The organism is Novosphingobium sp. RL4 (assembly GCF_035658495.1).
GTDB lineage: Bacteria > Pseudomonadota > Alphaproteobacteria > Sphingomonadales > Sphingomonadaceae > Novosphingobium.
This window is the reverse complement of sequence record NZ_CP141944.1, coordinates 1-445,626: the sequence shown is the minus strand read 5'-3', so window position 1 is coordinate 445,626 and position 445,626 is coordinate 1. Positions and strand designations below refer to the sequence as shown.

General features: G+C 65.4%; 436 protein-coding genes, 5 tRNA genes and 1 pseudogene (1 of these 442 only partly in view). 235 read left to right on the top strand and 207 right to left on the bottom strand.

All coding sequences use genetic code 11. From position 1 onward, the window contains the following. On the bottom strand, positions 1 to 549 hold the 5' portion of the coding sequence (locus tag U9J33_RS02210) for an aldo/keto reductase (RefSeq protein ID WP_324697578.1). The gene continues 477 nt to the left of window position 1, outside the view; 549 of the gene's 1,026 nt are visible here — the first part of the coding sequence; the start codon lies at positions 547 to 549; its stop codon lies off the left edge, out of view. Positions 550 to 926: 377 nt separating this feature from the next. On the opposite strand from U9J33_RS02210, the gene U9J33_RS02205 reads away from it, so the two are divergent. The 9 genes from U9J33_RS02205 (at position 927) to U9J33_RS02165 (ending at position 11,365) form a co-directional block, all read left to right on the top strand. After that, complete coding sequence (locus tag U9J33_RS02205) at positions 927 to 3,308, top strand: TonB-dependent receptor (protein WP_324697576.1); 2,382 nt, start codon at positions 927 to 929, stop codon at positions 3,306 to 3,308. A 212-nt stretch (positions 3,309 to 3,520) separates the two neighbouring features. After that, positions 3,521 to 4,786: a CynX/NimT family MFS transporter gene (locus tag U9J33_RS02200; RefSeq protein WP_292635196.1), complete on the top strand. Its 1,266-nt coding sequence runs from the start codon at positions 3,521 to 3,523 to the stop codon at positions 4,784 to 4,786. Between the two features lie 219 nt (positions 4,787 to 5,005). Further along, complete coding sequence (locus U9J33_RS02195; RefSeq protein WP_054442004.1) at positions 5,006 to 6,220, top strand: aromatic ring-hydroxylating oxygenase subunit alpha; 1,215 nt, start codon at positions 5,006 to 5,008, stop codon at positions 6,218 to 6,220. A gap of 181 nt (positions 6,221 to 6,401) precedes the next feature. Then, the gene (locus tag U9J33_RS02190; RefSeq protein WP_324697572.1) at positions 6,402 to 6,887 is read left to right on the top strand and encodes a VOC family protein; all 486 of its coding nucleotides are present in this window, start codon (positions 6,402 to 6,404) and stop codon (positions 6,885 to 6,887) included. Between the two features lie 113 nt (positions 6,888 to 7,000). Further along, positions 7,001 to 7,783 carry a 4,5-DOPA dioxygenase extradiol gene (ygiD, locus tag U9J33_RS02185; protein WP_132468611.1) on the top strand — a complete coding sequence of 261 codons (783 nt, stop codon included), beginning with the start codon at positions 7,001 to 7,003 and terminating at the stop codon, positions 7,781 to 7,783. A 37-nt stretch (positions 7,784 to 7,820) separates the two neighbouring features. Next, positions 7,821 to 8,918 carry an acetamidase/formamidase family protein gene (locus U9J33_RS02180; RefSeq protein WP_324697569.1) on the top strand — a complete coding sequence of 366 codons (1,098 nt, stop codon included), beginning with the start codon at positions 7,821 to 7,823 and terminating at the stop codon, positions 8,916 to 8,918. 77 nt (positions 8,919 to 8,995) lie between these two features. Next, positions 8,996 to 9,808 (top strand): TauD/TfdA dioxygenase family protein, encoded by an 813-nt coding sequence (locus U9J33_RS02175; RefSeq protein WP_054442007.1) that lies wholly within the window; start codon positions 8,996 to 8,998, stop codon positions 9,806 to 9,808. 8 nt (positions 9,809 to 9,816) lie between these two features. Beyond that, a complete protein-coding gene (locus tag U9J33_RS02170) occupies positions 9,817 to 11,061 on the top strand; it encodes a serine hydrolase domain-containing protein (protein ID WP_324697567.1) in 1,245 nt (414 codons plus the stop codon). Between the two features lie 70 nt (positions 11,062 to 11,131). Next, positions 11,132 to 11,365, top strand: a complete 234-nt coding sequence (locus tag U9J33_RS02165; RefSeq protein WP_324697565.1) for a ribbon-helix-helix domain-containing protein — start codon at positions 11,132 to 11,134, stop codon at positions 11,363 to 11,365. A gap of 90 nt (positions 11,366 to 11,455) precedes the next feature. Here U9J33_RS02165 and U9J33_RS02160 read toward each other — a convergent pair whose 3' ends face one another. Both U9J33_RS02160 and murA read right to left on the bottom strand, forming a co-directional pair. Then, positions 11,456 to 11,671 (bottom strand): hypothetical protein, encoded by a 216-nt coding sequence (locus tag U9J33_RS02160; protein ID WP_054442009.1) that lies wholly within the window; start codon positions 11,669 to 11,671, stop codon positions 11,456 to 11,458. A 60-nt stretch (positions 11,672 to 11,731) separates the two neighbouring features. Then, positions 11,732 to 13,015, bottom strand: a complete 1,284-nt coding sequence (gene murA / locus U9J33_RS02155; RefSeq protein ID WP_185998301.1) for a UDP-N-acetylglucosamine 1-carboxyvinyltransferase — start codon at positions 13,013 to 13,015, stop codon at positions 11,732 to 11,734. Positions 13,016 to 13,142: 127 nt separating this feature from the next. On the opposite strand from murA, the gene galU reads away from it, so the two are divergent. Continuing rightward, complete coding sequence (gene galU / locus U9J33_RS02150) at positions 13,143 to 14,024, top strand: UTP--glucose-1-phosphate uridylyltransferase GalU (protein WP_054442011.1); 882 nt, start codon at positions 13,143 to 13,145, stop codon at positions 14,022 to 14,024. Between the two features lie 63 nt (positions 14,025 to 14,087). Here galU and U9J33_RS02145 read toward each other — a convergent pair whose 3' ends face one another. The 4 genes from U9J33_RS02145 to U9J33_RS02130 all read right to left on the bottom strand — a co-directional run bounded on the left by U9J33_RS02145 (position 14,088) and on the right by U9J33_RS02130 (position 19,026). After that, positions 14,088 to 14,756 (bottom strand): lytic transglycosylase domain-containing protein, encoded by a 669-nt coding sequence (locus tag U9J33_RS02145; protein WP_324697561.1) that lies wholly within the window; start codon positions 14,754 to 14,756, stop codon positions 14,088 to 14,090. Positions 14,757 to 14,841: 85 nt separating this feature from the next. Next, on the bottom strand, positions 14,842 to 15,975 hold the full coding sequence (locus U9J33_RS02140; RefSeq protein WP_324697559.1) for a phytase: 1,134 nt from the start codon (positions 15,973 to 15,975) through the stop codon (positions 14,842 to 14,844). Next, positions 15,975 to 18,749, bottom strand: coding sequence for a TonB-dependent receptor (locus U9J33_RS02135; protein ID WP_054442014.1), 2,775 nt, complete (start codon positions 18,747 to 18,749; stop codon positions 15,975 to 15,977). Before U9J33_RS02135 ends, U9J33_RS02140 begins: the two co-directional genes overlap by 1 nt. Positions 18,750 to 18,951: 202 nt before the next feature. Then, positions 18,952 to 19,026, bottom strand: a tRNA-Thr gene (locus U9J33_RS02130). 57 nt (positions 19,027 to 19,083) lie between these two features. Here U9J33_RS02130 and U9J33_RS02125 point away from each other — a divergent pair. The 9 genes from U9J33_RS02125 to U9J33_RS02085 all read left to right on the top strand — a co-directional run bounded on the left by U9J33_RS02125 (position 19,084) and on the right by U9J33_RS02085 (position 27,266). Beyond that, the gene (locus U9J33_RS02125; RefSeq protein WP_185998949.1) at positions 19,084 to 19,359 is read left to right on the top strand and encodes a hypothetical protein; all 276 of its coding nucleotides are present in this window, start codon (positions 19,084 to 19,086) and stop codon (positions 19,357 to 19,359) included. 78 nt (positions 19,360 to 19,437) lie between these two features. Then, entirely contained in the window at positions 19,438 to 20,124 is a 687-nt protein-coding gene (gpmA, locus tag U9J33_RS02120; RefSeq protein ID WP_324697555.1) for a 2,3-diphosphoglycerate-dependent phosphoglycerate mutase, read from the top strand. A 1-nt stretch (position 20,125) separates the two neighbouring features. Further along, positions 20,126 to 20,614 carry a 5-(carboxyamino)imidazole ribonucleotide mutase gene (gene purE, locus U9J33_RS02115; protein WP_324697552.1) on the top strand — a complete coding sequence of 163 codons (489 nt, stop codon included), beginning with the start codon at positions 20,126 to 20,128 and terminating at the stop codon, positions 20,612 to 20,614. 165 nt (positions 20,615 to 20,779) lie between these two features. Further along, positions 20,780 to 21,844: a 5-(carboxyamino)imidazole ribonucleotide synthase gene (locus U9J33_RS02110; protein ID WP_324697550.1), complete on the top strand. Its 1,065-nt coding sequence runs from the start codon at positions 20,780 to 20,782 to the stop codon at positions 21,842 to 21,844. Further along, on the top strand, positions 21,813 to 22,337 hold the full coding sequence (locus U9J33_RS02105) for a dihydrofolate reductase (RefSeq protein WP_185998308.1): 525 nt from the start codon (positions 21,813 to 21,815) through the stop codon (positions 22,335 to 22,337). The genes U9J33_RS02110 and U9J33_RS02105 overlap by 32 nt, the downstream gene beginning before the upstream one ends. A 12-nt stretch (positions 22,338 to 22,349) precedes the next feature. Next, on the top strand, positions 22,350 to 23,282 hold the full coding sequence (locus U9J33_RS02100) for a bifunctional riboflavin kinase/FAD synthetase (protein WP_185998309.1): 933 nt from the start codon (positions 22,350 to 22,352) through the stop codon (positions 23,280 to 23,282). Between the two features lie 60 nt (positions 23,283 to 23,342). Then, positions 23,343 to 26,291, top strand: a complete 2,949-nt coding sequence (gene ileS, locus U9J33_RS02095) for an isoleucine--tRNA ligase (RefSeq protein ID WP_324697546.1) — start codon at positions 23,343 to 23,345, stop codon at positions 26,289 to 26,291. Positions 26,292 to 26,311: 20 nt separating this feature from the next. After that, positions 26,312 to 26,845 (top strand): signal peptidase II, encoded by a 534-nt coding sequence (gene lspA, locus U9J33_RS02090; protein ID WP_054442019.1) that lies wholly within the window; start codon positions 26,312 to 26,314, stop codon positions 26,843 to 26,845. Positions 26,846 to 26,849: 4 nt separating this feature from the next. Then, positions 26,850 to 27,266, top strand: coding sequence for a DUF3035 domain-containing protein (locus U9J33_RS02085; protein WP_054442259.1), 417 nt, complete (start codon positions 26,850 to 26,852; stop codon positions 27,264 to 27,266). 85 nt (positions 27,267 to 27,351) lie between these two features. Here U9J33_RS02085 and U9J33_RS02080 read toward each other — a convergent pair whose 3' ends face one another. Beyond that, on the bottom strand, positions 27,352 to 28,686 hold the full coding sequence (locus U9J33_RS02080; protein ID WP_324697544.1) for a hemolysin family protein: 1,335 nt from the start codon (positions 28,684 to 28,686) through the stop codon (positions 27,352 to 27,354). A 224-nt stretch (positions 28,687 to 28,910) separates the two neighbouring features. On the opposite strand from U9J33_RS02080, the gene U9J33_RS02075 reads away from it, so the two are divergent. The 3 genes from U9J33_RS02075 (at position 28,911) to U9J33_RS02065 (ending at position 31,062) form a co-directional block, all read left to right on the top strand. Continuing rightward, positions 28,911 to 29,585, top strand: coding sequence for an OmpA family protein (locus tag U9J33_RS02075; RefSeq protein ID WP_054442260.1), 675 nt, complete (start codon positions 28,911 to 28,913; stop codon positions 29,583 to 29,585). Between the two features lie 134 nt (positions 29,586 to 29,719). Continuing rightward, positions 29,720 to 30,580 carry a carboxylating nicotinate-nucleotide diphosphorylase gene (gene nadC / locus U9J33_RS02070; RefSeq protein ID WP_054442020.1) on the top strand — a complete coding sequence of 287 codons (861 nt, stop codon included), beginning with the start codon at positions 29,720 to 29,722 and terminating at the stop codon, positions 30,578 to 30,580. An 86-nt stretch (positions 30,581 to 30,666) separates the two neighbouring features. Continuing rightward, positions 30,667 to 31,062, top strand: coding sequence for a hypothetical protein (locus U9J33_RS02065; protein ID WP_324697541.1), 396 nt, complete (start codon positions 30,667 to 30,669; stop codon positions 31,060 to 31,062). Between the two features lie 3 nt (positions 31,063 to 31,065). Here U9J33_RS02065 and U9J33_RS02060 read toward each other — a convergent pair whose 3' ends face one another. Then, entirely contained in the window at positions 31,066 to 31,521 is a 456-nt protein-coding gene (locus tag U9J33_RS02060) for a nucleoside deaminase (RefSeq protein WP_324697539.1), read from the bottom strand. A gap of 114 nt (positions 31,522 to 31,635) precedes the next feature. Between U9J33_RS02060 and rpmB the strand changes: the two genes are divergently transcribed. After that, positions 31,636 to 31,923, top strand: a complete 288-nt coding sequence (gene rpmB / locus U9J33_RS02055; RefSeq protein ID WP_054442023.1) for a 50S ribosomal protein L28 — start codon at positions 31,636 to 31,638, stop codon at positions 31,921 to 31,923. A gap of 145 nt (positions 31,924 to 32,068) precedes the next feature. Here rpmB and U9J33_RS02050 read toward each other — a convergent pair whose 3' ends face one another. The 4 genes from U9J33_RS02050 to xseA form a co-directional block, all read right to left on the bottom strand. Then, complete coding sequence (locus U9J33_RS02050) at positions 32,069 to 33,070, bottom strand: esterase-like activity of phytase family protein (RefSeq protein WP_324697536.1); 1,002 nt, start codon at positions 33,068 to 33,070, stop codon at positions 32,069 to 32,071. Positions 33,071 to 33,148: 78 nt separating this feature from the next. Further along, the gene (locus U9J33_RS02045) at positions 33,149 to 34,024 is read right to left on the bottom strand and encodes a M23 family metallopeptidase (protein WP_324697534.1); all 876 of its coding nucleotides are present in this window, start codon (positions 34,022 to 34,024) and stop codon (positions 33,149 to 33,151) included. Then, positions 34,021 to 34,224, bottom strand: coding sequence for a DUF2093 domain-containing protein (locus U9J33_RS02040; protein WP_185998315.1), 204 nt, complete (start codon positions 34,222 to 34,224; stop codon positions 34,021 to 34,023). The genes U9J33_RS02045 and U9J33_RS02040 overlap by 4 nt, the downstream gene beginning before the upstream one ends. Before the next feature lie 27 nt (positions 34,225 to 34,251). Continuing rightward, entirely contained in the window at positions 34,252 to 35,769 is a 1,518-nt protein-coding gene (gene xseA / locus U9J33_RS02035) for an exodeoxyribonuclease VII large subunit (protein WP_324697531.1), read from the bottom strand. A gap of 5 nt (positions 35,770 to 35,774) precedes the next feature. Between xseA and purD the strand changes: the two genes are divergently transcribed. Beyond that, entirely contained in the window at positions 35,775 to 37,061 is a 1,287-nt protein-coding gene (gene purD, locus U9J33_RS02030) for a phosphoribosylamine--glycine ligase (protein WP_324697529.1), read from the top strand. Further along, the gene (locus tag U9J33_RS02025) at positions 37,051 to 37,629 is read left to right on the top strand and encodes a hypothetical protein (protein WP_324697528.1); all 579 of its coding nucleotides are present in this window, start codon (positions 37,051 to 37,053) and stop codon (positions 37,627 to 37,629) included. The genes purD and U9J33_RS02025 overlap by 11 nt, the downstream gene beginning before the upstream one ends. Here the strand turns inward: U9J33_RS02025 and U9J33_RS02020 are convergent. The 3 genes from U9J33_RS02020 to U9J33_RS02010 all read right to left on the bottom strand — a co-directional run bounded on the left by U9J33_RS02020 (position 37,619) and on the right by U9J33_RS02010 (position 39,706). Then, the gene (locus tag U9J33_RS02020; protein ID WP_243692582.1) at positions 37,619 to 38,035 is read right to left on the bottom strand and encodes a hypothetical protein; all 417 of its coding nucleotides are present in this window, start codon (positions 38,033 to 38,035) and stop codon (positions 37,619 to 37,621) included. The genes U9J33_RS02025 and U9J33_RS02020 overlap by 11 nt on opposite strands. Then, positions 38,032 to 38,568: a hypothetical protein gene (locus U9J33_RS02015; RefSeq protein WP_054442030.1), complete on the bottom strand. Its 537-nt coding sequence runs from the start codon at positions 38,566 to 38,568 to the stop codon at positions 38,032 to 38,034. The genes U9J33_RS02020 and U9J33_RS02015 overlap by 4 nt, the downstream gene beginning before the upstream one ends. Positions 38,569 to 38,698: 130 nt before the next feature. Continuing rightward, positions 38,699 to 39,706: an adenosine kinase gene (locus tag U9J33_RS02010; RefSeq protein ID WP_185998319.1), complete on the bottom strand. Its 1,008-nt coding sequence runs from the start codon at positions 39,704 to 39,706 to the stop codon at positions 38,699 to 38,701. Between the two features lie 233 nt (positions 39,707 to 39,939). Between U9J33_RS02010 and U9J33_RS02005 the strand changes: the two genes are divergently transcribed. Then, a complete protein-coding gene (locus tag U9J33_RS02005) occupies positions 39,940 to 40,359 on the top strand; it encodes a hypothetical protein (RefSeq protein WP_324697525.1) in 420 nt (139 codons plus the stop codon). A gap of 156 nt (positions 40,360 to 40,515) precedes the next feature. Here the strand turns inward: U9J33_RS02005 and U9J33_RS02000 are convergent, their stop codons facing one another. Beyond that, positions 40,516 to 41,223, bottom strand: coding sequence for a DUF1013 domain-containing protein (locus tag U9J33_RS02000; RefSeq protein WP_054442031.1), 708 nt, complete (start codon positions 41,221 to 41,223; stop codon positions 40,516 to 40,518). A 153-nt stretch (positions 41,224 to 41,376) separates the two neighbouring features. Next, entirely contained in the window at positions 41,377 to 42,378 is a 1,002-nt protein-coding gene (locus U9J33_RS01995; RefSeq protein WP_324697522.1) for an NAD(P)H-quinone oxidoreductase, read from the bottom strand. A gap of 89 nt (positions 42,379 to 42,467) precedes the next feature. On the opposite strand from U9J33_RS01995, the gene U9J33_RS01990 reads away from it, so the two are divergent. The 5 genes from U9J33_RS01990 to U9J33_RS01970 all read left to right on the top strand — a co-directional run bounded on the left by U9J33_RS01990 (position 42,468) and on the right by U9J33_RS01970 (position 48,475). Then, entirely contained in the window at positions 42,468 to 42,701 is a 234-nt protein-coding gene (locus tag U9J33_RS01990; protein WP_054442032.1) for a DUF1192 domain-containing protein, read from the top strand. A gap of 146 nt (positions 42,702 to 42,847) precedes the next feature. Further along, on the top strand, positions 42,848 to 45,217 hold the full coding sequence (clpA, locus tag U9J33_RS01985) for an ATP-dependent Clp protease ATP-binding subunit ClpA (RefSeq protein ID WP_132468621.1): 2,370 nt from the start codon (positions 42,848 to 42,850) through the stop codon (positions 45,215 to 45,217). 82 nt (positions 45,218 to 45,299) lie between these two features. Continuing rightward, complete coding sequence (locus tag U9J33_RS01980; protein ID WP_324697519.1) at positions 45,300 to 46,304, top strand: ligase-associated DNA damage response exonuclease; 1,005 nt, start codon at positions 45,300 to 45,302, stop codon at positions 46,302 to 46,304. A 96-nt stretch (positions 46,305 to 46,400) separates the two neighbouring features. Further along, a complete protein-coding gene (locus tag U9J33_RS01975) occupies positions 46,401 to 48,005 on the top strand; it encodes a cisplatin damage response ATP-dependent DNA ligase (protein ID WP_324697517.1) in 1,605 nt (534 codons plus the stop codon). Between the two features lie 113 nt (positions 48,006 to 48,118). Next, complete coding sequence (locus U9J33_RS01970) at positions 48,119 to 48,475, top strand: group II truncated hemoglobin (protein ID WP_324699098.1); 357 nt, start codon at positions 48,119 to 48,121, stop codon at positions 48,473 to 48,475. Between the two features lie 56 nt (positions 48,476 to 48,531). Here U9J33_RS01970 and U9J33_RS01965 read toward each other — a convergent pair whose 3' ends face one another. The 5 genes from U9J33_RS01965 to U9J33_RS01945 all read right to left on the bottom strand — a co-directional run bounded on the left by U9J33_RS01965 (position 48,532) and on the right by U9J33_RS01945 (position 52,664). Continuing rightward, complete coding sequence (locus tag U9J33_RS01965; protein ID WP_324697515.1) at positions 48,532 to 48,813, bottom strand: DUF167 domain-containing protein; 282 nt, start codon at positions 48,811 to 48,813, stop codon at positions 48,532 to 48,534. Further along, positions 48,813 to 49,376: a gamma carbonic anhydrase family protein gene (locus U9J33_RS01960; protein ID WP_324697513.1), complete on the bottom strand. Its 564-nt coding sequence runs from the start codon at positions 49,374 to 49,376 to the stop codon at positions 48,813 to 48,815. Before U9J33_RS01960 ends, U9J33_RS01965 begins: the two co-directional genes overlap by 1 nt. A 25-nt stretch (positions 49,377 to 49,401) precedes the next feature. Continuing rightward, positions 49,402 to 49,977 (bottom strand): GNAT family N-acetyltransferase, encoded by a 576-nt coding sequence (locus U9J33_RS01955; RefSeq protein ID WP_054442037.1) that lies wholly within the window; start codon positions 49,975 to 49,977, stop codon positions 49,402 to 49,404. A gap of 4 nt (positions 49,978 to 49,981) precedes the next feature. Beyond that, on the bottom strand, positions 49,982 to 50,977 hold the full coding sequence (hemB, locus tag U9J33_RS01950; RefSeq protein ID WP_324697511.1) for a porphobilinogen synthase: 996 nt from the start codon (positions 50,975 to 50,977) through the stop codon (positions 49,982 to 49,984). 88 nt (positions 50,978 to 51,065) lie between these two features. Further along, positions 51,066 to 52,664, bottom strand: a complete 1,599-nt coding sequence (locus tag U9J33_RS01945; protein WP_324697509.1) for a M23 family metallopeptidase — start codon at positions 52,662 to 52,664, stop codon at positions 51,066 to 51,068. A gap of 209 nt (positions 52,665 to 52,873) precedes the next feature. Here U9J33_RS01945 and U9J33_RS01940 point away from each other — a divergent pair, with 209 nt between their 5' ends. The 5 genes from U9J33_RS01940 (at position 52,874) to U9J33_RS01920 (ending at position 57,523) form a co-directional block, all read left to right on the top strand. Continuing rightward, positions 52,874 to 55,495, top strand: coding sequence for a helicase-related protein (locus tag U9J33_RS01940; RefSeq protein WP_324697506.1), 2,622 nt, complete (start codon positions 52,874 to 52,876; stop codon positions 55,493 to 55,495). Positions 55,496 to 55,516: 21 nt separating this feature from the next. Beyond that, positions 55,517 to 55,813 carry an RNA-binding S4 domain-containing protein gene (locus tag U9J33_RS01935; protein ID WP_054442041.1) on the top strand — a complete coding sequence of 99 codons (297 nt, stop codon included), beginning with the start codon at positions 55,517 to 55,519 and terminating at the stop codon, positions 55,811 to 55,813. Between the two features lie 15 nt (positions 55,814 to 55,828). Beyond that, positions 55,829 to 56,167 carry a ferredoxin FdxA gene (gene fdxA, locus U9J33_RS01930; protein ID WP_054442042.1) on the top strand — a complete coding sequence of 113 codons (339 nt, stop codon included), beginning with the start codon at positions 55,829 to 55,831 and terminating at the stop codon, positions 56,165 to 56,167. Between the two features lie 343 nt (positions 56,168 to 56,510). Then, positions 56,511 to 57,044 (top strand): CarD family transcriptional regulator, encoded by a 534-nt coding sequence (locus U9J33_RS01925; RefSeq protein WP_054442043.1) that lies wholly within the window; start codon positions 56,511 to 56,513, stop codon positions 57,042 to 57,044. Between the two features lie 152 nt (positions 57,045 to 57,196). Beyond that, positions 57,197 to 57,523, top strand: a complete 327-nt coding sequence (locus tag U9J33_RS01920) for a DUF6726 family protein (RefSeq protein ID WP_054442044.1) — start codon at positions 57,197 to 57,199, stop codon at positions 57,521 to 57,523. A 6-nt stretch (positions 57,524 to 57,529) separates the two neighbouring features. Here U9J33_RS01920 and U9J33_RS01915 read toward each other — a convergent pair whose 3' ends face one another. Then, positions 57,530 to 58,477 (bottom strand): L-threonylcarbamoyladenylate synthase, encoded by a 948-nt coding sequence (locus tag U9J33_RS01915; protein ID WP_185998330.1) that lies wholly within the window; start codon positions 58,475 to 58,477, stop codon positions 57,530 to 57,532. A gap of 64 nt (positions 58,478 to 58,541) precedes the next feature. On the opposite strand from U9J33_RS01915, the gene U9J33_RS01910 reads away from it, so the two are divergent. Together U9J33_RS01910 and U9J33_RS01905 are read left to right on the top strand one after the other, a co-directional pair. Continuing rightward, positions 58,542 to 60,290: an acyl-CoA dehydrogenase gene (locus tag U9J33_RS01910; RefSeq protein ID WP_324697500.1), complete on the top strand. Its 1,749-nt coding sequence runs from the start codon at positions 58,542 to 58,544 to the stop codon at positions 60,288 to 60,290. Further along, a complete protein-coding gene (locus U9J33_RS01905) occupies positions 60,287 to 61,114 on the top strand; it encodes a DUF815 domain-containing protein (RefSeq protein WP_054442046.1) in 828 nt (275 codons plus the stop codon). Before U9J33_RS01910 ends, U9J33_RS01905 begins: the two co-directional genes overlap by 4 nt. 100 nt (positions 61,115 to 61,214) lie before the next feature. On the opposite strand, the gene U9J33_RS01900 is transcribed toward U9J33_RS01905, so the two are convergent. Beyond that, positions 61,215 to 62,702 (bottom strand): PQQ-dependent sugar dehydrogenase, encoded by a 1,488-nt coding sequence (locus U9J33_RS01900; RefSeq protein WP_132468623.1) that lies wholly within the window; start codon positions 62,700 to 62,702, stop codon positions 61,215 to 61,217. 61 nt (positions 62,703 to 62,763) lie between these two features. On the opposite strand from U9J33_RS01900, the gene U9J33_RS01895 reads away from it, so the two are divergent. After that, positions 62,764 to 63,246 carry a GAF domain-containing protein gene (locus tag U9J33_RS01895; protein WP_054442047.1) on the top strand — a complete coding sequence of 161 codons (483 nt, stop codon included), beginning with the start codon at positions 62,764 to 62,766 and terminating at the stop codon, positions 63,244 to 63,246. 123 nt (positions 63,247 to 63,369) lie between these two features. Further along, positions 63,370 to 64,032, top strand: coding sequence for a glycine zipper 2TM domain-containing protein (locus tag U9J33_RS01890; protein WP_324697496.1), 663 nt, complete (start codon positions 63,370 to 63,372; stop codon positions 64,030 to 64,032). Positions 64,033 to 64,102: 70 nt separating this feature from the next. Here U9J33_RS01890 and U9J33_RS01885 read toward each other — a convergent pair whose 3' ends face one another. From U9J33_RS01885 to U9J33_RS01860, 6 genes are all read right to left on the bottom strand, one after another. Beyond that, positions 64,103 to 65,086 (bottom strand): ParB/RepB/Spo0J family partition protein, encoded by a 984-nt coding sequence (locus U9J33_RS01885; RefSeq protein WP_324697494.1) that lies wholly within the window; start codon positions 65,084 to 65,086, stop codon positions 64,103 to 64,105. Beyond that, positions 65,083 to 65,859: a ParA family protein gene (locus U9J33_RS01880; protein WP_054442050.1), complete on the bottom strand. Its 777-nt coding sequence runs from the start codon at positions 65,857 to 65,859 to the stop codon at positions 65,083 to 65,085. The genes U9J33_RS01885 and U9J33_RS01880 overlap by 4 nt, the downstream gene beginning before the upstream one ends. Beyond that, complete coding sequence (rsmG, locus tag U9J33_RS01875) at positions 65,856 to 66,494, bottom strand: 16S rRNA (guanine(527)-N(7))-methyltransferase RsmG (protein ID WP_324697492.1); 639 nt, start codon at positions 66,492 to 66,494, stop codon at positions 65,856 to 65,858. The genes U9J33_RS01880 and rsmG overlap by 4 nt, the downstream gene beginning before the upstream one ends. Continuing rightward, complete coding sequence (gene mnmG / locus U9J33_RS01870; RefSeq protein ID WP_324697490.1) at positions 66,491 to 68,338, bottom strand: tRNA uridine-5-carboxymethylaminomethyl(34) synthesis enzyme MnmG; 1,848 nt, start codon at positions 68,336 to 68,338, stop codon at positions 66,491 to 66,493. The genes rsmG and mnmG overlap by 4 nt, the downstream gene beginning before the upstream one ends. Positions 68,339 to 68,405: 67 nt before the next feature. Further along, a complete protein-coding gene (mnmE, locus tag U9J33_RS01865; protein WP_324697488.1) occupies positions 68,406 to 69,683 on the bottom strand; it encodes a tRNA uridine-5-carboxymethylaminomethyl(34) synthesis GTPase MnmE in 1,278 nt (425 codons plus the stop codon). A 55-nt stretch (positions 69,684 to 69,738) separates the two neighbouring features. Continuing rightward, a complete protein-coding gene (locus U9J33_RS01860; protein ID WP_054442054.1) occupies positions 69,739 to 69,999 on the bottom strand; it encodes a DUF6489 family protein in 261 nt (86 codons plus the stop codon). A gap of 137 nt (positions 70,000 to 70,136) precedes the next feature. On the opposite strand from U9J33_RS01860, the gene U9J33_RS01855 reads away from it, so the two are divergent. The 3 genes from U9J33_RS01855 to U9J33_RS01845 are packed head-to-tail and all read left to right on the top strand — an operon-like array spanning position 70,137 to position 73,417. Further along, positions 70,137 to 70,832, top strand: coding sequence for a dienelactone hydrolase family protein (locus U9J33_RS01855; RefSeq protein WP_324697485.1), 696 nt, complete (start codon positions 70,137 to 70,139; stop codon positions 70,830 to 70,832). 4 nt (positions 70,833 to 70,836) lie between these two features. After that, complete coding sequence (locus U9J33_RS01850; RefSeq protein WP_324697483.1) at positions 70,837 to 72,423, top strand: FMN-binding glutamate synthase family protein; 1,587 nt, start codon at positions 70,837 to 70,839, stop codon at positions 72,421 to 72,423. A 25-nt stretch (positions 72,424 to 72,448) separates the two neighbouring features. Then, positions 72,449 to 73,417, top strand: coding sequence for a quinone oxidoreductase (locus U9J33_RS01845; protein ID WP_324697481.1), 969 nt, complete (start codon positions 72,449 to 72,451; stop codon positions 73,415 to 73,417). An 87-nt stretch (positions 73,418 to 73,504) separates the two neighbouring features. Here the strand turns inward: U9J33_RS01845 and U9J33_RS01840 are convergent, their stop codons facing one another. The 4 genes from U9J33_RS01840 to hemE all read right to left on the bottom strand — a co-directional run bounded on the left by U9J33_RS01840 (position 73,505) and on the right by hemE (position 77,307). Continuing rightward, the gene (locus U9J33_RS01840) at positions 73,505 to 74,182 is read right to left on the bottom strand and encodes a TerC family protein (protein WP_132468695.1); all 678 of its coding nucleotides are present in this window, start codon (positions 74,180 to 74,182) and stop codon (positions 73,505 to 73,507) included. A gap of 51 nt (positions 74,183 to 74,233) precedes the next feature. Further along, on the bottom strand, positions 74,234 to 75,490 hold the full coding sequence (gene rho, locus U9J33_RS01835) for a transcription termination factor Rho (RefSeq protein WP_054442058.1): 1,257 nt from the start codon (positions 75,488 to 75,490) through the stop codon (positions 74,234 to 74,236). 237 nt (positions 75,491 to 75,727) lie between these two features. After that, positions 75,728 to 76,171, bottom strand: a complete 444-nt coding sequence (locus U9J33_RS01830; protein WP_324697479.1) for a CopD family protein — start codon at positions 76,169 to 76,171, stop codon at positions 75,728 to 75,730. A gap of 110 nt (positions 76,172 to 76,281) precedes the next feature. Further along, positions 76,282 to 77,307, bottom strand: a complete 1,026-nt coding sequence (gene hemE, locus U9J33_RS01825; RefSeq protein ID WP_324697477.1) for a uroporphyrinogen decarboxylase — start codon at positions 77,305 to 77,307, stop codon at positions 76,282 to 76,284. Between the two features lie 356 nt (positions 77,308 to 77,663). On the opposite strand from hemE, the gene U9J33_RS01820 reads away from it, so the two are divergent. The 10 genes from U9J33_RS01820 (at position 77,664) to U9J33_RS01775 (ending at position 84,149) form a co-directional block, all read left to right on the top strand. After that, on the top strand, positions 77,664 to 78,509 hold the full coding sequence (locus U9J33_RS01820; protein ID WP_324697475.1) for a pyruvate, water dikinase regulatory protein: 846 nt from the start codon (positions 77,664 to 77,666) through the stop codon (positions 78,507 to 78,509). Between the two features lie 32 nt (positions 78,510 to 78,541). Next, positions 78,542 to 79,126 carry a Maf family protein gene (locus U9J33_RS01815; RefSeq protein WP_324697473.1) on the top strand — a complete coding sequence of 195 codons (585 nt, stop codon included), beginning with the start codon at positions 78,542 to 78,544 and terminating at the stop codon, positions 79,124 to 79,126. Continuing rightward, on the top strand, positions 79,123 to 79,980 hold the full coding sequence (locus U9J33_RS01810; RefSeq protein ID WP_324697470.1) for a shikimate dehydrogenase: 858 nt from the start codon (positions 79,123 to 79,125) through the stop codon (positions 79,978 to 79,980). Before U9J33_RS01815 ends, U9J33_RS01810 begins: the two co-directional genes overlap by 4 nt. Beyond that, positions 79,977 to 80,570, top strand: a complete 594-nt coding sequence (gene coaE / locus U9J33_RS01805; protein WP_324697468.1) for a dephospho-CoA kinase — start codon at positions 79,977 to 79,979, stop codon at positions 80,568 to 80,570. Before U9J33_RS01810 ends, coaE begins: the two co-directional genes overlap by 4 nt. A 50-nt stretch (positions 80,571 to 80,620) precedes the next feature. Next, positions 80,621 to 81,304 carry a DNA polymerase III subunit epsilon gene (dnaQ, locus tag U9J33_RS01800; RefSeq protein ID WP_054442064.1) on the top strand — a complete coding sequence of 228 codons (684 nt, stop codon included), beginning with the start codon at positions 80,621 to 80,623 and terminating at the stop codon, positions 81,302 to 81,304. A gap of 25 nt (positions 81,305 to 81,329) precedes the next feature. Beyond that, on the top strand, positions 81,330 to 81,899 hold the full coding sequence (hpf, locus tag U9J33_RS01795; protein WP_054442065.1) for a ribosome hibernation-promoting factor, HPF/YfiA family: 570 nt from the start codon (positions 81,330 to 81,332) through the stop codon (positions 81,897 to 81,899). Positions 81,900 to 82,027: 128 nt separating this feature from the next. Next, positions 82,028 to 82,489, top strand: a complete 462-nt coding sequence (locus tag U9J33_RS01790; RefSeq protein ID WP_185998343.1) for a PTS sugar transporter subunit IIA — start codon at positions 82,028 to 82,030, stop codon at positions 82,487 to 82,489. Next, on the top strand, positions 82,479 to 82,964 hold the full coding sequence (locus U9J33_RS01785; RefSeq protein WP_054442067.1) for a PaaI family thioesterase: 486 nt from the start codon (positions 82,479 to 82,481) through the stop codon (positions 82,962 to 82,964). Before U9J33_RS01790 ends, U9J33_RS01785 begins: the two co-directional genes overlap by 11 nt. Positions 82,965 to 82,967: 3 nt before the next feature. After that, positions 82,968 to 83,300: a DUF1491 family protein gene (locus tag U9J33_RS01780; RefSeq protein WP_324697462.1), complete on the top strand. Its 333-nt coding sequence runs from the start codon at positions 82,968 to 82,970 to the stop codon at positions 83,298 to 83,300. 243 nt (positions 83,301 to 83,543) lie between these two features. Continuing rightward, positions 83,544 to 84,149: a cell wall hydrolase gene (locus tag U9J33_RS01775; RefSeq protein ID WP_420719856.1), complete on the top strand. Its 606-nt coding sequence runs from the start codon at positions 83,544 to 83,546 to the stop codon at positions 84,147 to 84,149. A gap of 122 nt (positions 84,150 to 84,271) precedes the next feature. Here U9J33_RS01775 and xth read toward each other — a convergent pair whose 3' ends face one another. The 3 genes from xth to U9J33_RS01760 all read right to left on the bottom strand — a co-directional run bounded on the left by xth (position 84,272) and on the right by U9J33_RS01760 (position 85,885). Continuing rightward, on the bottom strand, positions 84,272 to 85,069 hold the full coding sequence (xth, locus tag U9J33_RS01770) for an exodeoxyribonuclease III (protein ID WP_324697459.1): 798 nt from the start codon (positions 85,067 to 85,069) through the stop codon (positions 84,272 to 84,274). Continuing rightward, complete coding sequence (erpA, locus tag U9J33_RS01765; protein WP_185998346.1) at positions 85,045 to 85,377, bottom strand: iron-sulfur cluster insertion protein ErpA; 333 nt, start codon at positions 85,375 to 85,377, stop codon at positions 85,045 to 85,047. The genes xth and erpA overlap by 25 nt, the downstream gene beginning before the upstream one ends. 82 nt (positions 85,378 to 85,459) lie before the next feature. Continuing rightward, a complete protein-coding gene (locus U9J33_RS01760) occupies positions 85,460 to 85,885 on the bottom strand; it encodes a CBS domain-containing protein (protein WP_185998347.1) in 426 nt (141 codons plus the stop codon). Between the two features lie 183 nt (positions 85,886 to 86,068). On the opposite strand from U9J33_RS01760, the gene U9J33_RS01755 reads away from it, so the two are divergent. Beyond that, positions 86,069 to 86,362 carry a hypothetical protein gene (locus U9J33_RS01755; protein WP_324697456.1) on the top strand — a complete coding sequence of 98 codons (294 nt, stop codon included), beginning with the start codon at positions 86,069 to 86,071 and terminating at the stop codon, positions 86,360 to 86,362. Positions 86,363 to 86,386: 24 nt separating this feature from the next. On the opposite strand, the gene U9J33_RS01750 is transcribed toward U9J33_RS01755, so the two are convergent. The 5 genes from U9J33_RS01750 to U9J33_RS01730 form a co-directional block, all read right to left on the bottom strand. Further along, positions 86,387 to 86,761 carry a (2Fe-2S) ferredoxin domain-containing protein gene (locus tag U9J33_RS01750; RefSeq protein WP_324697454.1) on the bottom strand — a complete coding sequence of 125 codons (375 nt, stop codon included), beginning with the start codon at positions 86,759 to 86,761 and terminating at the stop codon, positions 86,387 to 86,389. Then, positions 86,758 to 87,189, bottom strand: coding sequence for an acyl-CoA thioesterase (locus U9J33_RS01745; RefSeq protein WP_185998348.1), 432 nt, complete (start codon positions 87,187 to 87,189; stop codon positions 86,758 to 86,760). Before U9J33_RS01745 ends, U9J33_RS01750 begins: the two co-directional genes overlap by 4 nt. Positions 87,190 to 87,235: 46 nt before the next feature. After that, positions 87,236 to 87,688 carry a DUF2497 domain-containing protein gene (locus U9J33_RS01740; RefSeq protein ID WP_054442073.1) on the bottom strand — a complete coding sequence of 151 codons (453 nt, stop codon included), beginning with the start codon at positions 87,686 to 87,688 and terminating at the stop codon, positions 87,236 to 87,238. A 72-nt stretch (positions 87,689 to 87,760) separates the two neighbouring features. Beyond that, a complete protein-coding gene (locus U9J33_RS01735; RefSeq protein ID WP_292635274.1) occupies positions 87,761 to 89,215 on the bottom strand; it encodes a TolC family outer membrane protein in 1,455 nt (484 codons plus the stop codon). 2 nt (positions 89,216 to 89,217) lie between these two features. Next, entirely contained in the window at positions 89,218 to 89,811 is a 594-nt protein-coding gene (locus tag U9J33_RS01730; protein WP_324697450.1) for a protein-L-isoaspartate O-methyltransferase, read from the bottom strand. A gap of 286 nt (positions 89,812 to 90,097) precedes the next feature. Between U9J33_RS01730 and U9J33_RS01725 the strand changes: the two genes are divergently transcribed. From U9J33_RS01725 to U9J33_RS01715, 3 genes are all read left to right on the top strand, one after another. After that, positions 90,098 to 91,621: a fumarate hydratase gene (locus tag U9J33_RS01725; protein ID WP_185998350.1), complete on the top strand. Its 1,524-nt coding sequence runs from the start codon at positions 90,098 to 90,100 to the stop codon at positions 91,619 to 91,621. Between the two features lie 126 nt (positions 91,622 to 91,747). Continuing rightward, entirely contained in the window at positions 91,748 to 93,040 is a 1,293-nt protein-coding gene (locus U9J33_RS01720) for a sensor histidine kinase (protein ID WP_324697447.1), read from the top strand. Positions 93,041 to 93,116: 76 nt separating this feature from the next. After that, positions 93,117 to 93,788, top strand: coding sequence for a LytR/AlgR family response regulator transcription factor (locus tag U9J33_RS01715; protein WP_231636319.1), 672 nt, complete (start codon positions 93,117 to 93,119; stop codon positions 93,786 to 93,788). A gap of 60 nt (positions 93,789 to 93,848) precedes the next feature. Here the strand turns inward: U9J33_RS01715 and U9J33_RS01710 are convergent, their stop codons facing one another. Beyond that, positions 93,849 to 94,178 (bottom strand): UrcA family protein, encoded by a 330-nt coding sequence (locus U9J33_RS01710; RefSeq protein WP_165913177.1) that lies wholly within the window; start codon positions 94,176 to 94,178, stop codon positions 93,849 to 93,851. 154 nt (positions 94,179 to 94,332) lie between these two features. Here U9J33_RS01710 and U9J33_RS01705 point away from each other — a divergent pair, with 154 nt between their 5' ends. The 3 genes from U9J33_RS01705 to U9J33_RS01695 are packed head-to-tail and all read left to right on the top strand — an operon-like array spanning position 94,333 to position 96,503. Further along, complete coding sequence (locus tag U9J33_RS01705) at positions 94,333 to 94,728, top strand: hypothetical protein (RefSeq protein ID WP_324697444.1); 396 nt, start codon at positions 94,333 to 94,335, stop codon at positions 94,726 to 94,728. A 37-nt stretch (positions 94,729 to 94,765) separates the two neighbouring features. After that, positions 94,766 to 95,635: a diacylglycerol/lipid kinase family protein gene (locus U9J33_RS01700; RefSeq protein WP_324697442.1), complete on the top strand. Its 870-nt coding sequence runs from the start codon at positions 94,766 to 94,768 to the stop codon at positions 95,633 to 95,635. After that, on the top strand, positions 95,625 to 96,503 hold the full coding sequence (locus U9J33_RS01695; RefSeq protein WP_324697440.1) for a metallophosphoesterase: 879 nt from the start codon (positions 95,625 to 95,627) through the stop codon (positions 96,501 to 96,503). Before U9J33_RS01700 ends, U9J33_RS01695 begins: the two co-directional genes overlap by 11 nt. 115 nt (positions 96,504 to 96,618) lie before the next feature. Here U9J33_RS01695 and U9J33_RS01690 read toward each other — a convergent pair whose 3' ends face one another. From U9J33_RS01690 to U9J33_RS01660, 7 genes are all read right to left on the bottom strand, one after another. Further along, positions 96,619 to 97,332 (bottom strand): GIN domain-containing protein, encoded by a 714-nt coding sequence (locus U9J33_RS01690; protein WP_185998354.1) that lies wholly within the window; start codon positions 97,330 to 97,332, stop codon positions 96,619 to 96,621. A gap of 26 nt (positions 97,333 to 97,358) precedes the next feature. After that, positions 97,359 to 97,925, bottom strand: a complete 567-nt coding sequence (locus U9J33_RS01685) for a DUF1700 domain-containing protein (protein ID WP_054442082.1) — start codon at positions 97,923 to 97,925, stop codon at positions 97,359 to 97,361. After that, positions 97,915 to 98,274, bottom strand: a complete 360-nt coding sequence (locus U9J33_RS01680; protein WP_185998355.1) for a PadR family transcriptional regulator — start codon at positions 98,272 to 98,274, stop codon at positions 97,915 to 97,917. Before U9J33_RS01680 ends, U9J33_RS01685 begins: the two co-directional genes overlap by 11 nt. A gap of 276 nt (positions 98,275 to 98,550) precedes the next feature. Then, the gene (gene rpsI, locus U9J33_RS01675; RefSeq protein ID WP_132468630.1) at positions 98,551 to 99,075 is read right to left on the bottom strand and encodes a 30S ribosomal protein S9; all 525 of its coding nucleotides are present in this window, start codon (positions 99,073 to 99,075) and stop codon (positions 98,551 to 98,553) included. Next, entirely contained in the window at positions 99,075 to 99,554 is a 480-nt protein-coding gene (rplM, locus tag U9J33_RS01670; RefSeq protein ID WP_054442085.1) for a 50S ribosomal protein L13, read from the bottom strand. The genes rpsI and rplM overlap by 1 nt, the downstream gene beginning before the upstream one ends. Before the next feature lie 145 nt (positions 99,555 to 99,699). Next, on the bottom strand, positions 99,700 to 100,038 hold the full coding sequence (cutA, locus tag U9J33_RS01665; protein ID WP_185998356.1) for a divalent-cation tolerance protein CutA: 339 nt from the start codon (positions 100,036 to 100,038) through the stop codon (positions 99,700 to 99,702). Further along, positions 100,035 to 101,123, bottom strand: coding sequence for a COX15/CtaA family protein (locus U9J33_RS01660; RefSeq protein ID WP_185998357.1), 1,089 nt, complete (start codon positions 101,121 to 101,123; stop codon positions 100,035 to 100,037). Before U9J33_RS01660 ends, cutA begins: the two co-directional genes overlap by 4 nt. Before the next feature lie 112 nt (positions 101,124 to 101,235). Here U9J33_RS01660 and U9J33_RS01655 point away from each other — a divergent pair, with 112 nt between their 5' ends. The 9 genes from U9J33_RS01655 (at position 101,236) to U9J33_RS01615 (ending at position 108,116) form a co-directional block, all read left to right on the top strand. Then, a complete protein-coding gene (locus tag U9J33_RS01655; RefSeq protein ID WP_185998358.1) occupies positions 101,236 to 101,607 on the top strand; it encodes a MerC domain-containing protein in 372 nt (123 codons plus the stop codon). 60 nt (positions 101,608 to 101,667) lie between these two features. After that, the gene (gene thiS / locus U9J33_RS01650; protein WP_054442089.1) at positions 101,668 to 101,880 is read left to right on the top strand and encodes a sulfur carrier protein ThiS; all 213 of its coding nucleotides are present in this window, start codon (positions 101,668 to 101,670) and stop codon (positions 101,878 to 101,880) included. A gap of 53 nt (positions 101,881 to 101,933) precedes the next feature. After that, the gene (locus U9J33_RS01645; RefSeq protein ID WP_324697433.1) at positions 101,934 to 102,731 is read left to right on the top strand and encodes a bifunctional sulfur carrier protein/thiazole synthase protein; all 798 of its coding nucleotides are present in this window, start codon (positions 101,934 to 101,936) and stop codon (positions 102,729 to 102,731) included. Between the two features lie 224 nt (positions 102,732 to 102,955). Beyond that, a complete protein-coding gene (locus U9J33_RS01640) occupies positions 102,956 to 103,483 on the top strand; it encodes a hypothetical protein (RefSeq protein WP_054442265.1) in 528 nt (175 codons plus the stop codon). A gap of 99 nt (positions 103,484 to 103,582) precedes the next feature. Further along, positions 103,583 to 104,830, top strand: coding sequence for a murein hydrolase activator EnvC family protein (locus tag U9J33_RS01635; RefSeq protein WP_324697430.1), 1,248 nt, complete (start codon positions 103,583 to 103,585; stop codon positions 104,828 to 104,830). Positions 104,831 to 104,991: 161 nt separating this feature from the next. Further along, positions 104,992 to 106,386: a S41 family peptidase gene (locus U9J33_RS01630; protein WP_324697428.1), complete on the top strand. Its 1,395-nt coding sequence runs from the start codon at positions 104,992 to 104,994 to the stop codon at positions 106,384 to 106,386. A gap of 10 nt (positions 106,387 to 106,396) precedes the next feature. After that, on the top strand, positions 106,397 to 106,885 hold the full coding sequence (locus U9J33_RS01625; protein WP_324697426.1) for a disulfide bond formation protein B: 489 nt from the start codon (positions 106,397 to 106,399) through the stop codon (positions 106,883 to 106,885). After that, on the top strand, positions 106,882 to 107,397 hold the full coding sequence (locus U9J33_RS01620) for a demethoxyubiquinone hydroxylase family protein (protein WP_054442093.1): 516 nt from the start codon (positions 106,882 to 106,884) through the stop codon (positions 107,395 to 107,397). The genes U9J33_RS01625 and U9J33_RS01620 overlap by 4 nt, the downstream gene beginning before the upstream one ends. 116 nt (positions 107,398 to 107,513) lie before the next feature. Continuing rightward, a complete protein-coding gene (locus U9J33_RS01615; RefSeq protein WP_132468631.1) occupies positions 107,514 to 108,116 on the top strand; it encodes a hypothetical protein in 603 nt (200 codons plus the stop codon). Between the two features lie 77 nt (positions 108,117 to 108,193). On the opposite strand, the gene fabI is transcribed toward U9J33_RS01615, so the two are convergent. The 3 genes from fabI to U9J33_RS01600 form a co-directional block, all read right to left on the bottom strand. Then, complete coding sequence (gene fabI, locus U9J33_RS01610) at positions 108,194 to 108,997, bottom strand: enoyl-ACP reductase FabI (protein ID WP_324697422.1); 804 nt, start codon at positions 108,995 to 108,997, stop codon at positions 108,194 to 108,196. Further along, a complete protein-coding gene (locus U9J33_RS01605) occupies positions 108,994 to 110,013 on the bottom strand; it encodes a YihY/virulence factor BrkB family protein (protein WP_054442094.1) in 1,020 nt (339 codons plus the stop codon). The genes fabI and U9J33_RS01605 overlap by 4 nt, the downstream gene beginning before the upstream one ends. Before the next feature lie 111 nt (positions 110,014 to 110,124). Continuing rightward, positions 110,125 to 111,093: a DnaJ C-terminal domain-containing protein gene (locus tag U9J33_RS01600; protein ID WP_054442095.1), complete on the bottom strand. Its 969-nt coding sequence runs from the start codon at positions 111,091 to 111,093 to the stop codon at positions 110,125 to 110,127. A 218-nt stretch (positions 111,094 to 111,311) separates the two neighbouring features. Between U9J33_RS01600 and pdxH the strand changes: the two genes are divergently transcribed. After that, positions 111,312 to 111,923, top strand: coding sequence for a pyridoxamine 5'-phosphate oxidase (gene pdxH, locus U9J33_RS01595; RefSeq protein ID WP_324697418.1), 612 nt, complete (start codon positions 111,312 to 111,314; stop codon positions 111,921 to 111,923). 19 nt (positions 111,924 to 111,942) lie between these two features. Beyond that, positions 111,943 to 112,881 (top strand): cation diffusion facilitator family transporter, encoded by a 939-nt coding sequence (locus U9J33_RS01590; RefSeq protein ID WP_132468633.1) that lies wholly within the window; start codon positions 111,943 to 111,945, stop codon positions 112,879 to 112,881. Positions 112,882 to 112,897: 16 nt separating this feature from the next. Here the strand turns inward: U9J33_RS01590 and U9J33_RS01585 are convergent, their stop codons facing one another. Next, complete coding sequence (locus U9J33_RS01585; RefSeq protein WP_185998903.1) at positions 112,898 to 114,079, bottom strand: serine hydrolase domain-containing protein; 1,182 nt, start codon at positions 114,077 to 114,079, stop codon at positions 112,898 to 112,900. A gap of 56 nt (positions 114,080 to 114,135) precedes the next feature. Here U9J33_RS01585 and U9J33_RS01580 point away from each other — a divergent pair, with 56 nt between their 5' ends. Continuing rightward, positions 114,136 to 114,498, top strand: coding sequence for a hypothetical protein (locus tag U9J33_RS01580; RefSeq protein WP_292635302.1), 363 nt, complete (start codon positions 114,136 to 114,138; stop codon positions 114,496 to 114,498). Position 114,499: 1 nt separating this feature from the next. Here the strand turns inward: U9J33_RS01580 and mnmA are convergent, their stop codons facing one another. Next, positions 114,500 to 115,675, bottom strand: a complete 1,176-nt coding sequence (mnmA, locus tag U9J33_RS01575; protein ID WP_324697411.1) for a tRNA 2-thiouridine(34) synthase MnmA — start codon at positions 115,673 to 115,675, stop codon at positions 114,500 to 114,502. 174 nt (positions 115,676 to 115,849) lie between these two features. On the opposite strand from mnmA, the gene U9J33_RS01570 reads away from it, so the two are divergent. The 6 genes from U9J33_RS01570 to U9J33_RS01545 all read left to right on the top strand — a co-directional run bounded on the left by U9J33_RS01570 (position 115,850) and on the right by U9J33_RS01545 (position 123,390). Then, positions 115,850 to 116,194 carry a hypothetical protein gene (locus U9J33_RS01570; protein ID WP_132468636.1) on the top strand — a complete coding sequence of 115 codons (345 nt, stop codon included), beginning with the start codon at positions 115,850 to 115,852 and terminating at the stop codon, positions 116,192 to 116,194. Between the two features lie 2 nt (positions 116,195 to 116,196). Beyond that, positions 116,197 to 116,496 carry a DUF1153 domain-containing protein gene (locus tag U9J33_RS01565; protein ID WP_054442268.1) on the top strand — a complete coding sequence of 100 codons (300 nt, stop codon included), beginning with the start codon at positions 116,197 to 116,199 and terminating at the stop codon, positions 116,494 to 116,496. A gap of 366 nt (positions 116,497 to 116,862) precedes the next feature. After that, entirely contained in the window at positions 116,863 to 118,062 is a 1,200-nt protein-coding gene (locus tag U9J33_RS01560) for an efflux RND transporter periplasmic adaptor subunit (RefSeq protein ID WP_132468637.1), read from the top strand. 14 nt (positions 118,063 to 118,076) lie between these two features. Continuing rightward, the gene (locus U9J33_RS01555; protein WP_185998364.1) at positions 118,077 to 121,520 is read left to right on the top strand and encodes an efflux RND transporter permease subunit; all 3,444 of its coding nucleotides are present in this window, start codon (positions 118,077 to 118,079) and stop codon (positions 121,518 to 121,520) included. Between the two features lie 101 nt (positions 121,521 to 121,621). Beyond that, entirely contained in the window at positions 121,622 to 122,842 is a 1,221-nt protein-coding gene (locus tag U9J33_RS01550) for a DUF445 domain-containing protein (protein WP_324699097.1), read from the top strand. Beyond that, on the top strand, positions 122,839 to 123,390 hold the full coding sequence (locus U9J33_RS01545; RefSeq protein ID WP_231636291.1) for a GNAT family N-acetyltransferase: 552 nt from the start codon (positions 122,839 to 122,841) through the stop codon (positions 123,388 to 123,390). Before U9J33_RS01550 ends, U9J33_RS01545 begins: the two co-directional genes overlap by 4 nt. Positions 123,391 to 123,414: 24 nt before the next feature. On the opposite strand, the gene U9J33_RS01540 is transcribed toward U9J33_RS01545, so the two are convergent. From U9J33_RS01540 to sucC, 4 genes are all read right to left on the bottom strand, one after another. Beyond that, positions 123,415 to 124,104, bottom strand: coding sequence for a hypothetical protein (locus U9J33_RS01540; RefSeq protein WP_324697407.1), 690 nt, complete (start codon positions 124,102 to 124,104; stop codon positions 123,415 to 123,417). 255 nt (positions 124,105 to 124,359) lie between these two features. Then, positions 124,360 to 125,289 (bottom strand): electron transfer flavoprotein subunit alpha/FixB family protein, encoded by a 930-nt coding sequence (locus tag U9J33_RS01535; protein WP_132468640.1) that lies wholly within the window; start codon positions 125,287 to 125,289, stop codon positions 124,360 to 124,362. Positions 125,290 to 125,317: 28 nt separating this feature from the next. Then, a complete protein-coding gene (locus U9J33_RS01530; RefSeq protein WP_054442101.1) occupies positions 125,318 to 126,064 on the bottom strand; it encodes an electron transfer flavoprotein subunit beta/FixA family protein in 747 nt (248 codons plus the stop codon). A gap of 311 nt (positions 126,065 to 126,375) precedes the next feature. Next, the gene (gene sucC, locus U9J33_RS01525; RefSeq protein WP_054442102.1) at positions 126,376 to 127,575 is read right to left on the bottom strand and encodes an ADP-forming succinate--CoA ligase subunit beta; all 1,200 of its coding nucleotides are present in this window, start codon (positions 127,573 to 127,575) and stop codon (positions 126,376 to 126,378) included. A 165-nt stretch (positions 127,576 to 127,740) separates the two neighbouring features. Between sucC and U9J33_RS01520 the strand changes: the two genes are divergently transcribed. From U9J33_RS01520 to U9J33_RS01475, 10 genes are all read left to right on the top strand, one after another. Further along, positions 127,741 to 128,535 carry a 3'(2'),5'-bisphosphate nucleotidase CysQ gene (locus U9J33_RS01520; protein ID WP_054442103.1) on the top strand — a complete coding sequence of 265 codons (795 nt, stop codon included), beginning with the start codon at positions 127,741 to 127,743 and terminating at the stop codon, positions 128,533 to 128,535. Between the two features lie 274 nt (positions 128,536 to 128,809). Further along, complete coding sequence (locus U9J33_RS01515; protein WP_324697403.1) at positions 128,810 to 130,309, top strand: DEAD/DEAH box helicase; 1,500 nt, start codon at positions 128,810 to 128,812, stop codon at positions 130,307 to 130,309. Positions 130,310 to 130,430: 121 nt separating this feature from the next. Continuing rightward, complete coding sequence (locus U9J33_RS01510; protein ID WP_185998367.1) at positions 130,431 to 131,165, top strand: sterol desaturase family protein; 735 nt, start codon at positions 130,431 to 130,433, stop codon at positions 131,163 to 131,165. Further along, positions 131,132 to 131,581, top strand: a complete 450-nt coding sequence (locus U9J33_RS01505) for a DUF2141 domain-containing protein (protein ID WP_369818363.1) — start codon at positions 131,132 to 131,134, stop codon at positions 131,579 to 131,581. The genes U9J33_RS01510 and U9J33_RS01505 overlap by 34 nt, the downstream gene beginning before the upstream one ends. 81 nt (positions 131,582 to 131,662) lie before the next feature. Beyond that, the gene (locus U9J33_RS01500) at positions 131,663 to 132,952 is read left to right on the top strand and encodes an MFS transporter (RefSeq protein WP_185998368.1); all 1,290 of its coding nucleotides are present in this window, start codon (positions 131,663 to 131,665) and stop codon (positions 132,950 to 132,952) included. A gap of 86 nt (positions 132,953 to 133,038) precedes the next feature. Next, on the top strand, positions 133,039 to 134,442 hold the full coding sequence (locus U9J33_RS01495; RefSeq protein ID WP_324697400.1) for a hypothetical protein: 1,404 nt from the start codon (positions 133,039 to 133,041) through the stop codon (positions 134,440 to 134,442). 109 nt (positions 134,443 to 134,551) lie between these two features. Then, on the top strand, positions 134,552 to 135,913 hold the full coding sequence (locus U9J33_RS01490; protein WP_185998370.1) for a M48 family metalloprotease: 1,362 nt from the start codon (positions 134,552 to 134,554) through the stop codon (positions 135,911 to 135,913). Positions 135,914 to 135,950: 37 nt separating this feature from the next. Continuing rightward, a complete protein-coding gene (locus tag U9J33_RS01485) occupies positions 135,951 to 136,649 on the top strand; it encodes a DsbA family protein (protein ID WP_054442108.1) in 699 nt (232 codons plus the stop codon). A 64-nt stretch (positions 136,650 to 136,713) separates the two neighbouring features. After that, a complete protein-coding gene (locus tag U9J33_RS01480; RefSeq protein WP_054442109.1) occupies positions 136,714 to 137,877 on the top strand; it encodes a sensor histidine kinase in 1,164 nt (387 codons plus the stop codon). Positions 137,878 to 137,923: 46 nt separating this feature from the next. Next, complete coding sequence (locus tag U9J33_RS01475; RefSeq protein ID WP_054442110.1) at positions 137,924 to 138,721, top strand: LytR/AlgR family response regulator transcription factor; 798 nt, start codon at positions 137,924 to 137,926, stop codon at positions 138,719 to 138,721. Positions 138,722 to 138,776: 55 nt separating this feature from the next. Here the strand turns inward: U9J33_RS01475 and U9J33_RS01470 are convergent, their stop codons facing one another. Next, complete coding sequence (locus tag U9J33_RS01470; protein ID WP_054442111.1) at positions 138,777 to 139,277, bottom strand: MmcB family DNA repair protein; 501 nt, start codon at positions 139,275 to 139,277, stop codon at positions 138,777 to 138,779. Positions 139,278 to 139,435: 158 nt separating this feature from the next. On the opposite strand from U9J33_RS01470, the gene U9J33_RS01465 reads away from it, so the two are divergent. Then, positions 139,436 to 139,512: transfer RNA gene (locus U9J33_RS01465), tRNA-Arg, on the top strand. A gap of 17 nt (positions 139,513 to 139,529) precedes the next feature. Here U9J33_RS01465 and U9J33_RS01460 read toward each other — a convergent pair. The 3 genes from U9J33_RS01460 to U9J33_RS01450 are packed head-to-tail and all read right to left on the bottom strand — an operon-like array spanning position 139,530 to position 144,974. Beyond that, positions 139,530 to 142,787: an error-prone DNA polymerase gene (locus U9J33_RS01460; RefSeq protein WP_324697394.1), complete on the bottom strand. Its 3,258-nt coding sequence runs from the start codon at positions 142,785 to 142,787 to the stop codon at positions 139,530 to 139,532. Continuing rightward, positions 142,784 to 144,286, bottom strand: coding sequence for a DNA polymerase Y family protein (locus U9J33_RS01455; protein WP_324697392.1), 1,503 nt, complete (start codon positions 144,284 to 144,286; stop codon positions 142,784 to 142,786). Before U9J33_RS01455 ends, U9J33_RS01460 begins: the two co-directional genes overlap by 4 nt. Then, positions 144,204 to 144,974 carry a hypothetical protein gene (locus U9J33_RS01450; RefSeq protein WP_324697390.1) on the bottom strand — a complete coding sequence of 257 codons (771 nt, stop codon included), beginning with the start codon at positions 144,972 to 144,974 and terminating at the stop codon, positions 144,204 to 144,206. Before U9J33_RS01450 ends, U9J33_RS01455 begins: the two co-directional genes overlap by 83 nt. A gap of 163 nt (positions 144,975 to 145,137) precedes the next feature. Here U9J33_RS01450 and U9J33_RS01445 point away from each other — a divergent pair, with 163 nt between their 5' ends. Beyond that, entirely contained in the window at positions 145,138 to 146,232 is a 1,095-nt protein-coding gene (locus tag U9J33_RS01445; protein ID WP_324697388.1) for a TauD/TfdA family dioxygenase, read from the top strand. A 40-nt stretch (positions 146,233 to 146,272) separates the two neighbouring features. Here U9J33_RS01445 and U9J33_RS01440 read toward each other — a convergent pair whose 3' ends face one another. Together U9J33_RS01440 and U9J33_RS01435 are read right to left on the bottom strand one after the other, a co-directional pair. Then, entirely contained in the window at positions 146,273 to 146,947 is a 675-nt protein-coding gene (locus U9J33_RS01440; protein WP_324697386.1) for a cysteine hydrolase, read from the bottom strand. Then, on the bottom strand, positions 146,947 to 147,777 hold the full coding sequence (locus tag U9J33_RS01435; RefSeq protein ID WP_054442123.1) for an oxidoreductase: 831 nt from the start codon (positions 147,775 to 147,777) through the stop codon (positions 146,947 to 146,949). Before U9J33_RS01435 ends, U9J33_RS01440 begins: the two co-directional genes overlap by 1 nt. A gap of 241 nt (positions 147,778 to 148,018) precedes the next feature. On the opposite strand from U9J33_RS01435, the gene U9J33_RS01430 reads away from it, so the two are divergent. The 6 genes from U9J33_RS01430 to U9J33_RS01405 all read left to right on the top strand — a co-directional run bounded on the left by U9J33_RS01430 (position 148,019) and on the right by U9J33_RS01405 (position 155,997). Beyond that, on the top strand, positions 148,019 to 148,966 hold the full coding sequence (locus U9J33_RS01430) for a ribokinase (protein ID WP_324697383.1): 948 nt from the start codon (positions 148,019 to 148,021) through the stop codon (positions 148,964 to 148,966). A gap of 66 nt (positions 148,967 to 149,032) precedes the next feature. Beyond that, positions 149,033 to 150,157: an LLM class flavin-dependent oxidoreductase gene (locus tag U9J33_RS01425; RefSeq protein WP_054442125.1), complete on the top strand. Its 1,125-nt coding sequence runs from the start codon at positions 149,033 to 149,035 to the stop codon at positions 150,155 to 150,157. Positions 150,158 to 150,161: 4 nt separating this feature from the next. Next, on the top strand, positions 150,162 to 150,830 hold the full coding sequence (locus U9J33_RS01420) for a cysteine hydrolase family protein (protein WP_054442126.1): 669 nt from the start codon (positions 150,162 to 150,164) through the stop codon (positions 150,828 to 150,830). 38 nt (positions 150,831 to 150,868) lie between these two features. Next, positions 150,869 to 152,110, top strand: coding sequence for an MFS transporter (locus tag U9J33_RS01415; protein ID WP_185998376.1), 1,242 nt, complete (start codon positions 150,869 to 150,871; stop codon positions 152,108 to 152,110). A gap of 29 nt (positions 152,111 to 152,139) precedes the next feature. Then, positions 152,140 to 153,525 (top strand): peptidase M20, encoded by a 1,386-nt coding sequence (locus U9J33_RS01410; RefSeq protein ID WP_324699096.1) that lies wholly within the window; start codon positions 152,140 to 152,142, stop codon positions 153,523 to 153,525. A gap of 123 nt (positions 153,526 to 153,648) precedes the next feature. Continuing rightward, positions 153,649 to 155,997 (top strand): acetamidase/formamidase family protein, encoded by a 2,349-nt coding sequence (locus U9J33_RS01405; protein WP_132468643.1) that lies wholly within the window; start codon positions 153,649 to 153,651, stop codon positions 155,995 to 155,997. Between the two features lie 10 nt (positions 155,998 to 156,007). Here the strand turns inward: U9J33_RS01405 and U9J33_RS01400 are convergent, their stop codons facing one another. From U9J33_RS01400 to U9J33_RS01385, 4 genes are all read right to left on the bottom strand, one after another. Further along, positions 156,008 to 156,433, bottom strand: coding sequence for a 23S rRNA (pseudouridine(1915)-N(3))-methyltransferase RlmH (locus U9J33_RS01400; protein WP_054442127.1), 426 nt, complete (start codon positions 156,431 to 156,433; stop codon positions 156,008 to 156,010). A gap of 160 nt (positions 156,434 to 156,593) precedes the next feature. Next, positions 156,594 to 156,941, bottom strand: coding sequence for a ribosome silencing factor (rsfS, locus tag U9J33_RS01395; RefSeq protein ID WP_054442128.1), 348 nt, complete (start codon positions 156,939 to 156,941; stop codon positions 156,594 to 156,596). A gap of 165 nt (positions 156,942 to 157,106) precedes the next feature. Next, positions 157,107 to 157,856, bottom strand: coding sequence for a nicotinate-nucleotide adenylyltransferase (locus U9J33_RS01390; protein ID WP_324697377.1), 750 nt, complete (start codon positions 157,854 to 157,856; stop codon positions 157,107 to 157,109). Then, complete coding sequence (locus tag U9J33_RS01385) at positions 157,820 to 159,121, bottom strand: glutamate-5-semialdehyde dehydrogenase (RefSeq protein WP_324699095.1); 1,302 nt, start codon at positions 159,119 to 159,121, stop codon at positions 157,820 to 157,822. The genes U9J33_RS01390 and U9J33_RS01385 overlap by 37 nt, the downstream gene beginning before the upstream one ends. A 360-nt stretch (positions 159,122 to 159,481) precedes the next feature. Here U9J33_RS01385 and U9J33_RS01380 point away from each other — a divergent pair, with 360 nt between their 5' ends. Beyond that, positions 159,482 to 160,555: a M23 family metallopeptidase gene (locus U9J33_RS01380; RefSeq protein ID WP_324697375.1), complete on the top strand. Its 1,074-nt coding sequence runs from the start codon at positions 159,482 to 159,484 to the stop codon at positions 160,553 to 160,555. A 4-nt stretch (positions 160,556 to 160,559) separates the two neighbouring features. Next, the gene (locus tag U9J33_RS01375) at positions 160,560 to 160,979 is read left to right on the top strand and encodes a bactofilin family protein (protein ID WP_054442274.1); all 420 of its coding nucleotides are present in this window, start codon (positions 160,560 to 160,562) and stop codon (positions 160,977 to 160,979) included. Positions 160,980 to 161,079: 100 nt separating this feature from the next. On the opposite strand, the gene U9J33_RS01370 is transcribed toward U9J33_RS01375, so the two are convergent. Genes U9J33_RS01370 through U9J33_RS01330 form a run of 9 tightly spaced genes read right to left on the bottom strand, consistent with a single transcriptional unit; the run spans position 161,080 to position 167,644 of the window. Then, positions 161,080 to 161,466 (bottom strand): iron-sulfur cluster assembly accessory protein, encoded by a 387-nt coding sequence (locus tag U9J33_RS01370; protein WP_324697372.1) that lies wholly within the window; start codon positions 161,464 to 161,466, stop codon positions 161,080 to 161,082. Continuing rightward, positions 161,463 to 161,963 (bottom strand): GNAT family N-acetyltransferase, encoded by a 501-nt coding sequence (locus U9J33_RS01365; protein ID WP_054442133.1) that lies wholly within the window; start codon positions 161,961 to 161,963, stop codon positions 161,463 to 161,465. The genes U9J33_RS01370 and U9J33_RS01365 overlap by 4 nt, the downstream gene beginning before the upstream one ends. Next, positions 161,963 to 162,436 (bottom strand): SUF system Fe-S cluster assembly protein, encoded by a 474-nt coding sequence (locus tag U9J33_RS01360; protein ID WP_054442134.1) that lies wholly within the window; start codon positions 162,434 to 162,436, stop codon positions 161,963 to 161,965. Before U9J33_RS01360 ends, U9J33_RS01365 begins: the two co-directional genes overlap by 1 nt. After that, on the bottom strand, positions 162,433 to 163,632 hold the full coding sequence (locus U9J33_RS01355) for a cysteine desulfurase (protein WP_324697368.1): 1,200 nt from the start codon (positions 163,630 to 163,632) through the stop codon (positions 162,433 to 162,435). Before U9J33_RS01355 ends, U9J33_RS01360 begins: the two co-directional genes overlap by 4 nt. Next, positions 163,629 to 164,366 carry a SufD family Fe-S cluster assembly protein gene (locus U9J33_RS01350; protein ID WP_324697366.1) on the bottom strand — a complete coding sequence of 246 codons (738 nt, stop codon included), beginning with the start codon at positions 164,364 to 164,366 and terminating at the stop codon, positions 163,629 to 163,631. Before U9J33_RS01350 ends, U9J33_RS01355 begins: the two co-directional genes overlap by 4 nt. Further along, positions 164,363 to 165,118, bottom strand: coding sequence for a Fe-S cluster assembly ATPase SufC (sufC, locus tag U9J33_RS01345; RefSeq protein ID WP_054442275.1), 756 nt, complete (start codon positions 165,116 to 165,118; stop codon positions 164,363 to 164,365). Before sufC ends, U9J33_RS01350 begins: the two co-directional genes overlap by 4 nt. Positions 165,119 to 165,120: 2 nt before the next feature. Next, positions 165,121 to 165,615: an endonuclease domain-containing protein gene (locus U9J33_RS01340; protein ID WP_054442137.1), complete on the bottom strand. Its 495-nt coding sequence runs from the start codon at positions 165,613 to 165,615 to the stop codon at positions 165,121 to 165,123. A gap of 52 nt (positions 165,616 to 165,667) precedes the next feature. After that, positions 165,668 to 167,206, bottom strand: a complete 1,539-nt coding sequence (gene sufB, locus U9J33_RS01335; RefSeq protein WP_221937034.1) for a Fe-S cluster assembly protein SufB — start codon at positions 167,204 to 167,206, stop codon at positions 165,668 to 165,670. Beyond that, positions 167,207 to 167,644 carry an SUF system Fe-S cluster assembly regulator gene (locus U9J33_RS01330; RefSeq protein ID WP_054442139.1) on the bottom strand — a complete coding sequence of 146 codons (438 nt, stop codon included), beginning with the start codon at positions 167,642 to 167,644 and terminating at the stop codon, positions 167,207 to 167,209. 414 nt (positions 167,645 to 168,058) lie between these two features. On the opposite strand from U9J33_RS01330, the gene U9J33_RS01325 reads away from it, so the two are divergent. Beyond that, complete coding sequence (locus tag U9J33_RS01325) at positions 168,059 to 169,102, top strand: quinone-dependent dihydroorotate dehydrogenase (protein ID WP_054442140.1); 1,044 nt, start codon at positions 168,059 to 168,061, stop codon at positions 169,100 to 169,102. A gap of 148 nt (positions 169,103 to 169,250) precedes the next feature. Then, complete coding sequence (locus tag U9J33_RS01320; RefSeq protein WP_324697361.1) at positions 169,251 to 171,056, top strand: AMP-dependent synthetase/ligase; 1,806 nt, start codon at positions 169,251 to 169,253, stop codon at positions 171,054 to 171,056. A 9-nt stretch (positions 171,057 to 171,065) separates the two neighbouring features. On the opposite strand, the gene U9J33_RS01315 is transcribed toward U9J33_RS01320, so the two are convergent. Then, positions 171,066 to 172,175 (bottom strand): ionic transporter y4hA, encoded by a 1,110-nt coding sequence (locus U9J33_RS01315; RefSeq protein ID WP_324697359.1) that lies wholly within the window; start codon positions 172,173 to 172,175, stop codon positions 171,066 to 171,068. A 181-nt stretch (positions 172,176 to 172,356) separates the two neighbouring features. Next, positions 172,357 to 173,115: a sugar phosphate nucleotidyltransferase gene (locus U9J33_RS01310; protein WP_054442143.1), complete on the bottom strand. Its 759-nt coding sequence runs from the start codon at positions 173,113 to 173,115 to the stop codon at positions 172,357 to 172,359. 178 nt (positions 173,116 to 173,293) lie between these two features. Here U9J33_RS01310 and U9J33_RS01305 point away from each other — a divergent pair, with 178 nt between their 5' ends. From U9J33_RS01305 to U9J33_RS01285, 5 genes are all read left to right on the top strand, one after another. Further along, the gene (locus tag U9J33_RS01305) at positions 173,294 to 174,673 is read left to right on the top strand and encodes a lipopolysaccharide biosynthesis protein (RefSeq protein WP_054442144.1); all 1,380 of its coding nucleotides are present in this window, start codon (positions 173,294 to 173,296) and stop codon (positions 174,671 to 174,673) included. Positions 174,674 to 174,710: 37 nt separating this feature from the next. Continuing rightward, the gene (locus U9J33_RS01300) at positions 174,711 to 175,928 is read left to right on the top strand and encodes a M20 metallopeptidase family protein (RefSeq protein WP_054442145.1); all 1,218 of its coding nucleotides are present in this window, start codon (positions 174,711 to 174,713) and stop codon (positions 175,926 to 175,928) included. A 92-nt stretch (positions 175,929 to 176,020) separates the two neighbouring features. Next, on the top strand, positions 176,021 to 176,962 hold the full coding sequence (locus U9J33_RS01295) for a DUF7065 domain-containing protein (protein ID WP_324697356.1): 942 nt from the start codon (positions 176,021 to 176,023) through the stop codon (positions 176,960 to 176,962). Then, positions 176,959 to 177,645, top strand: a complete 687-nt coding sequence (locus tag U9J33_RS01290) for a phosphotransferase-like protein (RefSeq protein WP_054442147.1) — start codon at positions 176,959 to 176,961, stop codon at positions 177,643 to 177,645. The genes U9J33_RS01295 and U9J33_RS01290 overlap by 4 nt, the downstream gene beginning before the upstream one ends. Before the next feature lie 51 nt (positions 177,646 to 177,696). Beyond that, positions 177,697 to 181,293 (top strand): hydantoinase B/oxoprolinase family protein, encoded by a 3,597-nt coding sequence (locus U9J33_RS01285; protein ID WP_324697353.1) that lies wholly within the window; start codon positions 177,697 to 177,699, stop codon positions 181,291 to 181,293. A 38-nt stretch (positions 181,294 to 181,331) separates the two neighbouring features. Here U9J33_RS01285 and U9J33_RS01280 read toward each other — a convergent pair whose 3' ends face one another. Beyond that, entirely contained in the window at positions 181,332 to 181,628 is a 297-nt protein-coding gene (locus tag U9J33_RS01280) for a GNAT family N-acetyltransferase (RefSeq protein ID WP_420719855.1), read from the bottom strand. 56 nt (positions 181,629 to 181,684) lie between these two features. Between U9J33_RS01280 and U9J33_RS01275 the strand changes: the two genes are divergently transcribed. Both U9J33_RS01275 and U9J33_RS01270 read left to right on the top strand, forming a co-directional pair. Beyond that, on the top strand, positions 181,685 to 182,680 hold the full coding sequence (locus tag U9J33_RS01275; RefSeq protein WP_324697350.1) for a threonine aldolase family protein: 996 nt from the start codon (positions 181,685 to 181,687) through the stop codon (positions 182,678 to 182,680). Continuing rightward, on the top strand, positions 182,677 to 183,597 hold the full coding sequence (locus U9J33_RS01270; RefSeq protein ID WP_324697348.1) for a DMT family transporter: 921 nt from the start codon (positions 182,677 to 182,679) through the stop codon (positions 183,595 to 183,597). The genes U9J33_RS01275 and U9J33_RS01270 overlap by 4 nt, the downstream gene beginning before the upstream one ends. On the opposite strand, the gene U9J33_RS01265 is transcribed toward U9J33_RS01270, so the two are convergent. Then, the gene (locus U9J33_RS01265; protein WP_185998912.1) at positions 183,507 to 184,355 is read right to left on the bottom strand and encodes an SDR family NAD(P)-dependent oxidoreductase; all 849 of its coding nucleotides are present in this window, start codon (positions 184,353 to 184,355) and stop codon (positions 183,507 to 183,509) included. The two genes, U9J33_RS01270 and U9J33_RS01265, sit on opposite strands and share 91 nt — an antisense overlap. Before the next feature lie 89 nt (positions 184,356 to 184,444). On the opposite strand from U9J33_RS01265, the gene pepN reads away from it, so the two are divergent. The 9 genes from pepN to U9J33_RS01220 all read left to right on the top strand — a co-directional run bounded on the left by pepN (position 184,445) and on the right by U9J33_RS01220 (position 193,165). Further along, a complete protein-coding gene (gene pepN / locus U9J33_RS01260; RefSeq protein WP_324697346.1) occupies positions 184,445 to 187,099 on the top strand; it encodes an aminopeptidase N in 2,655 nt (884 codons plus the stop codon). Position 187,100: 1 nt separating this feature from the next. After that, positions 187,101 to 187,871 carry a peptidoglycan editing factor PgeF gene (pgeF, locus tag U9J33_RS01255; RefSeq protein ID WP_324699093.1) on the top strand — a complete coding sequence of 257 codons (771 nt, stop codon included), beginning with the start codon at positions 187,101 to 187,103 and terminating at the stop codon, positions 187,869 to 187,871. Between the two features lie 259 nt (positions 187,872 to 188,130). Then, positions 188,131 to 188,664: a ubiquinol-cytochrome c reductase iron-sulfur subunit gene (gene petA / locus U9J33_RS01250; RefSeq protein ID WP_054442150.1), complete on the top strand. Its 534-nt coding sequence runs from the start codon at positions 188,131 to 188,133 to the stop codon at positions 188,662 to 188,664. 23 nt (positions 188,665 to 188,687) lie between these two features. After that, the gene (locus U9J33_RS01245; RefSeq protein WP_132468644.1) at positions 188,688 to 189,992 is read left to right on the top strand and encodes a cytochrome b; all 1,305 of its coding nucleotides are present in this window, start codon (positions 188,688 to 188,690) and stop codon (positions 189,990 to 189,992) included. A gap of 27 nt (positions 189,993 to 190,019) precedes the next feature. Continuing rightward, positions 190,020 to 190,832 carry a cytochrome c1 gene (locus tag U9J33_RS01240; RefSeq protein WP_054442151.1) on the top strand — a complete coding sequence of 271 codons (813 nt, stop codon included), beginning with the start codon at positions 190,020 to 190,022 and terminating at the stop codon, positions 190,830 to 190,832. A 92-nt stretch (positions 190,833 to 190,924) separates the two neighbouring features. Then, a complete protein-coding gene (locus U9J33_RS01235; protein WP_324697343.1) occupies positions 190,925 to 191,461 on the top strand; it encodes an adenine phosphoribosyltransferase in 537 nt (178 codons plus the stop codon). Positions 191,462 to 191,566: 105 nt separating this feature from the next. Next, positions 191,567 to 191,640: transfer RNA gene (locus U9J33_RS01230), tRNA-Gly, on the top strand. Positions 191,641 to 192,150: 510 nt separating this feature from the next. Next, on the top strand, positions 192,151 to 192,792 hold the full coding sequence (locus tag U9J33_RS01225; protein WP_420719854.1) for a peroxiredoxin: 642 nt from the start codon (positions 192,151 to 192,153) through the stop codon (positions 192,790 to 192,792). A 1-nt stretch (position 192,793) separates the two neighbouring features. Then, entirely contained in the window at positions 192,794 to 193,165 is a 372-nt protein-coding gene (locus U9J33_RS01220; RefSeq protein WP_185998390.1) for an ArsR/SmtB family transcription factor, read from the top strand. 4 nt (positions 193,166 to 193,169) lie between these two features. On the opposite strand, the gene U9J33_RS01215 is transcribed toward U9J33_RS01220, so the two are convergent. Continuing rightward, positions 193,170 to 194,774: an amino acid ABC transporter ATP-binding/permease protein gene (locus tag U9J33_RS01215; RefSeq protein WP_324697341.1), complete on the bottom strand. Its 1,605-nt coding sequence runs from the start codon at positions 194,772 to 194,774 to the stop codon at positions 193,170 to 193,172. Then, a complete protein-coding gene (locus U9J33_RS01210; protein WP_292635385.1) occupies positions 194,771 to 196,318 on the bottom strand; it encodes an ABC transporter ATP-binding protein/permease in 1,548 nt (515 codons plus the stop codon). The genes U9J33_RS01215 and U9J33_RS01210 overlap by 4 nt, the downstream gene beginning before the upstream one ends. Positions 196,319 to 196,448: 130 nt before the next feature. On the opposite strand from U9J33_RS01210, the gene U9J33_RS01205 reads away from it, so the two are divergent. From U9J33_RS01205 to cydX, 3 genes are read left to right on the top strand one after another with little or no spacing between them, the layout of a single operon-like run. Further along, positions 196,449 to 198,032 (top strand): cytochrome ubiquinol oxidase subunit I, encoded by a 1,584-nt coding sequence (locus U9J33_RS01205; protein WP_324699091.1) that lies wholly within the window; start codon positions 196,449 to 196,451, stop codon positions 198,030 to 198,032. 13 nt (positions 198,033 to 198,045) lie between these two features. Beyond that, complete coding sequence (cydB, locus tag U9J33_RS01200) at positions 198,046 to 199,194, top strand: cytochrome d ubiquinol oxidase subunit II (protein ID WP_324697339.1); 1,149 nt, start codon at positions 198,046 to 198,048, stop codon at positions 199,192 to 199,194. Between the two features lie 10 nt (positions 199,195 to 199,204). Beyond that, complete coding sequence (gene cydX / locus U9J33_RS01195) at positions 199,205 to 199,321, top strand: cytochrome bd-I oxidase subunit CydX (RefSeq protein WP_082370625.1); 117 nt, start codon at positions 199,205 to 199,207, stop codon at positions 199,319 to 199,321. 48 nt (positions 199,322 to 199,369) lie between these two features. On the opposite strand, the gene U9J33_RS01190 is transcribed toward cydX, so the two are convergent. The 8 genes from U9J33_RS01190 to panC all read right to left on the bottom strand — a co-directional run bounded on the left by U9J33_RS01190 (position 199,370) and on the right by panC (position 208,213). Continuing rightward, entirely contained in the window at positions 199,370 to 200,749 is a 1,380-nt protein-coding gene (locus tag U9J33_RS01190) for a PepSY domain-containing protein (RefSeq protein ID WP_324697335.1), read from the bottom strand. Continuing rightward, positions 200,746 to 203,037, bottom strand: a complete 2,292-nt coding sequence (locus U9J33_RS01185; RefSeq protein ID WP_324697333.1) for a TonB-dependent receptor — start codon at positions 203,035 to 203,037, stop codon at positions 200,746 to 200,748. The genes U9J33_RS01190 and U9J33_RS01185 overlap by 4 nt, the downstream gene beginning before the upstream one ends. Positions 203,038 to 203,170: 133 nt before the next feature. Continuing rightward, on the bottom strand, positions 203,171 to 203,542 hold the full coding sequence (locus U9J33_RS01180) for a DUF2946 family protein (protein ID WP_324697331.1): 372 nt from the start codon (positions 203,540 to 203,542) through the stop codon (positions 203,171 to 203,173). A 127-nt stretch (positions 203,543 to 203,669) separates the two neighbouring features. Continuing rightward, the gene (locus U9J33_RS01175) at positions 203,670 to 204,263 is read right to left on the bottom strand and encodes a hypothetical protein (RefSeq protein ID WP_324697328.1); all 594 of its coding nucleotides are present in this window, start codon (positions 204,261 to 204,263) and stop codon (positions 203,670 to 203,672) included. Between the two features lie 10 nt (positions 204,264 to 204,273). Next, complete coding sequence (locus U9J33_RS01170) at positions 204,274 to 205,641, bottom strand: HAMP domain-containing sensor histidine kinase (protein WP_324697326.1); 1,368 nt, start codon at positions 205,639 to 205,641, stop codon at positions 204,274 to 204,276. 7 nt (positions 205,642 to 205,648) lie between these two features. Further along, positions 205,649 to 206,335 (bottom strand): response regulator transcription factor, encoded by a 687-nt coding sequence (locus U9J33_RS01165; RefSeq protein ID WP_185998395.1) that lies wholly within the window; start codon positions 206,333 to 206,335, stop codon positions 205,649 to 205,651. A gap of 80 nt (positions 206,336 to 206,415) precedes the next feature. Then, positions 206,416 to 207,186, bottom strand: a complete 771-nt coding sequence (locus U9J33_RS01160; protein WP_054442159.1) for a CsgG/HfaB family protein — start codon at positions 207,184 to 207,186, stop codon at positions 206,416 to 206,418. A gap of 145 nt (positions 207,187 to 207,331) precedes the next feature. Beyond that, positions 207,332 to 208,213, bottom strand: a complete 882-nt coding sequence (gene panC / locus U9J33_RS01155; protein WP_324697323.1) for a pantoate--beta-alanine ligase — start codon at positions 208,211 to 208,213, stop codon at positions 207,332 to 207,334. Positions 208,214 to 208,377: 164 nt separating this feature from the next. Here panC and U9J33_RS01150 point away from each other — a divergent pair, with 164 nt between their 5' ends. From U9J33_RS01150 to pgmG, 3 genes are read left to right on the top strand one after another with little or no spacing between them, the layout of a single operon-like run. Next, entirely contained in the window at positions 208,378 to 209,190 is an 813-nt protein-coding gene (locus tag U9J33_RS01150; protein WP_082370626.1) for a division plane positioning ATPase MipZ, read from the top strand. Next, positions 209,187 to 209,483 carry a J domain-containing protein gene (locus U9J33_RS01145; protein WP_185998397.1) on the top strand — a complete coding sequence of 99 codons (297 nt, stop codon included), beginning with the start codon at positions 209,187 to 209,189 and terminating at the stop codon, positions 209,481 to 209,483. Before U9J33_RS01150 ends, U9J33_RS01145 begins: the two co-directional genes overlap by 4 nt. A 2-nt stretch (positions 209,484 to 209,485) precedes the next feature. Next, complete coding sequence (gene pgmG, locus U9J33_RS01140; RefSeq protein ID WP_324697320.1) at positions 209,486 to 210,883, top strand: phosphoglucomutase/phosphomannomutase PgmG; 1,398 nt, start codon at positions 209,486 to 209,488, stop codon at positions 210,881 to 210,883. Here pgmG and U9J33_RS01135 read toward each other — a convergent pair. Continuing rightward, positions 210,880 to 212,151, bottom strand: coding sequence for an MgtC/SapB family protein (locus U9J33_RS01135; RefSeq protein ID WP_324697318.1), 1,272 nt, complete (start codon positions 212,149 to 212,151; stop codon positions 210,880 to 210,882). The genes pgmG and U9J33_RS01135 overlap by 4 nt on opposite strands. A gap of 245 nt (positions 212,152 to 212,396) precedes the next feature. Here U9J33_RS01135 and U9J33_RS01130 point away from each other — a divergent pair, with 245 nt between their 5' ends. Beyond that, a complete protein-coding gene (locus U9J33_RS01130) occupies positions 212,397 to 214,793 on the top strand; it encodes a ligase-associated DNA damage response DEXH box helicase (RefSeq protein WP_324699090.1) in 2,397 nt (798 codons plus the stop codon). A 93-nt stretch (positions 214,794 to 214,886) separates the two neighbouring features. On the opposite strand, the gene U9J33_RS01125 is transcribed toward U9J33_RS01130, so the two are convergent. The 4 genes from U9J33_RS01125 to U9J33_RS01110 form a co-directional block, all read right to left on the bottom strand. Further along, complete coding sequence (locus U9J33_RS01125; RefSeq protein WP_054442164.1) at positions 214,887 to 215,321, bottom strand: ExbD/TolR family protein; 435 nt, start codon at positions 215,319 to 215,321, stop codon at positions 214,887 to 214,889. Between the two features lie 29 nt (positions 215,322 to 215,350). Continuing rightward, positions 215,351 to 215,884, bottom strand: coding sequence for an ExbD/TolR family protein (locus U9J33_RS01120; protein ID WP_185998401.1), 534 nt, complete (start codon positions 215,882 to 215,884; stop codon positions 215,351 to 215,353). Positions 215,885 to 215,997: 113 nt separating this feature from the next. After that, a complete protein-coding gene (locus tag U9J33_RS01115; RefSeq protein ID WP_185998402.1) occupies positions 215,998 to 216,771 on the bottom strand; it encodes a MotA/TolQ/ExbB proton channel family protein in 774 nt (257 codons plus the stop codon). 68 nt (positions 216,772 to 216,839) lie between these two features. Continuing rightward, positions 216,840 to 217,514: a TonB family protein gene (locus tag U9J33_RS01110; RefSeq protein WP_054442167.1), complete on the bottom strand. Its 675-nt coding sequence runs from the start codon at positions 217,512 to 217,514 to the stop codon at positions 216,840 to 216,842. A 357-nt stretch (positions 217,515 to 217,871) separates the two neighbouring features. On the opposite strand from U9J33_RS01110, the gene U9J33_RS01105 reads away from it, so the two are divergent. Beyond that, on the top strand, positions 217,872 to 218,735 hold the full coding sequence (locus U9J33_RS01105; protein WP_420719853.1) for a hypothetical protein: 864 nt from the start codon (positions 217,872 to 217,874) through the stop codon (positions 218,733 to 218,735). A 94-nt stretch (positions 218,736 to 218,829) separates the two neighbouring features. Beyond that, positions 218,830 to 220,137, top strand: coding sequence for a homoserine dehydrogenase (locus U9J33_RS01100; protein WP_054442287.1), 1,308 nt, complete (start codon positions 218,830 to 218,832; stop codon positions 220,135 to 220,137). A gap of 56 nt (positions 220,138 to 220,193) precedes the next feature. Here U9J33_RS01100 and U9J33_RS01095 read toward each other — a convergent pair whose 3' ends face one another. Further along, positions 220,194 to 220,658 (bottom strand): hypothetical protein, encoded by a 465-nt coding sequence (locus tag U9J33_RS01095; protein WP_243692584.1) that lies wholly within the window; start codon positions 220,656 to 220,658, stop codon positions 220,194 to 220,196. Between the two features lie 99 nt (positions 220,659 to 220,757). On the opposite strand from U9J33_RS01095, the gene glpX reads away from it, so the two are divergent. Then, positions 220,758 to 221,741: a class II fructose-bisphosphatase gene (glpX, locus tag U9J33_RS01090; RefSeq protein ID WP_054442289.1), complete on the top strand. Its 984-nt coding sequence runs from the start codon at positions 220,758 to 220,760 to the stop codon at positions 221,739 to 221,741. Positions 221,742 to 221,939: 198 nt separating this feature from the next. Continuing rightward, positions 221,940 to 222,875 carry a ribose-phosphate pyrophosphokinase gene (locus U9J33_RS01085; protein WP_054442168.1) on the top strand — a complete coding sequence of 312 codons (936 nt, stop codon included), beginning with the start codon at positions 221,940 to 221,942 and terminating at the stop codon, positions 222,873 to 222,875. A 95-nt stretch (positions 222,876 to 222,970) separates the two neighbouring features. Here U9J33_RS01085 and U9J33_RS01080 read toward each other — a convergent pair whose 3' ends face one another. Beyond that, entirely contained in the window at positions 222,971 to 223,915 is a 945-nt protein-coding gene (locus U9J33_RS01080) for a helix-turn-helix transcriptional regulator (RefSeq protein ID WP_324697310.1), read from the bottom strand. Positions 223,916 to 224,088: 173 nt separating this feature from the next. Here U9J33_RS01080 and hisN point away from each other — a divergent pair, with 173 nt between their 5' ends. The 14 genes from hisN to U9J33_RS01010 all read left to right on the top strand — a co-directional run bounded on the left by hisN (position 224,089) and on the right by U9J33_RS01010 (position 237,484). Continuing rightward, complete coding sequence (gene hisN / locus U9J33_RS01075) at positions 224,089 to 224,871, top strand: histidinol-phosphatase (RefSeq protein ID WP_054442170.1); 783 nt, start codon at positions 224,089 to 224,091, stop codon at positions 224,869 to 224,871. A gap of 65 nt (positions 224,872 to 224,936) precedes the next feature. Continuing rightward, entirely contained in the window at positions 224,937 to 225,314 is a 378-nt protein-coding gene (locus U9J33_RS01070) for a gamma-glutamylcyclotransferase family protein (protein WP_324697307.1), read from the top strand. A 173-nt stretch (positions 225,315 to 225,487) separates the two neighbouring features. Next, complete coding sequence (gene rpmI, locus U9J33_RS01065; protein ID WP_021232722.1) at positions 225,488 to 225,691, top strand: 50S ribosomal protein L35; 204 nt, start codon at positions 225,488 to 225,490, stop codon at positions 225,689 to 225,691. 13 nt (positions 225,692 to 225,704) lie between these two features. Next, positions 225,705 to 226,064 (top strand): 50S ribosomal protein L20, encoded by a 360-nt coding sequence (gene rplT / locus U9J33_RS01060; RefSeq protein ID WP_054442172.1) that lies wholly within the window; start codon positions 225,705 to 225,707, stop codon positions 226,062 to 226,064. Between the two features lie 355 nt (positions 226,065 to 226,419). After that, a complete protein-coding gene (locus U9J33_RS01055; RefSeq protein ID WP_324697303.1) occupies positions 226,420 to 227,094 on the top strand; it encodes a helix-turn-helix domain-containing protein in 675 nt (224 codons plus the stop codon). Between the two features lie 111 nt (positions 227,095 to 227,205). Continuing rightward, complete coding sequence (pheS, locus tag U9J33_RS01050; protein WP_132468651.1) at positions 227,206 to 228,303, top strand: phenylalanine--tRNA ligase subunit alpha; 1,098 nt, start codon at positions 227,206 to 227,208, stop codon at positions 228,301 to 228,303. Positions 228,304 to 228,323: 20 nt separating this feature from the next. Continuing rightward, on the top strand, positions 228,324 to 230,732 hold the full coding sequence (pheT, locus tag U9J33_RS01045; protein WP_324697301.1) for a phenylalanine--tRNA ligase subunit beta: 2,409 nt from the start codon (positions 228,324 to 228,326) through the stop codon (positions 230,730 to 230,732). A gap of 61 nt (positions 230,733 to 230,793) precedes the next feature. Next, on the top strand, positions 230,794 to 231,675 hold the full coding sequence (locus U9J33_RS01040; RefSeq protein ID WP_420719891.1) for an aldose 1-epimerase family protein: 882 nt from the start codon (positions 230,794 to 230,796) through the stop codon (positions 231,673 to 231,675). Positions 231,676 to 231,691: 16 nt separating this feature from the next. Further along, positions 231,692 to 232,441 (top strand): SDR family NAD(P)-dependent oxidoreductase, encoded by a 750-nt coding sequence (locus U9J33_RS01035; protein WP_324697297.1) that lies wholly within the window; start codon positions 231,692 to 231,694, stop codon positions 232,439 to 232,441. Between the two features lie 244 nt (positions 232,442 to 232,685). Beyond that, the gene (locus U9J33_RS01030) at positions 232,686 to 234,221 is read left to right on the top strand and encodes a peptide chain release factor 3 (protein WP_185998410.1); all 1,536 of its coding nucleotides are present in this window, start codon (positions 232,686 to 232,688) and stop codon (positions 234,219 to 234,221) included. A gap of 127 nt (positions 234,222 to 234,348) precedes the next feature. Further along, a complete protein-coding gene (locus tag U9J33_RS01025) occupies positions 234,349 to 235,053 on the top strand; it encodes an endonuclease/exonuclease/phosphatase family protein (protein WP_185998411.1) in 705 nt (234 codons plus the stop codon). Positions 235,054 to 235,204: 151 nt separating this feature from the next. After that, entirely contained in the window at positions 235,205 to 235,543 is a 339-nt protein-coding gene (locus tag U9J33_RS01020) for a P-II family nitrogen regulator (protein WP_054442177.1), read from the top strand. Positions 235,544 to 235,572: 29 nt separating this feature from the next. Beyond that, complete coding sequence (locus U9J33_RS01015) at positions 235,573 to 236,919, top strand: ammonium transporter (protein WP_054442178.1); 1,347 nt, start codon at positions 235,573 to 235,575, stop codon at positions 236,917 to 236,919. Between the two features lie 226 nt (positions 236,920 to 237,145). After that, positions 237,146 to 237,484 (top strand): P-II family nitrogen regulator, encoded by a 339-nt coding sequence (locus U9J33_RS01010; RefSeq protein WP_054442179.1) that lies wholly within the window; start codon positions 237,146 to 237,148, stop codon positions 237,482 to 237,484. 21 nt (positions 237,485 to 237,505) lie between these two features. On the opposite strand, the gene U9J33_RS01005 is transcribed toward U9J33_RS01010, so the two are convergent. Further along, positions 237,506 to 237,934, bottom strand: a complete 429-nt coding sequence (locus U9J33_RS01005; protein ID WP_185998412.1) for a TIGR01244 family sulfur transferase — start codon at positions 237,932 to 237,934, stop codon at positions 237,506 to 237,508. Positions 237,935 to 238,236: 302 nt separating this feature from the next. On the opposite strand from U9J33_RS01005, the gene U9J33_RS01000 reads away from it, so the two are divergent. From U9J33_RS01000 to queC, 6 genes are all read left to right on the top strand, one after another. Continuing rightward, a complete protein-coding gene (locus U9J33_RS01000; RefSeq protein WP_132468654.1) occupies positions 238,237 to 239,007 on the top strand; it encodes a cold-shock protein in 771 nt (256 codons plus the stop codon). 147 nt (positions 239,008 to 239,154) lie between these two features. After that, positions 239,155 to 240,345 carry an aspartate aminotransferase family protein gene (locus U9J33_RS00995; protein WP_324697290.1) on the top strand — a complete coding sequence of 397 codons (1,191 nt, stop codon included), beginning with the start codon at positions 239,155 to 239,157 and terminating at the stop codon, positions 240,343 to 240,345. 2 nt (positions 240,346 to 240,347) lie between these two features. Next, a complete protein-coding gene (argF, locus tag U9J33_RS00990; protein ID WP_324697288.1) occupies positions 240,348 to 241,271 on the top strand; it encodes an ornithine carbamoyltransferase in 924 nt (307 codons plus the stop codon). Further along, on the top strand, positions 241,268 to 242,176 hold the full coding sequence (locus tag U9J33_RS00985; protein WP_324697286.1) for an Hsp33 family molecular chaperone HslO: 909 nt from the start codon (positions 241,268 to 241,270) through the stop codon (positions 242,174 to 242,176). The genes argF and U9J33_RS00985 overlap by 4 nt, the downstream gene beginning before the upstream one ends. A 75-nt stretch (positions 242,177 to 242,251) precedes the next feature. Beyond that, on the top strand, positions 242,252 to 242,722 hold the full coding sequence (locus U9J33_RS00980) for a DUF3617 domain-containing protein (protein ID WP_292635429.1): 471 nt from the start codon (positions 242,252 to 242,254) through the stop codon (positions 242,720 to 242,722). A gap of 52 nt (positions 242,723 to 242,774) precedes the next feature. Then, positions 242,775 to 243,470 carry a 7-cyano-7-deazaguanine synthase QueC gene (queC, locus tag U9J33_RS00975; RefSeq protein WP_324697283.1) on the top strand — a complete coding sequence of 232 codons (696 nt, stop codon included), beginning with the start codon at positions 242,775 to 242,777 and terminating at the stop codon, positions 243,468 to 243,470. 169 nt (positions 243,471 to 243,639) lie between these two features. Here the strand turns inward: queC and U9J33_RS00970 are convergent, their stop codons facing one another. The 19 genes from U9J33_RS00970 to U9J33_RS00880 form a co-directional block, all read right to left on the bottom strand. Further along, complete coding sequence (locus U9J33_RS00970) at positions 243,640 to 244,659, bottom strand: OmpA family protein (RefSeq protein ID WP_132468655.1); 1,020 nt, start codon at positions 244,657 to 244,659, stop codon at positions 243,640 to 243,642. A 191-nt stretch (positions 244,660 to 244,850) separates the two neighbouring features. After that, positions 244,851 to 245,309: a DUF2793 domain-containing protein gene (locus U9J33_RS00965; protein WP_324697281.1), complete on the bottom strand. Its 459-nt coding sequence runs from the start codon at positions 245,307 to 245,309 to the stop codon at positions 244,851 to 244,853. Positions 245,310 to 245,325: 16 nt separating this feature from the next. Further along, positions 245,326 to 247,521 (bottom strand): phage tail protein, encoded by a 2,196-nt coding sequence (locus tag U9J33_RS00960; RefSeq protein WP_324697279.1) that lies wholly within the window; start codon positions 247,519 to 247,521, stop codon positions 245,326 to 245,328. Positions 247,522 to 247,531: 10 nt separating this feature from the next. Then, positions 247,532 to 247,936: an NlpC/P60 family protein gene (locus U9J33_RS00955; RefSeq protein WP_054442188.1), complete on the bottom strand. Its 405-nt coding sequence runs from the start codon at positions 247,934 to 247,936 to the stop codon at positions 247,532 to 247,534. Beyond that, entirely contained in the window at positions 247,933 to 248,754 is an 822-nt protein-coding gene (locus U9J33_RS00950; RefSeq protein WP_324697277.1) for a DUF2163 domain-containing protein, read from the bottom strand. The genes U9J33_RS00955 and U9J33_RS00950 overlap by 4 nt, the downstream gene beginning before the upstream one ends. Further along, positions 248,751 to 251,096, bottom strand: coding sequence for a DUF2460 domain-containing protein (locus U9J33_RS00945; protein ID WP_324697275.1), 2,346 nt, complete (start codon positions 251,094 to 251,096; stop codon positions 248,751 to 248,753). The genes U9J33_RS00950 and U9J33_RS00945 overlap by 4 nt, the downstream gene beginning before the upstream one ends. A gap of 19 nt (positions 251,097 to 251,115) precedes the next feature. Continuing rightward, complete coding sequence (locus tag U9J33_RS00940; RefSeq protein ID WP_185998419.1) at positions 251,116 to 251,694, bottom strand: tail tape measure protein; 579 nt, start codon at positions 251,692 to 251,694, stop codon at positions 251,116 to 251,118. Then, a complete protein-coding gene (locus tag U9J33_RS00935; protein ID WP_324697272.1) occupies positions 251,684 to 251,899 on the bottom strand; it encodes a phage tail assembly chaperone in 216 nt (71 codons plus the stop codon). The genes U9J33_RS00940 and U9J33_RS00935 overlap by 11 nt, the downstream gene beginning before the upstream one ends. After that, positions 251,896 to 252,228 (bottom strand): gene transfer agent family protein, encoded by a 333-nt coding sequence (locus U9J33_RS00930; protein ID WP_324697270.1) that lies wholly within the window; start codon positions 252,226 to 252,228, stop codon positions 251,896 to 251,898. Before U9J33_RS00930 ends, U9J33_RS00935 begins: the two co-directional genes overlap by 4 nt. After that, positions 252,225 to 252,632: a phage major tail protein, TP901-1 family gene (locus tag U9J33_RS00925; protein ID WP_324697268.1), complete on the bottom strand. Its 408-nt coding sequence runs from the start codon at positions 252,630 to 252,632 to the stop codon at positions 252,225 to 252,227. The genes U9J33_RS00930 and U9J33_RS00925 overlap by 4 nt, the downstream gene beginning before the upstream one ends. A gap of 26 nt (positions 252,633 to 252,658) precedes the next feature. Beyond that, positions 252,659 to 253,048, bottom strand: a complete 390-nt coding sequence (gene gp17 / locus U9J33_RS00920; RefSeq protein ID WP_324697266.1) for a tail completion protein gp17 — start codon at positions 253,046 to 253,048, stop codon at positions 252,659 to 252,661. A 3-nt stretch (positions 253,049 to 253,051) separates the two neighbouring features. After that, a complete protein-coding gene (locus U9J33_RS00915; RefSeq protein ID WP_054442196.1) occupies positions 253,052 to 253,231 on the bottom strand; it encodes a hypothetical protein in 180 nt (59 codons plus the stop codon). Continuing rightward, on the bottom strand, positions 253,228 to 253,776 hold the full coding sequence (locus U9J33_RS00910; protein ID WP_324697263.1) for a head-tail connector protein: 549 nt from the start codon (positions 253,774 to 253,776) through the stop codon (positions 253,228 to 253,230). The genes U9J33_RS00915 and U9J33_RS00910 overlap by 4 nt, the downstream gene beginning before the upstream one ends. 154 nt (positions 253,777 to 253,930) lie before the next feature. After that, a complete protein-coding gene (locus U9J33_RS00905) occupies positions 253,931 to 255,073 on the bottom strand; it encodes a phage major capsid protein (RefSeq protein ID WP_185998422.1) in 1,143 nt (380 codons plus the stop codon). Positions 255,074 to 255,138: 65 nt separating this feature from the next. Next, positions 255,139 to 255,561 (bottom strand): HK97 family phage prohead protease, encoded by a 423-nt coding sequence (locus tag U9J33_RS00900; RefSeq protein ID WP_132468657.1) that lies wholly within the window; start codon positions 255,559 to 255,561, stop codon positions 255,139 to 255,141. Further along, complete coding sequence (locus tag U9J33_RS00895) at positions 255,558 to 255,866, bottom strand: DUF6127 family protein (RefSeq protein WP_054442199.1); 309 nt, start codon at positions 255,864 to 255,866, stop codon at positions 255,558 to 255,560. Before U9J33_RS00895 ends, U9J33_RS00900 begins: the two co-directional genes overlap by 4 nt. Continuing rightward, positions 255,863 to 257,044 (bottom strand): phage portal protein, encoded by a 1,182-nt coding sequence (locus tag U9J33_RS00890; protein WP_324697257.1) that lies wholly within the window; start codon positions 257,042 to 257,044, stop codon positions 255,863 to 255,865. The genes U9J33_RS00895 and U9J33_RS00890 overlap by 4 nt, the downstream gene beginning before the upstream one ends. A 35-nt stretch (positions 257,045 to 257,079) precedes the next feature. Continuing rightward, on the bottom strand, positions 257,080 to 258,408 hold the full coding sequence (locus tag U9J33_RS00885; protein WP_324697255.1) for a DNA-packaging protein: 1,329 nt from the start codon (positions 258,406 to 258,408) through the stop codon (positions 257,080 to 257,082). Continuing rightward, positions 258,401 to 258,907 (bottom strand): hypothetical protein, encoded by a 507-nt coding sequence (locus tag U9J33_RS00880; protein ID WP_054442201.1) that lies wholly within the window; start codon positions 258,905 to 258,907, stop codon positions 258,401 to 258,403. The genes U9J33_RS00885 and U9J33_RS00880 overlap by 8 nt, the downstream gene beginning before the upstream one ends. Before the next feature lie 190 nt (positions 258,908 to 259,097). On the opposite strand from U9J33_RS00880, the gene U9J33_RS00875 reads away from it, so the two are divergent. The 3 genes from U9J33_RS00875 (at position 259,098) to U9J33_RS00865 (ending at position 260,991) form a co-directional block, all read left to right on the top strand. After that, entirely contained in the window at positions 259,098 to 259,736 is a 639-nt protein-coding gene (locus U9J33_RS00875) for a YqaA family protein (protein WP_185998424.1), read from the top strand. Positions 259,737 to 259,813: 77 nt separating this feature from the next. Beyond that, a complete protein-coding gene (locus tag U9J33_RS00870; protein ID WP_324697252.1) occupies positions 259,814 to 260,389 on the top strand; it encodes a nuclear transport factor 2 family protein in 576 nt (191 codons plus the stop codon). A gap of 53 nt (positions 260,390 to 260,442) precedes the next feature. Further along, positions 260,443 to 260,991: an NADPH-dependent FMN reductase gene (locus U9J33_RS00865; protein ID WP_054442203.1), complete on the top strand. Its 549-nt coding sequence runs from the start codon at positions 260,443 to 260,445 to the stop codon at positions 260,989 to 260,991. 48 nt (positions 260,992 to 261,039) lie between these two features. Here U9J33_RS00865 and spt read toward each other — a convergent pair whose 3' ends face one another. The 3 genes from spt to U9J33_RS00850 form a co-directional block, all read right to left on the bottom strand. After that, complete coding sequence (spt, locus tag U9J33_RS00860; protein ID WP_132468660.1) at positions 261,040 to 262,275, bottom strand: serine palmitoyltransferase; 1,236 nt, start codon at positions 262,273 to 262,275, stop codon at positions 261,040 to 261,042. 11 nt (positions 262,276 to 262,286) lie between these two features. Next, positions 262,287 to 262,526, bottom strand: a complete 240-nt coding sequence (locus U9J33_RS00855; protein ID WP_054442290.1) for an acyl carrier protein — start codon at positions 262,524 to 262,526, stop codon at positions 262,287 to 262,289. A 114-nt stretch (positions 262,527 to 262,640) separates the two neighbouring features. Then, positions 262,641 to 263,003, bottom strand: coding sequence for a response regulator (locus U9J33_RS00850; protein ID WP_054442205.1), 363 nt, complete (start codon positions 263,001 to 263,003; stop codon positions 262,641 to 262,643). 130 nt (positions 263,004 to 263,133) lie between these two features. Here U9J33_RS00850 and U9J33_RS00845 point away from each other — a divergent pair, with 130 nt between their 5' ends. From U9J33_RS00845 to U9J33_RS00825, 5 genes are read left to right on the top strand one after another with little or no spacing between them, the layout of a single operon-like run. Then, a complete protein-coding gene (locus U9J33_RS00845; protein WP_054442206.1) occupies positions 263,134 to 263,343 on the top strand; it encodes a DUF3572 family protein in 210 nt (69 codons plus the stop codon). Next, on the top strand, positions 263,340 to 264,005 hold the full coding sequence (locus tag U9J33_RS00840) for an HAD family hydrolase (RefSeq protein ID WP_132468662.1): 666 nt from the start codon (positions 263,340 to 263,342) through the stop codon (positions 264,003 to 264,005). The genes U9J33_RS00845 and U9J33_RS00840 overlap by 4 nt, the downstream gene beginning before the upstream one ends. A 2-nt stretch (positions 264,006 to 264,007) precedes the next feature. After that, entirely contained in the window at positions 264,008 to 264,472 is a 465-nt protein-coding gene (locus U9J33_RS00835; RefSeq protein WP_324697245.1) for a RidA family protein, read from the top strand. Then, positions 264,453 to 265,223 (top strand): glycerophosphodiester phosphodiesterase family protein, encoded by a 771-nt coding sequence (locus U9J33_RS00830; protein WP_324699089.1) that lies wholly within the window; start codon positions 264,453 to 264,455, stop codon positions 265,221 to 265,223. The genes U9J33_RS00835 and U9J33_RS00830 overlap by 20 nt, the downstream gene beginning before the upstream one ends. Beyond that, a complete protein-coding gene (locus tag U9J33_RS00825; RefSeq protein ID WP_324697243.1) occupies positions 265,220 to 266,356 on the top strand; it encodes a GNAT family N-acetyltransferase in 1,137 nt (378 codons plus the stop codon). The genes U9J33_RS00830 and U9J33_RS00825 overlap by 4 nt, the downstream gene beginning before the upstream one ends. A gap of 19 nt (positions 266,357 to 266,375) precedes the next feature. Here U9J33_RS00825 and U9J33_RS00820 read toward each other — a convergent pair whose 3' ends face one another. Then, positions 266,376 to 266,726 (bottom strand): sel1 repeat family protein, encoded by a 351-nt coding sequence (locus U9J33_RS00820; RefSeq protein WP_054442211.1) that lies wholly within the window; start codon positions 266,724 to 266,726, stop codon positions 266,376 to 266,378. Positions 266,727 to 267,025: 299 nt separating this feature from the next. Here U9J33_RS00820 and dksA point away from each other — a divergent pair, with 299 nt between their 5' ends. The 6 genes from dksA (at position 267,026) to U9J33_RS00790 (ending at position 270,672) form a co-directional block, all read left to right on the top strand. Beyond that, complete coding sequence (gene dksA, locus U9J33_RS00815; protein WP_054442212.1) at positions 267,026 to 267,484, top strand: RNA polymerase-binding protein DksA; 459 nt, start codon at positions 267,026 to 267,028, stop codon at positions 267,482 to 267,484. 197 nt (positions 267,485 to 267,681) lie between these two features. Next, entirely contained in the window at positions 267,682 to 268,059 is a 378-nt protein-coding gene (locus U9J33_RS00810; protein ID WP_054442213.1) for a PilZ domain-containing protein, read from the top strand. A gap of 161 nt (positions 268,060 to 268,220) precedes the next feature. Next, the gene (locus U9J33_RS00805) at positions 268,221 to 268,394 is read left to right on the top strand and encodes a hypothetical protein (RefSeq protein WP_156336881.1); all 174 of its coding nucleotides are present in this window, start codon (positions 268,221 to 268,223) and stop codon (positions 268,392 to 268,394) included. A gap of 35 nt (positions 268,395 to 268,429) precedes the next feature. Next, the gene (locus U9J33_RS00800; RefSeq protein ID WP_324699088.1) at positions 268,430 to 269,986 is read left to right on the top strand and encodes an ABC transporter substrate-binding protein; all 1,557 of its coding nucleotides are present in this window, start codon (positions 268,430 to 268,432) and stop codon (positions 269,984 to 269,986) included. A 69-nt stretch (positions 269,987 to 270,055) separates the two neighbouring features. Further along, the gene (locus tag U9J33_RS00795) at positions 270,056 to 270,445 is read left to right on the top strand and encodes a DUF4112 domain-containing protein (protein ID WP_054442215.1); all 390 of its coding nucleotides are present in this window, start codon (positions 270,056 to 270,058) and stop codon (positions 270,443 to 270,445) included. A gap of 5 nt (positions 270,446 to 270,450) precedes the next feature. Then, a complete protein-coding gene (locus tag U9J33_RS00790) occupies positions 270,451 to 270,672 on the top strand; it encodes a hypothetical protein (RefSeq protein WP_324697236.1) in 222 nt (73 codons plus the stop codon). Positions 270,673 to 270,675: 3 nt separating this feature from the next. Here U9J33_RS00790 and arfB read toward each other — a convergent pair whose 3' ends face one another. The 4 genes from arfB to pabB are packed head-to-tail and all read right to left on the bottom strand — an operon-like array spanning position 270,676 to position 274,747. Then, entirely contained in the window at positions 270,676 to 271,092 is a 417-nt protein-coding gene (arfB, locus tag U9J33_RS00785; RefSeq protein ID WP_185998432.1) for an alternative ribosome rescue aminoacyl-tRNA hydrolase ArfB, read from the bottom strand. Then, positions 271,089 to 271,745 (bottom strand): RluA family pseudouridine synthase, encoded by a 657-nt coding sequence (locus U9J33_RS00780; RefSeq protein ID WP_324697233.1) that lies wholly within the window; start codon positions 271,743 to 271,745, stop codon positions 271,089 to 271,091. Before U9J33_RS00780 ends, arfB begins: the two co-directional genes overlap by 4 nt. A 1-nt stretch (position 271,746) precedes the next feature. Then, positions 271,747 to 272,928 carry a pyridoxal phosphate-dependent aminotransferase gene (locus tag U9J33_RS00775; protein WP_132468663.1) on the bottom strand — a complete coding sequence of 394 codons (1,182 nt, stop codon included), beginning with the start codon at positions 272,926 to 272,928 and terminating at the stop codon, positions 271,747 to 271,749. A 13-nt stretch (positions 272,929 to 272,941) separates the two neighbouring features. Next, the gene (pabB, locus tag U9J33_RS00770) at positions 272,942 to 274,747 is read right to left on the bottom strand and encodes an aminodeoxychorismate synthase component I (protein WP_324697229.1); all 1,806 of its coding nucleotides are present in this window, start codon (positions 274,745 to 274,747) and stop codon (positions 272,942 to 272,944) included. A gap of 103 nt (positions 274,748 to 274,850) precedes the next feature. On the opposite strand from pabB, the gene U9J33_RS00765 reads away from it, so the two are divergent. Then, positions 274,851 to 276,449: a helicase HerA-like domain-containing protein gene (locus U9J33_RS00765; protein WP_324697227.1), complete on the top strand. Its 1,599-nt coding sequence runs from the start codon at positions 274,851 to 274,853 to the stop codon at positions 276,447 to 276,449. Between the two features lie 4 nt (positions 276,450 to 276,453). Further along, entirely contained in the window at positions 276,454 to 279,138 is a 2,685-nt protein-coding gene (locus U9J33_RS00760; protein WP_324697225.1) for a M1 family metallopeptidase, read from the top strand. Positions 279,139 to 279,158: 20 nt separating this feature from the next. Here U9J33_RS00760 and U9J33_RS00755 read toward each other — a convergent pair whose 3' ends face one another. The 5 genes from U9J33_RS00755 to U9J33_RS00735 all read right to left on the bottom strand — a co-directional run bounded on the left by U9J33_RS00755 (position 279,159) and on the right by U9J33_RS00735 (position 284,677). Next, positions 279,159 to 280,592 carry an ATP-binding protein gene (locus U9J33_RS00755; RefSeq protein WP_324697223.1) on the bottom strand — a complete coding sequence of 478 codons (1,434 nt, stop codon included), beginning with the start codon at positions 280,590 to 280,592 and terminating at the stop codon, positions 279,159 to 279,161. Positions 280,593 to 280,620: 28 nt separating this feature from the next. Further along, the gene (locus U9J33_RS00750) at positions 280,621 to 281,355 is read right to left on the bottom strand and encodes a response regulator (RefSeq protein WP_324697221.1); all 735 of its coding nucleotides are present in this window, start codon (positions 281,353 to 281,355) and stop codon (positions 280,621 to 280,623) included. Positions 281,356 to 281,395: 40 nt separating this feature from the next. Further along, a complete protein-coding gene (locus U9J33_RS00745; RefSeq protein WP_324697219.1) occupies positions 281,396 to 282,154 on the bottom strand; it encodes an EF-hand domain-containing protein in 759 nt (252 codons plus the stop codon). A gap of 189 nt (positions 282,155 to 282,343) precedes the next feature. After that, a complete protein-coding gene (locus U9J33_RS00740; protein WP_324697216.1) occupies positions 282,344 to 282,745 on the bottom strand; it encodes a cupin domain-containing protein in 402 nt (133 codons plus the stop codon). A gap of 111 nt (positions 282,746 to 282,856) precedes the next feature. Continuing rightward, positions 282,857 to 284,677 carry an aminopeptidase P family protein gene (locus U9J33_RS00735; protein WP_324697214.1) on the bottom strand — a complete coding sequence of 607 codons (1,821 nt, stop codon included), beginning with the start codon at positions 284,675 to 284,677 and terminating at the stop codon, positions 282,857 to 282,859. Positions 284,678 to 284,719: 42 nt separating this feature from the next. Here U9J33_RS00735 and U9J33_RS00730 point away from each other — a divergent pair, with 42 nt between their 5' ends. After that, the gene (locus U9J33_RS00730; RefSeq protein ID WP_324697212.1) at positions 284,720 to 286,825 is read left to right on the top strand and encodes a S9 family peptidase; all 2,106 of its coding nucleotides are present in this window, start codon (positions 284,720 to 284,722) and stop codon (positions 286,823 to 286,825) included. Between the two features lie 50 nt (positions 286,826 to 286,875). Next, positions 286,876 to 287,226 carry an acyl-CoA thioesterase gene (locus tag U9J33_RS00725; protein ID WP_221937218.1) on the top strand — a complete coding sequence of 117 codons (351 nt, stop codon included), beginning with the start codon at positions 286,876 to 286,878 and terminating at the stop codon, positions 287,224 to 287,226. 56 nt (positions 287,227 to 287,282) lie between these two features. Here the strand turns inward: U9J33_RS00725 and ald are convergent, their stop codons facing one another. Further along, the gene (gene ald / locus U9J33_RS00720) at positions 287,283 to 288,398 is read right to left on the bottom strand and encodes an alanine dehydrogenase (RefSeq protein ID WP_054442291.1); all 1,116 of its coding nucleotides are present in this window, start codon (positions 288,396 to 288,398) and stop codon (positions 287,283 to 287,285) included. A gap of 137 nt (positions 288,399 to 288,535) precedes the next feature. Between ald and U9J33_RS00715 the strand changes: the two genes are divergently transcribed. Then, positions 288,536 to 288,991 (top strand): Lrp/AsnC family transcriptional regulator, encoded by a 456-nt coding sequence (locus U9J33_RS00715; protein WP_054442223.1) that lies wholly within the window; start codon positions 288,536 to 288,538, stop codon positions 288,989 to 288,991. Positions 288,992 to 289,014: 23 nt separating this feature from the next. Here the strand turns inward: U9J33_RS00715 and U9J33_RS00710 are convergent, their stop codons facing one another. From U9J33_RS00710 to U9J33_RS00695, 4 genes are all read right to left on the bottom strand, one after another. Next, complete coding sequence (locus U9J33_RS00710; protein WP_054442224.1) at positions 289,015 to 290,769, bottom strand: cation:proton antiporter; 1,755 nt, start codon at positions 290,767 to 290,769, stop codon at positions 289,015 to 289,017. Positions 290,770 to 290,894: 125 nt separating this feature from the next. Further along, the gene (locus U9J33_RS00705) at positions 290,895 to 291,338 is read right to left on the bottom strand and encodes a hypothetical protein (RefSeq protein WP_324697206.1); all 444 of its coding nucleotides are present in this window, start codon (positions 291,336 to 291,338) and stop codon (positions 290,895 to 290,897) included. A 35-nt stretch (positions 291,339 to 291,373) separates the two neighbouring features. Then, entirely contained in the window at positions 291,374 to 293,758 is a 2,385-nt protein-coding gene (locus U9J33_RS00700; RefSeq protein ID WP_324697204.1) for an FtsK/SpoIIIE family DNA translocase, read from the bottom strand. A gap of 67 nt (positions 293,759 to 293,825) precedes the next feature. Further along, positions 293,826 to 294,437 (bottom strand): thiamine phosphate synthase, encoded by a 612-nt coding sequence (locus U9J33_RS00695; RefSeq protein WP_324697202.1) that lies wholly within the window; start codon positions 294,435 to 294,437, stop codon positions 293,826 to 293,828. Between U9J33_RS00695 and U9J33_RS00690 the strand changes: the two genes are divergently transcribed. Beyond that, positions 294,436 to 295,098: a YggS family pyridoxal phosphate-dependent enzyme gene (locus tag U9J33_RS00690; RefSeq protein WP_324697200.1), complete on the top strand. Its 663-nt coding sequence runs from the start codon at positions 294,436 to 294,438 to the stop codon at positions 295,096 to 295,098. The two genes, U9J33_RS00695 and U9J33_RS00690, sit on opposite strands and share 2 nt — an antisense overlap. 68 nt (positions 295,099 to 295,166) lie before the next feature. On the opposite strand, the gene pyk is transcribed toward U9J33_RS00690, so the two are convergent. After that, entirely contained in the window at positions 295,167 to 296,651 is a 1,485-nt protein-coding gene (pyk, locus tag U9J33_RS00685) for a pyruvate kinase (protein WP_292635473.1), read from the bottom strand. 79 nt (positions 296,652 to 296,730) lie between these two features. Between pyk and U9J33_RS00680 the strand changes: the two genes are divergently transcribed. Continuing rightward, positions 296,731 to 297,042, top strand: a complete 312-nt coding sequence (locus U9J33_RS00680) for a DUF1244 domain-containing protein (protein WP_324697196.1) — start codon at positions 296,731 to 296,733, stop codon at positions 297,040 to 297,042. A 64-nt stretch (positions 297,043 to 297,106) separates the two neighbouring features. Here the strand turns inward: U9J33_RS00680 and sugE are convergent, their stop codons facing one another. Further along, the gene (gene sugE / locus U9J33_RS00675) at positions 297,107 to 297,424 is read right to left on the bottom strand and encodes a quaternary ammonium compound efflux SMR transporter SugE (RefSeq protein WP_054442293.1); all 318 of its coding nucleotides are present in this window, start codon (positions 297,422 to 297,424) and stop codon (positions 297,107 to 297,109) included. A 259-nt stretch (positions 297,425 to 297,683) separates the two neighbouring features. Here sugE and U9J33_RS00670 point away from each other — a divergent pair, with 259 nt between their 5' ends. The 5 genes from U9J33_RS00670 to U9J33_RS00650 all read left to right on the top strand — a co-directional run bounded on the left by U9J33_RS00670 (position 297,684) and on the right by U9J33_RS00650 (position 300,410). Next, the gene (locus tag U9J33_RS00670) at positions 297,684 to 297,920 is read left to right on the top strand and encodes a DUF2312 domain-containing protein (protein WP_021232392.1); all 237 of its coding nucleotides are present in this window, start codon (positions 297,684 to 297,686) and stop codon (positions 297,918 to 297,920) included. A gap of 161 nt (positions 297,921 to 298,081) precedes the next feature. Next, complete coding sequence (locus U9J33_RS00665; RefSeq protein WP_132468669.1) at positions 298,082 to 298,846, top strand: YebC/PmpR family DNA-binding transcriptional regulator; 765 nt, start codon at positions 298,082 to 298,084, stop codon at positions 298,844 to 298,846. Between the two features lie 29 nt (positions 298,847 to 298,875). Continuing rightward, the gene (locus U9J33_RS00660) at positions 298,876 to 299,400 is read left to right on the top strand and encodes a hypothetical protein (RefSeq protein ID WP_185998446.1); all 525 of its coding nucleotides are present in this window, start codon (positions 298,876 to 298,878) and stop codon (positions 299,398 to 299,400) included. Positions 299,401 to 299,404: 4 nt separating this feature from the next. Next, a complete protein-coding gene (gene ruvC / locus U9J33_RS00655) occupies positions 299,405 to 299,881 on the top strand; it encodes a crossover junction endodeoxyribonuclease RuvC (RefSeq protein ID WP_054442230.1) in 477 nt (158 codons plus the stop codon). Positions 299,882 to 299,915: 34 nt separating this feature from the next. After that, positions 299,916 to 300,410 (top strand): nucleoside deaminase, encoded by a 495-nt coding sequence (locus tag U9J33_RS00650; RefSeq protein ID WP_185998447.1) that lies wholly within the window; start codon positions 299,916 to 299,918, stop codon positions 300,408 to 300,410. 4 nt (positions 300,411 to 300,414) lie between these two features. Here the strand turns inward: U9J33_RS00650 and U9J33_RS00645 are convergent, their stop codons facing one another. Beyond that, positions 300,415 to 301,917, bottom strand: coding sequence for a hypothetical protein (locus tag U9J33_RS00645; protein ID WP_324697188.1), 1,503 nt, complete (start codon positions 301,915 to 301,917; stop codon positions 300,415 to 300,417). Positions 301,918 to 302,013: 96 nt separating this feature from the next. On the opposite strand from U9J33_RS00645, the gene ruvA reads away from it, so the two are divergent. From ruvA to U9J33_RS00630, 3 genes are all read left to right on the top strand, one after another. Beyond that, positions 302,014 to 302,622 (top strand): Holliday junction branch migration protein RuvA, encoded by a 609-nt coding sequence (gene ruvA / locus U9J33_RS00640; RefSeq protein WP_054442233.1) that lies wholly within the window; start codon positions 302,014 to 302,016, stop codon positions 302,620 to 302,622. Between the two features lie 225 nt (positions 302,623 to 302,847). Further along, positions 302,848 to 303,897 (top strand): Holliday junction branch migration DNA helicase RuvB, encoded by a 1,050-nt coding sequence (ruvB, locus tag U9J33_RS00635; RefSeq protein ID WP_054442234.1) that lies wholly within the window; start codon positions 302,848 to 302,850, stop codon positions 303,895 to 303,897. A 258-nt stretch (positions 303,898 to 304,155) separates the two neighbouring features. Next, a complete protein-coding gene (locus U9J33_RS00630; protein WP_324699087.1) occupies positions 304,156 to 305,031 on the top strand; it encodes a PEP-CTERM sorting domain-containing protein in 876 nt (291 codons plus the stop codon). A gap of 153 nt (positions 305,032 to 305,184) precedes the next feature. Here the strand turns inward: U9J33_RS00630 and acnA are convergent, their stop codons facing one another. The 3 genes from acnA to U9J33_RS00615 all read right to left on the bottom strand — a co-directional run bounded on the left by acnA (position 305,185) and on the right by U9J33_RS00615 (position 309,366). After that, complete coding sequence (gene acnA / locus U9J33_RS00625) at positions 305,185 to 307,857, bottom strand: aconitate hydratase AcnA (protein WP_132468670.1); 2,673 nt, start codon at positions 307,855 to 307,857, stop codon at positions 305,185 to 305,187. Between the two features lie 170 nt (positions 307,858 to 308,027). Continuing rightward, positions 308,028 to 308,927, bottom strand: coding sequence for a DMT family transporter (locus U9J33_RS00620; RefSeq protein ID WP_324697184.1), 900 nt, complete (start codon positions 308,925 to 308,927; stop codon positions 308,028 to 308,030). A gap of 169 nt (positions 308,928 to 309,096) precedes the next feature. Further along, on the bottom strand, positions 309,097 to 309,366 hold the full coding sequence (locus U9J33_RS00615; RefSeq protein ID WP_243692594.1) for a hypothetical protein: 270 nt from the start codon (positions 309,364 to 309,366) through the stop codon (positions 309,097 to 309,099). Between the two features lie 7 nt (positions 309,367 to 309,373). Here U9J33_RS00615 and U9J33_RS00610 point away from each other — a divergent pair, with 7 nt between their 5' ends. Beyond that, positions 309,374 to 310,582 carry a L,D-transpeptidase family protein gene (locus tag U9J33_RS00610; RefSeq protein ID WP_420719852.1) on the top strand — a complete coding sequence of 403 codons (1,209 nt, stop codon included), beginning with the start codon at positions 309,374 to 309,376 and terminating at the stop codon, positions 310,580 to 310,582. A 138-nt stretch (positions 310,583 to 310,720) separates the two neighbouring features. Beyond that, a complete protein-coding gene (locus tag U9J33_RS00605) occupies positions 310,721 to 311,002 on the top strand; it encodes a hypothetical protein (RefSeq protein ID WP_054442236.1) in 282 nt (93 codons plus the stop codon). A gap of 67 nt (positions 311,003 to 311,069) precedes the next feature. Here U9J33_RS00605 and U9J33_RS00600 read toward each other — a convergent pair whose 3' ends face one another. Then, positions 311,070 to 311,522: a YaiI/YqxD family protein gene (locus tag U9J33_RS00600; RefSeq protein ID WP_197283158.1), complete on the bottom strand. Its 453-nt coding sequence runs from the start codon at positions 311,520 to 311,522 to the stop codon at positions 311,070 to 311,072. A gap of 92 nt (positions 311,523 to 311,614) precedes the next feature. On the opposite strand from U9J33_RS00600, the gene U9J33_RS00595 reads away from it, so the two are divergent. After that, entirely contained in the window at positions 311,615 to 312,265 is a 651-nt protein-coding gene (locus tag U9J33_RS00595; protein ID WP_185998455.1) for a glutathione S-transferase family protein, read from the top strand. Positions 312,266 to 312,278: 13 nt separating this feature from the next. Here U9J33_RS00595 and recQ read toward each other — a convergent pair whose 3' ends face one another. Further along, positions 312,279 to 314,111: a DNA helicase RecQ gene (recQ, locus tag U9J33_RS00590; RefSeq protein ID WP_420719851.1), complete on the bottom strand. Its 1,833-nt coding sequence runs from the start codon at positions 314,109 to 314,111 to the stop codon at positions 312,279 to 312,281. A gap of 108 nt (positions 314,112 to 314,219) precedes the next feature. Here recQ and U9J33_RS00585 point away from each other — a divergent pair, with 108 nt between their 5' ends. Further along, positions 314,220 to 315,074, top strand: coding sequence for an SDR family NAD(P)-dependent oxidoreductase (locus U9J33_RS00585; RefSeq protein WP_324697179.1), 855 nt, complete (start codon positions 314,220 to 314,222; stop codon positions 315,072 to 315,074). A gap of 2 nt (positions 315,075 to 315,076) precedes the next feature. Here the strand turns inward: U9J33_RS00585 and U9J33_RS00580 are convergent, their stop codons facing one another. The 6 genes from U9J33_RS00580 to U9J33_RS00555 all read right to left on the bottom strand — a co-directional run bounded on the left by U9J33_RS00580 (position 315,077) and on the right by U9J33_RS00555 (position 322,742). After that, on the bottom strand, positions 315,077 to 316,264 hold the full coding sequence (locus U9J33_RS00580; protein ID WP_054442238.1) for a cation:proton antiporter: 1,188 nt from the start codon (positions 316,262 to 316,264) through the stop codon (positions 315,077 to 315,079). Positions 316,265 to 316,405: 141 nt separating this feature from the next. Beyond that, a complete protein-coding gene (gene metH / locus U9J33_RS00575; RefSeq protein WP_324697175.1) occupies positions 316,406 to 319,108 on the bottom strand; it encodes a methionine synthase in 2,703 nt (900 codons plus the stop codon). Positions 319,109 to 319,144: 36 nt separating this feature from the next. Beyond that, positions 319,145 to 319,672: a GNAT family N-acetyltransferase gene (locus tag U9J33_RS00570; RefSeq protein ID WP_054442239.1), complete on the bottom strand. Its 528-nt coding sequence runs from the start codon at positions 319,670 to 319,672 to the stop codon at positions 319,145 to 319,147. A 4-nt stretch (positions 319,673 to 319,676) separates the two neighbouring features. Further along, on the bottom strand, positions 319,677 to 320,723 hold the full coding sequence (locus U9J33_RS00565; protein WP_132468672.1) for a homocysteine S-methyltransferase family protein: 1,047 nt from the start codon (positions 320,721 to 320,723) through the stop codon (positions 319,677 to 319,679). Between the two features lie 97 nt (positions 320,724 to 320,820). After that, positions 320,821 to 321,723, bottom strand: coding sequence for a methylenetetrahydrofolate reductase [NAD(P)H] (metF, locus tag U9J33_RS00560; RefSeq protein WP_324697172.1), 903 nt, complete (start codon positions 321,721 to 321,723; stop codon positions 320,821 to 320,823). Then, positions 321,720 to 322,742 (bottom strand): metalloregulator ArsR/SmtB family transcription factor, encoded by a 1,023-nt coding sequence (locus tag U9J33_RS00555; RefSeq protein ID WP_324697170.1) that lies wholly within the window; start codon positions 322,740 to 322,742, stop codon positions 321,720 to 321,722. Before U9J33_RS00555 ends, metF begins: the two co-directional genes overlap by 4 nt. Positions 322,743 to 322,910: 168 nt before the next feature. On the opposite strand from U9J33_RS00555, the gene U9J33_RS00550 reads away from it, so the two are divergent. Both U9J33_RS00550 and U9J33_RS00545 read left to right on the top strand, forming a co-directional pair. Continuing rightward, positions 322,911 to 323,084, top strand: coding sequence for a hypothetical protein (locus U9J33_RS00550; RefSeq protein WP_021232409.1), 174 nt, complete (start codon positions 322,911 to 322,913; stop codon positions 323,082 to 323,084). A gap of 187 nt (positions 323,085 to 323,271) precedes the next feature. Then, positions 323,272 to 324,927, top strand: a complete 1,656-nt coding sequence (locus tag U9J33_RS00545; protein WP_324697168.1) for an NAD+ synthase — start codon at positions 323,272 to 323,274, stop codon at positions 324,925 to 324,927. Here the strand turns inward: U9J33_RS00545 and U9J33_RS00540 are convergent. Continuing rightward, entirely contained in the window at positions 324,924 to 325,352 is a 429-nt protein-coding gene (locus U9J33_RS00540) for a YbaY family lipoprotein (protein WP_324697166.1), read from the bottom strand. The two genes, U9J33_RS00545 and U9J33_RS00540, sit on opposite strands and share 4 nt — an antisense overlap. 109 nt (positions 325,353 to 325,461) lie before the next feature. Here U9J33_RS00540 and U9J33_RS00535 point away from each other — a divergent pair, with 109 nt between their 5' ends. After that, positions 325,462 to 326,631: a benzoate/H(+) symporter BenE family transporter gene (locus U9J33_RS00535; protein WP_324697164.1), complete on the top strand. Its 1,170-nt coding sequence runs from the start codon at positions 325,462 to 325,464 to the stop codon at positions 326,629 to 326,631. Between the two features lie 32 nt (positions 326,632 to 326,663). After that, positions 326,664 to 327,998 carry a glutamate--tRNA ligase gene (gene gltX / locus U9J33_RS00530; protein WP_324697162.1) on the top strand — a complete coding sequence of 445 codons (1,335 nt, stop codon included), beginning with the start codon at positions 326,664 to 326,666 and terminating at the stop codon, positions 327,996 to 327,998. Positions 327,999 to 328,063: 65 nt separating this feature from the next. Here gltX and U9J33_RS00525 read toward each other — a convergent pair whose 3' ends face one another. The 5 genes from U9J33_RS00525 to lgt all read right to left on the bottom strand — a co-directional run bounded on the left by U9J33_RS00525 (position 328,064) and on the right by lgt (position 332,651). After that, entirely contained in the window at positions 328,064 to 328,846 is a 783-nt protein-coding gene (locus U9J33_RS00525) for a 3-hydroxybutyrate dehydrogenase (protein ID WP_324697160.1), read from the bottom strand. Further along, positions 328,843 to 330,015 carry a patatin-like phospholipase family protein gene (locus tag U9J33_RS00520; RefSeq protein ID WP_324697158.1) on the bottom strand — a complete coding sequence of 391 codons (1,173 nt, stop codon included), beginning with the start codon at positions 330,013 to 330,015 and terminating at the stop codon, positions 328,843 to 328,845. The genes U9J33_RS00525 and U9J33_RS00520 overlap by 4 nt, the downstream gene beginning before the upstream one ends. Before the next feature lie 87 nt (positions 330,016 to 330,102). Beyond that, a complete protein-coding gene (locus tag U9J33_RS00515) occupies positions 330,103 to 330,648 on the bottom strand; it encodes a DUF2306 domain-containing protein (protein ID WP_082370632.1) in 546 nt (181 codons plus the stop codon). 22 nt (positions 330,649 to 330,670) lie between these two features. Beyond that, complete coding sequence (locus U9J33_RS00510; protein WP_324697155.1) at positions 330,671 to 331,726, bottom strand: class I SAM-dependent methyltransferase; 1,056 nt, start codon at positions 331,724 to 331,726, stop codon at positions 330,671 to 330,673. 25 nt (positions 331,727 to 331,751) lie between these two features. Further along, positions 331,752 to 332,651, bottom strand: coding sequence for a prolipoprotein diacylglyceryl transferase (gene lgt, locus U9J33_RS00505; RefSeq protein WP_324697153.1), 900 nt, complete (start codon positions 332,649 to 332,651; stop codon positions 331,752 to 331,754). Positions 332,652 to 332,836: 185 nt separating this feature from the next. Between lgt and U9J33_RS00500 the strand changes: the two genes are divergently transcribed. Then, the gene (locus tag U9J33_RS00500) at positions 332,837 to 335,587 is read left to right on the top strand and encodes a [protein-PII] uridylyltransferase (RefSeq protein WP_054442246.1); all 2,751 of its coding nucleotides are present in this window, start codon (positions 332,837 to 332,839) and stop codon (positions 335,585 to 335,587) included. Between the two features lie 55 nt (positions 335,588 to 335,642). On the opposite strand, the gene U9J33_RS00495 is transcribed toward U9J33_RS00500, so the two are convergent. The 5 genes from U9J33_RS00495 to gyrB all read right to left on the bottom strand — a co-directional run bounded on the left by U9J33_RS00495 (position 335,643) and on the right by gyrB (position 344,201). Next, the gene (locus tag U9J33_RS00495; protein WP_324697150.1) at positions 335,643 to 337,415 is read right to left on the bottom strand and encodes a bifunctional metallophosphatase/5'-nucleotidase; all 1,773 of its coding nucleotides are present in this window, start codon (positions 337,413 to 337,415) and stop codon (positions 335,643 to 335,645) included. 226 nt (positions 337,416 to 337,641) lie between these two features. Continuing rightward, positions 337,642 to 338,055: a metallopeptidase family protein gene (locus tag U9J33_RS00490; protein ID WP_054442248.1), complete on the bottom strand. Its 414-nt coding sequence runs from the start codon at positions 338,053 to 338,055 to the stop codon at positions 337,642 to 337,644. Between the two features lie 5 nt (positions 338,056 to 338,060). Further along, positions 338,061 to 339,962: a M1 family metallopeptidase gene (locus U9J33_RS00485; RefSeq protein ID WP_324697146.1), complete on the bottom strand. Its 1,902-nt coding sequence runs from the start codon at positions 339,960 to 339,962 to the stop codon at positions 338,061 to 338,063. A 38-nt stretch (positions 339,963 to 340,000) separates the two neighbouring features. Beyond that, positions 340,001 to 341,518 (bottom strand): tetratricopeptide repeat protein, encoded by a 1,518-nt coding sequence (locus U9J33_RS00480; protein ID WP_324697144.1) that lies wholly within the window; start codon positions 341,516 to 341,518, stop codon positions 340,001 to 340,003. Positions 341,519 to 341,651: 133 nt separating this feature from the next. Then, the gene (gyrB, locus tag U9J33_RS00475) at positions 341,652 to 344,201 is read right to left on the bottom strand and encodes a DNA topoisomerase (ATP-hydrolyzing) subunit B (RefSeq protein WP_324697142.1); all 2,550 of its coding nucleotides are present in this window, start codon (positions 344,199 to 344,201) and stop codon (positions 341,652 to 341,654) included. 557 nt (positions 344,202 to 344,758) lie between these two features. Here gyrB and guaA point away from each other — a divergent pair. Next, positions 344,759 to 346,342, top strand: coding sequence for a glutamine-hydrolyzing GMP synthase (gene guaA / locus U9J33_RS00470; RefSeq protein WP_054442251.1), 1,584 nt, complete (start codon positions 344,759 to 344,761; stop codon positions 346,340 to 346,342). Between the two features lie 62 nt (positions 346,343 to 346,404). On the opposite strand, the gene U9J33_RS00465 is transcribed toward guaA, so the two are convergent. The 6 genes from U9J33_RS00465 to U9J33_RS00440 all read right to left on the bottom strand — a co-directional run bounded on the left by U9J33_RS00465 (position 346,405) and on the right by U9J33_RS00440 (position 350,370). Further along, positions 346,405 to 346,896: a methylated-DNA--[protein]-cysteine S-methyltransferase gene (locus tag U9J33_RS00465; RefSeq protein ID WP_324697140.1), complete on the bottom strand. Its 492-nt coding sequence runs from the start codon at positions 346,894 to 346,896 to the stop codon at positions 346,405 to 346,407. Between the two features lie 46 nt (positions 346,897 to 346,942). Continuing rightward, on the bottom strand, positions 346,943 to 347,341 hold the full coding sequence (locus U9J33_RS00460) for a DoxX family protein (RefSeq protein ID WP_324697138.1): 399 nt from the start codon (positions 347,339 to 347,341) through the stop codon (positions 346,943 to 346,945). 94 nt (positions 347,342 to 347,435) lie between these two features. After that, positions 347,436 to 347,852: a hypothetical protein gene (locus U9J33_RS00455; protein WP_420719850.1), complete on the bottom strand. Its 417-nt coding sequence runs from the start codon at positions 347,850 to 347,852 to the stop codon at positions 347,436 to 347,438. 130 nt (positions 347,853 to 347,982) lie between these two features. After that, the gene (gene tldD, locus U9J33_RS00450) at positions 347,983 to 349,404 is read right to left on the bottom strand and encodes a metalloprotease TldD (RefSeq protein ID WP_132468676.1); all 1,422 of its coding nucleotides are present in this window, start codon (positions 349,402 to 349,404) and stop codon (positions 347,983 to 347,985) included. A gap of 90 nt (positions 349,405 to 349,494) precedes the next feature. After that, positions 349,495 to 349,707 carry a zinc-finger domain-containing protein gene (locus U9J33_RS00445; protein WP_054442253.1) on the bottom strand — a complete coding sequence of 71 codons (213 nt, stop codon included), beginning with the start codon at positions 349,705 to 349,707 and terminating at the stop codon, positions 349,495 to 349,497. Between the two features lie 93 nt (positions 349,708 to 349,800). Continuing rightward, entirely contained in the window at positions 349,801 to 350,370 is a 570-nt protein-coding gene (locus tag U9J33_RS00440; RefSeq protein WP_185998484.1) for an FMN-dependent NADH-azoreductase, read from the bottom strand. Between the two features lie 115 nt (positions 350,371 to 350,485). Between U9J33_RS00440 and U9J33_RS00435 the strand changes: the two genes are divergently transcribed. Next, positions 350,486 to 350,923, top strand: coding sequence for a winged helix-turn-helix transcriptional regulator (locus tag U9J33_RS00435; protein WP_185998485.1), 438 nt, complete (start codon positions 350,486 to 350,488; stop codon positions 350,921 to 350,923). Between the two features lie 8 nt (positions 350,924 to 350,931). Here U9J33_RS00435 and U9J33_RS00430 read toward each other — a convergent pair whose 3' ends face one another. Then, entirely contained in the window at positions 350,932 to 352,203 is a 1,272-nt protein-coding gene (locus U9J33_RS00430) for a cytochrome P450 (RefSeq protein WP_324697133.1), read from the bottom strand. Between the two features lie 155 nt (positions 352,204 to 352,358). Between U9J33_RS00430 and U9J33_RS00425 the strand changes: the two genes are divergently transcribed. The 3 genes from U9J33_RS00425 to nadB all read left to right on the top strand — a co-directional run bounded on the left by U9J33_RS00425 (position 352,359) and on the right by nadB (position 355,699). Continuing rightward, on the top strand, positions 352,359 to 353,306 hold the full coding sequence (locus U9J33_RS00425; protein ID WP_054442307.1) for an ABC transporter ATP-binding protein: 948 nt from the start codon (positions 352,359 to 352,361) through the stop codon (positions 353,304 to 353,306). An 8-nt stretch (positions 353,307 to 353,314) separates the two neighbouring features. Beyond that, positions 353,315 to 353,644: a DMT family transporter gene (locus tag U9J33_RS00420; RefSeq protein ID WP_185998488.1), complete on the top strand. Its 330-nt coding sequence runs from the start codon at positions 353,315 to 353,317 to the stop codon at positions 353,642 to 353,644. A 441-nt stretch (positions 353,645 to 354,085) separates the two neighbouring features. After that, positions 354,086 to 355,699, top strand: coding sequence for an L-aspartate oxidase (gene nadB, locus U9J33_RS00415; RefSeq protein WP_324697129.1), 1,614 nt, complete (start codon positions 354,086 to 354,088; stop codon positions 355,697 to 355,699). 120 nt (positions 355,700 to 355,819) lie between these two features. Here nadB and U9J33_RS00410 read toward each other — a convergent pair whose 3' ends face one another. The 9 genes from U9J33_RS00410 to hisS form a co-directional block, all read right to left on the bottom strand. Next, on the bottom strand, positions 355,820 to 358,663 hold the full coding sequence (locus tag U9J33_RS00410; RefSeq protein WP_324697127.1) for a CHAT domain-containing tetratricopeptide repeat protein: 2,844 nt from the start codon (positions 358,661 to 358,663) through the stop codon (positions 355,820 to 355,822). Between the two features lie 230 nt (positions 358,664 to 358,893). Beyond that, positions 358,894 to 359,742, bottom strand: a complete 849-nt coding sequence (locus U9J33_RS00405) for a sulfurtransferase (protein WP_324697125.1) — start codon at positions 359,740 to 359,742, stop codon at positions 358,894 to 358,896. A 112-nt stretch (positions 359,743 to 359,854) separates the two neighbouring features. After that, positions 359,855 to 361,714, bottom strand: a complete 1,860-nt coding sequence (pepF, locus tag U9J33_RS00400; RefSeq protein ID WP_324697123.1) for an oligoendopeptidase F — start codon at positions 361,712 to 361,714, stop codon at positions 359,855 to 359,857. 484 nt (positions 361,715 to 362,198) lie between these two features. Further along, positions 362,199 to 363,416 carry a methionine adenosyltransferase gene (gene metK / locus U9J33_RS00395; RefSeq protein ID WP_324697121.1) on the bottom strand — a complete coding sequence of 406 codons (1,218 nt, stop codon included), beginning with the start codon at positions 363,414 to 363,416 and terminating at the stop codon, positions 362,199 to 362,201. Between the two features lie 41 nt (positions 363,417 to 363,457). Continuing rightward, positions 363,458 to 365,107, bottom strand: coding sequence for an apolipoprotein N-acyltransferase (lnt, locus tag U9J33_RS00390; RefSeq protein WP_324697119.1), 1,650 nt, complete (start codon positions 365,105 to 365,107; stop codon positions 363,458 to 363,460). 210 nt (positions 365,108 to 365,317) lie between these two features. After that, positions 365,318 to 366,256: a DUF4167 domain-containing protein gene (locus tag U9J33_RS00385; RefSeq protein WP_324697117.1), complete on the bottom strand. Its 939-nt coding sequence runs from the start codon at positions 366,254 to 366,256 to the stop codon at positions 365,318 to 365,320. A gap of 237 nt (positions 366,257 to 366,493) precedes the next feature. After that, positions 366,494 to 367,336 (bottom strand): peptide chain release factor N(5)-glutamine methyltransferase, encoded by an 843-nt coding sequence (gene prmC, locus U9J33_RS00380; RefSeq protein WP_324697115.1) that lies wholly within the window; start codon positions 367,334 to 367,336, stop codon positions 366,494 to 366,496. Beyond that, a complete protein-coding gene (prfA, locus tag U9J33_RS00375; RefSeq protein ID WP_185998494.1) occupies positions 367,329 to 368,399 on the bottom strand; it encodes a peptide chain release factor 1 in 1,071 nt (356 codons plus the stop codon). Before prfA ends, prmC begins: the two co-directional genes overlap by 8 nt. After that, positions 368,396 to 369,667 (bottom strand): histidine--tRNA ligase, encoded by a 1,272-nt coding sequence (gene hisS / locus U9J33_RS00370; RefSeq protein ID WP_054438345.1) that lies wholly within the window; start codon positions 369,665 to 369,667, stop codon positions 368,396 to 368,398. The genes prfA and hisS overlap by 4 nt, the downstream gene beginning before the upstream one ends. A 104-nt stretch (positions 369,668 to 369,771) precedes the next feature. On the opposite strand from hisS, the gene U9J33_RS00365 reads away from it, so the two are divergent. Together U9J33_RS00365 and ppa are read left to right on the top strand one after the other, a co-directional pair. Beyond that, entirely contained in the window at positions 369,772 to 371,715 is a 1,944-nt protein-coding gene (locus U9J33_RS00365; protein ID WP_054438344.1) for a M61 family metallopeptidase, read from the top strand. 258 nt (positions 371,716 to 371,973) lie between these two features. Next, the gene (gene ppa, locus U9J33_RS00360; RefSeq protein WP_054438342.1) at positions 371,974 to 372,522 is read left to right on the top strand and encodes an inorganic diphosphatase; all 549 of its coding nucleotides are present in this window, start codon (positions 371,974 to 371,976) and stop codon (positions 372,520 to 372,522) included. Between the two features lie 100 nt (positions 372,523 to 372,622). Here the strand turns inward: ppa and U9J33_RS00355 are convergent, their stop codons facing one another. Next, a complete protein-coding gene (locus U9J33_RS00355; RefSeq protein ID WP_054438339.1) occupies positions 372,623 to 373,372 on the bottom strand; it encodes an SDR family NAD(P)-dependent oxidoreductase in 750 nt (249 codons plus the stop codon). Positions 373,373 to 373,619: 247 nt separating this feature from the next. Further along, positions 373,620 to 375,074, bottom strand: coding sequence for an NAD-dependent succinate-semialdehyde dehydrogenase (locus tag U9J33_RS00350; protein ID WP_324699085.1), 1,455 nt, complete (start codon positions 375,072 to 375,074; stop codon positions 373,620 to 373,622). 265 nt (positions 375,075 to 375,339) lie between these two features. Between U9J33_RS00350 and U9J33_RS00345 the strand changes: the two genes are divergently transcribed. From U9J33_RS00345 to U9J33_RS00315, 7 genes are all read left to right on the top strand, one after another. Then, on the top strand, positions 375,340 to 376,770 hold the full coding sequence (locus tag U9J33_RS00345; protein WP_324697110.1) for an aldehyde dehydrogenase family protein: 1,431 nt from the start codon (positions 375,340 to 375,342) through the stop codon (positions 376,768 to 376,770). Positions 376,771 to 376,782: 12 nt separating this feature from the next. Further along, positions 376,783 to 377,595 carry an SDR family oxidoreductase gene (locus tag U9J33_RS00340; RefSeq protein WP_324697108.1) on the top strand — a complete coding sequence of 271 codons (813 nt, stop codon included), beginning with the start codon at positions 376,783 to 376,785 and terminating at the stop codon, positions 377,593 to 377,595. Between the two features lie 2 nt (positions 377,596 to 377,597). Then, a complete protein-coding gene (locus U9J33_RS00335) occupies positions 377,598 to 378,920 on the top strand; it encodes a cytochrome P450 (RefSeq protein ID WP_324697106.1) in 1,323 nt (440 codons plus the stop codon). Further along, a complete protein-coding gene (locus U9J33_RS00330) occupies positions 378,917 to 379,951 on the top strand; it encodes an NADP-dependent oxidoreductase (RefSeq protein WP_324697104.1) in 1,035 nt (344 codons plus the stop codon). The genes U9J33_RS00335 and U9J33_RS00330 overlap by 4 nt, the downstream gene beginning before the upstream one ends. Before the next feature lie 32 nt (positions 379,952 to 379,983). Beyond that, positions 379,984 to 381,030, top strand: coding sequence for a DUF2889 domain-containing protein (locus tag U9J33_RS00325; RefSeq protein WP_324697102.1), 1,047 nt, complete (start codon positions 379,984 to 379,986; stop codon positions 381,028 to 381,030). A gap of 266 nt (positions 381,031 to 381,296) precedes the next feature. Further along, complete coding sequence (locus U9J33_RS00320) at positions 381,297 to 384,740, top strand: indolepyruvate ferredoxin oxidoreductase family protein (RefSeq protein WP_324697100.1); 3,444 nt, start codon at positions 381,297 to 381,299, stop codon at positions 384,738 to 384,740. 90 nt (positions 384,741 to 384,830) lie between these two features. Then, positions 384,831 to 385,832 (top strand): LLM class flavin-dependent oxidoreductase, encoded by a 1,002-nt coding sequence (locus U9J33_RS00315; protein ID WP_324697098.1) that lies wholly within the window; start codon positions 384,831 to 384,833, stop codon positions 385,830 to 385,832. Here U9J33_RS00315 and U9J33_RS00310 read toward each other — a convergent pair. After that, entirely contained in the window at positions 385,829 to 386,683 is an 855-nt protein-coding gene (locus U9J33_RS00310; protein WP_324699084.1) for a LysR family transcriptional regulator, read from the bottom strand. The genes U9J33_RS00315 and U9J33_RS00310 overlap by 4 nt on opposite strands. Before the next feature lie 123 nt (positions 386,684 to 386,806). On the opposite strand from U9J33_RS00310, the gene U9J33_RS00305 reads away from it, so the two are divergent. The 4 genes from U9J33_RS00305 to U9J33_RS00290 are packed head-to-tail and all read left to right on the top strand — an operon-like array spanning position 386,807 to position 391,018. After that, complete coding sequence (locus U9J33_RS00305; protein WP_324697096.1) at positions 386,807 to 388,408, top strand: carboxyl transferase domain-containing protein; 1,602 nt, start codon at positions 386,807 to 386,809, stop codon at positions 388,406 to 388,408. Between the two features lie 5 nt (positions 388,409 to 388,413). Next, a complete protein-coding gene (locus U9J33_RS00300; protein WP_324697094.1) occupies positions 388,414 to 388,728 on the top strand; it encodes a DUF3088 family protein in 315 nt (104 codons plus the stop codon). Next, complete coding sequence (locus tag U9J33_RS00295; protein ID WP_054438326.1) at positions 388,725 to 390,566, top strand: acetyl-CoA carboxylase biotin carboxylase subunit; 1,842 nt, start codon at positions 388,725 to 388,727, stop codon at positions 390,564 to 390,566. Before U9J33_RS00300 ends, U9J33_RS00295 begins: the two co-directional genes overlap by 4 nt. Next, entirely contained in the window at positions 390,566 to 391,018 is a 453-nt protein-coding gene (locus U9J33_RS00290) for a MaoC family dehydratase (RefSeq protein WP_324697091.1), read from the top strand. Before U9J33_RS00295 ends, U9J33_RS00290 begins: the two co-directional genes overlap by 1 nt. Before the next feature lie 65 nt (positions 391,019 to 391,083). Here U9J33_RS00290 and U9J33_RS00285 read toward each other — a convergent pair whose 3' ends face one another. After that, positions 391,084 to 392,493: a methyl-accepting chemotaxis protein gene (locus U9J33_RS00285; RefSeq protein ID WP_054438322.1), complete on the bottom strand. Its 1,410-nt coding sequence runs from the start codon at positions 392,491 to 392,493 to the stop codon at positions 391,084 to 391,086. Positions 392,494 to 392,704: 211 nt separating this feature from the next. On the opposite strand from U9J33_RS00285, the gene U9J33_RS00280 reads away from it, so the two are divergent. Further along, positions 392,705 to 393,478, top strand: coding sequence for a helix-turn-helix domain-containing protein (locus U9J33_RS00280; RefSeq protein WP_324697088.1), 774 nt, complete (start codon positions 392,705 to 392,707; stop codon positions 393,476 to 393,478). 38 nt (positions 393,479 to 393,516) lie between these two features. Here the strand turns inward: U9J33_RS00280 and U9J33_RS00275 are convergent, their stop codons facing one another. Continuing rightward, positions 393,517 to 394,308: an IclR family transcriptional regulator gene (locus U9J33_RS00275; protein WP_324697086.1), complete on the bottom strand. Its 792-nt coding sequence runs from the start codon at positions 394,306 to 394,308 to the stop codon at positions 393,517 to 393,519. A 129-nt stretch (positions 394,309 to 394,437) separates the two neighbouring features. Between U9J33_RS00275 and U9J33_RS00270 the strand changes: the two genes are divergently transcribed. From U9J33_RS00270 to U9J33_RS00245, 6 genes are all read left to right on the top strand, one after another. After that, positions 394,438 to 396,015: an acyl-CoA synthetase gene (locus tag U9J33_RS00270; protein ID WP_324697084.1), complete on the top strand. Its 1,578-nt coding sequence runs from the start codon at positions 394,438 to 394,440 to the stop codon at positions 396,013 to 396,015. Positions 396,016 to 396,046: 31 nt separating this feature from the next. After that, a complete protein-coding gene (locus U9J33_RS00265; protein ID WP_132388156.1) occupies positions 396,047 to 397,183 on the top strand; it encodes an FAS1-like dehydratase domain-containing protein in 1,137 nt (378 codons plus the stop codon). A gap of 109 nt (positions 397,184 to 397,292) precedes the next feature. Continuing rightward, on the top strand, positions 397,293 to 398,315 hold the full coding sequence (locus tag U9J33_RS00260; protein WP_324697080.1) for an alpha/beta hydrolase: 1,023 nt from the start codon (positions 397,293 to 397,295) through the stop codon (positions 398,313 to 398,315). Further along, entirely contained in the window at positions 398,312 to 399,532 is a 1,221-nt protein-coding gene (locus tag U9J33_RS00255; protein ID WP_185998508.1) for a CaiB/BaiF CoA transferase family protein, read from the top strand. Before U9J33_RS00260 ends, U9J33_RS00255 begins: the two co-directional genes overlap by 4 nt. A gap of 50 nt (positions 399,533 to 399,582) precedes the next feature. Further along, positions 399,583 to 400,506: an SDR family NAD(P)-dependent oxidoreductase gene (locus U9J33_RS00250; RefSeq protein WP_185998509.1), complete on the top strand. Its 924-nt coding sequence runs from the start codon at positions 399,583 to 399,585 to the stop codon at positions 400,504 to 400,506. A gap of 42 nt (positions 400,507 to 400,548) precedes the next feature. Further along, positions 400,549 to 400,851, top strand: coding sequence for an excalibur calcium-binding domain-containing protein (locus tag U9J33_RS00245; protein WP_324697077.1), 303 nt, complete (start codon positions 400,549 to 400,551; stop codon positions 400,849 to 400,851). Between the two features lie 8 nt (positions 400,852 to 400,859). Here U9J33_RS00245 and U9J33_RS00240 read toward each other — a convergent pair. The 4 genes from U9J33_RS00240 to dcd all read right to left on the bottom strand — a co-directional run bounded on the left by U9J33_RS00240 (position 400,860) and on the right by dcd (position 402,780). Further along, a tRNA-Val gene (locus U9J33_RS00240) sits at positions 400,860 to 400,935 on the bottom strand. Between the two features lie 55 nt (positions 400,936 to 400,990). Then, positions 400,991 to 401,500, bottom strand: a complete 510-nt coding sequence (locus U9J33_RS00235; protein WP_054438190.1) for a nuclear transport factor 2 family protein — start codon at positions 401,498 to 401,500, stop codon at positions 400,991 to 400,993. 70 nt (positions 401,501 to 401,570) lie between these two features. Next, entirely contained in the window at positions 401,571 to 402,152 is a 582-nt protein-coding gene (locus U9J33_RS00230; RefSeq protein ID WP_054438188.1) for a DoxX family protein, read from the bottom strand. 73 nt (positions 402,153 to 402,225) lie between these two features. Next, complete coding sequence (gene dcd, locus U9J33_RS00225; RefSeq protein WP_054438186.1) at positions 402,226 to 402,780, bottom strand: dCTP deaminase; 555 nt, start codon at positions 402,778 to 402,780, stop codon at positions 402,226 to 402,228. Positions 402,781 to 402,899: 119 nt separating this feature from the next. Between dcd and wecB the strand changes: the two genes are divergently transcribed. Further along, positions 402,900 to 404,039 (top strand): non-hydrolyzing UDP-N-acetylglucosamine 2-epimerase, encoded by a 1,140-nt coding sequence (wecB, locus tag U9J33_RS00220; protein WP_324697074.1) that lies wholly within the window; start codon positions 402,900 to 402,902, stop codon positions 404,037 to 404,039. Further along, positions 404,017 to 405,318 (top strand): UDP-N-acetyl-D-mannosamine dehydrogenase, encoded by a 1,302-nt coding sequence (wecC, locus tag U9J33_RS00215; RefSeq protein WP_324697072.1) that lies wholly within the window; start codon positions 404,017 to 404,019, stop codon positions 405,316 to 405,318. The genes wecB and wecC overlap by 23 nt, the downstream gene beginning before the upstream one ends. 94 nt (positions 405,319 to 405,412) lie before the next feature. Here the strand turns inward: wecC and U9J33_RS00210 are convergent, their stop codons facing one another. From U9J33_RS00210 to U9J33_RS00195, 4 genes are all read right to left on the bottom strand, one after another. Further along, positions 405,413 to 405,643 (bottom strand): hypothetical protein, encoded by a 231-nt coding sequence (locus U9J33_RS00210; protein ID WP_132468691.1) that lies wholly within the window; start codon positions 405,641 to 405,643, stop codon positions 405,413 to 405,415. A gap of 26 nt (positions 405,644 to 405,669) precedes the next feature. Then, the gene (locus U9J33_RS00205; protein WP_324697070.1) at positions 405,670 to 405,828 is read right to left on the bottom strand and encodes a hypothetical protein; all 159 of its coding nucleotides are present in this window, start codon (positions 405,826 to 405,828) and stop codon (positions 405,670 to 405,672) included. A gap of 98 nt (positions 405,829 to 405,926) precedes the next feature. Continuing rightward, on the bottom strand, positions 405,927 to 407,306 hold the full coding sequence (locus U9J33_RS00200; RefSeq protein ID WP_324697068.1) for an L-serine ammonia-lyase: 1,380 nt from the start codon (positions 407,304 to 407,306) through the stop codon (positions 405,927 to 405,929). Between the two features lie 167 nt (positions 407,307 to 407,473). After that, positions 407,474 to 407,890 carry a secondary thiamine-phosphate synthase enzyme YjbQ gene (locus U9J33_RS00195; RefSeq protein ID WP_324697066.1) on the bottom strand — a complete coding sequence of 139 codons (417 nt, stop codon included), beginning with the start codon at positions 407,888 to 407,890 and terminating at the stop codon, positions 407,474 to 407,476. A 443-nt stretch (positions 407,891 to 408,333) separates the two neighbouring features. On the opposite strand from U9J33_RS00195, the gene accD reads away from it, so the two are divergent. The 5 genes from accD to U9J33_RS00170 all read left to right on the top strand — a co-directional run bounded on the left by accD (position 408,334) and on the right by U9J33_RS00170 (position 412,185). Next, a complete protein-coding gene (gene accD / locus U9J33_RS00190; RefSeq protein ID WP_054438179.1) occupies positions 408,334 to 409,182 on the top strand; it encodes an acetyl-CoA carboxylase, carboxyltransferase subunit beta in 849 nt (282 codons plus the stop codon). After that, positions 409,179 to 409,625: an acetyl-CoA carboxylase biotin carboxyl carrier protein gene (gene accB / locus U9J33_RS00185; protein ID WP_054438177.1), complete on the top strand. Its 447-nt coding sequence runs from the start codon at positions 409,179 to 409,181 to the stop codon at positions 409,623 to 409,625. Before accD ends, accB begins: the two co-directional genes overlap by 4 nt. Positions 409,626 to 409,638: 13 nt before the next feature. Continuing rightward, the gene (accC, locus tag U9J33_RS00180) at positions 409,639 to 410,988 is read left to right on the top strand and encodes an acetyl-CoA carboxylase biotin carboxylase subunit (RefSeq protein ID WP_054438176.1); all 1,350 of its coding nucleotides are present in this window, start codon (positions 409,639 to 409,641) and stop codon (positions 410,986 to 410,988) included. 35 nt (positions 410,989 to 411,023) lie between these two features. Then, positions 411,024 to 411,971, top strand: coding sequence for an acetyl-CoA carboxylase carboxyltransferase subunit alpha (locus tag U9J33_RS00175; RefSeq protein WP_054438174.1), 948 nt, complete (start codon positions 411,024 to 411,026; stop codon positions 411,969 to 411,971). 140 nt (positions 411,972 to 412,111) lie between these two features. After that, positions 412,112 to 412,185, top strand: a tRNA-Gly gene (locus tag U9J33_RS00170). A 34-nt stretch (positions 412,186 to 412,219) separates the two neighbouring features. On the opposite strand, the gene U9J33_RS00165 is transcribed toward U9J33_RS00170, so the two are convergent. From U9J33_RS00165 to U9J33_RS00145, 5 genes are all read right to left on the bottom strand, one after another. Continuing rightward, positions 412,220 to 412,372, bottom strand: a complete 153-nt coding sequence (locus U9J33_RS00165; protein WP_324697061.1) for a hypothetical protein — start codon at positions 412,370 to 412,372, stop codon at positions 412,220 to 412,222. A 190-nt stretch (positions 412,373 to 412,562) separates the two neighbouring features. Continuing rightward, positions 412,563 to 415,541, bottom strand: a complete 2,979-nt coding sequence (locus tag U9J33_RS00160; protein WP_324697059.1) for a TonB-dependent receptor plug domain-containing protein — start codon at positions 415,539 to 415,541, stop codon at positions 412,563 to 412,565. A gap of 225 nt (positions 415,542 to 415,766) precedes the next feature. Continuing rightward, on the bottom strand, positions 415,767 to 417,188 hold the full coding sequence (locus tag U9J33_RS00155; protein WP_324697057.1) for an aldehyde dehydrogenase family protein: 1,422 nt from the start codon (positions 417,186 to 417,188) through the stop codon (positions 415,767 to 415,769). Between the two features lie 95 nt (positions 417,189 to 417,283). Next, the gene (locus tag U9J33_RS00150; RefSeq protein ID WP_324697055.1) at positions 417,284 to 419,059 is read right to left on the bottom strand and encodes a thiamine pyrophosphate-binding protein; all 1,776 of its coding nucleotides are present in this window, start codon (positions 419,057 to 419,059) and stop codon (positions 417,284 to 417,286) included. 141 nt (positions 419,060 to 419,200) lie between these two features. Beyond that, on the bottom strand, positions 419,201 to 420,427 hold the full coding sequence (locus U9J33_RS00145) for a CaiB/BaiF CoA transferase family protein (RefSeq protein ID WP_054439392.1): 1,227 nt from the start codon (positions 420,425 to 420,427) through the stop codon (positions 419,201 to 419,203). A 150-nt stretch (positions 420,428 to 420,577) separates the two neighbouring features. Here U9J33_RS00145 and U9J33_RS00140 point away from each other — a divergent pair, with 150 nt between their 5' ends. From U9J33_RS00140 to U9J33_RS00125, 4 genes are all read left to right on the top strand, one after another. Next, positions 420,578 to 421,744: an acyl-CoA dehydrogenase family protein gene (locus U9J33_RS00140; protein ID WP_132469173.1), complete on the top strand. Its 1,167-nt coding sequence runs from the start codon at positions 420,578 to 420,580 to the stop codon at positions 421,742 to 421,744. 115 nt (positions 421,745 to 421,859) lie between these two features. Beyond that, on the top strand, positions 421,860 to 422,750 hold the full coding sequence (locus tag U9J33_RS00135) for a CoA ester lyase (RefSeq protein ID WP_324697052.1): 891 nt from the start codon (positions 421,860 to 421,862) through the stop codon (positions 422,748 to 422,750). Between the two features lies 1 nt (position 422,751). Beyond that, on the top strand, positions 422,752 to 424,023 hold the full coding sequence (locus U9J33_RS00130; RefSeq protein ID WP_324697050.1) for an acetyl-CoA hydrolase/transferase family protein: 1,272 nt from the start codon (positions 422,752 to 422,754) through the stop codon (positions 424,021 to 424,023). 1 nt (position 424,024) lies between these two features. Next, positions 424,025 to 424,792, top strand: a complete 768-nt coding sequence (locus tag U9J33_RS00125) for an enoyl-CoA hydratase/isomerase family protein (protein WP_054439395.1) — start codon at positions 424,025 to 424,027, stop codon at positions 424,790 to 424,792. A 139-nt stretch (positions 424,793 to 424,931) separates the two neighbouring features. Here the strand turns inward: U9J33_RS00125 and U9J33_RS00120 are convergent. Continuing rightward, positions 424,932 to 426,441: pseudogene (locus U9J33_RS00120) on the bottom strand (YifB family Mg chelatase-like AAA ATPase). A gap of 152 nt (positions 426,442 to 426,593) precedes the next feature. Between U9J33_RS00120 and U9J33_RS00115 the strand changes: the two are divergent. Beyond that, a complete protein-coding gene (locus tag U9J33_RS00115; protein ID WP_132469171.1) occupies positions 426,594 to 427,334 on the top strand; it encodes an alpha/beta hydrolase in 741 nt (246 codons plus the stop codon). Positions 427,335 to 427,506: 172 nt separating this feature from the next. Continuing rightward, positions 427,507 to 428,601 (top strand): acyltransferase family protein, encoded by a 1,095-nt coding sequence (locus U9J33_RS00110; protein WP_185998525.1) that lies wholly within the window; start codon positions 427,507 to 427,509, stop codon positions 428,599 to 428,601. Here the strand turns inward: U9J33_RS00110 and U9J33_RS00105 are convergent. After that, the gene (locus U9J33_RS00105) at positions 428,598 to 428,837 is read right to left on the bottom strand and encodes a hypothetical protein (RefSeq protein ID WP_324697047.1); all 240 of its coding nucleotides are present in this window, start codon (positions 428,835 to 428,837) and stop codon (positions 428,598 to 428,600) included. The two genes, U9J33_RS00110 and U9J33_RS00105, sit on opposite strands and share 4 nt — an antisense overlap. Positions 428,838 to 429,113: 276 nt before the next feature. Between U9J33_RS00105 and rpmH the strand changes: the two genes are divergently transcribed. The 8 genes from rpmH (at position 429,114) to U9J33_RS00065 (ending at position 435,730) form a co-directional block, all read left to right on the top strand. Continuing rightward, positions 429,114 to 429,248: a 50S ribosomal protein L34 gene (gene rpmH, locus U9J33_RS00100; protein WP_021233512.1), complete on the top strand. Its 135-nt coding sequence runs from the start codon at positions 429,114 to 429,116 to the stop codon at positions 429,246 to 429,248. Between the two features lie 165 nt (positions 429,249 to 429,413). Beyond that, complete coding sequence (rnpA, locus tag U9J33_RS00095; protein ID WP_054439403.1) at positions 429,414 to 429,797, top strand: ribonuclease P protein component; 384 nt, start codon at positions 429,414 to 429,416, stop codon at positions 429,795 to 429,797. Beyond that, positions 429,794 to 430,039: a membrane protein insertion efficiency factor YidD gene (gene yidD / locus U9J33_RS00090; protein WP_420719849.1), complete on the top strand. Its 246-nt coding sequence runs from the start codon at positions 429,794 to 429,796 to the stop codon at positions 430,037 to 430,039. The genes rnpA and yidD overlap by 4 nt, the downstream gene beginning before the upstream one ends. Before the next feature lie 59 nt (positions 430,040 to 430,098). Beyond that, positions 430,099 to 431,868, top strand: coding sequence for a membrane protein insertase YidC (gene yidC / locus U9J33_RS00085; protein ID WP_324697043.1), 1,770 nt, complete (start codon positions 430,099 to 430,101; stop codon positions 431,866 to 431,868). An 8-nt stretch (positions 431,869 to 431,876) separates the two neighbouring features. After that, positions 431,877 to 432,518 (top strand): ribosome biogenesis GTP-binding protein YihA/YsxC, encoded by a 642-nt coding sequence (gene yihA / locus U9J33_RS00080; RefSeq protein WP_054439408.1) that lies wholly within the window; start codon positions 431,877 to 431,879, stop codon positions 432,516 to 432,518. 222 nt (positions 432,519 to 432,740) lie between these two features. Next, positions 432,741 to 433,877, top strand: coding sequence for a DUF47 family protein (locus tag U9J33_RS00075; protein ID WP_082370457.1), 1,137 nt, complete (start codon positions 432,741 to 432,743; stop codon positions 433,875 to 433,877). A 16-nt stretch (positions 433,878 to 433,893) separates the two neighbouring features. Then, positions 433,894 to 434,895, top strand: coding sequence for an inorganic phosphate transporter (locus tag U9J33_RS00070; protein WP_054439411.1), 1,002 nt, complete (start codon positions 433,894 to 433,896; stop codon positions 434,893 to 434,895). A gap of 172 nt (positions 434,896 to 435,067) precedes the next feature. Then, positions 435,068 to 435,730: a glutathione S-transferase family protein gene (locus U9J33_RS00065; protein WP_324697038.1), complete on the top strand. Its 663-nt coding sequence runs from the start codon at positions 435,068 to 435,070 to the stop codon at positions 435,728 to 435,730. A 4-nt stretch (positions 435,731 to 435,734) separates the two neighbouring features. Here U9J33_RS00065 and U9J33_RS00060 read toward each other — a convergent pair whose 3' ends face one another. After that, positions 435,735 to 436,196, bottom strand: coding sequence for a cupin domain-containing protein (locus tag U9J33_RS00060; RefSeq protein ID WP_324697036.1), 462 nt, complete (start codon positions 436,194 to 436,196; stop codon positions 435,735 to 435,737). Positions 436,197 to 436,266: 70 nt separating this feature from the next. Here U9J33_RS00060 and dapE point away from each other — a divergent pair, with 70 nt between their 5' ends. Both dapE and U9J33_RS00050 read left to right on the top strand, forming a co-directional pair. Continuing rightward, a complete protein-coding gene (dapE, locus tag U9J33_RS00055) occupies positions 436,267 to 437,397 on the top strand; it encodes a succinyl-diaminopimelate desuccinylase (RefSeq protein ID WP_054439572.1) in 1,131 nt (376 codons plus the stop codon). 82 nt (positions 437,398 to 437,479) lie between these two features. Further along, a complete protein-coding gene (locus tag U9J33_RS00050) occupies positions 437,480 to 438,799 on the top strand; it encodes a dicarboxylate/amino acid:cation symporter (RefSeq protein ID WP_185998531.1) in 1,320 nt (439 codons plus the stop codon). Positions 438,800 to 438,915: 116 nt separating this feature from the next. Here U9J33_RS00050 and U9J33_RS00045 read toward each other — a convergent pair whose 3' ends face one another. Genes U9J33_RS00045 through dapB form a run of 3 tightly spaced genes read right to left on the bottom strand, consistent with a single transcriptional unit; the run spans position 438,916 to position 440,716 of the window. Then, positions 438,916 to 439,317 (bottom strand): hypothetical protein, encoded by a 402-nt coding sequence (locus U9J33_RS00045; protein WP_054439574.1) that lies wholly within the window; start codon positions 439,315 to 439,317, stop codon positions 438,916 to 438,918. Between the two features lie 14 nt (positions 439,318 to 439,331). After that, on the bottom strand, positions 439,332 to 439,991 hold the full coding sequence (gene nth, locus U9J33_RS00040) for an endonuclease III (RefSeq protein ID WP_054439419.1): 660 nt from the start codon (positions 439,989 to 439,991) through the stop codon (positions 439,332 to 439,334). Continuing rightward, positions 439,988 to 440,716 carry a 4-hydroxy-tetrahydrodipicolinate reductase gene (gene dapB / locus U9J33_RS00035; RefSeq protein ID WP_324697031.1) on the bottom strand — a complete coding sequence of 243 codons (729 nt, stop codon included), beginning with the start codon at positions 440,714 to 440,716 and terminating at the stop codon, positions 439,988 to 439,990. The genes nth and dapB overlap by 4 nt, the downstream gene beginning before the upstream one ends. A 36-nt stretch (positions 440,717 to 440,752) precedes the next feature. Between dapB and U9J33_RS00030 the strand changes: the two genes are divergently transcribed. Next, positions 440,753 to 441,454, top strand: a complete 702-nt coding sequence (locus U9J33_RS00030; protein WP_054439576.1) for an NAD-dependent deacylase — start codon at positions 440,753 to 440,755, stop codon at positions 441,452 to 441,454. Next, positions 441,451 to 441,789: a GFA family protein gene (locus tag U9J33_RS00025; RefSeq protein ID WP_324697029.1), complete on the top strand. Its 339-nt coding sequence runs from the start codon at positions 441,451 to 441,453 to the stop codon at positions 441,787 to 441,789. Before U9J33_RS00030 ends, U9J33_RS00025 begins: the two co-directional genes overlap by 4 nt. On the opposite strand, the gene U9J33_RS00020 is transcribed toward U9J33_RS00025, so the two are convergent. The 4 genes from U9J33_RS00020 to dnaA all read right to left on the bottom strand — a co-directional run bounded on the left by U9J33_RS00020 (position 441,768) and on the right by dnaA (position 445,626). After that, positions 441,768 to 442,553, bottom strand: coding sequence for a HesA/MoeB/ThiF family protein (locus U9J33_RS00020; RefSeq protein WP_324697027.1), 786 nt, complete (start codon positions 442,551 to 442,553; stop codon positions 441,768 to 441,770). The two genes, U9J33_RS00025 and U9J33_RS00020, sit on opposite strands and share 22 nt — an antisense overlap. Beyond that, positions 442,550 to 442,972 (bottom strand): DUF983 domain-containing protein, encoded by a 423-nt coding sequence (locus U9J33_RS00015; RefSeq protein WP_324697025.1) that lies wholly within the window; start codon positions 442,970 to 442,972, stop codon positions 442,550 to 442,552. Before U9J33_RS00015 ends, U9J33_RS00020 begins: the two co-directional genes overlap by 4 nt. An 83-nt stretch (positions 442,973 to 443,055) precedes the next feature. Then, on the bottom strand, positions 443,056 to 443,940 hold the full coding sequence (locus U9J33_RS00010) for a GGDEF domain-containing protein (RefSeq protein WP_292635606.1): 885 nt from the start codon (positions 443,938 to 443,940) through the stop codon (positions 443,056 to 443,058). A gap of 252 nt (positions 443,941 to 444,192) precedes the next feature. Next, positions 444,193 to 445,626, bottom strand: a complete 1,434-nt coding sequence (dnaA, locus tag U9J33_RS00005) for a chromosomal replication initiator protein DnaA (protein ID WP_054439426.1) — start codon at positions 445,624 to 445,626, stop codon at positions 444,193 to 444,195.

Genomic DNA, 445,626 nt, shown 5'->3' with positions numbered 1-445,626 from the left:
AGCCTCGGCCAGTTGCCCGGCATCATGATTGGACAGGCCGACCGCCCTCACCTTCCCCGCCGCCTTCAGTTCCAGCAAGGCGCCCCAGTATTCGTCCAGCGCCGAGCCGTCCTCTGCCGGCCAATGCATCTGCAGCAGGTCGATCCGCTCCACGCGCAGGCGCCGCAGTGAATCCTCGGCCTCCTGCACGATCGACGCCTTGCGGCCGACGCGAATCTTGGAATTGCGGTCGTTCGGATCCCAGACCTGCCCGCACTTGGTGAAGACATAGGGCCGTTCGTGAACGGGCATCTCCGCAAGGGCGCGCGCGACCACCTCCTCGGAGTGGCCAAGGCCGTAGATCGCCGCCGTGTCGATCCAGTTCACTCCGCGTGACACGGCATGGCGGATGGCACGGATCGAATCTGCATCGTCCTGCGCGCCCCAGCCGACCGCCCAGTCCGGCCCGCCGATGGCCCAGGCGCCAAATCCGACGCGGCTGATCTCCATGCCCGTCAAACCGAGCGGACGGGTGGCGAGCCTTTCTGCGATGCCGGTGGTCATGGCCATGCTTCTCCCTGAGGGGCGGCGTGATCAAAGCCTGCGCCGCCGACCTTCGAACTCATCCCGCCATTGCCATGCCTCCGGCGCCCGGTCTTGTCGCCAGACCACCCGGCAGCTTGACGCAAGACGCCATGCCCCGCCGATTTTGCATTGCAAGAAAGCGGGCTGCGGGAAAACTCCTGTTCGTTAACCCGTACAAGCCTTGGAAAACCGGCGATTCGTACTAACTTCGCCCTCCGTCGCAGGTTTCAACGGTCAAGTACTTATTCGCAAATGCACAAGACCGCGTCCGTTCCCCGCGCCAGATTTTCCGACAAGCGGCCACAAGCACAAGCACGAGCCGCAAAACCGGGAATCGGTCTGACTTTGTTCGGGGAGCTACCATGATCAGCAAGTCACGAATCGCCTACGCGCTCGCCTCGAGCGTTTCTCTCCTCGCGTTCGCATCGGGCAGCGCGCACGCCGAGGAAGCCGCAGCAGCAGCAGCCACCGCTGCCGCCGCGCCGTCCGAAGGCCTTACCGATATCGTCGTCACTGCCGAGCGCCGCGACGTCAGCCTGCAACAGGCGCCGCTTTCGGTCAGCGCCATCACCGCCGAAACGCTCAAGGCCTCGAACATCAACGACATTACCGGCCTCAACGGTACGGTTCCCGGTCTCGTGGTCGCCCGCAGCGGCGGCGGCGAGCGCATCATCTCGATCCGCGGCATCGGTTCGGAAACGCCCGAGAACACCAACACCCAGCCGGGTGTCTCCTATCACATCGACGGCGTCTACATCTTCAACTCGATCGCCGCGAGCGCGGCCTTCATCGACGTGGCGCAAGTCGAGGTACTGCGCGGTCCACAGGGCACCCTGTTCGGACAGGGATCGACCGGCGGCACCATCAACGTCGTATCGATCGAGCCGAGCACCGAGAGCCTGAGCGGCAATCTCAACGCCGGGATCGGCAACTACAACTACATGGAGGGCTCGGGCGCGGTGAACGTGCCCCTGTCCAGCACCCTCGCGGTGCGCGGCGCCTTCCAGTACACCAAGCATGACGGCTACGCCTATGCCACCAAGGTGCCCGGTGTAGAAAAGTACGACCTCGACGATCAGGACGAGACCGGCTGGCGTCTCGGCGCCAAGTGGCAGCCTGCCTCGAACTTCTCGGTCGTGCTGAACACGGTGCAGTTCAACAGCGAGACCAACGGCCCCGCCCAGAAGAACATCCTCGATCCCGAAACCGATCCGCGCGTACTGACGCAGGACTATCCGGGGCGCTCCAAGGTCAAGACGCAGCTCTATACCGGCGTGGTGAAGTGGGAGACGCCGTTCGCCACGATCAAGTCGATCACCGGCTACCAGAAGCTCCATTCCGAACAGGCGTGGGATTCGGACGGCCTCGACACCGAAACGTTCTTCCAGAACACCTACAACCCGATCAGCTTCACCGGCGTGGCCTACGACCATGTGCCGCTGTGGGAATCGGACACCAAGAGCTGGAGCCAGGAGCTCAACCTGACCTCCAACGGCAGCGGCCCGTTCAACTGGGTTCTCGGCGGGGTCTACCTGCACTCCAAGAACAGCCAGTACATCAACGAATACCGCGGTTCGACCGGCGACATCCTTTCCCCGGCGCTGCCCACCAGCACGGCCTGGAACGATCCCGCGATCGAAAACCTGACTTATGCCGAGCTGTCCTCGATCAAGCGCGATCTTTACGCCTTCTTCGCACAGGGCACCTACGATCTCACCAGCCAGCTCAAGCTGACCGCCGGCGTGCGATACAACCACGACAAGGCCACCGGCATGTTCGACAGCATGTCCGGCGGCACTTCCAGCCAGACCTCGGGCGCCTATCTCCAGCCTTCCTCCACGGGAGGCCGCAAGGGCGATGCATGGACCGGCAAGGTCGCGCTGGATTACCAGATCACGCCAAACAACATGGTCTATGCAAGCTGGACGCGCGGCTTCAAGCCGGGGGGCATCAACTCTTCCGCTTCCGCAGGCAACAGCTACTCGATCCTGCCGACCTACAAGCAGGAAACCGTCGACTCGTTCGAGATCGGCACCAAGAACCGGTTCCTGGGCGATACGCTCCAGATCAACGGTTCGGCCTTCCTCTACAACTATCGCAACATGCAGTTCCTGGAGGAAGACCCGATCCTTTACGGCGAGGGCATCAGCAACGCCCCCAAGGCGCGTGTCTACGGCCTCGAACTCGAAGGCTCCTACATTCCCACCGAAGGACTGCGCTTCGACGCCTCGATGTCCTATCTGGAGGGCGAATTCACGTCGCACTACCTCGCGCTCGATCCGACCAACGCCGCCAATGCCCAGAACGCGGCGGGCTATCCCGACTACCTGTTCTGGACCAACTTCGCCGCCGCCGTGGCGGCACGCGATGCCGCGCGGGAGGATATCAAGGGTAACCGCATCCCCAAGCTGCCGCGCTGGCAGGGCAATGTGGCCGCGACCTGGAACGGTCAGGTCGGTCCGGGCGAACTGACCGCCCGTGCCCAGCTGATCTACCGGGGCAAGTACCAGTACCGCCTGTTCAACGAAGGCGATGTCGACATCACGCCCTCGTACACGCAGGTCAACCTGATGCTGAAGTACGAACCCCAGGACACCAACACCAACGTCACCCTGCGCGTCGTCAATCTCTTCGATAAGAACGGCGTGAACTCGCGCTTCTCCGACCCCTACGGCAGCGCCCAGGTGATGGAGACCTTCATTCCGCCGCGTCAGGTGATCCTTTCGGTCGGCTACAAGTTCTGATCCGGCCCGAAAGGGTCGCGGGAACGGCAAAGGGCGCGGAGGCTTCGGTCTCCGCGCCCTTTCCTTTTCGGACAAAGTGCCGCCGATCCTTGTTCCGCAGCCTCGATCAACTATCTAGGCGCAGGTCATCAAGAGTGTGCAGCCGCAGCATGAGAGCCTGCACGGCGTGTCAGTCCGGCGATTCCATCCGGACGGAGCCCGCAGGAGTAGCAATGCCGCGCAGTGCCCTCGTCATGTTCGCCGCCTCGCTGGGGTTCTTCTTCGTGACGGCGACGACCTTCACCTCTCTCGGCTATGTGCTCTATACGATGGTGGCGCAGCTCGGCTGGTCGAAGGCGGCCGCGGGGCTCAGCTTCTCGCTGCTCGGGCTCGCCTGTGGTCTCGCCAGCCCGCTGCCGCCGCTGCTGATGAAATCCATCGGCACCCGGCTGACGATGTTTGCGGGCTGCCTCACCCTTGCCGCCGGGTTCTTCATCGCTTCGCAGATCGAGCACCTGACGCTGTTCTTCGTGGCCACCACGCTGATGGGCATCGGCTTCTCGCTCGTCGCTCCCTCGCCCGCCGTCTACCTGCTGGCGACATGGTTCCCGCGCACCTCCTCGCGGATGATCGGCTTCTACTTCATGACCGGCGCGGCAGGCGGCATCGTCGGCCCCCTGATCGTCGGCGGCATCGTCGGCCTGACCGGCGACTGGCGCCTGCACTGGCTGGTCATGTCCGTAAGCGCCCTCATCCTCGGCCTGATCTGCCTCGCCTGCATCCGCGACGCGGTGAAGGTGGAAAGCGTCGAGCAGGTCAAGGGCGCGGGCCATGAGCAGGCCGCCCCGGCGCAGAACAGCGTGTGGACCGTGAAGCAGGCGCTGATGACCCCGAGCTTCCTGATTCTCGCCCTCATCATGACGGTGGTGCAGACGGCGGTCACTTCGGCGCACTCCATTCTCGTGGCTCACATCGCCAACCTCGGCGAAGGCGCCGCGCCCGGCGCGATCGCCATGAGCCTGCTGGCCTTTGCCGGCACCGGCGCCAAGGGGCTGACCGGCACCCTGTGCGAACGCATCGACCCGCGCCGCATTCTTGTAGCGGGACTCGCCCTGCAGGCCCTGGCCATGGCATTGCTGTGGTCCGCCTCGATGGTGCTTGTCGCCACGGCAGCCGCCACGCTGTTCGGACTGGGCTGGGGCATGGCCTGGCTCTCGGCCCATATCCTCCTCCTGCGCTACTTCGGCGCCGGCATCGCCGGCGATATGACCGCCATGGCCACCACGGCAACGACCCTTGCGGTCCTCGGCCCGATCGGTGCCGGCCGGATCGCCGACGTGACCGGCGGCTATTCGCTGGCCATCCTCGTGTTTGCCCTGCTGCTGGCTGCCGCCACGATCGTTGCGGTGCTGTTCCTGCGTGCGCCGGTCTATCGCCCCGCACCAGCCGCCCCGCAGCCAGCCGCGATCGACGAAGACGGAATGGTCCCGGCCGAATAAGCAGTTCCCGCCGGAAGTGAACGCCACCCGAAGCGCGGTAGTCGCTTCGGGTGGCTTTTGCATTTTTTTGAAGCGGACTTCGCAGAGCGGTGTCCATTCCTGCCAAAAGTCACTGCGCCCAGTGCAAAGCCCTGCCCTGCGGCACCCGCTAGTCTCCCCCTGTTGCGGGAGGACGCACGGCGTTCTCCCCGGTCTCACCGATACGGGGATCAGGCAGGAATGACTCTACTCAACGATCAGTTCTTCGACAGCCTTGGCAGTTCCATCAAGGACACGCTCGAAGCCGACACGCTGCCTCCGGCCTGCTATACCGACGAGGAATTCCACCACTTCGAGAAAGCTGCCCTGTTCGAGCACGAATGGCTCTGCGTCGGCCGTGCCGAGTGGCTGGAAAAGCCCGGTGACTTCTTCACCGTGACCCGCGCGGACGAGCCGATCATCGTCACCAAAACGCGCGACGGCACCGTCAAGGCGCTTTCGGCGGTCTGCCAGCACCGCGCCATGCTGGTGGCGGAGGGTCACGGCAATGCCCGCGCCTTCGTCTGCCCCTATCATCACTGGACCTACGATCTGGACGGCACGCTCGTCGGCGCACCGGCGATGAACCGCACCTGCAATTTCGACAAGAAGGCCGCCAGCCTGCCGGAAATCCGGCACGAGATCTGGCACGGCTTCGTCTTCATCAACCTCGACCCCGAAGCCGAGCCGCTGACCCCGCGCCTTTCCGGGCTGGAGGATGTCGTCGCCAACTATGACTTCGCGAACCTGCGCGGGCCGCGTCCAGAGGAAGCCACCGTGTTCCCCTGGAACTGGAAAGTCATGCTGGAGAACAACAACGACGGCTACCACGCCAGCCGCCTGCACGCAGGGCCGCTGCACGACTTCATCCCGAGCGGGCTCGCCACTTTCCCCGAAGTGCCGGAAGATTCGGCGGGCTATTACCGGCTCAACGGCACGCTTCACAAGAACGCCGCCTTCAACGCCACGCAGAAGTCGGTCTTCCCGGTGTTCCCCAAGCTTACCGAGGAGGAGCAGAACCGGCTCCTCTTCGTGAACCTGCCGCCCAGCCTCTCGCTGGTCGTGCTGAACGACACCGTGCTCTATCTCATCATGGACCCGCGCTCGGCCCAGTCGCACGCCCTGACCATCGGCACGCTGATGGTGCCCGAGGCCATGGACGATCCGCTGTTCGAGCTGAAGATGAAGATGAACGACACAGCGGTCGAGGAGATCGTCAGCCAGGACTTCCACGTCGACGAGCTGGTCCAGCAGGGCCTGCGCTCGAAGTTCGCGCCGCGCGGTCGCTACTCCTGGCAGGAGGGGGCCCAGCGCCTGCTCAACGTCTGGCTGGTGGAGCGCTATCGCCGCGAATGGGACCGCCGCCGCGGGCCCCAGAAACCTTTGGCTGCCCCGGTCACCCGCCTGCGCGCCTGATTTACAGAGTTTTACCGTCACCCATTCCCGACGGTCTGCGGCGTCCGGTCTCGTACCGGGCGCCGCCTTTTTATCCGCGCTTCCGGGCAGGCGCGAGGAATCAACGATTCGTGCGCGGCATGGCGAGCGTCCGCAAACCTACCGGCTAGGCCTGTCTCCATACCAACGGGAGCACGCCTACATGACCAACACCCTCATCTTCGTCGACTTCGCCACCGACGATCCCGCCAAGGCCGGCGAATTCTATGCGGAAGTCTTCGGCTGGGAAAACGACGCGCGCCCGCACGGTATCTACCACCGCATGGTCCCTGGCGGCTTCTTCCAGAACAAGGACGGGTCGGACAGCCAGATCGGCAACCTCCACCTCGGCGTGTTCGACGCGAACAACGCCCGCCCGCACCCGAATCCCGAAGGCGTGGAGCCGCGCACCTTGTCCACCGATGGCCGCAAGGCGCGCATCTGGGTGCTGATCGGCGACGACGACAGCCCCGAACGCATTCTCGCCACCGCCGAAAAGCTGGGCGGCAAGGTGCTCTGGCGCAACCATTACTGGAAGGAATTCAACGGCTACAACCACGCCTTCGCCGATCCCTGGGGCAACGAGATACTGCTGTGGGGCAAGGCCGGCGAGAATCCGCAGATTCCCGAGGACTACACGCGCGAATAGGCAGGGGCTTCCACGGCGGCGCGACAAGTTCTTGTGCGCGCCGCCGCAAGACCGCCCGCCCCGCTTCTCCATAGCCTGCACGCATCGAAGCTATACCCGGAGCCAGACGCACAATGAGCCGCCTTCCCATCGTTTTCTTCGGACATGGCAGCCCGATGGTGGCGCTGGAAAAGAGCGCCGTCACCCGGACCTGGAACCAGATCGCGGAGGGCATCGGCAAGCCGCGCGCAATCCTGTGCATCTCGGCCCACTGGCAGACGCGCGGCACCGCCGTCACCGCCATGGCCCAGCCGCGCACGATCCACGACTTCGGCGCCTTCCCGCAGGCTCTGTTCGACGTGCAGTACCCCGCCCCCGGCGATCCGGAACTGGCGACACGCGTGCGCGAACTGCTCAGCCCGATGCCGGTGAGCATGGACGCCAACTGGGGGCTGGACCACGGCACCTGGTCTGTGCTGGTCCATGCCTATCCCGAAGCGGACGTTCCGGTGATCCAGCTTGGCATGGATCTTGGCAAGAGCGCGGCCGAGCACTGGCTGGTCGGCCGCATGCTGCGCCCGCTGCGCGACGAGGGCGTGCTGATCATGGGAACCGGCAACATCGTCCACAACCTGCCGGCGATGGACTGGGCCAACCCGGCCGCCGATCCCTATCCCTGGGCCGAGCAGTTCAACTCCACGATGTGCAAGGCGATCGCCTCCGACGATCCGCAGACCGTGATCGACTACGAGGCACTGGGCGATGCCGCCCGGCTCTCGGTGCCGAGTTCCGACCATTTCCTGCCGCTGCTCTACGTCCTGGGCGCCCGCCACGAGGACGAGGCGGCAACCTTCGAACCCGATTTCATCCAGCACAAGTCGCTCAGCATGACGAGCGTGCTGATCGGCGCCGAATAAGCGCCCGCACCCCATTTCCTTCCCAACAGGAGTTCCGATGGCACTGATCAGCCTTAAGCCCGAGCCCGCCAGGGAGGCCGCTCTCCAGCCGTCGGCCCTGCACCATCTTCGGGCCACGCCGGAAACGGTGCACTGGGGCTACTTCTCGCCCGAGATCAAGCCGGCGCTCTATGTGAAGAGCGGCGACCTGATCCAGGCGCAAGCCGTCACGCACCATGCCGGCGACGATCCGGACCTGATGTTCGACGATGACATCCGCCGCATCTTCACCGAAATCGATCCCGCCACCCGTGCGCCGGGTTGCCATATCATGACCGGCCCGATCTTCGTGGAGGGCGCCGAACCGGGCGACATGCTGGAAGTGCGCTACATGGCGATGCGCCCGCGCTTCAACTACGGCTCGAACCTCGCCGCCAACTGGGGCCATCTCTACGAGGAGTTCGGCGAGACCGAGCGCGTCACGATCTACAAGATCGATCCCAACGCCAATACTGCCAGCGCGCTCTACGCCTATGACGTGGACGAGAAATATGTCGTGCCCGGCCGCATCACCCATTGCCCGGAATGCGACCGCTCCACCGCGCTACCCGGCATCACAATCCCGGCCCGTCCGCACCTCGGCACCGCCGGCGTCGCGCCGGCCGTCAACGAGGCGGTGAGCACGATTCCCCCCGGCCTTCACGGCGGCAATATCGATAACTGGCGCATCGGCGCGGGCGCGACGATGTATTACCCGGTGCAGGTCAAGGGCGGCCTGTTCTCGATCGGCGACCCCCACATCAGCCAGGGCGATGGCGAGATCAGCGGCACCGCGATCGAATCCTCGCTCGACGTGCTGTTCCAGATCATCTTGCGCAAGGACTTCTCTTTCCCCTCGCCGCTGCTGGAAACGCCGGATTGCTGGATCGTCCACGGCTTCGGAGAGAATCTGGACAAGGCGATGAAGTCCGCCTCGCTGGACATGCTCCACCTCCTCACAGAGCATCAGGGCCTTTCGCGCAACGACGGCTATTCGCTGATGAGCGTCGCTGCCGACTTCGGCGTGACTCAGGTGGTCGACGGCACGCAGGGCATCCACTGCCGCATCGAACGCCGCATCTTTCCCGAGAAGGGCAGCGTTCGCGATCCCGAATGAAACCGAACGCACCGGACGCGAGAGCCCTCACTCCGCGTCCGGTGCGTGCCCAAGAAGACAAGAACCGGAGCCCGACAATGGGTTATGAACTGATCGACGTCCGCCCCCTGACCAAGCGCATCGGCGCGGAAATCTTCGGGGTCGACTTGCGCCAGCCGCTCGGCAACCAGGCCTTCGCCGAGATTCACGACGCGCTGATGAAGCACCAGGTCGTGTTCTTCCGCGATCAGGATATCGATCACGAGGCGCACAAGGCGCTGGGCCGCGCTTTCGGCCGGTTGGCGATTCACTCGGGCGTCGCCGGGCTTCCCGACCATCCCGAAGTCGTCGCGATCCATGCCGACGAGAATTCGAAGTTCGTCGCGGGCGAAAACTGGCATTCGGACCTCTCAGCCGATGCCGAACCGCCGATGGGTTCGATCCTGCACATCCACACCCTGCCCGAAGACGGCGGCGATACGCTCTTTGCCAGCATGTATGCGGCCTATGACGCGCTGTCCCCGGCAATGAAGGCCTTCCTCGATCCGCTGACCGCCGTTCACGACGCCAACCACGTCTACAAGGCGATCTTCCCGGATTCGACCAAGACCTACCCCTGCAATTCGCACCCGGTGATCCGCACCCATCCGGTCACCGGCCGCAAGCTGCTGTTCGTGAACTCGTCCTACACCACGAAGATCAACGAGCTGTCCGGCCCCGAGAGCAAGGCCGTGCTCGATTTCCTGTTCGACCATGTGAAAGACGCCAATTTCCACGTCCGCTTTCGCTGGCAGAAGAATTCGGTGGCCTTCTGGGACAATCGCTGCACCCAGCACTTCGCGGTATGGGACTACTTCCCCGAGGTCCGCTCGGGCTTCCGCGTGACGGTGGCCGGCGACCGGCCTTTCTGAGCCCGTCGATGCAGTTGCACCTGCTGCTTGCGGCGACGGCGCTGTTTTCCGCAGCGCCCTCGCTTGCCGCCGCTCCAGCCGAGACACTGCAACGCGAACTCGACGCGATGGTCGCCTCAGGCGAATTGCCACAGGCGCTGGTGCTGATCGAACAGCACGGCAAGCCGCTAGTGGAGCTTTCGAGCGGCTACGCCGATATCGAAAGCCGGCGTCCGATCGCCCGCGATGCGATTTTCCGGCTCTACTCGATGTCGAAGCCGATCACCTCGGTCGGGATCATGATGCTGGCCGAACGGAGCAAGCTCGCGCTGACCGATCCTGTCGGCAAGTATCTGCCGGAAATGGCGAACTTGCGCGTCTGGGACGGCAGCAAAACGGCTGACACGATTGCCGCTACACGTCCGGTCACTATCGAGGACCTGCTACTCCACCGCTCCGGCCTCACTTACGAATTCATGGGCGATACCCCGGTCCAGCGCTGGTATCGCGAAAAAGGCGTCAGCCGCGCCACCGCCGTCGCCAGCGCCCATGCGCAAGTGCCGCCCGCCGCGACGCTGGATGACCTCGTGGCCCGCCTGGGCCAGGCCCCCCTGCTCCACCAGCCGGGCGAGCGCTTCAGTTATGGTTTCTCCACCACGGTACTCGGCGCGGTGATCGAGCGCGTTTCCGGCGAAAGCCTCGATGCTTTCCTCAAAGGCAACATCCTCGACCCGCTGGAGATGAAGGACACGACTTTCGTCGTCAGCGACACGCAGGCACCACGTCTCGTCACCGGCTACCTGGCGACCGAACAGGGCCTCCGTGCGGTGGACCTGCCGGAAACGTCGGAATATCGAAACTCCGCGCGGCTGCGCGATGGCGGCGGTGCATTGGCCGGAACGCTGGAGGACTATCGCCATTTCGCGGAAATGCTGGCCCGTCGCGGAAAGTGGCACGGCAAGCGGCTGCTCAAACCGGAATCGGTCGATGCCATGTACACCCCTCGCCTGAGGACGGGCGGCGGCGAACATCTCGACAGCCCCTTCGGCTACGGCCTTGCGATAGGCGACCCCGGAACCGAAGCGCGCGGGGGACTGCCGGTGGGCGCCGGCAGCTGGTCAGGCTCGGCCAACACCTATTTCTTCGCCGACCCGGCTCACGATGTCGTCGCGATCCTGATGACCAACGAACTGACGCCCGGCCCATTCGAGGCGCGAACCTGGAAGCTGCGTGAGGCGCTCGACCGTGCGGCACTGGCTGTCACCAAACGCTAGGCGGCGTGGACCCCATCCCGGCGCGATGTTGACGTTTCCCCTCCTCCCCAACCCGGCTACGCTCTCTTCCATGACCCAACTTTACCACCCGCCGATCAAGCGCTCGATCGAGATCGCCGGGCACAAGACTTCGATCAGTCTCGAACCGCTGTTCTGGGACATGCTCAAGGAAATCGCCGTGCGCCAGCGCGTGCCGCTGAACGCGCTGGTCGCGCGGATCGATGCGGACCGCCTGGAAGCAGAAACGCCTCCCGGCCTGGCCAGCGCCATCCGCGTCTGGCTGGTCGATACGCTGCGGACCTGAGCCGGCCTGAAAACGGGAAGGGGCGGAAGCCTTGCGGCCCCGCCCCTCGGGTACACTGCGATGGCTCGCAGGAAACTCAGTAGGTAGAATTCAGTAGCTGGAAGGCGGATCGCTGGCCGGGAAGCTCTCGTCGATCGCCTCGTCCGTCTTCGACCAGCGCGGCGGCTTGGTCGTCATGCTTTCCGGCCCGGCATCGCGGACGTGGCCGAAACCGCCTCCGGCAGCTGCTTCTTCCTTGTCGCGGTTCGCGTACTTGTAAAGTGCGTAGCCGACTGCGCCGGCTGCGGCCAACTTGATCAGGCCCATGGTCGTTGCTCCTCTCGGGTATTCAGTAAGAGCAACGCGCCATGATCGCGAACGGTTGCCTTACTCGCCGCCGACCCGTTCGATCTGTGCGCCGACCAGAGCGAGCTTTTCCTCGAGACGTTCATAACCGCGATCGAGATGGTACAGACGGTGGACCTGCGTTTCGCCCTCGGCCGCCAGACCTGCGATCACGAGGCTCATCGAGGCGCGAAGATCGGTTGCCATGACTTCGGCCCCGGTGAGCCGGGGAACGCCGTGGACGATGGCGGTGCGCCCCTTGGTTTCGATATGCGCGCCCATGCGGTTCAGTTCGGGAACGTGCATGTAGCGGTTCTCGAAGATCGTCTCGGTCAGGACACTCGAACCCTCGGCCCGGCACAGAAGTGCCATGAGCTGGGCCTGCATGTCGGTGGCGAAGCCCGGATAGGGTGCGGTCGAAAGCGTGACGGGCCTGAGCGGACCATCCGCCGCAACGTGAAGCCCCTCGGCCGTCGGTTCGACATGGACGCCCGCATCGCGCAGCGCCTGCACGGTGGCTTCCATATCCTCGATCTTGGCGCCCTTCAGCGTGACTTCGCCGCCGGTGATAGCCGCCGCGCAGGCATAGGAGCCCGCCTCGATACGATCCGGCATGACCATGTAAGTCGCGCCGTGCAGGCGGTTCACCCCGTGAACGGTGATGTCGGACGTGCCGATACCCTCGATCTGCGCGCCCATGGCGACGAGCAGATTGCAAAGGTCAACGATCTCCGGTTCGCGCGCTGCATTGTGCAGGGTGGACTTGCCCTTGCAGAGCACGGCCGCCATCAGCGCGTTCTCGGTCGCGCCGACAGAGACCACCGGGAAGGAATAGCGGCCGCCCGGCAGGCCGCCGTCCGGCGCGATCGCGCGAACGTAGCCCGCCGCCATCTCGATCTGTGCGCCCAGCGCTTCGAGCGCCTTGAGGTGCAGGTCGATCGGGCGATTGCCGATCGCGCAGCCGCCGGGCAGCGAAACGGTCGCCTCGCCCATGCGCGCCAGCATCGGACCGAGCACGAGGATCGAAGCGCGCATCTTGCGCACCAGATCGTAGGGCGCCACCGAACTGGTAATGCGCGGCGCCTGCAAGGTCATCACACGGCCGAAATCTTCAGGACGGCTGCCCGCGATCATCGTCGAGATGCCGAACTGGTTCATCAGATGCTGGAACCCGTCGATGTCCGCCAGACGCGGCAAATTGCGCAACGTCAGCGGCTCTTCGGTGAGCAAGGCGCAAGGCAGCAGCGTCAACGCCGCGTTCTTCGCACCGGAAACGGGAATGGTGCCGGAAAGGCGCTTGCCGCCTTCGATGATGATCTTGTCCATTGCCCGCTCTTTAACGGGATTTGGCCGTGCAGCAAGCACGGCTCGGAGAAACTTGGATAGACTGTTGCGCTGCGTCTGCGAAGCGGCTTTAACTTCATTGTAACCAAACGGAGTCAGACCTTTAACCATGTCTGCACCACAGTACAAAAAGCCCGTCCGTAAAGCGGTGTTCCCGGTCGCCGGCCTTGGAACCCGCTTTCTTCCCGCCACCAAGGCGATTCCGAAGGAGCTTCTACCTGTCGTAGATCGGCCGCTGATTCAGTATGCGGTAGACGAAGCGCGTGAAGCGGGGATCGAGGAATTCGTCTTCGTTACGGGTCGCGGCAAGACGGCAATCGTCGAACACTTCGACACGGCCTACGAACTCGAAGCCACGATGACCGCGCGCGGCAAGTCGCTCGATGCCCTGGAACCGACGCGAATCCAGCCCGGCAATCTCGTTACGGTGCGTCAGCAGGTTCCCCTCGGCCTCGGCCATGCGGTTTGGTGCGCCCGCGCGGTGATCGGCGACGAACCTTTCGCGATCTTCCTTCCCGATGAACTGATGTATGGCTCCCCGGGCTGCATGGCCCAGATGGTGGAGGCTTATAACGAAGTCGGCGGCAACCTCGTCTCGGTGCTGGAAGTGCCGCGTGAGGAAGTTTCCAGCTACGGCGTCATCGCCCCCGGCGCCAGCAATGGCGCACTCACCGAGGTCAAGGGTCTGGTCGAAAAGCCCAAGGTCGATGAGGCGCCTTCCAACAAGATCGTCTCGGGCCGGTACATCCTTCAGCCGGAAATCATGGACCTGCTGGCCAACCAGGGCAAAGGGGCAGGCGGCGAAATCCAGCTCACCGATTCGATGGCCAAGCTGATCGGCCAGCAGCCGTTCCACGCCGTTACTTTCGCCGGCCAGCGGTTCGATTGCGGCTCCAAGGTCGGCTTCGTCGAAGCCACTCTCGCCATCGCGCTCGACCGGGCGGACATGGGTGAGGAAGTGCGCAGCATCGCCCGGAAGCTGCTGGGCTGAACAGGCTGCGGTGCCGGAGACGCTCCGTCTCCGGCCGCTCCTTCGATGGTTTTTTGCGAAAAATTATCGGCGAACGGGATCGGTCAACCGCGCCATGATCGAGGCGACATAGGCCTGGGTTTCGCGAATGCGCGGAATCCCGCCTGCTTTCTGGACCCGGCCCGGCCCGGCGTTATAGGCCGCCAGCGCCTTTTCGATATCGCCGTTGAACGCATCGAGTTGCATGCGCAAATAGCGCGCGCCGCCTTCCAGATTGGCCATCGGATCGCCGGGATTCACGCCCATCTGTGCGGCCGTACCCGGCATGAGCTGCGCCAGACCGCGCGCGCCAACGGGGGACATCGCCAATTCGTTCCAGCGGCTTTCCTGCCAGACCACCGCTTCGAGCAGGGTCGGGCTGATATCATACTTCGCCGCCAGTTCGGCGACACGCGCGCGCCAGCGCATCGGACCGGCAGCGTCGAGAGCTTCCGTGATCGAACGCGGATGCAACAGCGTGGCATCTATCTCGGTCGGCGCGGAGCCCGGCGCGGCGGCAGCAGCATCGTTAGCGAACTCGACCATCGGAGCCTCGCCCGCAGAAGCCGCCAGTGGATCCACCGCAGGTTTGGCGGGGCCGCCCGCCACCCATTGATAGCCGCCGGAACCGATTTCCAGCACGTCCGCCGAAGCGGTACCGGGAATCGCCACGGCCGCCGCAGCCATTGCTGCAGCGGCGGCCGTGCCGTTCATGCGATTCGGAAATCTCACCATCGCGGCCTTGTTACCGCAGCAGCCGCGCAAGTCTCAACACTTACGCGACCAACCGCTCACCCCGTCACTCGATGCCGAGTGCGGTGCGAATCGACTTCCATGAAAGCAACTTGAAGTTCTGTGCTTCCGGCGCATTGTTGCCGTCCTGCGCGACCATGAGGCCTTCGGGGAATGCTGGACCGAAATCGCCCAGCATGACTTCGATGCCATCGGTATCGCTCGTGCCGTCGATCGTGCCGCCATTGATGCGGAACCGGCCCGCGGGCTTGCCGGTGGAAAGGTCGAACAGCGCATAGGCATTGTCGCCCTGGCTCGAGGCGACGAGCCACGCCCGGCCGCCATCCTCGCGCGCGACGGCAAGCCCCTCGACATCGGCGACGAGGCCATCCTGGGCGCCCACGCGGGCGAAGGGCTGGGCCACGAGCGCCTCGCCGGCCAGCGGCACCTTCCAGATGCCGACGTCCTCCTCGGCCACGAACAGCACCTTGCCGGCATCGTCGACCACGCAGCCTTCCGACTGGGTGGCGAATTTCACCAGACGCACATAGTCGGCGGCGATCCGCCCTTCCCGTTCGACCAATCGGCTTTCCGCCACCGACCCGTCCTTGAGCACGACATAGGCCCTCGCCAGTTCGTCGCGCGCCAGGGCATTGCCCATGCAGAAACCGTAAGCCTCGGCCGGAGCATGACCCGCAGGCAGGAACGCCTCCGCCCCCAGCGCCGCGAGCTTGCCGGTCCCGCCGTCAAGCGTGAACAGGGCGATGCGCGGTTCTGCCCGGTCGGTACGATCGCTCGCCCCCACCAGGATACGCTTCGAACCGTCGGCAAAGCGCACTTCGCGAAGGTCGGCATTGTTGAGAGCCCCGGCCGCCGCGAAATCGCGCACCTTGCCATCGAGACCGTAAACGTAGAGCCCGGCCTTCTTGTCCGTTCCCAGAATCAGGCTGGCGGCGGGATCGGCCGCATTGCGCCAGATCGCCGGATCGTCCGCCGCATCGACGTTCGCGGTGCCGACCGGCTGGGTTTCCGCCTGTGCCGGCACGTCGACCGCGGGCAGCATGACCGGAGCCGGGCCGCCCGTGGTCGCGCAACCGGAAAGCAGGCCGGCGGAAAGCACGCCGGAAAGCACCAGGGCCGGGAGCAAAGCTCCCGACCCCTGCTTCACGATACCGGCGATGTTCGTGAAATCGACTTTCATCAGAACGTCACCCGCGCGCCGAACTTCACGGTCGAGCCGTATTCCTCGTACTGGAGCACGCGCTTGGCGCCCGCCAGGTTCTGATAGGCGAAGTACTTGGCGTTGTTCACGTTCACCCAGTCGGCAAAGAGGCGGATGTTGTCAGTCAGCTTGTACTTGGCCGAGAGGTCAAGCTGGAAGTGCTGGTTGACGGTGCGGTCCGTCTCGGCGTCGTCGCCCACTTCGTCGAGGTACTTGTCGCGGAAGGTACCGGCAGCACGCAGGCTGACCGGGCCCTTCTCGTAGCCGAGCACGACGTTGAAGGTGTTCTTCGACGCATTCGGCAGCGAGATGCGGCGCGCCACGTCGTCACCGTCGAACACCGTGCCGCGGGCATAAGTGTAGGTGTAGTTCAACTGGGTGAGCAGGCCGTCGAAGGGCGAAGGCAGCATCGAGAAGACCTGGCTGTAGCTCACTTCGACGCCGGCGATTTCCGCCTTGTCGCCGTTCACCGGCATCAGCACTTCGTCATAGGTCGCGCCGTCGATCGTGTAGTCGTAAAAGCGGCGATCGACCGCGTAGTCCTTGATCGACTTGTAGAACCCGCCAACCGAGAAGGCTCCGTTGTTGGCGAAGTAGTAGTCGAAGCCGGCGTCGAAGTTCCAAGCCTGGTAGGGCTTGAGATTCGGGTTGCCGAATTCGGCCTCGTTGTCCTCATTGACGGTAAAGCGCGGCGCAAGCTGCGAAAGCTTGGGACGCACGATCGTCTTGTAGCCGGCCAGACGGGCCACGAGGTTCTGCTGCGGGCTGTAGCGGATCGTCAGGCTTGGCAGCCAGTTGGTGTAGTTGCGCTTGTAGGTCACCGGATCGATGGTGACGGTGTCGCCGTCGTCGGAGACGAGGCTGCCGTTGAGCTTGTTGTGCGTGCGCTCCATGCGCACGCCGCCGATCACGCGCAGCGTCGAGCTGTCCCAGCGCGCCAGTGCATAGCCGGCCTGGATGTCTTCGCGCACCGAATAGTCGCTCACCGCCGAATTGAGCACGCTGTCGTAGTCGCTGACCACGAAGGCATCGGGGTTGGCCAGCAGGAAGTCGGCCGGGCCGGTCTTGCTGGAGACCGGGCCCATGTCGAGCAGGCGATAGGTCTGCGTGCCCAGCACGTCGGCCAAGGTGTAGTCCGCACCGTCCGCCAGTTCGTAATAGGTCATGTTGAAGTCGTAGGACTTCTTGCGCCACCGCGCCTTGCCGCCGACCTGGACGGTGAAGTCGCCGTTGTCACCCGCGAAAGTCCGGGCGAGATCGGCCTTTACCGCCCATTCCTCGTCCTGGCTGTCCGACAGGGTGGTCAATTCGGTCTTGTTGAATTCATACTCGGACGCGTCGTTGAACGTGTCCGCGCCTTCCGTCACCGAATAGGTCGGATAGTATGTGTTCGAGTAATCCATGTCGACGACGGTGCCGGCACGGAAACGGGCGCGGAAGCGGGTCGGATCGATCGAGAAGGTCTCCTTCTCGGACGACTTGGCATAGCTGGCCTGCCAGTTGAACTTCAGCGTGCCGGTGTCGGTATCGCTGCCGATGGCGACCGAGCGGATGCGCTGGCGTTCGAAACGGTCCTTGAGATCGCGTTCCACGGTGATGCGCTCGTCTGCGCCGTCGAAAGTCGCGCCGGTCGCGGTGATCGCGCTGGGCGTGTCGAAATCGCCGAAGTCCAGCGTGGTGCGGCGGCGATATTCGTGATCGTCGAACTGCGCCCAGTTGCCGCGGATATAGGCCTTGGTGGTTTCCGATGCGCGCCAGTCGGCCGAAAGCGCCGCGTTGATGCGCGTGCGTTCAACGTCATAGTCGCGGTATTCGACCGATTCGGCCCAGGCGTTGCCATCGTCGTCAGCATGCCAGCCACCGGTCTCGACGTTATCGGTCTCGAACTTGCGCTTGTAGTAGCTGACCGAGCCGGCGATGCCGAAGTTTTCGCCCAGCTTCTGGGTGAAGTCGAAGGCGCCCTTCGGCGTGACCTTGCCCGAATAATCGTTCCAGCTGCCTTCGGCGCTGAGCGAGTAGCGGTTCTTCTTCGAATCGAAGGCGCTGGTGGTCTTGATCTCCACCGACGCGCCGATGAAGTCGCCGTCCATGTCCGGCGTGAAGGACTTCTTCACTTCGACCGATTCGATCGTGTCTGACGAAACCACGTCCAGAGCGACCGAGCGGGCATCCGATTCCGGCGCGGGCATGCGCACGCCGTTGAGCGAAGTGCCGTTGAGATCCGGATCGAGGCCGCGGACCGACACATAGCGACCTTCGCCCTGGTCGTTGAGAATGTTCACGCCCGGCAGGCGGCGCAGCGATTCGGCAACGTTCTGGTCGGGGAACTGGCCCACCGCGTCGCGCGTGAGCACCGAGACAACGCCATCGGCGGCCTTCTGGCGCGACAGGGCGCTGGTGAGGTTCGCGGTCTGGCCGGTGACGAGGATGTCTCCGCCGCCGATCGCCGGGAGATCGAAGTCACCGGAGATACGGCCGGTCGCCGGGACCGAAACGGTCTGCGTGGTGACTTCGGCGCCGACGTAGCGCGCTTCCAGCGTGTAAGTGCCCGCGGGCACGTCACCGAACACGTAGCTGCCCGTACGGTCGGTTTCGGAAGAACGGTTCAGCTCGACGATGCGGACCGAAGCGGACTGCAACGGGCGAGAACCCGAGGCATCATGGACGCTGCCGACAACTTCGCCGGCATGGGCGATGGTTGCGAAGGAAGCCGATGCGAGCAGTCCCGCGATCAGGCGAATGGAAGTCTTCATTCTGGGCAGGCCCCTGTATTACGACGAATATGACGACGAATTCAGGGGCGCCTCTAGGCATCGTTCATGACAGTTATGTGCCGACAGCGTGGCACTTCCATGACATCGCCGCAGTGCAGCATATTGGCCACAGCCACGCGCCGCAGCCGATCGCGTGCGGCCGCAGCAAACTGCGGGCAACCATTTATCGATGTGAGGGAAATGGTGCTGCTGGGGAGGATTGAACTCCCGACCTCGTCATTACCAATGACGCGCTCTACCACTGAGCTACAGCAGCGCCTTATGTCCGTTTCCGGAGGCGTCCGTCCTGGCGACCCAGGACAGGGGCGGGCTAATGTCCGTGACGGGGGGGATTGTCAAGCGGCTCTTGCGTATTCTTTTTCAGAAAGCCATTTCGCCCGCCATCGAAGGCCCTTCGAAAGACGCCCGGACCATGACGAATGCCCAGCAATCCCGCGAGGAACGGCTTGCAGCCAAGCTCCGCGAAAATCTTCGCCGCCGCAAGCAGCAGGCCCGTGCACTGAACGCGGGAGGGGATTCCGCGCCCTTGTCCGAATCGGAAAGCGAAAACGAATCAGGCAGGCTTTCCAAATCGCCCCCGGAAAGCTAGGGGCTGCGCCCAGACATTCAGTCAGTCTGCCAACGGGCGTTTCCCGAGGGGATCGCCGATGAGACCTGGGAGTACGCCTTGCCTCGCCTGATCCTCGTCCGCCACGGCCAGAGCCAATGGAACCTCGAGAACCGCTTCACCGGCTGGTGGGACGTCGACCTCACCGAAAAGGGTGAGGAAGAAGCCCGCGCCGCAGGTGCGCTGCTGAAGGAAAAGGGCATTATGCCCACCGTCGCCTTCACCTCGCTCCAGACCCGCGCGATCCGCACCCTGCACTTCGCGCTCGAAGCCGCCGGCCTGCTGTGGATTCCCGAGACCAAGGACTGGCGCCTGAACGAGCGCCACTACGGCGGCCTCACCGGCCTCAACAAGGCCGAAACCGCCGCAAAGCACGGCGACGATCAGGTCAAGATCTGGCGCCGCAGCTTCGACACGCCGCCGCCGGTCCTCGAAATCGGCAGCGAGTTCGATCTCTCCACCGACCCGCGCTACGCCGGGATCGACGTGCCGCAGACCGAAAGCCTCAAGGACACTATCGCCCGCGTCCTGCCTTACTATGAAGGCTCGATCGTGCCGCACCTCAAGGCCGGTGCCGACGTGCTGATCTCCGCCCACGGCAACAGCCTGCGCGCGCTGGTGAAGCACCTCTCGGGCATTTCGGACGACGAGATCACCGGTCTGGAAATCCCGACCGGTCAACCGATCGTCTACGAACTGGCAGACGATCTCGCGGTGCTCGACCGCTATTACCTTTCGGAGCGTTGAGATGAGCGGGGTGGGGACTCCTGTAGCCATCGTCATGGGCAGCCAGTCCGACTGGCCGACCATGCAGCGCGCAGCCGACATGCTGGACAAGCTGGGTGTCGCCTATGACGCCCGCATCGTCTCGGCACACCGCACGCCGGATCGCCTGGTCGACTTCGCCAAGGGCGCGGACGGCGAAGGCTTCAAGGTCGTGATCGCAGGAGCCGGGGGCGCCGCCCACCTGCCCGGCATGATCGCCTCGATGACGCATCTTCCCGTGCTGGGCGTGCCGGTGCAGTCCAAGGCGCTTTCGGGGCAGGACAGCCTGCTCTCGATCGTCCAGATGCCTGCCGGCATCCCGGTGGGCACGCTGGCGATCGGCGAGGCGGGCGCGGCCAATGCGGGCCTGCTCGCCGCCGCGATCCTCGCCACGTCGGACCCGGCGCTGGCCGAACGCCTCAAGACCTTCCGCGCGGACCAGACGGCGAGCGTGGCGGAAAAGCCGGTCTGATGACGGCCGCTCGGCTGGGCTGGTACGGCAAGCCCAGCACGGGCGGACCTGGGCTTGAGCCCGCAATATATCGCGGGTTTGGGTTTTGAAGCCCATACCTTACCAAGGTCCGCTCGCCCTGCGCTTGTCGAAGGGCACGGACATAACGCAAGTGATACGAGGCATATGATCCCTCCCGGCGAAACCATCGGCATTCTCGGCGGCGGCCAGCTCGGCCGGATGATCGCGATGGCAGCGGCCCAGCTCGGCTACCGCAGCCACATCTACGCGCCCGAGGCCGATTCGATCGCCGCCGAAGTCAGCGCTGAATTTACTTGCGCCGAATGGGACGATGCCGAAGCCATGGCCCGCTTCGCGGCGGGCTGCGCCGTCGTCACTTACGAGTTCGAGAACGTGCCTGTCGCCCCGCTCGCGGCGCTTTGCGAGGTGCCGCTGCTGGCCCACGCCCGCGCCCTCGAAACCGCGCAGGACCGGCTCAACGAAAAGCGTTTCGTCACCGGGCTGGGTGGCACCCCTGCCCCCTTCGCTCCGGTGGATTCGGCAGAGGACCTTGCCGAGGCCATAGCCGCGATCGGCGCGCCCGGGATCCTCAAGACCCGGCGCGACGGTTACGACGGCAAGGGCCAGTGGCGCATCATGACCCCCGCGGATGCCGAGGGCCTCGACCTTCCCGCCCAGCCCCTGATCTACGAGGGTTTCGTCACCTTCTTCGCGGAATTCTCGGTGATCCTGTGCCGCGGCGCGGACGGCGACATCCGCTACTTCGATTCGGCCCATAACGTGCACGAGAGCGGCATTCTCGCGCTCAGCACCGTGCCCGCGCCGCAGCGCCTGCTCGAACAGGTTCCCGCCGCGCGCGCGCTCGCCGCCAAGGTGGCCGAGGCGCTGGACTATGTCGGCGTGCTCACGCTGGAATTCTTCGCGACAGAAAACGGACCCGTTTTCAACGAGATGGCGCCGCGCGTGCACAATTCCGGGCACTGGACCATCGAGGGCGCGGTCACCAGCCAGTTCGAAAACCATGTTCGCGCGATCTGCGGCCTGCCGCTCGGCGATACCGGCCTTGCCGCCGACGCCGTGGAAATGCGCAACCTGATCGGCGACGAGGCGGATGACTGGGCGGCAATCCTCGCCGACCCGGCCAACCACCTGCACCTCTACGGCAAGGGCGCAGCCCGCCCCGGCCGCAAGATGGGTCATGTCACCCGCCTCACCTTCCGGCGCGACTGACCGGCACTTGGCGCAGGACCTCTTCCTTATCTATGCCCGCGCCGCGAACGGCGTGATCGGCCGTGACGGCGCGCTTCCGTGGCGCCTTCCCGCCGACCTCAGGCGATTCAAGGCCATGACCATGGGCAAGGCCATGATCATGGGCCGCAAGACCTTCGACAGCTTCCCCTCCCCCCTGCCCGGCCGCCGCCACATCGTGCTGACGCGCGACAGGGCGTGGAGCGCCGAGGGCGCGGAAACCGCGCATTCCCTAGACGAAGCCCTGGCCCTTGCGGGCGAGGGAGAAGTGGCGGTTATCGGCGGCGCGGAAATCTACCGGCTGTTCCTGCCGCTCGCCCGGCGCATCGAATTGACCGAGATTCACGCGGATTACCCTGGCGACACAGAGATGGCACAGAACGACACCGAGTGGCAGGAGAGCGCACGCGAGGAACATCCGGCCGCCGGTGAATTTCCCGCACACGCTTTCGTCACCCTGGTCCGGGACCTATAGGCCTGATCTGACATGATTCGTCTCGACAACCGCGAAGCCATTCCCGAATCGATGCGCGGCGCCGTTCTGGCGCTCGGCAATTTCGACGGGTTCCACCAGGGCCATCAGGCCGTGGTCGGCGAAGCGATTCGCTGGGCGCGCGAACTGGGCCGTCCGGCGATCGTCGCCACGTTCGATCCGCACCCCGTCCGCCTGTTCCAGCCCGACGCCCCCGCCTTCCGGCTGACCACGCTGGACCAGCGGCAGGACCTGTTCGAGGCCGCCGGCGCCGACGCCATGCTGGTGCTCCACTTCGACCGCGCCATGGCCTCCATGGAAGCAGCGGACTGGATCGAGCAGGTGCTCGGCCGCCAGCTCGGCTGCGTCGGCGTCGTCACGGGCGAGGACTTCACTTTCGGCAAGGGACGCGGCGGCAACCCGCAGGTCCTGCGCGAGGTCGGCGCACGCTTCGGGCTGATCGGCCGTACCGTCGGCGCGGTGCATGACGACAAGGGCGTGATCTCCTCCAGCCGCATCCGCGACGCGCTGAAGCTGGGCGAGTGCGAAACCGCCGCCCGCCTGCTCACCCGCCCCTTCGCGGCGCGCGGCGTGGTGCAGCACGGCGGCAAGCTGGGCCGGACCATCGGGTTCCCCACCGCCAACATCAACATGAACAACTACCTGCGCCCGCGCTACGGCATCTACGCCGTGACCGGCCGCATGCCGGACGGGCGCGTGCTGCCCGGCGCGGCCAACATGGGCGTGCGCCCGACCTTCGAACCGCCGATCGAACTGCTCGAACCCTATTTCTTCGACTTTTCGGGCGACCTCTACGGTCAGGAGATCGAGGTGGCCTTCCACCACTTCCTCCGTCCCGAGGCCAAGTTCGATTCGCTTGACGCGCTGGTCGTGCAGATGGGCCGTGACTGCGACCGCGCCCGCGAACTGCTTTCGCACATCGGCTGACGCCGACACGCCATCGACGGACTTCCAAGAGCCGCGCATTTGTTCTAGTGCGCAGCGCATATGACCGAACAGCGCGATTACAGAGCGACCGTCTTCCTGCCGAAGACCGATTTCCCCATGAAGGCCGGGCTCCCCCAGAAGGAGCCGGGTATTCTTGCGCGCTGGCAGGAACAGGACATTTACGCCAGGACCCGCGAAGCCCGCGCGGGCCGCGAAAAGTTCGTGCTGCATGACGGCCCGCCCTACGCGAATGGCGACATGCACATCGGCCACGCGCTGAACCACATCCTCAAGGACATGGTCGTGCGCACCCAGACCCTCTTGGGCAAGAACGCACCCTACGTCCCCGGCTGGGACTGCCACGGCCTGCCCATCGAGTGGAAGGTCGAGGAAGAATACCGCAAGAAGAAGAAGAACAAGGACGAGGTTCCCGCAGAGGAATTCCGCGCCGAATGCCGCGCCTATGCCCAGAACTGGGTGAACGTGCAGCGCGAGCAGCTGAAGCGCCTCGGCGTCAACGGTGACTGGGACAAGCCCTACCTCACCATGGACTTCCAGGCCGAAGCCACCATCGTCACCGAGCTGCTGAAGTTCGCCGAGCACGACATGCTCTATCGCGGCGCCAAGCCGGTGATGTGGAGCCCGGTCGAAAAGACGGCGCTGGCCGAAGCCGAAGTCGAGTACGAGGACATCGTCTCGACCCAGATCGACGTGGCTTTCGAGATCACCGAATCGCCGATCGAGGAACTGGTCGGCGCCTATGCGGTGATCTGGACGACCACGCCGTGGACGATCCCGACCAACCAGGCGCTCGCTTATGGGCCTGAGGTTGAGTATCGACTGTATCAGATCGGGGTGTCGGTCGATGCGCAGCCCGGCGTTGACGTCTTCGCTGATCCGACAGTGCTAGCGCTGCAAGGTCGGAAGGTTCTTATCGCGGACAGTAATGTCCTCCGCTCCGAGTTTAACGAACGTCTGCGCAATTTCTGGCCCGGAGCGAGCCTCGTCGACCTCGACGAGTGGCACGGCAAAGGCTCCGAACTCGCAGGCACCCTCGCCCGTCACCCCATGCACGCGCTGGGCGGCTTCTTCGCCGAGCCGCGTCCGCTGCTCGCGGGCGATTTCGTCACCACCGAGAGCGGCACCGGCCTCGTCCACATGGCGCCCGACCATGGCGAGGACGACTTCCTGCTCTGCAAGGCCAACGGCATCGGCCCCAAGTTCGTGGTCGAGGCCGACGGCAAGTATCGCGAGGACTGGGGCTGGCTCGGCGGCCAGGGCTCGGTCATCAACCCCAAGTTCAACGCCCCCGACGGCCCGATCTGCTCGGACCTGCGCGAGGCCGGCGCGCTGCTGGCGGCTTCGGCCGACTACAAGCACTCCTACCCGCATTCGTGGCGTTCCAAGGCCAAGGTGATCTTCCGCTGCACCCCGCAGTGGTTCGTACCGATGGACAAGGTTCTGGGCCACCTGCCCTCCAAGACCCGCGCCGAGCGCCGCTGGGAAGGGGAAGGCGGCGCCATCGATCCTACGGACGAAACCGCCGAAGCCTCGCCGACACTGCGCCAGGCCGCGCTCGAAGCCATCGCCGAAACGCGCTTCGTCCCCGAAAAGGGCCGCAACCGCATCGGCGCCATGGTCGAAGGCCGCCCGGACTGGGTGCTTTCGCGCCAGCGCGCCTGGGGCGTGCCGATCACGCTGTTCGTCGATCGCAAGTCTGGCGAATACCTCGTCGATGCCGAAGTGAACGCCCGCATCATCCACGCCATCCGCGAGATCGGCGTCGATGCCTGGTCGGACGCCCGCGCGCAGGAATACCTCGGCGCCAAGTACAGCGCCGATGACTACGAGCGCGTGGTCGACATTCTCGACGTCTGGTTCGATTCCGGCTCGACCCACGCCTTCGTGCTCGAATCCGGCCGCTGGCCCGAACTGGTGCCGGCCGAGGATCACACTGGCCCCACCGCCGACCTCTATCTTGAAGGCAGCGACCAGCATCGCGGCTGGTTCCAGTCCTCGCTGCTCGAGAGCTGCGCCACGCGCGGCCATGCGCCGTACAAGGCAGTGCTGACCCACGGCTTCACCATGGATGCCAAGGGCTTCAAGATGTCGAAGTCGCTCGGCAACACCATCAGCCCGATCAAGGTGATGGAAACCAACGGCGCCGACATCATCCGCCTCTGGGCGCTCTCGGTCGACTATACCGAGGATCACCGCATCGGCGACGAGATCCTGAAGGGCGTGGCAGACCAGTACCGCAAGCTGCGCAACACCCTGCGCTACCTGCTGGGCGCGCTCGACGGGTTCTCGGACGACGAGAAGCTGCCGGTTGAGGACATGCCCGAGCTGGAGCGCTACGTGCTCTCGCTGCTGGCAGGCGTCGATGCCACGCTGCGCAAGGCGGTCGCGGACTTCGACTTCAACACTTACGTGCGCACCCTGCTGGACTTCTGCAACGAAGACCTTTCGGCCCTCTTCTTCGATATCCGCAAGGACTGCCTCTACTGCGACGCGCCTTCGGATCCGAAGCGCCGCGCCTATCGCACCGTGCTGGACATGCTGTTCCACGCGCTGGTGCGCTATGCCGCGCCGGTCACCGTCTTCACCGCCGAGGAAGTCTGGCAGAGCCGCTTCCCCGGCGCTGAGAGCGTGCACCTGCTCGAATGGCCGGTCGTCCCTGCCGTCGAAGCCGACGCCGCCCGCTGGGCCGAACTGCGCGCCCTGCGCGTGAAGGTGACCGAAGCGATCGAGCCGCTGCGCCGCGAAAAGATCGTCGGCTCCAGCCTCGCCGCCACCGTGACGGTTCCGGCTTCCGCGCCGGAAGGCGATCTTGCCGAACTGTTCATCACTGCGACAGTGACGCGTGGGCAGGGAGATGACGTGACTGTCACCCCCTCCACCGACCACAAGTGCGGCCGCTGCTGGCGCCACCTTCCCGACGTTTCGGAAGATGGCGACCTGTGCGACCGCTGCGACGACGTGGTGGGCGCGCTGGAGGAGCAGGCGTGAGCGGCGCCGTGTCCGGCAGCATGTCCATCTGGCGCAAGCGCCTGATCGGCCTGCTGATCGCGGCGGTGGTCTTCGTGATCGACCAGGGCTTCAAGGCCTGGGTCGTGAACGGGCTCAGGCTGCGCGACGTGCACGTGATCGAGCTGCTGCCGATCTTCGACTTGCGCTGGACCAAGAACCTCGGCGTTTCGCTCGGCCTGTTCACGGCGGATTCGCCCGAAGGCCGCTGGGCGCTGGTGGCGATGACCGCCGCCATCGCCCTGTTCGTGTTCATCTGGATGCTGCGCGAACGCAAGCTTGGCGAAATCGCCGCGCTGGCGCTGGTGCTTGGCGGCGCACTCGGCAACATCCGCGACCGTTTCACCATGGGCTACGTGATCGACTATGCCGACCTCCATTTCGGCAACTTCCGTCCGTTCCTCATTTTCAACATCGCCGACGTCGCCATCACGGTGGGCGTCCTGATTATCCTTGCCCGCTCCCTGCTTTCGCGCGACAAGCCGGAAACGAATGGCGGACATGACACGGCGCCTGGCGCCGCCCCGGAGATTTGAATTGATGCCCATGATGAAGACCGGAGCCCTGATTCTCGTCGCCGCGGGCGCGGCGCTGGTGTCCGGCTGCGGAAGCACCGGCCTGCTGAACCACGCCGGTCCCGACGAGTTCGCCGTGCAGCGCCAGACGCCGCTCGTTGTCCCGCCCGATTTCTCGCTGGCCCCGCCGAAGCAGGGTCAGCCTCGCCCCAGCGACGATTCGCTCCAGCAGCAGACGCTTGATGCGCTGTTCGGCGGTCCGCAGGCCCGCAGCGACATCGAGAAATCGACGCTGAACCTGGCCGGCCCGTCAGACCCGGCGATCCGTTCGACCGTTGGCGATCCCGGCACCTTCGCCGTCGCCAAGGGCCAGGTGACCCGCGCGATCCTCGCCGCCCCCGAAGGCGACGGCCGCGACGCGCAGACCGCCGTCGGCACCTGATCGGTTTTCCCGAACAGCCAAACGAAAAGGGCCGGAGCATCGCTGCTCCGGCCCTTTTCGTATCCGGTATGGACGGATCGGGGCCTCAGCCCTCTCCCGCCACGCCGTCGTCGCCGGAATCGTCGTCCAGGCGGGAGACGAGGATCTTGTCGATCTTCAACCCGTCCATGTCGACGACCTCGAAGCGCCAGCCCCGGTCGATGAAGTATTCCCCCTCGCGCGGGACTTTCTTGAGCACGGCGAGGATATAGCCCGCGGCGGTGGCATATTCGCGGTCGTCCGGCAGGGTCATGTCCAGACGGTCGGCCAGCGAATCCGCCGGCATCGCGCCGGAGACCAGCAGCGAACCGTCCTCGCGCTCGACCACCATGGGCTCGTCGCCCTCGTCCTGGTGGCCCACGAAAGTCCCCGCCAGCGCCGCCAGCATGTCCGACGTGGTGACGAGACCTTCGAGATGGCCATATTCGTCATGAACCATCGCCATCGTCACTTCGGCATGCTGGAGCTTGCGCAGCGCATCCATCGCATCGAGCTGGTCGGGAAGGATCTCGGCCTTCTTCATCATGGCGGTGATCTCGACCGGTCGTCCGGCCAGCATCGCCGCCAGCACCTCACGCACCTTGAGGATGCCGATGATGTTGTCGGGCGAGCCTTCCTGCGCCACCGGCAGCATCGAATGCGGCGAAGCCTCGATCTTGGCGCGCAGGATCTCCTCGCTTGCGCCCGCGTCGATCCAGTCGATCTGGTTGCGCGGGGTCATCAGTTCGCGCACCGGGCGATCGGCAAGGCGCAGCACGCCCGTCATGATCGCGCGCTCCTCTTCCTCGATGACGCCCGAACGGGTCGCCTCGGCGAAGATCATCTGGAGTTCTTCCGCCGTAAGCTGCTCCTCGCCGCCCCGGCGCACCGACAGCAGGCGCAGGATCAGGCCCGAGGACTTGTCCAGCAGCCAGACGAACGGCGCCATCGCCTTGGCCAGCCAAGCCATCGGCCGCGCCATGATGAGCGCCACCGGCTCCGCCGCGCGCAGAGCAAGCTGCTTGGGCACCAGCTCACCGATAACGAGGCTGGCGAAAGTCGTGGCGATGATGACCAGGGTGAAGCCCGCTTCACCTGCAAAACGGATCGGGACGCCCATCGCGGCAAGCCGTTCGCCCACCGGCCCGCCCAGGCTCGCGCCCGAATAGGCGCCGGCGATGATGCCGATGAGGGTGATGCCGATCTGGACGGTGCTGAGGAACTTGCCGGGGTCCGCCGCCAGTTCCAGCGCGGTCCTGGCCGCCCCGCTGCCCTTGTCGGCAGAGACCCTGAGCCTCGCCGCGCGCGCCGAGACTATGGCCAGTTCGGACATGGAGAACAGGCCATTGATCAGGATCAGGCCGGCGATGATGAGGAGGTCGGTCCAGGGAAAAGGTGTCACAGTGATCCTGCGCTAGCAGAATTCGCCGCACCTGCGAAGTGGCCGTTGCAGGATCGGCCGTTTTGTCATGCGCCGGCAAGGCTCCGCGAAATGCGAATAGTCCGTTGTAACCACGGGAACACATTGCCGACACACTCGTTTTGCCCGGATCATCCATATGCTATTCATGTTCACTACCACACAGACCCGTCGTGGAAGAATTTCTCAACAGGAAGGGGAACATCATGATGAAGTCACGCCTGCTGACCTCCGCCGTCGCCGCGCTTTCACTGGTCGCGGTATCGGGCTGTGTCACCGACCCCAACACGGGTGAGAGGAAAGTTTCGCGCACCGCCATCGGCGGCGCGGGCGGCGCGGGCCTGGGCTACCTTCTGGGCAGCGTGATCGGCGGCAAGACCGCGCGCATCGTCGGTGCCGGCATCGGCGGCGTCGCGGGCGGCGTGGTCGGGTACCAGATGGACCAGCAGATCCGCGAGCTGAAGGAACAGACCGCCGGTTCGGGCATCGACGTCAGCCAGGAAGGCGACGGCATCCTCGTCAACCTCCCGGACGTGACCTTCGCCGTCAATTCGACCGAGATCAGCCCCTCGTTCCAGGCCTCGCTCGACAATGTCGCGCAGAGCATGGTCAAGTACCCGAACAGCCTGGTCGACGTGTACGGCCATACCGATTCGACCGGATCGGCAGCCTACAACCTCGACCTGTCCAAGCGCCGCGCCGATTCGGTGGCCCGCTACCTCATCAGCCGCGGCGTGTCCTCGGCCCGCATCCAGACCAAGGGCATGGGCAAGGACTACCCGGTGGCGGACAACACCACCGCCGAGGGCCGTTCGAAGAACCGCCGCGTAGAGATCAAGATCACGCCGGTGACGACCGACGAGGCATCGTCGGCGCGCTGATCGCCAGTTTCCGCGAAAGCGGGATCGGGGAAGGGGTCGGCCGCAAGGTCCGGCCCCTTTTCTCTTGCCCTCTTCGCCGATGCCCCCCTCTCCCAATCTCGACATTCCCGCCGGAACGCGCAAAAGACGCGGCCATGAGCACTTTCGCGATCCCCGGTTTCGACCTTTCCGCCTTCGTCGATGCAACCCTGGCCGAAGACCTCGGCGTCGGCCTGCCAGGGGGCGGGCGCGACGTGACGTCGGAAAGCGTGATCGAAGCCGAAGCCCGGTTCTCCGGCGCGATGGATTCGCGCGATGCCATCACCGTCGCCGGCCTGCCGATCGCGGCGGCGTTCTTCCGCAAGCTCGACCCTGCGATGGAAATCGAGATTCTCGTCGAGGAAGGCGCGCGGGTCGAGCCGGGCTCGCAGCTCATGCGCCTCACCGGCAATGCCCGCGCCATGCTGACTGCAGAGCGGTCCGCCCTCAATACCGTCCAGCACCTGTCCGGCATCGCGACCATGACCCGCGAATACGTCGACGCCATGTGCGGCCATGCAACCCTGCTGGACACGCGCAAGACCATCCCGGGCCTGCGCCACCTCGAAAAGTACGCCACCCGCATGGGCGGCGCCCGCAATCACCGCATGGGCCTGTGGGACGCCGCTATGATAAAGGACAACCACGTCCTCGTGGCGGGCGGCGTCGGCCCGGCCGTGGCACGCGCCAAGGCCGCAGGCGTCACGCAGATCATCTGCGAGGTGGACCACCTGGACCAGATCGAACCGGCCATCGCCGCCGGTGCGCATCACCTGCTGCTCGATAACATGGGCCCGGACATCCTGCGCGAAGCCGTGGCGCTCGTCGCCGGACGCGTGCCCACGGAAGCGTCGGGCGGCGTTAACCTGGCCACCATCGGCGCGATTGCCGCCTCCGGCGTGACTTACGTCTCGGTAGGCCGCCTCACCCAGAGCGCTCCTGCTGCCGATATCGGGCTGGACTTCACGCCGCTTTAGAAGATCTTGCGCAATTAGCCGGACCCTCGCATGTTCCCTCGCGTCCGACAGGCAACCGGGGGGAACTTGCCGTGCGTCCATATTCCATGGTGAAATTCGATCGCTTCTATCTCGGATCTCTGGTTCTGGGCGTGGTCAACGCGCTCCTGGCCGCCCGCGATACCCTGTCCGCCGTCAGCGTCGGATTCGTTCTCGGCGTCCAGGCTTTCAGCATGGCCTTGATGATACTGCTCTGGTTCCTGATTTCGCGCCGCGCCAACAACGCGGCGAAGTGGGTGCTGACCGTGTTGACCGCGATCGGCCTCCTCGTCATGATTCCAACACTGCCGATCCTCGCCGCAGGTTCCGCTCTGGACCTGATCTTTATGGCGGCCGTCACTGCGCTTCAGGTCACCGCAGTCGTCAACCTGTTCCGCGCCGATTCTCGCGCCTGGTTCGCGCGCAAGGGCATCGTCCTGGACAACGAAACCATCTTCAGCTGACGATCAGCGCCGCTGCCGAAAGAATTGCCGCAGCATTTCCGCTGCCGCCGATTCGCCGATTCCCGAATAGACTTCCGGTTTGTGCAGGCACTGGTCGTGCTCGAACACGCGGGCGCCGTGTTCCACCGCACCGCCCTTGGGATCGGATGCCCCGTAATAGAGCCGGGAGATTCGCGCATGGGCGATCGCCCCCGCGCACATGGCGCAAGGCTCCAGCGTGACCCACAGCTCGCAGCCTTCCAGCCGCTCGTTGCCCAGAACCAGCGCCGCGGCGCGAATCGCCTCGATCTCGGCGTGACTCGTGGGATCGTGGCGTTCGCGCGGGCCGTTGCGGCCTGCCGCGATCACCTTTCCATCCTTCACCACCACCGCACCGATCGGCACTTCGCCTGAATCGGCGGCTTCACGGGCTTGCGCGAGAGCGAGTTCCATGTATTCGGGCAGGGGCCAGCGGGTCATGGCAATGCGCTAGACCTTCAAAAAGCTGTGCGCAACTTGACCTTCACCCGGGGAATCGCTAAGGGCGCGCCTTCCCGTATTTACGGCCACAGACTTTTTCGAGCGAGAGTAGACATGTCCCGCATCTGCGAACTGACCGGCAAGGGCCGCCAGGTCGGCTGCAACGTCAGCCACGCCAACAACAAGACCAAGCGCGTCTTCCTTCCCAACCTTCAGAACGTCACGCTGCTGTCGGACGGTCTTGAGCGCAGCTTCAAGTTCCGCGTCTCGACCCACGGCCTGCGTTCGGTCGAGCACAACGGTGGTCTCGACAACTGGCTGCTGAAGACCTCGGACACGAAGCTCAGCCCGCGCGCCGTCAAGGTGAAGCGCGAACTGAAGAAGATCCAGGTCGCCGCCTGATCCTTGCGCTCCCTTCCGGGGGCGTGACGATACGGTTCGCGAAAAGGCGTGCAAGCCCGGCTTGCGCGCCTTTTCGCATGTCCGGATTCCTGAAAAGGCCCGTAGCGGGCCACCCCTGAAAAGGCCCTTAGCGGGCCGCCGGCGATCAGGGCAGATCGGCCGGATCGACGCTCAGCTTCCAGAGCAAGGTACGCTGTAGCGGCGAGAAATTGTCGTCCGAGATCAGCCAGACGGTCAGCCTGCCGTCCTTCCGCGGGGCGATCGCGATTCCTTCGAAGTTGTCGATAGGCAGGTCGGACGAAAGCCGCGCCACTTCGCGGACCTTCCAGACACCGCCGGGGCGAATCGTCCGGGGATCGCCGATCGCGATCCGCCCGGCAAAACGCTGCGGCATCGGCCAGATCAACCGGCGCATCAGTATCAGCAGGCGGCCGTCAGGCATCTGCACCATGTCGGTAGGGCTGAATCCGGTCGGCGCGTCGAGCGTGAATGCCTGCCCCTCGCCAGCCGATTCTCCCCTTGGTCCCTTCGCCGTGGGATCGCCGGCGAACAGGGCCGCCTCGTGCAGGTGGTCGCTCCAGTCGACATAACCTTCGCGCAGCAGGACGAAGCGCCCGTCCTGCAGGCGCGTCATCGCTTCGGGGCCTGAATTCACGCCCCAATCGGCCATGACCGGCGGACGCACCCTCGCCTCTATCCCGTAGTCCGCGCCCATGCGGTAGATCGCGTTTCGGCCCTCCAGCCCCAGCCAGATCGTGCCCTTGTCATCCTGGGTGGCCGATTCGACATCGCGATCGGCCTTCTCGGGCTGGGCGGAGAGGGCAAGCTCGCCGATCCGGCTGTCCGCCTGCGATTCGCCGGGCGCCCGGAATTCGAGGTAATCGCCCGAATCGCTGAGCGCCAACATCATGCCCCCGGGCCGCAGCAGCAGCGAGGAGTAGCTCCCGAAGGAATGCGTGCGGCTGCGAGCCAGCCACACCTGCTCCAGCGCGAACGGCCCCAGCCGGGGGCCGGTCCGTTCGGGGGGCGGCAGGTCCAGCGGGACGAAGGCCAGCTCGAACGTCTTGAATTTGGGATGATGCGGCGAACGGCCCCAGGTCAGGGGCAGCAAGGACAGCAGGGCGAGGAGAGCAATGGTGCGGCGCACAAGGGCGGGATAAGCATTCCGGCGAAGGCCGCAAGCCGCTTTCGCGCCGCCTCCCTCGGAATCGCCGTCACGCAGGCGTCAATTCATGGCGCCGGTGAACAGGATCGGATCAAGGCGGGCATCGTTCCACTTGATCGACCAGTGCAGGTGCGGCCCCGTGGCGCGGCCCGACATGCCGATCCTGCCGATCACCTGCCCTTGCCGGACATGATCGCCCTGCTTCACGAGAATCTCGGAGCAATGCAGGAAAGCGCTGTTCAGCCCCATGCCGTGGTCCAGCATCAGCAGGTTGCCTTCCAGCGTGAACGGCTTTTCGGCGGCAAGGATCACCACCCCGTCGGCGGGGGCGACGAACGGCGTTCCGCTGGTGCCGGTGGCGATGTCGAGGCCGGAGTGATAGGCCCCCGGTTCACCCCGATAGACCCGCTGCGAACCGAACCGGCCGGAAATGCGCCCCTTCGCCGGCCAGACGAATTGCTGGCGCCACCCCTGCGCATCGGTATGCAGCGCGCGGGCGGCATTGATGCGATCAAGCTCGGGCTGGCGGATCGCCATGAAGGCCTCGGTCGCACCGCCGGGCTTGCGGGGAATGTTGATGTTCTCGATCTGCCAGGCCCGGGGCGAGACAGGGACCGGCTGCGTTATCCTGCGGCCATTGGCCAGCGTGGCCGTAAGCGTGGCGATCGTGCCGGCATCACGGTCAAAAGCGGCGAACCATGCGCCGTCCGGCGCCACCTGCACCGGCTGTCCATTGAGCGCGAGGGCCGTGGTGCCCGCAGGCGCCTTGCCGCGCATCCAGCCGCCCTGGGTCAATTCGCCGCCGTAGGTCAGCGCGGCAGCAGGGGCAACGGGAGCAATCGGCTGCGCCGCCAGCCCATTCCACGCGAGCAAAGCCCCCCCGGCCACCACGCCGGCGAGAATCAGCGATGCCCCGAGGGCCTTGCGCGCCGTCATGCCTTTCCGGTGAGGCGCTTGGTCGCGATTTCCGCCGAGGCGTAAGGCTCCTGGAACTCAGCGCTCCAGTAGCGCAGTTCCTCAAGCGGGATCTTCTCGCCGGTGACGGCGCAGAGCACGAAGTGTCCGCCGCTCAGCACCCGGAATCCATTGGGTCCGTAGGCGAGCTTGGCGGGGCGGTCGGCAGAAGACATAAGCATGGGCGAAATCCTAGCAGAGCGCGCCGTTCAAAACAAATCGCCCTGCCTCGAAGTGTCCGCCTTCGGTCGCACCGGGCGCTTTGGCGCCGCCGCCTCGGCAGCAGGTTCCGCAGGTTGTGCCGCTGCGGCGCGGGGTGCGGGCGGCGCCTCGGCCCCCACCGCGACCACAAGCTCGCCATCCCGGAATTCCAGCGTCAGCAGCGATTCGCGCGACGCCGCTTCCCGACTGGTCAGCGCGCGGCCGTCCGGGCCCTTGGCAAGGACGTAGCCCCGCTCCAGCGGCCGCTTCGGATCGAGCTGCGGCAGCACGCGGGAAACCGGCGCCAGACCGTCGCGCGCCATGGTCCAGCGGCGCGTGAGCAGGCGCGGGGTGAGGCCGACGCGCAGCAGCCGCTCCTCGCTGCGTTCCATCCGGTGGCGCAGCAGGGGCAGCGAAAGGCGCGAGGCGGTACGGCCAAGCTGTTCACGTTTGCGGCCCGCTTCGTCACGCAGCCCGCGTCGCAGGCGTTCGGACAGTTCGTCAAGCTTCTGCGCCTTGGCGGCCAGGATCGCCTCGGGCCTGGGCAGGCGCTGGACGCGGGCTTCCAGCCGTTCGCGGCCCAAGGTGACCGGGCGCAGCGCGCAGCGGCGCTTGCGATAGGCCAGTTCGTCGAGTGTCGCGGCCAGTTCCATGCGCACCGGAACCGCCATTTCGGCGGCAGCGGTAGGCGTGGGCGCGCGGCGATCGGCGGCATAGTCGCACAGCGTGGTGTCGGTTTCGTGCCCGACCGCCGAAATCACGGGAATCGACGACTCGGCCACGGCACGAACCACGATTTCCTCGTTGAACGACCACAAGTCCTCAATCGAACCGCCGCCGCGCGCCACGATCACCAGATCGGGGCGCGGAACCGGGCCGCCGGGACGGATCGCCGAAAAACCGCGCACGGCATTGGCAACCTGCTGTGCCGAGCCTTCGCCCTGCACCAGTACCGGCCAGACGAGGACGTGGCTGGGGAAGCGATCGGCAAGGCGGTGAAGGATATCGCGAATCACCGCGCCGGTGGGTGACGTCACGACGCCGATCACGCGGGGCAGGAAAGGCAGTTCCCGCTTGCGCTCTGGCGCGAAGAGGCCTTCCGCGGCAAGCCGCGCGCGCAGCTTTTCGAGCAGCGCCAGCAAGGCGCCCTCGCCCGCGATCTCCATCGATTCGATGACGACCTGGTATTTCGAACGCCCGGGATAAGTCGTGAGCTTGCCGGTGGCGATCACCTCGATGCCGTCTTCGGGCCGGAACGCCAGCCGCTGCGCACCGCCGCGCCACATGACGCCGTCGATCACCGCCTTGTCGTCCTTGAGAGCGCAATAGAGGTGGCCCGAAGCCGCGCGCTTGACGCCCGAAAGCTCTCCGCGCAGGCGCACGAAACCGAAACGATCCTCCACCGTGCGCTTCAGCAGATTCGAAATCTCGCTGATCGAGAGCGGCGCAGCGTTGTCCCCGGCCGCTTGCTTCGCTACCAGCCCCCCGGAACGACCATCATCGAATTCGTCGTCATCGAAAGGCACGGCTAATGAACATCCTTCTTCTGGGCTCTGGCGGCCGCGAACATGCGCTGGCCTGGAAGCTGGCGCAATCCCCGCTTTGCGAGACCCTATGGGCTGCGCCGGGTAACCCGGGCGTCGCCGAAGTCGCAAGCTGCATTTCGCTGGATGTCACCGATCACGCGGCGGTCATCGCCTTTTGCGAGACGAACGTGGTCGGCCTCGTCGTCATCGGCCCCGAAGCGCCGCTGGTCGACGGTCTGGCAGATTCCCTGCGCGCCGAGGGCTTTTCGGTGTTCGGTCCGAGCCAGGCGGCGGCCCAGCTCGAAGGTTCGAAGGGCTTCACCAAGGACCTGTGCGAACGCGCGGGCATTCCCACCGCCGGTTACGACCGCGTCTCCAACGAGGCGGACGCCATGGCCGCGCTGGCGAAGTTCGGCGCCCCGGTCGTCATCAAGGCGGACGGTCTTGCCGCCGGCAAGGGCGTGACCGTTGCCATGACCATGGCCGAGGCCGAGGACGCCGTGCGCGAGATCTTCTCGGGCCGCTTCGGCGAAGCCGGCGCCGAGGCCGTGATCGAGGAGTTCATGGAAGGCGAGGAAGCCAGCTTCTTCGCGCTTACCGACGGTTCCACCATCGTCCCCTTCGCCTCGGCGCAGGACCACAAGCGCGTGGGCGACGGCGACACCGGCCCCAATACCGGCGGCATGGGCGCCTATAGCCCTGCCCCGGTGCTGACGCCCAAGCTCGAGGCCGAAGTGCTCGAACGCATCATCGCGCCGACCGTGCGCACGCTGCAGAACGAAGGCACGCCCTATTCCGGCGTGCTGTTCCTGGGCGTGATGCTGACGCGCGAAGGCCCCAAGCTGATCGAGTACAATTGCCGCTTCGGCGATCCCGAGTGCCAGGTGATGATGCTGCGCCTCGAATCCGATCTGGTGGAACTGCTCCACGCCTGCGCCGACAACCGCCTCGCCGCGATCGAGCCCCCGCGCTTCAGCCGCGATACCGCGCTCACCGTGGTGATGGCCGCGAACGGCTATCCGGGCACCCCTGAAAAGGGCGGCGCGATTGCCGGTATCGCCGCGGCGGAGGCAAACGGCGCCAAGGTGTTCCACGCCGGTACCGAATTGAAGGACGGCGCACTCGTCGCCAGCGGCGGCCGCGTGCTCAACGTGACGGCGCGGGCCGCTTCGGTCTCCGAGGCGCAGGCCAAGGCCTATGCCGCCGTGGATGCGCTCGATTTCCCCACCGGCTTCTGCCGCCGCGACATCGGCTGGCGCGAAGTGGCGCGCGAGAAGGCTCATGGCAAGTAAGGTCGATACGTTTCTGAAGAGCTCACTGGCGGCAGCGGCGCTGCTCGCCGGTGCCGGCGTCGGCTATTACTACGGCGTGTTCCTGCCCGGACAGGCCGCCCGGCAGGAAGCCCGTGTGCTGGCCGAGCAGGAAGCCCGGCAGAAGCAGCAGGACGCGCAGACCAAGGCGCAGGAACGCGAACAGGCCGAACAGTCGCGCCGGCAGGAAGCCGCGCAGCAGGAATATCAGGACTGCCTGAACTTCGCGGAACTGTCCTACAAGCAGCGCTGGACCGCGAGCTGCCGCGCACAGCACGACGCCGACGTGGCCGCGCTGGCGGACTGTGCCGACAATCTCTTCGCCACCGAGGACGGCTGCCGCGCCAAGGTCCCCGTCCGGCCGGAACGCGATTGCGCCCTGCCCGGGCAGACCGCGCAGAGTTATTCGGATGCGCGCGAACAGCGCAAGGCCGAATGCCTTGCCCGCTTCCAGTCCAACCAGCCGCCTGCCCAGTCGCCTGCCCAGTCGATCCCGCCGGCCGGGGCGACCGGCTACGGCCCGCCGGCCGGTCAGCCGACTACCTTCTGATCTCCCGGCAGACGAGCCGCAGCGGGGCGATCTCGATTACCGGCGTTTCCCACGGGTGAATCGCCATGATGCGGTCCACCGCCTGGCGAAACGTCGGGTCGTCGGCGCGGCAGGGCGCGTGGACCTTGACCACCACGGTCGGTGAAAGGCTGATCTTGCCGGATTCTCCGACCGTGGGCGTCGCATCCTGCCCGGGCACGAAGCTCTCCCAGCCCAGGCCCATCTCGACCACGCCCTTGTAGAAGCCGAAATTGCCGAGCTGGTTGTCCTCGCGAATCGTCGCCAGGATCGATGCGAGAACCGGGTCGCGCTCCGCCGCCTCGCCGTCTCCCGCCAGCATGGCGGCAAGAGTCTCCTGCGTAACGGGAACATGGACGCGCAGCATCGTCGCTTCACGGGTGATCATGCCGGTTCATTCTCCATCAGCAGTTTGACGACCATCGCGAGGCGCTTGGCATCCTCGCGGGCAAGGTGTTCCGCCGGCAGGCGAATCCGGGCCTCTTCCAGCGCCGCATCGACCTGTTCGCGCGAAACGCCCTGCCCGACCATCCATTCCCCCAGGAAGCGGATCGGGAACGGCAGGCTTTCTCCGATTCCCTGGCACAGGATTTCCAGCCAGTACTGGTCGAGATCGGCATCGGAATAGACCTGCCGGTCCCCCACGAAGGCGATGAGTTCGGACAGCACCTGCTCCGGCGGAAGCCCCTCCGATTCGAGAGTGGCAAAGCTGATGCCGTGCAGCGCCTCGGCCTCTTCCGACCAGTCCCACGTCCGCCACACCGGAAGGGGTCTTATCAGCCAAGCACGGCTTTGCCCGTCGACCCGCGCCACCGCCACCTCGATGGGATAGGACGGGCCGTATTCCGGCAGGCAGCTTGCCTCGAAGTCGATGAGGGCCGGTTCGCCCTGTGGATCGTGAGCCGGTATGTGCTGGGCCATGAGTGCTCCTGATCGGGAAAAGGCCAGCCTCGCGCGCAAAAGGCGCCGCGTCAACGCCGTGCCGGACGCAAAGAGGGCTCCGTTCTTGCGAACGGAGCCCTCTTTTCCTGCCGCTGCCGGCCCGGCCGGATCAGCCGACGCGTTCGGCGATCAGCGCCTGGAGGTCCGCCTCAGGGCGGGCACCGTAGTGCGAGATGATCTCGCAGGCGCAGATCGCGCCATACTTGAGGCATTCCTCAAGGCTCTTTCCGCGCACATGGCCGAACAGGAAGCCGGCGGCGAAGAGATCGCCCGCGCCGGTGGTGTCCACCACGCGCCCGATCGGCTCGGCGCCGACCCTGGCGCGCTGGCCGTCCGAGAACGCCTCGGCGCCGTCCGCACCGCGCGTGACGACCAGCACCGGAATCTTCGGCGCCAGTTCGGCAACGGCCTTCTCGAAATCGTCATGGCCGACGAGCGCCGCCATCTCGTGTTCGTTGCAGAACAGCACGTCGATCTTGCCGGTCTCGATCAGGTCGAGGAAATCGGCGCGGTGACGGTCGATCACGAAGCATTCCGAAGGGGTGAAGGCGATCTTCCGGCCTGCCGAACGGGCAGCCTCGATCGCCTTGCGCATGGCCGCGCGCGGTTCTTCCGGGTCCCAGAGGTAGCCTTCGAGGTACAGCACGGCCGCGCTGGCGATGGCGCTTTCGTCCAGCGCTTCTGCGGGAAGGTAGTGGGATGCGCCGAGGAAGGTGTTCATCGTGCGCTGGCCGTCGGGCGTGACGAAGATCAGGCAGCGCGCCGTCGGCGGGTTGCCGGGGCGGGCCGGAACGTCGAAGGCGATGCCGCCGGCGCGGATGTCATGCGTGAACACTTCGCCGAGCTGGTCTTCGGCGACCTGGCCGATGAAAGCGCAGCGCGCGCCGAGCGCGGCAAGACCGGCCAGCGTGTTGGCGGCGGAACCGCCCGAAATCTCGCGGGCGGGGCCCATGGCGTCGTAGAGGCTCTTCGCCTGGTCGGCGTCGATCAGCATCATGCCGCCGCGCGACAGGCCGAGTTCCTCGATCAGCGAGTCCTCGCAGTTGGCGATGACGTCGATGATGGCGTTGCCGATGGCAATCACGTCGAGGCTGGGCGGCACGGGGGATTGGGCCATGCGGAAAAGAGTCCTTGGAATTGTCTGGAAGTCAGGTCGCGAGTAGCGTGCAGCCCGCCGCTTCGCAAGCGTGGCGGCAGTTGACAGCTTCGGAACGCCGCGCGATGCCGGGCGTGACCATGATCGACCAGAGCCAGGCCCGGGCCTCCCTTCCCGCTTTTCGCCGTTCCGTTTCTCGCCCCGCCGCGCTTAGGTGGTTCGCGCTTCAGAGGCCCGCGCCCCGGTGGCCGGCAATGCGCGGCCCTCTTGCCGCCGCTGCGATGGCCGCATTGCTGGCCGCCTGTTCGAGCACTTCGGGCGGAGTTTCCAGCACGCCGACCGCCCCGCCCCAGCGCGGCAGCCGGATCCCCGCGGTTCGCCAGCCCTCGCATACCGCGCGCAATCCCAGCATCCAGACCATCCCCGGCGTCGAAGGCGTGATCGGATCGAACGAGGGCCAGCTCGTGCACATGTTCGGCCAGCCCCGTCTCAATGTATGGGAAGGCGATGCCCGCAAACTGCAGTTCACCGGGAATGCCTGCCTGCTGGACATCTTCCTTTACCCCTCGACCAGTTCGAAGGAGCCGGTCGCCACTTATATCGATGCCCGCCGTTCTTCCGACGGGCAGGACGTTGACCGCGCCGCCTGCATCGCCGCGCTGCGCAAGCCCTGACCGGCAGGTTGTCGGGGAATCCGGGATACGCGAAAGCGCACCGCGCACATGCGAAAACGCCCGCGAGCAGCAAGCCTGCTCGCGGGCGTTTTCGTGTTCCAGCGGAAGGGAACGGCGGATCGGGGCGATCCGCTATTCCCTGATCCGGGTGCCGGGTTACTCGCCGGTTTCTCCGGCAGCCTCGGCAGCGCGCTTGGCTTCGAGCCAGGCGGCGACTTCGGCTTCCTGCGCGGCTTCGCTGGCCGCGCGCGAGGCGGCTTCGCGTTCGGCGCGCAGTTCCTCGATCAGGGCGTCGCGATCGTCGGTCAGACGTTCGTCGCTCTGGCCATCGTCCTGGATGCCGGCCTTCTTGGCGGCCTTGAAGACGATGAAGTCGAGTTCACGCTGCGAACAGAGGCCCAGCGTGACCGGGTCCTTCGGCGTGATGTTGGCGATGTTCCAGTGCGAACGGTCGCGGATCGCGGCGATCGTGTTGCGGGTGGTGCCGATCAGCTTGCCGATCTGCGCGTCCGAAACCTCGGGGTGGTTGCGCAGGATCCATGCGATGCCGTCGGGCTTGTCCTGACGCTTGGACACCGGCGTGTAGCGCGGGCCCTTGGTACGGCTGGAGGTGACCGGAACCTTGTGCATACGGAGCTTGTACTCCGGGTTTGCCTGGCCCTTCTCGATCTCTTCCATGGTCAGTTCGCCCGAACGCACGGGATCGCGTCCGGTATACTTGCTGGATGCCAGGTCATCGGCCATCGCCTGAACTTCGAGCATGTGCAGGCCGCAGAACTCTGCGATCTGCTCGAAGGTCAACGCAGTGGTATCGACCAGCCACGAGGCGGTCGCGTGCGGCATCAGCGGAGTGGGCTGGCTCATGTCTCTATCTCCGGCGGAAACAATAAGGGCCGCCCCTTCGCGGAGCGGCCGTACAGAGCCGATTTAGGGAAACTTTGTCCATTCGGCAAGCAAAAGCCTAGCTTTCGGCAACTCTGTTCTGCTTGCCGCTGCTGCGATTCGTCCCGGACCCGATCAGACTTCGAGCACGATCTTTCCAACGTGGTCGCCCGCCTCCATCCGCGCATGGGCCGCAGCGGCCTCGGCGAGCGGGAATCGGGTGTCCATGACCGGGCGCAGCACCCCATCCTCGACCAGCGGCCAGGCATTGGCGCGAATCTCCTGGGCGAGCAGCGCCTTGAACGAATCCGTGCGCGGACGCAGCGTCGATCCGGTCAGCGTGTACCGGCGGCTCATGACGACGGCCATGTTGATTTCCGCCTTCGCGCCGCCCTGCACGGCAATGGTGACATGCCGGCCATCGGGCGCAAGGCACTTCAGATTGCGCGAGACGTAATCTCCCGCGATCATGTCCAGCACGAGGTCCACACCCCTGCCCCCGGTGATCCGGGCGACTTCCTCGACGAAATCGACGCTCCTGTAGTCGATCGCATGGTCGGCGCCGATCTCCAGCGCGCGGGCGCACTTGGCGGGCGAACCGCAGGTCACGATCACGGTAAGGCCGAACTGGCGGCACAGCATGGTTGCCATGGTGCCGATGCCGCTGGTGCCGCCATGGATGAGGATGGTCTCCCCTTCCCGCGCCCAGCCGCGTTCGAACACGTTGTGCCACACGGTAAACAGGGTCTCGGGCAAGGCCGCCGCCTCAGCGAGAGAAAGCGATTCGGGCACCGGGAGGCAGGCGCCCACCTTGGCGATGCAATATTCGGCATAACCGCCGCCCGCCACCAGTGCGCAGACGGCCTGCCCCGGCACGAATTCGCTCACGCCTTCGCCCAGCGCGGCGATCCGGCCCGAGATTTCCAGCCCCGGCAGCGGCGATGCGCCGGGCGGCGGCGGATACTTGCCCTGTCGCTGCACCACGTCCGGACGATTGACGCCGGCAAAGGCAACCCTGACGAGAACCTCGCCGGAACCGGGCGACGGAACGGGCACCGTCACGGGCCGGAGAACCTCGGGACCGCCGGGCGTTTCGAAGCCGATCGCGGTCATCGTACTGGGTAGGTTGGCTAACATGATCATCCTGTTGCCACAGTCCCACTTTGAAGTGGAACATAATTTCTGGCCATTGACAGTGCCGAAGTACAGTCCGATGCTGCATTGCAATGGACGACGACGATCGACCGCGGCGGTGGTCATCCGAGAACAACCCCGGAAGGGCTGAACTTGGTGCCGCCAGCCTTCTCGCCAGCGAAAGCCTAGATCGCTTTTCGCTGGACGAACTCGACGCACGCGTCACGCTTCTCGAAGCAGAAATCGAACGCATCAAGGCTCACCGGCAGAAATCGGCCGCGCACATGCGCGCCGCGGATGCCCTGTTCAGGCCGAAGCAATCATGATCGTCGTCACACTGGGCCCGATCCCGGACCTTACCTTTCACGTCAACCTCGCAACCCTCCTGAGCGACCCTATATATGAGTTGAAACGAAGCCCTATCAAAACTCCCCCGCAAGGAGAGTCTCCCTCCCAAATGAAAGTCTTCTAGATGCCAAGTTTCGCGCAAAGCCTGGAAAAGACACTGCACTCGGCCCTGTCGCACGCTTCCGAGCGCAGCCATGAGTACGCCACGCTAGAGCACCTGCTGCTCGCCCTGATCGACGATCCGGACGCGGCACAGGTCATGCAGGCATGTGGCGTGGACCTTGGCGACCTCGGTGACGTGGTGCGCCAGTACCTCGACCAGGAATACCAGTCGCTCAAGACCGAGGAAAAGGGCGATCCCGCCCCCACGGCAGGCTTCCAGCGCGTGATCCAGCGCGCGATCCTGCACGTCCAGTCCTCTGGCAAGGATACCGTCACCGGCGCCAACGTGCTGGTCGCGCTGTTCTCCGAACGCGATTCCTACGCCGTCTACTTCCTGCAGCAGCAGGACATGAGCCGCCTCGACGCCGTCAGCTACATCAGCCACGGCATCGGCAAGGGCGGCAAGCGCGTGGAAGACCGCAGCTCCAAGGGCAACGAGGAACACGCCCCCACGCCCGAGGAAAAGGCCGAGGCCAAGAACGCCAGCAAGAAGGATTCGGCGCTCGACCAGTTCACCGTCAATCTCAACGAGAAGGCGCTGCTGGGCAAGGTCGACCCGCTGATCGGCCGCGGCCCCGAAGTGGACCGCACGATCCAGATCCTCTGCCGCCGTTCGAAGAACAACCCGCTCTATGTGGGCGATCCCGGCGTCGGCAAGACCGCCATCGCCGAAGGTCTGGCGCGCAAGATCGTCGAAGGCGAAGTGCCCGAAGTCCTGGCCGAAGCGGTGATCTACTCGCTCGACATGGGCAGCCTGCTGGCCGGCACCCGCTATCGCGGCGACTTCGAGGAACGCCTGAAGCAGGTCGTCTCCGAACTGGAGAAGATGCCGCACGCGATCCTGTTCATCGACGAGATCCACACGGTGATCGGCGCCGGCGCCACCAGCGGCGGCGCGATGGATGCCTCGAACCTGCTCAAGCCCGCGCTGTCGGGCGGGACGATCCGCTGCATCGGTTCGACCACCTACAAGGAGTTCCGCAACCACTTCGAGAAGGACCGCGCCCTGCTGCGCCGGTTCCAGAAGATCGACGTGAACGAACCCACCGTGGAAGACACGATCAAGATCCTGCGCGGCCTGCGTACCGCGTTCGAGGAACACCACAAGGTCAAGTACACGCCGGACGCGATCAAGACCGCGGTCGAGCTTTCGGCGCGCTACATCAATGATCGCAAGCTGCCCGACAAGGCGATCGACGTGATCGACGAAGTGGGCGCGATGCAGATGCTGGTGCCCCCCAGCCGCCGCAAGAAGACGATCACCGCCCGCGAGATCGAGCAGGTGATCGCCACGATGGCGCGCATCCCGCCCAAGTCGGTCAGCTCGGACGACAAGAAGGCGCTCGAGAATCTCGAACGCGACCTGAAGCGCGTGGTGTTCGGCCAGGACAAGGCGATCGGGGTGCTTTCCACCGCGATGAAGCTGAGCCGTGCGGGGCTTCGCGATCCGGACAAGCCGATCGGCTCGTTCCTGTTCTCCGGCCCTACCGGCGTCGGCAAGACTGAAGTGGCCAAGCAGCTCGCCGCGGTCATGGGCATTCCGATGCAGCGCTTCGACATGTCCGAATACATGGAGCGTCACTCGGTCAGCCGCCTGATCGGCGCGCCTCCGGGCTATGTCGGGTTCGATCAGGGCGGGTTGCTCACCGATGCCGTCGACCAGCAGCCGCATGCGGTCCTGCTTCTCGACGAAATCGAAAAGGCACACCCCGACCTGTTCAACATCCTGCTGCAGGTGATGGACAACGGCCGCCTGACCGACCACCACGGCAAGACCGTGGACTTCCGCAATATCGTGCTCATCATGACCACGAACGCGGGCGCATCGGACATGGCCAAGTCAGGCATCGGTTTCGGCGACGTTTCCAAGGCGGATGCCGGCGAGGAAGCGGTGAAGCAGCTCTTCACCCCGGAATTCCGCAACCGTCTCGATGCCATCGTGCCCTTCGCCTATCTCGGCAAGGAAACGATCAGCCGGGTCGTGGACAAGTTCATTCTCCAGCTCGAACTCCAGCTGGCCGACCAGAACGTCCACATCCAGTTCGACTCCGATGCGCGCGAATGGCTCGGCCACCGCGGCTATGACAAGCTCTACGGTGCCCGCCCGATGTCGCGCGTCATTCAGGAGAAGGTCAAGCAGCCGCTGGCGGAAGAACTGCTGTTCGGCAAGCTGGCGCAGGGCGGCGAGGTTCACGTCTCCGTCAAGGAAGACGCGCTGAACTTCGAACTGACGCCCGCCGCGCCCAAGGTGGTCAAGGGCAAGAAGGCCCCGGCCGCAAAGAAGTCGGCCAAGAAGCCCGGTCCCCAGTCGGAAGCCAACGCGGACGACTGATCGCACGGCCCCCGCGGGCCAGCAGGATCGACGATCAGGAAATGGGGCGGGAACCACAGGGTTCCTGCCCCATTTTGCTCACATGCCTCGCGATTTCTCCTGGATCCGACCTGAGCCCTGGGGAATCCACGTCGTCCCCGCCGATTGCTGGATCGATCCCGCCCGCCCGGTGGCGCGGGCACTGGTGACTCACGGCCACTCTGACCATGCGCGCGGCGGGCACGGCGAAACGGTCGCCACGCCGGAAACGCTCGCCATCATGAAGTTGCGCTACGCAACTTCCGAGGGCGCCGTGCCGGTCGCCTATCATGAGACGCTGAAGCTCGCCGGCGGCGTATCCGCCACTTACATCCCTGCCGGGCACGTCCTGGGCTCCGCACAGATTCTCCTCGAACATGCCGGCGAGCGCATCATCGTGACCGGCGATTTCAAGCGCCGCGCCGATCCCACCTGCCCGCCCTTCGAAGTGACGCCCTGCGATGTCCTCATCACCGAAGCCACCTTCGGCCTTCCCGTATTCCGCCACCCCCCCGTCGAGCACGAGATCGCCAGACTGCTCTCCGCCCTCGCCGTCAATCCGCAGCGCTGCGTGCTGGTCGGTGCCTATGCCCTCGGCAAGGCGCAGCGCCTGATCGCCGAACTGCGCCGCGCAGGACATCATGACGCCATCTACCTGCATGGCGCGATGGAGCGGATGTGCCGGCTTTACGAGGAACTCGGCGTCGATCTCGGCGAACTGCGGATGGTGAGTGACGTCACGAAGTCGGACCTCGCCGGAAGTGTGGTCATCGCGCCGCCTTCCGCCCTCAACGACCGCTGGAGCCGCCGCCTCCCCGATCCGATCACCGCCATGGCCTCGGGCTGGATGCGGGTGCGCCAGCGCGCCCGGCAGCGGATGGTCGAACTGCCGCTGGTGATTTCCGATCATGCGGATTGGGACGAACTGACTCAAACCGTGATCGACGTGAATCCTGCCGAGACCTGGATCACGCATGGGCGCGAGGAAGCGATGCTGCGCTGGTGCCAGTTGAATCAGCGAACCGCGCGGGCGCTGGCGCTGGTGGGATACGAGGATGAAGATGATTGAGAGGATTCGCGCAAAGACGCACAAACCCGCGGCAACCGGAAAGCGCGCCGTCAGCGTGCAGCCGCGCCCCTGCCGGTCCGGCTTTGCCTGTCCCTGATGGAACGCTTCGCCGCCCTTCTGGACGCTCTGGTCTATACCCGCAGCCGGAACGCCAAGCTCAAGCTCCTGGCCGACTACCTGCATGATACGCCTGACCCCGATCGCGGATGGGCGCTGGCCGCGCTGACGGACGGGCTCGATTTTCCCGCCGTGAAGAGCTCGACGATCCGCAACCTCATGGGCGAGCGGATCGACCCGATCCTCTGGACGCTGAGCCGGGATTACGTCGGCGATTCCGCCGAGACTGCCAGCCTGCTCTGGCCCGGGCCCGAGAGCCCGCCCGATCCGCCGACCGTTACCCAGGCCGTGGACGCCCTCTCCCGCATGACCCGCGCCAATGTCATGGCCGAACTGCCGCGCCTGCTGGACCGGCTCGATGCGGAAGGACGCTATGCACTGCTCAAGCTCGCCACGGGCGCGATGCGGATCGGCATCTCGGCCCGACTGGCCAAGACCGCGTTCGCGCAGGCTTTCGATGTTCCCGTAGACGATGTGGAGGAGCACTGGCACGGCCAGCAGCCTCCTTATGCCGCCCTGTTCGACTGGGCCGCCCACGGCGCCGAGCCCCCCTCATCCGAAGACCTGCCCCTGTTCCGCCCCTTCATGCTGGCGCATCCGCTGGAGGATACCGAGCTCGATCTTGCCGACTATGCGGCCGAGTGGAAGTGGGATGGCATTCGCGTGCAGGTCGTTCGCGTTGCCGGGGAAACGCGGGTCTACTCCCGCTCGGGCGACGATATTTCCGGCACCTTCCCCGAGATTGCCGCAGCACTCCATATCGACGCGGCGCTTGATGGCGAACTGCTGGTGCGCGGCATGCACCAGGGCGGCGAGGAAGGCGGCGCCGCCAGCTTCAACGCGCTTCAGCAGCGGCTCGGCCGCAAGCTGGTGTCCAGGAAGATGCTGGCGGAATATCCGGCATTCGTGAGGCTCTATGATGCTCTCATCATCGAAGGCGAAGACCTGCGCGCGCTTCCCTGGCGAGTGCGGCGGGAGCGCCTGGAGGCGCTCGTTCCCGGGCTCGATCCCGCGCACTTCGATCTCAGCACCGTGATCCCCGCGAGCGACTTCGCCGAACTCGCCGCCATTCGCGAACGTGCACGGGACGACGCGATCGAGGGGCTGATGCTCAAGCGCCGCGACAGTCCCTATGTCGCCGGCCGCAAGACCGGCCTCTGGTACAAGTGGAAGCGCGATCCCCTGCTGATCGACTGCGTGCTGATGTACGCCCAGCGCGGCAGCGGAAAGCGTTCGTCCTTCTATTCCGACTACACCTTCGGCTGCTGGGACGGCGACCCGGACGATATCGCGAATGGCGGCGCGGAACTGCTCCCGGTCGGCAAGGCCTACTTCGGCTTCACGGACGAGGAATTGAAATGGCTGGACCGCCACGTCCGCAACCACACCGTCAATCGCTTCGGCCCGGTGCGCGAGACGGACAAGTCGCTGGTGCTGGAAGTGGCCTTCGATTCGGTTCATCTCAGCAAGCGGCACAAGTCCGGCCTCGCCATGCGCTTCCCCCGCATTCACCGTATCCGCATGGACAAGCCGGCCCATGAGGCGGACCGGATTGAGACCCTGAAGGCCATGATCCGGGATTGACCGGGATCAAGTTCCACGTGGAACAGATCGGCTAGAGCGGGGATGCTCTCCTTTCCGCGCCCGGAGTTTTGCCCGTGACGACCCAGACCGAAGCCCCCGCTACCCCGCACGACATGATCGGCGGCGCGCCCGTATTCGAGGCAATCGCCAATCGTTTCTACGACCTGATGGAGCAGAACCCGGCCTATGCCGAACTTCGGGCGATGCATGCCGAAGACCTCGAACCGATGCGCCGCTCACTGCCCCGCTTCCTCGCCGGTTGGGCGGGCGGCCCGCGTGACTGGTTCGAGGCCAATCCCGGCAAATGCATGATGAGCCTGCACAAGGACTTTCCCATCGATCGCATGACGGCCGAACAATGGGCGGAAGCGATGGCCCGCGCCATTGCCGAGGTCGCACCCGAACCTGCCAACATCGCGCAGGCCATGACCGATGTGCTGACCCGGATGGCCCGGGGAATGGCGCGATAGACTGCCCGGCTTCGCCGCGCGCCACGGCGATCGGCAGGGCCGCCGCCCTGCCTCCGTCAACGTTCCACGTGGAACTGCTTCTCGCGCGAAGTTGCGCCGCGCAACAATTCCAGCCGTGACGGCGCGAGATCCAGGGCAGCGGCCAGCAGTGTGCGCACCGCCTCGTTCGCCTTGCCGTCTTCCGGCTTGGCCCGCACTTTCACCAGAACGCGGCCGTCGACGATCTCCAGCGTTTCCACTTTCGCGCCGGGCGTGACGCGCACTGCCAGCCTTTGTTCGGAATCGATCAGGGCGCGCACGGCCTCTGCCGGCGGCAACATGGCCTTCGGCTTGGCCATCAGCCTTCCAGACCCAGCGCCTCGGCATGGAGACGGCCATTCACGACATAGCCTTTCACACCGGCTTGATTGGCCGCGATGGCATCGTCATCGAGGTCGCGCAGGTACTTCGCCGGTCGCCCCATCCAGAGCTGTCTTGCACCGATGCGCTTGCCGGTAAGCTGCGCACCCGCCGCCAGCATGCCATCGGATTCGATATGGCTGCCGTCCATCACGATCGCGCCGAGGCCGACGAAGGCGCGGTCTTCCAGCGTAGAGCCGTGAATCATCGCCATGTGCCCGATCAGCACGTCTTCCCCGATGAGCGTCGCATAGCCTTCCGGCCGGCTGGGCTTGGGGCTGTCGCAATGAATCACGGTGCCGTCCTGCACATTGGTCCGCGCGCCGATCACGACGCGATTGACGTCGGCGCGGATCACGCAGTTGTACCAGATGCTGACATCCGGCCCGATCTCGACATCGCCGATGATACGGCAGCCGGGGGCGATGAAGGCGCTCGAATGAATCCGGGGCGCCTTGCCGTGGATGGCGGCCACGGTGATATCGGTTCGGTTCTGAATCATCCTGCCCTCTTCCCGCCGCGCCGGTTCAGCGCGGCTGCGCGGCCCATTCCTCGCGCGTGATCGAATAAACGATGGTGTGCCGCAGCGGTGGCTCGAAGCGCAAGTCGTCGTAATCGAGTTCCTGGCGCCGACGCATGCCCAGACGGCGCATGAGCCCCCAGCTCGGCTCGTTCTCGATCACGGTGATGGCGAAGATTTCCTCCGCGCCGAACTGCCCGAAGCCGGCATCGAGCGAGGCGGCGGCGGCTTCCTTCGCATAGCCCTTGCCGTGCGAGTCACTGCGCAGCCGCCAGCCGATCTCGAACGCGCCGAGGAACGAAGCCCCCGGCGCGTCGATCTTCTTGAGACCGCAAAAGCCGAGCATCTCCCCGGACAGGTCACCGCCATCGGCCTTCCGCTCGGCGATCCAGAACGTGTGCCCCCAGCTTTCATGGAAGCCGAGCATCCGGGCTTCCGAAGCCGCCAGCCGCTCCGCATCCATCACCCCGCCCAGCCAGCGCATGACCTGCGGGGTATTGGTGACTTCGGCGAAGCGCGCGATGTCGCCCGGTTGCCAGTTTCGCAGCACCAGACGGTCCGTCTCCAGTCGGAACGCCGTCATGACGTCACTTCTGCAGGAGGCGTGCGGCGTGGACGGCGTGATATGTCAGCACCCCCGAAGCGCCCGCCCGCTTGAAGGCCAGAAGGGTTTCCAGCACCATCGCATCGCGGTCCGCCGCGCCGGCCGCTACCGCCGCCTCGATCATCGCGTACTCGCCCGAAACCTGATAGGCGAAAACGGGAACCTCGAAGGTTTCCTTCACCCGGCGCAGAATATCGAGATAGGGCAGGCCCGGCTTGACCATGACGCTGTCGGCGCCTTCATCGAGATCCATCTCGACCTCGCGCAGCGCTTCCTCGGCATTGGCCGGGTCCATCTGGTAGGTCTTCTTGTCACCCTTGAGCAGGCCGCGCGTGTTCACCGCGTCGCGGAACGGACCGTAGAACGCCGAGGCATATTTCGCGGCGTAGCTCATGATCTGGACGTTGACGAAGCCCTCGTCCTCCAGTGCATCGCGAATGGCGCCGATGCGGCCGTCCATCATGTCGGAGGGGGCGATGATGTCGGCCCCTGCCCGCGCCTGATTCAGCGACTGGCCGACCAGCACTTCCACCGTCTCGTCATTGAGCACGTAGCCGTCGTCGTCCACGAGCCCGTCCTGCCCGTGGCTGGTATAGGGATCGAGTGCGACATCGGTCAGCAGGCCGATCCGGTCGCCAAGTTCATCGCGGATGGCGCGCAGCGCGCGGCACATGAGGTTGTCGGGGTTGAGCGCTTCGGCGCCGTTATCGCTGCGCCGGTCGGGCTGGGTGTCGGGGAACAGCGCAAGGCAGGGAATGCCGAGATCCGCCGCTTCTTTGGCACGCTGGACCATCAGGTCCACCGACCAGCGCGACACGCCCGGCAGCGAGGCGATGGGCTGTTCGACGCCCGTTCCCTCGGTCACGAAGACCGGCCAGATCAGGTCGGCAGGGGTCAGCACCGTCTCACGGTGCATGGCGCGGCTCCAGGCCGTGGCGCGCGCGCGGCGCAGGCGGGTGTGGGGATATGCTCCGGTCATGACAGGGTGATTGCCGGAAAAGCGCAGGCGGTTCAATGAGACGGACTGTCCAAGGCATCAACCGAGGTTGTGCGAAACGGCAGCGCCCTTATTCGGCCGGTTTGGGGGCCAGCCGGTCGATCTCGCGCTGCGCTTCGGTCGGGCCGTCGGCGGGGGCGGCGATATCGCCAAGCGCCTCGCCGGGCTGGACGCCGAGCAGCGCGTTCATTCGCGCCTTGAAGGCATCCTTCTCCTTGCCGTCGATCTGCGGTCGCGAAATGAAACGCAGACCCGACGGATTGATCGTCTGCCCCCCGCGATAGGCTTCGAAGTGAAGATGCGGCCCGGTGGAAAGGCCCGTCGAGCCGACATAGCCGATCACCTGCCCGGCCTTGACCCGCGCGCCTCGGGCCACGGCGATACGGCTCATGTGGCCATAGCCGGTATCGAGTCCGCCTCCGTGGCTCAGGCGCACATAATTGCCGTGCCCGCCATGCCGTCCCGCAAAGTTCACCACGCCGTCGGCCACGGCATAGATCGGCGAGCCATAGGCCGCGCCGTAGTCGATCCCGGCGTGCATGCGAACGTAGCCGAGAATTGGATGACGGCGCTTGCCGTAAGGCGAGGTCATGTGCCCGGCGACCGGCATTCCTCCCGGCGCCCCTCGTGCCTGGGTAAGCGCGGATGCGGCGAACATTTCGCCGTCCTTGCCCCAGCGCAGCAATTGCACGCGCGGTTTCCCGCCGTGATCGAGCCCGGCATAGAGCAGTTCTCCCACCTCGCGCTCGCCCTTGGCGGAGCGCTTGTAGGCAACGACGATGTCGAACTGGTCCTGCGCGGCAATGTCGCTTTCCAGGCTCAGATACTTGTCGATGGCGCGCAGGTAGGACTGGATCGCCCCCACCGGCGCGCCTGCATTGCGGGCGGAACGGTAAAGGCTTGAACCCACCGTGCCGCGAATGCGCAGCGGCGTCTCGTCCACGCGGATCGGATGGCGCACCAGCGCAAGGTTGCCGCCGGGACCACGCTCCACCGAAATATCGAGATCGAAGCGGGCGCGGAAATCCATCGAGTCCATCGCCCGAGGAGCGTTCGGTGCCGGGCGGCGGCCCATGGTAATGTCGAAACGCGTGCCGGAGGAAAGATCGCCCAACGGCACCGCCTGACTCACGAGCCCCGCAATCTGCGAGACGTCCGTCGCCCCCACGCCAACCCGCTCCATCATGCGGGCGAAACTGTCCCCCTGCGCCAGCGTCGAGACGATCTGGATCGAGGGACGCTCCGGCACCCCGGCCAGCGGACGCACCAGCGGGCTCGCACCCATGTGGCGGCCGCTGTCGGCACCCAGCGCCAGCGGTGAAATGGTCTGGCTGCGAAACTCGTCGCGGCTGCGATCGGCGATCGGCATCGCGGTGGCCGCTTCCACCGCGGCGAAATCGGGCCACATGGCAATGGCCGCGGCACTGAGGCCCAGCAGCGTGGCAAGCCCCCGGAACCAGCGGCGACTGCCGATATCGCAGGCCAGGTCCGGCGCGATCTCGGCATCATGGCACCAGCGTTCGATACCCTGCTTCCAGCGGGTCAGGATCGGCGGTTTCCCGGGAATCGAAACGCCGGATTCCGGCGCATGATCGTGCAGCACCTGGTCGTGCGAGAGCGCCGCGACATGCGCCGCGCCATCGCCACCCTGATCCTGTGCCCTGAACAAATTGCCACTTCCCGCGTTCACGCCCGAACTTGCGGCGCGTGCTGCAAACGACCTGTCGGCCCCGGCCCGATCCCGCGAACCGGCGGCTCATGGGGCGACCTTCTGCCCCCTCAAGGTTAATCTCCAGCTAACACTGTGGATTTCCACCCCGGTTTTCGATGAGCCGAGACTTGCGGGGGGCTGGAGGCAGTGCCACATTCGGCCTCGCAATGGTTCACGGCCGGCATGTCTCGTCGCGAAACGACGCCCCCAGCGGGGTGAAGGCCGTGCTCGGTCCCACGAATACCGGCAAGACCCACCTCGCCATAGAGCGTCTCTGCGCCCATTCCAGCGGAGCCATCGGCTTCCCGCTCAGATTGCTTGCGCGTGAGGTCTACGACCGCGTCTGCAAGATCAAGGGCGAGCGGAACGTCGCCCTCATCACCGGCGAGGAACGCATAGAGCCCAAGGATGCGCGCTACCTGCTCTGCACGGTGGAAGCGATGCCGGTGACGGAGCGCAGCCTCGCCTTCGTGGCCATCGACGAAGCCCAGCTCGGCGCCGACCGCGAGCGCGGCCATGTCTTCACCGATCGCCTGCTTCACGCGCGCGGCCGGGAGGAGACCATGATTCTCGGTTCCTCCACGCTGGAACCGATGGTCAAAGCGCTGGTGCCCGGTGTCGAGGTGATAACCAGGCCGCGTTTCTCGACGCTTTCCCATGCGGGGGCCAGAAAGCTCTCCCGCATCCCGCCGCGCAGCGCCATCGTCGCCTTCTCGGCCGAGCAGGTCTACGCGATCGCGGAAATGCTGCGGCGCTTCCGTGGCGGCGCCGCGGTCGTCATGGGCGCTCTGAGCCCCCAGACGCGCAATGCCCAGGTCGAGCTGTACCAGTCCGGCGAGGTCGATTATCTCGTCGCCACCGACGCTATCGGCATGGGGCTCAACCTCGATGTCGAACATGTCGCCTTTGCCGGGCTCTCGAAGTTCGACGGCCAGCGCCACCGGCGGCTCACCACTTCGGAAATGGCCCAGATCGCCGGACGCGCGGGCCGCCACCAGAAGGACGGCACCTTCGGCACGCTCACCGGCTCCGGCGGGCATGATTCGGAATTCGAACCGGACGAAGTCTACGCGATCGAAGAGCACCGCTTCCCTCCGTTGACCAAGCTGTTCTGGCGCGAGCCGGACCCCCGGTTCGACAGCGTGGCAACCCTGATCGCCGATCTCGAAACGCCGCCCCACCGCGATGGGCTCGTCCTCGCGCCCGAGGCGATAGACCTCGCCGTGCTCAAGCGCCTTGCCGACGAAAATCAGGTTGCAGACAGTGTGCGCGGTCACGCCATGGTGCGCCGCTTCTGGGAAGTCTGCCGCCTGCCTGATTTTCGCCAGCAGGGCGTGGAGACCCATTCCCGATTCGTTGCGCGGCTCTGGCAGGACCTGCGCCACGGCGAACTCGGGGCTGACTATATGGCCCAGCAGATCGCCCGGCTCGACATTACCGGCGGCGACATCGACACCCTGCAGGGCCGCATCGCCGCGATCCGCTCCTGGGCCTATATCGCCCAGCGCCCGGACTGGGTTCTCGCCCGTGAGGAAATGGCCGCCCGCGCCCGTGCGGTAGAGGCTCGCCTTTCCGATGCCCTCCATGGCAAACTTACCGAACGATTCATCAACCGCAGGACCGCTGTGCTCATGAAGAAACTCGGCCCCGATGCCGGACTGCTTTCAGTCCGCCTCGAAGACGAGGAAGTGCTGGTCGAAGGCGAGCACATCGGCTCGCTGCACGGCTTTGCCTTCCAGGTCGATCCCGCCGCCCGCCTTTCCGATCGCAAGCTGCTGCTCGCGGCCGCCGAACGGCACCTGCCGGCCCTGCTCCAGTCCCGCGCCGCCGCACTTACCGCCGCGATTCACGAGGGCGTGGCTCCGCTCACCCTCGAAAACGGCAAACTGAGCTGGGAAGGCGAAAAGATCGCCACGCTTTCGGCGGGCCGTTCGCTGCTAGCCCCCCTGCTGGTTCCCGACCGCGTGCTCGACACGATCCCCGCCCCCGCCCGCAAGGAACTGGTGGCCGCGCTGGAAGCCTGGCTGGAAGCGGCGCTCGAACCGCTCGCCCCGTTGCGAAAGCTGGATGAGGCAAGCCGGGCCGAGGATGCCGGGCCGGAACTGCGCGCGCTGCTCATCACATTGGTCGATCGCGGCGGCATGATTCCCCGCGAGGGATCGGGCGTAGACCGGGTCGACAAGGCGCGGCGCACGATGCTGGCAAGGCTCGGCGTGCGCGTCGGCGCGCTGGACCTGTTCGTTCCCGCCATGCTGCGCCCCGGACCGATCGCGCTATGGCGCCAGCTCGCAGGGGTCGCCGGAATTAGCCGTGCCGGGAATCCCCCCGATCCGGCGATGCCGCCTGCCATGGATTCGGCGAAGCGTCACAACACTCCGGGATACCGGGACCTCGGCAAGCAACTCGTGCGCCTCGACATGGCCGAGAAACTGCTGCGCGAGGCACACGAGGCACGGAGCGGCGCGAGCGGCAACGCCAACAACAACAACAACAACAACAACAACAACAACGGCAACAGGGGCCCTTCCCGTTCGTTCTCCCTGGATCCGGCACGTGCGGTGTCGATGGGCCTGACGACCGCCAGTTACGCCCGCCTGCTGCGGATCGGCGGATTTCAGGCGCTGGTGCCGCGTCCGCTGGCGGAGGGCGCTTATGGCCCGCCGGCACCGGTGCGCTGGCGCTGGCGTCCGCCGCGGCGTGAAGCGGAGGAAATCCGGCCGGCGCCCCAGCGCAGCGACGGCGCCTTTGCGGCACTTGGCGAGCTTCTTGGTGCGGGCCGGGGCCGATAGCGAGAGGGAGGCAGGGCAAGAATGAGGATCGACAAGCTTCTCTGGTTCCTGCGCCTCACCAAAACGCGCCCCCTTGCCCAGGCGATGGCGGAAGATGGCCATATCCGGCTCAACGGCCGCCGCGTCGAACGGGCCCATCAGAAGGTCGGGCCGGGCGATGTGCTCACCGTTCCGACAGCTGGAGGCGTCCGGGTGATAGAAATCCTTTCCCTTCCGGAGCGCCGCGGCCCTGCCCCCGAGGTGCAAGCCTGCTACAGAGTGCTTGACGCGGGGGCCGATGTTCCCATAGCAGCGGCCAACCGAAACGAGGCCTTCTAAGAGGAATACGCAGCCATGACCTATGTCGTCACCGACAATTGCATCCGGTGCAAGTACATGGATTGCGTCGAAGTCTGTCCGGTGGACTGCTTCTACGAAGGCGAGAACATGCTGGTCATCAATCCCAGCGAATGCATCGACTGCGGCGTCTGCGAGCCTGAGTGCCCCGCCGAAGCGATCCTGCCCGATACCGAGAGCGGGCTTGAGCAGTGGCTCGAACTGAACGCCAAGTATTCGGCGGAATGGCCCAACCTCACCACCAAGAAGGACGCGCCGGAAGACGCGGACGAAATGCGCGGCGAGGAAGGAAAGCTCGAAAAATATTTCTCGCCCGAGCCCGGCGAAGGCGACTGATCTTCGACACGGAACCTTGCGCCAGGGAACCGGTTTCCCTAGCGTATTAGGCACTTGGCGGGCCCTCCTGACCCGCATCGGCACACCCTGGGGCGGGCAACGGCTAACCGTTAGCTCGCCTCTGGTAATTTTATCACATCGATGCTATATAATACCCCAACTGCCCGGGCCTTCTGCCCGTTTGGCAGGCATTTTCATTGCGAGGCAGGGTTCGAAAAGCAAACGGCTGGGAGAGTAATCTGACCGGGCGGCGAAGGCGCTTTTGCGTTTTCACAGTCGCATCCACCCGGGTTTCTCTCACCGTAGGTATGGCAACGAACCTCTGCAGGTGAAAGGACGATACATGGCAACCAGGGCCGATGCCTTCGATGTTGGAGATTACGTCGTTTATCCCAAGCACGGCGTAGGCCGTGTGATCGAGTTGCAGAAGCAGGAAATTGCCGGGATGCAGCTCGACCTCTACGTGCTGCGTTTCGAAAAAGAGCGCATGACCCTGCGCGTTCCTGTGAACAAGGTCGAATCGATCGGCATGCGCAAGCTGTCGTCGGACAAGACCCTGCGCGAAGCTCTCGACACGCTCAAGGGCAAGCCCAAGGTAAAGCGCACCATGTGGTCGCGCCGCGCCCAGGAGTATGAAGCCAAGATCAACTCGGGCGATCTCGTTTCGATCGCCGAAGTGACCCGCGACCTGTTCCGTGCCGACGATCAGCCGGAACAGAGCTATTCCGAACGTCAGATCTTCGAAGCGGCTTCGTCGCGTCTGGCCCGCGAACTCGCGGCCATGGAAAAGACCGATGAACCGGCAGCTCTGAAGAAGATCCTCGCGATCCTCAACGAGTATGCGCCGAAGTACTACGAGAGCGCTGAAGCAGTCTGAACAGACGCAGGGCTACTCGCACGCAAAGGGGCCGCTTCCTTCCCGGAAGCGGCCCCTTTCGTTTGCGCTTTGTCGGCATGACGGCCTGCCCGCAATGATGGAGATATCGATGTTCATTGCCGCGACAGTCTTGTCATGAGAGCCTGTCCGCGATGAACCCACGCGCCCTGCCCTTTCTGGCTCCCGCCGCCGCCCTCTTGCTGTCCGGTTGCCTCAGCACCGCAGGCAAGATCGTGACCGCCCCCGTCCGCGTTGCAGGCTCGGCGGTCGACGCCGTGACAACGAGCCAGTCGGAAGCGGATGAGAAACGCGGCCGCCGGATGCGGGAGCAGGAGGAGAAGCTGGGGAAGATGCAGCGGCAGTACCAGAAGCACTTGCGCCAGTGCGATCGGGGAGACCGCCAGGCCTGCAACAAGGCCCGCGATGACTATGCCGAAATGCAGTACCTCATGCCTGGCGCGGTACAGCAGAGGCGCTGAGCCCGATCAGGCGGCTGCCCGGCTCAACCTGTCATTGATTGCTGCCCCGACACCCTCACCGGGAATCGGCGCCACCGCGATGCGGGGCTGATCCGCCGCCGCACCTTCATGCAGGAGCGCATAGAGCCGCGAAGCCGCTTCGATGAGGTCTCCCGAAGGCGACAGGCTTACATCCCCCGCCACTTTGCCGAAGCCGATATGGAATTCGTCCTGCTCCGCCATATCGGCATTCAGCCTGACCGGCTTGCCCGGGGCATAGTGGCTCGCGAGCTGTCCCGGAGCCTCGATGGCCTGTGACGTCACGGCGTCGCTATCGACACCCAGAATCTCGCGGATATGCGCTTCGGGAATCGGTCCCGGCCGAAGCACTTGCCAACGCCCCTCTTCGCGCAGCGCCACGATCGTGGATTCCACGCCCGCTTCGCAGGCACCGCCATCGACAACCGCGTCGACATTTCCGCCAAGCGAGGCCACCACATGCTCCGCACATGTCGGACTCACCCCGCCGCTCCGGTTCGCCGACGGGCCGGCAAGCGCCAGGCCCGATTCCGCGATCACCGCCCGCATCACCGGGTGGGCCGGACAGCGCAAGGCAACGGTCGGCAAGCCCGCGGTGACTGCGGCCGCAACCGGCGCGCCTTCACGCAGCGGCAGTACCATGGTCAGCGCACCCGGCCAGAACGCCCGCGCCAGGCGCAGCGCCCGCTCGTCGAAATCCGCAAGCGCCTGCGCCGATGCAAGGTCGGCGATGTGCACGATCAGGGGATTGAAACTGGGACGGCCCTTGGCGCGGTAGATCGCTGCCACCGATTCATCCCGGTCCGCGCGCGCGGTGAGCCCGTAGACAGTCTCCGTCGGCACTGCCACCAGCCTGCCTTCGCGCAGCAGATGCGCGGCACGCTCTACACCAGCTTGATCTGCCGCCAGCAGTTCGGGTCCGAGGTTGCGCTCCATAGTTCGCCGCTATAGCGCACGACCCGGAAAGCCAAGAAAAACCGCGCAGAGGATGATTGACCAGATGACCTACACGCCCCCCAGCACCGACCAGATCCTGGCGCTGCGCGTCAATGCCGGAATGGAGGAGCTTGCCGCCGCCGAACGCTTCGCCGATGCCAGCCCCGACGTCGTGCAGGCCGTGGTGGAAGGCGCCGGCGCCTTCGCGGCAGGCGAATGGGCTCCGCTCAACCGCAAGGGCGATACGGAGGGCGCTCGGATCGTCGAAGGCAAGGTCGTGCTGCCTGAAGGCTTCATGCAGGCCTATCGCGATTTCGTGGATGCTGGCTGGAATGCGGTTTCGGCGCCCGAAGAGTTCGGCGGACAGGGCCTCCCCCTCTCGCTTGCGGTTGCAGCGCTGGAATGCCTCGGCAGCGCCAACATGGGCTTCTCGCTGCTGCCGATGCTCACGGTAGGCGCGATCGAAGCGCTGATTCACCATGGCAGCGAAGAGCAGCAGCGGCTCTATCTGCCGCGCGTCGTCAGCGGCGAGTGGTCGGGCACGATGAATCTCACGGAACCGCAGGCGGGTTCCGATGTCGGCGCACTGCGCACCACCGCCACGCCGATCGACGATGGCCCCCACGCCGGGAAGTACCGCATCGTCGGCCAGAAGATCTTCATCACCTGGGGCGAACACGAACTGGCCGAAAACATCGTCCATCTCGTTCTTGCCCGCACCCCCGGCGCCCCGGCCGGCTCGCGCGGAATATCGCTCTTCATCGTCCCGAAGTTCCACGTGGAACATGACGGCGCTCTTGGCGCCCGCAACGATCTCAAGGTCGTGAGTCTCGAACACAAGCTGGGCATCCATGCATCGCCCACTTGCGTCATGAGCTATGGCGACAATGGCGAATGCATCGGCGAACTCATCGGTGCGGAGAACGAAGGCCTGCGCTGCATGTTCACGATGATGAACAACGCCCGCATCAATGTCGGCGCGCAAGGCGTCGAGATCGCCGAACGCGCCATGCAGCAGGCCATGGCCTATGCCGGTGAACGGGTGCAGTCAGCCCGCGCCGGTTCGGCAGACAAGACCCCGGTTCCCATTGCCGAGCACCCCGACGTGCGCCGGATGCTCCTGCGCATGCGCGCGCTCACCGAAGGCGGCCGCGCCCTGCTCTATTACGCAACCGGCCAGCTCGACAAGGCAAGCCTCGGCAGTGATCAAGCGCGCCTGCGTGCCGAATTGCTGGTGCCGCTGGTGAAGGCGTGGTGCACCGATATGGGGGTCGAAGTGGCCGGGATCGGCATACAGGTCCATGGCGGCATGGGCTTCATCGAGGAGACCGGCGCCGCCCAGCATTACCGCGATGCCCGCATCGCCCCGATCTATGAAGGTACCAACGGCATTCAGGCCGCCGATCTGGTTACCCGCAAGCTCGGCATGGAGCGCGGCGGCGTGTTCTTCGCGCTGATGGACGACATCCACGCCTATGCCACCGATCACGGCGTGCTGGCACTGCAGGAACTCGCCGAGTCTTGCCGCCAGACTGCCGAACACCTGATCGATCCCGGTAGCCTGGACGATCGACTGGCCGCCAGCGTCCCTTTCCTCAACGCCTGCGCCATTGCCGTTGCAGGATGGCAGCTTCGCCGACAGGCCGATGCCCTCCCCTCCGCAGACGTACCCCTTGCTTTCGCAAAGCGGAAAAAGGTGGTCGCCCGGTACTTTATCGAGCATCTGGTGCCCGAAGCCATGGGTGACCTCGCCCAGGCCCAGAAGGGTGCGAGCCTTCTCTACGAACTGACGAGCGAAGAATTGACAGCATGACCGACCAGATCGAAGTTCTCAGCCGCATCGCCCAGGCCCTCGAACGTCTGGCGCCGCCCCCTGCCGCGCCAGTGGATTGGCTCGCCCATCCCGCCTACGTCTGGACCGGGGCCGAAGCCCGCGGCGTGGCCGAACTTCTCGCGCCGCCGCTGGACCTGCTGCGCGGCATCGATTCCCAGAAAGAACGCGTGGTCGGCAATGTCGAGCGTCTGGCCGCCGGCTATGCCGCTCACGACATGTTGCTCTGGGGCTCGCGCGGGATGGGCAAGTCCGCTGTGATGCGCGCGTCGATCCGGGCGGCCCAGGCCGCCCATCCGGGCCGCATCGCGCTGGTGCAAGTGGCGCAGGAGGCCCTTCACGGCGTGACCACCCTCTTCGCCCTGCTTGGCAAGGTGGATCGCCAGTTCCTCGTCTTCATCGACGATCTCGGATTCGAGGAGAACGACGGCGCTGGACCGCGCCTGCTGCGTTCGTGGCTGGAGGGTGGCGTCGAGGCTCGGCCGAACAACGTGCGCCTTGCCGTTACGGCCAACCGCCGGGCCATCGTCTCCCGCTCGATGTCCGAGCAGGACGATCCGATCAACACCCGCGATGTGGTGGACGACCGGCTTGCCCTTGCCGATCGGTTCGGACTCTCCATCGGCTTCCACAATTGCGACCAGCCTTCCTACCTCGCGATCATCGAAGGCTATACCCGCCAGTTCGGCCTGGCTTTCGACGAGCATGACGCGCTGGAATGGTCGCGCCGCCGGGGCGCTCGTTCGGGCCGCGTGGCCTGGCAGTATGTTACGGAAGTGGCCGGCCGTGCCGGAAAGGTGATCTGACGGAGCGCTTCGCCGAAGCGCCCGCTTTCTCTCCTCTATTCATTCTTGCAAAAAGGGGGCCTTTCGGCCCCCTTTTCTTGTTCGCGATCTCGAGGCCCGGTCAGGGCAGCAGCTTGTCGGGCTCCTTCTTGAACCCCGCTTCCAGCCCGCCGACGGCGCCCGGAACCGTGGGGTCCTTGATTTCCTCCAGCGGCTTGAGGTGCTCGGTCTCCACAAGCTTGATCGCTTCGGAGGGCTTTGCACCGGGCGACTGCACGCGCCAGATCGTGCCTGCCGTATCGTCGCTCACGAGCAGGCTGCCGGTCTTGTCCCATGCCAGCCAGGTCGGGCGACCATGCGTATGCGAATCGTCCTTGAGGAAGCCGGTAAGCACCGGAACCGGCTTCACGTCCTGCGGGTTGCCGTTGGCGTCGAACGGCACGAAGACCACGTCGTAGCCCACGGCAGGGCGGCGATTCCAGGAACCGTGGCGAGCGATGAAGGCCCCGTTCGCGAACCTGGTGCCCATGAGGTTGCCGCCATTGGCAAAGACCATGCCGAGCACGCTGGCATGAGCGCCCATCGCATATTCGGGCTTGCGGGTATATTCGAGCATGTAGGTCTGCATCGGCCACTGGACACGCTCATCGAACGTCGTCTTCCAGTAGACCCAGGGCCAACCATACTGCGCGCCCACCGGGACATTGGTGAAATAGTCAGGCACGAGATCCGGGCCGAGCATGTCGCGCTCCTGCACCGTGGCCCACATCTCTCCCGTCGAAGGGTTCCAGCCCAGTCCATTGGGATTGCGCATCCCGGCCGCGAACTGGCGCCGACGGCCGGTATCGATATCGATCTCCCAGATTGCGGCGCGCCCGGTTTCGGCTTCCATGCCGTCATCGGCGATATTGGTTGCAGAACCGACGGTGACATAGAGCTGCTTGCCGTCCTGGCTCAGAAGCAGGTTGCGCATCCAGTGGTTGCCGCCCGCAGGCAGGTCCATCAGCTTGCGAAGGGGCTTTCCGTCGAGCCTGGTGGCGCCGGGCTGGAAGGCGAATTCAAGAACCTGGTCGTGATTGGCGATGTAGAGCCGGCCGTTCTGATAGGCCATCCCGGAAGGCGAATGCATGTCCTGGCTGCGGAAGTCGAAGCGCTGCTCCGCCTTCCCGTCGCCATCGGCATCGCGCAGCAGGACGATCTTGTCGGGCGAAGCCTCACCGGCGCCGACCTTGTTGAACATCCAGCCCATCACCATGCCGGTCAGCCCCTTGGGCTTGTTGCCGGCAGGCGCATTGGTTTCCGTGACCAGCACGTCGCCATTGGGCAGAGTCAGCATGGTGCGGGGGTGATCGAGCCCTTCGGCGAAGCGTGCCACGGCCAGGCCCTGCCCTGCCTTGGGTGCCTCATTGGCAGCCCAGCCCACGGTTTCGACCAGCTTGACGCTGGGAATCCATTGCGGGTCAGGCTCTACCAGCTTGGGGTCCTTACCCACCGTGTCACTGAACGGCAGGTCGGACGTGTTGGAGTACTGGGCCCAGGCGATCACCCCGACAATGGCGAGGATGACGACAACGAGGGCTAGGGCGACTTTCGTGAGGATCGAGCGCATGAAGCTGAAATAAGCCGGTGGCGCCTAGGCGGCAACAAGGACTTGGAGTAACGGATGCGTCATGTACGACTTTGCTCCCCGGGGCGACCAGCCCAAGCCCGAACTCTACGCCGATCTCGCCGCCGCCGCCCGCGCGCTTGTCGAAGGCGAGCCTGACGGCATCGCCAACATGGCGAACCTCGCCGCGCTGATCTGGCAGTTTGTGCCCGATCTCAATTGGGCCGGATTCTATCGCAACCTGCAGGACGAACTGGTTCTTGGGCCTTTCGTGGGCAAGCCCGCCTGCATTCGCATTCCGTTTGGCCAAGGCGTCTGCGGCGCAGCTGCCGCAAGCGGCGAGACTCAGGTCGTGCCGGACGTCCACGCCTTCCCCGGCCACATCGCCTGCGACGCCGACAGCCGCTCCGAACTCGTGGTGCCGGTGATCCGCGAAGGACGCGTGATCGCGGTTATCGATCTGGACAGCCCGACCGCCGGCCGCTTCGATGAAGCCGATGCGGCGGGGATGCAGACACTCGCCGGGATCGTCGCCAACGCCATCTGAACATCGCCCTGCCCCGAAACGGGACAGGGAAGACCGATACTTGGTTTTTCACGCATCGCGATGCTAAATTTTGCGTTAACGAATGGACTTTGATCCTCCGTCGTTCGCGAAAGGGTGCATCCGATGCGTAACACTTTCTGCGCCGCCACCATCGCGGCGCTCAGCCTGCTTGCCTCGCCCGTCTCCGCGCGCGATGCATCCCAGGATCTTCCCCGCTATGTCCCGGTGCCCGCACCTTATGGCAGCGCGCAAGCGCAGCCGGGCTTCGACCCGGCGGCACGGGACGCCTGGCTCGCGGATTGCCGCCAGCGCGTGGGATCGCGCGATTCGGGTGTTGGCGGCGCACTTATTGGCGGCGCCATCGGCGGATTGGCCGGTAATCGCATCGCCGGGCGGGGCAATCGCACTGTGGGAACGATCGCCGGAGCCGCAATGGGGGCCGTGGCCGGTGCCGCGATCGACAAGTCGGAAGATCGCGCCCGTGCCCGCGACGAATGCGAAGCCTATCTCGACGATTACTACGCGCGCTATACACAGAGCGCGGGCACCTATGCCGGCTACGGTGCCGGCTATGCCTATCCCGCGAATGCACCCACCTATGGCTACGCCGCGCAGGGATGCTGCATGAGCCAACCGGTCGCGATGGTTCCCGTCGCGCATCCGCAATGCACCGAAACCGTCGAATACGTCTACGAGGACGTCCCCGTGCGTCCTGCTCGTCGCACGATCCCCCGCCGCGCCAAAGCAGTGCCTGACAAGCGGGTGAAGATCACGCCGACGAGTTAAGAGAAAAGCGCTGTGCGGGCCTACCCCGCACAGCGCCTTGATACGTTCATGCCTGAAGCGACCGCGTCGCTCAGATAGCGCCGCCGGTGAGGCGCTGGCAGATGAGATCGAGCTGATCCAGCGTGGCGTAGCGAATCGTCACCGTACCGGACTTCGGATCGGCATCGGCATTGATCTTCACCGGCAGCCCCAGGAACTCCTCAAGATGCCCCTGAACGGCCGCGATATCCGCGTCGTCATGTGAGCTGCGCGCGGCGCGTGCACGACGCGGCGCAACATCTCCGCGTGCCTTCTTCCGCACCAGCTTCTCGATCTCGCGCACGGACATCTGCTTGGCGATGGCCGATTCGGCGATCTCTTCAGCATCGTCGCAGCCGATCAGCGCGCGGGCATGGCCCATCGACAGATTGCCTTTCTCGACCATCGAGATGACACCGTCCGGCAACGCAAGCAGGCGCTGGAAGTTCGCAACGTGACTGCGGCTCTTGTCGACCATGCGGGCGATCTCGGCCTGAGTCATACCCTCGAATTCGGCAAGGCGATTGTACGCCCGCGCTTCTTCGATGGGATTGAGATCCTCTCGCTGAAGGTTCTCGATCAGGGCCAGGGCCATGACCTCGCGCTCGGTCAGTTCGCGGACGAGCGCCGGAATCTCGTGAAGCTGCGCCTTCTGGGCGGCACGCCAGCGGCGTTCGCCTGCGACGAGCTGGTACCGGCCGTTGTCCATCGGACGCACGATGATGGGCTGGATAACCCCGCGATGCGCGATCGATGCGGCCAGTTCTTCCAGCGCCTCTTCGTCGAAGATGCGGCGCGGCTGATCGGGGTGCGGCGTGATGTCGGCAATGGCCAGCACGGCAAGGCCCCCTGCCCGTGGCAACGGCGGCCGGCCATCCGCGCTCGGAGAGCCAAGCGGCTCTTCACGGCGCGTTTCACCCAGGAGCGCACCGAGACCGCGTCCCAACCCCTTGGGCTTCTGCTTTGGCGCGGCTGCGGCAGCCACCGGATTGTGGGCGGGGGGTACGCTGATGCGCACGATGGAATCGTCGTTCATGCCGCTTTCCTCTTTTCGGGCAGTCGGGTGATAAGTTCGCGCGCCAGGGCCATGTAGGCTCGGCTACCGGCACAGGCATGATCGTAGATCAATGCCGGAACACCGTGGCTGGGCGCTTCGGAAAGGCGCACGTTACGCGGGATGGTGGTTTCGAAGACAAGCTGCCCAAGGCACGAGCGCACATCCTCCGAAACCTGATCTGTCAGGCGGTTACGGCGATCGAACATGGTCAGCGCAATGCCGATAATACCCAGATCCGGGTTGAAACGCTGCTGAACCCGCTCCACCGTCTGAAGAAGCTGACTGAGCCCTTCAAGGGCAAAAAACTCGCACTGGAGCGGCACCAGCAGGGTATCGGCTGCGGTAAGCGCGTTGAGAGTGAGCAGGCCGAGCGACGGCGGGCAATCGATCAGGCAGACATCGTAGCCAAGGTCGCCTCGCAAGGCGTTCCGCAGGCGATTGGCACGATCGTCCGCGTTCACCAGTTCAACTTCGGCGCCAGAGAGATCGACCGTGGCTGCCAGGAGATCGAGGCCCGGTATCTTGGTCGGCATCACGCAATCCGCCACCCGCACCCGGTCGACCAGAACGTCATAGGAAGTTCGGTCGCGCTCGGAAGCCGATACGCCAATCCCGGTAGAGGCATTGCCCTGCGGATCGAGGTCGATCAGCAGGGTATTCCAACCGGTTGCAGCCAGCGCGGTCGCGACGTTGATCGCGGTAGTGGTCTTCCCGACTCCGCCCTTCTGGTTGGCGATGGCGATACGGATCACTTGGTCATACCCTTCCTGTCAGCCAGGGTGCCGACAATGATGCCTGCCTGCGGGTCCGTCAGGGACTGTTCCACGTGGAACATGTGCCGCCACTTGCGAAGGTCGTCCAATTCTTGCTTTGCCGACCGCCCCTTCGGCAACAGCCAAACCGTGTCGCTTGTGGAAAAACGAGCGGATAATGTCAGAAGCTTTTCCAATGGCGCAAATGCGCGTGCGGAAATGACGCCCACGGGAACGGATTCGACAAGTTCGAGTCGCTGGCCGACCACACGTGCCTTTTCCAGCCCCATCGCGATTCGAGCCCGGTCGAGCCATTCGATTCGCCGATTGCGCGATTCAACCATGACCACTTCGCATTCGGGCCGAAGTGCCGCGATTACCAGTCCGGGGAACCCTGCACCGGTGCCAAGATCCAGCCAAGGCGATGTTCCACGTGGAACATGTGGTAGCAACTGGGCACTGTCCACGATATGGCGCAGCCAGACCTGATCGAGGCTGGCAGCCGATACGAGGTTCTGCTGACGGTTCTCCTCCACCAGCATTGCGACCAGCGTTTCCAGACGCACCCAAGCATCGTCATCACATTCTGGAAGGGCGCGGAGCCAGTCCCTTGCTTCGTCTTCGGTAATTATCACGCCGCCTCCCTGCGGGCATGGACCAGCAACGCTGCCAGCGCTGCCGGAGTGATTCCGGGTATCCGTCCGGCCGCTGCCAGAGTTGCGGGACGCGCCTTGGTCAGCCGTTCGACCATCTCGCGCGAAAGTCCGGCGATCTCGGCGTAAGGGAAATTCTCGGGCAAGGGCAGAGATTCGCTGGCGCGAAGTTCGCGCAACTCACGCTCCTGCCGCTCGAGATAGGGCGCGTAAGCCGCATCCTCGACCATCTCTTCGACGAGAGTCTCATCACCCAGCAAGCCCTCGTCGATCCAGGAAGACAGGCCGTCAAGGTCCACACCGCCGAAGCGCAACCATTCACGGATCGGCAAGCGGCCGATATCGACGCGGACCGGCAATCCCGCGTTGGCGAGATCGTTGGCGGAAACCGTCGCATCAAAAGCTTCGTCGATGCGCGCTCTCGCTTCGAGCCTTGCATCGAACCACGCCTGACGCTCGGCCCCGGCAGCTCCAATCTCAATCGCGAGCGGAGTAAGACGCGTCGTGGCATTATTGGCGCGCAGACGAAGCCGATACTCGGCGCGCGCTGTCAGCATACGATAGGGTTCGCTCACGCCTTGCAGGGTGAGGTCGTCGATCATCACCGCCATGTAGCTGTTCGCACGGTCCAGCGCGGGACCATCGCGGCCGAGGACGACCGAAGCGGCGTGCATGCCTGCAACCAGCCCCTGCGCCGCCGCCTCTTCGTAACCGGTGGTGCCATTGATCTGCCCGGCACAATAGACTCCGGGGATGTCGCGAATTTCCAGGCTCGTCCGCAAGGCGCGCGGATCGATATGGTCATACTCCACCGCATACCCCGGCACGACCATCTCGACCCGTTCCAGTCCTTCCATCGTGCGCAGCATCTGAAGCTGCACATCGGCAGGCAGCGAGGTGCTTACGCCATTGGGATAGACGAGCGGGTTATCAAGCCCTTCCGGCTCAAGAAAGATCTGATGGCCATCCCGATCGGCGAACCGGTGAATCTTGTCCTCGATCGATGGACAATACCGCGGCCCCTGCGCGCCGATGGCACCGGTGAAGAGCGGCGAGCGATGCAGGTTTTCGCGGATGACGTCATGCGTGCGCGGGTTGGTCCGGGTGATCGCGCAGAATACCTGCGGGACGGTGCGCCCCCGCCCCATCGCCGACATGGTCCAGTCTTCGCCATCGGACGGCTGCTCATCGAGACGAGCCCAGTCGATGGTTCGCCCGTCAAGACGCGGCGGGGTACCCGTCTTCAGACGCGCCATCGGCAGCGCCGCATCCCTGAGCTGCGCCGCCAGCCTCTGCGCGGAGGCCTCTCCGATACGCCCGCCCGTAAGCCGTTCCTCTCCCCGGAAAAGGGTTCCGCCGAGGAACGTGCCGGTGCAAAGAACCACGGCCCGCGCGTCAAGCCGGGTGCCGTCGGCAAGATCGATGCCGACTGCCCTGCCCTGCTCAAGGACCAGCGCGGACGCTTCGCCGGCAACAAGAGTCAGGTCACCCTGCTCCTTCAGAAGCCGGTGAATCGCCGCCCGGAACAGTTTGCGGTCGGCCTGGACGCGCGGCCCTTGAACCGCGCTCCCCTTCGAGCGATTGAGCATCCGGTAATGGATCGCGGCGGCATCGGCAGCGCGCGCAATCAATCCATCGAAGGCATCGACCTCCCGCACGAGATGGCCCTTGCCCAGTCCGCCAATGGCCGGGTTGCAGCTCATGGCCCCAACCGCGTCGAGATCGAAGCTCACCAGTGCGACACGCGCACCCATGCGCGCGGCGACAGCAGCCGCCTCGCAGCCGGCATGACCGCCGCCGATCACGATTACGTCGAAAGAATGCATGGCCCACGCGCTTACCCGAAGCGATGACTCCCGTCAAAGCGCCTCGAATGTTTCACGTGGAACATGCTCATTTGCCGATACAGAAACGTCCGAACAAGGCGTCCAGCATGTCCTCCGTCGTCGCCCGGCCGATCAATGCGTCAAAGCTCAATCGGGCCAGCCGCAGTGCCTCGGCCACCAGCAGTGGATCGCTCTCCTGCGCGGCCGCTCCGATTGCCCGTTCGGCTTCAGCCACAAGCGCATACTGCCGCCGGTTGAGTGCGGCTTCACCGGGACGCGGCATCGCCTTCGAGGCCGTTTCGATGAGATCGCGGCGGAGGTCGTCGACCCCCTCCCCCGTGACCGCCGAAACGCGGTGACGGGGCGCCCGCTTCTGTTCCACGTGAAACACGTCAGCACGGGCGGCAATCTCCCAGCATCCTTCCGGACCTTCCTGTTCCGGCCCGAGCCAGAGCACGAGGTCCGCCCGGTCCAGTTCGGCCCGCGCCCGCGAAATACCGATCGCTTCGATCTCGTCTCCGGTCTCATCGCGAAGGCCCGCCGTATCGCCGAAGACGAAAGGAACGCCGCCGAGCGACACAACACGGGTCAACACGTCCCGCGTCGTGCCGGCGTGGGGAGAGGTGATCGCTGCGTCATCCTCGACCAGCGCATTGAACAGGGTGCTCTTCCCGGCATTCGGCGGCCCGGCAAGAACGACCCGAAAACCTTCCCGCAGCACTTCTGCACGCGGCCGCGAAAGCCAGCCCGCCAGTTCGCCGCGCAGCATGGCGAGACCGGCGAGAAAGTCCTGCGGAAGATCGGAAACGTCGTCTTCGTCGCCAAAGTCGAGCACGGCTTCCACCGAAGCAGACGCGCGCAGCACACGCTCACGCCAGGCTTCTACCTGAAGCGAAAATGCCCCTCCCGCCATCGCAAGCGCGCTGCGACGCTGAAGCTCGGTTTCCGCCGAAAGCAGATCTGCAAGGCCCTCCGCCTCGGCCAGATCGATGCGCCCATTGGCAAAGGCACGGCGCGTAAACTCGCCCAGAACCGCTCGCCGCAAGCCGGGCACGTCGGATAGCGCGGCTTCGACCGCTGCCACCACGGCCCTGCCGCCATGCAGATGAAGTTCGGCAAGGTCTTCACCGGTAGCCGTGGCCGGTCCGGGAAACCATAGTATCAGGGCCTGGTCGAGTATGGTGCCATCGGCACCGCGCAGCCGCCGATAGCTGGCGCGGCGCGGATCGGGCAGCGAGCCAGCCAAAGCGACAAGCGCCGCCCCCGCGTCAGGTCCGCTGATGCGGACTACGCCGATGGCGGCAGGAGGAGAACCGCTGGAAAGCGCGAAAATCGTGTCGGGCATAAAGCCCGCTACCGCAGAGCCGCCCCGAGGTGAACCCCCGGACGACGCCCAGGCTCTAGCTATCCTTCTTCGGCTTGCTGCCGCTCATCGCCATGGCAGCACCGCTTTCAAGGAATTGCTGGAACAGCTTGAGCCCGAACTGTCCCATAGGCGCAACCTGCTTGGTCAGTTCCTGGAGCTGGTCGAAATTGCCCACGCCCTGCATGGCCTTGGCCAGCGCGTCCACATAGACCTCGTTGGCCTTGGTGACGTCGGGTAGACCGAGGAACCGCCGGGCCTCTTCAGGCGAGCATTCGACCTCGACATTGACCTTCATCCCGGCCTCCCTTTTGGAATTTCTGTACCTTGCGTGACACATGGCGATGGCAAAGTCCATCGCTCGTGCCTACCCTCGACCTAAACGCATATCGGGGCCAAAAGGCTTCGAGAGTGCATTTCCCAGGAGAGTCTCCCATGACCAATACAGACATCCCGACGCTCGACGGCGACGGCATGATCCCCGCCTATATCGCTCGCCCCGAAGGCACGCCGCGCGGTGCGGTCATCGTCCAGCAGGAAATCTTCGGCGTCGATGCCGGCATCCGCCAGAAGGCGGATAGCTGGGCCGCCAAGGGCTACCTCGCCGTCGCGCCGGACACCTTCTGGCGCCAGAAGCCCGGCATCGAACTGAGCCCCTATGTCGAGGAGGAATTCAACCAGGCCATCGGCCACATGATGGCCCATGACTTCGATCTCGGAATCCGCGACCTTGAGGCGGTGATCCACTGGATCCGCCGCGAGGAAGGCGTGCCGAAGATCGGGCTTGTCGGTTTCTGCATGGGTGGCCGCATTGCCTACATGGTCGCCGCCCGTACCGACATCGATGCCTCGGTCGGCTACTATGGCGTGATGATCGACCAGATGCTGAACGAGAAGCACGCGATCGCCCGTCCGCTCATGCTGCACATCCCCACCGCTGATCACTTCGTGGACGCCGCCGCGCAGAAGACCATCCACGAAGGGCTGGACGATCATCCGCGCGTCACCCTATGGGACTACGAAGGCCTGGACCACGGCTTCGCCGCCGAAATCGGCGCCCGCCGCGACGAAGCCGGCGCAGCGCTCGCCGATGGACGAACCGAGGCCTTCTTCGCGGAGCATATCGGTTAAGCCGATGACGGTGGCCCCGCGCTATGCCGTGCCGCTTGCAGTCGTGACTCTCACGGCCCTGAGCTGGCTCGTTCCGTCATGGCGCTGGGCGCTGGTGCTGATGGTGCCGGTCCTGCTGCTGACTCTCTGGGACTTCCTGCAGGACCGCCACGCACTCCGGCGAAACTATCCGCTGATTGCGCGCGTGCGCTGGCTGTTCGAGGACTTACGGCCCTATCTGCGCGCCTATGTCGTCGAGGGAGACCGCGAAGGCCGCCCCTTCACCATCGAGGAGCGCAGCCTTGTCTATGCGCGTGCCAAGGGTGACATATCCTCGCACCCGATGGGCACTGAGCTCGATGTCTATTCCGACGAATACGAATGGCTCGGCCATTCGATCGCACCGAACGAAAAAGCGCCTGAATCATGGCGCGTGAAGATCGGGGGCGACCAGTGCGCGAAGCCTTACGAGAGCGCGCTGCTCAATATTTCGGCCATGAGCTTCGGCTCGCTTTCGGCCAATGCCATCGAAGCGCTCAACAAGGGTGCCGCGCTGGGCGGCTTCGCGCATGACACCGGCGAAGGATCGATCAGCCGCTACCACCGCACTTATGGCGGCGATCTGATCTGGGAACTGGGCAGCGGCTACTTCGGATGCCGTCACAAGGATGGCAGCTTCGATCCGGATCTCTTCGCAGAGCAGGCGCAGAGCGATCAGGTCAAGATGGTCGAGATCAAGCTGAGCCAGGGCGCCAAGCCCGGCCACGGCGGCGTACTGCCCGGCCCCAAGGTCACGCCCGAGATTGCCGAGGCCCGCAAGGTCGAAGTCGGCGAGGACTGCCTGTCGCCCGCGGCCCATTCCGCATTTTCAACGCCCATCGAACTGCTCCAGTGGCTCGAACAGCTGCGCAAACTTTCGGGTGGCAAACCTGCAGGCATGAAGCTCTGTGTCGGCCAGCCGCATGAAGTCATGGCGCTGGTCAAGGCCATGCTGGAAACCGGAATCACACCGGACTTCATCGTCGTGGACGGTGCCGAGGGCGGGACCGGCGCCGCGCCGCAGGAACTTACCGACAATGTCGGCATGCCGCTGCGGGAAGGGCTGACGCTGATGCGCAATGCCCTTGTGGGTGCCAACCTGAAGGACAGGATCCGCCTCGGTGCTTCGGGCAAGGTCCATTCCGGTGCCGGCATGGCCCGTGCCTTCGCGCTTGGGGCGGACTGGTGCAATGCCGCCCGCGCCTTCATGTTCTCGCTCGGCTGCGTGCAATCGATGAAATGCCACACCGGCGAATGTCCAACCGGCGTTGCCACCCAGGTCGCCTGGCGCCAGCGCGGACTCGTGGTCGAGGATAAGGCGGAACGCGTTGCCCGGTTCCAGAAGGAAACATTGAAATCCCTCCGCGAGATTGTCGTCGCCATGGGCTATGACAGTCCCTGGGGCCTCAACCAGCACGACATGTACCAGCGGATAGACAGCGCCAAGGCCGGACCACTGGACGAAGTGTACCGTTTCCTGAAACCCGGCGAACTGCTCGCCGACCCCGAATCCACCCCCTACGCCCGCGCCTGGAACGTCGCCCGGGCGGACACGTTCAGACGCGTGTTCTGAACGCAAATTCCAAGGACTTGCCAACATGACCACCGGATACAGGATGATCGCCCGAAGCCATGGCGGCCCCGAAGTGATCGAGCGGGAGGATTTCGAAGTCCCCTGCCCCGGTCCCGGCGAATTGCTGATCGAGACCGAAGCGGTCGGACTCAACTTCATCGACACTTACTACCGCAAGGGACTCTATGCCGACCCGTTGCCGATCAAGCTCGGATCGGAAAGCGTCGGAAGGATCATCGCGCTTGGCACCGACGTGGCCGGCTTTTCGCCGGGTGAGCGTGTCGGCACGACTTATGCCGGCGGGGCCTATGCCACGCACCGCATTGTGAAGGCGGCGCAGGCCATGCCCATCCCCGACACGATCGCTCCGGAGATTGCGGCAGCCGTCATGCTCAAGGGACTCACCGCCTGCTATCTCGCGGAAGAGACATATGCCGCCGGAAAGGGCGATGTCGCACTGGTGCATTCGGCGGCCGGGGGAGTCGGTTCGCTACTGGTGCCATGGCTGCTGGATAAAGGCGCAACCGTGATCGCCCACTCGGGCAGCGCCGAAAAGGCGGCGCAGGTTCCAGGCGAGCACTCCCTCCATTGCGATTTCAGCGAATTGCCCGAAGCCATCCGCGAGATCACCAGGGGCGAGATGTGCCATGTGGTCTATGACGGCGTCGGCGCGGCATCCTGGTCCGCATCGCTCGCTTCGCTCCGCAAGCGCGGATTCATGGTGACTTACGGAAATGCCTCGGGACCGGTTCCCGCGATTGCGCCGCTGGACCTGATGAAAGCGGGATCGATCTACCTCACCCGCCCGACCCTTGCCGACTACATCGCCACGCCGGAGCAGCTCGCCGTCAGCGCAGGGAAGCTGTTCGACCGGATCGCCGCCGGGATTCTCAGGCCCCATATCGGCCAGACCTACCGGTTGGAGGATGCCGCCGAGGCCCACCGCGCGCTGGAGAGCCGGGCTACCACAGGGTCCACGGTGCTGGTGCCTTGAACGAATTGGAGAGCCTGTGAGGGGCAATCGTCTCCGGAACATCGATCAAAAAGAAAAGGGCCCGGAAATCCGGGCCCTTTTCATTCGTCAGATCAGCGTGATGATCCCGAGCTGCGGGTCTACCCACCCCTCATAGATCATCTTTGCCGCCACATAGAGGATCACCGCAAGGCCGATCCAGGCTATCCAGCGATAGCGTTCGATGTAGCGCGCAATGAAGTTCGCGGCGACGCCCATGAGGGCCACTGCGAAGACCAGGCCCACGATCAGGATGCCGGGATGATCGCGCGCCGCGCCGGCTACGCCGAGCACGTTGTCGATCGACATCGAGATGTCCGCCACCGCAACCGAAATTGCCGCTCCGGCAAAGCTCTTGGCAGGCTTGAGGCCGGAACTCTCGTCACCCTCGATTTCCGGTGAGCCGGGGGAATGTTCACCGCCGTGAAGCTCGCGGTACATCTTCCACGCGACCCAGAGCAGCAGCAATCCGCCAGCGAAGATCAGCCCGACAAGGCCGAGCAGCCAGGTCACGACAAGCGCGAAACCGATGCGCAGCACCAACGCTGCGATCACGCCGATGGCGATGACCTTCTTGCGCTGGTCGGCAGGAAGCCCCGCTGCCAGGGCGCCGACGACGATGGCATTGTCGCCCGCCAATACCACGTCGATCATCAGCACCTGAAGGAACGCCGACATGGCTGCCGGCGTCCCAAGGTTCGAGAAATCGTTGACGATATGCTGCCAGATCTCCGCCGGACCTCCCATCGAGGAGGTAGCGACAAGTGTCTGCAGGATGCTCAAGCCGGGACTCCCCGCTTACTGGTTCATCGTCGAGAAGAAGTCCTCGTTGGTCTTCGAGTCCTTCATCTTGTCGAGCAGGAACTCCATCGCATCGACGGTGCCCATCTGCATGAGAATACGGCGAAGGACCCACATCTTGGTGAGCTGGTCCTTGGGAACCAGCAGCTCTTCCTTGCGGGTGCCCGACTTGCCGACATCGAGCGCCGGGAAGATGCGCTTGTCCGCCACCTTGCGATCAAGGACGATTTCCGAGTTACCGGTGCCCTTGAACTCTTCGAAGATGACTTCGTCCATGCGGCTGCCGGTGTCGATCAGGGCCGTAGCGATGATCGAGAGCGAACCGCCCTCCTCGATGTTGCGCGCGGCGCCGAAGAAGCGCTTGGGGCGCTGCAGGGCGTTGGCGTCGACACCACCGGTCAGCACCTTCCCCGAGCTGGGCACCACGGTGTTGTAGGCGCGGCCGAGACGGGTGATCGAGTCCAGCAGGATCACGACGTCGCGCTTGTGCTCGACGAGGCGCTTGGCCTTCTCGATCACCATTTCGGCGACCTGGACGTGGCGCTGGGCGGGTTCGTCGAAGGTGGAGGAGATGACCTCGCCCTTCACCGAGCGCTGCATGTCGGTGACTTCTTCCGGGCGCTCGTCGACGAGCAGCACGAGAAGGAAGACTTCCGGATGGTTGTCAGTGATGGCCTTGGCCATGTTCTGCAACAGCACGGTTTTGCCGGTGCGCGGCGGGGCCACGATCAGGGCGCGCTGGCCCTTGCCCTGCGGCGAAATGAGATCGATCACGCGGGCCGACTTGTCCTTGACCGTGGGGTCGAGGCTGTCGAGCTTCAGGCGCTGATCGGGGTAGAGCGGTGTCAGGTTGTCGAAGTTGACGCGGTGGCGCACCACGTCGGGATCGTCGAAGTTGACGCTGATGAGCTTGGTGATGGCGAAGTAACGCTCGCCGTCGCGGGGAGCACGGATCTCGCCTTCGACGGTATCGCCGGTGCGCAGGCCCCATTTACGGACCTGGTTGGGCGAGACGTAGATATCGTCAGGACCGGCAAGATAATTCGCCTCGGGGCTGCGCAGGAAGCCGAAGCCATCGGTGAGAACCTCTATGGTGCCCTGCCCGATGATTTCCTCACCGTCTTCAGCCACTTCCTTGAGGATGGCGAACATGAGGTCCTGGCGGCGCAGCGTCGACGCGCCTTCCACGCCGAGTTCCTCGGCCATTTCGACCAGATCGGCCGACGTTTTCTTCTTGAGTTCTTTAAGGTGCATCTTGTCTGGATTCCGGATGGAAAATGGGTGTCGGCCGGCGGGATCGTTGGGCTTGGGGAAAGCGGATCCGGGCAAGCGAAAGGGCTCGCCGCCCTGTGCCGGAACAAGGCTCAGATAAGCTCTGGGCAGCTTTGGGTCAACGAGTCATCTGCGGGACGGCGTGTGGCCGGGCTGAATCGAGATTCCCGCAGTGCCCGAGCGGCAAGTGATGCTTTTGGACGATGAATCGCCCGATCGTCAGAACGGCTTCACGACCACCAGAATAACGATCACTACTGCTGCAAGTCCGGGAATTTCATTGAGCAGGCGCAGTTTCCGGCCCGTTAGCGGCCGTTCGCCCTTTGCCAGCTTCTTGCCGTAACCGACCAACCACCCATGGTAGCCCGACAGGCCCAGTACGAAGAGCAGCTTGGTATGAAGCCAGCCTTCGCTCCATGCCCCCATCGCAGAGGCGGTAGCGATGCCGAGCACCCATACCAGGACCAGCGACGGGGTGAGGATGATCTTGCGAAGCTTGGATTCGCGATCGATCCAGCGCGCTTCTTCGGCCGAGCCGGGCTCTGATTCCTGATGGTAGACGAAATAGCGCGGCAGCATGAACAGGCCGGCCATCCAGAAGATCACGAAAATGACGTGTCCGGCCTTGAGCCAGAGATAAAGCATGGAAAGCACTTCCTGCATGGGCAGCACGAGTCTCGATGAATCCGGAAGGCGACCTCCTGCACGCTCGCCCGGATTCGGGCAAGCCGATTCCGGGGCGAGTCAGGCGGTTGGTCGTTTTGGCGCGGATTCTACCGCGACCAGGCGCGCACGATGCCTAGCAGTCGCTCGACATTTTCGATCGGCGTGAACTGGCCGATGCCGTGTCCGAGATTGAAGACATGCGGCCGGTCGGCGAAAGCATCGAGCACGCGGTGAGTCTGAATCTCGAGATCGTTCCCACCCGAAAGCAGGAGAAGCGGATCGAGATTCCCTTGCACCGGAAGCCCGGCGGGAAGCTCTCTCGCCGCCCAGACCGGGTCTATCGTTTCATCGATTCCAACCGCGTCGACTCCGGTTTCACGGGCGTATGCCGGTAATTTTTCGCCGGCCCCCTTTGGGAATCCGATGACCGGAGTCTCGGGATGGCGTGCTTTCATCTCGGATACGATCTTCGCATTGGGGGCAATGACCCAACGTTCGAATTGGGCGGGAGAGAGTGATCCGGCCCATGAATCGAAGAGCTGGACGGCTTCCGCTCCGGCTTCGATCTGGCCACTGAGATATTCGACAGTCACCCCCACGATAGCCTGGATGATCGCCTCGAACGCCGCAGGGTCGCGATAGGCCATTGCCCGCGTCTCATGCTGATCCCGGCTGCCTTCGCCTGCGCACATGTAGGTTGCGACAGTCCACGGACTTCCGGCGAAGCCGAGCATGGTCTTGTCGGATTCGAGTCCGGCGCGGACTTTGCGGACGGTTTCGTAGATGGGAGTCAGGCGCTCGGGAACGGCGGTGAGATTCACCAGCGCGTGATCGACCAGGCGTGGAGTCAGCTTTGGGCCTTCACCGGCAAGGAACTGCAGATCCTGTCCCATCGCGTAAGGGACGATGAGGATGTCCGAGAAGAGGATCGCGCCGTCGAATCCGAAGCGGCGGATGGGCTGGAGCGTAATTTCGGCCGCAGCGTCGGTATCATAGACGAGCGCGAGGAATCCGCCCTTTTCGGCGCGAAGGGCGCGGTATTCGGGAAGGTATCTTCCGGCCTGGCGCATCAGCCAGATCGGGCGCTTGCTCGTGTTCGTTCCGCGCAGGTTTTCGAGAAGGAGGCCAGGCATCGAGATTCAGGTCCGATCAAAAAAATAAAGATTCTTAGAAGGATGATGGAGTCTGTTGGTCCTGTGGATATCGGGGACGATTGAATCTTGCCCGAATTATTCCACGGTGAACAGGTTCAAATCTGCGAAGCGACTCTCGATGGAGTCTGAGTCAAAGACTCTTTATCCCTGTTACCCACAGGGTGTGATTTGGATTTGAATCATGTTCGCAAGTCTGCCCGTTGAATCGGTTCAATGGGGAGGAAACCCGGGATCCGAGTTGTCACCGACCAGTCCCGTGGTTTATGCCCGGACGTATCCACAGGCCCCGGCGCCCTGCCGGCCGCCTTCCGTGAAAGACCCTGGAAAAGCCTCGCATGGCGCGATTTCACCTTCATTTGCTCTCGGATTCCACCGGCGAAACGCTCGAGATGATCGCGAAGGCGGCCCTCGCCCAGTTCGACGATTCAGACGTCCTGCGACATTTCTGGCCGATGGTCCGTTCACAGCAGCACCTAGACAGGATCATGGGCGAGATCGCCGCCAATCCCGGACTCGTCTTCTTCACCCTGGTGAACGAGGAAACGCGGGGAAAGCTGGAAGAACGCTGTCAGATTCTCGGCCTGCCGGCGATTGCCGTGCTGGATGGCGTGACGGATGCGCTGGAAGCCCTGCTCGGCCAGGAAGCCAAGGGGCGGCCCGGCCGCCAGCATCGGCTGGACGATGCCTATTTCGCGCGTGTCGATGCGATTCAGTTCACCATCGCCCATGACGACGGGATCGCCTGGGAGGAATGGGAAGAAGCGGATATCCTGCTGGCGGGCGTATCGCGCACCAGCAAGACGCCCACTTCGATCTATCTTGCCAATCGCGGATACAAGGTCGCCAATATCCCGATCGTGGTCGAAAGTCCGCCGCCTGCGGCCCTGTTCGGGCTCAAGCGGCCCATGGTGGTCGGGCTTACCACCGCGCCTGATCGGCTGATTCAAATCCGTCGCAACCGCCTGCTCTCGCTCAGCCAGTCTCCCGATACCGACTACGTGAAGACCGATAGGGTCGAGGATGAGCTGAAATATGCGCGGCGCATGTTCGCCGACAATTCCTGGCCGGTGATCGACGTGACCCGCCGTTCCATCGAGGAAACGGCGGCGGCGATCATCAATCTCTATAACGAGCGCAGGGCTTCGGGCCTGCAAGGCCCGCTTGGCCCCAAGCCCATCTGAATCCGCCGAATCCGAATCTCAGGAAATTGTCGATGATCGTCCTCGCGTCCCAGAGCGCCTCGCGGCGCGCCATGCTTGAAGCCGCCGCCATTCCTTTCCGCGCGCAACCCGCTCACGTCGATGAGCGGGCGCTCGAAGCGGAGCTGTCCGGCGCGGCGCCGGCCGAGATCGCCCTCGCCCTTGCCAAGGCCAAGGCGCTCGCGGTTTCGGCGGGCGCGCCCGGCCAGCTTGTGCTCGGCAGTGATTCCCTCGTCGAATGTGGCGGCCGCCGGTTCGACAAGCCGGAAAGCCGCGAATCTGCGGCGGAGCACCTGCGCTACTTTTCGGGCAAGATCATGAATCTCCACAGTGCGGCCGCACTCGCGCGTGACGGCGAAGTGATCTGGGCGGAGGATGCGGTTGCTTCGCTGCATGTGGTCGAGATGTCGGAGCCCTTCATCGCCGAATATCTCGATGCCGAATGGCCCGAAGTTGCCGGCTGTGTCGGCGTATTCCGCATCGAGGCGCGCGGCGTGCAGCTTTTCGAAGCGGTTGAGGGGGACTATTTCACCATTCTCGGCATGCCGCTGCTCAAGGTGCAGGCGGCGCTGCGCCGCCTGGGAGAAATCGCGAAATGAGCCTGCCTTATGCCGAAGTGATCGGCGACCCCATTGTCCAGTCGAAGTCGCCGATGATTCACGGATTCTGGCTCGAAAAGCTGGGAATCGAAGGACGCTACGATCGTCATCGCGTGCCCGCCGACGGGCTTGCCGCCTATCTGGCCGAGCGTCGTCTCGATACCGACTGGCGCGGCTGCAATGTCACCATGCCGCACAAGCTGGCGATTCTGCCGCTGCTGGACCGGCTCGATCCCCTCGCCGCGAAGATCGGCGCGGTGAACACCGTCGTGCGGGAGCAGGACGGGACTCTGACCGGCTATAACACCGATGCTCCGGGCTTCCTCGAGCCCCTGCGGGAGCGTCTCGAAGAAACGCACCTGTTCCGCATGGCGCGGATTCTCGGCACGGGCGGTGCCTCGCGCGCGATCGTTGCGGCGCTGGCGGAAAAGGGATTCGTCATCGTGCTCGCCGGCCGCGATCCGGCCAAGGCGCAGACGATGCTCGACGAACTCACCACGCAGAGCGATCATCACGCCATCGATCTCTCCCACTTCGCCGAACCCACCGATTTTGCCTTCGATGATCGCGAACGGTGTTTCGACGTGATCGTCAACGCCAGCCCGCTGGGCATGACCGGACAGCCGCCGCTCGCCTTCGACCTGTCGCATGCTCCGCCGCGCAGCGTTGCCTACGATATCGTCACCAGCCCCCTCGATACGCCGTTCCTGAAAGCCGCGCGCGAAGCGGGCTTCGATACCGTGGACGGTCTGGCGATGTTGATCGGCCAGGCCGATATCGCCTTCACCCATTTCTTCGGTGAGACACCGCCGCGCGAGCATGATTCCGAATTGCGCGGGCGCCTGCTGACATGACTCGGATGGTCCTTGGGCTCACCGGGTCGATCGGCATGGGAAAGTCGACCGTGGCAGCGATGTTTCGTGAACTGGGAGTGCCGGTCTTCGATGCCGATGCCGCCGTTCATGAGCTTCAGGGACCGGACGGCGCGCTCCTGCCCGCGATCGAGGCGGCGTTTCCCGGAACGACCGGCCCCGGCGGGGTGGAGCGGCAGAAGCTGGGCGCTGCCGTTTTCGGAAACAAGGATGCTCTTTCCCGGCTGGAAGGCGTCGTCCACCCTGCCGTTGCGGCGATGCGCGAGCAGTTCATGAGCGATCACGGCGCGAGTCCGCTGATCGTCTTCGACATTCCGCTGCTCTACGAAAAAGGCGGCCATCGAGGCCTTGGCGCGGTGGCGGTCGTGTCGGCCCCGGCGGAGACTCAACGCGAGCGCGTGCTGGCACGGCCGGGCATGACGGAAGACAGGTTCGAGCAGATTCTCGGCCTTCAGGTTCCCGATGCCGAGAAGCGGGCGCGCGCCGACTTTATCATCGATACCGGCACGTCGCTGGCGGAAACCCGCGATCAGGTGGAGCGCATCGTACATGCGTTGACCGAGTCAGAATAATCGCCTTCAGGGCCTTGCGAAGTGGGTCCGGCAGGCAGATATGGAGAGGGATGAGAGAGATCATCTTCGATACCGAAACCACAGGTTTCGACCCCAAGAGCGGGGACCGGATGGTGGAGATCGGCTGCATCGAGATGGTCAACCGGGTGCCTACCGGTCAAAGCTATCACGCCTATTTCAATCCAGAACGCGGCATGCCTGCAGAGGCGGAAGCCGTTCATGGCCTGTCGGACGCTTTCCTGTCCGACAAGCCGCTTTTCGCCCAGTGCGCAGAGGAATTCCTCGCTTTCATCGAGGACAGCCCGATGATCGCGCACAATGCCGCGTTCGACTTCAACTTCATCAACGCCGAACTGGCGCTCTGCGGGCATCCCGAGGTGAGCCGCGCGCGCATGGTGGATACCGTGGCCCTGGCCAAAGTCCGCCATCCGGGCGCCAAGCTGTCGCTCGATGCGCTTTGCACGCGCTACGGAATTGATCGAAGTCATCGTACCAAGCACGGCGCCTTGCTAGACGCCGAGCTGCTCGCGCAGGTCTATGTCGAGCTTCGCGGCGGTCGCCAGATCGGTCTCGAACTCGTCGCGGAAACCGCCGATATCGTGTCGGAAGCAAGGATTCTTGTTCGCAAGGACCGACCCTTCCGTCAACCGCGGCCCCACGCGGCGACCGAGGAGGAACTCAGCATCCACGCCGAATTCCTGAAGTCGGTCGATGCCCCGCTCTGGGGCGCCTGAATTCACAGCAGAGGAGTAATCGCCCATGGACATCCGCGTTTCCGGCCATCAGGTCGACACCGGTGAAGCCCTGCAGATCCACACCGAGGAGCGATTGACCGCCATCATCGACAAGTATTTCAATCGCGCCTTGTCGTCGCAGGTCACTTTCGGTCGAGCACCTGCCGGATCGTTCCGCTGCGATATCATCATGCATGTGATGCAGAATCTCGTACTCAAGGGCACCGGCCTTGCGCAGGATGCCCACCTCTCCTTCGATCAGGCGGCGGAGAAGATCGACAAGCAGCTTCGTCGCTACAAGCGTCGTCTCAAGGATCGGCACGAGCAGATCGCGCACGCCGTGGCGATCGAGGAAGCGGCCTACACCATCTTCGAAGAGCCTACCGTTGAAGTCGAAGATGATTTCGACGCGGACGCACCCGTGGTGATCGCCGAAACCCGCGTGGACGTTCCCGAAGCTACCGTTTCGGATGCGGTGATGATGCTGGACTTGCGCAATACGACCGCGCTTCTGTTCAAAAACGCTGGCACCGGACGCCATAATATGGTTTACCGCCGCGGCGACGGTTCGATTGGCTGGGTCGAACCGCACTGACGCCGACCGCCACACCGATCCGGCGTCTATACTTCTTATTGAAGAAGAAGGAAGTAACCCCCGGTTTTCCGGGGGTTATGGACGTTTAAGTATTGGCAACCGATTTTGGGCCAGAATCAGAAACGCAGATGAGCAGTCTTTTTACCCTGTTGCCTGACGCAGTCGTCACTTCCAGCGCAGACAGCAAGCAAGTCATTCTCGGCGCGCTCGCCGATCTTTTCGCCGAGGTCTATCACCTCGATCGCGAAACCGTTCTTGCGCGAATCATCGAGCGTGAGGAACTGGGCAGCACCGGCTTCGGTCGTCGTGTCGCCATTCCCCATGCCCGTATTTCGGGCCTCGGCCGTCCCGTTGCCGTGGTGATGCGGCTCGGCGCGCCGGTGGAATTCGATTCCGCCGATGGTGTGCCGGTCGATCTCGTCTTCGGCCTGCTCTCGCCCGAGAATGCCGGTGCCACGCACCTTCATGCCCTCGCCGCGATCTCGCGCATGATGCGTGACGAACGCATGCACGAGGCGCTTATCGACGCACCGGGACCGGAAGCGCTCTACAGCCTGCTCAGCAACGTCATCGACCGCGATGCCGCCTGAGGAATTGGATGCCGGCGCCTCGGACGTGTCCGGCGCCGGTCTTCACTGGCGGGCGCTGGAAGGTCTCTACGCCTCGGCGCCGATCAACAGCATGTTCCGGTCACGTCTGGACGTTCCCGGAGAGGGCCTTGCCCGCATCACGTTTCACGTGGAACCGGACTGCTTCCATGCAGCCGGGGCCGCGCATGGAACGATCTACTTCAAGATGCTGGACGATGCGGCCTTCTACGCCGCCAACACCCTGGTCACGGATCGCTTCCTGCTGACAACGTCCTTCAACCTGCTGCTCAGCAAGCCCATCAAGGGCGGTACCATCGTGGCGGAGGGACGCTGGGTCAGCGGCCGTCGCCGGGTACTGGTGGCGGAATCGCGATTGATCGATGAAGAAGGCGACGAGGTTGGCCGGGGAACCGGTACCTTCATGCGCTCGCGGATCGCGCTTTCGGGGTTGCCCGGCTATTCGGGAACGGCCTGAGCGATGGACGCCCGCCTTCCCGCCCATCTCGAAGTATCGGGCCTCATTCGCAGCGTGGAGGCTGCGGGCGGCTTTGGCATGGTCCTGAGCAAGGGTGAGCGCGACGCCGGGACGATCATGCTCGTCCTGCTCGAGAATGGACGGGACGCGCGGGCTTATGAACGCATGCCGCAACTGGACGGAACCCGCGCCTGGCACTGCACGCGCCGGGAGGATCCCGCCGAAAGACTCGCATTTTCGGAGTATGTCGCACACCGCGGAGAACAGGACCCCGATCTTTGGGTCGTTGAACTGGACGTCGCGAAGCCCGAACGCTTCATCGGGCATGGTGAATAAACTGTGTTGACTTGCAGGCCATGCAAGCTAATTGCCCTTTCGCACACGCGGAAGCGGCTCGGGCAGCATTTCGGCCAGCCCGGCTAGCACGCAGACGGGGAATCGTCGGCAGGTTCGTCTGGAAGTGAACGCCTCTTGAGGCATTCGGTTCCCGCCTGCGTCGGACTGGTTCACCGCCTTTGACTAGATTTGATGCGAAGCAAAGTTCAGTGGGCTAGCGCGGTTGCGCTGGCCGCTACGGTTTTGACAACCCTATTCGGCGCGCAGGGTTCGGGCGCCGCGGCTTTGGCACCGGTTCTGGTCCAGGCTCAATCGAACCTCGACCCGATCTTCGTATCGCAGCCGGTCGTCCAGCCCCTCCCCTCCGCGGAAGGCGCCGATGCCGAAACGGCAAGCGTTGCCGACGAAGACGACACCCAGGATTCGCCCGTCGACGCCGAAACGCTTGCGCAGCTCGTTGCGCAGCAGTCGGTGCCCGGTACGCTGAGCCGCGAGATGCGCTGCCTTGCAAGCGCGATCTATTTCGAAGCGCGCGGTGAAACGCTCGAAGGCCAGCTTGCAGTTGGCCGCGTGATCATCGATCGCTCTGAGTCCGGCCGTTTTCCCGCCAGCTACTGCGGCGTGGTCTATCAGCCTTCGCAGTTCTCCTTCGTGCAGGGCAAGAAGATGCCCAAGGTTCGCGAGAAGTCCTCGGGCTGGCGTGAAGCGGTGGCAGTGGCCAAGATCGCTGTCGAGAAGAGCTGGAAGAGCCCGGTCAGCGGCGCGCTGTTCTTCCACGCGGCCCGTGTCGAGCCGAACTGGCGCCTCACCAAGCTGGCGCGCGTGGACAATCACATCTTCTATCGTTGATCGTCCGGCACGAGGCTCCAGGGCCCCGCAGGCCCTATCGCTGAAATGACGAGGGGAGCGAAACCGGTGCAACAGGCACCGCTTTCGCTCCCCTCGTCGTATCTGGCGGGCTGGCGGGAAGCTCAGTCCCTGAGCTGTACCCATACCGGCGTGTGGTCGCTGGCCTTCTCCCGGCCGCGATAGGCCTTGTCGACACCGCAGGAGACGAGGCGGTCCGCCAGTTCGGGCGAAAGCAGCGCATGGTCGATGCGGAAGCCATGGTCGCGCTGCCAGGCCCCGGCCTGATAGTCCCAGAAGGTCCAGACCCCGCCGCGCGGGTAATGGGTGGCAATGGCATCGGTCCAGCCATCGCCGAGCAGGCGGAAATAGGCATCGCGCGATTCCGGCTGCATCAGGGCATCGGCTGCCATGGCCGGCGGAGACCAGACATCCTGGTCCGTGGGAATTACGTTAAAGTCGCCGGTTACGATTGCCGGGACTTCCTCGGCCCGGATCGCGTCCATGCGGCGGCGCAGGCGCTCCATCCAGCGCAGCTTGTAGTCGAACTTGGGACCGGGCACCGGATTGCCGTTGGGAAGGTAGATGCACACCACCCTGAGGCCGAACACGTCCGCTTCCAGGTAGCGCGAATGCTCGTCCTCGGGCTCTCCCGCCAGGCCGCGCTGCACTTCGACCGGCATTTCGCCATCGGCAAGAATGGCGACGCCGTTGAAACCCTTCTGGCCGTGCCAGATGCCCTTGTAGCCGATCTTCTCGAACTCGGCGATCGGGAAGCCTTCGTCCTGGCTCTTGATCTCCTGAAGGCAGGCGACCGCGGGCCGGGTTTCCTCCAGCCATTCGAGCAGACGGGGCAGGCGCGCCTTGACGCCGTTGATGTTGAACGTGGCGATCTTCTTCATACGGAGAAGCTTGATCCGCATCCGCAGCCTGCGGCGGCATTGGGGTTTTCGACCCGGAATGCCGCGCCGCCAAGCGATTCGACGTAGTCCACCACGCAGCCGCTGACGAGATCCAGACTAACCGAATCCACCAGCAGGCGCACGCCATCGGTCTCGGCCACGGTGTCGTCGGCTTCGGGGGCTTCGGCGAGGCCGAACTTGTATTGGAACCCCGAGCAGCCGCCGCCTTCTACCGAGAGGCGAAGAATCGCCGGCTTGCCTTGCTTTTCGGCAATCGTGGCGACGCGCGAGGCCGCCGAAGGGCTGAGTGTGACGGTTTGCTGATCCATGGCCCGGATGTAGGCCTCCCCGCCCTGCCCGGCAAGGTTCGCGGTACGCCGCGTGAAGGAATCCGGCCTGGCCCGTCAGGGGCTATGCCATCTGGATATAGTCGCGCATGGCCGCGGCTTCGGATTCCACCTTGTCTATCCTGTACTTCACGATGTCGCCGATCGAAACGAAGCCGACCATGCGATCGCCTTCCATCACCGGCAGATGGCGGATGCGGCGCCGGGTCATGAGGGCGAGAGCGGCGAGAGCCGAGCCGGAAGGTTCCACGGTCAAGGGCGGCGTGGTCATGACATCGCCGACCGTCATTTCCAGCATGCGCGGTCCGAATTCCCGCAGGCGGTAGATCACGTCGCGTTCGGAAAAGATGCCGACGAGCTTCTCGCCGTCGAGAATCGGTAGCGCACCTATCCGGCGATCGGCGAGTATTCCCGCCGCCTCACTGACGGTGCATGTCACTTGGCAGGTTAGAACGGTTTCACGGCCTTCGATGATATGCCCGATCGTCATCGTCGCAATCTCCCTTCGTGAATCTGGCCCCTGTTAAGGCGTGAAGCCTCGTTCGGACGAGGTCTTCGCAGGCAGAATAACACAGGCCTTGGCGCTCTGCCACTTCGGCCATGCCCGGGCGGATTCCCGAAAGGGTGCAGACAGGCTCTTGCCCGGTGCGGCCGGAAGCCTCACATGGAGCCGATGATACCCCGCTCGCCTCTCGATGACCCGGAAAAGGCCGCTCATGCCTGGGCGCGCTATCTTCGCATCATGCGCTACATGATGACCGTCACGCTGGCCCTCGTGATCGCCTCGGTCGTCCTGCTCTATCGTTCGAACGGGATGGTTTCGGTCCACTTCTACATCGCCGCCGCGCTCGGCATCGGATTCACGATGCTGCTCGCCTCCGCCTTGATGGGACTGGTTTTCCTGTCGAGCGGGACCGGCCACGACGAGTCTGTCGTTGATCCGCTGGAAGACGATCACACGCCCTGACGGAAAGGGTCAGTCTGCAGGTAGTCAGTCCTGCGGGGGGTGCAGACGGTAGTCTTCCACCGGCCGGCCGCCGATCAGATGCTCCTGTATGATCCGCTCCAGCACCTCTTCCGTGCAGGAGTGATACCAGACTCCGTCGGGCCAGACGACCGACACCGGCCCGGCGAAGCAGATGCGCAGGCAGTCCGCCTTGGTGCGTGCCACCCCTCCCCGCCCGTCGAGACCGAGTTGCTTGAGCCGCTTCTTGAGGTATTTCCAGGCCGCCGCGCCTTTTTCCGGCGAACAGCATTCGCCTTTCTGGGGTTCGGCGCAGATGAAGATGTGGCGCTGGATATCGTTACCGCCCGCCTTGGCGAGGGCTTCGGATGCCTTGGCGATGTCCTCGGCGGAAGTACTCACGCCCGGAACATCCACGGTCCGGCATTTTCCAGATATCCGTCCGTAAGCGGAGCCGGACCTTCCAGGCCGACCATCACGATCACCGTGCGGGCGAAGACGACGGGGCTATCCCCCTGCATCACCACTTGCACGACCTGCTGGCTGGTGCGGCCAAGCTTTTCGATCGCACCGTGGACGGTCACGGCATCGGGATAGTGAGTCTCGCCCAGATAATCGATCGAGATGCTGGCCACCATCGTAGAGAGGCCCGCGAGGTGCTTGTGACCGCCCGCCTCCCGGAAGAACCGCACGCGCGCATCCTCCAGCATGCCGGCCATGGCCACATTGTTGATGTGCATGTTGAGATCGAGGTCGCCGAAGCGCGGTTCGATCCGACAGGAGAATGGGTAACGCGCGGGATCGAGCAGCGCGGGATCGGGTTTTGCCATGGAGCGGAAGGTAGGAAGCCGCGGGCCGATGGTCCAGCCCGAACGCTCAGCCCTTCTTGCCGACGATCCGCGCGATTTCGGCGGCGACGAGGCGTTCGACCATCGGCGGCAGGTTCTTGTCCAACCATTCGGCCAATGCCGGGCGCAGCAGTTCGCGCGTGAGCGATTCCAGCGAAGTCTCTCCCGAACGGACGATCTGCGGGGGTACGCCCGGTTCGGACAGCATGGCAAGCGCGGCCAGCGATTCCCGCATGGAGTTGCGGGCCTGGTCCGGCAGCAGGCCGGGTTCATCCTCGATGCCGGGGGCATCTGCCGCGAGCTGCGCGGTTTCGCCCAGTTCCAGCACATCGTCATCCTCGTCATCGATCATGACGGCAGTGACGCCTTCGTTCGAACGGCGCTGCCGTTCGACTTTGGCGGCCGTGCGATTGTCGCGCGCGATCACCTGCTTGATCGACTGGAGAATCTCCTCGACCGAAGGTTCACCGCTCTGACGCATGACTCTAGCCCCTGTTGATCGCGCGCCCATCGGACGCGGCGAAATCCCGCCTCGATTCGAGGCGGGACATCACTATTCCTGAATGTTCCCATCCTGCACCGGCGTGTCAACGGTGCGGGTGGACTTTGCGACGGGTGCCGGATCGTTGCTCCAATCCAGGAACTTGCCCTTCACCCGGTCATAGTTGAGCTGCGGATCGTAGAGAATCCCGCCATCGAGATTGAGATCGCGGGCCTCGGCCTTGCCCATGGCGGCCAGCAGCGTGAAGCCGGCGACATAGGCATTGCGCCGCGCGGTCACGAGCGTGACCTGTGCGTTCAGGAGCTCCTGCTCGGCATTGAGAATGTCGAGAATCGTACGGTTGCCCACCGAGTTCTCGGCCCGAACGCCCTCGAGGCTGAGCGCGGCCGCATCCACTGCCACTTGCGAGGATCGGATCAGGTCGTTCGACGCGTTCCACGAGGTATAGGCCGAACGGACTTGCGCGATGACGTCACGCTCGGTGGCGATCTCCTGTTCCAGCGTCGCCGAGGCGGTTGCCTGGGCCTGGCGGCGCTGGGCGGCGGGAAGGCCGCCCTGGAAGATCGGGATCGACAGCTGCGCCCCGGCCTGCGCGGATGAATCGCTCTGCGAAATGTTCGCGTTCACAGCGCCGCGCGCCAGCGTGTTGAAGTAATTGTTGTAGGTGCCCTGGCCAAACAGTCGCAAGGTGGGCAGGCGGCTGGCCCCGGCGACGTCAATATCCTTGTCCGCCGCCTTGGTGCGCTCGCGCGCGCCGATCAGGTCGGGGTTGGAATCGAGTGCGATCGCGGCGGCATCGTCGGCCGTGGTGGGCAGGTTGGGCAGCGGCGGCGGGGCTTCCAGCGTTTCGGGTGCCCTGCCGACGAAGCGGATATAAGTCTCCCGCGCGGCGGCGAGGTTCGCTTCGGCGGTGAGCAAGTCGCTCTGGGCGACGGCCAGGCGTGATTGCGACTGGGCAACGTCGGTGCGGGTGAGATCGCCGATCTGGAAACGATCGCTGGTGGCCTGGAGGTTGGTTTCCAGCACGCTGACGTTCTTGCGGTTGAGACCGACGATCGCCTCGGTGCGGATCACGTCCATGTAGGCGGCGACCACTTGCGAGAAGATCGAGGCTTCCGTCGCGCGCAAGTCCGCCTGTCCGGCCTCGACGCGGATCTTCGCGGCCTTGATGCGGTTCTTCACCGCGCCGCCCGAATAGATCGGCACGCCAAGCTGCCCATCCGCGGTGAATATCTTCGACGGCGCAGTCAGCGAATTTTCGCTCTGCTTCACGTTCCTGACGAACGTTTCCGTCGTGCTGACGCTGGGCAGGCCTGCTGCCCGTGCGATCGGCACGCCCTCGTCGGTCGCGCGCTGCTGGGCGCGCGCCGATTCAAGCGTGGGGTTTGTCTGGTATGCGGCAATGAGCGCGTCGCGCAGGGTGTCGGCCAGCGCAGGCGCGCCCGGCATCGCCAGTATCAGACATCCCCCCACGAGCAGCCCGGCGCGCCTTGCGAACCGGGCCACGTTCAGAAGCTCCAGGGTTTGGGAGCGGCAAACTCCGGCAGGGCCGGGATACCCATTTCGATCAGCGGCAGGAGCGAGACGGCTCCCGCGGTCTTGAGACCGGTGGCGAGGCGAGCGACGCCGCGCACGATGATCCCGGTGACCACGCGGCCGCCTTCGGCAAGCTGGGCCACAACGGCCGCAGGCAGTTCCTCGACGGCACCGTCGATCACCACGAGCGAATAGCCGCCCTCACCCGCCAGACCGGCGACCTCGGCGGGATCGACGACTTCGAGCGAGCCGACCAGCGGGCGCAGCAAAGCGGCGAGATAGCCGTTCACTTCGCCCACCAGCAGGACTTTGTCCTCCTTGGTCGGAGCGGCTTCGGCCAGCATCTTGCCGTGCACGAGCGGCGCGGCCAGGAAGCGGCCGTTCCCGAGCGGGATCGCACGGTCGATATAGGCGGCATCGCGCATGGTGGCGGGAACGAAGTCCTCGCGGGCGATACCGGCCATTGCGTTCAGCACCCAATGTTCGTTGACGCCGCTGGTACGCAGCTGGCTGACGATCATCGCGTGACGTGCTTCGGTGGCGGACCGATCCTCGGTCAGGGTCATTGCGGCCTATTCCTCATGCTGTCGCGGGAAAGGACGGCAGACGCCTGTACCCCCGCAAATACGGACTTTATGCCCGGCCTTCTAGGCGAAGCGGCGATTGAGGCCAAGCGGTTTGAAATACCTTGGTCGATCAATCGTGACGCTTTGACGATACCGTTCCCCGAGACGCAACCACTGGCGCGTGGAACACAAGAATCGACGCGTGAAATGCGCTTTTGCGCAAAATCCAATCCGGGTCTAAGGAGCCGGCAAAATCACGCGATCCGAAAAACGGGAGCATTTTTCCATGACGCAGATGGTGACGATCCGCGAAGACGACCTGATCGACAGTGTCGCCGACGCCCTCCAGTATATCAGCTACTTCCACCCGATGGACTATATCCGCGCGCTGGGCGATGCCTACGAGGCGGAGCAGGGCCCGGCGGCCAAGGACGCCATCGCGCAGATTCTGACCAACAGCCGCATGTGCGCGGAAGGGCATCGCCCGATCTGCCAGGACACCGGAATCGTCAACGTCTTCATCGAATGGGGCCAGAACTGCCGCCTCGAATCCGAGAAGTCGCTGCAGGAAGTGGTCGATGAAGGCGTCCGCCGCGCCTACAACAATGCCGAGAACAAGCTGCGCGCCTCGGTGCTGGCGGACCCCGCCTTCACCCGCCGCAACACCAAGGACAATACGCCTTCGGTGCTCTCGGTCAGCATGGTCCCCGGATCGAAGGTCTCGGTGGACGTCGCGGCCAAGGGCGGTGGCAGCGAGAACAAGTCGAAGTTCAAGATGATGAATCCCAGCGATTCCATTGTCGACTGGGTGATCGAGATGCTGCCCCAGATGGGCGCCGGCTGGTGCCCGCCGGGCATGCTGGGCATCGGCATCGGCGGCACCGCCGAACACTGCGTCAAGCTTGCCAAGCAGAGCCTGATGGAGCCGATCGACATGGCCCAACTCAAGCAGCGCGGCCCCCGGAACGATATCGAGGCGCTGCGCATCGAGATCTTCGACAAGGTGAACGCCCTTGGCATCGGCGCGCAGGGCCTTGGCGGCCTGGCCACCATCCTTGACGTCAAGATCATGGACTGGCCGTGCCATGCCGCCGGCAAGCCTGTCGCCATGATCCCGAACTGCGCCGCCACCCGCCACGCGCACTTCACGCTGGACGGTTCGGGCCCGACCTTCCTCGAAACGCCCAACCTCGATGAATGGCCGCAGGTGGAATGGGCCCCCGATGCCGGCGCCAAGCGCGTCGACCTCGACACCCTCACCCCCGAGATCGTCCAGAGCTGGAAGCAGGGCGACCGCCTGCTGCTCAACGGCAAGATGCTCACCGGCCGCGATGCCGCGCACAAGCGCATCGCCGACATGCTCGCCAAGGGTGAAGAGCTGCCGGTCGATTTCAAGGGCCGCGTGATCTACTACGTCGGCCCCGTCGATCCGGTGCGCGAGGAAGTCGTCGGCCCCGCCGGCCCGACCACCGCCACCCGCATGGACAAGTTCTCGGACACCATGCTCGACCTTGGTCTGCTGGCCAGCATCGGCAAGTCGGAACGCGGCCCTGCCGCTACCGAGTCCATCGCCAAGCACAAGTCGGCCTATCTGATGGCCGTTGGCGGCGCCGCCTACCTCGTCGCCCGCGCGATCAAGGAAGCCAAGGTCGTCGGCTTTGCGGACCTTGGCATGGAGGCGATCTACGAATTCACCGTCAAGGACATGCCGGTGACCGTGGCGGTCGATTCCGAAGGCAAGAACGTCCACCAGCTCGCCCCGCTGGTGTGGAAGGAAAAGATCGCCAGGGAGCATCTGCTTCCGGCGTAAGTTCAGGTCGATCCGGCGGAGCGCTTCGCCGGATCGACCCTTCCGGTCGGGCCGGTTCGACGAACGTCGGTTCCGCTTCGATCAGGGAGCTGGCGCGGACGGGATATTTCGCGCTATCCCTCCGGGATGACGACTGTCGCCAATCAGCCGCGCGTGCCAGCGCGGCTCGTCCTGCTATCGCTTGCCGCCCTCTGGGCCTGTTTCTTCCTCGTCGCCACCCTGCGGGGGGCGGTGGTCGGATACGAACTGGTCTGGCCGATCATCTCCCGGCGCCTGACGATCTGTATCCTCTCCATGCTGCTCATGGCGGCGGTCTGGCCGCTGCTGCAATTGCTGGACCGCAAGTCGGCGGGGATGCGACTGGTCGTGGTGCTGGTGGGGGCTTTGCCGCTGTCGCTGGCGCTGACGCTCATCAACGATGCGATCTTCTCCGACATCGTGACGACCCAGGCTTACGGCAACGAGGAAGAAGCCGCGGCCGTGGCTGCGGGCAAGGTGCGGATCAGCCGCGACGAAGCCGGGAACATCCTTGTCGACCTGCCCAAGTCGGTCATGCCGGACGGCAGCGCGAGCGAGGCAGCGCCTTCGGACGATCCAAGCGGAAACGCCTCGGCGACCACGGACACGCAGACGTCCGATTCCGCGATCACCATTCACACCAACAAGGTGTTCGGGGAAAGCTATGCGCACTGGGCGGCTTTCGCGGATATCACGTTCGGTCGCTATTTCCTGGTCCTCGCCTGGGCGGCGCTCTATTTCGCGCTCGTGAAGGCGGAGGAGGCCCGCGCCGCCGAATGGCGCGAGGGCGAATATCGCCGCGCCGCCGCCGCCGCGGAGCTGCGGTCGCTGCGCTACCAGGTGAACCCGCACTTCCTGTTCAACACGCTCAACTCGCTTTCCGCGCTGGTCATGATCGGCCGGCAGGACGATGCCGAGAAGATGATCCAGAACCTTTCGACGTTCTACCGCCGAACCTTGTCCGACGATCCGACCAACGACCTCGCGCTGATCGACGAGATCGAGATGCAGAAGCTCTATTTCGAAATAGAAGCCGTGCGCTTCCCGAATCGCCTGGTCACGACGATTGATGTTGACGATGCCGTTCTCGGTGCGATGGTGCCGGGCATGATCCTCCAGCCGATTGTAGAGAACTCGGTGAAGTACGCCGTCGCTGCTACCCAGCGGCCGGTGACGATCGCCATTCATGCAAGGCGGGATGGCGACATGCTGGCAATCGCCGTCAGTGATGACGGTCCGGGCTGCCCGGACAACAGCGGCGGTTTCGGGATCGGCCTCGGCAATGTGCGGGACCGCCTGCGCGCCCGTTATGGCGAGGCTGCCACCATCGAATCCGGCAAGCGCCCAGAGGGCGGCTTCGCCACGACGCTACGCTTGCCCCTGGAGCGCGGTTTTGCCTGAAAACAGTCCTGAAGTTTCAAGCGCCGCGCCGCTGCGCGCGCTGATCGTCGACGATGAACCGCTCGCGGTTGAGCGCATGCAGGTCATCTGCTCCCGGATAGAGGGGGTGTCGGTGATCGGCACGGCGAGCGACGGTCAGGCGGCGCTACGCCTGATCGAGGCACTGACGCCCGATCTCGTCCTGCTGGACCTGACCATGCCAGAGACTGACGGCCTTACCGTCGCGCGTCGGCTTTCCGGCAAGCAAGATGCGCCGGCGGTGATCTTCGTCACCGCGCATGACGAATTCGCGGTGGAGGCGTTCGATCTCGACGCGATCGACTATGTGCTGAAGCCGGTCGCGCCCGATCGGCTGGAGCGCGCCGTCGGGCGCGTCATGTCCAGGCGCGGAACGCAGCGGACCGAGCCGGCCAGCCAGTGGCTCGATGAATTCTGGGTGCCGCATCGCTCGGAACTCGTGCGTGTTCCGGCCGCCGACGTCGAGCGGATCGACGCCGAGCGCGACTACGTGCGCCTTCATGTGCGCGGACAGAGCTACCTGCTGCTCCAGACCATCACCAGCCTTGAGGAGCGGCTCGATCCGGAACACTTCATCCGCATCCATCGCAGCTGCATCCTGCGCCGCGATCATGTGACCGGGCTGCGCCACGAGGGTCTCGGCGTCTGGTCGGTCGAAACGGCGGGCGGCGATGCCCTGCGGATCGGCCGAACCTATTTACCGACCGTCAAAAAGATGGCGGGCCGCTAGGGCCCGCCAGGTAGCATCCAGATTATTTTTTAGGGACTTCGTGACGCCCTTCGCGCGGTCTTACTGACTGATCGCGAAGTGCTGGGCGGAATTCGATCTGGTGACGGCGCTGGCGACCTGTTCACGCACATTGGCGCGGGCCTGGACGTAGCACTCGGTCGCTTCGGCGCTGCGGATGCGCGTCCCGGTGGCGGTGCGGTTGTAGTCGCAGACTTCGCGAGCGGCGATCTCGATGCGGTGGTCCAGCTTGCGCTGACCTTCCGGGCTGGAGAGATTCAGGTCGCTGTAGTAGACCTTGGTGGTCTTGGCAGCAGCGGGAGTTGCGGTGGCGGCAGCTGCACCCAGAGCCAGGCCAATTGCAGCGGCGGCGATCATGTTGGTCTTGAACATCGTCTCTTCCTCCAAAGGTGAGCCGTATGTTGCGGTTGATCGCTTCCGGCTCTGTGAGTTCCTTGTGCCGCCGAATCGGCACGGCATCGCGCGAGGGTCGACTGCTGGCTGTCCAACTTCGACGAAGGGGCGGATCGGGGGATGAACGACGTCCGTGGCCGACGAACGACTTGCCGCTGATTGCCATTCGGCAAACGACAACTGCGAATCACGCAGCCGATTAGATGACTATTCTGGAGCACTGGTCGCAGCAGTGCTTTCGATGTACGATTTGTATGTACTTATGGGACTGGCCGTCGTCTTCCTTCTTGGAATTTTCAACTTCGCCGCTCACAAGGCGGTGCTCGAAAGCGGGCACCCGATGCTTTCTCAGATCCCGTGGTTTTTCCGGCCGCTCGGCGGGCGATTGAGCCTGCTGGTGGAATTCGCGATGCTGCTCGGCGCGATGGTCATGGTGGCGGCGGGATCGTCGGGCTGGGCGTGGATCTACCTGCTCTATAGCGGGCTCAACGGTCTTTCTGCCTGGCTAGTCGCCAACCGCCGACTTTAGGCGGGAACCCGTTTCGGCGGCGCCGGTTTCTGGCGACATGGCAAACAGAGATATTCCCGAACCCCGCAAGACCTGGCTGGTGTGCAATGCGGCCAGCGGCAGCAATGACGACGCCTCGGTCGCCGAACTGAAAGAGGCATTGGAGCAGGCCGGTTTTCACGTGGAACGCACGATCCGGTTTCCCGACGAGGATGCCCCGGCCCCTGAAGCGCTAGATGAAGCGGGAGTGACCCTGCTGGTCACTTTCGGCGGGGACGGAACCACCCATTCGGTGGTGGCGCGGGCCGAGGGCTGGAACGGACCGGTGCTCGTGCTGCCGGGAGGAACCATGAATCTCCTGGCGAAGCGCATGCATGGCGATGTTCCGGTGGCGGATATCGTCGGCCGCCTCGAAGGCGCGGATTTGCGTACCCGGCGGCCGACCGTGATCCGCAGCCGTCACGGCATCGGGCTGACGGGGGTGCTGGCCGGGCCCGGCACCGTGTGGAACGAAGTGCGCGAAGCCATGCGCGCGGTGAACATCCTCGAATTCGTGGCGACGACGCGAGAGGCGATCTCGCAATCGGCCAATGGCCCGAGAGTGTTCTGTGCCCAGGCCGATTGTGGGCGCGAGGACGGCTACGCCGCGATCACCGTCAATCCACGCGACGACGGTCTCGAAGCGAACGGATTCTATGCCGAATCGCTGGCCGACTATGCCGGACAGGGAATCGCTCTCCTCAACCGCAATTTCCGCGACGGTCCGCACGATCCGCTCGGAAAGCACGAACGGCTGAAGCTGGTCTGCCCCGAGGGCGAGCCGATGGGGCTGCTGATCGACGGCGAACCTTTCGATGGCGGCACGGAGGAGGAGTTTTACCTCGCGACTTGCGAAGTCGATCTGGTAACGACGCTCGATGCTTCCTGACGATTCACCCCGCGATCCGATCCGCCTCTTCCACCTGAGCGACATTCACTTCGGCCTGGAGGACCAGCGGGCCATAAATTGGGCTAAAGCTTGCATCGCGCGCGAAAATCCGCATGCCGTCGCGATTACCGGCGACCTGACGATGCGCGCGCGCCATCCCGAATTCGAGGCGGCCACGAACTGGATCAAGGGACTGAACGTGCCGGTCACGGTGGAAGTCGGCAATCACGATCTGCCCTATTTCAATCTCTTCGAACGGTTCTTCACGCCTTACAAGCGGTTCCACGCGATTGAGCGGATGGTCGAGGCGCAGCTCGATCTGCCGAATCTGGCGATCGTTCCGCTCAAGACGACGACGCGGGCGCAATGGCAGCGCTTCCCCTGGTCGAACGGCTGCGTCACCGAAAAGGCGCTGGCCGAAACGGTGGCCGCGATCGACGCTCTTCCCGCCGGAACCCGCGTATTGGTGGCGGCGCATCATCCGCTGCCGGAACGGCGCGCCGATGGGAAGCTGCTGACGATCAACGGAACGCATGCGATGGAAGTGCTTGCGGGGCGCAAGGTCATGGCGATCCTGTCCGGCCACATCCATGACGCCTTCGACCTGACCGCAGAGACTCCGGCAGGCCCACTGCGCATGATCGGGGCGGGAACGCTGTCGAAGCGCATCCGCTCGACCCCGCCCAGCTTCAACGAAATCACCGTCGACGGGAACGAGATTCGCGTGGTTGCCCGCAACCTTGAGCAAGTGCCCACCCCGGCGATGCAGATCGACGAAGTGCCTGAGAACGCCCTGCCCCCGCGCACTCCGGGTGAGCCGGTGGCGCCGGTCGGTGCCGTTCCGCCCGTCGATCCGCCGGTCCACTGATTCAGGTCGAGACAGCCGGAAACGAGAAATGGCCGCACCGTCGAAACGGTGCGGCCATTTTTTCGTTCAGCCGTCGCGAAAGGGTTCGCGGCGGTCTGGTTCCTGTAGGGAATTCCTACTTGTAGTCGTGATCGACGTTGCCGATGCCGTTGATCCGGGTCTTGAGATTAACCGGCTTGCGAACGAGGCTGACGTTGCCGATGCCGTTGATCTCGACGTCGACATTGCCGGTTGCGCCGATCGTCACGTTTCCGGCGCCGTTCACGCGGATGGTGGCGTCCCTGGCTTCGACCTTGCCGAAATCGAGGTTGCCGGCGCCGTCCGTGGTGACGGCGAGCTTGCCGACCTTGCCCGAAGCTTCGAGGCTGAGTGCGCCATTGCCGTTCAGGATCAGGCTGTCCTGATCGAGGCCGGTAAGCGTGACGTCACCCGGCGCGTCGAAATCGAGGCCTTCGATCTCGGGTGCCGTGATCTCCACGCGGAGGCTCTTGCGGCCATGCCAGCTGCCCTTGACGCCCAGGCGGCCATTTTCCCATGTCAGGCGGTCGACCAGCTTCTGGGGGCCGCTGACGACCATTCCGGCCTTGTCGCCGCGCGTGAAGACGAGCTGCACGGGAACGTCCATGGTCAGGCGTGCGCCGGGCTCGATCTGGAAGTTGCGGGTGATGCGGGGGCTTTCGTCGTCGTCATCATCGCTGAAGGACCAGTTCACGTCGCCCTTGTTGATGTCTTCGCGGAGCTTTTCGCCGCCGACGAGCCATGCCGCGCTGAATGCGACGATCGTAAGGATCAGGCCGCTGGCGAATACGATGAGCAGTTTCCTGAACATCACTGGGTTCCTTTCGTTCGAACTTTTCAGTTTTCGGGATGGATGGCGGGTTCGATCACGCGATAATGCAGGCGGCCGAACCACATGAGGGCATTGATGATCCAGATGCTGACCAGTGTCAGCAGCGCGGCCATCGCCACGGCGGCGCTCATGGTTCCGAGCCCTGCGAGGATCGCGACCAGGATGCCGCCGGGGAACCCGCTGAACGGCCCGGCGATCAGGATGAAGCCACCAGCGATGAAGATCGCGATGGCGGCCACGAACAGCCCGAACATCACGCCCAGCACGGGCAGGACGATCGGCAGCAGGATCAGGATGTCGATCGTGGCAAGGCCCATGAAGGCAAGGATCGCCCCCCAGGCCGAGGACGGCGAGCGGCCGCTTTCCCAGTTCCGGAAGCCGGCCTCGAAGCGCAGTTCGCGGGCGAGGCGCGCCGGATTGCCAAGAGCCTCGGCGACTTCCTCCTCGCTGCGGCCTTCGGCGACGCCGGCTTCGAAGTGGGCTTCGTAGTCGGCCACGATCTCGGCGATGTCGTCCTGCGGCATGCCCTTGAGGCCGGCCTTCAGGCGCTTGATGAACTCGTTACGCTTCATGGCTCGGTCCTCCTGCTTCCTGGGCCGGTGCGATGTCCTGGATCAGTCCATCGACGGCGGCGGTGAAGCCGCGCCATTCCTCGACCTGATCGGCAAGGCGGCTGCGGCCGGTATCGGTGATGCGGTAGTACTTGCGCGGCGGACCCGAGGGCGATTCCTCAAGGTAGGTCGCGACGAGGCCGTCCGACTGCATGCGGCGCATGAGCGGGTAGATCGTGCCTTCCCCCATGTCGACCGCGTCAGCCATGCGGCTGGCGATCTCGTAGGCGTAACTGTCGCCCCGGGAAAGCAGGGCGAGCACGCACAGGCCGAGCACTCCCTTCTTCAACTGGATTTCGATTTCGGACATCGAATCATCTCCTGCGGATGACCAGTGTATATCGCAAGCTATTGTGTAACGCAAGGTACCTTGTTGTAGTTGATATAACGCAGGGCAAGGTACCTATCCAATGACAGGTACCTTGCTATCTGCTGACGGTTTGGAGAAGTCCGGCAGCCGCGATTTCGGGCGCCGGGAAGCACCCGGCCGAGATGCCTCCTGGCAAACTGGCCGCCTGCCGAAGGCAACAAAAAAGGGCCGCGGTTTCCCGCGACCCTTTTTCGTAAGACGAAGCTCTCGAGAAGCTTAGCGCTTCGAGAACTGGAAGCTACGACGTGCCTTGGCACGGCCGTACTTCTTACGCTCGACGACGCGCGGGTCGCGGGTAAGGAAGCCGGCAGCCTTGACGGACGCGCGCAGGGCGGGCTCGTACTTGGAGAGAGCCTGGGCGATACCGTGCTTCACGGCGCCGGCCTGACCCGAGAGACCGCCGCCCTTGACGGTGGCGATCACGTCGTATGCGCCGTCGCGGCCAGCAACCTGGAAGGGCTGGTTGATGACGAGACGCAGGGTCGGACGTGCAAAGTACACTTCCTGGTCGCGGCCGTTGATGATGACCTTGCCGGTGCCGGGCTTCACCCACACGCGGGCCACGGCGTCCTTGCGGCGGCCGGTGGCGTAGGCGCGGCCGTATGCGTCGAGCTGCTGCTCGCGCAGGGGAGCGTTCGACACGACGGGCGTGAAGGTCTCTTCCGACGTTTCAACGGCGGTTGCGACTTCGCCGAGGTCCTTGAGGTCGGACAGGCTCTGAACGGTTTCGGTATCGGACATTACGCGCCCACCTTGTTCTTGCGGTTCATGGAAGCGACGTCGAGCGCTTCGGGCTGGGTACCACCGTGCGGGTGCTCGGTGCCTGCGTAGAGGTGCAGGGCGCGCATCTGGTCGCGGCCGAGCGGACCACGGGGGATCATGCGCTCAACGGCCTTTTCCAGGACACGCTCGGGGAAACGACCGGCGAGAACCTTGTCCGCGGTCACTTCCTTGATGCCGCCGGCATAGCCGGTGTGCTTGTAATAGGTCTTGTCGCCCAGCTTCTTGCCGGTGAACTTCACCTTCTCGGCGTTGATCACGACGACGTGGTCGCCGCAATCGACGTGCGGGGTGAAGCTCGGCTTGTGCTTGCCGCGCAGGAGGTCGGCGATGACGACCGCGAGACGGCCAACCACCAGACCCTCGGCATCGATCAGATGCCACTTCTTTTCCACCTCGGCCGGCTTGATCGACCGGGTGACCTTCGTAAGCGCCTTCATGGCTGGTCTATCCCTAATGTTCAGTTCGCGAGGCCGAATCTTTCGCTTTCACGAATCTCGGGCACCGCGGGAAGGCGGCCAAATCGTCGAAAAGGGCGCGCAAGTCAAGCAGAGCGCGGTTTTCCATAGAGGTAAAATGATACCTCTATGCTTGATGGAGCCCTGTTGCGGCCAACCAGGCCACGGTTCCGGTCGCCGCTGCATCGCACCGCCAGCCCAGCACGGCAGGTTCATCGTAAGGATGGATATCGGCGAGACGCGCCGTTGCCGCATCGAGCAGGCCCGCGTTGGTCTTCAGCAGCAGCCCGTGTTCGCGGGCGCTATCCTTCCTGCCGTTCCAGACGAAGATTGAGGTCATGCCCGGCAGCAGGTTCGCACAAGCCACGAGTCCCTCGTCGAGCAGAATATTTGCTGACGCGAGGGCGCTTTCCTCGTCCGGGAAGGGGCACCAGATGAGGGCGGGAATCGCGGAATCCCCGCTCACATCCCCAGCCCGACCTGATCACGCCGGCCGAGGCAGTGGGCGCCCCAGACCGTGGCGGCGACGAGAAGCGCGCCGCAGAGCTGGTGCGCTACCGCAAGCCAGAGGGCCACGCCCGACCAGACGGTGAAGATGCCCAGCAGCACTTGCGTGCCGAATGCCGAATGCACCGCGATCGAGGCCAGACGCGCATGCCGGGCCTTGAGGCGGCGGCCCATCACGATCAGCGCGGCCACCACGGCCCAGGCCCACCAGCGGTGAATGAAGTGAGTCAGGAACGGGTCGTTGACGAGCGCATGGAGCGCGCCGCCCGCCCATTCCACGCCCTCCGGGAAGAACGTGCCCTGCATGAGCGGCCAGGCGTCCATGCTGAACCAGCCCATCCCCGCGACGTAACCGGCACGCAGGCCGGCCACCATCGCGCCCATGAACAGCTGGAAGAACAACATGCCCAATGCCAGCGCGCTGAATCGGGTCAGGCGGGCCGGCGCCTGCCCGCGTCGCAACTCGCGAAGGTCGAGCGCGGTCCATACGAGGCCGCCGAGCGTCGTCAACGCGACCAGCAGGTGCGCGGCGAGGCGGAAGTGGCTCACCCGGTCGGCTGCTTCGGCGCTGAGGCCCGAGGAGACCATCCACCAGCCCACCACGCCCTGAAGTCCGCCCAGCGCCAGCAGTGCGACAAGGCGGGTCTTGTAGCCCAGCGGAATCGTCCGCTTGTACCAGAACCACGCCAGCGGCAGCGCGAAGGCCAGCCCGATCACCCGTGCCAGCAGGCGGTGGACCCATTCCCAGAAGTAGATGAACTTGTACTGCGCCAGCGTCATGCCCGCCGGGCCGTTGACGTCGATGTACTGCGGGATCTGCTTGTAGCGGGCGAACTCTGCCTGCCACTGGGCGTCGGTCAGCGGCGGGATCGCGCCGGTGAGCGGTTTCCACTGGGTGATGGAGAGCCCGGACTCGGTCAGCCGGGTAATGCCTCCGACTGCAACGATAAGGACAACCAGCGCGGCTACGAACAGCAGCCAGCGAACCATGGGGGCGATATCGTCGGCTGTACCGAGGATGGGGCGACCGTCAGAGACTCTCATGGCGCAAATCCCTGCGATCTTGCGACGAAATGCGCAAGAGGCGCGTCGACCGAATGTTGCGCGTCAAGGTCGGGACTTGATGAATGTTACAACGTCACATACATGGTCACGCATGCGCACCGCCTTCAACGCGATTCGAAACCGGCTGGACCGGGCAGGCATCGTCCTTAGTGGACTGTGTGCCCTGCACTGCGTTCTGGGTGTGGTTCTCGTGGGATTCCTAGGGCTTGGCGGCGAGGTTCTGCTTTCGCCGGCAGTTCATCGCGTCGGACTGGCGCTGGCGCTGGTCGTCGGTTTGGTTTCGCTGGGATTTGGCGTCATGCGCCATGGCCGCATCGCCCCGCTGGTGATCGGCGGGGTGGGCCTTGCTTTCATGGCCACGGCGATCGCGGTTGGCCACGGGCTTGCTGAATCGATCCTGACGATCATCGGCGTCGCGCTTGTGGCCTTCGCGCACATCCGGAACCTGCACCGCGCGCACTGAAAGTGCCGGGACCGGACCCTGGGCACTTTCCAAATCCATTCTCCGCGCTATCTGCGGCCCATGGCTGCAGAACTCTCCCTCACCGTGAACGGCGAACCGCGGCGCGCGGCGCCCGGCTCATCGATTGCCGATCTCGTTGCCGGCATCGGCCTCGATCCGAAGAAGGTCGCTGTCGAGCATAACGGCGAGATCGCCCCGCGCTCGACCCTGGCCGATGTGCTGCTCTCCGATGGCGACGTGCTGGAGATCGTGCACTTCGTCGGCGGCGGCTGAGCAAGCGCAACGGCCCGAATCCTGACATACCGTTCCCCGAAAGGACGAGAACCTTGACCGATACCGTATCTGATTCCTCGACCGCAGATTCCTGGACTGTCGCTGGTCGTACTTTCCGTTCGCGCCTGATCGTGGGCACCGGCAAGTACAAGGATTTCGAGCAGAACGCGGCAGCGGTAGAGGCTTCCGGCGCGGAAATCGTTACGGTGGCGGTGCGCCGGGTCAATGTCTCGGACCCCAAGGCGCCGATGCTGACCGACTTCATCGATCCGAAGAAGATCACCTATCTTCCGAACACCGCCGGTTGTTTCACTGCCGACGAAGCCATCCGCACCCTGCGCCTGGCGCGCGAGGCGGGCGGCTGGGATCTGGTGAAGCTGGAAGTGCTGGGCGAGGCGCGCACGCTCTACCCCGACATGCGCGAGACGCTGAAGGCTACGGAAATCCTCGCGAAGGAAGGTTTCCTGCCGATGGTCTACTGCGTGGACGATCCGATCGCTGCAAAGCAGCTCGAGGACTGCGGCGCGGTGGCGGTGATGCCTCTCGGTGCGCCGATCGGATCGGGTCTGGGCATCCAGAACAAGGTCACGGTCCGCCTGATCGTGGAAGGGGCCAAAGTGCCGGTGCTCGTCGATGCGGGCGTGGGCACGGCCTCGGAAGCCGCCGTGGCGATGGAACTGGGCTGCGATGGCGTGCTGATGAACACCGCCATCGCCGAAGCGCGCGATCCGATCCGCATGGCCCGCGCGATGAAGCTGGCGGTCGAAGCGGGGCGTGATGCCTATCTCGCCGGGCGCATGGCGCAGCGCCGATATGCCGATCCGTCGAGCCCGCTCGCCGGGCTGATCTGAACGGCCTTTCCTAGTGTCCGGCAGTTCGCGAAGGAAGGCCGGACACGAACTGAAAAATACCCGAAAGGGCATCTTTCAAACTGTCCCGAATTGAATCTTGCACGAATCTTACCGCAAATATCGTGTACAAACCTTTGCGCGGTTAAGGCTGTAGCAACCGAAGAGGCCGAAATTGGTTTTTGTGACAGGAAGGATTGTCCTTCCGTGGCACGAGGATCACGATCATGACTCACACGGGCAAGGCCACCATCACGATCGGCGAACTCCGCGAGTTTGCAAGCTTCACGTCCTGCGAGCAGCGCTACATCCGGCGCAGCCTCGACGTGGGCCTCGGTCGGCAGGATGCCCTCGGGCTCTGGGCGCGCGATGCCGCCGAAGCTTCCTCGATCCGCAAGCAGTATGAGGCTTATGCCGATCTCGCGTCGCTGCGCGAAATGCGTCCGGACGAGTTCGGTTTCGACGATATCGAGACTTTCGTGGGCCGGATGGTGCGGATCGCCGCCTTCGACCTGGCGCAGGAACGCATCGAATCCTTCCCGGCTTTCCGCTTCCTCTATGAGCGGCTGCTGGGCGCCTGGGTTCGCCCCTGGCTTCCGGGCGCGTTCTGCGGGGCCGCCGCGCTTCCCCAGATCAGGCCGGATCGCCGCCGCACGCTGCTCCATTCGATCAGCGAAGCCGCTGCAACCGCGCACGGGTGGTCGGAACGCGAACCCAGCTTCTATCCCGAATGGATCGAGAAGGAAGCCGCCTGAGCCGAACCGCCGCACGAAACTCCAGTGGGGCGTCTCCGTTGCGGGACGCCCGCTTTTCTCCTCTTCCCGCCGGACTCATGCTGCCCTAATCACGGCGGCGTGAAGCTCTTCCCGCGCCCCCTGCCCGTCGTCACCGTCATTGCGCTGGGACTTGGCGTGGCTGTCGTCGCAGGGAATGGCCTTACCCAGACGGGTGCGCTCGCGGTGCTGGACCCGGCGGCAGACGCGACCCAGGCACAGCAGGACATGCTCGCGGCGCGCCGTGAAAGCGATGCCGCCCGCAAGCGCGCCGAAAAGCTTGAGGGAAAGGCCCGCGAAGTCACCGAACAGGCCGAGAAGACCGCGAGAGAGACTGCGGCCGTTGCCGCGCGCATCCAGGAAACGGAGGCCGGGATCGCCGCACAGCAGGCCAAGGTCAGGCTGATCGCCTTGCAGCGCGTAGGGCTGCGGGAGAGGTTGGCGGAGCGGCAGGCCCCCCTCTCGCGCCTGACCGGATCGTTGCAGCGCCTGTCGCGAAGACCGCCGCTTCTCGCGCTCCTGCGGCCGGGATCGGTGCGGGATGCGGTCTATCTCCGGGCGATGCTGGACACGATGCTTCCCCAGGTCGAGCGGCGCACCGCAGGCCTGCGGGCGGAGATCGAGCGCGGACGCGCACTGGAACAGCAGGCGCTCGCCGCCGGACATGAACTCACCGAAATGGAAGGCGAGATGCGGCAGCGGCGCAAGGCGCTCGCCGTGCTGGAATCGAATCAGCGCCTTGCCGGCAGGCAGGCAAGCGGCATCGCGGCCCGGGAAGGCGAGCGGGCGCTGGCGCTCGCCGAAAAGGCGCGGGATCTTGGCGATCTTGTTGACCGGATGGGCGAACAGGGCGTTCTGCGCGAACAGCTCGCAGCCCTGCCCGGACCGATCATGCGCCCGCCCCGTCCCGAAGAGTCACGCGTGATCGAGGCATCGCAGTTCGTGGCCACGCCCGAGGGTCTGGCCAGCTACATGCTGCCGGTCACGGGACGGCTGGTCACGGGATATGGCGAGGTCCTGCCGGGGCAGGCCCCTTCGCGCGGGCTTTCGCTGGCTCCGCGCGCGAATGCGCAAGTCGTCGCCCCCGCAGCCGGGCGCGTCGCTTTCGCCGGGCCCTATCCCGGCTACGGACGCATCGTCATCATCGAACATGCCGGCGGCTGGACCTCGCTGGTGACGGGTCTGGCCCGGCTCGACGCACAAGTCGGCAGGCAGGTCGTGGCGGGGGCGCCGATCGGCATGACCGGGCCGCGCGATCCACGCGTGATGGTTGAACTGAGGCGGGGCGGAGAGACCGTGAATCCCCTGCAATATATCCGTTCTCTCTGAGAGGCGCTTACCCGTTTGCGCCCCGTTCATCTTCGAAACCCTAAATCCTTCGGAACATGCACCGCACTGCTGGCAATTGTGCCCGTGCCCCGGTAGGATTACAGTCAGAAATCCCCGCCGGTCCCGGCCGGACGTGACGTACGAAAAGGCATTCCAGCCAGATGAAATTCGCTCCCCTGATGCGCGCTGCCCTGCTGGTGTCGGCCGTGGCCGTCCTTCCCGTGGCGACGTCCGGTCTTTCCGCGGTGGACAGCCGCGTGAATCCCGAATTCAGCAAGCTCTTCACCATCTACGAACTGGTGAAGGCGAACTATGTCGACCAGGTGGACGACGACAAGCTGATCAAGGGCGCGATCGACGGGATGCTGGCCAGCCTCGATCCGCATTCCAACTATCTCGACGGTCCCTCGCTCCAGCGGCTGGAGACCATGATCGACGGCAATTACACCGGCCTCGGTCTCTCGGTGGTCGAGGATGACGGCGCCGTGAAGGTCGTTTCTCCGTTCAAGGGCAGCCCCGCGGAAAAGGCCGGCATCAAGGCGGGCGACTACATCACGCATCTCGACGGCGTGCTCTATTACGAGCGCGACCTGGACGAGGCGGTCTCCAAGATGCGCGGCCAGGCCGGCACCTCGATCCGCCTGACGATCTACCGCCCCGGCCGTGACGAACCTTTCGACGTGACGGTAACGCGCGGCGTGATCGAACTGGAACCGGTGACCTGGGAACTGAAGAACGACGTGGGCGTGATCTCGGTGAACGAGTTTTCGCGCGATGTCGGCAACTTCGTGAACAAGGGCATCGCCGACCTGAAGAAACAGGCCGCCACCAAGGGCGTGAAGCTGGACGGGCTCGTACTTGACCTGCGCTCCAACCCGGGTGGCTCGCTTGACGAGGCGGTGGCGCTGTCCGACCTGTTCCTCGACAAGGGCGTGATCGTTTCCCAGCGCGGCCGCATCGCCAGCGAGAACCAGTATTACCGCGCAGAATCGATGTTCAAGGGCGATACCGTGAAAGGCATGCCGATCGTCGTGCTGGTCGATGCCGGTTCGGCTTCGGCTTCCGAAATCGTGGCGGGTGCGCTTCAGGACCAGCACCGCGCCGTCATCATGGGCGAACGCACTTTCGGCAAGGGCTCGGTCCAGTCGTTCATCCAGCTCGACAAGAACAGCGCGGTGAAGCTCACCACGGCACGTTACTTCACGCCTTCGGGACACTCGGTGCAGGAGGGCGGCATCGTTCCCGACATCAAGGTGCCGCAGCTTTCCGATCCCGACGCGCGGGTCCGTGCCGAACGCGCGGTGCGCGAATCCGATCTCCGCGGTCACCTCATCAACGAGGCGGCGATGGGCGACAAGGATCTGGAAACCGACAAGATGGACGATCCGCGTTTCAAGATCTCCGCCGATGAACTGAAGAAGCAGGGAATCGACGATTTCCAGCTCACGTATGCGATCGACACGCTGCGTCGCACCGCCGGAAAGCCCGCGCTGGCACGCTATACGGCGCCCGCCGCAAGCGGGCAGGTCGCGCCCAAGACCGCGCAGAAGGACTGAGGCCGCCGCGATGACCGTTGCCGTTGCCGCACCCTTGCGCGCCGCCCGCGCGCTGGCTTTCGCCATTCCCGTGGTCCTGCTCGGCGGGGCCTATGTCAGCCAGTATGCCTTCGGCCTGCATCCTTGCGAAATGTGCTGGTGGCAGCGCTATCCGCACATGTTCGCGATCGTCTTTGCCGCGCTCGCCTTTTTCTGGCGTCCGGTCCGCCCGCTGGTGGCGGTGGCGGCGCTGGGCGTGCTGGTTTCGGGCCTCATCGGCGGTTTCCATGCCGGAGTCGAATACGGCTGGTGGGAAGGCATGACCGCCTGCACGTCCAGCCCGTTCGCGGCCGGTGTCGACCCGATGGATGCGATCATGAACGCGCCGGTGATCCGGTGCGACGTTGCGCCCTGGACGCTTGGGGGAATTTCGCTCGCCGGATTCAACTTCCTCATCTCCACCCTGGGCGCGCTGGCCGTGTTCGGCTTCGTCGCCCGCAGTCTGAAGGTCCAGCCATGACGTCACCCAAGGCCGCGCGGATGCTGCGCGTCGACCAGGCCGGCGAATATGGGGCGACGCGGATCTATGCGGGCCAGCTTGCGGTGATGGGCGCGCGCGCGCCGCACTCCACCGAGATCGCCGGCATGGCCGAGCAGGAGGCCGAGCATAAGGCGCGCTTCGATGCGATGATCGCGGAACGCGGCGTGCGCCCGACATTGCTTCAGCCGGTATGGTCGGTGGCGGGCTATGCGCTCGGCGCGGCAACGGCGCTGATCGGCCCTAAGGCGGCGATGGCGTGCACCGCCGCGATCGAGACCGAGATCGACCGCCACTACACCGAGCAGCTTGAGGACCTTGGCGACGAGGATCCAGAACTGGGCGAGGCCATCCTCAAGTTCCGGGATGAGGAGCGCGAACACCGCGACGCTGCCCTGGCGGCCGGGGCTGAAGAGGCGCCTGCCTATCCGCTCCTGTTCAATGCGATCCGACTCGGATGCCGCGTAGCGATCAAGCTCTCGGAAAGAATCTGAAATCCGGGCGTTATATTGGCGCCCAAGAGGGGTGCCATGTTACCTTAAGGTACCGTTCAAGGCCGTCAGACCCTATATCGGGTCACGCGACGTTCTCGACCAAGCTGGAGTTTCCCATGACGCGCCTCCTGACCACAGCAGCAGCCATCGCCACGTTCGGGCTTGGGCTGACCCTCGGCGCGCTTCCGGCTGCGGCGCAGGAAGACAGCCTCGGGGCCGGTGACGAGAAGGTCAACCAGCTCATCATCTATGGCGACGATCCTTGCCCGGCCTCGGCCAGCGGCGAAATCACCGTCTGCGCCCGCAAGGCGGAAGCCGAGCGCTACCGTATTCCCGAACCGCTGCGCGGTATCGATTCGCCCAAGTCCGATGCCTGGACCAACAAGGTCCAGGCTTATGAAACAGTGGGTGCTTTCGGCAACATGAGCTGTTCGCCGGTCGGTGCGGGCGGTGCTTCAGGGTGCACCCAGAAGCTGATCGACCGTGCCTATGCCGAAAAGAAGAACGGTTCGGACGTTAAGTTCAGCGAACTGATCCAGGCCGAACGCGAGAAGCGCCTGTCCACCATTGATGCGGATGCCGCCGAGCAGCAGAAGCGGGTCGAGGAAGCCGAGAAGGCCTATTTCGACCAGCGCCAGCGCCAGGAAGCGGAAGAGGATGCCAAGGCCGCCGCCGCCGCTGGGCAGCCCGCTGCTCCGCTGCCCAAGCCCAAGCCGTAAGTTCTTGCCGATACCTCGCGAAAAGGGGCCGGGAATCGCTTCCCGGCCCCTTTTCGTTTGCCTGGCAAAAGCGCCGATCAGCTCAGCGCGATATCCGGTGCGTCTTCCTGCTTCATGCCCACCACGTGGTAGCCCGCGTCGACGTGATGCGTTTCGCCGGTCACGCCTGAGGACAGGTCGGAAAGGAAGTAGAGGCCCGAACCGCCCACATCGTCGATGGTGACGTTGCGGCGCAGCGGCGAGTTCAGTTCGTTCCACTTGAGGATGTAGCGGAAATCGCCGATGCCGCTGGCGGCCAGGGTCTTGATCGGACCGGCCGAGATCGCGTTCACGCGGATGTTCTGCGGGCCGAGATCGTTGGCAAGGTACATGACCGAGGCTTCGAGCGCCGCCTTGGCCACGCCCATCACGTTGTAGTGCGGCACGACCTTTTCGGCGCCGTAATAAGTCAGCGTGAGGATCGAACCGCCTTCGGGCATCATCGGCGCTGCGCGCTTGGTGACGGCGACGAGGCTGTAGGCCGAGATGTTCATCGTCATCAGGAAGTTGTCGAGGCTGGTGTTGACGTACTTGCCGCGCAGCTCGTTCTTGTCCGAGAAGCCGATGGCGTGGACGATGAAGTCGATCGTGGGCCAGCGTTCGGCCAGCGTTTCGAAGGCGGTGTCGAGGGCTGCCATGTCCGAAACGTCGCAATCGATGAGGAAATCGCTGCCCAGGCTTTCCGCCAGCGGCTTCACGCGCTTGGCCAGCGCTTCGCCCTGATAGGAGAAGGCCAGTTCCGCGCCCTGTTCGTGCAGCTTCTTCGCGATGCCCCAGGCCAGGGACTTGTCGTTGGCAAGGCCCATGATCAGGCCGCGTTTACCCTGCATCAGACCGGTCATTCGTGTTCTTCCTGTACTTCGTTGTTCTGTGCAGTCGTGCTGCTTCTCCCGCCTGCGCCGCCGGCGAGCATTTCCTGCTCCTCGGGACTGACGGTGAGGGCGGCATTGAGTTCCGCGCCTGCGACCATCCCTAGTCCGACAAGCCAGAAAAAGAAAAGCGCGATCATCACTCCGGCGAGACTTCCGTACGTCAAATCGTAAGCGATGAAATTGCGCAACACTCTGGGAAGGAGCCAGGCCGTGCCGAACCACCAGCTGGCGACGAGCAGGGCGCCGGGCCATTTCGGGTAACGCCGGGCCTGATATCGCGTGGGAGTCAGCAGGAAAAACAGGACGTAGAGCGATCCGAACAGCGTGATCGCAGTGATCCCGCGCGAAATCGTGATCTGGTAATCGAAGCGTCCGAGCCCCGGAAACAGCGTCAGCAGTACTTCCTCGATCACGGAAATCATCACTTGCGAGGACAGCGAAAGCAGCAGCATCAGCACCGAACCGAAGATCAGCCCGCTCGACGCCAGGCGGTTTCTCCAGAATTTCAGTCCCTTGGTCATGCCGTAGGCACGATGGAGGATATCGCGGATAGTCTCGATCAGGCTGGTCGTGGTCCACAGGCCCAGCGCGCCGCCGATCCACAGCAGCCAGCCGTGGCGTGCGGTTGCGGCATCGCGTGCGACCGGCGCCAGCGCTTCCTCCACGCGCGGGGGAAGGGCGGCGAGCACGGCATTGATCGAGCTTTCGAGTTGTCCCTGCTCCCCCAGCGCCGCGTAGATTGCCGCCAGCGCGATGAAGAAGGGGAACAGCGCGACGATCGACATGTACGCGAAATTGCCCGCGTGAATGAAGCCATCTTCCCAGGTGCCGGCGACAACGCGCGAAATGACGGTGTAGGGCCGGTTGTTGGGCCGGGGGCGCGAAATCCGCTCCTGCATTTCCCGCCAGCGCAAGGCGGCGCGGCGACGCGCCTCGGGCGAGATCGCGGCCGTAGTCGCCAGTTCTGTCGACGGATCGCCTTTCACCCTGCCGACATAGGCGGTCGGGGCCGGATATTCAAATCCGGCAGGGGCTTGGCCAAGGGCGGGGCGGCACAGGGGTGCTCAACCGTCCCGCGCCGCGCCGCCGATGCCGGGTCAGATTCCGAGTTTCGCCCGGACGTCGCGGTTGTCCTTCCAGCCTTCCAGACGCTTGGCCAAGTCGGCGTCGTGTTCGGGAAGGACGATCTGGAGGGTGATGAGCAGATCGCCTCGGCTGCTGTCCTTGCGGGTCATGCCGCGTCCCTTGAGGCGAAGCACCTTGCCGGAACTTGCACCGACCGGAACCGAAAGCATCACCGCGCCGGAGGCAGTGGGCGCCTTGACCTTGCCGCCATTCAGCGCCTCGTCGAGGGTGATCGGCAGATCCACCCGCAAATCGTCGCCATCCTGGCGGAAGAAGGCATGCGGCTGGATGTTCAGGGTGACGATGGCGTCGCCCATGCCCCCGGGGCCGGCTTCGCCCTTCCCGGCAAGGCGCATCTGGGTGCCGTCCTCAAGTCCGGCAGGGAGCTTGAGATCGATGGTCTTGCCATCCGACAGGGTGATGCGCTGCGGTTTCAGCTCTGCTGCGTCGGGCAAAGGCACGGAAAGGCGGTAATTCACGTTGGCGCCGCGCGGTGCCGCACGGCCGCGTCCTCCGCCTCCGCCCATTCCGGCTCCCCCGAAGCCGCCGGGTCCGCGCTGGCCGGAGCCGCCGAAGATGCCGCCGAACAGGTCTTCAAGGTCGATCCCGTCATTGCCGCCGAATCCGCCGCCGAATCCGCGCTGCCCGCCCGGCCCGCCGCCAAAACCGCCGCCGCCGAATCCGCCGCCGCCGCCCATGCCGCCGAAGCCCATCGGGTTGCCGTCCGCGTCGATCTCGCCGCGATCGAACCTGGCCCGCTTGTCCTTGTCGGAAAGCAGGTCGTAAGCCGATGTCACCTCGGAGAAGCGTTCCGAAGCCTTTGGATTGTCCTTGTTGGTATCGGGATGAAGTTCTTTCGCCAGCTTGCGATAGGCGGACTTGATGTCCTTCTCGCTGGCTGTGCGCGATACGCCAAGGGTCGAATAAGGGTCTGCTGCCATGGCATCCTAGCTAGGTGGGGACGAGCCGCACGGCAAGCGGTGCTTTCCTAGATCCGGCCGTGCGTCTATTGCACCGGCCATGTTCTTGCCCATGTCCCTCTGGGCCATCAGGAATTGCCGCAACCGCGGTGCTTTTGTAGGCGCGGGGAGCGGGGGGGAGCCGGAGGGTTATCTTGCCCGCCGGCAAAGACCGCACATAATTTCGTCAGGAAGTGAAGATGGAAGCTGAACAGGCCCGCGAAGTCATTCCCCACGGCGATCCGTTCGCCCTGTTCAAGGCCTGGTACGACGAGGCCCGCGAAGCGGAGCCGAATGATTCAAACGCCATGGCACTGGCCACGGCAACGCCGGACGGGCTGCCTTCGGTCAGGATGGTCCTGCTCAAGGGCTACGGCCCGGACGGCTTCGTGTTCTATACCAATGGACACAGCCGCAAAGGCCAGGAAATAGCCGCCAATCCGCACGTGGCGCTGCTGTTCCACTGGAAGAGCCTGCGCCGCCAGATTCGTATCGAGGGCCGGCTCGAGCCGGTCAGCACGGAAGAGGCCGATGCCTATTTCCACTCGCGCGCCCGCGATTCGCAGCTTGGCGCAGTCGCGTCCGACCAGTCGGCTTCGCTCGATAGCCGCGAAACGTTCCTGGCCCGCTACGAGGAAGTTCGCGCCCGCTTCGGCGATGGCGAGATCGAGCGCCCCGCGCATTGGGGCGGATTCCGCGTGGTTCCCGCTGCGATAGAGTTCTGGCACGACCGTCCCTACCGGCTTCACGAACGCCGCCGTTTCGTGCGGAACGCCGAAGGCGGCTGGGCCAGCACGCTGCTTTATCCCTGAGCCCTGCCGGAGCGTTTCCTTGCATCAACATGCCTCCCTGAACCGCAGCGCCGCCATCGCCAGCATAGGCACGGCGGTGTTCCTGCTCGCGCTCAAGGGCTGGGCGGCATGGTCGACCGGCTCGACGGCGATGCTGGGCAGCCTGGCCGACACCGCGCTGGACCTTGTGGCCAGTATCGCCACCTTGCTCGGCGTCTGGATCGCCTCGCAACCGGCGGACGACAAGCACCGTTTCGGCCATGGCAAGGCGGAGGCGATCGCGGCGATGTTCCAGATCGTGCTGATTTCGATCTCCGCGCTCGCCATCGCCAGCCGCGCCGTCGAGGAGTTTCTGGCAGGGAGCACGGTCGAAAAGGCGGAAGGCGGCATTGCCGTATCCGCGGCCGCCATCGTGTTGACGCTGATGCTGGTGGCCTGGCAGCGCCATGTCATCCGAAAGACCGGCAGCATCGCCATCCAGACCGACAGCGTCCACTATCAGTCGGATCTGATGCTCAACCTTGCTGTGATCGTGGCGCTCGTGCTCGACCATTATGCGGGGCTGAGGGGGGCGGACCCGCTGTTCGGGATCGGCATTGCCGCATGGCTGGGCTGGGGCGCCTGGAGGGCCTCGCAGGACGTGCTGGACCAGTTGATGGACCATGAGTGGCCCGAGGAGAAGAAGGACCGTTTCCTCCAGGTACTTGCCCGCCATCCCGACATCACCGGCGTTCACGACCTGCGCACGCGCACTTCGGGAAACAAGGATTTCGTGCAGTTTCATGTCTGGGTAGACCCGAACATGACCGTTCGCGAGGCGCACCGTGTGATGGACGAACTGGAGCACCGGCTCGCCGTCGAGTTCCCCGGCACGGAAATCCTCATCCATCCCGATCCGGAAGGCCTGGTGGACGAAGCAGGGCAGGCGGGGCTGGACGTATTGCCGCCAATCCGCGTGAACCTCGATCAGTCCTCTTAAGCGCCAAAAAGGGCTTTCAGATGCCGCCGGGGAACATCGCCATCAGCTTGCCCAGCCGGTCGTGCAGGAGGCGTTCCTGCTGCGGGTCGCTCTCGCCCAGGCGGACGATGGTGAGAAGCTGGTCGGGTGATCCGATCACGTATTGGCCATGCTCGCCGACGCAGGCGAAGACATTGGCGGGGGCCATGCCGGGAAACAACACGGCCTCGTCACCGCCGCCGTTCTTGCCGCGCCCCCGGTTGAGCCAGACTCCCGCGCCGTAGCCGGGATTGCGGGGCGAAGGCTCCAGCATGAACTGCACCCAGCGTCGGGGCAGGATCTGGGCGCCCTGGATCGATCCGGTGTGGCGCAGGAATTCGCCGAGCTTGGCCCAGTCGCGGGCATCGGCGTGGATCATGGCCGAACCGATCATCGTTCCGGCGCGGTCGAACCCCGCCATGCCGGAATCCATGCCGAGCGGAAGCAGGACGCGGTTGCGCAAATAGTCGCCCACGGCTCTGCGGCGGCGGTCGGGATTGCGGTCGGGCGAAAGGACGCGCGCCGCAAGGTCGGAGAGAATCACCGGCGTCGCCGCGCTGTTCACGAAGCGCGCGCCTGCAGGGGCCTCCAGCGGCTGGGCCTCGGCGTAGGCGGCCATGTCGTCGCGCCCGTCGAGATAGAGCATCCGCATACGGTCGGATTGCCGGGCGAGCCCGGCTTCCGGGTTGCCGTTGGCGGCGGGCGGGCCCGATTCCGAATGGCGCAGGCCCGAGCGCATCTGCAGGAGCTGCTTCAGCGTGATTTCGCCGCGCGGGTCGCCCGGGCGCTGCCAGGCGGGAATCGGCGCCGATTCGTTCAGGCGCAGGCGGCCGTCGCTGACGAGCTGCCCGATCATCAGCGCGGTCACGCATTGGCCCATGCCCCAGCCGTGCAGCCGGGTTTCGGGCTTGATCCCAGCACCGTAGCGTTCGGCGATGACCGAGCCGCGCTTCATCACCACCAGCGCATCGGTGCGGCCTACCTCTTCATCGCCGAACAGGCCGTCGATGGCGCGGCCGAGCGATTCGCGGGGGGCACCGCCGTCATCCTTGATCGCGGCTTGCGATTCCGCGCTGGGCGGCGGCGGGCCCTGCTGCGCGTCCTGTCCACAGCCGCTCAGGAGGCCGAGGGCTGGCAGGACGGAGAGGGCAAGGATAAGGGAAGGGCGGCGCACCGGCATGACGCGGGGTGTGATGTGCGAGGCGCGGGAAGATGGCAACAGTGGGGACACACGGGATGGGGGACAGCCGCCGCGGCGAACGACAACCGTCCCGCTGGCTCAGGAACGGCGTGCTGCTTGCCGTGGTCGTACTGGCGATCGTGCTGGGCTTCTCGTGGAAGGGCCTGCGCGAACAGGCGCTGGTCAGCACCGCCTATGGCGCGCGGGTGGCCTGTGCCTGCCGCTTTGTTTCCGAACGCGAACTCAAGACCTGCAAGGGCGATATCGCGGTTGCCGGCCTTGGCCGTACCGCCGGCCTGATGATGCTGTCCGAGGATACGGAGGCGCACGCCGTAAAGGCCAGCGTTCCGCTGCTGGCCAGCCAGACCGCGACTTTCGCGCCCGATCGCGGCTGCCAGCTCGAACCCTGGGCGAACTGACTCAGCCGTCCAGCGGAATGGCGGCTTCGGTGCCGTCGATCCAGCCGCCGCCGACGACGCGATCTCCCGCGTAGATCACTGCCGCCTGGCCCGGGGCGACGCCGTATTCGGGATTCTCGAAGCGGATCCTCGCCGTCGTCCCGTCGCCAAGCGGCCCTTCGAGCGTGATCGGCACCGGCTTTGCCAGCGAGCGCACCTTGGCGGTCAGCGGCGCGTCCGGGAGCGGGCCGATTCGGTTGGATTCGGTGATCGTGGCAGCGGCGACGCCCAGCAGGCTGCGCGGGCCGACGAGCACGCGGCGCCCCTCCGCCTCGATCCGCACGACGTAAAGCGGTTCCGGCTGGCCGCCGATCTCGAGGCCGCGGCGCTGGCCGACGGTGTAATGAATGATGCCGCGATGGGTGCCGAGCACGTCGCCGGTAAGGGCGTGAACGATATCGCCCGGCGCCTCGCCCTCGGGGCGGACGGCGCGGACGATCTTCGCATAGTCGCCGTCGGGCACGAAGCAGATGTCCTGGCTGTCGGGCTTGTCGGCAACGCGCAGTCCGGCGGCTTCGGCAAGGCGTCGGGTCTCGCTCTTGGGCAGGCCGCCGAGCGGGAAGCGCAGGAAATCGAGCTGCGTTTCAGTGGTGCCGTAAAGGAAGTAGCTCTGGTCGCGCGCGGGATCGAAAGCGCGGTGCAGTTCCGAACCGGCGGGGCCTTCGACGCGGCGCACGTAATGGCCGGTGGCAAGGCAATCCGCGCCAAGATCCCGCGCCATCGTCAGCAGGTCGGTGAACTTGGGCCCCATGTTGCAGCGGATGCAGGGAATCGGGGTCCGGCCTGCCATGTAATCGTCCGCGAAGCGCTCGACCACTTCCTCGCGGAAGGCGCTCTCATGATCGAAGACATAATGGGCGATGCCGAGGCGATCGGCCACGGCGCGGGCATCGCGAATGTCGTCGCCGGCGCAGCAGGCGCCCTTGCGGCCGGTCGCGGCGCCGTAATCGTAAAGCTGGAGCGTGACGCCGATGGTCTCGGCTCCGGTCGCGGCGGCAAGCGCGGCGACGACCGAACTGTCGACGCCGCCGGACATGGCAACGACGATACGGCGCGCGGAAAGCGGCGCGGGCAACTGGAACAGCGCGGCGGGATCGAGGCCGGCCACCAGTCCTTCAAGGTCGGAAAGGGCGGTCATGCGCCGCCCCATACAGGCGAACGCACGGAATTCCTACCTTTGTCGAGAGGAGGGGGCCGTATCTAACCGCAAAGGGCGGCCAAGGCGTGCTTCGCAAGCGCGTTAACAATCGTTAAAAAAGTGTAAACATCGCCTTTACCGTCCCTTGACCAAGCGGCGCTAAAAGCCTTGTCCATGAACATCGCTTTTGATCATGAAACCTGCAAAGCAGGGCATGCGTCTGGTCGCGACAGCGAGGAGTTCATCTCGGACCCATCGCCGATCGACTGGTTTTCCCTGCGTTCCCGACTGTTTGCGGCGCACGATCTGCGCGCCGCGTGGGCAGAGCCTGATTCCATCAGGCCCGAATCTGTCAGGCTTCACCGCTTTGGCAGTTTCGCCGGCTCGGCCGCATTCGTTATTCATACGTATGAGCCAGTCTCAATACCTGTTAACCCAAATGCTTCAGCCAATCGCAAGCCAGCGGAGGCCAATGTCGCTTCTGTCGCCGGCAATCGAAGCACCGGCGTACGAGGGTGATGATGATCGAGAACCAGAAAATCCGTCCTGCCCAGGTGATCGGGCCGCTCGGCGAGCCGTTGACGCTTGATTCGTTGCCGCCGCCGAACACCACGCGCTGGGTCGTGCGCCGCAAGGCGGAAGTCGTTGCGGCCGTGAACGGCGGCCTGCTGACGATCGACGAAGTCTGCGATCGCTATCAGCTCACGCTGGAAGAATTCGCGGGATGGCAGCGCGCGGTGGACCGTTCTGGAATGCAGGGCCTGCGCGTCACGCGAATCCAGCATTACCGCGATCTTTACGAGCGCCAGCAGAAGTACTGAGCCTCGAATTTGTTGAGGGTCGAAAGACCCGGAAGACGGCGGCGAACCTCGGTTCGGCGCCGTTTCCGTATTTGGCCGGCGAATCCTTGAGGACCCAAGGATTACGCCCCGCCGATTACCTGCGCTCGACGCTTGTCGATCCCCGTCGGCTACAGGCCGACTGCTGATTGCCACTCGCTTGTCGCAGGTATATGTCCGTTCGCAGGAAATTTTGCCGTTGCAGCGGCGCGGACCCGTGTGCCCGCGCCCCGACGGCGGATCGTGCTCCCCGGTGCCGGGCGGGCCCGCGGGTGGTGACGCCTCCGGGATCAGGCAATCGGTTCGGGCATCGGGATTGGGGGCAATCGCAGTTTTTGCGGTGACAAGATGAATTACGACAGCAGGATCGATGTGAGCGAGAACGAAGGTTTCACCGCGCCGGGCAACCCGCTTGAAGGGGATGTCGAACGGGATCGTGCATCCCGCCGATGGCTGTGGATCGCCATAGTGGGCGCCGTCGTGCTCGCGATCGGCATCTGGTTCGCCACGCGCGGCGGAGGTGAAGCCAGCGCCGCCGGCGAAAACGACGTTCAGACCCCCGCCGTAACCGTGGTCGTGCCTGGCCGCGCCTCCGTTGTTGGCGAAATCAGCGCAACCGGTTCGCTGGCGGCACGCCGCCCGATGCCGGTCGGTTCGGTGGGCGAGGGCGGGCAGGTCCGCTCCGTGCTCGTCGAAGCGGGAGACTGGGTGTCGCAGGGGCAGGTGCTGGCCGTGATCGACCGCTCGGTGCAGGCCCAGCAGCAGGCAGGCCAGTCCGCGCAGATCTCCGTCGCAGAAGCAGACGCGCGCCTTGCGCAGGCCAATCTCGACCGTGCGCTCAAACTGGTGGACCGCGGCTTCATCTCCGCTGCCGACGTCGACCGGCTGAAGGCGACGCGTGACGCTGCCGTCGCCCAGGTCAGGGTCGCGCGCGCCACGCTCGGCCAGCTTCAGGCACAGACCGCCCGCCTCAACATCGTTGCTCCGGCGGCCGGCCTCGTGCTCGAACGCAATGTCGAGCTTGGCCAGGTCGTGGGCGGCGGCAGTGCCGTGCTGTTCCGCCTCGCCAAGGGCGGCGAGATGGAACTGCTCGCCCAGCTTAGCGAGGACGATCTCGCCCGGCTGAGCGTCGGCGTGGAAGCCACCGTGACGCCGACCGGCTCGAACCAGAGCTTCACCGGCCAGGTCTGGCAGATCGCCCCGATCATCGATTCCACAAACCGCCAGGGCATCGCCCGTATCGCGCTCGCCTATAATGACGCCCTGCGTCCGGGCGGGTTTGCCAGCGTGGTGATCAACAGCGGCCAGACGGTTGCTCCGGTGCTGCCGGAATCGGCCATCCAGAACGACGACAAGGGCTCGTTCGTCTACGTCGTGGACGCCAAGAACGTGGTGCATCGCCGCGCCGTCCAGACCGGTCTGGTGACGGGCAAGGGCATCGTCGTGAAGTCCGGCATCGACGGTAACGAGAAGATCGTGCTGCGTGCCGGCGGGTTCCTCAACGACGGCGACAAGGTCAAGCCCCAGCTTGCCGCCAAGGCCGATTGATCGGACATAGCGCGATGAGCCTACGCAACATCTCGGCCTGGTCGATCCGCAATCCGATCATTCCGATCGTCTTCTTCATCGGCGTGATGATCGCCGGCGTGGTCTCGTTCATGCGCATGGACGTGAACAACATGCCGGACGTGGAATTCCCGGGCGTTCACGTCATGATCTCGCAGCCGGGCGCCGCCCCGACCGAGATCGAGACGCAGATCACCCAGATCATCGAGGGCGCGGTCCGGTCCGTTCCCGGGATCGAGGAAATCCAGTCTACCGCCTCGGAAGGCACGTCGACCACGCTGGTGTTCTTCACGGTCGGCACCAATCCGGACGTCGCGACGAACCAGGTCAAGAACGCCGTCGATCAGGTGCGCGGGCAGCTGCCGGACGGCATTCTCGAACCGATGGTCACCAAGATCGAGGCCAACGGCGACAATCTGGCCTATTACGCCGTCAGTGCCGACGACATGACGATGGAGCAGCTCAGCTGGTTCGTCGACGATACGATCTCGAAGACCCTGCTCTCGATCGAAGGCCTCGCCTCGGTTGAACGCAACGGCGGCGTGGACCGTGAAATCCGCGTCGTCGTCGACCCGCAGCGGATGATCGCGCTGGGCCTTACCGCGAACGACATCAACGGCGTGTTGCGGCAGGTCAACACCGACGCTGCCGGCGGCCAGGCGGAAATCGCCGGATCGCGCCAGTCGGTCCGCGTTCTGGGCAATGCGCAGGATGCGTACCAACTTTCACAGACCCGCATCAACCTGGGCGGCGGCAGGCAGGTCAAGCTTTCGGATATCGCCAAGGTCTACGACGGCTATTCCGAACAGACCCGCATCGCCAAGCTGCGCGGCCGCGAGGTCGTGACTTTCGGCTTCACGCGGGCTCTCGGGGCTTCGGACGTGGCGGTCTATGACGGCGCCGCCAAGGCGTTGGACAAGATCCGCAAGGAAAACCCCAACATCCACATCACGCGCCTGTTCTCCGACGTGGACTACACGAAGGGACAGTACACCAGCTCGATGGAAGCGCTGGTCGAGGGTGCGGTGCTGGCCATCGTCATCGTCTACCTGTTCCTGCGTGACTGGCGCGCGACGATGATCTCGGCGATCGCGATCCCGCTTTCGGCGATCCCGACGTTCTGGTTCATGGACATGCTCGGCTTCACGCTGAACTTCCTCTCGCTGCTGGCGCTCAGCCTCGTGGCGGGGGTGCTGGTCGATGACGCCATCGTCGAGATCGAGAATATCGTGCGCCACATGCGCATGGGCAAATCGGCCTATCAGGCATCGATCGACGCGGCAGACGAAATCGGCCTCGCGGTCGTCGCCACCACGTTCTCGATCGTCGCGGTGTTCCTGCCGGTCGGGCTCATGCCGGGCATTCCGGGGCAATTCTTCAAGGCCTTCGGCCTGACGGTCGTTGCGGCGGTGCTGATGAGCCTTGCCGTGGCGCGCCTTATCACGCCGATGGTCGCGGCCTACTTCCTCAAGGCTCACGGCCATGCCGAACACGGCGGCGGCAAGGGCATGGACCTTTATCTCAAGGTTCTGGCCTGGACGCTGGATTCGCGTGAGGCGCTTCGTCTCAAGTCCCGGCTGGTCAAGGCGCCGTCGCGCTGGTGGTACTATCTCATCGCGATGGTGGCGATCCTGCTCATGCTGGGTGGGGGCATCGGCGCGGCCTACATGATCTTCCAGGGCGCGAACTTCGTGCTCGGCAAGATGGGGCTGGGCAAGGCGGCCTTCGTGCTGGCCTCGGCGATCGCACCTCTCGGCATTCCCGTGGCGATCTATGTGCTCGGCAAGGCGCTGCGGTGGCTGGCTCACTTCGCCGGACGCATGGGCACCTGGTACCGTTATTTCTCGGCGCGGATCAGCGCGCGGATGCACGACCACCGGTTCTACGCATTCTGTGCGGGCATCTATGCGCTCGTCGTGACGTTCGCGTTGCTGGCGGGGCTGCCCTCGCAGTTCCAGCCCAACACCAACAACGACACCAGCACCGTCAACATCGAGATGGTGCCCGGCACCACCATCGAGCAGACCGTGGTGGTGGCCGACAAGGTCACGCACCTGCTCGAACGGCAGCCTGAAGTGCAGCACATCCTCGAGGCTTCGCGCGAGGGCAGGGGGTCGCTCTACATCGCGCTCAAGCCGGCCGACCAGCGCAAGGCCACGAGCATCGAGTTCGAACGCCGCATGGCGCCCGAACTGCAGAACATCGCTGATGCCCGCGTGACATTTGCCACGCAGTCGGGCGGATTCGGCAGTGGCCGCGATATTTCGGTGATGCTCTCGGGCAGCGATTCGGAACTGCTCAACAAGACCGCGCAGACACTGGCTGAACAGATGCGTACGATTCCGGGCGTGATTGCACCCCGTATCGCCGCCGACCTGCAGCGACCGGAACTGGTGATCGTGCCGCGCCTCGACCTCGCGGCGCAGCTCGGCGTGACGACGGCGGCGCTCAGCCAGACCATCCGCATCGCCACGCTTGGCGAGATCGACCAGAACGCTGCCAAGTTCTCGCTGAGCGACCGGCAGGTCCCGATCCGGGTCATTCTCGCCCGCGCCTCGCGCCGGGACTATTCCACGATCGAGAATCTTCCCGTGACCACCGCAACCGGCGGCTCGGTGCCGCTCAAGCGCGTGGCCGAGATTCGCTTCGGTGCCGGTCCGACCCAGATCCAGCGCTACAACCAGTCGCGCCGCATCTTCGTCGGCGCCGACCTTGGCGAAGGGCAGGTCAAGGGTCCGATCATGGAGCAGATCCAGAACCTGCCGATCATGAAGAACCTGCCGACCGGCGTGTCGAACGCCCCCGTCGGCGAGGACAAGTGGCAGGCCGAGATGGTCAACAGCTTCGTGATCGCGGTGATCAGCGGTATCTTCCTGGTCTTCGCGGTGCTGGTGCTGCTCTACAAGCGCTTCGTCTCGCCGCTGGTGAATATGGCCTCGCTGCTGCTGGCACCGCTGGGCGGTCTCCTGGCGCTGGTGATCGTCGGCCAGCCGATCTCGATGCCGGTCTACATCGGCATCCTGATGCTGCTGGGCATCGTTGCCAAGAACTCCATCCTGCTGATCGACTTCGCGATCGAGGAAATGGAGAAGGGTGTCGACAAGCTCACGGCCATCATGGACGCCGGGCACAAGCGCGCCCAGCCGATCATCATGACCACCGTGGCCATGACGGCGGGCATGGTGCCGACCGCGATCTCGCTTTCGGGCGATGCGGCATGGCGCGCGCCGATGGGCATCACCGTGATCGGCGGCCTGCTGGTGTCCACCATGCTGACTCTGGTGATCGTGCCGGCTGCCTTCAGCCTGGCTGATGGCTTCGAAAAGCGGGTGGGTCCGTGGCTGCGCCGCAAGCTGCTCACGTTCGAGCCGCACCACGCCCATGAGGATGCCGCCAGCCAGGGTGGAATCGCACTTCCCCAGCCGATCGCGGCCGAATAGCAAGAGCAGGAGGAACATTGCCGGCCCCCAAGCGTAGCATCTCCGTGGCACGGCAAGACTTTTTCCGGCTCGGCCCGGTCGTGAACGACCGGGCCCGGCACATGCGCCTGTTCGCGACGGGGCTGCTGCTGTTCATGGCGGCGGCCTTCATCGTTCTCAAACGGCTGGCGGTGCTGCACCCGGAATGGAGCGGGCCGCTCGGATACGCGATCTCCTTTACCGAAGCGGCCATGGTCGGCGGTCTGGCAGACTGGTTCGCTGTGACCGCGCTGTTCCGCCATCCGCTGGGCCTGCCGATCCCGCACACCGCGATCATTCCCGACAACAAGGACCGTATCGCCGATTCGATGGCGATGTTCCTGAGGGACAATTTCCTCACGCCGCAAGTCGTCGCCCGGCGTCTGAAGGGCTTCAACCTTGCGGCCGCCACCGGGGCGTTCCTTTCCGATCCCGCGCGTGACGAGCAATCCCGCATTCGTGCCGGCGCGGCCAACCTGCTGGCCGACGTGCTCGAATCGCTGGATCCCGAGCAGATGGGCGGCATGGTCAAGACCGGCCTGCGCCGTCAGCTCGAGAAGATCGATGCGGCGCCCCTGCTCGGCCAGATGCTGACCAGTGCGATTGCCGACCGCAGGCACCTGCCGGTGCTCGAAAGCGTGCTGCGCAAGATCGGCGAGGCTATCGAGAGCAACGAGCCGCTGATCCGCGAGATGATCCATCAGCGCGCCAACAGCATCATGCGCTGGACCGGGCTGGACGAGCGGCTGGCAAACGGCGTGCTCGACGGCGCCTACCGGCTGCTGGCCGAAGTGATCGTCCAGCCCGACCATCCCCTACGCGCCAGGATCGACGAGGCGCTCGCCAACCTTGCAGAGGACTTGCGCAGCAAGCCCGAGACGCAGGCGAAGGTGGAGCGCATCAAGAACGAACTGATCGAAAACCCCGCAGTCGCCGCCTGGCTCGACGGCATGTGGGAACGCACCCGCGCGGCCTTGCTCAAGGCCGTGCGCAATCCCGACAAGGCGTTGTCCGGTGCGCTGGGGGAAAGCCTTGCGCAACTGGGTCAGGCACTGGGCGACGACGCGCGGTTGCAGTACATGGTCAATCGTTTCGCGCGCCGCACGCTCGTCGGGATCGTGTCGCGCTATGGGGGGGAAATCGTGAGGCTGGTATCCGAAACCGTCAAGCGCTGGGATGCGCGCACCGTGACGGACCGCATAGAGGGCGCCGTGGGCCGCGACCTTCAGTTCATCCGCATCAACGGCACGCTGGTCGGCGGCCTGTTCGGCGTATGCATCCACGTTGCGGACCAGTTGCTGTGAGCCTTGCCGTGCTGGATGGCCCGCTGCTCGTCACCGAGCGTTTCGAACTCTGGAAGCCGCAGGCAAGCGATCTCGACGATATGGTCCGCCTGCTGGCCGATGAGGAGACGCGGCGGTTCCTCGGCCTTACGCAAGCCGAGAAGAAGGGCGTTTTCGAGCGCCTCCAGCGCAACGGCGGGTCCTGGGCGCTGCACGGCTATGGGACCTTCCCGGTGCGCAGGCGTGGCGGGAATGGCGAGATCGTTGCCAACTGCGGTGTGTTCCATAGCTGGCGGGGCTTTGGAAAAGGCATGGACGATGTACCCGAGGCAGGCTGGATCGTCCGGTACGATCACTGGGGAATCGGCCTGGCAAAGGAGGTCATGCGCGCCGTACTGGATTGGTTCGACGTGACTCACGGACCACGCCGCATTGCCTGCATGATCGAGGAGGGCAATACAGCCTCCGAGCGGGTGGCCGGAGCACTGGGCTTCATTCCTTGCGGAAATCACGACCTCGGCGAAAACGGAGAGACGGTTATCGTTAATCTGTTCGAGCGGGTTTCCTGACCGGGCGGCACGCTTCCAGGATTTTCAGAACAGGGCCGCTCCGGCGAAGTAAGACGCGACCGGAGCGCCCTTGGCATCGTGAGCGGGGATGAAACGACCCCGCAGGACGAACTGGCGGCAGACCTGCTCGCCGAAGCTGTCGGGTCCGATCGCGCGTTGAATATGGCAATCCGTGACCTGGCCCTCGGCATCCACACCGAGACGGAACCGCAGGAAGCCGCCGATACCTTCAGGCACCGTGAATTCCGGATGGTCGCCCTTGCGCATCCAGGCCTTGAAACCGGGCGTGGGTTCGGGGTGGGAGCGTGTACGCTGTTCCCACGGCTTGAAGCCCCATTGGAGTTCGAGATTTTCCGTGCATTGCCGCATGACGCGCATCGCATCGTGGAACCCGCTGACTCCCAGCCTGTACGATATGCGCGAAGGTGCAGTGAAGGTCAGCGTGGAATTCGTGCTGTTTCCACCTTCGGAGATCCCCGGTTCCAGTTCGACTTCGGTGACGAGCAGCATGGATGCCTGATGGGCGCCCGACGCGCTCAGAACTGTAACGCGCCGCGGTTGCGCGCCATTGCCAAGATCGATCCAGCCCTCGGCTTCGGGAAGGTGCCAATCCATTCCCTCACCGGCCAGCGTGATCTGGAAAGGCTCGTCCGGAGCGAATCCCGAGAAGGTGATGACGAGAGAGCGGTTGTCGGCCCCGAAAACGGCGGCCATGTCGCAGGAATCGGCGTCGTAGCGGAAAGTCCATGGACTGCTCCGCGGGAGGTCGATTGCTTGAGCGGCCTGCGCTGGCGAAACCGGCGACAACAACGCGGCGGCAGCAAGCCAACTTGCCCGCCGTTTCGGTACCCATCTCATGCAGAATCCCCCGATGCCCGACCAGGGCGATATAGGGAAACTGTTGCACTTAAACGAAAACCCCGGCCATTATCTGGCCGGGGTTCCGTTGTTTCAGTCCTTCAGCGCCGCTCAGAGCTTGCCGGTAAGCTCCGGCACGGCGGTGAACAGGTCGGCCACCAAGCCGACATCCGCGACCTGGAAGATCGGGGCGTCCTCGTCCTTGTTGATGGCGATGATGGTCTTCGAATCCTTCATGCCCGCAAGGTGCTGGATCGCGCCCGAGATGCCGACCGCGATGTAGACTTCGGGAGCCACGATCTTGCCGGTCTGGCCTACCTGGTAGTCGTTGGGCACATAGCCCGCATCGACCGCCGCGCGCGAGGCGCCGACAGCTGCGCCGAGCTTGTCGGCGAGCGGCAGGATGACCTGTTCGAAGGTTTCCGAATCCTTGAGCGCGCGGCCGCCGGAGACGATCACCTTGGCGCTGGTCAGTTCCGGGCGTTCCGACTTGGCGAGTTCGGCACCCACGAAGCTGGAAAGACCGGCGTCACCGGCACCAGCCACGTCTTCGATGGCGGCCGAACCGCCTTCGGCGGCGGCCTTTTCAAACGCGGTGCCGCGCACGGTGATGACCAGCTTGGCGTCGCTCGATTCGACGGTGGCGATGGCGTTGCCGGCGTAGATCGGACGGGTGAAGGTCTTTTCGCCTTCGACCGAGAGGATGTCCGAAAGCTGCATCACGTCGAGCAGCGCGGCAACGCGCGGGGCGACGTTCTTGCCGGTGGTCGTGGCGGGCACCAGGAACGCATCGTGGTGGCCCATGAGTTCGACGATCAGCGGCGCGAGGTTTTCGGCCAGGGCGTGCTCATAGGCGGCGTTGTCGGCCAGGTGGACCTTGGCGACACCGGCGATCTTCGCGGCCTGTTCGGCAACGGCGCGGCAGCCGGAGCCGGCGACCAGCAGATGGACTTCACCGAGCTTGGCGGCAGCGGTGACGGTATGGAGCGTCGCGTCCTTGACCGACGCGTTGTCGTGTTCGACCCAAACGAGCGTCTTCATCGTTTCAAATCCTTCCCGGGCTGTGCCCTCAGGCGACGCCCAGTTCCTTGAGCTTCGCGACCAGCGCATCGACGTCGGCGACCTTCACGCCCGCCGAGCGGACGGGCGGCTCGGAGACCTTGAGGGTCTTGAGGCGCGGGGTGATGTCGACGCCGTAATCGGCGGCGGTCTTCACATCGAGCTGCTTCTTCTTTGCCTTCATGATGTTGGGCAGCGAAGCATAGCGCGGCTCGTTCAGGCGAAGGTCGGTGGTGACGATCGCGGGAAGCGCGAGCTTGACGGTTTCAAGGCCGCCATCGACTTCGCGGGTCACGGCAACGTGATCGCCCTCGATCTCGACCTTGCTGGCGAAGGTGCCCTGCGGGCGACCCAGCAGCGCGGCGAGCATCTGGCCGGTCTGGTTCGAATCGTCGTCGATCGCCTGCTTGCCGAGGATCACGAGGCCCGGATTCTCTTCGGCGACGATCGCCTTGAGGATCTTGGCGACGGCCAGCGGTTCCACTTCGGCATCGGTTTCGATCAGGATCGCGCGGTCGGCACCCATGGCGAGTGCGGTGCGCAGCGTGTCCTGTGCCTTGGCCGGGCCGACCGAGACAGCGACGATCTCTTCAGCCTTGCCCGCTTCCTTGAGGCGGATGGCTTCCTCGACCGCGATCTCGTCGAACGGGTTCATGCTCATCTTGACGTTGGCAAGGTCAACGCCGGTGCCGTCAGCTTTCACGCGCGGCTTCACGTTATAGTCGATCACCCGCTTTACGGGCACGAGGATCTTCATCTGATCGGGTCCTCTCATTTCAGGCACGGCACTGTTTAGCCGCTCGATTAAATCCACTCAAGGCACGCCTAATAGGCAATTGACGTATACGTCAAGTCCTGCCGGCGGCGAGATGAGCCCTTCGAGGGATCACAATGGGCGCCATATCGCAAATCCGCGAAAAGTGGCATCGCCCCGGCAGAAACGGCGGGCCCAGAATAACTTTGAGTTCGAAAAGGCAGGCTTGGACCCCGGCTTCAAACGCAAACGGCGGGGGCTCGTAAACCCCCGCCGCTGCATTATCCGATATGGGATCGCGTGTGATCCAAGGATCAGGCTGCGTTCTTGACCTCGGCCACGATCTTCTTGGCGGCATCGCCCAGGTCGTTGGCGGGGACGATCGGCAGGCCGGAATTGGCCAGGATGTCCTTGCCCTGCTGGACGTTGGTGCCTTCGAGGCGAACCACGAGCGGAACCGAGAGGTTCACTTCCTTCGCCGCGGCAACGATGCCCTCGGCGATGACGTCGCACTTCATGATGCCGCCGAAGATGTTGACGAGGATGCCCTTCACGTTCGGATCACGCAGGATGATCTTGAACGCCGCGGTCACCTTTTCCTTGTTGGCGCCGCCGCCAACGTCAAGGAAGTTGGCCGGGAACGAACCATTGAGCTTGATGATGTCCATCGTCGCCATGGCGAGGCCGGCGCCGTTGACCATGCAGCCGATGTCGCCGTCGAGCTTGATGTAGGCCAGGTCGTACTTCGAGGCTTCGACTTCCGCCGGATCTTCCTCGGTCTCGTCGCGCAGGGCCTGCACGTCGGGGTGACGGTAGAGCGCGTTCGAATCGAAGCTCATCTTGGTGTCGAGGACGAGCAGGTTGCCGTCCTTGGTTTCGACGAGCGGGTTGATCTCAAGCATGTCGCAGTCGAGCGCGACGAAGGCTTCGTAAAGCTGCTTGGCGATCTTCTGCGCCTGCTTGTTGAGGTCGCCGGTCAGCTTCAGGGCGAAGGCAACGGCGCGGCCGTGGTGCGGCTGGAAGCCGGCGGCGGTGTCGATGGTGACTGTGGTGATCTTCTCGGGGGTGTTGTGGGCAACATCCTCGATGTCCATGCCGCCTTCGGTCGACACGATCATGGCGACGCGGCTGGTGGCGCGGTCGACGACCATCGACAGGTAGTATTCGCTGGCGATGTCTACGCCGTCGGTCACGTAGAGGCGGTTCACCTGCTTGCCGGCTTCACCGGTCTGCACGGTGACGAGCGTGTTGCCGAGCATTTCCTTGGCGAAAGCTTCGACTTCCTCGACCGACTTGGCAAGGCGCACGCCGCCCTTGGCATCGGCGCCGAGTTCCTTGAACTTGCCCTTGCCGCGTCCGCCGGCATGGATCTGGGCCTTCACGACATAGAGCGGTCCGGGGAGCTGCTTGGCAGCGGCAACCGCTTCCTCGACGGTGAGGGCGGCGATGCCGGCGGGAATGCCGACGCCGTACTTGGCAAGCAGTTCCTTCGCCTGGTATTCGTGAATGTTCATTGCTGAAATCGCTTTCTGCTGGAGTGTCAGAGGAAAGGCGCGGGAGGGCCCCGATTTTTACCGCGCCGCATAAGCACATCCCTGCGCGCTTGAAAAGTCCCGTTCCCTGCGCAATGGGATCACCTGACCCCTCCAGATCGTCCGGATAGCCAGAACGACTCGCGCATGATCGATCGCGACAGACTTGAAGCCATTGTCCGTGAAGCCGGACGTATCGCCATGGCCGGATGGCCGGGGGACGGCCATGTCCTTGAGCACTGGGAAAAAACGCCCGGAAGCCCCGTGAGCGCTGCGGATATCGAGGTCGATTCCTTTCTCAAGCGCGAACTTTCCAGCCTGCTGCCTTCGGCGGGCTGGCTTTCCGAGGAAACTGCCGATTCTCCCGCGCGGCAGGGGCACGAACTGGTCTGGCTGGTCGATCCGATCGACGGAACCCGCGATTTCATCGCCGGCAGGGACGGCTGGGCCATCTCGGTAGCGCTGGTGAACACCCGCCGCCCGTTGCTGGGCCTGCTGTATGCTCCGGCGCGTTGCCGCGATGCGGGCGGCGAATTCTGGTACGGCGAGGCGGGCAAGGGCAGCAGCCGCAACGGCGTGCCGCTGCGCGCCAGCCACCGCGAGACGCTGGCCGGTGCACGCGTTCCGGCGAAGAAGCTGGCGAGCGAGGATGCCGATCTCACGCTCGTGAGCCAGCCGAACTCGATCGCGCTGCGCATGGCGTTGATCGCGGCGAACGAGGCCGATCTGCTGGCGACCCTGCGCTGGGGTTACGAGTGGGACATCGCCGCTGCCGGATTGATCGCACGCGAGGCAGGCGCCGCCGTGACCGATGCTTTCGGCAAGCCTCTCAATTACAACAAGCACGACCCCCGCGCCTTTGGCGTGCTGGTCAGCTCGCCCGCGATCCACGAGGCCGCGGTGGAACGCCTGGCAGACCGCGCCCGCCGATTCTCGGCCTGAGCCGGCGGGGCTTGCCGGCAACGTCTCTGCCGACTTACGCAATTATCTTGCGTTTTATCGAAGTGCACACTAAATGGCCCCCGACGACCGGCGCGTAGGGTACTTCCCTGCCGCAATCCGAGAGCAGCGTGACGTCCCGATGCGGACCGGCCCGGACGAGCGGTTGTCCTTTTGAACAAGCTTCCTTCTTCACGCAGGGTCGCCCGTAACGACACCTTGCTGTGTGCGCGGGCCAAGAACCTTCCGCGTGCCCCGCACCTTGTGAAAGTGACACATGTCCTATTTCTCCGAACTTGGTCTGGCCGAGCCGATTCTCCGTGCGCTCGCGGCCAAGGGCTACACTGATCCCTCGCCGATCCAGCGCCAGTCGATTCCCGCGCTGCTCGAGGGCCGCGACATTCTCGGCATCGCGCAGACCGGTACCGGCAAGACCGCCGCGTTCTCGCTGCCTTCGCTGCACCGCCTCGCCAGCGATCCCAAGCCGCGCCAGAACGCCGGCTGCCGCATGCTGGTGCTTTCGCCGACCCGTGAACTGGCGGCGCAGATCGCCGACAACATGCGCGGCTATGCCAAGTTCCTGAACCTTTCGGTCCAGTGCATCTTCGGCGGCGTGCCCGCCGGCAAGCAGGCCCGTGCGCTTGAGCGCGGCACCGACATCCTCGTTGCCACGCCCGGCCGCCTGCTCGACCTGATCGACAGCCGCGCGCTGACCCTGCGCCATGTCGAGATCTTCGTGCTCGACGAAGCCGACCAGATGATGGACCTCGGCTTCATCGTCCCGCTCAAGCGCGTTGCCGCGCTCCTGCCCAAGCAGCGCCAGAGCCTGTTCTTCTCGGCCACCATGCCGCAGGCGATTGCCGAACTGGGCAAGCAGTTCATCAACAACCCGGTCAAGGTCGAAGTCGCCCCGCAGTCGACCACGGCCGAGCGCGTCGAACAGTACGCCACCTTCATCAACCAGGCCGAGAAGCAGGCGCTGCTTACCCTCAGCCTGCGTGACGGCCTGGCCGAAGACGCCGCCGAAAAGGCGGAGCACGGCGCGATCGACCGTGCGCTGGTCTTCACCCGCACCAAGCACGGCGCCGACCGCGTCGTCCGCCACCTTGTCGCCGCCGGCATCCCGGCTGCCGCGATCCATGGCAACAAGAGCCAGGCCCAGCGCACCGCAGCGCTCGGCGGCTTCCGCCAGGGTACGGTGCGCGTCCTCGTGGCCACCGACATCGCCGCACGCGGCATCGATGTCAGCGGCGTCAGCCACGTCTACAACTTCGAAATCCCGAACGTTGCCGAACAGTACGTCCACCGCATCGGCCGCACCGCGCGTGCCGGCGCCGATGGCGTTGCGATCAGCTACGTCGCGCCGGACGAGAAGCCCTATATCCGCGACATCGAGAAGCTGACCCGCGTCAAGCTGGCTGCCCTTGGCCTGCCCGAGGATTTCCAGAAGCAGGCGGCCCGCCTGCCCGCGCCGTCGCGCCAGGCTCCCGCCGCCCCGCAGGGTGCCGGTCGCGGTGGCAACCGCAACGAACGCGGCGGCGATCGCAACCGCAGCCAGCAGCCGCGCCGCGATCGCAGCGATCGTCCGCAGGGCGAGCGTACCGGCGAGCGCCGTGGCGACGACCGTCGCCGGGACGACCGTCCGCGCAGCGATGCCCCGCGCGGCGAACGCCGTGAGCATGGCGCCGAGGACCAGGGCGAGCGCAAGCGTCGTTTCCGTCCGCGCGGCGCCAAGACCGTCGGCACGCACAAGGGCGCCGTCCGCCGCGCGAGCTGATCGCCGACCCGGATCGCACCGGATCGTAAGGGAAGGGATGCAGGGGCTCGGGCCTTTCTGCATCCTTTTCTTTTGGGGCCGCCCTAGCCACGGGCCGGGCGCGGGCGCATAAGCCCCGGCCATGCCATCGATTTCCGGTCCCGGCCTCTGGGCGCTCTGCGTTTCAGCCGTCACGATGACGGCGATCGTGGGATTGCGCTATCTCGGGACCTCGGGTCTCTTCGCATGGGTTACCGCGCGGGTGCGCCCGGGCCTCTATCGGGGCATGGACCGCCAGATCAGGGCCGAGATCGGCTGGTCGCTGGCCTCCTCGGCGATTTACGGCATTCCGGCAGGCGTGGTCGCCTGGGGCTGGCAGGCCCATGGCTGGACCCTGATCTACACCGATCCGCTGGCCCGCCCCTTGTGGTGGATGCCGCTTTCGCTGCTGCTCTATCTCTTCCTTCACGACACCTGGTTCTACTGGACCCATCGCTGGATGCACCGGCCGAAGGTGTTCCGGGCGATGCATGCCGTCCATCACGCCAGCAAGCCGCCCACCGCCTGGGCAGCGATGAGCTTTCACCCGCTGGAGGCCGTGACCGGCGCCGTGGTGGTTCCCGCGCTCGTGTTCGTCGTGCCGATCCACGTCGGCATGCTCGCGCTGGTGCTGACGATCATGACGGTGATGGGAATCGCCAATCACATGGGTTGGGAGATGTTCCCCCGCGCCCTCGTCTATTCGCGCATCGGCCACTGGCTGATAACGGCGAGCCATCATCACCGCCATCACGAGCTATACCGATGCAATTACGGCCTCTATTTTCGCTTCTGGGATCATCTGTGCGGAACCGACCGGGGCGTTTCGGCGCCCTGATCCTGCTGCTTTGCGCGCCGCTGGCCGGTGGGGCCGCAGCACCGGGAGTGGATGTGAGCGTGGCGGTCACCGCGCTGCGCTCGCAGAAGGGGCAGGTACTGGCCTGTCTCACCACCAATCCCAAGGCTTTCCCCAATTGCGAGAAGGATCCCGCCGCGCGCAAGCTTACCGTTGCCGTGACGGGGCCGGTCACGCTGGATTTCGGCAGGGTTCCCGAGGGGCGCTATGCCATCTCGCTGATTCATGACGAGAACGGCAATGGCAAGCTCGACACCGCGCTGATGATGCCGCGCGAGGGATTCGGGTTTTCCCGGGATGCGCCGGTGCGGATGGGGCCGCCCAGCTTCGAGAAGGCCGCGTTCGACGTGGGCGGGGCCGACGTCCGCCTCGCGATCAGGATGCGCTATCTCCTGTAGTCTGCATGGATAATTTGCGGCAGCCACAGCGCAGTATTTAAAGCGCTTGCCGCTCCCGATCCTGCCGCTTACCCCGGAGCGGTGAGCAGGGAAGAGGACATCGTCGAGGAGGTGGTTGAAACGGCCACCGCGGACCTGGTTCCGCCGCCCGTACACGGCACGTTCTCGCCGTTCCGGTATCCGGTGTTCCGCGCGATCTGGATCGCCAACCTGTTCTCCAACCTCGGTTCCACCCTGCAAGGCGTGGGCGCGGCCTGGCTGATGACGGAACTGACCCCTTCGCACCAGCTCGTGGCGCTGGTGCAGGCCTCCGCCACGGTGCCGATCATGCTGTTCGGCGTCTTTGCCGGGGCCATCGCCGACAACTTCGATCGCCGCATCGTCATGCTGGCAGCGCAGATCGGCATGCTGGTGGTTTCGGCGGCACTGGCCATCATGGCCTATGCGGGCTGGCTGACCCCGTTCCTGCTGCTTGCCTTCACGCTCAGCGTGGGAACGGGAACCGCGCTCAATTCACCGGCCTGGCAGGCTTCGGTGCGCCAGCAGGTGGATCATGACAAGCTGCCGCAGGCGATCGCGCTGAATTCGATATCGTTCAACATCGCGCGCTCGATCGGCCCTGCGGTGGGCGGCCTGCTGATCTCCCTGTGGAACGTGTCTTTCGCCTTTGCGATCAATGCGGTCAGCTATGTCGGCCTGATCTGCGTGCTGCTCTGGTGGAAGCCGGAAGCCCGCCAGATAAACCGCCGCCCGATCCTGCCTGCGGTGGCCACCGGCCTGCGGTTCTGTTTCGGCAACCGGCCGCTGCGCCGCCTGCTCATTCGCGGCTTTGCGCTGGGCTTCAGCCTTGCCGCCTACCAGGGGCTGCTGCCCGCCGTCATCAACGATTCGATGCACGGCACCGAGATCGACTTCGGGATCATGCTCGGCCTGTTCGGCATAGGCTCGATCGTAACCGCGCCGTTCATCGGCAAGATTCGCCGGATGCTGGGACTGGAGGGAATTCTGGCCCTCGGATCGGCGATGTTCGTCTTCTCGTTCTCGCTCGTCGCGGTCGCGCATGAACTGATCTACGCGCTCCCGGCCGCTTTCGTGGCGGGCATGGCATGGGTGCTGATCCTGACCACGCTCAACACGGCGGTCCAGCTGCGTTCTCCCGACGATATCCTCGGCCGCTGCCTGTCGATCTACCAGGCGGTGACGTTCGGCGGCATGGCGCTCGGCGCATGGACCTGGGGCGCGCTGGCGGACTGGCGCGACCTTGCCTTCGCGCTGCACGCCGCCTCGATCTTCCTCATCGTTTCTTTCGTGGTGCTGCGCTTCCTGGCCCCGCTGCCCCGGCTCGGTGAAGGTGTCCTGCGTCCGACCTGATCGCGTAGGGCAACGCGGCCGGGCCTAAACCTTTAATTCACCATGTTGCGCGACAAGCGATGCCGTTGAATGTGCGGGGGCTTTCGATGGATACGTTGCGCGGCCAGTTTTCCGATCCGGACGGGGCGACGACGGGATTCTCCGGCGACGACGACGACGCGCGCGACCGGATCGTTGCGCCGGTCGGCCAGGACGAGCGCCGCATGCAGGTGCGGGCCTACAATTTCTGGGCCAGCCTGCTCGAGGACCGACCGTTCCCCGATATCGCCCAGCTTCATCCCGAAACGCTTCCCGATTTCGGCCCCAACAGCGTCCTGCTCGATTTCTCGGCGGGGATCGAGAATCCGGCGGTGGCCTGGCTCGGCGCCGAACTCGCCGGGGAATGCGGCGCCCTGGGCGCGATTCACCGGCTGGACGACGTGCCGAGTCGGTCGCTGCTGTCGCGCATTACCGATCACTACATGCAGATCCTCGCGAATCAGGCGCCGATCGGGTTCGAGGCCGAATTCGTCAACCAGCGCGGGGCGACGATCCTCTATCGCGGCATCCTGCTGCCCTTTTCGCGCGGGCATGACGCCATCGACTGCATCTACGGCGTCATCAACTGGAAGCAGCTCGCCGACCAGTCGAGCACGGACATGCTGATGCGCGCGGTGGACGAGACGCTGGGCGAACCCGGTGCCGAACTCGGGCCGCTCGACCTGCCGCCGCGCCGGGAAGCGTTGCTGGGGGAATGGGCCGACGGGCCGGTGGAGCAGGTGCTGTCGCTGACGGACCGGCTGCCTCAGGTGGCGTTCGGCGGGGAAGGAATTCTGGAATCGCCGATCACGCTCGGCAGCGGTGTGCTCGATCTGGACCGGTTAGATGCCGATGTGCTCGAACTCACGGCGGATATGGAACTGGCGGACTGGCTGGCTTCCGCGCGCGAACTGGCGCGGGCTGCCATGGGCAGCGAGGATCGTTCGCGGCAGGCGCTTTATGCGGCGCTGGGCAGGGCCTACGATTTTGCGCTGGCCGCTGCCGATGCACCGCAGGACCTTGCCGCGCTTGTCGAGGATGCCGGTCTCAAGGTGCAGGACCGCGCGCCGCTGGTTCCGCTGGTCAAGCTCGTCTTCGGGACGGACTACGACAAGACCCGCCTGACCGAATTTGCCGCCGTGATCGCCCACGGCATGCGGCTCGGCCTCGAATGCGGCAGGCTTGCTGCGCATATCGCCGGGACGGAAGGCGGCATCAAGGCGCTGGTGCGCGACGAGCGCCGCCTTCGCCGCGCGGAGGGGGAGAAGGAGTCTCCGAGCCTTTCCCGGCATGAGCGGCTTGTTCGCGGCCTTCGCGGGCTTTCGCCGCGCGCGGAGGAGGAAATCGGCCGGTCCAGCGAATTCACCGTATTGGTCGCGCGCCGGGACGAGCATGGCGAACTGCGCTTCCTTGGCGAAGTGAGCGATGACGAGGCCCTTCTTCGCCGGGCCGCCCGCCACCTGCTCGGTTGAACGGCGCGCGATCGCGCCTTGCAACGGCGAGGCGCGCCGCTAGGCTGCGGCCAAGCGCGAGACGCGCCGCTTCAGCACCGGTTCAGGCCGCAAAGCCCCAAGAGAGAGCATGCCCTTCGCGCGAATTGCCGCACTCGTCCTGAGTTCCCTGGCGCTGCTCGGCTGGTCCGCCGCGCCGGCAAGCGCACAGTCGATCCTGCGCGACGCGGAAACAGAAGCCCTGCTCAAGGACATGTCGCGACCGCTCATCACGGCGGCGGGGCTCGATCCCGGCCATGTCGATATCGTCCTCGTCAACGATTCCTCGGTGAACGCCTTCGTGGCGGGCGGGCAGGCGGTCTACGTCAACAGCGGGCTCATCAACCAGGCCGATACCGCCGCCGAAGTGCAGGGCGTGATCGCGCACGAACTGGGCCATGTCACCGGCGGCCACGCCGTGCTGAACCAGGGCGCGCAGCCGGCCACCAATATCTCGATTCTCTCGCTCCTGCTGGGCGCGGCGGCCGCGGCCGTGGGCGGCGGCGAAGCGGCGATGGGCGTCATCATGGCGGGCCAGCAGGCGGCCATGGGCAAGTACCTCGCCTATAGCCGCTCGCAGGAGGCCTCGGCGGATGCGGCGGGCGCGCAATACCTGTCCACGGCGGGCATCAGCGGGCGCGGTTCGGTGGAATTCTTCAAGAAGCTCCAGAACCTCGAGTTCCGCTACGGCTACCGGGCGCAGGACGGTGACGAGTTCTACTCCACGCACCCCCTCACCGGCGACCGCATCCAGACCTTGCAGGACGTCTACGAAAAGGACCCGGCCTGGTCCAAGCCGGACGATGCCAAGCTGCAACAGCGCTTCGTGCGGATGAAGGCCAAGCTGTTCGGCTATCTGGCCGAGCCGCGCGACGTGCTGCGCGTCTATCCCGAGACGGACAATTCGGTGCCCGCGCATTACGCCCGCGCCTATGCCTATCACCGCCAGTCGCAGCTCGATCGCGCCCGCGCCGAGACCGATGCCTTGCTGATGGTCGATCCCGACGATCCCTATTTCCTGGAACTGAAGGGGCAGGTGCTGCTCGAATCGGGCCAGGCGGCGGAGGCCCTGGTGCCGCTGCGCAAGGCGACCGAACTGACCGGCTACCAGCCGCTGATCGCCACGCTGTTCGGCCACGCCCTGATCGCCACCGAAGACCCGGCCCATTTCGCCGAGGCGCAGTCGGTGCTGAAGAACGCGGTGGCGCGCGACCGGGAGAACCCGTTCACATGGTACCAGCTCGGCACCATCTATGCCGCCAACGGCGATATGCCGCGCGCCCGGCTCGCCAGCGCGGAACAGCAATCGCTGACGGGCCAGATGGATGCCGCGCTGATGAATGCGCAGGCGGCCGAAACCGGCCTGCCTACAGGCTCGCCGGACTGGCTGCGCGCGCAGGATATCGAGATGCAGGCGCGCGCCGAACTGGAACGTTCCAGGAAGCGCCGCTAGGGCGGCTGGACACATTACGGGATTCTGGAAAAGACAAATGGGTAGTGGCACGAAATTCGCAGTGATCGCAGGATGCGTCGCTCTGGTCGGCGTGGGCGGTTGGTTCGGCGGCCGCCCGGCGATCGAGAAGATCGTTCACGACTATATCCTCGAACATCCCGAAATCCTGCCGCAGGCGATGGAGAATCTGCAGCGCAAGCAGGCCAGCCAGCAACTTGCCGGCGTGCGCCAGAACGTGGAGACGCCGTTCCCCGGCGCGGTGCTGGGCAATCCGCAAGGCAAGGTGACGCTGGTCGAATTCACGGACTATGCCTGCGGTTACTGCCGCCGCAGCCTGCCCGACGTGGCCCAGCTCCTGAAGAAGAACCCGGACCTGCGCATCGTCGTGCGCGAACTGCCGATCATCGGGCCGGAAAGTCCGGCTGCCGCGAAGATGGCGCTCGCCGCCGCCGAGCAGGGCAAGTATTCGCAGTTCCACGATGCCATGTTCGCCATGGGGCAGGTCGATGCGCAGAGCATCGAGGCCGCCGCCCGGCAGGCCGGACTCGACCTGGAGCGCGCCCGCAAGGTCGCGGCCGGCCCGGCGGTGGAGCAGGAGCTTTCGCGCAACCTCGAAATCGCCAGCCGGCTGGGCTTCAGCGGCACGCCGAGCTGGGTCGCGGGTGAGCGGCTGATTTCCGGCGCGGTCGGCGTGGACCAGCTATCGGATGCGGTGTCCGAAGCACGCGGCGGTTGAGGAAGGAGTCTTTCCGCATTTTCGGCAGTTTCCGCCCGGCACCGATTTCGGCTAGGAAGCGTGCATGAGCGTGCTGCCGATCCAACCGATCCCCTTCTTCGCCAACAAGGACAAGGCCTTCTGGCGTCTCCAGTTCGTCGGGTGGGGTGGCGCCATGCTGCTCCGCACGATGTCCACGATCGCCAATTCCCAGCCTTTGACCTCGCTGGTGCTGGTGCTGATCGCGACGATCACTGGCTTCTCGATCTCGCTGGTGCTGTCGGTGGTCTATCGCACGCTGATAACGCGGCGCGCGCTGGTGACCTGGGGGCTGACCGCGCTGATCCTGCCGTTTGCGGTGGGCCTGCACGCCTTCATCGATGCCTGGGTGATCTCGCTCTACCGAACGGACAGCGATGCGAGCTTCACCCAGTTGTTCCTCGGGGTGTTCTACCTCGACGCGACGCTGCTGGGGGCATGGTCGGCGCTTTACTACGCGATCAATTTCTACCTTCAGGTGGAAGAGCAGAACGACCAGATGATCCGGCTGGAGAACCAGGCAACGCAGGCCCAGCTTGCGATGCTGCGTTACCAGCTCAATCCGCACTTCCTGTTCAACACGCTGAACTCGATTTCCACGCTGGTCCTGCTCAAGCAGACCGAGCCGGCCAATGCCATGCTCAGCCGCCTTTCGTCGTTCCTGCGCTATACTCTGGTGAACAAGCCCTCGGCTCGTGTTACCGTGGCAACCGAGGTGGAGACGCTTGAACTCTACCTCGACATCGAACTCATGCGATTCGAGGAACGGCTGCGCACCACCTTCCATATCGATCCGGAAACCGAAACCTGCCTGCTGCCTTCGCTGCTGCTTCAGCCGTTGGTGGAAAATTCGATCAAATATGCCGTGACTCCGCAGGAATCCGGGGCTGAGATCACCATCACCACGCAACTCGTCGGGCCGATGCTTCGCATCACCGTCTCGGACACCGGGCCGGGCTTGCAAAGTCCGACGACGGACAACAGGTTGTCGGGCATGACTTACGATGGAGGGGAGCCGGTCTCCACCGGCGTTGGCCTGGCGAACATTCGCGACCGCCTTTCGCAAGCCTATGGTGAACACCACCGTTTCGAGACGATCGAACCGATCGAGGGCGGCTTCGCGGTGCTCATCGAACTTCCCGCCGAGCGCCAACCCACCCCGGAAGACATGATCGAGCAGCCGCGGCAGCCTGTTTTCGCCGCGCGATGAAACATATTTGGCCCACGTGCGTTAGCCGGGCCGGAGAAAGTAACTGATGACCATTCGCACGATCCTCGTCGACGACGAGAAACTCGCCATCCAGGGCCTTCAGCTTCGTCTGGAGAAGTATCCTGATGTCGAGATCATCGACACCTGCTCGAACGGCCGCGAGGCCATCCGCAAGATCAAGACCGAAAAGCCTGACCTCGTCTTCCTCGACATCCAGATGCCCGGTTTCGACGGGTTCTCGGTGGTGAAGGGGGTCATGGAGATCGAACCGCCGCTGTTCGTCTTCGTCACCGCCTATCAGGAACATGCCGTCCGCGCCTTCGAGGCGAACGCGGTGAACTACCTGATGAAGCCGGTGGACGAGACCAAGCTCGACGATACCCTCGCCCGCGTGCGCCAGCGCCTTGCCGAGAAGCGTTCGTCGGACGAGGCGGAAAAGCTCAAGACGGTGCTGGCCGAAGTGGCGCCCGATGCGATCGATCACATCCCCGAGGAAGCCGATCCCAACGCGGACCGCTACGAGAAGCTCATCAACATCAAGGATCGCGGCCAGATCTTCCGCATCGATGTCGATTCGATCGAGCATATCGAAGCGGCCGGCGATTACATGTGCATCCGCACTGCCGACAATTCGCTGATCCTGCGCGAAACGATGAAGGATCTCGAACGCCGCCTGGACCCGCGCGTGTTCCAGCGCGTTCACCGCTCGACCATCGTCAACCTCAACCAGGTTCGCCAGGTCAAGCCGCACACCAACGGCGAATGCTTCCTCGTGCTCGATTCGGGCGCGCAGGTGAAAGTCAGCCGTTCCTACCGCGACGTCATCGCGCGCTTCGTTCACTGAGCCGGTAGCGCCGCTTTCGAATTCGGGAAATGCGGGGCCGTGAGGCCCTGCATTTTCACGCCGTCTCGTTCCCCCATTTGAGCGTCTGCGGATCACCGAGCGTGACGAGTCGCCGGAGCGATGCGCGCGCGAGCCTCTCCGTCTCCACCTTGCGACGGGCGGCGGCAAGCTGGCGCAGCGGGGCAGGGCGCAGGATTTCCGCGTCATAACCGTCGGCCACGATCACGCCGCATTGCTCCGGCAGAAAAGCCTCGGTTTCCAGCGGCGCACGGTCGATCGAGGGCGGCAGGCCCCAGTAGAAACGGTCGCAATAGTCGAGATAGTCGGTCCACTTCCCGTCGCCGAGCAGGTCGGCGCGGGATACCTTTATCTCGACGATGATGACATGGCCCTTGGCGTCGATCCCCATGAGATCCGCCCGGCGCCCGCAGCGCAGCGGCATTTCCGACAGGCACCAGATATCGTTGCGGGCGAAAAGTCGCCCGATTCCGCGTGCGACGTCGTTGGCAACGAACGAAGTCAGCGGCGGTGCGAGGGGGGAATCAGCGTCGGCCATGCCTTCATCATAAGAACATAGAGGGAACTTTCAAGCGATCCCTGCGGGTATGCGCGGGGCGGAGGGATATCCGTCCCCATGTTTTCCCAAGCCCATGACGATATGGATTGATTTGGCGCTGGTAGTCCTCCGCAGGCTCTGCTAGTCGCCCCAGCACTGCACCCGTAGCTCAGCTGGATAGAGCGCTGCCCTCCGAAGGCAGAGGCCACAGGTTCGAATCCTGTCGGGTGCACCATTTCCTCCATCGACGGTTCAGTGAAAGTCGCGTGATCGCGGCAGGATTCGCACATTGCGCGGATGCTGCGGGCGCACCACCTCATCGGCGCGCGAGAGTGGCGGGTCGGTTTCGTGAACTTCCGACAGCCGGGCCAGTTCCGCGGAGCGATCGTGGATGCGCTGGGCCATGAGGTGGACGACGCCTTCGGGGCTGACCTGGACGATACCCTCCACTACCATGAGCCGCGCGGCCATGACTTCGCGGCGATAGGTTTCGAACAGCCGGGCCCAGATCACCACGTTGGCGATCCCTTCTTCATCCTCCAGCGTGACGAAGATCGCATTGCCCTCTCCAGGACGCTGACGAACCAGCACGACTCCGGCGACTTTGACGTGCTTGCCCTTCTTCTGTGCCAGTTCAGTGCATCTCAGTACGCCTTCTGCCGCGAAGAACGGGCGCAGGAAGCTCATCGGATGGGCCTTCAGCGAGAGGCGCGTCGTCTGGTAGTCGGCCGCGACCTGTTCGGAAAGCGGCATGGCGGGCAGGGCCGCAGGCGGCTCCTCACCCAGTTCGCGGGCGCGGGCGGCGGCGAAAAGCGGCAACTCTCCGGTAGGTGTGCGGCGCGCTTCCCACAGGCCTTCACGCCGGTCCAGACCGATCGATCGCAAGGCATCGGCATCGGCCAGAAGGTTGAGCGCACGCTGGGGCAGGCCGGCACGCCGGGCGAGGTCTTCGAGGTTGGTGTAAGGGCGGTGCGCCTTGATACCGTCGGCCCAATCCTCGCGAAATCCGCTGATCTGGCGCAGGCCCAGCCGCAGCGCGAGTTTGCCTTTCGCATTCCGCTCCAGCGTGCAATCCCATTCGCTGTGGTTCGCATCGACGGGGCGGACTTCCACGCCGTGCTCATGTGCGCAGCGCACGATCTGGGCCGGGGCGTAGAAGCCCATGGGCTGCGAATTGAGCAAGGCTGCGGCGAAAACGGCCGGGTAGTGGTGTTTGATATAGGCCGAGACCCACACCAGCCGCGCGAAGGCGAGGGCATGGCTTTCCGGGAAGCCATAACTGCCGAAACCCTCGATCTGCCTGAAGCAGCGCTCGGCGAAGTCCTGCTGGTATCCGCGTGCGATCATCCCGCCGACCATTTTGCCGCGCAGGGAGTCGATGGTGCCGAGATTGCGGAAAGTCGCCATGGCGCGGCGGAGCTGGTTGGCTTCGGCATCGGAGAAGTTCGCGGCGGTGATGGCCAGCCTCATCGCCTGTTCCTGGAACAGGGGAACGCCCAGTGTCTTGCCTAGCACCTCGTGGAGTTCCCTGGGGTCATGCGGCGGGGCGGGAGAAGGAAATTCCACCTTCTCGATCCCTTGCCTGCGGCGCAGATAGGGATGGACCATGTCCCCCTGAATCGGGCCGGGCCGAACGATGGCGACCTGAATGACCAGATCGTAGAAATTCTCCGGTTTCAGCCGGGGCAACATGTTCATCTGGGCGCGGCTCTCGACCTGGAAGACGCCGATGCTGTCGCCGCGCTGGAGCATCTCGTAGACGGCGCGGACATGGGGTGGGTTGTTCCTCTGGTCTTCCTCGTCACCCGGCACCGAGTTCAGCTGATACTGGCGGCCGATGTGAGTCTCGATCATCGCGAAAGCCTTGCCGATGCAGGTCAGCATGCCGAGCGCCAGGATATCGACCTTCATCAGGCCGAGCGTGTCGATGTCGTCCTTATCCCATTCTATGAAGGTGCGGTCTTCCATGGCGGCGTTGTGGATCGGCACGGTCTCGTCGAGCCGGTCCTGAGTCAGGACGAAACCGCCGACATGCTGGGAAAGGTGGCGGGGGAACTCCAGAATCGCTTCGGTGAAGCGATTGACCCGCGCGATCGTCGGGTTGTCGGGGTCAAGTCCGGCTTCGAGGCAGCGGTTCCGATCGTATTTGGCGGCGTAGCTGCCCCAGACAGTGCTGGCGAGACGGGCGGTTACGTCCTCGCTCAGGCCCAGCGCCTTGCCGGTGTCGCGGGCGGCGCTGCGCGAGCGGTAGTGGATCACCGTGGCGGCGATCCCGGCGCGGTCCCGGCCGTAGCGCTTGTAGATGTACTGCATCACCTCTTCACGTCGCTCGTGCTCGAAATCGACGTCGATATCCGGCGGTTCCTTGCGCTCGGTGGAGATGAAGCGGGAGAACAGGAGGCTGTGTTTCACGGGATCGACGGCTGTGACCCCGAGGATGAAGCAGACAGCGGAATTGGCCGCCGAGCCGCGCCCCTGGCAGAGGATGCCCTGCCCTTGCGCCCATTGGACGATATCGTGGACGGTGAGGAAGTAGGCGGCGTACTGCTGCTTCCCGATGATCTCCAGTTCCCCGGCGAGCAGCCCGGTCAGCTTGTCGGGAGTGCCTTGCGGATAGAGGTCGCTTGCCCGGCTCCAGACAAGTTCGGTCAGCCAGCCTTGCGCGGTATAGCCATAGGGCACCGGCTCGTGCGGATATTGGTAACGCAAGTCGTCGAGCTTGAACGCGATGCCGTTCATGAAGTCCTGGGTGGCGGCGATCGCTTCGGGGGCGGCGGCGAAGAGGCGTGCCATTTCGGCAGCGGGTTTCAGGTGCCGTTCGGCATTGGCGGCGAGGCGGCGGCCGGCGGCCTGCACCGTGGTTTTCTCGCGGATCGCGGTCATGACGTCGTGGAGGGGGCGGTTCTCTGGCTTGTCGTATTGCGCGTCGTTGATGGCGATCAGCGGCACGCCGGTCATGGCGGCCTGTTCGCGCAGGGCCATTAAGCGGCGGGCGTCGCGGCCTTGCCGCAGCATCGTCGCACCCAGCCACACCTTGCCGGGGGCTGCATCCCAGAGTCGGCGCAAGAGGTCGTCTGAGGCGGGCGTGGCGACGATCAGTTGCATGTCCTCCAGGAAGGCGAGCAGGTCGTCGAGGTGCAGTACGCAGTTTCCCTTGGTCGTGCGCAAGTTGCCAGTGGTGAGCAGGCGAGTCAGGCGGCCCCAGCCGTAGCGGGTGGTCGGATAAGCGAGGATTTCTGGCGTGTCGTCGGCAAAGACCAGCCTTGCGCCTACCATGAGGCGGAAATCGGGCAGGGTCTCGCCCTCCGCCTCGGCTTTTTCCGCGAACTTGCGCAGCGCGGCGAGGGCGCGGGCGACGCCGGACACGGTATTACGATCGGCGATGCCGATACCGGGGTGGCCGAGGGCCATGGCCCAGAGCGCCATCTCACCCGGTGTGCTGGCGCCGCGCAGGAACGAATAGGCCGTCGTCGTGGCGAATTCGACATAAGGCGGCGTGTCCGCACTCATGCGAAGACGCCGTGCAGATACCAGCGGGGATCGGTCTTCTCGCTGCCGTAAAGGCCGTGGCGGAACAGCCAGAAGCGGCGGCCGTCCTCGTCCTCTATCCGATAGTAGTCGCGGGTGGGGCCTGTGGCCTCGACCGTCTTCCACCAGGGATAGGCGAGGCGCTCCGGACCTTCCTGCCGCACGACCCGGTGTTGCCGGCCCTGCCAGCCGAACCGGCGCGGGGGGCCGTCGGGCACTTCGGCCAGGACGGTGACAGGCTGGGGCGGGTCGAACAGGAACAGCGGGCGCAGGGGCGGTTCGCCCACTTCCGGCTGGGGCCAGGATTGTGGGGCCGAAGCGGCGGGTACGAGGCGGTCTGCATATTCCGGCAAATGTTCATCGCGCGGGGCGAAGCGGTGAAGGCATTCGGCCCCGAAGCGTACCTGCAAGCGGTCCAGCAAGGGGGCGAGGTCCGGCTTGCCGGAGGTCTCTTCATCCAGCCGAACCTGTCCCTCCGATACGTCTTCATGCAGCGGAACGGAAAGGCGCAGCAGGTCGTAGCCGAATCCCGGATCGAGCGGATCGGCCAGCGATTCGATGCGTTCGCGAAACAGCCGCACGACATCGGCAGGTTCGCGCAGGGGCAAGCCGCTGTCTACCGCCAGCCGGGCGATATGACCGTCGGTGCGAAACAGGGAGACTTCGTAGCGGCGCCCCCCGCGTCCGCGCGCGACGAGCAGATCCCGCGCCTGTCCGGCCAGCCATTCGATCACGCCGAGCAGGGGTTTGACCGTTGCCATCGGTTCGGCGAAACGCTGCTCCACCCAGATCGGGGGCAGGGTGCGGTGCGGGGTGATGCGCCGATCCTGCTCCTCCAGCAGGCGGGCGAGCGCGATCGACATGGCCTTGCCGAACCGGGCGGCGAGAGGCGCGCGGGGGCGGTCCGCGAGTTGTCCGACAGTGCGCAGCCCCGCCCGTCGCAGGGCGAGGTGGGCGTCTTCTCCCAGGGCGAGCGCGCTCACCGGCAGTTCGCGCAAGCTGCTCTTGCCGAAGCGGGCGAGCGCGAGCGCCGCATCCGGGGTTGCGGCTGAGGCGGCCAGTGCGCGCAGACCCAGCCGGGAGAGGCGGGTTACGAGATCGTTCCGCACGCCGGTTTCGTCCATTTCCAGACTGTCGAAGCAGCCGGTGAGGTCTAGCACCATTGCGTCCTCGCCATCGGGGGCGACCATCGGCGTGTAACGCTCGCAGGCCTCGACCACGCGCAGCAGCAGGGCATTGTCCGCTTCGGGGCGATGCTCCAGCGCGACAAGGTCGGGTTCCTGCGCGCGGGCGTCGGCCAGCATCATCCCCGCCGAAAGGCCGAGCGAAAGCGCGGCGGGGGACAGTGCCATGATGCGCTGCGCCCCGCGTTGCTTCGCGATGAGGGCGAAAGCCGCGTCAGGCGGCGCTGCGCCTTCCCGCATCGCCCGTTCGGACGGCAGGAAGGGCAGATAGATCGCCAGATAGCGGCGGGCGGCCAAGTATCGGCGCTCGGCCAGGTATCGGTGCTCGGAAGGTGCCTCGCTCACGATCCCATTCCAGTTGCAGGTTGAGTCCCTCTCGCCCGCCGCGCCGGCGCAGCAGGGTAATGTCGAACACCGGACCTCCCGGTGCATCGGCGGGCAGGGGCACCGAGGGCGCGCTGGCCACTTGCCAGCGGGTATGGGCGGCGCTGGGCGTCGGTTCGGCGCCGCTGCGCACGATCATCACCATGGTGCCGCTCTGTTCCGCCGCCAGCGCGAGACGGCGGGAAGCGGTAAGATCGAAGGTTGGCGCGCGCCCGTCCATCTCCATCACCACCGCTGCCGCGCCGCCGTGCCGCACGCAGTCCACACCCGCGCGCAGCAGGCTCTGGATATCGGGCAGGCGCATCAGCACTATCGCGGCGGGATCGATGCCGAGTTCGGCAAGGCCGGGCGCATAAGGGCGCTGCCGGGATTGCTTGCCCTTTGCCAGACGCAGCCAGATCAGCGGTCCGCTTGGCCTGCATCTCTGGACCGTGCCCTGAACCACGCAAAGCAGGGCCAGGGCGAGTGCGGCGCTGCCGTCCTGAGCGCCGGCGGCGTAGAATTCGTGAACGCCGTCCTGCTGCAAAGGCGCCTCGGGCCAGCCCTCAAGAGAGGGCTGCACGAGGCTCGCGGCACGTTTGAGGCGACTCGAATCGAACATATGTTCATATTATGTTCTATTTCTGTCCTGCGCAATCGAAGTCCGTTCGATCATGGGATGCGCATGGGGAAAAGGTTTCGGGCATCGCTCGCCAAGTCACATTGTGGCATTCCGCCTAGGGTCTCCGGCAATAGCTACAGACCCAGAGAAGGACTCACGAAGCATGGCCAGTTCCGCTCCCGCGCCGCTGGAGGCCGTCCCGCCCGTCACCACTGCTGCCGCATGGCGCGGAGACCGACTGGCCGCTACCGACGAGTGGATCTACATGCTCTCGGACGATCAGGTTGCCGAACTGGAGCAGCTGGGTACCCGCTTCCTGGCCGAGAACCCGGACCTGCGCACCGTCACTGCCGAGGAATATCCGCTGGTCGCCTGCGCCGATGCCGTCGAATCATGGGGCGCGGACGTGGACTATGGGCGCGGTTTCGTGCTGGTCCGGGGCCTGTGCACCCAGCTCTATTCGGATGCCTTGTCTAACGCGATCTACTACGTGCTCGGCCTGCATATGGGCGATCCGATCCGCCAGAACGAGATGGGCGACCTGATCGACCACGTCTACGCCACCAGCGACAAGACCATGGACGATCCCACCGCGCTGTCCTCCAAGGTACGCGACAAGCTGGTCTATCACTCGGACAGCTCGGATATCGTCGCGCTCATGTGCCTGCGTCCGGCCAAGGAGGGTGGGCTTTCCTGCCTCGTTTCCGGTGCCGAAATCTACAACGAGATCCTGCGCCGCCGCCCCGATCTGGCGCCGCTGCTGCTCGAACCCTTCCACTGGGACTGGCGCCGTCAGGACCACAATGCCCCGGCGGATACCTATACCTCGCCGATCGTCAGCCTCGTGGACGGCGTGTTCTCGATGTATGCGGGTTCGCTCTATATCCTCACCGCGCAGGAATACGAAGGCGTGCCCAAGCTGACGCCCGAGCAGATCGAGGTGCTCGAACTCTTCGATACGATCACTTACGAAGAGGGCATGGCGATCGAGATGGATTTCCGCCCCGGCGACATCCAGTGGCTTTCCAACTACGCCGCGCTTCATGCCCGCACCACGTTCTGGGACTGGCCCGAGCCGCAGCGCAAGCGCCATCTCCTGCGCCTCTGGTTGAGCCGCGATGCCGGGCGTCCGGTGGTGGACGGTTTCGGCAAGAACGGTGTCGTCCAGCACCGCGCCGCGCCGCGTGACGGGAAGGAAGAGCATCCCGATGGGCACTTCGACGTGTTCTCCGTCTCGGTGCCGCGCCTGATGAGCTGATGAAGGGAATGCAGGGGGGCAGGCTCCCCCCCTGCACCGCTCAAGAGGGCCGGGGGGCCAGCATTTCCAGCACTTCGTCCGTCGTCTTCACATCGGCGAAGTTCAGCCGCAGATTGAGAAGTGCGGCGTTGTGTTCCTCGTCGCTCACGGCTGCGCAGGCGTCCGCAACGACGATCACTTTCCAGCCCCGCATGTTGGCCTCCCGCGCCGTCGATTCCACGCAGACGTTAGTGAGCGTGCCTGCCAGCACGACGAGTTCCACGTCGCTTACCCGAAGCACCTTCTCCAGCGCGCCCGCCGGGCAGGACATGGCGCCGTAGCGGTACTTGTTGAGCACGAGGTCGTCCTCTCGGCATTCCATGGCCTGATGGATGGCGTGCGACCGCGTGCCTGCGCGCAAGGCTTCCACCGCACGGGCGACCATGGGGTCCGACATGTCGTACTGCCATGCGGGAACCGCGAGGTGCGGCTCGTCGCTGACCGTCTGGCGGGTCCAGATGGCCTGTCCTCCCGCCCGGCGCATGGCTGCTGCCAGCCGATTGATCGGCTCGATCGCCGCGCGGGCGTAGGCGTTGCCGAAGACCTCGCTCTCGGCAACGAAGGCAGCCTGCATGTCGATCACGACCAGCGCACTGCGGGCGGGAAGGATCGTATCGAAGCTGTTGTATCCCGCCCCGCGCGCAACGGCCCATTCGGGAAGCCGCGCCCGGTGCATCAGGCGGGTTCGAACGCAGTGGAAAGCGAAAGCGATTCCCATTCGTCCATCTGCGCGCCCACGAAGGCGATCTGGTCGCGGGCGTAGTGCAGGGCGTCTTCACCAAGGAACAGGTGCAGCGGGGGTTCCGGCGCATCGAGCGCCGCGAGAATCGCTTCGGCTCCGCGCGTGGGATCGCCTTTTTCGCTGCCGGCACCCTCCGTCAGGCTGCGGCGGGCAAAGTGTGCGCCTTCCTCATAGTCCGCGATGTCCTTCGCGGCGACCTTGAGACCCGAGGCGGCGAATCCGGTGCGGAAGCCGCCCGGCGCGACATTGGTGACCCGGATGCCCATCGGTGCCACTTCCTGCGCAAGGGTCTGGCCCACGCATTCGAGGGCATATTTGCTGGCGCCGTAGATGGCCGTGCCCGCCCAGGGGGCATGTCCAGAAACCGAAGTGATGTTGACTACGTGACCGGCGCGTCTCGCCCGCATGGCGGGAAGCACCGCCTGGATCATGCGGATCGCGCCGAACAGGTTGATCTCGAACAGCGCCTTGGCTTCTTCGATGGAGACTTCCTCGATCGCGCCGACCAGACCGTAACCGGCATTGTTGAGCAGGCGGTCGATTCCGCCGGTCAGTTCCTCGGCCCGGGCAACGGCGGACCGGACCGAGGCTTCGTCGGTCAGGTCGACGGTGAGGACATGCGCGCGGCCCGGTGCCAGCGCCTCGAATTCCGGGTCTCCCGCACTTCGGGTCGTGCCGACGACCACGTCCCCGCGTGCGAGCGCGGCACGCGCCACCGCGCGGCCGAGGCCGCCGCCGATGCCCGTGATGAGCCATTTCGTCATCTTCGTTTCCCTTCAGGATTGGCGTAGAACTATCGAAGCAGAAATACCGGCGCCGGTGCGGGCTCGGTCAAGGAGAGAGTAGGAGGAGGGCCGAGCCGCGCTCTTTGCGCTGGAGACCGCAATTGTTGCGGCAGCGCGCACGGCGGCGCCTCGCGCTTGACCTGCCTGTGGGGGCCATGCAGCCCATGACAAAAGCAGGGGCGCGAAACAGGTTGGGCGCCAGACAAGTTAGGTGACAGCTTTGGCAGTTCACATCTTCGGTTCGATCAATCTCGATATCATCACTTCGCTGGAGCATCTTCCCCGGCCCGGCGAGACGGTCATGGCCATGGCCACGGCCAGGCTACCGGGCGGAAAAGGCGCAAACCAGGCCGTTGCGGCGGCAAGGATGGGTGCGGAAACCTACATGGTGGGTGCGGTGGGCGAAGGCGATTCGGGAAGCTGGATGCTCTCGCGCCTCAAAGCGGACGGCATCGACGTCGGCGGCGTTGCCATGTTGCCCGGCGTGGACACCGGCACTGCCTATATCGCCGTGGATTCGGTGGGCGAGAATCAGATCATCGTCGTGCCCGGCGCCAATGCGCGGCTGAGGGACGCCAGACCGGTGAGCGAGGGCGTGTTGCTTGCCCAACTCGAAGTGCCGGTTTCCGCCCTGCTGCCCGTTTTCGCGAAGTCGAAGGCGGTCCGCATCCTCAACGGCGCCCCCGCCGTGCAGGAAGGACGGGCGCTGTTCGAACATGTCGATATCCTGATCGTGAACCAGCACGAGATGGCCGCTTTCCTCGGCCTCGAAAGTGCCCCTGACAATGACGACATGGCCGTGATCGCAGAAACCGCGCGCGGGCTCCTGCGGCGGGAGGACCAGACCGTCATCGTCACTCTGGGGGCGGCGGGCGCGCTGGCGGTGCGGACCGGCTGGCAGCTTCACGTGCCCGCCCTGCCGGTGATCCCGGTGGACACGATCGGCGCAGGGGACTGTTTCTGCGGAGCGCTGGCAGCGCTGCTTGACGAGGGCGTCTCCCTTGAGGAGGCGCTGCCCTATGCCACTGTCGCCGCCGCCCTCTGCACGCTGGGGCAGGGAGCCGCGCCGGCGATGCCGATGCGGGAGGCGGTGGAGGACCTTATCGGCAGGCCGGCAACAGAACATGCGCTGCCAATCAAGAACCGGTCGGCCGCTTCCCTAAGCTGATCGGCGCACAAGCGAGACAGGCTTCAATGCCCGTCTGGCGGAGACACAGGCCAACAAGAGGATACGATGAACCAGTTTCCCATGACGCCCTTCGGACTTCCTTCGGACAACGGCGGCAAGGACCTCGGCCTGTTCCTGCCGGTCGCCAATGGCGGCTGGATCCTGTCGAAGAACAAGCCCGAACTTGACGGCTCCTATGCCTACAACCGCCAGTGCGCCGTGCTGGCCGAGGCGGCGGGCATGGACTTCATCATGTCGATGTCGAAGTTCCGCGGCTACGGCGGCGAAACCCATCACTGGGATTCCTCGCTCGATCCGATCGTGCTCATGGCCGCGCTCAGCGAAGTGACGAGCAAGACCCGCATCGTCACCACGCTGCACACCCTGCTCCAGAACCCGGCGGTTGCCGCCAAGATGATGGCGACGCTCCAGCAGGTGAGCGGGGGCCGTGCCGGTCTCAATGTCGTCACCGGCTCCTACAAGGGTGAGTTCGCGCAGATGGGCGCCTGGCCCGAGGACGTGAATCACGACCAGCGCTACGACCTCGCCTACGAATGGGTCCGCGCGGTCAAGGCCCTGTGGAGCGAGGATTCGGTCACGATGAAGGGCGACTATTTCACGCTGGAGGACTGCGAATCCTGGCCCAAGCCCGAACAGCGGCCGTTCCTCGTCTGCGCCGGCTCCTCGGAGATCGGCATGCGGCTTACGTCGGAGGAGATGGATGCGATCTTCCTCTCCGGCGGCACCGCGCCGGAACTTGCCAGGAACAGCGACCGGGCCAAGACCATCGCCGCCGAATATGGACGCAACATCCGCACCTATTCGATGATGACCCTGGTGATCGACGAAAGCGATGCAGCGGCCAAGGCGCGGGCACAGCACTATGCCGATGGTCTCGACGAAGGGGCATTGGCCGGCATGATGCGGGCCTACGGCTTCCTCGATGCCGAGATCGGCAAGGAGAACGACTTCACCCGCAAGGCGCGCAGTTCGTTCATGTCGGCCCAGATCGTCGGCAGCGCCGCGAGCGTGACCGAGCAGCTCGGCGAGCTGCTGGACACTTCGGGCACCGACGGCCTGATGCTGATCTTCGACGATTATCTGAAGGGCCTGCCGGTGTTCGGAGCCGAGATCCTGCCGGTCCTGCGCGAACGTTTCCCCGGCAAGGTCGCCGCATCGGTGGCGTGCTGATCCGATGCCGCTGCGCACCCAGGACCTTCCCCATGTCGAGCCCGCCGGCCTGGCGGCGATGATCGACCCGAAGACGACCGCGCTGGTGGTCGTCGACATCCAGGTCGATTTCGCCGCGCCGCATGGCCTGCTCGGACGATATGGCGTCGATCTCTCGCCGGCCGAGGCGGCGATCGACAACTGCGAGAAGCTGGTGGCGGCGGCGCGGGCGTCCGGGGCCACAGTGGCGCTGATGCGCGTCGTCACCAGCCCCGAGACCGATTCGCGCGCGCTCAAGACGCTGATGGCGCGGCGCGGCCAGCCGGGCGGCGAGGCGATCTGCCGCGTCGAGGATGGCGGTGCCGACTATTACCGCATCTTCCCGGAGCCGGGCGACATCGAGATCGCCAAGCTGCTCTATGACAGTTTCCATGGTACCGACTTCGACGCCCGGCTTCGCGCACGGGGCATCGAGACGCTGGTGATCTGCGGCCTTTCAACCGATTGCTGCGTGGATCAGACCGCGCGCTCGGCCTTCCATCATGATTACGACGTGTTCCTCGTTTCCGATGCCAGCGCCGCTTACGAGCCGGGCCTCCATGAAAGCTCGCTTTCGGCGATGGAGAAGAACTGCGTCCTGCTGACCACCACCGAGGCGGTCGAGCAGGCCTGGCCAAAGGGCGATAACGCCTGAGCCTTCGCGCTCACCATCCCTTTCAGGAGTTGCCGCCGATGACCGTGACCACTCCCCAACGCGGATCGAAGGGCGGCGTGCTGTTCGCCTGCACTCTGGGCAATTCGGTGAGCGTGACGCCGGCGGTCCACGCCGTCTTCGGGCTGTTCCTGGTGCCGCTTTCCGACACGTTCGGCTGGAGCCGGGCGAGCATCTCCGGTGTGCTCGGCATCCTCGCGCTGGTCGGCGCGGTGACCTATCCGCTTATCGGCCGATACGTGGACAAGGGCGGTGCGCGCCAGACCCTGCTGGTGGGGATATTCGGCCTTGCGCTGTCGATCGCGGCGCTGGCGCTCAACAACGGCAGTCTCGTGCAGTTCTACGCTACGTTCACGGTCCTTGCCGCCTTCGGGGCCATGGCTGGAACGCCGATCTTCCAGAAAGTCATCGCGGACTGGTTCAACGAGAATCGCGGCACCGCGCTGGGCATCAGCGCGGGCGGCGGCTGCGGGATCGGCTCGGTAGTGTTGCCGGTCATGGCGGCCGTGCTGGTGCAGACCTGGGGCTGGCGTGCGGGCTATCTCGGTATCAGCGGTTTCATGCTGGTGATCGCGCTGCCGCTGCTGTTCCTGTTGCTGCGCGATCGTGCTGCGGCAAGCGGCGCCGAAGCGGAATCCGCGCGAGAGGGCATGACTCTTGGCGAGGCCGCGCAGACCCCGATGTTCTGGCTGGTCCTCATCGCGCTGGCGGCGGGCGCCGGGGGCACAACGGCGGTATTCAGCCATGTGGTTCCGATCCTTTCCGACCGGGGCTTCTCGGTGGCCACCGGAACGGCAGTGGTCAGCGTCTTCGCACTTGTCACCTCAGGCTGGCAGATCGCCACGGGCCGTATCATGGACAAGATCCAGACGCCGCGCGTGGCCGTGCCGATGTACCTCATGGCAGTGGCCGGACTCGTCCTGCTCGAAACCGCACAGGGCATGCCGCTGCTGATGGTCGGCGGTGCGCTGCTCGGCATCGGGCTCGGCGGCCAGTTCGGAGCCCTGCCCTATTTCATCGCCCGCTATTTCGGCACCAGGCACTTCGGCTCGGTTATCGGCGCCATGTATTCGGCGGTGATCGCCGCGCAGGGGACAACACCGATCCTGCTCGACCTCGTGTTCGATGCGCGCCATTCCTATCGCCCTGCGCTGGTCGGCGTGGGCGGCGCACTGCTGGCCGGCGCGCTGCTGCTTATGCTGCTGCCGCGTTACGGCCGAGAGGCTGAAGTGGCGGAGAACCTCTTCGCCGCCGGTCACTGATTTTTCACGGAGCCCATCCCTTGGCCGACATGCCCGATCCCGTTTCCACCTTCGCCGACCCCGCCAAGGCGCCTTATGCCGTATCGGAGGAAGAGCGCGCCGCCATCGCCGCAGCCATCGACACCGACGAACTGGTGGAGCTCGCCCTGACCCTGGGTAACATTCCCAGCCGCTCGCGCGAGGAACTGGCGGCGGCCGAGTTCGTCCATGGCTGGATGGCGAAGGAGGGCTTCAACCCCCGCAAGGTCGGCGCAACGCCGGAGCGGCCCAATGTGATCGGCGAATACGGCGGGACGGGTCGGGGGGCGAACCTGCTGTTCACCGCACATCTCGATACCGAGAGCCCGAGCGGCATGAGCGAGCACGACAAGTTCCGCTATCGCGATTCCACATTGGCCGATCCCGAATGGACCCAGTGCTGGCTGGACGAGGAAGGCCGTCTGCGCGGCTACCCGATCAGCAACGACCGCGGCCCGATGTCCTGCTTCCTGATCGCCGCCAAGGCGCTGAAGAAGGCCGGCATAGGCCTGTCCGGCAAGACCTGGCTCACCGCCTGTCCGGGAGAGATCGGTCCCGAGCCGATCGAGGAATTCGCCGGCATCGGCTGGAACGGCAAGGACATCGGCGCGCATTACCTGTTCCACCACGGCGGTGTCGCGCCGGACTATGCCATCGCGGCGGAGGGCACCGACTTCGGGCTGACCTGGCAGGGCTGCGGCTATGCGCTCTACCGGGTGCGGATTTTCGGGCGGGGCGTGTTCTCGCCGATCCTGGATGCACCCGCCGATCCGCGCCGCCATCCCAATCCGATCTACCGGCTGGGCCCGGTGATAGAGGCCCTGCACGCCTGGGGCCTGAAATTCGAGGCCGATTCTGTCATGGAAACTGCCAGCGGTGCGATCCATCCCAAGGTGCAGATCGCCTCGGTACGCGGGGGCATGCCGATAGACTTCGGCGCCGGAACCGAAGTCTGCGCGCTTTACATCGACGTTTCGCTGAACCCGCGCCAGAAGGCGGCCGATGCCTACCACGGCATCATGGAGGCCATGCGCGGCGTGGACGTGGAAGGCTTCGATGTGGAGCCGATGGTGGTTCGCCATGGTTTCGAGGCGCGTCCTTCAGAAGTCGCCCCGTTGGCGGGCGCTGTCGATGCGGCCACGCGGCTGGCGCGGGGGACGGTGGTGGAGCCTGCCCATCCGGTGTTCTCCAGCATGTGGCGCGATCACAATGTCTTCAACATGCACCGCGTTCCGGCCGTTACCACCGGCATGCCGCGTTGGCGCCCGACGCCGGAAGACATGGCTTCGAGCGCGCTTGTCTACGCATTGACGATGCTTGCCGTCTGCGGCCGGGGCGAGGCGCCGCAGACATGCGCGGGGACCAGCGTGTACGGCAACGAGACGCCTTTCGAATAGGTCGTTCGCACCCTTGCCGACAGTCAATCGGGCCGATAGACCTTCGTCATAAAGGTCGCCAAAGTTAGTTAAACTGGTCGCCCGATCCGGGAAGGGTGCCACCCGCTTCAAGGTGGTTTCCGCTTGCGCATTACGACGAATGTCTACCCCAAGGAGCAGCGGCGCGACGCCTGGCGTTTTGCGCTCAAGCGGCTGTCGATCACGCTCGACGATGCGGATGACGCCACGCTTTACGGCGAGCTTATCCAGTTTCGCGCCAGCACCGGTATCGACTTCATCCGCGTTACCGGCACGCCCCAGTCCTGGACCATAGACTTCCGCGACCAGCCCGCCACCTACTGGCTGGCGATGGTGCTGGACGGCAGCGCGATCGTGCGCGATTCCAGCCAGGAACTGCGACTTTCCGATGGGGAGATGATCTGCGGACGCGGTGACAGCCCGGTCAACCTGACGTTCTCGGGCGATAACCGCAGCCTGATCGTGCAGGTTCCCCACAGCGAACTCAGCGCTCGCCTCAAGACCCCGATCAGCGGCCCGCCCCGCAAGATCGCCACGGAAAGCGGAACCGCGCGCGTGTTCTCCGGCATGTTGCGCTCGCTGGCGGATACGATCTCGGACATCACCACCGATCAGGCCCGCCCGGTCGAACTGGCCTTTCCCGAATTCCTCGTCACCAGCCTGCTGGACAACGCGCCGGCCAAGGCGATGGGCGGCGCGGCGGGCATGCGCGCCGCCTTGCTGGAACGCATCTTCCAGACCATCGAGATTCGCCTGTCCGATCCCGATCTCAGCTATCAGCAGGTCGCCGCCGAGCATGGCATATCGCCGCGCTACCTTCAGAAGCTGTTCGAATCGATCAACGACAGTTTCGGCCATTACGTGAAGGTGCGCCGGCTCGAACGCTGCCGTCTCGACTTGCGCAGCCCGCTGCATGTCCAGAAGTCAATCTCCGACATCCTGTTCGAATGGGGCTTCAACGACAGCGCCTCGTTCAGCCGCGCTTTTCGCGAGCAGTACGGCATATCCCCGCGCGAATACCGCAAGGCGCCGCCGCAGGAACAGGAGGCGGTCGAGCTGCTGCGCCGCGGCCGTCCGGGGCGCAAGGAGCGCGCCAAGCCCGAAGCGGTAGAGGCAGAGGCCGAATCTGAGCTATCGCCTGAAGGAGAGGAGCAGGCCGACCGGCTGGAAGCGCCGATGGGCCCGGCGTTGCTGGGCGATACCGGCATCTCGCGCCACCACCACCTGCCTGCCACGCCCGAAACGATCCACTGGGGCTACCTCAGCAAGGACCTGAAGCCCGCGCTTCACGTCCGTTCGGGGGATTTCGTGACGATCGAGGCCCTGACTCATCACGCCAACGACGATCACGAACGCATGGTCGAAGGCGATACGGGCGTGGAAAGTGTCTACCGCTGGGATGAGACGGGCAAGGCCGTGGAGCGGCGCGGAGCGGGGCCGATGGATGCCAGCGCCTTCGGCCGGGGGCCGGGCGAAGGCTTCGGCGTGCATATCTGCACAGGCCCGATCCACATCGAAGGCGCGATGCCGGGCGATCTTGTCGAAGTGCGGATCCTCGATCTCAAGCCCAGGCCAAGCGGCAATCCGCGTTTTGCCGGCAAATGCTTCGGCTCCAATGCGGCTACTTACTGGGGCTTCCACTACAACGACCTGCTTACCGAGCCCAAGATGCGCGAGGTCGTGACCATCTACGAGGTCGAAGCAGCAGGCGGGCGCCTGCCCACGGCGCACGCGGTCTATTCCTATCGCTGGACACCACAGGTCGATCCCTCGGGCGTCACTCATGCACGCTACGACTATCCGGGCGTGCCGGTCGACCCCGACACCATCGAGCGCAATTACGACATCCTGCGCAACGTGGAGATTCCGATCCGTCCGCATTTCGGCGTGATCGCGGTGGCACCGGCCTACAATGGCCTCGTCGATTCGGTTCCGCCTGCCAGTTTCGGCGGCAATCTGGACAATTGGCGCACTGGGCCTGGCGCGCGCGTATTCCTGCCGGTGCAGGTGCCCGGTGCTTTGCTCTCGCTGGGCGATCCCCATGCCTCGCAGGGGGACAGCGAGCTATGCGGCACGGCCATCGAATGCTCGATGACCGGCCTTGTCCAGATCGTCCACCACAAGGCGGCCGGGCTGATGGAGCAGCTCAAGGATGTCGATTATCCGCTGATCGAGACCGAGACCGAATGGGTCATCATGGGCTTCAGTCATCCCAACTACCTGAAGGAGCTGGGCGAGGACGCGCAGAGCGAGGTCTACAAGCAGTCATCGATCGATGCCGCCATGCGCGATGCATTCCGCAAGGCGCGCCGCTTCCTGATGACGGCCAAGCAGCTGACCGAAGACGAGGCGATCTCGCTGCTTTCGGTGGGCGTGGATTTCGGTGTTTCGCAGATCGTGAACGGCAATTACGGCGTCCATGCGGTGATCCGCAAGGCACTGTTCACCAGCTGACGAAAGCGGCTCAGCCCGAGCGGTGGTAGGGGTGGCCTGAAAGGATCGCGGTGGCGCGCCAGAGCTGTTCGGCCAGCATGGCACGGGCCAGCATATGCGGCCAGGTCATCTTGCCGAAGCAGAGAAGATGGTCGGCCTGGGCGCGGGCCGCGTCGCCATGGCCGTCAGCGGCGCCGATGAGAAAACGGCATTCCCGCACGCCCTCGTCGCGCCAGCGGCCGAGCAGGGCTGCGAATTCCTCGGAACTCATGGCCTTGCCGCGTTCGTCGAGCAGCACTTCCCGGAATGGGGTGTGGACCGGAGGCGGCACTTTTCCACCCGTGTCCGGCAGTTCGCTATGCTTGAAGGGCCAGGTGAGGCGCTTGGCATAGCGATCGAGCAGCTCTGCCTCGGGCGAGCGGGCGATCTTGCCGCGGGCGATGATGTGGAGAAGCATGGACGCCCTCTGCAGCCGCCCTGTCAGGGATGGCCAGGTTCTGGGGACCGACGAGACGGCGCAGGGAAGCCGGCGATGCGCCCAGCGCATCCCGGTTCTTGTCAGGGCCCGGCCACATCCGCGGCCGGGTCATCCTCTCAACCGTGTGCCGGTCGCGGTATCAGGCCGCGCCGGACGGCCCGTCGAAGCCCCACATCCGTTCCAGATTGTAGAAGCTGCGCACTTCCGGACGGAAGAGGTGGACGATCACGCCGCCTGCATCGACCAGTACCCAGTCTGCCGCCGGCAGGCCTTCGATACGGGAAAGACCGAAGCCGCCATGTTTGAGGCGCTCGGCAAGCTTCTGCGCCATGGCTGCGACCTGGCGGGTCGAACGGCCGGACGCGATCACCATGAATTCGGCGATCGTCGACTTGCCGGCGAGGTCGATGGTCACGATGTCCTGCGCCTGGTCGTCATCCAGGGACTGCAGGACGAGGGCCAATTGCGGATCGTCTGATTCGACCATGGCCGGGGGCGTTGCGCCGGTTGAAGCCGGCTGTATCTGTGCCTGTGGCATCTTAAGTAGGGTCTGCTCCTTTCAGCGACCGACCGGGCAGGGCGAATGTCGTCCTGCCACGTTCGATCTGATCTTTGGAATTCCGGGCATGCGTAGGAGAGGCCTGACGCCTGCTCACGCTGCATCTCCGGGTATCGGGCGGTGCGTTACGTTGTCCCTGCGCGATAGGGTTTCTCTGCACGATCCGGCGCGACTGGAACCGGCCTGCGAAAGCTCCCTTGAAAGCTTGCGGGCCCAGTCCGGATCAGCCTGGCGAATAGCCGTGGCCGACCGCGTATCGGGGTCGAATCGCAATGTCACCAGCGCGGGGGCGCTCCACCTTTCCGGACCACGAAGACTGGACTGGGACCTCCGGAATCTTCCCAACCAGGCCATCGCGGGGCTCGCGAAAGCGTCGGCATCATACCCCGGACGGGCGATAACCGCAATCGGCATGAGTCTGGCGATGCCGCGCCAGTTCTTCCACTGGTGGAACTGGGCCAGATTGTCGGCCCCCATCAGCCACACGAACCGCCGTTTCGGGTAGCGCCGGACCAGCTTTCTGAGCGTATCCACGGTGTAGCGCGTGCCGAGTTCCCGCTCGATCGCGGTCACGCGGATGCGTGAGCGACGGGCCTGACGCCGGGCCGATTCGACCCTGGCGGCAACCGGCGCCATCCCCGCCCGGGGCTTGAGCGGATTGCCGGGCGAGACCATCCACCACACCTCGTCGAGTCCCAGCGCCTCTGCCGCGAAGAGACTGATGCGCCGGTGCCCGCCGTGAGCCGGGTTGAAGCTGCCGCCGAGCAGCCCGGTAACAGGACCGCTACGGATCGTGGTTCTCGCTGTCAGGGTCGTTCCTGCCCGGTGCCGCGCACCAGCCACTTGTAGGTGGTCAACCCTTCCAGCGCGACAGGGCCGCGAGCGTGCAGGCGGCCGGTGGCGATCCCGATTTCCGCGCCAAGGCCGAATTCGCCGCCATCGGCGAACTGGCTGGAGGCGTTGACCATGACGATGGCGCTGTCGACTTCGGCAAGGAAGCGCTCGGCGGCGGCGGGGTCGGCAGCGACGATCGCATCGGTGTGGTGCGATGAATGGATGGCGATATGCTCCATCGCGGCATCGAGTCCGTCTACCACCGCAATCGAGAGCACGGCGTCGAGATATTCGGTGTCCCAGTCCTCGTCGCTGGCGGGCAGAACGCGGGAGTCCAGAGCCTGCGCCCGTGCATCTCCGCGCAGTTCGCAACCGGCATCGGCCAGTGCCTCGACCACCTCGGCGGAGGCCGGGAACTGGGTGTCGAGCAGGAGAGTCTCCATCGAACCGCAGATGCCGGTGCGGCGCAGCTTCGCGTTGACCGCGATTCCACGCGCCATTTCGGGATCGGCGGAAGCATGGACATAAGTGTGGCAGATGCCATCGAGGTGCGCGAGCACAGGAACGCGCGCATCGGCCTGGACGCGCGCCACGAGGCCCTTGCCGCCGCGCGGCACGATCATGTCGATCAGCCCGGCAGCCGTCAGCATGGCGCCGACCACGGCGCGATCCTGCGACGGCACGAGCTGGACGGCAGCGGCGGGAACGCCTGCCTCTTCCAGCCCCGAAGTCATTGCCGCAAGGATCGCACGGTTCGAATGGAGCGCCTCGCTGCCGCCGCGAAGCAGTACCGCATTGCCGGAACGCAGGCAGAGCGCGGCGGCATCCGCGGTGACGTTGGGACGGCTTTCGTAGATGATGCCGATCAGACCGATGGGGATGCGCACGCGCGAGAGCTTGAGGCCGTTGGGCCGCTCGCTTTCGGAAATCACTTCGCCCACGGGATCGGGCAGGCTCGCCACTTGTTCCACGGCATCGGCAATCCCGGCGAGGCGCGCGGGATCCAGCCTCAGCCGATCGAGCATGGCGCCTGTCAGGCCCTTCGCCTCACCGGCTGCGACATCCCGGGCATTGGCGGCGAGGATTGCCGGTTCGGCGGCCCGCAGGGCATTGGCGGCGGCGCGCAGCGCCCCGGCTTTCTGCGCATCCGACAGCTGTGCAAGAACGCGCTGTGCGGCGCGGCCGGCGGCGGCGATACGGGCAACGAGGGCCTCGGGCGTTTCGTCGCCGTTCTCAGGCCGAACGTCGTCGGCAAGGTTCGTCTGCAGGTTCATGGCAAGGGGAACTAGCACCGATGCGCCGACGAGTCACCGATCGGGGCAAGCTGAAAAAGAATGCGGCAAAAACGGGCGCAAGTGCTTTTCAAACCGACGTTTTTCGGCGAATCACCCTTTCATCGCGATGAACCGCTCGTCCTGTTCCTGAAACGGTTCCCTCGATTCATCGCACACAGACTTCGCTTCAGCCGGATTCCGCAAGGGATTACGATCAGTCGATTCGCCTTAGTTCCCCGCTCCTGCTAGCTCGCCGCCGGGGCGAAAAGCCAGAATTTAAGCGGGGTCGTTTTGAAATTCACATCTGCCGGGGCGCTTCGCACGCGCCTCAGGGCGGCATTCCCGGATCGCGAACTCATCATGCGATCGCAGGGGCAGGTCCGCTTCATTCGCATCTCTTCCGGCATGCAGAAGGCCGCCGTCGGCGTTGTCGTCTCGCTGCTCGGTGCGTGGTGCGTTTCGATGGGCGCGGTCGCCTTCTCGCAGTTTTCGGCGACCAGCGAACATGCAGCCCTGGTAAACCGCGAAGCCAAGGTGGCCACCGCCGAAAGCCGCGTCCAGCAGTATCGTGACGATCTGAACGGCACCGTCGCCGATCTCGCCCGCCGCCAGCAGTTCATCGAGAAGATGGTCGATGCCCATATCGGCGAACTGCCGGAAGACCGGCAGGCCGGCGAAACCGTGACCGACAGTTCGGCAGAGGCCGCCGAGACGGTGCGTAAAGTCAGCGCCGCGCTTCCCGAAGCCGGCAGGCTCGCCGGCATCGAGGCGGAACAGCTCGCCTTCGTCGAACGCCTGACCCGCTACGCAGACCGCCGCGCGACCGCTGCTTCGGATGCCATCCGCAAGCTTGGCCTGAATCCCCGCACGATGATTGCCGGCGTCCGCTCCAAGGTTGCCGAAGGCGGCCCGCTCGAACGCCTCGCCACTTCGGCGAACGGCTCGCTCGATCCCCGCTTCCAGCGCCTCGGCCTCAGCCTTGCGCGCATGGATGCGCTGGAAAACGGCCTCGCCTCGATCCCGCAGGTCAGCCCGGCCCACGTCGCCTATGTGTCGTCGAGCTATGGCTACCGTTCAGACCCCTTCACCGGCGGCGCCGCATTCCATGCCGGGCTCGATTTCCCCGGCCCGATGGGCTCCCCGATCTATGCAGCCGCCAAGGGCAAGGTCACCTTCGTGGGCCAGCGCCAGGGCTACGGCAACTGCATCGAAATCAGCCATGGGAATGGCCTGATGACCCGCTACGGCCACCTTTCCGGTTTCGGCGTTCGCGCCGGGCAGGAAGTGGAAGGCGGCGCACGTATCGCCGCAATGGGCAGCACCGGCCGTTCGACCGGCCCGCATCTTCACTTCGAAGTGCGCGTCAATGAGCGTCCGGTCAATCCACGCCCCTTCCTCGAGGCCGCCCGCAATGTTCAGCAAGAAGCCCGATAACATCATGGCCAAGACTTTCACCAGCACCCGCAACGGCTCGGCATCGGGCTTCTCGATGCTCGGGAACGACATCACCCTCACCGGCAATATCGAGGCTTCCGCCGACCTCCACGTCGACGGCCGCGTGATCGGCGACATCTCCTGCAAAGCCCTCATCCAGGGCGAGGATAGCGAGATCGCCGGTGGCATCAGCGCCGAAACGGTCCGCATCGCCGGAACCGTGCGCGGAACCATCGCCGCCCGCGAAGTGGTGATCCTCAAAAGCGCGCAGATCATCGGCGATGTCGCCTATGATGCCCTGACCATCGAACAGGGCGCGCGGCTCGAAGGGCGCCTCAGCCCCAACGGCGGCCAGATGCCGCCTGCCATCGCGCAGCTGCCTAACCGGATCAGCGACGCGGAAGTGATCGTCGCGGCCGAGTAAGTCCGCCGATCTCCGACACGATAACGAAAAAGGCGTGATCTGGCGGATAATCCGCGAGATCACGCCTTTTTTCATGCCTGCTCGAGCAAGCGGGAGCCAGTCAGACGGTAAAGCTTTCCCCGCAGCCGCACGAGCCCTTGGCATTCGGGTTCTCGAATACGAAGCCGGCGGTGAAGTCGTCTTCCTTCCAGTCCATCACGCTGCCGATCAGGTAGAGGACCGAGGCACCGTCGATGTAGAAGATGCCGCCGGGGGTTTCGATCTTCTCGTCGAAGGGCTTTTCCTCGGCAACGTAGTCAACCGAATAGGCAAGGCCCGAGCAGCCCCGACGCGGCGTCGAAAGGCGTACGCCGATCGTCCCTTCGGGGGCATCGGCCATCAGCTTCGCGATCCGCGCCTCGGCATTGGGCGTGAGGATCACGGCGGCAGGGCGCTGCCGCGCTGTCGCCACAGGCTTCACTGAACTGCTTTCGGTGGTTGTGGTCATAGCTTCTTTTCCCAGAACAGCGCCGTGCCCGCCTGCGGGTCCAGTGCGTAATCGCCGTAGCCGAGCGAGGCATAGAGGCCCTTGGCCGTGCCATTGCCGCTCAACACTTCGAGCGTGATCTTGCAGGCGCCGCGCGCGCGGGCCTCTGCTTCTACCGCCAGCATCAAGGCCCGGCCCACACCCTTGCCGCGAACCTGCGGGCGCACGGCCATATCGTGGATATTCACCAGGGGCCGCGCGGCGAAAGTCGAAAAGCCAGTGATGCAGTTGGCGAGGCCTACGGCTTCCTCGCCAGCGAAGGCCAGCAGAGAGAAGGCGCCGCCATGAGCGGCAAGGCCGGGGACCAGCCGTTCGCGGACCTCATCGGACAGCGCCTTGCCTCCCCCCATCGGATCGCGCGCATAGCTGTCGAGCAGCGCGACCACGCGCGCGGCATCGGCCGCGTCGGCATAATCGGCAAGGCGCACGGTCAAGGCAGGAGGGGCAAGCGTCGCCATCAGAGCATGCCGAGTTCGAGCTTTGCCTCGTCGGACATCTTGGCCATGTCCCACGGCGGATCCCAGACGAGATTGACCTCGGCGTCACGCACGCCGGGCACCGCCGCGACGCGCATCTCGACTTCGCCGGGCATCGATTCCGCCACCGGACAGTGCGGCGTGGTCAGCGTCATCGTGACCGCGACCGAAGCCTCGGGCGAGACTTCGACGCCGTAGATCAGGCCGAGGTCGTAGATATTCACCGGGATTTCCGGGTCGAAGATTTCCTTCAGGGCATCGATCACGCCGTCGTAGATCGAGCCGCCGGGCTGGCCGGGGTCGATACCCTGCGGCTTTTCGGCAAGGAAACCGTCCAGATAGTCGCGCCTGCGCTCGACAGGCGCATCGTCCACCCGCGCACGCGGCGCAGGGGCCACCGAATCGACTTCCTCGACGGTGAAGGTGGGGCCAGAGACGGGAGTGTCGTCGTTCATCCGAAAATTCTCCTCGTGCGCTCGATTCCCTTGAGGAGCGCCTCGATATCGCTGTCGTCGCTATAGAGCCCGAAGCTTGCGCGGGCGGTGGCGGGGACGCCGAGCTGATCCATCAGCGGCTGCGCGCAGTGGTGGCCCGCCCGAATTGCTACGTTCTCTTCGTCCAATATGGTGCCGAGGTCGTGCGGATGCACCCCGTCGAGCGCGAAACTGACGATTCCCACGGAATCGGCCGGACCGAACAGGGTCACGTCGTTGCGCTTGCCCAGTTCCTCGCGCAGCTTGCCGGCAAGGTGGCGTTCGTGTGCCTCGGCACGGTCGAGCCCGTAAGCCTGGAGCCAGTCGATGGCGGCCGCCAGTCCGATGGCCTCTACGATCATCGGCGTGCCGGCCTCGAATCGCTGCGGGGCAGGTGCAAAAGTGGTCTTCTCGAAGGTGACGCGGTCGATCATCGCGCCGCCGCCCTGCCAGGGCGGCATCGAATCGAGGATTTCCTTGCGAGCCCACAGCGCTCCGATCCCGGTCGGGCCGTAGAGCTTGTGTGCGGAAAACACGTAGAAGTCCGCCTGCATGGCCTTCATGTCGAGCGCGATGCGGGGAGCGGCCTGGCAGCCGTCCACCAGCAACTTAGCGCCGACCGCATGCGCCAGTCTGGCAGCCTCGGCCACATCCAGCACCGAACCGAGCACGTTGGAGACATGCGCGAAGGCAACCAGCTTATGGGCCGGGGTGAGAATGCGCGCGGCGGCTTCGAGATCGATCCGGCCATCGGCGGTCAAGGGGCAGACGTCGATCTCGACGCCGATGCGATCGCGCAGCATCTGCCACGGGACGATGTTCGAATGGTGCTCCAGCGTGGAAAGCAGGATGCGATCGCCGGCCTTGAGGTTCGCCGATCCCCATGTCTGGGCGACAAGGTTGATCGCCTCGGTCGCGCCGCGCGTGAAGACGATCTCATCCTCGTGCCCGCCCAGGAACGCGGCGACCTTTCGGCGTGCCGCCTCGAAAGCCAGCGTCATCTCCGCCGAACGGGCATAGACTCCACGGTGGACGGTCGCATAGTCGCGGCCCAGCGCATTCACGGTGGCGTCGATCACCGCCTGCGGCTTCTGTGCGGTCGCCGCAGTGTCGAGATAGTGCCAGTCTCCGGCAAGACCGGGGAACTGGTCCTTGAGGACGAGCACGTCAGCGGTCACAGGATCTGCTCCAGACGGGCGATGGCGGCTTCGCTCAGTTCCGCCTCGCCGGGCGCACCGGTGAAGGCCTCGGCGATGAACGCCTGGAGCATCAGGCGCTTGGCTTCGGGCGGAGTGAGGCCGCGGCTCATCAGGTAGAACAGGCCGTTGGCGTCGAGTTCGCCGACCGCGCAGCCATGTGCCGCCTTGACGTCGTCGGCGTAGATTTCGAGTTCCGGCCGGGCATTGGCGGTAGCCGTGCGGTCCAGCAGCATGGCGCGCACCGATTGTTCGGCATCAGTGCCGTCTGCCCCGCGTTCGACGGCGATACGGCCTAGATAGGTGCCGACCGAATGACCTGCGAGCGCAGTGCGCACGATCTGGCTGGATGTTGCGTTCAGCCCTGCGTGAGTGACTTCGGTGACGAGCTCCAGCGTCTCGTTGCCGGTGGCGAGCTGCGCCGCGCCCAGCGTGAAGTCCGCACCTTCGGCCAGCCGCACATCTACGGCGATCCGGCCGTAAACGGGACCCGCCGAAAGCACGCGAAGGTCGAATTTCGCGCCTTTGCCCAGCGAGATGACGAGGTGGCGGGCCACCGCTGCTGCGCCGTCCTCGACGATCTGGAGCGAATCTTCGGCATCGTCGGTCACGACGATGTTCTCGCGCGCGATCGGCCAGACATCGGCCAGTGCCGCGATGTCGGAATAGCGGAAGTCTTCGCTCTTCCGCGTGGGGAGAGGCGCCAGTTCGCTCATGCCGCCGTCTCTTGGACCACCGCCTCGTAGCCCTCTTCCTCAAGCCGCAGCGCAAGGTCGGGGCCCCCGGTCTTGACGATCCGGCCGGCTGCAAGGACGTGGACGAAGTCCGGCTTCACATAGTCGAGCAGGCGCTGGTAGTGCGTGATCAGCAGCACGGCCTTGTCGGGCGCGCGCATGATCGAATTGATGCCCTCGCCGCAGATGCGCAGCGCGTCGATGTCGAGGCCGGAGTCGGTCTCGTCGAGGATCGCCAGCTTTGGATCGAGGATGCCCATCTGCACCATCTCGGCGCGCTTCTTCTCGCCGCCGGAAAAACCGACGTTCACCGGGCGCTTCAGCATGTCCATGTCCATGCGCAGCAGGCCCGCCTTCTCTCGTGCGAGCTTCAGGAACTCGCCGCCCGAAAGCGGGGTCTCGTCCCGGCCCTTGCGCTGGGCATTGGCCGCCTCGCGCAGGAACTGGACGAAGGAGACACCGGGAATCTCGACCGGATACTGGAAGCCCAGGAACAGGCCGGCAGCGGCGCGCTCGTGCGGTTCCAGTTCCAGCAGGTCCTGGCCCAGGAAATCGACCGAACCGCCGGTCACTTCATAGCCGGGGCGACCGCCCAGGGTGTAGCCCAGCGTCGACTTGCCCGCGCCGTTGGGCCCCATGATCGCGTGAATCTCGCCGGGGTTGATCGTCAGCGAGAGACCCTTGAGGATCGGCTTGTCGGCGACATTGGCCTGGAGATTTTCGATCTTGAGCATGGTCATCCTTCGGCGCCCTCGTCAAAACGGGGGGAAGCGGTGGTGCCGGCCTTCCTGCGGGCCGAGCGCTTGTCGAAGGGCACGTTGAGTTCGGTATTGATCTCACGCACCACAGTATCGACGTTGCCGAGCACTTCCTCTTCGGAGAAGCGCAGCACGCGAATGCCGACTTCGGTAAGCTTGCGGTCCTGCAACTCGTTGACGTCCGGGTTGGAATCCTCGGCGCTCAGCTGGATCACGATCCAGCGCGAGGGGCAGGCGAAATCGACGATGGCCGAGCCGACCACCGACTGGCGAATGAACTTCACGCCGCCCAGCTTCGAGCCCGAAAGCTCTGCCCACAGCGCCTTCTGCGCTTCGCTGGGGTTGCGGCGCTGGTCCTTGGCGCGTTCCTTCAGCGTTTCGAGGCGGGCGCCGGTAACGTTGAAGCTGGCCTTGGCGTCTGCTTTCGGCGTGGCGGCCGTGCTGATGCCCAGAGTCTTGCGGGCGGTGGTCATGGGAGAGTTCCTTCGAAATTCTTGCGAGAGAGGGATGCGCCGCGGTCGAAAATCAACCCACGCTCCCTTCAAGACTGATACCCAGCAGCTTCTGCGCTTCGACGGCGAACTCCATCGGCAATTGCTGAAGCACTTCCTTGGCGAAACCGTTGACGATCAGCGCTACCGCCTGCTCGGTATCGAGCCCGCGCTGCATGGCGTAGAACAGCTGGTCGTCGCTGATCTTGCTGGTGGTCGCCTCGTGCTCGATCTGGGCGCTGGGGTTGCGCACTTCGATATAGGGCACCGTGTGGGCGCCGCATTCCTTGCCGAGCAGCAGCGAATCGCACTGGGTGAAATTGCGCACGCCGTCCGCATTGGCGGCCACGCGGACAAGGCCGCGATAGGTGTTGTTCGACTTGCCGGCCGAGATGCCCTTGGAAATGATCGTCGAGCGGCTGCCCTTGCCGTTGTGGATCATCTTGGTGCCGGTATCGGCCTGCTGGTAATTGTTGGTGACGGCCACCGAGTAGAACTCGCCCACCGAATCCTCGCCGTTGAGGACGCAGCTGGGATACTTCCAGGTGATCGCCGATCCGGTTTCAACCTGCGTCCACGAGATCTTCGAGCGCGCGCCCTGGCACAGGCCGCGCTTGGTCACGAAGTTGTAGATGCCGCCCTTGCCGTTGGCATCGCCGGGGTACCAGTTCTGCACGGTCGAGTACTTGATCTCGGCGTCTTCCATGGCGACCAGTTCGACCACGGCAGCGTGAAGCTGGTTCTCATCGCGCATCGGCGCGGTGCAGCCTTCGAGGTAGGATACGTAGCTACCCTTTTCGGCGACGATCAGGGTGCGTTCGAACTGGCCGGTATTCTCCGCGTTGATGCGGAAATAGGTCGAAAGCTCCATCGGACAGCGCACGCCCTCCGGGATGTAGACGAAAGTGCCGTCCGAGAAGACCGCGCAATTCAGCGCCGCGAAGTAGTTGTCCTGCACGGGCACGACCTTGCCGAGCCACTTCTTCACCAGTTCCGGGTATTCGCGGATCGCCTCGGAGATCGAGCGGAAGATCACGCCCGCCTGCTCCAGTTCCTTACGGAAGGTCGTTGCGACCGAAACCGAATCGAACACGGCGTCCACGGCCACCTTGCGCGCGCCTTCGACACCGGCGAGCACTTTCTGCTCCTCCAGCGGAATGCCCAGCTTCTCGTAGACCTTGAGAATTTCGGGATCGACCTCGTCGAGGCTCGACAGCGAAGGCTTCTTCTTGGGCGCGGCCCAGTAATAGGCTTCCTGGTAGTCGATCGGCGGTACGTTGAGCTTGGCCCAGTCCGGCGGAGTCATCTCAAGCCACCTGGCATAGGCCTTGAGACGCCATTCCAGCATCCACTCCGGCTCGTCCTTCTTGGCCGAGATGAAGCGGACGGTATCCTCGGACAGGCCCTTGGGGCCGTATTCCTGCTCGATGTCGGCTACCCAGCCGTGTTCGTAATCGGCCACGCGTGCGGCGGCTTCGCGCGCAGCCTGATCGCGCACGTCCGCTTCCCGCACTTCGTCCCCATGGACTTCGCGCACCTCGATGGTGCCCTCGGGGGAGGTTTCGTCAGTCATTTACACTTCCTCGACGAGCTGGGTCAGGACCACTTGCGCCAATGCACCGCGCAATGCCGCATTTACCTGCGGCCAGTGCGGGCGCACGCTGCAGCCGCTTTCCAGCGTACATTCGTGCTTGCCTTGTTCGAGACAGGCGGTGAGCGCGATGGGCCCTTCTACTGCCTCGACGATATCCGCAATCGAAATCGTCCCGGGAGCGCGGGCGAGCTTCAGCCCGCCGCCCACGCCGCGGGTCGATTGCAGCAATCCCGCGGCAGTCAGTTTGCTCACCAGCTTCTGCACCGTCGGAGCGGGCAGGCCGGTGTCTTCCGCAAGCTGCGCGGCCGAGATGCGGCTCATCCGCGAATCTTCCGGGTGATGCGCGCAGGCGCCCGAATGCCGAGTCGCGGCGGACATGATGACGACAGCGTAATCGGCCATGCTGGACAGGCGCATATATGGCGGCTTTCGGGACTCAGCGGTTAAAGTGGATCAATTCTTTCCGATTTGCCACCTAGTGCAGGACCCCTCCCGTTTCAATGGAGTTTCGCACAGGTTTTGTGCGACAAAATCGCCCGCGCTGTTGCAAATCTTTCGCTTTTGGACAGAATTCGCTGCGACGAAGGGGAAAACCGAGAAAAAAGGCGGTCCCCGGTCAGGACCGGGAACCGCCGTCAAGGTAATAAAGAACTCGTGCGCATCCCGCTACGAGCCCTTCGGGTCGCGACTCTCCTGTATGCCGCCACCCCGGCGATTTATTGTATAAACGCGACACGCGCGGCCGGAGCGGCGGGGTTCGGGTCGAATTTGCGCGCACGAGTGTGATAAGAAGCGTTTGAGCAACAGGCGCGACGTGTTTATGCGCAAGCCGTGCTCTATTCCCTGATCCGACCCGCCCTGTTCCGGCTCGAAGCCGAATCAGCCCATGGCCTCGCCCTCAAGGCGCTCAAGCTCACGCGGCCGAAGCGCGCGCCCGTGTTTCCGGCCTCGCTGGCCACCGAAGTGGCGGGACTCGCTTTCCCGAACCCCGTCGGCATGGCGGCCGGGTTCGACAAGGACGGCGAAGTGCCTGACGCGCTGTTGGGCCTGGGCTTCGGCTATGCCGAAGTCGGCTCGATCACGCCGCTGCCGCAAGTGGGCAACCCGAAGCCGCGCCTGTTCCGCCTGGTGGAGGATGGCGCCGTCATCAACCGGATGGGTTTCAACAACCATGGCAGCGCAGCGGCACAGGCGCATCTGGGCGCCCGTCTCGGCCGTCCGGGCGTGGTGGGTATCAATATCGGGGCCAACAAGGATTCCAGCGACCGCGTAGCCGATTACGCCAGGATGGCGACGATCATGGCACCGCTCGCGGGCTATCTGGCCGTCAACATTTCCAGCCCGAATACGCCGGGCCTTCGCGCGCTTCAGGACGAATCGGCGCTGACCGGGCTACTGGACGCGGTGATCGAAGCCCGTGACGAGGTTTGCGGCGAAACCAGGCCGCCCATATTCCTGAAGGTCGCACCCGATCTCGAACCGGCGGACATCGACGCGATTGCGCGGATTGCGATCGACAAGCGACTGGGCGCTCTGATCGTGTCCAACACCACGATTTCACGGCCGGCGCTGCGTTCGGTCCATCGCGGCGAATCCGGCGGTCTTTCCGGTGCGCCTGTGCGGGATCTGGCGCATCAGCGCCTGCGCGACTTCCGCAAGGCGACCGGCGGGGCGGTCCCGCTGGTCGGGGTCGGCGGTATCGCCACGGCCGAACATGCCTGGGATCGCATCCGTGCCGGGGCCAGCCTCGTGCAGCTCTACAGCGCCATGGTCTATGAGGGACCGGGAATCGCCAAGACCGTCTGCAAGGGGCTGGAACGGCTGATGAAGCGCGACGGATTCGCCTCCATCGCCGAAGCAGTGGGCACTGAATAGCGCGGCGCCTGGCACGACAGGCACACGACAAGGTCAAGTCCCGCGCTTGTCGCAACCATCGCGCGCGCCTAGACGTTGGCCAGAACGGATATCCACGCGGACGATCTGCAGGGAAATTTCCGCATGATGAGAGAGGAAAAGGGTCGGCATGGATCTTGGTGACTTCGACAAGTGCACCAACCTGGTATCGCTGTTCCTGAAGCGGGCGGATCGGCTTGGCGATGCGCCGATGCTCTGGGCGAAGCGGGATGGCGCCTGGCATTCCACCAGTTGGGCCGAGGCTGCGCGCAAGGTCTCGCTGATTGCCGCTTCGCTGCGCCGGATGGGCCTGCAGGCGGGAGACCGCGTGCTGATCGTCTCCGAGAACCGGCCGGAATGGTGCCTTGCCGATCTTGCGATCATGGCGGCGGGTTGCGTGACAGTGCCCGCCTACACCACCAACACGACCCGCGATCACATCCATATCCTCGAAAACTCGGGTGCCAGGGCTGCGATCGTTTCCAGTGGAAAGCTGGCAAAGGCCCTGCTGCCGGCGATCGTGCAGACGGACTTGTGCCGCCATGTCATCGGTATGGAGCCGCTGCCGCCGATGCAGGGCGGCGCGTATGACGTGCACGACTGGTCGGAATTGCTCGAAGGCGACGCCGCGAAGGCACGGTCCGAGGTGGACGAGCGGGTCGCCGGCGTTCGCCGCCGCGATCTTGCCTGCATCATCTACACCAGCGGCACGGGCGGCGCCCCGCGCGGCGTGCGGCAGCATCACGGCATGCTCCTCATGAACGTGGCGGGCGCGGCGCAGATCGTCATTGACGATTTCGGCCTCGATCATAGCGAGACCTTCCTCTCTTTCCTCCCGCTCAGCCATGCTTACGAGCATACCGGAGGCCAGTTCCTGCCGATCGCGGTCGGCGGGCAAATCTATTATTCCGAAGGGCTCGACAAGCTCGCGTCCAATATCGAGGAAGTGCGGCCGACGATCATGGTCGTCGTCCCGCGCCTGTTCGAGGTGCTGCGCACGCGAATCATGAAGCAGATCGAGAAGCAGGGCGCGATCCCCGCCCGGCTCATGGAAATGGCGCTCGGCATCGCCGGACGCGAGCAGGCCGGTCGACGCCGCCTTCTGGACTATCCGCTGGACATGCTGATCGAACGGACGCTGCGGCCCAAGGTGCGCGCCAAGTTCGGCGGGCGGATGAAGGCGCTGGTTTCAGGCGGGGCGCCGCTCAACCCCGAAATCGGGGCCTTTTTCGACGCCATGGGCCTGACCCTGCTGCAAGGCTACGGCCAGACAGAGGCCGGACCGATCATCAGTTGCAACCGCCCCGCCGCAGGCATCAAGCACGATACGGTCGGTCCGCCGCTGCGCGGGGTGGAAGTGAAGATCGCCGAAGACGGGGAGATTCTCGTACGCGGCGAACTGGTCATGCAGGGCTATTGGCAGAATGCCGCCGCAACCGAGGCGGTACTGCACGACACCTGGCTGCACACCGGCGACGTCGGCCATATCGACGAGCGCGGGCGCATCATGATTACCGACCGCAAGAAGGACATGATCGTCAACGACAAGGGCGACAATGTCTCGCCCCAGAAGGTCGAATCGATGCTGACGCTCCAGCCCGAGATCGCGCAGGCCATGGTCCATGGCGACCGCCGGCCCTATATCGTCGGGCTCGTCGTGCCGGATGCCGACTGGGCTCTGGAGTGGGCCAAGGAAAACGGCGAGAAATTCGATTTCAAGGCGCTCCAGGGGCTGCCCGCTTTCCGTGCGGTCATTCGCGGCGCGATCGACCGCGTGAATGCCGATCTCTCCGTCATCGAGAAGGTTCGTCAGTTCACTTTCGCGGACGAACCCTTCTCGATCGAGAACGAGGAAATGACCCCCAGCCTCAAGATTCGGCGCCACAAGCTCAAGGAGCGTTACGGCGAGCGACTGGATGCGCTCTACCGGAGTTGAACCTCGGTTCTACGGAACCAGGGTCGTGAAAAGGTAGGTCGCGAAGATCACGAGATGGACCATACCCTGCACCAGGGTGGTCCGTCCGGTGCTGAGCGTCAACGTGGCGACCAGCAGGGTGAGCGCCAGCAGGACCGTCGACTTGATCGACAGGCCGAGCTCGAGATCCAGCTCCATCCACATCGAGGCGACCGCAACGGCCGGGATGGTGAGACCGATCGTCGCCAGTGCCGAACCGATCGCGAGATTGAGGCTGGTCTGCACCCGGTTGGCACGGGCCGCGCCAAGCGCGGCCAGGCTTTCGGGTGCCAGAACCAGTGCGGCGATGATGATGCCGACCGTGGCATGGGGGGCGCCCATGGCGGCCACTCCGGCCTCGATCGACGGCGAAAGCGCCTTGGCCAGCATGACCACCGCGACAAGCGCAACAAGGAGCATGACGCCCGCAGCCAGGGCCTTGTTCACCGGGACTTTTTCGTGCCCATCGTCGCTTTCCTCGGGATAGAGGAAGTGGTCGCGGTGACGGATCGTCTGGGCGACGACGAAGGTGCCGTAGAGCATCAACGAGACGACGCCGACAAAGATCAGCTGCTTCTCGTTGTAGAACGGGCCGACCTGGCTGGTGGTATAGTTGGGCATCACCAGGGTCAGCACCGAAAGCGTCGCGAGGATGGCGAGGCCGTGGTTCACGCCGGACTGGGTATAGCCCTGTTCATGGTGCCGGCCGCCGCCCAGCAGGAGGCAGACACCGACTATCCCGTTGATCGTTATCATGACGGCGGCGATCACCGTATCGCGTGCCAATGCCTGTGCCCCGTTTCCTTCGCTGAGCATGATCGAGACGATCAGAGAGGTTTCGATCACCGTTACGGCAAAGGCCAGGATCAGCGTGCCGAACGGCTCGCCCACACGGTGCGCGATGGCTTCGGCATGATAGACCGCCGACATGATGGCACCGCCCAGCACGACCGCCAGCGATGCCGCCATCAGCACATTCGAGGGCTTGCCCAGCGCGATGGCCGCAACCGCGAGAAACGGAACCGCGATCGCCCAGGGAGCCAGCCCAAAACAAGGAAAGGTTGCGGACTTGTTTCCGGGGGCGGGGGAAGGGACATTCATATCGGGCACTATAGGGTAAAAGCGCCGGAGGGCCAGTTACGCTGTCTTGCTGAGGGCTTTTCGGCTCGCCCGTCCCGATCGTCCTGAAGGGCGGGCGCCATGACGCGTGGCAGTGGGCGACGCTAGCCCGCCTATCAGTCGGAGTTGGCGGACAAAGCATGGCTTTGCCCGCCTTTTTGGGTCATTTCCAGGTATCGGTGAGGCCGGTCGCGATCTCGATGTCGTTGAGGAAATCGACTTCGGCCCAATCCAGGCCCTCGATCGAGACGGTCCCGACCTTTCCGGTGGGGGCAATCGAATCGATGACCTTGAGATACCAGTGCTGGACGCCTTCGGGCGTCCGCATGGCCTGGCGGACGGTTTCGCGGAATAGGTCCGCCCCTTCGCCCCGGAAGGCCAGGAACCCGATCGATTCGGAGTTGGACTGCTGCGCGGTGAGCGTCTTGCCGATGTGGACCAGCCGGCCGTCGGTCTCGCGCTCCACCTTCATGTCGTCGCTGTCGTAGCCTTCGGCCTTGATGTCCACGGTAACGGTAATGGGCCAGGGATTGCCGTCGGCATCGGCGGCGCCCTGCTGCACCTTTCTGACGATTTCCTCCGACACCAGCGTATCGCCGTTGAGGATCAGGAAGTCTCCACGCATCGCCTCGCGCGCGATCCAGCAGGAGCCGAGATTGTCCGCCACCTTGAAGAAAGGGTTGAAGCGGATGTTGATCTCGACTCGCGGGTCGCTGATCGCATTCAGGTGCTCTTCCAGCATGTCGGTCATGAAGCCGGTGACAACGTCGATCCGCTTCACGCCGCCGCGCGCCAGCATCTCGATCTGCCATTCGATCAGCGACTTGCCCGAGAAGTCGATCATGCATTTCGGCCGTTCGGCGGTAAGCGGAAGCAGCCGCGAGCCCTGGCCGGCGCTGAGAAGAATGGCGTGTTCGATCATAGGTTCTACGTTTCGTGCTGGGGGAGGAACCCGGCATCTAGGCATTGCAAGGCAAAAGGAAAAGGTGCGGCACGAACGGGCCGGGACGATCCCCGTGCGGGCCTATTCGTTCAGGCTGGTGACATCCCGGGTCGCGATAGCTTGCAAGTCTCTTCCCCCTCGTTCACATGCTGGCCCAATGTCCGCCAAATTTCACCGCCGCGAGAGCAAATCTCCGCTAGGGCGGATACTCCAGAACACGGCCTGGCTGCTGGGCGGCAAGGGTTTCGGTGCCGTTTGCGGCATCGCCTATCTGGCCATCCAGACACGGTCGCTCGGCCTCAAGGATTTCGGCCACTTTTCGCTGATCTTCGGGACCGCGCAGGCGCTCATCGCGCTTGCCAGTTTCCAGACCTGGCGCGTGGTCGTCCGTTACGGCAGCGAGCATGTCCACCAGAAGGACTGGGGCAAGCTTGGCCGCCTCGGGATGCTGTGCGGCATACTCGATGCGGTCGGCGCGATCATCGGCTGCGGGCTCGCGGCGATCCTGATCTACGGCTTCGCCCATATGCTGGACCTCAACCCGCATTTCATCGACGTGGCCTTCTGGTTCTGCGTGGGGTCGCTCTGGGCGCTGGTTTCGGCGCCCACCGGCATCGTGCGCGCGCTCAACCGGTTCGACATGGCCGTCTATGTGGAGGCCGTGGTTCCCAGCGGACGACTGGCCGCTTCTCTGGTCATATGGCTGACCGGGCCGAGCGTCGGGCGTTTCCTGTTCGCATGGGCTGCGATCGATATCCTGGAAGCCGCGCTCTACTGGGTCATGGCGCGTCGGCTTTGCCCGGAAGCGGTGAACCTGCGGAACCTTCGCAATTGGCGCCAGTCGATTGACGAGAATCCCGGCGTCACGCGGTTCTTCATGCAGACTTACGTGGCCTCCACGCTCGATGCGGCGATGAAGAACGGCCCGCTGCTGATCGTCGGGGCCTGGGTGGGCACCAAGGCGGCAGGCCTTTACCGCCTCGCCTCGCAGCTTTCGCAGGCGCTCAGCAAGCTTTCCTCGCTGCTCACACGGTCGGTCTATGCCGAAGTGGCGCGTGCCCGCGTTTCCTCCGAGGCGGCGGAATTCCGCAAGCTGGCGCTCCAGACCAGCAAGATCGCCGGTCTTGCCGGCATCGTCGTCGTCACTGTGGCGGTGCTGCTGGGCAAGCAGATGCTGGAAGTGATCGGCGGCAACGATTTCGAACAGGGCGCGGCGATCCTCGTGCCGCTGACCCTTGCGGCGAGCTTCGACCTTGCCAGCGTGGCCTTCGAGCCCGTGCTTCACGCCACCGGCCGGGCGCGGCATTCGCTGATCGCACGGCTCATCGCCCTGGTGGCGATGGCGATCGGGCTGGTCATCCTGCTGCCTACCGGTTCCAGCGGCGCGGCATGGGCGGTGGCGCTGGGCGGCGCGGTTTCCTACGTCGCCATGGGGCTTATGGCGTGGCGAACGCTCCAGCAGATCGAGCGTAACGAAATCCGGATCATGCCCGATCCCGAAGGCGATCTTCCGGTCGCGGATTCCAGCGCAGGCTGAGTCTCGACAGGTGAGGGGGGAGAGCTATCATGCCGCCATGCTCTCCCTCTCCCTGACCCAGCAGGCCGAAGGCCTTGCCGATCGCATCGTTGCGCTGCGCCGCGCCGTTCATGCCGAACCCGAGATCGGCCTTCACAATCCAAAGACCCGGGACAAGATCAGGGCGGCCCTGTCCCACCTGCCGCTGGAATGGCGCGAAGGACCATCGACGACCGGCCTCGTCGCAACGCTCAGGGGCGGTGCGGGAGAAGGCGGCTGCGTGTTGCTGCGCGGCGATACCGATGCGCTGCCGATGCCGGAGGAAACCGGCCTGGACTTCGCGTCCACCATTCCCGGGGTGATGCACGCCTGCGGGCATGACACCCACGTCGCCATGCTGGCCGGAGCGGCCGAACTCCTCGCCGCCCGCGCGGAACGGCTGAAAGGCGAGGTCCGCTTCATGTTCCAGCCCGGAGAGGAGGGCTATCATGGTGCCCGCTTCATGCTGGAGGACGGGCTACTGGGCGGCGATGGTTTCGACCGCCCCCTGCCCGATGCCGCCTTTGCGCTGCACATCATGCCCAATGCTCCTCACGGCGTGATCGGCGGCCGCGCGGGGCCGCTCATGGCTGCGGCGGACGAACTGCGCATTGCGGTGACGGGGCGCGGCGGCCACGCCTCGATGCCGCACGATACGCTCGATCCGGTTCCGGTCGCCTGCGAGGTGGTCATGGCGATCCAGACCATGGTCGCGCGCCGTTTCAGTGTGTTCGACCCTGTCGTCGTCACCATCGCCAAGGTGGAGGCGGGCAGCGCCCATAATGTCATACCCGACACGGCGCGGCTCACCGGCACGATGCGCACGCTTTCCGCCGCCAACCGCGCCCGCCTGAAGGAGGAACTGCCGCTGCTCGTCGCCGGGATCGCGGGCGCGCATGGTTTCAAGGGTGAGGTGGCGATCCACGAGGGCTTTCCGGTCACGGTCTGCGATGCCCGCGCGGTGGACTTTGGCGAGCGCGTGGCCCGCGACCTTCACGGCGAGGCGGCATTCCAGCGCCTCAAGGACCCGATCATGGGCGCGGAGGACTTCGCCTACGTTCTCGAAAAGGTGCCGGGGGCGATGTTCTTCCTCGGCGTGGCGCAGGAAGGCGCGGACTGGAAGCACTGCTGCGGCATCCATTCCACGAAGATGATGGTCGACGAAAAGGCCTTGCCGCGCGGTGCCGCGTTCCTCGCCGGGCTGGCCGAGGACTGGCTTTCGCGCGGCTTCGGGTAGGCGCGCGCGGCTTGGGGTAGGCGCGATTGCCGCTGCGGTCATTGCCTTGAAGCATCCTCCTTGCTGCCATGGCCGGCAAGGAGAAGGGCTTCATGACCGACCTTGCGTTTGCCGATTTCTTTGCCGCCGAGCGTGATGACAATCCCTACTGGAATGAAAGCGCCTGGTTCTCGGTCACGCTTCCCGAGCGGCGGATTCACGGGCTGATCCAGCACTATTTCCGGCCCAACATGGGCATGCTGAACGGCGGGCCGGTGTTGTGGGACGCCAGCGGGCGGTATCAGTGGAACTGCCTCCATTACGACTGGGCCCATCTCCAGGCGATGCCCGCCACTGCCGCCAAGTTCGACATGGAGGCGCGCAATTCGCTGTCGTGCCGGATGATTGAGCCGCTTTCGCGGTACAAGCTGGACTATGACCGGGATGGCCTGTTCTTCGATCTGACATGGACCGCGATCGGCCCGGTCCATCAACTCAGGACTGGCGAGGCAGGACAGGCGGCAACAGCGAAGTTCCATCTGGAACAGCCCGGCCGCATGACCGGCACCCTGCGCTGCAAGGGAGAGGAGTTCGCGGTAGACTGCCTGTCCCTGCGGGACTGTTCCTACGGTGCGCGCGATTATGAATCGCTGGCCTGCGGGGGCTATTTCTGGGGCATCGCGCAGGATCGCGCCTTCCATGCCATCGTCATGGGTGAGGGCCGCGAGGCACGTTGCATCGGCGGTTTCATCTGGAAGGACGGGGTCTTGTCCAGCCTCGTGTCCGGTCGCCGTGAAGTGCTGGAATGGGGAGAGGACGGCCCGTCCCGCATTCGTTTCGAGGCGAGCGACGCGCTCGGGCGGGAATTGCTGGCCGTGGCGGAAATCGATACCGGCCTGATCTTTACCGGCTATACGGACCATACGGTGGTCTGGTCGCTCATGCGGTCGGATTGGGACGATGTGGAGCTTTGGGGCGACAATCAGGAGTTCTGCCCTGCCGACCGGTTCCGGCGCATCGCCCGCGGCGAAATCGCACCGGGGGCGCCGGCATGAGCCTGGGGCAGATCGTCGTGGTCAATGGCACTTCGGGTTCCGGCAAGTCCACGGCCTGCGAGCTTTTCCAGAAGCGGCAGCAGGACTACTGGTTGCTTTACGGCATCGATCATTTCCTCGCGCAGACGCTTCCCGCGCGGTTCGGGCACCACGGGCCGCTCGCCGCCGAGGGGATCGAGGCGATCCCGCTGGATCCCGCGCGGCCGGAGGGGCCGCTGCGCTGGCGCTTTGCGCCGCGTGCCATGGCCGCCTTCGGCGCTTTTCACGAGTGGATGGCGGCGAGTTCCCGGCAAGGACTGAACGTCATTTTCGACCATCTGCTGATGACCGATCCACCGGTGCTTCAGGATCTCCTGCGGCGGACCGAGGGGCTTCCGGTCCTGCTCGTCACGCTCAAGCCACCGTTCGAAGTGCTGGAACGGCGGGTGGCGGAGCGGGCCATGACCAAGCGGATGCCTACGGACCTGCTGGGCGAGGATGCGGTTGCAAGGATCGTGGACCGCCTCTCCCGCCTGCGGCCGTGGTTCTTCGAGGAAGTCTACCGCAACAGCGAATCCGATCTGGTGATCGATACTTCGGTCCATTCGCCGGATCAGGTTTGCGCCCTTGTCGAGGCGCGGCTTGCCGAAGGGCCGGGCACCGCATTCGACCGGTTGCGCAAGGGGCTGGCCGGGGCGGGATAGTTTCCACCTTTTCCCTTTCCTCCCCGCGTCGTCGCCGTCATGAAGCCCGGCATGACGAACATGTGGCAATTCTGGGTCGATCGCGGCGGCACCTTTACCGACATCGTGGCGCGCGCGCCCGATGGGCGGTTCGAGCGGCTGAAACTGCTTTCCGAAGACCCCGGCCGTTACGACGATGCCGCCGTAGAGGCGATGCGGCGGCTGACCGGAACCGCCGAAGGTGAATTGCCCGAAGCCGAACTGCGCCTTGGCACTACCATTGCCACTAATGCCCTGCTGGAAGGCAAGGGCGAGCCGGTGCTGCTGGCGATCACGCGGGGCTTCGGCGATGCATTGAAGATCGGGACCCAGGAAAGGCCCGACATCTTCGCTCGCCATATCGTCCTGCCGCAGCCGCTGAATGCCGCGGTGCTGGAGATCGACGAGCGTGTCGGCGCCGACGGCACCGTCCACCGCCCGCTCGACCTCGATGCCGCGCGCAAGGGGCTGCAACGCCATTTCGACAAGGGTTTTCGCGCCGTCGCGGTAGTGCTGATGCACGGCTATCGCCACAGTGCGCATGAAGCGGCGCTGGCCGGGCTGGCGCGCGAGATCGGTTTCAGTCAGGTTTCGGTCAGCCACGAGGTAGCCCCGCTCATCAAGCTCATCGCGCGCGGTGATACGACGGTGGTGGACGCCAATCTCTCGCCGGTGCTGGCACGTTATGTGGCCGGACTGGAAGCAGGTCTCGGCCCGAAGGTCACGGCGCTCTACATGCAGTCGAGCGGCGGGCTCACCACCGGAGACGCCTTTGCGGGCAAGGACGCGATCCTCTCGGGCCCGGCGGGCGGCATCGTCGGCATGGCGGCCATCGCCAGGGAGGCGGGTTTCGATCATGTCCTGGGCTTCGACATGGGCGGAACCTCCACCGACGTTTCGCACTATGCCGGTGCCTATGAGCGCGACAGCGAGACGCGCGTGGCGGGCGTGCGCGTGCGCGTGCCGATGATGCGGATTGAAACGGTGGCAGCCGGCGGCGGCTCGATCTGCCGCTTCGACGGTGCACGCTTCCTGGTGGGGCCGGAGAGCGCGGGCGCTGTGCCCGGCCCCGCCTGCTACCGGCGCGGCGGCCCGCTGGCGGTAACCGACTGCAACCTGCTGCTCGGCAAGCTGAGGCCCGGGCATTTCCCGCATGTCTTTGGCCCCGAAGGCAATGAGCCGCTCGATCTGGCCGCGGCGCAGTCGCGCATGGACGAAGTGCTGGCGTCCGTTCGCATCGCGACCGGCCGTGAAATGACGCGCGAACAGGCGGCGGAAGGCTTCCTGGAGATCGCCGTTGCCAACATGGCCAATGCGATCAAGACAGTCTCGCTGCGGCGCGGCCACGACATGACCCGCGCGGCGCTGGTGACGTTCGGCGGCGCGGGCGGGCAGCACGCCTGCAAGGTGGCCGATGCGCTGGGCGTGACCAGCGTGTTGTGCCACCCGCTCGCCTCGGTGCTGTCGGCTTACGGCATGGGCCTTGCCGACCGGCGGATGCTGCGCCAGCGGACCTTGGCGCTCCCGCTGGACGGCAATGCCATGACGTCGCTCGATGCCGCCGTTGCCGCCTTGGGGGACGAAGCCCGCGCGGCGCTGGCCGCGCAGGGCATCGCGGCGGACGACATCGCGATCGAGGCTGCGCTGGCGGTGCGACCAAAGGGCAGCGACAATGCCATCGAAGTGCCGGTAGGACCGCTTGGCGCCATGCGGGAGGCATTCCGGGACGGCTGGCTCCAGCGCTTCGGCTTCGGTGCGGGCGAGCAGCTTATCGGCGAGACGCTGCGGGTGGAGGCTGTCCATGCCGGCCATTCCGGCGGCGGTGCGACGCTTGTTCTTCCCGTGAAGTCCTCGCCCGCGGCCGAGCAGGTCGATCTCTGGACGCAGGGCGCGCATCACCGCGTGCCGCTCTATCTGCGCGAGGGGCTGGCAGAGGGCTTCACGGCCGATGGCCCGCTGCTGGTGGTGGATGACGTTTCCACCACTGTCGTCGAACCCGGCTGGCGTGTGCGGGTCGATCATGTCGGCAACCTGATCCTCAACCGGGATGCCCCGCAGCAGGTTCAGGCAGACAGCTCCACCGAATGCGATCCGGTGCGGTTGGAGATCATGGGCGCGCTGTTCATGGCCATTGCCGAGGAAATGGGAGCCGCGCTCCAGCAATCGGCCAGTTCGGTGAATATCCGGGAGCGGCTGGACTTCTCCTGCGCGCTGTTCGACCGGCAGGGAAACCTTGTCGCCAATGCGCCGCACATGCCGGTCCACCTCGGCTCGATGGGGGAGAGCGTGCGCACGATCCTCCAGCGGCGCGGTAACGGGCAGGACGGGCGGGGCATCCTGCCCGGCGATGCCTACGTCCTCAATGCGCCCTATGACGGCGGCACGCATTTGCCCGATATCACCGTGGTCATGCCGGTGTTCATCGAGGGCGAGACGGTCCCCGCCTGGTTCGTTGCCGCGCGCGGGCACCATGCCGATATTGGCGGGATCAGCCCCGGTTCGATGCCGCCGGGCTCGCGCTCGCTGGATGAGGAAGGCGTGCTGATCGATAATGTGCTGCTGGTCGATCGCGGCGCGCTTCAGGAAGCACCGCTGCGCGATCTGCTCGCCTCCGGCCCACATCCCTCGCGCGCCATCGAGCAGAACATTGGCGATTTGCGCGCCCAGCTAGCCGCCTGCCAGCGCGGTGCTTCGGAGCTGCGCCGGGTGGCGGACGAACAGGGCCGCGAGGTGGTGGACGCCTATATGGCCCATGCGCAGGCCCATGCCGAGCAGGCCGTTCGCACGCTGATCGACCGGCTTCAGGACGGTGAGTTCCGCGTGCCGATGGACAATGGCGCCGAGATAGCGGTTTCGATCTCGATCGACCGTGAAGCGCGCGGCGCGGTCATCGATTTCGCCGGTTCCAGTGCCCAGCTTACCGATAACTTCAATGCCCCTCTCCCGGTCGTGCGGGCGGCCGTGCTTTATGTCGTTCGCACGCTGATCGACGATGCCGTGCCGATGAACGAGGGGTGCCTGCGGCCGATCACCTTGCGCGTGCCGGAAGGCTCGATGCTATACCCCAAGGCGCCCGCCGCCGTCGTTGCGGGCAATGTGGAGACCAGCCAGTCGATCACCGACGCCTTGTTCGGCGCGCTTGGCGCGATGGCTGCATCACAGGGGACGATGAACAACTTCACCTTCGGCGATGCGACGAGGCAGTATTACGAAACGATCGCCGGGGGCTCGGGGGCCGGGCCTGATTTCGACGGTACGCCGGTGGTCCAGACTCACATGACCAATAGCCGCCTGACCGATCCCGAAGTGCTGGAAACCAGTTATCCGGTGCTGCTGGAGGAATTCTCGATCCGTCGCGGTTCGGGCGGGAAGGGCGCGCACAAGGGCGGCGACGGCGCTACCCGGCGGGTGCGCTTCCTCGAACCGATGCAGGCCGGCATCCTTTCGCAGCGGCGCGGCACCGCGCCATTCGGATTGTTCGGAGGAATGGACGGAGAGCCGGGCCGTAACCGGATCGAGCGAGCGGACGGTTCGGTGGAGGAACTGGGAGCCACTGCCACGGCCCGGCTGGGGGCGGGGGACGTGTTCGTGATCGAAACGCCCGGCGGTGGCGGTTTCGGGGAGCAGTAAGCGCGTTTGCCTGACCCTCTCTCCGCCGGGCCGGCGCATCAGGCCTTTACGTCTTCCCACTCGGGATGGCGCCGAAATGCCGCCACGACGTAGCTGCACAAGGGCGCGATCTTGAACTGATTCTCCCGCGCGTCCGCCACCATCGCCTCGACGAGCCGCGCCGCCACGCCGCGATTGCCGATTTCGGAGGGGACCAGGGTGTGGTCGGCATAATGAATGCCGTCCCGGGTCTGCCATGTCAGGTGGCCGGTGATGTCGCTGTCGGCGATGTGGGCCTTGTATTCGCCGCCGGTCGGGGTCTCGTGCTTGGTGATCGTCACGCCTACCACGGGCATATCTCCTGAAGAGGGGTGCTTGACGGCGCTTGCGTCCGCTTACAGGGCATATGGCCATGAAGTTCCTTTCCGACAACGCCGCGCGGGTCCACCCGAAGATATGGGATGCCATGAAGGCTGCCGATGCGCCGGATTCGCCTTACGACGGCGATGGCTTGAGCCGCGCGCTGGATGAGCGTTTTTCCGCGCTGTTCGGACGCGAATGCGCCGCTCTCTGGGTGGCCACGGGGACATCGGCGAATTGCCTCGCGCTTTCGGCGATGGTGGAGCCGCATGGCGCGGTGATCTGCCACCGCGAAGCGCATATCGAGATGGACGAGGGCGGCGCTCCGGGCTTTTTCCTGCACGGTGCAAAGCTGCTGCTGGCGGACGGGGAAGGTGCGAAGATCACGCCGGAAGCTGCCGCGAAAGTCATCGATCCGATTCGTGACGGCGTGCATCAGGTGCAGCCTCATGCGATCTCGATCACGCAGGCGAGCGAATATGGCCGGGTCTACCGGCCTGAAGAACTGGCGGCGCTTTCGGATTTCGCGAAAGCCCGGGGGCTCGGGTTGCATATGGACGGCGCGCGTTTCGGCAATGCGGCCGCGTTTCTGGGCGGGAACGCGGCGCAGGCGGCCGGCAATGTCGATGCGTTGAGCTTCGGCATGGTCAAGAACGGCGGGATGAGCGCCGAGGCCATCGTGTTCTTCGACCCGGCTCTGGCGGAAAAGGTGCGCTTCCGCCGCAAGCGTGCGGGGCATTTGCAATCGAAGGGGCGCTATCTGGCGGCGCAGATTCTCGCGATGCTGGAGGACGATCTCTGGCTGGACAATGCGCGCGCGGCAAACCGGGCGGCAGCCGAGATCGCCGCAGCGGCGAAGGACCGCCTGCTGCACGCGGTAGAGGCGAACGAGGTATTCCTGGTTTCCACCCCCGCCGAACGGAAAGCGCTACGCGGACAAGGGTTCGAGTTCTACGATTGGGGCGACGATGCCGCCCGGCTGGTGACGGCGTGGGATTCGCAGGAGGAACACGTTTCCGCCCTTGCCCGCGCGATTGCCGCGCTGTGACCGAGGGCACCGAGGCGGCACCGGAATTCATGAAGCCCGCGATCGCGCTGCCGTTCCTGCTGGTGGCGCTCATATGGGGATCGACGTGGTTCGTCATCACCGGCCAGATCGGCGAGGTGCCGGCAAGCTGGTCCGTCGCCTGGCGTTTCGTCCTGGCGACACCGGCGATGTTCCTCGTCGCCGTGGTGACGAGGAAGGGCCTGAAGCTGGGCAAGGCCGGACAGATCCTCGCATTCGCGGTGGGCGCGGCGCAATTCTGCGGCAATTACAACTTCGTCTACCGGGCCGAGATGCATCTTACGTCCGGGATCGTCGCGGTGATGATCGGACTGCTTCTGGTGCCCAATGCGATTCTCGCAAGGGTGCTGCTGAAGCAGCCCGTCACATGGCGTTTCGCCATCGGCAGCCTGATCGCCATCGGCGGACTGGCGCTGTTGCTCCTTCATGAGGCGCACGAGGCGCCGCTCGGCGGCAAGGTCCTGCTGGGTACCGTCTTTGCATCGATCGCGATGATGTGCGCCTCGGTCTCGAACGTGATCCAGGCCAACGAGACTGGCAAGGCATTGCCCATGGCAAGCCTGCTGGCATGGGCAATGCTCTATGGCACGATCTGCGATCTCGTGGTGGCATACGTCCTTGCCGGACCGCCGGTGATCCCAACGGAGCCCGCCTACTGGCTGGGCACCGCCTATCTGGCGATCCTGGGCTCGGTGGTGACCTTCCCCCTCTATTACACCCTGATCCGCCAGCTTGGGGCGGGCAAGGCGGCCTATAACGGTGTCGCGGTCATCATCATTGCCATGTTCATCTCGACCTTGTTCGAGGGCTATCGCTGGTCGCCGCTGGCGATCTCGGGGGCGGTTCTGGCGACGGTGGGGCTGGTGGTGGCGCTGAGGGCGCGCAGCCCCTCGCGATAAGTCGGGAAGCGCGGGGTCCAGCCGAGCACGCGCTTTGCCTTGCCGTTCGCCACGCGGCGGTTTTCCGCATAGAAGCCCCGCGCCATGGCGGAGAGCTGCGCCTCCTCCACCGACTGCAGCGGCGGCAGCGGAAGGCCCAGCAGGCGGCAGGCTTCCTCGACCAGCGTATTCTGGCTGCAAGGCAGGTCATCCGCGAGATTGTAGGCACCCGGCGACCGCTCCAGCCCGGCGATAACGCCGGAGGCGATGTCCTCGACGTGGACGCGGCTGAACACTTGCCCCGGCAGGTCGATGCGGTGCGCGCGTCCGTTGCGCACACGATCCAGCACCGAGCGGCCTGGGCCGTATATTCCCGGCAGGCGATAGACACGCGCGCCGAGGGACAGCCATTCGCCGTCCGCCTCGGCCCGCGCCGTCCGCCGACCTGTGCCCACGGGCGCGCTTTCGTCCACCCACGCGCCGCCCGCATCGCCGTAGACCCCGGTGGACGAGAGATAGGACAGCGCCTTGCCCTTCATTGCATCGCCGTAACGCTCCAGCACCGGATCGAGTGGTTCACCGCGTCCCTCGCTGCCGGGCGGAACGGAGGAAAGCACATGATCGGCGTCGGCCAGCGCGAGACGGACATTGCCTGCATCCTCGAACGAAAGCGTTCCTTCGCGGCCGGTGGAGATCACTTCCCAACCCTGTGCGGAGAGGCGGCTTGCGATCACCCGCGCGGTATAGCCCAGCCCGAAAATGAACAGGCGCTTCGGCATCCGGGGCGTCATGAGGCATTCCTCTCGTTTCGGCGGTGAATTCGTGCGCCATGACTGGCATTCGAAGCGCAAGGCTCTAATTTAGCGGCATGGACATTGCCAGCACCCCCTCCTCGCCCGATGCCAACGTGCAGATCGCCGATGCCGCTCCCGCGCCTCAGGCGCCGCCGGTCATTCATCGCGAGGACTATCTGCCGCCGGCGTGGCTGGTGCCGCAGATCGCCCTCGATTTCCAGCTCGGTATCGATGGAACGCGGGTTCTGGCCAGGCTCTCGGTCCGCCGCAACCCGGAAGGGAACGGCACGTCGACCCTGCGCCTGAACGGCGACCAGATCGCCCCGCTCTCTGTCCACGTCGATGGCGAAGCCGTGAACGACTGGCGCCTCGACGGTCCGGATCTTCTCGTCGAACTGCCCGGGGAGGCACACGAAGTCGCGGTCGAGACTGCGGTGAATCCGGCGGCGAATAGCCAGCTCATGGGGCTCTACGCCTCCAACGGAATGCTTTGCACCCAGTGCGAGGCCGAGGGTTTCCGTCGCATCACGTTCTTCCCCGATCGTCCGGACGTGCTCTCCACCTATTCGGTCCGCATGGCGGGCGACAAGGCGCAGTTCCCGATCCTGCTCGCCAATGGCAACTGCATCGCCACGGGTGAGGGAGAGGACGGTACGCACTGGGCGGAATGGCACGATCCCTGGCCCAAGCCGAGCTACCTTTTCGCGCTGGTCGCGGGTGATCTCGTGGCCAATCATGCCGATTTCACGACCCGCTCCGGCCGCAAGGTCGAACTCAACATCTGGGTCCGTCCCGGTGACGAACAGCGCACCGATCACGCGATGGATTCGCTGATCCGCTCGATGAAGTGGGATGAGGAGGTCTTCGGGCGGGAATACGATCTGGACCTGTTCAACGTCGTTGCCGTTTCCGACTTCAACATGGGCGCGATGGAGAACAAGGGCCTCAACGTCTTCAACACGCGCTATGTCCTGGCGGAGCCGGAAACCGCGACCGATGCCGACTATGACGGCATCGAGAGCGTGATCGGGCACGAGTATTTCCACAACTGGTCGGGCAACCGCGTGACCTGCCGGGACTGGTTCCAGCTTTCGCTCAAGGAAGGCTTCACCGTCCTTCGCGATCAGTTGTTCAGCGCCGACATGGGCAGCGAGGCGGTCAAGCGGATCGAGGACGTGCGGGTTCTGCGCGCTGCCCAGTTCCCCGAGGATTCGGGGCCGCTGGCACACCCTATCCGGCCTGATTCCTATCAGGAAATCAGCAACTTCTACACCGCCACCGTCTACAACAAGGGCGCCGAGGTGATCCGCATGATGCGGACCATGGCGGGCACCGACAAGTTCCGTGAGGGCACCGATCTCTACTTTGGCCGCCATGACGGCGAGGCGGCAACCTGCGAGGACTTCGTCAAGGCAATCGAGGACGGTACCGGGCTGAACCTTGCGCAGTTCCGTCTGTGGTATTCCCAGGCCGGCACGCCGCAGGTCGCCGCCGAACTGTCGCACGAGGCGGAAACGGCAACCCTCACGCTGACCCAGACCGTTCCGGCAACGCCGGGCCAGCCCGAAAAGCAGGCCGTGCCGATTCCGCTGCGTATCGCCCTTTATGACCGTGACAGCGGCACGCACTCGGGCGAGCGACTGATCGTGCTCGACAAGGACAGCGCCAGCTTTTCGTTCGAGGGTTTCACCCGCCCGCCGGTGGTTTCCATCAATCGCGGCTTCTCGGCCCCCGTTGCCATCGAGATCGAGCGGAGTAACGAGGATCTGGTGTTCCTGGCGGCTCACGATGACGATCCCTTCGCCCGGTACGAGGCGATGCAGAGCCTCGTGGTCCAGCACCTGGTCGCGGCTGTCGGCGGCGGTCTTTCGGATGCGGCGCGCGCCGAGGGGCGCGAGGCGATCGGGCAGGCCTTTGCCTCGATTCTGGCCGACGAGGCGCTCGATGACCTGATGCGCGGCGAGCTGATGGTACTTCCCGGCGTCGCCTATCTCGCCGAACAGGTGCTGGTGGCAGATCCGGCTGCGATTCACGAGGAACGCGAGGCGCTCAAGTCCTGGCTCGGCGCCGAACTCACCGGTGAATTGCGGGCGCTGCATGACCGCGTTTCCGCCGTATCTTACTCTCGCGAGGCGCATGCGCGCGGAGCGCGAAAGACCAAGGGACAGGCGCTGGTCCTGATCGCTTCGGGCGATGCGGCCGAAGGGGCCCGCCGTGCCATCGCGCAGTACCGGGCGGCCGACAACATGACTGACCGCCAGTCGGCGCTGACCGTGCTTTGCAATATCGACGGCCCCGAGCGCGAGGAAGCGCTGGCGGACTTCCTGCGCCGGTACGAAGGCAACGCGCTCGTGATCGACAAGTGGTTTGCGCTTCAGGCGGGCTCGTTCCACCCACAGGTGCTCGAGCATGTCGAGGCACTGTCGCGGCATCCCGACTTCACGATGAACAACCCCAACCGGGTCCGGGCGCTCTTCATGACGGCGGCGGTCAACCCCAAGGCGTTCCACGATGCGAGCGGCGCCGGATACAGGATGATCGGCGAAGTGATCCGCAAGCTGGACCCGATCAATCCGCAGACGACAGCGCGCTTCGTGCCGCAACTCGGCCGCTGGCGGCGGATCGAGCCTGTCCGCGCCGCGATGATGCGCGCCGAACTGGAAAAGATCGCCGCGGAGCCGAACCTTTCGCGCGACGTGCGCGAGCAGGTGAGCAAGAGCCTTGGCTGACGTGGGGGAGGCGGTCGAAGTCAACCGGGCGGGCCTGCTCGAAGGATTGCCGCACGGCTTCCTCGGCCGCCGGGGCGGTGTGAGCACCGGCGAGGTCGAAGGCCTGAACGTCGGCCTGGGTTCGGGCGACGAGCCCGAAGCCGTCGCCGAGAACCGCCGCCGCGCCGCTGCCGCAGTTCTGCCGGGGGCGTCGTTGCTATCGGTGTATCAGGTTCATTCGCCCGACTGCGTAATTCTGGGGGCTGACGGGTGGAGCGACGAGCAACGCCCTCATGCCGATGCACTTGTCACCCGTCAGGCGGGCGTGCTGATCGGCGTCGTTACGGCGGATTGCGCGCCGGTCCTGCTTGCAGATCGGGAGGCGGGCGTCATCGGCGCGGCGCATGCAGGATGGAAAGGCGCGATCGGCGGGGTTACGGACAGCACCATCGCTCAGATGATATCGCTCGGGGCTCAGCGTTCGCGCATCGTCGCGGCGGTCGGCCCGTGCATTTCCCAGGCATCCTATGAAGTGGACGATGCCTTCCGGAACGGCTTCCTCGGCAAGGGGGTGGACAACTCCCGTTTCTTCTCCGCGGGGCGGGATGGGCACTGGCAGTTCGATCTCGAACTCTATGTCGCCTCCCGCCTGGAATCGGCGGGAATCGGCGGTGTGGAGCGTCTTGGCCTTGATACTTATTCGGCGCCCCGGCGTTTCTATTCCTATCGCCGCGCCACGCACCGCGGCGAGGCGGCCTACGGGCGCCAGATTTCGGTGATAGGGCTGGGCTGAACCGACCCATCCGGGATGACCGCCGAACGGTTATGCCTTGAATTTGTTGGCGGTCGCTGGCCCCCTTGCGTCCAAAAAGGCGGTTGGCAGGGCTGGCTTCCGTGTATATCAGGTCCGCAAAGTCGGTATTCGTTTCGGGTCGCTCCCGGATCATTAAACCGTCACGGGGGATACCAGGCTAAAATAGAATTGGTCAGGATCTGGGCTTGCTTTCCGGATTTCCGGGGGTGGGTTGTCGAAAAACAAGGCAAGGGCAAACATGGCAGAAGCAGATGGCGTGCGGCGGCGCGATTTCATCAATATCGCCGCGGTAAGCGCGGCGGGTGTCGCCGGCGTGGGTATCGTCGTCCCGCTGGTCAGCCAGATGTCCGCATCGGCGGATGTTCTCGCGGCTTCTTCCACCGAGATCGACATTTCCTCGATCCAGCCCGGACAGGCCATCAAGGCGATCTTCCGCAAGCAGCCGGTCTTCGTGCGCAACCTGACGCCGCATGAGATTTCGGAAGCCAACAAGGTGGACGTCTCCTCCCTGCGCGATCCGCAGACGCTTGAGGAGCGCACCAAGGAAGGCAAGGAAAACTGGCTGATCACCATGGGCGTCTGCACGCACCTTGGCTGCGTTCCGCTCGGTGCCGGAGAAGGCGAGCCGAAAGGCGAATTCGGCGGATACTTCTGCCCCTGCCACGGCTCTTCCTACGATACTGCCGCCCGTATCCGTAAGGGCCCGGCGCCCAAGAACCTCGAGGTTCCGGACTACGCGTTCACCACTGACACGGTCGTAAAGATCGGTTGAGGCCAAGAGAGAGGATCAAGAACATGAGCTTTCCCTGGGCCAAGGAATATACCCCGACCAATCCCTTCATGAAGTGGATGGACGAAAGGCTGCCCCTGCCGCGCCTCGTCTACAATTCGGTCGGTGGCGGCTATCCGGTTCCGCGCAACCTGAACTATTTCTGGAACTTCGGTTTCCTCGCCGCGCTCTGCCTCGGCCTGCAGATCGTCACCGGCATCGTGATGGCCATGCACTATGCAGCCAACACGCAAGTCGCGTTCGATACGGTCGAGCAGACCGTGCGCGACGTGAACTGGGGCTGGATGATGCGCTATGCGCACGCCAACGGCGCCTCGGCGTTCTTTGTCGTCATCTACATCCACATCTTCCGCGGCTTTTTCTACGGTTCGTACAAGGCCCCGCGTGAAATGGTGTGGCTGCTTGGCGTGGTGATCTTCCTGCTGATGATGGCCACCGCCTTCATGGGCTACGTGTTGCCCTGGGGTCAGATGAGCTTCTGGGGGGCCAAGGTCATTACCGGCCTGTTCGGCGCGATTCCCTTCGTGGGCGAACCGCTCCAGCAGTGGCTGCTCGGCGGTTTCGCACCGGATAACGCCGCGCTCAACCGCTTCTTCTCGCTGCACTATCTGCTGCCCTTCGTCATCGTGGGCGTGGTGATCCTGCACATCTGGGCGCTGCATATCCCGGGTTCGTCGAACCCCACCGGCGTCGAAGTGAAGAGCGAGAGCGACACCGTTCCGTTCTATCCCTACTACGTCGCCAAGGACGGCTGGGCGATCGGCGTCTTCGCGATCCTGTTCTGCACCGCGCTGTTCTTCTTCCCGAATGCGCTCGGCCACCCGGACAACTACATCCCGGCCAACCCGATGAGCACCCCCGCGCACATCGTGCCTGAATGGTACTTCTGGCCGTTCTACGCGATCCTGCGCGCCTTCACGCAGGACTTCTTCTTCATTCCGGCCAAGCTCATGGGCGTGCTGGCAATGTTCGGCGCAATCCTCGTGTGGTTCTTCCTGCCCTGGCTGGACCGTTCGCCGGTCCGCTCGGGTTCGTACCGTCCGCTTTACCGCAAGTTCTTCTTCTTCGGCCTGATCCCGGCGATGGCGGTACTGTTCTACTGCGGCGGTGCACCGGCGGCAGAGCCCTACGTGATGCTGAGCCAGATCGCGGCGCTCTATTACTTCGCGCACTTCCTGATCGTGATCCCGATCGTCTCGGCCATCGAGAAGCCGGATCCGCTGCCGTTTTCCATCACCGAGTCCGTTCTCGGCGAGGATGAAGCCGCCAAGCTGACCCCGGCGCAGCCCGCGCCGACGGCAGCCGCCTGACCACAGCTGGAACGAAAGACGAAAGACATGGCACGCATTCTCTCGATCCTCGTCGGGCTGTTCTTCACGGTGGCCCTGGCATGGTCCTTCGGCAAGGGCGCCTATCAACAGATAACCGAACCGCCTGCGGCAACCGCCGAGCACGAGTTCCATCTCACGCCCAAGGAAGTCAGCTTCGCCAGTGATGGCGCCTTCGGCAAGTTCGATCGCCAGCAGCTTCAGCGCGGTTTCCAGGTCTACAAGGAAGTCTGCGCCGCCTGTCACGCGATCCGCCACGTCGCCTTCCGTGACCTTGCCGCGCTTGGCTATAACGACGCCGAAGTGAAGGCGATCGCCAAGGGGTTCCAGGTTCCGGTCTACAACAACGCGACCGGCGAAGTGGAAACCCGCGAAGGCATGGCGACCGACTACTTCCCGCCGGTCATGTATGGTGGCCAGGGTACTCCGCCGGACCTGTCGCTGATCACCAAGGCGCGTCACGAAGGCCCCGCCTACGTCTACTCGCTACTGACCGGGTATCAGGACCAGCCCGCGGAACTCCTGAAGAAGTTCCCGGATTCCAAGACTCCTGAAGGTCTGCATTACAACCCGTACTTCGCGAACCTCAACCTCGCGATGCCGCCGCCGCTGACCGGTGAGGGCCAGGTGACTTACGGAGACGGCACCAAGGCGACCGTGGACCAGATGTCGAAGGACGTTGCCGCCTTCCTGATCTGGACTGCCGAGCCCAAGCTGGAAAAGCGCAAGCAGACCGGCTGGCCGGTCCTCGGATTCCTGCTTTTTGCCACGATCCTGGGCTATATGTCCTACCGCAACATCTGGGCCGGCAAGAAGCACTGAGCTTTCCGATCCTGACCTGACCGAAGGGCCTCCGCCATTCCCATGGCGGGGGCCCTTTCGTTTACAGGCTCCAGCCCCTAAGGACGGCGACCATGACCATCGACGAGATCAAGGCGCTGGTGCGCACCGTGTCGGACTTTCCCAAGCCCGGCATCCTGTTCCGTGACGTCACGACGCTGGTCGGCAACGGGCCCGGCTTCGCGGCAGCGGTCGAACTGATGGCGGCAAAGGCCGAGGCGGCGGGTGCGCAAGCAATCGCCGGTGTCGAAGCCCGAGGCTTCATTTTCGGTGCGGCCATCGCGGCGCGTCTGGGGCTGGGGTTCATTTCGATCCGCAAGCCGGGCAAGCTGCCGGTTCCGGTGATCGCCATCGACTATGCCCTGGAATACGGTACGGACACGCTGGAAGTCGATCCGGAAGCGGTTGGCGAAGGAAGCCATGTCGTCCTGGTTGACGATCTGCTGGCCACCGGCGGCACCGCGCTGGCCGCTGCTGAATTGCTGCGCCGCGTCGGGGCCAGGGTCGATCATGCGCTGTTCGCAATCGATCTGCCCGACCTGGGCGGCGGAGAACGCCTTCGCGAAGCGGGAATCGTCCCTCACGCCCTGCTCGACTATCCGGGGCACTAAGCCGCCAGTTCATCTATTGGGCACAATATGAAAGAGAGCCGTTGACGGCGGCGCCCCTCTCGTGGCAAGCGGCTGCCACGACGGCTGGATACGGTCCCTGAACGGGCGGGTATAGCTTAGTGGTAAAGCTCCAGCCTTCCAAGCTGGCTATGCGGGTTCGATTCCCGCTACCCGCTCCAAGCCGTCTTTTCCCTCTTACCTGTATTATTTCGCGGGCAGTGCGGTTGCCGAAACCGTCATGCGGCCGAGAAACACCGGATGTTCGGAACCGATCATGGCGGGTCTGTCTGCAGCTGCGTTCGGCGACGGGGCGCTGATGCCTGCGAGGAAGCAGGAAGAAGCGGCAAGTGCGCCGACGGCGTGAAAGAGGCGAATCATCGGTGCGGTCCGTGTCCTGACTGTCGATGACGCCTTCCTGAGCCCCACATGTCGCAGGTTTTTGCCGCATCTGCATCATATTGTCCGAAAGTGTACGGCGCTGTGACGGAGATGAAACCACCTCGCAATCGCATGACCCGGCACGGACTTCACTTACGACAATTCCTTCTTCGATAATCCATCAGAATAGATAATGACCGCTTTTGGCGGGCTGACTTGCAGATTCACGCCTGATTTTGTCCGTGACGCTTTACGGTAGAAAATAAACATGTAATTGTTTTCCGATGACAATGACATCGGGCGGGGAAATCGTGGAAGGCTGGGACGTTGCAATGCAGCCTTTGCGAATCGGCGACGTGGTGCCGCGCTTCGTGGCGCGCAGTACGCAGGGGCCGTTTGATCTCGATAGCTGCCGGGGGGAATGGCTGATCCTGTTTTCCCATCCGGCTGACTTCACCCCGGTCTGCACCAGCGAAGTCGTGGCCCTCGCCCGCGCCGCTCCGGAGTTCGGGGCGCTTGGTTGCAGGCTGGTGGGACTGTCGGTCGACAGCCTTTATTCGCATCTCGCGTGGATTCGCCTGATTCGCGATACTACCGGCGTCACCATTGATTTCCCGATCATCGAGGATCCGACGATGGAGATCGCCCGTGGCTACGGCATGGTCTCGAGCAATGCCCATGACAGCGGCACCGTGCGGATGACCTATTTCATAGACCCGGACGGGGTGATTCAGGCGATGAACAGCTATCCGCTGACAGTGGGCCGCTCGATCCCGGAAATGTTGCGCATTCTGACGGCGCTGCAGCGCGTGCGTGGCGGCTCCGGGCTGGCACCGGCCGATTGGCAGCCGGGCGCGGATCTCTTGCGAATTCCAGGCGAAACGGCGGAGGCGGCGTTCGCGTCCGAAGATCCGGCCGGCTGGTTTCACGCGCCGTTGAGCGACGGGGGCTGACATGGCCGATCCATCCGTTTCCGAAGAACTGGACGCCCTGGCCGAAGTCCTGCGCGCCCTCGCCCACCCGGTGCGCCTCCAGATTCTCCACGCAATTTGCGAAAGGGAGCTTTCGGTGGGAGAGATCGAGGATGCTACCGGCATCGGCCAGCCCGGCCTGTCGCAGCAACTCTCGATCCTGCGAAAGGCCGACCTGGTGCTGTCGCAGCGTAGCGGCAAGCAGGTATTCTATCAGGTCGATCCTGAACGCATGAGCGGCATAGGGCATGCGCTCGCGGTTATGGGGGGCAAGGCCGAGGTCCCCCCGCCGCAAGACGCGCCCGTGCTTGCGCCTGACAGCGGCGCGGCACGGTTCGCCCGCGTCTTTCGCTGAACCTTCAGGCGAGCGTTTCTACCGCGACATGCACGTCGCACAGGTCCAGCGGGGCCTTGCGGTGCGACACGAGAACGAGGCCGGTTCCGGTGCAGTCCAGCCAGTTGCGCAGGCTGCCGACGAGTGCCTGTTCGGTCGCCGCGTCCAGTCCTTCGCTGGGTTCGTCCAGCAGAAGCCAGGGGCGGCCGGCCAGGAGGGCACGGGCCAGCGACAGCCGCTTGCGTTCGCCGCCGGACAGAATGCCGCCGCCTTCCGAAACGGGCGTGTCGAGCCCGCACTCGCTGCGGGCGATACGCTTTTTCAACTGGGCGGTTTCGAGGGCTTCCCACATCTCCGCTTCGCCAAGGCCCGGTCGGGCAATGCGCAAGTTGTCGGCCACGCTGCCGATCAGCATCGGTGCGTCCTGAGGCGAAAGGGCAAACGCCGCACGCAGTTGGGGGGGCGGGCAGCTTGCAATATCCTGCCCATCAAGCCGCAGCGAAACGGTGGGCATCCCCATGCCGGCAAGGGCGAGCAGAACGCGGGTCTTGCCCGAGCCGGACGGCCCGGTAATCGCGATTCGCGCGCCGGGCTCGAAAGTACGGCCGCCCAGCGTCAGTGACACCGGCACCGATTCTGCTGTGGGACACAGCGCAGGGTCGAGCGCGTTCAGTGCCGCTATCCTGCGAAGGCCCGCCGCGAGCGAGGCGCGGCGAAGCAGGCTGCGCGAAAGGCCGCCCATGGCCTCGACCGAGGAAGTCGTCGCCAGCATCGCAAGCGCCACCAGCGGCGCCGAGGCTTTGGCCAGCAACAGCACTCCGGCCACGCCAAGGGCTCCGTAAATCGAAAGCAGGGCGCCCTGCAGCGCCTCGGCACGAAACAGTTTCGCGCGCGCCAGATCGAGCCTGCGGGCGAGCGGCGCTAGCTCGGCGATAGCCTGCCCTGCAAGGCCATAGGCGGCGATCTCTGCCCGCGATGCCGCCAGTTCCACGTAGCGTTCGCGCAAGTCGCCCAGCGCGGCGGCAGCGGCTTCGGCGGGCAGGTGAGTGAGCCGCCGGGATATACGCGCGAACAGGACGGGAAGGGCGGCCATCATCGCGGCCAGGAAGATCGTCGCCGCAAGCCCGGTGAAGGCGACCAGCGCAAGGCTGGTGGCGGCAGCGACAAGTGCAGCGTGGCGGGCGGGCTGGCGGATCACCAGGTCTTCCAGCGCCTCGACATCGTCGATCAGCCGGGTGCTGGCCTCTCCCGGCGCCGTATCGGGGGTTTTGCGGCTGTCCTGTGCGGCAAGCTTTTCGAACAGCGAGCCGCGCAATTCGGCCATGCCCTCCAGCGCGACCTTGTGGGAAAGGAGGCGCTCGCCGTAGCGGGACAAGGTGCGCACGATGGCCAGCAGGCGAATCGCGGCGCTGGGGATCAGGTAGTTGAACGCCATGGCCGTGGCCACGCCAGCCGACCCTGCGAGCGCTGCGGCAGTCAGGAACCAGCCTGAGACTGCCAGCAATCCGATGGCGGAGATGGCGGCGAGGGCTGCACAGAAGCTGGCTAGGAACAGCCGCCTGCGGGCCAGTCCGGCCGTGGCGAGGAGGCCGGTGCCGGGACGATCGATGCTTGAATGAGAGGTGCTCACAAGGCGATCTCCCGTCGGGCGGCGCTGGTGACGAGAGTGTCATGGGTGGCGACGAGCACGCAGCGGCTCCGTGAAAGTTCGATCAACAGGGTGACGATCGCGGCGGCCGAAACGGGATCGAGGTCGGCAGTGGGTTCGTCGCAGAGGATCAGCGGGCGGTCGGAGAGAATAGCGCGGGCAAGGCCGATACGGCGCCGCTCTCCGCCGGATAGGCCTGATCCGGCATGATCGACGGGCATGTCCAGTCCTCCCCGTTGCTCCAGAAGTGTGGAAAGGCCGACGCGGTGAGCCACGGCAAGGATTTCCTCCGCCCCTGTTCCGGGTGAGGCGAGGGCGAGATTGCGGCCGAGTGTGCCGGTCACCAGCAGGGGGCGCTGGGCGGCCCAGGCGATACTGTCGGCGTTCAGCGGGTTGCCGTTCGCCCCCGCGACGCGGCCGGCGGCCGGAGCCAGTTGGCCGGCGATGGCGGCAAGCGTGCTGGTCTTGCCGCTGCCGGTCGGGCCGGTCAGGGCGACCAGGTCGTTTTCGGCCATCGCGAAATCGAGCGGCCCCACGGCGATGCCTGGAAAGGCGAGCGCGAGTCCTTCCACGCTGAGGCCCGCGAAGGCGGCGGGGGGCGATGCGGGCGCTTCGATCGGCTCGGCAGCGAGGGCGTCCAGCGCCTTTTCCGCGGCTTCGCCAAGCTGCTTCTCGTGATAGGCGGCGGCGAGGCGGCGCATCGGAAGGTAGAATTCCGGCGCCATGGCCAGCACGAAGAAGGCTGGCACCAGCGTGAGCTTTTCGGGGGCGGGGAAGGGCAGCAGTCCCAGCAGCGAAAATCCGCAGTATACCGCGACGAGCGCTATGGAGAGGGCCGAGAAGAATTCCAGCACGGCGTTCGAAAGGAAGGCGGTGCGCAGGACGGTGACGGTGCGCCGGGCGACGTCACCCGTGGCGGCGCGCACCTGCTTTCCGATGCGGGCCTCGGCGCCGAAGTGGCGGATCAGCGGAAGGTGCGCGACGCGATCGACGAACAGACCGGAGAGAGCGCCCAGTGCGGCAAGCTGGCGTTCGGCGGCGCGGCGCGAGGCGGTGCCGGCAAGGATCATGCCCAGCGTGAACGGCAACAGCGTGGCCAGCATGATCGCGGCGGCCACCCAACTGAACGGCGCAACGACCGCGGCCACCACCATGGGTCCGATTACGGCGTTGAATCGTATGGGCGTGAACCGGATATCGCGATTCTCGATCGCCGTGTTATGGTCCAGCGCAAGCGTGGCGCTTTCGCCGGTGGACAAAGGGCTGGCCAGCCTTCCACCGAGGAGCTTTCGCCACAGTCCGGCACGCCGTTCCTCGCCCGAAGTCTGGGCGGCGGACACGGCCTGGCGGTCAACCGCGCAAGTGGCCAGCGCGCGCAGAAGTACCCCGCACAGGATAAGTGCGGCGGGAAGCAGCACGGGGCTACCTTCGGCGATACGGCCTACCCCACTCGCAATGCCCCACGAAAAGAGCGCTGCCCCGGCAATATCGAGAAGCCAGAAACTGGCAAATTTGACATAGATCAAATTAAAGAAACCATGTAAGTAAAGTTTGACAGCTTTCACATGCAAGCCTAACGCGACCCTACGAAACCAACCTGCCCAAGGCAACCATTTCTCAATGCCTTGGGCCGCTAAAACGGCGGGATTCGACATGATCGACATGGCAGTGGTTGAACTATCCCGGCTGCAGTTCGCCTTGACGGCGCTGTACCACTTTCTCTTCGTTCCCTTGACATTGGGCCTTTCCTTCATTATCGTAATTACGGAAAGTGTATATGTCATAACCGATCGCCCCATCTGGCGGGACGTCACCCGGTTCTGGGGCAAGCTTTTCGGCATCAATTTCGTGCTCGGCGTGGCTACCGGCCTCACCATGGAATTCGAGTTCGGCACCAACTGGGCCTACTACTCGCATTACGTGGGAGACATCTTCGGTGCGCCGCTGGCGATCGAGGGCCTCATGGCCTTCTTCCTGGAAGCGACCTTCGTAGGCCTGATGTTCTTCGGCTGGGACCGGCTTTCCAAGCGCGGCCACCTGCTGACGACGATCATGGTCGCCGTCGGCTCTAACCTCTCGGCGCTGTGGATTCTCATCGCCAACGGCTGGATGCAGCACCCGACGGGCGCCGTGTTCAATCCCGAGACGATGCGCATGGAAGTGTCCAACTTCAAGGACGTCCTCTTCAACCCGGTTGCGCAGGCCAAGTTCGTCCACACCGTCAGCGCGGGCTACGTCTGCGCCAGCGTCTTCGTGCTGGGCGTGTCCTGCTACTACCTCCTGCGCGGGCGCCATATCGAGCTGGCCAAGCGCAGCTTCACCGTGGCTGCGGCGTTCGGCCTCGCCTCCTCGCTCTCGGTCGTCGTGCTGGGTGACGAGAGCGGCTATGCCCTGACCGACAACCAGCAGATGAAGCTGGCGGCCATGGAAGCCATGTGGGAGACCGACAAGGCCCCCGCCGGCCTGGCCCTGTTCGGCATTCCTTCCAACTCGGCCCACGAGACACGCTACGAGATCAAGATTCCCTATGTTCTGGGCCTGATCGCAACGCGCAGTCTTTCGGGTGAAGTTACCGGCATCATCCCGCTGGTGGAACGCGCCGACCAGCGTATCCGCAGCGGTATCCTGGCTTACGACGCGGTGGAGAAGCTCAAGGTCGATCGCAACGACATGGTCGCGCGCGAAGCCTGGGAGCGTAACAAGAACGACCTCGGCTATGCCCTGCTGCTCAAGCGCTTCGTCGCCGACCCGCGCAAGGCCGATGCCGCGACGATCGAAAAGGCCGCATGGAGCACCGTGCCCAACGTACCGGCGCTGTTCTTCATGTTCCGCATCATGGCGGGGCTGGGCTTCTTCTTCATCGTCTTCTTCGCCACCGCATTCGCGTTTTCCGTGCGCCGCCGGTTCGACCGCAAGTGGTTCCTGCGCACGGCCCTGATCGCGATGCCGCTGCCGTGGATCGCGATCGAAGTGGGCTGGCTCGTTGCCGAACTGGGCCGCCAGCCCTGGGCGGTGGACGGTGTGCTGCCGACCTTCCTCGGCGCATCGAGCCTGACGACGACCCAGATCTGGGCGACGATCTTCGGCTTCACCGCGCTTTACGGAATCATGGCGGTGATCGAGGTCAGGCTGATGCTGTCGACGATCCGCCACGGTCCCGAACCTTACGAGCCCTACGAGGGTGAGCCTGTTCGCGAGCGTGCCCCCGCCAGCACTTTCACTGCCATTCCGGCCGAGTAAGACGGAGGCGAGAATGTCCATACCTTTCGACTATGAAACGATGCGGCTGATCTGGTGGGCGCTGATGGGCATCCTGCTCATCGGTTTCGCCCTGACCGACGGCTTCGACCTGGGCTCGGCTTCGCTCCTGCCCTTCGTGGGCCGCACCGACGCAGAGCGCCGCATGGTGATCAACGCCATCGGCCCCACCTGGGAAGGCAACCAGGTGTGGTTCATCCTCGGCGGCGGCGCGATCTTTGCGGCCTGGCCTTACGTGTATGCCGTAAGTTTCTCGGGCTTCTACATTGCGATGTTCCTCGTGCTTTCGGCCTTCATCCTGCGTCCGGTGGGCTTCAAGTACCGTTCGAAGAAGGCCGATCCGGCCTGGCGTTCGCGCTGGGACTGGGCGCTCTTCGTCGGCGGTTTCGTTCCCGCGCTGGTGTTCGGCGTGGCGGTCGGCAATGTCCTGCAGGGCGTGCCCTTCCGGCTCGATAGCGACATGCGCAGCTTCTACGAAGGCAGCCTGCTCGGCCTGTTCAGCCCCTTCGCCCTGCTGGGCGGCCTTGTCTCCGTGGCGATGCTGGTCCTGCATGGTGCGGGCTGGTTGACGCTCAAGCTGGAGGACGGTCCGGTCCGCGACCGGGCGCTGCGTTACGGCCAGGTCGCCGCGCTCGTGGCCTTCGTGCTTTATGCAGCGGGCGGCGTATGGCTTGCGATGGGCGACATCGGCTACCGGATCGTCGGTACCGTCGATCCGCTCGGCCCCTCGAACCCGCGCATGGCGCAGGCGGCTCATGCGGCCGGGGCATGGCTTGCCAACTACGGCGCGCATCCGTGGATGGTGCTGGCCCCGCTTCTTGGGCTGGCCGGCCCGCTGGTTGCGCTGATCGGCATTCGTGGGCGCAAGGACACGGTGGTCTTCGCGGGGTCATCGATGGCGAACCTGGGCATCATCGCCTCTGTCGGCCTCTCGATGTTCCCCTTCATCCTGCCCAGTTCGATCGATCCGCGCTCCAGCCTGCTGGTGTGGAACGCATCGTCCAGCCATACGACGCTGTTCATCATGCTGCTGGTGACGCTGATCCTCCTGCCGATCGTGCTGGCCTACACGGCCTGGGCCTACAAGGTCATGTTCGGCCGGGTGACCGAGCGCGAAGTCGGCCTCAATCCCGATTTCTACTGAGGAAACGACGATGTGGTACTTCTCATGGATTCTCGGCGTCGGCCTCGCTGTCGGCTTCGGCATCATCAACGGCGTGTGGCACGAATTCCATACCGACCCCGCCGATGAGCAGACGGTTCTCGACTGACCGGAGGCATGACGGCGGCGTTCGGATGAACGCCGCCGTTTCCTCGTTTCAGGCCTTCCGCCAGCCCATCCACGAGGCAAGGGGCGGAAGAAGCCGCTTGAAACTCCCTTCCACCACAACCGCCAGCGCCAGCGAGAGCCCGAACAGCGGCATCACCAGCGCCAGCACCACCACCAGCAAGACCAGCGCCCAACTGTGCCGCAGAGGCGCGAAGCTTGCGGGGGCGCCCAGCATCCCGCCGGGACGGCGACGCCACCACAGCACGATGCTAGAAATGCAGAGCATCATGAGGCCGATCAGCACCGCGAGGTTGGCAAGCTGATTGGCGAGCCCCCACCAGGCGCCCTCGTGAATCGCGACCCCGTATCCCACCGTGCGGTCGATCCAGTGGCGGTCCGCAAAGCGCTGAATGCCGATCAGCCTGCCGCTTTCGGCCACTTCCGCGCTGTCGCGCCGGGGACGGTTCTCGGCCTGGCTGCGCACTTGCCAGGGCATGCCGGGAGCGGTGGGCGGGCTGACCTCCACCGGTGCCGCGAAGCGGAGCGTCTCCGCGCGCCAGACCACCGCATCGAGCGCTGCGGGGGCGGGGGCCATGTGCATCATGGACATGCCCCCGTGTTCGGCGTGTTCGGACATCATCGCCCGCATCCCGGCATCCGCCCGAACGCGCTCGCGGGTTTCCGCGCCGGAACCGGCCGACCAGTCCTGCTTGCCGTCAAGCGTACCGGTAATCGCCCGGACCTGCCGGAAGTAATCTCCCCAGGCGTTGGCCCAGGGCAGGCCGGAGGCGATGAGGAACAGCGCGCCAATGGTGATCCACAGGCCGGTGACGGCGTGGATATCCCGCCAGAACAGCGCGCGGCCGCGGCGCAGGCGAGGATAGAGCACACCGGCCAGCCGTCCCCCGCTCTGGCGCGGCCACCACAGGAACAGGCCGGTCAGCAGCATGACGATCGTCCAGCAGGCTGCGGTCTCGACAAGGGCCGATCCCCGGTCGCCCGCCAGAAGCTCGCCGTGGAGGCGGAACACCACGCGCATGAAGCGGCTTTCTTCGGCGGCCCGGTGCAGCACCTCGCCGGTCCGGGGATGGACCCATACCCGCACGTCCTCCCCGTTCCGGCCGACCAGCACTTCCACCGCATCTCCGGGCGCTTTCGGCAGGACGTACTTGTGCAGGATCGAACCGGGCACCGCCGAGACGGCGCTGGCGGCAATGGCTTCGGGGACGAGGCGCGGCCCGGCCGGGTTGGCGACATCGCGATAGGGGGCGTAGAGCAGCCCTTCGATCTGCGGCTTGAACAAATAGATCCCGCCCGTCACCGATAGCCACAGCACCAGCGGCACGCAGAGCAGCCCTGCGTAGAAATGCCAGCGCCAGACCGCGCGATACCACCGCTCCCTGCGCGGCGCCGGGAGAACCTCGGTCACAGCTTCCACCCCGCTTCGACGAGGAAGCTGCGCTGGGGATAGGGATGGTAGACCCAGGCCCGGTCATTGGTGATGTTGTCCACGCCAGCGCTCAGCCGAAGCTGCTCGGTCACGTCCCAGTTCACTTTCGCATCAAGGGCGAAGAGTTCGGAGGTGTAGCCGTAAGTGTCCCCTCGCTGGAGGCCGAACAGGTCGGTGTTGGGGCGGCTGGCATAGCGCACGCCGATCGCGATCATGACCGGCGGGATCACCCGGTACCGTACGTTGCCATTGAGCCGCCAGCGGGGGATGCGCGGGAACTGCACGCCTTCGGCGGCGGGGGCGCTGTCGTTCCGCAGGGTGACGGAATCGATCCATGCCGCGTTCGCATCGAGGTCCAGCCCCGGCAGCAGCACATCGCGGGCTTCGGCGATCAGTTCGAAGCCATACTGGCGCGTCAGGTCGATGTTCTTGAAGCTGGAGGTCGTCACCCCGTTCTGGTTGAACCCGGTGAACGAGAAGATCGTGTTCCTGACCTTTTGCCAGAACGCCGATCCGGTGAGCTTCACTTTGCCGAAATCGTGGGCAAGCAGGAGGTTGGCATCGGTCGAGCGTTCGGGCTTCAGATTCGGGTCGAAGCTGTTGCCGTCGAAATTGCCGTTACCATCGAGGCTGCCCTGGAACAGTTCGCCCACGGTGGGAAAACGCGTGGCCCTGGCGAGGCTCAGTTGCAGGCGGGTAGCGGCGTCGATGGCCCATTCGGCCGAGGCCTTGGGCTGAAAGCCCCGGGCATGGCGGCTGGCATAGCGGTTGGTGACCGGCTGGCCGCTGGTGCCGATCCGGCCAAGCCCGCCATCGAAAGCGCGCCAGTCCTCGAAGCGGGCTCCCAAGGTCAGCGTCACCGCGTCAACCGGCATGCGCAATTCGGCCCATGCGGCGAGGTTGCGGGTCTTGCCGAAGGTCCGGCTGGCGAAAGTGCCCCCGGCATCGCTGCGCCAGTTGGTCAGCGTGTAAGTCGCAAGGTCGGTGCGGTAGAGGTTGGCGCTGCCGCCGCCAGCCAGTTCCAGTTCGCCGAGCCTTGCTGTCAGCGCGGCCTCGCCGGTGTACCAGTCGGTTGGCCCCTGACGCGCGAGCGTGCCGGCACCGTTCGCCTCGCCCGCTGCATAGCCCTTGGACGTAAATGCGTCGGAGCGCAGGATCTGGTAGGTAGAGGCGCTCGCCTGCACCGTCACCGCATCGGACAGCGGGATGGAAAACCTGAGCCCCGCCAACAGTTCGTCGCGGATGGTGCGGGACCGGTTGGCGCCGCTGGCGGTGTAGGTCTTCCCGTCGATGGAGACGAGACCGTCGCAGACGGCATGGCCCGAACTGTCTTGCAGATAGCAGTCCGGTGCGGTCTGGCTGTCCAGATTGTGCCAGTAGGCGAGCAGCAGTTCGCTGGTGGCGCCGGACGTGCCGTCATAGCCCAGCCGCAGTTTGGCCTGGTCCTGCGTGATCGCCGCCGGGCTTTGCGCCGCGAAAATGGGGTTGCTGGCCGTGCCGGGTGCGTTCGCCATGTGCTGGCCGGGGTCGACGATCGCGCCGGTGACGGGCGTGCCGCCGGTCGGCACCGATGGCGTGAGCCCGTAGAACATCTGCGGGTGGCCGTCGTTGCGGAAGTGGCGGCCCGAGAGCCGCACGGACCACGGCCCGTTTTCCTGCCGGAACCCCATGCCGGCTTCGGCGGAATAGCCTCGGTAGGTCTCGTGGGTGCCATATTGGTCGTAAGCCTGGCTGAGGCCCTGAACCGTTGCGAAAGCCTCGGTCCGTTCAGGCGCGCGGGTGGTGATGTTCACCACGCCGCCCATCGAATTGCCGGCATAGCGGGCGGAATAGGGGCCGTAGACCACGTCGAACTGGCTCACTTCGCCCGGGCCGACAACACCCCACTTGGGCGAATAGGCGAACGAATTACCGAGGAAGTTGGACACCGTGAAACCGTCCACCATCACCAATGTGCGGGCGCTTTGGGTCGAATGGGTGCCGCGAAAGCCGGGAACGCCGTTGGAATCGCCCGCGTAGCGTTTGCGAACGAAAAAGTCGGGGGCATATTTCATCAGGTCTTCGACGTTCTGGGCGTTGACGCCCGCGAACTGTTCGTCGCCAAGGCTGACCGAGAGGCCGCGCGCGTCGAGGCTGATCGGTACATTGCGCTGGCCGACGACGAGGATGGAATCTCCGGGGGCTTCCCCGGCGGCTTCTCCCGCCAATGCGGGGACAGAACAGAAGGCAAGCGGAGCCGCGCCGAGCGCGAGCAGGAATCGGGACATCGTGGATATTCACCTGATCGGGAAGCGCTGCCTTGCGGCGGCAAGCGCGTCCATGTGCGAGGTGTCCCCGGGAAAGCGGGCGGCACCTGCATGAAATGCCGCGGGCACAAGGGCTTGCGGCATGGCAACGGGATCAGGCGAGCGCGGGCGGCCCTCGCAAGGGTGGGCGAATTCGGGGGGCGGCAGCGCGCAGCACCAGCGGATCGCGCAGGATGGCGGCCACGAAAACGTGGAGCAGCGCCGCGACCAGCAGCAAGGCTATCGGCCCGCCGAGCGCGGCGGCCGAATGCGACGAGAAGGCGCAGGGATGGTCCATCGTCTTGCCGGCGTCGTCGTGTCCGCCGCTTCCGGCCTTGCGCTCGATCTGGATGACAACCTTCGAGCCTGCCGGAGCGGAGCCGGAGCACAATTCCACCACCAGCGCGCCGCCCTGGGAGGAGGGCATGTAGCCGGCCGGTACGAAGACCTTCAGGCACAGCGCAGCCGCCAGCAGCAGCGCTGCCAAGCCGGGAGAAGCCCGGAAGAAATGCCGAAGAGTGCCCACGAACAGCCGTCTAACCCCAATCCTGCCGCTCGTCATCAGGCGAAAATGTCCCACCCTGCAGGTGGACGGAGCATTGCCGCCGGGACGATCAGTCCACGACGAGGAAGTAGCTGGCCTGGCTTTCGCCGCTGTTGCGCACTTCGATCACATATCGCTGCGTGAAGATCGGAACCCACCGGCAGGCCTGCCTTGCGGTTTCGGACACGCAGACCTGTTTGCGATCGGCATCGACGACCCGCAGGCTCAGCGGTGCGCCGCCCGGAGAGGAAAGGGCGATGCTGGCCTTGCGGCCGGAAAGGAAGACCTGCTGGAAGCTTTCGCTCTTGCCGGGTCGAACCTGGCCGGAGCGATAGCCCGGACCGAGCGGGCTGCCGCGCAGTGGAACCGCCGCCCGATCGGTAAGGAGCGCGCGCCACGCTGGGACAGGGTCCGGCCCGTTCCAGTCTTCGAGCGGGCGGGCACCGGACCTGTCGATGATGCGCAGGGCATCGGAAAGCGCATTTTGGTCCGCCCGGCCCTGGGCGTCCTGCGCAGCGGCGAGGGCGGTGGCCACGCGCTCTCCCCGTCCTTCTGCGGGCGCTGCCATGCTTGCCTGCGCGGAAGCCGGTCCGGGAAGGAGCACGGCAAGGAGGAACGCGATGAGCGCGGCGCCCTTCGGGGCTTTATGGGTGAGGGCGATCATCGTCTCTGTTCTATTTCTTCGACTCGGGGGCAATCAGGAAGCAGGCACCCTTTTCCGAAGGTATGAGCGCGATTTCAAGATGATGCCGCTCGGCGATGGCACGGCACAGGGCAAGGCCCAGGCCGGCTCCTTCCGCACCGCCCCCGGCGGCCCCATGGTTCCCGGCCCGGCTGAACTTGTCGAAGATCCGCTCCCGGTCGCCTTCGGGCACGCCGGGGCCATCGTCGCAGACCGTCAGTCTTGGCCCCATTGCCAGTTCGAGGCGCACGGTTCCCCCCAGCGGCACGAACTTGAACGCGTTGTCGAGCAAATTGGTGATGAGGCGGGTGAGCTGCATTTCTTCCCCCTCGATGATGACCCCGGGCGTGATCGCCAGCTCCAGCCGATGGCCGGAATCTTCGGCACTGTCGGCATAGAGTTCGCCCAGCCGCTCGGCGAGCAGACTCAGGTCGACGGGAGCAAGGCCGTGGCGGTCGCCGCGCCGGGCCTGGCTGGCGGCGATGTCCAGCAGAGACTCCAGCATGCGGATGATGCCTCGGATTTCCAGCCGGGCATCGACGATGCGCGAGGCGATCTCCCCATCGGGCGTGGCGGCCAGCGCCTTCACCAGCCGGTTGTCGAGATGCATCAGCGGAGTGCGCATCTCGTGTGCCACCTGATCCGTGGTTTCGCGCTGGGCGCTGGCAAGGCGGCGCAGACGGGCAAGGGCTTCGCCCGAATGGCGGGTAAGCTCGTCGATCTCGTCGCGATCCTTGGAATCCCTGGCAAGCTGGGTCAGCGCATCGTCGTCGGGATGGCGGAAGGCGGCGTTGATGCGCCCGATCCGTCCCGCCAGCCGCTGTGCCGCGAGCCAGCCGACGAGCGCTACGGCGCCGACCGCCAGCAGGCCCCCGGTCAGGAAGGCAAAGGCCACCTGCCGGAGCAGCAGCCCAAGATCGCGGTATTCATGCGCGACCAGCAGGCGCAGGTCGGGGCCGAGCTGGGTCGCGCGGGCAAAGGCGCGCACGCCATCGGGCAGCTGGACGTCGCCGGTTTCCGAAAGGCTGGCGTGAAGACCGGGCCAGCTTCTCAGATCCCCCGCCAGTGGGCGGCCCTTGGCATCGGCAAGCAGATAGTGGGCCGGATTGGCATCGCGCGGCTGAAGCGCGAGGCGATCGTTGATGCGGTCGGATAGCTCGACCGTGCCGCCGCTGGCGTAGATGTCCACCATGCCGGCCAGATCGACATCGACCGCGCGTTCGAGAGCCAGCGCATTGGTCCGCTGGATCGTGGCGTTCGTCAGCAGCCAGAGCCCGAAGGTAATGAGCGCGGCAATCAGGATCGCCCAGGCCACGATCTGCGCGAAGATGGACCTGCGGATATCGACGACGGCGGCCATGCCCGCCCTACCGGCCGTCCAGCAGGCGGTAGCCGGAGCCCCAGATGGTTTCCAGCGCAGGGAGATCGAAGCCGTCCTCCAGCTTGCGGCGAAGGCGGCCGATGTTGACGTCCACCACATTGGTCTGCGGATCGAAATTCATTTTCCACACGTCTCGCAGCAGCATTTCGCGGGTGAGGATTTCGCCGGCGTTTTCCATGAAGTAGCGGAAAAGCTCGAACTCCTTGGGGCTGAGCGCGAGGTGGCGGTTGTCGCGAAAGGCGGTGCGGGCCTTCACATGGCACTCGAACGCGCCGTAGAGGATGACCGCGCTGTGTTCTCGTCCGGAAGCGCGGCGATGGAGGGCGCGTAGCCGGGCGAGCAGTTCCTCTGCCTCGAACGGCTTGGCCAGATAGTCGTCAGCGCCGCCGTCCAGTCCTTCCGCGCGGTCCGTGGTGCGCCCCAGCGCCGAAAGCATGAGCACCGGCGTGCCGATCCCGCTTTCACGCAGGCGGGACAGGATGGTCAGCCCGTCGAGATCGGGCAACATGCGATCAAGGATGATGACGTCGAAACGCTCGACACCGGCCAGCTTGAGCCCTTCCTGACCGCTGGCCGCCCAGACCAGCGCGATGTCCGACTGGTCGGCCAGTTCGCGCACTTGCTGGGCGGCGCGGGCGTCGTCTTCGATGTAGAGGGTTTTCAGGCCGCTCATGGGCAATGGTTCGCCTTCGCGCATGCCGGTCGGGAGGTTTCCCGGCCGGCATGGTTTTCGATCTTGCGACGGATAGAGGATCAGCGCGCCGGCGGGGCTGCGGCCGAGGCATTCTCGGGCAGGCCGCCAAGCTGCGTGACCAGCTTGGTATAGGCATCGAGATAGGCCAGCACGATGATCTGGCCGATCTGGGTGTTCTGGTAGCCGCCGCCGCCGGCTGCACCGAACGTGCCGCCGAAGAAGCCGCCGCCACCGCCGCCGAAGCTGATGTCGGACTTGCGGGCATAACCCTCGGTCAGCGCTTCCTCGACCGTGGTGCGCGAATTGACGATGGAGAGCGTGACGTTCGCCTCGCCTTTCTTGACGTTGAGGCCGCCGGCGATCGAGCCGAAGCCGCGCCCGAACAGGCCGCCTACGCCGCCAAGGGCCGCGCCAAGACCGCCGCCGCCGGAATTGTTGTTGGTGGAGACGATGTCCGGCTGGAGGAAGTAATCCGCTGCCTTGATCTGGCCCTTGCCGATGTTGGAGCCCTTTTGCAGCTCACCCTGATCGGCGAGCGCGCGTTCCATCGCGCTGCTCTGGAGCGAGCGGCCGCGATTGACCAGCGTGAAGCAGCCGGACCTCTGCACGAATACGCGCAGGATCGCCTCGGGACTGCCGAGGCTGAATTCGCGCCACCACTGGTTATCCGGCTCGACGATGGAAACGGTGCCGAGATTCTTGCGGCACACGGGGATTTCCTGAGTGCCCTTGTCCTGAATCTTGCGGGCGGAGGACTTGTCTTCGGCAAATGCCGAGGGTGAGCCCGTCATGACGGCAAGCGCGGCCAGCGCGCAGGCGATCTTCTTCATGGTGACGTCCCTCTGTTGCGCCGCGCAGCGACCGTCGCGGCTTTCACAACCCCCGCAGACTTTAGGCCCGAAATCCCTCGGGGCAAATGACTATTCCTGTGAGAATTGCCGCTGGGGAACCCGCGTTCTCCCTGGAATTGCAGGGTTATCGGGGAGAGACGGCCATATTGTCGATCAGGCGGGTGGAACCGATCCGCGCCGCGACGAGCAGGCGCATCGGGGCATCGGAACGGCTGTCCAGAAGGGCAAGACCATCGGCGTCGCGCAGTTCCGCGTAGTCGACCGAGGAGAACCCGCCCGCGAGCAGCGCATCCTTCAGCCGGGCCGTGGCGGCGGCAACATCCTTGCCCGCCTCGATACCCGCGATCGCGACTTTCATCGCCATGGGCAGTGTTACCGCCTGCTCGCGCTGTTCGGGCGTGAGGTAGGCATTGCGCGAGGACATGGCGAGCCCGTCCACTTCGCGCACGGTCGGCACGCCCAGCACGGCGTCGGCATGGGGCCGCGTAAGGTCGAGGTCGCGCGCCATGCGGCGGATCACGGCGAGCTGCTGCCAGTCCTTTTCACCGAACAGGGCGACATCCGGCAGGACCTGGTGGAACAGCTTGCATACGACCGTGGCGACGCCGTCGAAATGGCCGGGGCGCGAGGCGCCGCACAGGCCGTCGCTGACGCCCGAGACCGAGATGCTGGAGGCAAACCCTCGCGGATACATCGCCTCGACCGTGGGGGCCCAGACCGCGGCCACGCCCTCGGCCTCCAGCAATGCGCAGTCGCGTTCGAGCTGGCGCGGATACTTGTCGAGATCCTCGCCCGCGCCGAACTGGAGCGGGTTCACGAAGATCGAGACGACGACGTGATCCGCCTTTTCCCGCGCCGCGCGCACGAGTGTCAGATGGCCTTCATGCAAGGCCCCCATGGTCGGCACGAGGGCTATGGTTGCTTGCGGAGTTCCGGAAGCCGTTCCCGCCTGGCGCAGCTCGGCAACGGCACGGCGCAGTGGATCAAGGCTGTGAAGGATTTGCATTGGGTGTCACTGCTCCGATAGGATGCACTTGACCGGGGGTCGCGCCTGCCTTTAGCCGCACCGCGCCTCGGGCGGCAATGGGTTTGACCCGCTTCGGCGGTTAAGGATTTGATTTCGCTTGCCGGGCTATGGCTCGGGGGCAACAGGGAAAGCGAACAGGGTCCGTGACAGCGCATCGCATCGTCTTCGCCAACGAAAAGGGCGGCACCGGCAAGTCAACGACGGCCGTTCACGTGGCCATCGCGCTGGCCTATCAGGGCGCCAGGGTCGCCGCGATCGACCTCGATCCGCGCCAGCGCACGCTCTATCGCTACCTTGAAAATCGCGTGGAAACCGAGCGCCGCCGCGAGATCGCGCTGCCGGGCGCCCGCTTCTCCGTCTACGATGGCGACGATATCGACGAGCTGGACGAGCTCTCCGAAGCCATTGCCGAAGGTTACGACTTCCTGATCTTCGACACGCCGGGCCGTGACGACCAGTTCGCCCGCCATGTCGCGGCGACGGCGGACACGCTCGTCACGCCGCTGAACGACAGTTTCATCGACTTCGACCTGATCGGCCAGGTGGAGAGCGAATCCTTCAAGGTGAAGAAGCTCTCCTTCTATGCCGAGCTCATGTGGGAAACCCGCAAGAAGCGCGGCCTGAAGACCATCAACGAGGGTCGCCGGGAGCTGGACTGGGTGGTGGTGCGCAACCGTGTCCAGCACGTCGAGGCGAAGAACATGCGCCGTCTCGAAGGCGCGCTGCTGGAACTGTCCAAGCGCGTGGGCTTCCGTATTTCCAACGGGCTGTCCGAGCGCGTCATCTTCCGCGAGCTGTTTCCTTCGGGCCTGACCCTGCTCGACAAGGGGCACCTTGGCGAACTCGGCACCAGTCATCTGGTCGCCCGGCAGGAACTGCGCCAGCTCGTGGCCGGCCTGAACCTGCCGATGCCGGCGAACCGCGAGCCGGACCTCGAACTCGCCGCCGACGAATGAAACTTCTCTGGCTCATCGCGCTCGGCTGCATCGCCTGGCGGCTCATCAAGGGGCGCTGGCCCTGGCAGGGCAAGTCGCTGCCCGGCCCGTCTTTCGCCGATGTCCACGCCAATGCACAGGCACGCGCCCTGCTGGGCGTGGCAGAAGGGGCGGGGCGCCGCGAGATTCTCGATGCGCATCGCCGCGTCGTCACCCAGGTCCATCCCGACAAGGGCGGATCGAACGAGAAGGTCCATGAGGCGAACGCGGCCCGCGATCTCCTTCTGGCAAGGCTGGGCGACGTGCAGGGCTGAGCATGAGCCACAGGTTCGATCCCACGATCCTGCGTGAATACGACATTCGCGGTGTGGTCGGCCGTGACCTTGGACCGGCGGACGCCCGCGCGATCGGGCGCGGCTTTGCAACGATCCTGCGCCGCGGCGGAGGCCGAAAGGTTGCCGTGGGTTACGACGGGCGGCTCAGTTCGCCGATGCTGGAAGCGGCTCTTGTCGAAGGGTTGACGGCCAGCGGCGTGGACGTGGTGCGCATCGGCCTGGGGCCGACGCCGATGCTCTATTACGCGGAGGCCTCAGCCGAAGATGTACAGGGCGGCATTCAGATAACTGGCAGCCACAATCCCGCCGATCACAATGGCTTCAAGATGGTAATGGGAGGAAGCCCGTTCTTCGGCGCGGATATCCTCCGCCTTGGGGCCATGGCGGCGGCCGGTGAGTGGGACGAAGGCGCCGGGCGCGTTGAAGTCCGCGATGTGCTCGAACCCTATGTCAGCCGGATCGCCGAGGGGATCGCCGGAATCGCGACCACCGACTTGCGGGGGTTGCGGATCGGCTGGGATGCCGGAAACGGGGCTGCCGGGCCCGCGCTGGAAATGCTGACTTCGCGTTTGCCTGGCGAGCACCATCTGCTTTTCACCCAAGTCGATGGGAATTTTCCCAACCATCACCCGGATCCGACCGAGGAAAGCAACCTTGCAGATCTGAAGGCGCTCGTCGCTGCCAAGAACCTCGATTTCGGAGTGGCTTTTGATGGCGACGCGGACCGGATCGGCGTTGTCGACGGGCTGGGCCGGGTGATCTGGGGGGACCAGTTACTTGGCATATTTGCCGAGGATCTGCTTCAGCGGATGCCGGGTGCCGCCGTGATCGCCGACGTCAAGGCCTCGGGCGCGCTGTTCGGCGCCATTGCGCGCCACGGAGGAAAGCCGCTCATGTGGAAGAGCGGGCATTCCCACATGAAGTCCAAAATGAAGGAAATCGGCGCGCCGCTTGCGGGGGAGACGAGTGCCCATGTCTTCTTCGCCGACGACTTCTACGGCTTCGACGATGCGCTTTATGCCGCCGTGCGGCTGATGGCGGCCACGGTTCGGCTGGGGCGGTCGGTCACCGCGCTCAGGGGCGCAATGCCGGAAATGCTCAACACGCCTGAACTGCGATTCCAGGTGGACGAGAGCCGCAAGTTCGCCGCGATCGCGGAAGTGCGCGAGCGTCTGGCCGGGGCCGGTGCGCGGTTCGTGGATATCGACGGTGTGCGCGTTACCACGCCGGACGGCTGGTGGCTGCTCAGGGCATCCAATACGCAGGACGTGCTGGTCGCCCGGGCCGAGAGCGATACGGCGGCCGGACTGACCCGCCTGATCGCCGAAGTGGATGCCCAGCTTGCGGCTTCGGGGCTGCGGCGCGGGTTTACGGGCTAGCGCAGGAGCAGCCAGGCCAGGCCGACCGCGATGGCGCTGGCGATCAGGGGAATGATGCCTTGCCGGCCTTTCTCCCAACCCGCGACGCTGGCGACCACGCCGCCCTTGAACAGCGTGTTCAGCGCCACCGGCACGGACAGGACGAGACCGGCGGTTCGCGCATCCAGCGTCCGTCCGGCGAGGCCGCCCATGGTGATGATCGCGGAATCGACGTCCACCGTGCCGGAGATCGCAAGGACCAGCGCAAGGCCCCGGTCTCCGAAGTTCTGGAGCACCCAGAGCGAGGCCACGGTCAGCACCATGACAAGCCCCGTCAGCATGAGTGCGGGACCGATGTCGAACGGATTGCGGATGGTCATTTCATGGCTGGTGTCGCCTGCTTCCACGAAGCGGGTGCGATGCAGGTGGAATGCCGCGCAGCCGAGGCTGACGACGAGGCCCGGGGCGATGAGCTTGGCGAGCATCGGCAGGGCGGCCGGTGCCAGCAATCCCGCCAGCACCATGACGCGCAGGAACATCACGACCGAGGAAACCGAAATCGCGGCGGCCAGGACCGGCGCCGGGATCGTGTCTTCCTTCAGGCGATTGGCGATCGAGGCGGTGACGGCCGTGGAGGAAACCAGTGCGCCTGCCGCCGCGGTGGCGATGATGCCGCGCGCCGCGCCGACGATCCGCGTGGCGAAGTAGCCCGCGAAGGAGAAGCCGGACACGAACACGACGATCAGCCAGAGCTTGCGGGGGTTCCAGGCATCGAACGGCCCGAAGTTCCGGTCCGGCAGCAACGGCAGGATGACGAGCGCGATGAGCGCGAAGCGGGCGATCGAGAGCACCTCGCGCTGGCTCAGGCGATCGATCCAGCCATGGAGCTGTGCCCGCATGGCGAGCAGCAGGACCATGACGACCGCGATCGCGGTGCCGATCAGGCGCTCTCCCATGCCCACGAGCAGCCCGCTCACCAGGGTGAGCAGGGCCACCACGCCCGAGGTTCCGCTCACGCGGTCGTTGACGCGGGCATCGCGGACGTAGCCGGCGATCACCAGCGCGGCGGCGGCAGCGACGAGCACGGTGGCAGGGCCGGGGGCATCGGCGAACATCACGCCCGCCACGCCTCCCGCCAGGGCGAGCAGGGCAAAAGTGCGAATGCCGGCGAAGCGCGTGCCGTCCGCCTGTTCGCGGGCCGCCCAGCCGCGCTGCAGGCCCACCAGCAGGCCGAGGGCGAGGCTGACGGCAAGGGCGATCAGGTGGCTGAAGTCCTGTCCGGTCGGCATCGGCGCGCGATCTCCTTGCGAGGGATGGGAATTCATCGGCCAAGCCCGCCCGGCGCGCAAGAAGATTGGACCTGCAACCTCGATGCGGGCTCGGGCTTTCCTCTTGGGCGCCGATATGCTCCACCTCGGATGATGTTCCAGACCGTGTTCTCCTCGAGACCGAAATCGTGACCGGCGGACCGCCGGTGCCTGTGGAGATAGCGGAGTGGTTCTCTGCGCGCGGCTGGCGGGTGCGTCGCCACCAGATGGAGATGCTGGGAGCCTCGGACCGGGGGAATCATGCATTGCTCGTCGCCGATACCGGCGCGGGCAAGACGCTGGCGGGCTTCCTGCCGACCCTCTCGGCGTTCTGCCCCTCGCGGCTGGGCGGCGCCAGGGCGCCGGATGGGCTGCACACGCTCTACGTCTCGCCGCTGAAGGCCCTTGCCCATGACGTGCAGCGCAACCTGCTTACGCCGGTGGAGGAGATGGGCCTGCCCATCCGCATCGAGACGCGCAGCGGCGATACGCCCTCGGACCGCAAGGCCCGCCAGCGGGCGCGGCCGCCGCATGTCCTGCTCACCACCCCGGAGTCGCTCTCGCTCCTGCTGAGCTATCCGGAGGCGCCGGGGCTGTTCGCCGGGCTCAAGCGCGTCGTCATCGATGAAATCCATGCCTTTGCCACGGGCAAACGGGGAGACCTGCTGGCATTGGCATTGTCCCGGCTTCAGGCGCTGTCGCCGGAACTGCAACGGGCCGGGCTGTCGGCGACGCTCGCCGATCCCGATGCCTTTCGCGGTTGGCTGGCGCCATGGGGCGATATCGACGGGGTCGAACTCGTGGAGGGGGAGGAAGGGGCCGATCCCGACGTCTCGATCCTGCTGCCGCAGGCGGAGCGCATCCCATGGAGCGGTCACGCGGCAACCTGGGCGGTGCCGCAACTCATCGAACAGATCAAGGCGCATCGCACCACGCTGATCTTCACCAACACCCGCTTTCTCGCGGAGTACATATTCCAGGAAATCTGGAACGCGAACGAGGACAATCTGCCGATCGGAATCCACCACGGCTCGCTCTCGAAGGAGGCGCGTCGCAAGGTGGAAGGCGCGATGGCGGAAGGGCGCCTCAGGGCCCTTGTCTGTACCGCCAGCCTCGATCTAGGTGTCGATTGGGGTGATATAGATCTCGTGGTGCAGATGGGTGCGCCAAAGGGCTCCTCGCGCCTGCTGCAACGCATCGGACGCGCCAATCACCGGCTGGACCAACCGAGCAAGGCGTTGCTGGTGCCGGGCAACCGCTTCGAATTCCTGGAGGCTTTCGCCGCCCGGGAGGCGGTTCAGGAGGGCCAGCGTGACGGTGAGGGCTTCCGCCCCGGTGGGCTTGACGTGCTCGCGCAGCACGTCATGGCCATCGCATGTTCCGGCCCTTTCCGGGAGGAGGACCTGCTGCGGGAAGTGCGCTCCTCGCTCGCTTACGCATGGGTGGACGAGGCCATCTTCGCAAGGGTGCTCGATTTCGTGGCGACCGGTGGATATGCCTTGCGATCCTACGAACGGTTCCGCCGTATCGTGCGGGAGAAGGATGGCACTTCAGGCTGGCGCTGGAGGCTCACCCATCCCGAACATGCCGCGCGGCATCGGCTCAATGCCGGGATTATCGTCGATGCGGAGATGCTGGATGTTCGGTTCCGCAACGGCCGTTCGCTGGGACGGGTGGAGGAAGGCTTCGGGGCCAGCCTGAAGCCCGGCGATACCTTCCGTTTTGCGGGAATGGATCTCGAGGTGGAGGCCCTCCGCGATCTGGAGCTGATCGTGCGGGCCGCCCGGCGTTCGGCGACCATTCCCAGCTATATGGGGCAGCGGATGCCGATCTCCACGCATCTCGCCGATCGGGTACGCGCCATGCTTTCCGACCAGGCAGGATGGGCACGGTTCCCGGATGATGTCCGCGAATGGCTGGAGGTGCAGGGCTGGCGTTCCCACCTGCCGGCGCCGGGCCGGCTGCTGGTGGAGAGCTTTCCGCATCGGGGCCACGCCTACACGACCTATTACACGTTCGAAGGCTGGCCGGCGAACCAGTCGCTGGGAATGCTCATAACCCGGCGCATGGAAGACCGGGGGCTTGGCCCGCTCGGCTTCGTCGCCACGGACTATGCGCTGGTCGTCTGGGGGCTCAAGGCCGTGGACGACCCGGCGGCGCTGCTGTCGCCCGACATCCTCACGCATGAATTCGTCGACTGGGTACAGCAATCCTACCTGTTGCGCCGCGCCTTTCGCGAAGTGGCCGTCATATCGGGTCTCGTCGAACGGCAGCAGCCCGGGAAGCGCAAGTCCGGCCGGCAGGTCACGTTCTCGACCGATCTCATTTACGACGTACTTCGCAAGTACGAGCCGGATCACCTGCTGATCGAGGCTGCCTGGGCCGATGCGCGCGCGCGCATGACGGACGTGGCCCGCGTGGCGGATGTTCTGGACCGGGCCGCGCGTGAAATCGATCACGTCCACCTCGATCGGATCAGCCCGCTTTCGGTGCCGGCGCTGTCCATGATCGGGCGCGAATCGCTCCCCTCGGGCTCGGCTGACGAAGACCTGCTGGTGGAGGCGGAAAGCCTTGCTTCGCTGGCCATGAGAATGGATCCCGTGGCCCTGCCGGAGGAAGAGTAAAGCCCAACCCCTGGAAGGCTTTCGGGCAGCAAAAAAGGGGCGGATTGCTCCGCCCCTTCATTGGTCCTTGAGAGACCGGTTCCGCTAGTCGGCTTACTTGCCGAAGTCGCGGAACTGTTCGTTGCCCACGAAGCCGAACTTCGTGACTTCCGCAGCCTTGATGACCTGCAGCACGGAGGCCGAGAGTTCATAGCTGGCTTGCGGCTCCGGCTGGTACTGCAGCTCGGGTTCGACCGGGTAGCTGAGCGACTGCTTGAGCAGCTTGGCCAGACCCGGACCGTCAACCTGTGTGCCGTTCCAGAGGATCTTGTCATCCGCGGTGAGCACGACCTTGTTACGGATCGGGTCGACCGGCGGAGGATTGTTGTCCGGAGGAGTCGCGACCGGGAGATCGATATCGATCGAGTGGGTCGCAACCGGGATGGTGATGATGAACATGATGAGGAGCACGAGCATGACGTCGATAAGCGGCGTCGTGTTCATGTCCATCATCGGCGAGCCATCATCGCTACCGCCTGACATTGCCATGGAAAGTTACTCCTGTTCCTGCCTGAACGTCAGCCGTTCGGATCAACCGGGTTGGTGATAAAACCAACCGTCGGATAACCCGAGATCTGGACGTTGTAGATCGCACCGGCAACGCAGCGCCACGGGGCGTTGACGTCACCGCGAATGTGGACCTGCGGCACGAGATCGGGGTTGGCCTGAAGGGCCTGCGGGCCACCTTCGCGCTTCACGATCGCATCGAGACGCTTGAAGGCCTGGTCGCGCAGTTCCTGCGAGGTCACCGGCGTGATGTTGTTGAAGTAGACGCGGCATTCGCCGTTGCGCGAAGCACCGGCATAACCGGGTTCACCCGCAGCCTTGCCGGCATCGTCGGTGGTCGAAACGGTGAGGAGAAGGTTTTCGACCTTGTCCTTCGATTCGACAGCCTCGATGATCGGAATGCGCAGCTTTTCGATCGTCTGGATCGCAACCGGAACCGCGATCAGGAAGATGATCAAGAGCACCAACATGACGTCGACGAGCGGCGTAGTGTTGATTTCGGACATCGGTTTTTCGGCACCGCCTCCGCCCGTGGATATCGCCATAGTCTTATCCTAATCCTTGCGTTGCCTTGGGGAGGCGACGGACGCGCATGCAACGCACCGTCGCCTGGCCCCTTGGACGCGCGGCCGCTTGTGCGGCGCGCGTCCCGTGCTGCTTACGGCTTGGCCGGGGCAGCGGCGGGCTTGGCCGGAGCGGCGGCGGGCTTCGCCGGAGCAGCAGCAACGAGGGGCTTCACGGCGCCACGCGAGTTGATGTTCGCGAGAACGTCGCTCGAGAAGCCGGTCAGCAGTTCTGCAATGCGCTTGTTGCGGCTCTGCAGGTAGTTGTAGGCCAGAACGGCGGGAACGGCGACGATCAGGCCGAGTGCGGTCATGATCAGCGATTCACCGACGGGGCCGGCAACCTTGTCGATCGAAGCCGAACCGGCGATGCCGATGGCGATCAGGGCGCGGTAGATGCCGACGACGGTACCGAACAGACCGATGAACGGTGCGGTTGCGCCGACGGTGGCGAGGAACGGCAGGCCCTGTGCAAGGCGAGCGTTGATCGAAGCTTCCGAACGCGCGAGCGAAGCGTGCATCCAGTCATGGGCTTCGAGCGAATCGGTCATCTTGGCGTGCTGGTCTTCAGCGGCGATGCCGTCGTCGACGAGCTGGCGCCATGCGCTGTTCTTCTCGAGCTTGGCTGCGCCTTCGCGAAGGGTCGGGGCCTTCCAGAAGGTGGTGCGCACTGCGTTGAACTGGCGCATGATCTTGGCCTGCTCGAACCACTTGGTGAACAGGATGTAGAACGAACCGAACGACATGATGCCCATGATGATGACGGTGGCATACGAGATGAAACCACCGGCCTGGAGGGCTTCCATGAAACCGAACTTGTTCTGCGGCGCGGCATCGCCCGCGGCGGCAAGGATATCAACGATAAGCATGCGATTTACCTCTCAAGAAGAATGCAGGGACCGATCCGGGCGCGGGTGTGGGCCCGACCAGTCAGAAGTTAGTTGAGCTTGTAGACGATCGCCGTCGAAGTGCTGCCCGCGATCGGGTTGCCGGCATCGTCAAGCGCGGGGTTGTAGCGCGCATAACGGGTCATGCCGTCGCAAGCCGCTTCGTCGAGATCGGGGCTACCGCTCGAAGAAGTGACGGAGCAACTCGTGACCTTGCCGTCGGGACCGATCGCAACGCGTACACCGACGCGGCCTTCACGCTCTTCACGAGCAGCCTTGGTCGGGTAGTTGTTCTGAATGCGGGCAGCCCAGCCAGCCTGACCCTTCGGCGAAACGCCGCGAGCCTTTGACGGTCCGGGAGGCGCAGCCGGCGGTGCCGGCGGTGCCGGGGGCGCCGCGGTCGTGATCACCACCGGCGGTGCCGGCGGAGGTGTGATCACCGTCTGCACCGGCGGCGGTGCCGGGGCGATGTTGATCGGCGGCGGCGGCGCTACGATCGGAGGCGGCGGGGTATTTTCCTGCGGCTCCGGCGGCGGCGGCGGCGGCTCTTCCTCCTTCGGTTTCTCTTCCTTGATGTCGACTGTGGTCACCTTCTTGATGACCTGTTGCGCAGCCTGGTAGGCCAGGCCCGTGACGAGCGCATAGCCTACAAAGACGTGGATCAGCGCAACAATGACAAGCGCGGTAATCTTGTTACCGCTCATTTGCTGGTCAGCGTAAGCCATTCAAACGCATCACTCCATTACCAAGCCCCGGAAAAGCCCGAGCCGGACGTGTCCAAGGGCGCCCATGGCCCTCACCCGGAGGCAAGGTCCATGACGAAACTCCAAATTACCCACCCTGACGGCTGACAGTCAGCCTTTCCGTTGACATTTTACGGGAGGCGAACCGTGGGACTTTTTAGTTTTTTGGCCCCATTTTGCGAGTTTCTTAGCCGGGCAGTTGCACATGTGCAACGCCTTATCGGCACGTCAATCGTTAACGGTCAATTCAGCGCGGATAAGTTCCAATCGAAAAAGGGGGATTTTGTGGCCGAGCCCCAAGCCGCTATAGGCTGGCCTTTTCCACGGAGTTTGCCTCGCATGTCATCGAAGTTGCACCGACTTGTCGCGAATCTCGGGGGAGTTGCGCTGGCCGTGCAGGCAGTTCCGGCCCTGGCGCAGTTAACCGCATCCGCGCCCGCAATGGATGCATCCGGCCCCACTTTCGCCGACATCGCCGATCTCTCCGAATCGGCTGGACTCGTGGTTAAGGCGCAGGTCCGCAAAATGGTCCGTGTCGAGGATGAACGCGCGCCGGGACGGGCGCCGGGAATGGGGCGATTCTATGTCACGGCCCAGACCCGTGCGCTGATCGCCGGCAAGGCCCCGATCGGCGAATCGCTCGTCTATCTGGTCGACCTGCCGCTCGATTCCAGGGGCAAGGCACCGAATCTCAAGAAGCAGGACGTTCTGCTGTTCGCACGCGCCGTTCCGGGGCGGCCCGGAGAGCTTCAACTGGTGACGCCGACCGCCCAGCAGGTCTGGACCGATCAGGCGGAAGCGCGCGTGAGGGGCATTCTCAAGACGCTGCTCTCTCCCGACGCGCCTGTGCACATCACCGGGGTACGTGAACTGCTCTATGTTCCGGGCAATCTTGCGGGACAGGGGGAGACGCAGATTTTCCTCAACACCCGCGAAGGCGCGGCTGCTTCGATCACGGTCCATCACGAGCCGGGCTCGCCTCCGGCCTGGGGGGTGTCCTTCTCCGAGCTGGTGGCGGACATCGGCAATCCGCCACAGCCCGAGACCATCGAATGGTATCGGCTCGCCTGCTTCCTGCCGAACAATCCGCCGCCTCGCGCCAATGTTTCCGAGGGGATCGAGGAACGCCGTCAGGCCGATGCCGACTATCGCACGGTTCTGGGCGAACTCGGCCCGTGCCGCAGGACGCTCGGGCAGGGTTGAGCCGGGCCGGCGAGAGGTTTCGCCGATGGGGAGCGCGAAGGTACTGGAATTTCGCCGTAGGCTCCCCTAGGTGCCGCTCCCGAAAGGGAACTCCATGGTTGAACCGCTGAATATTGCGCTGGCCGGTCTGGGGACCGTCGGCACGGGTGTCGTCCGTCTCATCGAGACCAATGCCGAACTGATTGCCCGCCGTGCGCGGAGGCCGATTCGCATTGCCGCCGTCAGCGCGCGTGACCGCACGAAGGATCGCGGTGTCGACCTTTCGCGCTATGACTGGGTAGACGACCCCGCTGCGCTTGCCGCTCGCCCCGATGTCGATGTGGTGGTGGAGATGGTCGGCGGCTCGGACGGTCCTGCACTGGCGCTGGCGCGCAATGCCATCGGCCAGGGCAAGGGCCTTGTCACCGCCAACAAGGCGATGATCGCGCACCATGGCCTGGAACTGGCTTCCGCTGCCGAAAAGGCTGGGGTTGCGCTCAAGTTCGAGGCGGCGGTGGCGGGCGGAATCCCGGTGATCAAGGGCCTTAGCGAAGGCGCTGCAGCCAATGCCATAGAACGGGTCTACGGCATACTGAACGGCACCTGCAATTACATCCTGTCCACCATGGAGGATACCGGGCGCGACTTTGGCGATGTTCTCGCCGAGGCCCAGCGCATGGGTTATGCAGAGGCCGATCCGACCTTCGACGTCGAGGGCATCGACGCCGCGCACAAGCTCTCTATCCTGGCTGCGATCGCCTTCGGATCGCGTCTGCGCTTCGATGCGGTGGAGACGACCGGCATTTCCCGCGTGAAGGCTGCTGACATCGAGCAGGCACGTTCGCTGGGCTATGTGATCCGCCTGATCGGCATGAGCGAGGTTGACCGGGCAGACGGTTCCAGCCGCCTGTTCCAGCGGGTCCATCCGCATCTGGTGCCGTTCGACCATCCGCTGGCCCATGTCGATGGTGCGACCAATGCGGTTGTCGCCGAGGGCAATTTCATGGGGCGCCTGCTGTTCCAGGGTGCCGGTGCCGGTGACGGGCCGACCGCCAGCGCCGTCGTTGCCGATATCATGGATATCGCGCGCGGTGAGAAGGGGGCGGCGTTCTCGATGCCCGAGGGCGAACTGGAGGCGATGGAGCCGGCGCCGACCGGGCACCGCCGCGGACGGTGCTACATCCGCTTCACCGTGCCGGACCGTCCGGGCGTGCTGGCCAACATCACGGCGGCCATGCGCGATGCCGGCGTCTCGATCGCCAGCATGATCCAGAAGGGCGAGGCCGAGCAGGCTGGCGAGGCGATCCTTGCCATCGTCACGCATGATGGCCCCGAATCGGCCGTGAACGAAGCGCTGCGCATCCTCGACGGATCGGACAGCCTGACCGCCCGGCCGCTGGTGATGCAGATCATCGAGGGGTGAGAGAACGAACGGGCGCCATGATGCGCCCGTTCGCTCCCGCCAGTCTTTCGCTCCCCTCAGTGCGCGCGCATCTCGCCTTTGGCGATCTTGTCCGCGTCCGAGCCTGCCGGCGCCTCCGGGATGGAGGACAGATCGATCAGGTAGGGCGTTTTCGGACAGGGCGGCACGAGGCACATCCCGCCCATCGTGGCCTTGCCCCTGAAGATGCCGTTGCCGGCAACGTCGGGCGGATGGAGCCTGCCGTCGTTCAGCGCTTGCGGCGATTCCGGATCTTCCTGCGAAGTGGACGGGATCCGGTACTTTTCCTCGTCCGGGGCGCAGACCACGATTTCACCCGGACGGCCTTCGCGCAGGCAGCGCTTGCGGGCCGATTCCGGCGTTATCCGGCCTCCCTGGGACATCATCTTCTGCGCCACGGCGCGATCTTCATCGGATATGGAGGGGGTGTTGGAACCGGCGCCTGAAGTCGTCGTGGCGCCGCCGGTATTCACCTGTGCGATCGCCGGAGCGGGGGCTGACAATGCGATTGCGAATAGTATCCGCCATCTTCTCGACAATTGAAATTCCTCTGTCTAAGCCGCTCCCCGAACCTTTCCTCCTCGGATTAATCCGGAGTGAACATGCCTGAAAACAAGACTCCTGCAAGTAAAGTTCTCGACCGCGTTCTCGTGCTCGAAATGGTCCGTGTAACCGAGGCAGCGGCGATCGCCGCCTCGCATCTCATCGGTCGCGGCGACGAGAAGGCTGCGGACCATGCCGCAGTCGAGGCAATGCGCAAGGCTTTCGACACGCTTTACATGGACGGCACCGTCGTCATCGGCGAGGGTGAGCGCGACGAGGCGCCGATGCTGTTCATCGGCGAGAAGGTGGGCGGCGCCCCGGATCGCGGTCCGAAGATCGATATCGCGCTCGATCCGCTGGAAGGCACGACGATCACCGCCAAGGCAGGCCCGAACGCGCTGGCCGTCCTTGCCGCTGCCGAAGAGGGCGGCCTGCTGAACGCTCCCGACGTCTACATGCAGAAGCTGGCGGTCGGCCCCGGCTATCCCGATGGCGTGATCGACCTGCGCAAGACCGCGACCGAGAACGTCGCGGCGGTGGCAGCGGCCAAGGGCGTGAAGCCGGAAGAGATCATCGTCTGCGTGCTCGATCGTCCGCGCCATGCCGATCTGATTGCGGAGCTTCGCGACATCGGCTGCGGCATCCACCTGATCCCCGATGGCGACGTGGCCGGCGTGATCGCGGTGACGGACGAGAACACCACGATCGATATCTACATGGGCTCCGGCGGCGCACCGGAAGGCGTGCTGGCGGCGGCCGCCCTGCGCTGCGTCGGCGGCCAGATCCAGGGCAAGCTCCTGTTCCGCAACGATGACGAGCGCAGCCGCGCCCGCAAGTGGGGCATCGAGGATCTCGACCGGATCTACACGCTCAAGGATCTCGCCAAGGGCGACTGCATTTTTGCGGCCACCGGCGTTACCGATGGTTCGCTGCTCTCCGGCGTCAAGCGCCTCAAGGGCGGCAAGATGACGACGGAGAGTGTCGTCATGCGGGCCAGCTCGGGGACGGTGCGCTGGATCAAGGGCGAACACCGTCACGGCTGACGGCGTGATGGATGGGCGCGGGGCGCTTTTCCAATCAAGCACTTGTACATTCGAAAGGCCGGTTCCGGGATATCCGGGGCCGGCCTTTTCGCGTTGGCTTCACGGTGAAAAGCGCCGCTTTCTATTGCAATCCGATGACTCATGGCTAGAGGCGGGCGCGTTCAGCCATAGCCCAATCGGCCGTCTCGGGGATTCGCAATGAAGATCATGTCCGGCAACAGCAACCTTCCGCTCGCTCGTGCGATCGCGGGGTATCTCGAACTGCCGCTCACCGATGCGGCGGTGCGCCGCTTCGCCGACGAGGAAATCTTCGTCGAAATCCACGAGAACGTGCGCGGCGAGGATGTCTTCATCGTCCAGCCCACCAGCTATCCCGTGAACGACAATCTCATGGAGCTGCTGATCGGCATAGACGCGCTGCGCCGCGCTTCGGCCAAGCGCATCACGGCGGTCATCCCCTACTTCGGTTACGCCCGCCAGGATCGCAAGCCCGGTCCGCGCACGCCGATTTCGGCCAAGCTGGTCGCCAACCTGATTACCGAAGCCGGCGCCGACCGAGTGCTCTCGGTCGATCTGCACGCTGGCCAGATCCAGGGCTTCTTCGACATCCCCACCGACAACCTCTTCGCGGCCCCCGTCATGGCGGCGGATATCCAGGCCCGCTACGGCGACCAGTCGCTGATGGTGGTTTCGCCTGACGTCGGCGGCGTGGTGCGCGCCCGTTCGCTGGCCAAGCGCCTCGACAATGCGCCGCTCGCCATCGTCGACAAGCGTCGTGACCGTCCCGGCCAGTCGGAAGTCATGAACATCATCGGCGACGTGAAGGGCCGCGCCTGCATCCTGATCGACGACATCATCGATTCGGGCGGCACGCTCTGCAACGCCGCGCAGGCCCTGATGGACGAAGGCGCCACCAGCGTCACCGCCTACATCACCCACGGCGTGCTGTCCGGTGCGGCGGTTTCGCGCGTCACCAACTCGGCGCTGAAGGAACTGGTCATCACCGATTCGATCCAGGCGACCGAAGCCGCGCAGCAGTCGGACAAGATCCGCATCCTGACCATCGCGCCGCTGATCGGCGAGGCGATCCGCCGCATCGCCGACGAAAGCTCGGTTTCGAGCCTGTTCGACTGATCGGCATCTGCCTCCCTCGGGAGGCGATTGTCACACGTGGAACGTTGCGATCAAAAACGCCTCCGGCACGCGCCGGAGGCGTTTTGCGTTCCGCGTCACTCCCACGGCCTGCTCTGTCCGGGCCTGAGCCGCTTCAGCGCTTCCAGCCGCCGGGACTGGCGCGATTCCAGGGCAATCGTCAGGATCGGCTGGGGCGTTATCACGAACTGGCGGGGCGATATCCCGAACAGCTCGGTGAATTCGTGGATGAGGTGGCTCTCGTCATAGTAGCGCAGGGCGATCTCGTCCGCTTCCTCCCTGTCGGCCACACCGCGAAGGCAGCTTGCCATGTCTAGCGCGCGGGCCCGGCGCAGGACCTGCTTGGGCGCCATGCCGAAATCGCGGCTGATCACGCGCTCCAGCTTGCGTCGTTCCACGCCGCATTCGATCGCGGCCCTGCCCACCGTCTTGGTCGGATCGCGGTAGCAGATTTCTTCGAAGCGGGCGGTGACCGGATCGGGCGCTTCGCAGCCGAGCTCCAGAACCCGCGCACGGATGATGTCCTCGATGGCCTGGAGCCAGTCCTCCGGTTCGCCATCCGGGGGAAGCATCGAGAGTATCTGGTCCGAGGGCATCCCGATCGCGTCGGTCGGGACGATGCGGTCGACATATTCGGCGATATGCGGACCGCGCAGCGCGGTACAGGCGCCCGGCCGGAAAGCCATCCCGACGCTGATGAAGCTTCCCGTCATCGCGATCGGCATCCGGCGGGAATGCGGACCGAAGAACATCGCCCCGTTTCCCGCTTCCACGCGGCCGTCGGCGGTCCGGGCTTCCCACAGGCCGGCAAGCTGGACGCGCAGGAATGCCGCGTCGCACAGCAGGCCGCAGGAAACGGTGTGATCCACCGGCGCCGCAATCCTGGTCACGTAGAGCCGTGAGATCCAGGGGGCGAGGTCCGGCGCCGGAGCCCGGTTGTAACTGATCGGCTGACCCTCTCGGGGCAACCCTTGTTCCGGCGCGATCGACCTGTCGATTGCCGGACGCATTCTGTAGTGCATGCCCTGCCCGTCTTGAGTGACGCTCCCCGCACCGGAAAACTAGGTCCCTCGCGCTTCGGCTGCAATGTGGGAAAACCATATAAGAGGCGAAAACGCGTGCTGTTTTCTCCCATTTCCGGGGTTTTTTCGATGGTCCCTTGACCAGTCCGCGCGGCGACGGGCAGAGCGGGGGCATGAAACTGGATAACGACATTGCCCTCGCCCTGCGCCTCGCCGATGCCGCCGGTGACGCGATTCGCCCGCATTTCCGATCCGGCGTCGGTATCGAGCGAAAGGGCGATGCCTCGCCCGTAACCGTGGCCGATCGTTCCGCCGAGGAGGTGATGCGGCGCATTCTCAAGGCAGAAGTGCCGCGCGACGGTATCATCGGCGAAGAGTTCGGCACGGAGGAAGGCTCGTCCGGCCGGACCTGGGTTCTCGACCCGATCGACGGCACCGTTTCGTTCATTGCCGGAAGGCCTATCTTCGGCACGCTGATCGCCTTGCTGGTAGATGGCTGGCCCGTGCTCGGGATCATCGACCAGCCGATCCTGCGCGAACGCTGGGTGGGCGCGAGCGGCTTCGCCACCACCTTCAACGGGCAGGAAGTGCGGACCCGTTCGTGCCGGGAACTCTCCGAGGCCATGCTGGCGACGACCGGTCCGCATTATTTCGATGACCATCAGGGCGAGCACTTCATGGCGCTGGCGGCGAAGACCGACCACAAGCGCATGGTCATGGGGGGGGACTGCTACAACTACGGCCTGCTCGCCTCCGGCCATCTCGACGTGGTGTGCGAAGCGGGGCTCAAGATTCACGACTGGGCGGCGCTGGTGCCGGTGGTCGAGGGTGCGGGCGGCACCATGTGCGACTGGAACGGCGAACCGCTCAACGCGCAGTCGGACGGGCACGTCCTGGCGCTGGGCGATCCTGCGCGGCTTGAGGATGTCGTCGAAGCGCTGGACTGCCACCACTGACGCGGGAGGCGCGCACGCTGCGGCTGTTCGTCTACGGCACCCTGCAGCCCCACGCCGGTACGCGGATGGGGCGCTGGGTTGCCGAACGGATGGTGCGCGGGGAACCGGCCAGCGTGCCGGGGCACATCCATGCCGTCTGCGGCGGCAACGGCTGGTTTCCGGCGCTCGTGCCCGCCAAGTCCGCGGCACGCGTGCGCGGAACGCTTTGCGAGCTTGCCTTGAGACCCGGCGACCTGGCGACGCTGGATCGGTACGAGGGGCGGGAATATCGCCGGGCCAGCCTGCCGGTGCGGACGCAGGCAGGGCGCCGGACCCGCGCGGCGCTTTATCTCTGGCGCATCGAACTTCCCGGCGGATCGCGGCCCATCCTTGGCGGAGACTATCTCGCCTGGCTGGAGCGGACCGGACGGCAGGCCTTCACGACACCGCGAAACGGTGCCTGACGGCGGGCGCGCGCTGCAGGCGTCGTTGCAGGGGTTGCCATCCGGCCCTTCTCCAACTAAAGGCCCGCGCTTCAATCGACACGGTTGAGTCTTTACCAAAGAGATTCGCGCGTCCGCCTGGCGAAAAGGGCTGCCATGGCTGACCGGACGTGTCCCTGTGAAAGGAGACGAAAATGCCCAAGCTGAAGACCAAGAGCGGTGTGAAGAAGCGCTTCAAGCTCACCGCCACCGGCAAGGTGAAGCACGGCGTTGCCGGCAAGCGCCACCGCCTGATGAGCCATAACGGCAAGTACATCCGCCAGAATCGCGGCACCGAAGTCATTTCCGACGCCGATGCCAAGACGATCAAAAAGTGGGCGCCCTACGGGCTCAACTGAGGAGTACTGACCGATGAGCCGTATCAAGAGGGGTGTTACCACCCGCGCCAAGCACAAGCGTCTTCTGGAACAGGCCAAGGGTTACCGCGGCCGCCGCAAGAACACGATCCGCGTTGCCCGTCAGGCCGTCGAAAAGGCCGGCCAGTACGCGTATCGCGACCGCAAGATCAAGAAGCGGACCTTCCGCGCGCTCTGGATCCAGCGTATCAACGCTGCCGTCCGCGCCGAAGGCCTGACCTACTCGCAGTTCATGCACGGCATCAAGCTTGCCGGCATCGAGCTCGATCGCAAGTCGATGGCCGACCTCGCCATGAACGAGGGTTCGGTGTTCTCGACTGTGATCGCTCAGGCGAAGGCCGCTCTTCCGGCCTGATCCGATGAAGACCGGCGCTGGCCGCCGGGCTTCTCGATCACGAAGAACATGATTCGGGGCGTGGGTGCGATGGCATCCGCGCCCCGAATTTTTTTGCCCTTCGAAGTATTTGCGCTCCTGTCGAAGTGGCTTTACGACCGGGGATGGGGGGTTTTCTGGTGCGAAGAATAGACAGGGAATGACGGCAAGAAGGGTGGTAATACAATATTGTCCAGTGCCTTCCGGGCTGGATCGCTACGTTTCGGTGCTGTTTTATTGCGAAATCGATCTGGGCGAGGGGGAGCGTCTTCATGACGTATTGTTTCCCGATTGGGCCAGTTTGCGATTTCACTACGGTGCCAGCATCGAGGGGACGATGCGGAGCGGATCGTCCATTGCCGGCTGCCGATTTACCGTAGCGGGGCCGCGTTCGGAAGAAGTGCGCTTCTCGATGGGGCCTGCGCGGCAGTGGGGCTTTCGCCTGACGCCATTGGGATGGGCCGCCCTGGTTGGCGTATCCGCCGATCGCTATGCGAACGTGCTCGCAGATGGCGATCAGGACGAGGCTTTCGCCCGGCTGCGGCCGCTTTACGATCTCCTCGCACATGAAGAATCGCCCGGTGAGCAACTCGATCTGCTGATCGCATTCCTGGAGGCGGTTCCCCGCCGCGTCGTGCCCCATGAGGGGCTGATTCTGGCGCTTTGCGATGCGCTGACCGATACGGAAGTGCGCTCGGCAACCGATCTCGCGGCCCGGGTGCGCGCGCATCCCCGCATGGTGGAGCGTATCTGCAGGGCGGCGTTCGGCTTCACGCCCAAGCTCCTGCTGCGTCGGCAGCGCTTCCTGCGCAGTATCGAGCAGTTCACTCTGGAACCCAAGCGCAAGTGGATCGGTGCGATCGACGCGGCCTATCACGATCAGGCGCAGTTCGTTCGCGATTTCCGCGCATTCATGGGCATGACCCCGCGGCAATATGCGCAGCTTGAAAAGCCGGTTACAGGCCCCCTCATGCGAGAGCGGGCCCGCCATGCGCGGCTCATGGGAAGATAGCGGCCTTTTCGGCTCGATGATGGTCGCGGGACTTACCCTCGGCGTTGCGATTTGCCCGCCGGCCCCCTAAGGACCGCGCTTCCAGATTCAGCAACAGTCAGGCAGACACCAGTGGACTACGCAGCAACCGGCCAGGAGGCGCTCTCGCGGATTGCGGAAGCATCCGATCTCGAAACGCTGGAGGCCCTGCGTGTCGAGTTTCTGGGCAAGCAGGGCTCGATTTCCGGCCTGCTCAAGACGCTGGGCAAGCTCGATCCCGAAGAGCGCAAGGTCGAAGGACCGAAGATCCACGCCTTGCGCGAAAGCGTGAGCGATGCGCTCGCCGCCCGAAAGGATGCGCTGGAAGGCGCCGCGCTGGAAGCCCGGCTTGCTGCCGAGACCATCGACCTTTCGCTGCCCGCACCCGAAGCACCGCGCGGCACCGTCCACCCGATCTCGCAAGTGATGGACGAGATTGCCGAGATCTTCGCCGACCTCGGCTTCTCTGTCGCCACCGGGCCGGAGATCGAGGACGACTGGCACAATTTCACCGCGCTCAACATGCCGGAAAGCCACCCGGCGCGCGCGATGCACGACACTTTCTATTTCCCGGACCGCGATGCGCAGGAACGCGAGATGCTGCTGCGCACGCACACTTCGCCCGTGCAGATGCGCACGATGCTCAAGCAGGGCGCGCCGCTGCGCATCATCGCGCCGGGCCGGGTCTACCGTTCGGACAGCGACGCCACCCACACGCCGATGTTCCACCAGGTCGAAGGTCTGGTGATCGACAAGGACGTCCACCTCGGCCACCTCAAGTGGACGCTGGAGACGTTCCTGAAGGCGTTCTTCGAGCGTGAGGACATCGTCCTGCGCCTGCGCCCCAGCTACTTCCCCTTCACCGAGCCTTCGGTGGAAGCGGATATCGGCTTCACCCTGATCGACGGCAAGCGCGTGATCGGCGGCGATCCGTCGAAGGGCGAGGGCGGCTGGATGGAAGTGCTCGGCTCGGGCATGGTCAACCGCCGCGTCATCGAATTCGCCGGGCTCGATCCCGACGAATGGCAAGGGTTCGCCTTCGGCATCGGCATCGATCGCCTGGCCATGCTGAAGTACGGCATGGACGACCTGCGCGCCTTCTTCGACGGCGATGTGCGCTGGCTCTCCCACTACGGTTTCTCCGCCCTCGACGTGCCGACCCTTTCGGGCGGCGTCGGCACTCCGGCCTGAGCGCGGGAAGGATCTAGAAAATGAAGTTCTCGCTTTCCTGGCTCAAGCAGTACCTTGAGACCGACGCCTCGCTTGAGGATATCGCCCTGAAGCTCAACGCCATCGGCCTTGAGGTCGAAGGCATCGAAGACCCCGCTGCCAAGCTTTCGGGCTTCCGCGTGGCGAAGGTGCTCACCGCCGACAAGCATCCGCAGGCGGACAAGCTGCAGGTCCTGACCGTCGATACGGGTGAGGGCGTGCTGCAGGTCGTCTGCGGCGCGCCGAACGCGCGGGCTGGCCTTGTCGGCGTGCTGGGCCTGCCCGGTGCGACCGTGCCCGCCAACGGCATGGTGCTGAAGGTCGCTGCCGTGCGCGGCGTCGAATCGAACGGCATGATGTGCTCCACGCGCGAGCTGGAGCTGGGCGAAGATCACGACGGCATCATTGAACTGCCCGAAGACGCGCCGGTCGGCACGCCTTTCGCGGACTACCACGGCGCCGATCCGGTGATCGAGGTGGCCATCACCCCCAACCGTCCGGACTGCATGGGCGTCTACGGCATCGCCCGCGATCTGGCCGCCGCCGGCCTGGGCACGCTGAAGCCGATCGAGGCGTTGGACATCGCCGGCAGCTTCCCCTGCCCGGTGGACGTGCGCACCGACGATGCCGAGGGTTGCCCGGCGTTCCACGGCCGCGGGATCAAGGGCGTGAAGAACGGCCCCTCGCCGCAGTGGCTGCAGGATCGCCTGAAGGCGGCAGGGCAGCGTCCGATCTCGGCGCTGGTGGATGCCACCAACTACCTGATGCTGGCCTATGGTCGCCCGGCCCACGCCTATGACCTCGCCAAGCTGAACGGCGCCGTCGTCGCGCGCCGGGCGAAGGATGGCGAAACGGTCGTTGCGCTGAACGAGAAGACCTACACGCTCGACGCCGAGATGACCGTGATCGCCGACGATTCGGGCGTGCACGACATTGCGGGCATCATGGGCGGCGAGCATTCGGGCTGCGGGGACGAGACCACCGACGTCCTGCTCGAAATCGCTTATTTCGATCCCGAGCGCATCGCCAGGACCGGCCGCAAGCTCAACCTCACCTCGGACGCGCGTAGCCGTTTCGAGCGTGGGATCGATCCGAATTTCCTCGATACCGGCCTCGACCACCTGACCCAGCTGATCCAGACGCTGTGCGGCGGTGAGGCTTCGCAGGCGGTGCGCAGCGGTGCAGCGCCGAGCACGCCGAAGATCGTCCACTTCGATCCGGCGCTGACCGAGAAGCTGGGCGGCGTCCGCATCGAAGCGGCTGAGCAGCAGCGCATTCTGGGAAGCCTCGGCTTCTCGGTGGTGGCCGAGCAGGCGAACTTCGACACGTCGTGGGCCGTTACCGTCCCCGGCTGGCGCCCGGACGTGGATGGCGCGCCCGATATCGTCGAGGAAGTCGTCCGCATCCACGGTCTCGACAAGGTGACCAGCGTGGCCCTGCCGCGCGCTGACGGTGTCGCCCGTCCGACCGCCACGCCGACGCAGGCGCTGGAGCGCCGTGTTCGCCGTGCGGCTGCTGCGCGCGGTCTGCACGAGGCGGTAACCTGGTCGTTCCTGCCCTCCGCCGAGGCCGATGCCTTCGCGGATGGAAACGCCCTGTGGTCGCTCGCCAACCCGATCAGCGAGGACATGAAGGTCATGCGGCCGTCGCTGCTGCCGGGCCTGCTGATGGCGGCCAAGCGCAACCTCGATCGCGGCGCCTCGTCGCTTCGCCTGTTCGAACTCGGCCGTCGCTATCTGCGCGGAGAGGGCGGCGCGAGCGATGAGCGTCTGGCGCTCGGCTTCGTGCTGGCCGGCGAGAAGGTTTCGCGCGGCTGGGCGACCGGCAAGGCGACTGCGTTCGACGCCTACGACGCCAAGGCCGAAGTGACCGCGCTGCTGGCTGAGGCCGGCGCCCCGGTCGAGAAGCTGCAGGTCATGGGTGAGGCCGGTCCGCAGTTCCACCCCGGCCAGTCGGCCACGCTGCGCCTTGGGCCCAAGAACGTGCTGGCGCGCTTCGGCATGCTGCACCCGACTGTCGCCAGGCAGTTCGACATCGAAGGTCCGGTGGCGATTGCCGAGATCTATCTCGACGCGATCCCCGGCAGGAAGGGCGCTGCTACCTTCGCCCGTACCCGCTACGCGCCCCCGGCGCTGCAGGCGGTGACTCGCGACTTCGCGTTCCTCGTCCCGGTCGAGCAGGCTGCGGGCGATCTCGTCCGCATGGTTGCCGGTGCAGACAAGGCGAATATCGTCTCGGCCCGTCTGTTCGACGACTTCCGTGGGGCAGGCGTGCCGGAAGGCCAGAAGTCGCTCGCGCTCGAAGTCACTCTCCAACCGCTCGAAAAGAGCTACAAGGAAGAAGACTTGAAGGCGATCAGCAGCAAGGTGACTGCCGCCGCCGCCAAGCTTGGCGCCGTGCTGCGCGGTTGATGCATTACGTCGTCCCGGACCGGGTCCGGGACGACGCTTCTGGAGTGAGCCGGTGACCGACATGGAATTCGTGACCATTTCTTCCGGCGAACTCACCGCGCGGATCACCCCGTTCGGGGCCGAACTCTGGTCTCTGACCGACCGCTTCGGCCGGGAATACATGACAGACGCCGATCCGGCGTTCTGGACCGGACATGCGCCGATCCTGTTCCCGATCGTCGGCGCGCTGAACGGTAATCGCTATCGCCTCGATGGCCGCGAATACGAACTGCCCAAGCACGGCTTCGCGCGCCATTCGTTGTTCGACGTGGTCGAAACCGCGGCCGATCGCGCCGTCTTCCGCCTCCGCGACAGTGCGGAAACCCGCAAGGTCTATCCTTTCGCCTTCGCGCTGGATCTGGAATTCCGCCTCGAAGGCATGTGCCTGCACACCACGGCGACGGTGATCAACGCCGGAGACGGGGCCATGCCGTTCAGCTTCGGCTATCACCCCGCTTTCGCCTGGCCGCTGCCGGGCGGCGCCGCCAAGGCCGATCACACGATCGCTTTCGAGCAAGCGGAGCCCCAGCCGATCCGCCGCATCGACCTGCCGACCGGTCTCGTCCAGCCCGAACCCGTCGCCACTCCGGTCGAGGGGCATCTGCTCATGCCCGAAGCCGCGCAGTTCGAGACCGATGCCCTGATCTGGGATCGGCTTGCCAGTCGCTCGCTCACGTTCGGCACGCCGGGCGGTACACAGCTTGCCGTCGCTTTCCCGGATATGCCGATGCTGGGCATCTGGCAGAAGCCGGGCGCGAACTATCTTTGCATCGAGCCCTGGCAGGGCATGGCCGACCCGCTGGGTTATTCCGGCGATTTCCGCGCCAAGCCCGGCGTGCTTTCGCTCGAACCCGGCATGAGCCGGAGCTTCCGCATGGACGTCAGCGTCCTGACCGCCGACTGAAGGAGACCTATTTCCGATGAAGACCGCACTCGTAACCGGGGCTACCTCCGGCATCGGCGAAGCCTGTGCCCGCGCATTCGTGACGGCGGGCTGGCGTGTGATCGGCACCGGTCGCCGGACCGAGCGTCTGGACGCGCTGAAGGCCGAACTGGGCGCGGACAAGTTCCACGCCGCCATTTTCGACGTGCGCGATGAAGCGGCGCGCGATGCTGCTCTTGCCGCCCTGCCTGCCGAGTTCGCCGGGATCGACTGTCTCGTCAACAATGCCGGCCTCGCGCTCGGCACCGAACCGGCGCAGAGCGCATCGCTCGAAAGCTGGAAGACGATGATCGATACCAACGTCACCGCGCTGGTTTCGCTCACTCACAAGCTTCTGCCCGCGCTGGTTGCGCGCAAGGGCGCGATCGTCAACTTGTCCTCGGTGGCGGCGACTTACCCTTACACGGGCGGCAACGTCTATGGCGGCACCAAGGCCTTCGTGCACCAGTTCTCGCTGGGCCTGCGTTCCGACCTCGCGGGAACGGGCGTGCGCGTGACCTCGATCGAGCCGGGCATGGTGGAGACCGAGTTCACCCTCGTGCGGACCGGCGGCAACCAGCAGGCTTCGGACAACCTCTATGGCGGCGCGAATCCGATGACGGCCGAGGATATCGCCGGAACCGTGCTCTGGGTGGCGACCCTGCCGCCGCATCTCAACATCAACACGCTGGAACTGATGCCGGTCAGCCAGTCCTTCGCCGGCTTCCAGGTCGCGCGCGAGGGCTGACTTCCTCCACTTTCGTCATTGCGAGGAGGCGAAGCCGACGCGGCAATCCAGAGCGGCGTAACGCGCCCTGGATTGCTTCGCTACGCTCGCAATGACGAAGGTTAGGTGCAGGGGCCGAGTACAGGGCCGGGTACAGGGGCCGAGCGCGGGCCAGGAAACGGTCCACTCCGCAGGCCGTAGTGAGGGGGGCTCCCCCTTTTTTCCGCCCTTTCCATCTGGCCCCGCGCCCACTAATAGCGCGCCGATGAGCAATGTTCCCCACCAGTCCCGGCGCACTTTCGCGATCATCTCGCACCCTGACGCCGGTAAGACCACCCTGACCGAGAAGCTGCTGCTGCAAGGCGGTGCCATCCATCTGGCAGGACAGGTCAAGGCACGCGGCGCCGCGCGGCGCGCGCGGTCTGACTGGATGAAGATCGAGCAGCAGCGCGGCATCTCCGTGACCAGCTCGGTCATGACGTTCGAGCGGGACGGGATCACTTTCAACCTGCTCGACACGCCGGGCCACGAGGACTTCTCGGAAGACACCTACCGCACGCTCACCGCAGTCGATTCGGCGATCATGGTGATCGACGCGGCCAAGGGTATCGAACCGCAGACCCGCAAGCTCTTCGAGGTCTGCCGCCTGCGTTCGGTGCCGATCATCACCTTCATCAACAAGGTCGACCGCGAAGGCCGCGCCTGCTTCGACCTGATGGACGAAGTGGCGGACATGCTGGCGCTGGACGTCTGCCCGATGTCCTGGCCTGTCGGCATGGGCGGCCTGTTCGAGGGTATCCTCGACATCGCCAGCGGCAAGATCAGCCGCCCCGAAGGGCCGAGCAAGGAATTTCTCGGCAAGGTCGACGAAGGCGCGGCGCTTCCCGATGCCGTCGCCGAGGAGCTGGAACTGGCGCAGGCCGGCTATCCCGAATTCGATGTGGAGGCCTATCGGGGCGGCGACCTTACGCCGGTCTACTTCGGCTCGGCGCTCAAGAACTTCGGCGTTACCGAACTGATCGACGCGATCGAGAAGTTCGCGCCCCCGCCGCGGCCGCAGCCTTCGAACGAAGGCACGATCGAGCCGGACAACAAGGAAGTCACCGGCTTCATCTTCAAGGTCCAGGCCAACATGGACCCGATGCACCGTGACCGCATCGCTTTCATGCGTCTGGTCTCGGGCACCTTCAAGCGCGGCATGAAGCTGACGCCCTCGGGCCTCGGCAAGCCGATCGCGGTCCATTCGCCGATCCTGTTCTTCGCGCAGGACCGCGAGATCGCGGACAATGCCGAGCCGGGCGATATCATCGGCATTCCCAATCACGGCACCCTGCGCGTGGGCGATACCCTCTCCGAAAAGAACCAGGTTCGCTTTATCGGCCTGCCGAACTTCGCGCCGGAAATCCTGCGCCGCGTCGCGCTGAAGGATCCGACCAAGACCAAGCAGCTCCGCAAGGCGCTCGACGACCTTTCGGAAGAAGGCGTGATTCAGGTCTTCTACCCGGAAATCGGCTCGCAGTGGATCGTCGGCGTGGTCGGCCAGCTTCAGCTCGATGTGCTGATCAGCCGCCTCGAAGCCGAGTACAAGGTGGAAGCCGTGCTCGAAGCTTCCCCGTTCGACACGGCCCGCTGGATCAAGGGCGACGAAAAGACGCTGCGCGACTTCGGCGAAATCAACAAGATGAACCTCGCGAAGGACCGTGACGGCGATCCCGTGTTCATGGCCCGCTCGGCGTGGGACGTGAACTATCAGCAGGAACGCAACCCGGACATGACCTTCAGCGCCACGAAGGAACGCTGAAACCTTTCGTCGTCCCGTCTCCGCAGCCTGCGCTTTCGCGCGTGCGGGCAAGTCCGGGACGACGGACAGGGAACCTCATGCTATTCCGGCGGATTGCTACGCTATCCCATTCGCCGGAAGTCCTTCGTTGCAGATCAAGTTCGCCAGCTACAACATCCACAAGGCCGTCGGGCTTGACCGGCGGCGCGATCCCGAGCGCATCCTCACGGTGCTGCGCGAGATCGATGCCGACATCGTGGCGCTGCAGGAAGTGGATCGCCGGTTTGGCCGCCGGATGAGCGCGCTGCCGCTGGAGGTGATTCACGGGGCAACCGATTATGTCCCGGTGCCCCTGTCGATGAAGCCGGACAGCCTGGGCTGGCACGGCAATGCCCTGCTTGTGCGCAAGGGCATCGAACTGCTCGAAGCCAAGCCCGTGGCCCTGCCGGTTCTCGAGCCGCGCGGCGCGATCCGTGCGGATCTTTCGGTTCAGGGGCGGAAGGTTCGGGTGGTCGGCATGCACCTCGACCTGTCCGGTCTGCGCCGACGGTTGCAGGTGCGAAGCGTGCTGTCCCATGTCGGCGCCTGCGATGAACATGTGCCGACCGTGATGATGGGCGATCTGAATGAATGGTCCAGCCACGGCGGCTGTTTCCGAGAGTTTCATGCCCCCTGGCAGGTGCTGGTACCGGGTCGGAGCTTTCCTTCCCGCAGGCCTCTGGCAAGGCTGGATCGCATCATCGTATCCGAACAGTGGCGGATTCTGGGAACAAACGTTCACCACAGCCCCCTTGCGGCGATAGGATCTGACCACCTGCCGGTCTTTGCGTCGCTTGAGTTGCCTAAAAAATAGGCAACTGCTCAGGAATCGAGCGATACGTCATGCTGCACTTGCGTTGAACGGAGCGATCAGGCCCTTGAATCCCGTCGTTTGGTAAATTGGCACGGCCTTTGCATTCACTGTTTGGAGCCGGCGCGGGGCCGGTGACAAACAGGGGATAGGCATGAAGTTCATCATAGCCATCATCAAGCCCTTCAAACTCGACGAAGTGCGAGAAGCGCTGGGCGCGATCGGTGTCGCCGGGATGACCGTTTCCGAAGTGAAGGGCTTCGGGCGCCAGAAGGGTCAGACGGAAATCTATCGTGGGGCCGAGTATTCGACCAACATGCTCCCCAAGGTGAAGATCGAAGTGGCAGCGCCCGACGATCTGGCGCCGAAGATCGTGGAAACGATCCAGCAGGTCGCCAGCACCGAAGCCATTGGCGACGGCAAGATCTTCGTCCTCGACCTGGCCTCGGCCGTGCGCATCCGCACCGGCGAATCCGGCGATACCGCGCTTTGACCGGCGCTTCCGACAGGAGGGAAACCACGATGAACCGCAAAATTCTTTGCGGCGCCGGCGCTCTTGGTGCGTCGCTGTTCGCCGCCATGCCTGCATGGGCGCAGGAAGCCGCTGCCGCGGCCGCGCCCGTCCCCAATCCCGGTAACAATGCCTGGATGATGACCTCGACCATCCTGGTCCTGCTCATGATCCTGCCCGGCCTCATGCTGTTCTACGGCGGCCTCACCCGCTCGAAGAACATGCTTTCGACGATGACGCAGATCGGCGCGGCCGCTGCGCTCGCGATGCTGATCTGGGTCATGTACGGCTACGGCCTCGCTTTCGGTCCGGAAGGCAATGCCTTCATCGCCTGGGGCAAGTTCTTCCTCGCCGGCGTCACGCCTGACAGCACGGCGGCGACCTTCACCAGCGAAGTCATCAGCGAATACGTCTTCATCAGCTTCCAGATGACCTTCGCCGCGATCACCGTCGCGCTGGTCCTCGGTTCGACCGTCGAACGCATCAAGTTCTCGGCCGTGATGGTATTTGCGGTCGTCTGGCTGACGATCACCTACTTCCCGATCGCGCACATGGTCTGGGCAGCGGGCGGCTTCCTGTTCGAAGGCAAGATGTTCGGCACCGAACTCCCTGCCGCTCTCGACTTCGCCGGCGGTACCGTCGTTCACATCAATGCCGGTGTTTCGGCGCTCGTCGCGGCACTGATCCTCGGCAAGCGCAAGGGCTATCCCAACGAGCCGATGCCCCCGCACTCGCTGACGCTGACGATGGTCGGCACCGGCCTGCTGTGGGTGGGCTGGTTCGGCTTCAACGCCGGTTCGGCTCTCGAAGCCAATGGCTCGGCCGCCCTTGCCATGATCAACACTTTCGTCGCCACCGCATCTGCGGGCCTGTTCTGGATGCTCGCAGAGCGTCTCAGCGGCCACAAGGGTTCGGCTCTCGGCTTCTGCTCGGGCATCGTGGCGGGTCTCGTCGCCGTTACCCCGGCAGCGGGCAACTCGGGCCCGTTCGGAGCGATCGTCCTGGGCGCCGTCGCTTCGATCATCTGCTTCTTCGCGGTCAGCAAGCTCAAGCCCGCTCTCGGCTATGACGACGCCCTCGACGCCTTCGGTGTCCACGGGATCGGCGGCATCGTCGGCGCCATCGGCACCGGCATCGTCTATGCGCCTTCGCTGGGTGGACCCGGCGGCGCCGACTTCTCGATGGGTTCGCAGGTCGCAACGCAGATCATCGCGGTTCTCGTCGCAATCGTCTGGGCCACCATCGGCACCGTCATCTCGATCTACGTTGCCAAGGCAGTCACCGGCCTGCGCGTCGCTCCGGAAGTCGAGCAGGAAGGCCTCGACATCGGCGAACATGGCGAGCGTGCCTACAACTAAGTTTCAAATCTCCTAGAGCTTGGCGGCGGCGGATACTTCTTCCTCTCCTTACATCCGTTGCCGCCTCCCGGTGTTCCTCCTGCGAACACAAACTCAAGGGCCGGAGCCAGCCGCTCCGGCCCATTTTTCATTCTTTTTATTGTCGCGGATTTGCCCAGATTTGTCTTTGTCGCGATGCCGACAATGTGTGATGTTCTGCCCACAGCCTTCCACCGGGAGATCGGGCGTGAAGTACATCATCGCGATCATCAAGCCGTTCAAGTTCACGGAAGTAAGGGATGCCCTCTCGGCCGCCGGCGTTTCAGGGCTAACGGTTTCTGAGGTAAGCGGCTTCGGTCGGCAGAAAGGTCAGACCGAAATCTACCGGGGGGCGGAATATGCCTCGAGCATGCTTCCGAAGCTGAAGCTGGAAATCGCGGTTTCCGACGCTTTTGCGGTCACGGTGATCGAGATCGTCAAAGCAGCCGCAAGCACCGACGAAATCGGTGACGGCAAGATCTTCGTTTTCGATCTGGCAGACGTGCTGCGAATCCGGACCGGCGAACAGGGCGACATCGCGCTCTGAACACCGGAAACCGGCGTCGGATCACTTCCCGGCGGAAAGCATGTCGATGAGTTGGCGAATCGGGGAAACGTCGTAACCCGCTGCCGCAGCCTTGGAGGCAATCACGGCAGGGCTGTCGCCTGCCTTGGCGCGGGCAAGCGCCCAAAGCAGAGTCGAGCGCGTACCCGAACGGCAGTAGGCCAGAACCGGACCTTCCGCAGTATCGAGCGCATCGGCCATGGCATCGACCTGAGCCTGGCTGAAGCCGCCGTGGCCCACGGGAATCGCGACATAATCGATCCCGGCCGCAGCGGCTTCGGCGGCGATGACGTCCCCTGCGACCTGGTCTTCGCTTTCGCCCTCGGGACGGTTGTTGATGATCCGCACGATCCCCAGAGCTTTCGCCTCGGCGATGGCATCCGTTCCGATTTGCGGGCTCGCGAACACGGTCTCGGTGATCTGGCGGAACATGGGCGCGATTCTCCGGTGTCGAATGGTGTTTGTGGGCACCGGTTCGGCCTGAAATGAGCGCTCGTCAAGCTCCCAATTCCGACGAAAAGCAAGGTGGAATGCACGGAAAACGCGATATTTCGTCCCTGGCGCGGGAGAATGGGACGTAAATGTGTTCGCCATGTGGCAGAACCTCGTGTATGACTCCGGCCTGCAGGTAAAGGTCCGGGGCTTTTCTCGGCTGTTTGCCTGACGGTCGGCGCGGTTCGTCCACGTGTCCGGGTGTATGCTTTTTGGGGCGCAGCGAAGGTACGTTCGTAAACATGGGTTTTGACAGAGGTCGTCGCGGAAGGGGACGCGACAAGCGCGATAGCTTCGGGGAGAACGAGTTCGATCCGTTCTTTGCCGGGCAAGATCGCTTCGGTGGCGGTGACCGCTTCGGTGGCGGCGATCGTTTCGGCGGTGGCGGTGATCGCGGCGGTTTCGGCGGCGGTGATCGCTTCGGCGGCGGCGGCGGCGGTGATCGCGGCGGCTTCGGCGGCGGCAACCGTGGCGGTGGCTTCGGCGGTGGTCCGCGCGGCGGCGGCGGCGGTGGCGGTATGCCCGCTCAGGTCGTCGGCCAGGGTCGCGGCGTCGTGAAGTTCTTCAACGGAGCGAAGGGTTTCGGCTTCATCCAGCGCGATGAGGGCGGCGAAGATGTGTTCGTTCACATCAGCGCTGTCGAGCGTGCCGGCCTTGAAGGCCTGGCCGAAGGCCAGCAGCTCGAATTCCAGCTCGTCGATCGTGGCGGCAAGATTTCGGCCAGCGAACTCGTCGTCGTCGGCGACGTGATTCCGGTCGCCAAGCGCGAGCCTGCACCGCAGCGTCAGCTGACCGGTGAAAAGGCCAGCGGCACGGTCAAGTTCTTCAACTCCATGAAGGGCTTCGGCTTCATCACCCGTGATGATGGCCAGCCGGACGCATTCGTTCACATCAGCGCAGTTGAGCGTTCGGGCCTTGGCGGTCTGAACGAAGGCGATCGCGTGGAGTTCGACATCGAGGTCGATCGACGAGGCAAGTACTCGGCGGTCAACCTGGCGCCGCTCCAGGGCTGATCCTGCCTGCAACGCCCCCGGTGTTTGACCGGGGGACTGCAAACACCTAAAAGCGCGCAAATGGCGGTCCGGTTAGGGCCGCCATTTGTCGTTTCCGATTCACGTTTTCACGTTCACGTCACTGATTCGTTATCGAGGAATTCCATCATGTCGATCACTCCGCTGATGCCCGTGTATCCCCGGTGCGGCGTTCGGCCCGTTCGCGGCGAGCATTGTCACCTCATCAGTGAAGACGGTCGCCGATTCCTCGATTTTGCAAGCGGGATAGCGGTCAACCTGCTGGGTCATTCGCATGAAGGCCTGATCGGTGCGGTCCAGAAGCAGGCCGAGACGCTCATGCACGTTTCGAACCTTTACGGTAGCCCCCAGGGCGAAGCGATTGCCACCCGCCTGACCGAACTGACCTTCGCCGATACGGTGTTCTTCACCAACTCGGGCGCCGAAGCGGTCGAATGCGCTATCAAGACTGCGCGTGCTTATCATCAGCACGTCGGCAACGATCACAAGTTCGAGTTGATCACGTTCAAGAATGCCTTCCACGGCCGGACGATGGCGACGATCAGCGCGTCCAATCAGGACAAGATGCACAAGGGCTTCCTGCCACTGCTGCCCGGTTTCAAATATGTCGAGTTCGACGATCTGGAAGCCGCAAAGGCCGCTATCGGCCCGAATACCGCAGGCTTCCTGGTTGAGCCGATTCAGGGCGAAGGCGGCATCCGCATCGCTTCGGACGAATTCCTCCAGGGCCTGCGCGCACTTTGCGATGAGCATGACCTGATGCTGGTGTTCGATGAAGTTCAGAGCGGCGTCGGTCGTGCCGGTACGCTCTACGCCTACGAGCAGTACGGGATCGTGCCCGATATCATGTCGACCGCGAAGGGCATCGGCGGCGGCTTCCCCGTCGGCGCCTGCCTTGCCACCGAAAAGGCCGCGCGCGGGATGGTATTCGGAACGCATGGTTCGACTTATGGCGGTAATCCTTTCGCCATGGCAGCGATCGGTGCGGTGCTCGACGTCGTGGCCGATGAGGCATTCCTTGCCGATGTGCGCGCAAAGGGCGAGCGACTGCGTTCGCGGCTCGAACAGTTCATCGGCAACTATCCCGATCTGTTCGATTCGGTGCATGGCCGCGGCCTGTTCATCGGCATGAAGCTGAAGATGGAGCCGCGGGCTTTCGTTGCCCATATGCGTGACAACCATCAGGTGCTCACCGTTTCGGCCGGTGACAATGTGGTCCGCGTTCTGCCGCCGCTCGTCATCGACGACAGCCATATCGACGAATTCATGGAGAAGCTGTCCGCCGCGGCGGCGAGCTACCAGCCCCAAGAGGTCGCCTGAAGATGCGGGATTTCCTCAATCTGAGTGATGCCGGTGGGCCTGCGCTCGCCGCGATGATCAACGATGCGATCGACCGGAAGTCCGCGCGCAAGGCCTGGCCGAAAGGCCAGGTCGACGCCGATGCTCCGCTTGCGGGCCATGTGCTTGCCATGATCTTCGAGAAGAACTCGACCCGCACGCGCGTCTCGTTCGACATGGCGATGCGTCAGCTCGGCGGCAGTGCGCTCATTCTCGAAGCGGGCAGCACCCAGATCGGTCGCGGCGAGACGATCGCCGATACCGCCCGCGTGCTCAGCCGGATGGTCGATGCGATCATGATCCGTACCGACGATCACGCCAAGATCGAGGAACTGGCGCACTATGCCGAGGTTCCGGTTATCAACGGGCTGACGGATCTTTCCCACCCCTGCCAGATCGTTGCCGACTTGCTGACGATCGTCGAGGGCGGCTTTGCGCTTCCGGGGCTCCAGCTGGCCTGGCTTGGCGATGGCAACAACGTTGCCAACTCGCTGATCGAGGCGGCAGGGCTGATGAAATTCACGATCCGCATCGGCGGCCCTGCGGGCTACGAGCCGGATACTGAATTCATCGCGCGCGCTCGTGCGGCGGGCGGCGAGGTCATTCTGACGCAGAACCCGGCCGAAGCGGTTGCAGGTGCCCAGGTCGTGGTTACCGATACCTGGGTGTCGATGGGGCAGCCGGGCGGCGAGAAGCATGTTGCAGCCATGCAGCCCTATCAGGTCAATCAGGCGCTGATGGCGGCTGCGAATCCGGGCGCCATGTTCCTCCACTGTCTTCCCGCCCACCGCGGCGAGGAAGTGACGGATGACGTGATCGACAGCACTCAGTCCGCAGTATGGGACGAGGCCGAAAACCGCATCCATGGACAGAAGTCCGTGCTGCTGTGGGCGCTTGGCAAGCTGTGAGCGACGATCTTCTCCCTCGGGACGACGATACCGGCTTTGATCGGGTGCTGGCGTTCACCGTGCCTTCGCGCCATGCGCGCGGTCGTGTGGTGCGCCTTGGCCCTGTGCTGGAAACGGTACTCTCGGCCCATAGCTACCCCAAGGCGGTCAAGCACGTCCTGGCCGAAGCATTGGTGCTGACGGCCTTGATGGGGTCGCTTCTGAAGGAGGAGGGCGCTCAGCTGACCTTCCAGGCGCAAGCCGAAGGCGGAGCTGTGGATCTGCTCGTTTGCGACTATCGGGGCGGCGAACTTCGCGGTTATCTGCGACATGACCCGGTTCTGGCCGAGAAGCTGGAAGAGGACTGCTCGCTCGAAACGATCTTCGGCAAGGGCTATCTTGCGATCACCTTCGATCTGGACGTCTCGAACGAGCGCTACCAGGGCGTGGTGCCGCTTGAAGGCGCATCGCTTGCCGAAGCCTGCCAGAGCTATTTCGCCCAGTCCGAGCAGGTTCCGACGGTGATCCGCATTGCCGTCCGTTCCAATGGCCCGCGATGCGTTGCGGGGGGCCTGCTCGTCCAGCATTTCCCGGATGGCGAGGAAGGCAAGGAGCGCCTTCACGTCAAGGAACAGCACCCCGATTGGGAGCATGTCTCGATCATGGCGGGCAGCGTTCAGGCGGGCGAACTGGTCGATCCGGTGCTCAATCTGGAGCAGCTCGTCTGGCGCCTGTTCCATGAAGAGGATGTTATCCGGGTGGAGCCGCTGGCGCCGTTGACGCGGGGCTGCCGATGCTCGGTGGAATATTATCAGAATATCCTTGGACGGTTTCCCGAGACCGAGCGGGCGGATATGCGCGATGAAACCGGTATGGTTCCGGTAGATTGCGCGTTCTGTTCGAAGATATTGCACGTCCCTGTCTGAACATATCGGGCCGTTGCGGACCTGTCGGCGCGGGGGATGCTTGTCTTGCCGGTCGGGAGTACCGATATGGGGCGGATGACCACGGGTAAAGCACGAGGTCTTGCGCCAACGCGCGCGAGGGGCCGCAAATTCGACTGGACGAAACGCAGGGCAGCGACGGTAGCAGTGGCAGCCGGGGCATTGCTGCTGCTTGGATCGGGCGCGCAAGGGCAGAAGCGATCGCTTGCGATGCTTGACCAGCTGGAGCCGGGCTCCTGGGAACTGCGTGAGCACGGCGAGAGCAGCGTCACGCGCAACCTTTGCATCGGAAATGGCAGGCAACTGATTCAGCTCAGGCATCAGGGGATTCCTTGCCGCGCGGTCGTGGTCGAGGACACGGCGAACGAAGTCGTCGTCCAGTATACCTGTCGCGGGCAGGGCTATGGCCGAACGCGGGTTCGGCGCGAGACCAATGGGCTGATCCAGATCGACAGTCAGGGGATCGTCAGCGGACTTCCCTTCGTTGTCACCGCTGAGGGACGGCGGACCGGTTCCTGCCGGAACTGACGCTGCCGGCTGGTGGTTGTCATCGCTTCGGCGAAGGCTTAGCGAAAGAACCATGCAGGATACTTCAACGCTTTCAGGCCGCAAGGCGGTCGTCCTTCTCTCAGGAGGACTGGATTCGATGGTTTCGGCGGGGCTCGCACGAGAGGCGGGCTATTCCATCAATGCGCTGACGATCGACTATAACCAGCGTCATCGGTGCGAAATCGATGCCGCCGGCAAGATCGCCGCTTTCCTTGGCGCCGAACGTCATGTCGTGCTTCCGCTCGACTTGCGCCAGTTCGGCGGGTCTGCGCTGACGGACGATATCGAGGTGCCGAAGGATGGCGTCGGTCCCGGTGTTCCGGTGACGTATGTTCCCGCGCGCAACCTCGTTTTCCTGTCGCTTACGCTGGCTTGGGCCGAGGCAATCGGGGCTTCCGATATATTCATCGGCGTGAACGCGCTGGACTATTCGGGCTATCCCGACTGCCGTCCCGAATTCATCTCGGCGTTCGAGAACATCGCGACCCTGGCGACCAAGGAAGGCGACGAGGGCACGAAGTTCAGCATTCACGCGCCGCTGCAGTTCCTCGGCAAGGCGGATATCGCCCGCGAGGCGGATCGCCTTGGGCTGGATGCCGGCATGAGCTGGTCGTGCTACGATCCGCAGCCGGATGGCCGCGCCTGCGGAGAGTGTGACAGCTGCCGCCTGCGAAAGAGCGGCTTTGCCGATGCGGGGCTGATCGACCCTACGCCTTACGCCGCCTGATCTTTTTCAGAGCTGAAATTACGAACGCTCCGCCTGACCCGCGGGGCGTTTTCGTTTGTGCGGCCGGCCCACGGATGCCCGGGCTGCCGGGAACATGCTGGTGCAAGTTCCATAAGAAAAGGGGGCCGGATTGCTCCGACCCCCTGATCTGTAACCGTTGCCGGTTCGCTTACATGCCCGAACCCGGACCGTAAGTGATTTCGACGCGGCGGTTCTGCAGCTCGCGCACGCCGTCAGCAGTCGGAACGCGCGGGTTAGCTTCACCGAACGCCTGGCTCGAGATCGAGCCGTCCGGAATGCCGTGGCTGGTCAGATACGCGCGGGTAGCGTCGTTACGACGAGCCGACAGGCCGAGGTTGTACTTTTCGGTACCCGAACGGTCGGTGTAACCGGCCAGCATGATCGGAACGCTGTTGCAGTTGCCATAGGCACTGATCGCGCTGTCGAGAATGGTGGCGGCTTCCGGCGTGATGTCCGACTTATCCCAGTCGAAGAACACGATGTACGGACCCTTGTTGCATTCCACAACCGGCGGCGGAGGCGGCGGCGGGGGAGGCGGCGGGGGCGGCGGGGGCGGCGGCGGGGGCGGCGGCGGAGCTGCCGGTTCGCCGAAGTTGTACGCCAGGGTGCCCATGAGCGAGTGCGAACGCCAGCGGGTGCTGACCGACGAACCGTCCACGTCGACGAGGTCGACATTGGCGACGTTCATGAAGCGATACTTCAGGCCCACGTCCCAGTGGCTGCTGATCGGAGCGCGAACGCCCGCGATAGCCTGCCATGCGAAGCCGGTGTCGGAATCGTCGATGAAGTCGGCATCGACGCGAGCGACGCCCGCACCACCGCCGACGAAGCCCTGGAGGCCGTCATCGGGACCGAAATCGAGCAGGCCGTTGACCATGAACGACAGGTTGCTGGCGTCACCGCCGAAGGACTTGACCGGAGCCTGGCGATAGCTGGCTTCGGTTTCAAGACGGAACGGACCGAAGTCGTAACCGAGAACGGCGCCGCCGTCGAAGCCGGTCTTGAAGTCGGCAGTTGCGGCGTTGCTGACGCCGTCGACCTTAAGATCAGCGTCTTCGACGATCATGCCGCCGAAGTCGAGTTCAAGATACCACGACTTGTCACGCGCAAGCGCGGGCGTGGCGATAGCTGTCGAAGCCAGCGCCAGACCAAGGACGAGTTTCCTCATACGTTTCCCCTACTAAGAGATTTGGAGCCACCGAGTGCGTCGAGTGTCTACCCCCTCAGCATTGCGTGTGCAAGCGCACATTGAAAGCGACTGTTGCAAGAATGTCGCGATTTCGGAGGGTTGGTGCCGCCTCGTGACCCCATTTATTGGAAATCGACTGCACTGTTCCTACCCCTGTTCAATGTGCCGCGTCATGCTGACGGGAAGATACCCAAGGCTTGCAGGGCAGCAACCAGTTGACCGATCACCGCCCGAGCCTGAACATCAACTGTCGATCCGCCAAGTGGTTCCACGGGAAGGGAAGCTTTTCTCCATGAGCCCCAAAATAGTTGCTCCTGCCGGGTCGACAGATCGAAGACGCGCATTCCGTGCCGTGGTTTCACGAACATCCAGTTTCCGCCCTGAAATGTGGCAAGCGTGCCCGCCTGCCCGTTCCAGGCCCCGCTCGCTTCCATGCCGACCAGCCAGCATTCTCCCTCCGAGGGGGAGGGAGGCGGGAGATCGGTTTCGCCCTCGATCGCGGGGTGCAGTAGCATGTCGCAGCGGGCCAGGGCTTCGTTGACGAAGACCTCTTTCTGGGACTGGCCGGCATAGAGAAACGGCAGCGAGAAACGCGCGCTGGCGCTGTCGAAAGTGATGGTATCGCTCATGCTGGGCTCCTTGGGATCAGTTCAGCGAAAGGACGGGAAGGGGTTCGGAAAGGGCGTGGGTTCCCTGCTGCCTCACGCGCAGCCATTCGCCGGGGGCTCCTGCGGACAGGCGTGCCACGAGGTCGGGGGCGAGATCGATCGAAGGGGCGGCAAGGGTCCACGTGGCCAGCGGGCTCCCGATCGCACCGAACGTCACGAGATAGCTCTCCGTCTGTTCGACCAGGGGCACGTCGAGCCCGTCCTGCCATGTCCAGTTGCCCCGTGCGCGGCGTGTCCACGCCGCGCGCAAGGTGCCGTCCGCCAGTCTTGTGACACGAGGGTGGACCGGTGCCAGCGGGCGCAATGTGATGCCTTCAAGGCGGATCGGGACGGCGACCGGCTCGGGATCTCCGCGCCCTGCCGCCACGATCCGGCGTTCGCTCCCGGTTCCGACGATGGCCGGATCGAGCGCGACGGCCTTGCGGTCGAGCAGGACGAACGGTTCGCCGGGCAGGTGCGTGCCGATTGCGGTTTCCGTTCCGCCCCTTCCGCGCAGAAAACCGGTGAGCCGCCAGGTGCCGCCGCCAAGCGGCAGGGCGCCGGCGAACTGGATGATTTCGTCACCCACGAGGGCAAGGTTGGCGCCTTCCGCGAGCTGGCGTAGCGATGCCGATGCCAATTGCAGGTCCGCCCCTGTCAGGCGAACCTCCAGGGTGGAGGCGCGATCGAACAGCAGCGCGCTTGCCGGTGGAAGCGCCGTCGAGGCCGTGCCGACGATCGAGCGCATCCGGCCGCTGGGGCCGAGCGGCAGCAGGCCCCCGTCGCCGCGGTCGGCAAAGAGCGCCGCACCGCTCCAGTTTGCAGTGGAGGAGGACAGTGCGGCAATGGGCCGGGCGCTGTCTGGCGTGCCCGTCGCGGCATCGTAGGGAAGTTCGAGCGCCACGAGCGCGGTCTGGCCGGGGGGGAGATCCGGCTGGGGGTTTATCCGTCCCGGGTCGGTTGCAAGCCGTGGCGGAGCGTCTGCTCCGGTCGGCACGCGGCGGGTGGCGGAAATCTCGATGCCGCTGTCTCGCCACTCCCATGCCTCTACGCGCCACAGGCCGGGAAGGCCGGGAAACGTCACCGAGGCACCGGGCGCGACATCGCAGTCGAGTTCGCTGGTCCGCCAGGAAATGCGGTCCCTGCTCCAGTCGATCCTTCTGCGGATGCGTTCGATCAGGCTGCGGGCGGTGGCGGCATCGAGCGCGGCCGGAAGTTCCAGCGCGCGGGGTTCTCCGGCAATGGCGCGGCCGGTGGCATGTTGCACGCCGGGCAGATAGTCGCGGTCGCGGTCGAAATAGCGCAGCACCGACAGCGGCTGTTCGCCGGGGGCGGCACGGCTGCGGGAAAAACCCGTCGCGGCGCCGAAATCGCCGTCCTGGGCGGATATCGCGGCTTCGGTGAGGGCGATCGGGCTCGTCTGCAGCCGTTCCCTGGCAATCACCAGACGGTCCCGCCCGGCATCGGTGCAGAGCGGCTCGACCTGGTCTATGACCTGCAGGATATCCGCCAGAGACCCGTCACAGCTCAGCCCGCCGAAGCTTTCGAGCGGGACTGCCGCGTCGATATCCTCCACCAGATCGCCGATCACCCCGGAGAGATCGAAGCGTTCGTCGGCGATGACCTCGAAAGTCAGCGCGGGGATGTGGTTGTAATATTCCGAAAGGTCGAGATCCTCGAACACCACGTAGGCCAGATCGCGGTGAGCGGGGCAAAGGGCTTCACCCTCTGCCGCAAGGATCAGCGGATCGCAGGCCTGATCGCCGTGCCCGGTATGGATGCGCAGCGTACCGCCGACCTTGAGGTCGCCTTCCGCGCCGCGCAGCAGTCTGCCATCGGCCCAGATGCGGCCGAGGGCCAGGATCGGGCGGCTGGAGAGTGCCACGGCAAAGCTGGCCGAATAGCTGTAGGTCGTGACGGAGGGAGCGCCCTTGCCGCCGCCCAGCGTTTCGCTGTGCTCGGTGAGTTCCGCCGCCCAGATCATCTGGCCGGCAACGCGCATCCGGCCGAAATGACGGGGGAGGGGCTGGCCGTAGCTGGAAGTGGTCACTTCCAGTTCCTTGAGCCTTGCACCCTGCCGGTTGGGAGATCCGAAGATCGCGGCATCGAACTGACTGCCTACGAGCGAACCGATCGCACCGCCGACCGGGCCGCCCAGCGCCGTGCCTACCGTGCTGAAAACGAGCGTTGCCATGTCTTGTCCTTCAGGAAAGGGAGCCGAAGCGGGCACGCCAGTGCCCGGTGAGCGGCCATTCACGCGGGAGCGGGGCGATTACGACGCGGCGCAGGCCCGCATGGGCATGAACGATGCGCGCCTCGCCGAGCGCGATGGCGAGATGGTATTGGCAGGGGCCGGGGCGCAGCATCAGCACATCGCCCGCCGCGATTCCGCCGGTGGCAGCTTCCAGCCCCAGCGCGGCGGCAACGGCATCTGCGCGGTCGATCCGCATGGCGCGAAGGCTGTAGCCGTTGGGAACGGCCATGGGCCTGCCCGCGGCGACCGCGACGAGGCCGAGGCAATCGAGCCCGGCCGCCGGATCGCGGCCATGAAGTCGAAACGGCACGCCGATCAGTGCCCGCGCCGCCCCGGCCAGATTCTCGCCCGTCATTGCGAGGGCGAGGGGTAGCGGGTGAGCAGGTCGTTTCCGGGAAGATAGGGTTCGCCGCGAAAGTTCACGGCATTGCCGAACCGTTCCGCGCAGGTGCCCAGCGTATGATCGCACCCTTCGCGCAGGAAGGCGCGGGTGCCGGGCGGAATACTCCCGTCCAGCGGGACATCGAGGATCAGCCTGCCGTCTTCCCCGCCTACGATGCCCATCCGCACGCCCGCTTGCGGCCCTTCGAGCCACCGCAGCGTGCCGCCAGCGAACAGGTCCGGAGAGGCCGGTTCGGCAAAGGAGACCGTATTGCTGGCGGTATCCACCAGTGCGACGGCCAGTTCGCGGGTGAAGCGCTGGGGATCGAGATTGCATCCCGGCCCGCAGAACCCGGCGCGACAGGCGGGGCTTGTGCGGGGGACCGGATCGCGCGCCAGTTCCGCCTTGCGCGACGCGAGTTCGGCGGAGAACGCACCGTCTTCCTCGGCAACGGCGCCGATAGTGCCGGTGTAAAGGGTTTCGTGTTCCAGCGTTTCCCAGTCGATCAGCCCGATGCGGACACGGGCACCGTCGAACCGCCCGGTGGCCAGATCTTCCGTGGAAATCTCCTCATGCGTGATCGTGCCGCGCACTTCGGCACTGTCTGCCTCGAAGCCGGCGGACTTGCGTATCGAGGACGGAACCATGCCGGGTGACGCCCGATGCGAGAGGCCGTCGAACCAGAGATCGGCATCGTGCGTGGTGAAGCCCAGGGTCACGCCGTCACGCCGGTCGATGCGCCAGAAGGTGGCGACCGTTTCCAGGTCGCCCGAGAACCACTTGCGGCTCATGATGCCTCCCGGATTTCGACGACGGGCACGCTCGGCGCCTCGCCTGCCGCGAAAGCGGCGCCCGCGACTTCGAGCTGATCTTCCGCAAAGCGCACCGGCACGTCGAACAGGAAGCCTGCCCGGACGGCCGCGCCCAGGGGCGGAGGATCGTCGAACGCGATCACGCCTTGCGGTTCGAGCGTCCAGTTGCCGACCTGCACGGCGCCGCCGATCGAGACGAGCAGGGTGTCGAACAGCGGCCGGGTCACGCGGCGGACCTGTTCGGCGCTTCCTTCGCCGTAGCGCTTCACGAGCGGGAACCGGGCGGTGATGCCGTCACCGGTGCCGAGCGGCTGGTCGAGCGGGCTTGGCGTGCCGACCATGCCGTTCGAACTGTAATCGCTCGGATCGCGCAGTCGAAAGCCGCGCGCGGGGCCGCGACGGGCGCGATAAAAGGCGATCAGTTCGCCCAGTTCCGCTTCGGAACGCACGCCGGGGCCGACATCGAAGCGCAGGCGGGCGTTGGACCAGAGACTGTTGCGCCGTTCGAAGCCGGATGCGGTGACGGAGATCGAAGTGGAGAACTCCGGGATCACCGTGGCATCGCGGCCCAGCGCGAGGGGATAGAGCACGTCGTCGAAGGCCTGCATCTGATCGGCTCCTGAGGCTTGCGGAGAGAGGGGGGGAAGGCGGACGAAGCCGTCGCGCGCGACCTGGGGCAGTGCCCAGACCACCACTTCGCGCGGCGAGCGGGCGAGGGCCTCGTCCAGCCCGGCGTCGATGCGGCGCCACTGGTCGCCTTGCGCCGGCGTCAGCACGAAACCGGCGAGGTAGTCCTGCTCTTCGGGGGGATAGCCGAGCCGCTCGTTCACTGCGGCATAGGCGGAACGGCGCAGGGTATCGGCACCGGCGGTGAGCCAGTCATAGTCCTCCACCTGCAAACGGTCGAAGGCGGGCGAGGCCCAGCCGACCGGGAGATTGGCACGGCGCATCTCGGGCATCGCCGGATCGAGCAGGGTGGGCGTGAAGACCAGCGCCAGCGTTTCGACCGGCGCCGGAGCGGCGGCGGCACGGACCGCATCCACGAGATCGGCGGTGGACTGCGCAAGAAGGGCACCGGCTTCGTCCAGCAAGGCCTTTTGCGCGGTATCGAGAGGGGCGCGCATGTCGGGAATGGCGGCAGGCGCACCGCCAAGCCGGGCGGTCGCCTCGGCATCGTAAAGGCAGATGCGGCCGTCCGCGAAGCACCACCACCACGGTTCGCCGACCTGGAACCGCACCGCGGCGCCTGCCTCGGTCATGAGCTGCGCGAAAGCGGCGCCGACCGATTGCAGCCAGCCCATTGCGGCACCGTTCGCGGGGGAGAGCAGGGTTGAGGGCGGGTCCCATCCGGTCAGCGCCGGATTGCCCTCCAGGTCGCGCTGCTTCCACGCGGGGGGGCAGTGCTGGTCGAGCAGTTCGTAGGACAGCGAGGCGATCGGGTTGAAACCGAGCTTCACGCATTCCGCGAAGAAAGTGCGGTGCCAGACCCGCGTCGGCGCGTTGAGCGGGTCGCCCCCCATGCCGGCGAGATAGGCTCCGTCTGCGGAAGCGAGCCGGAAGTAATGGCTCATGCCCAGATAGTGGACCACCGAGCCCCGGTAGCCGAGCTGGCGCACGCCGCGCAGGAGCCGGGCGGGGGTCTGCACGCCCTGATCGTCGAATCCGGTCGCCATGGCGAGGCCGTTCGGCGGGAGGATGACGTCGCCGATCTCCAGCATGGCGCGCGCGCCGTCCACCGCGATCTCGCTCAGTTCGATCCAGCCTTCGGCCTCGGCCGGCAAGGGGGCGGTGCTGCCGTCGTAGCCCGGCGGACAGAAGGAAATGAACATGCGGTCGATCGCATGGGGCCATATGCGCTCTGCTTCGGCAGGGAGCGCGAAGCCGGCGTCCAGCTCCGAAAAGCGCAGGCTGATCCGGGCATCCTCACCCGTCCCCTCGGCATAGTTCCAGAGCCGGACGTACCAGGCGCGCGCGGTGCCGCTTGCGTCCTGTCCCTCTATCGTCAGGGTCGGACCGTTCCCGGCGTCGAGCGGGATCACCCCCGAGGAACGCCAGCGGAAGCTGAGCGAGGTATGGGCGTAGTCGCGGTCGGCCTTGTAGGCGAGCAGCGGGTGGTCGAGCCGGTCCTCGCTCTCCCAGATCAGTCCGCCGAGGTCGCCCTTGCGCAGGAATGCGGCGTCCACCCGTAGGGAGTCGGGGCCGGTCGAGATGACGGAGGCCATCATCGGGCGCGGGAAATTGACGGTCCAGAAGCGCGGGTCGAAGCGCCTGATCCAGTCGCTCTCCTGTCCGTTGCGCTTGTCAGCAAGCCAGAATGCCATGTCGGGTGCTCCGGTGAGATCAGCGGCTGGAAAGGGCGCGGCGCACCGCGCTGGCGACCTGGCGGGACGAGCGCTGGAGCGATTGCGGCGTACTGGCGCCGCGCGGCCCGGTGAGGTTGATGGCCACTTTGACGTCGCGGGCGCCGGAACCGGTGCCGGAGCCAGTGCCGGTCTCGATCCGCCCGGCGGAAGTCGGCACGAAAAGCTCCGGTCCGCGTTCGCCGACGAGATAGCCCCGCCCCGGCGAGACATTGCCCCCGGTCGCGCGCCCGGGCAGGCCGAGCACGCTGGAAAACAGGCCGGAGAGATCGAGCGCGCCGGTGGCTGCGCCCCCCGTGCCCGCCGCGCCGAACAGGCCCTGCAGCGATTGTGCCGCGATTTCGCCAAGCGTGCTCAGGGCGACGCGCTTGAGGTCGTCGAAGCCGAGGCTGCCGCGGCGGATCGCGCCGGTCAGGCCCTTTTCCAGCGCCTGCCCGGCCTGGGTGAAGCCGGAGACGAGATCGCCGTCGATGCTGCCGCGCATCTGCGCGATGTCGCGCGTGAAGCCTTCGGTGCTGGCGCGGACTTCCACCAGCAGGCTGTCGATGTCATCGCTCATTGTCGTGTTCCATCAGCTTGTCGAGCAGGGACCGGTCGACGCCCGGTGCATCGGCGGCGCCAGCTGGCCCAGGGGGCAGCAGGCCGAGCGCGGCGGCGAGTTCGGCGGGCGTGGCGGCCCAGAAATCCCGTGGGCGCCAGCCGAGCTGTCGCGCGGCGAGACCGCAGAGCCTGAGCGCCGCCGGGGCGAGCCGGGTTTCGCTCATCCGCTGCCCTTGAGGATCTGGCCGAGCAACACCCGCAGCGGTGCGGCGCAGGCGGCAAGGCCCTGGGCAACCACCGCCTCTCCCACTGCTTCGCGCGGGACGGCGTGCAGCGGGTCGACGCAATGCCAGAACAGCGCGGCCAGTTCGGAAAGGCGAAGCTGGCCCGCGCCCGCCCGCTCGACGAGGGCGAAGAGCGGGCCGAGTTCCTCCTCGGCGGCGACCAGCGCGGTGAAGCTGGGGCGCAGGACATGCGCGGTGCCGCCGATCTCCAGCAGCGCCTCGCCGCGCAGCGCGTTGGCCCGCTCCCCCTGAGCCTGTCGAAGGGTCATGCCGGCGCCACCAGGCCGGAGCTTTCGAGCTGGAGCGTGTAATTGCGCTCGCCGTTGAAATCCCCGGCATAATCGAGCCGCTGGACAAGGAAGCGGCCACGCAGCCGCTCGCCGTCCTCGAAGCTCAGTTCGTAGTCGTCGAGGGTGCCGGCCATGGCATTGGCGCGAATCTTCGCCTCGGCCGTGCTGCCGAGGAAGATGCCCGCCGCGCTTACCGAGACCGAGCGGACCCCGGCCCCCGAAAGCAGTTCGCGCCAGCCGCCGCTTTCCTTGCTGGTGACGACGACCGCATCGCCCGTGACCGACATCTGCGTGGTCCGCAGCCCGGCAACGGTCTGGTAAGTGGCGGGAGAGCCGCCGTTAGAGATCTTGAGAAGGAAGGCGCTGCCTTTCTGGGCGGGCATGGTGAGGCTCCTTTGAAGCGGTTGGGTCAGGCGGCGAGCAGGCGGAAGCGGTATTCGAGCAGGATCGCGCGGCGGCTTTCCCCGCGCTGTTCGGCGCGGGCCCGCAGGAACTGGATGGAGGCGGCGGAGAAAGTCGGCTGCGTGCGCGGAAGGCTTTCCACCCGCGCCTCGATGGCCGCGACCAGTGCCGCCGCCGCATCGGGCGCGTCACCCCGGCAATGGAGTTCGAGCGCGACGCGCACTTCCCGGCCCGGTGCGGTCTTGCAGCTCCAGTCGGCGCTGGCGCTGGAGGCCAAGGCCAGCCACGGCAGGCTGGTGCGCGAGGGCGTTTCCTCGGTTACCGAGTTCAACTCGGCCACGAGCGCGGGATCGGCGGCGAGCCATTCGATCAGCGCGGCGCGCAAGGCGATTTCCATCACTTATCCTTTCGCGAAGAGCGGCCAGACGAGGTCGGCGCGGCGCCACCGGGTTTCATCGCCGCGTGCGGCCATCCGCCGGGCTTCGGCATGGGCGGCGGCAAGCGCTTCGGCGCGGGAGGCGAGGCGGCGGAAAAGGGCGGCGAGCGATGGTCCGGCATCGGCCGAGATCATGCCGGTCACGCCAGCCGCATCCGCCGCCAGGGCCGCCAGAGCGCCGCGACGGAGGCAGGCGGAAGCGGCGCGGCGCTGCCGCTTTCGCGCTCGCGGTGCTGGTGCGCGGCGAGCCGGACGATGCCGTGGCGCAGCCCGTCCGGCAGGCTGTCCCAGTCATCGGCGAGCCCGGCCGTGAAGCCGATGGCGATGCGGGTGGCGGGCGTGCCGAAGGGAAGGCGGACACGGCCGGTGCCGTCGGCATCGAGGTCAATCTCGTAAGTCCCGGCCGAAAGCGGGAACCGGGTGCCATTGGCATCGACCCCCTCGATCAGGGTGATGGCCTGCACCGGACGGGTGGACAGCGCATGCCAGCCTGCTTCGGCGGGCAGCATTTCTTCGCACGGGGCGACCAGCGGCATCCGGCCGGTGAAGGCCTCGCAAGTCTCGACCGCGCTGGCGAGCAGGGCAACGAGCGGAAGATCGTCGCGCGTGGTGGTCACGCCGAGCCACTGCTTGAGCTCGGCGAGTGCCGAGGACGGAAGCACGGGCGGGGCGGGAATGGCCCGGTTCATGGATGTCTCCGATCAGGAAGGAAGGAGGCGGTTGGCCCGCGCCGCCGCCCGAGGTGAGGGAGCGGGGAGACGGCGCGGGCCGCTGCTCAAGACGTGCGGGGCCGGAAAGGAGCGGGCTCCTTTCCAAATGCGGCCCCGCACGGCCCGGATGGCGTCAGGCCGAGATCTTGAGCAGCTTGATCGCGTCGGAATCGAGCACCTGCCCGCCGATCCGCTTGGTTGCGTAGAAGTGGACGAAGGGCTTGTTGGTGAAGGGATCGCGCAGGATCGAGGTCGCGCTGCGTTCGGCGATCAGGTAGCCGGCGCGGAAGTTGCCGAATGCGATCGGGAAGGCATTGGCCGCCACGTCGGGCATGTCCTCGGCTTCGACCACCGGATAGCCCAGCAGGCGGTTCGGCTGTCCTTCCATGAGGCCCGGCTGCCACAGGAACGAGCCGTCAGCCGCCTTGAGCTTGCGGACCACCGCCAGCGTCTTCGAATTCATCACCCAGCTCGCGCCCTGGCGGTGGCCGCCCTTGAGCGAATGAACGAGGTCGATCAGCTTGAGTTCGGGCGAGGTGTCGAACCCGGCGGCATTGCCCGAGACCAGGAACTGGAGCGTGCCGAAGGGGCGGGCGGCGTCGGCAGTGGCGGCGTTGGGGGCGGCAAGGAAGCCCTTGGGCTGGTTGGTGCCGGTGCCGTTCACGAAGGCGGCACCTTCGGCACGGGCGAATTCCATGGCGATCTCGTCCGCCAGCCAGGACTGGATGTCGAAGGCGGAATCATCGAGCATGGCCTGGCTCGCGGCCGGATTGGCGTAGAGTTCGCCGGCGGGCGGGGCGATCTCGGCGAAGCTGGGGGTGGCGGTTTCGGTGCGGGCGCCGGTCTCGCTCACCCAGCCAGAGGCGGTGCCGCCGGTGGTGATGAGCTTGCGGTAGCCCGCCGTGCCGGTCTGCACGACTTGCGCGATCGAGCGGATCGGGCTGATGTTCTTGAGGCGGGCGGAGATCAGCGCATCGACTTCGCGCGGGACCGCATAGCCGCCATCCGAGGCGACGATGCCGGAGATCGACTTGATCTCGGTCTCGCGGCCCATGCGCAGGTAGCCGTCCACGAAGCCCTTCACTTCGAGGCTGGCGGTGGTCGCGGCGCCGCCTTCGATCACCGGCCGGGACGCGGCGCGGCTGACGCGGTCGAGGCGGGCCTTCACGTCGTCGACGTCACCGCGCAGGGCTTCGACGGCGGCTTCGGTGGCGTCCTGTCGGGCGACGAGGTCGAACGAGGAGTCGAGCGCTTCGACCGGGGCAATGGATTCCATCGGGCATTCACCTTTCGGTTGGAGCCGCCCGTCGGGGCGGCGGGAAAATGGGTCGGGGGAGGTCGTCAGGAGATCAGGTGCACCCGCGCGCCATGCTGCATCGGGTGCGTGACGAGGCTGACCTCGAACAGCTCCAGGTCGAGCAGTTCGCGGCCTTCGGCGCTGTTGCGGCTGGCGCGGGCGCGGTAGCCGAACGAGAGCCCGTTCACGGTGCCGCGCCGAAGCGCGAGACCGGCGGCGCCGTCCGGGTTGTCCACCGTGGCGACCACGCGCAGGCCGCGATCGTCTTCCGCCACGGTTTCGATCCAGCCAATCCTGAGATCCGGCCGGTGCTGCCAGAACAACGGGATCGGATCGCGCCGCTCGGCCAGCGTCCGGGCGAAGGCGCCGGGGCGGATCGTGTCGCGTCCGGCGTCGCGCTTGCCGAACAGCGCCGCATAGCCGGCGAAGCGGAGGGTGCGCTCATGCAGAGCCGGTTGCAGCGTCATCGCAGCAGCTCGCCCGCGCCGAGGCGCACCGCCAGGCCGAGCAGCAGCAAGGCCAGCACGCCGCGCACCAGCCAGCCGATCGCGGCGGCCTGCGCGCTGGCCTTGGCGTCGCGCCAGGCCTGGAGCAGTTCGCGCAGTTCGGAGAGGTCGCCCGGCGCGGTCGCGTCGTCGAGGCCGATCCGCGAGAGCATCCGCCGCGCGCCGACTTCGCTGGCTTCCTCGACGATGGCGCGCAGCGTCACGAGTTCGCTGCCCTCCGTCGTCGCCTGGGCGAGCAGGCCGGCCAGCATGTCCTTCTGGTTCATGATTTGTTCTCCTCATCCTTCGAGGCCGAAACGGGGGGCAGCCCCAACAAGGATCGCTTTTCGTCGTCGCCAAGGAAGTCGGCGGCGCTGACCTGGGCCCAGAGCCGCTCGCGGTCCTCGGCAAGTGCGGGAACCCGGTCCAGGTCGATGGCCAGGATGTTCTCGCGGCAGTCGTTCGGGAACCACGGGGCCAGCCCTTCGCAGAGCCCGGCGAAGATCTTGCTCGCCAGCGGCAGCAGGGTGAGCCGCCAGAGCGCGCGGTTGGCCTCGCGGTAATTGGCGTAAGTGGCATCGCCCGGCAGGCCCAGCAGCATCGGCGGCACCCCGAAGGCGAGTGCCACGTCGCGCGCGGCGGCGGCCTTGAGCGTGGCGAAATCCATGTCCGCCGGGGTCATCGCCATGGCCTGCCACTTGAGCCCGCCTTCCAGCACCATCGGCCGTCCGGCATTGCCCGATCCGGCATAGGCGCTGGCAAGTTCGGCCTTGAGCCGGTCGAACTGGTCGCCGGTCAGGGTATTGCCGTCGCCCGCCTCGTAGACCAGCGCGCCGGAAGGGCGGGCGGCGTTTTCCAGGAGCTGGCGGTTCCACTGCGCGGCGGCATTGTGCGTGGCGATGGCTTCGTCGGCGGCGGCCAGACAGCCCGCGCCGTAGTGATCGTCCACCGGGTGGAAGTGGCGGATGTGGATCACGTTGGGCGAGGCGTCCTCGTCCAGCAGCGGGATCGTCAGCCGGCGGCCGGCCACGTCATAGGCGAAGGCGGCGGGCCAGCCGTCCTCCCCGGCCTGGATCGAGACGCGTTCGGGGCGCAGGGCGAACAGTTCGACCGGGCGGCCCCGCGCATCCTTGAGCACCTGCACATAGGCATTGCCGTGAAGCAGGAGATGGCAGGCGAGCGTTTCCAGCAGCGATTGGCCGGCGCTGGTTTCGGTGACGAGCGCGATGAGCGCGGGGTCGGCGGGCCGAAGCGGGGCGCCGCCGATACCCTCGGCCACCAGGCGCACCGCACGCTGGGCGACGGGATTCTCGAGATAGGCGCGGCGCACTGCCGAACCGTATTCGAAGGGGGCACGCCCGCCGCCGCTCTCGGCGAAGAACCATGGCGAGGCCGGCCCGCGCGCCAGTGGCACGCGGGCACTCTCGCCCTTGAAGGCGGCGACGAGCGTATCGATGAAGGACATGTCGATCCTTTCGGAAGAGTTTCGAATTCGGCGGTTCACGCCAGCCTGACCCGAGGCTCGCCGCTTTTGCCGAGCATCAGTTCGGTAAGCGCCCAGACCAGCGCGTCGGCACGGTCGGGAGAACGCCCCGGCCCCTGGTAGGCGCCGCCGGCGATCAGCCCGCACATCTCGTCCTCCAGCCGGGGGAACTGCCCCGCGTGGCGGACGCGTCCGGCTTCGTAGAGCGCGGCGACGGGTTCGGCGCGGGCGACCTTGCCCCGGCAGGCGTGCACCAGCCGCAGCGGCAGGGAGAGGCGCGCCGCGCGCAGGACCGAGGCGACCATCGCGCCGCCCTGGTTCGCCTCGGCGACGACGCGGTCGGCGCGCCACGCTTCGGCGGTTCCTGCAACGGCGCGGGCCCAGCGTTCGGGGCCGGCCTTTTCCACCGAGGCATCGGCCATCACATGCGCGGTGCCGTCCTCGGCCATGCCGACCACCACGATGCCGCAGGCATCCCCCCCGGCCGATGTCGGCGGATCCACGCCGACGACGACGCGGCCGCATTCGGGCGCGCGTTCCTCGCGGCTGGTTTCCAGCAGGGCGCGGCTCCAGAGCGCGCCTTCGACCTCGGCTATAAGTTCGCCGTCCAGTTCCTGCCGCCCGAGCAGGCTGCGCGAGAAGGTGCGGCGCATGGCCTTGAGGAAGCGCGCGGGCAGGTTGGCGGCATTGTCGAAAGTGCTGCCGCGCGTCACGATCACGTCGCCCTGTTCGCTTTCGGCCAGCAGGCGCATGACCAGCGGCACGCTGCGCGGGGTGGTGGTGGCAACGAGGCGCGGATCGTGGCCGAGCCGCAGGCCCATCAACAGGTTGTCCCAGGCCGAGACGGCCCGGCCCGAGGCATTGTCCCACTTGGCGATCTCGTCGCACCAGGCGTGGCTGTGCTGGGGGCCGCGCAGGGCTTCCGGCTCGGCGGCGGAATAGAGCGTGGCCTGCGCGCCGTTGGGCCAGGTCAGCCGCCTGAGCGAAGGCTCGAACACCGGACGCCGCCAGGGCGCGCCGACCGAAAGCAGCCCGCTCTCGCCCTCCACCATGACCGAGCGCGCCTCGCCAAGATGAGCGGCAACCAGCGCGATCCGGGCTTGCGGGTGGCGTTCGGCGATTTCGTTTACCCATTCGGCGCCGCAGCGGGTCTTGCCGAAACCGCGCCCCGCCATGACCAGCCATACGCGCCAGTCACCGGCGGGTGCGATCTGCGAGGGACGACCCCATACCCGCCAGTTCCAGCGCCATTCCTCCTGTTCGCGCGGGGCGAGCCTGGAGACGAAGCCGTCAAGGTCACTGGCATGGGCCTTGGCGAGCCAGTCCAGGGGATCTGCTTCAGCCATCCTCTTCCTCCTCTTCGCGGGCGGTGCGGCGCGCCAGGACCTGTTCGCGCAGCTGCGCCAGCTTGGTCTGGATCGAGGCGCGGACAGCGCCGAGATCCTCGTTTTCGCGGATGGCCCGCTCGCGCGTCACCGTTTCGCGGTGAAGGCCCAGCAGGCGCAGGGCATTGGCGTTGTCGAACTTGACCTCGCCATCCTTGGGCTCCCCGAAGCGAAGGCGGTAAAGAACCTCGATCTCGAGGTTTTCGTAGCCTTCGAGCAGGGCGGTGCGCCATTCGCGGGCAAATTCGGGTTCCGAGCGGCGCACTTTGTAAGGCCGGCTCGGGTGAACTCCGGCGGCGGCGCTCGCCGCGCTGACGTTCGACGTTTCGGCCAGCGCCGCCAGGAAGACGGCGCGCCAGTGCCGGTTCAACTTGTCCTCGGCTTGGGCGATGACGGGACTGATCTTCGTCCGGGGCCTGCGCGGGGCAGCACCCGGCGAAGCCGCTTTCGGCTCGGCCATGGGGATGATCCTGTTTCTGGAAAATTCCGGGGCGGAAGAACGTGCCGCGATGAGCGACCCGTTTCACTCGCTGTTCCTGTTTTGTACCAATTACGATAGGCGATGTCAAGCGGATATAACCAAATGGGTTATAGCTTGCCGCCTCATCATCGGCCTACTAAGCACGCCACGTCACTTCCCGGAGAACTCGATGCTGCGCCGCCTCTACGACTGGACCATGGCCAAGGCGGCGCACCGCCACGCCGAATGGTGGCTGGCGCTGTTCGCCTTCATGGAGGCAAGCTTCTTCCCGGTTCCGCCGCATCCGCTGCTGGGCCTGATGTGCCTGGCAGAACCGAAGAAGGCGATTCGCTTCGCCCTGATCGCCACGCTGGCTTCGGTGGTGGGCGGGCTGCTCGGCTATGCCATCGGCCACTTCGCCTATGCCGCTTTCGGCGAGGCGCTGCTCAAGGCGCTGGGGCTGGCGGCGAGCTTCCCCAAGGCGGCGTGCTACTTGCGCGAATATGGCGCCGAGATCATCGTCGTGAAAGGCGCGACGCCGATCCCGTTCAAGCTGCTGACGATCACCGCGGGCTTCATCGGCATGAACCTTGCCGTGTTCATCGGCGCCTCGATCGTCTCCCGTTCGATCAGCTTCCTGATCGTGGGCGTGCTGTTCCGCCTGTTCGGCGCGCCGATCAAGGCGGTGATCGACAAGCATCTCGGTAAAGTCACGGCGGCCTTCGCGGTCGCGGTCGTCGCGGGTTTCCTCGCCGTGGCCTTCCTTGGCGGCGGCGCCAAGGAGACCAACGAGAAGTGCGACGTGATCGCCGCCGCGAAAACGGCGTGATCCCGGCCTGAGCGGACTTACAGGGGCAGGGCGGACGACCTAGCTTCGCGCGAAAGAACGCGCGAAGGAGAGATGCCGTGACCGATCCTGCCTCGAAGCTGGCCGAACTGGCCGATCGGCATGAGATCCACCAGGTGCTGCTGCGTTATGCGCGCGGGCTCGACCGGCTGGATAACGCGCTGGTCCGCTCCTGCTACTGGGACGATTGTATCGAGGACCACGGCCAGTTCGTGGGCATGCCGGATCAGTTCGTGGCCTGGGCGGACGGCACCACGCTGCTTTTCGAATCGACCCAGCACGCGATCCTCAACCATGTCTGCGAACTGGCCGGGGAAGAGGCCTTTTGCGAGACCTACTACCACTTCTCGGGCGTGACGGCGCAGGGACCGAACTTCATGTCCACGGGGCGCTACGTCGATCATTTCCGCAAGCGCGCAGGAGAATGGCGGATCGCCAACCGGGTCACGCTGGTCGAGGGGACCTACGACGTGCCCAAGGCCGCCCATGCGCCGAGCCCGGCCAGCGCCTATACCGCCGAAGAGCCCTGCCAGGCCCGGCGGGATCGCGGTGACGTGAGCTATCACCGCCCGCCGGTGCCGCGCCGCCCCCGCGCGGTCCGAGGAACCGGGGCCGAACCGGGGACTTCCAACTGACACCTTTTGCACCGATACCTGTGATCGGCTGCAACCAGTCATGAGGAGTCGTCATGTCGAAGATCGTCGTCGTCGTCGGAAGCCTTCGCGCCGAATCGTACAACCGCCGGTTCGCGCAGGCGCTGACCCGCCTCCCCGCCGCATCCGGCCATGAATTCGTGTTTGCGGATATTGCCGCCCTGCCGCTCTACAACCAGGACGATGACGGCGATCAGGCCCCTTCGGTCAAGGCGCTGAAGGAACTGGTGCGGGGAGCAGACGGCGTGATCTTCGTGACGGCGGAGTACAACCGCTCCATCCCCGGCGTACTCAAGAACGCCATCGACAACGCCTCGCGCCCTTACGGGGACAGCGCCTGGGCGGGCAAGCCTGCGGGGGTGATCGGCGTTTCGATCGGGGCGATAGGCACGGCGCTTTCGCAGCAGCACTTGCGCAACGTGCTGGCCTACCTCGACATGCCGACCCTCGGCGCGCCGGAAGCGTTCATCCAGTGGAAGGACGGCCTGATCGGCGAGGATGGAACCGTTGGCGCGCAGTCTGCCGGGTTCGTCGGCGGCTGGCTGGAGGCATTCCTCGCACTGGTGGACCGCCACAAGGGCTGATACGAGGCGCCGTCCCGGAACCGGGTCCGGGACGGCGCCGGATCGGCGTCAGAGAATGCCGGCCGTCTTGCCCGCGCGGGTGAACATGCCGATGATCTGCTGGACCTGTTCGGCCGAATGCTCGGCGCAGAGCGAGCAGCGCAGCAGGGTCATGTTCGCAGGGGTTGCCGGCGGACGTGCAAGGTTCACGTAGAGACCCTCGTGCAGAAGGGCTTCCCACATCGCCGCGCCGCGTTCGAGGTCGGGCATGATCACCGCGATGATCGCGCTCTGCGGCTCTGCCGTGCCGAGCTGGAAGCCGGCATCGGTCAGGCCCTTGTGCAGGGTCCGAGAGCTTTCCCAGAGGTGCGCGCGCTTCTCGGCCGCCGTCATCAGCTTGCGGATCGAGGTCGTCGCGGTGGCGACAACGCTCGGCGGGAGGCTGGCGGTGAAGACGTAAGGGCGGCAGACCAGGCGCATGATCTCGAACTTGGGGTGGTTCGAAACGCAGAAGCCGCCGACGGTGCCGACCGACTTGGAGAACGTGCCGATCACGAAGTCCACATCGTCAAGACAGCCCTGGTCCTCGGCCACGCCGCGACCGTTGGGACCGATGAAGCCCATCGAGTGCGCTTCGTCCACCAGCACCATCGCGCCGTACTTCTTGGCGACCGCGATCATCTCCTTGAGCGGAGCGATATCGCCCAGCATCGAGTAGACGCCTTCGAGCACGACAAGCTTGCCGGCACCTTCCGGGATACGGCGCAGGCGCTTTTCCATGGCTTCGATGTCGTTGTGCTTGAACGGCACGACTTCGGCATCGCCCATCTTGCAGCCGTCCCAGATCGAGGCGTGGCTGTCGATGTCGAGGACGATGTAATCGCCCTTTCCGGCGATCGTGGAAATGATCCCGAGGTTGGCCTGGTAGCCGGTCGAGAACACCATCGCGTGCTTCATGTCGTAGAAGTCGCATAGCGCTTCCTCGACCGCCTTGTGCCCGGCGTAGGTGCCGTTGAGCACGCGGCTGCCGGTGGTACCGGCGCCGAAATCGTCCAGCGCCTGCTTGCCCGCCGCGATCACGTCAGGGTCGAACGTCATGCCCATGTAGTTGTAGGTGCCGAGCAGGATCGTCTCGCGCCCGTTGCACATGGCCACGGTGGGCGAGATCACCTTCTCCATGACGAGGCCGAACGGGTCGGTCACGCCGGTGGACAGCAGGCCGCGGCGCATTTCGATCAGGGGATCGAACTTGCTGAACAGGTCGGTTGCGGCTTGCGTTTCGTTGTCGCTGAGCATGTCGGTCATCGCGAAGTCCTTCAGCCCTGGAGCTTGACCACGGCGTCGACGAGCTGGCCGTAGTTCTCGATCTCGGCCTGCTGGTTCATCGAGATGATGATGTCGAAGCCGTCTTCGATCTCGGCCACGAAGTCCATGACGGTCAGGCTGTCGAATTCGAGATCGTCGGTGAAGCGGGTCGCGTCGGTAATCTCGACGCCCTTCTTGTTGAAGGGTTCGATCAGCGCGGCGATGCGGGCCGAGGTCTCTGCGCGGTCCATGGTCATTTCAACTCCGGTAATTTCGGGCGGCTCTCTGGCCGGGAATTGCGGCGCAAAAGCGGCGGCGAGGGGTAAAGTCAAGCGAAGGCCGGATTCGCCTGGTGCTTCGCCCTATCACAGAAGGGCGCGAACCGCCTGCATGAACGGGCCGATCGACACCGGCTTGGCGAGGTAGCCTTCCGCGCCTGCTTCGCGGATGCGCTCCTCGTCGCCCTTGCCCGCATAGGCGGTGACGGCGAGCACCGGAATCGTGCGCAGGACGGGGTCTTTCTTCGCCGCCTCGATCAGGTCCAGCCCCGAGACATTGGGCAGCTGGATGTCCATGATGACGAGGTTGGGCACGAACTGGCGCGCCCTTTCCAGCGCGTCCAGTCCGTCGGCCACCGGCTCCACGGCATAGCCCTGGCTCTTGAGCACGTCGCAAAAGAGCTTCCGATTGAGGTCGTTGTCCTCGACAACAAGGATACGCTTTGCCATTCGACGCCTGAACACCATCTAGGGCTGGGACTTCCCGCTCTATGACACGCAAGCGAGACTGACAATTCTTCGAGAGTCGCCATCCCCATCGCAGGACCCCCAGGCGCTCGCGCTCAATGCGCTCGGCTGGGTGCTGGGCGATCCCGACCGCGCCGAACGCTTCCTGGCGCTGACCGGGCTGACGCCCGACGAACTGCGCGCCTCGCTGGGGGAACCCGCGACGATGGCGGCCGTGCTGGAATTCCTGTGCTCGCACGAGCCTGATCTCGTGGCGGCGGCGGAAGCACTGGCGGTTTCGCCGATGGCGCTGGCCTCGGCGCGCGAAAGGCTCGGCTCATGAACCGCCCGCTGCTCATCACCGATTGCGACGAAGTGCTGCTCTACATGGTATCGCATTTCAGGGACTGGCTGGCCGAGGAGGAAGGCGTGGCCTTCGACATGGGCCGGGGCGAGTTTTCGAGCGCGATGCGGCGAATCAAGACCGGCGACCTGCTCGAACAGGCCGAGATGTGGTCGTTGCTCAACAAGTTCTTCGATGGCCAGATGCACCGGCAGACCCCGGTGGAGGGCGCTGTCGAGGCGATCCGCGCGATCGGCGAACATGCCGACGTGGTGGTGCTCACCAACCTCATGGATTTCCGGCAGGAGGCGCGCCGCCTGCAACTGGCCGATCATGGCATCGACGTGCGCGTCTTCACCAACCAGGGGCCGAAAGGCCCGGCGTTGAAGGCGATCCTTGATGAATATACGCCCTCTCGCGCGGTTTTCGTCGACGATCTCGCCCAGCATCACGGCTCCGTGGCCGGGGTTGCGCCGGAGATCGGCCGCCTGCATCTCTGTGCCGAGCCCTTGCTGGCGCCGCACATCGCCTGTGCCCATCTGGCCGGTCATGCCCATGCGCGGATCGACCGATGGGATGCCGCAACCCCCTGGCTTATCGACTGGTTGACCCAGAACCCGACTGACGCCCCGATTGAAGGCCCGATTGAAGGAAAGCCCTGAACATGAGTGAGATCGAAACCCGCCTTTCGCAGCTTGGCCTGACGCTTCCCGAGCCCGCCGCGCCGGTCGCGGCCTATGTGCCGGTCGTCGTCGCGGGCGGCCTGGCGCATGTTTCCGGCCAGTTGCCGTTCGTCGAGGGCAAGCTCGTGACCGGCCGTCTGGGCGATGACGTGAGCCTCGAATCGGGTGTGGAGGCGGCGCAGGCCTGCGCGGTGATGATCCTGGCGCAGCTGAAGGCGGCGCTCGGTTCGCTGGATCGGGTGGAGCGCGTGGTGAAGCTTGGCGCCTTCGTCAATTCCACCGGCGATTTCACGGACCAGCCCAAGATCGCCAATGGCGCCTCGGAACTGATGGTGGCGGTGTTCGGCGAGGCGGGCAAGCATGCCCGAAGCGCTGTGGGCGTGCCGGTGTTGCCGCTTGGCGCCGCTGTCGAAGTGGACGCCATCGTTGCCGTTCGCCCTGCTTGACCGCTGGTGTTCGCCGCCGCCCGATCCGCGCAAGGTCGGGTGGATCGGCGGACACGACTATGCCCATCGTGGGCTTCACGGCGCTGTCATTCCCGAAAACTCGCTCGCGGCTTTCCGGCTCGCGGTAGAGGAGGGCTACGGCGTCGAACTCGACGTGCAGCGAGCCGGTGACGGTACGCCGGTCGTATTCCACGATGGCGAACTGGACCGGCTCACGGGCGAGACAGGGCCGGTGTTCCGCCGGAGTGCCGCCCAGCTTGCGGGCATCACGCTGGGCGGGACGGCGGAGACGATCCCGAGCCTGCGGCAGGCGCTGAACCAGATCGCCGGCCGTGCGCCTGTGCTGATCGAGCTGAAGTCGTCACGCAGCACGCGAGTTGCCGCCCTGTGCCTGGCGGTGCGCCGCGTGCTGGAGGGCTATACCGGCTCTCATGCGGTGATGAGCTTCGATCCGCGCGTCTCGCGCTGGTATCACCGTCATTCGCCGCACACCGTGCGCGGACTGGTCGTATCCGAGGGCGAAGACCGCGCGCTTCCCGGCAAGCTGCGCCGCCGTCTCGCGCTCTGGCAGGCTCGTCCCGATTTTCTTGCCTATGACGTTCGCGACCTGCCGAGTCGTTTCGCCGCCGCGCAGCGCAAGCGCGGCCTGCCGGTCGCGACTTGGACGGTGCGGCGGCCTGAGCACCACGCACGCGCAGGGCTTCATGCCGATGCGGTCATCTTCGAACGACCAGCGGAAGAAACGGCATGAGTGCGGGGGAATTCACGGCCCGCATTCACGGCAGCGTCAGTGAACTCCCCGCAGCTGAATGGGATGCGCTGAGCGGCGGCGGCAATCCATTCGTTTCCCATGCTTTCCTTTCCGCCATGGAAGCGTCGGGCAGCGTTGGCGGGCGCAGCGGCTGGACGCCGGTGCCGATCACCGTGGACGGCCCCGGAGGCAGGCTCGCGGCAGCGCTTCCCGCGTACCTCAAGGAACATAGCCAGGGCGAATACGTGTTCGACCATGCCTGGGCCGATGCGTGGCACCGTGCTGGCGGTTCGTATTATCCCAAGTTGCAGATTTCGGTGCCCTTCACGCCCGCGACCGGGCCTCGCCTGCTCACGCCTCACCCCGAGCTTGCTCCGGCGCTGCTGGCCTCTGCCGAAACGCTTTGCCGCGAGAACGGGCTCTCCTCCGCTCATGCGACTTTCATCGCACCCGATCAGGTTCCCGTGTTCGAGGCGGCCGGGTGGCTGCTGCGCGAGGATATTCAGTTCCACTGGGAAAATCGCGGCTACGAAAGCTTCGATCAATTCCTTGGCGCGCTCTCATCCCGCAAGCGCAAGGACATCCGCAAGGAGCGGGAGAAGGCCTGCGAGGGGCTGGAGGTCCGCGTGCTCACCGGGGATGAACTCGGTGAACGGCACTGGGACGCGTTCTGGGCCTTCTATCAGGATACCGGCGCGCGCAAGTGGGGGCAGCCTTACCTGACGCGCGAGGCGTTCTCCCTGCTCGGAGAGACCATGGGGGACCGGATTCTGCTGCTGCTCGCCTACATGGACGGCCGGCCGGTGGCGGGCGCGCTCAACTTCATCGGCGATCAGGCGCTCTACGGACGGTACTGGGGCGCGCTGGTGGACAAGCCGTTCCTGCACTTCGAACTTTGCTACTACCGGGCCATCGACGCGGCGATCGCGCTCGGGCTTTCGCGCGTGGAGGCGGGGGCGCAGGGCGGGCACAAGCTGGCACGAGGCTATGAACCGGTGCGCACGATCTCGGCGCACTACATCGTCCACGAGGGGCTGCGAGCCGCTATCGCCGACTATCTCGAACAGGAACGCGCGGGAATCGCGCAGGATCAGCTCCTGCTGGGCGGGCGGACGCCATTCAGGAAACCCTGAACACGGCCTGTTTCCGATGTCAGGCGGCCCCGGGTAACGGGGAAGAGGGCGAGGCGGCAAGCCACTGACGCGCGCGGCGCTGGGCTTCGGCGATCTCGCGCGCGGTCATCTCATCGGCCAGTTCGGCCCGGCATGTCGCGGCTTCCTCATGCCCGTTCACGGCGGCGAGGTTGAACCACTTGTGCGCTTCGACAAGATCGCAGGCCATGCCGTGGCTTCCGGTCGAATACGCTACGCCAAGGTCGAAGCAGGCCGAAAAATCGCCATGTGCCGCTGCTGCAAGCCGGTCGGCCACCAGCAGGTCGTTACCCTTCAGGTCGGCCACGCCGGCAGCGGTAAGGCGGCTCTCCTTGATCCAGACATCCTTCATCGTTCGTATCCCGAGACATTTCTGCCGCGGTCTGCGGCCCGATGAGGGAACAGTGACCTGCGCATGGTCAACAAACGGTTAAGGATAAATCTGCAAGGTTCCTTGTAGGGATACGGAGCAAAACCGTCCCGAACCGAACTAGCGTTCAGGTTTTTTGTGGACTGCCATGGTTATGGCCTTGTGCAGGCAATGGGGCGGTCTTATAGGCCGCCCACCGCGGTTTGCCGTATAGGCCACTGGAAAAATCCGGGGTCGCAGGGCGTAGGCAGGCCGGGGGGATTCGTGCGGAGATTCTCTGGATGGCAACGGCCCTAGCTGACGAAATTGATGTCCTCGCCAAGGCAAAGCGTATGCTTGGCGGTTCTTACGTTCCCGCTGAGAACGAGACCTACATGTGTGAGGCTCAGCAGGATTACTTCCGGCGGCTGCTGCTGGCCTGGAAAAAATCGATCCTCGATGCCTCTGCCGGCACGCTGGCACAGCTTCAGGACGGTCCTATCCGTGAGCCCGATCTGAATGATCGTGCCTCGAGCGAGACCGACTGGGGCATCGAACTGCGCACCCGCGACCGTCAGCGCAAGCTGATCGCCAAGATCGACTCCGCCCTGCGCCGGATCGAGGAAGGCGAATACGGGTACTGCGAAGTGACCGGCGAACCGATCGGCCTTGGACGGCTCGAAGCCCGACCGATCGCGACCATGACCGTAGAGGCCCAGGAAGCGCACGAGCGGCGCGAAAAAGTCTCTCGGGACGAATAGTTCTCGGCTGTTTTCAGCGCTTGAAGCCCCGATCTACCGGCCGGCAACCCTTGCAGGCAGATCGGGGCGTTAAGGCTTTCTTTGCCACTCGCCTTTAGGTATCGACCGGAAACGCGCCTTGGGCGCGGGTGCGGTGGCTATCGCGGACCGTTCTTCGTGATATCATCGCCGCCAGACGGAATGCCGGACGAGACCTCATGAACGAAACCGAAAACCGCCATATCGCGCGCGACAGCCTGTTCCTCATGGCGGATTTGCGCATCGATGGCCTTGAGGGTGAGTACCGCATCAAGGTCCGCAACCTTTCGGCGGGCGGCATGATGGGGGAAGGCGGCGTGCAGGTCATGCGCGGCACCGTGGTTTCGGTGAACATCCGCAATATCGGCTGGGTTCCGGGGTCTGTGGCCTGGGTCCAGGAAAACCGCTTCGGTGTGGCTTTCAGCGATGAGATCGATCCCAAGCTGGCGCGCGCAACCGCGGCTCCGGCGGCCGATCATGCACCCAATTACGTGCGCAATTACGAAGCGCAGTACGCACCCGTGACGTCGACCGACCAGAACCTGCGCAAGGTCTGATTCGCGTCACGCTGCGGATCGTGCTTCCGATAGCCTTACGAAAACTCGCCTCCGAGCCTTGCCGGCCATTTGCGCATCTGCCGAAATGGACTAGGTCGTAAACTCATAAACGGCACCATCGAGGTTTGAGGCAAAATGGCTCAGCGCAAGAAGGGAAGGCGATGGAATATGTCGATATTTCAAGACTTCCCGACGCAGCGATGGGCCATTTTGGTCAAATCCCGAAGGGACGCCCAAATGGCTTCCATCTCGAACCGAAGCTGCCTTGGACGGGCAACCAGCCCGCCCGGCGTCAGCTTCGGCCCGAGCTGTTCGCCATTTGGGCGCCTCGATGATGCTGTTCATGAGTTTACGACCTAGGCCGGTGCCGATGTTCGCTTCGCGCAAAGCCTTCCGGGCTCTGGTCCCGCTGGCCGGGCTGGCGCTCGCCGCCTGCGGATCTTCCGACAATTCGGCGTTGAGCGTCGCGGTGATCGGTGCTGCCGGCGATCCTTTCGAGGCCGGAGACAATCTGCCCCTGGCAGGCCAGCTCATTCGTGCCTCCACCGCCGAGGGGCTCGTTTCCTTCGACGAGAAGGGGCGGGTGATTCCCGCCTTGGCGGACCGCTGGATCGTTACCGACGACGGACAGAGCTACATCTTCCGGCTCCGCGACGGAGACTGGCTTTCAAGCGATCCGCTGACTGCCGAATCGGCGAAGAAGTCGCTGGAAGAGGCACTGAAATCGCTCGACGACACACCTCTGGCGCGTGACCTTGCCGGTATCGACGAAATTCGCGCAATGGCCGGAAGGGTCGTCGAAATCCGCCTGAACAGGCCGATGCCCTATTTGCTGCAACTGCTTGCGCAGCCCGAACTCGGCCTGACCTTCAAGCGGCGCGGCGCCGGGCCCATGCGGCTGGAGCGTGATCGGCAGACGGCGCGCCTGACACCGATCGACCCCGCAACCCTTGGGCTTCCCGCGATCGAGAACTGGGCACAGCGCACACGCCGGATCGACGTGCAGGCGCTGAATGGTCCCGCTGCAGTGGATGCCTTCAATGATGGCACGGTCGATCTGGTGATGGGGGGCGAGATACAGGACTTTCCGCTGACCCGTTCGGTGGGAATTCTGCGCGGCACCATCCAGGTTGATCCCGTGGTCGGGCTGTTCGGCCTCAAGATAATGAACGAGAAGGGTTTCCTTGCCGATCCTGCAAACCGGGAAGCCCTGTCCATGGCGATCGACCGCGATGGCCTGATCGCACCGTTCAGCCTTGGCGGCTGGTCCGGGACGACGCGGATCGTCACGCCAAGCCTTGACGGCGATCTCGGCACCATAGGCGAACGCTGGAGCGAGCAATCGCTTGAGGAGCGCCGCAGCCTGGCCACCGCGCGGATACGCCGCTGGGTGGCGGCTTCGGGGGGCAAAGGCGCGTCCGAACCGCCGGCTCCGGCGGTGCGGAGCGCGCGGGGTGCTTCGTCCCCGGTGCCCCTTCCCGCTCCGAACGGTCCGCGTGTTACGGTCTGGCTGCCCGTGGGCAGCGGATCGGACATCCTGCTGGACCGGCTGACCGCCGACCTCGCCGCGATCGGCGTGCATCTGGCGCGAACCGGCAGCGCCGAGGAAGCCGATCTCCTGCTGATTGACGACGTAGCCCGCTATCCGCGGGCGGCATGGTTCCTCAATCGGCTTTCCTGCAGCGCCCGGCACGGCCTCTGTTCCACGGATGCCGATGCCCGCGTTGCCGAAGCCGCCACAGCGGCGACCCCTCAGGAACGCTCGGCGCTGCTGACCGAAGCCGAGGCGGAGTTGACTGCCGCCAACGTCTTCATTCCCTTCGGAACACCCATCCGCTGGTCGCTGGTCCGTGGCAGCGTGGCCGGTTTCGCGCCGAACACCTGGGGATGGCACCCCTTGATGCCGCTGGCCTGGGTGCCCAAATAAGCGGAACGGCGTTCATGCCGATTGAGGAGTGCCACGACTTTGGCGACTGGACAGACTTCCGCCCGCCGCATGGACATGGACCTGCCGCTGGGCGCTGACGCGGTTTCGATCGTGCGCCGCGTCGAGATGGTCGAATATGTGCTGGAACGCGCCATCGCCCTGCCCGGCCTCCGTCGCAAAGTGGGGCTCGATGCGGTCGTCGGGCTGGTGCCGGTGGCCGGAGACGTGGTTTCGGCGGTCCTGGGGATGTACCTCGTCTGGGAAGCCCGCAATCTCGGCATGTCGAAGTGGCAACTCGCGCGGATGACCGCGAATGTCGGCGTGGATACGCTGCTGGGCGCCATTCCCCTCGCGGGCGACCTGTTCGACTTCATGTTCCGTTCGAATAGCCGGAACCTCAAGATGATTCGCAAGCATATCGACAGGCACCACCCCCATGCCCGGGTGATCGAGGGCTGAGATCCTTGAGACTTCCCTGCCTGCTGATCGCAGTCCTGCCGCTGGCAGCTTGCGGGCCATCCGATTCGGTACCCGGCCCGGGCGCCGTCACCATGGGTGAAGCCCGCGCGCTGGGCGAGGCGGCCGAGATGCTGGAGGTGCGGCGACCGCCTGCCGGAGTCGGCGGCGCCCATGGAGAGCCGGGAAAATCCAGCCCCAGCGAAGCGGCCACCCCCGCCCGCAACTGAACCTCAGTCGAAACTGATCCTGCCGCGCCCGGCCTTGACCGAGCCGCGCAGCTTCTTGCCTTTCAGCCGCTGCTCCTTGCCAACCCGGTTGAGACGGCTCTTTGCGCGCTTTTCCGGCAGTTTGTGAGCATCGCGCAGCATTTCCGCCAGTCGTTCGCGCGCATCGGCGCGGTTCGCTTCCTGCGTGCGGAAGCGGCGGGCGGTGAACATCAGTTCGCCCGCCGAGGTCATGCGGCTGCCGGCCAGTTCCCTCAGCCGTGCGAAGACCGGCGGAGCCAGCCGCAGCGCATAGACGTTGATCCGCAGCTGGACCGCCGTCGCCACCTTGTTGACGTTCTGCCCGCCCGGGCCGGTCGAGGCGATGAAGGCTTCGCTCGCCAGCGCCTGGGCGCGGCCGATGGTCTCCTCAACCTCGCTCATTCATCGCTGAAGCCGAACGCGGCGAAGTCTGCCGGGAGGGGCGCAACCGCCACGATCGGCTCCTTGTCACCACCGCGTGGGACCGTGATCGCGGCGGCGTGAAGCATGGTGCGCGGCGCGCCCTTGCTCGAACCATAGACCGGATCGCCAAGCAGCGGCACGCCGAGACCGGAAGCGGCATGGACGCGGATCTGGTGCGTGCGGCCGGTTTCAGGGCGGAATTCCACAAGGGTCATCCCGTTCTTCTCGTCCAGCTTGCGCCAGTGCGTGACGGCGGGCTTGCCCTTCTTGGCCGGGATCATGCGCCAGCCATCCTTGACGGTGCTGACCTTGGAAAGGTTGAGCGCGATAGTGCCTTCCTCGTCGGCGATGGTCCCGGCGACGATGCCGAGGTAGCGCTTCTCGACGACCTTTTCCTCGAAGGCGGCGGAGAACCGCTTCAGCGCCTTGGGGTTGCGGGCGAGCAGCAGGCAGCCCGAGGTGTCGCGGTCGAGCCGGTGGACCGGCGCAGGCGCGCGGTGGAAGCCGAGTTTCAGCTCGTCGAGCCGGTCTTCGAGGCTGCGGCCGCCCGCGCGGGGCGTGTCGAGCGGAAGGCCGCCCGGCTTGTCGATGACCAGCGCCTCGCCGTCCTCGAAGAGGATTTCCAGTTCCATGTTACGTCAATGCTTTCTCTATGCGCCGGAGCGCTTCTTCGAGCCGCGCGTCGTCTGCGGCGAAACTGATGCGGAAGCCGTCACGCCCGCCGAACGCCGAGGCCGGCACGAGTGCGACGCCTTGCTCCAGCAGGTGAAGGGTGAGTTTCACGTCGTCTCCGAAGCGCTCCATCAGCGGGGCGGCATCGATCATGCAATAGAACGCGCCCTCCGGAGTCGGCGTGGACAGTCCGGGAATCGCGTTGATCGCGGCCACCACCCTGTCCCTGCGGGCGCGGAAACGCTCGCGCCATTCGGCCAGGAAGTCCTGCGGGCCGGCAAAGGCGGCCACGGCGGCGGCCTGGCTGATAGAGCAGGGGTTTCCCGAGGAGTGCGACTGGAGCTTTTCCATCGCCTTTATCAACCACTGCGGGCCGGCGGCGACGCCGATGCGAAAACCCGTCATCGCGTGGCTTTTGGAAACGCCCGAGACGGTCAGGATGCGGTCCGCAAGATCGGGGCAGAGGTTCGCCAGCGTTGCATGCGGGCGGGCCTCTGTACCATCGAGCGTATAGTTGAGCGGCGCGTAGATATCGTCGGAAAGCACCATGACGCGCGGATGGCGGCGCAGCACTTCGCCGATGCCGCGAAGCATGTCTTCCGGATAGTAGGCGCCCGTCGGATTGCCGGGACTGTTGAGCAGAACCCACAGCGTGCGCGGGCCGATCTGCGCTTCGAGATCGGCGGGCGTGAAGCGGAAGTTGTCCTTCGCCAGGGTTGGCAGGGGCACGACCTTGCCGCCCGCGAAGCGCACGATCTCGGGATAGCTGACCCACCAGGGCGAAGGCACGATCACTTCGTCGCCTTCGCTCACCGTGGCCAGCATGGCGTGGAAGATCGCCTGCTTGCCGCCCGCGCTCACCGTCACTTGCGAGGCAGGAACCTCGATCCCGAGGTCGCGCGCGAAGTGCAGGGCAGCGGCCTGCTTGAGCTGCGAAGTGCCGCCGACTGCCGTGTATCTGGTCTGGCCATCGTCGAGCGCGGCCTTGGCGGCCTCGATCACGTGGGGCGGGGTGGCGAAATCAGGCTCGCCCACCGAAAGCGAGATGATGTCGAGGCCGGATTCGCGCAGTTCGATGGCGCGGTCGGTCATCGCGGTCGTCCCCGAGGGGGCGATGCGGGAGAGGGCGGCGGAGCTATGCATCAGCAGGACAACATCACTTGAGGAGTTGGGCCGGGAGAAGCCCCCGCAGCGAATTGCCGATCATGAAGCCATCGGCGAGATCGTCGAGCGTGAGTGCCGCTTCCACCGCGCGTTCCTGCTCGATCAGCGAGCGGCGCAGCACGCCGGGCAGCAGCCCGAGCGCGAGGGGCGGGGTAAGCAGCATGCCGTCCCGTTCGACGAAGAGATTGGTGAACGTGCCCTCAGTCACGAGCCCGTCGTCCCGCAGGAACAGGGCTTCCCCTGCGCCTGCCGCCTTGGCTGCCGCGAGGCCAGCCTCGTAGAAGCCGCGGTCGCTGGTCTTGTGGCGCAGGCGCCAGTCGCCGCTGTCGACCGGCAGGCGCAGCACGCCCACGATCACCGGCCCGGCAAAGGCTGGGGGCAGTTCGGAAAGTTCGAGCGCGTAGGCGCCGCTGCGCGAGGCGACGAGGCGCAGCTTAGAGGGGGCATCGGCATCGAAGCACAATGCCTGGATGGCATTGCGCACGGCGTGACGGTCGAAACTGAAGCCCAGCGTTTCGGCGCTGGCGCGAATCCGCTCGAGATGGAGTTCGAGCAGCGGAATGCCCTTTTCGGGCGTAAAGCACATCGTCTCGATCAGGTCGAAACTGGCGGGCGAGGATGCCCCTGCCGACTCTCTCACGAAACCCCCTTTGACCAGGCATTCCCGCCATTCGGGAAGCGCTTGTGAATCGGCGACCACGGCCGAGCCGACGCCCAGCACCGCGCGGCCGGTGCCGTTGTCGCCCGGCGTCAGGCGCAGAGTGCGGATTGCCACATTGAACGCGGCCTCGCCAGTAGGATCGATCCTGCCGATCGAGCCGCAATAAGGGCCGCGGGCATGGCGTTCCACTTCGGCGATCAGTTCCATGGCGCGGATCTTCGGCGCACCGGTGATCGAGCCGCAGGGGAAGAGCGCCCGCAGGATGTCCACCGCGCCCTTGCCTTGCGCCAGATCGGCCCGCACCGTCGAGACCATCTGGTGGACGGTGGGATAGCTTTCGATGGCGAAGGGATCCTCGACACGGACACTGCCTGCAGCGGCCACGCGCGAGAGGTCGTTGCGCATCAGGTCGAGGATCATGAGATTCTCGGCCCGGTCCTTGGTGGAGCCTGCGAGTTCGGCGCGCAGGTCTTCGTCCTGTGCCGCATCCCTGCCGCGCGGGCGGGTGCCTTTCATGGGGCGGACCGTTACTTGCCCGCCTTCCAGCGTGAAGAACAGTTCGGGCGAGAAGCTCAGCAGCCAGTGCGAGCCGTCGTGAATCACTCCGCCGTACCCGGCCGCCGCCGAGGGGCGGATCGCGGCGTAGAGCGCCAGCGGGTCGCCATGCCATGGTCCGGCCAGCGGGAAGGTGAGGTTGGCCTGGTAGATGTCGCCGGCCTCGATCGCGTCATGCAGGCGGGCGAAGGCCCGGGCGTAGGTCCCGCTGGATATCTGCGGTTCAAGCGGGCCGATGCCGCGCGGTCCGCCCGAGGCATGGCGGGCCAGCCAGCCGGGCATTTCGGCGGCCGCAACCGTCTCGTATCCCTCGAAGGCGCCGAACCACAGCAGCGGTCCCGCAGCGCCGATCCGGTCCGGCAGCAGCGCGGCCAGCTTCGGTTCCAGGGCGAGGCCGGCCTCGTAAGTCAGATATCCGGCAAGATGCAGTCCGTTTGCCGCCAACTGCTCGATACGCTCCAGCGCGGGGGCGATTTCGTGCGGCTGGCGGGCCACGACGATTTCGGTCGCGGCCCGGTAAAACCGGGCATCGGCGGCGCCTTCGCGGCGCGCATCATCAAGGAGGACGAAAGCTTCGGACATGTTCGGAAATGGGCCTTTAGCGATGAACGGCGCCGCTGGCAAAATCCCTCTCGCCCTCGCACCGAGGCCGCTCTATCACGATGGCGGGTGCAAGGAGCGGTGAATGGACGAGATTTTCCTGGGACTCGGTGGGAATGGTGAACGGCAGGTCCTGCGGCTGGGCCGCGCCAACCGTCACGGGCTGATCGCGGGAGCCACCGGCACCGGCAAGACCGTCACGCTCCAGACTATTGCCGAGCAGTTTTCCGCCGCCGGCGTGCCGGTTTTCCTCGCGGACGTGAAAGGCGATCTCTCGGGCATTTCGATGCCGGGCAGCCCGCAGTTCAAGAATGCCGCCATCCTGGAAGGGCGGGCCAGGGAAATCGGCATAACCGACTATGCCTACTCCGATAATCCGGCGGTCTTCTGGGATATCTATGGCGAGCAGGGCCATCCCGTCCGCACCACGATCTCGGAAATGGGGCCGTTGCTGCTCGCGCGGCTGATGGACCTCAACGATACGCAGGAAGGCGTTCTCAACATCGTCTTCCGCTATGCCGACGAGCAGGGGCTTCTGCTTCTCGATCTGCCCGATCTCCAGGCGATGCTTGCGCATGTCGCGGAAAATGCCGCTGCGCTTTCGGCCCGGTACGGCAATGTGACCAAGGCCAGTGTCGGTACTATCCAGCGGCAGGTCCTCGCGCTCGACAGTCAGGGCGCGGCGCGGTTCTTTGGCGAACCGGCGCTGGAAATCGCCGATTTCATCCGCTGCGACGACAAGGGGCGCGGCTACATCAACGTGCTCGCGGCCGACAAGCTGATGCGCAGTCCGAAGCTTTACGCCACTTTCCTGCTCTGGCTGCTGTCCGAACTGTTCGAGGTGCTTCCCGAAGTCGGCGACCCCGACAAGCCCCGGCTGGTGTTCTTCTTCGACGAGGCTCACCTCCTGTTCGACGATGCTCCCAAGGCCTTGCAGGACAAGGTGGAGCAGGTCGTCCGCCTCGTCCGTTCGAAGGGCGTGGGCGTCTACTTCGTCACCCAGAACCCGATCGACATTCCCGAGGATATCGCCGGTCAGCTCGGCAACCGCGTGCAGCACGCGCTGCGGGCCTTCACCCCGCGCGACAAGAAGGCGATCAAGGCGGCGGCGGATACGTTCCGCATCAATCCCGCGCTCGACGTGGAGGCGGCGATCACCGAATTGAAGGTCGGTGAGGCGCTGGTTTCCACGCTTGACGACGAAGGCGCGCCCACCGTTGTCCAGCGCACGCTGATCGCGCCGCCGCGTTCGCGGCTGGGTCCGATCGAGGCGAAGGAACGCGCGATCATCCAGTCCGTCAGCCCGTTCGACGGCAAGTACGATACCCCCGTGAACCGGGAAAGCGCGGAGGAAATCCTTGCCGCCAAGGCTGCCGATGCGGCCGCAACCGCGCAGGAAGTGGCGGAAAAGGGCAAGGAGGAAGTCGGCAAGCAGGAGCGCAAGAGCCCCAGTCTTTGGGACGGTCTGGGCGGAAAGGTGGCCAAGGCCGCTGCCGGCGCGGCGGCGGCGAGCGCCGGTTCGATTCTCGCGCAGTCGATGCAGGGCAGGAAAAGCCGTGCCGATCCCAAGGCTTCGGCCGCCAGCGCGGCGGCGGGAACGGTGGGGGATGCTCTTGGGAAAGCCATAGGTTTTCCGGGGCTTGGCCGGTTTGCGCGCAATCTCATCGGCGGCCTGATGCGCTGAGCTGATGGGGATATTCCGGGGCTCGATCCCGTTCGCGGCGCTGCTTGCTGTGCCGGGTGCCGCCGCGGCGCAGGAGACGGGTGGCACCATGGCCGAGCCGGCTGCCGCAATCGTGGTGGAGGCGCAGAAACCCGACCTTCCGTTCGGCCGACTGGACGATTCGGCAAGGCCGCTGGCCTATCGGCTGGACCTCACCGTGGACCCGTCGAAGCCGCGATTTTCCGGTCGGACAGAGATCGACCTGAACCTGACCAGAAAGACACCTAGACTATACCTGCACGGCCGGGAGCTCGGCATGACCCGGGTCGAGGCCCATTTTGCCGGGCGGACCCTTGTCGGCCACTGGAGGCAACTCGATGCAGAGGGTCTTGCCGAGGTGCGCTTCGACGAAGACCTTCCCGCAGGTCCGCTGACCCTGGCCTTCGATTACACCGCAGCCTTCGGACAGGGACCGGCCGGTCTGTTCCGCGTGGAAGTGGAGGGCGCCTGGTATGCCTGGAGCCAGTTCCAGTCCATCGATGCCCGCGCCGCCTTTCCCGGTTTCGACCAGCCGGGATTCAAGACGCCTTTCGCGATCACGCTGCGCACGCCGCCCGGCCTCGCCGCGATCAGCAACGGGCCGGAGACCGGCACTCCCGCGCTCGAGAACGGGCTGGCGGTTCACCGCTTCGCTCCGGGGCCGCCGCTGCCGACTTACCTTGTTGCGGTGATGGTCGGGCCTTTCGCGATCCTGTCCGGCGAAGTGCCCCCTACGCCGGAACGGAGCGAGCCGCTGCCGCTGCGGATCGTCTCCACGCGCCAGAATGCCGGAAACCTTGCTTTCGCGATGGAGGGGAGCAAGCGCATCGTCACCCTGCTGGAGGACTATTTCGGGGAGCGTTTTCCCTTCCCCAAGCTCGACCAGGTGACCAGCCCGATCCTGCCCGGCGCCATGGAGAACCCCGGCGCCGACCTCTACCGCGACGATATCCTCGTCATGGACGAAAACGCGCCGGTGGAGCAGCAGCGCCAGTTCGGCATGATCGTGGCCCATGAACTGGGCCACCAGTGGTTCGGCGATCTCGTCACGCCGGACTGGTGGGACGATCTCTGGCTGAACGAGAGTTTCGCCAATTGGATCGGTTACCGGGTGGGCGATCGCTGGCGGCCCGATCTCGGGATCGCGGGCGACGCGCTGGGCACCGGCTATCAGGCGATGGATATCGACGGGCTATTGGCGGGCCGCCCGATCCGCCAGTCGATCGAGACCAGCGACCAGATCGATTCGGCATTCGATTCCATCACTTATGGCAAAGGCGGCCACGTCGTCGGCATGATTGCCGATTGGCTGGGCGAGGATCGCTTCCGGCAGGGTGTGCGCCGATACATCGCCGCGCACCGGCAAGGCACCGCCACCAGCGCGGACTTTTTCGCCGCCCTTGCCGAAGTGGCGGGCGATCCCCGGCTGGTGCCGGCGCTGCGCAGTTTCGTGGAGCAGCAGGGCGTGCCGCTCCTCGCCATGCGCCAGACCGGCGACCGGCTGGCCGTGACCCAGCTTCGCTACACGACCGCCGGGGTGGCGACGCCCGATGCCCGCTGGACCATTCCGCTGTGCTTCCGCCGCGGCCTTCAGCGCACCTGCACGATCATGGACCAGCGAAGCCAGATCTTCACGGTTCCCGGCGAAGGCCCGGTGTTCCCCAATGCCGGCGGCAGCGGCTATTACCGTTTCGAACTGACGGCCCGGCACTGGAACGAACTCATCGCTTCGGCAGACGGTCTTCCCGGCGGCGAGGCGCTGGCGCTGGTCGATTCGCTGGACGCCTCCATCCGCGCGGGGCGCGGCAATGTCGGCGAAATGGCGCAGCTCGCCCGCAAGCTCATCCACCACCAGGATCCGCACGCCGCCGACGCACCGGACAAGGCGCTGGCCCGCTACATGATGCAGGGCTTCGTCAGCCCGCAGGCGCGCCGCAGTTTCGGCCTGCTGCGCGAACATCTTTACGCTCCGCTGCTCAAGGAGCTGGGCTTCGATCCCCGCTACGGCATCTATGCGCGCGAGGCTTCGGCGCGCACCCAGCGGCGGGTCCAGGTGGTATCCGCCCTGCTCAACACCGGGCGCGGCGGCAGCCTGCGCGACCAGCTTTCCAATGCCATGGCCGCCTATCTCGCGGGAGACAGGACCGCGCTCGATCCGGCCTGGCTGGACCATGCGCTGGATCTCTATCTCTACAAGCGCGACAATCAGGCCGCTCGCGATCTGGTGGACCGTGCGCTGTCTTCCGAAGACCCGGTGTTTCGCCCCGCCGCGCTTGCCGCCGCCTCGCGCACCAGCGATCCCAAGCTGGCCGCCTGGCTTCTCGCGCTTGACGATCCGCGCCTGCGCGAAAGCGAGAAGCGCGACCTGCTCGATGGGGTAATGGCGCGCAGCGCCACGCGCGAGATGGGCTACGACTGGGCTCTCGCCCATCTCGACGGGATGCTGGACAGCGGCGACGGCCAGTTCTTCGCCACCCGGCTGCCGCAAATGCTCGGCCGGTTCTGCTCGGTCGCCCGCGCCGAGCGCATCGCCCGCGATTTCAGGCTGCGCCTCGCCGGAACGCCCGGCGCTCTCGAACTGGACCGTGCGATCGAGCGGGTGCGCAACTGCGGCTTGCTGGACGACATGCTGGGCGAGCAGATCGACGCCGGTTTCGCGAGGATGAAGTAACCGGCAGGCAGGGGCTTCTCCTAACCGACCGGGAGTTCCAGCCGCGCTGTCAGCCCCTCGATCGTGCCGTTTGCCGAGACCCGGTTCGACAGCTTGAGCGCGCCGCCGTGCTGGTCCGCGATCGCGCGGGCGAGGGCAAGGCCGAGGCCGGCGCCGCCGGTGGCGCTGTTGCGCGAAGGGTCGCCGCGGGTGAAGGGGTTCATCATCGCGTCGATGGAATCGTCGGGTATGCCCGGCCCATCGTCCTCGATGAGGATCACCGCCCGCGTCGTTCCATCGCGCCCGTCCTCGCGCGAGAGCGAGACGCGTGCGCGCTCGCCGTAGCGCAGGGCATTGCCGATCAGGTTGCGCAGGGCGCGCCGGATCCAGGTCGGGCGCAGTTCGAGCGCGACGCGTTCGGTATCGCCCACGTCCACCGGCTCGCCCATGTCCTCGTATTCCTCGATCACCGAGAACATCAGCGCCGAAAGTTCGGTGCGTTCCAGCGGGTCGCTCGGGCGGCCGACGCGGGCGAGGGACAGGATATCGTCCAGGGTATGGACGATGTCCTCGATGGTGGTGGCCATGCGGCCGCGTTCCACATCGTCGGTGACGGATTCGATGCGTACGCGCAGCGCGGCGAGCGGGGTCTTGAGATCGTGGCCGATGGCGCCGAGCATGACGTTCTTCTCGTCCAGCAGGGCGGCGATGCGCGATTCCATGGCGTTGTGCGCCACGATCAGGCGCTGCATGTCCTCAGGGCCGGAAGGGGCAAGCTGGCCGTCGACGTCCTGCGTGGCGGCGAAGCGTTCGAGGCGGCGGGTAAGGGCGGCCAGCGGGCGGGTGATGCGGCGCAGGATCAGCGCCACGGCGCCCATGATGACCACGTAGATGATGATCGTCTGGATCAGGATCGGCGTGATCAGCACGTTCTCGGCCCGCGGCGCGCGCACGCGGGAGATGATCCAGTTGCCGCTGTCATCGGTGCGCACGCCCACCACCAGCAGGTTGGCGCGCATCAGGCCCTGCGTTTCCTCGCGCGAGAGGCCGTAGCCCGCCGCGCGTTCCAGCGCGTTCCGGCGGGCCACGCGGTCACGCCCGACATCGCGGTGGACGACGACGATCTCGCGGATCGGGAATTCCTGGTCGGCAAGGATGCGGGCTATGCCGGCCTCGGCCTCCTCGTCGCGGGTCTCGCCGGGGGCGACGGGCGAGCGCGTGCTGTATTCGAGGTGGTAGCCCTTGGGCGGCGGGCCGGAAAGTTGCACGCGCGGGCCGCCGTCATGGCGGCGCGATAGCGCACGGGGGCCGCGCGTTTCCATGACCAGCCTGAAGGCGGAGGCGTTGAGCATGCTCGCCTCGTACCCTTCGCGCTGGGCGCGGTAGACGAAGAACGCGCCGAGGCCCTGCACGAGCATCAGCGCGACCGCGATGGCAAGCAGCATCTGGCCCATCAGGCTGTGGGGACGAGGCATCTTCAGGCTCGACATGGGGGCGATCCGATCAGTCCGCTTCGAGCGGTACGCGCTGCACGTCGGTAGCGAGCATGTAGCCGCCGCCCCAGACCGTCTGGATCAGTTGCGGATTGCGCGAATCGACTTCGATCTTGCGGCGCAGGCGGCTGACCTGGTTATCCACCGCGCGGTCGAACAGGTGCGCCTCGCGGCCCTGCACCATGTCCAGCAGGCGGTCGCGGTTCAGCACCTGGCGGGGGTGTTCGAGGAAGGCCATGAGCAGGCGGAACTCGACCGAGGAGATCGGCACGGTCGCGCCCTCGGCATCGGACAGGCGGCGCTTGAGCGGGTCCAGCAGCCAGCCCTCGAAGGCGAAGGCCTCGTTCTCCGGTGCCTGCGCGGGTACGCGGGCGGCGCGGCGCAGCACCGAGCGGATGCGGGCCACCAGCTCGCGCGGTTCGAACGGTTTCACCACATAGTCGTCCGCGCCGATCTCAAGGCCAACGATCCGGTCGGTCGCCTCGCCGCGGGCGGTGAGGAAGATCACCGGAATGTCCTGCGCTTCCACGAGGTGGCGGCACAGCGAGAGGCCGTCCTCGCCGGGCATCATGATATCGAGCAGGACGAGGTCGGGCTTCTCGCCCTGCAGCTTGCTCCGGGCTTCGGCGGCGCTGGTGGCCGGCGTGACGGCAAACCCCTGGCGCGACAGATAGTCGGCCAGGGGCTCGCGGAGTGCAGCTTCGTCGTCGACCAGCAGGACGCGGGCGGGCGAGATGTCGTTCATTCCATTCCTTTTCCGGCCGGTCGCTCGGGCGGGCTTCGATTTACTTCTTCGCGGGCGGCGGCGGAGCGTCAGGCGCGCCGCGTGCGTCCCGGCGGTCGTTCTTGCGGGCCTGCCACTCGCTGCGCATCCTGTCACGCGCGGCGCGGCGTTCCTCGGGGGTGATCTTGCCGTCCTTGTCGGTGTCCACCGCATCGAAGCGCTGGAGCGCGGCGGTGACGAATTCGGCGCGGGTGACGGCGCGGTCGCCATCGGCATCGGCCTTGCCCAGGCCCATCATCGGCCCCTTCATCCCGCCGCGCGGACCGCCGTGGCGGCCATGGCGTTCGGGGCGGCCATCCTTGCCGGGGCCATTCATGTCGGGGCCATTCATGTCGGGGCCACCGGGAGGCGGCGGGGGCATGTCGCCCGGCCCTGCGCCATCGGGGCGATCGCCGCCGGGGCGGGGACCGCGATCGCCGTCCGGGCCGCGATCGGCCATGAACTCGGCTTTGGAGATCGAGCCGTCCCGGTTGGTGTCGAGCCGGTCGAACATGCCCTCGCGCCTCTGCTGGCGGCGGGCCTCGCGGTCGGCGCGGTCGAGCTTGCCGTCCTTGTTCACGTCGAGCCGGGCGAACATCGCCTCCGCGCGGGCCTGTGCCTCGGCGCGGGTTTCGATACGGTCACGCTCGGGGGCTGCCGGCGATGTCGCCGAAGGGGCCGCCGGCCTGGTCGTCGCATTCTGGGCGCCGGCCATTCCGCCAATCGCCAGGGCTGCGGCGGAGATGCCGATGGTGATCGTGCGGAAGCGATTCATGCTCATGGCTCTCTTTCTCGAAAAACTGGCGAAAGCCGTGGGGCGGGGAAGGGAGGGGGAAGGAACGCCCCGCGGCTTTCTGATGCCCGGTCTAATCGCCGCTTGTCGCGCAGTTGTGCCGTCTTGCGGGTTTATTGTCGCCAATTGTCACAGGCTTGGCACTCCATTCAGCGCGAGGCAAGCCTTCCGGCAAACTCATCGCGGGCGATGCTGCGTTCCTGCACCGGCGGTAATGAACAGGGCGGTGGCCGGTCCGTCGACATCGGCGGTGTGCCAGGCGCCGGGCGGGTTTATCGCATATTCGCCGGGGCCGATGGTCACGCTGCGGGCGCTGCCGTCCGCCAGTTCCTGATGCAGGGTCATGGCGCCGGCGAGGCAGACCACGAGTTCGTCGCCCGCCGGGTGCATTTCCCAGCTGTCCCAGCTTTCGGCGAAATCGTACATCGAGACGAGCCGGCCCTCGGCACCGTCCGGCGCGGTGCGTTCGGAATAGGCGGCGTACCATTCCATGCCGGTGAAGGCGGGCTGGGCACGGGCTGCCGCGCCGAGGCCGAGGTGGACCGGATGGGTCCTGAGATCGTGTACGGGTTCCGTCATGGGCAGATCCTCCCGGCAATCCTGTTGCCGGGAGGATGCTACGCCTGAGCCGCAAGGCTCACAATATCGGAAGCAGCCGCACCGCAACGGCTCCGTATCGATGCGGCGATATCAGAGCGGCAGGCACTGCTCTTCGAGCCAGACCTTCACTTCGCCGTCAAGCTGCGGGCCGATCACGTCGAGCACCCTGGCGTGATAGGCGTTCCACCAGGCCGTCTCGTCCGCCGAGAGCAGGGAGGTGTCCACCATGCGGCGGTCGATCGGCACCAGCGTCAGCGTTTCGAAGCCGAAGTATTCGCCGTCCGAACCGGCGAACCGGCGCGGTTCGACGAGGATCAGGTTCTCGATGCGGATGCCGTACTCGCCCGCCTTGTAGTAGCCCGGCTCGTCGCTGAGGATCATTCCCGCGAGCAGTTCCTGCGACGTGCCGGCCTGTCCGCCGGCCGGCTTGCCGATGCGCTGCGGGCCTTCATGGACGGAAAGGAAGCTGCCCACGCCGTGGCCGGTGCCGTGGGCGTAGTCGAGACCGACCTGCCACAGGAACTGGCGGGCAAGCGCATCGAGCTGGCCGCCGTTGGTGCCCTTGGGGAACACGGCGCCGTCGATGGCGATGGTGCCCTTGAGCACGCGGGTGAAGCGGTCCTTCACTTCGGCGAGGGGTTCGCCGGTGCCGATCCATACGGTGCGGGTGATGTCGGTGGTGCCGTAAGGGTACTGTCCGCCTGAATCGACGAGATAGACGCTTTCGGGAAGCAGGGTCAGGCTCGATTCCTCGGAGACGCGGTAGTGCGGGCTGGCCGCGTTCGGGCCCGCGCCCGAAATCGTGTCGAACGAGAGATCGCGCAAGTCGCCGCATTCGCGGCGGAAGGCGTGGAGGCGGTCGGACGCGCTCATCTCGGTCACTTCGCCCCTGGGGCCTTCGACCGACAGCCAGTGCAGGAAGCGGGTGACGGCCACGCCGTCGATCGCCTGCGCCTGCCGGTGGCCCTGCCGTTCGACCGGGTTCTTCACGGCCTTGGGCAGGATCGTGGGATCGCGTTCCTCGACGATCGTGGCGCCCGCGGCGCGCAGGGTCTCGAACACGGCGGCCACGGCATTGTCGGGATCGACCGCGACACGCTTGCCGGCCAGGGTGCCGAGGCCGGAAACGAAAGCGCCGCGCGGCTGGATGCGCACGGCATTGCCAAGGTGCTGGCGAAGCTGCGGCGTCACCTTCTCGTCGGCGATGTAGAGATCGGCGGTGCCGTCGGCATGGGCGACGACGTAGGACAGCGCCACCGGGGTCCGCTCCACGTCGGTGCCGCGCAGGTTGAGCAGCCAGGCAATCGAATCCAGCGCCGAGATCACGGTGGCGTCGAGGCCTCGCGCGGTCAGCCATTCGGAGACGGCGGCGCGCTTGGCCTTGCTCGATTCGCCGGCGAGCCCATCGTCATGGACGAGCGCGGGGGCAGGTGAGGGTGCGGGCTGGTCTTCCCACACCGCGTCGATCGGGTTGCCGTCCACCGCGACGAGGGTGCCGCCCACAGCGGCGAGCGCGGCCTGCGCCGCTTCCACCCACTTCGATCCGTGCAGCCAGGCGTCGTAGCCGATCCTGGCGCCCTTGGGGGCATATTGCCCCAGCCAGCGCGCGGGGCTGGTCTGCGGCACGCTTTCATAGGCGTAGAACCGGCCGTCCACCTGATCGCGCACCTGAAGGGTGTAGCGACCGTCCACGAACATGGCGGCGGCGGGCGACAGCGCGGGATCGGTCAGCACCACGGCGCTGCCGGCCGAGCCGCCGAAGCCGGTGAGCCAGGCAAGGCGCTGCGCATAGGCGCCGACATATTCGCTCATGTGCTCATCCGAGATCGGAATCACGAAGCCATCGAGGCCGCGCGATTTCAGTTCGCCGCGCAGGGCATCGAGGCGCGCTTCATGGGTATTCATCAACATGGAAAAGGTATCCGGCTTGCGGGGGTCATGGTGCGATCATAGATGGAGGTCATGGCAGATTCCACCCAGACCCTTTCCGGTCCTCCACAGGCGGCGAAGAAGCCGCATTCCTTCACTCACCATGGCCTTGCCGTCGAAGACGACTACGCCTGGCTGCGCGACGCCGGTTATCCCGAAGTTACCGACAAGGCCGTTCTGGAGCACCTCGAAGCGGAAAACCGCTGGTTCGAGTCGCGCATGGCGGATCGTCAGGGCAAGATCGACGCGCTGTTCAAGGAAATGCGCGCGCGCATCAAGGAAGCCGACAAGTCGGTGCCGCAGAAGGACGGCGACTGGCTCTACTGGATCGAATTCGAGGAAGGCGCCGAATACAAGAAGTGGTGGCGCCGCCCCGTCGGCGCGACCGATGACGGCAGCGCCGACGAACTGATCCTCGACGAAGTGGCGCTGGCCGAGGGCAAGGAGTATTTCAACCTCGGCGCGATCTCGACCAGCAACGACGGCAAGCTGCTTGCCTATTCGGTGGACGACAACGGCTCCGAGCGCTTCACCGTCCACGTCAAGGTGCTGGCGACCGGCGAACTCCTGGCGGACGAGATTCCCGGCACGCTGTCCGGTCTCGTCTGGGTCGCGGGCGACAAGGGCCTGGTCTATTCGCTCGCCAACGAGCAGTGGCGCACCGACAATGCCCGCCTGCACTGGCTGGGCCAGCCGCTGGAAAACGACGTCGAACTCTATCACGAGAACGACGAGGGCTTCCGCGTCGGGTCGTCGCTCTCGTCGAACGAGAAGTGGCTGCTGATCGGCACCAGCGACCATGAGACCAGCGAATGCCGCATGGTCCTCGCCAGCGATCCGCTGGGCGAGCAGATTCTGGTGAAGCCGCGCCAGAAGGGCGTGGAATACGATGTCGATGAGCGCGACGGCGTGCTCTACATCCACACCAACGACACCCACGAGAACTTCCGCTTCGCCACCGCGCCGCTGGAGAATCCCGGCGAATGGACCACGCTGATCGAGGGTACCGACGCGTTCTACCTCACCGGCGCCGACCTGTTCCGCGACTTCTACGTGACCGAAGGCCGCAAGCTGGTGGGACACGGCGCCGGGCTCGACCAGATCGAGGTCCGCTACTACGACGATCCCGCCCGCGTGGAGCCGATCACCTTCCCGGAAGCCAGCTATTCGGCAGGCCTTTCGAACAATCCCGAATGGCACATGGACGTGCTGCGCCTGACCTACGAATCGATGGTCAGCCCTTCGTCGGTCATCGATTACGACGTGGCGGCGCGCACGATGGAAGTGCTCAAGGTCCAGGAAATCCCCTCGGGCTACGATGCCTCGCTCTATGCGACGGAACGGCTGGAAATCGCGGCGCGGGACGGCACGCCGATCCCGGTCTCGATCGTCTACCGCCGCGACAGGACGGGCGCGGGGCCGCTGCACCTCTACGGCTACGGCGCCTATGGCATCTCGATCGATCCCGGCTTCTCGACCACGCGGCTCAGCCTGGTCGATCGCGGCTTCGCTTATGCCATCGCCCATATCCGCGGCGGCGACGATCTGGGCCGCGCCTGGTACAAGGCGGGCAAGCTGGAGAAGCGGAACAATACCTTCAACGACTTCGTGGATGTGGCCAGGGGCCTGATCGCGCGCGGCTTCACCGAGGCGGGCAGGATCTCGATCTCGGGCGGATCGGCGGGCGGCGAGCTGATGGGCGCGGTGGTCAACTCCGATCCTGAACTGTTCGGCGCGGTGGTGGCGCATGTGCCCTTCGTGGACGTGCTCAGCACCATGCTCGACGATACCCTGCCGCTGACGCCGGGCGAATGGCCGGAATGGGGCAATCCCATCGAGGACAAGGCCGCCTTCGAGCTGATCCGCAGCTACTCGCCCTACGATCAGGTCAAGGCCCAGGCCTATCCGCCGCTCATGGTGACGGCCGGCCTCAACGACCCGCGCGTGACGTACTGGGAACCCGCCAAGTGGGTGGCGAAGCTGCGCGAACTGAAGACCGACGATAACGAGCTGATCCTCAAGACCAACATGGGCGCGGGCCACGGCGGCAAGTCCGGCCGGTTCGAGAGCCTGAAGGAAACGGCGGAGGAGTTCGCCTTCATCCTCTGGCAGCTCGGCGTTACCGAGTGAAGCCGCCCTTCACCCTGACCTTCACGGCGCAGGCCCATGACATCGACGTCATGGGCCACGTCAACAATGCGGTCTGGGTGCGGTGGATGGAGGCCATGGCCACGGCGCACTGGGAAGCGGTGGCCATGCCCGATCATCAGGCGAGATACGCCTGGGTCGTGACCCGGCACGAGATCGACTATCGCGGCAATATCCGCGAGGGCGAGAGCGTGACCGGGGAAACCTTCATCCCCGAAGGCCCGACCGGCGCGCGGTTCGTGCGCCGGGTGGATTTCCGCAATGCGGCGGGCAGGGTGCTCGTTTCCGCGAAGACGACCTGGGCCATGATCGAGATCGCCTCGCAGCGCCTGATGCGGGTGCCGCCGGAAGTGGCCGCGCCGTTCTGGGACGGGGCCGGATAAACATCCCTATCGTCACCCTGAAGCGAATTCAGGGTGACGATGTCCTTCGCGCAAACTCAGCCCAGCACGTCGCCGACCGGCGTGTAATCGTAGCCCAGCTCAGTCGCAACAGCCTCGAAGGTCACTTTCCCGGCGTGGACGTTCAGCCCGTTCGCAAGGTGGGGGTCCGCCTTGAGCGCCGCCTTCCAGCCCAGGTTGGCGATCGCCAGCGCATGGGGCAGGGTGACGTTGTTGAGCGCATAAGTGCTGGTGCGGGCCACCGCGCCGGGCATGTTGGCGACGCAATAGTGGACGACCCCGTCCACCACGAAAGTCGGATCGGCATGGGTGGTGGCATGGCTCGTCTCGAAGCAGCCGCCCTGGTCGATGGCGACATCCACCAGTACCGCGCCGGCCTTCATGGTGCCCAGCATCTCGCGCGTTACCAGCTTGGGCGCGGCGGCGCCGGGGATCAGCACGGCGCCGATCACGAGATCGGCCTCGGCCACGCTCTCGGCAAGGTTGGCGGTGCTGGAGAAGCGGGTCTTGGCGCGCGCCTCGAAGTGGATGCCGAGCCGTTCGAGCACGTCGGGGCTGCGGTCGAGGATGGTCACGTCGGCGCCGAGGCCCACCGCCATCTGCGCGGCATTGAAGCCGACCACGCCGCCGCCGATCACCGCCACCTTGCCCGGCATCACGCCGGGAACGCCGCCCAGCAGCACGCCGCGTCCGCCATGGGCCTTTTCCAGCGCGGTGGCGCCGGCCTGGATCGACATGCGCCCCGCGACCTGGCTCATCGGCTTGAGCAGCGGAAGCTGGCCGCCGGGGCCGGTCACGGTCTCGTAAGCGATCGCGGTGACGCCGGACTTCACGAGATCGGCGGTCTGCTCGGGATCGGGCGCGAGGTGGAGGTAGGTGTAGAGGATCTGGCCCTCGCGCAGCATGGCGCGTTCGCCCGCTTGCGGTTCCTTGACCTTCACGACCATTTCGCAGCCTTCGAAGACCTCGCTCGCCGATGCCACGATCTTCGCGCCCTGACGGGTATAATCGGCGTCGCTGGCGCCGATGCCGAGACCCGCGCCGCTTTCCACCCAGACTTCGTGCCCGTGCGCCACGAGTTCGCAGGCGCTCTCCGGCGTCAGGCCGACGCGGTATTCGTGGTTCTTGATTTCCCTGACGGTACCGACACGCATGTTTTCCACTCCGGCAAAATTCTCTCCTGCCCGTGAGATACACCCGGCACCCTGCAATGTTTCACCGAATTGGGGCTTGTCAGAAAGAAGAACAGGAATATTTCCCACTCTTGAAACAAACGACAAGAGAATTTTCCATGGACCGGGCGGACCGCGCACTTCTTGGTGCGTTGCAGGCAGACTCCTCGCGCTCGATCGCCGAACTGGCCGCGCTGGTGAATCTCTCGCCGTCTGCCTGCCATCGCCGTATCCGCGCGCTGGAGGAGCAGGGTCTGATCCTGGGATATGCCGCAAGGGTGGATGCCAGGCGGCTCGGGCTTGCCGTGGAGGTCTTCGTCGAGATCACGCTGACCAGCCAGACCCGCGAAGCGATGGAGCGCTTCGAACGCGCGGTGGGGGATTTCGAGGATATCCTCGAATGCCACCTCATGTCAGGCGCGGCGGATTACCAGTTGCGCGTCGCCGCCGCCGACCTCGATCATTACGACCGCATCCACCGGGACTGCCTGGCGCGGCTGCCGGGGGTTTCCTCGATGCGGACCAGCTTCTCGCTGCGGCGGATCAAGCGCTTCGAAGGCTATGCGGTGCCCTGACCGCCGCCGGTGGCCGATCGCCTTCAGTGAGCGTCGCGCAGGTCCTGGGTGAGGATGCGGTCACGGGCGGCGCGCAGATCGCCGGTCTCGTACTGGATCGACAGGCGCTCCTTGTCGCTGGAGCGATAGGTATTCTCGGCAATGTCGATCTGTTCGAGGGACAGGCCGAGCACTTCCAGCGCCTCGCGGCCCATGACCACGGCCGATTCCATCACTTCGCGGACCATGAAGGTGACGGGTGCGTCCTTCAGGCGGATCATCGCGCGGCGGTCGTAGACGCGGGCGACGATGCGGGCATCCGGGAAAGCCTCGTGGACGTTGAGGAGGAAGCTTTCCGAAAGCTGGTCGCCGTCGATGCAGAACACGATCATCTGCGCATGGCCCGCGCCTGCCTGCCGCAGCAGGTCGATACGGGTGCCGTCGCCGAACCAGACTTTCGCGCCGAAGCCGCTGGCCACGTCGATCATCTCGATATCGGTGTCGATCAGCGTCACCTGGATATCGGCGGCGATCATCACTTGCGCCACGGTCTGGCCGAAGCGGCCGTAGCCGACGACCAGCGCGCTGGCACCGTCCTTGCGCGGGCCTTCGCGGGTTTCCTTGCTGACGGGCATTTCGCGGATGCGCGCGGTGGCCATCATCAGGAACGGGGTGGTGATCATGGACAGGGTGACGATGGCGCTGAACAGGCTGGCCGCCTGCGGCTCGATCAGCCAGGCGTTCTGGGCCTGGGCGAAGAGCACGAAGCCGAATTCGCCGCCCTGGCTCAGCAGCAGGCCAAGCGCCAGCGCGCTGCGCCAGTTCATCCTGAACAGCAGGCCGAGGCCGAAGATCACCGATGCCTTCACCGCGATCAGCGCCACCGCCATGGCGGCGACGAACATCGGCCGCTCGGCAATGGCCGAAAGGTCCAGCATCATGCCCACCGACATGAAGAAGAGGCCGAGCAGGATCGAGCGGAACGGCTCCACGTCCGCTTCCAGTTCGTGGCGATAGGGGGTATCGGCCAGCATGACCCCGGCGATGAAGGCCCCCAGCGCGGTCGACAGGCCGAGCGACTGCATCAGCGCGGCCGAGGCGATTACCGTGAACAGCGCGGCGAAGACGAACATCTCGCGCTCGCCCAGGTTGCCGATCAGGCGGAACAGCGGCCGGATCACGAAGCGCCCGGCCAGGATGAGCCCGGCGATGGCGGCCAGCGTCTCCAGCACCAGGATCCAGCCCGGAGGGCCTTCCGGCAGGTGCGGGTTGCGGTTCATCGCCGCGATGATGGTGATGAGCGGGATGATCGAGAGGTCCTGGAACAGCAGGACCGCGAAGGAACGCTCGCCGAACGGGGTGTTGAGGCGTCCGGCGCTCTGGAGCATCGGCAGGACCTGCGCCGTCGAGGACAGGCCGAGCGGCAGGCCCAGCGCCAGCGATGCGGCGACGCTGAACCCGGTCGAATAGAAGATCACCGCCGAAACCGCGAGGCCGCACAGGGTCACTTGCAGGAAGCCGAGCCCGAAGATCTCGCTGCGCATCCGCCACAGCCGCCGCGGCGCCAGTTCGAGGCCGACGATGAACAGCAGCAGCGTGATCCCCAGTTCCGCGATCCCCAGCTTGTTCTCGGCATCGCCGACGAGGCCGAAGGCATAGGGCCCGAGAATGGCCCCCGCGAGCAGGTAGCCCAGGGTGGCGCCAAGGCCGAGGCGGCGGAACAGCAGGACGAAGGCAAGCGCCGTTCCGAGCAGCAGGAAGCCGTCGTTCAGCAGGAATGCCTGAGTATGATCTTCCATCGGGGCCTTTCGGGCGGGAAGCGGAAAAAGCGGGGCGCGAAGGGGTTACTTAGAACCTCGCAGCGCAGCGCGTAACCCTCGATGGAGGGGGGCCGGAGAAGTTTGGCCGAATTTATCCGCGCCGCCTAGCGGGGCAATATTCCCGTACAGACGTACTTCAGCACCAGCCCGTCCTCGCCTGCCCACTGTACCGCGGAAACCGCCGGGCTGGCGTCGCTCCAGTCCCGCAGGACGGCGCCGTTCGGCTGGACGATCCGCCAGTGATAGGACAGCACCCGCCCGTTCGCGCAGTCCACCGCGCGGTCGGCGTAGAGCATGGTGCCTTGCGGATAGCCGCCACCGGCGCGCAGCAGCACCTGCATCTGCTGGAACTGCCGCCCGATCATGCCGCTCTTCACGCTCAGCTTGTCCACATAGATCCTGCGGCCGAGCATGTTCTCCACATTCGGCACGAAGAGGCGCTGCCACTGCGCGGTCGCGGCGGCGAGCGTCGGCGCCGCGATCAGGCTCAGGCTCAGGCCCAGGCTCAGGCTCAGGCTCAGGCTCAGGGATGCCAGGACGGGAAGCACGGCCAGAAGCGGAGGGTGCGGCCTATTCATCGCGATCAGAGCGGGCTGCCGTTTTCGTCGCGATAGATGTCGCGGCGGCCGACATGGTTGGCGGGGCCGACGTAACCGTCCTGCTCCATGCGTTCGACCCATTTGGCGGCAGTGTTGTAGCCCACGCCCATCTGGCGCTGGAGCCACGAGACCGAGACCTTCTGGTTCTCGAACACGAGCTGGCAGACCTGGCGGTACTTGCGCTCTTCCGGTGCATCCGAAGCGGTGGCGTCGAGGTCGTCGAAGCCGAAGGAGCCTTCTTCCGGCTCTTCGGTGACGGCATCGACGTAATCCGGCTTGCCCTGTCCGCGCCAGTGGTCGGCAACGTGTTCGACTTCCTCGTCCGAGACGAAGGGGCCGTGGACGCGCTTGATCGGGTCGGTGCTGGGTTTGTAGAGCATATCGCCCTTGCCCAGCAGCTGCTCGGCGCCCTGTTCGCCCAGGATGGTGCGGCTGTCGATGCGGCTGGTGACGGCGAAGGAGATGCGGGTCGGCAGGTTGGCCTTGATGACGCCGGTGATGACGTCGACCGAGGGGCGCTGGGTCGCCATGATGAGGTGGATGCCCGCGGCGCGGCTCTTCTGGCTGAGGCGCTGGATCAACACTTCGATTTCCTTGCCGACGGTGACCATGAGGTCTGCCAGTTCGTCGACGATGAGGACGATCTGCGGCAGCGCCTCGTAGTCGAGCTGGCGGTCCTCGTAGAGTTCCTCGCCGGTCTCGGGATCGAAGCCGATCTGGATGCGGCGGCCCAGCGGCTTGCCCTTGGCGGCGGCGGTGCGGACCTTCTCGTTGAAGCTGGCGAGGTTGCGCACGCTGATCTCGCTCATCTGGCGGTAGCGGCGCTCCATTTCCTCCACCGCCCACTTCAGCGCGCGCACGGCCTTGGGCGGTTCGGTGACGACGGGCGAGAGCAGGTGCGGGATGTCGTCGTAGCTCTTGAGTTCCAGCACCTTGGGATCGACGAGGATCAGGCGGCACTGCGCCGGGGTCAGGCGGTAGAGCAGCGAGAGCAGGATCGCGTTGAGGCCGACCGACTTACCCGAACCGGTCGTACCGGCGACGAGCAAGTGCGGCATCGTCGCAAGGTCGGCGACCACGGGTTCGCCGGCGATGTCCTTGCCCAGGATGATCGGCAGCATGCCCTTGTGATTGGCGAAGGCCTCGGAGGCGACCATCTCCTTGAACGAGACCATCTGGCGGTCGGCGTTGGGCAGTTCGATGCCCATGACGGTGCGCCCCGGAATCGAGGAGACGCGCGCCGAGATCGCGCTCATGTTGCGGGCGATATCGTCGGCCAGGCCGATCACGCGGCTGGCCTTGATGCCGGGTGCAGGCTCCAGTTCGTACATGGTGACGACGGGGCCGGTGCGCACGGCCGTGATCTCGCCCTTGACGTTGAAGTCGTCGAGCACGGTTTCCAGCAGGCGCGCGTTGCGTTCGAGGCTGAGCTTGTCGACCTTGGGCTGCGAATTGGGCGGCGGGTCGGCCAGCAGGTCGAGACCCGGCAGCGCGTACTTGTCGAACATGTCCTTCTGGCGGTTGCCGAGGGTGAGCTGCGCAGGGGTGGGGCTGGCCTTGGGGTCGCTGATCTCCGGGGCCTTGCGCGGCTTTTCCGAAGGACCGTCGATCCCGGCGGGCGCTTCCGCGCGGGCGGCGGCGCGGGGCTTGTCGTCCGCCGTTTCGCGCAGTTCCGCCTTCTTCGCGGCAGCGGCCGGAGCGGGGCCATCCTCTCGCGCGCGGCCGATGCGGCCGGGGAGGGTCAGCAGGCGCACCCAGTCGAACGCGAAGACCTGCCCGATCAGCGCCACGCCCGCCAGCGCGCAGAGCAGCGCCAGAACGAGCGTGATCCAGCCCTGCACGGCCGCCGGCGTGAAGGCGGAGATCGAATTGATGGCCTTGGCGCCGAGCAGGCCGGTGATGCCGCCCATCGAGGCGGGAAGGACGCCGCCGGGCTCGGTGAACAGCAGCGACATGACGGTGGCGATCAGCATCATGGCGATCGCCAGCACCGCCACCGGGCGCCACCAGCGCTGGTTCGAATGCTCGATCTCGTTGTCGTCCTCCTCGACCAGCAGCCAGAGCTTGCGGGCGAAGACGTAAAGCAGGGGAATGAAAAGCGCCGCGACCGGGCCGAACAGCACGAGCGCGCGCTCCGCCACCCAGGCGCCGACCGATCCCATCCAGTTCTGCGCGGGGCCGCCTGCCGCCGTGGAGGCGGAGGGGTCCGTCTGGTGATAGCTCACCAGCGCAAGGGCGAGGAACGCCATCGCCGCGAACAGCGCCAGCGCGCCGCTCAACTCGGAGGCGCGGCGCAGAGAACGCTTCATGACGGCGCGCCAGTTCGGCTTGGCGATTCGCCGTCCGGGCGCGAGGGGCCGTGTGGCCATTGGAAATTCCCCCTGGAAATCGGGCCTTGGTCGGGCCCTGGATAATGCGCTCTGGCGGGACTCGCCGTCAAGAATGGATCGGGAACACCCTTGTGGGTGATCGGGCAAGGCCCTGAATCGCGGCCCATTTTCGCGTCGGCAGATGGCGTGCCCGATGCCCGGTCATGCCGCCAAGCGCAATCACCGTAACGCCGGAACGTGCGGCGAGAAGGTGGAAACGCACCGGGCCGAGCGTGCCTGCGCCGGGGTGGGAGCGGGTGGGAAACACCGGCGAGAGCAACACGGCGTCGGCACGGGCCCGGCGGGCTTCGGCGATTTCGCGCAGGGAATGGACGGTGACGAGGCGCAAGGTCGCGGGCCCGGGGGCGAGGTTTCCGGCCGCTCCGTAAGCGCCGTCCGCCCGCCATTCCCGCGCCTGCCGGGCGGTGCCGGACAGGACCACGCGGTGCCCGAAGCGCCGCGCGGCGCGGGCAAGCGCCTCGAACCGCGCCCGGCGATCGGCCGGCGCGAGGTGATAGTGCCGGTAGATCAGGCCCGATCCGCGCGGAAGCCGGGCAAGGGCGTGCTCCAGCCCGCGATCGTTGCGGGCATCGCTCACCAGCCAAATGTCGGGAAGCGGCGATCTGGAAGGACGAGGCATCTGGCGGTTCGGCACGATGGCGCTATAGCAGCGCGCCATGGATCAGCCAGCATCTCCGCTCGAAGACATTCGCGCCCGCATCGCGCAAGCCGCGCATATCGCCGGCCGCGAGCCCGCGTCGATCGAACTCGTCGCCATTTCCAAGACTCACCCGGCCGAGGCCATCGCGCCCCTGATCGCACAGGGCCAGCGCGTGTTCGGTGAGAACCGCGTGCAGGAAGCGGAGGCCAAGTGGCCCGCCCTGCGCGAGGCGCACCCCGACCTGCGGCTCCACCTCGTCGGCCAGCTTCAGTCGAACAAGGCGGAAGACGCGCTGGCGCTGTTCGACTGCATCCACTCGGTCGACCGGCCGTCGCTGGTTTCGGCGCTGGGCAAGGCGATGGACAAGGCCGGGCGGCAGGTTCCCTGTTTCGTGCAGGTCAACATCGGCGCGGAAGAGCAGAAGGGCGGCTGCGCGATTGCCGAGGTGCCCGCGCTGCTGGCTGCCGCGCGCGAGGCGCAGATTCCCGTTGCTGGCCTGATGTGCGTGCCGCCGTTCGGCATCGAGGCGGCGCCGTTCTTCGCGCTGCTCGCCAAGATCGCGGCGGACAACGGCGTTTCGCAGCTCTCGATGGGCATGAGCGACGATTTCGAGGTCGCGGTCATGCTTGGCGCCACGCATGTGCGGATCGGCAGCGCGCTGTTCGGCGCGCGGGACTGATCGAAATCTTCCCGACTTGTCCCGGATCGAGTCCGGGACAAGTCGGGTTCATTCCTCGGCCGTCACTTTCAGTTCGGCGAATCCAGCTCGTTGCCGGTCAGCGTCACGACGTGCAGCAGGTTGGTCGAGCCCGGGGTGCCGAAGGGCACGCCCGCCAGCGCCACCAGGCGCGTGCCGGCGGCGCCGAAGCCGTGGCGCAGGGCCATGCGCTTGCCCTTGGCGATCATTTCCTCGAAGCTGCCGATATCCTTGGTGGTCACCGTATGGGCGCCCCACAGCAGCGCGAGGCGGCGGGCGGTCTTCATCGAGGGGGTCAGCACCAGCATCGGCGCACCGGGACGCTCGCGTGCGACGCGGCGGGCCGAACCGCCCGAGCCGGTGAAGACGATGATGCCTTCGATCGGCAGGGTGTCGGCGATGGTGGCGCAGGATGCCGAGAGCGCGTCTGCCGTGGTGGCATCGGGCGGGGTCTGGGCGAGGTGGATGCGTTCGCGGTAGGTGGAATCGGTTTCCACCTTCACGGCGATGCGGTCCATGATGGTCACGGCTTCGACCGGCCACTGGCCTGCCGCCGTCTCGGCCGAGAGCATAACCGCATCGGCACCGTCATAGACGGCGTTGGCGACGTCGGACACTTCGGCGCGGGTGGGCGAGGGGCTGGTGATCATCGATTCCAGCATCTGCGTGGCCACCACCACCGGCTTGCCGATGGCGCGGGTCTTGGCGATGATGTGCTTCTGGATCGGGGGCACTTCCTCGGGCAGCAGTTCCACGCCGAGATCGCCGCGGGCGACCATGATGCCGTCCGAGAGCTCGATGATACCATCGATCGCATCGACCGCAGCCGGCTTCTCGATCTTCGACATGAGCGCACAGGCCCCGCCGATCAGGCGGCGAGCCTCGGCCACGTCTTCGGGACGCTGGACGAAGGAGAGCCCGATCCAGTCCGCGCCCTGCTCCACCGAGAAAGCGAGGTCGCGGCGGTCCTTGTCGGTCAGCGCCGGGACCGGGACGATGGCGTCAGGCACGTTCACGCCCTTGCGATCCGAGATGTAGCCGCCGACTTCGGCGGTGCACAGGATCGAATCGGCTTCCGGCTTGATGACCACGAGGCGCAGCTTGCCGTCGTCGATCAGCAGGCGCTGGCCCTTCTGGAGGATGCCGAACAGTTCGGGATGGGGCAGGCAGACGCGGTTCTCGTCACCCGGAGTGGGATCGCGGTCCAGCGTGAAGTGCGCGCCGTGGCGCAGGAAGACCTTGCCTTCCGCGAAAGTGCCGACGCGCAGCTTGGGGCCCTGGAGGTCGCACAGGATGGAGACCGGGCGCATCAGGTCCTTTTCGACCGCGCGGATGTTGGCGATGGTTTCGCGGTGGGTTTCATGGTCGCCATGGCTCATGTTGACGCGGAAGGCGTCGGCGCCGGCCTTGAGCAGCTTGGCGATCGTCTCCTTGTCGCGGCTGGCAGGCCCCAGCGTGGCGAGAATCTTCACCTTGCGCTGGCGCTTGATGCCGCGATGGTGCGGCGAACGGCGAAACGGAGGGGTGGTGGCCAAAATCTGTCTGCCTCTCTTTCGATATTTCGGCGACATATGGCAAAGGCGGCATGACAAACCAAGGACGATTGGCAGAAATATGAACGGAAACGACCAGATCGACCAGCTTGACGACGCCGTGGCCGCCGCCGCGTTCCGTCGCCTCGTGCGCCACCTCCAGAACCGCCACGATGCCCAGAACATCGACCTGATGGGATTGGCCGGATTCTGCCGCAACTGCCTGGCCGACTGGATCGTCGATGCCGGGTTCGCAGGCGACAGGGCCGCCGCCCGCGAAGTGATCCACGGCATGCCGTTCGGGGAATGGAAGCAGGCCTACCAGACCGAGGCGACGCCGGAGCAGATCGCGCGGATGGAAGAAAGCGTGAAGAAGAACGTCCCGGGGCACTGATCCTTCGGCCGTCGGCGACCCTGTGGCCCGGTTCGCCGGGTCGCCGCCCGCGCGGTTGCGTCGATCAGGAACTCGCGAGCTTCATGAGCACGAGCCCGGCGAGGATCAGTCCGGCGGCGGCAAGGCGCATGACGCTCAGCGTTTCTCCGAGGAGCACGATCCCCACCGCGAAAGCGCCCAGAGCGCCGATGCCCGTCCACACCATGTAGGCGGTGCCGAGCGGCAGCACCCGCATCGCCCAGGAAAGCAGGCCGAAGCTGGCGAGCATCGCGGCGAGCGTGACGATGCTGGGCCACAGCCGGGTGAAGCCGTGGGACTGTTTCATGGCCGAAGCCCAGACGACTTCGAACAAACCGGCAATGACGAGAACGATCCAGGGCATGGCAGTGGGCATCGGCAACCTCCAAAAAGTGGCTGCCGGGCCGTCCCGGACTTGAATCCTTCAGGGCCGAAGCCGCTGAAAGCCGGGAACGTTGTCACCGTTTACGCTGCTTAGCCAAGGGGGCGGGCAGAGGCAACCGGGGCACTTTTCCCGCTCTACGCACAGGATTTCCACAGGGGGCGCCTTTGCCCGAATCCGGTGCAGCCGCTATCAGCCGCCGCCAAACCGATTCACGATTTTTTCTGGAGCACCAATACCGATGGCCGAAACCACCGACGATCGCCTGCGTCTGCTGATCGAGCGCGTCGAGCGCCTCGAAGAGGAAAAGAAGGGCATTTCGGACGACATCCGCGACGTCTACAACGAAGGCAAGGCAGTCGGCTACGACGTCAAGATCATGCGCCAGATCGTCCGCATCCGTAAGATGAAGCCGGACGACCGCCGCGAGATGGACATGCTGCTCGATACCTACAAGACGGCTCTCGGCATCGACTGATCGCCTGAAAAGGCAAGGTTGCTTTCCGTTGTGCGGGTCCGGCGAATTTTCGGCCGGGCCCGCGCAGGACGCTTGCGTTCCAGCGGGGCGGTTGCCCTCTGCCCTGCGCCTGTTGTAAGGGCGCCCATCCTTTCGACAGAACAACGAATACGGCGGACCCAATGGCAGGCCATTCCAAATTCAAGAACATCATGCACCGCAAGGGCGCGCAGGACAAGAAGCGCTCGGCGCAGTTCAGCAAGCTCAGCCGTGAAATCACCGTTGCGGCCAAGATGGGCATGCCCGATCCGGACATGAACCCGCGCCTGCGCGCCGCCGTCAACGCGGCCAAGGCGCAGTCGATGCCCAAGGACAACATCCAGCGCGCGATCGACAAGGCCAGCAAGGGCGATGCCGAGAACTACGAGGAAGTGCGCTACGAGGGTTACGGCCCCGGCGGCGTCGCCCTCATCGTCGAGGCGCTGACCGACAACCGCAACCGCACCGCCACCAACGTGCGCACCGCTTTCTCCAAGAACGGCGGCAATCTTGGTGCTTCGGGCGCGGTTTCGCACGGTTTCGAGCGTCTCGGCCTGATCGAGTATCCCGCCAGCGTGGGTGACGAGGACAAGGTCCTCGAAGCCGCCATCGAAGCCGGTGCCGACGATGTCGAGAGCGACATGGGCGATGGCGACGAGAATCCCGGCAGCCACCAGATCTGGGTCTCGGTCGATTCGCTTCACGAAGTCGCCCGCGAACTGGAAAAGGTCCTTGGCGAAGCCGAGGGCGTGAAGCTGGCGTGGAAGCCCAACCTCACCGTCGATGTCGATGCCGACACCGCCGGCACGCTGATGAAGCTGGTCGATACTCTCGAAGACGACGACGACGTCCAGACCGTCTGGGGCAATTACGAAATCTCGGACGAAGTCATGGAGAAGCTGGGCTGATCCAGCTTCCCGTAGCGTCCGTTTTCCCGGTGCTCGCGGTAGCGGCACTGGGAGCCGCGTGCCTGGCGCTTTCGCCTGCCGGGCCGGCGGTCGCGGACAGCGGCGCGCCAGTGGCCAGCCACTGCGTGCCGGGCGAGCGGGTGCTCTACTCCTGCGCGTTCCCGCGCGGAGTGGGGTCGCTCTGCTCCGACGGCGAGACCGTGCATTATCGCTACGGCCCGCGCGGAAAGGCGGAGATCGACCTTGCCGGCCTGCCGGACTGGTCGAACGTGCGCGTCGGCGACGTGCGCGGGCAGGGCAACGGCTATGAACGGCATGTCCGCATCAGCCGCGGCCGCTTCCATTACGTCGTGTTCGAAGGGATGAACGGCGAACTGAGCGAGAGCCCGGGGCGGGCCTATTCGGGCATCGCCGTGCTGGAAGGCGCGCGCGGGGAACGGGAACTCACCACCCTGTCGTGCCCCGGACGGTCCGCGCACGACCTTTCCGCTCCCCTCCTCCAGGAACGCGCCGAAGCGGAGGAGCCGAACGGCCCCTTCGACATGTGGTACTGAGGCGATGATCATCATCGGGCTCGACCCGGGGCTGACCTGCACCGGCTGGGGCATCGTCGCCAAGAGCGGCAGCCGGCTCAGCCATATCGCCAACGGCCAGATCCGCACGGACGCCAAGGCCGGAATGGCCGAACGGCTGGTCGAACTCGATGCCGCGCTCACTGACGTGATCCTGCATCACCGTCCGGATTCGGGCGCGGTGGAGGAGGTCTTCGTCAACGTGAACCCGCAATCGACGCTCAAGCTCGGTCAGGCGCGCGGCGTTGCCATGCTCAGCCTTGCGCGGGCCGGAATGCCGGTGGCGGAATATTCCACCAAGGTCATCAAGAAGGCGCTCGTCGGCACCGGCGGGGCGGACAAGAAGCAGATCCAGCATATGCTCAAGGTCCTGCTGCCCGGCGTGACGCTGGCGGGCGAGGATGCCTCGGACGCGCTGGCGGTGGCCATCACGCATGCCAACATGCTCGGCAGCCATCGCTGACGGAACCGGCAGGGGGCAGCGCCGTTGCCTCTTCATGGACAGTACCGACGAGAACTGGATGCGCGAGGCCCTGCGTCTTGCGGTGGAGCGAAAGGGCACCGACCCGTCGCACACCCCTATCGCCGCGCTGGTCGTGCTGGGGGACCGCCTCGTCGCCTCGGGCGTCAATCGTACCGCCGAATGCTGCGATGCCACCGCCCACGCCGAGATCGAAGCCTTCCGCGCCGCTGGCAAGGCGATGGGCGACATGCGCATCGAAGGCGCCACGCTCTATTCCACGCTCCAGCCCTGCGGCATGTGCACCATGGCCGCGATCTGGGCTGGGGTTAGCCGCATCGTCCATGGCGCGGGGCGCGGCGATGTCCATCCGATGTACTTCGAGGATCGCCACCTCTCGACGCTCGATTTCGTGGCGGACGCCTACAAGGACGACCTGACGCTGAGAGGCGGCGTGCTCGCGCAGGATTGCGCCGCGCTCTATTACCGGCCGTGGGACGATGTGCCCGAGGATCAGCAAGCGAACCTTTAAGCGCCTAGAGCCCCGCCCGCTCGATCGAGCTCTGGAGATTGTACACCGGGTCAGGAGTGCAGCTTCCCGGGCGAAGGTAGAGGCAGGGCTGCTCCTTCGGAAGTTGCCGGCAGGCGATCTTCTCGTACCCTTCCGCCCCTCGCGGGCGTTCGCTTCCCGCCAGCAGGGCATTGGCCGCCCGGGCAAGCCCCGGAGGAAGCGGTTTGCGCCCCTCCTGCACGCCCTTGGGCGCCACCGAGATCGGCAGGTCGCGGGGCAGGATCGAAGGCACCACGTAGAGATAGTAGGATTCGGCTACGGCAAGCCGGCAGACGCGCGGGTCCTGCGCGGCTGCTATCGCCAGTTCGCTCAGTCCGCCGCCTCCGCGCATCGATCGGTAGCCGCCGGTCGTCGCGAAGGAGGCGAAGCTGAGCAGCGCCCAGATCGCCATGGTCGCCGCCAGTGGAAGCGTATCGCGTCGACCGGCCGTCCGGTTTCTCAGCAGCCAGTCCACCAGCGTCAGGGAGCCGATGCCCGCGATCGTCAGGGTGCCGAGCGTGGCGATCCAGACGAAGCGGTATTCCTTGTGCGCGATCAGGCTGTGCGCAGCCACGGTGAGCGCGGCAGCGAGAAGCAGCGGGGCATATCGCCGCGCCGCCGGAACCACGGCAATCACGGCGAACAGCAACGGTGCGGCGCCGAAATGGCGATAGAATTCGAACAGGTATTCAAGCGGCCCGCTGGTTCCGAAGCCAGCCGCCTTGCCCTCGCCGATGTTCTTGGTGAGGTTGGCGATCACCCAGCCGAACGGCACAGCGCCGCGCGCAAGATCGCTTGCCGCGCCGATCGCCAGCGCCGCGATGCCGCCGATCGCCAGCGGTTTCCACCGCCTGACGTCGGCGAACAGGGCTGAAAGGGCGAGCACCGCCACGAAAGGTGCGAACTGGAAACGGACGAGCAGGCCGATGCCGAGCAGGAAGCCGCTGCCGGTGATCGCCGCGCGGCCGGCGGCGCTGTCCAGGAGCGGAGCGGCGGCAAGCAGGATCAGGGCCGCGGCAAGGCTTTCCGACAGCAGCAGGTCGGAGAACAGCACGCTCTGCCACCATGTCGCCACGACGAACATCGCGACCAGCGCATGGCGGCGGGACGTCAGCGCGCCCAGTCGCCACGCGGCGGGAAGGGCCAGCAGCGTCAGCACGGCATAGCAGATCCGCGCGGCGTACATCGGCGCGAGAGTGCCCGGCGCCAGCCTGTGGGCGATCCACATCGGCAGGCAGAGAAGCTGCGGGATCAGTTCGTTGCGGATGCCGAAGCGCGTTTCCCACGGCAGCAGCCCATGCCCGGTGGCGAGCCGGTTGGCTTGTTCGAGATACTGCGCCAGTTCGTCGGGGTGCAGCAGGTCAAGCGGGGCGAAGGCCAGCGCCCTCAGCACCAGCGCAAGGATCAGCACGCCGCCTGTGACCAGCCACCCCGTTTGCCGGTTCCGGTTGCGCGTTCCGGCTGCGCCCTGCTGTCCGCTCTGCCCCATGCCTTCGTGCTAGCCGAGCGGCTGTGCCAAGTCATCCAGAGCCTTGGCGCTTTTCGCCCTTCCTTGGCCATCCGCGCTATGCCATAGGAACAAACCATGATCGCCAAGCTTACAGGTCTGCTCGACGACACCGGCCCCGACTGGGCGATTATCGACGTCAACGGCGTCGGTTATCTCGTCCATTGTTCGGCGCGCACGCTCGACCATCTCGGCATCCGGGGTGACAAGGTTGTCGTCCATACCGAGATGCAGGTCTCGGAAACCGACCAGCGCCTGATCGGCTTCACCAGCGGGGCGGAACGCAACTGGTTCCGCCTGCTGACGGCGGTGCAGGGCGTCGGTTCTAAAGTGGCGCTGGCGATCCTCTCGGCGCTGACGACCGAGGAACTGCAGCGCGCCTGTGCGGGCGGCGACAGCGCCATGGTCGCGCGCGCCAACGGCGTCGGCCCGAAGCTGGCCAGCCGCATCGTCAACGAACTCAAGGACAAGGCGGGCGGCATGCCCACCGTGCCCGGAGCGCCGGGCCTTGCGGCGGTGGCGGCACCTGCCGGATTTTCCAGCGCAGATGCCGTTTCCGCACTCCAGAACCTCGGCTTCAAGCCCGCAATCGCCGCGATGGCGGTCGGCAAGGCGGTGGAGGAACTGGGCGAGGATGCCGGGCTCAACGACCTTGTCCGCGTCGCGCTGAAGAAGGCGGCGGGGTGAACAAGGTTTTCGTCCCGCCCCAATGTCATCCTGAACTTGCGTCAGCGGCCTTGTCGCCGCGTGCTCCGGAACCGGCGCGGTGTTGAGGCGCCGGTATATGATTGTGTCGGCGCTCGCGCTTGCTGCCGCGGCCGGTTATCTGTCTATCCGCAATGACCTTGCCATCGACCATTGTTTGGACGGGGGCGGAGCGTGGGATTACACGAAGAAGGTTTGCCGTTTTCAATGACCGATAATCCCATCCTTACCTCTGCCCGCCAGCCCGAGGACGTCGATGCGGCGCTGCGGCCCAAGACGCTTGCCGAATTCGTCGGGCAGGCTGCGGCGAAGGACAATCTTCGTGTCTTCATCGAAAGCGCCAAGTCGCGCCGCGAGGCGATGGACCATGTGCTGTTCTTCGGGCCTCCGGGCCTCGGCAAGACCACGCTGGCGCAGATCGTCGCGCGCGAACTGGGCGTGGGTTTCCGCGCCACCAGCGGCCCGGTGATCGCCAAGGCGGGTGACCTTGCCGCGCTGCTGACCAATCTCGAACACGGCGACGTGCTGTTCATCGACGAGATCCACCGCCTCAATCCGGTGGTCGAGGAAGTGCTCTACCCGGCGATGGAGGACCGTGCGCTCGATCTCATGATCGGCGAAGGCCCTTCGGCGCGCTCGGTGCGGATCGACCTGCCGCCCTTCACGCTGGTCGGTGCGACGACGCGTCAGGGCCTGCTCCAGACGCCGCTGCGCGATCGTTTCGGCATTCCGGTGCGTCTCCAGTTCTACACTGTGGAGGAACTGGAAAAGGTCGTGACCCGCGGCGCCGGGCTGCTGGGCATCGGCATCGACAAGGGCGGCGCGACCGAGATCGCCCGCCGCGCGCGCGGCACCCCGCGCGTCGCAGGCCGCCTGATGCGCCGCGTGCGCGATTTCGCCCATGTCGCGGGCAGCGATATCATCACTCACGAAATCGCCGATGACGCGCTGACGCGGCTGGAAGTCGATTCCATCGGCCTCGATGCGCAGGATCGCCGCTACCTGCGGATGATCGCCGGTATCTACAAGGGCGGCCCGGTGGGTGTGGAGACACTGGCGGCGGGCCTGTCCGAGCCGCGCGACACGATCGAGGAAGTGATCGAGCCCTACCTGATCCAGCTCGGCCTCGTCGCGCGGACTGCGCGCGGGCGCTGCCTGAACGACATGGGCTGGCAGCACCTGGGCATGACGCCGCCGCAATCCGGAGGCCCGCAGGGCCCCATTCCGGGCGGACTTTTCGATTCGGAAGGCGATTGAGGGAAAGGCGATTTCCGCCAGAAAACTGTCGGTTGTGTTTACAGACCTGTCTTTCGATAGTCCCGCTTCGGCACAGGTTGTGCGTTACATCGGAAAACTAACGCGATTTCCCGCTACGGGACTGTCGAAACTCGGTTAACGGCATTGTTCCGTTAACCGCTCTCTGCGCTTGTTGATGGCAAGTCGGTTCAAGTGGTGTCGGTCGCAGTCGCACACGAGCCGAGCAGAACGAAGAGAGAGACGATCATGTCGGTTCGGATGGCCTTGGCGAAACTGTCTGCCTGTGCGGCGGGCTGCGCTATCATTGGCGGCGGCGCCGTCCATGTCGCCGAGACTCAGAAGAGCGGTGTCGAGTATCGCAAGCTGAAGTCGGCGAAGGTCGCGAAAGTGGCGAAAGTCGAGCGTCCGGCCAGGCGCCTCGTGCGCAAGGAGCCGGAACGGACCACCAGGCGCATGCGCCGCATCGTCAAGCGGACCTGCTGCGACCAGCCGCAAGTGGCCATGGTGCCGCTGCCCCCGCCCTACATTCCGCCCGCCCCGCCGCCGAGCTACGCCGGCGGCAGCGGCGGCGCGCCGGTCGTGATCGGCGGCGGAGGAGGCGGTTTCGGCGGTGGTTTCTTCGGCGGCTTCTTCGGCGGCGGCGGTGGTTCTAGCGGCGGCAACGTCATCATCAGCTCGACCAGCAGCGGTGGTTCCACCTCCAGTTCATCGTCCACCGGCGGACTGACGACCACGACGACCGGCGGATCGACGTCTTCCTCTTCCTCGACCGGCGGTCTCACGACCACCACGACCACGGGGGGGCTGACCACCACCACAACAACGGGCGGAATCACCTCGACGACGACTTCGTCCAGTTCCGGCGATGTTTCGACCAGCACGAGTTCCTCCACCTCGTCGTCCAGTTCCACCTCCTCGTCCAGTTCAACGTCGTCGTCGACGAGCAGTTCGAGTTCGACCTCGACATCGTCGGGCTCGACCGGTTCGTCAGGTTCGACCACCACTTCGACCGGCGGAGATGGTTCGCCGCCTGGACCGCCGACCGACGTTCCGGCACCGCCGATGCTGATCCTGTTTGGCGCGGCGGCGGCAGCGGTGATCGGTCGCCAGCGGCTGGCCCGCCGCAAGACCTGAGTTTCCCACCACCGGGGGAAGCAGGAAGGGCGGCGCCTCGGCGCCGCCCTTTTTCGTGTCCGGTCATGTCGCCGAGGCAGCGCCAAAAGGAAAACCCCGCCCCGCGCGAACGCGGGACGGGGTTTTACCGAGCCGGTTAAGGCTGCCGGTCGCTTAGGCGGCCAGCTTGCGCAGCACGTACTGCAGGATGCCGCCGTTGTTGAAGTATTCCACTTCGTTGGCGGTATCGATGCGGCACAGCGCGGTGAAGGTGAAGGTCGAACCGTCCGGACGGGTCACTTCGACTTCCACGTCCTGGCGCGGCTTGAGGCTGGCAACGCCCTTGATCGTGAAGGCGTCGTCGCCGGTCAGGCCGAGCGACTGGCGGCTGTCGCCGTCCTTGAACTGCAGCGGAAGCACGCCCATGCCGACCAGGTTCGAACGGTGGATACGCTCGAAGCTCTCGACGATCACGGCGCGCACGCCGAGCAGGTTGGTGCCCTTGGCCGCCCAGTCGCGCGACGAACCGGTGCCGTACTCCTTGCCGGCCACGACCACCATCGGCGTGCCTTCGGCCTTGTACTTCTGCGCCACGTCGTAGACCGGCAGGACCTCTTCACCGAAGCGGCTCATGCCGCCTTCGATGCCGGGGACCATTTCGTTGCGGATGCGGATGTTGGCAAAAGTGCCGCGCATCATGACTTCGTGATGGCCACGGCGCGAACCGTAGGAGTTGAAGTCCGCCTTGGCGACCTGGTGCTCCATCAGCCACTGGCCTGCCGGGCTGTCGGCCTTGATCGAACCGGCCGGCGAGATGTGGTCGGTGGTGATCGAATCGCCGAGGATCAGCAGGGGCTTCGCCTCGATGATGTCGTTCACCGGCGCCGGGGTCATTTCCATGCCCTCGAAGTACGGCGGGTTGGCGACGTAGGTCGAACCGGCGCGCCACGAGTAGGTGTCCGAACCGACGACGTTGATCGCCTGCCAGTGCTTGTCGCCCTTGTAGACGTCGGCGTATCGGGCCTGGAACATGCCGCGATCGACGCAGGCATTCATCGTGGTGCTGACTTCGAGGTTGGTCGGCCAGATGTCCTTGAGGTAGACGTCCACGCCGTCCTTGCTCACGCCGATCGGGGTGGTGGTGAAGTCTTCCACCACGGTGCCCTTCAGAGCGTAGGCGACGACCAGCGGCGGCGAGGCCAGGAAGTTCGCGCGCACGTCCGGCGAGACGCGGCCTTCGAAGTTGCGGTTGCCAGAGATGACCGCCGAGGCGACGAGGCCGTTCTCGTTGATCGCCTTCGAGATCGGTTCCGCGAGCGGGCCCGAGTTACCGATGCAGGTGGTGCAGCCGTAGCCGACCAGGTTGAAGCCGATGTTGTCGAGGTGAGACTGGAGACCGGCCTTGTTCAGGTAGTCGGTGACGACCTGCGAACCCGGTGCCAGCGAGGTCTTGACCCAGGGCTTGGGCTTCAGGCCCAGTTCGTCGGCCTTCTTGGCGACGAGACCTGCCGCAACCAGCACGCCCGGGTTCGAGGTGTTGGTGCACGAGGTGATGGCGGCGATCATGACGTCGCCGTCACCGATGTCGAAGTCCTTGCCTTCCACGGGAACGCGGGTGGCGGTCTTCTTGTAGGTGTCGGCCATGTCCTTGTTGAACACGTCGTCGACGTCGGGAAGCGCGACCCAGTCCTGCGGACGCTTCGGGCCGGCGAGCGAAGGCACGACGGTCGACATGTCGAGTTCGAGGGTCGAGGAGAAGATCGGGTCGGCGGCGGCCGGGTCGATCCAGAAGCCCTGTTCCTTGGCATAGGCTTCGACGAGGGCGATCTGCTCTTCCTCGCGGCCGGTGAGGCGCAGGTAGTCGATGGTCTTTTCGTCGATGCCGAAGAAGCCGCAGGTGGCGCCGTATTCCGGGGCCATGTTGGCAAGCGTCGCACGGTCGGCAAGGCTCAGCGAGGCGAGGCCGGGGCCGAAGTATTCGACGAAGCGGCCGACCACGCCGTGCTTGCGCAGCATGGCGGTGCAGGTCAGCACGAGGTCGGTGGCGGTGACGCCTTCCTGAAGCTCGCCGGTCAGCTTGAAGCCGACGACTTCGGGGATGAGCATCGAGACCGGCTGGCCGAGCATCGCGGCTTCCGCCTCGATGCCGCCCACGCCCCAGCCCAGCACGCCCAGGCCGTTGACCATGGTGGTGTGGCTGTCGGTGCCGACGCAGGTGTCGGGATAGGCGACCAGTTCACCGTTCTGGTCTTCGCTCGACCAAACGGTCTTGGCGATGTTTTCCAGGTTCACCTGGTGGCAGATGCCGGTGCCCGGGGGAACGGCGTAGAAGTTGTCGAGCGACTTGGAGCCCCACTTGAGGAAGTCGTAGCGCTCCATGTTGCGCTGATATTCGATTTCCACGTTCTCTTCGAACGCCTTGGGGTGGCCGAATTCGTCGACCATGACCGAGTGGTCGATCACCAGGTTCACGGGAACCAGCGGGTTGATCTTGCTGGTGTCGCCGCCGAGGGTGGCGATGGCATCGCGCATGGCGGCCAGATCGACCACGCAGGGAACGCCGGTGAAGTCCTGAAGCAGAACGCGGGCGGGACGGTACTGGATCTCGTCGCCGGTAACCGGGTTCTTCTGCCAGTCGGCAACCGACTGGATGTCCTTGGTCGAGACGGTGAAGCCGCCGTCCTCGAAGCGCAGGAGGTTTTCAAGAAGGACCTTCATCGAGAAGGGAAGGCGCGAAACGTCGCCAACCTTTTCGGCAGCCTTCTTGAGAGAGTAGTAGGCGATCTGCTTGCCGCCGACTGTCATGGTGCTGCGGGTGCCGAGCGTATCCTGTCCGACCTGGGTCATATTGGGTATTATCCCCTTCTGTATGGAGCGTGCCACGTGAAGAGCGGCTATTCCGAAACCCACTAGCCCAGGTTCCGAAAATCATCGCCGTGCTGCATCGCGACAAGCGGATTCTTCGGCCCCGCCGATGCGCGTTCGCGGCCCTCAGGTCAAGGGGGCGTGCGTGGTGACTAGGACTCGACTTTTGCGTTTCTTGCACCTGCCCAGCAGCCGATCATGATGAGAATCGTCCCGGCAACGGTGGAGACATCAAGTCGCTCCCCGAACATCAGCCAGCCCAGCAGGGCGGCCCAGAAGAAGCCGGTATATTCGATCGGCAGCAGTACTTGCGTCTCGGCACGGGCATAGCCCCAGGACAGGAACAGCAGGGCACTTGTCGCCAGCGCCGCTCCGGCAAGGATGAGAACCAGGCTCCGCCCATCCGGCACGACCGCGAACCAGGGCGAAAAAGCCAGGAAAATCAGCGTAACGAGCAGGTTCTGGAACTGCGCGATCTCCACCGGCCCTGCCAGCAGCGCCTGTTTGCGCTGGAGAACGAGGTTGATCGCATAGAACACGGCGGAGAGCAGGATCGCGGTCGTGCCCTCTATCGCCTCGTTCGAATAGCTCCCCGCGCCGAAGCGTCCGGCGCCGATCACCAGCACGCCCAGAATGCCCAGCAGCGAGGCGACGATGGCGCGGCGGCGGATCGTCTCCCCCAGCAGGATCGCCGCGAAATAGAGCGCGATGATCGGCGAGACGAAGGAAATCGCGATTCCCTCGGCCATAGGAATTCGTACCAGGCCATAGAAAAACAGCGCAGCCATCGCCGAAGTGATCGCCGCGCGCAGGGCGTGGACCTTCAGTACCGCGCGCGAGGGTACCGGGCGGCCCGCGACGAGCCAGAGCGGAAGGGTGAGGATCGTGCCGAAGAGATTGCGCAGCAGCAGCGCGGTAAACACGCCGATCGCGATGGAGGCGCCCTTGATCGCGGCGTCCATCGCGCTGAACGTGGCGATCCCCGCAATCACCGCAAGCACCGGCAGGACTGAGGGACGATGGTCCGAAAGGGGGGCTGCGGCTGTACTCATCAGGCCCTGCCTGTCGCCGGGCGCAAGCCTCCAGGCAAGCAATTCATCGCAGCGACAGGCGAAATCCTTGATGTAGGCCTTATATAGGGGCAAAGCGGGGACTATCGGCAGCCGTCTTCACATGGCTGCGTTTCCTCCTTGCATCACACACGCATCACTACGGGCAGGTTCAGATCACAATGGCGAGTTTCATGAGGTTCGGTTGCAGCGTGCTGGCGGTCATCGCGGCGACGGGTCTCGCAGCGGAGCCGGCCCTGGCCCAGAAGGCGGATTCCGCCAGGACGGATACGGCAACGAAGAAGAAGACCGTGTCGACGCCGACCTCGATCCTGCCGACCACGCAGGCGACCCCGGCCGTGCCGTCTTCCGCTTCCACGAAGCCGGTCTCGCGCCCGGCCGTGCAGCCGGTCATCCAGCCCAGCGCGGTTCCCACTGCCATTCCGACCGTGTCCTATCCGGTCGTGCAGGATACGCTGCTGGCGGAGCCGGTGATGTCCTGGTCGGTGGCCGATGCCAAGGCGCTGCTGTCGACCGTGGGCTACATCGGCAAGGAAGGTCTCGTTCCGGCCGATTATCAGCCCGCCGCGCTTAAGGCGGCGATCGCCAAGGGTGAGGGTGACGACCTCGATGCGCTGGCGAGCCGCGTGTTCGGCTGGCTGATCGAGGATCTTCGCGACGGTCGCACGCCGATGAAGTCGCGCGTGCAGTGGTTCGCGGTCGATCCCGACCAGGATCTCATGCCGACCGCCCAGATCATGGCGCAGGCGCTTTCGGAGCATGACGTGGCGGGCGTCGTCGACAAGCTGGCCCCGACCAATCCCGACTATGCCGCGCTCAAGGCCGATCTCAACGCCACCCCCATGGCGAACAAGGCGCGCCGCGCGCTGATCCAGGCCAATATGGACCGCTGGCGCTGGCTCGCCCGCGACCTTGGCGACGTGTACCTGATGACCAACATTCCGGAATTCCAGCTCCGCCTCGTGGTCCGCAACAAGATCATCCGCAGCTACAAGACCGTGGTCGGCAAGCCCGGCCGCACGGCGACGCCGCAGCTCGCCGAAACGGTGAGCGCGGTGGTCTTCAACCCGACCTGGACGGTGCCGCAATCCATCGTGAAGGGTGAAGGCCTTGGCGCGAAGGTGCTGAACAACCCGACCTGGGCGCGCAATGCGGGCTACAAGGCCACCAAGAACGGCGACGGCACCATCACCGTGGTCCAGCAGCCCGGTGCCAACAACTCGCTTGGCCTGATGAAGATCGACATGCCCAACCCGCACGCGATCTATCTGCACGACACGCCGTCGAAGCAGTATTTCAACTCGGACGTGCGCGCCTTCAGCCATGGCTGCATCCGCACCGAGCGCGCGGTGGAACTGGGCATGACGATGGCCATTCTCGGCGCCAAGAAGAGCGCCACCGAAGCTGCCGAAATCTCTCGTTCCGGCACTTATACCAAGGTCGAGATGACCCGGACGTTCCCGGTCTACCTGACCTACTTCACATATGCCCGCTCGATCGACGGGCAGCTCAAGCCGTTCAACGATCTCTACGAACGCGACAAGCCGGTGCTCGACAGTTTCCTCGCCCCGCGCCAGATCAAGACCACCCAGCGCGCGAGCGAGGAAGAGATCATCAAGCTCGACAACCCGCTTTAAAAAGTGCGGGTTTCGCCTTGGCAACGGCGAAGCGGGCCGGACGGAGGTAACGCGCAGGCGATTGCCGGTGCTCCGGCCTTGCCTCGCCTGATCGGGGTGGCCACCTAGGCGAACGATGTTTGCCGAGGAATCCCGATCATGAGCGAGAACACCGACCGCATCGGCGAGGCGACCTCCCGGATCGTCGAGCTCGAAGCCGAACTCGAAGCTTCGGGCACCACCACCCGCGCCGAGGCCGAACTGGTCCGCGCCAAGGCGCTGCTGCACGAATGGGTCGATAGTGTGGTGGCCGTGGTCGCCACGCCCGGCGTCGGCCGCGCGGTGCTGATTCACGATAACGGTACGGAATCGCGGATTGCCTCGCCAGAGCTGCCGTTCCGGCTGGCCGTTCCGGTTTCCTTCGAACGGCGGGAAAATTAGGTCGCAGGCGGCCTCCACCCGTCAGGCGCGGACGTGCGAGCATGAGCTCGGGATTAGGGAGGGGCGCTCAGCCTCTCCGCAGAAGCCTGACCACCACCTGATCGAGGCTTGAGAGGTACCGGGAACGGTCCGTCTTGCTGAACGGCGGCGGGCCGCCGATGGCATCGCCGCCGGCGCGCAGGTCGGCCATGATTGCGCGGGTGGCGATGGCGCTGCCGATCGAGGAGGTGGTGAAGGGCTTTCCGTTCGGCGCCACGACTTGCGCCCCCAGCTTCAGGCAGCGGTCCGCCAGCAGGATATCGGCGGTGATGACGACGGTGCCCGGCCCGGTGTTCTCGGCGATCCAGTCGTCGGCGGCGTCGAAGGCATCGCTCACCACCTTGCGGGAGATGAGCGGACTTTGCGGCACCCGGATCGGGCTGTTGCTGACAACCACCACCGGCACTTTGTAGCGCGCGGCGACACGGTAGGTTTCGTCCTTCACCGGGCAGGCGTCGGCATCGATCAATATGCGGATCATCGCGGCCCCATAACCCAACTCGGCGCAAATGACGAACCCGGTTGCCGAAATTGCGCTCGCGGCCCATCATGCCGGTGAACGGGAGAGCCGCCATGCCGCAGCCTACGATCACCGCTTTTGCCCAGTCGCCCGATCGCGGCAGGGGCCTCGCCCGCGATATGGCGGTGCGCTGGGCGCTGGAGGAAGTGGGCCAGCCCTACGCCGTGCGCCTCGTCTCTTTCGAGGAAATGAAGCAGCCGGATCACCGCTCGCGCCATCCTTTCGGGCAGATCCCGACCTATGAGCAAGGCGATCTCGCGCTGTTCGAATCCGGGGCCATCGTCCTGCATATCGCGCAGAGCCATCCGGGCTTGCTACCGGAAGGTGGAGACGCGCGGATGCGGGCGGTTATGTGGATCTTCGCCGCCCTCAGCACGGTCGAACCGGTGATCGTGCAGCGCTCCGAGGTCCTGCTGTTCGAGCGTGAGCGCCCCTGGTATGAAACGCGCCTCGCTTCCATCGAACAGCGTATCGAGGCGCGGCTGGCGGAACTCGCCGTGCGTCTCGGCACGTCGGAGTGGCTGGAAGGCGAATTCAGCGCGGGCGACCTGATGATGGTGCAGGTGCTGCGGCGGCTCGGCGGATCGGATGTGCTGGCCGCCAACGAAACCGTGCTTGCCTATGTGGCGCGCGGCGAGGCGCGTCCGGCCTTCCAGCGCGCCTTCGCCGCCCAGCTTGCGGTGTTCGAACAAGCGAAGGCCTGAGGGCGCTGGGCCTTCAGTGCTGGCGGATCACCGCCAGGAAAGCCTCGCCATAAGCTTCGAGCTTGCGCGCGCCGATGCCGCCGATTTCACCGAGCTGCGCCAGTGAAGACGGGCGCGCGGTGGCCATTTCGCGCAAGGTGGCGTCGTGGAACACGACATAGGGCGGAACCCCTGCTTCCTGCGCAAGATCGCGGCGGAGCGCGCGCAGGGCGTCGAACAGCGGATCGCCCACCGGGTTGGCGCCGCTGTCCGCCCCGCCTTTGCCGCCGCGCTTCTTCTTTTCGCGCTTGGGCGGAACGACGATCATCACCGCGGCTTCGCCCTTGAGGATTTCCCGCGCATCTCCGCCCAGGGACAGGCCGCCATGCTCGGTCGGCAGCAGGCTGCCGCGGGCCTGCAGGGCGCGGGCGAGCGGCTTTAGCAGCGGTTGCTCGTCCGCCGTCAGGATGCCGAAGACCGAGAGCTGGTCATGCCCGCGTTGCAGCACGCGGTCGTCGCTCATGCCCAGCAGCACTTTTTCAAGATGGCCGAGGCCGTAGCTCTGCCCGGTACGATAGACCGTGGAGAGGAGCTTTCGCGCCAGCTCGGATACATCGATCACGCCCGCCGGTTCGAGGCAGTTGTCGCAATTGCCGCAGGACGAGGCGGGTGTTTCGCCGAAGTGGCGCAGCAGCACCGCGCGGCGGCATTCGGCGGTTTCCACGAGCCCTGCGAGCGCATCGAGGCGCTGGCGTTCGCTTTGCAGGCGGTGCGGCTCGATCTCGGACAGACGCTGGCGGGCGCGGGCGAAATCGTCGGCCCCCCAGAACATCACCGCGACCGAGGGATCGCCGTCGCGCCCGGCACGGCCGGTTTCCTGGTAATAGGCCTCGATCGACTTGGGGATGCCGGCGTGGGCGACGAAGCGCACGTCGGGCTTGTCGATACCCATGCCGAAAGCCACCGTGGCGACCATTACCATGTCTTCCGAGGCCACGAAAGCCGCCTGGTTGCGGGCGCGGACTTCGGGGTCGAGCCCGGCGTGATAGGGCAGCACGCGCCGCCCGGTGGCGGATGCGAGGGTTTCTGCCAGTTGCTCGACGCGGGCGCGGGTGGGTGCATAGACGATGCCGGGGCCGGGGTTCTCGTCCATGACTGCCTTGATCTGCCGCATCGCGCTTTCGCGGGGGCGGATCGTGTAGCGGATATTGGGACGGTCGAACCCGGCAACGATCAGTCCTTCGTCGGGAATGCCGAGCTGGGCGAGGATGTCGGTGCGGGTATGGTGGTCTGCCGTGGCCGTCAGCGCGAGGCGCGGCACGTCCGGGAAAGCGTCGAGCAGCGGTCGCAGCAGGCGATAGTCTGGCCGGAAGTCATGGCCCCATTCGGACACGCAGTGTGCTTCGTCGATGGCGAAGAGGGCGACGCGCGACTGTTCCAGAAGCTCGCGGAAATGCGGCTGGCTGGCGCGTTCGGGGGCGATGTAGAGCAGGTCCAGCTCACCGGCGCGGAAGCGGTCCATGGTGAGGCCGCGATCGGTGTCGGCGCTGGTGAGCGTGGCGGCGCGGATGCCGTTGGCGCGGGCCGAGCGAAGCTGGTCGTGCATGAGCGCGATCAGCGGGGACACGACCACGCAGGTCCCGTCCAGCATGACCGCAGGAAGCTGGTAGGTCAGCGACTTGCCCGCGCCTGTGGGCATGACGGCCAGGGTCGAGCGGCCGGAAAGCGCGCGCATGACGACCTGATCCTGCACCCCGCGGAAGGCGTTGAAGCCGAAGGTTGCATGAAGCGCTTCGTGAGCATCAGGCAGGAGATCGGCGAGAAGGTCAGCGTCTGGCACGGGGCGCTTATGGCAGAGCATGGGCATGTCTGAAAACCGCCGAACCGATGATTTCCTCCGTTTCCGCGCCAAAGCTTGCGGTTTGGCCGCCCGGGTAGTGGAAATGGCGGCAATGAATGGAGAGGATTGGCAGGCATGACCAAACGCGTGGCGGTAGTGACGGGCGCAAGTTCGGGCATCGGGCTGGAGACGGCACGGGCCCTGGCGAAGCAGGGGTTCTGGGTGATCGGCGTGGGCCGCGATCCGCAGCGATGTGCGGCGGCCGAGGCAGACCTTGCGGCCGATGGCGGCGAGATCGAGATGCTGCGCGCCGATCTATCGTTGCTGGCCGAAGTCGACCGGTTGGCGGATGCGATCGCGCAAAAGGTCGATTCCATCGATGTACTGGTCAACAACGCGGGCGGCATGGCGCGCGAACAGGCGCTGACGGCCGAGGGTTTCGAGGCGAATTACGCCGCCAACTTCATCGGGCCTTTCGCGCTGACCGCCCGCTTGCTGCCGCTCCTGCGCAAGGCTGCGGCGGATGCGCCGGAGGGCCGTGTCAGGATCGTCAACACCGCCTCGGATGGCAGCGAGATGATCCCCGCCATCAATCTTGCCGACTTGCAGAACCTCGGCAACTGGAGCCCGGGCGCGGCCTACTGCAGCGGGAAGCTCGCCAATGTGCTTCATGCCCGCGCGCTGGCGCCCCGGCTGGCGGCGGATGGTGTCGTGGCCCATTCGGTCCATCCCGGCACGGTCGGCAGCAATTTCTTCTCGCATACGCCGGACAGCGTGCAGGCGGCCTACGGCGATGCGCCGAAGCTGACGCCGGTGCAGGGGGCGGATACGGTGATCTGGCTGGCGACGGCGGAAGAGCCGGGCCGGTCGAGCGGCGGCTACTGGTTCGAACGCGCGCCGCGAAAGCCCAATCCGCTGGTCGAGGATCAGGCTTTCGTCGAGGCGTTCTGGCAGGCGGCGGAAGCGCTGGCCGGAAGGGCGGGTGTCTAGACCTAGTCGCTGGCGGCCAGCCGGGCGAGGCGGGGTTTGACGATGGGCACGGTCAGCATCGTGCTCATCACCGCCATCAGCAGCAGGGCGGTGAAGGTCTCCGGGGTGACGATCTTCTTGTCCAGCAGGACGTTGACGAAGATGATCATGATGAGCGCCTTGGTCTGGAGCATCCAGCCGATCACGCTCGCTTCGCCCTTCTTCCAGCCCAGCAGCTTTCCGGCGAGGTGAATGCCCGCCAGCTTGCCGACGACCGAGGCGACCAGGAACAGGATCGCTGCACCGATCACCATCGCCCCGCCCATTCCCCAGTTGGTCCGCAGGCCGGTGCTGAGGAAGAACACCGGCATCACGGTCAGCAGCAGGAATTCGCGGAACAGGTCGAGTTTCTCGCGGCTGAACCAGCCGGCGTCCAGCACGACGCCGGCAAGGAAGGCGCCGACCATGAAGTGCAGTCCGGACCAGTCCGCCGCGAAGCCGACGAGTGCCAGCCAGATCAGCGCCACATACCAGCGGTCCTGTTCGCCGAGGCGCCTGAACAGCGCGCGGACGGCGAAGGAGGCCACCGCGAAGGCGGCGAGGAACAGGCCCTGCCGGCCGACGCGCTCCCAGTCCACCAGGATCAGCGCCAGCACGCCCCAGATCGCGATATCGTCAAGGCTGGCATAGCGCAGCAGGCGCTGGCCGAGCGGTTCCCGGAAAATGCCGAGCTTTTCCATCAGCAGCACCAGAATCGGCAGGGCGGTGACGGCGCAGGCCATGCCCACGCCGAGCACGGCTTGCGGATAGCTGCCTTCGGGGCCGATCCAGCCGGGCGAACGCAGCAGCAGCGCAGCGGCGAGGGCGCCGAAGGCGAGCGGGGTAAGCAGGGCGCAGGCGGCAGTGAGGGTGGTTTCGCCGCGATGCTTCCAGGCGTCGCTGAGATCGAGTTCGACTCCGGCGACGAAGACGAACATCATCACCGCCCACCAGGCCACGCCGTTCAGCGCGGTCATGACTTGCGGGTTGAAGACCAGCGCGTGGAAGTCCGGCGCCGCATGGCCGAGCACGCCGGGGCCGAGCAGGATGCCGCCGATGATCTGGACGACGACCAGCGGCGCCCAATGCTCGGTGCGCAGCAGCCGCCACACGAGATATGGCGCCGCGAGGATGATCGTCAGCGCAATCAGGTAGATTTCGGTCGTCCCCATCGGGTGCCCCGTCCCCATTCATTTTTCGTTGGGGCATGGATGCCTTGCCCGGCGGCATTGGGCAATCGGGCTCGATGGGGTTTTTCCGGATTGTAACGAGAGGCACCGCCGCGATCGGGATGGCGGCGGTGCCTTTTGCAATCAGTCGAGGTTGGGACGCAGCCAGCGCTCGGCGACGGAGAGGTCCACGTCGCGCCGTTCGGCATAGTCTTCGAGCTGGTCGCGGCCGATCCGGGCAACGCCGAAGTACTGGCTTTCCGGGTGGCCGAAATAGAAGCCCGAGACGGCGGCGGTGGGCAGCATCGCCTGGCTTTCGGTCAGCACGATCCCCGCATTGTCCTGCGCCTTGAGCAGGTCGAACAGGATCGGCTTGAGCGAGTGGTCCGGGCAGGCCGGATAGCCGGGCGCAGGGCGGATACCGCGATATTCCTCACGGATCAGGGCGACATTGGTGAACTGCTCGTCCGGCGCATAGCCCCACAGTTTCGTGCGGACATGCTGGTGCAGGCGTTCGGCGAAGGCTTCGGCGAAGCGGTCGGCCAGGGCCTTGAGAAGGATGTCCGAATAGTCGTCGTGCGCGGCCTGGAAGCGTTCGAGGTGCGGTTCGATGCCGTGGATGCCGACCGCGAAGCCGCCCAGCCAGTCTCCGGCGGGGTCGACGAAGTCGGACAGGCAGAAGTTGGCCCGTCCTTTGCCATTTGGGCCCCGGCTCTTCTTCACCTGCTGACGCAGGAACGGCAGGCGCACGAAGTCCGGGCCTTCGTCCACGCCCTGCTGGATGGCGTCGTAGACGACCTGCGGGTCCATGCCGCCGGCGCCGACGATCACATCGTCACCCTGGGTGGCGGCAGGCCAGAAGGCGCAGACGCCCTTGGCGGTCAGCCACTTTTCCTCGACGATCTTCGCTAGCATCGCCTGGGCATCGGCGAAGAGGTTGCGGGCGCTTTCGCCCACGATCTCGTCATCGAGGATGGCCGGGTAGTTGCCCGCCAGTTCCCAGGCGCGGAAGAACGGCGTCCAGTCGAACGTCTCGACGAGTTCGGCAAGATCCCAGTCCGCGAATACGTGGAGGCCGGGTTCCAGCGGGGCGCCGGGCTTCTGCGCGAAATCGGGCGCGAAGGCATTGGCGCGGGCATCGGCGATCGGGAGCAGTTCGCTCTGGCCCTTGCCCTCGCGCGCAATGCGCACCTTTTCGTATTCGTCGGCCACGGAGCTGACGAAAGGCACCGCCTGCGTGTCCGACAGGAGCTGCGAGGCGACGCCGACCGCGCGGCTGGCGTCGAGGACGTGGATCACGGGGCCCTTGTAGGCGGGATCGATGCGCAGGGCGGTGTGGACCTTGGACGTGGTGGCGCCGCCGATCAGCAGCGGGATATCCATCCCGGCGCGCTGCATTTCCTCGGCCACGGTCACCATCTCGTCGAGCGAGGGGGTGATGAGACCGGAAAGGCCGATGATGTCGGCATCGTTCTCGTTGGCGGATTCGAGGATCTTGCTCCACGGCACCATCACGCCGAGGTCGATCACTTCGTAGCCGTTGCACTGGAGTACGACGCCGACGATGTTCTTGCCGATGTCATGCACGTCGCCCTTGACGGTGGCCATGATGATGCGGCCCTTGGCCTTGGCGCCGGCGTCCTTTTCCGCTTCGATGAAGGGGATCAGGTGGGCCACGGCCTTCTTCATCACGCGGGCCGACTTCACGACCTGGGGCAGGAACATCTTGCCCGAGCCGAACAGGTCGCCGACGACGTTCATGCCGCCCATCAGCGGGCCTTCGATCACCTCGATCGGGCGTCCGCCCGCTGCGGCGATGGCGGCGCGCGCTTCTTCGGTATCCTCGACCACATAGGCATCGATGCCGCGCACGAGGGCATGCTCGATGCGCTTGGTCACGTCCCAGCCGCGCCATTCCTCGGCGGCCTTTTCCGCGACCTTGTCCTTGCCCTTGTAGCTTTCGGCGAGGTCGATCAGGCGTTCGGTGGAGGTCTTGCCGTCCTCGCCCACGCCGGGGCGGCGCATCATGATGACGTCTTCGCAAGCCTCGCGCAGGGCGGGGTCGATCTGGTCGTAGACGTCGAGCTGGCCCGCATTGACGATGGCCATGTCGAGCCCGGCGGGGATCGCGTGGTAGAGGAACACCGAGTGCATCGCCCGGCGCACCGTCTCGTTGCCGCGGAACGAGAACGAGAGGTTGGAAAGGCCACCCGAGAAGTGGACGTGGGGGCAGGCCTTGCGGATTTCGACCACCGCCTCGATGAAATCGAGCCCGTAGCGGTCATGCTCCTCGATGCCGGTGGCGACCGCGAAGACGTTGGGGTCGAAGATGATGTCCTCGGGCGGGAAGCCGATGCCGGTCAGCAACTGGTAGGCGCGCGAGCAGATCTCGATCTTGCGTTCGCGGGTGTCGGCCTGGCCGGTCTCGTCGAAGGCCATGACGACCACGGCGGCGCCATAGTCCATGCACTTCTTCGCCTGGGCCAGGAACGGCTCCACGCCTTCCTTCATCGAGATCGAGTTGACGATCGGCTTGCCCGATACGCACTTCAGACCGGCCTCGATCACATCCCACTTGGAACTGTCGATCATCACCGGGACGCGGGCGATATCCGGTTCGGCGGCGATGAGTTTGAGGAAGGTGGTCATGGCCACGACAGCGTCAAGCAGGCCTTCGTCCATGTTGACGTCGATGACCTGCGCACCGTTATCCACCTGCTGGCGCGCGACATCGACGGCCTTGGCATAGTCGCCGGCCATGATGAGCTTCTTGAACGCGGCCGAGCCGGTGACGTTGGTGCGCTCGCCGATATTGACGAAACGGGCGCCGGAATGAATCGAGGTCATGGTTTGTTGTTCTCGTTGGGACACTGGGCCAGCGAATCAGTTCGCCAAATTTAGCGCGAGCACGAAATCGTCGTAGGTCTTGCCGCCCACGTCGAAAGTCCGGGTGCCGATCGTCTCGAAGCCATGCTTGGCGTAGAAGGCGAGGGCGCGGTGATTGTCGTTCTTCACGCCGAGCAACAGGCGCGAATGGCCCGCCGCAGCGGCATCGCGCACGGTGCGCATCATCGTGCTGGCCATCATGGAACCCTGGAAGCGCGAGAACAGGTAGATGCGCTTGAGTTCCAGATCGCCTTCACGCGCGAGTTCCAGTTCGGGCTCGCAAAGCAGCGCATAGCCGACCGGGGCGTGGCCGGGCTCGACTTCGGTCAGCCAGGCCTTCGCGCCCTGCGCGATATATTTGCGATAGCTGTCGGCAGAGTGCTGCCTGATGCAGTGCGCGACGAGCCCGGCCCCGTCTACCTGGCCCGCGAAGCTTTCGAGGAAGGTCGCCGATGCCACGAGCGAGAGCGCCTCGGCGTCGTCGGCTCCGGCAGGGCGGATGCGCCAGATGGGAAAATCGGTCATGGGATCACACCGCCATGGTGAAGGGTTCAAGGCCGGCGAGGCGCGTCACCGGATCGAGATCGGGCAGGCGGCGCGGGGCCAGCCCGGAGACCTTGCGCGCCATTGCGGCAATGTGGGCCGGCGTAGAGCCGCAGCAGCCGCCCAGCACGTTGACCTGGCCGGCAACCGCCCATTCGCCGACATAGCCTGCCGTGGTCTCGGGCATTTCGTCATAAGCGCCCAGTTCGTTGGGCAGGCCGGCATTCGGGTAGATCATGATGAGCGTGTCGGCGAGTTCCGACAGCGTCTTCACATGCGGGCGCAACTGGGTGGCGCCGAACGAGCAGTTGAGCCCGATCGTCACCGGCTTGGCGTGCCGCACCGCGTGCCAGAACGCTTCCACCGTATGGCCCGAGAGATTGCGGCCCGACAGATCGGTAAGCGTCATCGACATCATGATCGGCACTTCGCGGCCCAGTTCGGCCTCCAGATGGCGCACTGCCATGATCCCGGCCTTGGCGTTCAGCGTGTCGAACACGGTTTCGATCAGGATGAAGTCGGCGCCGCCTTCGACGAGGGCCGCGGCCTGTTCCTTGTAGACATCGACCAGTTCGTCCCAGTCGATCTCGCGGTAGCCCGGATCGTTGACGTCGGGGCTGAGCGAGAGCGTCTTGTTGGTCGGCCCGATCGCGCCGGCGACGAAGCGCGGGCGTCCGTCCTTTGCCTGATACTCATCCGCCAGACGGCGGGCGAGGCGTGCCGATTCGACGTTGATCTCGCGCACGAGGTGCTCGGCGCCGTAATCGGCCTGGCTGATGCGGTTGGCGGAGAAGGTGTTGGTCTCGGCGATGTCGGCCCCGGCCTCGAAATAGGCGCGGTGGATCGATTCCGGCACCTCTGGCTTGGTCAGCGCGAGGATGTCGTTGTTGCCCTTCTGGTCGTGCGAGAGGCCGAGATTGCCTGCGTAATCCGCTTCGCTGAGCTTCCAGCTCTGGATTTCGGTGCCGAAAGCGCCGTCCGTGATGAGGATACGCTTGGCCGCTTCGGCGAGGAACTGTTCTCTGGCAGTCATGGTCGTTGTCCTTCGTCGCCCGGATGCGGGCCCAAAGTTCCCTTGAGGGACCGTTCGCGCGCGCCTTGCTGCACGAACGGTCCGGAAACAAGTCTGCTCAGGCGCCGGTCCCGGGGCGCAGGCCCAGGAGCTGGCAGATGGCATAGGCCTGCTCGGCGCGGTTGAGCGTGTAGAAATGGAAATCGCGCACGCCGCCTTCGTAAAGCCTGCGGCACAGATCGGCAGCGGCGACGGCGGCGACAAGTGCGCGCGGGCCGGGGCGTTCGTCTAGCCCTTCGAACATCGTTTCCAGCCACGCGGGAATCTCGGTGTTGCCCGACATGCGGCGGATCGCCGTGAAGTTGGTCACCGGCATGATCCCTGGCAGGATCGGCGCGGTGATCCCTGCGGCGAGCACTTTGTCGATGAAGCGGAAGTAGGCGTCCGTCGAGAAGAAGAACTGCGTGATGGCGCGGTTGGCGCCCGCGTCGAGCTTGCGCTTGAGGTTGTCGAGGTCGGCTTCCGCGCTGGCCGCTTCGGGGTGGACTTCGGGATAGGCGGCCACCGAGATGTCGAAGTCATGGCGTGCCTTCAGGCCCGCCACGAGATCGGCGGCGCCGGTGTAGCCTTCGGGGTGCGGGGTGAAGACGCCGCCGCTGCTCGGCGGCGGATCGCCGCGCAGGGCCACGATGTGGCGCACGCCCGCTTCCCAGTACTGGTCCGCGATTTCCGCGATCTCGCCCTTGCCTGCGCCTACGCAGGTGAGGTGCGCGGCGGGAACCAGCTCGGTCTCGCGCACGAGGCGGGCGACGGTGGAATGCGTGCGCTCACGCGTGGAGCCGCCGGCGCCGTACGTCACCGAGACGAAGCTGGGGTCCAGCGGGGCAAGCTGGGTGATCGCATCCCAGAGCTGCTCCTCCATCTTCTCCGACTTGGGCGGGAAGAATTCGAAGGAAACCGAAATGTCGCCCGGCAGGCATCCCAGCAGGGGAGCCTGGACCGGTCGCTGGGCAGAAGTCATGAGTGCGGGGTCTTTCTTTCTTGAGTCTCGATCGTGCCGGTTTCCGCCATCTCGGCAGCATGGGCGGCGGCAGGAAGACGGCGGGCCGTCCAGATCTTCACGGTAAGCGGGTCGCCCGGCAGCGAGACGGGCGCTTCGGGTGCGAACCCGGCTTCCGCCAGCAGGGTCTCCATTTGCTCGTCGGCAAAACCGAGGCGGGCATGGGCATGGCGCTCGCGCAGTTCCTCGCGTTCGTGCGCGGCAAGATCGACTACGGCGATCCGCCCGCCTTCGCGCGTGACGCGCGCCGCTTCGGCCAGGACCAGGCCGGGAGCCTGTGCATAATGCAGGACCTGATGGAACAGCACGGTGTCGAAGTTCGCAGCTGCGAACGGCAGCTTCGTGAAATCGCCCTGCACCAGGGAAATCTTGTCCGCTGGCAAAGACTGCAACCGTGCGCGTGCAATTCGCAACATGTCCGGGCTCTTGTCGAGCGCGGTGACGTGCCCCGCCTTGCCCGCCAGAAGTTCGGCCATGCGGCCGGTGCCGGTGCCGACGTCGAGCAGCGCGCCCAGCTTCTGTCGTCCGAAAGCCGTGAGCAGTGCCGATTCGACGGGGCCGTCCGCACCATGAAGCTGGCGCAGCGTGTCCCACTCCTCGGCATGGCTGGCGAAGTAGGCCTGCGCGCTGGCCTCCCGGGCGTCGCGAATCGCCGCAAGCTGGCGGCGATCCTCGTTGCAGCGGGCGGAAAAGGCCGGATCGTCGCGCTCGGCAATAGTGAGGAGCTGGGCGGCTGCGGCCCCTAGCGGCGGCTCGCTCTTCTCCTTCACGGCAGTGCGCAGGAAGACCCAGCTACCTTCCTTGCGGCGCTGCGCGAGGCCGGCGTCGCAGAGAATCTTCACATGACGCGAGACGCGCGGCTGGCTCTGGCCGAGCACCTGCGCAAGCTCCCCGACCGCCAGTTCCATATGCGCCAGCAGACGCATGATGCGCAGGCGCGTCGGCTCCGAAAGAGCCCTCAGGAGGGGGTCGATTTGCATGCGATGGCATATAAAGATATCTTTATATGTGTGCAAGCCCTAGGATTTCTGCGGATTTCAACCCCCATACTTCCCATTTGCGTTGCACCATTGTCTCGTCTAAAGAATGGCACCGCAGGCTTGCCTGCAAGCGTTGGCCTGTGCGCCAAACAATGCAAGGGGATTCGCATGAAGAAGATTGCTTTTGCCGCGTTCGCGTCGGCTGCCGCTCTGTCGCTCGCTGCTTGCGGTGGCGAAAAGCCCACCGAAGCTGCTACCGAGTCGGTTGAGACCCTGCCCGAGGAAACTCTGGCTGCTACCACCGAAGCGGCTACTGAAGAAGCCACCGCGGCTGCCGAGTAATCCGGCAGGGGGCCGCGCACTGACCTTACGGTCTGCCGGCCCCCGGTTGCTTTCCGCCCTTTCAGGGAATCACGGAAAGTCCGTCCGAGACGGAAAAAGCCCTCCCCGACGGGAGGGTTTTTTATTTGTCTCGTTCGTTTTCATCTTTCGTTTGCACCGGCCCGATGCGCGGGGCATCAAATCCGCCATGGCCGATACGCTCCGGATCACGCTGGCGCAGCTCAACCAGTCCGTCGGCGATCTCGACGGCAACGCTGCCGGAGTGCTTGAAGCGCGCACCGCGGCGCAGGGCGCGGACCTTGTCGTCTTTCCCGAACTCCACCTGATCGGTTATCCGCCGGAGGACCTGATCCTCAAGCCGGCGCTGATCGAACGCGCCGCCGCCCGCCTCCAGATGCTGGCCCAAGCCAGTGCATCGGAAGGCCCGGCCATGCTGGTAGGCTCCGCTTTCGTACTCGATGGTGCGCTGCACAACGGGGTTGCGCTGCTCGACCAGGGCAAAGTCGCGGCTGTCCGGCTGAAGCACGAACTTCCTAACTACGGCACGTTCGACGAGATGCGCCTGTTCCAGCCGGGCCCGCTGCCCGAGCCGGTGATTCTGCGGGGGGCAATGATCGGCGTGCCGATCTGCGAGGATATCTGGCGCCCGGAAGTGTGCCGCCACCTCGCCGATTTCGGTGCCGAAATGCTCATCTGCATCAACGGCAGCCCTTACGAAATCAACAAGGATGCGCTGCGCATCGAAGGTGTGGCCAAGCGCCGCGCGGTCGATACCGGCCTTCCGCTCGCCTATCTCAACCGCGTGGGCGGGCAGGACGAACTCGTGTTCGACGGTGCCAGCTTCGTCGTCAACGGCGATGGCGCCGTGGCGGTCCAGATGGCGGACTGGCGGGAACAGGTCGTCCAGACCAACTGGACCCGAACCGCGCAGGGCTGGCGCTGCGACCGGGGGCTGATCGAGGATCTCGCGGTCCATCCCGAGGATATCTACTGCGCGATGGTGCTCGCGCTGCGCGACTATGTGAACCGCAACGGCTTTCCTGGCGTTGTGCTGGGCCTTTCGGGCGGCATCGATTCGGCGCTATGCGCCGCGATCGCGGTCGATGCGCTCGGGGCGGAGAGGGTGTGGGGCGTGATGATGCCATCCCGTTTCACCAGCCGCGCCAGCCTGGACCATGCGGCGGACTGCGCGAAGGCGCTGGGCATACGCTATTCGGTCATGCCGATAGCGGAGGCGGTGAACGGCTTCGATTCGGTGCTGGGCGAATGCTTCGAAGGAACCCGCCGCGACCTTGCGGAGGAAAACCTCCAGTCCCGCATTCGCGGCACCTTGCTGATGGCGCTGTCCAACAAGTTCGGGCCGATGCTCCTGACCACCGGGAACAAGAGCGAGATGAGCGTCGGATTCGCGACCATCTACGGCGATATGGCCGGTGGCTACAATCCGCTCAAGGACGCCTACAAGACGACGGTCTATGCGCTGGCCCGCTGGCGCAACGGCCATGTTCCGCGCATCGGGATCGGACCGCGCGGGGAGGTGATTCCCCCGGAAGTCCTGGTCAGGGCGCCCAGCGCCGAACTGCGGGCGGACCAGCGCGATTCGGACAGCCTGCCGCCCTACGAAGTGCTGGACCCGATTCTTCTCGGCCTTGTCGATCATGACAAGAGCGTGGAGCAACTCGTCAACGAGGGGTTCGACCGGGAAACCGTGCGGGAGATGGAGCGCCTGCTTCACCGCGCCGAATACAAGCGGCGCCAGGCCTCACCCGGGGTGAAGCTGACCGCGCGCAATTTCGGCCGTGACCGCCGCTATCCGATCACGCACGCCTTCCGCAGCGCCTAGTTCCGAACGCCCACCAGCATCAGCGAAACCGGCGTTCCGGGCGCGGGCAGGGTTACGCGTGTGTCGGTAATCCACAGCAGCCGCCCGCCCGAATCGGTGATTCTCGCGGACACCGCATAAGTGCCGTTCGGCGCGAGGCGGGCCGGATCGTAGCTGAGGGCGAATGGCAGCGGCACCTGGCGGCCCTCGCTGGCGAATTCGGTTTCGGCGATGACCGTGGCAGGCGCGTCCATGCGGCCGACGTCGGCCAGCGTGACTTTCACGCGGGCGTCGGGCTGCAGGGCGATCCGTTCACGATAGGCGACCGTGCCGTTCAGGGTTTCCATCGAGGCGCTCGCTCCGGCAGGAGGGGATTTCGCCGCGGGGGCGGTGCAGGCAGACATGGCTGCAATCAGGGGCAGAATCAGTCCGGCGCGCATTTTCATGTCGATCCTCCTATCCAGTTCCGAAAGCTTGCCCGAGGGGGACGGCGAGGTAAACCTCGGGCAGGGCGAGGCGTCTTTCCTTCCACGGCAAACCTGCCATAGCGCGAAAATGATTTCCCGACTGCCGCCGCTCGCATCCTGGACTTCCGCCCTTGTCGCCGCCCTGATCGGGTTCGGCGGAACCGTCGCTCTCGTGGTCCAGGCCATGCAGGCGCTCGGGGCCAACGGCGGGCAGGTCGGTTCGGCAGTCACGGCCCTGTGCCTCGGCATTGCCGTGGCGGGGGCGATTCTCTCGCTGTGGATGCGCATGCCGGTGGTGCTCGCCTGGTCGACGCCCGGCGCGGCACTGCTGGCCGCGAGTGACGGGGCCGTTGCATGGCCGGTGGCGACAGGCGCGTTCGTTGCCGCGGCGGGCCTGATGTGCCTGCTCGGCCTGGTTCCCGCACTCGGGCGACTGGCGGCGCGGATACCGGCCTCGGTCGCCTCGGCGATGCTCGCGGGGGTGCTTCTGCCGTTCTGCCTCCAGCTTTTCCGGACGCTGGAAACCGACGCGTTGCTGGTCGTGGTCCTGCTGGTGGTCTTCGTGATCGCCCGGCAGAGGTTTCCGCTCTACGCGCTGTTGCTGGTGCTGGTTTCCGGCGTCGCCATCGTGCTGGCGCGCGGGGATGTGGCGGGTTTCGAACCCGGATCGCTGCTCGGCGGGATGGAGCCGGTAACCCCGGCCTTCGATATCAAGGCGGTGGTCAGCATCGGCGTGCCGCTGTTCCTTGTGACGCTGGTATCGCAGAACCTGCCCGGTCTCGTCGTGCTGCGGACGGCGGGCTACACGCCCAGGCCGCAACCGCTGCTGCTGGGGACAGGACTGGCTACGATGGTGCTGGCGCCCTTCGGAGCGCACGGGGTCAACCTCGCGGCGATCACGGCGGCGATCTGCACCAGTTCGGATGCGCACCCCGACCAGGGGCGCCGCTGGATGGTCGGCCTTATCTATGCCGGCTTCTACCTGGCGTTGGCCCTGTTCTCGGCCCCGTTGGTGCAGTTCTTCCTCACAATGCCCCGGACCTCCATCGCCGCCTTCACAGGCATAGCGCTCATCGCGCCGCTTTCGGGCGCGGTTGAGCACATGCTGGTCGAGAAAACCGAACGGGACGCCGCGATCCTGACTTTCGCCGCGACCGCCTCCGGGGTTTCGGTCCTTGGCATCGGCTCCGCTTTCTGGGGCCTGCTGGCGGGGTTCGCGGCGCTGGCCGCCAAGGCCATGTTCGCGCGCCGCGTTTGACGGCGGAGCGCGCCCGCCGTAACGCGCGGGACATGACCGTTACCCGCTTCGCTCCTTCGCCCACCGGGCACCTCCACGTCGGCAACATCCGCACGGCACTGCACAACTGGCTGCTCGCGAAGCAGGCGGGTGGACGCTTCCTTCTGCGTATCGACGATACCGACGCGGCGCGTTCGAAAGAGGAATATGTAGACGGCATCCGCGCCGATCTCGCCTGGCTCGGTATCGCGTGGAGCGGGGAGGAGCGCCAGTCTGCTCGCGTTGCCCTGTACGAGCGCGAGTTCGAGCGGCTGAAGGCTGCCGGGCGCGTCTATCCCTGCTGGGAGACGCCGCAGGAACTGGAACTGAAGCGCAAGGTCCTGCTCGGCCGTGGGCTACCGCCGATCTACGATCGCGGCGCGCTCAGGCTGCCGGAAAAGGAAAAGGCCGCGAGGATCGCTGCGGGGGATCTGCCGCACTGGCGCTTCCTGCTCGATCATGACGAACCGATCGAGTGGGAAGACGGGATTCGCGGCGCCCAGAAATTCGATCCCGCGCAGATCAGCGATCCGGTGATTCGCCGCGCCGATGGTTCCTGGCTCTACATGCTGCCTTCCGCCATCGACGATGTGGACATGGGCGTGACCCGGATCCTGCGCGGTGAGGACCACGTTTCCAACACCGCGGCGCAGGTCCAGATGTTCACCGCACTCGGCGCGCCGGTCCCGGCCTTTGCGCACGAGGCGCTGCTGGTCGGCGCCGAGGGCAAGCTGTCCAAGCGTCTCGGCTCGCTGGGCGTCGCGCATTTTCGTGAGGTCGGTATCGAGCCGCAGGCGGTCGTTGCGCTGCTCGCGCGGCTCGGCACGAGCGATCCGGTAGATCCCTCGCTGGACGCCGAGGCCCTCGCAGCGGCGTTCGACCTTTCCCGTTTCGGCCGTGCGCCCGCCCGTTTCGACGAGGCGGAACTGGAGCGTGTCAACGCGGCGATCGTTCATGCGCTGCCATTCGAGGCGGTGTCCGCGCGCCTGCCCGAGGAGATGGACGCCGGGGCATGGGAGACGGTGCGCCCCAACCTCGCACATGTTCACGAGGTGCATGACTGGTGGAAGGTGGTCATCGGCCCCATCGAAGCGCCCGAGCTTTCGGAAGAAGACCGGGCTTTCCTGGCACAGGCAGGCAAGGTTCTGGCGGGGATCGAGTGGAGCGAGGGCGTGTGGAAGATGCTGACCGGCGCGCTCAAGGACGCGACGGGGCGCAAGGGCAAGGCGTTGTTCCTGCCGCTGCGTCTGGCGTTGACGGCCATGGAGCATGGGCCGGACATGGGCGCGCTGCTGCCGCTGATCGGGCGCGATGAGGCTCTGGCGCGGCTGAAGATCGCCGCTGGCTGAGCAAGGGGGAGGCCGGGCAGCAGATGCCCAGCCTCCCGGAATATCGGACCGGAATCCCCGCGTCCTTATTCCATGAACCATCCGTGGCTGGCCACCAGGGACTGCCCGGTAAGCGCATTCGTCTGGAAGCCCGCGAAGAACAGCGCCACTTCGGCGATATCGTCAACGGTGGTGAATTCGCCGTCCACGGTTTGGCCGAGCATCACCTTGCTGATCACTTCGTCCTCGGAGATGCCGAGTTCCTTGGCCTGTTCCGGGATCTGCTTGTCCACCAGCGGGGTGCGGACGAAGCCGGGGCAGATCACGTTTGAGCGGACGCCCTTCCTGCCGCCTTCCTTGGCGACCACGCGGGCAAGGCCGAGCAGTCCGTGCTTGGCGGTGACGTAGGCGGACTTGAGCGGGCTCGCTTCCTTCGAATGGACCGAGCCCATGAAGATGATCGAGCCGGACTTCTGCGCGTACATGTGCGGCAGCACGGCCTTGGAGGTGAGGAAGGCGCCGTCCAGATGGATGGCAAGCATCTTCTTCCAGTCGGAGAAGGCGAACTGGTCGACAGGGTTGACGATCTGGATGCCGGCATTGGAAACGAGCACGTCCACCGTACCCCAGGCTTCCACCACGGCGGCGACGCCCGCGTTCACCTGATCCTCGCTGGTCACGTCCATGGCGACGGCGAGGGTCTCGGTGCCGTACCGGGCCTTGATCTCGTCGGCGGCTTTCTGCGCGGCATCGATGTTGAGGTCGGCGATTGCCACTTTGCCGCCTTCGGAGGCGTACTTGTGGGCGATGGCGTTGCCGATGCCGCTGGCGGCGCCGGTGACGATGCAGGCCTTGTCCTTCAGTTTCATTCACCTACTCCTGGTTGTCCGATCCGGTGCGGGGCTTTGTCCGCAAGGTCGAACGTCATGATTTCGTCAGGCTTGAGATGCCGCCTCGTCCACTCGGGGTGCTCCAGCGAGAATTGGGCGTCGGCCTTTCCGGCTTCCCAATGCTCGGTTACGGTCATGCGCGAGAATTCGTAGTCCTTGGACATCGTCTCGTACCCGCGGGGGCGGTTGATGAGGTGCATCACCGCCACCGCGCCGGCAGGGCGGCAGCCGAGCAGTCGGTGCAGGTCAGGATCGTCGCGCAGTTCCTCGGGCAGCCTGTGGGCAAGCCGCTGAGCCGCGGCGCGCATTTCCTGGAGTTGCTTCGAGAGGTCCGTGTTGAGACGCGTGCGGCTGGAAAAGCGGATGTCCTTCTCGCGCTGGGCGATATCGGCCATCGTTCGCGGAACCGACCCGCGCGATGGGAAGAGGTCTACCTGGAACACCGTCATCTCGCAGGGGCTGCGATTGTCGAGCACGTACTGCAGCGGCGTGTTGGAGACCAGGCCTCCGTCCCAGTACCATTCGCCGTCGATCTCCACCGGCGGAAAGCCGGGCGGCAGTGCGCCACTGGCCATGATATGCTCGGGGCCGATCCTGCGATCGCTGCTATTGTCGAAATAGGCGAAGTTGCCGGTCATCATGTTGACCGCCCCTACCGAAAAGCGGGTTTCCGCCCGGTTGATCCGTTCGAAATCGACCCGATCAAGCAAGGTCTGGCGCAGCGGCGCGGTATCGTAGAAGCTGAGGCGGTCCAGTTCTGCGGGCCACTCGGGCAGCGGTGTGGGCAGGCGCGGGGTGAAGAAGCCGGGCACGCCGAAAGTGGCCGCCCATCCAGCCGAAACCTCGTTGAAGGCGCGGCGGGCGAACCCGTTGCCGATATCCAGCTTGTAGAGCAGCTCGTTGCTCAGCCCCTCCCAGAATGTCCGAAGCTGCGGCACGCGGTCTTCCGGTGCGTTGCCGGCGATGATCGCGGCATTGATCGCACCGATGGAGATGCCGGCGACCCAATCCGGCGCATGGCCTTCGTCGGCAAGAGCCTCGTACACACCGGCCTGGTACGCTCCCAGCGCGCCGCCGCCCTGCAGCACCAGAACCGACTGGTCGCAGCCGAGCTTGTCGTTGAAATCGGTAGTTCTGCGGGCGTTCATGGGCAGGGTCCTGCGCATGGGGATGTTGCACCGCAACAGTTGGGGCCAGGCGCGCCGCGTTTCAAGCGCCGGATGCCGTGATATCGATCAGCCGAACAGCCAGTGTCCCAGCAGGCGGTCGAACGGAAAGGTGAAGAAGCCCGCGATCAACAGGGCGCCGGTGATGAGGCCGCGCACGGTGCGGCGGTGCCGGGTGACATTATGGCGACGCGCGGCGAGGACCAGCACCGGGACCATGATGAGCGTGAACACCGAAAGGATATGGATCAGGCTGAAGTGGCCGGGCTTGCCGACATGCACGAAAAAGCTGTCGAGCGCGGTCAGCATCATGGCGGCGGACCAGATATAGCCGATCACGCGGTGCCGCCCGTCGCCGCGCCGCCGCCAGAGCAGCACGGGCGTCAGCACCAGCGCAACGAGGATCGTGGCGAGATGTATCCAGATGACCGCCGGAATGAGCGGCCACTGCGGCATCCCGCGCAGGATCGCCACGCAGATGAAGCCGAGCATGACCAGCGCCAGAGCGCCCAGCGCCCGTTCCAGCCGGTCGGGGCCGCGCAGGTCCTGCACGCTCACGCCCTTTACCTTTTGCCTATCCACTTCCTGAACTACCCCTGCCGTCGCTTCGTTCATGCTCGTCCCCTGTCCGGTCCGGTCAGAACCCTGCGCCTTGCGGCCAGTCCGGCCCGGTCACGCCCATGACCTTGAACAGGGTTCCCATCTCGTCATCCCTGATAAGCCGATCCGTGGCCCGCCGGATAGTCTCTGCGTGTTGCGGTGCAGCGGATGACAGGTTGGCGGCGCGCGTCTCGATCCCCAGCGCACGCAGGAAATCGCCCTGCGTCACCGTTCCGAGCCAGGTCGCACCTTCATTTCGGGCAATGTCGGCAAGGATCGTGAAATCGACGAGGCAGGTAAGGTCGGCCTCGCCGGGCATGGCGAAGGGATCGACCTTGGTATGCGCGTGGAGCGCCTGAAGCGTGGAGCCGGTGCAGGGCTCGGCATAGCCATAATCTATCAGCAGGGCGGCTCCGCCCTGCGCGGCCATGCGCGTGGCAATCTCGTGCATGACGGCGGCCGCGCCCGGGCAAGTCTCGATCAGGGTGCCTTCGTCCGCCGGTTTGAGCGCGTCCGGCACGGCAGCGTCCATCGGCTTGTCCCCGGCGACGGGACGGAAGCGATCTTCCCCCCAGTCGACCATGCGTTCGCGCCAGCCTTCTGCCGTTTTCACCAGTTGTCGAACCGGCAGCGCGTCGAGGAATTCGTTTCCTACCAGCAGCAGCGGCGCATCGGTGGGCACGCTGGCGAGGTCGTGATGCCACTGCGCATCCGGCACGGCCTCGGCCTGAAGTGCTTTCAGGGCGTTCGAGCTTTCAACGAAGTGGACCTGCGGTTCCAGGCCGACCCGTTTCATCGTGCGCAGCGCGTCGCGCGCCAGGGTGCCGCGCCCGGGGCCGAGTTCCACGTAGTGGACGGGAACCGGGCTGCCCGCGCGCATCCAGATGTCCGCCAGCCACAGGCCGATCAGTTCGCCGAACATCTGGCTGATCTCGGGCGCGGTGATGAAGTCGCCCGCGCTGCCGAGAGGATCCTTGTCGGCATAGTAGCGGGCGTTCGATTCGCCCATGTAGTGCAGCAGCGAGATCGGCCCGTAGCTGCCGATCAGCCGCCGGAAGATCGTGGTGAGCGGCTCGGCATTCGCTTTGGTCATCGTCGGGCGGCCTGGCCGGCGGGGATCAGGCGGTGACCGGGCGAACTGCCGCCAGCGCCGGCTTGGTCAGTGCGCGGGCGACCAGCGCGAGGCCCAGCAGGATCAACGGGATCGTCAGCCACTGGCCCATCGACAGGCCGGTGCGGGAGGCGAAGTCCTGGAGTTGGGCGTCGGGCTGGCGGAAGAATTCCACGGTGAAGCGCGCACAGGCGATGCCGGTGGTGAAGACGCCGACCAGCAGGCCTGGACGGAACCGCGCGCGGGTCTTCCAGAACAGCGTGAGCATGATGACGATCATCAGCAGGCCCTCGAGCCCGGCTTCATAAAGCTGGCTGGGGTGGCGCGGCAGCGGCCCGGCGTCGGGGAAGACCATGGCCCAGGGCAGGTTGGGATCGGTGACGACGCGGCCCCAGAGTTCGCCGTTCACGAAATTCGCGAGGCGGCCGAACATCATGCCGAAGGGCACGCAGACCGAAATGTAGTCCGCCACCCGCAGGAAATCGAGCTGGCCGCGCCAGGAAACCCACGCCATGGCCAACAGCACGCCGATCAGTCCGCCATGGAAGCTCATGCCGCCGTGCCAGAGCGAGACCAGCGCGCCCGGGTCCGACCAGAGGCTGGGAATGCCGGTGTCGCCGCCCGTATAGAACGTGGCGTAGCCGAGGCGCCCGCCCAGGATGATGCCGATCGTGCAGTAGAAGAACAGGTCGTCGGCATGGCGCTGCGCGAGCGGCGCGCCGGGGGCCTTGATCATCCGCGACAGGTGCCAGTAGCCGAGCATGATGCCCGCCAGATAGGCTAGCGAGTACCAGCGCAGTTCGAAGCTGCCGATCCGGAAAAGATAGTTCTTGAGGCCCAGGTTGACCCAATAGATCGGCTGGTGCGCTTCTGCGGCGGCGGTTGCGGCAAGTGCTGTCAGGGACAAGTGCTCGACCTCGTATCTCGTCTTGCCATCGGGCCGGAGCGGCGCCGACGGTGCGTTGCCGGGGCCTTCTGGCATAGCCGGGGGGGCGATGGTAGGCCGGATTTCGGCCCTCCACCCAAAATCGGCAGGCCGAGCGTGCGGATGTTGTTCCCCTCAAGCTCTTGAATGTCTAGATATCACCCGACATGAGCGTGATCCGCATCCCTTCGCCCCGTTCCGTGATCGACCGCCGCGCGCTGGTCGAGGCCATAGAAGCCGTTGTTGCCGAAGTCGGTGCCGCCAAGGGGCGCAAGCAGGTGGTCGAACTCCTGCGCGAGGCGCTGGAGAACGGCCGGGCCGAGATTGCACGACGTCTCGTGGAAAAGCCGTCCGCCGGGCACGAAGTTGCCGAGGCGCAGGCCTATCTGGTCGACCAGCTCCTGAGAGTGATTCACGATCACGTTTCCACTCACGTCTACCCGGCGATGAACCGCTCCAAGGGCGAGCGTCTTTCGATCATTGCCGTGGGTGGTTACGGACGCGGCGAGATGGCCCCGCATTCCGATGTGGACCTCGCCTTCCTCACCCCGATCAAGCAGACCGCCTGGTGCGAGCAGGTCATCGAGGCGATGCTCTATTTCCTCTGGGATCTCAGCCTCAAGATCGGCCATTCGAGCCGCTCGGTGGACGACATGGTCCGCATGAGCCGGTCGGACCTCACCATCCGCACGGCCATGCTGGAGGGGCGCTATGTCTGGGGCGACCAGGAACTCTACGAGGAAGTGCGCGCGCGCTTCTGGAAGGATGTCGTCGCCGGGACCGAGCGCCAGTTCGTGGTCGAGAAACTGGCCGAGCGGGAGGAACGTCACAAGCGGATGGGCGACAGCCGCTACGTGGTCGAACCCAATGTGAAAGAGGGCAAGGGCGGCCTGCGCGACCTGCACACGCTCTATTGGATCGGCAAGTATATCCACAAGGTGCGCGATCCCAGCGAACTCGTCGACGTGGGCCTGCTTACGCACAAGGAATATCGCGCCTTCCGACGGGCCGAGAATTTCTTCTGGGCAGTGCGCTGCCACCTCCACACGATCACCCGCCGGGCCGAGGACCGTCTGACCTTCGATCTCCAGCGCGAGGTGGCGGCGCGGATGAACTATTCCGACCGGCCGGGGAAAAGCGCGGTCGAGCGGTTCATGCAGATGTTCTTCCTTCAGGCGAAAGTCGTGGGAACGCTTACCGGCGTCTTCCTTGCGCAGCTTGATGACCAGTTCGCCAAGCGCCAGCCGCGCGGTCTGCTCGCGGGGTTCCGGGCACGCCCTCGCACGGTGAAGGGCTACAAGGTCTTTGGCGGCCGCATCATGGTCCCCGGAGAGAACTGGTTCGAGACCGATCCGGTGCGCCTGATCGAGATTTTCGTCATCGCGGACCGCGAGGGGCTGGAAATCCATCCCGAGACCATGCGTCTCGTCTCGCGCGATGCGGCGCTGATCCGTGACGACGTGCGCCGCGATCCGCGCGCCAACGAACTGTTCATGGAACTGCTCACCAGCCGCAACAACCCGGAAGTCGCGCTGCGCTCTTTCAACGAGGCAGGCGTGTTTGGGCGGTTCGTCACCGAATTCGGCCGCGTCAACGCGCAGATGCAGTTCGACATGTACCATCACTACACGGTGGACGAGCATACGATCCGTGCGATCGGCCTGCTATCGCGCATCGAGAAGGGGGAACTGAAGCAGGACCACCCCCTTGCTCACGAGATCATCCACAAGGTCCGTTCGCGCCGGGCGCTCTACGCGGCGGTGCTCATGCACGATATCGCCAAGGGCCGCGGCGGCGACCATTCCGAGCTCGGCGCCGAGATCGCGTTGAAGCTCTGCCCTCGCTTCGGTCTCGACGAGGAGGAGACCGAGCTGGTTTCGTGGCTCGTGCTGCAGCATCTCGTGCTGTCCGCCACCGCCTTCAAGCGCGACTTGTCCGACACCAAGACGATCACCGACTTTGTCGAGCTGGTGCAATCGGTGGATCGCCTCCGCCAGCTTACCCTGCTCACCATCGTCGATATCCGCGCGGTGGGGCCGGGAACGTGGAATTCGTGGAAGCGCCAGCTCATCAGCGAACTTTACGGTGCCGCCGAGGAAAGGCTGCGTCTCGGCCATGTCGAGTTCGGGCGCGAGAAGCGTGTGGCGGCCAAGAAGGCCATCGTCGCCGCCGGTGTCCCCCGGAACGAGCTGCTGGTGCAGGAACTGGGCAGCCAGTTTGCCGATGCCTACTGGATCGCCGAGCCGGAAGACGTCATCGCCAAGAACCTTGCGCAGTTCCATGCCTCGAAGGACGAGCCGCTCTCGATCGTGACCGAGTATTACCCGGCGCGCGGGGCCACTCTCGTGACCGTGATCGCCTCGGACCATCCGGGCCTGTTCTACCGCATTGCCGGCGGCATTCATCTGGCTGGCGGCAATATCATCGACGCACGCATTCACACGACCCGTACGGGCCGCGCGGTGGACAACTTCCTTGTTCAGGACCCGCTGGGCCGGCCCTTCATGGAAGAGACCCAGCTGGCCCGCCTGCGATCCTCGATCGAGAACGCGCTGGCGAACCGCATCAAGATCCTGCCGCAACTCGTTGCCCGGCCCGATGCCAGGCCGCGGGCCGACGCTTTCGAGGTGCGGCCGCGCGTGCTGGTGGACAACAAGGCATCCAACCGCCTCACCGTGGTGGAGGTCAACGCCCGTGACCGTCCGGCGCTGCTCAACCGGCTGGCGCATGCGTTGTTCGAATCGAAGCTCATGGTCCACTCCGCCCATATCGCCACTTATGGGGAGCGTGCGGCAGACACGTTCTACGTTACCGACCTGCTGGGCGAGAAGCTGACGTCGTCCTCCCGCATCAGGGCGCTCGAACGTCGCCTGCTGGAAGCGGCCAGCGAAGGCAGCCTGACCGAGGTGGCGGCCTGAAGCCGGCGCCATGAAAAAAGGCCCCGAAGCGTCTGCTTCGGGGCCTTTTTTGCGATCACTTCGTCTCGGAAGTCCGGTCTTCTTCCGGCACCTTTCGCATCGGCACTGCCGAGAGCCAGTCTTCCATCGCCTCGATATCGATGCCGCCCCGCGTGCGGTCCATACCGCCGATGAAGCCGCTGAAGCCGTCGCCGCCTTCGGCCAGGAAGTTGACCACGCTTACCCGGTAGCTCTTCGCCGGATCGAGCGGCTTGCCGTTCAGCGTGATTGCCGTGATCCGCGAGCCTGAGGGGCGGCGCATGTCGAAGGCGATCCGCATGCCGGCGCTGGGCGTAAGCATCTGCTTGTCGCCGGTATCGTCGAGCCCCTGTTCAAGCGTCGCGCGGATGGCCGCGCCGGTCAGCGACATGGTGACGAGTTCGTTGTTGAACGGCTCCACCGCATAGATCTGGCCGAAGGTCACGGTGCCGTCTGCCGCCGGGATCAGCGAGGTGCGGATGCCGAAGGGGTTGGTGAAGGCGATCTGCGCGCCGGCCTTGAGGGTCGCGGCGAGCTGCGAATCGGCGATCAGGTTGCCGAGAGAGCCGCCTTGCGCGGTGCCGTTTCCTTCTTCCTTGCCAAGCGGGCCGGACAGATGACCCACCGGCCGGGCGACGAGGTGCAGCGAGGCATCCTTGTAGCGCTGGATGAACGCCGCGACGTCGGCTCGGGGTTGGAACTGCGGGAAGGCCGCGCTGTTGGCAACCTCGCCCTTGGCGGACTTGTAGGCGGCGGACTGCACGATCAGGTTGTGCGCCTGCTTGTCGATCAACTTGTGCGTCACCGGGTCGAACTTCAGCGTGATGTCCGTCACCAGCTTGCCGTAGACGCCCGCGCTGGTCAGCAGGATCGGCCCGGCCCGGGTGTTGGCGGTGTAGTCGCAGACATAGGCCCAGTGGGTATGCCCCGAAACCACGAGATCGACGCCGGGATTCAGGTGATCGAGGATGGGTTCGATCTCGCCGGTCATCTGGTTGCAGCCGTTGGGATCGGGCGTACCGGTGGTGCGTCCGCCCTGATGGATCAGCACGACCACGGCATCCGCGCCCTGCGCCTTCAGCGCCCCGGCGGCGCGGTTGATCGTCTCCGCCTCGTCCGCGAACTTCAGCCCTTCCACCCGGTCGGGCGCGACGAGCGTGGGCACCGTCTTGAGCGAAAGGCCCACGAAGCCGACGGTGATCCTGTCCTTGCCCTCGCCGAAGGTCTTGATGCCGGTGGCGGGGAACAGCGGTGAACCGTCAGCCAGGGTCGTGCTGGCGGCGAGGTACTTGTAGCTGGCGCCCTTGAAGGCTTCGAGCTGGCAGGGCTGGACCCGCGTGTTCTTCTCGCAGCCGCCGTTCTGGAGGCGCCGCAGTTCCTTCCAGCCCCGGTCGAATTCGTGATTGCCCACCGCGTTGAATTCCACGCCGACGCGGTTCATCACGCCCACCGCAGGCTCGTCGAGATAGAGCGAGGAGGCGAGCTGTGAGGCGCTGGTCAGATCGCCCGCCGCCACGACGACGTTGTTGGCATGCCTTGCCTTCAGCGAATCCACCGCAGATGCGAGCCAGGCTCCGCCGCCCGCCGGCACCGAAACTTCGTTGCCCTGTCCGTCCGGCGCATCGACCGATTGGTTCGGCGGTTCCAGCGCGCCGTGGAAATCGTTGATGGCGATCACGCCGACCTCGATCGGGGCCGCGGCTTGTTGCTGGGTGGGGCCGGATACGGGCGTCGTTGCGCAACCGGCAAGCAGCGCGGCCATGAGCGAGGCGGAAAGGAGCGGGAGATGACGGGGGAGGGAGAGAGTCATGCCCCTGCTCCTATCGGATCATTGCGCGGCGCGGCAACGATTTTTCGCGCCATTTTGCACCTCGCCAGACCCACTGCTTGACACGGTTTACACAGTCCAGGGGACGAAAAAGCGGCTCCCTTGCCGCAGACCCGCCGCCGGGTCCGGCCGAAGTGGAAGGAGGGGGTCTGCGTGAGCCATGCCGGTCAGGATATTGCGCAACGGCAACTGTAGGAAAGCGGAACGTTCAGTCCGCGTCGTCCTCCAGGCCATGCATATCGTCGTCGGAAAGGCCGAAGTGGTGGCCAACTTCGTGGACCACCACATGCGTCACGAGGTCTTCCAGCGTCACCCCGGTCTCGCACCATTCCGCCAGTAGCGGCTGGCGGTAGAGGGTGATGCGCGGGCGGAACTCTCCCGCGACCCAGACGGATTCCTCGTCCAGCGGGCGGCCGTGGTAGAGGCCGGTCAGTTCCCATGCATCTTCCAGCCCGACGGCGCGCAGGGTGTCCTCGTCCGCGAACTCCTCGACGTGGACGGTCACCCCGTCGAGGTGCTGCGCGAACGGTTCGGGAATGCGCGCGAAGGCGGCATGGGCGAGAGCCTCGAACACGTCGGGCCCGGGGGCATTGCCGAAGCGAGTGGACAGGCCTGACGTCATGATGGCTACTCCTGCACGGCATCCGGCGCGACGATGCGCCCGATACCCGCAGCGGTCGAGGGGTGATAGGTCGGCCTGGCTTCGGCGAAGAAGTCCCGCGCCTTGGGCTGGCCCCAGTCGCCCTGCTTCATCAGCCCCTTGTAGAGCGGATAGACCAGCAGCCCGCGCCCGATCCGCGAAAGATAGCCGCGCAGATAAGGTACTGCCGGATCGTAGCGGTTGGTGATGGCCAGTTCGAACCAGGCCGACTGGACATAGGCATTGCCCGAGGCCGAGAGTCCGAGCGTCTCGTCCAGTTCCTTCAGGCGCGCGGGCGTCTGCCGGCGGTCGATGCCGTTGAGGAAGCGCAGCCATTCCTGCGTGGTCCAGCCCTTGGGCTGCACCGCGCTGGCGGGGCCGCCCGCATTGAAGGCCGCCAGCTTTGTATCGATTTTCGCCAGTGTGGCGCTGTGGACGCGAACGGCATTGCCGGGCAGGCCCGCGCCGTAGGACCAGCGGTCGAGCTGGAGTTTCAGTTCGAGGTCGGGCTGCCCCTTCAGCAGGCGTTCGCGCAGGTCCGACAGGAATCCGGCGGTGGTCTGCGGCTGGAAAGCGTGGCGGTCGAAGTAGGAAGTGAGATAGGCGTCCCACTTCTCGCGGCCCACGGTGTATTCGATCATGCGCAGGAAGTTGGACCCCTTGGTATAGTCCACCTCGCCCGCGCCCGGTTCACCGTTCAGGCGCGTGGCGGCGCCGGTCTGGCCGCCGGCATCGGCGATTTCGCGGCTCATCACGTCCCAGTCGAGATCGGCATACGTCGCGGCCTGCTCCTTGCCGTAGAGCGACTCCATGATGCGGTTCTCGAAGTAGGTGGTGAAGCCCTCGTTCAGCCACGAATCCGACCAGGTGGCATTGGTGACGAGGTTGCCCGACCACGAATGCGCCAGTTCATGCGCGACGACATCGGTGTTTGAGCGGTCCCCCGTGACGATGGTTGGCGTCAGGAAGGTCAGCATCGGGTTTTCCATGCCGCCGTAAGGGAAGGCAGGCGGCAGCACGAGCATGTCGTACCGGCCCCAGCGATAGGGACCGTAGAGCTTGCTGGCGGCGTCGATCATCTTTTCGACGTCGACGAATTCCTTCGCCGCCTTGTCCAGCATCGGCGCCTCGGTCCAAACGCCGGAACGCGGGCCGAGCGACTTGAACTTGAGATCGCCCACCGCAAAGGCGATCAGGTAGGGCGGCACCGGCTTGTCCATGCGGAAGCGGAATTGGCGGCGGCCGTCGGGCAGCGCCTCTCCCTTGTCGCCCGAAAGCTTTTCCGCGCTCATCACCGCAACCATGTCGCCCGGCACGCGCAGGGTGGCTTCCCAGGTCTGGCGGATGCCGGGGCTGTCCTGCGTCGGCACCCAGGAACGGTTGAGGATTGCCTGGCCCTGGCTGAACAGGAAGGGCTTCTTCTTTCCGAAGGTCATCTCCGGCGGCAGCCATTGCAGCGCGGTGGCGCCGGGCTTCGACCGGTAGGTTATCCGGATCTGCCTGGCACCGGCCAGTTCGACGGTGAGCGCCGAACCGATGTCCTTGTCCTTCGGGCCAAGCGTCCATTTCAGCGGCTTGCCGGCAGGGTCGGTTATCGCGGCAATGTCGATATCGTCGGCGTCGAGCACGATCTGTGCCGCATCGGGGGCGGCCAGCACGTCAAGCACGGCGCTCCCCGCGAGAGTCTTCGTGCCGAAATCGACGTCGAGATCGAGGGCGACATGGGTGACGCGGGCAACCTGAGGCTGGGCGTGAGTCCAGACGTCTTTCGCGTCGGGCGTCGTCAGGATCGGGGCAGGCGCTGTCTGGGCGATGGCAGGGGAGGCGGCAGGGGAGGCGGCAGGGGCGGCGGTTCCGGCAAGCAGCGCGGCAGCAAGGAGAATACGCATGGGCGCGACTTATGGCCGCGCCCATGCCGGCGTGCAAGCTACAGCGTCGCGGGGAAGATGTTGAACTTTCGCGTTCCTCCGGCCCGCGCGATCGCGGCCTGCACGTCGGGGCGGTGCTTGAGGGTTTCGAGGCCCGCCGCGAAGGGTGAGGGCGGCAGGTTCGCCGGGAGCGGATCGTAGTCGCTGAGCTGGGTCAGCGCGTTGATCCGGCGATCCGGGTCGTCCAGCCGGGCGATCATCGATGCGGCTGCCGCGTCGATCCGGCCAGTGCAGATCTGCAGGTCGGTAACCGCCTCGGGATGGTCGGCCGCGTGGGCTTCGGCATAGGCGAGGTCGGCCTGTGCCAGGTCGGTCTTGCCCAGCGCCTGCGCCGCGCAGCCCCGCGCCAGGCGCAGTTCCATCACGCCGTAGGGGCTGGCCATGCTGTCCGTCTTGCCTTCGACGGTGGCCAGCGTGGCAAGGGCAGCGTCGTCGTGCCCGAAGCGTGAATGGAGATAGGCCAGGTTGATGGTCTGGCTGAAGTTGCCGGCGCCTCGTTCGCCGCCCTCGATGGCCTTGCGATAGGCCGCAGCCGCCTCGTCGTAGCGGCCGAGCTGTTCGTAAGTGCGGGCCATGCCGTCCCACCACCAGTTGAGCTGCTTGTCGTGATCCGAAAACTGCTTGGAAAGCACCCCTTCCGGCCGTGCGGCCTCCAGCGTGGCAAGCGCCTTTTCGGCCTGGCCGAGCGTGCGCCGGGATGCGGCGATGGCGATGGGCAGTTCGAGCAGGCCGGGGCGGGTGACGCTGCGGCTTTCCAGCGCTGCGATCTGCCGTTCATAGGCGGCGCGCAAGTCGAAGCTGGCGGGCAGCATGTCCCGAAGCGCGGGGTCCAGGGTTATCTCGCGCAGGGCATCGGCGGACCGGATCGCCGCTATCTGAGCAGCCGCGGCCGGTCGATCGCCGGAGGAGAGGAGCAGGCGCGCATAGGACCGGCGCATCCAGTCGAACGCCATGTCTTCCTTGCCCCGCGCGAATTCGGGCGCGGTGAGCAGCGCGAGGAGGCGGCGATAGGCCGGGTTGTCCTTGTCCTCCTGGAACTTCCGGCTAAGCGCGAAGAGCCATTCGGTGTCGACACCGTCGATCCCTTCCGGAAGGCGCTGCTGCATGGCTTCCAGCGTGGCGACGGCGTCCTCCGGCTTGCCGCCGTCGAGTTCGATGCCGAAGCGCAGCGTCCATGCGATCTCGGGCGCACCGGTGATGGCCGTGGCGGCGCGGGCATGGACGAGCGCGGGTTCGATCCGGTTCGTCCGCGCTTCGCACAGGGTCGAGATCAGCAGGAAGGGAAAGCGGACCGGTTCTTCCAGCGCCGGGAAATCCTTGCTGGCGACGATGGGCGAGACCTGGCCCAAGGCACCCTCGCAGTTTTCCGCTTCCATGTAGCGCTGCGCCTGCGTGAGCGCGGTAGCTGCCGTCTGGCCGATATCCTTGCGGGCCAAGGCTGCCTGCGGAGCCAGGGCCAGTGCCAGACCTGCCAGCAGTGCCGCGCGCGCGGATGCACCGCGTCCGAATTTCGTCATGTCGTCCCCCATTGCCGAGCGGCCATGCTAGGGGAGCGGAGTTGGCTTGTCAGCCGGGCAAAGCGTTAAAATCGCGGTCATTTCGGACGGTGCCGGCAGGCAGGGAAGCGCGCGGCTTCCCTGCCCTTTACCGTCACACGTCGAGGTTGGCGACGTTCAGCGCATTTTCCTGAATGAAGTCGCGGCGCGGTTCCACCACGTCACCCATCAGGCGGGTGAAGATCTCGTCGGTGACGTCTGCATCCTCGACCTTGACCTGGAGCAGGGCGCGGTTTTCCGGGTCCAGCGTGGTTTCCCAGAGCTGCTCCGCGTTCATTTCGCCCAGGCCCTTGTAGCGCTGGATCGAGAGGCCCTTGCGGCCCGCGGCGAGCACGGCTTCGAGAAGCTGCGAAGGGCGGCTGATGATATCGCCGCCAGCCACCGGACGGGCGGTGGGGGTTTCCTCCTCGCCATCGGTGGTTTCGGCTTCGACCGCTGCCGCACTGGCGCGAACGAGGCGGGCGGTGGCGGAATAGACTTCGGCGTTCTCCACCGCGAGCTTGGCGAGCTTGCGGGCTTCGGCGCTGGCAAGGAAGCCTGCTTCGATCTTGTGGTGATCGGTGACGCCGCGCCAGAGGCGCTCGATCTCGAGATTGCCGTCCTCGGTGAGGCGGGCGGTCCACTTCGCCTCGGGATCGCCGAGGTCGAGCCACTGGGTCGAGCGGTTGAGCGCGTTGGTGCGGTCCGCCGGCGAGAGATCAGGTGCGAATGCGCCGGCGATCGCCAGGGCTTCGATGATGACGGGATCGAAGCGTCGGGGAACGAAAGCCATGAGGTTGCGCATGCGGATCGCATGTTCGACCAGCGCCTCGAGGTCCGCGCCCATGCGCGCGCCGCCTTCGGTTTCCAGCACGCGGCCGGCAAGGCCCGCCTCGACAAGGTAGCGATCGAGCGCGGGATTGTCCTTGAGGTAGACTTCCGAGCGTCCCTTGGCGACCTTGTAGAGTGGCGGCTGGGCGATGAAGAGGTGCCCGGAACGGATGATGTCCGGCATCTGGCGATGGAAGAACGTCAGCAGCAGGGTGCGGATATGCGCACCGTCGACGTCTGCGTCGGTCATGATGACGATCTTGTGGTAGCGCAGCTTCTCAAGGTTGAAGTCGTCGCGGATGCCCGTGCCCATGGCCTGGATCAGCGTGCCGACCTCCTTCGAGGAGATGATGCGGTCGAACCGCGCGCGCTCCACGTTGAGGATCTTGCCCTTGAGCGGCAGGATCGCCTGGGTCTTGCGGTCGCGGCCCTGCTTGGCGCTGCCACCTGCCGAGTCACCCTCGACCAGGAACAGTTCGCACTTGCTGGGATCGCGCTCCTGGCAGTCCGCCAGCTTGCCGGGCAGCGAGGCGATGTCCATCGCACCCTTGCGGCGCGTCAGTTCGCGGGCGCGCTTGGCAGCTTCGCGCGCGGCGGCGGCGTCGATCACCTTCTGGATGATGGTCTTGGCGTGGCCGGGGTTTTCCTCCAGCCATTCGCTCATCTTGTCGGCCATCAGCGATTCGAGCGGCTGGCGCACTTCCGAGGAGACCAGCTTGTCCTTGGTCTGCGAGGAGAACTTGGGATCGGGCAGCTTGACCGAGACGATCGCGGTCAGGCCTTCGCGCATGTCGTCGCCCGAGAGCGAGACCTTTTCCTTCTTGAGCAGGCCCGAACGCTCGGCATAGCCGTTGAGCGTGCGGGTCAGCGCCGCGCGGAACGCGGCCAGGTGGGTGCCGCCGTCACGCTGCGGAATGTTGTTCGTGAAGCACAGCACGTTCTCGTAGTAGGAATCGTTCCACTCGAGCGCGACTTCCATGCCGATGCCGTCCTTGTCCGCGCCGATCGCGATCGGTTCGGGCATGAGCGCCTGCTTGTTGCGGTCGAGGTATTTCACGAAGGCGCCGATGCCGCCTTCGTAGTAGAGGTCATGCTCCAGCGGTTGCTCATGGCGGTTGTCGCGCAGCTTGATGCGCACGCCGGAATTGAGGAACGCGAGTTCGCGGTAGCGGTGCTCGAGCTTGTCGAAATCGAATTCGGTGACGTTCTTGAACGTGTCGGTCGAGGCGAGGAAGGTCACGCGGGTGCCCTTCTTGAAGCCGTTGTCGTCCGCATTGTCCGCAACCTTCGGTGCGGTGCCCCGCACTTCCAGCGGGTTCACGGCATCGCCGTGGGCGAACTTCATCCAGTGTTCCTTGCCCTCGCGCCAGATCGTGAGTTCCAGCCATTCGGACAGGGCATTGACCACCGAGACGCCCACGCCGTGGAGGCCGCCGGAAACCTTGTAGGCATTGTCGTCCGAGGTGTTCTCGAACTTTCCGCCCGCGTGGAGCTGGGTCATGATGACCTCGGCGGCGGAGACGCCTTCCTCGGCATGGATGCCGGTGGGGATGCCGCGTCCGTTGTCTTCCACCGAGACGGAGCCGTCGGCGTTGAGTTCGATCAGCACGAGGTCGCAGTGACCTGCCAGTGCCTCGTCGATGGCGTTGTCCGAGACTTCGAAGACCATGTGATGCAGGCCCGAACCATCGTCGGTATCGCCGATGTACATGCCCGGCCGCTTGCGTACCGCATCCAGCCCCTTGAGGACCTTGATCGAGTCAGCGCCGTAGCTGTTCTGGTTCTTGCCGTTGTCGGGCCCGGTGCCGGGCGTGCTGTCTTCGGTGCTTGCCATGCCGAGCATATAGGGTTTGGCGGCTATAAACCCAAGCAAAACCGGGTTCGGGGGCGGGCTTTTCCACAAGGATTGAACTCTCCCGGAAAACGTCCTCCGTGCGGTGTCGCCAACCTGTTGCCGAGGAGCGCCCGGTTGCGCGCGGCGCATGCCCGGCTGACGGGGAATCCGGGATCGCGGTTGTGCCGGACGCAAAAAAGGCGGCCACGAGGGCCGCCCTTCTGTCTAGTCGGAAATGCCGACCCTCAGATGAGGGTGACGGCAAATGCCAGAGCGCTCACACCCAGCGCTGCGGCAAAACCGAACGTCTTTTCGACGATGGTCATTGAAATGCTCCTGCAAACATTCTTGTTTTCTTTTTATCGCATGCATGGCTCTTCTCGTCGCTCATGCTGCAAGTGCGAGATAGGCTTGATTGGAATTTCTGCAACGTCAAAAGCAACAATCTTGCTTGCTATTTATGCAACTGCATTGCCGGTTCCGGGAAGCGCGCAAAATGGCAGGTGCAGGGCCTGCGCGTACTGGACACTCGCACTATCCCGCTATAGTGGCCGCCCATGACTACTTCGACTCCTGGCCAGAGCCCTACCCAGACGTCCGATTCCATCCTGATCGTCGATTTCGGCAGTCAGGTCACGCAGCTCATCGCTCGCCGCGTGCGGGAAGCCGGCGTCTATTCCGAAATCGCCCCGTTCAACGCCGCGAAGGAAGCCTTCGCCCGCATGAACCCTGCCGGCGTGATCCTTTCCGGATCGCCAGCGTCGGTGCTGGACGCGAACGGTCCCCGCATTCCTGACGAAATCCTCGATAGCGGCCTGCCGATGCTGGGCATCTGCTACGGCCAGCAGTCGCTGATGCATCAGCTTGGCGGCGAAGTGCTGTCGGGAGATTCGGGTGAGTTCGGCCGCGCCTTCATCGAGATCGGTGACGATTGCGCGCTGTTCGACGGGCTCTGGGCCAAGGGGGAAAGCCATCAGGTCTGGATGAGCCACGGCGACAAGGTGACCAGCCTCGCTCCCGGCTTCCGCCCGGTGGCATCGAGCGCCGGCGCGCCCTTCGCGGTGATCGCCAACGACGAGAAGCGCATCTACGCGATGCAGTTCCACCCCGAAGTCGTGCACACGCCCGACGGCGGCAAGCTGCTCAAGAACTTCGTCCGTCACGTCTGCGGCCTTGCCGGCGACTGGACCATGGCCGAGTTCCGCAAGACCAAGATCGAGGAAATCCGCGCGCAGGTCGGCGAAGGTCGCGTGATCTGCGGCCTGTCGGGCGGCGTCGATTCGGCGGTTGCGGCGCTGCTGATCCACGAGGCGATCGGCGACCAGCTCACTTGCGTCTTCGTTGACGGCGGCGTGCTGCGCATGGGCGAGGCCGAGCAGGTCGTCAGCCTGTTCCGCGGCCACTACAACATCCCGCTGGTACACGTCGATGCCTCGACCCTGTTCCTCAAGGGTCTTGAAGGCGTCACCGACCCTGAAGCCAAGCGCAAGTTCATCGGCAAGACCTTCATCGACGTCTTCGAGGACGAAGCGAAGAAGATCGGCGGCGCCCAGTTCCTGGCGCAGGGCACGCTCTATCCGGACGTGATCGAATCGGTCTCGTTCACCGGCGGTCCCTCGGTGACGATCAAGAGCCACCACAACGTCGGCGGCCTGCCCGAGCGCATGAACATGCAGCTCGTCGAGCCGCTGCGCGAACTGTTCAAGGACGAGGTCCGCGTGCTCGGCCGCGAACTCGGCCTGCCCGAGATCTTCGTGGGCCGCCATCCGTTCCCCGGACCGGGCCTGGCGATCCGTATCCCTGGCGAAGTGACCCGCGAACGCTGCGACATCCTGCGCAAGGCCGATGCGATCTACCTCGAGGAAATCCGCAACGCGGGTCTCTATGACGCGATCTGGCAGGCTTTCGCGGTGCTGCTGCCGGTCAAGACCGTGGGTGTCATGGGCGACGGCCGCACCTACGACAGCGTCTGCGGCCTGCGCGCCGTCACCTCGACTGACGGCATGACCGCGGACATCTACCCGTTCGACGCCGCCTTCCTGTCGCGCGTCGCGACCCGCATCATCAACGAGGTCAAGGGCATCAACCGCGTGGTCTACGACTACACCTCGAAGCCGCCGGGCACGATCGAGTGGGAGTGATCCCGCGCATGCATTGAGTTTTCCAAGGAGCCGGGTCCCCAGGGATGCCGGCTCCTTCTCTTTCAGAGCAGGAAGCCGCGGCCTTCGAGGCGGAGCAGGAAGGCTTTTGCTTCCAGCCCGCCCGCGAACCCGGTGAGGGTGCCGTTCGCGCCGACTACCCGGTGGCAGGGCGCGACAATCGAGATGGGGTTGCGGCCGTTCGCGGCGCCCACGGCGCGGCTTGCACTGGGGCGGCCAAGGGCCACGGCGATCTCGCCGTAGCTGCGCGTTTCGCCGAAGGGGATCAGGAGAAGCTGGGCCCAGACGCTCTTCTGGAAATCGGTGCCGCGAAAGTCGAGGGGGAGGTCGAACGATTGTCGCTTCCCGGCGAAGTAGTCGGCAAGCTGTGCCTTGGCTTCGTCCAGGATCGGATGGCTTTCCGAATCCGCGATGTCGCCAAGTCGCACCCGGCTGGGGTCGTCGTTCTCCCAGAGGATCGCTGCAAGGCCCCGGTCTCCGGCAATCAGCGTGAGCTCACCGACGGGAGAGGGCATCTTGTTTCGGAGCAGCGGCATCGGGCGGTCTTTCCGTGTTCGAACGAGGTCTCCCGGCTCCAGTAGTTCAGTGCCGCCGCCGCGGCCAGTGCGCCGCCTCGCTCGCCCACAGAGCCCACCAGATCAGTACCGGCTGCAAGGCGAGGCGCGGGATATGATAGGCGAGGCCCAGGCCGTGGCCGGGGTTTGCCAGATCGATAAGCATATGCTGGGCGTTGGCGGGCCAGACGCAGAGGGCGTAAGCGGCCAGGCCCCAGCCGGCGGCTTTGCGCAAACCGTTTGAGAAGGGCTGGAGCAATCCCGCCGCGCCGAGGATTTCCGCCACGCCGGTCAGCGAGACGGTTGTGGCGGGGGCGGGTACCCATCCCGGAACGATCGAGACAAACGGCGCGGGAAGGACAAGGTGGAGAATGCCTGCGGCCAGGTAGAAGAATGCCAGCAGCCACCGCGGGATGTATCGCCGCAAGGCTCTTCCGCGCATCACTTGCCGCATGGTCCGCAACGCAGAAGGCGGCCGCGGGTCATGCCCGGGCCGCCTTCCTCAGGGGACGCTTCAGGTTCTACTTGGCCGATGCGGCTTTCGGCTTGGTATAGGGCACGAAGTCCTGCAGGCCGACGAATCCGCTCCACATGCTCGGCGTGCTGCGGCTGTGAAGCTGCACGGTATCGAGACGGCAGAGCTGGCTCGAATAGAGCTTCGTGACGAGGATATCGTCCGAATCGAGCCGGTCAGCATTGGTCGGACGGTTGACGTAGAGCGTTCTGCCGACGCGGTAGACGAGCGCGGTCTTGTCGATCACCTGAGTGTCCTGCGACTGGCTGAGCTGGATGCAGGATACCGGGTCTCCGGCCACGCGGCCGTCGAGCAGCTTTGCAAGCTGTTCCTCGCCGGTCAATTTCTGGCGGGCGTTCACGGTGGGCGCGGCGAGCAGGCTTGCCGCGATCAGCGTGGCGCCGACGACATGCTTCAGTGACATGGTCTTTACCTCACTTTCCCAACCCTAGATCGTGACTATGGCACGGTTCGTCTGAACCTGCGCTGAAATTATTCGCCGCTTGCAGGGCTCTTGCAGAATGGCAGCGAGATAACGGCAGCGACTGGATCGATCAGGCAGTCCCACCCACGGTAATGCCCTCGATCAGCAGGGTCGGCTGGCCGACGCCGGCCGGAACGCTTTGTCCGCCCTTGCCGCAGATGCCGACGCCGCGATCGAGTTCGAGATCGTTGCCGATGCCGGTGACGCGCGTGAGGACCGACGGGCCGTCACCGATCAGCGTGGCGCCCTTGATCGGCGCGCCGAGCTTGCCGTTCTCAACCTTGTAGGCCTCGTTGCACGAGAACACGAACTTGCCCGAGACGATATCGACCTGGCCGCCGCCCATCGATTTCACGAAGATGCCGCTCTTCATGCGGGAGAGCAATTCGGCCGGATCGTCGTTGCCCGCTTTCATGAAGGTGTTCGTCATGCGGACCTGGGGCGCGTGGGCATAGTTCTCGCGGCGGCCGTTACCGGTCGATTGCACGCCCATCAGGCGGGCGTTCATGCGATCCTGCATGTAGCCTTTGAGGATGCCGTCCTCGATCAGCACGGTTTCCTGCGTGGGGGTGCCTTCGTCGTCGATGGAGAGCGAGCCGCGCCGGTCCGCGATCGAGCCATCGTCGACGATGGTGACGCCGGGAGCTGCCACGCGTTCGCCGATGCGGCCGGAGAAGGCGGAAGTTCCCTTGCGGTTGAAGTCACCCTCAAGCCCGTGGCCGACGGCTTCGTGGAGGATCACGCCGGGCCAGCCGGGGGCCATCAGCACGGCCATTTCCCCGGCGGGAGCGTCCACGCTCTCCAGGTTGACGAGCGCCTGGCTGAGCGCGGTGTCGATAGCCCGGTTCCAGTTCGCAGGGTCGAACAGCGAATCGTAGAGATGGCGGCCGCCCATGCCGAACGATCCCGTTTCGCGGCGGCCGTTGCTTTCCGCGACGATCGACACGCTCAGGCGTACCAGCGGGCGCACGTCGGTGGCGATGAAGCCGTCAGGCCGCACGATCTCGATTACCGACCACTGCCCGGTCAGGCTTGCGCTGACCTGCGAGACGCGCGGATCGCGGGCGCGGGCGGCGGCGTCGATGGTCTCCAGCAGCTTTACCTTGGCCTCGAAGGGCACGAGATCGAGCGGCGAGACGTCGGTATAGAGGTGGCGGTTGCTTTTCTGCGGCGCTGCCGGACGGATCGTGCCGGTGGCGGGGTCCAGCAGTTGCAGGGTCTCGCCCGCACGGCGGATGGCGGCGGGGGAAATCTCGTTCGCATGCGCGAAGCCGGTCATCTCGCCGGTTACGCCGCGCAGGCCGAAACCGGCATCGCGCGAATAATCCGCCGTCTTCAGGCGGCCGTCATCGAAGCCGAAGGCTTCGGTGGCCATGAACTGCATGTAGAGTTCGCCGTCCTCGCAATTGCGCAGGGTTTCGGCGGCGAGTGCCTGTGCATCCTCGGGCGAAAGCTGGCGATAGAGGAGCGAGCGCGGGTCGGTCATGGTCATGCCTCCCGATATAGGCCGCACGGGGCGGGAGGCAATACGGGAGGGAGACGGGAAGGGAGGGGGCACCGAAGCCCCCGCCGGACTACCTGTTCAGGCTGCCTGCTGGTCGGCCGGGCCGCCCTTGAGGACAAAATGACGGTCACAGTAGCCGCAATCGACGTAGCCTTTCTCGTCGATCTCCAGCCACACGCGGGGGTGGCCGAGGGCGGCGGGGGCGTAATTCCCCGTGGCGCGGATGTCAGTGGCCCCGTCGCAGGAAACGCGGTGGGAATCGGTGAAGACGGTTTCGGGCTGCGTGCTCATGGATCGGCCGATTACCAAGCCTTCACGGGAATTTCCAGCGGGCAAATGGTCCCGGCGCATTGTTGGGCGCGCCGGGACCATTTCCGTCAGGCTTCAGGCGGGTACGGCGAGCGCACCGGCTTCGGCCAAGGCATCGGCAACGGCCTTTTCGCGGACTTCCGGACCGATGGCGATGCCTTCGGCAAGCACGAAGATCGGATCGCTGATGCCCACGAAGCCGAGCACGGCGCGCAGGTAGCTTTCGGCATGTTCGACAGCGGCGCCGGGCTGGCCTTCACCGTAGTAGCCGCCGCGCGACAGGGCGACATAGACCTTCTTGCCGCCAGCGAGACCCTGCGGACCTTCGGCGGTGTACTGGAAGGTCTTGCCGGCCACGAGGACGCGGTCGAACCAGGCCTTGAGCTGGCTGGGAATGGTGAAGTTGTACATGCCCGCGCCGATCACGACGACGTCGGCGGCCAGGAATTCCGCGAGTTCGGGAGTACCGTCGGGGTTGCCGAGCACGTCGAGCGTCAGGTGCGGCAGGGCCTCGGCGGCGAGGTCGTGGTAAGTGACTTCGAGCGAGGGATCGGCCTTGGTCAGGGTGGCGACGATCTCCGCCGAAACGGCGCGGCTGACCGAGTTTTCGCCAAGAATGCTGGAATCGAGATGGAGAAGCTTCATGGGAGAGAACCTCTAAGGGGTGGTCTGGAAAAATGGTGGTCTGGAAAAGTGACTGGCCATAGCTATGTTGCACTGCGACGGACGCCAAGAGCGCATTTTTTCAGGACCAGGTACCATGGAGATGACCACCTTCGACGCGGCGGAACAGGCGGCGGAACAGATTGCGGAAAGCCCGCCCGAAACCGGACCGGCCATCGTACACTCGGCAAGTGCATGCCGGGTTATCGGCGATATTCTCAGCCGCGTGGGCGACAAGTGGTCGATGCTGGTCGTGATGACCCTGCTGGAGGGCGACCTGCATTTCAACGAGTTGAAGCGCGCGATCAACGGGATCTCGCAGCAGATGCTTTCCCGAACCTTGCGCGCCCTGGAGCGGGACGGACTGGTGGTGCGCACCGTTCACGCCAGCGTGCCGGTTCGTGTCGAATATTCCCTCAGCGACCTTGGCCGTTCGCTTTCGCAGCCGGTGCAGGCACTGGGCTCATGGGCTTTTGCCAACCGCCCTGCGATCGAGGCCAGCCGTTCGGTCTTCGATGAGCGCAGCGACGCCTGACGGCGGCCCTATTCCAGCTTGAGGTGCAGGGCGGCAAGCCCCCGGATGATGTAGCTGGGCTCATAGGCGATGCGGCGCGCTTCGGCGGGGCCGTGATGCTCTTCGTCCAGGGTGATGCTGCGGGTCTGTTCGAGCAGCCGGTCGAGCAGGACCGAGACTTCGGCGCGGGCCAGCGGCGCGCCGGCGCAAGTGTGGGCACCGCGGCCGAAAGCGACATGTTCCTTGATGCGCGGCCGCCCGATCACGAACCGCTCGGGTTCATCCCAGCGGCGCGGGTCGCGATTGGCCGCCGCGAGCGAGATGACGAGGCGCTGACCGGCGGGGATCTCCACGCCCGCCAGCGTCGTTCGGCGCGAGGCGATGCGGAAGGTGGCCTTGGTCGAACCTTCTATGCGCAGGACTTCTTCCAGGAACGGGCCGATCAGGCTGCGATCCTCCCGCAGGCGCTGCTGGAGTGGCTGGTCCTCGGCAAGGCGGCGCAGGGCATTGCCGATCAGTTTGGCGCTGGTGTCCTGTCCGGCCGCGAACAGGAACATGGCGGACTTGACCACTTCCATCGCGTCCGGCGTCGATCCATCGGGATAGCGGGCAAGCGCCATTTCCGTCATCACGTCGTCCTGCGGAACGGCGCGGCGTTCCGCGATGTAGCGGGCGAAGTAGCCGGCCATCGCCAACAGGGGATGAATGCTCTGGCCATCGTCGGCGGCATCCATGTTGCCCGGCGGCGGCGCGGAATCGATGAGCGCGCGGAAGGCCTCGCGGTCCTGCGCGGGAACGCCCAGCAAGTCGGCGATGACCATGGTGACGAAGGGCGTCGCCACTTCGGCCACCAGTTCGCAGCCGCCACGTTCGACAAGGCCGCGCACCATGTCTTCGGCATAGCCGCGCATGAATTCGCCGTTCGCGCGTAGCCGCGAAGGCGTGAACAGCGGGTTGAGCAAGGACCGCGCCGCTGCGTGCCGGTTTCCGTCATAGGATACCAGCAGTTCCATCTCCCCGCTGGGATGGGCCGCAAGCTGCGCCGAAATGTCGTCACCTTCGGGTTCGAAAGGGAGCGGCGCCAGCGGATCGGGGTTGAGCCATGACGAGAAATCGCGGGTGTTCAGGAGCACTTCCACGGCTTCGGCGAAACCCGTCACGATCAGCACGTCGCGGCCCGGCATCTGCGTGACCGCGCCCCGCGCGCGCAGGCTTTCGAAATAATCGTAGGGGTCCAGCAAGACGGCATGGTCGGTGAAATAGTCGCGTTCCGCGATGCCGGCCTCGGGGGTGGTTGCCATGGTTCTTCTCCCGATCATCCGCAGGATCGTGCTGTCCTACAATTATGATATATTGTGGATCGTAAATCCAACGAAGAAGCGCGTCAACGCCGGGAATGGCTGCGCGGCGCACACGCGCCCTTTACTGGCGCGCGAACCTGCCCCACATGCGGGCCATGACCAGCACGACCTCTGCCGCCATCTCGATCCGCGACCTCAAGAAGCGCTATGCGCCCGCCGGCAGCGGCGAGGGCAAGCTGGCGCTCAAGGGCGTGTCGTTCGACGTGCCCGAGGGCGGCATCTTCGGGCTGCTCGGCCCGAACGGGGCGGGCAAGTCGACGCTCATCAACATCATGGCGGGCCTCGTCCGCAAGACTTCGGGCACGATCGACATCTGGGGCTTCGATATCGACAGGCACCAGCGCAACGCAAAGCGTTCGATCGGCATCGTGCCGCAGGAAATCGTGTTCGACCCGTTCTTCACGCCGTTCGAGGTGCTGGAGAATCAGGCCGGGCTCTACGGCATCACCAAGGCGCTTCGCCGTTCGGAAGAGCTGCTGCGGGCGGTCCATCTTTCCGACAAGCGCGATGCTTACGCCCGCACCCTTTCGGGCGGCATGAAGCGTCGTCTGCTGATCGCCAAGGCGCTGGTCCACCAGCCGCCGGTGCTCGTGCTCGACGAGCCGACCGCAGGTGTCGACGTCGAACTGCGCCGCCAGCTCTGGGAACTGGTCAGCGAACTGAACCGCGAAGGCGCGACGATCGTGCTGACCACGCACTACCTCGAGGAAGCCGAGGAACTGTGCGACCGTATCGCCATCATCAATCATGGCGAACTGATCGCCAACAAGCCGACTCGCGAACTGGTCGGCATGGCACGCGAGAAGATCCTCGTCCTCACCTTCGACCGCGACGTGACCGCGTTGCCCACCCATCCCGGTTTCCTCAAGTCGGAAAAGATCGGCGAACGGGTCCTGCAGGTCACTTACGACAAGGACCGCAGCAATGCCGGGGAAATCCTGTCGGCCGTGCAGGCGCAGGGCTTCGCCATCGTTGACGTGACCACGCGCGAGGCGGATCTGGAGGACGTGTTCGTCAGCCTCACGAGTGCCGTGGCGGCCTGAAAAGGGCGATGAGCTACATCTATCTCGTCATCGCCATCATTGCGGAAGTCATCGCGACCTCGTTCCTGAAACAGTCCGAGGGTTTTGCGAAGCTGGTACCCACCGCGATCATGGCGGCGGGGTACATCGTGGCGTTCTTCTGCCTGTCGCTCGCCCTGCGGAGCATCCCGACGGGCGTGGCCTATGCGATCTGGTCAGGCGTGGGGATCGTCCTGATCACGGCGATCGCGTGGATATTCCAGGGTCAAAAGCTCGATGTCCCGGCCTTGATCGGAATTGCGCTCATCATGGCGGGCGTGATGGTGATGAACCTGTTCTCCGGAGCGGCCGGGCACTGACGGTTCGGCAATTCGCCGCCGGGGCCTCTCCAGCTTGCCCCGATCAGCTTTTTTCCGTGTCCTCTTTCCATACCTTGTGCGCCTGGCGGCGTATATCCTTGCCGCAACCCAGACATGTCGAGGTATAGTGCGTGCCGTCCCAATGTACGGTGTTCCGGTTGGGTTCGTGTCGGTTGAAAGTGCAAAGCACCGTTTGAAATGGTTGCTTGGAAAAGGCTGACATTGCGGCACGCTCCGTACTGGAGTTCAGATCACGAAGCAGTTCCAACTGCTTCCCTGCGTGCGACCGCCCGGCAGACCTCGTGCGTTTTTCTGATTATCTTGTTGTGAATGCTCGGCAACCTTACCCCTTGCGACGCTGCACTGCAACATGATTGCAGGGCAAATACGGATGCAAAGCTAAATATTGCGCACCGGTCATAGTCTGGGCATGGAGCCGTCATGACCATGTCCAATGTCCCCTCCGACAATGCTTGCTCCAGCGCCCATGATGTCATCGTCGTCGGCTCCGGCGCTGCCGGCCTCACCGCGGCGCTTGCGCTGGCAGACAGGCTGAAGGTTCTCGTGCTGGCGAAGGGCAGTCTCACCGGCGGCTCCACCGCCTGGGCGCAAGGGGGCATCGCGGCGGTGCTCGACGCGGGAGATACCTTCGAGGAGCACATCAACGACACCATGATCGCCGGCGCCGGCCTCAACCGGCTGGAGACCGTGGAGTTCGTGATCGAGCGCGCACCTCATGCGATCGAGCGGCTGGTCGAACTGGGGGTGCCGTTCAACACCGAGGGCAGCGAACTGCACCTCACCCGGGAGGGCGGCCATTCCCACCGCCGCATCGTCCACGTCGCCGATGCGACCGGCTGGGCGGTGCAGAGCGCGCTGCTCAAGGCGGCGGAAAGCCATCCCAACATCACCCTGCTGCCCGGTCAGTCCTGCATAGACCTCATCACCGGGCGCCATGAACTGCGCTATTCGGGATCGGGCCGGGTCTGGGGCGTCTATGCGCTCGACGAAAAGACCGGCCGCGTCGAGGCGCACACCGCCGCCGCGACGATCCTTGCCACTGGCGGGGCGGGCCGCGTCTACCAGTTCAGCACGGCGCCGCGCGGCGCCACCGGAGACGGCATCGCCATGGCCTGGCGGGCGGGCGCGCGCGTTTCCAACATGGAAATGATGCAGTTCCACCCGACCTGCCTTTACAACCTCGACGTGAAGAACTTCCTCATCACCGAGGCTGTTCGCGGCGAAGGCGGGCAGCTCAGGCATCCCGTCACCGGGCACCGTTTCATGCCCGATTACGACGAGCGCGCCGAACTGGCCCCGCGCGATGTCGTGGCCCGCGCCATCGACGACCAGATCAAGCGCTATGGCCTCGACTATGTCCACCTCGACATCAGCCACCAACCCGAAGCGTTCATCCGCGAGCATTTCCCGAACATCTACGAGAAGCTGCTCGGCCTCGGCATCGACATGACGAAGGAGCCGATCCCGGTCGTCCCGGCGCAGCACTATACCTGCGGGGGCGTGCTCATCGATCTCGATGGCAAGACCGACCTGCCCGGCCTCTATGCGGCCGGGGAATGCACCGAAAGCGGCCTTCACGGCGCCAACCGCCTCGCCTCGAACTCGCTGCTCGAATGCTTCGTCTTCGGGGAGGCCTGTGCCGCGCATATCCTCGACAACTGGGATACGTTCGACGCGCCCCCGCCGGTTCGCGCCTGGGATGAAAGCCGCGTGACCGATTCCGACGAGGAAGTCGTCATCAAGCAGAACTGGACGGAAATCCGGCGCTTCATGTGGAACTACGTCGGCATCGTGCGCACGACCAAGCGCCTCGAACGCGCCATGCACCGCATCCAGATGCTCAACGGCGAGGTGGAGGAATACTACCGCCACTTCCGCGTGCGCACGGACCTGATCGAACTGCGCAATCTGCTGCAGACCGCCGAACTCATCGTGCGATCCGCGCTGCATCGGCATGAGAGCAGGGGCCTGCATTTCACGCTGGACTATCCGGAGACGGAAGGGGAACCGCACGATACGGTGCTCGTGCCCTGACGGAACAAGGGGGCGTGGCACCGCCCCCGTCCACCTAGGTCGTAAACTCATAAACGGCACCATCGAGGCGCCCAAATGGCGAACAGCTCGGGCCGAAGGTGCCGTTTATGAGTTTACGACCTAGTTCCCCACCAGCACGAACGGCGCCCAGATCGCCGGATGGGCCGCGCCCGCCACGCTCCGGTCGCCCAGCACATCGAGTTGGGCCCGGCGCAGCGCTTCGGCGCGGCGGGTATGTCCACGCGCGCCTTTCACCGTGGCCAGTGTCAGCCGGCTGGCGACATCGTCCCGCACCGGCCAGTGCGACAGCAGCAGCGAACGGGCGCCGGCGGAAATGAAGGCCTGTGCCAGGCCGGAATAAGTCGGCGCATTCTCGCTGTCGCCCGCACTGGTGTCGCAGGCGGAAAGGATCACCCAGTCCGCGTCGAGCTTGAGCCGCGCGATTTCCGAGGCCGTGAGCAACCCGTCTTCGGACCCGCCCGCATCGGCGGGAGGCGTCAGGACGAGCGCGGGTTCGAGCATGTTGCGATAGGCGCCGCCCACCAGTCCGTGCGTGGCGAAGGCGATCACCCCCGCCCGGTCCAGCGGCGCGGCCTTGACCGCTGCCTCGGTGGCGCCGGAGCCGAGGAGCAGCCGGCGTTCGCCCCTGAAGGTTGCGGCCATCGCGGCAAGCTCATTCCCGGCGCCGGGCAGGCTCGGCAGGCCGGGGAGAGCGGAGACTACCGTGGCGACGGCATCAGAGGCATCGGCATCGGGATTTCGCAGCACCGGAGCGCCGATGCCGACGAATCCGCGCCGGCCGGCTCTTCGCGATGTACCGGATGACAGCGTGGAAGCGCTTATCAGGGTGCCGACGGCGTGAGTCCTCACCAGCCACGGGGTTTCGCGCAGGGCTTGTGGATCGCTGTCCGATCCACGGGGCGGTGCGGTGACGAGCAGGTCGAACGGCAGCGCGGCCAGGGTGCCCTGCGCGAGGACGGCCAACTCTTCGCGGTCATGCACGGCGCGCGCGATAGGGGTAGGGAACAGCAGCGTGTAGAGTTCGTGGGCAGCCTGCCGGTCGAAAGCGGATCGGCCGTCCGTTAGCACGCCTTCCTCGATCGATCCGCGCAGGCGGCGTTGCAGGTCCAGCAGGCGGCGCGGTGTTACCGGCACCAGCGCGGAAGCGATGCCCCCGCGCGTGACCGCAAGCACGACCAGACCTTCGGCATCCTGTCCGTAAAGGAGAACCGCCTGATCGCCGCGCAAGTGTGCGCGGGTGGCGATGAGCCCGGCGGGGGTCAGGCTGGACAGCGCGGTATGGCCGGGGACGAGCCGCGCGATCTCGGCATCGAGCCGGAAAAGGCGCGTTTCCGATGCGGCGAGCTTTTCCTCAGCATCTGGGGACAGGCTTTGGCCGTCGCCGGTCGCCCGGTCACGTTCTCGGCGCAGGGCGCGCAGTTCGGCGGCTTCGTTGCGGTAGGCGCGAATGGCCTCTTCGGCTTCGGGGCCATGGCCGCCGCGATAGGGGCCTGCGCCGCCGAACGCGGTCTGGAGGTCCCCCATTCCCGCCATCTGGAGGGCGCCGAACGCGGTTTCCATGTCCCCTGCGGCAAGCGCCACGCGGCTTTCGAGCACGAAGAGCCCCGAAGCCTGATCGCGCAGGCGCACCGAGCCCGCAGCAGGGGATGCCCGGTCCAGCAAATGTTCGCGCAAGGTAGCCAGGACGGGTTTCAGCCGTTCGAGCGCACCGACCGGATCGCCCTGACGCGCATCGATAAGACCCCGCAGCGCGAGACCGGAGATGCGATCAAGATTGGCGGCCTGCGCCCGCTTCGCATAGCCCGCGTTGACGTGATCGAGCAGCGCCAGCGCGCTTTTTGGATCGCCCGTCAGATTGAGCATCTTGGCGAGGCTGAATTCGGCCCACAGCACTTCGGGATCGTCGGGAGAGGCCGCGTTGCGGCGAGCCAGCGCCAGTGCCTTGCGATAGAGGGCCAGCGCGGTTTCGGTTTCTCCGTCGTCCCGCGCGATGCGTGCGATCTGGCCGAAGATGTTGGCGCCCGACATCGACTGGCCCGAAGGTGGCAATGCCTCGAAGATCGCTGCCGAGCGCTCGTAGAAAGGACGCGCTTCTTCGGAAAAACCGGCGAGGTCGAGCGAGTAGGCCAGCGCATTGAGCGAATAGCCGACGTCGCGCTGGTCAGGCGAAGGGTTCGCCATGCGCAAGTCCAGCGCGCGGCGCAGGATCGGGGTGGCCCGTCCGTAGAGGCCGGCATCGTTGAGCGCGGCCCCCAGTGCATTGAGCGATGCCAGCGTGATCCGGTGTCCCTTGCCAAGGCGAGCCTCGGCCCAGCTGGCGGCATCGCGGGCGGCATCGACGGCGGAGGCGGAATCGCCTGCCTGTATGCGAAGGGTCGACAGCGTGATGCCGTAGATGGCCGGATTTTCGAGGTTCGTTCCGGTGCGCTCCGCAGCGGCGCGGCTGATGGCGAGGGCCTGCTCGACTTTCGGGATCGCCTCCAGCGGCAGGCCGCGTCGATAGTCGATCACCGCGAGCCCGTAGAGCGCGGCGGCATATTCGCTGCTGCCCGGCCCGGAGATCTCCTCGGCGATCGCGAGAGCGCGCTGTTTGTAGCCGTGGGCCTCGTCGAGCTTTCCGAGGCTGGAGAGCGCGGAACCGATATTGTTGACGATGTCGGCCCGGCGCGGTGTCATCGGTTGGCCGCGAGCGGTCATTTCCGCATCGAACCGGCGGAAGACGGCGAGCGCTTCCGCGTAGCGGCCGAGCCAGAACAGGGCTTCGCCGCGCGTGGCATCGGCAAGAAGCAGGTCCACAGGGTCGAGGCCCCGGATTTCGCGCGCCTTTGCGAGCAGCGCGTCGATCCGGTTCAGCGCGGCTTGCGGGTCGCCTGAGGTGTCATAGTCGGCAAGGGCATGAAGCTCGCTGGCGAGCTGGCCCGGCAAAGGTGCAGGACGGGCCATGGCCGTGCCTGACCCGCCCATTGCCGTCCCCGCCAGGAGGCATGCTGTCAGGCCTGCCCAGAGCCGCATCGTCATCGTCGCCCCCGACCGGAAGAATTCATCGCTTCGGGGCCAGCCCCGATTTCCGGTACGATGTTCGTCAAGCACAGGAATGCGGCCTGACGGCAAGGATGTAATTGTTCTTCGGCGGGAATCGCAGCTTTCGAGAGCGGCTTCGATGCGGCCTGCCGTCAGTCGCCCGTGGCGACGGGACGCGCCGGATCGGCGATCCACTCGCTCCACGAGCCGGGATAGAGATGTGGTTCGGCCAGCCCCGCCACGGCCATGGCGAGTGCATTGTGGCAGGCGGTTACGCCCGAACCGCAACTGAGTATCGCGGGCCGGCCGCCGAGCAGGTCGCTGAAGCGGGCGGCAAGTTCCTCGGCGGAACGGAAGCGTCCGTCCGGCCCGAGGTTGTCCCGGAAGAACCGGTTTCGCGCGCCCGGGATGTGCCCGGCAACGGGGTCGATCGGATTGGGATCGCCCCGGAACCGCGACGGATCGCGGGCGTCAAGCGTCTGCGCGGCGCCGGTTTCGATATTTGCGAGCACTTGCGCGGCATTTACCGGGGCGGGCACCAGCGGCTCGCCCGCAACGAAAGTACCCGGTGCGCAGGGGGCAGGCTCTCCGGTTTCGATCGGCAGGCCTGCCGCCACCCAAGCCTGCTTGCCGCCGTCCAGCACGGCGACCGGGGCATGGCCGACCCAGCGCAGCAGCCACCAGGCGCGGGCGGCCCAGGCCCCGCCGCTGGAATCGCAGGTGACGACCTGCTGTCCCGGCTTCAGTCCCTGTCCGCGCAGGAACGCGGCGAGCGCGACCGGGGCGGGCAGCGGATGGCGACCGTTGGTACCGTCCGGCGGCCCGGCCAGGTCGTCGTCGAGATGGGCATGGCGCGCGCCGGGAAGGTGCCCGGCGCGATAGCTTTCGCGGCCCTTGTCTGGCTGGCCCAGCTCGAAGTCGCAGTCGAGGATCAGCACGTCCTCCCCGGAAGCCAGCAGGTCATGGAGTTGGGAGACGGAAATCAGCGTTTCATATGCCATGGGTCAGCCTTGGGTCAGCCACGGAGAATGGCCGGTGCAATCGTGCGGCAGGTAGGACGGGGAAGGCGCGATGTCGACGCCTCCCGTCCCGAATTACGGTCGCATCGCCGGCTTAGCCGAGCAGGGATTCGATCTCGTCTATCGTCTGGCCGAAGCCGGCGATGAGATCGCGGTAGGGCTGGGGGCTGGTCATGTCGAGACCGGCCCGTTTGAGGATCGCCGTGGGATGGTCCGAGCCGCCCGCGCGCAGCACGTCGAGATAGCGTTCGCGCTCCGCGTTTCCTCCCTTGAGGATGGCATTGGCGAACCATGTCCCCGCAGTGATCGAGGTGGCGTACTGGTAGACGTAGAAGAAGCTGAAGAAGTGCGGGATATAGGCCCATTCGATCGCATAGGGTTCGTCGATCACGAAATCCGGGCCGTGATAGCGTTTCAGCAGATCGAGATAGACCCTCGTCAGGCTCTCGCCGGAAAGGCCCTGACCAGCCTCCGCCATCTCGTGCATCTTCAGTTCGAACTCCGCGAACATCGTTTGCCGGAAGTAAGTGCCGCGCAGCCCTTCCAGCCGCATGCCGAGGTAGTAGATGCGCTCCTGCTTCGTCTTGGCCTGGTCCAGCATGTAGTCGGTGAGCAGCAGTTCGTTGCAGGTCGAGGCGATTTCCGCCGTGAAAGTGGGATAGTCCGCCAGTTCGAACGGCTGGGCTGACTTCGCCAGCAGGCTGTGCATGGCATGGCCCCACTCGTGCGCGTAAGTGGACAGACCTTCGTAGTTCTCGCCGAGGTTGAGTAGCAGGTAGGGGTGCACGTCGTAGACGGAGCCGTTCATGTAGGCGCCGGACGTCTTGCCGGGCCGGGGAAGCGGATCCATCCAGCGGGCCGCGGTCGCCTCGCCCAGCTGCTTCACGTAATCCGGCCCGAGCGGGGCGACGGCTTTCAGCGTGATGTTGCGCATGTCGGTGAGCGTGAACTTGCGGTCGAGGCTGACCAGCGGCGGGTAGATGTCGTAATAATGGATATCCGGCAGGTTCAGCATCTTGCGGCGGAGCTGGAAATAGCGGTGAAGCTGGGGAAGCCCTTCGTTCGTGGCCGATACGAGCGTGCGGTAGACGGTCTCGGGCACATCGTCGTCCGCCTGGGCCATGGCGAGCGAATTGGGGTATTTGCGGATGCGCGCCTCGAACACGTCGCCCTTGAGCTTGGCGGCCATGGCGGCGCCCAGCGAGCTTTCGAATTTGCCCATCTCTCCGAAGTAGGCATCGAACACCTTCTTGCGGTCCTCGCGGTTCGCGGCATCCCGGGTAAGCGAATAGCCCTGGCTGTCGAGCCGGGTTTCGCGTCCGTCCGAAAGGGTGATCGTGGGCCAGGGGATGTCCGAGTTGAACAACTGTTCGCGGATCGTGCCGGGACCGGAGAGCGGCGACGATGCGGCCGCGAGGATCTGCTCGCCCTGTGTGTCGAGCGTGTGGTCGGCCTTGCGCAGGGTATTGCGCAGCGAGAAGGCGAAGCGGCGCTTCAGCGCATCGTTGGAGGCGATGAAGCGCTCCACCTTGTCCTTGCCCGCGGCGAGGATTTCCGGGCTGGTCCAGGCGGTTGCCTCGCCGAAGGCGGCGAACATGTCCTGCACCTGGGCCTGACGTTCCTGGTTGGGGGCGATGCGCAGGTCCTCGTCGGCCTTGAGCGCGGCATAAGTGTAGACGCGGATCGCCTTGAGAGTGACGGCGGAGATGTCCTCAAGCACTTTCGCCATGGCCTCGGCGCTCTGGCCGAGCGTGCCCTTGTATGCGGCAAGGCGGGGCAGGGCATCCATCACCTGCTTGCGGGCGGTTTCCCAGCTTGCAAGGTCGGGATAGAGATCAGTGAGATCCCAGGCGGCAAGATCGTTCGTGGCGGCGCTGGCGAGACCGGGCAATGCCGATACGAGCGGAAGCGCGGCAGCCAGTCCCAGGGCGCCGCGGCGGTCGAGTTCGATCATGTGGAGTGTGTCCCTTGATGCCTGCCGGCAAGGCGCGGCAAGCCGATGCCATGAGGCTAGGTCGTAAACTCATAAACGGCACCATCGAGGTTTGAGGCAAAATGGCTCAGCGCCAGGAGGGAAGGTGATGGAATATGTCGATATTTCAAGCCTTCCCGACGCAGCGCTGGGCCATTTTGGTCAAATCCCGAAGGGACGCCCAAATGGCTTCCATCTCGGGCCTAAGCTGCCTTGGACGGGCAACCAGCCCGCCCGGCGTCAGCTTCGGCCCGAGCTGTTCGCCATTTGGGCGCCTCGATGGCGCCGTTTATGAGTTTACGACCTAGACCGCTTGCCGCGCAGTGCAAGCCGGAAGCCGTCGTTGGTCGATCAAGGTTGGCGGTTCATCGATGGCGAGGGCCGGACCGGCTCCGCGCCAAAGCGAACGGGCCGGGCTTCCTTTCGGAAACCCGGCCCGTTTCAATGCCTTCGAAGGTGCGGCCGGTCAGGCCAGTGCGGCCTTCAGTGCATCGGCAAGGTCGGTGCGTTCCCAGGGGAACAGGTCGCCTTCCGGCTTGCGGCCGAAGTGGCCATAGGCCGCGGTCTTGCCGTAGATCGGCTTGTTCAGGCCAAGGCCGACGCGGATACCGCGCGGGGTCAGGCCGCCAAGCGCGTCAGCCGCGACCTTGGTGATCGCCACTTCGAGTTCGGCATCGCTGGCCTTGCCGGTGCCGTGCGTGTCGACGTAGAGCGAAAGCGGCTCGGAAACGCCGATCGCATAGGCGATCTGGATCGTGCAGCGCTTGGCCAGGCCCGCCGCGACGACGTTCTTGGCGAGGTAGCGGGTGACATAGGCAGCCGAACGGTCGACCTTCGTCGGGTCCTTGCCCGAGAAAGCGCCGCCGCCATGCGGGGCCGCGCCGCCGTAAGTGTCGACGATGATCTTGCGGCCGGTCAGGCCGGCGTCGCCGTCAGGGCCGCCGATTTCGAACTTGCCGGTCGGGTTGATGTGGAACTTGGTGTTCTCGGTGACGAAGCCCGCGGGCAGGATCTCGCCCACGGCCTTCTTCACGTAAGCCTTGAGTTCCGCATCCTTCGCGCCTTCGTGGTAGCCGGCCTTGTGCTGCGTCGAGACGACCACGGCGGTTGCTTCCACCGGCACGCCGTCCTTGAAGCGCAGGGTCACCTGGCTCTTGGCGTCGGGTTCGAGGAACGGCGCGGTGCCCGAATGGCGGTCCGCCGCGAGGCGTTCGAGGATCTTGTGGCTGTAGTCGAGCGTGGCCGGCATGAGGTCCGGCGTCTCGTCGCAGGCGAAACCGAACATGATGCCCTGGTCGCCTGCGCCTTCGTCCTTGTTGCCGGCCGAGTCCACGCCTTGCGCGATGTCCGCGCTCTGCGGGTGCAGGTGGTTTTCGAACAGCAGGTCCTGCCAGTGGAAGCCGGCCTGTTCGTAGCCGATGCGCTTCACGGTTTCACGGACGATGTGCTGGATTTCCTCCTGCGCGCCATCTTCCCAGTGGCCGTCCTTGTCGATCATGCCCTTGCCACGCACTTCGCCGGCGAGGACGACGCGCTGGGTGGTGGTCAGGGTTTCGCAGGCGACGCGGGCTTCCGGGTCCTTCGACAGGAAGAGATCGACGATGGCGTCGGAAATCTGGTCCGAAACCTTGTCGGGATGGCCTTCCGAGACGCTCTCGGAGGTGAAGACATAGTCATTGCGCATCGTGACACCACATATAAAGAAATCTTTATGTGGTTACGGGTCTACCCGCGCCGACGCCGGAGCGCAATAACGGAAACCGCAACAAGCCAGAAACCGAGGGCAAGCGTCAGCGGCAGCAGGTTGCCGAACCGTGCGAACGGCGTGGGCTCGTGAGGCGGCGGAATGCTTCCGTCGAGCCTTCCTGCGCTATGCCAGGGGACATACGAGCGCACGATACCATCGGCATCGATCACGGCGCTGATCCCGGTCGTGGTCGAGCGCATGACGGGCAGGCCTTCCTCGATAGCACGAAGCCGGGCCTGGGCGAGGTGCTGCGGCGGGCCCCAGCTCCCGAACCAGCCGTCGTTGGACGGGTTGAAGATATAGTCAGGTCTTACGCGGGGATCGACGACCTGCCCGCTGAAGACGATCTCGTAGCAGATCTGGATGCCGGCCTTGCCCCATTCGCCGAAGTCGACGGTGCGCGGGCCCGGGCCGGGCCAGAAGTCTAGGTTTCCCGCTACGAACCGGGTGGCGCCAAGGGGTTCGAGCAGCCAGCGCAGGGCAAGGTACTCGCCGTAGGGGACCAGATGCGCCTTGGAATAGCTTGCCAGCAGGTTGCCATTGCCGTCGATCGCGGAAACCGAGTTGCGGGCGGCCACGGCCTGATCGCCCTCCATCACCAGATCCACCGCACCGGTCATCAGCAGGCCGTAAGGGCCGATTACCCGCCCGATCCGCTCGCGGGCGAGAACCGGGTCTCCGGCATATGTGTACATGCGGTAGAGGAAGGGGGGATAACCATCGCGAATATAGTCCCCAAGGCCGGATTCCGGCCAGAGGATGAGGCGCCTGTCCCCCGGCGAGCGGGGAACGGAAAGGCGCGCCAGTTGCACGAAATTGGCCTCGTAAAGGCGCGGATCGTCGATCCGTTCCTGCCGGATGTCGGGCTGGACCAGCGTGAAGCGGATCGCTCCCTCGCTGCGCTGTGCCCAGGGATCGGGCTGCGCCATCAGCATCGTGAGCGGGATGTAGACGGCGAATCCGGGCAGCACCCAGCTCCAGCGTGCAGGGCCTTTGAAGCTGCGGATCATCCGCCAGAGCAAGCCGGGGAGGCAGGCGATCAGGACCAGCAGGCCGGAAAGACCGTAAGTCCCCACCCACGGTGCCGCCAGCGCGAGGCCGCGGCTTTGGAAGCCGCCGAGCAGAGCCACGCCGAGCGGGTTCCAGGCAAAGCCGGTGAAGACCCAGGCGCGCAGCCATTCGCTCACGATCCAGGCGGCGGCGAGTGCCAGCGCGAGAATGAGGAAGGCGCCCGGCCCCGGCACATCACGCGGACCGTCCCTGCGGCCGCGATCCAGCCTCAGCAGCAACCAGCCCGCCAGCGCGGCGAGGCCGGGATAGATCGCGAGGTAGAGCGACAGCAGGAATACCGCGATCATCCCCAGCCAGGCGGGCATGGAGGCCTGGTAAGTGAATGCCGTGGCGATCCAGTTGTCCCCCAGGGTGAAGTGCCCGAGGCCGAAGCACCAGCCGATCAGCAGGGCGCGTCGCCATCCCGGCGCACGTGTGATCAGTTCGGCAAGCCAGGCCACGCCGAGCAACGTCAGCGGCCAGAGTGCGAGGGGCTGGAAGCCGCAGGCCGCCATGGCCCCGGCGAGAATCGCTGCAAACCCCGCCGCAAGGCGCGGATGGCGGTTCAGGAAGTCCATTGCGGGTTTCAGAACCGGGCCTCGCGCCGTAGGGAATCCATTGCTGCGGCTATGTACGGGCAAGATGGCCGGAAGCAAGCGGAGTTCGCGCCGGGTTCGCTTCTTGCCGGCGGGATGAAACGCCAACGGCCCACGTCTCGCCTTGTGGCGGGACGTGGGCCGTGGATCGGAACGTCAGCGAATGCGCGCCAAGCGCATTCGCGTTTCGTTTCAGGAGTTGACCGCTTCCAGCGGGCTGTCGCCACCTTCGTCGGCCGGGGTAGCGGCCTTGCGGGTACGGCGACGGCGCGGTTTTTCCTCGGCGGTTTCATCGGACTTCACATCGTCCGACTTTTCGGCCGCGGGCTTTTCCGCGGCGGCCTTGGGCGTCCGCTTGGCGGGCGCAGCCGAAATCGCGGGAGGCAGGATGGCCGGGTCGAGGTTGGCCGCAGGTTCGGCAGCAGCAACATCGGCGGAGGCCGCGTTGCTTTCGCCTTCGCCGCCGGCCTCTTCACGGGTGCGACGCGGCTTGCGCTGCTTCAGGCCGCGCGAAGGGCGGTTGTCACGCACGAAGGGGTTTTCGGCCGGTTCGTAGACCGAACGCTCGGGCTCGGCTTCGTTACCGGTCGCCTCGGCGGTCGGTTCCTCGGCTTGCTGCTCGGCGCGCGGAGCACGGTCCTGACGCTGCGGACGGTCCTGGCGGTCGAAGCTGCGTTCCTGACGTTCAGGGCGTTCCTGCCGCTCAGGTCGATCCTGGCGTTCGGGACGTTCCTGCCGCTCAGGTCGATCCTGGCGTTCGGGACGTTCCTGCCGCTCGGGACGTTCCTGCCGCTCCTGGCTGGCAGGCGCATCGTAATCGCCATATTCGTCCGTGCCGTAGTCATCGCCGTAATCCGACGAACGATCGTCGCGGCGCGGCTGGCGCGAATCTTCCTGGCGCTGCTTCTGGTCGGCGATCACGCGAAAATAGTGGTCCGCGAACTGAAGGTAATATTCCTCAGTCACGCGGTCGCCATTGAGATGCGCGTCATGTGCCAGCTTGCGATACTTCTCCAGCAGCTGCGGCGCATTGCCGCGAGCCCTGCTGTCGATCCGATTGGTCTGCTGGCCGCCTTGCTGGCGATTATTACCGCGGCCACGCCGACGGTTGTTACCACGATTATTATTCAAGGATTTATTTCCTCAAAACCCAGGGCACCGGCCTGTTCCCGTCGGGCCGATCTGCCACACGTCACATGATCACGGATCGCCCCCGAGTGCCGTGAACTCCACTGTTGCCCGGTCGAGGCGTTTCCGTCCGCGACTGTCTGCAAGTGATGGAGGCGAACCGTCCGCATGGGAAATTCCATCCATGTACCGGTTCGCCGTAATCCTTAGGCATTCCGGACGGCGATTCCAAGTGAAAACTTACGCGGCTGTTGAAAACTCCAACACTCTCGGACGATTACCGAGGTCGCGGTGGAGACGGCTGGCGAGGCCGGCAAGCTGGCCGATCTCGGCGACGGATTCGGCCTGTTCATGACCGATCTCCACGAGGGCGACGCCGCCGGGCGCCAGCAGGCCGGGCAATTGCGGTATCAGAATCCGGTAGTCATCAAGGCCCAGTTCGCCGGAATAAAGTGCGCTGGCAGGCTCATAGGAGGCGACCGAGCGATCGAGTTCCACCGTCGTCTCGACATAGGGCGGATTGGCCAGCACGAGATCGAAGGGCCCGCCGAGGGCATCGGCCCAGTCGCTGAGGAGCCAGTCCGCCGCAACCATGCGCGCGCGATCGGCAAGGCCGAGGGCTTGTGCATTCGCCTTCGCGGTGGCGAGGGCGCCGGGCGAACTGTCCATGCCCACGCCGCGGGCCTGCGGGAGGTTCGCGAGCACAGCCAGGAGCAGCGCGCCCGATCCGGTGCCGCAGTCGAGCACGGAACGGGCATCGGGGCGGGCCGCAAGGGCGGCTTCGACGAGAACTTCCGAATCGCCGCGCGGAATGAGCACGTCGGGGCCGACCGTGAAGGGCAGGCCGAAGAATTCCTGTTGGCCGGTGATATAGGCGACCGGTTCGTGCTCCGCCCGGCGTGCAACCAGCGCGGCGAAGCCGGCGGGGGCATCGTCGCGCATGCGGGAAAGCAGCAGGGACGAGCGCGAAGTGTGCAGGGCATGGGCCATGAGCACTTCGGCATCCAGCCGGGCGGTGTCGCTGGTCGCGGCAAGGCGCTCCGCTGCGTCGCGGATCGCCTCGCCGACTGTTTTTTCAGGCATCCATCGCGGCGAGGCGCTTGGCCTCGTCCTCGGCGATCAGCGCGTCGATCATTTCGGCAAGGCCCGGCCCTTCGAGGATTTCCGGCAGGCGGTGCAGCGTCAGGTTGATACGGTGATCGGTGACGCGCCCCTGCGGGAAATTGTAGGTACGGATGCGTTCGGAGCGGTCACCCGAGCCGACCATGGCCTTGCGGGCCTCGGCCTCGGCGTCATGGGCCTCGTCACGCATCTTCTCGTAGAGGCGCGCGCGCAGAACCTGCATGGCCTTGGCCTTGTTCTTGTGCTGGCTGCGCTCGTCCTGGCAGATCACCACGAGATTGGTGGGCAGGTGAGTGATGCGCACCGCCGAATCGGTCGTGTTGACGTGCTGGCCGCCCGCGCCGGAAGCGCGGTAGATATCGATCTTGAGGTCCTTGTCCTCGATCTGGACATCCACCTCGCTCGGTTCGGGCAGCACCGCGACCGTGGCGGCGGAGGTATGGATCCGGCCGCCCGATTCCGTGACCGGCACGCGCTGTACGCGGTGGACGCCGCTTTCGAACTTGAGTTTGGCGAAAACGCCCGAGCCGGTAACGTTGGCGACGACTTCCTTGAAGCCGCCGACGTCGCTGGCGTTGGCGCTGACCATTTCGACCCGCCAGCCCTGCTCGGCGGCATAGCGCTCGTACATGCGGTAGAGATCGGCCGCGAAAAGCGCGGCTTCATCGCCGCCGGTTCCGGCGCGGATTTCCAGCATGGCCGGGCGGACGTCGGCCGCATCGCGCGGCAACATGGCGATGGCGAGCTGACGTTCGGTTTCGGGCAACTGGCCCTTGAGGCGGAAGATTTCCTCCTCGGCCAGTGCGCGCATGTCGGGGTCCGGGTCTTCCAGGGTTTGGAGCGATACCAGTTCGCCGCGCATCGACACGACTTCAGCGGCAACGCGCGCCACCGGTTCCAGTTCGGCATAATCGCGGCTGGCGGCGACGAAGGCGTCGCCTTCCAGCGTACCCGAGGCAAGGCGTGCCTCAAGTTCCGCGAAACGCGCGGCGATCTGGCCGAGGCGGGCGTCGGAAATGCTCACGGGTGGACCGACTGGAGAACCTGCTCGACCGCGAGGTATTCGGCGGTCGGCTCGGCCGCGCGCAGGTTTGCGCTCGGCAGGCCATCCTTCGTGCCGAACGAGACGAGCACCCGGGCGCCCATCTTCACGGCCTTGTCGAAGCGCTTGCGGGCGCTGCCGGTGGCGACCATCTCGGCGTCGAGGCCCTGGAAGCGCAGCGCGGTGATGACCTTCTGGGCATAACCCAGCGCGGCATCGTCCTCCACTGCGAGAACCACGGTCAGCGGGGCTTCGGTAAGCGTGCCGGCATCGGCGACGAGCATCGACAGGCGCTCGATCCCCGCAGCCCAGCCGACTGCTGGCGTAGCCGGGCCGCCAAGGCTTTCCATCAGACCGTCATAGCGGCCGCCGCCCAGCACCGTGCCCTGCGCGCCAAGCCGGTCGGTCACGAATTCGAAGGCGGTGTGGCGATAGTAGTCAAGCCCGCGAACCAGCGAAGGCGCGCGCTCGTAAGCCACGCCGGCAGCGTCGAGGCCGTGAGTCACCGCGCCGAAGAAGTCCTGTGCCTCGGCCGAGAGGAAATCGTCGATCCGGGGCGCGTCGCTGACGAAAACCTTGTCGCGCGGGTCCTTGGAATCGAGGATGCGCAGCGGATTGCGCTCCAGGCGGTCCTGCGAATCTTCCGAAAGCGCATCCTTGTGGGCGCGGAAGTATTCGATCAGCGCGGCGCGCCAGGCTTCGCGGCTGGCAACGTCGCCCAGGGTGTTGAGCTGGAGCGTGACGCCGTCCGAAATTCCCAGCTCCTTGAGGAGGTGGTCGGCCATGACCAGCAGTTCCACGTCGGCGAGCGGTTCGGGCGAGCCGATCAGTTCGGCGTCGATCTGGTGGAACTGGCGGTAACGGCCCTTTTGCGGGCGTTCGTAGCGGAACAGCGGCCCATGCGTGGCCAGCTTGACCGGGGCGAACTGCTTCCAGCCGTTGGTCAGGTAGGCGCGGGCGATGCCGGCGGTGAATTCCGGGCGCAGGGTCAGCGATTCGCCGCCGCGATCCTCGAACGAGTACATTTCCTTGGACACGACGTCGGTCGTCTCGCCGATCGAGCGGGAGAACACTTCGGTCTTCTCGAAGACCGGCATTTCGGCGCGGCGAAAACGATAGAGCTTGCGGACGCGTTCGAACGTCTCGACAACGTGCGCGAAAGCCTCGGCGTCGATGCCGAAGATATCCTGGGTTCCGCGGATCGCCTGAGGCGTCTTGCCCAGGGGGGTGTTGCTCGGTGTGCTGCTCATGACGCGCGCGCTTAGCCCGATTGGAGCGGCGGGGAAAGTGGCCCCGATCCGTTTAGTGGATTGGACGGTTGCCAAATCCGGCAACTGTCGCAAAGAATGACGTAATGAAATATCGTTCCGCGGTCGTCACGCTCCTCGCCCTACTTTCCGTTTCAACCCCCGCCCTCGCGCAGGAATCCGCCCAGCGGAGCCGGCCGATGGCGCCCGCGTTGCCCGCGCCGCTGCCGGCTGCGCAGGACAAGGCTTATGCCGGTACCATCTCGCTCGACATCGACGCCAGCGATGTCGTCCACGGCGTCTACCGGGTCACGCAGCAGTTCCCGGTCGCGTCGGGGACCGACAAGCTGACCCTCGTCCAGCCGAGCTGGCTGCCGGGCAATCACTCGCCGACCGGCCCCGCTGCGCTGCTCGCGCAGATCCATTTCCTTGCCGACGGCAAGGAGATCAAGTGGCAGCGCGACACCGTGGCCGTGAATGCCTTCCATCTGGAGCTTCCGGCCGGAACGCAGGTCGTCACGGCGAAGTTCATCCACACCTCGCCGGTGCAGGCCAAGGAAGGCCGCATCACGATGACGCAGGAAATGCTCAACCTCCAGTGGGAGAAGATGAGCCTTTATCCCTCGGGCTACTACACCCGCGGCGTGACCGTGAAGCCGACCGTGAAGTTCCCGGCCGGCTGGACCGTCTACACCTCGCTCGACGGGAAAGTGCAGCAGGGCGACAGCGTGACCTGGACGGCGACCGACTATGAGCGCCTGGTCGACGAGCCGGTCTTCGCGGGCAAGTACGCCCAGCGCTGGGATCTGGGCCATGACGTCAGCATGGATGTCGTTGCCGACGAGGCGAAGCTGCTCGGCATCAAGCCCGAGAACATGAAGGCTTATCGCAATCTCGTGTCGGAAGCGCTGCTGACGTTCGGCGCGCGCCATTTCGACCACTACGACTTCCTGCTGGCACTGACCGACCGCATGGGCGGGATCGGCCTCGAGCACCATCGTTCGAGCGAGAACCAGATGGAGCCCAAGGTCTGGACCGACTGGGACAAGATGGACTGGGATCGCAACGTGATCCCGCATGAATTCGTCCATAGCTGGAACGGAAAGTACCGCCGCCCGGCCGACCTCTGGACGCCGGACTACCAGCAGCCGATGCAGAACACGTTGCTCTGGGTCTATGAGGGCCAGACCCAGTTCTGGGGCTACATCCTCGCGGCGCGCTCGGGCGTGCAGACCAAGCAGACGATCCTCGACACGCTGGCAGGCGCTGTCGCGCGCTATTCGGAAGCGACGCCGGGTCGCGGCTGGCGTTCGGTGGAGGACACCACTTTCGCGCCGGTCCTCAACATGCGCCGTCCGCTGCCCTACACTTCCGTCACCCGCACCGAGGATTATTACGTTGAAGGTGCGCTGACCTGGCTCGAAGCGGATCAGATCATCCGCCAGGGCACCGGCGGCAAGAAGGGCCTCGATGATTTCGCAAAGGCCTTCTTCGGCGTGCGCGATGGCGACTGGGGCGAATTGACGTATGATTTCGACGAAGTCGCCAGGACGCTGAACGGCGTCTATCCTTACGACTGGGCCGGTTTCCTCAAGACCCGCATCTATGACACCAACCAGCCGGCGCCGACCAAGGGCATCGAGATGGGGGGCTACAAGCTGGTCTGGAAGGACACGCAGAACGGCTACGACAAGGGCGTTTCGGATTCGCGCAAGTCGCTCGACCTTACGTATTCGCTGGGCGTGACGCTGGATAACGAAGGCACTGTGACCGGCGCGGTGTTCGACGGGCTTGGCTACAATGCCGGTCTCGTCAGCGGCGTGAAGGTCGTGGCGGTGAACGGCACGGCCTATAGCGGCGAAGTCGTCAAGGATGCGATCACGGCGGCGAAGACGGCGAAGGAGCCGATCTCGCTGCTGGTCAAGCGCGGCGACGCATTCAGCACCGTGGCGCTGGATTATCACGGCGGCCTGCGTTGGCCCTGGCTGGAAAGCACCACGCCGGGCAAGGTCAACGGGCTTGATCGCCTGCTGGCGCCGCGCGGGAAGTAACCGGCACGAAGTGACCGCATTCAGGTAAGTTGCGGAAACTTATAGCGTAACCCGGGGGATGGCACGTGCCGTTCTCCGGGTTACGCATTTCTGCGAGGCGCAATCCCGCGTTCCGGGCTCCATCGCAGCGGCGCAAGTGTCGCAAACGATGCGCCGCAAGTGCGAGAAGGCGGTTGCGATGCATTAACCGCAAGGCTAAGCCCCCCGGTCAAAGATGAACCGGCACGCCTGACCCGTGCCTGTAAATGAAGGACCAACATGCGCATCGACATGATTCCTGTCGGCAAGAACCCGCCGGAGAGCCTGAACGTCATCATCGAGGTTCCCGTTGGTGGTGAGCCCGTGAAGTATGAGTTCGACAAGGACTCGGGCGCGCTGTTCGTCGATCGTATCCTGCACACGCCGATGCGTTACCCCGCCAACTACGGTTTCGTGCCGCACACGCTTTCGCCCGACGGCGATCCGCTTGATGCGCTGGTCGTTGCCCGCTCGCCCTTCGTGCCCGGCTCGGTCGTGCGCGTTCGCCCGATCGCGGTGCTGAACCTGGAAGACGAGCACGGCGGCGACGAGAAGCTGGTCTGCGTTCCCGACGACGCCACCTTCCCCTATTATTCCGACGTTCAGGAAAAGGGCGATCTGCCGCCGATCGTGTTCAGCCAGATCGAGCACTTCTTCACCCACTACAAGGATCTCGAAAAGGAGAAGTGGGTGCGCGTCGGAACCTGGGGCGGCGCCGATGAAGCGCGGCAGATCGTCATCGAGGCGATCGAGCGCTATAACACCGAAGGCAAGGGCGCTCAGGCCTGATTCGAATTTAGCAGTTCCACCACCCCCCATGTGGAACGAGGGCCGGCGGTGCAAACCGTCGGCCCTTTATGTTTCGGCACCTTATGTTTCGGCCGTGGGTTCAGGTAACCACGCGCCCGCCGTTGACGCCGATGGTCTGGCCGGTGACGTAGCCGGTATCCTCGTGGCACAGCCAGGCACATGCATTGGCGATATCGTTCGGTTCGCCAAGACGGCGCACGGGCACCGATTGGAGCAGGACTTCGGTCGGGATCTGGAAGCGGTCGCGATTGGCTTCCGACATGATCGTGCCCATTACCGAGCCGGGCGGGATATTGTTCACGGTGATCCCGAGGGGGCCGAATTCCTGCGCCATGGAGCGGGTCATCGTCACGACCGCGCCCTTCGAGGAGGAATAGGGGATCATGTTTATCGCCCCGGTTTGCGCACTCGATGAAGAGATGTTGACGATGCGGCCCCAGTGCGCCGCCTTCATGTCCGGCAGGCATTCCTGGGTCATGATGAAGAGCCCGCGCACGTTGACCGCATAGATGAAGTCCCAGCGCTCGTCGGTGAGTTCCTCGAACGGCGTGAAATCGGTGACGCCGGCATTGTTGACGAGGATCGAGATCGGGCCGAGCTTTTCGCGCACCTGATCCACGGCGGCTTTCACCGAGGCGCGGTTCGACACATCCGCGCCAAGCGCGAGCGCGGTCCCGCCGGCTTCGCGGATGGCCCTGACGGTGTCTTCGCAGCGCTCCGCATCGAGATCGAGCACGGCGACCGCCACGCCCTCCCTGGCCAGGCGCTTGGCGCAAGCGGCGCCGATTCCGGCGGCGGCGCCGGTGACGATGGCAACCTTGTAGGACATTATCCAGTCTCCCGTTCCGGCGCCTGTGCGCCCGATTTTTTCGTGGGAGCAGGCTAGACGGGAACGGAACCCGCCAGAAGAGCCGGGCTGAACTTGTGTTCAATTATTCGCCGGGGCGAAAGGAGAAGTCCCGGCACATGATCGCCGCACTCCGCCGAACGGCCGGTTCCGCGGCAATTCATCGCGTTGAGGGGGGGGGGGAGCAGGGGCGCCGCGCAAATCGGGCGCCCCTGCCATCGTCCTGGCGTCAGGCCGCCGGTTTGATCCCCATGCAGAGATATTTCACTTCCATGTAGTCATCGAGCCCGTAGTGCGAACCTTCGCGCCCCAGACCCGATTGCTTCACGCCGCCGAACGGCGCGACCTCGGTGGAGATGAGGCCGGTGTTGATGCCCACCATGCCCGCTTCCAGCGCTTCGGCGACGCGCCACACGCGGCTGATGTCCGAGGCGTAGAAATAGCTGGCCAGGCCGAACTCCGTGTCGTTGGCCATGCGGATGGCGTCGGCCTCTTCCTTGAAGCGGATCACCCCGGCGAGCGGTCCGAAGGTTTCCTCGCGTGCCAGCTTCATGTCGGGCTTCACCCCGGCGATCACCGTGGGGTTGAAGAACGAGCCTCCGCGTTCGTTGCGCTGGCCGCCGGCAAGCACCGTGGCACCGCCGTCGATGGCGTCCTTGAGGTGCTCCTCGACCTTCTCGACAGCCTTCTCGTCGATCAGCGGGCCGACCTCGGTGCCCGAATCGAGCCCGTAGCCGACCTTTATGGCCGAGACGCGCCCGGCCAGCTTCTCGACGAATTCGTCATAGACGCCGTCCTGGACGTAGAACCGGTTGGTGCAGACGCAGGTCTGGCCGCCGTTGCGGAACTTGGAGATCATCGCGCCGTCGATCGCGGCATCGACGTCGGCATCGTCGAACACGAGGAACGGCGCATTGCCGCCCAGTTCCATCGAGCATTTCTTGATGGTTTCGGCGCATTCGCGCAGCAGGTCGCGGCCGATCTCGGTCGAGCCGGTGAACGTCAGCTTGGACACCTTCGGGCTGGAGGTGAGCGCGCCGCCGATCTGCCCGGCGCTGCCGGTGACGACGTTGACGACTCCCGCCGGAATGCCGGCCATCTCGCAGAGCTGGGCGATGGCCAGCGCCGAATAGGGCGTGGCCGATGCCGGTTTGATAACGATGGTGCAGCCCGCCGCCAGCGCCGGGCCGAGCTTGCGGGTGATCATGGCATTGGGGAAGTTCCAGGGCGTGATCGCGGCGACCACGCCAACGCCCTGCTTGATGCAGACGATGCGGCGATCCGGGGCATGGCCGGGGATCACGTCGCCATAGGCGCGCTTGCCCTCTTCGGCGAACCATTCGATGAAGCTGGCGCCATAGGCGATCTCGCCCCGGCCTTCGGCCAGCGGCTTGCCCTGTTCGCGGGTGAGCAGTTCGCCCAGGTCGTCCTGGTGCTGGAGCATCAGCTCGTAGAGCTTGCGCATCAGCTTCGCACGCTCTCCGGCCGTCTTCGCCCGCCAGGCCGGGAGGGCCTTCTCGGCCGCGTCAATCGCGCGGGCGGTTTCGTCACCCGCCATCTTGGGAACCGTGCCCAGGACGGCGCCGGTGCCGGGATCGGTCACTTCGAGAGTCGCGCCGGAATCGGCATCGCACCACTTGCCGTCGATGTAGCACTGCTGCCGGAGGAAGTCGGTGTACGCCATTTCGTGCAGGTCCTCGCTGGTTGCGGCGGCGCTGGCGCGCCGGCCTCTCGTTGCGGGCATGGAATAGGGATAGCCCGGCGAAGTGACAACCGCCGGCACGGCGCGAGGCTGCGCCAGCGTGGACGCGATTGACGCACCGAAACTCCTCGGATAGCCTCATCTGCGAACATAAATTCACAATAACGAATAATGGAGAGAGGCTCTGGACTGCGCAGGCCCCCCGGCAGGCACGAACGCCAGCCCCTCAGCCGGCTACGTCGGCGGTGTGTTCCTTGCCGGAGAAGGCGCCCGTTTCGAGGTGCTGGACCCCTCCGACGAAAGCGTCGTGGCGGTCCTTTCCGGGCTGTCGGCAGGGCAGGTGGAAGCCGGGATTTCCGCGGCCCGCGCGGCTTTTGACAGCGGCGAATGGCCGCATTTGCCGATGGCGGCGCGCGCCGCAGTGATGACCCGCTTCGCTGCGTCGCTGGAAGATCGTGCCGACCGGCTGAAAGACCTCGCGATCCGTGAAGCGGGCTGTCCGGTCGGCTCAACGGTGATGGGCGCGCAAGTCCAGGCGCCGTTGCGGATGGCGCGGGAAATCATCGATCTGATTCTCCGCCTGCCGGAGATCGAGGACAACCCCTTGCCCCTGCACGAGCGGGTCAACGCCCATTTCGCGGTGCAGAGCGTGAAGCGCTGGTCGCCGATCGGCGTGGTGGCGGGGATCTCGGCGTACAACGTGCCGTTCTACACCGCGCTCTGGAAGGTCGTGCCTGCGCTGATGGCGGGCAACACGGTCATCCTGCGGCCCAATCCGCTGACGCCGCTTTCCGCGCTGGTCTTCGCCGAGGCGGCCGAGGAAGCGGGCCTGCCGCAAGGTGTATTCAACCTCGTGATCGAAGCGGGCGTCGAGGGCGCGCAGGCCCTGACCAGCGATCCGCGCGTGGACATGGTGAGCTTCACCGGCTCCTCCGCCGTGGGTGTGGAGGTCGCGAAGCAGGCGGCGGCTACGTTGAAGCGGCTGGTGCTCGAACTCGGCGGCAAGTCCGCGCAGATCTACCTGCCGGATTCGGTGGACCGCGCGGCCATGGCGGCGATGAGCGTCTGCACCTCGCACGCCGGGCAGGGCTGCGTGCTCGGCACCCGCGTCTTCGTGCCGCAGGAAAGCAAGGCCGAGGTGCTGGAGGCGATGGCGAAATTGCTGTCCGGCGTGAAGATCGGCGCGGCCAGCGACCCGGCGACCCAGCTTGGCCCGGTCGTCAGCGCCGCCCAGCGCGCGCGGTGCGAGCACTTCGTTGCCGCCGCCGTCGCGGGAGGCGGCCGCGTGGTCTGCGGAGGCAAGCGACCCGATGGGCTGGAGAAGGGCTATTTCTTCGAGCCCACCGTGCTCGACCTGCCCGACAACGCCAACCCAGCCGCGCAGGAGGAGATCTTCGGGCCGGTGGTTTCGGTGATCGGCTACCGCGACCTCGATCACGCGGTGGAAATGGCCAATGACAGCCGCTTCGGCCTGTCCGGCTGGGTCCACGGCAAGGACAAGGTCAAGGCGCTGGAAGTGGGGCTGAAGATCCGCAGCGGCGCGGTGAACGTCAACGGTGCGCTCGCTTCCAGTCATGCCAGCGGCGGCGGCATCAAGATGAGCGGCCTTGGCCGCGAGCGCGGCGTCGAGGGGCTGCGCGAATTCCAGATCATGACCACGCTGAATATTGGCGGGTAGGAGAGGACCGGGATGCAAGGACTGCTCGAAGGCAAAGTCGCACTGATTACCGGGGCCGGATCGGGTGTGGGCCGCGCCGCCTGTCTGCTTTTTGCGGAACACGGCGCCAAAGTGATTGCGGCGGACGTAAACGCGGACGAAGCGGTCGCCACCGCTGCGATGGTGCGGGCTGAGGGCGGCGAGGCCATCGCCGTGGCATGCGACGTTTCCGATCCCGCGTCGGTCGATCACGCCGTGGCAGCGGGCGTGGAGGCGTTCGGACGGCTGGACTGCATCTACAACAACGCCGGGATCACCATCAGCCCGGTCCCCGGCAAGGGCCTGCGCAGCCTGATCGAGTGCGAGGACGAGGAGATGCGCCGCGTCTCCGAAGTCAACGTTATGGGCGTGGTCCACGGTTGCCAGTCGGCTATCCGGCAGTTCGAGAGGCAGGCCAAGGACGGACTGGGCGGCGGGGCCATCGTCTCCACCGCTTCGGTTGCCGGGCTGATCGGCTATGGCGGGGTGTTCTACGGCGCCACCAAGGGCGCGGTGGTGCAGCTTACCCGCGCGCTCGCCATTGAAGTGGCGGAAAAGGGCATCCGCGTGAACGCGGTCTGTCCGGCGGGCATGCTCACCCACTATGCCGGGATGGACCCCGACAGCGAGCACCGCGACCGCATCCTGGAAGGCATGGGCCGCGTCCATCCGCTGGGCCGCGCCATCGATCCGCGCGACACCGCTTCGGCGGCGCTGTTTCTCTGTTCCGATCTCGCAAGCAACGTGACCGGCGTGAACCTTCCCGTGGACGGGGGGCTCTCGGCCGGCCGAAAGGTAGGAGGCTGACCATGGCGACCTGTCCCTATTCGGGTAACGATTCCCGCTCCAACGCGCTCGCATCGCTGCTGTCCGACAATCCGCGCTATGCGGAGATGTTCGATGTCGACAAAGTGGACGCCAATTCCGGCGTCGACCCGACGCGCGACTATACCGAGGACATGAACCGCCTGCGCGAGGCCGGCGCGGTCCAAAAGGGCACCTTGCGCGAATTGCTGGGCGTGCCGGAAATGGTCTCGATGCTCGGGCCCCCGCGAGAGAACATGACGTTCTTCTCCTATCGCGCCTGCGAGATCGGCTTTCGCGAGAACCAGCTCTATTCCTCCGAGGGTTATAACGAGAGTGCCGGGGTGCGGACGATCGGCACCACGATCCTCTCGATGGTCGGCAAGCCGCACAAGCGCCTGCGCTCCGCCGCGCAGCCGCTGTTCAAGCGGCCCAAGGTGCTGGACTGGTGGAACAAGCGCTGGATCGAGGAGACGGTCGACGTCCTGCTCGACCAGATCAAGGACCGCGAGACGACCGACCTCAACACCGACCTTTGCGCCCGCCTGCCGATGGCCACCGTCACCCGCGCCATCGGGCTGGAGGGCGAGGATGTGATCGAGTTCCGCTACCAGCTCAACCGCGCCACGTTTGGTGCGCGCAACCTGCCGCCCGAGGAAGCGGCCGAGGCCCGCGCCTGGGTTGACGGCACCTTGCGCCGCCTGATCGCGGAGAACCAGCGCGAGCCCGGCGACAACCTGATCGCCGGCCTGATCGCCTGCGAGATCACGCACGAGGACGGCTCCAAGCGCCCGCTCACCGAGGATGAGCTGTTCGGTTACTGCAAGCTCGCCATTTTCGCGGGCGGCGGCACCACCTGGCGGCAACTGGGCATCACTATCGATGCGCTGATGACCCACCGCCATTTCTGGGAGGCCTGCAAGGAAGACCGCAGCCTGATCGACCTTGCGGTGGAAGAGGGCCTGCGCTGGCGAGCCACCGATCCGGTGTTCATGCGCCTTTGCATGGAGGATACCGAGATGGAGGGCGTAAAAGTCCCCGCCGGCACCCGCATCCACTTGTGCCTCGGCGCCGCCAATCACGATCCGACGGTGTTCGAAAAGCCTGAGGAATACGACATCTTCCGCCGCAAGGAGCATCACATGGGCTTCGGCTTTGGCCCGCACCGGTGCCTCGGCATGGATGTCGCCCGGCAGGAGATGGTGGTGGCGATCAACGGCTTGCTCGACCGCTTTCCGAACATGACGCTCGACCCCGCCAAGCCAAAGCCGGAGTATCGCGGACTCGACCATCGCGGCATGTCGGCGGTGACGGTGAAACTGCGGTGAGCGGAACTATGAAGCAGGTGGTGCTGGCACGCTATGCCGCAGGCAATCCGAAGTCATCGGATTTCCGCGTGGAGGATGCGCCGATCCCCGAGCCGGGCGAGGGTGAGGTGCTGCTGCGCACACTGTGGCTGGGTCTCGACCCGCTGATCCGCTTCGCCATCGACGAAAAGCGCCTTTCCGGCGTGACGCAGGTCCATCCCGGAGAGGTCATGTATGGGCCGACGGTGAGCGAAGTCGCCGCCTCCAACCACCCCGGCTATGCGGTGGGGGACGTGGTGGAGGATCGCACCGGCTGGCGCGAATATGCCCTTGTCGCGCCGGACAGGGCCGATTGGCGCGGGCCGCCACGAAAGCTCGATCCCGCGCAGGCACCCGTCTCCACCGCGCTGGGCGCGCTGGGGATGCCGGGGCAGACCGCCCATGCCTGCGTGATCGGCATCGGCCGGGTCGCGGCGGGGGAGACGGTGGTGATCTCGGCCGCGGCCGGCGCGGTGGGCAGCCTTGCCGGGCAGATCGCGAAGATTCGCGGCGCGCGCGTCATCGGTATCGCCGGCGGGCCGGACAAGTGCCGGTGCCTAATCGACCTCGGCTTCGATGCTGCCGCCGATTACAAGGCGCCGGATTTCGCCGAGCAATTGGCCAAGGCGCTGCCCGAAGGTGCGGACGTATTCATCGACAATGTCGGCGGGGACGTGATGCTGGCCGTCCTCCCCCACCTCAAGCGCGGTGCGCGGATGCCGGTTTGCGGTTTCATCGCCTACTACGGTATGGGACTCGAAGGCCCCGGGCCTGACCGTCTGCCCGGATTTTTCCGCGCGATTATGTCCAAGGGTCTGGAGATCAAGGGCTTCGGCGGCTTCCTCGTCGGCGGGCAGCAGGCGCTGGACGACATCGCCGGGTGGATTGCCGAAGGGCGCATCCAATGCCCGGAGGCGGTGGTCGAAGGGCTGGAGGCTGCACCGGCCGCATTCGCCGGGGTGTTTTCTGGCAACAACCATCTAGGCAAGCTGCTGGTGAAGGTGTCAGGCTGATCGGCGAAAACAAAAAATTGCAGGATGCCACCATGACGACCTCAGTTCCAACAGGGCCAATTCCCTCCGCGTCCTACCCGCCGCCCCCGCGCCAGACGGCCAATCCGGCCCCGTTGCGCTCCGTGAACTCGCTGCGCCGCACCTCCAGCATCGATGTCGCCTGGCCCGATGGCGTGGACGGCCAACGCCTCTTCGTCGGCCGCGCGCGCGACTATTTGACCGGCCCGGACGGCACGGGGCGCTCGCTGGCCATGGGCGAATTCTCGCTGCGGATGACCGAGGACAAGACGATCACCCAGATCGCCGCCGATTCCGCTCCGGCAAGCATCGGCGCGCTTGTGGGTGCCCGCGCGGGCGGCCATTTGCGCATGACCCTGCGCGAGATCATGCCCGAACTCATTGCGCGGGCCGATCCGCTCTATCTCGTGCTCGACGATCTTTCCGGCACCGCCCTCGTCTCCTCCTTCGCATGGGGCCAGTGGTTTCCCGAGCGGATGGAAATACTCAGGCAGCGGCTTGGCGGGGGTAATGAAGACAACCCCGTGCTCGCCCAGCGCGCCAATGTCTGCTGGGGGCTGCAGGAGGGGAACAGCGGTGTCACCGGTGATGCCGCGCTGGACAAGGTGGCCGATGCCGATGCAGGCCAATTGCGCAACCCGGCCGATCCGGAGGGCTGGCACGAATTTCTCGAACACGAAGGCCCCGGTTTCCGCCGCGCCCGCCGCATCGATGTGACGCGAGACGGCAACCTGATCCACATCGCCTCCGCCTTTCAGGATAGCGCCAGGCTGCGCGAAGGTGGCCGGGTCGCCATCCACGAATACAACCTTGGCGCAACCGTCGATGCCCAGACGCTGGAAGTGCTGAGCCTCGATCCCGAAGCGCGCATCCTGCCTTTCCGCGAATGCCCCGGCGCCGTCCATAACGTCGCGCGGCTCGTCGGGCGTAATCTGGGCCAGGTGCGCGAGGACGTGCTGGAAATGCTGCGCGGGCCGGAAGGCTGCACGCACCTCAACGACGCCCTGCGTGCGCTGGCCGATGTGCCAAGGCTTGTGGAGGAACTGCGCCAGCCGGCCTGAACTGACCGCGCAAAATCAAGCTCGTCATCCCCGCGCAGGCGGGGATCCAACTGTTCTCGAGGAGCGCGCAACCAAGGCGGGGCTCCCGCCTTCGCGGGGGCGACGGAGTGTTGATGGAAATAGTGTTTTGAACGGCCCGAAACACCCGGTTCCCTACCCCAACCGCACCCCCATTTGACCCCCACGGCGCACCCTGCGTTCCCTGCTTGCTCCCCCGCCCGGCATCTGAAAGGCCGCGGGCAAGGACAGGAAAACCGGGGGTTCGAGTGACCAAGACGGTCGTCACGCTGGAAGACAAGTACAGGCAGGGCGAGGGGCAGGTCATGCTCTCGGCGCTGCAGGGCGTGGTGCGCCTGCTGCTCGACCAGTCGCGGCGGGACCGTGCGGCGGGGCTGAACACGGCGGGTTATGTCACCGGCTATCGCGGCTCTCCGATCACCACGCTCGATGCGCAGTTGTGGGCCTCCGAAAAGCTGATCACCGAACATCATGTGCGTTTCGAGCCCGGGTTGAACGAGGAACTGGCGGCGACCTCGGTGCGTGGCACCCAGCAGCTCGACTGGTACGGCAAGCCCAACGTCGATGGCGTTTTTGCGCTCTGGTACGCGAAGGGCGTCGGCGTCGAGCGCGCGGGGGAGGCGATCAAGGCGGCGAACTTCGAAGGCACGCACCCGAAAGGCGGCGCGCTGCTGCTCTGCGGGGACGACCATGCGGCGAAGTCCTCGCTGACCGCGCATCAATCCGAACACGTGCTGATGACCGCGATGGTCCCGGTGCTCTACCCGGCAACGACCGACGAGATTCTCGGCTTCGGCCAGTTCGGCTGGGCACTGTCGCGGGCCAGCGGGCTCTATGTGGCGATGAAGGCGGTGACCGACACGCTGGACCTGACCACGACCGTCACACTGCCCGGACACAGCTTCCCGATTGCCCCGCCGGAGATTCCAGCCGGGCCCTCTCCGAACTTGCGCATCGGGATGTCGGCGCTCGATCAGGAGAGAATGGTGATCGAGCGGCGCCTGCCGATCGTGCCACTTTTCACCGCGCTCAATCGCATCGACCGCGTGAGTCACGAGGCGCCCGGCGCGCGGCTGACGGTGGTGAGCGCGGGCAAGGCCTGGCTTGATCTCTGCCAGGCGCTGGCAGATCTGGGGCTGGACGAGGCCGGGTGTGCGGTGCTGGGGGTCAGGGTCGTGAAGCTCGGCCTTGTCTGGCCGCTCGACGTGACGTTCGTGCGGCAGGCCTGCGGGGGCAGCGCCGAAGTCATGGTGGTCGAGGAAAAGCGGCCCGTTATCGAGGACCAGATCGCCCGTCTGTTCTATGGCCGCGCCGATGCCCCGGCGCTTTCGGGCAAGACCGCGCCCGATGGCTCCGCGCTGCTGTCCGAAGTGGGTGTGCTCGATGCGGCCATGGTGCGGCGCGCGCTGATCGCGCGCATGGCGGCGCTGGGTATGCTGCACGATGACATAGCCGCGCGGGATGCCATGCTGCGTGAGCGGGAAGACTCCGCAGCCGTGCTGGAACGCACCGCGATCCGGCCGGCCTATTTCTGCTCGGGCTGCCCGCACAATACCTCGACCGTGGTGCCCGAAGGCTCGGCGGCGATGGGGGCGACCGGGTGCCACGGCCTTGCCCACTACATGCCCGAACGCAGCACCATGCAGACGGTGAGCATGGGGCAGGAGGGGATGCCCTGGATCGGCGCGCAGCATTTCGTCGATACGCCGCACATGTTCCAGAACCTCGGCGACGGAACCTACACGCACTCCGGCCTGCTGACGATCCGGGCCGCGGTGGCGGCGAAGAGCCGGGTGACGTTCAAGATCCTCTACAACGATGCCGTCGCCATGACCGGCGGGCAGCCCGCAGAAGGTGCGCTCAGTCCCGAGCAGATCGTGTGCGAACTGGTGGTGGAGGGTGTCCACCCGGTGGTGCTGGTGAGCGAGGAACCGGCGCGCTTTGCTGCGTCCGATCTGCCCGCCGGAACCCGCGTGCTGCACCGCGATGAACTGGATGCGGTCCAGCGCAGCTTGCGTGATCTCCCCGGCACCAGCGCCATCGTCTACGAGCAGACGTGCGCCAACGAGAAGCGCCGCCGTCGCAAGAAAGGGGGCTATCCCGATCCCGACAAGCGACTCTGGATCAATCCCGCGGTCTGCGAAGGCTGCGGCGATTGCTCGACGCAGTCCAACTGCCTCTCGGTCGTGCCGATCGAGACCGAGTTCGGCCGCAAGCGCGCCATCGACCAGTCGAGCTGCAACAAGGATTTCTCCTGTATCAAGGGCTTCTGCCCCAGCTTCGTCGAGGTTTCGGGTGGTACGCTCCGGAAACGCAGCATGGACGATGCCGCGCTGGCGCGCATGGTCGCCGCTTTGCCCGAACCGGCGGTGGCGGACTTGTCGGGCGGAGCCTCCGCCATGCTGGTGGCGGGCATTGGCGGTACCGGCGTGCTCACGGTTGGCGCGGTGCTGGCGATGGCGGCGCAGCTGGAGGGCAAGGCCGCCAAAGTGCTGGATCAGACCGGCATGGCGCAAAAGGGCGGCGCGGTGGCGAGCCATATCCGGATCGGCGCCGATGCAGCGGCGATCCCCTCGGCACGGCTGGGTGCGGGCATGGCGGATCTGGTGATCGCCTGCGATCTGGTGGTGGCCTCATCACCCGAAGTCATGGCACTGGCGCGGCCCGATACGCGGGTGCTGGCGAACGAGGACGTGGCGCCTACCGGCGAATTCCAGCGCAACCCGGACCTTGATCTGACCGCCAGCCGCTTCCTGCACGCCATCGGCAAGCGCGTCGATCCGGCGGGAATCGCCTCCCTGCGCGCGGGCTCGCTGGCGACGCGGCTCTTGGGGGACTCGATCTTCACCAATCTGATGATGCTGGGCTTTGCGGCGCAGAAGGGCCTGCTGCCGGTGCGGCTTGCCTCGGTGGAGGAGGCGGTGCGGCTGAACGGTGTGGCGGTGCGCGCGAACCTTGCAGCGCTGTCTGTGGGAAGATTGGCGGCTGCGGGCGGTGAAGACCTCTTAGCGCTGGCCGATGCTGGGCCTTCGGCACCCGAGCCGCCGCGCGATCTGGCCGCCCTGACCGCGCGTTACGAGCGCCTGCTGACTGACTGGCAGAACGCCGCCTATGCTGCGCAATACCGCAGGTTCATTGACGAAATCGCGGGCACACTTGCAACGCGCGGGCTGGAGGACAGCGAACCTCTGCTGCGCGAGATCGCGCGCCAGCTTGGTCGGCTCATGTCCTACAAGGACGAGTACGAAGTTGCCCGTCTCTACAGCGCACCGGCCTTTCGCGCGGGCCTGTCTGACGCATTCGGCGGCAAACCTCGCCTCAAGGTCCACCTCGCGCCGCCGCTGCTGGCTTTCCGCAAGGATCGCAAGACCGGCCGCCCGCGCAAGATCGCGTTCGGAAGCTGGATTTTCCCGGCTTTCACGATGCTGGCGAAGGCAAGGGGATTGCGCGGAACATGGCTAGATCCCTTCGGCCACACCGCCGAGCGGCGGATGGAACGCGCGCTGATCGGCGAGTACCGCGACCTTGCCCGCCGGATCGCGGCGCAAGTGGAGGAGGCAACGATGGACACTGCCCTCGCGCTCGCCGCTACCCCCGCACGAATCGCCGGCTTTGGTGCGGTAAAGGAGGCCGGTGTCGCTGCCTGCCGCGCCCGCGTGGCCGAACTCTCGCCCGAACTCGAACCGGCCTGACCGCCGGGGCGGTATCTACCCGCCGAAAATTGCCGTGCGAAAGCGATTGCCGCACGACCGGGCCCATCGCCGCTGGAGGGGAATCGGCCCGTGAATAACATCCGCATCAACGTCTCGTTCGACATGCGCTCGCCCGATTGGGCAACGCCGACGCACGAACTCTACCGCGCGGCGATCGAGATGGCCGCCTTCGTCGACAGGATCGGTGCCGACCAGATCGGGCTGATGCAGCATCACGGTTCCGATGACGGCTACCTGCCGCAGCCGTTCACGCTGGCTGGCGGCATGGCGGCGGTTACCAGCCGCATCCGCTTCCTGCTGGGTGCGGTGGTCCTGCCGCTGCACGATCCGCTGGAACTGGCCGAACAGATCGCGATCGTGGACCAGATGTCCAACGGCCGGCTCAACGTCATCTTCGGTGCCGGCTATGTCCCGTTCGAGTTCGCCATGTTCCGCAAATCCCTGAAGGACCGGGCGCGGCTGATGGACGAAGGGTTGGAGATCATCCTTCGCGCGCTTCGTGGCGAGAAATTCGAATTCGACGGGCGCCCGATCTACGTGCGGCCGCTTTCCGTGCAGGCGCCGGAGGATATCGTCATGGTTGGCGGCGGCGTTCCCGCATCGGCCCGGCGCGCGGCGAAGTTCGGTGTCGGTTTCGGGCCGATGAAGCCGGAACTCGTGGACCTCTACCTGGCCGAATGCGAACGCCTTGGCCACCAGCCTCGCACCTATTTCCGGCCTGTTCCCGGCATGCCGCTTGCGGTTCACTTGTGCGAGGATCCCGATGCCGGCTGGGAAGCGATCGCGCCGCATGCGGTCCACGTCATCACCGAATACGCCAAGTGGGCAGCCGCCGAGGGTGAGGATTCAAACTCCCCGTTCAAGGGGCTGACAGACCCGGCCGTGCTGCGCCACGCGGGCATGTTCGCGGCGTGGACGCCGGATCAACTCGTTGAAAAGGTGCGTTCGATGGGCGGCGCCGGGCAGATCGGATTCCAGCCGCTGCTGGGCGGGCTTTCACCGGAAGAAGGCTGGAAGAGCCTCAAGCTGCTGGAAGCGACGATGCCGCGCTTGAAGGAAGCGATGGGCTAGGTCCGGTACCGCTTTCGCAGGACTTCGAGGAAGGCGCTCGGCTGCTCGCCAGCGGCGTGCAGCAACCCGACCTCGCGGGCGAGTTCGAAGTCCCGCACCGGCACGAAGCGGACCGATCCGTCGGCAAAGCCTTCCGGCATCATTCCCACCCCCGCGCCGCTGCGGATCACCGCAAGGACGCGCTCGTCGCTGGTGGTCTTGAGGACGAAGCGGGGGCGGACGCCGCGCTGGGTGAAGAAGCGGTTGATCTCCGGCAGGGCCTCGCAGTGGCGGCGCAGTGCCATGCGGTCCTGCGCCAGTTGTTCGGCGAGAATTTCGGCCTCATCCGCCAGCGGATGGTCTGGCGGCAGCACCATCATGTAGCGTTCGCGGGCGAGAACTTCCGGCCGATAGCGCGCATGGTGCGGCCGTATGACGGTAAGCGCCACGTCGATCCGCCCGCGTTCGAGACGCTCGGCAAGATCGCGTTCGCTGCCATCGAGAAGTTCGAGCGCCTCCCCCGAGCCTTGCAAGCGGTGCTGGGCCAAGGCGCTGCCGATCAGCTGTGTGGGAATCGTGTTGAGGACGCCCACGCGCAGCAGGCTCGCTTCGGCGGGCTGCGCGAGTTCTACCAGAGCATGCTCATACTCGGCGGCGATGCGGCGGGCACGGACCAGGAACCGGCTACCGGCGGGGGTCAGGGCAACGCGTTGGCGATCCCTGTCGAACAGGCGGGCGCCCAGTTCCCGCTCCAGCTTGGCGATACCGGCGGAAAGGGTGGGCTGCGTAACCGCTACGCTGCGCGCCGCACGGCTGAAGTTGCCGGTTTCCGCCACGGCCAGGAAATAGCGCAGGAGATATTGGTCGATCATAGACACGATCTATTACGAAGGGCGGTAACTTTCAATTTCCGCTGCGGTCCCGGCATGTCTACACGGGAATGATAAGTCACTCGTATTGGGAAGAGGCCCGTTGGCCCGACTGGAGAATGAAGCATGAGCGCACCAGTGCTCCAGACCAGCCTGAATCTCGACAGTCCCGAAGCGCAGGCGCGCGATCGCCACAACCGGGCGCTCGTTGCCGAATTGCGCGGTAAAGTCGCCAGGGCGGCGCTGGGCGGTAACGAGAAGTCACGCGAACGCCACGTTTCCCGCGGCAAGCTTCTGCCTCGCGAGCGTGTCGAACGGCTGCTCGACCCCGGTTCGCCTTTGCTGGAACTGGGGCAACTGGCCGCCGAGGGGCTCTATGAGGACGACATTCCCGGCGCCGGACTGATCACCGCGATCGGCACCGTTTCCGGCCGCCAGTGCATGATCGTGTGCAACGATGCCACCGTGAAAGGCGGCACCTATTACCCGATCACCGTGAAGAAACACGTCCGCGCGCAGGAGATCGCGCAGGAAAACAACCTGCCGTGCGTCTACCTCGTCGACAGCGGCGGCGCCAACCTGCCGCACCAGGCCGAGGTTTTCCCGGATCGTGACCATTTCGGCCGCATCTTCTTCAACCAGGCGCAGATGTCCTCGAAGGGCATTCCGCAAATCGCCTGCGTCATGGGAAGCTGCACCGCCGGCGGCGCCTATGTCCCGGCGATGAGCGACGAATCCATCATCGTGAAGGAGCAGGGCACGATTTTCCTGGCCGGCCCGCCACTGGTGCAGGCGGCGACGGGGGAGGTGATCTCTGCCGAGGATCTGGGCGGCGGCGACCTGCACAGCCGCAAGTCTGGCGTGACCGACCATCTTGCCGACAATGACGAACATGCGCTGACCATCGTGCGCGATATCGTCAGCCACCTTGGCCCCGCCCATCATCACGACCAGCCGCTGCGCGAGCCGCGCCCGCCCAAGTACGATCCCGAGGAACTCTATGCCGTAGTGCCCGAGGACGTGCGCGCGCCTTACGATGTTCACGAGGTGATCGCCCGCATCGTCGATGCGTCCGAGTTCCACGAGTTCAAGGCGCTTTACGGCACCACGCTGGTCTGCGGTTTCGCGCATATCCACGGGCAGCCGGTGGCGATTCTCGCCAACAACGGCGTGCTGTTTTCGGAGAGCGCGCAGAAGGGCGCGCACTTCATCGAACTGGCCTGCCAGCGCCGCATTCCGCTGCTGTTCCTGCAGAACATCTCCGGCTTCATGGTCGGTGGCAAGTACGAGGCGGAAGGCATCGCCAAGCATGGCGCCAAGCTCGTCACTGCCGTGGCCACCGCCACGGTGCCGAAGATCACCGTGCTGATCGGCGGCTCGTTCGGCGCAGGCAATTACGGCATGTGCGGGCGCGCTTACGATCCGCGCTTCCTGTTCACCTGGCCCAATGCGCGCATCTCGGTGATGGGCGGCGAGCAGGCGGCCTCGGTGCTGGCCACCGTCCACCGCGATGCCGCGAAGTGGTCGCCCGAGGAGGCCGAGGCGTTCAAGGCCCCGATCCGCCAGAAGTACGAGGACGAAGGTAACCCCTACTACGCCACCGCGCGCCTGTGGGACGACGGGGTGATCGACCCGGCGCAGACCCGCGACGTGCTGGGCCTTGCGCTGGCGGCGTGCCTTGAGGCACCGATCCCCGAAAGGCCGCAGTTCGGCGTGTTCAGGATGTGATGGCGATGGCCGATAAGGATAGACTCTTCGTACTCGATACCGATTATGCCGATCCGGTATTCGGCGGCGCGCGTCGCTTCTACTGCAAGGATTGCGTGACGGTGGAGGGCCTGCTGGCGCTGTTCCCGGAGCGGGCGGGCAAGATCGAAGTGGTCCGCGTGGGCTGGCCGCGACCGCGCACGGCGGTGGTCGCCATGTTGGGCGAGGAAAACCAGAACCTCCCCGCGCTCGCCTTTGCCGAAGGCGGCTTCGCGGGCGATATCGAGGGCGTCCTTGCGGCGCTGCACACCCGTCACGGTTTCCCGGAGCGTCACCCATGATCCAGTCGCTGCTGATCGCCAACCGCGGCGAAATCGCCTGCCGCGTCATCCGCACTGCCCGCCAGATGGGCATCCGCACCGTTGCGGTCTATTCCGACGCCGACGCCGATGCGCTGCATGTGCGCGAGGCGGACGAGGCCGTGCATATCGGGCCCTCTGCCGTGCGGGAAAGCTACCTTGTCGGCGAGAAGATCATTGCCGCTGCGAAGCAGACCGGCGCCGAGGCGATCCACCCGGGCTATGGCTTCCTCTCAGAAAACGCGGCGTTCGCGCAGGCGGTGATGGACGCGGGGCTGGTCTGGGTCGGGCCGAACCCTTCGTCGATCACCGCGATGGGCCTCAAGGACGCGGCCAAGACGCTGATGGCGGAGGCCGGGGTTCCGGTGACGCCGGGCTACATGGGCGCGAATCAGGAGCCTGCCTTCCTGGCAGAAGAAGCCGCAAAGATCGGCTATCCCGTGCTCATCAAGGCCGTTGCCGGCGGCGGCGGCAAGGGCATGCGGCTGGTCGAGGCACCCGAGGCTTTCGTTGACGCACTGGCATCGTGCAAGCGCGAGGCGGCGTCCTCGTTCGGCAACGACCACGTGCTGATCGAGAAGTACATCGCCAGTCCGCGCCATATCGAAGTGCAGGTTTTTGGCGATAGCCACGGCAACGTCGTCCATCTGTTCGAACGCGACTGCTCGCTCCAGCGCCGCCACCAGAAGGTGATCGAGGAAGCTCCGGCGCCCGGCATGGATGCCGCAACGCGCGAGGCGCTCTGCGCGGCGGCGGTGCGTGCGGCCAAGGCGGTCGATTATGTCGGCGCCGGCACTATCGAATTCATTGCCGACGGTTCCGGCCCGCTTTCCGCAGACCGCATCTGGTTCATGGAAATGAACACGCGCCTGCAGGTCGAGCATCCGGTGACCGAGGAGATCACCGGCGTCGATCTGGTCGAATGGCAGCTTCTCGTCGCCAGTGGCCAGCCGCTGCCGAAATCCCAGGAAGACCTCACGATCGACGGCTGGGCGATGGAAGCGCGCCTCTATGCTGAAGACCCGGCCAAGGGCTTCCTGCCCAGCATCGGCAAGCTCGAACTGCTGGAGTTCGGCGATGCCGAAGGCGGCCGCATCGACACCGGCGTTTATGAAGGGGCCGAAGTTTCGCCCTTCTATGACCCGATGATCGCCAAGGTCATTGCCTGGGGCGAAGACCGTGACGAAGCGCGCGAACGACTGGGCGAGATGCTGGAGGACAGCGCCGTCTGGCCGGTGCGCACCAATGCCTCGTTCCTCGTGAAGGCCCTGCAGCATCCCGACTTCGCGGCGGGCAAGGTCGACACCGGCCTGATCGCCCGCGACGGCGAGGCCATGGCGCAGGCCCCGGTGCCTTCGGACGAAGTGCTGGAGGCTGCTGCCAATTCCCTGGTACCGGCAAATTCGTTGCCCGGTTTCCGCCTCAATGCTGCACCGGCGCGTAGCGCGTGGTTCTCGCTCGATGGCGAAAAGGTCGAGATCGCGCTGACCGGCGATGGCAGTGATGAGCCTGATGAAGGCGTGCTGGTCACCGAGCAGGGACAGGCCTGGCTGCTTACGCCGTGGCGCCGTGACGGTGTGCATGGCGGCGTCGATGCCTCGGGCGCGATCCTTGCGCCGATGCCGGGCAAGGTGATCGCGGTCGATGTGGCCCAGGGCCAGATCGTCACCAAGGGCCAGAAGTTGCTGACGCTCGAAGCGATGAAGATGGAACACACCCTGACCGCGCCGTTCGATGGCACGGTTGCCGAACTCAACGCCACTGCCGGGGCACAAGTGCAGGTCGAAGCCCTGCTCGCCCGGATCGAGGAGAGCGAATAATGCCGGGCAGGTTTTTCGACGAATGGACCGTGGGGGACCGGATCACGCACCAGCCCGGCCGCACGGTCACCGAGACCGACAACCTGATGTTCTCGGCCATGACGCACAACATGCAGCCGCTCCATCTGGACGCCGAATTCGCCAGGCAGAGCGAATTCGGCCAGATCCTCGTCAATTCCACTTTCACCTTCAGCCTCGCCGTGGGCCTATCGATTGCCGACACCACTGTGGGCACGCTCGTCGCCAATCTCGGCTTCGACAAGGTGGTGACGCCAAAGCCGACCTTCATCGGCGATACGCTCACCTGCCATTCCGAAGTGGTCGAAATGCGCGAGAGCAAGTCTCGGCCCTCGCAGGGCATCGTCGTGTTCAAACACGAACTGACCAACCAGCGCGGCGAGACTGCGCTCTCGATGCTGCGCACCGTCCTCCTCAAGAAGCGCCCTTCCTGACGCTCTGGCGTAATTAATCCGGTCGGCGAAGCTGGCACGGTCCGGGGAATGACCGGCACTTCAACCTAGAATTCGGACCAATCCTCACCGGAGTTCGAGGGGCTGACCGCCAAGTTTCGGCTTACCGGCATAAGCGCGGGGCGTAGCGGGGCGGCCACCGGGGCGGGCGCCGCGCGCCGTGACAGGAGACGCACCGGTGCATTTGTACCCTGGTTCAGCCTGAAGCGCGCGGTCAGTCCGGCAAGTTCTTCCGCTTCCGAGGCCAGGCCGCGTGCCGCGGCGGCGGTTTGCTCGACCATGGCGGCGTTCTGCTGGACCATCTGGTCCATGCTGGCGACGCCGCCGCTGATGTCGGTCAAGGCCTCGGACTGCACTTCCGCCCCTTGGGCGATCGCATCGACCAGCTTGTTGATCTCGGCGATCCGGGTGCCGATCCGCTCCAGCATGCGGCCGGTCCGGCCTACCAGATCGACCCCTTCCGCGACTTGCGTGGACGACGTGGTTATCAGCCCGCGAATTTCCCGCGCCGCATCGGACGATCGCTGGGCCAGCGCCCGCACTTCGTTGGCGACGACGGCGAAACCGCGCCCGGCATCGCCAGCGCGCGCGGCCTCCACCCCCGCATTGAGCGCCAGCAGATTGGTCTGAAAGGCGATGCCGTCGATCAGGTCGGTGATCTGGTTGATCTGCAGCGAGCTCTTCTCGATCGCGTCCATTGCGGTAACCGCATTGCGCACGACTTTGGCACCGTCATCGGCGTCCCCGCTGGCCGCGCCGACCGCGATGCGAACCTCACCGGCGCTGCGCGCGGTGACTTCCACCATGCCCGTCACATGTTTCATGGAAGCCGAAGTGCGTTCCAGCGTGGCCGCCTGGCTTGCCGTGCGCTGCGCGAGATCATCCGACGCGGCGCGGATTTCGGCCGAACCGGTGCGCACGCTTTCGGCGGAGGACACGACTTGCGCCATGCTCGCTTCCAGACCGGCGACAGTGCGGTTGAAGCTGGCCCGCAGGCTTTCATATTCATCGGCGAAGGCGGTTTCCAGCTTGACCGCCATGTCACCGCCTTCAAGCGAGAGCAGGCCGCGTTCCAGTGAGTCCACCATCTGCTGGCGGGTGGAGTTGAGCTGGAGTTCGACGGCATTGTCCCGGAACACCGCCATGGCCTTGGTCATCCGGCCCACGCAATCGCTGTGATCGGTGAAACGTATCGGGCTGACAAGATCGCCGGCAGCCAGCCCTTCCATGCGAACGACCGTCTCGACATAGGGATCGCAGATCAGTTTGCCGCTGATCTTCACAGTGACGAGCGATGCTGCGAGCGCCACGACCGCCAGGCCGATTCCGGCCACGGTGAAATGTCGGGCGGCGAGGACCGAGCCAGCTGTCGAGAGCAGCCCCCACAGACCATGCACATAGAACAGGGTGCGGAACTTGAGCCGGATCGGCGCGTATTTTTCGAACCAGTTGAACATTCTCGGCCTCGCTGACCATTTTCCGCGAGGACATGTGCCTCCGGCGAGCCCGTGATGTACGCGGCATTTGCGAAGGATTGGCGGATGGCCGCTAAGGGGATTCAACTAGCGGCGCGGGCAAAGGCATGAGGGCGGGATCACCGCCCGGCACCGGAAGTACAAATTTTTCGGGGTGGTGGAGCCGGGGCGCCTTACATAGTCGGCAGAAGGTATGAACATGCCGGTGCAACACGCTTCCTGGGGCCTTACCGAGAAGGAGAAGCAGACGCTTCGCCTGATCGTGAGGGGGCATGACGCCAAATCCATTGCCCGCACGCTCGACCTTTCGGTCCACACGATCAACGAGCGGCTGCGCGATGCGCGGCGCAAGATGGCGGTGTCCAGCAGCCGGGAAGCGGCACGCCTGCTGCTGGAGGTGGAGAGTGACCGGACCGGCTTTCCGACCCCCGAACTGCTTGTGGACGCGCAAATCGGGGCAGACGCGGCGGCGCGCCCGGGGGATGGGGCAGAGGCGCCGATCGGCGGCGCAGGGTGGCTCCATCGCCATCCCCGGATCAGCATCGGAGTTCTGCTCATGACCATTGCCCTCGGCCTTCTGGCGCTCGCCAGCCTGACGCAAGTTTCCGCGCCCTCATCGTCAGCACCGACCTCTGCGGTCAATCAGGAGGTCGTCGATGCGGCGCGCCAATGGTTGACGCTGGTGGATCAGGGCCGCTGGGAGGATAGCTACAAGGGCACCGGCTCCGCATTCCACAAGCTGAACACCCTGCAGGTATGGGCGGAGACCTCCGAAAGGGTCCGGGTGCCGCTGGGGGCGGTGATCTCGCGCACGTTGCTCAGCCAGGAGAACCTGCCCGCGCCGCCTGCCGGCTATGAAGTCGTGAAGTTCCGCACCAGCTATGCCAACAAGGCGGATGCGGTGGAGACGGTTTCATTGGCGCGCGAAAATGGCGTGTGGCGCGTGGCGGGTGTGACCATCGAGTAGGTTGGGCGCGCGTACGGGGGCGTCCCTTTGGACTTCCCCTAGCCCGCCAGATGCTCGCTGAGGGACCGCGCCGCGCCGACCAGCGCCTGCTTCACCCGGTCCATCTCCCCGCGCAAGGTCGCGCCGATGCCGATGGCGACCAGCGCGTGGGAGGGGGCGCCGCTGCCGCGACCGCCTTTCCACACCGGCGCCGCGATCACGGTGACCCCGGCGATATAGTGGCCGTCGTCCACGGCGATCCCGGTCAGCTTCGCTTCGGCGACTTGTGCGCACCATTCCTGCCATGACGGCGCCTCGTCCCAGCGCAGCGCTTCGAACCGGGGGCGCAGCGCTTCGAGGTCCGGCGCCCCGAAGGCGGCGATGCAGCGGCCGGTGGCGGAGACAAGCGCGGGGAAGCGGCTGCCGACCTGGGTCGAGAGTTGGAAAGCCTCGCCCGATTGCGCCATCGCGGTGACGATGATGTGGTCGAGCCCGAAGATCTGCACACCCAATGTGGTCAGTCCGAACTCGCGCGAGATACGGTCGAGCGGGGACTGCGCGAGGTCGTTGAACTGGTCCCGTTTCAGCCAGGCGCGGGCGAGGGTGAGGACCCCGGCATCGAGAGCGTAGCGCTTGGTGTCCGGGTCGAAAGCGACCAGTTCCTCGGCCACAAGCGCCCGTAAAACATAGAGACAGGTGCTGGGCACGAGCCCCAGTTCACGCGCCACGGCCTGTACCCCCATGGGCGATCCACGTTTCCCGAGCAGGCGCAGCACGGCTGCCGCCCGGGCGATGGCGGGAGCCTTGCTGGCGCGCACGGCGTCTTCGAGAGGATCTGTGGGGCTAGCCATTCAATATATAGAATAACATTCAATATTTACAAAACAAGCCTGCTTCATCACATTTGCTGAACACAAGAACAAACGGTCGGCGCCGAATCGCGAGAAGCGAATCGTGCTGGCGCGGAAGCGGGATGAGCGATGGTGAAGTTGACCGACCTTTCGAGCTATGCCGATGCGCAGGCGCACGCCTCTTCGGCCGCGCTGTGGGACCTGTTCGACGGCGACCGCGAGGTGCTGAACATCGCGCATGAGTGCATCACCCGCCATGCCGATGGTTCGGGACGGCCGGCGGTGCGGATTGCCCACGCAGATGGCCGCGATGAAATCCTCAGCTTCGATCTGATTGCCGCTGGTGCCGCGCGGTTCGCGCACTGGCTCGATGCCGAGGGCGTGCAGCCGGGTGAGCGGATCGCCTTCATGCTGGAACCCTCGCTGCCGTTCTACGTCTGCCTGTTCGGGGCGATGCAGACCGGGGCGATCTCGGTGCCGCTGTTCACGCTGTTTGGTCCCGACGCGCTCAAGCTGCGGATCGACGACTGCAAGCCATCGATCCTCATCACCAATGCCGAAAAGGCGGAGCTCGCACGCGGGGCGGTGACGGCGGAAAACGGGCTGCGCGTGATCGTCGCGGACGATGGCCTGCTGGACGAGATCGCGAAGTATCCGGCCACTTATGAACCTAAGACCAGGGCGGGCGACCTGGCGGTGTTCCAGTACACCAGCGGCACCACGCGCGAACTGCCGGAGGCGGTGAAGCACACGCACAAGGCATTGGTTACGCTGATGTTCGCGGCGCTCTACGGCACCGGGATAAGGCCGGGCGATGAGTTTTTCTGTCCGTCCTCGCCCGCATGGGGGCACGGTCTGTGGCACGGCACGCTGGCGCCGCTCGGTCTTGGCGTCACCACCGGCACTTTCGCCGGACGCTTCGATCCGGTGCGGCTGATGAAGGCGCTGGACGATTACGGCATCACCAACATGTCGGCCGCGGCTACGCACTACCGGATGATGAAAAACAGCGGCGCGGCGGGGGACTTCAAGTTCCACTTCCGCAAGCTGTCCTACACCGGGGAGCCGATCGACCCGGCGACTCTGGAATTCATCGACGGAGCCTTCAAGGTTCCGGTTTGCTCGATGTACGGCACGACCGAAATCGGCGTCGTGCTGGTGAACTATCCCGGCGCACCGGACTTCACGGTGAAGCCGGGATCGCTGGGCAAGGCGGTTCCGGGCCAGAAGCTGGAAGTGCAGCGCCCTGACGGTACGCCCACCGCGCCCGGCGAGATCGGCGAACTGATGCTCTGGCGCGGCGGTGCCTGGATGACCACCAAGGACCGCGCGAAGATCGATGAGGACGGCTATTTCTACCACTGCGGCCGCGCCGACGACGTGATCATCTCGGCCGGCTGGACGATGTCCGCCGTCGAGATCGAGAACACCATGCTGCGGCATGAGAACGTGCTCGAATGCGGCGTGATCGGCGTGCCGGACGAGAAGCGCGGGCAAGTGGTGAAGGCTTTCGTCGTGGCGAACCGCGCCGGAGACGATGCCTTCGTAAAGGAGCTTCAGGACTTCACCCGCCAGAAGCTCGCCCAGCATGAATTCCCGCGCATCGTGGAGTTCGTGGACGAGCTTCCCAAGAACCCGGCCGGCAAGGTCCACCGCAAGATGCTGCGCGATCGCGAAGCGGCGAAGGCCGCCGAAGCGGTCGGCTGAACCCAATCCGAAAACTCAGGAGAGTACCGAAATGGCAACCACAGCAGAGTCCAAGTTCCCCAAGATCACCGAGGCCGGCCTCGACGATCTGCGCGCCCGCATCGGCGTGAAGATCGAGAACACCGTCGAGCCGTGGAACTACGAAGCCACCCGTGACGCGATCCGCCACTATGCCCACGGCATCGGCGACGACAATCCGCTGTGGTGCGATCCGGAATATGCGAAGAACACGAAGTACGGCTCGATCGTCGCGCTGCCTTCGTTCCTCTTCACCACCAGCCGCATCGTCTCGGGCTACTGCGGCGGTCTTTCGGGCGTGCACGCCATGTGGGCGGGTGCGGACTGGACCTGGCAGAAGCCGGTGCTGCGCAACGACACCATCACCACGGTGGCCTATCTCAAGGATCTGGTCGAGCATCAGACCAAGTTCGCCGGTCGCTCGTTCCAGCAGATCTACCACGTCGACTTCTTCAACCAGCACGGCGAGCAGGTTGCCGGCGCCGACAGCTGGGTGTTCCGTACCGACCGTGACGAGGCCCGCGAGCGCGGCACCAAGTACACCGAAGCGCGCGGCCGCGTTGAGCCCTTCACCCAGGAACAGCTCGACGAATTCTACGACATCTACGACCAGGAAGAGATCCGCGGCGCCACCCCGCGCTACTTCGAGGACGTGAACGTCGGCGACAAGCTGCCGCCGATGATGAAGGGCCCGATGACCGTCACCGGCTTCATCTGCTACGCGCAAGGCTGGGGCGGCCTCTACATCCGCGCCAACAAGCTGGCCTACAAGATGCAGAAGGCCCACCCGGGTCTGGGCATCCGCAACCGCTTCAACGTGCCGGACTGCCCCGAGCGCGTGCACTGGGACGAAGCTTTTGCTCTCGAAGTGGGCGCGCCGGGCGCTTACGACTACGGTCCGGAGCGTTGCTCGTGGCTGACGCACCACATGACCAACTGGATCGGCGACGACGGCTTCCTTACCAAGTCGGACTGCCAGATCCGCCGCCACAACCCGGACGGTGATGCCATCATCATCACCGGCGAAGTGACGCGCAAGTTCGAGGAAGGCGGCAAGAAGTTCGTCGAAGTGTCGCAGAAGGCGACCACCCATCGCGGCGAACTCTCGGCCTTCGGCACCGCCGTTGCGGAACTGCCCAGCAAGGGCTGATCGCAAGAGGCATTGCCGCCGATAGCGGCATGGCGATTTCGGCCCGGACCTTTGCAGAAGGTTCGGGCCGTGTCGTATGAGTGGCCGTGAGAAAACGGGAGAGCAGGCAGTGGGACAGGATGCAGCAGCGCCGCAGTTCGAGGCCAATGGCAATGTGCGGGTTCCGGCCTTCACCTTGCCCGTTTCCAGCCTGCTGAGCGAGGAAGCCGCAGCCTTCCAGCGCATGCGTGCCACCACCCCCGCTTTCGATGCCGCCGGTGAGAACGAAGCGGACATCGCCGCCCGGCGTGAACAGATCAATGCCTATGCCGCGCAGGGCGTCGCCCGCCTGCGCGACAATTTCGCGGTAGAGATCGTCCCCAGGACCATCGGCGGCGTGGAGGTGCTCGACGTGACCCCGGCCGACGGCAGCCACGATCCCGAGCGCGTGCTGATAAACCTGCACGGCGGAGCCTTCACCGTCGGGTGGGACGGGATCGCGCTTCTCGAGGCGATCCCCATTGCCGCGCTTGGCAGATATCGCGTCGTGAGCGTCAACTATCGCATGGCGCCCGAGCATCGCCATCCGGCAGGCGTGGAAGATGTCGCGGCGGTCTATGCCGCGCTGCTGGCGGACTATGCCCCCGGCCGGATCGGCATCTATGGCGGTTCCGCAGGCGGCGCACTGACGGCGCAGGCCGCCGCTTGGCTGCCGGCGCATGGACTGCCGCAAGCGGGCGCGGTGGGCATCTTCGGCGCGGGCGGAGTGCCGTTCGGAACCGGAGAGTCTGCCTATGTCGCAGGCTATATCGACGCATCTTTCCCGCCGCCACCCGCTGACGGCAGCACGCCCATGGATATCACGCGCGGCTATTTCGACGGCTGCGATCCGCGCGATCCCAGCGCCTGGCCGGGCTATCACCTGGACGTGCTGGCGACCTTTCCGCCCACGCTCATCATCACCGGCACCCGCGCGATGGACCTCAGCCCGGCGATCTTCACAAATTCGCAGTTGCTCAAGGCCGGCATCCGTTCGACGCTGATCGTCGGCGAGGGCATGGGCCACTGCTACCACTACGGCCTCCACATGCCCGAGGGGCGCGATGCCGTGGCGGCTATCCTCTCCTTCTTTCGCGAGAACCTGTCCCGATGAATGCAGACGAACCGGTAAACCGGGCTTGGGCCGGGCCGCTCGCCGGTGTGCGCGTGATCGACTTTACCCGCGTGCTGGCAGGCCCCGCCGCCAGCCTCGCGCTGGCCGACATGGGCGCCGAGGTTTTCAAGATCGAGCCGCCCGGCACGGGTGACGAAACCCGCTCCTTCCCGCCGCTTCGCGATGGGGAGAGCCACTATTACCTCGCGGTCAATCGCGGCAAGCAGTCCATCGTCGTCGATCTCAAGACGGAGGAAGGGCTGGCTCTCGTTCGCGATCTGGCGGCCAAGTGCGACGTGCTGGTGGAGAACTATCGGCCGGGTGTGATGGAGCGGCTGGGGCTCGGCTACGATACGATGAAGGCCATCAACCCGCGCCTGATCTACTGTTCGATCTCGGGCTATGGCCAGACCGGGCCGCTCAAGGACCGGCCCAGTTTCGACATCGTGCTGCAGGCCATGTCCGGCGCGCTTTCGATGAACGGAGAGCCTGACGGACTGCCGACCAAGCTGGGCATCCCGCTGGGCGATCTGGTTGGCGGGATCAACGGGCCGATCGGCATCCTCTCGGCGCTCTACGAACGCGAGCGGACCGGGGTGGGGCGGCATATCGACGTCAGCCTGATGGACGGGCTGATCGGGATGCTGGGCTATATCGCGCAGCTTGCCTTCTTCAACGGCACGGACCCGAGCCGGGTGGGGTCGCAGCATCCCAATCTCGTGCCTTACGGGATTTTCCCGGCGCGGGAGGGCTCGATCGTGGTCGCCTGCCTCACGCCGGGCTTCTGGAGCCGTATCTGCCGCTCGATCGACCGGCCCGAACTTACCGAAGACCCGCGCTACGACACCCTGGAGAAGCGCCGCGATGCGCGGACCGAGGTGAACGCCATCGTCAGCGCCTTTACCGAGCGGCACAGCGTGGACGAACTCGTGGCGATATTCACCGCGCATGAAGTGCCGCATGCCCCGATCCTCGGCGTTTCGGAAGCGCTGGCGCAGCCGCAGGCGGTGGAGCGCGAGATGGTGGTGGAAACGCAGCACAGCACGCTGGGGCCGATCCCCATCGTCAATCGCCCGATCCGCTTCACCGACGCGCCCCAGCCCGTGCCCAGCGCGCCGCCGGTATTGGGCGAGCACACCGATGCGATCCTTGGCAACGTGCTCGATCTTTCGCCGGAGCGAATTGCGCAGCTGCGGAACGCTGGAGTGGTTGCCTGAGCCCCCACATCGGGCAAGGCTGGCGGGACAAGACTTGAGAGGATTTCCAGATGGCAGACCTGCGCTTTGACAATAGAGTCGCCGTGATCACCGGCGGCGGGCGCGGGCTTGGCCGGGCTCATGCCCTGTTGCTGGCCAGCCGGGGCTGCAAGCTGGTGATCAACGATCCTGGCGTCTCGATGGCGGGCGATGCCACCGAGGAAGGTCCGGCGGAAGCGCTTGCCGCTGAAATCCGCGCGGCCGGCGGAGAGGCGGTGGCCAATACGGACAGCGTCGCCACGCCTGAAGGCGGAAAAGCCATCATCGGGGCGGCGCTCGATGCCTTCGGGCGGATCGATATCCTGATCCACTCGGCCGGCAACGTCCGGCGGGGCAGCCTTTCCGAGCTTTCCTACGAGGATTTCACCAGCGTCCTCGATGTTCATCTGAAGGGCGCCTACCACGTCGTGCGTGAGGCTTTCCCGCACATGATGGCGCAGGGCTATGGCCGCATCGTGCTGACCAGCTCGATCAACGGGCTCTACGGCAAGTCCGACAATGTGACTTACGCGATGTGCAAGGCGGGCTTCATGGGCCTGTCCAACACCGCCGCGATCGAGGGGCAGCACGCCGATGTGAAATCCAACCTGATCGTTCCTGCCGCCGTCACCCGCATGTCGGAAGGGATCGACACCAGCCAGTTCCCGCCGATGGAGCCGGAACAGGTGGCGCCGATGGTCGGCTATCTCTGTCACGAAAGCTGCGAGGCCACCGGCGAAATGTTCGTGGCGATGGGCGGCCGCCTGGCGCGCGCGCGCATCACCGAGAACGAGGGGGCGTTCCGCCAGGACTGGTCGCTGGAGCAGGTTTCCGCAGATATCGACGTTATCCGGCAGGGCGGCGAGACGCTGGCGTTTCCGCCGGTGCCCGATGGGCAGCTCGAACACCTTCTCTATGGTTTCGGCGTGATTCGCGGGGCGACCACGGCCGCCTGACAATTATCTGCATTTCAAGGATTTAATGCTAGCGCATTCAGGATGCGCTTTCTCATTTGCCTGACATTCACCCTGATGTCCTTGCCCGGCGTGGTTTCGGCCCATCCGGGCGGCGTGAATGCGGCCGGTTGTCATAGCAACCGCAAGACGGGGGATTATCATTGCCACGGCAGCAGGGCCGCGCCCGCGCCCGCGCCTGTCAGGCCGCAGCGGTCCTCGGGCGGAGCGGGCTATTATCCCAATTGCGCCAGCGCGCGGGCAGCGGGCGCCGCTCCGCTGCGCCGTGGTGACGCGGGATACCGTCCGGGGCTGGACCGGGACGGCGATGGAATCGCCTGCGAATAGGAGGGAAATGGTGGGCGGTGAGGGGCTCGAACCCCCGACCCTCTCGGTGTAAACGAGATGCTCTACCAACTGAGCTAACCGCCCGGAGCACTTCGTGAAGTGCTTGGTGGACGCCGCTTTACGACAATTTTCGGCCGGGTCAACCGGGTGAAGCGTGGTTTGTGCCGTTTCCTTTCGCCTCGCGCGAAAGGGGGATCGCCGTGCGGAACAGGCTGTTCTCCGCTTCCCAGTCCATCCGCACGCGGCGATGGGCGATAAGCCAGCGGCCATCCGCCTCTTTGCGCAGCCGGTCCAGGTAGATTCCGGCGTGGTCGGGGCCGATGTTCGTCCAGGCCTGCCAGTAAGTGCGCGCCGCCGCGTTTCCATCGCCGGTGATCTCGATCTGCGAGGTCGTGAGGTGATGACGCACGAAGGTGGCGGCGTGGACCGGGGTGCCGGTGGCGGCGCTGTCCAGCCAGCCCTGCTGCCAGGCGCGGATTTGCGAATGGCCTTCGAAGCGGAACGCGCGGTCTGCCGGAACGTGCTCGCTTTCCAGGATGGCGTCGGCGGTGAAGCAGGCGGCGAAGTCATCGATCTTCAGGCGATCGCCGGCCATGGTGTAGCGGGCGATCACGTCACGGATCGCCTCGCGCGCGAGCATGTCTTCCATTGTCAATTCCGCCCTCCCGCAGTGTGCTCCTACAAGGAGTCACGAATGCAGGAAGGCGGGTCAAGCGCAACTACCAGTCGAACCAGCGGCGACGGCGGACTTCGGGAACGCCGTCATGGTTGTAGTCGGTAATGACAGTGCGCGGTGCGGCCTCGACATAACCGGGGGCCACATGGCCGTCGGTCATGGCTTCGGCCCGTGCCTCGGCCCGCGCGGCGCGCAGTTCGGCATCGCGGATACGTTCCTCGGCATCGCGCGCGGCCAGTTCTCCCCGGCGCTCGCGGGTAATGGCGTAGTAGTGGTTCCACATCTGGCTGTGCGCGAAGGCCAGGCACAGGCCGCCGATGATCGCGACGTTCTTTAGCGCCATGATCTGCTGCATCGGGTCGGTGAAGCGGTTGTGGAAGAACAGGATCGTCGCCGCGGTAAACAGCGCCAGCAGCACCGCGACCAGCCGCACCATGAAGCCGGCGGCGAGGCAGAGGCCGGCGATCAGTTCGAACAGGCCGGTGGGAATCGCGAGGCCGGCAGGCAGGCCGGTGGCGACGATCATGGTTTCGGTAGAAGCGACGTCCATCAGCTTGGAGGCGCCGGAAATCACGAAGATCAGGGCGATCAGGAATCGCCCGATTATGGCTGCGATCTTGGACATGTCTTCTCTCCCGACATGGCATTCATGCCCGGAGAAGCGGATATGGCGGCGGATTGTTCCCTGGGCCTTGAACCTAGAGCCGGGGCAGGGTCACGCCGCGCTGGCCCATGTATTTGCCGGCCCGGTCGGCGTAGCTCGTCTCGCAGGGTTCGTTGCCCTTGAGGAAGAGGAACTGGCAGGCGCCCTCGTTCGCGTAGATCTTGGCGGGCAGCGGCGTGGTGTTCGAGAATTCCAGCGTGACGTGCCCTTCCCAGCCCGGCTCCAGCGGGGTGACGTTCACGATGATTCCGCAGCGGGCATAAGTGCTCTTGCCGAGGCAGATCACCAGCACGTCGCGCGGCACGCGGAAATATTCGACCGTGCGGGCCAGTGCGAACGAGTTCGGCGGAATCACGCAGACGTCGGTATGCCGGTCCACGAAGGAATTGCTGGCGAAGTCCTTGGGATCGACCACCGCCGAATCGACATTGGTGAAGATCTTGAACTCCGGCGCGACGCGGGCGTCGTAGCCGTAGGACGAAAGGCCGTAGGAGATGCATCCATCGCGGCGCTGGGCCTCGACGAAAGGCTCGATCATTCCGTTTTCGAGCGCCTGCTCGCGGATCCACTTGTCGCTCAGGATAGACATGGGACAAGTCTTTCCCGATGCGGGCAAGCGCGACAAGTCCCCGGGAAATCTTGTCCACGAATGCGGCGGGGACTCTCTTTTAACCGCAACATTAACCACTCGCTGCTATGCCCGCCGCCATGACCGCTCAGACCCGCATCCTCGTCGTCTTCGGCACGCGCCCAGAGGCGATCAAGCTGTTCCCCGTGATCCATGCGCTCAAGGCCGATCCGCGCTTCGAATGCGTGGTCTGCGTTTCGGCGCAGCACCGCCAGATGCTGGACCAGGTCCTGGAGATCGCCAGGATCGTGCCCGATCACGATCTCGACGTGATGCAGCCCGACCAGACGCTCGACTCGCTCACCGCGAACCTGCTGACCGGGCTGGGCAAGGTGATGGACGCGGTGCGGCCGGACCGGGTGATCGTGCAGGGCGACACCGCCACCGCCATGGCGGGTGCGCTGGCGGCCTATTACCGCAAGTTGCCGGTCGATCATGTCGAGGCGGGTCTGCGCTCGGGCAATATCCACCATCCCTGGCCGGAGGAGGTGAACCGCAAGATCATCGGCGCCATGGCCAGCCTGCACTTCGCGCCGACCGAGACCTCGCAAGCCGCGCTGCTTCGGGAGAATGTCGATCCCGCCCGCGTCCACGTTACCGGGAATACCGTGATCGACGCGCTGCACTGGGTCACGGCGCAGATCGGGCGCGATCCTTCGCTGGCGGCGGGCCTGGCCGACCTTGAGGCACGCTTTGCGGGCAAGCGGATCGTCGGCGTCACCAGCCACCGGCGCGAGAACTTCGGCGAGGGCATGGAGCAGATCGCGCGCGCGGTGCGCACGATCGCGGAGCGGCCCGACACGGCGGTGATCTTCCCCGTCCACCTCAATCCCAATGTGCGCACGGTCATGAACGAGCGCCTCTCCGGGCTGGACAACGTGGCCCTGATCGAGCCGCTGGACTATCCGCACTTCGCGCGGCTGCTGGCGATTGCCGAAATCATGCTGACCGATTCGGGCGGCGTGCAGGAAGAGGCCCCCGCGCTCGGCAAGCCGGTGCTGGTCATGCGCGAGACCACCGAGCGGCCCGAGGGGGTCGCCGCGGGGACGGCGAAACTCGTCGGAACTTCGGCCGAGACGATCGTTACCGAAATATCAACCTTGCTGGACGATAAACAGGCATACGAGACCATGGCGCGCGCCCACAATCCGTTCGGGGACGGGCAGACCTCGCGCCGAATCGTGGAGCTGCTCGCGCATGAAATCGGATTCGAAGCCTGACGTCTGTGTTGTCGGTCTCGGCTATATCGGACTTCCCACCGCCGCCGTGATCGCCCGGGCCGGGTGCAGGGTGCTCGGCCTCGACGTCTCGCAGGATGTCGTGGACACCATCAACCGGGGCGAGATCCATATCGAGGAAGTCGACCTTGACGGACTGGTGCAGGGTGTCGTTTCGCGCGGGCTGCTTTCGGCTTCGACCGTGATCGCGCCGGCGGATGTCTTCGTGATCGCGGTTCCCACGCCGTTCGACAAGAATCACGCGCCGGATATCTCCTATGTGCTGGCGGCGGGCCGCTCTGTCGCCGCCGTGCTCAAGGCGGGCGACGTGGTGATCCTCGAATCCACTTCGCCGGTGGGGACGACCGAGCAGCTTCGCGACCTGATCGCCGAACTGCGTCCGGACCTGAAGATCCCCGGCCTGACCCGCGATACGCCGGACGTTTCGATCGCCTATTGTCCCGAGCGCGTGCTGCCCGGCCGCATCCTTGAGGAACTGACCAACAACGATCGCTCGATCGGCGGCATCACCCCGCGCTGCGCGCGCAAGGCGCTGGCCTTCTACAAGCGCTTCGTGCGCGGCGAATGCGTGACCACCGATGCCCGCGCGGCCGAGATGACCAAGCTGGTCGAGAATGCCTATCGCGATGTGAACATCGCTTTCGCCAACGAGCTGTCCATGGTGGCGGACCGCATGGGGCTGGACGTGTGGGAAGTGATCCGCCTCGCCAACCGTCACCCGCGCGTCAATATCCTGACGCCCGGCCCCGGCGTGGGCGGGCACTGCATCGCCGTCGATCCCTGGTTCATCGTTCACGGCGCGCCGGAGGAAACCCCGCTGATCCGCACCGCGCGCGGTGTCAACGATCACAAGATGAGCCATGTCATCGCCAAGGCCGAGGCTCTGGTGGAAGCCAACCCGGAGGCGAAAGTCGCCTGCCTCGGGCTCGCCTTCAAGGCCAATATCGACGATTTCCGTGAAAGCCCGGCGCGCTTCGTCACCAGCCGGCTCGCCCGCAAGTTCGGCAGCCGCATCCATGTGGTGGAGCCCTATGCGGCGCAGCTGCCGATCGAATTCACCGATACCGGGGCCGTGCAGATCGATATCGACGATGCGCTGGAGACTTGCGAGATCCTGATCGTACTGGTCGATCACGACGTGTTCCGCGTGGTTCCGCTGGCGGAGCGTTCGGAAAAGCTGGTCTACGATACCCGCGGCATCTGGCCCGACCAGCCCCGTGTCGTGCGCGAGGACGAGGCCCGGATGGCGCTCGCGGGCTAAGACTGGTGGCTAGGAAACCGGGGCAGGCCGGGAACAGCCGGCTCTCGGAACTTCTCCCAGCCTGGGCCCCCGCCGGAACGGGGGCCGGAAAGCCTTACTTGCAGACCTTCACCTTCTTGCCATGCTGCATGACGTAGCGGCAGGTGACCTTCTTGTGCGTGGTCTTCTTGACCGTGGTCTGGCGCGTGGTGGTCTTCTTCACGACCGCCGCCTTCGTGGGATGCGCGCTGGGGTGGGGAGCCGGCTGCTGCGCCATGGCGCCCGAGGCGGGGATGAGGGCGCCGAGTGCGAGGGCGGCGAGGAGGGTGGTGCCGGTCTTCTTCATTGTTCCTGTCCTTTGAAATTCGACATTCAGGCGGCCTTGCGGCCACAGCGTCGCACCCGCTGCATGTCGATCAAAGCACCGGCCCGGCTGAAGTTGCCGTGAACGTGGTAAAACAGGCTGTGAAAAAAGGTGCGGACCGCATGAAACGCGGCCGGATTGCGGGGAAGCGGCGGAGCGCCCCGCATCGACGTTCCGTCCGCCCCAGCGACGGCTTTTCGGTGCAACCGAAAACCTGAGGGGAAGGCCTGAAGGGAAGGCCTGAGGGGAAGGGGCGTGCTCGCCCTCAGCATGCCACCACGTTGATGGCGAGGCCGCCCTGGCTGGTTTCCTTGTACTTGCTGGACATGTCGAGCCCGGTCTGGCGCATCGTCTCGATCACCTGGTCGAGCGAGACGCGCGGGGTCTCACCCGCGTGGAGCGCCAGCTTGGCGGCATTGACGGCTTTGACCGAGGCGATGGCGTTGCGCTCGATGCAGGGGATCTGCACGAGGCCGCCCACCGGATCGCAGGTGAGCCCGAGGTTGTGTTCCATGCCGATCTCGGCGGCGGCGCAGACCTGCTCCGGCGTGCCGCCCCAGACCGCCGCGAGCCCTGCCGCCGCCATCGAGCAGGCTACGCCCACTTCGCCCTGGCAGCCCATTTCCGCGCCCGAGATCGAGGCGCGCTGCTTGTAGAGCAGGCCGATCCCGGCTGCAGTCAGCAGGTAGCGCCGGGCCTTGGCGGGAACCGCCTTGCGCCCCTCGCTGCAATACTGGCGCAGCAGCGAGGGCACGATCCCCGCCGCCCCGTTGGTGGGGGCGGTGACGACGCGGCCGCCGCTGGCGTTCTCCTCGTTCACCGCCATGGCATAGAGGTTGAGCCAGTCCATCAGGGTCTCGGCCTGGTTGTCCTGCGGGCGCGAGATCAGGTTCTGGTGAATCGCGCGGGCGCGGCGGCGGACCTTGAGCGCGCCGGGCAGCAGCCCCTCGCGTTCGAGGCCGCTGTCGATGCACTGGTTCATGGCTTCCGCGATCGCGTCCAGCCCGGCCAGCGTTTCGTCCTCCGGCCGGCGCGCCGCCTCGTTGGCGAGCATGACCGAGGCGATGTCGAGCCCGCTGGTGGCACAGACTTCCAGGAGCTGCGCGCCTGAACCGAACGGGTAGGCAACCGGCGGGCCGTGAGTCACCTGGTCGTCCGGTGCGGGCTGTTCGAGCTGGTGGCGGCTGGAGAAGAAGCCGCCGCCGGTCGAGAAATACTCATTCCGGGCGATTTCGCCGCCCGCCGCGTCGAAGGCGGTCACGACCATGCCGTTGGGATGGAGATCGGGAATGTGGTCGAAGTCCAGCACGAGATCGGTCGCGGGATCGAAGGCGACTTCGCGGCGGCCGAGCAGGGCGATCCGGCCGGTCGCGCGGACTTGGGCGGCGGCCTCGTGCGCTTCGGCCGGATCGGCGGTTTCCGGCTGGAATCCGATCAGGCCCATGAGGCAGGCGTCCGGCGTGCCGTGGCCTTCGCCGGTCAGCGCGAGCGAGCCTTGCAGTTCCACCCTTATGCGGGCGATCGATTCGAACTGCCCGGCTTCCTCCAGCGTCTGGAGGAAACGCGCGGCGATGCGCATCGGGCCGACAGTGTGCGAACTGGAAGGGCCCAGGCCGATGCGGAACAGGTCGAGCGCCGAGATCAAAGGACGGACTCGCGCTCGCTGGCGGGGAAGGGCACGGCATACTCTCCGATTACAACAAGGCAGCGTGGATAGGCATCGCGTGGGCGGATGCAATGGTCCAATTCAGCCGGGCCAGATAAAGCGCCGGCGATTGCGGCAGGTGTGGGAGAATCGCCGCAGGTTCGGCGTCAGGTCCCGATCACATGGAGCGCAACCTGCCGCCGGTGCGGGGCGCGGCGATGCTCGGCAAGGTAGATGCCTTGCCAGGTGCCCAGCGCTAGGCGTCCGCCGATAACCGGGATCGAGAGGTTCACGCCGGTCAGCGTTGCCTTGAGATGGGCGGGCATGTCGTCAGGGCCTTCGTCGTCATGGGCGTAGTGGCGGCCTTCCGGCGCCATGCGGTCCAGCCAGTCGACGATGTCGCCCCTCACTTCGCGCGCGGCGTTCTCCTGGATCAGCAGCGAGGCGGATGTGTGGCGGCAGAGCAGGGTGAGCAGGCCCTCTCCGATGCCGGTCTCGCGGTGCCAGTCGGCAATCGTGCGGGTGATATCGCAAAGCCCGCGGCCGGGGGTGTCGAAGGAGAGGATCGTGGTGGCCTGTTTCATGTTCTACCCCTTCTGAACCCCTCCAGGCCCACCTTCAACCGCGCTCCGAAAGATCCGAAGCGTGCTCCAAAGGCCACGAATTCCGCCTTGACGTAATGGTAAAGGGGTGAAAAAAGCCTGTTTTCGCCGCTTCCACTCATCTTTTGCGGGGGTGCCGATTAACCTGTCGGATTCGCGGATTTCTGCGCCTTTCAGGCTCCTCGTGCACCGCCGCGGGGCACTTTTTGCGCATGCCGGAGTGTACTGGCGATTGATCTACCCATATCTGCCGCGTATTGCCGCGCTCGGCGGCGGGCCCGACAGGCCAGCGCGGAGCACGTCGCACACAGAGATCGTTCGGTCGCAAGGGGCGCTGGAAAACAAGCCCTCGATACTGCGCCCGGTCGATCCAGCATGCGAGCCCGGACTCACCGGGCCGCACGAGTTTCACGCAAGGGTTCGTCATGAGTTGGCTTAGCAAGGTACGCAATTCCCTCGGGAGCCTGAAGAAGCGGGACACGCCCGACAACCTGTGGACCAAGTGTCCCGGTTGCGGCGAGATGCTCTTCACCAAGGAGTTCGAGGACAATCTGTCGGTCTGCCCGCGCTGCCAGTACCACGGCCGCATCGGTGCGCAGACGCGCTTCGACCAGTTGCTCGACGCCGGTTATTCCGTCCTGCCCGCCGCGAAGGTTCCGGAAAATCCGCTGAACTTCCGCGACAGCAAGAAGTATTCCGACCGCATCCGCGCCGCGCGCGCCGCCAATCCCTTCCCCGATGCGCTGACCAATGCGCTCGGCGCGATCGAGGGGCAGAAGGTGGTGCTCGGCGTCCAGGACTTCGCCTTCATGGGCGGGTCGATGGGCATGGCGGTGGGTGAGGCTTTCGTCGAGGCCGTCGAACGGGCCATCGCCGAGGATTGCGCCTACGTGATCTGCACTGCCGCCGGCGGCGCCCGCATGCAGGAGGGTATCCTCTCGCTCATGCAGATGCCCAAGGCGACCGTGGCGATCCGCCGCCTCGCACGGGCGGGTCTTCCCTATATCGTCGTCCTGACCGATCCCACCACCGGCGGCGTCACCGCCAGCTACGCGATGCTGGGCGATATCCAGATCGCCGAGCCGGGCGCGCTCATCGGCTTCGCCGGCCAGCGCGTGATCCAGGACACCATCCGCGAAAAACTCCCCGACGGCTTCCAGCGCGCCGAGTACCTCCATGCCCACGGCATGGTGGACATGGTGGTCCACCGCCAGGACCTCAAAGGCACGCTGGCCTCGCTGCTCGGTTATCTTGAACGAAAGGAAGTTGCGTGAACATCGACAGCGCGCTGGTACGCGAGCTCGCCGAGCTCCTCGCTGAAACCGGCCTGACCGAAATCGAGGTCGAGGACGGCGAACGCAAGATCAAGGTCGTGCGTCAGGTTGCACAGCAGATCGTTGCTGCCGCAGCCCCGGCACTGCCGCAGGTCGCCGCTCCGGCTGCAGCCGCCGCTCCGGCAGCCGAGGCTGCGCCCGCCGCCCCGGTTGACGCCGTGAAGTCGCCGATGGTTGGCACCGTCTATCTCGCGCCCGAACCCAGCGCGGCGAACTTCATCAGCGTTGGCCAGCAGGTCAAGGCTGGCGACGTTCTGCTCATCGTCGAGGCCATGAAGGTCATGAACCAGATCAACGCCCCCAAGAGCGGCACGATCCAGGCCATCCTCGTCGACAACCAGCAGCCGGTCGAATTCGACCAGCCGCTCGTCGTTATCGCCTGAGGACAGTAGCTTCATGGCCATCAAGCGCCTCCTGATTGCCAATCGCGGCGAGATCGCGCTGCGGATCCATCGCGCCGCGCGCGAAATGGGCATCGAGACCGTCGCGGTCCATTCCACCGCCGACGCCGAAGCCATGCATGTGCGCCTTGCCGACCATGCGGTCTGCATCGGCCCGCCGGCGGCGAAGGATTCGTATCTCAACGTCGCCGCGATCATTGCCGCGGCCGAGATCACCCAGGCCGACGCGATCCACCCCGGCTACGGCTTCCTCTCGGAGAACGCCCAGTTCGCCGAGATCGTGGAGGCACATGGCCTGATCTGGGTCGGTCCCAAGCCCGAGCACATCCGTACGATGGGCGACAAGGTGGAAGCCAAGCGCACCGCAGGCGCGCTCGGCCTGCCGCTGGTTCCGGGATCCGACGGTGCGATCGAGGACTTCGACGAGGCTCGCGCCCTGGCTGAGACGATCGGCTACCCGGTCATCATCAAGGCGGCCTCGGGCGGCGGCGGTCGCGGCATGAAGGTCGTGAATTCTGCCGAGGAACTCCAGAGCCAGATGGGTCAGGCCCGTTCGGAAGCGAAAGCTGCTTTCGGCGATGCCACGGTCTACATGGAAAAGTACCTCGGCAATCCGCGGCACATCGAATTCCAGGTGTTCGGCGACGGCAAGGGCGCGGCGGTTCACCTTGGAGAGCGCGATTGCTCGCTTCAGCGCCGCCACCAGAAGGTGCTGGAAGAAGCGCCTTCGCCGGTCATCACCCCCGAAGAGCGCGACCGCATGGGCGGCATCGTATCCAAGGCGATGGCCGACATGGGCTATCGCGGCGCCGGTACGATCGAGTTCCTCTGGGAAAACGGCGAGTTCTACTTCATCGAGATGAACACGCGCCTGCAGGTGGAGCATCCGGTGACGGAAGCCATCACCGGCGTCGATCTCGTGCGTGAGCAGATTCGCGTCGCAGAAGGCCAGCCGCTGACGTTCACGCAGGACGCCATCGAGTTCAAGGGCCACGCCATCGAGTGCCGCATCAACGCGGAAGACCCATGGAACTTCACCCCTTCGCCGGGGCAGGTGACCAATTATCACGCGGCGGGCGGCATGAACGTGCGCGTCGATTCGGGGCTCTATGCAGGCTACCGCATTCCGCCCTATTACGATTCGATGATCGGCAAGCTGATCGTTTCCGGTCGCACCCGTCAGGGCGCGATCATGCGCCTCAAGCGCGCGCTGGAGGAAATGGTGATCGACGGGGTGAAGACCTCGATTCCGATGCACCAGGCCCTGCTCGAGGACCCCGAGTTCGAGAGCGGCGAGTACACGATCAAGTGGCTGGAAGAATGGCTGGCCAAGCGCGCCGGCTGAGGCGCGCCGAACCAGGCATGTAAACGGAAAAGAGCATGATCTCGTTCCTTGAATTCGAAAAGCCGATCGCCGCGCTCGAGGCGCGCATTGCAGAGCTGCGCACCACTGCCAGCGACAGCGATCTCGATATCGCGGGAGAAATCGCGCGCCTCGAGAAGAAGAGCGCCGGCATGCTGGCGGGCACTTATGCCAAGCTCACGCCCTGGCAGAAGACGCAAGTGGCGCGCCATCCGCAGCGGCCGCACTTCGTGGACTATCTGCGCCTGGGGTTCACCGACTTCATCCCGCTGGCGGGCGACCGCGTCTATGGCGAAGATGAGGCGATCGTTGGCGGCCTCGCGCGGCTCAACGGCCGCAAGGTCATGGTTCTTGGGCATGAAAAGGGCCACGACACGCCCAGCCGCATCAAGCACAACTTCGGTTCTGCGAAGCCCGAAGGCTATCGCAAGGCGATCCGACTGATGGAGATGGCGGGCAAGTTCGGCCTGCCGGTCGTCACCCTGGTCGATACCGCCGGCGCCTTCCCCGGCGTCGAGGCGGAAGAGCGCGGGCAGGCGGAAGCCATCGCCCGTTCGATCGAGGCCTGTCTTGCGGTGCCGGTGCCGATCGTTTCGGCCATCGTCGGCGAAGGCGGTTCCGGCGGCGCAGTAGCGTTGGCCGCTGCCGACCGCGTGCTGATGCTCGAACACTCGATCTATTCGGTGATTTCGCCCGAAGGCGCCTCGTCGATCCTGTGGCGGACCCCGGACAAGGCGCCTGACGCCGCCGAGGCCATGAAGGTGACGGCTCAGGACCTGCTTTCGCTGGGTGTCATCGAACGCATCGTGCCTGAGCCCGTCGGCGGTGCCCAGCGCGATGCCCCGGCCGCGGCCCGGTCACTGTTCAGCGCCATCGACGAGGAACTCGATACCCTGTCTGCCCTTACCGCCCGCGATTTGCTCGCCCGCCGTGAGGAACGCTTCCTGGCCATCGGCCGGGCGTGATTTCAGGAGAGGCGCCGGCCCCGGGTCGGCGTCTCCTCCGATGCAGGCGCCAGGCGCTTGCAACCCATTGACCACCCAGCCTCCCTGTGCCAGAGCGCGACCTTGCCGATAGCGCAAAGGCAGCAGTCTTGCCGCCATCCGCGGGTGTAGCTCAATGGTAGAGCAGCAGCTTCCCAAGCTGAATACGAGGGTTCGATTCCCTTCACCCGCTCCATCTCCCATCGCCGGACCATACCCTCCCGCTCCGATCAGGCGCGTCTTTCCGTGAGCGTGTGCTGGGCGACGAGAATTTGGGTCTGGTCGGAATCGACCGGATGATGCCTGCTGTGTAGCGCGAGAACGCCGCAGCCCATCATGATCCACAGCGCTGCATCCAGGACGAGGATCAGTTTAAGGTTCAATCTGGGAATGTGCGCGCGAGGTTTCATTCGAAATCCAGTGTCGTGCCGCCTCGCTTGCCTTTCGGGCCAATAGGCCGGCGGCGATGAATGCGGGCTGACGCGCAAGGCACGGCGACTGGCCGAGAGGGCAATGAAAAGGGCGGGATCTTGCGACCCCGCCCTTCATTTTTCCGCACGGATGTGCGGGCTATCAGTTCGCTCCGCCGAAGAGATCGGCCAACTGAACCTTCGCACCCATGAAGAAGTAGCGACCGACCGCGCTGATCGGCGTGTTCAGGGATCCGATCGCCGGCTTCTGGTTGAACAGGTTGTTCACGCCGCCATAGATCGTGAACTGCTTGCCCACATCGTAGGAGAAGCTCACGTCATGCGAGAAGCGCTCCTTGAGCTTCAGATATTCCGGGGCAACGATGTCCGGGTTGCTGGCCACGGTCTGGCGATCGTAGCGGTACATCTTGGACATGTAGTTGATCTGCCAGTCGAGGCTGAACGGACCCTTTGCCCAGGTCAGATCGGTTGTGATCTGGAACTTGGGAGCGATGTTGGCGGCGACATAGGCGTCGTTCACCTTGTCAGCGCCCGGGATCGGCACCGAGGTGAGGCGGTGCAGGTAGTTCCCGACGACGCGCGTGCCGAAAGTGCCAAGCTGGTCGGTGGGAATGGTGTAGTTCACCTGGAAGTCCAGCCCGGCAGTGCGGATATTCGCGACGTTCAGCGGTCCGACCAGGAAGCTGATGATGTTGCCGGGATCGGCGATCCCGTTGGTACCATTCTGGCGCGTGATCGCATCGCAGTATTGGTTGTCGAGCGTGGCCTGATCGACGCACAGTTCGGCAACGGTCTGCGGATCGACAGTGCGGATCGCGTTCTTGATGCGGATGTCATACCAGTCCGCCGTGATCGTCAGGCGCGGCACGAATGAGGGCTGCAGCACGATGCCGGCGGTCCAGGTCTTCGCGGTTTCTTCCCGAAGGTTGGGGTTGCCGCCCTGGAAGCCGGAGATGTTCGAGCTGCGGGTGTCGTCGTAATTCGAGGGATTCGCGACGCCAAGCGACGACAGCAGCGTCTGACAGTTGTCGACACGATACTGCGTCCCATTCTGCAGGAAGTCGGAGCCGCAGGGATCGTCGATGAATTCGAAGGTCTGGGACTGCTGGCTGAAGAGTTCGCTGATGTTCGGCGCGCGAACTGCGGTCGAGTAGGTGCCGCGAATAGTCACGTCACGGACAGGAGCCCATTCACCACCGACCTTCCAGGCATTGGTCGAGCCGATGCTGGAGTAATCCGAATAGCGGAATGCGCCGTTGACGCCGAGGCGCTTGGCAAACGGCATGTCGGCCAGGATCGGCACGTCGACTTCGGCAAAGGCTTCCCAGACGTCGAACGAACCCTTGGTGTTGCCCAGCGAGTTGGTGAACGTCAGGCCCTGCGCTGCCAGTTCGTCGGCAACGAAGCTGCTCTTTTCCTTGCGATATTCGCCGCCGATGGCGAAGCCGATGGCGCCGCCGGGAAGTTCGAAGAGACCCTTGGTATTGCCGGTGATCGCGCCGCTGACGACGTGCTGCGTCAGTTTGGTACGGTCGACGGTGTCGGCCATGATCCAATCCAGCGCCGCCCGGTTTCCGGCCGCATTTTCACCGAACAGGTTCAGCGGGAGGCAATCGCCGGGAGCGAACGTCGTCGGCGGAATTTCGCTGCGGGTGTAGTTGTAGGGCTGGTTGGGCGTCCAGGTGGGATCGACGTTCACCCGGCAGGTCACGCCGCCATTGCCATCGCTCACCGCATCGATCGCCGCATAGTAGCGATCGGTGATCATGTTGTTGGTATAGTGCGATTTGATCTTCGACTGACCATAGACGTAGGACAGGTCGTACGACAGGTTCGAACTGATATCGCCGCGCGCACCAATCACGCCGCGCAGGGTTTCGCGGGTGATGTCCTCGCCGCGACGGCCGAAGTCGAAGTTGTCGCGGTTGACGAGAACGCCGCCGTTCTCGGGGTCCATGAACGGGCGCACCGCAGCCGGGATATAGGGGTTGTCCTCGGGGATGAGGAGGTAATAGTCGAACGTCGGCTGCCCGACCGAGTAGGAACGCGTGCGGGCGTACTTGCCTTCGGCATAGAGCTTGAACGCGTCGCTGAAGTCGAAGTGGGCGACTGCGCTGACGATGTCGCGCTTGATCTCGGGCAGGAGATCGTTGCCGTAGTCGGAAACGAGCGTGCCCGAACCACCCTGCTGGAAGTAGAGCGGGACATAGGAGCCAGGATCGTAGGGTAGGCCCTGCGAGCCGTAGAAGTCCGGAATGCCGTCAAAGTCGACGTCGATACCACCTTCGCGCGAGGTGTCGTTGTAACGGACGTTGCGCAGCGGAATATAATCGGGAATACCGTCGTTGTTGTTGCCGCCGGTTTCGGTGTCGTCGGGGTTCAGATAGAAGCCGACACGGTTTTCACCGTCGAGATATTTGCGCGAATGGACGCTGAGGCGGTCTTCCTCCCCGTGCTCCCAGGCAACGGCGAAATTGCCGCGGCCGCCTGCGAAGTTGTGACCGGCGGTGAGGGCGATGAGGCGCTGGCCGGCGTCGCCCTTTTCCGAAAGGCCGGTCTGGACGCGGGCGTTGAAGCCTTCGAAGTCCTTCTTCTGGATGAAGTTCACGACGCCCGAGACGCCGTCGGCACCGTAGATGGCCGAGGCGCCGCCGGTCAGGACTTCGACACGTTCGATCAGGTCGGTGGGGATCGTGTTGATGTCGACCGACTGCGTGCCGTCGACCGAGGCGACCTGGCGGCGGCCGTCGATGAGCACGAGGGTGCGCTGGGTGCCGAGATTGCGAAGGTCCAGCAGGTTGAGGCCGGTGGCGCCGATACCCGCACGATCGCCGGCATTCTGGTAAGAGCCCTGCGAGCCCTGGAGCGCGGGAATCGTTTTCAGATAATCGGTGAGGTTGGTCGTGCCGGAGTCGGTGATGTCCTTCGATGTCACCACGGTCACGGGATTGGGGGCATCGAGCTCGGGGCGAGCGATGCGCGAACCCGTGACGATGATGGCTTCACCGGGGCCTTCATCGGCGGCTTGCGAGGAGTCCTGCGCCATGGCGTGCTGCGGCAGGAGGAGGGCCAAGGCCGGAATGGCAGCCATGCCGAGGAGCTTGTCCTTGCGATTTTTCATTTTTGCGTTCCTTCGATTTCCCTGGGCGGCTCTGCCTGCCGCTCTACGAGGGCCCGCCGGACATTGCCCGGGCGAAGGTAGGTAATCGTGGCCATACGCCGAGGAACTGCAATCGAAATGTTGCTGAGGCAGAAATATACATGTTACGCGTTGTAACATTGCAACAATTTAATGGCCGATGTGGTACATCCTGATCGACGGAAAATACCACACCGGCCGTCACGTTCAGGCCGGGTTCCAGCCCACAACCGACTTTACTTCGAGATATTCGGCGAAGCCGTGCTCGCCCCATTCGCGGCCGTTGCCGGAGCGCTTGTAGCCGCCGAAGGGTGCGTGGAAATCGAAACCGCCGTTGACCCAGATCGCACCCGTGCGCATCCGTCGCGAGACGGCGCGGGCGGTGTCGAGGTCTTCGCCCGAGACATAGCCGCCCAGGCCGAAGCTGGAATCGTTGGCGATCGCCACCGCATGATCCACATCGTCGTAGCCGATGATGACGAGGACGGGGCCGAAGATTTCCTCCCGCGCGATCACCATGTCATTGGTGCCGACGAACACGGTGGGCTTGACGTAGTAGCCCTTGTCGAGCCCATCCGGCTTGCCGGGGCCGCCGGCGATGAGCTTGGCGCCTTCCTCGATGCCCTTCTCGATATAGCCCTGGATGATCTCGTACTGGCTCTTCGAGACGACCGGGCCCATCGCGAAATTGCCCTTGGGATCGCCCACGGTCACGCCGTTCGCGGCCTCGGTAGCGGCGGCGATGGCGTCGTCCATGCGCGCGTTGGGCACCAACAGACGCGAGCCGGCCGAGCAGGTCTGGCCGGAATTGCCCATCATGCCGCCGGTGGCGGCGGCGACATTGGCGGCGAGCGAGGCATCGTCGAGCACGATCCAGGCGCTCTTGCCACCCAGTTCAAGGCCGACGCGCTTGACGGTATCGGCGGCGTCCTTCTGGATCTGCACGCCCACCGGCTCGGAGCCGGTGAAGGAGATCATGTCGACGTCCTCATGGGTGGAGAGTGCGGTACCGATCTCGCTGCCCTTGCCTTGCACCATGTTGAACACGCCCGCCGGAACACCCGCGTCGTGCAGGATTTCGGCAAGGATCTGGGCCGAATACGGCGCGAGTTGCGGCGGCTTGAGGATCATCGTGCAACCGGCGGCAAGTGCCGGGAAGATCTTCACGCAGGTCTGGTTCATCGGCCAGTTCCACGGCGTGATCATGCCGCAGACGCCGATCGGCTCCTTACGGATCAGCGTGACGCCGCGCTGTTCCTCGAACTTGAACTCCTTCAGCACCTCGATCGCGGTGGAGAGGTGGCCCTTGCCCAGCAGCGTGTGGAAACCGCAGGCGAGCGACATCGGGGCGCCCATTTCTTCGCTGACGGCCTCGCCCAGTTCGGCTTCGCGCTTCAGGTATTCGGCCAGGATCGCTTCGAGCAGGTCGAGGCGTTCCTTGGCGCTGGTCTCACCGAACGTGACGAAGGCGCGGCGCGCGGCGGCGACGGCCTTGTCGACATCGGCGGCGGTGCCGAGCGAGATCGTGCCGGAAACTTCCTCGGTCGCCGGGTTGACGACTTGTGCGGTGCGCGGCGCGATGGGATCGACCCACCGACCGTCGATATAGAACTGGGTGTAATTGCGCATCGTTCTCTCCCGTTCCCAAGCCAAAACCGCCCCGCTCTCGGGTTGAGAGGGGGCGGTTTCGCTCAGGTCTGCATGTGTTTTCCGGCGTTTCGGAATTACTGCGTGCCCTCAGCGTACCAAGTGCGGAATTCCGAATAGTTCGGCATTTCCTCCGAGTTCGCGGCCGGGTCGATCGGTACGTGGATCACGGTGCAACCGCCACGCTCGTAAGCGCGCTGGATGGCCGGGCCGATGTCCGCCGCCTTCTCGACATATTCGCCCGCCGCGCCGAAGCCTTCGGCGATCTTGTCGAAGCGGACCTTGTCGGACCAGTGCACGCCGGTTTCCTTGGTGCCCTTGCCGAAGGTGCGCTTGTAGACGCCCACTTCGAGGCCCCACTGGAAGTCGACGCCGACCACGATCACCAGCGGCAGGTTCTTGCGCACAGCGACTTCGAGTTCGCCGACGTGGAACAGGAACGAAGAGTCCGAGGTGAGCAGCATGCCCGGGCGGACCTTGCCGGTTTCGGCCTGGTCGGCGAGCATGGCGCCGGTGGCATAGGGCAGGCCGGTGCCGATGTGGCCGTAGTTCTGGTTCCAGATCACGTCATGTGGCTTGGCCTGCGAGTAGGTCCACTGGAAGATCACCGTGGCGCCGCCGTCGCGGATCAGGATGCCGTCCTTCGGGAAGGCCTTGGTCGCTTCGGTGACGAACTGGCTGGTGTGCATCTTCGCGGTCGAGCCGTCGGGCTTGGTCGCGGCTTCTTCTGCCAGTTCGACAAGCTGATCGGCATCGCGCTGGATATATTCGGCCAGCGACGGCGCAGCCTTGCGCGGGGTGTCCTTCAGCGCGCGGACGAGCTGCGGCACCACGGCGCGGACGTCGCCCACCAGCGGCACGTCGATCGGGCGGTTGACGCCGATCGCTGTCGGGTCCTGCTGAACATAGATCCACTTGCGATTGGCTTCGTTGTCCACCCAGTGGCGCCAGCGGCCGTAGTGGCTCGGCTCGCCCAGTTCGGTGGCGAGCGCCACGCAGCAGTCGCTTTCGACAACGGCGTCGATCGAGGCTTCCGAGAAGCCGTAGGGGAAAGTGCGATCCTCGATCCCGTCGATGAACGAGGTGCCGCCCGAGGTCTGGATCACCGGGCACTGCATCAGTTCGGCCAGTTCCTTGACCGAAGCGCCTGCCTTGGCGGTGTAGACGCCGTGGCCGACCAGCAGCACCGGGTTCTTGGCATTGCGGATGATCTCGGCCGCTTCGGCAATGCGGTCGCCATCGGCGCCCTGCATGGTCAGGCGGTAGCGATGCGGCGGCAGCACCGGCGGCAGGTCGAGTTCTTCGAGAATGACGTGCGCGGGATATTCGATATAGGCCGGCCCCGGCGTGCCCGACATGGCGACGCGGATCGCCTCGCGGATGATTTCGTCGGTCTGGTCGGCATATTCGATGGAGCTGGAGAACTTCACCGAATCCTCGATCATCGGCTCCTGGCGGACGAACTGGATACGGCCGCGACGCACGCGGCGCTCGGTGATGCGGGCGCGCTGGCCGCCCATGAAGATCACCGGATCGTTCTCAACCTTGGCGCACTGGATCGCGGGCATCATGTTCGCCATGCCCGGCCCGAGCGTGCCGATGCAGAGTGCCGGCTTGCCGGTGATGCGGGCAGCGGCGGCGGCCATGTGGCCGGCGGACGCTTCGTGGTGCGGCGAAACGACGGTCCAGCCGCGCGATTCCGCTTCCAGGAACAAGTGGACGAAGTTGGGATCGGGAATGCCGAACAGGGTCTTGATGCCCTCAGCCTCGAACAGGTCGAGAATGCGCTTGTAAACCGGGGTGCCCTTGCGCGCCGAAACGGGTGCTTCAGCCTGGGGTTGGTCGTCGTACATCGTCTTGCCTTCCTCTCGATCCGTTTTCTTCGCGCTATCTCGCGAGGGAAATCAGGTTGCCGGTCACTCTCCCAAGGCACGGCCTGAACAGGTGGTTAGCCCAAGCCTCGGGACGCTGTCAGTTGAAATCAACAGTACTGTTTACTTCGAATCGACTGCTATCGCCCCGGCGACGCTGGGCGCCTCCGGGGCCAGTTCCTTGAGCACCGCTTCGTTATCCTGCCCCAGCGCGGGCGCTGGGCCGCGCACCTTGCCGGGCGTCGCGGAAAACCACGTGGGCACGCCGGGAAAGCGCACCGGGCCTTGCGGCGTCTCGACCTCTTCGAAGAAGCCGATTGCGTTCAGGTGCGCGTTGTCGAAAAGCGCGTCGGTGGAGCGCAGCGGCGCGCAGGGGATGTGGAGCGCTTCCAGCGTCTCCAGCCATTCCTGCGTGGTGCGGGTAAGGAAAGTCTCGCCCAGCAGACCGTAGACGCGTCCGATCTGTTTCGCGCGTTTGGCCAGAGTCGAGAATTCCTCGCTCGCCCAGGGAGGGTTCACGGCCGCCATGAAAGCGTCCCAGTGCTTGTCGTTATAGACGAGCGCGGCGACGTGGCCGTCCCTGGTGCGATAGGGGCGGCGGTTGGGCTCGACCGCGCGGTGATAGTGCGCGGGCGTGGTGGGCGGCGAGAACATCGCGCCGTTGGCATGCTCCACCAGCATGAACGAGGTCATCGCCTCGAACATGGTGACTTCGACTTCCTGACCCTCTCCGGCGCCTCTGCCCCCGGTGCGTTCGCGGTGGAACAGTGCCATCATCGTCGCATAAAGCGCGTGAAGGCCCGCCACCTTGTCGGCCATGATCGTGGCGACATAGCCAGGTTCGCCGTTCATCAGCCCCTGCACATGGGGAATGCCGCACTCGGCCTGGATGGTGTCGTCGTAAGCGGGCCGGTCGCCTTCAGGCCCGCGCCGCGAATAGCCGTAACAATTGGTGTAGATGATGTCCGGGCGGATCGCGCGTACCGCTTCGTAATCGAAGCCGAGCTTGGCGATCGCGCTGCCGCGCATCGAGTGGATGAATACGTCCGCCGTGGCGATCAGGCGGCGCAGAGTCTCGCGATCCGTTTCGGTTCGCAAGTCGAGCATCAGGCCGCGCTTGCCGCGATTCACGTTGACGTAGATGCCGCCCATGCCGGGCACCGGGCCTTCGGTGATCCAGCGGGTGTTGTCGCCGGCGGGCGGCTCGATCTTGATGACCTCCGCGCCCATGTCCGCCATGATCTGCGTGGCATAGGGCCCGAAGACGACGCTGGTGAGATCGACCACGCGGATGCCCGCCAAGGGGCCGAGAGGCGGTTCTTCGCCCTGTATTCCCGTCTCTCCCGCCATCGTGCTCTCCTTCTCTCCTCCCTCCCGTAGCGCACCGCCGGAGCGAAAACCATTCGTATTTGCGTTTGATGGACGCATATCGGCACGATGATGGTTGTCTGGTTCGAGCGGCGCTGATAGTCCGGCAGGCAAGAAGGAAGAGGAAAGCCGATGGATTTCGCACTCACCGAAGACCAGCAGAATATCCGCGAAGCAGTGCTCAGGCACTGTTCGCAGTTCTCTGACGAGTACTGGCTGGAAAAGGATCGCAGCGGCGAATTCCCTTACGAGTTCCACAAGTCGATGGCCGATGCCGGCTGGCTGGGTGTCGCCATGCCCGAAAGTGTGGGCGGCGCGGGGCTGGGCATTACCGAAGCGGCGGTGATGATGCAGGCGGTGGCGGAAAGCGGCGGCGGCATGACCGCCGCCTCGGCGATCCACGGCCCCGTCTTCGGCCTCGAACCGGTCATACTTTTCGGCACCGAGGAACAGCAGCAGCGCATGATTCCGCCGATCCTTTCGGGCGAGGAGAAGATGTGCTTCGCGGTTACCGAGCCGAACACCGGGCTCGACACCACCAGCCTCAAGACCCGCGCCGAGCGTGTGCCGGGCGGCTACCGCGTCACCGGTGAGAAGATCTGGATCACCAACGCCCACGTCGCCGACCGCATGCTGCTGATCGCGCGCACCACGCCGCTGGAAGAGGTCAAGAAGAAGACCGACGGCCTGACCCTGTTCTATTGCAAGCTTGACCGAGAGAAGATCGAGACGCGCCTCATCCCCAAGATGGGCCGCCACGCGGTGGGCTCGAACATGATGTTCATCACCGATTTCTTCATTCCCGAGGAAGATCGCATCGGCGAGGAGGGGCAGGGCTTCCGTATCCTCCTCAAGGGCCTCAACCCTGAACGCGTGCTGCTGGGCGCCGAGGCCACCGGCCTTGGCCGCGTCGCCATCGACCGCGCTTCGCGCTACGCCCGCGAGCGCGTGGTATTCGGGCGACCCATCGGCCAGAATCAGGGGATTCAGCATCCACTGGCCAAGGCGTGGATGCAGGTGGAGGCGGCAAGCCTGATGGTGTTCAAGGCCGCGACCCTGTTCGACAAGGGGCTCGACTGCGGCGTTGAGGCGAACAGCGCCAAGTACCTCGCCGCCGAGGCCGGTTACGAGGCATGCCAGACCGCGATGATGAGCATGGGCGGCATGGGCTATGCGCAGGAATATCACGTCGAGCGCTACTTCCGCGAAGTCATGATCCCGCGCATCGCCCCGGTCAGCCCGCACCAGATCATGAACTTCATCGCCGAGAGGGTTTTGGAACTGCCCAAGAGTTATTGAGGCAAGCCCACTTGAGAACGCCCGTCATCCCAGCGAAAGCTGGGATCGTAATCGGCAGCGCGGGGCATGGCCGCCCGCGATCCCGGCTTTCACCGGGATGACGACTGGAGAGAACATGCCCGTAACCCACGAACCTATCGCCGCCCGCTCCTGGCTCTTCGCGCCGGGCGACAGCGAGAAGAAGATGACCAAGGCCATGGAGGGTGAGGCCGACATCGTCCTGATCGACCTGGAAGACGCCGTCGCGACCGATGCAAAGGCCGCCGCGCGGGTGATGGTGCATGACTTCATCGCCGCCAACCCCGGCCAGCGCGGCCGCCTCTGGGTGCGTGTGAACCCGATGGACGGCCCGCACACGCTGGCGGACCTCGTGGCGGTCATGCCTGCGCGTCCCGGCGGGATCATGCTGCCCAAGGTCTACGGGCGGCAGGATGTGGAGACGCTGGACCGCTATCTCGAAGCGCTGGAAGTGGCCAGCGGCATCGAACAGGGATCGACCCCGGTAATCGTGCTGATCACCGAAACGGCCGAGGCGATGTTCCACACCGGCGACTACAAGGGCGCTCCGCGCGTGGTGGCGCTGACCTGGGGCGCTGAAGATCTGGCCGATTCCATCGGCGCATCCTCCAACCGCAATGCGGACGGATCGTATTCCTTTACCTACGAACTGGCCCGTAGCCTGACCGTGCTGGGCGCGGCGACCGCGGGCGTCACCGCGATCGAGACGATCAGCGCCGACTTCAAGGATCTGGAAGCGCTCAAGGCTCGCGCCGAGAAGGTCCGCCGCGACGGCTATCGCGGGATGATGGCGATCCACCCGGCACAGGTACCCGTGATCAACGAGGCATTCACCCCCACCGAGGCCGAGATCGCCGAGGCGCAGGAAATCGTCGATGTGTTCGCCGCCAATCCGGGTGTCGGCGCCATCGGCTGGAAAGGCGGAATGCTTGACCGCCCATACCTCGCCCGTGCGCAGCGGCTGCTGCGGCAGGCAGGGAAGCTGTAAGATGACGCTTCGGCTTGCCGCATCCCAGCTCGACCTCTCGCGGTTCCTGAAACCGGGCGACCGCGTGGTGTTCGGCCAGGCCTGCGGCGAGCCGACCGCGCTGGTGCAGGCGCTGATCGAACAGGGCGAGGCCATTGGCGGCCTCCACGCCTTCATCGCCACCAGCTTTTCCGGCCTGTTCACCCCCGAAAGCGCGCGCGCCTTCCGCCTCTCCAGCATGGGCGCGATCGGCGCGCTGCGGAGCATGACCAAGGCAAATGCGCTGGACGTCATCCCCGTCCACGTCAGCCAGGTCGCCTGCCTGATCGAGGCGGGAATCATGCCCTGCGACGTGGCGATGATCCAGGTCAGCCCCGCCGATGGGCAAGGCAATCACAGCTGCGGCCTGATCTCCGACTACGTGCGCGCGGCGGTGGACAAGGCGCGCCTCGTGATCGCCGAAGTCAACGAGCAGGTGCCTTACGTTCCGGGCGAGACGATCCCCGGCGCGTTGATCGACGTGGCCGTCCACGTCAGTCGTGCGCCCGTGGAAGTCGCCCCCGCGAAGATCGGCCCCACCGACGAAGCCATCGCCCGCCACTGCGCCGAATTCATCGGTGACGGCGCGGTGCTGCAGACGGGCGTGGGCGCGGTGCCGGACGCGATCCTGCGCCTGCTGCACGACCGCCGCGACCTTGGCGTTCATTCGGGCATGCTAGGCGATGGCCTTGTCGACCTTGCCGAAGCCGGCGTGCTGACCAATGCCCGCAAGGAGATCGACCGGGGCGTCTCGATCAACGGCGCACTGATCGGAACGCGGCGGCTCTATGACTGGGCTGCGCACAATCCGGCGATCCGCATGGCCCCCAGCAGCTATACCCACGGGGTGAAGCCGATCATCCAGCTTACCCGGCTGGTGACGATTAACTCCGCGCTGGAAGTGGACATCACCGGGCAGGTCAATGCCGAGCAATCGGGCGCGACCTATCTCGGTGGAACCGGCGGGCAGGTCGATTTCGTGCGCGCCGGATCGCGCGTGCCGGGCGGCGCCTCGCTGATCGTGCTGGCCTCCACCGCGAAGGGCGGCACGCTGAGCAAGATCGTCCCCGCCCTCTCTGGCCCCGTCACCACCGCACGGACCGAGGTTGACGTCATCGTCACCGAATACGGCGCGGCGCAGCTCAAGGGCCAGACCCTGGCCGAACGCGCGAAGCGGCTGGTCGCCATCGCCCATCCCGACTTCCGCGAAGACCTGTCGCGCACCGCCCACGAGATCGAGAAAAGGGGCTTCTAACATGACTCAAGCAGTCCTCTACGATGTCCATGATGACGGTATCGCGGTCATCACCATCAACCGCCCCGAACAGCGCAATTGCCTAAGCCGCGAAGTGCGCGAGGGGCTGCGAGAGGCGTGGGCGAGGTTCGAGGCCGATCCCTCCGCCCGCATCGCCGTGCTCACCGGCAGCGGCGACAAGGCTTTCTGCGCGGGCGGCGACCTGAAGGAGATGGTCGAAACCGGCATGGCGGTGCCGCCGCGCGATCTTTACGCGCTGCCTTACGACACCATCGAACTGACCAAGCCGACCATTGCCGCTGTCAATGGCCATGCCTTCGCGGGCGGCTGGATGATCGCTCAGGCCTGTGATCTGTGTGTCGCCGGCACGAACGCGAAGTTCGCGATTACCGAGGTGAAGGTCGGACGCGGCAGCCCCTGGGCCTCGCCGCTGATCCACATGATCCCCCAGCGGATCATGATGGAGATCATGCTGACCGGAAAGCCCATTACTGCCCAGCGCGCTTACGAGATCGGCCTCGTCAACCGCCTTGCCGAACCGGGCACGGTACTGGATGCCGCCATCGAACTGGCGCGGGAGGTGCTCGAAGGCGCGCCGCTGTCGGTAAAGGCTGCGCGCGAGACGGTCATGCTGGCGACCGAGATGGGCCGCTCCGCTGCCTTGCAAGCCGCCCGCGCAGCGCACGAGCAGACCTATAATTCCCGCGATGCGCAGGAAGGCCCGCGCGCCTTCGCGGAAAAGCGCAAGCCGGTCTGGCAGGGGCGCTGAATCAGGGTGCTGCGGCCGTGATGGCGCACATCCTTGCGGAGAATTCCCGCACCGGGGCGGCGCGAGCTTAGGTTATCGCCGAGGGTGCGACGATCATCGCGGTGTTGCGCAGCCAGATCGCCGGAACCCATCGATCATGCTAGCCGGCGGGAGGGCGCCTCCGGTAGCTCAGCGCCTCCGCCACATGAACACGTTGAACCTCAGTTGCACTGTCGAGGTCGGCGATGGTTCGCGCCACTCGCAGAATGCGCGTGTAGCCTCGCGCGGAAAGGCGCATGGCCTCGGCGGCCTGCATCAGCAGCTTGCGGCCCGGTTCGTCCGGCGTGGCATGGGTTTCGAGAAACGCGCCGTCGAGTTCGGCATTGGTGCGGAGTCCGGTGCCTTCGAGCCGCGCGGTCTGGACGGCGCGGGCGCGGGCCACGCGCGCGGCCACTTCGGCGCTGCCTTCCTTCGGCGGAGGCAGGGCGAGATCCACCCGCGCGCACCGGGTCGACTTCGACATGGAGGTCGATACGGTCCAGCAGCGGACCGGAGACCTTGCTCTGGTAGTCGGCGGCGCATTTGGGCACGCGTGAACAGGCCAGCGATGGATCGCTGAGGTAGCCGCAGCGGCAGGGGTTCATGGCGGCGATGAGCTGGACCCGGGCCGGGTAGGTTACGTGGGCGTTGGCACGCGCGACGGTAACCTCGCCGGTTTCGAGCGGCTGGCGAAGCGAATCCAGCACCGCGCGCTGAAATTCTGGTAGTTCGTCGAGGAACAGCACCCCCAGGTGTGCCATCGATACCTCGCCGGGCCGGACCTTGAGGCCGCCGCCGGTCAAGGCCGCCATCGATGCGGAGTGGTGCGGCGAGCGGAACGGGCGGGCACGGCTGATCCGCCCTTCTTCCAGCATACCGGCGACCGAGGCGATCATCGAGACTTCCAGTGCCTCGGGTGCTGTCAGTTCGGGGAGGATGCCGGGCAAACACGAGGCGAGCAGTGACTTGCCCGCGCCGGGAGGGCCGCTCATGAGCAGGTTGTGAGAGCCGGCAGCGGCGATTTCCAGTGCGCGGCGGGCGACCTCCTGCCCTTTTACCTGCCTGAGATCGGGGCCGCGCACGGGGGGCTCGGCACGCCCGGGTTCTGGCGGCGGCAGGACCTGCGTTCCCTTCAGGTGATTGAGCAGGCTGATGAGGTTCGGCGTGGCCACGACGTGCACCCCACTTGCCCAGCTCGCCTCGCTGCCCTGCGCGGCGGGGCAGATCAGGCCGAGGTCCCGCTCGCTGGCGTGGAGCGCGGCGAGCAATACGCCGGGTGAGGGGATCACGCGGCCATCGAGTGCGAGTTCGCCGACCGCGACGAAGTCTGCCAATTGTTCGCTGTCGACGATGCCCATGGAGGCCAGCAGAGCCATCGCGATAGGCAGGTCGTAATGCGAGCCTTCCTTCGGCAGATCGGCGGGCGAAAGATTGATCGTTATGCGCTTGGGCGGCAATGCAAGGCCCATCGCGGTCAACGCGGCGCTTACACGCTGGCGACTTTCGCCCACTGCCTTGTCCGGTAGTCCAACCAAGGCGAACCCGGGCATTCCCGGTGCTACCTGACATTGAACTTCGACCGCGCGAGCCTCAAGTCCGAGGTACGCGACGGTCGAAACGAGTGCGACCAATGGAAGGGGCCCTTAGCGTTATTTCTGTTCCCCCGTTCATGGCCTTGCATGACTGTCCTGTCGACCATGGATCGGCGCGTAATTCATGACTTACAGCGTTTTAACCTAATTCCTCACGACTTGCGTAAGTACCTCGCCGTCATTCATTCCGGATGCGCTTGCTGGCCGTAATCCTTGCCCTGGCTTCCGTGATTCCCGCCACTCCCCTGCTGGCTCAGGAAGCGGCAACGATTTCTTACGAACAGGTTGAAACCGGAGCGGACGCATTCGTCACGGGCGGTGAGCGTCTGGTCCAGCCGGGCGGCAACGATGTGGAAATCGGCGAGTCCCAGTTCTGGCAGGTGGGGCCGGCCCCGATTCCTGCCGGCATTGCGGCATATGGCCCGTTCCGTGTCATCGACGGCAGGCACGTCGCGCTTATAGATGCCACCGATTCTCGCAGCCCCCAGCAGTTCGCCGCACTTCTGCGCGATTATCCGGCCATCTCCGAAATCGAGATGATCGAATGCCCCGGAACCGAGGACGATCTCGCCAACCTGAGGCTCGGAAGGATGATTCGGGAGCGGGGGATCGCCACGCATGTCCCGACGGGCGGGTCGGTCCGTTCGGGCGGAGTCGAACTCTTCCTGGCCGGTGTACAGCGCTATGCCGATCCGGGCTCCGAGTTCGCGGTTCACTCGTGGATCGACGATTCTGGCCGGGAGGCGGGGGACTATGCCGCCGATGCGCCGGAAAACCGGCGCTACCTCGACTATTACCGGCAGATGGGCATGAGCATGGGCGAGGCTCAGGCCTTCTACGCGATGACCAATGCAGTGCCTTTCGAATCCGCCCACTGGTTCGGCGCCGAGGAGATGGGCCGCTGGATCAGGCTGGACCACGTCGAGAGCTGACGCCGCGCGCAGGCTTTCGGGCGATGCAACGATAATGGACCTGCTTCCCTTTGAGGAAGAAGCGAAGTTCACAGCATGATCGGGCCGATTTCGCGGGCGGGGAGGCGAGCGCGGTGGCCGGATCGATCTTATGAGTATTGTCGGCAGGGTTGTGCCGGGCACACGAAACCCGGTGTCCACGAACCGGCCGCAGGACACGCTGGCCGGTCTACAGGTCGCCAGGGCGTTGGCAGCGCTTGCCGTGACGGTGCACCATGCACTGGAAATGTCCAACGGCGTGGCCGGCTCGTTCAGTCCGGACTGGCTGACGACCGGCGGCGCGGGCGGAGTCGACGTGTTCTTCGTCATCAGCGGCTTCATCATGGCTCATACGAGCTTCCAGACAGGCAAGGCGATACCTTCCCCGCTGGACTTCCTGCAAAGGCGCGCAACCCGCATCTATCCGCTTTACTGGCTGGTTTGCCTGGCAATGCTTTCGCTCATGGCGATGGGTTTCTTCCAGAAGCGATTCCTGACCGGCGGCGATATCGCCATGGCTCTGGCCCTGCTGCCCGGCGGGCGGCCGATCATCGGCGTGGCCTGGACGCTTGTCTATGAAGTCTATTTCTACCTGGTCTTCGCCGCCTGCCTGTCCCTGCGTTCCCGCAGGTTGGCGTTGTTCGGAACGGGCGGCCTCATCGTGGTGTTCTGGGGCGTGGGGCATGCCTTGCCGGGCGGTCCGCTGCGAGCGTTCCTGACGGACCCGATTCCCCTCGAGTTCCTGTTCGGCCTCGGGCTCGCCCGATTCCATGCGGCGATCCGGTGGCAGGGATGGGCCGCACCGGCAATCCTCGTCTGTGCGGGATTCGCGCTCATGCATTCCGCGCCGCTGTTCGTATCGCACGCGACGACGCACGGATTGCAGGGACTGCCGCGAGTCCTGGCCTGGGGCGGGGCGGGGCTGGCGATCGTTACCGGCTTTCTTGCCTTGCGGCATGTGAAAGGGGGGCTTGGCCAGGCTCTCCTGACGATGGGGAACGCATCTTATGCGCTCTACCTTACGCATACCTTCGTGCTGATGGGATATGGCCTGGCTCTCCGCCATGAGGCGCTGGCGGCTATCCCGCAATATCTCCTCGTCCCGCCGGTGGTCCTGCTGGCATGCCTGTTCGGCGTGGCGAGTCATTTCGCCTTGGAGCGTCCCTTGTTGGAAATGGCCCGGCGGCTGCCCAGGTTCGGCACGCTGGGGAAAGCAGCCCGACGTTCCGAATCGGAAGTGGCTACCTAGTCGAACAGAGAGCCAAGCCAGCCTTTGCGCCGGGGCTGCTGAGTGCCGCTGACCTGAAGCAGGTGATTGGCGAGTACCGCGGCCTGGCTTCGTGTCATGAGGATTCGCGAATGTTCGGGGTCTTCGTGCGATTCCCAGCCGGATTTTTCGAAGGTCTGCAATTCCAGCAGGATGTTCGGGCCGAGGTTGCGTGACGACCATCCTACGAGTGCGCCGATTCGGTCTTCCTGTGCCATCGTTCTGCTCCTGCCTCTTTCGGCCTCTCCCGGGCCTTGATGCTAGCATGTCCCGCCGGGTTGTCGTGCTCGACGCGGGATTGGCGGGCATGGCCATCGGTAGTATCGTACAAGTAGATCGCCGCAGACATCTTCCCGGCAGGGCCCGAAAGCGCCTTAGCCTTGACTCTCCTGGCACGCTCCAGTAACGGCGCCCTTCTGTTTTGTGGTCATCCATCACTGGGTGGCCTTTTGTTCAGGTCCTTCGGGACCGTAACTGGAATTTCGAGGACCGTCATGAAGCGCACTTTCCAGCCCAGCCGCCTTGTTCGCGCCCGCCGTCACGGCTTCCGCGCCCGCACGGCGACCGCCGGCGGCCGCAAGGTGCTTCGTGCGCGCCGCGCTCGCGGCCGTTCGAAGCTTTCGGCCTAAGTCTTTCAGCCTCACGGCTGGATGCGGCACGGCCCGTGTCGCCATCCGAGTTCCCGTACCTTTCGGGGATTCGGATGGCGGCACGGGCCGCCGCCGTTTGCAAATCAGCGCTTTTTTCAGCGCGTAGTTTGTGATCGTCGATCGCCGACCCTATCTGTGACCGCGATGACCAGTGCCTACTCCACGATGACCAGGCGGGCCGACTTTGTTGCGGCCAATGCAGGCCTGCGAGTCGCTCGGCCGGGATTCGTGCTTCTTGCCAAGCCGAATGGCGGGCAGGGTATGCGGGCGGGTATCACCGTCACCAAGAAGATCGGCAATGCCGTCGTGCGCAACCGCATGAAGCGGCGCTTCCGGGCGCTGCTGCGCGAGATGTTGCCCGAACATGGCCTTGCCGACACCGACCATGTACTGATCGGCCGCGACAACGGCGTGGAGCGCGATTTTTCGTTGCTTCGCGAGGAACTGCTTGCTGCATTGACGCGGGCCGAAGCCGGCAAGGGCGATCCGCCTCGCCGCAAGGGCGGACCTCGCAGGGGCAAGCGGTGAAGCGCGCTCTGGCCTTCCTCTTTTCCCTGCCGGGAATCGTGCTGATTTTCATCGCACGCGCCTGGCAGCTCGGCCCTTCCCGCGTCATGCCGCCGACCTGCCGCTATGCTCCGTCATGCTCGCAGTATGCGATCGAGGCCGTGGGCAAGCATGGTGCGATTAAGGGTGGCTGGCTGGCGTTCAAGCGTCTATTGCGCTGCCAACCGTGGGGTGGGCACGGCTACGATCCCGTCCCCGACTGAATGAAATCGAGGCAGCCACAGGCGCTGCCGCCGACGCGAATACGACAGGAAAAGCCTTCGTGGATAAGCAGCGCAACATCATCCTGGCGGTCGTCCTGACCGCGCTCGTGCTCTTCGGCTGGGAGGCCGGGGTCGGGTATTTCTACCCGCAGGCGAACAAGCCCCAGCCGGTCGAGCAGGCCACTCCGACCGCGGGCAGCACCGGCAAGCCGACCCGCGAAGGCGGCCTCACCGATTCGGGCGAAGTCGCGCTGGAGCAGCAGGACCTCAAGACCGCGCTGACCGGCGGCAACCGCGTGCCGATCGCGGCGCCCGGCCTGTCGGGTTCGATCAATCTCAACGGCGGCGTTGTCGATGACCTGGTCATCAACCGTCACCGGGAAACGGTGAAGAAGGATTCGGGCCCCGTCCGCATCTATTCGCCCGCCGGCACTCCCGCGCAGCAGTTTGCGCGTTTCGGCTGGGTTGGGCAGGGCGTGAAGGCGCCGGGTCTCGACACTCCGATCGTGTGGACGGCGCCTGCCGGCGCACGGCTGACGCCGGCCACGCCCGTAACCCTGACGTGGGATAACGGTGCGGGCCAGCTCTTCACGCTGACGTACAGGATCGACGACAACTATCTCATCACCGTCGATCAGGCGGTGGCGAACAAGGGCCCGGCGCCCGTTACGCTTCAGGCCTTTGGCGTCGTCAACCGCACTGACCGTACGGCCAGCCTCGATACCTGGAACGTCCATTCCGGCCCGATCGGCGCGTTCGACGGCTCCGTGACGTTCGGCACCAATTACAAGGATGTCGTCAGCGCCGGCAATATCGATCAGGCGGGCAAGGCCGACTGGCTCGGCTTCACCGACGTCTACTGGATGTCGGCACTCGCCCCGGTCAACACCGCCGCAAAGGGCACTTTCCGCTCGCTCGGCAATCAGATTTTCCGCGCCGATCTCGTCTACGACCAGAAGATCGTCCAGCCCGGCCAGCGCCTGGCGGTGACGACCAAGCTCTTCGCGGGCGCCAAGGAGCACAATGTGCTCGACGCCTATGAAAAGGCGGGCATCCCCAACTTCGGCCTGTCGATCGACTGGGGCTGGTTCCGCTGGTTCGAGAAGCCGATCTTCTGGCTGCTCACCTCGCTGTTCAAGCTCGTCGGCAACTTTGGCGTCGCCATCATCCTGCTGACCGCCATCGTGCGCGGCATCATGTTCCCGGTCGCCCAGCGCGGCTTCGCCTCGATGGCCGCGATGCGCGCGATCCAGCCGAAGATGAAGGCGATCCAGGAGCGCTACAAGGACGATAAGCAGAAGCAGCAGCTTGAGATCATGGCGCTCTACAAGCAGGAGAAGGTGAACCCGCTCGCCGGCTGCCTGCCGATGTTCCTCCAGATCCCGGTGTTCTTCGCGCTCTACAAGACGCTGATCCTCGCGATCGAGATGCGCCACCAGCCCTTTGTGTTCTGGATCAAGGACCTTTCGGCGCCCGATCCGCTCCACATCCTCAACCTGTTCGGCCTGCTGCCGTTCGATCCGCCGAGCTTCCTGGCGATCGGCGTGCTCGCCCTGCTGCTCGGCGTGACGATGTACCTGCAGTTCAAGCTGAACCCGGCCCAGATGGACCCGGCGCAGCAGCAGGTCTTCGCGCTCATGCCCTGGTTCATGATGTTCGTGATGGCGCCGTTCGCCTCGGGCCTGCTGGTCTACTGGATTACCTCGAACCTGCTGACCATCGCCCAGCAGAAGTTCCTTTACAGCCGCCATCCGCAGCTCAAGGCGATGGCCGAGAAGGAAGCGCAGGACAAGGCGCGCGCCTCAGAGCGCGGCAAGAGCAAGGCCTGAGACACATCATGAACGAAGAACAGGCAGAACTGATCGAACAGGCGCGCAAGCTCTTTTCAGGACCGGTGACGTTCCTGAAGAGCGCGCCTGCGCTCAAGTTCCTGCCAGACCCCGACGCTCCGGAGATCGCCTTCTGCGGTCGCTCGAACGTCGGCAAGTCGTCGCTGCTCAATGCGCTGACCGGCCGCAAGTCGATCGCGCGCACTTCGGTGACGCCGGGCCGCACGCAGGAACTCAACTTCTTCGAGGTGGGGGAGCCGATGCAGTTCCGCCTCGTCGACATGCCGGGTTACGGCTTCGCCAAGGCTCCGCCCGCCGTCGTCGAGACGTGGCGGCGCCTGGTACGGGATTATCTGCGTGGCCGCGTCGTGCTGAAGCGCACGCTGCTGCTGGTCGATGCCCGTCACGGCGTGAAGACCGTGGATGCCGAGATGATGAAGATGCTGGACGAAGCCGCTGTCGGCTACCGCATCGTCCTGACCAAGTCGGACAAGATCAAGGCAAGCGAACTGGAAAAGGTCCACGCGGAAACCGTGGCTGAAGCGCGCAAGCATCCGGCGGCCTATCCGGAAGTGCACATCACGTCGTCGGAAAAGGGGCTTGGCATTGCTGAACTGCGCGGTGCGGTCTTCGGCGATTCGCTGACCTGATACTCCCGTCCTTCAACAGCTTTCCGGCGCGCCCCGCACCCGCGGTTGGCGCGCCGATTGCTTTTCAGGGATGCGAAACCTGTAACGCTGCGTTCGTAATTCGCGATCATCCTCGCCGCGAAGAACGTCTTGCCGGCAAAACTGCGAATGTGACGATTGCGTGACGGACGCAGTTCCCCTAGAGGCGCTCGGTCGCACCAATGAGAAGAAAGGAGTCTCGCCATGCGCCAGATCGCCGTTCTTCCCTATCGTACCGTCGGCCCTGCCGTGGATGCGCCTATCCAGATCCTGCTGATCACGTCGCGCAGCACCCGCCGCTGGGTAATTCCCAAGGGCGGGTTGATGAAGGGCCTGCTCCCTCACGCCGCTGCTGCAGCGGAGGCAGAGGAAGAGGCGGGCGTGCTCGGCGCGGCCTGTCCGGTTCCGCTGGGGTCGTATCGCTATCGCAAGCAGCGCGCCTCGGGCGCGTCGGTCTGGGCGGACGTTGACGTCTTCCCGTTCTCGGTAACCGAGGAACTCGATACCTGGGACGAACAACATCAGCGCGAACGGCGCTGGTTCTCTCTGTCCGACGCCGCTAAGGCGGTCGACGAAGAGGATCTTCGCGCGCTGATCCGTTCGTTCGGCGCGCGCGAGTTCCGCGCCGCCGCCAGTCCCGCGCGCCTGCTCGGCGCGGTGGCCGACAGGATGGCCGAAAAGACAGGGGTCAATACGATGTTTGCCTGGTTCCAGAAGCTGCTTCCGCAGCAGGGCAATTTCTTCGAGCTGTTCGAGCAGCAGGCTGCCACGCTGGTTGCCGGCGCGGATGCGCTGGCGCGACTCGCGCAGGGCGGTCCGGGTCGCGGACAGCACATTCGCGAGATCGAGGAACGCGAGCATGACGCGGACAATATCACCCGCGAAGTGCTCCAGACGGTGCGCCGCACCTTCCTGACGCCGTTCGATCGTTCGTCGATCACCAGCCTCATCACGACGATGGACGATGCCATCGACGAGATGCAGCAGGTGGCGACTGCCGTGAACCTTTACGAAGTGGCCGAGTTCGAGCCGGAAATGATCGACATGGCGGCGATCATCGTCGACGCCGCGCGCCTCACGGCCGAGATCATGCCGCTGCTGCGCAAGATCGCCGACAATGGCCATCGCCTGCATGAACTGACCGAGCGCCTCGTGCGCATGGAAGGCCATGCCGACGAGATCCATGCCGCCGGCCTCAAGCGCGTGTTCAAGGCGGATAGCGGAAAAGACGCTCTGCACTTCATCGTGCGCCAGGAAATGTTCAAGCGCCTCGAACGCGTGGTCGACCGTTTCGAGGACGTCGCGAACGAGATCGACGGTCTCGTGATCGATCACGCCTGACCGGCGGACACTCGACATGGAGCATACCCTCGCCCTGCCGCTGCTGTTCGGCCTCGTCGCGCTGGCGCTCGCCTTCGACTTCCTGAACGGGCTGCATGACGCTGCCAACGCCATTGCGACCGTGGTGGCCACGCGCCTGCTCTCGCCGGTCGTGGCCGTGCTGTTCGCCGCATTCGGCAATTTCGCCGCCTACTGGATCATGGGCCTCCACGTCGCCGAGACGGTGGGCAAGGGCATCATCGACAAGGACGCGGTGACGCCTGCTGTGGTGTTCGGCGCGCTCGTGGGCGCGATGTTCTGGAACGTGCTGACCTGGATCAAGGGCATCCCCTCGTCCTCCAGCCATGCGCTGATCGGCGGCCTGCTGGGCGCCGGCATCGCGGCGGCCGGGCCGGGTGTCGTCGAATCGGAAGGCACCGTGAAGACGGTGATCGCCATCGTCGCCTCGCCGGTGCTGGGCTTCATCCTGGCGATGGGCATGATGCTGCTGACCTCGTGGCTGTTCAAGGGCTCCACCCCGCGTGCGTCCAACGGCGTCTTCAAGACGCTGCATCTGTTCTCCTCGGCGGCCTACTCGATCAGCCACGGCGGCAACGACGCGCAGAAGACCATGGGCATCATCGCGGTGCTGCTCTATTCCACCGGGCACCTCGAAGGCGGCTTCCATGTGCCCGAATGGGTCGTGCTCGCCTGCTACACGGCGATCTCGATCGGCACGCTCTCGGGCGGGTGGAAGATCATCAAGACGATGGGCTCGAAGCTCACCAAGCTCAACCATCACTCGGGCTTCTGCGCCTCCACGGCCGGCTCGATCGTGGTCTTCGGGGCCAGCGCCATGGGCATTCCTGTCTCGACCACGCACGCCATTACCGGCGCCGTCGTGGGCACCGGCGCCGCCCGCCGCGCCAGCGCGGTGCGCTGGTCGGTGGCAAGCCGCGTCATCGTCGCATGGTTCGTGACCATCCCGGCGAGCGCGGTCGTGGGCGCGCTGTTCTTCTATCTCACGCGCCTTTTCTAAAGGCACGCAGCGGATCGGTGAATGCCTGACCTTGGCAGTCATGGCGGAGCAGGGGGGCGTTTCTCTCCTGCTTTCCTCCTTCCCCTCCTGCGACACGTTGCTACGGCGTTCATCCTCGACTTTGCCAGGCTGAACCGATAGTTCCCTTGGTCAGCCTACGGGGAACTGCGCAGTGAAGCTTATTATCGGCAACAAGAACTATTCGAGCTGGTCGCTCCGCGGCTGGCTGGCCTGCAAGCAGTCGGGCCTTGCCTTCGAAGAAATCACGGTCCCGCTGTTCGGCGACGACTGGGAAGCCAAGCGCAGTTCCGACGATCTCGCACCGAGCCACGGCAAGGTGCCGATTCTCTGGGACGGCGAAGCGGTGGTGTGGGACAGTCTCGCCATCATTGATTATCTGGCGGACAAGGTCGGCCGTGACCGTTTCTGGCCGAAGGACGATGCCGCGCGCGCGATGGCCCGTTCGATGGTGGCCGAGATGCACTCCAGCTACATGGCGCTGCGCCGCGCCTGTCCGATGAACATCCGCACCCGTGTCCAGGGCGTGTCGCTGGGTGAGGATGTCCGCGCGGATGTCGTGCGCATCCTCACGCTCTGGGCGGAAGCGCGTGCCCGTTTCGGCAAGGGCGGGCCGTTCCTGTTCGGCACCTTCAGCGCGGCAGACGTGATCTACGCGCCGGTGGTCAGCCGCTTCCTCACTTACGGCGTCGGCGTTCCCGGCTTCGCGCAGGCCTATATGCAGGCCATGTGGGAGCACGAGTGGATGCAGCAGTGGATCAACGCCGCCGAGGCCGAGGACTGGGTCATCGAGCAATACGAGACCCCGGTCCAGTAGCACGCTATCGCAGGCGTCTGGCGGGGTAGGGAGTGCCGTCCTTGTGGAGGTAGCCCTGCTCGTTCCACATCATGTCGATGTCGGGATAGGAACCGCCCGCGTCCCGGCCTGCGCTGACCGCGATGAACACGCAGTCGGCATCGCTTTCGTTGCGCAGGTGATGGCCTAGCCGCACGCCCCTGGCCCAGGCGCATATGTCGCCGGGGCGCAGCACGGTGCGGCTGTCATCCTCGACCAGTACCGCCTCACCCGAGAGCATCACCAGCAATTCGTCCTCGCCCTCGTGCCAGTGGCGCTGGCTGGACCATGCTCCGGGCTTCAGCACGACATGGCTGGCGCCCATTTCGGTCAACCCGCCCACGGGTGCGAGGCGGCGCCACCAGCGACCCTCGACCGCCGTATCGAAAGGCGCCGGGTAGCCGGTGCCGTTCGAGGGTGGGATGGCTTCGATATCCAGTTTGGGCATGGTCGCTCTCCCGCGAAACGCTGTGCTTCGGCTATGGTCTTGGGCGCGCTCCTGTGCAATGGCCCGGGCCATGACCGAACCCGTACTCGCGCTCGCCGAAGCCCTGCTTGCCTGCCCCAGCGTCACGCCCGCAACCGGCGCGGTGTTCGATTGCCTGGAAAGCCAGCTCGCCCCGCTCGGCTTCGCGGTCCATCGCTTCCTCGCGGGTAAGGCACCAGACGGCCCGGTCGAGAACCTTTTCGCGATCCGCAAGGGCCCCGTGGGTTCGCGCCACTTCGCCTTCGCCGGCCACCTCGACGTTGTGCCTCCGGGCGAGGGCTGGAGCAGCGCTCCCTTCGCGCCGGAAGTGCGCGGCGAGCTGCTTTACGGCCGCGGTGCGGTGGACATGAAGGGCTCCATCGCCTGCATGGTTGCCGCCGCCGCGCAGATCCCGGCGGAAGCGGGTACGATCAGCTTCGTCATCACCGGCGACGAGGAAGGCCCGGCGCGCTTCGGTACGCTCGCCCTGATCGATCACATGCGCGAAGTGGGCGAAATCCCTGACCTCTGCCTCGTCGGAGAGCCTACTTCGGTGCACCGCCTGGGCGACATGATGAAGATCGGCCGTCGCGGCTCGGTCAACATCTGGCTTGAGGTGGAAGGCGTGCAGGGCCACGTCGCCTATCCGCATCTGGCCAACAATCCGATCACCGGGCTGGTGGCGATGCTGTCCGAACTCGACGCCATCGTGCTGGACGAAGGGACCGACTGGTTCCAGGCCAGCAATCTTGAAGTGACCGACCTCACTGTCGGCAATCCGGCCACCAATGTGATTCCGGCCCGGGCCTCGGCGCGCATCTCGATCCGCTTCAACGACCTGCACACCGGCGAAAGCCTGTCGCGCCGCGTCACCGAGATTGCCGAGCGCCACGGCGGGACCGCGCGCCCGGTGATTTCGGGCGAGGCGTTCCTTACCGAGCCCGGCGCGTTCTCCGCCATGCTGGCGGAAGCGATCCGCGCCGAGACCGGGGTGGAGCCGGAGCTTTCCACCAGCGGCGGAACTTCGGACGCCCGCTTCCTCAAGGACCTTTCGCCGGTGATCGAGTTCGGCCTGTCGAACGCGACGATGCACAAGCGCGATGAAGCGGTGGCGATCCCCGATCTCGACATGCTCGTGCGCATCTATCGCCGCGTGACCGAGGCGGCGCTCGCGAGGCCCTGAACCTGACGGAAACTGTCCGGCCCGGCGTTGACCCGCCGGGTCACGCTGTTAGTGTCGCCAGCAATTTTGTTGCGAGGTGGGAATGGGCAGGCGCCTGACGCTTTATATCATTATCGGCATGGTGCTGGGCATCGCCGTGGGCTGGGTACTGCACGCGAGCCTGCCGGCGGACGATCCGCGGCTTGCGGAATGGGCCGACTATTTCAAGCTGCTGCCCGACGTCTTCCTGAAGCTCATCAAGATGATCATCGCGCCGCTGGTCTTCGCGACGATCGTCACGGGCATTTCCGGCATGGGCGACAGCGCGGCGCTCGGCCGCATCGGCGGCAAGGCGCTGGGCTGGTTCATAACCGCCAGCCTGATCTCGCTCGGTCTCGGTCTGGTGCTGGTGAACCTGTTCAAGCCGGGTGTCGGCGCCGGCCTCACCACGGCGTCCGATCTCGGCAAGCTGGAAATGGGCGAACTGACGCTTCGCCATTTCATCCTCGAAATCTTCCCGAGCAGCGCCGTCGATGCGATGGCGGAAAACAACATCCTGCAAATCCTCGTCTTCTCGCTCTTCGTCGGGGTCGGGCTCACCGCGATCGGCGAACGCGGCGCGATCATCGTCAAGGTGAGCGAGGCACTGTCCGAACTGATGCTGCAGGTCACCGACTATGTGATGCGCTTTGCGCCTTTCGCGGTGTTCGGCGCGCTTGCCAGCGTGATCGCGGTGCGCGGGCTTGGCATCATCGTTACTTACGGCGTGCTGGTCAGCGAATTCTACTTCGCAATGCTTCTGCTCTGGCTGCTGCTGTTCCTCGTGGGCGGGATCTTCCTGCGCGGGCGGATCGTCACCCTGTTCCGCTACATCCGCGAGCCGCTGCTGCTCTCGTTCTCAACCGCATCCTCCGAAGCCAGCCTGCCGAAGCTGTTCGAGCAGCTTGACCGTTTCGGCGTGCCGCGCCGCATCTCGGGCTTCATCCTGCCGCTGGGCTACAGCTTCAATCTCGACGGCTCGATGATCTATATGAGCTTCGCGTCGATCTTCATCGCGCAGGCCTATGGCATCCACGTTCCCATCGGCACGCAGATCCTGATGCTGCTGACTCTGATGGTCAGTTCGAAGGGCATCGCCGGCGTGCCGCGCGCCAGCCTCGTGGTAATCGCGGCAACGCTGACGCAGTTCGGCCTGCCGGTGGAAGGCATCGCGCTGCTGCTCGGCATCGACACCTTCCTCGACATGGGCCGCTCGGCGACGAACGTCGTGGGAAATGCGGTGGCGACAGCTGTCATCACCCGCAGCGAGGGCATGCTCCAGCCGCTGGTCGATCCGGACGAGGAAATGCCTCACGCACCGACCCGGACTTCTTCGGACGGCCGCAGAGGGCTGAACGTCGATCCCGAGCAGTACGAGGCCTGAAGCGATAGCGCAGGGGAGCAACGCTTCCCTGCGCCCCAATAATGCCAGGCCGCGCGGCAAGGAGCGCACGCCGTAACTGCGCGCGCTTCTATTCGAAGCGGCCGGGAATCTCCCGCTTATTGCTCCAGCTTTACGGGCGTGAACGGCGCCAGTCCGCAGCCGCCGCCGCGCTGGAAACCGTTCCCCACGCGGTTGAGCGGATAGATGATATCGTTCCGGCAGAGCTGCGAAAGCGAGGTCGCGTATGTAAAGCTGTCGGCGGATTTCAGCCCAGAGCAGCGGTTCGGCAGCGTTACCCGCCAGACCCGGTTTCCAGCGCCGCCGATGAAATCGATCGTCCAGTCGTCGCGGATGCGCGTGTTCGAGAACTGCGCCAGCGGCAGGCAGTCCTGCGCAGCGCCGATTGCCTGCGCGGCGGGGCTTGCAGGTGGTGGCGGCTTTGCCTCCTGCTGGGAGCAGGCGCTGGCGAGAAGCACGGCAGGGGCGAAGGGCACGAAGGCGATGTGACGGCGGAGCATGGACATCCTCCCGATCAGGCAGCCTTGCGAGCGGCTCCCTTCTCCAGAACCTTGTCCTTGTAGTCGCACAAGTCAATCACCGGGCAACGCCAGCACTCGGGCGTGCGCGCCTTGCAGATGTAGCGGCCGTGCAGGATCATCCAGTGGTGCGATCCCACCCGGAAAGGCTGCGGCACGCGCTTTTCGAGCTGCTTTTCGACTGCCAGCGGGGTCTTGCCCTTGGCAATCCCCGTACGGTTGCCGACGCGGAAGATATGCGTGTCGACCGCAAAGGTCTCGGCCCCGAAGGCGCAGTTCATGACCACGTTGGCGGTCTTGCGACCCACGCCGGGCAGTTCGACCAGCGCATCGCGGTCTTCCGGCACTTCGCCGTCATAGCGATCGACGAGGATTTCGGAGAGCGCGATGACGTTTTTGGCCTTGGAATTGAACAGCCCGATCGTCTTGATATGCTGTTTCAGACCTTCCTCGCCCAGCTCGACCATTTGCGCCGGGGTCTTCACCTCGCGGAACAGTGCGCGCGTCGCCTTGTTGACGCCGACGTCGGTCGACTGCGCTGAAAGCACCACGGCGACGAGAAGCTGGTAGTTGTTGCCGAATTCCAGCTCCGTCTCGGGCGAGGGATTAAGCTCGGCGAGACGGCGGAAGAATTCGAAAATCTCGGCCTTGTTCAAAGGTCCAGCACCTCGGGCATGGTATAGCGGCCTGCTTTCCTGCCGAGCAGCCACTGTGCCGCCTTGACCGCTCCACGCGCGAAGATCGTGCGGTTTTCGGCGAGGTGCGAGAACGACAGGCGCTCGCTGTCGGCCAGGAAATGTACGGTGTGATCGCCCGCAACGGTGCCGCCGCGCAGCGCCGCGAAGCCGATGGTCCCGCTCTCGCGCTTGCCGGTTATGCCGTCGCGGCCACGCACGGCCGCCTCGGGCAGGCTGACTTCGCGGCCCTTGGCTGCCGCCTCGCCAAGCAGCAGTGCGGTGCCGGAGGGGGCGTCGACCTTCATGCGGTGGTGAGTCTCGACGATCTCGATATCCCAGTCCTCGCCAAGGCGGCTCGCGGCTTCGCGCACGAGATGAGCGAGCAGGGTGACGCCGAGCGAGGTATTGCCGGTCTGGAGCACGGGGATCGTTTCGGCGGCGGTGTCGACCAGCCAGTGATGGCGTTCTTCAAGGCCGGTGGTGCCGATGACGATCGGCTTGCCGGCAGCCATGGCGGCATCGAGGTTGCCCTCAAGCGCGCCGGGGCTGGAAAAATCGATCAGCACGTCGGATTTGGCGGCCAGCGCTGTCACGTCGCCATCGCGGTCGATCCCGCCCGCAACTTCCTCGCCTGCAGCGGCGATAGCCTCCGCGATTGCGCGTCCCATGCGTCCTTCGCTGCCGATAATTCCGATTCGTGCCACTTGCCGTCTCCGTTGAAGGCTGGTCTCATGGCCGGGATGAAGGACATCCGCAACATCGTCATCCTTACCGGAGCAGGCGTTTCGGCCGAAAGCGGCATCGATACCTTTCGTGACGGAGGAGGGCTGTGGGAGCAGCACAGGGTGGAGGATGTGGCGACGCCCGAGGCCTTCGCGCGTGATCCCGATCTTGTCCTGCGCTTCTATGACATGCGGCGCGAAGCGATCCAGACCAAGGCGCCCAATGCCGCTCACCTCGCTTTGGCGAAGCTGGACCGGGAGTGGGAGGGCGAACTGCTGATCGTCACCCAGAATGTCGACGATCTTCACGAGCGGGCGGGCGCGCGGCGGGTGCTGCACATGCATGGAGAGCATCTCAACGCATGGTGCACGGCCTGCGACCTGCGTTCGCCCTGGAGGGGCCCGCTGATCGATCGCCCGCAGTGCCCGGAATGCGGCGAGGCGGCGCTCCGGCCCGACATCGTCTGGTTCGGCGAGATGCCCTACCGCATGGAGGAGATATTCGAAGCGCTGGAGCGGGCGGACCTGTTCGTCTCGATCGGCACTTCCGGCGCGGTCTATCCGGCCGCCGGTTTCGTGCGCAACGCCCGCGAATTCGGCGCGGCGACCCTCGAACTGAACCTGGAGCCCTCGCAAGGGACGCTCTGGTTCGACGAGGCGCGCCATGGCCCCGCAACCGAGCTGGTGGCGGCATGGGTCGATGAGATGCTTGCGGCATGAGCCTTCTTCGCGGCAGCTGTCACTGCGGCGCGGTCACTGTGGAGCTCACGGGCGATCCGCATGACGTTTGCGACTGCAATTGCTCGGTCTGCCGCCGGCTGGGAGCCCTGTGGTCCTATCACAGCCTTTCGAAAGTGCGGATCGAGGGAGCGCTCACCGGCTATCGGAGGGGGGAGGAAGTGTTGACCTTCTGGCACTGCCCGCAATGCGGCTGCACCACGCACTGGAGCCCGGTTGACCTTGCAAAGGACCGCATGGGCGTGAACATGCGGCTGTTTGCCCCCGAACTGCTCGCGCGGTTATCGGTCTATCATCACGACGGCGCGAGTGCCTGAACACCGCAGGCGCGGCAGCCGGGATCCTTGGCGATCCTGAGCGCGCGCATCGACGGGGCCATGCCGTCGATCAGGTGGAGCGTGCCGAACTGCGGATCGCCCAGCGCGGCCTTGCCGGCGAGCAGCACGCGCATGGCATGCATCGCCGCGAAAGTGCCGACCATGCCGACCATTGCTCCCAGCACCCCGTCCGCTGCGCAAGTGTCGCAGTCCTGGGCGTCGAAGGCGTCACCCACGAAGCACCGATAGCAGGCCTGGTCGGTCCGGTGTCCGGCGAAATTGGCGACTTGTCCCTGGAAGCGGCCGACTGCCGCACTCGTCAGCGGAATGCCCAATTCGACACAGGTATCCGACACCAGCAGCCGAGTCGCGAAGTTGTCACACCCGTCCAGTACCACGCTCGCGCCGGAGAGAATCCCTGCAGCGTTGTCACCCCCGAGACGCGTAACGCACGGCAGGATCTCAAGGCCAAGATCAAAGCGCCGCACCCATTCGGCCGCCGCTTCCGCCTTGGGCTTGCCGATATCCGATGGCGAATAAACCGTCTGGCGTTGCAGATTGCTGACGTCCACCGTGTCGTCGTCGATCAGCGTCAGCCGTCCTATGCCGGCTGCGGCGAGATACTGAAGGGCAGGACTGCCGATCCCGCCGCAGCCGACAAGCACCACATGAGCTTCGGCCAGTGCAACCTGGCCTGCACCGCCGACTTCGGGCAGCACGATATGGCGGGCGAAGCGCTGCAGTCGTTCGGGAGAAAGGATCATGGGGCGCCTGTATCTTCGGAAGTGGGGGCCTCGCGTTCGGGAATGCGTTCCTTGCGGAAGCCGTGCATTCCGAACCACCACTGCGTGGCGATGACCGCGCCCTTGGCAGGCTGGAGCATGCCGATCATCATCGCCACCGCAAGCGGGATCAGGATCGCGAACATAGCGGCCGGGCCCAGGTGAAAGTCCTTGGACAAGGCGATGATAAGCGGGGCCATCAGGTGCCCGGTCACGATCATCGCGATATATGCCGGAAAGTCGTCCGAGCGCTGGGGCGTGAGGTCCAGCGTGCACAGGGCGCAGCGATCTAGCGGTTTCAACCACTTGCGGAACAACCTGCCCTCGCCGCAGCGCGGACAGCGGCAGCGAATGCCGCGTAGCGCGGCTTGCGAATAGCTGGCGGGGAGGGCGGGAGTCATGCCCGGGGCCTACAGCATCGAAGGCGCGCGGGGCAAGGGAGCGGAATACCGGCCGGGCGAACAGCGTTCGCTGCCGCCGGGCGTCATTCGTTTCGCGAAATCCGCACATTGTTGCGCCCGCCATTCCTGGCGGCCATGAGCGCATTGCCCGCGATCCGGGTGGCGTCTTCGAGCTGCGCAAAGCTGCGGACCGGGGCGAGCCCGCAGGAGAGAGTGACCGGCCATTCGTCCCCCCGAAGCGTGGGGTCGAGCGCGATGCTGGCCTGAAGGCGTTCCATCACCAATCGAGCCTCGTCCAGCATGGTATCGGGAAAGAGAATGGCGAATTCGCCGCCGTTCCTGCGGCTGGGCAGATCGGAGCGGCGGACGCCGTGCTCCAGTCGGCGCGCGACCTCGCGCAGCAGCGAATCGCCGGTGGCGCGGCCGAACCGGTCGTTGATGGTCGCAAAACGGTCGATATCGATCAGCGCGAGCACGGCGTTGCCACCGTCGATGAGCACGCGTTCCGCCGAATCGAGGAAGCCGAAGCGGTTGCGCAGCCCCGTCAGCGCGTCTCGTTCGGCGGTCTCGAGTCTCGGCTCGGTCCGTGCCGCCGATTGCTGGACGGCAAGGGCCACGCCGTGGAGAAGCCGGCCGGCAAGGTCGTCGCCTCCGGTCGGCACCGGGCCGACATGCTCTCCGGCCTGCGCTGCGCGCAGCATCGCGGTTGCCTCGCGGATCGGGGCGAGCAGGGCATGGATGACGGATAGCGCGATGATCGCGCCGATCGCGGTTGCTGCGGCCATGAAGCCCAGCAGGTCCGTGCGCCAGATGCCGGTCACGGCCTGGAAGCCGGCGGCGGCCACCAAGGGCAGGCCTGCCGCGCCAAGGCAGGCGAGGAGGATTCGCCATTCATAGCGCCGGGGAAACACGAATGTCGTCGCCTGATAGAAGCGCATGGAGAATGCCTCTTCTTCGCCAGCGGGCATGGGCCCGGTTTCCAGCAGGCTAGCGCATCTCGCTTATTCAATGGTTAAAATTTTACACTCTTCGGTATCCGCGATGTTGCCGGAAGGGGTTCCGAGGCTTCTCGGGTGCTTCGCCCGGATAAGAAAAGAGCCCGAAAAACGCGCTCGACCGGCGCGTCTTTCGGGCTCTTTCCATGTCGTTAGCCTGCAGTGCAGGCTTGTGGACAAGTCTGTGTGAAGGCTGTGGGTTTTCGGAGGAAAGCTCCGAAAACCTCAGGATTCGAGCTGGCGCAGAAGCGAACGCACGTCGCCGTCCATGTCGGCGTCGCGGCTGCGCAGTTCCTCGATCAGGCGCACGGCATGGATTACCGTGGAGTGATCGCGGCCGCCGAACTTGCGGCCGATTTCCGGATAGGAGCGCGGGGTCAGCACCTTGGCGAGGTACATGGCCACCTGGCGCGGGCGCACGACGGCGCGGGCGCGGCGCTTGGAGCTCATCTCTGTCCGGTCGATCCGGTAGAACTGGCAGACCGTGCGCTGGATCTCGTCGATCGTGATGCGGCGGCGATTGGCCGAGAGGATGTCGGTAAGCTGTTCTTCTGCCAGCTGGAGCGAGACGGCCTGTCCGGTGAGCTGGGCATAGGCGATCAGCTTGTTCAAGCCGCCGACCAGTTCACGCACGTTGCGATTGATGGTGCGCGCCAGGAACTCGATCACGTCCGAAGGCACGTCCACAGAAGCAAAGCGGCCGAGTCGGTTTTCGAGAATCGAACGGCGCAGTTCGATGTCGGCCGGCTGGATATCGGCGACGAGGCCCATCGACAGACGCGAGAGCAGGCGAGGTTCCACGCCGTCGAGCGCCTGCGGCGCACGGTCGGCGGCGAAGACCAGGCGCTTGCCTTCCTGAAGCAGCGCATCGATCGTGTAGAGCAGTTCTTCCTGCGCCGATGCCTTGCCGATGATGAACTGGATATCGTCCACCAGCAGAAGGTCGAAGCCGCGCAGGCGCGACTTGAACTCGATCATCTGGTTCTGGCGCAGCGCCTGGACGAACTCGACCATGAAGCGCTCGGCCGAGCAGTAGAAGATCCGGGCGTGCGGATGATTCGCGAGATAGGCATGGCCGATCGCGTGAAGAAGGTGCGTCTTGCCCTGACCCGTCGCGCCCTTGAGGTAGAGCGGCGAGAACTGCGGCGTTTCGGTGGCCGACATGCGCTGTGCGGCATTGCAGGCGAGCACGTTGCTCTGGCCGGTCACGAACGAGGTGAAGGTCTGCGAGGCGTCGATCCCGGCCGGACCCTGGCCAAGCGCGGCGAAGGCTTCGCCCTGAAGCACGGCTGCCATCGAATCGGCGGTGCCCTGTGCCGAATCGTTCGCCGGGGCGCTGCTCGGGCGGCCGCCGCTGCCGAGACGCAGTTCGGGCAGCTGGCGACGGCCGGGGTGAACGAGGATGCGGACGTGGCGCACGTCGGGACGGGCGATCTTCCAGGCCAGCGAGAGACGGTCCGCGAAACGATCCGCCACCCAGTTCGCCGAGAACTCGGTCGGCAGGTACAGATCGAGGGTACCCGTTTCCTTGCAGTAGTTGCCCGGCTGGATCGGCTTGATCCACTGGCTGTGCGCCTGCTGGCCGAGATCCTTGCGCAGGCCCTGGCTGATGTCAGCCCAGTCTGCCGCCAGATTTACGGCTTCCTGATCCTCTTCCAT

Excerpts from the sequence above, each read along its gene's own strand:
- U9J33_RS02205 (WP_324697576.1), top strand. The coding sequence starts at position 927 with ATGATCAGCAAGTCACGAATCGCCTACGCGCTCGCCTCGAGCGTTTCT.
- U9J33_RS02200 (WP_292635196.1), top strand. The coding sequence starts at position 3,521 with ATGCCGCGCAGTGCCCTCGTCATGTTCGCCGCCTCGCTGGGGTTCTTC.
- U9J33_RS02195 (WP_054442004.1), top strand. The coding sequence starts at position 5,006 with ATGACTCTACTCAACGATCAGTTCTTCGACAGCCTTGGCAGTTCCATC.
- U9J33_RS02190 (WP_324697572.1), top strand. The coding sequence starts at position 6,402 with ATGACCAACACCCTCATCTTCGTCGACTTCGCCACCGACGATCCCGCC.
- ygiD (WP_132468611.1), top strand. The coding sequence starts at position 7,001 with ATGAGCCGCCTTCCCATCGTTTTCTTCGGACATGGCAGCCCGATGGTG.
- U9J33_RS02180 (WP_324697569.1), top strand. The coding sequence starts at position 7,821 with ATGGCACTGATCAGCCTTAAGCCCGAGCCCGCCAGGGAGGCCGCTCTC.
- U9J33_RS02175 (WP_054442007.1), top strand. The coding sequence starts at position 8,996 with ATGGGTTATGAACTGATCGACGTCCGCCCCCTGACCAAGCGCATCGGC.
- U9J33_RS02170 (WP_324697567.1), top strand. The coding sequence starts at position 9,817 with ATGCAGTTGCACCTGCTGCTTGCGGCGACGGCGCTGTTTTCCGCAGCG.
- U9J33_RS02165 (WP_324697565.1), top strand. The coding sequence starts at position 11,132 with ATGACCCAACTTTACCACCCGCCGATCAAGCGCTCGATCGAGATCGCC.
- U9J33_RS02160 (WP_054442009.1), bottom strand. The coding sequence starts at position 11,671 with ATGGGCCTGATCAAGTTGGCCGCAGCCGGCGCAGTCGGCTACGCACTT.
- murA (WP_185998301.1), bottom strand. The coding sequence starts at position 13,015 with ATGGACAAGATCATCATCGAAGGCGGCAAGCGCCTTTCCGGCACCATT.
- galU (WP_054442011.1), top strand. The coding sequence starts at position 13,143 with ATGTCTGCACCACAGTACAAAAAGCCCGTCCGTAAAGCGGTGTTCCCG.
- U9J33_RS02145 (WP_324697561.1), bottom strand. The coding sequence starts at position 14,756 with ATGAACGGCACGGCCGCCGCTGCAGCAATGGCTGCGGCGGCCGTGGCG.
- U9J33_RS02140 (WP_324697559.1), bottom strand. The coding sequence starts at position 15,975 with ATGAAAGTCGATTTCACGAACATCGCCGGTATCGTGAAGCAGGGGTCG.
- U9J33_RS02135 (WP_054442014.1), bottom strand. The coding sequence starts at position 18,749 with ATGAAGACTTCCATTCGCCTGATCGCGGGACTGCTCGCATCGGCTTCC.
- U9J33_RS02125 (WP_185998949.1), top strand. The coding sequence starts at position 19,084 with ATGTCCGTGACGGGGGGGATTGTCAAGCGGCTCTTGCGTATTCTTTTT.
- purE (WP_324697552.1), top strand. The coding sequence starts at position 20,126 with ATGAGCGGGGTGGGGACTCCTGTAGCCATCGTCATGGGCAGCCAGTCC.
- U9J33_RS02110 (WP_324697550.1), top strand. The coding sequence starts at position 20,780 with ATGATCCCTCCCGGCGAAACCATCGGCATTCTCGGCGGCGGCCAGCTC.
- U9J33_RS02105 (WP_185998308.1), top strand. The coding sequence starts at position 21,813 with ATGTCACCCGCCTCACCTTCCGGCGCGACTGACCGGCACTTGGCGCAG.
- U9J33_RS02100 (WP_185998309.1), top strand. The coding sequence starts at position 22,350 with ATGATTCGTCTCGACAACCGCGAAGCCATTCCCGAATCGATGCGCGGC.
- ileS (WP_324697546.1), top strand. The coding sequence starts at position 23,343 with ATGACCGAACAGCGCGATTACAGAGCGACCGTCTTCCTGCCGAAGACC.
- lspA (WP_054442019.1), top strand. The coding sequence starts at position 26,312 with ATGTCCATCTGGCGCAAGCGCCTGATCGGCCTGCTGATCGCGGCGGTG.
- U9J33_RS02085 (WP_054442259.1), top strand. The coding sequence starts at position 26,850 with ATGCCCATGATGAAGACCGGAGCCCTGATTCTCGTCGCCGCGGGCGCG.
- U9J33_RS02075 (WP_054442260.1), top strand. The coding sequence starts at position 28,911 with ATGATGAAGTCACGCCTGCTGACCTCCGCCGTCGCCGCGCTTTCACTG.
- nadC (WP_054442020.1), top strand. The coding sequence starts at position 29,720 with ATGAGCACTTTCGCGATCCCCGGTTTCGACCTTTCCGCCTTCGTCGAT.
- U9J33_RS02065 (WP_324697541.1), top strand. The coding sequence starts at position 30,667 with ATGGTGAAATTCGATCGCTTCTATCTCGGATCTCTGGTTCTGGGCGTG.
- U9J33_RS02060 (WP_324697539.1), bottom strand. The coding sequence starts at position 31,521 with ATGACCCGCTGGCCCCTGCCCGAATACATGGAACTCGCTCTCGCGCAA.
- rpmB (WP_054442023.1), top strand. The coding sequence starts at position 31,636 with ATGTCCCGCATCTGCGAACTGACCGGCAAGGGCCGCCAGGTCGGCTGC.
- U9J33_RS02045 (WP_324697534.1), bottom strand. The coding sequence starts at position 34,024 with ATGACGGCGCGCAAGGCCCTCGGGGCATCGCTGATTCTCGCCGGCGTG.
- U9J33_RS02040 (WP_185998315.1), bottom strand. The coding sequence starts at position 34,224 with ATGCTTATGTCTTCTGCCGACCGCCCCGCCAAGCTCGCCTACGGACCC.
- purD (WP_324697529.1), top strand. The coding sequence starts at position 35,775 with ATGAACATCCTTCTTCTGGGCTCTGGCGGCCGCGAACATGCGCTGGCC.
- U9J33_RS02025 (WP_324697528.1), top strand. The coding sequence starts at position 37,051 with ATGGCAAGTAAGGTCGATACGTTTCTGAAGAGCTCACTGGCGGCAGCG.
- U9J33_RS02020 (WP_243692582.1), bottom strand. The coding sequence starts at position 38,035 with ATGATCACCCGTGAAGCGACGATGCTGCGCGTCCATGTTCCCGTTACG.
- U9J33_RS02015 (WP_054442030.1), bottom strand. The coding sequence starts at position 38,568 with ATGGCCCAGCACATACCGGCTCACGATCCACAGGGCGAACCGGCCCTC.
- U9J33_RS02010 (WP_185998319.1), bottom strand. The coding sequence starts at position 39,706 with ATGGCCCAATCCCCCGTGCCGCCCAGCCTCGACGTGATTGCCATCGGC.
- U9J33_RS02005 (WP_324697525.1), top strand. The coding sequence starts at position 39,940 with ATGCGCGGCCCTCTTGCCGCCGCTGCGATGGCCGCATTGCTGGCCGCC.
- U9J33_RS02000 (WP_054442031.1), bottom strand. The coding sequence starts at position 41,223 with ATGAGCCAGCCCACTCCGCTGATGCCGCACGCGACCGCCTCGTGGCTG.
- U9J33_RS01995 (WP_324697522.1), bottom strand. The coding sequence starts at position 42,378 with ATGTTAGCCAACCTACCCAGTACGATGACCGCGATCGGCTTCGAAACG.
- U9J33_RS01990 (WP_054442032.1), top strand. The coding sequence starts at position 42,468 with ATGGACGACGACGATCGACCGCGGCGGTGGTCATCCGAGAACAACCCC.
- clpA (WP_132468621.1), top strand. The coding sequence starts at position 42,848 with ATGCCAAGTTTCGCGCAAAGCCTGGAAAAGACACTGCACTCGGCCCTG.
- U9J33_RS01980 (WP_324697519.1), top strand. The coding sequence starts at position 45,300 with ATGCCTCGCGATTTCTCCTGGATCCGACCTGAGCCCTGGGGAATCCAC.
- U9J33_RS01975 (WP_324697517.1), top strand. The coding sequence starts at position 46,401 with ATGGAACGCTTCGCCGCCCTTCTGGACGCTCTGGTCTATACCCGCAGC.
- U9J33_RS01970 (WP_324699098.1), top strand. The coding sequence starts at position 48,119 with ATGATCGGCGGCGCGCCCGTATTCGAGGCAATCGCCAATCGTTTCTAC.
- U9J33_RS01965 (WP_324697515.1), bottom strand. The coding sequence starts at position 48,813 with ATGGCCAAGCCGAAGGCCATGTTGCCGCCGGCAGAGGCCGTGCGCGCC.
- U9J33_RS01960 (WP_324697513.1), bottom strand. The coding sequence starts at position 49,376 with ATGATTCAGAACCGAACCGATATCACCGTGGCCGCCATCCACGGCAAG.
- U9J33_RS01955 (WP_054442037.1), bottom strand. The coding sequence starts at position 49,977 with ATGACGGCGTTCCGACTGGAGACGGACCGTCTGGTGCTGCGAAACTGG.
- hemB (WP_324697511.1), bottom strand. The coding sequence starts at position 50,977 with ATGACCGGAGCATATCCCCACACCCGCCTGCGCCGCGCGCGCGCCACG.
- U9J33_RS01940 (WP_324697506.1), top strand. The coding sequence starts at position 52,874 with ATGGTTCACGGCCGGCATGTCTCGTCGCGAAACGACGCCCCCAGCGGG.
- U9J33_RS01935 (WP_054442041.1), top strand. The coding sequence starts at position 55,517 with ATGAGGATCGACAAGCTTCTCTGGTTCCTGCGCCTCACCAAAACGCGC.
- fdxA (WP_054442042.1), top strand. The coding sequence starts at position 55,829 with ATGACCTATGTCGTCACCGACAATTGCATCCGGTGCAAGTACATGGAT.
- U9J33_RS01925 (WP_054442043.1), top strand. The coding sequence starts at position 56,511 with ATGGCAACCAGGGCCGATGCCTTCGATGTTGGAGATTACGTCGTTTAT.
- U9J33_RS01920 (WP_054442044.1), top strand. The coding sequence starts at position 57,197 with ATGAACCCACGCGCCCTGCCCTTTCTGGCTCCCGCCGCCGCCCTCTTG.
- U9J33_RS01915 (WP_185998330.1), bottom strand. The coding sequence starts at position 58,477 with ATGGAGCGCAACCTCGGACCCGAACTGCTGGCGGCAGATCAAGCTGGT.
- U9J33_RS01910 (WP_324697500.1), top strand. The coding sequence starts at position 58,542 with ATGACCTACACGCCCCCCAGCACCGACCAGATCCTGGCGCTGCGCGTC.
- U9J33_RS01905 (WP_054442046.1), top strand. The coding sequence starts at position 60,287 with ATGACCGACCAGATCGAAGTTCTCAGCCGCATCGCCCAGGCCCTCGAA.
- U9J33_RS01900 (WP_132468623.1), bottom strand. The coding sequence starts at position 62,702 with ATGCGCTCGATCCTCACGAAAGTCGCCCTAGCCCTCGTTGTCGTCATC.
- U9J33_RS01895 (WP_054442047.1), top strand. The coding sequence starts at position 62,764 with ATGTACGACTTTGCTCCCCGGGGCGACCAGCCCAAGCCCGAACTCTAC.
- U9J33_RS01890 (WP_324697496.1), top strand. The coding sequence starts at position 63,370 with ATGCGTAACACTTTCTGCGCCGCCACCATCGCGGCGCTCAGCCTGCTT.
- U9J33_RS01885 (WP_324697494.1), bottom strand. The coding sequence starts at position 65,086 with ATGAACGACGATTCCATCGTGCGCATCAGCGTACCCCCCGCCCACAAT.
- mnmG (WP_324697490.1), bottom strand. The coding sequence starts at position 68,338 with ATGCATTCTTTCGACGTAATCGTGATCGGCGGCGGTCATGCCGGCTGC.
- mnmE (WP_324697488.1), bottom strand. The coding sequence starts at position 69,683 with ATGCCCGACACGATTTTCGCGCTTTCCAGCGGTTCTCCTCCTGCCGCC.
- U9J33_RS01860 (WP_054442054.1), bottom strand. The coding sequence starts at position 69,999 with ATGAAGGTCAATGTCGAGGTCGAATGCTCGCCTGAAGAGGCCCGGCGG.
- U9J33_RS01855 (WP_324697485.1), top strand. The coding sequence starts at position 70,137 with ATGACCAATACAGACATCCCGACGCTCGACGGCGACGGCATGATCCCC.
- U9J33_RS01850 (WP_324697483.1), top strand. The coding sequence starts at position 70,837 with ATGACGGTGGCCCCGCGCTATGCCGTGCCGCTTGCAGTCGTGACTCTC.
- U9J33_RS01845 (WP_324697481.1), top strand. The coding sequence starts at position 72,449 with ATGACCACCGGATACAGGATGATCGCCCGAAGCCATGGCGGCCCCGAA.
- U9J33_RS01840 (WP_132468695.1), bottom strand. The coding sequence starts at position 74,182 with ATGGGAGGTCCGGCGGAGATCTGGCAGCATATCGTCAACGATTTCTCG.
- rho (WP_054442058.1), bottom strand. The coding sequence starts at position 75,490 with ATGCACCTTAAAGAACTCAAGAAGAAAACGTCGGCCGATCTGGTCGAA.
- U9J33_RS01830 (WP_324697479.1), bottom strand. The coding sequence starts at position 76,171 with ATGCAGGAAGTGCTTTCCATGCTTTATCTCTGGCTCAAGGCCGGACAC.
- hemE (WP_324697477.1), bottom strand. The coding sequence starts at position 77,307 with ATGCCTGGCCTCCTTCTCGAAAACCTGCGCGGAACGAACACGAGCAAG.
- U9J33_RS01820 (WP_324697475.1), top strand. The coding sequence starts at position 77,664 with ATGGCGCGATTTCACCTTCATTTGCTCTCGGATTCCACCGGCGAAACG.
- U9J33_RS01815 (WP_324697473.1), top strand. The coding sequence starts at position 78,542 with ATGATCGTCCTCGCGTCCCAGAGCGCCTCGCGGCGCGCCATGCTTGAA.
- U9J33_RS01810 (WP_324697470.1), top strand. The coding sequence starts at position 79,123 with ATGAGCCTGCCTTATGCCGAAGTGATCGGCGACCCCATTGTCCAGTCG.
- coaE (WP_324697468.1), top strand. The coding sequence starts at position 79,977 with ATGACTCGGATGGTCCTTGGGCTCACCGGGTCGATCGGCATGGGAAAG.
- dnaQ (WP_054442064.1), top strand. The coding sequence starts at position 80,621 with ATGAGAGAGATCATCTTCGATACCGAAACCACAGGTTTCGACCCCAAG.
- hpf (WP_054442065.1), top strand. The coding sequence starts at position 81,330 with ATGGACATCCGCGTTTCCGGCCATCAGGTCGACACCGGTGAAGCCCTG.
- U9J33_RS01790 (WP_185998343.1), top strand. The coding sequence starts at position 82,028 with ATGAGCAGTCTTTTTACCCTGTTGCCTGACGCAGTCGTCACTTCCAGC.
- U9J33_RS01785 (WP_054442067.1), top strand. The coding sequence starts at position 82,479 with ATGCCGCCTGAGGAATTGGATGCCGGCGCCTCGGACGTGTCCGGCGCC.
- U9J33_RS01780 (WP_324697462.1), top strand. The coding sequence starts at position 82,968 with ATGGACGCCCGCCTTCCCGCCCATCTCGAAGTATCGGGCCTCATTCGC.
- xth (WP_324697459.1), bottom strand. The coding sequence starts at position 85,069 with ATGCGGATCAAGCTTCTCCGTATGAAGAAGATCGCCACGTTCAACATC.
- erpA (WP_185998346.1), bottom strand. The coding sequence starts at position 85,377 with ATGGATCAGCAAACCGTCACACTCAGCCCTTCGGCGGCCTCGCGCGTC.
- U9J33_RS01760 (WP_185998347.1), bottom strand. The coding sequence starts at position 85,885 with ATGACGATCGGGCATATCATCGAAGGCCGTGAAACCGTTCTAACCTGC.
- U9J33_RS01755 (WP_324697456.1), top strand. The coding sequence starts at position 86,069 with ATGATACCCCGCTCGCCTCTCGATGACCCGGAAAAGGCCGCTCATGCC.
- U9J33_RS01745 (WP_185998348.1), bottom strand. The coding sequence starts at position 87,189 with ATGGCAAAACCCGATCCCGCGCTGCTCGATCCCGCGCGTTACCCATTC.
- U9J33_RS01740 (WP_054442073.1), bottom strand. The coding sequence starts at position 87,688 with ATGCGTCAGAGCGGTGAACCTTCGGTCGAGGAGATTCTCCAGTCGATC.
- U9J33_RS01730 (WP_324697450.1), bottom strand. The coding sequence starts at position 89,811 with ATGACCCTGACCGAGGATCGGTCCGCCACCGAAGCACGTCACGCGATG.
- U9J33_RS01725 (WP_185998350.1), top strand. The coding sequence starts at position 90,098 with ATGACGCAGATGGTGACGATCCGCGAAGACGACCTGATCGACAGTGTC.
- U9J33_RS01720 (WP_324697447.1), top strand. The coding sequence starts at position 91,748 with ATGACGACTGTCGCCAATCAGCCGCGCGTGCCAGCGCGGCTCGTCCTG.
- U9J33_RS01715 (WP_231636319.1), top strand. The coding sequence starts at position 93,117 with ATGCAGGTCATCTGCTCCCGGATAGAGGGGGTGTCGGTGATCGGCACG.
- U9J33_RS01710 (WP_165913177.1), bottom strand. The coding sequence starts at position 94,178 with ATGTTCAAGACCAACATGATCGCCGCCGCTGCAATTGGCCTGGCTCTG.
- U9J33_RS01700 (WP_324697442.1), top strand. The coding sequence starts at position 94,766 with ATGGCAAACAGAGATATTCCCGAACCCCGCAAGACCTGGCTGGTGTGC.
- U9J33_RS01695 (WP_324697440.1), top strand. The coding sequence starts at position 95,625 with ATGCTTCCTGACGATTCACCCCGCGATCCGATCCGCCTCTTCCACCTG.
- U9J33_RS01690 (WP_185998354.1), bottom strand. The coding sequence starts at position 97,332 with ATGTTCAGGAAACTGCTCATCGTATTCGCCAGCGGCCTGATCCTTACG.
- U9J33_RS01685 (WP_054442082.1), bottom strand. The coding sequence starts at position 97,925 with ATGAAGCGTAACGAGTTCATCAAGCGCCTGAAGGCCGGCCTCAAGGGC.
- U9J33_RS01680 (WP_185998355.1), bottom strand. The coding sequence starts at position 98,274 with ATGTCCGAAATCGAAATCCAGTTGAAGAAGGGAGTGCTCGGCCTGTGC.
- rpsI (WP_132468630.1), bottom strand. The coding sequence starts at position 99,075 with ATGTCCGATACCGAAACCGTTCAGAGCCTGTCCGACCTCAAGGACCTC.
- rplM (WP_054442085.1), bottom strand. The coding sequence starts at position 99,554 with ATGAAGGCGCTTACGAAGGTCACCCGGTCGATCAAGCCGGCCGAGGTG.
- U9J33_RS01660 (WP_185998357.1), bottom strand. The coding sequence starts at position 101,123 with ATGAGAGTCTCTGACGGTCGCCCCATCCTCGGTACAGCCGACGATATC.
- U9J33_RS01655 (WP_185998358.1), top strand. The coding sequence starts at position 101,236 with ATGCGCACCGCCTTCAACGCGATTCGAAACCGGCTGGACCGGGCAGGC.
- thiS (WP_054442089.1), top strand. The coding sequence starts at position 101,668 with ATGGCTGCAGAACTCTCCCTCACCGTGAACGGCGAACCGCGGCGCGCG.
- U9J33_RS01640 (WP_054442265.1), top strand. The coding sequence starts at position 102,956 with ATGACTCACACGGGCAAGGCCACCATCACGATCGGCGAACTCCGCGAG.
- U9J33_RS01630 (WP_324697428.1), top strand. The coding sequence starts at position 104,992 with ATGAAATTCGCTCCCCTGATGCGCGCTGCCCTGCTGGTGTCGGCCGTG.
- U9J33_RS01625 (WP_324697426.1), top strand. The coding sequence starts at position 106,397 with ATGACCGTTGCCGTTGCCGCACCCTTGCGCGCCGCCCGCGCGCTGGCT.
- U9J33_RS01620 (WP_054442093.1), top strand. The coding sequence starts at position 106,882 with ATGACGTCACCCAAGGCCGCGCGGATGCTGCGCGTCGACCAGGCCGGC.
- U9J33_RS01615 (WP_132468631.1), top strand. The coding sequence starts at position 107,514 with ATGACGCGCCTCCTGACCACAGCAGCAGCCATCGCCACGTTCGGGCTT.
- fabI (WP_324697422.1), bottom strand. The coding sequence starts at position 108,997 with ATGACCGGTCTGATGCAGGGTAAACGCGGCCTGATCATGGGCCTTGCC.
- U9J33_RS01600 (WP_054442095.1), bottom strand. The coding sequence starts at position 111,093 with ATGGCAGCAGACCCTTATTCGACCCTTGGCGTATCGCGCACAGCCAGC.
- pdxH (WP_324697418.1), top strand. The coding sequence starts at position 111,312 with ATGGAAGCTGAACAGGCCCGCGAAGTCATTCCCCACGGCGATCCGTTC.
- U9J33_RS01585 (WP_185998903.1), bottom strand. The coding sequence starts at position 114,079 with ATGCCGGTGCGCCGCCCTTCCCTTATCCTTGCCCTCTCCGTCCTGCCA.
- U9J33_RS01580 (WP_292635302.1), top strand. The coding sequence starts at position 114,136 with ATGGGGGACAGCCGCCGCGGCGAACGACAACCGTCCCGCTGGCTCAGG.
- mnmA (WP_324697411.1), bottom strand. The coding sequence starts at position 115,675 with ATGACCGCCCTTTCCGACCTTGAAGGACTGGTGGCCGGCCTCGATCCC.
- U9J33_RS01570 (WP_132468636.1), top strand. The coding sequence starts at position 115,850 with ATGAACATCGCTTTTGATCATGAAACCTGCAAAGCAGGGCATGCGTCT.
- U9J33_RS01565 (WP_054442268.1), top strand. The coding sequence starts at position 116,197 with ATGATCGAGAACCAGAAAATCCGTCCTGCCCAGGTGATCGGGCCGCTC.
- U9J33_RS01560 (WP_132468637.1), top strand. The coding sequence starts at position 116,863 with ATGAATTACGACAGCAGGATCGATGTGAGCGAGAACGAAGGTTTCACC.
- U9J33_RS01555 (WP_185998364.1), top strand. The coding sequence starts at position 118,077 with ATGAGCCTACGCAACATCTCGGCCTGGTCGATCCGCAATCCGATCATT.
- U9J33_RS01550 (WP_324699097.1), top strand. The coding sequence starts at position 121,622 with ATGCGCCTGTTCGCGACGGGGCTGCTGCTGTTCATGGCGGCGGCCTTC.
- U9J33_RS01540 (WP_324697407.1), bottom strand. The coding sequence starts at position 124,104 with ATGGCCGCCGTTTTCGGGGCCGACAACCGCTCTCTCGTCATCACCTTC.
- U9J33_RS01535 (WP_132468640.1), bottom strand. The coding sequence starts at position 125,289 with ATGAAGACGCTCGTTTGGGTCGAACACGACAACGCGTCGGTCAAGGAC.
- U9J33_RS01530 (WP_054442101.1), bottom strand. The coding sequence starts at position 126,064 with ATGAAGATCCTCGTGCCCGTAAAGCGGGTGATCGACTATAACGTGAAG.
- sucC (WP_054442102.1), bottom strand. The coding sequence starts at position 127,575 with ATGAACATTCACGAATACCAGGCGAAGGAACTGCTTGCCAAGTACGGC.
- U9J33_RS01520 (WP_054442103.1), top strand. The coding sequence starts at position 127,741 with ATGATCGATCGCGACAGACTTGAAGCCATTGTCCGTGAAGCCGGACGT.
- U9J33_RS01515 (WP_324697403.1), top strand. The coding sequence starts at position 128,810 with ATGTCCTATTTCTCCGAACTTGGTCTGGCCGAGCCGATTCTCCGTGCG.
- U9J33_RS01510 (WP_185998367.1), top strand. The coding sequence starts at position 130,431 with ATGCCATCGATTTCCGGTCCCGGCCTCTGGGCGCTCTGCGTTTCAGCC.
- U9J33_RS01495 (WP_324697400.1), top strand. The coding sequence starts at position 133,039 with ATGGATACGTTGCGCGGCCAGTTTTCCGATCCGGACGGGGCGACGACG.
- U9J33_RS01490 (WP_185998370.1), top strand. The coding sequence starts at position 134,552 with ATGCCCTTCGCGCGAATTGCCGCACTCGTCCTGAGTTCCCTGGCGCTG.
- U9J33_RS01485 (WP_054442108.1), top strand. The coding sequence starts at position 135,951 with ATGGGTAGTGGCACGAAATTCGCAGTGATCGCAGGATGCGTCGCTCTG.
- U9J33_RS01480 (WP_054442109.1), top strand. The coding sequence starts at position 136,714 with ATGAGCGTGCTGCCGATCCAACCGATCCCCTTCTTCGCCAACAAGGAC.
- U9J33_RS01475 (WP_054442110.1), top strand. The coding sequence starts at position 137,924 with ATGACCATTCGCACGATCCTCGTCGACGACGAGAAACTCGCCATCCAG.
- U9J33_RS01470 (WP_054442111.1), bottom strand. The coding sequence starts at position 139,277 with ATGGCCGACGCTGATTCCCCCCTCGCACCGCCGCTGACTTCGTTCGTT.
- U9J33_RS01460 (WP_324697394.1), bottom strand. The coding sequence starts at position 142,787 with ATGAGTGCGGACACGCCGCCTTATGTCGAATTCGCCACGACGACGGCC.
- U9J33_RS01450 (WP_324697390.1), bottom strand. The coding sequence starts at position 144,974 with ATGTTCGATTCGAGTCGCCTCAAACGTGCCGCGAGCCTCGTGCAGCCC.
- U9J33_RS01445 (WP_324697388.1), top strand. The coding sequence starts at position 145,138 with ATGGCCAGTTCCGCTCCCGCGCCGCTGGAGGCCGTCCCGCCCGTCACC.
- U9J33_RS01440 (WP_324697386.1), bottom strand. The coding sequence starts at position 146,947 with ATGCACCGGGCGCGGCTTCCCGAATGGGCCGTTGCGCGCGGGGCGGGA.
- U9J33_RS01435 (WP_054442123.1), bottom strand. The coding sequence starts at position 147,777 with ATGACGAAATGGCTCATCACGGGCATCGGCGGCGGCCTCGGCCGCGCG.
- U9J33_RS01425 (WP_054442125.1), top strand. The coding sequence starts at position 149,033 with ATGAACCAGTTTCCCATGACGCCCTTCGGACTTCCTTCGGACAACGGC.
- U9J33_RS01420 (WP_054442126.1), top strand. The coding sequence starts at position 150,162 with ATGCCGCTGCGCACCCAGGACCTTCCCCATGTCGAGCCCGCCGGCCTG.
- U9J33_RS01415 (WP_185998376.1), top strand. The coding sequence starts at position 150,869 with ATGACCGTGACCACTCCCCAACGCGGATCGAAGGGCGGCGTGCTGTTC.
- U9J33_RS01410 (WP_324699096.1), top strand. The coding sequence starts at position 152,140 with ATGCCCGATCCCGTTTCCACCTTCGCCGACCCCGCCAAGGCGCCTTAT.
- U9J33_RS01400 (WP_054442127.1), bottom strand. The coding sequence starts at position 156,433 with ATGCTTCTCCACATCATCGCCCGCGGCAAGATCGCCCGCTCGCCCGAG.
- rsfS (WP_054442128.1), bottom strand. The coding sequence starts at position 156,941 with ATGGTCGAATCAGACGATCCGCAATTGGCCCTCGTCCTGCAGTCCCTG.
- U9J33_RS01385 (WP_324699095.1), bottom strand. The coding sequence starts at position 159,121 with ATGAACCTGCAGACGAACCTTGCCGACGACGTTCGGCCTGAGAACGGC.
- U9J33_RS01380 (WP_324697375.1), top strand. The coding sequence starts at position 159,482 with ATGCGATCGCAGGGGCAGGTCCGCTTCATTCGCATCTCTTCCGGCATG.
- U9J33_RS01375 (WP_054442274.1), top strand. The coding sequence starts at position 160,560 with ATGGCCAAGACTTTCACCAGCACCCGCAACGGCTCGGCATCGGGCTTC.
- U9J33_RS01370 (WP_324697372.1), bottom strand. The coding sequence starts at position 161,466 with ATGACCACAACCACCGAAAGCAGTTCAGTGAAGCCTGTGGCGACAGCG.
- U9J33_RS01365 (WP_054442133.1), bottom strand. The coding sequence starts at position 161,963 with ATGGCGACGCTTGCCCCTCCTGCCTTGACCGTGCGCCTTGCCGATTAT.
- U9J33_RS01360 (WP_054442134.1), bottom strand. The coding sequence starts at position 162,436 with ATGAACGACGACACTCCCGTCTCTGGCCCCACCTTCACCGTCGAGGAA.
- U9J33_RS01350 (WP_324697366.1), bottom strand. The coding sequence starts at position 164,366 with ATGAGCGAACTGGCGCCTCTCCCCACGCGGAAGAGCGAAGACTTCCGC.
- sufC (WP_054442275.1), bottom strand. The coding sequence starts at position 165,118 with ATGCTCAAGATCGAAAATCTCCAGGCCAATGTCGCCGACAAGCCGATC.
- U9J33_RS01340 (WP_054442137.1), bottom strand. The coding sequence starts at position 165,615 with ATGACCACCGCCCGCAAGACTCTGGGCATCAGCACGGCCGCCACGCCG.
- sufB (WP_221937034.1), bottom strand. The coding sequence starts at position 167,206 with ATGACTGACGAAACCTCCCCCGAGGGCACCATCGAGGTGCGCGAAGTC.
- U9J33_RS01330 (WP_054442139.1), bottom strand. The coding sequence starts at position 167,644 with ATGCGCCTGTCCAGCATGGCCGATTACGCTGTCGTCATCATGTCCGCC.
- U9J33_RS01320 (WP_324697361.1), top strand. The coding sequence starts at position 169,251 with ATGGATCTTGGTGACTTCGACAAGTGCACCAACCTGGTATCGCTGTTC.
- U9J33_RS01315 (WP_324697359.1), bottom strand. The coding sequence starts at position 172,175 with ATGAATGTCCCTTCCCCCGCCCCCGGAAACAAGTCCGCAACCTTTCCT.
- U9J33_RS01310 (WP_054442143.1), bottom strand. The coding sequence starts at position 173,115 with ATGATCGAACACGCCATTCTTCTCAGCGCCGGCCAGGGCTCGCGGCTG.
- U9J33_RS01305 (WP_054442144.1), top strand. The coding sequence starts at position 173,294 with ATGTCCGCCAAATTTCACCGCCGCGAGAGCAAATCTCCGCTAGGGCGG.
- U9J33_RS01300 (WP_054442145.1), top strand. The coding sequence starts at position 174,711 with ATGCTCTCCCTCTCCCTGACCCAGCAGGCCGAAGGCCTTGCCGATCGC.
- U9J33_RS01295 (WP_324697356.1), top strand. The coding sequence starts at position 176,021 with ATGACCGACCTTGCGTTTGCCGATTTCTTTGCCGCCGAGCGTGATGAC.
- U9J33_RS01290 (WP_054442147.1), top strand. The coding sequence starts at position 176,959 with ATGAGCCTGGGGCAGATCGTCGTGGTCAATGGCACTTCGGGTTCCGGC.
- U9J33_RS01285 (WP_324697353.1), top strand. The coding sequence starts at position 177,697 with ATGACGAACATGTGGCAATTCTGGGTCGATCGCGGCGGCACCTTTACC.
- U9J33_RS01280 (WP_420719855.1), bottom strand. The coding sequence starts at position 181,628 with ATGCCCGTGGTAGGCGTGACGATCACCAAGCACGAGACCCCGACCGGC.
- U9J33_RS01275 (WP_324697350.1), top strand. The coding sequence starts at position 181,685 with ATGAAGTTCCTTTCCGACAACGCCGCGCGGGTCCACCCGAAGATATGG.
- U9J33_RS01265 (WP_185998912.1), bottom strand. The coding sequence starts at position 184,355 with ATGCCGAAGCGCCTGTTCATTTTCGGGCTGGGCTATACCGCGCGGGTG.
- pepN (WP_324697346.1), top strand. The coding sequence starts at position 184,445 with ATGGACATTGCCAGCACCCCCTCCTCGCCCGATGCCAACGTGCAGATC.
- petA (WP_054442150.1), top strand. The coding sequence starts at position 188,131 with ATGGCAGAAGCAGATGGCGTGCGGCGGCGCGATTTCATCAATATCGCC.
- U9J33_RS01245 (WP_132468644.1), top strand. The coding sequence starts at position 188,688 with ATGAGCTTTCCCTGGGCCAAGGAATATACCCCGACCAATCCCTTCATG.
- U9J33_RS01240 (WP_054442151.1), top strand. The coding sequence starts at position 190,020 with ATGGCACGCATTCTCTCGATCCTCGTCGGGCTGTTCTTCACGGTGGCC.
- U9J33_RS01235 (WP_324697343.1), top strand. The coding sequence starts at position 190,925 with ATGACCATCGACGAGATCAAGGCGCTGGTGCGCACCGTGTCGGACTTT.
- U9J33_RS01220 (WP_185998390.1), top strand. The coding sequence starts at position 192,794 with ATGGCCGATCCATCCGTTTCCGAAGAACTGGACGCCCTGGCCGAAGTC.
- cydB (WP_324697339.1), top strand. The coding sequence starts at position 198,046 with ATGTCCATACCTTTCGACTATGAAACGATGCGGCTGATCTGGTGGGCG.
- cydX (WP_082370625.1), top strand. The coding sequence starts at position 199,205 with ATGTGGTACTTCTCATGGATTCTCGGCGTCGGCCTCGCTGTCGGCTTC.
- U9J33_RS01185 (WP_324697333.1), bottom strand. The coding sequence starts at position 203,037 with ATGTCCCGATTCCTGCTCGCGCTCGGCGCGGCTCCGCTTGCCTTCTGT.
- U9J33_RS01175 (WP_324697328.1), bottom strand. The coding sequence starts at position 204,263 with ATGATCGCCCTCACCCATAAAGCCCCGAAGGGCGCCGCGCTCATCGCG.
- U9J33_RS01170 (WP_324697326.1), bottom strand. The coding sequence starts at position 205,641 with ATGGCCGCCGTCGTCGATATCCGCAGGTCCATCTTCGCGCAGATCGTG.
- U9J33_RS01165 (WP_185998395.1), bottom strand. The coding sequence starts at position 206,335 with ATGAGCGGCCTGAAAACCCTCTACATCGAAGACGACGCCCGCGCCGCC.
- U9J33_RS01160 (WP_054442159.1), bottom strand. The coding sequence starts at position 207,186 with ATGAAGAAGATCGCCTGCGCGCTGGCCGCGCTTGCCGTCATGACGGGC.
- panC (WP_324697323.1), bottom strand. The coding sequence starts at position 208,213 with ATGCAAATCCTTCACAGCCTTGATCCACTGCGCCGTGCCGTTGCCGAG.
- U9J33_RS01145 (WP_185998397.1), top strand. The coding sequence starts at position 209,187 with ATGAAACTTCTCTGGCTCATCGCGCTCGGCTGCATCGCCTGGCGGCTC.
- pgmG (WP_324697320.1), top strand. The coding sequence starts at position 209,486 with ATGAGCCACAGGTTCGATCCCACGATCCTGCGTGAATACGACATTCGC.
- U9J33_RS01135 (WP_324697318.1), bottom strand. The coding sequence starts at position 212,151 with ATGCCGACCGGACAGGACTTCAGCCACCTGATCGCCCTTGCCGTCAGC.
- U9J33_RS01130 (WP_324699090.1), top strand. The coding sequence starts at position 212,397 with ATGGAGATGCTGGGAGCCTCGGACCGGGGGAATCATGCATTGCTCGTC.
- U9J33_RS01125 (WP_054442164.1), bottom strand. The coding sequence starts at position 215,321 with ATGGCAATGTCAGGCGGTAGCGATGATGGCTCGCCGATGATGGACATG.
- U9J33_RS01120 (WP_185998401.1), bottom strand. The coding sequence starts at position 215,884 with ATGGCGATATCCACGGGCGGAGGCGGTGCCGAAAAACCGATGTCCGAA.
- U9J33_RS01115 (WP_185998402.1), bottom strand. The coding sequence starts at position 216,771 with ATGCTTATCGTTGATATCCTTGCCGCCGCGGGCGATGCCGCGCCGCAG.
- U9J33_RS01110 (WP_054442167.1), bottom strand. The coding sequence starts at position 217,514 with ATGGCTTACGCTGACCAGCAAATGAGCGGTAACAAGATTACCGCGCTT.
- U9J33_RS01105 (WP_420719853.1), top strand. The coding sequence starts at position 217,872 with ATGTCATCGAAGTTGCACCGACTTGTCGCGAATCTCGGGGGAGTTGCG.
- U9J33_RS01100 (WP_054442287.1), top strand. The coding sequence starts at position 218,830 with ATGGTTGAACCGCTGAATATTGCGCTGGCCGGTCTGGGGACCGTCGGC.
- glpX (WP_054442289.1), top strand. The coding sequence starts at position 220,758 with ATGCCTGAAAACAAGACTCCTGCAAGTAAAGTTCTCGACCGCGTTCTC.
- U9J33_RS01085 (WP_054442168.1), top strand. The coding sequence starts at position 221,940 with ATGAAGATCATGTCCGGCAACAGCAACCTTCCGCTCGCTCGTGCGATC.
- U9J33_RS01080 (WP_324697310.1), bottom strand. The coding sequence starts at position 223,915 with ATGCACTACAGAATGCGTCCGGCAATCGACAGGTCGATCGCGCCGGAA.
- hisN (WP_054442170.1), top strand. The coding sequence starts at position 224,089 with ATGAAACTGGATAACGACATTGCCCTCGCCCTGCGCCTCGCCGATGCC.
- U9J33_RS01070 (WP_324697307.1), top strand. The coding sequence starts at position 224,937 with ATGGGGCGCTGGGTTGCCGAACGGATGGTGCGCGGGGAACCGGCCAGC.
- rpmI (WP_021232722.1), top strand. The coding sequence starts at position 225,488 with ATGCCCAAGCTGAAGACCAAGAGCGGTGTGAAGAAGCGCTTCAAGCTC.
- rplT (WP_054442172.1), top strand. The coding sequence starts at position 225,705 with ATGAGCCGTATCAAGAGGGGTGTTACCACCCGCGCCAAGCACAAGCGT.
- U9J33_RS01055 (WP_324697303.1), top strand. The coding sequence starts at position 226,420 with ATGCGGAGCGGATCGTCCATTGCCGGCTGCCGATTTACCGTAGCGGGG.
- pheT (WP_324697301.1), top strand. The coding sequence starts at position 228,324 with ATGAAGTTCTCGCTTTCCTGGCTCAAGCAGTACCTTGAGACCGACGCC.
- U9J33_RS01040 (WP_420719891.1), top strand. The coding sequence starts at position 230,794 with ATGGAATTCGTGACCATTTCTTCCGGCGAACTCACCGCGCGGATCACC.
- U9J33_RS01035 (WP_324697297.1), top strand. The coding sequence starts at position 231,692 with ATGAAGACCGCACTCGTAACCGGGGCTACCTCCGGCATCGGCGAAGCC.
- U9J33_RS01030 (WP_185998410.1), top strand. The coding sequence starts at position 232,686 with ATGAGCAATGTTCCCCACCAGTCCCGGCGCACTTTCGCGATCATCTCG.
- U9J33_RS01020 (WP_054442177.1), top strand. The coding sequence starts at position 235,205 with ATGAAGTTCATCATAGCCATCATCAAGCCCTTCAAACTCGACGAAGTG.
- U9J33_RS01015 (WP_054442178.1), top strand. The coding sequence starts at position 235,573 with ATGAACCGCAAAATTCTTTGCGGCGCCGGCGCTCTTGGTGCGTCGCTG.
- U9J33_RS01005 (WP_185998412.1), bottom strand. The coding sequence starts at position 237,934 with ATGTTCCGCCAGATCACCGAGACCGTGTTCGCGAGCCCGCAAATCGGA.
- U9J33_RS01000 (WP_132468654.1), top strand. The coding sequence starts at position 238,237 with ATGGGTTTTGACAGAGGTCGTCGCGGAAGGGGACGCGACAAGCGCGAT.
- U9J33_RS00995 (WP_324697290.1), top strand. The coding sequence starts at position 239,155 with ATGTCGATCACTCCGCTGATGCCCGTGTATCCCCGGTGCGGCGTTCGG.
- argF (WP_324697288.1), top strand. The coding sequence starts at position 240,348 with ATGCGGGATTTCCTCAATCTGAGTGATGCCGGTGGGCCTGCGCTCGCC.
- U9J33_RS00980 (WP_292635429.1), top strand. The coding sequence starts at position 242,252 with ATGACCACGGGTAAAGCACGAGGTCTTGCGCCAACGCGCGCGAGGGGC.
- queC (WP_324697283.1), top strand. The coding sequence starts at position 242,775 with ATGCAGGATACTTCAACGCTTTCAGGCCGCAAGGCGGTCGTCCTTCTC.
- U9J33_RS00970 (WP_132468655.1), bottom strand. The coding sequence starts at position 244,659 with ATGAGGAAACTCGTCCTTGGTCTGGCGCTGGCTTCGACAGCTATCGCC.
- U9J33_RS00965 (WP_324697281.1), bottom strand. The coding sequence starts at position 245,309 with ATGAGCGATACCATCACTTTCGACAGCGCCAGCGCGCGTTTCTCGCTG.
- U9J33_RS00960 (WP_324697279.1), bottom strand. The coding sequence starts at position 247,521 with ATGGCAACGCTCGTTTTCAGCACGGTAGGCACGGCGCTGGGCGGCCCG.
- U9J33_RS00955 (WP_054442188.1), bottom strand. The coding sequence starts at position 247,936 with ATGACGGGCGAGAATCTGGCCGGGGCGGCGCGGGCACTGATCGGCGTG.
- U9J33_RS00950 (WP_324697277.1), bottom strand. The coding sequence starts at position 248,754 with ATGAGCCGCAAGTGGTTCTCGGGCGACCTGGAAACGGTCGCCACCTTC.
- U9J33_RS00945 (WP_324697275.1), bottom strand. The coding sequence starts at position 251,096 with ATGGCATTCTGGCTTGCTGACAAGCGCAACGGACAGGAGAGCGACTGG.
- U9J33_RS00940 (WP_185998419.1), bottom strand. The coding sequence starts at position 251,694 with ATGAGCGATGACATCGACAGCCTGCTGGTGGAAGTCCGCGCCAGCACC.
- U9J33_RS00935 (WP_324697272.1), bottom strand. The coding sequence starts at position 251,899 with ATGAGCGAAACCCGGCTCGCCCCGGCGGCGCTCAGGCTCTGCGGTCTC.
- U9J33_RS00930 (WP_324697270.1), bottom strand. The coding sequence starts at position 252,228 with ATGACCCTTCGACAGGCTCAGGGGGAGCGGGCCAACGCGCTGCGCGGC.
- U9J33_RS00925 (WP_324697268.1), bottom strand. The coding sequence starts at position 252,632 with ATGCCCGCCCAGAAAGGCAGCGCCTTCCTTCTCAAGATCTCTAACGGC.
- gp17 (WP_324697266.1), bottom strand. The coding sequence starts at position 253,048 with ATGGAAATCGCCTTGCGCGCCGCGCTGATCGAATGGCTCGCCGCCGAT.
- U9J33_RS00910 (WP_324697263.1), bottom strand. The coding sequence starts at position 253,776 with ATGAACCGGGCCATTCCCGCCCCGCCCGTGCTTCCGTCCTCGGCACTC.
- U9J33_RS00905 (WP_185998422.1), bottom strand. The coding sequence starts at position 255,073 with ATGGAATCCATTGCCCCGGTCGAAGCGCTCGACTCCTCGTTCGACCTC.
- U9J33_RS00900 (WP_132468657.1), bottom strand. The coding sequence starts at position 255,561 with ATGACGCTGCAACCGGCTCTGCATGAGCGCACCCTCCGCTTCGCCGGC.
- U9J33_RS00895 (WP_054442199.1), bottom strand. The coding sequence starts at position 255,866 with ATGAACCAGAAGGACATGCTGGCCGGCCTGCTCGCCCAGGCGACGACG.
- U9J33_RS00890 (WP_324697257.1), bottom strand. The coding sequence starts at position 257,044 with ATGTCCTTCATCGATACGCTCGTCGCCGCCTTCAAGGGCGAGAGTGCC.
- U9J33_RS00885 (WP_324697255.1), bottom strand. The coding sequence starts at position 258,408 with ATGGCTGAAGCAGATCCCCTGGACTGGCTCGCCAAGGCCCATGCCAGT.
- U9J33_RS00880 (WP_054442201.1), bottom strand. The coding sequence starts at position 258,907 with ATGGCCGAGCCGAAAGCGGCTTCGCCGGGTGCTGCCCCGCGCAGGCCC.
- U9J33_RS00875 (WP_185998424.1), top strand. The coding sequence starts at position 259,098 with ATGCTGCGCCGCCTCTACGACTGGACCATGGCCAAGGCGGCGCACCGC.
- U9J33_RS00865 (WP_054442203.1), top strand. The coding sequence starts at position 260,443 with ATGTCGAAGATCGTCGTCGTCGTCGGAAGCCTTCGCGCCGAATCGTAC.
- spt (WP_132468660.1), bottom strand. The coding sequence starts at position 262,275 with ATGACCGACATGCTCAGCGACAACGAAACGCAAGCCGCAACCGACCTG.
- U9J33_RS00855 (WP_054442290.1), bottom strand. The coding sequence starts at position 262,526 with ATGGACCGCGCAGAGACCTCGGCCCGCATCGCCGCGCTGATCGAACCC.
- U9J33_RS00850 (WP_054442205.1), bottom strand. The coding sequence starts at position 263,003 with ATGGCAAAGCGTATCCTTGTTGTCGAGGACAACGACCTCAATCGGAAG.
- U9J33_RS00840 (WP_132468662.1), top strand. The coding sequence starts at position 263,340 with ATGAACCGCCCGCTGCTCATCACCGATTGCGACGAAGTGCTGCTCTAC.
- U9J33_RS00835 (WP_324697245.1), top strand. The coding sequence starts at position 264,008 with ATGAGTGAGATCGAAACCCGCCTTTCGCAGCTTGGCCTGACGCTTCCC.
- U9J33_RS00825 (WP_324697243.1), top strand. The coding sequence starts at position 265,220 with ATGAGTGCGGGGGAATTCACGGCCCGCATTCACGGCAGCGTCAGTGAA.
- U9J33_RS00820 (WP_054442211.1), bottom strand. The coding sequence starts at position 266,726 with ATGAAGGATGTCTGGATCAAGGAGAGCCGCCTTACCGCTGCCGGCGTG.
- dksA (WP_054442212.1), top strand. The coding sequence starts at position 267,026 with ATGGCAACGGCCCTAGCTGACGAAATTGATGTCCTCGCCAAGGCAAAG.
- U9J33_RS00810 (WP_054442213.1), top strand. The coding sequence starts at position 267,682 with ATGAACGAAACCGAAAACCGCCATATCGCGCGCGACAGCCTGTTCCTC.
- U9J33_RS00805 (WP_156336881.1), top strand. The coding sequence starts at position 268,221 with ATGGAATATGTCGATATTTCAAGACTTCCCGACGCAGCGATGGGCCAT.
- U9J33_RS00800 (WP_324699088.1), top strand. The coding sequence starts at position 268,430 with ATGTTCGCTTCGCGCAAAGCCTTCCGGGCTCTGGTCCCGCTGGCCGGG.
- U9J33_RS00795 (WP_054442215.1), top strand. The coding sequence starts at position 270,056 with ATGGACATGGACCTGCCGCTGGGCGCTGACGCGGTTTCGATCGTGCGC.
- arfB (WP_185998432.1), bottom strand. The coding sequence starts at position 271,092 with ATGAGCGAGGTTGAGGAGACCATCGGCCGCGCCCAGGCGCTGGCGAGC.
- U9J33_RS00780 (WP_324697233.1), bottom strand. The coding sequence starts at position 271,745 with ATGGAACTGGAAATCCTCTTCGAGGACGGCGAGGCGCTGGTCATCGAC.
- U9J33_RS00775 (WP_132468663.1), bottom strand. The coding sequence starts at position 272,928 with ATGCATAGCTCCGCCGCCCTCTCCCGCATCGCCCCCTCGGGGACGACC.
- pabB (WP_324697229.1), bottom strand. The coding sequence starts at position 274,747 with ATGTCCGAAGCTTTCGTCCTCCTTGATGATGCGCGCCGCGAAGGCGCC.
- U9J33_RS00765 (WP_324697227.1), top strand. The coding sequence starts at position 274,851 with ATGGACGAGATTTTCCTGGGACTCGGTGGGAATGGTGAACGGCAGGTC.
- U9J33_RS00760 (WP_324697225.1), top strand. The coding sequence starts at position 276,454 with ATGGGGATATTCCGGGGCTCGATCCCGTTCGCGGCGCTGCTTGCTGTG.
- U9J33_RS00755 (WP_324697223.1), bottom strand. The coding sequence starts at position 280,592 with ATGCCTCGTCCCCACAGCCTGATGGGCCAGATGCTGCTTGCCATCGCG.
- U9J33_RS00750 (WP_324697221.1), bottom strand. The coding sequence starts at position 281,355 with ATGAACGACATCTCGCCCGCCCGCGTCCTGCTGGTCGACGACGAAGCT.
- U9J33_RS00745 (WP_324697219.1), bottom strand. The coding sequence starts at position 282,154 with ATGAGCATGAATCGCTTCCGCACGATCACCATCGGCATCTCCGCCGCA.
- U9J33_RS00740 (WP_324697216.1), bottom strand. The coding sequence starts at position 282,745 with ATGACGGAACCCGTACACGATCTCAGGACCCATCCGGTCCACCTCGGC.
- U9J33_RS00735 (WP_324697214.1), bottom strand. The coding sequence starts at position 284,677 with ATGTTGATGAATACCCATGAAGCGCGCCTCGATGCCCTGCGCGGCGAA.
- U9J33_RS00730 (WP_324697212.1), top strand. The coding sequence starts at position 284,720 with ATGGAGGTCATGGCAGATTCCACCCAGACCCTTTCCGGTCCTCCACAG.
- U9J33_RS00725 (WP_221937218.1), top strand. The coding sequence starts at position 286,876 with ATGGGCCACGTCAACAATGCGGTCTGGGTGCGGTGGATGGAGGCCATG.
- ald (WP_054442291.1), bottom strand. The coding sequence starts at position 288,398 with ATGCGTGTCGGTACCGTCAGGGAAATCAAGAACCACGAATACCGCGTC.
- U9J33_RS00715 (WP_054442223.1), top strand. The coding sequence starts at position 288,536 with ATGGACCGGGCGGACCGCGCACTTCTTGGTGCGTTGCAGGCAGACTCC.
- U9J33_RS00710 (WP_054442224.1), bottom strand. The coding sequence starts at position 290,769 with ATGGAAGATCATACTCAGGCATTCCTGCTGAACGACGGCTTCCTGCTG.
- U9J33_RS00700 (WP_324697204.1), bottom strand. The coding sequence starts at position 293,758 with ATGGCCACACGGCCCCTCGCGCCCGGACGGCGAATCGCCAAGCCGAAC.
- U9J33_RS00690 (WP_324697200.1), top strand. The coding sequence starts at position 294,436 with ATGGATCAGCCAGCATCTCCGCTCGAAGACATTCGCGCCCGCATCGCG.
- U9J33_RS00695 (WP_324697202.1), bottom strand. The coding sequence starts at position 294,437 with ATGGCGCGCTGCTATAGCGCCATCGTGCCGAACCGCCAGATGCCTCGT.
- U9J33_RS00680 (WP_324697196.1), top strand. The coding sequence starts at position 296,731 with ATGAACGGAAACGACCAGATCGACCAGCTTGACGACGCCGTGGCCGCC.
- sugE (WP_054442293.1), bottom strand. The coding sequence starts at position 297,424 with ATGCCCTGGATCGTTCTCGTCATTGCCGGTTTGTTCGAAGTCGTCTGG.
- U9J33_RS00670 (WP_021232392.1), top strand. The coding sequence starts at position 297,684 with ATGGCCGAAACCACCGACGATCGCCTGCGTCTGCTGATCGAGCGCGTC.
- U9J33_RS00665 (WP_132468669.1), top strand. The coding sequence starts at position 298,082 with ATGGCAGGCCATTCCAAATTCAAGAACATCATGCACCGCAAGGGCGCG.
- ruvC (WP_054442230.1), top strand. The coding sequence starts at position 299,405 with ATGATCATCATCGGGCTCGACCCGGGGCTGACCTGCACCGGCTGGGGC.
- U9J33_RS00650 (WP_185998447.1), top strand. The coding sequence starts at position 299,916 with ATGGACAGTACCGACGAGAACTGGATGCGCGAGGCCCTGCGTCTTGCG.
- U9J33_RS00645 (WP_324697188.1), bottom strand. The coding sequence starts at position 301,917 with ATGGGGCAGAGCGGACAGCAGGGCGCAGCCGGAACGCGCAACCGGAAC.
- ruvA (WP_054442233.1), top strand. The coding sequence starts at position 302,014 with ATGATCGCCAAGCTTACAGGTCTGCTCGACGACACCGGCCCCGACTGG.
- ruvB (WP_054442234.1), top strand. The coding sequence starts at position 302,848 with ATGACCGATAATCCCATCCTTACCTCTGCCCGCCAGCCCGAGGACGTC.
- U9J33_RS00630 (WP_324699087.1), top strand. The coding sequence starts at position 304,156 with ATGGCCTTGGCGAAACTGTCTGCCTGTGCGGCGGGCTGCGCTATCATT.
- acnA (WP_132468670.1), bottom strand. The coding sequence starts at position 307,857 with ATGACCCAGGTCGGACAGGATACGCTCGGCACCCGCAGCACCATGACA.
- U9J33_RS00620 (WP_324697184.1), bottom strand. The coding sequence starts at position 308,927 with ATGAGTACAGCCGCAGCCCCCCTTTCGGACCATCGTCCCTCAGTCCTG.
- U9J33_RS00615 (WP_243692594.1), bottom strand. The coding sequence starts at position 309,366 with ATGGCAGTGGGAACCGCGCTGGGCTGGATGACCGGCTGCACGGCCGGG.
- U9J33_RS00605 (WP_054442236.1), top strand. The coding sequence starts at position 310,721 with ATGAGCGAGAACACCGACCGCATCGGCGAGGCGACCTCCCGGATCGTC.
- U9J33_RS00600 (WP_197283158.1), bottom strand. The coding sequence starts at position 311,522 with ATGATCCGCATATTGATCGATGCCGACGCCTGCCCGGTGAAGGACGAA.
- U9J33_RS00595 (WP_185998455.1), top strand. The coding sequence starts at position 311,615 with ATGCCGCAGCCTACGATCACCGCTTTTGCCCAGTCGCCCGATCGCGGC.
- recQ (WP_420719851.1), bottom strand. The coding sequence starts at position 314,111 with ATGCCCATGCTCTGCCATAAGCGCCCCGTGCCAGACGCTGACCTTCTC.
- U9J33_RS00585 (WP_324697179.1), top strand. The coding sequence starts at position 314,220 with ATGACCAAACGCGTGGCGGTAGTGACGGGCGCAAGTTCGGGCATCGGG.
- U9J33_RS00580 (WP_054442238.1), bottom strand. The coding sequence starts at position 316,264 with ATGGGGACGACCGAAATCTACCTGATTGCGCTGACGATCATCCTCGCG.
- metH (WP_324697175.1), bottom strand. The coding sequence starts at position 319,108 with ATGACCTCGATTCATTCCGGCGCCCGTTTCGTCAATATCGGCGAGCGC.
- U9J33_RS00570 (WP_054442239.1), bottom strand. The coding sequence starts at position 319,672 with ATGACCGATTTTCCCATCTGGCGCATCCGCCCTGCCGGAGCCGACGAC.
- U9J33_RS00565 (WP_132468672.1), bottom strand. The coding sequence starts at position 320,723 with ATGACTGCCAGAGAACAGTTCCTCGCCGAAGCGGCCAAGCGTATCCTC.
- metF (WP_324697172.1), bottom strand. The coding sequence starts at position 321,723 with ATGACTTCTGCCCAGCGACCGGTCCAGGCTCCCCTGCTGGGATGCCTG.
- U9J33_RS00555 (WP_324697170.1), bottom strand. The coding sequence starts at position 322,742 with ATGCAAATCGACCCCCTCCTGAGGGCTCTTTCGGAGCCGACGCGCCTG.
- U9J33_RS00550 (WP_021232409.1), top strand. The coding sequence starts at position 322,911 with ATGAAGAAGATTGCTTTTGCCGCGTTCGCGTCGGCTGCCGCTCTGTCG.
- U9J33_RS00545 (WP_324697168.1), top strand. The coding sequence starts at position 323,272 with ATGGCCGATACGCTCCGGATCACGCTGGCGCAGCTCAACCAGTCCGTC.
- U9J33_RS00540 (WP_324697166.1), bottom strand. The coding sequence starts at position 325,352 with ATGAAAATGCGCGCCGGACTGATTCTGCCCCTGATTGCAGCCATGTCT.
- U9J33_RS00535 (WP_324697164.1), top strand. The coding sequence starts at position 325,462 with ATGATTTCCCGACTGCCGCCGCTCGCATCCTGGACTTCCGCCCTTGTC.
- gltX (WP_324697162.1), top strand. The coding sequence starts at position 326,664 with ATGACCGTTACCCGCTTCGCTCCTTCGCCCACCGGGCACCTCCACGTC.
- U9J33_RS00525 (WP_324697160.1), bottom strand. The coding sequence starts at position 328,846 with ATGAAACTGAAGGACAAGGCCTGCATCGTCACCGGCGCCGCCAGCGGC.
- U9J33_RS00520 (WP_324697158.1), bottom strand. The coding sequence starts at position 330,015 with ATGAACGCCCGCAGAACTACCGATTTCAACGACAAGCTCGGCTGCGAC.
- U9J33_RS00515 (WP_082370632.1), bottom strand. The coding sequence starts at position 330,648 with ATGAACGAAGCGACGGCAGGGGTAGTTCAGGAAGTGGATAGGCAAAAG.
- U9J33_RS00510 (WP_324697155.1), bottom strand. The coding sequence starts at position 331,726 with ATGACCAAAGCGAATGCCGAGCCGCTCACCACGATCTTCCGGCGGCTG.
- U9J33_RS00500 (WP_054442246.1), top strand. The coding sequence starts at position 332,837 with ATGAGCGTGATCCGCATCCCTTCGCCCCGTTCCGTGATCGACCGCCGC.
- U9J33_RS00495 (WP_324697150.1), bottom strand. The coding sequence starts at position 337,415 with ATGACTCTCTCCCTCCCCCGTCATCTCCCGCTCCTTTCCGCCTCGCTC.
- U9J33_RS00490 (WP_054442248.1), bottom strand. The coding sequence starts at position 338,055 with ATGACGTCAGGCCTGTCCACTCGCTTCGGCAATGCCCCCGGGCCCGAC.
- U9J33_RS00485 (WP_324697146.1), bottom strand. The coding sequence starts at position 339,962 with ATGCGTATTCTCCTTGCTGCCGCGCTGCTTGCCGGAACCGCCGCCCCT.
- U9J33_RS00480 (WP_324697144.1), bottom strand. The coding sequence starts at position 341,518 with ATGACGAAATTCGGACGCGGTGCATCCGCGCGCGCGGCACTGCTGGCA.
- gyrB (WP_324697142.1), bottom strand. The coding sequence starts at position 344,201 with ATGGCAAGCACCGAAGACAGCACGCCCGGCACCGGGCCCGACAACGGC.
- guaA (WP_054442251.1), top strand. The coding sequence starts at position 344,759 with ATGACTACTTCGACTCCTGGCCAGAGCCCTACCCAGACGTCCGATTCC.
- U9J33_RS00465 (WP_324697140.1), bottom strand. The coding sequence starts at position 346,896 with ATGCCGCTGCTCCGAAACAAGATGCCCTCTCCCGTCGGTGAGCTCACG.
- U9J33_RS00455 (WP_420719850.1), bottom strand. The coding sequence starts at position 347,852 with ATGTCACTGAAGCATGTCGTCGGCGCCACGCTGATCGCGGCAAGCCTG.
- tldD (WP_132468676.1), bottom strand. The coding sequence starts at position 349,404 with ATGACCATGACCGACCCGCGCTCGCTCCTCTATCGCCAGCTTTCGCCC.
- U9J33_RS00445 (WP_054442253.1), bottom strand. The coding sequence starts at position 349,707 with ATGAGCACGCAGCCCGAAACCGTCTTCACCGATTCCCACCGCGTTTCC.
- U9J33_RS00440 (WP_185998484.1), bottom strand. The coding sequence starts at position 350,370 with ATGAAGCTTCTCCATCTCGATTCCAGCATTCTTGGCGAAAACTCGGTC.
- U9J33_RS00435 (WP_185998485.1), top strand. The coding sequence starts at position 350,486 with ATGGAGATGACCACCTTCGACGCGGCGGAACAGGCGGCGGAACAGATT.
- U9J33_RS00430 (WP_324697133.1), bottom strand. The coding sequence starts at position 352,203 with ATGGCAACCACCCCCGAGGCCGGCATCGCGGAACGCGACTATTTCACC.
- U9J33_RS00425 (WP_054442307.1), top strand. The coding sequence starts at position 352,359 with ATGACCAGCACGACCTCTGCCGCCATCTCGATCCGCGACCTCAAGAAG.
- U9J33_RS00420 (WP_185998488.1), top strand. The coding sequence starts at position 353,315 with ATGAGCTACATCTATCTCGTCATCGCCATCATTGCGGAAGTCATCGCG.
- nadB (WP_324697129.1), top strand. The coding sequence starts at position 354,086 with ATGACCATGTCCAATGTCCCCTCCGACAATGCTTGCTCCAGCGCCCAT.
- U9J33_RS00410 (WP_324697127.1), bottom strand. The coding sequence starts at position 358,663 with ATGGCCCGTCCTGCACCTTTGCCGGGCCAGCTCGCCAGCGAGCTTCAT.
- U9J33_RS00405 (WP_324697125.1), bottom strand. The coding sequence starts at position 359,742 with ATGGCATATGAAACGCTGATTTCCGTCTCCCAACTCCATGACCTGCTG.
- pepF (WP_324697123.1), bottom strand. The coding sequence starts at position 361,714 with ATGATCGAACTCGACCGCCGCGGCGCCCTGGGACTGGCTGCCGCGCTT.
- metK (WP_324697121.1), bottom strand. The coding sequence starts at position 363,416 with ATGCGCAATGACTATGTCTTCACCTCCGAGAGCGTCTCGGAAGGCCAT.
- lnt (WP_324697119.1), bottom strand. The coding sequence starts at position 365,107 with ATGGACTTCCTGAACCGCCATCCGCGCCTTGCGGCGGGGTTTGCAGCG.
- prmC (WP_324697115.1), bottom strand. The coding sequence starts at position 367,336 with ATGCCTGAAAAAACAGTCGGCGAGGCGATCCGCGACGCAGCGGAGCGC.
- hisS (WP_054438345.1), bottom strand. The coding sequence starts at position 369,667 with ATGAGCAGCACACCGAGCAACACCCCCCTGGGCAAGACGCCTCAGGCG.
- U9J33_RS00365 (WP_054438344.1), top strand. The coding sequence starts at position 369,772 with ATGAAATATCGTTCCGCGGTCGTCACGCTCCTCGCCCTACTTTCCGTT.
- ppa (WP_054438342.1), top strand. The coding sequence starts at position 371,974 with ATGCGCATCGACATGATTCCTGTCGGCAAGAACCCGCCGGAGAGCCTG.
- U9J33_RS00355 (WP_054438339.1), bottom strand. The coding sequence starts at position 373,372 with ATGTCCTACAAGGTTGCCATCGTCACCGGCGCCGCCGCCGGAATCGGC.
- U9J33_RS00350 (WP_324699085.1), bottom strand. The coding sequence starts at position 375,074 with ATGGCGTACACCGACTTCCTCCGGCAGCAGTGCTACATCGACGGCAAG.
- U9J33_RS00340 (WP_324697108.1), top strand. The coding sequence starts at position 376,783 with ATGCAAGGACTGCTCGAAGGCAAAGTCGCACTGATTACCGGGGCCGGA.
- U9J33_RS00335 (WP_324697106.1), top strand. The coding sequence starts at position 377,598 with ATGGCGACCTGTCCCTATTCGGGTAACGATTCCCGCTCCAACGCGCTC.
- U9J33_RS00325 (WP_324697102.1), top strand. The coding sequence starts at position 379,984 with ATGACGACCTCAGTTCCAACAGGGCCAATTCCCTCCGCGTCCTACCCG.
- U9J33_RS00310 (WP_324699084.1), bottom strand. The coding sequence starts at position 386,683 with ATGATCGACCAATATCTCCTGCGCTATTTCCTGGCCGTGGCGGAAACC.
- U9J33_RS00305 (WP_324697096.1), top strand. The coding sequence starts at position 386,807 with ATGAGCGCACCAGTGCTCCAGACCAGCCTGAATCTCGACAGTCCCGAA.
- U9J33_RS00300 (WP_324697094.1), top strand. The coding sequence starts at position 388,414 with ATGGCCGATAAGGATAGACTCTTCGTACTCGATACCGATTATGCCGAT.
- U9J33_RS00295 (WP_054438326.1), top strand. The coding sequence starts at position 388,725 with ATGATCCAGTCGCTGCTGATCGCCAACCGCGGCGAAATCGCCTGCCGC.
- U9J33_RS00290 (WP_324697091.1), top strand. The coding sequence starts at position 390,566 with ATGCCGGGCAGGTTTTTCGACGAATGGACCGTGGGGGACCGGATCACG.
- U9J33_RS00285 (WP_054438322.1), bottom strand. The coding sequence starts at position 392,493 with ATGTTCAACTGGTTCGAAAAATACGCGCCGATCCGGCTCAAGTTCCGC.
- U9J33_RS00280 (WP_324697088.1), top strand. The coding sequence starts at position 392,705 with ATGAACATGCCGGTGCAACACGCTTCCTGGGGCCTTACCGAGAAGGAG.
- U9J33_RS00275 (WP_324697086.1), bottom strand. The coding sequence starts at position 394,308 with ATGGCTAGCCCCACAGATCCTCTCGAAGACGCCGTGCGCGCCAGCAAG.
- U9J33_RS00270 (WP_324697084.1), top strand. The coding sequence starts at position 394,438 with ATGGTGAAGTTGACCGACCTTTCGAGCTATGCCGATGCGCAGGCGCAC.
- U9J33_RS00265 (WP_132388156.1), top strand. The coding sequence starts at position 396,047 with ATGGCAACCACAGCAGAGTCCAAGTTCCCCAAGATCACCGAGGCCGGC.
- U9J33_RS00255 (WP_185998508.1), top strand. The coding sequence starts at position 398,312 with ATGAATGCAGACGAACCGGTAAACCGGGCTTGGGCCGGGCCGCTCGCC.
- U9J33_RS00250 (WP_185998509.1), top strand. The coding sequence starts at position 399,583 with ATGGCAGACCTGCGCTTTGACAATAGAGTCGCCGTGATCACCGGCGGC.
- U9J33_RS00245 (WP_324697077.1), top strand. The coding sequence starts at position 400,549 with ATGCGCTTTCTCATTTGCCTGACATTCACCCTGATGTCCTTGCCCGGC.
- U9J33_RS00235 (WP_054438190.1), bottom strand. The coding sequence starts at position 401,500 with ATGGAAGACATGCTCGCGCGCGAGGCGATCCGTGACGTGATCGCCCGC.
- U9J33_RS00230 (WP_054438188.1), bottom strand. The coding sequence starts at position 402,152 with ATGTCCAAGATCGCAGCCATAATCGGGCGATTCCTGATCGCCCTGATC.
- dcd (WP_054438186.1), bottom strand. The coding sequence starts at position 402,780 with ATGTCTATCCTGAGCGACAAGTGGATCCGCGAGCAGGCGCTCGAAAAC.
- wecB (WP_324697074.1), top strand. The coding sequence starts at position 402,900 with ATGACCGCTCAGACCCGCATCCTCGTCGTCTTCGGCACGCGCCCAGAG.
- wecC (WP_324697072.1), top strand. The coding sequence starts at position 404,017 with ATGAAATCGGATTCGAAGCCTGACGTCTGTGTTGTCGGTCTCGGCTAT.
- U9J33_RS00210 (WP_132468691.1), bottom strand. The coding sequence starts at position 405,643 with ATGAAGAAGACCGGCACCACCCTCCTCGCCGCCCTCGCACTCGGCGCC.
- U9J33_RS00205 (WP_324697070.1), bottom strand. The coding sequence starts at position 405,828 with ATGCGGGGCGCTCCGCCGCTTCCCCGCAATCCGGCCGCGTTTCATGCG.
- U9J33_RS00195 (WP_324697066.1), bottom strand. The coding sequence starts at position 407,890 with ATGAAACAGGCCACCACGATCCTCTCCTTCGACACCCCCGGCCGCGGG.
- accD (WP_054438179.1), top strand. The coding sequence starts at position 408,334 with ATGAGTTGGCTTAGCAAGGTACGCAATTCCCTCGGGAGCCTGAAGAAG.
- accC (WP_054438176.1), top strand. The coding sequence starts at position 409,639 with ATGGCCATCAAGCGCCTCCTGATTGCCAATCGCGGCGAGATCGCGCTG.
- U9J33_RS00175 (WP_054438174.1), top strand. The coding sequence starts at position 411,024 with ATGATCTCGTTCCTTGAATTCGAAAAGCCGATCGCCGCGCTCGAGGCG.
- U9J33_RS00160 (WP_324697059.1), bottom strand. The coding sequence starts at position 415,541 with ATGAAAAATCGCAAGGACAAGCTCCTCGGCATGGCTGCCATTCCGGCC.
- U9J33_RS00155 (WP_324697057.1), bottom strand. The coding sequence starts at position 417,188 with ATGCGCAATTACACCCAGTTCTATATCGACGGTCGGTGGGTCGATCCC.
- U9J33_RS00150 (WP_324697055.1), bottom strand. The coding sequence starts at position 419,059 with ATGTACGACGACCAACCCCAGGCTGAAGCACCCGTTTCGGCGCGCAAG.
- U9J33_RS00145 (WP_054439392.1), bottom strand. The coding sequence starts at position 420,427 with ATGGCGGGAGAGACGGGAATACAGGGCGAAGAACCGCCTCTCGGCCCC.
- U9J33_RS00140 (WP_132469173.1), top strand. The coding sequence starts at position 420,578 with ATGGATTTCGCACTCACCGAAGACCAGCAGAATATCCGCGAAGCAGTG.
- U9J33_RS00135 (WP_324697052.1), top strand. The coding sequence starts at position 421,860 with ATGCCCGTAACCCACGAACCTATCGCCGCCCGCTCCTGGCTCTTCGCG.
- U9J33_RS00130 (WP_324697050.1), top strand. The coding sequence starts at position 422,752 with ATGACGCTTCGGCTTGCCGCATCCCAGCTCGACCTCTCGCGGTTCCTG.
- U9J33_RS00125 (WP_054439395.1), top strand. The coding sequence starts at position 424,025 with ATGACTCAAGCAGTCCTCTACGATGTCCATGATGACGGTATCGCGGTC.
- U9J33_RS00115 (WP_132469171.1), top strand. The coding sequence starts at position 426,594 with ATGCGCTTGCTGGCCGTAATCCTTGCCCTGGCTTCCGTGATTCCCGCC.
- U9J33_RS00105 (WP_324697047.1), bottom strand. The coding sequence starts at position 428,837 with ATGGCACAGGAAGACCGAATCGGCGCACTCGTAGGATGGTCGTCACGC.
- rpmH (WP_021233512.1), top strand. The coding sequence starts at position 429,114 with ATGAAGCGCACTTTCCAGCCCAGCCGCCTTGTTCGCGCCCGCCGTCAC.
- rnpA (WP_054439403.1), top strand. The coding sequence starts at position 429,414 with ATGACCAGTGCCTACTCCACGATGACCAGGCGGGCCGACTTTGTTGCG.
- yihA (WP_054439408.1), top strand. The coding sequence starts at position 431,877 with ATGAACGAAGAACAGGCAGAACTGATCGAACAGGCGCGCAAGCTCTTT.
- U9J33_RS00075 (WP_082370457.1), top strand. The coding sequence starts at position 432,741 with ATGCGCCAGATCGCCGTTCTTCCCTATCGTACCGTCGGCCCTGCCGTG.
- U9J33_RS00070 (WP_054439411.1), top strand. The coding sequence starts at position 433,894 with ATGGAGCATACCCTCGCCCTGCCGCTGCTGTTCGGCCTCGTCGCGCTG.
- U9J33_RS00060 (WP_324697036.1), bottom strand. The coding sequence starts at position 436,196 with ATGCCCAAACTGGATATCGAAGCCATCCCACCCTCGAACGGCACCGGC.
- dapE (WP_054439572.1), top strand. The coding sequence starts at position 436,267 with ATGACCGAACCCGTACTCGCGCTCGCCGAAGCCCTGCTTGCCTGCCCC.
- U9J33_RS00050 (WP_185998531.1), top strand. The coding sequence starts at position 437,480 with ATGGGCAGGCGCCTGACGCTTTATATCATTATCGGCATGGTGCTGGGC.
- U9J33_RS00045 (WP_054439574.1), bottom strand. The coding sequence starts at position 439,317 with ATGCTCCGCCGTCACATCGCCTTCGTGCCCTTCGCCCCTGCCGTGCTT.
- U9J33_RS00030 (WP_054439576.1), top strand. The coding sequence starts at position 440,753 with ATGAAGGACATCCGCAACATCGTCATCCTTACCGGAGCAGGCGTTTCG.
- U9J33_RS00025 (WP_324697029.1), top strand. The coding sequence starts at position 441,451 with ATGAGCCTTCTTCGCGGCAGCTGTCACTGCGGCGCGGTCACTGTGGAG.
- U9J33_RS00020 (WP_324697027.1), bottom strand. The coding sequence starts at position 442,553 with ATGATCCTTTCTCCCGAACGACTGCAGCGCTTCGCCCGCCATATCGTG.
- U9J33_RS00015 (WP_324697025.1), bottom strand. The coding sequence starts at position 442,972 with ATGACTCCCGCCCTCCCCGCCAGCTATTCGCAAGCCGCGCTACGCGGC.
- U9J33_RS00010 (WP_292635606.1), bottom strand. The coding sequence starts at position 443,940 with ATGCCCGCTGGCGAAGAAGAGGCATTCTCCATGCGCTTCTATCAGGCG.
- dnaA (WP_054439426.1), bottom strand. The coding sequence starts at position 445,626 with ATGGAAGAGGATCAGGAAGCCGTAAATCTGGCGGCAGACTGGGCTGAC.